Source organism: Rhizobium sp. PK7-22 (genome assembly GCF_056530405.1).
In genome coordinates this window covers 1,022,412-1,474,962 of sequence record NZ_CP096514.1, presented here as the reverse complement: position 1 = coordinate 1,474,962, position 452,551 = coordinate 1,022,412, and the positions used below count along the sequence as shown (strand labels likewise).

The window sequence follows — 452,551 nt, the reverse complement described above, 5'->3', positions numbered from 1 at the left end:
TCGTGGTCGAGGCTCGCATGATAGAGCGGCTCGCCGCCGAACTCGCCCATGGCCACACCGGAGAAATGCCCGGCGGTGAACATCAGCGGCGCACCGAGCGTCGTGAGATAGGCGAAGACGGGGAACATCGCTCGCTGGTCGGCCGGGTTCAGGTGGAAGAAGCTGTGCCAGGCGATGATGCCGTCGAAGGTGCGCCCCGGCGGCAGCTTGCGCATGTCGCGCACGATCCACTGCTCCTGCGGAAAACGCTGCCGGCAGAGGCCGATCAGGCTCTCGGAGCTATCGACGCCGGTGAGGCGAAACCCGCGCCGGATCAGGTCGGCCGCGATCGGCTCGCCGGAGCCGCACCCGAGATCGAGGACGGTGCCTTGGGCCGGAACGAGAGAGGCGAAGCGGTCGATCCAAGGTTTTTCGAACAGGTTCTTGCCGCGCAGTTCGTCGAAGGCCAGCGCGTGCCGCTCGTAGAGACCGATGATGTTGTCGTCCTCAGCCATCTGCGCGCTCCAAGGCTGCCTGAACTGAGGAGACGATCTGCGCCACCCGCGGATCGGCGTCATGCGCCGGCTTGCGGGCGCGCACGAGGCAGGCTTCGCTCTTCAGGATCACGCCGTCGCCCAGGACCTTCAGGTGGTTGGCCTTGAGGGTGGAGCCGGTGGAGGTGATGTCGACGATGATATCGGCCTGACCGGCGGCGGGCGCGCCCTCGGTCGCACCAAGGCTTTCCACGATGCGGTAGAGCTGGATGCCGTGCTGACGCGAGAAAAACTGCTGCGTCAGGCGCCAGTATTTGGTGGCAATCGCCAGGCGCCGCCCGTGGCGGGCGCGAAAATCCGTGGCGACATCGCCAAGATCCGCCATGGTCTCGACGTCGAGCCAGATCTCCGGGACGGCGACCACGACATCGGCCTGGCCGAAGCCGAGGCGGGCGCAGAACTCCACCTTGTCATCGACGCCGGGCATGCCTTCGCGCACCAGATCCTCGCCGGTGACGCCGAAATCGACGGCGCCGCTCGCCAGTTCCCGGGCAATCTCGGAGGCCGAGAGATAGGCAATCTCGATGCCCTCGATGCCCTCGACGCGGCCGCGGTAGGAGCGGTCATTGCCGATGCTGGCGATGCTGAGGCCGGCGCGCTCGAAGATCTCGACGGTGCCGTCCTTGATGCGGCCCTTGGAGGGCAGTGCGATGGTGATGGTCATTTGAGGGCCCTCGCGGTCTCGATGCGGTCGAGCCAGAGCGCGAAGCCGACCGCCGGGATGCGGTCCTTGGCGCCGAGCAAAGTCAGCAGCCGGTCGAAGCGGCCGCCACCGGCCAGCACGGCGGAGGCGCCCTTCTCCGTCACCTCGAAGACGAGGCCCGTGTAGTAATCGAGCGGACGGCCGAAGGCGGCGCGGTAGGTCATGGCCGAGAGATCGAGCCCGGCATTGGCGAGCGCTGCCAGACGGGCATCGAATTGGGCAAGCGCCGGTCCGAGCTTCAGGCCGGCGGCATCGGCGAAGCCCGCAAGTGCTGCGGAGGCTTCCGACAGCGGCAGGCTCAGCGTCAGGAATTCGCGCAGCAGCAGCAGGGCAGAGCCGTCGAGCCGCGTCTGCGCCAGCGTCAGCTTCTCCTGAAGGCGGCGGGCGATCTCGAGCGGCGAGCGGCTGGCATTGGTCGAATAGCCGGTCTCTTCCATGGTGCGATCGATCTGCGCCACGAGTTCGGCCTCGTTGCCGGAGGCGAGCAGTGCGGCGATCTCCGGATCGAGACCCGTGACCGGCTGCGGACGGGCGAGCCGTTCCAGCAAGGCTTCCAGGTGCCCCATGTCGCCGAAGGCGTGGATCAGCCGCTTCTGCCAGCCGAGCGGCAGGCCGAGCGCCTTCACCACGGCTTCAAAGACCGCCTGGTCGCCGAGCGTCAGGGTCAGCGGCCGGCCCGGCAGCAGGCGCGACAGGATGCCGACCGCGTCACCGATCAGGCGCGCATCGGCGCTGGCGATATCGGTTTCGCCCAGATCCTCGATGCCGGCCTGGTAGAATTCATGCGAGCCCTCACGGCGCTGGCGAAACACTTCGCCGAGATAGGAATAGCGCTTCGGCGTGCCCGTCGCCGTCTCGATGTGGCGCAGGCAGACGGGGATGGTGAACTCCGGGCGCAGGCAGAGGCTTTCTCCCGTCTCGCTCTCGGTCAGAAAGATCCGGCGCCGCAGATCCTCGCCGGCCATGTCTAGGAAGGGCTCGGCCGGCTGGATCACCGGCGTGTTGACCCGCACCGTGCGGCGGCGGGCGAATTCGTCGAGAAGGTCGGGGGCGAAGTCGGGCATGTCGGTCAGGGGCATGGGGTGGCTCCTGGATTGACGCCGGCGGCAGCGCCAGAACGCCCCCCTCTGCCCTGCCGGGCATCTCCCCCACGAGGGGGGAGATCGGCCAGAGGCGATGGCGTGGCGAAAGACGGAAAGGTGTTGCTGGTCGGAGGACGCAGTGATGCGGCCCCGCAAGCGCGGCGAGACATCGGGGTCGAGCGAGACACGACATCCGATCTCCCCCCTTGTGGGGGAGATGCCCGGCAGGGCAGAGGGGGGTGGGCCACATACATCAGATCAAATGCCCTTCGCCCGCCGCCGATCCTCCGCCTGCGCTGCGAGAATCTCTTGCACCTTGGCAACCAGATCGGCCTCCGCGACCGTCTCCTGGGCGACGCGGGCCTCGCGCCATTCGGCGTTGTCGGTGATCTCGCCGGAGAGGCGCTTGCCCTCGATCAGGTCCTTGATCTGGACGACGCCCTGCTCGCGCTCGTTGCCGCCCTGGATGATGGCGATCGAGCAGCCGCGACGGTCGGCATATTTCAGCTGGTCGCCGATCTTCTTCTTGGCGCTGCCCTGATACATTTCGGCGCGGATGCCGGCGTCGCGCAGCGCCTGGGTCAGCCGCTGGTAGCCTCCCAAGGAGTCGACGTCGGCATCCATGACTGTGACCAGAACCGGTGCCAGAACCGCGTCCTGGCCGAGCTTGCCGAGGTTCTTCAGCGCCGTCATCAGGCGCGAGACGCCGATGGAGAAGCCGGTGGCCGGCACCGGCTGGCCCATGAAGCGCGAGACAAGGCCGTCGTAACGGCCACCACCGCCGACGGAGCCGAAGACGACCTTTTCGCCCTTTTCGTTGGTGACGTCGAAGGTGAGCTCGGCTTCGTAGACGGGGCCGGTGTAGTATTCGAGGCCGCGAACGACTGTTCCATCAATACGTATTCTGTCGGCGCCGTAACCGGCCGCGCGAACCAACACTTCTAATGTTTCAATACTAGCCAGCCCCTCTGCGAAAGTTTCGTTGATTTCGAAGCGTGCCTTAATTGCACGCAAGTTGTTCATAAATGCGGAGTCGGTACTGTGCTGAAGTTTAAAATTGAAGGGAGGCACCCCTTCATCCCCATGAAATTGGACCTTCTGAACATACGCCATTTTATCCATTTCGCTGCCATGAAGCAGACTCATTACAGCCATGAGCTGCTCGTCTTTCAGGCCTGCCCCCTGGGTGAAATCGCCGCTGTTGTCTTTTCTTCCCGCTCCAAGAAGTTCCTCGACACCCTCCAAGCCCAACCGATCTAGCTTGTCGATGGCGCGTAGAACGGTCAGCCTTCGCGCCGCGTTCTTTTCCGAAGCTAGTCCAATTGTATCCAGGAGGCCGTCCCAAATCCTGCGATCACTGAAGCGGATCACATAGTCGCCGCGCTTGATGCCGAGCGCTTCCATCGTATCGGCCATCATCATGCACATTTCGGCATCCGCCTGGACGCCCGGGGCGCCGACCGTGTCGGCGTCGAACTGCATGAACTGGCGGAAGCGGCCGGGGCCGGGCTTTTCGTTGCGGAAGACATAGCCGGCGCGGTAGGTGCGAAACGGCAGCTGGATCTCGTTGAAATTCTCCGCCACATGGCGGGCGAGCGGCGCCGTCAGATCGTAGCGCAGCGACATCCACTGGTCGTCGTCGTCCTGCAGCGAGAAGACGCCCTCGTTCGGACGGTCGGCGTCGGGCAGGAACTTGCCGAGCGCATCGGTGTATTCGAAGAGCGGCGTCTCGACCGGGTCGAAACCGTAGCGCTCGTAGACCTCGCGGATCTTCTCCACCATCTCGTTGGTGGCATGGATATCGGCGGCCGAGCGATCGACGAAGCCGCGCGGCAGGCGGGCCTTCAGTTTCTGTTGTTTCTGCTTCTTGTCGCTCATGATCGGGATTCCGTTTTCCGACGGCCGCAGAGGCCGGATTTGTGAGCGGTTTCTTAGAGGATGCGGGCCGGAGCGGCAAGGGCGCAGCCGCTGGCGAACCGCCCGGGCCGATGGTATATATGCGGCCTTGGAAAGGATCCTGGCCATGAACAAGCGTGTCACGATCGAAATGCCGGATGAGATGCTGAAGCTCGTCGAGGAATATGCCGCCGGAGCGGGCGCCGCCCCGGACGCCTATCTGCTCGATGTCATCGAGCAGCATCTGGAAGACCTGCAGGACCTTGCGGTGGCCGAGGAAGCCATGGAACGCCTGCGCAACGGCGAGCGAACCTACACCTGGGACGAGATGGAGCGCGAACTTGGCCTGGGCGATTGAGTTTCAGGCGACGGCGATCAAACAGCTGAAGAAAATGGGGGATGCCGAGTCCGCTCGGGTCCGCGATTTCCTGCACTCGCGCGTGAAGCCTCTGGATGATCCCCGGCAACTTGGCAAGGCCCTTCAGGGAGAACGCTTCAAACACCTCTGGCGGTACCGCGTCGGCGACTATCGCATCATCTGCGACATCCAGAAAAACCGCCTCGTGGTGCTCGTCATAGACGTCGGCCACCGGCGTGAGGTCTACCGCTAGTCCATGATTGCCGAAGCCCTGCAGTATGCCGCGACCTATCCCGTCACGGCCAAAGAATTTCGCCCCTTCATCGGCTCCTCCGTCAGCCTGTGGTCACGCGCCGGGCGGTGTGCCGGCGCATGGTCGGCGCATGAGGAGAATTGCAAGACCTTCATCGGCGAAACGATCATCGGGATGCGGCAGCGGCGCACGGCGGTGGTGCTGGGGTCAGGCCTGCTGCGCGACGTGCCGATCCAGGCGCTCTCGCGCGCCTTCGATACGGTGGTACTGGTCGATCTCGTGCATCTGGCGAGCGTGCGGCTGTGGCTGACGGCGCACCGCCTGCGCAATGTGCGGCTGATCTGCCGAGATCTTTCCGGCTTCGACGAGGCGCGCGCAGGCAAGGTGCCGGAGCCGCTCTCCTTCCTGCGGCAGGTGCCCTATCTCGACCTGGTGATCTCCGCTAACCTTCTGTCGCAGATCGGCGTCGGTGCCGAGCGGCGGCTGGAAAAGCAACCGACGGGATCGTCCGATCTCGTGCCGCGGCTGATCGCGGCGCATCTGGACGGCCTCTCTGCCCTGCCCTGCAGCACGGTCCTGCTCAGCGATGTTTCGTTTACCGTGATCGGGCGCGACGGCGACCCCCGCGAGGCGGCGGACCTGCTGCATGGGGTGGCGGCGCCGCAGCCGCAGGCGCGGTGGACATGGCCCGTCGTGCCGCCGGGCGAAGAGAGCCGGCAGTACAGCGTGGTTCACGATGTCGTGGCGGTCCGGGCGCTGCGATAAGGGCGATTGAACGGCGGCACGAAAAGCCTAGAGTGAGGCCGAACAGCCCGATCGATGCTCATGACCCGCCTTGCCGCCCTCCTAATGTTCCTGTCGTGGCTGCCGCTCTGCGCGATGCCTGCCATGGCGTCTGTGCGGCTGCAGCCGATCGAGCTTGGTCATCACCAGCTCCGCGGCGTCGAACATCGGCCCGCTCATAGTGATCACGCCCTTCCGGACCGGCAGGGTGACGATGGCCATACGGGACAGGGCCATCACGCAGGCAAGGGTTGCCCGGCAGGCTCTTGCCCCGTCTGCCTGACCCTTTTGCCTTTGCCGCCGCAGAGCGGACCGGCAGCTGCCGGCTCGTCCCATCGCTGCGACCATTCCTACAGAAAGATCCTGGCCAACGCGCCGGCGCCGCCCGAGCCTCCGCCCCGAGGCTGACGGCACCACTCGTACACCCGTTGGAAAATCAAATTGGAGACACGACAATGTCTGTCAGGACACGAACCTTCATGCTTGCCCTCGGCCTCTCGATCGCCACGCCGGTGCTGGCCCAGGACGCACACAACCACGGTCATGCCGATACCACGGCTGCAGCCGCCAGCGATCCGGTGGCCCAGGCCTTCGAAGAGGCAAACATGAAGATGCACACGGACATGGCGATTGACTATTCGGGCGATGCCGATGTCGATTTCGTCCGCAGCATGATCCCGCACCACCAGGGCGCGATCGACATGGCCCGCATCCAGCTGATGCATGGCAAGGATCCCGGCATGCGGGCGCTGGCCGAAGAGGTGATCAAGGCGCAGGAAGCCGAGATCGCCGAAATGCGCAAGTGGCTGCAGGATCGCGGCATGTGAAAGAGCTGGCCGGGCATGCACCGCTTGCCCGGCCGCCTTGACGAACCATATCCTCCTCCAAGGAGGCCACCTGATGCGACCGATCACCGCCATCGGCTTCGACGCCGACGACACGCTCTGGCAGAACGAGCAGTTCTATCGCCTGACGGAAGAGCAGTTTGCCGCTCTGCTGGGAGATTATGCCGAGGGCAGCCATGTCTCGGAGCGGCTGCTGGAGGCGGAAAAGCGCAACCTTGCCCACTACGGCTTCGGCATCAAGGGCTTCACGCTGTCGATGATCGAGACGGCCATCGAGATTACCGAGGGCAAGGTGCCGGCCAAGACCATCGCAGACATCCTCGACATCGGCCGCGAGTTGCTGCGCCATCCGGTGGAGACGTTGCCGCATGTGGAAGAGACCCTGCGGGCGCTGAACGGCACCTATCTCCTGGTGCTGATCACCAAGGGCGATCTCTTCGACCAGGAGCGCAAGCTGGCGCAATCGGGCCTGGGGGACCTCTTCGATGCAGTCGAGATCGTCAGCGACAAAAGTGCCACCACCTATCGGCGGATCTTCTCCAAGGTGGCGGACGGACCGGACCGGGCGATGATGGTGGGCAATTCGCTGAAATCGGACATCGTGCCGGCGATCGCCGCCGGCAGCTACGGCGTCTTCATTCCGCATGCGCTGACCTGGGTGATCGAGCACGTCGAGGCACCCACCGAGGCGCCACGGTTCCGGCAGATCGAACACCTCGGCCAGCTGCAAGACGTGCTCGCGGCGATCACGGACGAATGAGCTCTGCCCGCAGACGGTCCACTTCGGGCTGGCAGATACAGCCGGCAAGATGGTCGTTGACGAGGCCCATGGCCTGCATGAAGGCATAGACGGTCGTCGGGCCGACGAAGGTCCAGCCGCGCTTCTTCAGGTCCTTGGACAGTCGGATCGAAGTGGGCGTCGTCGGATTGGCGGAGAGCGTCGGATAATCCATGACCGCCGGTCGCTCGTCTCTCCCAGGCTCGAAGCTCCAGAAGAACCTGGCAAGCGATCCGAACTCGTCGCGCAGGGTGATCGCGCGGCGGGCATTGTTGATGGTGGAGACGATCTTGCCGCGGTGGCGGATGATGCCGGCGTCCGCGACCAGGCGTTCGATATCCTCCTCCCCGAACTCCGCCACCCTCTCGAAATCGAACCGGGCGAAGGCTAAGCGAAAGTTCTCGCGCTTGCGCAGGATCGTCAGCCAGGAAAGGCCGGACTGGAAGCCTTCCAGGCAGATCTTCTCGAAAAGACGGATGTCGTCGGTGACCGGGCGGCCCCATTCCTCGTCGTGATAACGCCGGTAGTCTTCGAGCCCGCCATGCCAGAAGCAGCGTCCCTGGCCGTCGTCGCCGATGATGATGCCGGTCTTTTCCATCTCGTCCCCAATCGTTAACGCGCCGGCTGCGGCGTTCAGGCCTGGTCAACCATCTTCCCAAACCCGCCGGTAACCCTGCCGAAAGGTTTATAGCCGACGGCCAATTTGAATTGCCACCTGTTTACGCTTCTCTCGTTTTCCATAGGCAGCGTGGCTGCAAAGGGGCAATGCCCCTTCGGTGCATGTGTAGCGAGTGGATCCGACGATGAACAAGATGCTTCTGCTGGCCCTCGGGCTTATTCCCCTGTTGTCGACGACGGTGCAGGCAAACGACCGTTATCGGGAACGCCCCCCGGTGATCGTCAGCCCCGACCTGACGGCGCCATGGCTGATGCAGCTCGGCGGCAGCGGTGTGCGGCCCGTGGTCTATCCGAGCCGTCCGGCCGAACCGCGCCCCTTCTTCCGGGAGCGGTCGCGCAGCGATGTTCAGCCGGCGGCGGTGCGGCCCAACCAGGTGGTCCGCCACCAGATCGAACCGCAGTTCCTGCCGCAGACGGTGGCCTATGACAGCAAGCATGCGCCCGGAACGATCATCATCGATACCAACAACCGTTTCCTCTACCTGGTGACCGCCAAGGGACAGGCCCGCCGCTACGGCGTCGGCGTCGGCAAGCCGGGCTTCGAATGGGCCGGCATGCACAGGGTCACCCGCAAGGCGGAATGGCCGCGCTGGACGCCGCCGAGCGAGATGATCGCCCGCGAGGCCGCCAAGGGGCATTACCTGCCTGCCAGCATGGACGGCGGCCCGGCCAATCCGCTTGGCGCGCGTGCCCTCTATCTCGGCTCGACGCTCTACCGCATCCACGGGACGAACGCGCCGTGGAGCATCGGCAGCGCCGTGTCCTCCGGCTGCATCCGCATGCGCAACGAGGATGTCGTCGACCTCTACGAGAGGGTGAATGTCGGCACCAAGGTCATCGTCATGTAAGAAGATGTGGCCGGATCGCCACGATCCGGCCCATTTCTCACGTTGAAGCCTCAATTAGGCGCCTGTCGCCTTGTCGGCCCCGCTTGACCGGGACATCTTCTCCCACATCAACGGTCCATCCGACGGGGTAAAAGATGAAATCGAAAACTCTTCTCATCGCTGTCGCCGCCTTGGCGGTGACAATGACCACGGGGCAGGCACCCGCCCAGACGTCGGCTTCCGCACGACAGCAGACGACGGCAAGCGATGTTGCGCCCTCCGAGCGCAACCGCACGGTGCCGGAAAAATACAAGCGCCGCATGGTCCGTTTCTCCACGAATGAAGCACCCGGCACGATCATCGTCGATACGGACAACAAGTTCCTCTACTACGTTGAAGGACGCAACCGCGCCACGCGATACGGCATTGGCGTCGGCCGCGAGGGTTTTGGCTGGTCGGGCGTGGTAAAGATCGGGCGCAAGGCGGAGTGGCCGACATGGACGCCGCCAGCGGAAATGCGCCGCCGCGAGGCAGCCCGCGGCCACATCCTGCCTGCCGTGCAGAAAGGCGGTCCGGACAATCCCCTCGGCGCCCGCGCCATGTACCTCTACAAGGGCGGCCGCGACACGATCTTCCGGATCCACGGCACCAACCAGCCATGGTCGATCGGCCTTAACCTTTCCTCCGGCTGCATCCGGATGATGAACAAGGATGTGGAGCACCTCTACGCACGGGCGCCCGTCGACACCAAGGTGATCGTCATCGGCCCCGGCAACAAGCATGGCGATGTCGCCTTCCAGGATCGCGGCGTGGATATCTTCCGCACCCTCTTCGGCGGCTGAGAAAGCTGCGGGCCGGTGCGGGCCCGCGTCACATAATCGTGGTACAAGCTGGTTAGCGTGCATCACGGTGGCGTGTGCCTCGGCGAGTCGGAGCATTGATGATGGTTTCGCATGACGTAATCGATAGGGCGCCTGCCCGCAGACGGACGCTTCCCGTGCTGGTCTTGGCTCTGGCTGCAAGCGCCGGGGTCCCTGTGGCAGTCGCCCAGGCCGCAGACTCCACGCCTGTCGAAACAGCTTTCACCGCGCCGGCCAGTACGGCCTATTTCGAACTCTCCGCCTATGGCGGGTACCAGACGTCGCCGCACAGCGATATCGACGTTTCCGACCAGGCAAGCTTCTCCGCCGGTTGGGAGGGGAAGTCGTTCTCCACACCGCCGTACTGGGGTATTCGCGGCACCTACTGGTTCGGAGAGGGCCAACTGTCTGATCTCGGCATCTCGCTCGATTTCAGCCATGCCAAGGTCTATGCCGACGACGAGACGCTGGCGAAATCCGGTTGGTCGCACTTCGAGATGACCGACGGCATCAACCTGCTGACGCTGAACGCGCTCTACCGGTTTCCGATTGAGGGCACCCGGTTCACGCCCTATATCGGCGCCGGCGCCGGCATCAACGTGCCGCATATCGAGGTGACGCGCGCAAGCGGGCGGACATCGGAATACCAGTTCGGCGGCGCGACACTCCAGGCGCAGGCCGGCGTCAAATACGACATCAGCGACCGCTGGGCCGCCTTCGTCGAGTACAAGGGCAACTATTCCTGGGTCGATGTCGATATCGACAGTGGCGCTTCGCTGAACACCGAAGTCATCACCAATGCGGTGAACCTCGGCGTCTCGTTCAAGTTCTGAGATCTGAACAGGTCCCTGCACGCCGGCGTCCGCGCCGGCTTTTTCTATGCCAGCTTCGCCGGCTTCGGGCCGCCATAGGCCCAGTCCAGCAGCTCCACAGTGTGAACGATCGGGATCGCGGTTGCGGTGCCGATCTGGGTCATGCAGCCGATGTTGCCGGTGGCGATCACATCGGCGCGCGTCGCCTCGATGTTCTTCACCTTCCGGGTCTTCAGCTGCGCCGAGATTTCCGTCTGCATGATGTTGTAGGTGCCGGCCGATCCGCAGCAGAGGTGCCCTTCGGCTGGCTCGCGCACCGCAAAGCCCGCCTTCCGCAGCAACACCTTTGGCGCCATGGTGATCTTCTGGCCGTGCTGCATGGAGCAGGCGGAGTGATAGGCAACCGTCAGCGCCCGGGCCTCGAGCTGCGGAAGTTCGAGTGTCGACAGATATTCGGTCACATCCTTGGCCAGCGCCGAGACCTTTGCCGCCTTGTCAGCATAGGCCGGGTCCAGCCGCAGCATGTGGCCGTAGTCCTTGATCGTCGTGCCGCAGCCCGACGCCGTGATGATGATGGCATCGAGGCCGCTCGCCTCGATCTCGCGGATCCAGACATCGATGTTGCTGCGGGCGAAGGCGAGCGCCTGGTCCTCCTTGCCCATGTGGTGGACGAGCGCGCCGCAGCAGCCTTCCCCCTGCGGCACCACCACCTCGACACCCAGCCGGGTGAGAAGGCGGATCGTCGCCTCGTTAATGCCGGGGTCGAGCACCGGCTGGGCGCAGCCGGAGAGAATGGCCACCCTGCCCCGCCGCTCGCCTTCGGGCGCACGGCTGCCGGAGCGGGCAGATGTCGATGGTTTCGGCCTCGCCTGCGGCGCCAGATCCAGCATGGCCGCCAGCGGCTTCAGCGGTGTCACTCTTCTCAGGAGTGGCGCCAGCGGCCGGCCGAGGCGGGCAAGCGCGAGCGCCAGGCGAAAGCGTCCCGGATAAGGCAGGACTGTCGCAAGCACCTGCCGGATCAGGCGGTCCATCAGCGGGCGCCGGTAGGTTTTCTCGATGTGGACCCGGGCATGGTCGACTAGATGCATATAGTCGACGCCGGACGGACAGGTGGTGACGCAGGCAAGGCAGGAGAGGCAGCGGTCGATGTGCGTCACGACTTCGGCGTCTGCGGCCCGGCCGTTCTCCAGCATGTCCTTGATCAGATAGATGCGGCCACGCGGGCTGTCGAGTTCGTTGCCGAGCGTGACATAGGTGGGACAGGTGGCGGTGCAGAAGCCGCAGTGGACGCAGCGGCGCAGGATGGCTTCGGATTCAGCCACATGCGGATCTGCCAGTTGCTCGGCGGTGAAATTGGTCTGCACGTTATACTCCCGCCATCTTGCCGGGGCTGAAGATGCCGGCTGGGTCGAGCTTCTGCTTGATGCGCGCCGAGAGCGCGGCGACGGCATCGGCCTCCGGCTCAAAAGCCGGCGTTGGCGCCCTCGCCTGCGCCGGCGCCCGCAGCAGCGTCGCATGGCCGCCGCCGAGGGCCTTGATGTAGCGTCGCAGCAGATGCGCCTCCGGATCCGCTTCCATGCGCATCCAGACGAGCCCGCCCTGCCAGTCGAAATAGGCGTCTATGCCCGCTTCCAGCCGCAGCGCCGCCACCAGCTGGTGCCCGACGGACGGTGCGACCGAGACGCGCCAGAGCGGCTTCTGCGGGGTGTTGGCATAGGGATGGACGTCGCGGATCTCCTGCCAGAGATGCCGACTGTCTTCGGCGCCGAGCCGGTTGACCTTGCCGAACCCCGCCATGGCGGCGGCCAGCTTTTCGGCGCGCACCGAGACGGAGGCGTTCAATCCTTCGAGGCGCAGCACGGTCGCCTCACCCTCCGGCAGCCGGCCACCGAGGAAGCGGCTGCGGACGCTCTGCGGCAGGTGCGCGGCGCCGGAGACCTCCACAGGCATCGCCATGGCAATGGCCATGGCCTGCGTGGCGACCGCATCCTCAAGGCCGGAAACGACGATGGTTTCCACCGTCTGCGGCACAGGCAGGACCCGGAAGGTGACCTCCGTCAGAAAACCCAGCGTGCCCTGCGATCCGGCCAGCAGCTTGACGAGGTCGAGACCGGTGACGTTCTTCATGACGCGGCCGCCGGCGCGGACGATCTCTCCCTTGCCATTGACGAAGCGGATGCCGAGCAGGCTGTCGCGGGCGGCCCCTGACACGAAGCGACGCGGTCCCGATGCATTGGAAGCAAAGACGGCGCCGATGGTGGGTTCGCCAGTGGTGCCCATGATGCCGCGGTGGTCCATGGGCTCGAAGGGCATCATCTGCCGGTTTGCGGACAAGGCTGCCTCGATCTCCGCCACCGGCGTGCCCGCCTTGACCGTCATCACCATTTCCGCCGGCTCGTAGTCGACGATGCCGGTCAGTCCGGAAGAACTCAGCGTGTCGTGGCAGGCGATGCCATTGCCGAAGCCGCTGCGGGTGCTGCCGCCGACGATCGCTAGTGTCGTGCCTGCTGCTGCCGCGTTGCGGATGACGTATGCCGCGTCTGCCTCGTTATGCGGTGTCAGGGTCATGCGGCCGGTCGCCCCTCGAGCGGAAAGACCTTGGAGGGGTTGAGCAGCCAGTCGGAATCGAAGGCCGCGCGCACCGCCATCTGCTGGTTGAGGTCGGCCTCGGAATACTGGTGGCGCATCAGGTCGCGCTTTTCGATGCCCACCCCGTGCTCGCCGGTCAGACAGCCGCCGGCCTCGACGCAGAGCTTGAGGATCTCATTGCCGGCCTCTTCGGCGCGCGCGGCATCCTCCGGATCATTGGCATTGAAGAGGATCAGCGGGTGCATGTTGCCGTCGCCCGCATGGAAGACATTGGCCACCCGCAGGCCGTAGCGCGCGACGATCTCGGAGGTTTTCTCCAGCACGAAGGAGAGCTTGCCGAGCGGCACGGTGCCGTCCATGCAGATATAGTCGGAGATGCGACCCGTGGCCCCGAAGGCGGACTTGCGGCCTTTCCAGATGAGGGCCGCTTCCGTAGCGCTCTGGCTTTCGCGCACGGTCCTGACGCCATGACGACCAGCGATCGCGACGATCTCCTTCAGCATCGCCTCCATCTCCGCCTCGGAGCCTTCGACCTCGACGATGAGCAGGGCCGCCACGTCCAGCGGATAGCCGGCGTGCGCAAAGGCCTCGCAGATCTCGATCGCCGGCTTGTCCATGAACTCTATGGCGACAGGAATGATGCCGGAGCCGATGATGTCGGCGACGCAAGCGCCGGCAGCATCCGAGCTGTCGAAGCCGAAAAGCACCGGGCGCGCACCTTCAGGCTTGGCGATCAGCCGGACCGTCGCCTCCGTCACAAGACCGAGCTGGCCTTCCGAGCCACAGACGAGGCCGAGCAGATCATAGCCCGCCGCATCCAGATGCTTGCCGCCGAGATCGATGACGGTGCCGTCGACGAGCACCATCCTGACGCCCAGCAGGTTGTTGGTGGTGACGCCATATTTCAGGCAGTGGGCACCACCGGAGTTCATGCCGATATTGCCGCCGATGGTGCAGGCGAGCTGCGAGCTCGGATCGGGCGCGTAGAAGAAGCCTTCGGGGCTGACGGCATCGGATATGCTGAGATTGGTAACGCCGGCCTGCACGGTGGCGGTGCGGTTGGCCGGGTCCACCCCGAGGATGCGGGTCATCTTCGACAGGCCGACCACCACCGCGTCCTCCTGCGGGATCGCGCCGCCCGAGAGCGAGGTCCCCGCCCCGCGCGCCACCACCGGAATGCCGTAGCGGTTGCAGTATTTCATGACGGCCGCCACCTGCTCCGTCGTCTTCGGCAGGACGACAGCCAGCGGCAAGCGGCGGTAGGACACGAAGGCATCCGTCTCGAAGGGCACCAGTTCGCGCGCTTCATGCACCACGCATTCGTGCGGCAGCAGATCCACCAGATCCGCAATGATGGCGGATCGACGCGCGATCACATTCGAGCGAGGCTCCAGAAACTTTATGGCTTCGGACACGGTTCTTCCTCCCGGACCACTGTGCCGCCGCCGCCTACCGACGATGACAGACCGGATTACCATGGCTGGCGCTGCAAGGCCAATACTTCGAACCGAGCTTGCCACCGCGAAACTCTACGCGGCGCTTGGGAATCGGGATTTTTTCGAGCCCTCAATCCTGAAAAATGCAAGGATTGGAACTATATTTGAGGCAACAAATAAATGATTCGCCGGCCTGACCGGCTGAGACAGTGAACGCGTGTACATGTAGAAGGAAGACGTTGGAAAAGGACTCGACCATCTTGAACCTGGTGTCTCGCCTCAAGAGCGATATTGGCCTGATGCTGCGGAGACCGCCAAAGCAGCAGTATGCAGCACTCTGCTATCGGATGAAGAAGAAGCAGGGCGGACTTGAGGTTCTCTTGCTGACCAGCCGCGACACCGGTCGATGGGTGATTCCAAAGGGCTGGCCGATGCCGGCCAAGAAGGCACACGCCGTTGCCGAGCGCGAGGCCTTTGAAGAAGCCGGGGTCAAGGGCAAGGTCGATAAAGAACCCCTGGGCTACTACCACTACAACAAATCTCTGCGGAGCGGGTTGAAGATCCTCGTGCGCGTGCAGGTGCACCCGCTGGACGTTCAGGAGATGGTCAAGAACTTTCCGGAAAAAGGCAGCCGTAAGCTGGAATGGGTCTCGCCCGAAGAAGCGGCCAATCGCGTCAACGAACCGGAACTCAAGGCGCTCTTCTCGGTTTTCGCCTCGAGACCACCTGAAATGATGGCAAGACCAGGCACCGCGGGCTAATCGCGCCCTGTCACAAAACTGTCATATTGCTTTCTGTCGGCGATGTCAGTAGGCGGACATGACCGTCTTCCTCGCATCCGCGAAGATTGGCGTCGACACGCGGGTCGTTGGAACGGCCGTCACTTCGGCCTGGACAAAAGGATCCATAATGGCACAGCAGCCGCCACGCCTCGTCAAGCAAACGCTCGACAAGGACCTGGACAAGATAACCTCTGTCGAGGCCGCCACCCATAACGTCTCCCGTGGCCTTGCCGGGCCTGGGATCGCGCTGATCTTCCTTATCGCTGCCGCGACCTTTGCCGCTGTCTATGTCATCGGCAAGCCCGGCGCCGTCATCGTCGTCGCGGCTGCAGCCGTAGGCGCCTACATGGCGATGAACATCGGCGCCAACGATGTCACCAACAACGTTGGACCAGCCGTGGGCTCGAAGGCGATGTCCATGGGGCTTGCGCTGGCCGTAGCGGCCGTGTTCGAAACAGCCGGAGCATTGATTGCCGGCGGCGACGTTGTCGAGACGGTCTCCAAGGGCATCGTCAATCCTGCTCTGTTCGGCTCCACGGACATGTTCATCTGGGCGATGATGGCAGCCCTTCTCTCGTCCGCACTTTGGGTTAACCTCGCAACCTGGGTCGGCGCCCCGGTATCCACCACGCATGCGGTCGTCGGTGGCGTGCTCGGAGCCGGCATCACGGCGGCCGGAGCGGCGGCCGTCGACTGGCCGCAGATGCTCGGCATCGCGGCAAGCTGGGTAATCTCACCTATCATGGGCGGCGTCATCGCTGCCCTCTTCCTCGCCTTCATCAAGGAATTCATCATCTACCGCGATGACAAGATCGCATCGGCTCGAACGTGGGTACCGGTTCTGATCGGCATCATGACCGGTGCTTTCGCAGCCTATCTTGCACTGAAGGGCCTGCGCCAGGTCTTCCACGTCTCGCTTGGCACGGCCTCTGCGATCGGCCTCAGCGGGGGGCTCCTCGCCTGGGGCCTGAGCATCCCGCTCGTCCGGCGACAGTCCGAGGGACTGGAAAATCGCAACCAGTCCCTGCGCAAGCTATTCAAGATGCCACTGATCTTTTCAGCTGCGCTCCTCTCCTTCGCCCATGGCGCAAATGATGTGGCGAATGCCATCGGTCCCTTGGCCGCGATTGTATCGGTGGCACAGGGCGGCAGCGTCACAAATGCGGTGACGATTCCGATCTGGGTCATGGTCATCGGCGCCGTCGGGATTTCCGTGGGCCTTCTCCTGTTCGGCCCCCGGCTTATCAAGCTTGTCGGTGAACAGATTACCAAGCTCAACCCGATGCGCGCGTTCTGCGTCTCGCTGTCCGCTGCGCTGACGGTGATCGTCGCCTCTTGGATGGGCCTGCCGGTCAGTTCTACCCACATTGCGGTTGGCGCGGTCTTCGGCGTCGGCTTTTTCCGCGAATGGTACACCCGCAATTCGAAGCGCCGAATGGAGTACATGCAGATGAAGGCCGGTCGGTGGGAGATCGAGCCGCGCCCGGAACGTAACGCCGAGGAACTGCGCCGTCGCCGATTGGTGCGCCGCTCGCATTTCATGACCATCGTTGCGGCCTGGGTAATCACGGTGCCAGCCGCCGGCGCACTTGCGGCGCTGCTCTATTGGGTTATGTCTCTGCTCTTCCTTTGATGGCGTGGGACATCTGACATGCGTGCCAACTTCCGGATGCAGCGCCTTTTCGTGGATGCGCCCCTTGCGGCCGGGGCCCTCGTCGAGGCGGCGGCCGACCAGTTCAACTATCTCGTCAACGTACTGCGGCTGACGGAAGGATCGCAGATCCTCGTCTTCAACGGGCAGGACGGGGAGTGGAGCGCCAGACTGATCTTCCCGTCACGCAAGAAGCTCTTGATCCAAGCCGTCGAGCAGACGCGGGAGCAGCCGCAGGCCCCTGACCTGCAGTATCTCTTTGCTCCCCTCAAAGTAGGCCGTCTCGACTACATGGTGCAGAAGGCGGTGGAGATGGGGGCCGGCCTGCTGCAGCCGGTGATGACCCAGCACGTCCAGGGCAAGATCACCAACCTCGACCGGCTGCAGGCCAATGTCGTGGAGGCGGCGGAGCAGTGCGGCATCCTGTCGATCCCGCAGGTGGCGGCGCCGAAGAAGCTGCGCGACATCCTGGAGGACTGGCCGGCGGACCGGCGCATCCTCTTCTGTGACGAGGGCGAAGAGAGCCAGAACCCGCTTGCGGCGCTTGCCGCCATCCAGGAGAAGCGGCTGGCCCTGCTGATCGGTCCGGAGGGTGGCTTCTCGGAAGAGGAACGCGGGCTGCTGCGCGGCCTCGATTTCGTCACACCGATCCCGCTCGGGCCGCGCATCCTGCGCGCGGACACGGCAGCGGTTGCGGCGCTGGCGGTAATCCAGGCAACGATCGGCGACTGGCGCTAAACGAAGCCCGATGTTTTCTGAAAGCATCTTGAAAGAAATTCACTTGCACCGCACTTCAATCCAGTTAAAGCAGCCGGACGCGACAGATCTGTCGGTCCTACAAGGTAGTTCCCATGGCCCGTGACACCACAGACGAGACACCCCTGAATTCGGTGTCCGAGCTCTCTGATTACCTTGCCAGCGGCGCCCGCCCTGAAGATGAATTCCGGATCGGAACCGAGCACGAGAAGTTCGCCTTCTTCTTTGCCGACAACAGCCCGGTTCCCTACGAGGGCGAAGCCAGCATTTCGGCTCTCCTGAACGGCATGCAGCAGAAGCTCGGCTGGGATCCGATCATGGATCGGGACAACATCATCGGGCTTGGCGAGCGTTCCGGCATGGGCGCGATCTCCATCGAGCCGGGCGGCCAGTTCGAGCTCTCCGGCGCACCGCTCGAGACGATCCATCAGACCTGTTCGGAATCCAACAGGCATCTCGACGTGCTGCGCGAGGTGGCCGAGCCCATGGGCATCCATTTCCTCGGCATTGGCGGCAGCCCCAAGTGGACGCTCGCCGAGACGCCGCGCATGCCGAAGTCCCGCTACGAGATCATGAGCCGCTACATGCCGAAAGTCGGCAGCCAAGGTCTCGACATGATGTATCGCACCTGCACGATCCAGGTGAACCTCGACTTCTCCTCCGAGATGGACATGGCGCGCAAGATGCGCGTTTCGATGAAGCTGCAGCCGCTGGCGACCGCGCTGTTCTCCTCCTCGCCCTTCACCGAAGGCAAGCCGAACGGGCTCCTCTCCTGGCGGGGCGACATCTGGCGCGATACCGACAACCAGCGGTCCGGGCTGCTACCCTTCGTCTTCGGTGCAGACTTCGGTTTCCGCGACTACGTGGAGTGGGCGCTGGACGTGCCGATGTATTTCGTCGTCCGCGACGGTCTCTATCACGACTGTACCCACGTCACCTTCCGACAGTTCATGAACGGGGCGTTGCAAGGCGAGATCGCCGACTGGGAGCCGACACTCGGGGACTGGACCAACCACCTTTCGACGCTCTTCCCTGACGTGCGACTGAAGAAGTTCCTCGAGATGCGCGGTGCCGACGGCGGCCCCTGGCGGCGCATCTGCGCCCTGCCCGCGTTCTGGGTCGGGCTGCTTTATGACGAGGGCGCGCTTGCCGCCGCCGAAGAATTGACGGCCGGCTGGACATACGAGGACGTGCTTGCCCTGCGCAATGACGTTCCAGCAAAGGCGCTCAAGGCCGAGATTGCTGGACGTTCGCTGCTCGATGTCGCCCGGGAGGTGGTCAATATCTCGCGTGCGGGTCTCACCGCCCGCAATCGCCTCAACGGCGAAGGCCAGGACGAGACAGTCTTCCTGGCCACTCTCGACGAAGTGCTTGCCAAGAAGGCGACCATGGCTGATGACCTGCTGATGCTCTACCACGGGCGCTGGCAGGGATCCGTCGAGCCGATTTTCGACCAGTACAAATACTGATTGGGAGCCGGCTCAAAAACCGGTTCCCGTTGCTCACTTTCCGGATATATTGGCCCATCACGCCAATCGGGAAGGATGTTCCATGCTGCCATTGTTCGACATGATGCTGAAGGCACAGAACGGCGCGGCCATGGATGCGATGGCCAAGCAGTTCAATCTCGCGCAGGAGCAGGCGGCCCAGGCGATGGCCGCCCTGATGCCGGCATTTTCCTCCGGCCTGAAGCGGACGGCAACCAACCCCTATGACTTCGGGGCGTTGATGAACACGATGATGTCCGGCAGCTATGCCAAGTACTTCGAGGATCTCGGCAAGACGTTCACGCCGCAGGGCGTGGCGGATGGTAACGCGGTGCTGGAGAAACTGTTCGGCTCGCCGGAAGTGTCACGCGCCATCGCCGCACAGGCTGCGCAGTTGACGGGCGTCGGCCAGGAGGTCATCAAGAAGATGATGCCGGCCATGGCCGACACACTGATGGGCGGCATGTTCAAGCAGGCCACCGGCCAGATGCAGCAGGGCAGCGACATCTTTGCCTCGACGCCGATGGGCCAGATGACCAAGCAGTGGCTGGACAGCCTCGGGCTTCAGCCGAAGCAGGCCGCCAGCCAGAATCCCATGGAAGTCTTCGACAACCCGTTCATGCAGAGCATGCGATCTGCCTGGGGAATGGACAAGGCCGCTTCGCCGCAGCAACCCTCGCCTGCCGCCATGTTCGCCGACAACCCGTTCATGCAGGCGTTCCAGGAGATGATGTCCGCGAGTTTCGGTCACGCCGCTTCGGCCAACTCGCCCTCGCAGGTCGAGGCCGGTGCCACGGCAAATCCCTATGCGGAGACCTTGAACAGCATGTTCGACAGCGGCCTGGAGGTCCAGAAGACCTACCAGAAGAACATGGAAGCGATCTTCGACACCTACCTCAAGGGCCCGATGGCGCACCCGGCAGCATCCGAGCCATCCAAGGCCTGATAAAAAAAGGCCCGGCCGGAAGATCCGGGCCGGGCAAGCAGCAGGGCTATTGGCTATCACCCTGCGGGGAAAATCGTGTCAGCTTCGCCGAAGGCGCTCGAACCGGGTGTTGCCGCGGCGCCTCACCGTCTCGGCCAGCAAGGTCGCCGGATCGTCGAAGACACCGGAGCGATGGGTCGCCTGCATCACGTCATGGCGAGTGAGGCCGATGTCCTCGAGCTGGTAGTCGTCCAGATCGTGCAGGCGATTGGCAGCCCATCGGTTGCGCAGCACACGCCAGACGGATTTCGCCACAAATGCCAGTGCGCCGACCGGTCGGCGAACGCCCGTCTGCTCCTGGATGAGGTCGAGTTCAACTGTCTGGATCGTGCGCATGATCTGGTCCTTTCCGATTGGCACGAGAAAGCCGTCCCCTCCGTGGATGTCTCACGGAAGGGTGGCGAAGGCTCTGCGGGCGCAGGGAGTGCCCGTTGTTTTGATTGCAATCATGTTATGCCGGAAAGCGTATTGATCAGTCCAACGAATGTTTCTAATGATTGACATCAGACAAACTGATGGGTGATCTTCATGTCCGCTCCGCTTGATATCGACCAGCTTCAGACTTTCCTCGCCATCATCGACACCGGCAGCTTCACGAAGGCCGCCGATCGGGTCTTCAAGACGCAGTCCGCCGTCTCAATGCAGATGCGAAGGCTGGAGGAACGTGTCGGCAAGCAGCTGTTTGCCAAGGATGGGCGTGGCAACCGCCTTACCACCGAGGGCGAGAAGCTTCTGAACTATGCACGGCGCATCATCCGGCTGAACAACGAGGCAATCGCCGCCTTCGACGACAACCGGCTGGAAGGGACGCTGCGGATCGGCACGCCGGACGATTATGCCGACCGCTATATGCCCGAGATCATCGGACGGTTCGCCAAGACCCATCCGAACGTCGAGCTCTATATCGTCTGCGAAAATTCGTCGAGCTTGGCGGAACGCATGGCCAAAGGTGAGCTCGACATCGCGCTCGTGACCCACAATCCGCGCGCCCGAATGTCGGACGTCGTGCGAACCGAGCCGCTTTGCTGGGTGGCTTCGGCCAATCATCCGCTGCGCGAAGACGCGCCGGTGCCGCTGGCGGTCGGTCGCCGCGACTGCCTGTGGCGACAACTTGCCTGCTCGGCGCTCGATGCGGACGGCCGGGAGTACCAGGTGCTGTTCACGAGCTGGTCGTCGACCGTGGTCGCCGCCGCCGTGCTGGCCGGCATGGCCGTCTCGGTGCTGCCGGAATCGGCCCTGCGGCCGGGCATGAGGGTGCTGACGTCGGCGGACGGCTTCCCGCCGCTGCCGCCGGTGCAGATCGGCCTGATGAAGCGTCCGGGCCTGTCGCCATCGCTGATGAACGCCATCACCGACCATATCGCCGCCTGCCTCGACAACATTTCGCCGGCGGTGGTGCCGGACGATCTGGACGCCGGGCCACAGGGCATCGGGCGGACGCCCAAGGTAAGGGCCGGACAGATGGCCACCAGCTGGTAGACCAAGAAAAAACCGGGGCTTGAAGCCCCGGTTTTCGTTTCTGCAGACCTGAGACTTATTCGGCCGCGGTCGGCTGCGCCGAGATGGTGTCGGCCTCGTAGCCGTGCGCCTGCTGAAGCGCGGCACGGACGCCAGCTTCATAGTCCGGATGCACGAGCTTGAAGTGCGCCAGCTGCCGCTCGACGATCTCGCCGGGGACGCCGCCCATGGCTGCCGCGATGTTGGAGAAGAGACGTGCCTTCTGACCTGCGTCGAACAGGTTGAAGAGCGCACGTGGCTGCCCGTAGTCATCATTGCCGTCGCGATGGTTGAAGCGGCCCATGTCGCCTTCGATGGCGAGTGGCGGCTCCTTGGCGGAGGCATCCTCGAACGGACCATTGACCGAGTTCGGCTCGTAGTAGGCGTTCGGATTGCCGGTACGGATACCGCCGTATGTGTTCATCTGGCCATCACGATGATAGTGGTGAACCGGGCACTTCGGCTGGTTGACCGGGATGTTCTCGTAGTGCGTGCCGAGGCGATAGCGGTGCGCATCGGCGTAGGAGAACACACGGGCCTGCAGCATCTTGTCAGGCGAGTAGCTGATGCCGGGCACGATGTTGGACGGCGAGAAGGCGGCCTGTTCGATTTCGGCGAAGTAGTTCTCGGCGTTGCGGTTGAGTTCCATAGTGCCGATGTCGATCGGCGGAAACTCGGAGTGCGGCCAGACCTTGGTCAGGTCGAACGGGTTGTAGGAGGTCGTCTCGGCCTCGGCTTCGTTCATGATCTGAACCTGCACCTTCCAGCGGGGGAATTCGCCACGCTCGATGCCGCCGAAGAGGGCTTCCTGGTAGCCTTCGCGGGTCTTGCCGATCAGCGCTTCACCTTCTTCGTTGGTGAAGTGCTTGTGGCCCTGCTCGGTCTTGAAGTGGAACTTCACCCAGTAGCGCTCGCCGGCGTCGTTCCAGAACGAGTAGGTGTGCGAGCCGTAGCCGTTCATGTGCATCGGGTCGACCGGCAGGCCGCGGTCCGACATCAGGATCGTTACCTGGTGCAGGCTTTCCGGCGAGAGGGACCAGAAGTCCCACATGGCGGTCGCCGAGCGCAGGTTGGTCTTGGGGTGACGCTTCTGGGTGTGGATGAAGTCGGGGAACTTGTAGGGATCACGGACGAAGAAGACCGGCGTGTTGTTGCCGACCAGATCCCAGTTGCCTTCCTGCGTGTAGAACTTCAGGGCGAAACCGCGCACGTCGCGCTCGTGGTCGGCGGCACCCATTTCGCCGGCAACGGTGGAGAAGCGGGCGAGCATCGGCGTCTCGGCGCCCGGCTGCAGACACTTCGCCTTGGTGAACCTGGAAATGTCACCGGTGATCTTCAGGGTTCCGAATGCGCCCCAGCCCTTGGCGTGGACGACGCGCTCCGGGATACGCTCGCGGTTCTGATGCGCCAGCTTCTCGATGAGCTGGTAATCCTGCAGCATGACGCCGCCGCGCGGGCCTGCGGTCATCGTGTTCTGGTTGTCCGGCACTGGTGCGCCGGCAGTCGTCGTCATCGTGGGACGATCGGACATGGCTGTCTCCCCTGTTTGAACTCTGGCCTGTTTGAATCTGGAACTGTTCTAGGCTTTCGATTTGACCTTCGCATCACAGTTCCATAGTTTCCAATATTATTTACTGCGATCATCGATCGGAAAAACTGATGGCACTGACGCTGCGGCAAATGCGGTATTTCGAGGCGCTGGCGCGGGAAAAACACTTCGGGCGAGCGGCGGAAACCGTCCACATCAGTCAGCCGGCGCTGTCTGTTCAGGTCCTCGACATGGAGCAGGGCCTGGGGGTTCGGCTGGTGGAGCGCAACCGCAACGGCATTCTCCTGACCCGCCAGGGCGAGGAGGTGCTGGCGCAGGTCCGGACGATCCTGGAGCAGGTCGAGCGGCTGGAGAGCGGCACGCGCAGCAATGGCCGGATGCTCGACGGTCCAGTCAGGATCGGCATTATCCCGACGGTCGCGCCCTACCTCGTGCCGAAGCTCGTGCCCTGCCTGCGCGAGCGCTATGCCTCGATCGAGATCGAATTGAAGGAAGCGGTCACCGACCGGCTGATCCTTGACCTGCAGGACGGGACGCTCGATGCCGTGATTGCGGCGCTACCAATCGAGGGAGACGGGACCGAAGCCTTCCCGCTGTTCGTCGACCGATTCTTCATGGCGATGGCCAACAATGCCGAGGCGATCCTGCTGTCTCCACTGATCGAGACGCAGGTGGACGTCGACCGACTGCTGCTGCTGGAGGAGGGTCACTGCCTGCGCGAGCAGGCGCTTTCCGTCTGCGGCACGGCCGGCAAACGCAGCCTCGTCACCTTCGGTGCGACCTCGATGACGACCCTCCTGCAGATGGTGTCCCACGACATGGGGATGACGCTGATACCGGAGATGGCGATCCCGACGGAAACGGCGCGCAACGACATCCGCATCGTGCCCTTCGCGGAGCCCGCGCCCTCGCGGGAGATCGGGCTGATCTGGAGGAAGTCGAGCGGACGGCGCGACGAGATGAAGGCTCTTGCGGAAGCCGTCGCCAGTTGCGCCCCGGCCCCGCGATAGAGCCGGGGCGCATGGCGCAAATCAGGAGAGGTGCGTCTTGAAGAACTCGACCGTCCGCGCCCAGGCGAGATCGGCCGCCGCCTTGTCGTAGCGGGCCGCCGAGGTGTCATTGTTGAAGGCGTGGTTGACGCCCTCGTAGAGGTGGATCTCGAAGGTCTTGCCGTGCTCCTCGAGGGCTGCACGGTAAGCGTCGATGCCGGCGTTGATGCGCTCATCGAGGCCGGCGTAATGGAGCATCAGCGGCGCCTCGATGGCGGGAACGTCCTCTGCAGCGGCCTGGGAACCATAGTAGGCGACGCCGGCGCCAAGCTCCGGAGACCTCGTCGCCATCCGGTTGACGAGGCCGCCGCCCCAGCAGAAGCCGACGGCGCCCACTTTGCCATTCGTGCCGTCGAGGCCGGCCAGATAGACGCGGGTCGCCTCCGCATCGGCTGCCGTCGCCTCGGCGTCCAGCGAGCCGAACATCTGCCGTGCCTGGTCCTCGTCGGCGGGCGTGCCGCCGGCAGGCGACAGGAAGTCGGGCGCCAGCGCGACGAAGCCTTCGAGCGCCATACGGCGGGCGACATCGCGGATGTGCATGTTCAGGCCACGGTTTTCGTGGATGACGATAATGGCGGGAAGATCGGCAGACGCATCGGCGGGACGGACGAGGTAACCCTTCATCTCGCCCGAGGATCCGGGATAGGTCACCTCTTCGGCCACCAGACGATCGTCGCTCTCGGCCACCGTCTGCGCCTGGGCGCCGCTTGCCGCCAACATGGGCGCGATGGCGGCGGCGGCGGCTCCGGATCCCGCCAGCATCGTCAAGCGCTCCATGAAGGCGCGGCGATCGAGGGTCAAATGCGTATATTCATCATAGGCATTGATCATTGCCTGGGTGATCTTCGGCTTTTCCATGACGCGCTCCTCTGGCGGGTTAGATCGGCAGATCTACGCAAACGCGGAGCGGCCGGATGACCAAGGCTAGATCATCCGGCCGCCAGTGGGTGACACTTCTGCGTGAGGCGATCAGGCCGCCAGATCGAGCACCATGCGGCCGTCGATCTTGCCGTCCTTCATGCGGTCGAAGATGGCGTTGATGTTCTCCAGCTTGTCCCAGGAGAAGTGCGCGGCGACCTTGCCTTCGCCTGCAAACTGAAGCGATTCCTCCAGGTCCTGGCGCGTGCCGACGATGGAGCCGCGCACCGTGATGCGCTTCAGCACCGTTTCGAAGACCGGCAGCGAGATGAAGCCCGGTGGCAGGCCGACCAACGCCATGGTGCCCTTGGAGCGGAGGAAGCCGTAAGCCTGCTCCATCGCCTGGGGCGAGACCGCCGTGACCAGCGCCCCATGCACGCCGCCGGTTGCCTTCTGCACCTGTTCTATGGCGTCGGCGGCCTTGCCGTTGACGATGATATCGGCGCCGAGATCCTTGGCAAGCTTCAGCTTGTCGTCGAAGATGTCGGCAGCCACGACGTTCATGCCCATGGCCTTGGCGTATTGCACCGCCATGTGGCCGAGACCACCGATGCCGGAGATGACCACCCATTCGCCGGGCTTCACCTCCGTTTCCTTCAAGCCCTTGTAGACGGTGACGCCGGCGCAGAGGATCGGCGCTGCTGCGCCGAATTCCAGATTGTCCGGCAGGCGTCCGACGAAGTCCGGATCGGCAAGCCCGTACTGGGCGAAGGTGCCGTTGACGGAATAGCCGGTGTTCTGTTGGCTGCCGCAGAGCGTTTCCCAGCCGGTGCGGCACGGCGTGCAGCAACCGCAGGCGGTGTGCAGCCAGGCCACGCCAACGCGGTCGCCTTCCTTGACATGGGTAACGCCGGCGCCGAGCTTGGCGACATAGCCCGTCCCCTCATGGCCGGGAATGAAGGGTGGCTTGGGCTTGACCGGCCAGTCGCCGTTGGCGGCATGCACATCCGTGTGGCAGACGCCGGTCGCCTCATACTTGACGAGGATCTGCCCCGGGCCGGGTTCGGGGATCGGCAGTTCCTCGATCACCAGAGGCTTGCCGAATTCCCGCACCACGGCGGCTTTCATCATTGCTGACATCGCTGGACCCTTTTCGAACGAAGACCGCGTCCTTGCGGTCGTGTGGCTCGCAGGGTCCTACTACGGAGCGACAGGTGCGGCGTTGATCCACCGCAAAGAACATCAGTCCAGCGCCAGCCAGACGGCAAGCCAGATCCAGAGCGCGATCAGGATGAAGAAACCGGTGATCCAGATGGGACGCCGGTGGCGGAGGCGGTTGCTGGTGATGTGGACGTAGGAGTGGACGTAGCGCGACAGCACGAAGGCCCAGGCGAGAAGCGCCGTCACCACATTGTCCGCCGTCGTCAGATAGAGCAACAGGCAGACCACGTGAAAGAGCAGCGGCAGCTCGAACTGGTTCTTGAGGTTGTTGTGGATGAGGAGGCTTTCGACCGGCTCGTCCCGGTTCTCCTTGAACTGCTCCGCCTTGGCAGTTCCGGAGCGGACGGCACCGATCCGCCGGCTGGAGAGAAGGTAGTAGAGACCGAACACCAGGGCCGCGTGGGCGATCATCGGCCAGATCATGATATTGCTGAAGGTCATGTGTTTTCTCGCATAAACTCAGTCCTGCAACTCAACGTCCCGCCTCAGGCAACCGGCAAAGGGTTGGCCGCCTGAAGACTAGAGGAAACGGTGGTATCGGCAATTGCAATCCTCGACTGCCGATGCCGTCAATATCAGGCGCCGCCGGGATAGTTGGGACTTTCGCGGGTGATGGTGACGCCGTGCGGGTGGCTTTCGCGAAGGGCGGCTCCGGAGATCCGCACGAAGGTCGCCTTCTCCTGGAACGACGGAATGTCGCCGCCGCCGACATAGCCCATGGCAGCCTTCAGGCCGCCGGCCAGCTGGTGAAGCACGGCCGAGACCGGTCCCTTATACGGAACCTGGCCTTCGATGCCTTCCGGAACGAGCTTCAGCGTGTCGCGCACTTCCGCCTGGAAGTAGCGATCCGCAGAGCCGCGCGCCATGGCACCGACCGAGCCCATGCCACGGTAGGCCTTGAAGGAGCGACCCTGGTAGAGATAGACCTCACCCGGGCTTTCATCGGTGCCGGCCAGCAGCGATCCAACCATGACCGCGGACGCGCCGGCAGCGATTGCCTTGGCCAGATCCCCGGAGAACTTGATGCCGCCATCGGCAATGACCGGGATGTTCTGGTCGCGCGCCGCGTTGACGGCCGCCATGATGGCCGCAAGCTGCGGAACGCCGACGCCGGCAACGATGCGGGTCGTGCAGATCGATCCGGGGCCGATCCCCACCTTGACCGCATCCGCGCCCGCATCGATCAGCGCCCTTGTGCCATCGTAGGTGGCGACGTTGCCGGCCATGATGCGAACGGAGTTGGAGAGTTTCTTGACCCGCGCCACGGCATCCAGCACGCGCTGCGAGTGGCCATGGGCGGTATCGACCACCAGCAGGTCAACGCCCGCCTCGATCAACCGCTCGGCGCGCTCGAAGCCGTCATCGCCAACGCTGATGGCGGCAGCGGCCCGCAGGCGGCCCTGGGCATCCTTGGAGGCATTCGGGTTGAGCTGCGTCTTCTCGATGTCCTTGACGGTGATCAGGCCGACGCAGTGGCCCTGGCCGTCGACCACGAGCAGCTTCTCGATGCGATGCATGTGCAGAAGACGCTTGGCCTCGGTCTGGTCGACGCTGTCGTTGACCGTGATGAGGTTCTCGTGGGTCATCAGTTCGTGGATCTTCTGCGACGGGTCGGAGGCAAACCGGACGTCGCGGTTCGTCAGGATGCCGACGAGGCGACCGGTCTTGTGACCGCCGTTGCCGCCGTTGTCGACGACTGGAATGCCGGAAATGCGGTGCGCCTTCATCAGCGCCAGGGCCTCTGCCAGCGTCGCGTCCGGGCCGATGGTCACCGGATTGACCACCATGCCGCTTTCGAACTTCTTGACCTGGCGGACTTCTTCGGCCTGCTCGATGGGCGTCAGGTTGCGATGGATGACGCCGATGCCACCGGCCTGGGCCATGGCGATGGCGAGACGTCCCTCGGTGACGGTATCCATGGCGGAGGACAGGATCGGCAGGTTGAGGTCGATATCGCGGGCAATGGTGGTGGCAATGTTCGTCTGGCCCGGCATCACCTCGGAGTGTCCCGGCTGCAGGAGCACGTCGTCGAAGGTCAGCGCATCTGCGCCGGTTGCGGATTCTACAATGCGAGCCATGGCCAATTTCCTCGGTTAAAGGAAGTCCGTCCCGGCGGGAGGCACCGGAAGCGATCTTCGGGAAAGGGAAGTTGGCGAGGGCTGGTAACACGGTTATGACAGGAAGGGAATAGAAAAAGCCGAGGCTTGCACGGCGCTCGGGCGGCGGCTCAGGCTGCGGCCGCTTCCGCCTCTCGCACCAGGGCGCGGATGCGATCGGCATCTTCGCTGCTGATCGGCGTATAGACGACCATGCCGAGATCCGGACGGCCATCGACCGAGAAACCGGAATATTCGAGCTCGATGGAGCCGAGCACCCGGTGGTTGAGGCGCTTGGTCCCCTCGCCGTGGACGCCGACGTCATTGTCGTTCCACAGGGCTTCGAATTCCGGGCTTTGCCGGCAAAGGTCATCGACGAGGTCGGCGATCTCGGAGGTCGCGCCCGCACGGGCGGCATCTGCCCGGAAGGCGCCGACGACGAAGCGTGCGATGCCGTGCCAGTCGGCCTGCGCAGCACGCACCTGCGGATTGGCAAACAGCAGCCGCAGGATGTTGCGCTCCGCCGGAGCGAGCCTGGAGTAGTCGGTCAGCACCACGGCCGCCGCCCGGTTCCAGGCGACGACGTCCCAGGTTGCCGTACGCACGATGGCCGGGCTCGTTTCCAGCGTATCGAGCAGGCGCTGGAGGCGTGGCGAGATACCTCCGACCGGGCGATAGCGCGCTTCCGGCAGTCGACCGAGCCCCAGCATGAACAGGTGCTCGCGCTCCGGTTCTGTCAGCATCAGACCGGCAGCGATGCGATCGAGAACATCCGCGGACGGTGCACCGCCGCGCCCCTGCTCCAGCCAGGTGTACCAGGTCGGGCTGATGTTGGCGCGCTGTGCGACCTCTTCGCGACGCAGACCGGGCGTACGCCTGCGGCTGGCTGAAAAGCCGAAGCTTGCCGGATCCAGCCTGGCGCGGCGGTCTTTCAGATACGTCCCGAGCGGGTTCGACTGGATGGCGGACATCGGTATCCCATTAGCTGCTATACTAGGATAAAGCCACTACTTTAACAGGATGAATTTCTGCCGCATGAAAGAGAGACAAGCAAGAGGAGAGTTTTCATGCGTGTATTTCTGACGGGCGCCACAGGGTTCATTGGCTCCCAACTGCTGGTCGAGCTTTTGCACGGCGGTCACCAGGTCCTCGGCCTGACGCGTTCGCAGGCGGGTGCCGCCGCCATCACGCAGGCCGGCGGCGAGGCCTTCTTCGGCGACATCGCGGATCCCGACAGCCTGACCGAGGGCGTGCAGCAGTGCGATGCGGTCATTCACACCGCGTTCGATCACGACTTTTCAAACTATGTCGCCAATTGCGCCAAGGACGGCCGCGTGATCGAGACGCTTGGGTCGGTCCTGCAGGGGTCAGACCGGCCGCTGATCATCACCTCCGCCACCGCGATGGGCGCGAAGATGGCGGGGGAGCCGGCCGTCGAGGATCATTTCGATGCCGGCCATCAAAACCCGCGGGTCGCCTCGGAACTGGCCGGCGCAGCGCTTCTTGAACGCGGCGTCAATGTGTCGGTGGTCCGCCTGTCGCAGATCCACGACCGGCGCAAGCAGGGACTGGTGACGGAAATGATCCGGCTTGCGCGGGCGCGGGCCGTGTCCGCCTATGTCGCCGATGGATCGAACCGCTGGTCGGCGGCGCCACTGGCAGACACCGCCCGCCTCTACCGGCTGGCATTGGAACGACAGGTGCCGGGCGCCCGCTATCATGCCGTCGCCGAGGACGGTGTTGCCTTCCGCGACATCGCGGCTGCGATCGGGACCGGCCTCGGCGTCCCGCTTGCTTCGCTGCCGAAGGCCGCAGCGGCCGAGCACTTCGGCTGGCTGGCGACATTCGCCGACAAGGACATGTCGGCGTCGAGCCGCATGACGCGTCAGGTGCTGGACTGGCAGCCCACTGGTTCGGGGCTGCTCACTGACATGAAAGGGATGGACTACGCAGCGGCGGCTTGACGCGTCATCGGTCCATCTCGAGAAAAGCCCCTCGGCGATCCAACGCCGAGGGGTAGCTCAGGCCCAAACCGGTCAGATCTCGAACTGGTAGGACTTCGGCACGAAGCGGTAGCCGGTGTCGAGCTTTTCCGCATAGCCGACCGAGGGGAAGGGCATGTGGTAGCCGAGGAAGGCGACCCGATCCGTTGCGATCATGTCGAAGACCCTCTTGCGGGTGGCAGCCGCGGCCGCCTTGTCCATATCGAAACGCACTTCCCAGTCGGGGCGCTGCAGCGACAGGACGTAGTGGTTGGCCGTATCGGCGGCGAGGATCAGGCGACGTCCGTCGGATTCGACGTTGAAGATCATGTGTCCGGGGCTATGACCGAAGGCGGCCATGCCGGTGATGCCCGACACCACCTCGGCGCCATCGCCGATGAAGGTCATCTTGTCGGCGAGCGGCTTGACCTTCTCGAGAACCGACTTGTGCCCGTTCTCGGCCGGTGTCCCTTCCCGTGCGGTGTCCGTCCAGAAATCATATTCGACCTGGCCGGTCACGTAGCGGGCGTTCGGGAAGGCCGGGCCGCCGTCCTCCATGAGGCCGCCGATGTGGTCACCATGCAGGTGGGTGAGGACGACCACGGTGACGTCTTCCGGCGTATAGCCGCCGGCGGTCAACCCCTCGATCAGGCGTCCCATTCCCTGGGCGCGTCCGCCCGGTCCCATGCCGGTATCGAACAGGACCACGTCGCTTCCGGTGTTGACGACCGTCGGCGCAAAACTGTTGACGAACTGGTCCGTCGGCAGGAAGTTTGCCTCGAGAAGCTCGCCAACCGTCTCCGCGGACTGGTCGGTGCCGAAGGTTTCGTTCGGCGCACCCGAAGGGCGCGACCCATCCTTCACCACGAGAACTCCAAAGCTTCCCACGTCAAAACGGTCGGTTTCCGGCGGCATCGCTCGATTGATCTCCAGACGTTCGGTTCCCTGTGCACGCGCTTCGCCCTTCAAGAGCGCCGGCGCGGCCATCATGCCCATGCCGGCGGTTCCCAAAAGCGCACGTCGTCCCATCGATGGCATCGTCATGACTCTCTCCCCGAAGATGATAAGGTTCTGCCGATCCCGACAGTGCGTGCTTAGATAAAGGCCATGACGCGCGTGGGAACTGCCTGTCACGCAGACGTGATTCCCGTTTCAGCGGCAAGGGCAAAGGCGTTGGCGAATCGGGTGGATGGGACTACACAGGGCCTCCCTTCCGCCAGTCGTGCCTGATTGATGAACCGCATCGTTCCCCTCATCCTCGCCGTCGCCCTGTTCATGGAGCAGATGGATTCCACCGTGATCGCGACGGCGCTGCCGGCCATTGCCGCCGACCTCGAAGTCGGGCCGATCACGCTGAAGCTGGCGCTGACCTCCTACATGGTGGCCTTGGCGATCTTCATCCCGATCAGCGGCTGGATGGCGGACCGGTTCGGCGCCAAGAAAATCTTCCGGCTGGCGATCCTGGTCTTCATCATCGGATCGATCTCCTGCGCCATCTCCGGAACGCTGGTGCAATTCGTCCTGTCGCGGTTCCTGCAGGGCATGGGCGGCGCGATGATGACACCCGTCGGCCGGCTCCTGCTGTTGCGGACGACGAAACGCAGCGACCTCGTCTCGGCCATGGCGCTGCTGACCATCCCGGCCCTCATCGGGCCGCTCACCGGCCCGCCCATTGGCGGCTTCATCACCACCTATTTCACCTGGCACTGGATCTTCATCATCAACGTGCCGATCGGCTTTCTCGGCATCTGGCTGTCCGGAATCTATCTGCCCAAGGTCGATACCGTGCAGCCGCCGCCGATCGACTGGCTGGGCTTCTTCCTGATCGCCATGGCCGCCGCCGGAACGGTGTTCGGTCTCTCGGTGGTGAGCCTGCCTGCCCTGCCGCCGGCCTTCGGCATCAGCGCGACGGCCATCGGCATCCTCTGCGGCTTCCTCTACATCGGGCACCAGAGACGCCACCCCTCGCCCATCCTCGGCCTGTCGCTCTTCCGCAACGAGGCCTTTCGCGCAGCAACGCTCAGCGGGACGATCTTCCGCATCTCCACCGGCGCCATCCCCTTCCTGATGCCGCTGATGCTGCAGCTCGCCTTCGGTCTCAATCCGTTCCAGTCGGGCATGATCACCTTTGCCGGGGCACTCGGTGCGCTGATGGTGAAATTTGTCGCCCGCCGCGTGTTTGCCGCCACCGGCTTCAAGGTGACGCTGATCGCCGCCGGTCTGCTGGGTGCGGCGACCACCGTGGTCAACGGCTTCTTTACGCCGGAGACCTCACATGCGCTGATCATCGCCTTCCTGCTGATGTCGGGGCTTTGCCGGTCGTTCTTCTTCACCGGCAGCAATGCGCTGAGCTATTCGGAGATCGAGGACGCGCAGGCGAGCCAGGCGACGTCGATCTCCTCCGTGCTTCAGCAGGTCAGCCTGGCACTGGGCGTTGCCTTCGCCGCCTTCATCCTCGAAGCCTCGTCGGTGCTGTCCGGCTCGCACCTGCAGCTGGCGGACTTCCACCTGGCCTTCTTCATTGTCGGGGGCGTGTCGCTGTTTGCGGTCGTGCCGTTGCTCGGCCTTCGTCGGGACGCCGGATCGGCGGTCTCGGGCCATGGACGCGCCGCGGTGGAAACCGACGCGGCGCAGTAGCCATCGGATCAGTCGCGGATGCCCTCTTCGGCATCCGCTTCAGCAAATTCACGGGGATCAATGTCCTCGGCATCGACATCAGCTTCTGGCCCGGCACCGGCCCTGCGGCCCTTGAAGTGCTTGGCGAGCAGGAACATCTCGACCGACTCCGACCGCGAGGCGCCCGGCTTGATGTGGATCACCTGCCGGAAGTTCGCCTTCAGCATGTTGAGGAGATCTCGCTCGGTGCCGCCCTGGAAGGTCTTGGCAAGAAAATGGCCACCCTCCTTCAGCACTTCCACGGCGAAATAGGCCGCGACCTCGCAGAGATGCATGGTGCGAAGGTGGTCGGTCTTCTGGTGGCCGGTGGTGGGGGCCGCCATGTCGGAGAGGACGAGATCGGGCTCGCCGCCGATGCCTTCCAGAAGCAGGCGCGGCGCTTCGTCATCGAGGAAGTCGAGCTGCAGGATCTTCACGCCGGCGAGCGGCGCCATCTCCAGGAAGTCGATGGCGGCGACCCGCACGTCATCGTCCGTCGACCCCGTCACCTTGGCGGCGATCTGCGACCAGCTGCCGGGTGCTGCCCCCAGATCGATGATGCGCCGGGCCCCTTTCAGGATCTGGTGCTTCTCGTCAATCTCGAGAAGCTTGAAGGCGGCGCGGGCGCGGTAGCCCTCGAGCTTTGCCCGCTGGACATAGGGGTCGTTGATATGGCGCTCGATCCAGCGCCGCGACGACGCCTTCAGCTTGCCCTTCTTGACCTTCTGGCCGAGCTTGCGGCCCGTGCGATTGCTGCCGACCGGAGGTTTGGTCATCGGCGTGCTCCTTCGTCGCGCTCTTGTTCGGTGCGGCGGGGGCGCGATCGCCTCCAGGCGCCGTCATCCGCCATCATGTCCGTCAGGATGCCCTCGCGCAGTCCGCGATCGGCGACCCGCATCCGCTGGCTGGGCCAGCGCCGCCGGATCGCCTCCAGGATGGCGCAGCCGGCCAGCACCAGGTCGGCGCGGTCCGGACCGATACAAGGGTTGGCGGCGCGGTCGGCAAAGCCCCAGGACAGGAGCTTTGCCTGCATGGCCGTGACCTCGGCGTCCGACAGCCAAAGACCATCCACCTTGCGGCGATCATACCGCGGCAGGTCGAGATGGACACCCGCCAGCGTGGTGACCGTGCCGGAGGTGCCGATCAGGTGGAAATCGTCGAGCCCTCCCTGCGGCGCCAGCACCGGCGGGCAGTGGAAGCCTGACAGCATTCCCTCCACCTCGATGACCATGGCCTCGAAGACCTGCGGCGTCACATCGCGACCGCCATGGCGTTCCGACAGGGTGACGACGCCGACCGGCAGCGATGTCCAGTGAGTGATGTGGTTGGCAAGACGGTTGGAACGGTTGCTGTCGATGCGGATGACGGCAATCTCCGAAGAGCCGCCGCCGATATCGAAGAGCACCACGGATCGTGCCTCGCGCCCGACCAGCGAGGAGCAGCCGGAAACCGCAAGGCGCGCCTCCGTCTCGCGGTCGATGATTTCGAGATCAAGGCCGGTTTCGCGCACGACGCGGGAGAGGAATTCCTCGCCGTTGTCGGCTGCGCGGCAGGCCTCGGTGGCGATCAGGCGCATCTTGCGGATCGGCCGGGTGGAGAGCTTAGCGGCGCAGACCTTGAGCGCATCGACGGCGCGGTCCATCGCCTCGTTCGACAGCCGGCCGCTGGCCGCCAGCCCCTCGCCGAGGCGCACGATGCGCGAGAACGCATCGACGACCCGGAACTGGCCGGGACGCGTCGGCTGCGCGATCAGCAGGCGGCAGTTGTTGGTGCCGAGATCGAGTGCGGCATAGAAATCATCGCGGAAGATGCGCGGTGCTTCGGGGGCGATGCGGCCGACACCGTTTGCCATGGCGACGGATGCGGCCTGGCCTGCCGATGCCGGGCGAGGCGCATAGGCGGGTTCGGCGCGTACCTGCGCCAGCGGTCGACCCTGAAGCCCACGACCGCCGCGGTTCTTCTTGCGGCGCTTCTTGGGCTTGCCGGGTCCGGCCGCGTCTCCCGCGGCTGCCGGCGCAGTCGTCGGCACGGCCGTCGCGGTCACGCCGTGGGCGTCCGCCTTGGCGGACGAGGCGGATCGCGCACGGCGGCGCTTGCGCTTTCGCGTCGGATTGAGGGCGTCGTCTGTTGCGGGCCGTTCGGCCGGGCCAGCATCCTCTGCTGTCCCGCCATGCACGGAAGGCGCCGCGTTGAGGTTCTTGCCCCTGCGCTTCGCCTTGCGGCGGCGGGAAGACCTCCCCTCGCCGCGACCTGCAACAGATGCCCCGCCTTCTGGCGGCTTTCCGCCGCTATCGGGGTCCATCAGTTTATGTCCATCTCGCCGCGCAAAGCCCTGGAGCATGCAGCTGGCGTCTATCGTTACGTTGACAACAGAATAACAGCGGCGGCGGCTTTCGCCAACGGCTTTTTCGCTGGCCGCCCATGCAAGGCGGGCGCGACCCACCGGGCAAGGCGGGCGCGAACCACCAGGCGGCCACCGATTTTTTTTCAAAAAACCTATTTGCATCGGCCGGCGCTTTGGTTATAAGCCGCCCACACCGACCGGCGCCACGCGCCAAGACGGTCTTGGGGAATAGGTTAACGGTAGACCCACGGACTCTGACTCCGTTAGTCCTGGTTCGAATCCAGGTTCCCCAGCCAATCCCCTTTTATGAATAAAAATCAACTGGTTACTAGGTTCTTGAGTTCCTATGCCGGAACAGTCCTCCGGGGCAGATTTCCGGCCCTTGATCCGCCACTCGTGCTGAACTGTCCGGATCCCATCCGATCGGACTACGGTCCGGTTCGGCGGGCGAGCTTAGAACTGCTCCCCTCGCTTCGCCAAGACGCATAGATCCAGCTTCGACCCTAACGCCCGCAGCGTCAGCTGGATGCTGCATTCCACCATGGGAGTTGGACAACTCTCCGCCGGTGTAGTTGTTGATATCACGGGAGAGATGGTCGAAAACTGCAAGATCATGGACGAAAGGCGGCTGGAAGCGTGATAGTCCGGCACTTGTTCTAAGGAGGGGAGCAACTTAGAACAAACTTGTCGCCCCTTGGGCGGCTCATTCAAGAAGGCGATGATATCGATGGATGAACTCTTTCGTGACCGTGTGAGAGAGCGCGATCTCGACAACTTCTTGGTTGAAGAGATATACGCGGCGCCGGAGTTTCTAGGCTGGATCGTTGACCGTCTGCATCAACGGTTCGTTGCTCCGCCCTCGCTTAAAGTTCAGCTTCAAAAGTCACCTCCTCGGGAATCCGATAGGCGTCAAACAGATGTCCGCGTTGGTTGGTTCGACGAGGATGCAACGATGCATGCCTGCGTCCTGATAGAAAGCAAGGTAACTGCGGAATTTCAGCCTGGTCAGGCTGAAGCTTACGCTTCAGAACTGGCGTCTCTGCGGCGCCGTTTAGGTTCCGCAAGCGCGGCCTCGATTCTGATCGCACCGTCTGCAAGATTTAGTTCGCTGAAGCACGACGGCTGCTTTGACGCGGATATCGCAATTGAGGACATCATTGGCTTTCTGCGCAAGAGGACCCAGGAAGACAACGATCCGGAGGTCGGGCGGCGCCTGGAAATGCGTATGCAATTGCTTGAAGCCTTGTGCGGTAGGCGGTCCGCTTCAGGATGGGTGGGGGCCACAATTCCTGAGAAGCGAGACTTTGCCGGATCATACGCCCTCCTTGCGTCCGAAATCGTGCCGGATCTCCTCGTCAGGCCTTCGACAGATGGGCCGAAGGCAATAACGAGGATCTTTGAGGGCCTGGAGATTCATGGCCTTCCAAGTCTCTCCCTTCGACACGAATTCGGGGCGCCGCCCGGTCTGAAATACGCAAACGTCCTGTTCAAAGGAATGGGATCGAGCATCCCAGCGCTACGATCGAGCGGCCTTCTTTCGGGTACGCATTACACAGCCGAAGAAGCCGGGAAGTCCCTGGCGATCAGGGTCGCCACACCAGCTGTTGATCCGACCCGCCCTTTCTCGGAGGAGCGGGCGGCTGTGGAAGCTGGACTTTTGGCCATTCAAGACCTCGTCTCTTGGCTGCGGGAAGCAGCACCGGAACTTGCCAAACTACTGAGCGCGCCCTTCACCGAACTTCATCATACTGGCACAATACCGACTGAGGAGGCTTTCGCCGAACAGCTCATGGAGACCTACCGTCAGTGTGAACTGCTTGGTTACAAGCCATCTGGAATGCTTCAAATGATCCACGATCACGGGGCCATCGGAACGGCTAAAAGATTACTTGCCTCGCCACCATCAGACGGGTTCCATCGCCTCGCGCTAATGAACAGACTGGATCTTGCAATCGAATCGATAGTTCAACGCGAACCGTGGCGGAGACTGTTCACCGATGACGAACTCAAGCGCGCCGCACAGCGGCTACGGTAGGCGCCAAGGCTGGCCAACGAGCACCAGAGATTGACTACCCCTCAGAGTCCCGCTCAATAGAGCGGTGACAGACGGCTCCTACTACAGGACCAGGTGCAGAGTAGCCTTGCCGGAGTCACCCTCCTACCCCTGATACCGAGACGACTGCTCAGGGCGGCTACCTCATGAACTCGGCGGCGAATCCCTGCCTTCATCCTTAGTCTTCTGGAACACCCATGCTTTATAAATTCATCGGGGGCGATGAGCCCACACTACTCGAAATCCTCGACAAAGCAGTCGGAAGTGGCTCATTAAAGTTCAATTCGGCGCTGCAGTTTAATGATCCCTTCGAGTTTAAGTTCAATTCCATCGCTCCGACGCGCGAAGCTTTCTACGACTGGCATATGTTAAACGAACCAGATCGGACCGCTGACGAACTTGAGCGCGGCTGGGAGTCATTCTCCGGTGAGAGCGCTGAATGGAACACGTCGTTTGTACCTAGGCAAAGTCTGCTGCGTGAGCTGTACGTACTCTGCCTAGCGCGCCGCTGGGACAGCCACTTGATGTGGGCTCATTACGCTCGCAACCATCAGGGCTACGCGCTTGTCTACCACCCAGAGATCGTGCCAGCTGTCGAGGCGCTGGCTGGTAACACGATGGCCGGCGACGTGTCTTATCGTGCACAGCTTCCTGAGCTCCACTGGTTCCTGGGCACCCGCAACGCAATGATCGAGCCCGTGCTCTTCACCAAGTCTGTAGAGTGGGCCTATGAGGTAGAGTTCCGCCTCATCCGGTCGGGCACGCCGAACAGGCCCTTCCTCTACGAGAGGATCAATCCCAATCTAGTTTCCGGGATCATCTTGGGCACTCGGACGCCTCGGGCGGTGATTGACAGAGCGCTTGCTGTGCAACGGAGCCGCGCAGAATTCACCGTACGAAGAGTCACCTCGACGTCACGGTCGTTCGCGCTCGACGTTTATGACGTCGACGCAGATAATTGGCGGTATGGCGATATGCTATGAGCTGGGCGTGGGAGACCTAAAGGACGTCGATGGTGGGCCAGATAGAAGATGCGAGCGTGGCAAAATGCTCGCTCCGTTGCTTGATATCATCCTCATCCCAATTTTCCCGTGCGCTGAACCACTTGTTCAGAAACAGACCAGTGTGCTCGGCGAACTTCTGCCTCTTCTCCACAAATCCCTTGTTGCCGGCGGATATGTTCAAGCCTCCCGTGATCAATGTCAGGTTGCCTAGACTATCAAGAGCTTTCTTCCTCGCCACTGCCGGGAGAGAAAGGCTGTACGGCTCAACATACTCACCGTCAGCAAAAGGCCATGCTTGTGTCCAAGTCCGCGGAAGCACATGCTCGACCCACAGGCCGATCGGACGCTCATGCCTTTCCGCTAGCCTCGATCGCGAGGCCACCTCCAGCTCCCAAAGAATGTCAACGAGGCGAGGTTGAGGCGAGATTTCATACGCATTTTCCGAGATAACCCCCGCGCGGAGCTCCCGATCATCAGGAAAGCGGATGCTTGCTCCACTCTTTCCCTCGAAAAAAGCCCGGAAGGTGCTCACCGAGGCGCCATCCTGCCGAAACTTTGCTGCCAAGGCCTGAAAGACATTGTTCAGGTTCTTTGTGGTCAGGCCACAAAGCGCCCGCCGCACCACATATGAGTACAAAAGCCGCGTCACTGCCTGGCGAGATGATCTAGGTACGTCGTCTGCTCCTAGCTGCATCGCCACGGGGTAAACTGTAGTGATCTGCCAAGCTGCCATCTTGCGGCCAAACCATGCCAGGTCCGGATCGGCGCATTTGCGACCTTCCAGAGTCTCGTAGAGCGGCGAATAGTGCTCTAGTAGCTTAAGCTCGGCCTCGACTTCCTGAAACCGCGGTTTGCCTTTGGGCACAGCGAACGCCCGGTATTCAGCATAAAGCTCCCTCATTGAAATTTTGGCGCCGGTTTCCGCGGCTAAAGTATGAGCAAGGAAGTGGTCGATCCGAGGTCGCGTTGGGCGGGCGTTTGGTGCTGCCTCGCGCCACCACGCATCATCAAGCGGATCCCACAGTTTTCTATAAAGCTCCTCGACCTGAGCTCCTTGTTTCTCGGCCCGGTGGAAGATATTGTTTCGCACCAGATCCATCGCGAGCAGTGGCTCGCCCTTCGAGTTCAGCGTCTCAAAGATCACTTGCGCGTCGTCGTTCTCACCAAGACTGATAACGACCAGCTTCAGTCGCTCGAGCACAGCGTTCAGGAGTGCTTCAAGACGCTCTGCAGCCAGTGCTGTGTCCTGCATCTTATCGTCCTTGCTTGCCGAGTCCTCAGTCTCTTCCTCCGGCGGGGCATCCTCACTCGGCCCATTGACCAGGAACTCTTCGATCCACTTGTTGAACAAAAAATAGGCTCGGAATGCAGGGAACTGAGTGTTCTTAGGGACGCTAGCTCCCCAGAACAGAAAGCGATACTTCGTCACGGCAGCAGCGAACTCCATCTCCATCAGGTCGTGGAAGAGCTCTCGATCAGACGGTGTGGGTGTGAGTTTGAACCTCGTAAGCGGATCAAGATCCTTGCTCTTGGTATTATTAAAAAGGTACCCGTTCACGTGTTCGATAAAGTCGATCAGTTCGTGCCGCCTTGCCACCTCCCTCAGCGCCACGAGGAAGAGCTGAAAAGTCGTCAGGCGCTGCTGTCCGTCAACGACCTGCACTATTGGGGTCTTACTAATCTGCGATCCGATATCAACGGGAGCTATGATCAATGCTCCCATGTAGTGCTCGAACCTGCTCTCTCCGGAAAGCACCTCTGCTGCCTTCGCCTGGACATCCTCCCAGAACGGGAGAAGCCGGTGCTCTGCCCACTGGTATTTCCTCTGATACAGGGGAACGATGAACCGCCGTTCTTCTTTGAACACTGCCTCCACCCTGTAATCGTCCGCGTCCATCCAGGTTCCCCCTTGTTCAAGCTGTGCCACTTTACGAACGTTTTCATGGCTGACAGAATCACCCGCTTGATCGAACGGCCGGGCATCTGCTCTGCTAGCACGCCGAGGCCCACCTGTTCGTGATGCTGAAGCTGATTTTTGTCACTGCGTTAGATAGGCTGCTGATGCAAATAGAAGCCCGTGCATTAGCACATTTAGCTTCATTGTATCTTTCTCCAGGGTTTCCCAAGTAGTTTCATTCTCCAGCGTGTCGCCATGGGCTACACGATGGCGGCGGTCCATCACGTTCTGAATGTAGTCATGCCAGAGGGTCTTTACCGCCACCCCCTTCTTACGTTTGAAATCGAAGGTGTAATGTAGGGGAAGAGGAGCATAGGGGAAATGGAACAAGGTAGCGCGAAAGCGGACGAGATCCCTCAGGAGGACGTGGTTGGTGCGAGCATCATTATCGAAAACCACCTCAAATCTTCCATCGGATATTGCGTTCACCGCATTCGGAATACCCATCTTCCCCAGTGCTGTATCGATGAAGGCGGAGCTTGGATTCTTATTCAAGGTCTCTTTATAGCTGAACGCCCTCAGATCAATCGGAACAGAATTCTTCGAAAAGAAAGCAACTAGCTGTTTAAGTCGATCCTCTATTTCCCGCTGCGGAACCCCCTCATAGAAAGTGATTTTCTCGCAGAACGTCCGTTTCATCGCCTCGGGCATTTGATCGAATGAAGAAAGGTGATAATTCAGGTCGGCCGTTATACTACTTGTCAGCTCCTTGAGGAAACTCTCGAGGTGGGATGCCATAAGAACCGAGGCTGCTCTGCAAGTCGCGTTATATAACGCCTCATCTTTGACCTCACACGTTGACGCATGCTTGGTAAGTGTATGCAACTCGGCTACTCGCGCAGGCAGAGAAAGAGCGAGATCAAACAGGGCTGTACTCATGCACGCAGATGATCGATCATTGCCTTGATCCGGTAGTTGATCTTGGCGGCATCATTAACGCTCCCGGAGACCGAAGCAAAAAATTCCTTCTCGGCGAATAACGCATCATAGTTACGGATTTTTTTAGAAACCTTCCCCGCCGAGTTTTCTAATTCATCAAGTGTAAAGGTGTCCGCAATTCCTACAGCGACAGCGTCAAATACAGCTGCATTGAACGTCGACATACGTTTTCTTATTGTTCCTTCTATGCGATACTTTGCAAATGGAGCGGACCCGGCGTGCTCCTGAAGAAAAGACATATATGCAAGAAACTCGTGGCTCCATTGGTCTAATTGGGACTTCGGGAGATTATTAAATTGAGTCTGGCTGGCGGTGAGAAACTCTTTAAAACTTCTTTTGAAGCTCTTGTAGCGGGAACCACGGAGGGCAAAGAACCGAAGAACAAGTTCCGCATCCTCCATTTTTTGCACCTTGGCGTTCTCTTCAGGATTCGCTTCGTGCACCTGAATGATTGAGCGGAATGCCGAATCCTGAGCTAGAGACTTGATTAGGTCGTTGAAGGGGCCCCGGGCAGTAGCGTTCCGGAGTTCCTGTGCCTCAAGTTTAACAGAGCCCGTATTCAATCGCTCGAAAATATCAAACTTTACTTGATCATCAACCGTAGAATCTATCCGCATGCATCGGATCGTCCGTTCCTCAAGTCTACGTATGAGAAAGGGAGGAAGCCTGTTGTAAGTCAGCCCGTTCAACTCAGGCAGCGTCTCTAGGCCGTCAAGTGCGAACTTATTCCGCAGAAAATCATGGATTGCTGTTAGCCGTTGCTGACCGTCGATGACAGTGTAACGCGACGTTTCTGCGCCAACCTCCTCGTCGACGTCAACATCCTGAGAGATGAAGATCACCGGTATGGGTATATTAAGAATCAAGCTCTCGATCAAACGAGACGAGTTTTGGATGGGCCAACGATGTCTGCGCTGATAATCGGGATCTAGCTTGATTGAGTTTCTATCGATGCGTATTGCCAGCGTATCGAGGTCGTATTCCACCGTCTGCGTCTTGACGGTGCGCTCACGAGCTTTCTGCTGAATTGTATCCAGGTTATCTTTCAGTGATCGGCTTTCGGGCTTCATTTTCTTCTCCATGCCGACTGAGTAACTAGAATCTCTTAACGTTTGCCTACATCCGTTGATCAGACCGAAGGCATCCTCGTATTTGCTTAGTTGTGAAACAGCGGGGTTTTGAGTAGGCCAACGTCCTTTGACAGAAAGTTAGACATGCGCGTCACGCCGCCTTGTTATCTGCAGTAGCCCTTATGTGGGAGTAACGAGCCACTATATCCCATCAATTGTTCGCTCCAAGTACGTGCCGACTTGGCTCCTCTCCCATTCAATTCGGCGTTTGCCGTTCAGAGGCGATTTTGACCGGCGTCTCGATAGGTGGCCTCGATGGAAGGATACGCCCATGTTTGAGCAAGCGCGCGAAAGCGGCCATCGACTTAGCCTTTTTCATCGCCTTCTTGAGCTTAACCTTCTCTTCGCGTCGTCTCATAGACTTTGTGATTTTCGGGGTTTTGTGGCACGGACCCTTGGCTGGTGATGCTACGACTGACCGTCCGGGCTCGGTCGACAAGCGATCTGCACCGTAGATCGAAACGCGTGTGATTCTACCGTTTCCCAACTCATCCTCCAATCCGACTGGGGCAAAGGTGCCACGGTCGTCGCGGGAGTCAAGAAGCCTCGTGATGGCTACAATACGATATTAATCTCAACACAGTTGTGCAGACGCGGTTAAGTGGCGGCTGAACAACCTTTACCCGGATCAATGACCGCCTCGTCATGAGGTCTCGCAAACAGACTGGCCGTGGGGCCTCTTATAGAGCTTCTGTCGTTGGACAACCAGCGCTTCCAAACCGCCGAGAGCGACGACTAAGTCCGCAAGGATTTCCTTTACGCCGCCCAGAATGACCCTCGTCAGACTGATCGGACGCCGCTCCTGAATTCTCGCACGGGCTCTTAGATGAGACGTGGGTAGCACCCTCCGCCACCACCAGGCACTGAGATGCCGAGAACTAGCCAGAGATCCCCGCCAGGATTCGCAGACGGCTCCGCATCTTGACCGTCAATTCCGGAACATCCCCTCCGAAGATCTCGCGGAGGGCAAGGACCCAGCTGCGCTCAGCCTTGTTTTCCTGCATGGCGCCGAAGCACTCCTCCAACTGGTCGAACAACTCGGCGCTGAACCATGACTTTAAAGCCAGCACGAACAGTTGCGCGCTGTCGCATCCAAGCGCCTCAGCAAGGGGCGCTACCTTGTCGAGCGGCACCTTCCGCTCGCCCCGCATAAAGGCATAGATCATATCAGACGTCTTGAAGCCGCACAGGAGCGCTATCTCTTCATAGCTATAGCACGAGCGGTCAGCGTGCTCCTGGATGAAGCGGGCGATCGGGGTCTGCTGCTCAACAATCATTATCAAGTACCTCTTCTGTTGTTTGCTAACATCATTGTTGTAGCTCGCGCACGCATGGGATGCGGGAGGGTTGTCACTCACAATGTGAGATGCGCTCGGGCGCAGTGGGCGGCACTCTGGGTCATCTATTGCGAGACGGTTGGCGCCTGTTCGGGGCTTGCCCCTTGGCGCTCAGATGACGGGCTTGATGAGGGCTTCGGCGGTTGTCGCCAGACCGCGAGCATCGCGTCGATCCGGGGGTTCACGAGACGCCGCGCTTCGCGGCGATCAATCCCCTCAAGGAGCATGCCTTCGTAGCGGGTCATATTGTGGCGGAGGTAGTTGCGCATGGTAATGCCGACCGCCTTGCCCATGGTGGCCCTTTTCCAACTTTTGCGGGCTACCTCCTCAGCGAAGAACTGAACGGCAAATTCCGGGCAACCGGGATGGTGCTTTCGAATGTGTGCTGCGACAGCGTCTGGGGTGAACCTGGAAATTTCTCAGCTCCTCAACCAAGTGGAGCCTCAGTAATAATCACGCCGCGACCGATGTAAGCAAACGCTTACTGTGGTGCTTTCTGTGGATAGCTCCGTACGTTGTTTTCAGATACGGACTCCATGCCACAGGTGACTTATCTACAGCGTTCGTCTTTGACTAGAAAGCGCGACCTAGACTTGTATGACATAACTGATCCGGGAATCATGGAGAGCGTTCGGAAGCTCGAAGTCCTAGGAATGGGCGGAGGCGGCGAAGGGGATGCCTTTTGGGTCCACCTGAACGGGGGCTCCAAACCTCCCATGTCGTGCTACGCAACCTTAGGTTGGTTGCACTAAGTTTACATACAACTTCTTCAGCGTTCAAAAACGTAAACTTACCGGCCTCTGGGGCGACAATTTCGGACCCTCAACGACAACATTGAGCTGCAAATGTAACCCTCTTTGAGCCTAAAACGCCAAAAACGTAACACGTTGTTTACATCAAGTTGACGGAAACTGGCGGATTTCACGTTTTTCGGAAAAGGTAAACCTCAGACGTCCCTGATGCAGCCATCACACTCTATGGTTCGGGTTAGAGGTTGATGTGCAGTGGATATACCCTCCTAATGTAGTCGCCCTTCCGAGGGCGAGACTTTCTACAGAGCAGGGGTATCCTTGTGGGCCAAGTGCGAAAACATATTGTCGCCGATGCAAACCACGGCCCGACAAGCAGACGTGGGCATAGAGCTCCTAACGTACAATAGGCTAGCGAGAAGCCTGCCTTCATGTATGCACGATAGCTGGCACTTCTTTCGCTGGGTCGGGGAGGAGCACTTCCTTAGCTCGGGAGCTGTTCATCGGCCAAGTCGCACGTTTGTAAACCTCCTGCCCCGTTTACCCTGGGCAAGAGGTATCAGTCCTGGCTTAGCTCAAGAAGAGCCGAGCGAATTCGCGGTCGAAGGCAGTTGATGAAGGCGTTCGTCCGAACCTGAAGCCATTCGATGGCCCGTTCGCGCTCTTGGGCATCCTCTAGGTCGCGGACAACGAAGCGTTGAGAGATGTCCGGGCGTGGCTGGGAGAAGTCCACCGTGGCTCCCTCAAGCTCTGCCGCAATATCCCCAGCTTGATCAGCCAACATCAGCGACGCCCTTTCTCCGGGTGATCCCACGTTAGAAGACAGGGAGAGACCAACGGCATTGTAACGGACGTCGCGGTAGACGGTGAGCCAGCTGGAGCCTCCAGGCGCACCGAACTTGAAGACGACGTGTCCGCCGAGCGATGGCGCTGGCAGCATCTGCTCCGGATCATCGAGCCGCAGGCCCTCGAGGAACTCTGACCAGAACAGGTGCCGGGTGTCACGCCGACGTGCACGAGCGGCCAGCTTCTCCGGTGAATCCGGTAGCCCCAGCGAGTCCTCGTCACCGTCGTCCGGTTCCTGCACCACCATGCCTTCCGGCACAGAGATGACGGTCCTGGCGATAGTCAGCGTCTTTGCGAGAACTCTCGGCACTACAATTCGAGACCCATCCGGTGCGGCGTAGATTGGCAGCTCGACCAAGCCCAGGGTGAAGTGCAGGCCAGCATGCGCTTGAAGGTATTCAGCGATTGCTTCTACGCCCTCCCGGATCCCATCGCCGACGATGAGCAGCAGGAACCGTCCGCGGCGAAGGTTGAAGGTGAGAGCATCGTTGAAGGCCACTTCGTCGATTTCGTGCCCTGCTTCTCGAAGCAGATCAAGAAGGGCATTGCCTTTCCTTCCAAGCCTGCGGCTTGCTTCCCGCTGCAGGTCCGACGCCGACCACTTTGTCAGCTCCTTTGAATAGTCGAGGATTTGACCTACCACCTCACGTCGCCCCTCCGGATTGCGCCAGAGCTTGCATTCGACGAGAACCGGCAAACCTGTTGGTGTTACGAACAGATTGTCTATGGATCCTGCCGGCGTTACCAACTCTCTGCAAATAGCGACGGCGCCGACGAACAGGGGGTCGATCTCCGCAATGGGCAAGCAGGACGGATGCCGATGCACGAGCTCTTGGATCGAGGCTTCGTTCATGCCATGCCCGTCTGATCCGAGGCCTAATGGGACAGCGGCTGAAACGATGGCACCGTCGGGCGAAATGATCAGTGGCGTAGCATGCTGTCTCGTCATCGTTCCCCCGGCTTGTAGAAAATGCGGCCCCATGGGCCGCATCTCTGCTCTACCTTTACAGCCCTACCACCGATCTTCAATTACCGAAGCGATCGCCTGACGAATTTCGCTGATCTCAGCGTTGTTCTCGGGATCGTCGCTCATCATTTCCAGATCAAACCGCAGGCGGTCCAAAACGGCGATGGAGGCGTTGCGGTTGCCGCGGGTGAGCTTCTGATCGTCGGTGAGTTCGTCCCAATCATCGAAGTCAGGAACCGGATTTCCCCTCTTGTCGCGTTCGATCCCGTAGCCATGCTCGTCACAATGAGGATAGTAGGCGGCGACCAAGCGGTAAAATGCGGCGCGCCTGGGCTCCTTGCTCTCAAAGTCACGAGCCATCATCTCGAACACGTCGCGGATGGGGACCATTAAACCGGAGAACCCAGTGCGAGCAACGATCTCCTCAGGATAGGGGAAAGAATAGCAGCTGTCGTTGCCGTGAGGTTCGTAGGCGTTCGTCATTGTCTTCTTCCTTGTCCATCAAGGTCCGGCGGGATGCCGGACCAGTTGAACGACGCTGAATGACGCCTGAGGAAGATGAATAACGTTCTGATGAAGGGAGCGATCCTGCGGCATGTTGAGGCAGATCCTGTTGTGGTGTTTGTTGTTGGTTACCTTATAGCGGGTGCCCATGTGCGAATGCACATTTAGATCAAAAAATTGCGCGGGATCAGCTGCATGTGGATCTCAATAGAGCTCGTTATCTTACCTGCTGATAACGGGTAGGGTAGGCCGCTGCCTCCGACGCCAGGGTAACGCCGGAGGAGCCAGAGATGCGTCAGCAGTAGCGCTCCATCTGCTTCTTGAAGACCTGGAAGCATCCCAGTCCTCGTTCGCCACCAGATCTCCCATCAGGTAGTAGAAGTAGTCGCCGGTGATGACGGTGCTCTCGAACCCAAAGGCCTCCGCTTCTTCAGGCGACACCACCAACCGAACCTCACGCAAGACTGCTGACATCTCATCGTCGCTGAGGCTCATGATGTAGTCCTCATCCATCCACTTCGAGTACTTGGGATCTGCACACTTCGGATCGTTGTCGTTTGCTTCAAAGAGCGCTGCTTCGGACATGGTAGGCCTCCTTGGGCGGGTTTCCGTAGATCGCTTGATCAACTCCTTCCTTTGTAGCGAGGGCCCATGTGGCGATGCATATTTTCCTGAATCTTTTTGCCATCGCCAAGCAGGAGCACTCGGCACTGGATCACAATCGTTCGCACGGACGAACGAATCTGATACCCGGCCCATCCTTGATGACCGGAACCTAAAATGCTCCACCACCACACAATCACAATATTCCGGGACAGGAACCTGAATGATCCCGTAGAGCTGATCTACCGCGAGGATTCACTCAGGAAGGCGCAGGCGCGCTTGATTGGCCGGACAGTCCTGGTGCCCGAGATTGATCTCAACGCCTACCGGTGGGCCTCTGTGGTCGATTGGCTCGATGTCGAGTTTGTGCTCGGCCAACCATCGCAACACTGGCATTTGAACGCACGGATCGAGAGGCTGACCGGGCGCAAGGAATATCCGAAAGCGCTGGATGTCGGTCCCGGTGGAACGGCCAGTCGCTACCGGCTTCGTGTCCAGGAACCTGATTTCAGGGTTGTCCGGAGGGTTCTGGCTGACATCGAGGATGAATATGGTTTCGCCTCACCGGCGGTCGTGGTGGGCATTGAGGTCAGCATCGACGCCTATCCGCACGAACCGAACCAGGAGGCGCGGGCACGCCTTTATGGCGTTCTGGTGCGGCATTTCTTTCCGAAGACGGAGATCCTCACTACAGGTCGAAAATGGCCTAGGTTTACGCCGGGTCTTGTGGATCTGGATCTCGACTATGTCGTCGCCAGGAAAGAAGGAAACGGCTTCCGGGATGTCCAGAACCGGATGACGCCGAGTTCAGATCGGCCGGCGCTCTACGGTTCCACTTATTACGTCGGCGAAAAAGACGACCCTGTCGCACTGTGGCGGATTCAGAACAAGGTGCTCGACAAGCAGAATAAGGCAGCCGGCACGCGCAAGGAATTGACCGAAGCGGAAAAGCGGATCCGCATCGAGGTGACGTTGGGACTGGATGGGTGCCGGCAGGCAGGAATATTAGAATTCGACAAGATGGCGGCAGTTAGCTTCACCAAATTGCAGAAGGGCTTCTTCCAGTTCCAGTTGCCGACGTTTGCTGTTTATGCACTAGGCAGCACAGGGCTCTCAGCGAGGCCCGTTCGCGCGGTCAAGCAGCATGTCGAAGAGACAAGGAGACAGCGGTTCCTGAATGCCGGCGTCCTCGGGCTCCAGATCCGGGAAGATGCAAGGTGGGACCATATTCGGCTAAACAGAGACTACTTCCTAAGCTGGCACAAGGCGCGCGGAAGCAAGATGCCGAAGAGGAGCAGGGTCGGCGCCGGCCCTTACGGAACGCACATCGCCTACAAGGAAATGGCCCGCATGGTCGAGCGAGCGCTTGCCAGCCTGCAGAGAAAGGTCAGGAGGGAGATGAACGGTTAGGTACGTCTGAGTGCGAGGAGAGTAAGGGGTGAATGAAAAGGGTGTGTATAGAGACAAGTAATTAGGTCGCTGCGGCCGCATCTCGGGGATCCCCTTGGAATGCGGCACATTCCCAGGCAACGGAGCCGCCATGGCTTCGGGAAAAACCGGTTGGAAGCGGCCTCGGAAGTATCCGGCCGCGTCGCTATTCCTCCCCGAAGAAGTCCTCGTCTGGCCGCTTGAAATCAACAGTGCGATAGCTGCGGACGCCGACGCCGTGTTCGATCATCAGATCGGCCAGTTCCTGCCCATCGATGAGGATTACCCGCTGGGAGAGATGCTTGACATAGTCGCGCGCCGGCTGGCTGAAGGTGGAGGTGGTGACGAAGACGCCCTTGGTGGCGCCGAGGCCTACGAGGCTCCCGACGAAACCATTAACATCCGGACGACCGACGGGGTTGCCGGGCGCATAGCGCTTGGCTTGGACATAGATGCGGTCGAGGCCGAGACGATCCTCGTTAACGACGCCATCAACACCGCCATCACCGGAGCGACCGAGTTGGGCGGCGGCGTCCTTGTGACTGCCGCCATAGCCCATGGCAAGGAGAAGATCGACGATGAGTTGCTCGAAGAAGGCGGGACTGTTGGCGAGGATACGTTGAAGCAACTCGTCGCGCAGGGCTGCTTGCATTGATGCATGGGCGGCGTCGATCTGCTCTTCCGGTGTCGCGCGAGGCGAAATGGCATCGTGAGCCTTGGTTTGAACGTCATTCTCTTCGGCTGCAGCACCTTCGTTTCTGTAGAACTCGCGGAACTCTGGCTCCCGCATCAGGAGCGCCACGTCGACCCGTTCCGGGGACGTCGCCAGCAGCGCCCTGCCCTTGTCTGTTGCGACGAAGCGGCCGCGTGTGGGGGTGGCGATCAGCCCGGCCTTGCTCATATAGAATTTTGCCCAGTGTATGCGGTTGTGCAGCAACCGCTGGCGGCCGCTTGGCAGAAGTTCGTCACGCCCTACCTGCGACAGGCTCAGATCGTCCGCAACACGTTCGGCTACGTCAGCCACCCGTGTCTCACCCTCAGCGGCGAAGCGAAGGACAGGCAGCATGAGGGTCTGATAGTCGGGGATCATCTGTCTTGCTCCACGGCGTGATCGGGGTCGAACGTTCAGGCGCTCCTCACGACATCCATAAGACGCGAGTAATCCGTAACCACATCATACTTGACTTGGTCCGTTGTCACCGAACTTCCGATCTTCTCAAAGAACCGGCGGGCGCATTCGATCTTTGTGCTCTCGAATTCCCGCATCTTGAGCGAAGAGAGCGTGCCCTTGGTCTCAGCGACGAAATAAATGTGCCTGACCGAGCCTTCCTTGAATGAGATCGCCCAGTCGGGATTGTAGTCGCCCACTGGCGTCGGGATTGCGAAGCCCCTGGGGAGTTTGGCATAGACGACAATCTCGCTGCTCGTATCCAACTGCTCGACGAATTTGCGCTCGGTGTCAGAATCGAGGAGGGCATAGTCGTAGACGTGCTTCTTTAGTTTTTCGCTTGCCCTTGAGAAGTCCTGCACGGTCTGGCTGGCCGTGAAGATATTGGTTTCGTAACGCTCGGAAACCGCGTCGTAAGTCAGGCGTTCGATGACCATTGATGCCTTCTGCTCGATGATCAGGCACGTGGCTTCGCTGATGAAGTGTTCGGGATTTTGCTTGAACTGCGCAAACACGCCCGGCTGGATTTTCGACAAGACCTCCGCGATTGTATGCCGTGTAAGCTGCGTGGCCTCGCCAAGCTTGGCAAGCAGATCGTACTTCACCAGTGATGTGACGGTTTCGGCCTGATAGGTTGCCTGCTCCTTTTCGCGGAAGCTCTTGCCGTCTCCGATCGTATCGTAGGTGAGGCCCTCCTGCTGAATCCCACTCGTGACGGTATATTGCAGCGGGGTCACGCGAAGATGGCCGTCGAGCGCGCTCACGCTCTTGCGTACCAGTTCGGCTGGATCGAACTCTACCCGGTAGACAGCCTTCTGGTTGATCCTGTTCCAGAGCTCCTGGAACTCTTTGCGGCGAAAGTTGTCGTTCAGGGGATTGGTCTTGGAGCGGCGGTCATCTTGCAACTTCGGCAACTGCAGTTCGCTGAAGACACCATCGACGAGGACCAGGATGTCGTCCGTGTAGGGCTTCAAATCATCGGGCAGCTCTGCGATCGTGCCGTTGTGACGAGCGGTCTGATACTTTTCGGTGATGTTTTTCTGCCGATCCACATACCCGTTCTGCACCAGGTAGAACTCGATACCTGCGGCCATGTCCAGCGACACCTCGACACTTCCGTCCTCAGTCTGCAGCACCTTGCCCTTGAAATACTCTTCATTCGCCTGGCGCGGACGTGCCGTGAGCGCCTCGACCATTTCCTTCTGTAGCGCGTCGACGAAGTTCCTGTAGCTCTCGCTGGCGACGACCGTCAGCACGTTGATGTCATGCACCGTCGCGGGACTGTCCATACGGTCGCCATTCTGGTCGACGCTCAAGCGCAGTCCGCGACCGACTTCCTGCCGGCGTGAGATCGTGTTGTCACTGTGCTTCAACATACACATGACGAAGACGTTCGGGTTGTCCCACCCTTCACGCAGGGCGGAGTGGGAGAAAATGAACCGCGTTGGCTCGGCGAAGGACAGCAGCCGTTCTTTGTCTTTCAAGATGAGGTCATAGGCATCCGGATCTTCGGACTGTCCTTTGTTGTCGCCCGTTTTGGCAACGTCAGGATCCTTCAGGCGGTTGGTCTTCTTATCGATCGAGAAATAGCCGTTGTGGGTTTTTGAGGCTTCGATGCCGGCCAGGTATTTTCGATAGGCTTCGTTGTCGATGGCCAGTTCCGACAAATACTCGTCTTTGAGAAGCGCATATTGCTCCTCGAAGACGCGGGCATATTCGCCCTTCTCGTCGGCCTGGGCATAGTCGCGATACTTCGCCACCTCGTCGATGAAGAAGAGTGACAGCACCTTGATTCCACGGGAGAAGAGCTGTTTCTCCTTGTCGAAATGTGCCTTGATGGTCTCGCGGATCTGAATGCGACGGATATCACGCTCCGAGACGTCGCCATTGGCCTCGCCAGCCTTCAGGATGATGCCGTTCGTGAATTCGACCGTTTCACTGACAGCATCAATCTGGCTGATCGTGAAGCCGCGATATTGGTCGAGCTCTCCGGACTTAATGAACAACTCGTCGCGGAACTCCAGACGCCGAAGCTGTCGCTTGATTTCCCCGGAGGCCAATTTCACTTCCAGCTCGATCCGGGCGACGGGTGCCTTCTTGGAGATGTCGATGCCTTCGAGATAGAGGTAGGCGTTGGTGCCGGCCAGTCCGCGGGTATGGATGCCGCGCACGGCGATCTTCTTCACCAGCTTCTGGTTATAGGCGTCGAGTGCGTCGAGCCGGTGGATGCGGCTGTGCTGCGTCTTGTGGGTGGCCGAGTAGCGCAGGATCATCAGTGGCTTGAACTTTGGCAGCGCCTCCATCGTCGCCGCACCTTCCATTTTCTGCGGTTCATCGAGGATGATGATCGGCCTGTTGGAGGCGATGACGTCGATCGGCTTACGGGACTGGAAGTCGTCCAGCTCGTCGTAGATGCGACGATTATCGGCGCCGCGGGCATTAAAGGCCTGGATGTTGATGATCATCACGTTGATGCCGGCGTCGGACGAGAAGCTCTCCAGCTCATGCAGACGCTTGGAATTGTAGATGAAGAACCTGGCCTTCTTGCCATAGCTTTCCGTGAAATGGTCGGCCGTGATCTGCAGTGACTTGGATACACCCTCGCGGATGGCAATCGACGGCACCATGATGATGAACTTCGACCAGCCATAGCGCTTATTCATCTCGAAGATGGTCTTGATGTAGCAGTAGGTCTTGCCTGTCCCAGTCTCCATCTCGACGTCGAGGTGGATGCGGGTCGCGGCAAGGGCGTCCTTCTTGTACGCGGCAGCAACAGCCACACGTTCACTACGGTTATTAAAGGTGGTGAAATCGACGAGCGACTGCGACAGGGGCAGGTTTTGACGACGCTGAACCGCCTGGATGTTCGCTAGGAGCTGCTGCTCACTAAGGGCAAAGTCGGCGTTCTTGAAGCCCTCCTCAAACGCACTTGTCTGCGCCTTGCGGCCGGGATCGATCCGGTAGGATAGGCTATCGTTCTTGGGCTGGCCGGCGAAGCAATCAACGACGGCGTCCACAGCGTTGGTCTGGTACGGCTGGACCTTGAATTTCAGCTTCATGGATGTCGGCTTTCTTAATTTCTTTCTTAGCTCTCTTAGGGCTCTCGTAGAACGTTCGCTATTTATTCCACGAGGCGCCACTCAGGAGCAGCTTTGGAGCCAGTGTTGTGGATCCGACCCTTGATCCTCAAGTCACTCAAAAGATTGCCAATTTTGTTACGCTTCTGAGTTTCGTCGAGGGCCGCACTCAGCATGTCCCACAGAAGTTCGTCGATATCCTTACGTGAAGCCTGGCCAAACTTTCTTAGAAATTCGATGATCATCTCGCCGTAGTGGTGGTCGTCGAAGGGGCGCGTCTTGATGTAACGAGCCTTTTGAGCGGTGGCATCCGCCACCCTGGCGGATATGAAGAAATTCGGCTTTCGTCCCTCGATCAGATGCTTCTGCCGTAGATGGCGGATGGCGTCATCGGTGATCAGCAGATGCTTCTGCACCCGGTCCAAGGCCAGAACATCTGCCAGTGGCAGCCCGGTCTGTTGCATGAGAAGCTGGCTGTAAGCGGCATCGACAACCCGACCGTGGATGGTCAGCCGAACAACATTGGGCTCGCTGAGGTCATAATCCGGCAGCGGAAAAAAGCGCTGGCGCTGCCGGCGATAAATATCCTGAATGCCGTAACCCATATGATCGATCATGTTCAGCTCGGTCATCGCCTGAGTCAGGAACGGATTGCGATAGCGTCGTGGCACCCGGTCGTGCAGAACATAGTCCTCGGGCTGCCCTTCGAAGAAATCACCCTCATTCTCCATAATCAGCCGATCGGGCCGTTCCGTCACGATGACACGCGCCTGGCGGGCATAGTCCTGATGGGCGATGCAATTATGCAGCGCTTCCAGGACGACCTTTTGATCGTACTTTGCCACCTCGTGGGCCAGCAGTTCGTTTTCCGGAAGAAGTCGGAGCTGAATATTGCGGATACGGGCGAAGACCTGTGACGATGTCAGCAGGAAGGGCGGGCCGAAATGCTCGTAGGCGCGCTCTTCTCCTTCGAGCTTCCAGGTCATCTCCACAGGATGCGGATTGAGCCTCCAGGCGGATTCGCGCTTGCCCAGCAATAGAAGGGTGGAACGCGTCATTGCACCATCTTGCGTCAGCTTTGCCCTGTTGAGAAATGTCGCATCGCTCCAGCCGGCGATCTCATCCGCACTGAAGCGGTTCGCATGCTTGGCAGCAAAGCGCTCGCGCGCAACCTTCAGCGCCTGCGGATCAAGATCGGCGAGTGTGGCCCCTTCGACAAGCTGAGCCGTCCAGTCGGTGGCCAGCGTCTGTGCGCGTATCTCATCCAGCTTGTCCTGCCCCAGTGCGACGAGGCTCTCGTTGGCGCGGCCATAATAGTGGCCGTTCCAGTTGATCGGCATGCCGCGGGGTGCAGCCGGAATCTCGAAAAAAACGACCCGGCCGTTCTTGTGGTTCAGCACATGAATATCGCGAACCGTGAAGCTGCCCGTACCATCGAGGATCGATTTCTTGTCAGCCTGGAGATGGGCAGGATCTTCCTTGTAGGTGCTGCCGACGACCACCCGCGTCTTGTCCTCGACGCCAAAGACCAGCCAGGCGCGCTCACGGCCCCGGAGGTTGGCCTCGTTTGCCAGCGCTGAAACATATTTGCCGAGTTCACTGCTGGAAAAGCCATCTTTCCCGCGCTTGAACTCCACCACCTCGCTCTCCCAGTTCGAGATGAGTTGGTCGAGCAGTGTGGCGAGTTCGGTTTGATGCATCGTCGCGATCTCAGATCGCTTTGATGTCGGTGGTCGGGGAAAGCTGGCGGAAAATCTGCTCGACACTGATCTTCACTGCGTCCGAGATGAAACCGCTGTCGCGGAAGACGACGCGCAGCGGCTCGTGCTTTGCCAGCTCCTTGACCAGATCCTCCGACACGCCCTTATCGAAGCAGGCGACCAGGGCATTGTCATCGACGAAGAATACGGTCTTGCCCTGTAGCGTCTCGCGACGGATCGGCAGCGTCAGGTCCACGCCCCAATCGACCAGTACCTGGAACAGCAGGTCCTCTGCCGTACGGCCCTCCTTCACGTTGTCGACCATGTCGAGCAAGTCGCCTTGCCTAAGTTCGTCGGGGCGGTAGTAGACGTCCTTCATGTTCGAGGTGTCCACCTTGAGCACACGGAAGCCAACATCGCGGTTCCAACCGGGGTGGCACTCGCCTTCTAATATCTTCTTCCCTACGCGACGAATGCGCTCTTTGGATATTTCAGCAATGTCGGTGAAGCCATGCTTCCTCGCTTCAGACTTCTCTGAAACTGGTTCGGCCATCTGAATTGCTATAGCTTTTCGATTCCCACCGTCTCCTGCATTCTGAGCAAGAACCGCATGTGCGGTTGAGGCTGAGCCAGCAAAAAAGTCGAGTACGATGTGCTCCTTGTTTGGTGATGTACCAATTTCAAGCAGTCTTCGAATCAGACGAGTGGGCTTAGGAGTGTCGAATATCTTCGGGATTTCGAATAGCTGAAGGAGCTCGCCGGAGGCGTCTTCGTTAGTGCCCACTTCGTCGTGTCCCCAGTAGGTTGGCACGGTCTGACCTTCCACCTCTTTCATAAAGCGTTTTATCCTAGGAACATTGTCCCCATTCGCCCCAAACCAGATGCGATTATCGTCACGAAGCTCAATGAACGTGCGTTCCACAAGCCCCCAAGAGCGTCCTGTCGGTGGTCCGATTACACGACCGCTCGGCAGGTCCACTTTGAAGAACTGGTCCTTAGTTGCCCTGCCGATCATCCCAGTCATATCGACCGAGGCCCATGGACCGCGCTCGTCGTTGTCGGGATTACTGAACGACGCTTCGCGCTTTTGACTCAACGCCATCTTGCCTACAGCAGCCTTTGGACTTTCGCTGTCTTTCACATAGCAGAGCAGGTAATCGTGAACGCTGCCTATGGTAGATCGTGCATCTGGAGATGCCTTCTTCCGCCAAATAATTGCCGCAATAAAAGAAGACTCTCCAAACACTTCATCCGCTATTTTTCGTAGATTGTCCCTTTCGTGATCATCGATGGAAATAAATATAACGCCGTCTTTGGATAGAAGATTTTTCGCCAGTCGTAGCCGAGAGTAAATCATCGAGAGCCAATCAGAATGGAACCTGCCATTGGCTTCGCTGTTTGCTACTAACTTTGACCCCAATTCAGTGGTTTGATTGGAGCGGAGCAAGAAGGAAAGTGAATCTTCAGAAAAATCATCGTCATAGACGAAATCGCCACCTGTGTTGTAGGGCGGGTCAATGTAGATCATTTTTACCAGTCCAAGGTAGTTCTCTTGAAGAACCTTTAGCGCCTCAAGGTTGTCGCCTTCGATGAAAAGATTCTTTGTGGTGTCAAAGTCAACGCTTTCGTCCCTGATCGGTCGCAGTGCCTTAGCAACTGGAGCATTCGCAGCCATCAGCGCCTCCCGCTTCCCAGGCCAGTCCAACCGATACCGCTCCTGTGGTCCTTCGACGATGCTATCGCTCAATTCCTGACGAAGCTGATCGAAATCCACTGCCAGTCGCAATTGACCGCTGACCTCATCGCGTGCCTCGGTCACGCAGCCGGGAAACAGGTCGCGGATCTTGGCGATGTTCTCCTGGCTCAGATCAGGGCTGTGCATCTTCAGCTTTTCCATCAATCACTTCTTTCCCAATTCAACGACGTCATATTTCCAGCCGAAGTAGCTGTAGAGAAAATCACCGGACCCTTCTCGGTCGGTTAGCTTCGCTCGGATTTTGAATATAGTGCCGACGGGATAATTGCGGCTCAGGCTCTTTGAACATTCGACATGCATCGTGATCGGAAGACCCTGCCCATGGCGGGGACGAATGTGGACGCCCCCGTGCAGACCAGATGTGCTGTTTGGGCGATAGCTCTCAACCAAAACCCACTGATACGGTTCATTCGACTTCGCCATCCATTTCTCCGCTCAGCCTTTTCAACTCTTCCTTGGCAGCGCGCAACTCGGCATTGATCGCCACGCGCTTGTTGAACTGTCTCTCGCGGCCAAGCCGCGCCTTGATCCGGTCGACCTCGCGGGTCGTGGCCTTTATCGCCTCGGCCACGGCGATCCTTTCCTCCAGCGAAAGCGGCTGCATATCAGTTGCCGCCATGAAAGACGACTGCGGGGCCTCCGCAAAGCCAGCTGTTGCGCCCAGGACCAACCGAGCGGTCTGCGCCTCGACCAACGGTCTGAGGAGATGCTCGTAAAGTGCGCCCATGGTCAATGCTACGGGTAGTGGCGTCCGTGGTCCGTGCTCTGGCAGCCACGCGCTCTCAAAATAGTCGCCCAGCACCCATTTCGTGCCGTCGGCCTCACTTGGCCGCTTATAGGCAGCGGCAAATTTGACCCTGCCGCCATGCGACACTTCGAACAGCAATGGAAACGGGATGGCACGATCAATTGCACGCAGCACGTCAGTGCTGAGGGCTTTTTCCCGTTGCGTGATCCGAAACACCTGGATTTCAGCCACCGACTTCGTCGCGGGCAGATTGATCGTCTCCGGCGCCAGCTTGTGCGACCAGAGGATCTGATCGACCTCCCGCACGAACAGATCCTTGAGCGCGGTGTTTGCGCCCGCATGGTCATAGATCTTGTTCTTGGGGATGACCCGTCCGAAGGCGCTGGCGCGGGGCCAGTCGTAAAGCGTCACGACACGCTCCCGTCGATGCGCTCACCTCCTTCGACAAGCAGGAAGGCGATCAGCTCGAAATCATCCAGACCCTTGATCGTATGCGTCAGTGCGGTCGTGCGGCCACCGCTGAACAGGCTATCGATGTCCTTCTCTTCCTTCACCTCGATCATGGAACGGATCGCCTGGCTCAGCAGATCGGAATAGTGTCCCATCTGGCGGCCATCCTCCGTCCGCTCGTTGAATAGGCGGCAGACATCCGGGATCGGCTCCGCGCGCCCCTTGCAACTGCTGCGGATCAGGTCGAGCAGCCGCTTCACCTCGGTATGGTCTGCAACGATCTCGCCATCGTCATCGATATATACCAGGTAGAAGGGATGGAGCCTGTTCTGCTGGTTGATGTTGACGCTGTGATGCACGTTCTTCAACGCGAAGATGACGCCGGGCCGCAGCCCCACCTCTTCGGCCGCTGGCACGACGGCGTGCATGCCGAACGGCGCCGTCTCCAGATCACCATGTTCTTTCACGTAGTTGAGCAGGTCCATGCGAAAATCGTTCAGGCCAAGGTCGGTGATCGAGATGCCGGCCTTCACGTCCTCGAGCTCGATCACCTCTTCCTGCATCCGCTTGAGCTGTTCCTTGCGGTAGGCGATGTCGCTGGACTTGGCGGTCAGCACGTTGTCGTCACCGGTCGCGGTTACGTCGGCGATCACCATGCGGTTCTCGACGCGTTCCTTGAGATTGATATATTCGTCCAGGGTGATGTCCGGCCAATAGTTCACAAGCTGGATCTGATCATTGGGCGAGCCGATACGATCGATACGGCCAAAGCGCTGGATGATCCGGACGGGGTTCCAGTGGATGTCGTAATTGACCAGGAAATCGCAGTCCTGCAGGTTCTGGCCTTCCGAAATACAGTCTGTGCCGATCAAGATATCCAGTTCGGCTGTCTCATGAGGCAGCACGACCGACTTTTCTTTCGAGCGGGGTGAGAACAGCGTCAGCACGCTCTGGAAGTCGTAGGACTTTTTAAGTGTGGTTTTCGGGGAGCTCGAGCCTGTGACCTGGCCCACATGCAGGCCCAGGCCATGGGCAAATGGCGCCAGATTTTCATAGAGGTAGTTCGCGGTGTCGGCAAAGGCCGTGAAAACAATGACCTTCCGGTTGCCTGGGTTGAGCGGATTCTCGATTTTTTGTTGGAGCAATGAAAGCAGGTGCTGAAGCTTGGCATCGTCTGCCGGCGCCACATTGTCCATCGACGCGATCAAGGCGTCAATCAGGGCAAGATCCCCTCCGAGATCGTGCTTCCAAGACGGCAGGTCCATGTCACCGAGGCTGATCTGCATCTTCTTGCCGACGGTAAACTCGTCGAGCCCGGAAAGGTCATCGTCTTCCGGATCGAAATCGCCCATATCCTCCAGATGGTCGCTAATGCTTTGACCACGCCCGGTTCTCTCATACTCGGCAATGGCATCGAGCGCCCGCGTGATGTTGCCACTCAGAGCGCGCAAGGTCAGGCGGAAGGCCGCGACAGAGCTTTCGAGGCGCTTTAGGAGGTTCGTGGTCATCAGGGCCTGAAGGCTGCGCTCGCGGTCGGCCTGCCGAAGTTTTCCGCGGCCGCCTTCCACCTGGGTATCGTAGATTTCCTCGTACTTACTGAGCCGGCTCGGCAGGATGTAGCTGATCGGGGCGTAGACTGCGAGCTTCAGCACCGACAACTGGCCGAAGATCTCGTTCAGGCCCATTACATCCGGCCGCTGGGTGATCGGGCAGTGGAACGACAGCGGCTTGCGGCGCTGCGGGAATTTGCCGATGTCCTTCGTGTCATAGAAGGTTTCGATATGCTTGCGCGACCGTGCGATAGTCACTGCGTCCAGCAGCTCGAAGAAGTCGAAGTCCAGCGTCCTGAGGATGGTGGCCGCCGTCCGCTCGTCCGGCGGCAGCGCTGACCATTCGTTAAAGGCTTTCTGGGCACGCCGGAAAATCTCCTCGATGCTGGTCTGCGACTTCAAGCTCTTACTGAGTGCCTCTGATTGCCCTTCATAGGCGAGGGCAAGCTGATTGCGCAGATCGTTGAAACGGTTGTTCACCGGGGTTGCCGACAGCATCAGAACCTTGGTCTTCACGCCCGCGCGGATGACCTTGTTCATCAGCTTTTGATAACGGGTCTCACGATCCTTGAAGACATCATTATTGCGGAAATTGTGGGATTCATCGATCACCACGAGATCGTAATTGCCCCAGTTTACCCGGTTCAGCGGAATGCCGAACGACTCACCCGACGTGCGCGACAGATCGGTGTGGCAGAGCACATCGTAATTGAAGCGATCCTTGGCGAAAATATTGGTGGTGAGGTTGCTGTTATAGTTGCGCCAGTTGTCCGCCAGCTTTTTCGGGCAAAGCACCAGCACCGACTTGTTGCGAAGCTCGTAGTATTTAACGACGGCAAGGGCGGTGAAGGTTTTGCCCAGGCCGACGGAGTCCGCGAGGATGCAGCCGTTATAAGTCTCGAGCTTGTTGATGATCCCGGTCGCCGCGTCCCGCTGATAGTTGAACAGCTTGTTCCAGACGATGCTCTCCTGATAGCCGGTCAGATCGTTCGGCAGCACGTCCTCACTGATATCCTCCAGGAACTCGCGGAATATGTTGTAGAGCATCAGGAAGTAGACGCGTTCAGGAGCATTCTCCTGATAAACGGATTCGATGTGGTCGCAGACGGCATTGGTGACGTCCTTCAACTTGTCGGCGTCGTTCCAGATTTGATTAAAGAGCTGGAGATAGACCCCAGCATGGGCCGGCTCATCCATCCGCGTCACAAAATTCGAGACAGCGTTGCCCTTCTGATAGCCGAGATCGACGGCTGTGAACCCGCTTATCGGCATGTAGGCAACGGCAGCTTCGCCATTCGCCACATGAGCAAACGGCTGCATGGCAGCCTGAGTGGCATTGGACTTGAACCGCGCCTTCTTCCGTATCCATTCCGCGCACTCACGGGCGACGGCGCGCTGTGTGAGCTTGTTGCGAAGCTGAATCTCGAACTCGGTGCCGTAAAGGCTGCTTTCGCGGCCAGCCTTGGGGATGAAAAACTCTCGTTTCTCCTTTCTCAGCCGATCCGTCGCCTCTGCCGGTACGAAGGTTGGTGAGGTAAACACGAACTGGAGGCTATCGATTTTGGACAGCTCAGACTTCAGCGCCTCGAAAGCGTAGATAGAGAAGCAAGAGGCCGCCACCTTCAGCCGAGAGCCGCGGATCAGCGTTGTCTTTAAGTCATCGCCGAGCAGTTGAGAGGTGTTGTCAATGATTTTCATATGATGGAAGTCTCACAATCATCCGGTAGACCCAGGTAGCCTTTGCACAACATTCCGCCCACGGCGGATCAAGTGCCCCAACGAAAATACGGCAGCATCTCTGGGTCGTGGGATACACGTTTTATCAACTGAGCCTAATGATCAACCACAAATTGAACTCCCGGGAGACGATCTTAAGGTGCGCCTCTAGAGGAAGCGCAGCCAGCGGCGGCCGGTGACTGCACAGAAGGCGGTGCTATCGGCTTTGCTATGGACGGAGATGCTTCACTTCTAGACCAGGGTAGGAGATTGCGTTGATCAACTCCGTCCGCTGGTCGAGCATACCCTGGGTGAGCATACCGTATCCCCTTGTGACACGGTTGCCGCTAACGTGACCGAAGATAAAATTGAATTGCTCATCTAGGTAGCCCGCACGCCTCAGTGCATCAAAGGCGCCATGGCGAAAGGAATACAGGGAGAGGCCCCTGCCCCTCTTCAGACCAATCTTCTCGAGATACCGGCCAAAATCCCGACTGAAGTCCGAAATCATCTGACCCCGTGAGTTTCGGGTCGCGAAGGGGAAGGCACGGGTACGGCCGGCGCTCCTGATGCCGCTGAGGTAATCCAAGAAACCCAGCCCGATCAGTTCTTGGTGCAGCGGCACGACTCGGCGAGATCCGTCAGTCTTCAGGCTCTTGGTGTCGTCGTCACCGTCTTCTGTAGTTTCGGTGATATCCAATATCCAGACCTCGCTCTCCTGACGAATGTCTGCGAGGGACAGCTGTGCTATTTCCGCTGGGCGAGCGCCAGAGTAGAGCATGACCAAGGGGATCCAAAAGCGATGATCTCGGATCTCAATCGACCCTGGCCTGTTCCAGAAGCGTGGGGATTGGTCACTCTCGCAGCCAGTGAATAGCGGTGAGCGAAAGAGCGAGTTCATTTGCTCCGTCGTGAACGGGAATACCTTTTTTCGCTTGTCCTTCGCCAGAAACATTCCCTCAGTCGGATTGCTTTCGATGTAACCATGCGCAGCAAGCCAGTTGCAGAACGCCGCAAGACTTGAGAGGTAGCGGTTCACCGTGCGGGGGCTTATCACCGGCTTGCCGACCGCCTTGTTGTGCTCAACGATCTGAGTGATCTTCATGCCTTCGAAGGCCTTCGTCTCGGCCGCCTTGACCGGGTAGAGCATTAAGAGTGCCTTCCATTCCCGCACAGCTTTCTTGTCGATCCGCAACACCGGGCACGTTGCGCCTACATGCTGAACGAAGGTGCCAATGTCGCGCCTGGCTTGGGCAATTGTATCTCGCGCGATACTGTTCGGATTCTCGCGGGCATAAGTCTCGAAGAGCTCCATGATCGTTTCCCCTGGCGCAGCGACCTCCCGAGGTTTCGCGACAGCCGGCTTGATGATGGGGTCGGTCGGCACACCCGTGTAGTCGCCAGCGTCACGTTCCAGCGTGCGCTCTATTGCTTGGATCTCCGCTCGGATCATGATGGAGCCCAGCTCGCGAAAATCTGCCGAGGCATCATCGATCACCAGGCGATGGCGTTCAATGAACTTACGGACTGCGCCCTCGATCAACCTGTACTCGCCATTGGGAAGGTCACGCTTTAGAGCTGCTAGGCGGCGGGAGCGAAGGTTCGCGTCGTCGTCTCGTGCACGCTTCATCAACTCGAGATCGGCGTAGCCATTGATCATGCCAATCATGTCACCAGAGTGGATCTCCCCAAGGTCGATGCGGCGCCACACGCGATCTACCTCCTCTTCCATAGCCAAGGACGTGGGCATGGTCCGGCGTTTTTCAGCATCATCCAGAAGTTTTGCGTCATAGTGCTCCCAGACTGCGACTGCCTTGTCTTCCGCGGTTATGTGCCGCCTGGAGCGGATCTCCTCGAACAGCACCTCCCATTTCTGCAGTTCAGGATAGAGTCTTTGCTTGGCGACGGTCTCGTCCTTTGTTCGTAGCGATATCTTCTTGTCCTCGCTCTGAAAGTGGGATCTCAGATCGGCTGGGAAATAGATGCGCGCATAGTAGGTGCCGTCGCGACGGATGAGGTTGGAACGTCTGGCCATTATGTAGAGCTCTCGGAACAGGCTACCGGAACAGTAAACCGGAACACCCCTAGACGAGATACCTCATAGAATGCAATATGTTGAGGAAGAACAAAGCACTGGATAACGTTGGATTATGTTCCAGGTTCCCCAGCCAATTCTCCTGAAAAGCCCTTAATTCCTTGATTTTCCAGTCGTGCCGGATCCCGTTTTGGCGTCATTGGCGACCTGATGCCCAGAACTGTAGCCCACAGGTGATGCCCACGACGCTGACGCGCCGTAGCCGAACCTTCGGGCGAGAAAAGCGCATTCGGCACTATGAACGGGCATCTTTTTAGGCTGCGCGGCACCTCAGCCCGCCGCCCCCAGCATCATTGCCGCTGATAATTCGGCTGGGCCAAGCAAGCGGGCTCTCTCACAGACCAGCGGTTCTCGATCAGACGAGTAGACGATAGCTGTCGAACAGCATTTTTGCGGACGTCACGGTGAGGAAAACGCCAAACAGCAGACGGAGGGTGCGCGGCTCTATGGAATGGGCCTTGCGCGCGCCAAGCGGAGCAAACCACATGCTGGTCAGGGCAATCGCGGCGAAGCCGGCAACATTGACGTATCCGAGAGAGAACACCGGCAGCCCCGGCAGGCCCCAGCCGCTGATGATATAGCCGATCGTTCCGGGAACCGCGATGATGAGCCCGACCACAGACGCGGTGCCGACAGCCCGGCGGACCGGATAGCTGCAGAGGCTCAGCGTCGGCACCGTCAGGGTGCCGCCGCCAATGCCCATGAGCGTGGAGATGGTGCCGATGGTCGTGGCCATGGCCGCCTGCCCCGGCCGCCCGGGCAGCCCCTTGACCGGATGCCATCCCTCGCGCGTGAAAAGCATGTAAAGCGCGACGGTCGCAGCCACGATGCCGAAAACGGCGGTGAGCAGAGATGCCGGCGCGTAGGCTGCAACGACAACGCCAAGGATGACGCCCATCGCCACGAACGGCCCCCAGAGCTTCAACAGTTGATCGTCGACGGCACCTTTTGCCCGGTGGGCGCGGATCGACTGGATCGACGTTGGTATGATGGTCGCCAGCGACGTCCCGACTGCAATGTGAGCACGCAGGGCCATGTCGACGTCAAAGGCTGCCAGCACGTGGTACAACACCGGCACCACGACGATCCCGCCGCCGACCCCCAGCAGCCCGGCCAGAAACCCCGAGACACAGCCGACGAGACCGAGGACGAGAGCAAACGAAGTCAGCAGCATGAGCGATGCAGGCATGACGGTTCCCAGAGCATGAGGTAAAGGATAAGTGCCCGGAGCGGGCCGGAATTGGGGAGACAGGGTGAGCCGGAGCTACCCTGTCTCGTTATTGCTGCGGCGCTGCCCGGTCAGGCGACGCGGAAGGAGATATCGTCCACGCCGGCCACATGCCCGACCATCTCGTCGCCCCTGACGACGGCGCCAACGCCGGCCGGAGTTCCCGCGAAGATCAGATCGCCGGCCTTCAGTTCGAACAGGCGCGACAGGTAGGAAATCATCTCCGGCACCTTCCAGATCATCTGGTTGAGATCGCCGCTCTGCCGCATCTCGCCGTTGACCTTCAGCCAGACTTCGCCCTCCGTCGGATGGCCGATCTTCGAGACCGGATGCAGCGGGCCGCAGGGTGCGGAGGCTTCGAAGGCCTTGCCGGTTTCCCATGGGCGGCCTGCCTTCTTCGCCTCTCCCTGCAGGTCGCGGCGGGTCATGTCGAGGCCGACGGCATAGCCGTAGACGCAGTCGAGCGCCTCTTCGAGCGGGATATCGGTGCCTCCCTTCTGAAGGGCGACCACCAGTTCGATCTCGTGATGAACGTCTTTGGACTCACTCGGATAGGGGAAGTCCTGGCCCATCGGAACGATCGTGTCCGGGTTCTTCTGGAAGAAGAAGGGCGGCTCCTTGTTCGGGTCGTGCCCCATCTCGATCGCATGGTCGGCAAAGTTGCGGCCGACGCAATAGATGCGGTGGATCGGAAACAGCGCCTCGCTGCCCGCGACGGCAAGCGTCGGTACCGGCGCTGGCTTGAAGACGTAGTTCGTGAGTTGCGGCATTTCGTTCATTATCGCGCTCCTGCGTAGTATTCGATGCGTTTTTCGAAGTGTTCCACTCCCGCGGACAGCAGCATCGCCGCCACGAAGAGAAGCATGGTAAGGGCCCAGAAGCGTTCCATGTCGAAGCTGCGGGAGTAAAGCTCGAAGAGCTCGCCGTAGCCGATCACGGAAACCAGAATCTGCCCGATGACAACGCCCTTCACGCCGCGGATCAATCCGATCCGGATGCCTGCCAGGATCTCGGGCAAGGCGGAGAGAAGGATGATCTTGGTGAAGATCGTCCAGCGCGAAGCGCCGTAGCTGCGCCCCATCTCGACGAGTGATGCCGGGACCTGCATGACGCCTGCTCGTGCGTCGAGCACGATGATCCAGACCGCGAACAGGAAGACGGTGACGAAGACCGTCGTTTCCCCAAGACCGAAGAGGATCATGAGAACCGGGACCAGCGCCGAGAGAGGGGCGCTGACGAACATGTTCACCCAGAGGCCGAAGATGTTGTCGATGACCTTGACCCGCCCCATCAGGACGCCCAGCGGAACGCCCACGGAGATGGCGAACGCCATGCCATAGGCGAAGGACCGCAGCGTGATGATCGAGGCACTCTGCCACGATGCGGTCTGCACGAGTTCGACACCCGCCATGAAGATCGAACTAATCGGTGGAATCAGGAACATCAGTTCAAACTGCCCGACGATCTCCCAGACGAGCAGCCAGAAGATCAGCGACGTCATCATGGGTATGCGTATACCGAAAAGGGTCATGGCGTATCACTCCGCATACTGGCGCAGCCCCTGCCAGATTTCCTCGACGACATCGAGGTATCCGGCATCGCGACGAATGTCATCAGGGGTGGCGGAGCGGTCGATCATCGGGTCGATGATCTGCGAGATCCGGCCCGGCCGCGGCGACAGGAGGACAATGCGGTCAGAGACATAGACCGCCTCCTCGATGGAGTGGGTAACGAAGATGAAGGTCTTCTTCTCCTGCTCCACGAGTTGCAACAGGTCTTCCTGGAACTTGCGGCGGTTCTGCTCATCGACCGCAGAGAACGGCTCGTCCAGCAGAAGCACGTCGGCATTGACGGCGAAGGCGCGCGCAATCCCGACCCGCTGGCGCATTCCGCCGGACAGTTCGTGCGGATATTTCTCCTCGAAACCGGCCAAGCCGACCTGTTCGATATAGCGACGGGCGATGCGGGTCCGCTCGGCGGTCGCCATTCCCTTGAGCTCGAGGCCGAAGGCAACGTTGCGAAGGACCGTCGCCCAGGGCATCAAGGCGCGGTCCTGGAAGACAAAGGCCCGCTCGGGACCCGGCCCGGTGACGACGCGGCCATTGACAATGATCTCCCCGGAGGTGGCCGGCACCAGGCCGGCGATGATCTTGAGAAGCGTCGTCTTTCCGCAACCGGAGGGACCGAGGAGCGTGGTCAGCTTGCCGCGCTCGAACTCGAGGTTGATGCCACGAAGCGCTTCGATGTCGCCGTAGTCCTTGCAGATGTCGCGCACCTGAACCACGGCGTCGCTGGTGGTGAGCGGATTGATGCCGCTGCTGCGGACCAAGGCGGGATTTGCCATTTTACTTTCTCCTCTTTTCCGGACGCAGCAGATGCGTTTCGATGTACTGCAGGCCCGCGAGCGTCAGCGTCGAGACCGCGATGATCGAGGCGACGGCCGCGTACATGTGCGCATAATTGGCGACGGAGCGATGGTAGGTAATGAGATCGCCGATGCCGGTCGGCGTAATCAGCAGTTCGGCCAGCATCACCCCGATGAAGCCGGCGGCAATTCCCAGCCGGAGACCGGCAAACAACACCGGCGACGCGTCCGGAATGATGATCTTGAAGATCTGCTGCACGCGGTTGCCCTGGAAGGAGCGGCACATGTCGACCAGTGACGGATTGACGTGCCGGACGGCCTTGTAGGAGTTCAGCACGATGACCGGCAGCGCCAGCATGATGACCGCCAGCGTCTTAGCGGTCAGCCCGATGCCGTAGACGAAGGTCACGAGCGGCACGAGCGCGGCCATCGGCGCGGCCTGCAGAACGATGAAGACCGGCGCCAGCAGCCATTCCGCCTTTTCGGACAGGCCCATGGCGACACCAAGCGCAATGCCGACGGCGGCAGACACGATCACTCCCAGCATCAGCGGCTGCAGCGTCAGGAAATAAGCCTTGAGCATGCTGCCGTCGGCCACCATTTCGCCGAGCGCGAGGATGGTTTCGCTGAAGGTGGGAAATGCAAAGCTGATCGGGATGCGCCCGGCAACTTCCCAGGCGAGAAACAAGATGGCAAGCGACAGGACGATCCAGAATGACCGTCGCTCGTCGGCGAAGATACGGATAGCTTGGGCTCTGGTGACCGGAGCCTCTTTCGAGGCTCCGATTCCGTTGTCAAGCTTGGCAGGAGACACGGACATCTGCATCTTACTTCGTGCCGATCTTGGCCGTGACCTTGTCGAGAGCCGTCAGGTCCCAGAAGTCTTCGACCTTCAAGTCAGCCGGCTCTCCTTCGAGGGCGCCGGAGACCGTGTAGAAGTCGAAATCGTCACGGGCCGCGGCTTCGCCGCCGCCGTTTACGGGCATGACGGCAGCCGCCTCGGTAAAGTAGGGCTCGATGTCGGCCACCATGTCAGGCGTGGCGTCCGGCAAAAGCTTGTACTTGTCGCGAAGCGCGATCACAGCCTTCGGATCGGCGGCAACTTCCCGCCAGGTCGTGAGAATGGCCTCGACAAGGATCTCGACGTCCGCGGCGTTTGCTGACAGATAGTCGGTGTTGGCAAACAGCGCCTCGTCGGTGGCGGCAACTTCGCCCAGCGGCAGGAAGGCGAACTTGCCTGGCGCCTTGTCCTCCAGAACACGCTTGCCGGACGAGTCCACGATCGTTGCCTTGACGTTGCCCTGCAGGAGCGCGCCGGTGCGGACTTCGGCGCCCGGGACATAGGAAATGCCGGAGTACTCGATGTCGTTCTTGTCGGCCATCAGCTGCATGATGGCTTCCGTCCCGGAGCCGCGGGAGTGGACTGCAATCTCCTGGCCGTCCAGGTCCTTCCACTCCTTGTAGAACTCGGTGTTGACCACCGGATAGAACTGCAGCGTGCTCAGCTGCATGAAGATGCGGATCGGCGCCTTGACCTTCTGCAGCAGGGCGTAGGGTGCACCGACACCGATATCGGCCTGGCCGCTGACCACCGCCTGGGCGGCAATGTCCTCGCTCTTCAGGAAGGTCATCTGCACGTCGACGCCCTTCTCCTTGGCGCGCTCGAGGGCGGCCAGGAGATGCAGGGACTCGACGGTGGCGATATCTCCGAATGCGACCCGCATCGGATCCGCCGACGCCACTCCCGGCGCGGCGACGGCAAGGCAAAAGGCGACAGCGGACACCGAAGCCCGAATGTTTCTGGCTAACTGGTTCATGATTGCTCCTCCCAAAGATCGGTCCTCCCCAGAACCCAATCTGAAACCAATCAGATATTAATCAGAGATAGTGTCAACTAATTTTTAACCTCTGGCCGCAGCGATAGACATGGAAGGAGGCGTTTTCACTCAGGGCGAATTATATAAAAATTAATTTTATCAGCACAATAGCATCTTTCGTCCGATCCTGAATTTTTCAGCCGCTCACGTTGACATTGCCCCATCAGCCCCGTAAATATCTAAACCAATTCGAAATTGGTTTTACTCATGGATCAAGACATACACCTCGACGCGCTCGGCAAGCTCCGGCAATTCCTCGCCGACAACGAGTTCCCGGAGGATGGCCGACTGCCGCCGGAGAGAGAGCTGGCCCAATCGCTCGACGTTGGGCGTGCCGTTCTGCGCAAGGCGCTTGCCACCCTGCAGGCCGAAGGCGCGGTCTGGCGGCATGTCGGGAAAGGCACATTCGCCGGCGACCGGCCGATCGACACCGTGGCCGACATCAATGCCATGGTCCAGCGCACCAACCCCCTGGAGGTCATGGGTGCGCGTATCGCCTTCGAACCGGAGGTTGCACGATGCGCCGCGCTGAATGCCACCGGAAGCCAGATCGCCGATATCCGCAACTGCATGACCAAGGCGCAGCAGGCGCCGACATGGAGGCAGTACGAGCAGTGGGACAACCGGCTGCATCGCACGATCGCGGAAGCGTCGCAGAACTCCCTTCTCATCGGCCTGCTGGACACGTTGAATGCCGTGCGCCGTGCCGTCACCTGGGGCAGGTTGCGCCAGACGCCCGTACGCCCGCCGGTGGACCATCACAGCTTCGCCGAACATGAACGCATCGTGGAAGCGATTGCCGAGCGGGACGGCGCCGGCGCCGCCGACAGCATGCGCCGTCACCTACGCAGTGTCGAAAGCCATATGCGCGACCTGCGGTAGTCAAGCAGGCGGCGGGGCCCGCTGTCATTGGGAGAAAGACAAGACATGCGCAAAATCAAGGTCGCCAATCCGCCTGCGCTTCGCTGTCGGAGAACAGGCCCGGCCGCAAGTTCATTACCGAAGAGATTTGCGCTAGGCGGATTATAGGGTACCCTCCTATCCTATGAGTCACATGATCAGAGACAAGGCCCGGCTGCTGGCACGGGTAAGACGGCTGAAAGGCCAGATAGAGGCAATCGAACGTTCGCTGGAAGACGAAGCCCCGTGCGCGGAGACACTCAATCTTGTCGCCTCCGTCCGCGGCGCCGTCACCGGCCTCACCGCGGAGCTGATCGAGGAGCACATCCAGGAGCATGTCGCCGGCCCGGAACAGGATGCGGCGGCGCGTCAGCAGGGAGCCGTGGAACTGATCGAAGTCATCCGGAGATATCTGAAGTGAGCCCCGCCCCCTCCCGCTTTGCCAATCCGCACCAGCACGTCTTCCTGGGCAGTGCCCATGACCGCAACGAGCGCCGCACCTGGCTGGTGATCGTCATCACGGCGACCATGATGGTGGTCGAGATCGTCGCCGGCACCTGGTTTGGTTCCATGGCCCTGGTCGCTGACGGCTGGCACATGTCCACTCATGCGGCCGCCATGCTGATTGCCGCGCTCGCCTATCGCTATGCCCGCAAGAACGCGCACAATCCCCGTTTCACCTTCGGCACCGGCAAGCTCGGCGATCTCGCGGGCTTTGCCAGCGCCATCGTACTGGGCCTCATCGCGCTTCTGATTGGCTGGGAAAGCCTGCAGCGGTTCTACGCCCCCGTCGCGATCGATTTCAGCCAGGCGATCGTCGTCGCCGTCCTCGGCCTTGGCGTGAACCTCGTCTGTGCCTGGCTGCTGCGCGAGGATCATTCCCACGGCGATCATCACCACGGGCATCACCACGGGCATCACCATGGGCATCACCACGGGCACCACCATCACGACCATCATGATCATGAACACGCCCATGCGAGAGACAACAATCTGCGGGCCGCCTATCTTCATGTCCTGGCGGATGCGCTGACGTCGATCCTCGCCATCTTCGCCCTTGTGCTCGGCAGCCTCTACGGCTGGAACTGGATGGATCCGGCCATGGGCATCGTCGGCGGGATTGTGATTGCCCGCTGGTCATGGGGTCTGATCACCCATACCGGCGCCGTGCTGCTGGACTATGTTCCCGCAGGCGAGGACCTGCCCGACGAGATCCGCGACGCGCTTGAAACCGAGAGCGATCGCATCACCGACCTGCATGTCTGGCAGCTCGGACCAGGGCATCACGGGGCGATTGTCTCGCTATCGTCGGTTGCACCACAGCCGCCCGCCGCCTACCGCGAGAAGCTTGCCCACATTCACGACCTCTCGCACCTCACCATCGAGGTGGAGCAGGCTACTTCTTGAGCCGAGCCTACACGCCGGAGACGCTCCTCGTCCAAAAGCCCGTGCGGCGGGATGGCCTGGACCCTGCGCAGAGCCAAAACGTCGTCATGGGGATTTCAGGGCCGCAATGAGCGCCCGAAGTGCCGGCGGCGACTGCCGGCGGCTCGGATGATACAGGTGGAAGCCGGGAAAGGTCGGACACCAGTCCGCCAGGACCTGAACCAGCGCACCCGATGCGATCTCGTCGGCGACGTCGTGCTCCATGATGTATCCGAGACCCGCGCCGGCACGGACTGCGGCCGCCGGCAAATCGCCGTCATTGGCGACCAGCGGCCCGGTCGTGTGGATCTTGATTTCCTTGCCGGATTTCTCGAACTCCCAGGGCAGAAGCCCGCCCGAGGTCGTCAGGCGATAACCGATGCAGGCATGGCGGTCGAGATCATAGGGCGTGAGAGGCGGCGGATAGCGCATGAAGTAGCCCGGCGTTCCGACGACAACGGTGCGCAAGTCCGGCCCGAGCCTGACGGCGATCATATCCCTGGCCACGGCCTCTCCCAGCCGGATGCCGGCGTCGAAGCCGGCAGCCACGATGTCCGTCAGTCCGTCCTCGATGTTCACCTCCACGCGAATGTCGGGGTGGGCAAGGAGAAAGGCCGGCAGTTTCGGGAGCAGGACCATTCGGGCCGCATAGGCGAAGGTGGTGATCCGCACGGTGCCCGCAGGATTGTCGCGCCATTCCGACAAGGCTTCCAGTCCGTGTTCAATCTGCGAAAGCGCCGGGCTGAGAGACTGCAACAGCCGTTCCCCCGCATCGGTTGGTGCGACGCTGCGCGTCGTGCGTGCCAGCAGCCGCACACCAAGCCGCTCTTCCAGACCGCGCATGGCATGACTGAGGGCCGACGGAGACATGCCCAGCATGGCGGCCGCACGGGTGAAGCTCCTCTCACGGGCCACGGTCGCAAAAGCCAGAAGATCGTTGAGCCTGCTTCTCTCCATTGCTGCATCCTGCTCACAAGTTCATGCGGCCGGCAACGGCTAATCGGCGGGATGCGCAGCGCGTATCTTCAAGACCGCAACGAAGGAGAAGGCGAATGAACCTCACCAGCTATCGCACATTGGGCAAGTCCGGCCTGATCGTTAGCCCACTGGCGCTCGGCACCATGACGTTTGGCGCAGGCCGCTGGGGCGCCAGCGAACAGACGTCCCGAGCCCTCTACGACGCCTATATCGAGGCTGGCGGCAACTTCATCGACACGGCCGATATCTACTCCGGCGGCGAGAGCGAAATCATGCTGGGCCGCTTCCTCACGGAGAGCCATCGCCGTGATCATCTTGTCGTCGCAACGAAATCCGGCTTCTCGCGCGCCCAGGGCACGCCGCTGTGGGGCGGCAATGGCGCCAAGAACATCCGCCTGGCGATCGAGGCATCGTTGAAACGCCTGCAGACGGACTACCTCGACATGTATTGGGTCCACATCTGGGACCGCACAACGCCCGCAGAGGAAGTGCTGCAGAGCCTCGTCGACGCAGTTCGCTCCGGGAAGATCCTGCACTACGGCTTCTCCAACACCCCCGCCTGGTACGTCGCCAAGATCGCGACCCTGGCGCAAGCGCATGGGTTGCCCCAGCCGATCGGATTGCAATATGCCTACTCGCTGATCGATCGCGGCGTCGAGCTCGATCTCCTTCCCGCGGGCCAGGAGCTGGGTCTTGGCCTCGTGCCATGGAGTCCGCTTGCCGCCGGCATGCTCACAGGCAAGTACGGCCGCGACAAGCTCGCGGATGCCTCTCGTGCCAGTGCTATGCCTGACCGTGGGTCGGAGGTCAGCGAGAGCGGCAGCGAGGGTCGGTTGAACGGCGACAATCCGTTCGGCGGCATGCTGTTCACCGAGCGCAACTTCGATGTGGTCGATGTTCTCAAGGCAGTCGCATCGGATGTCGGCCGCACGCCCGCGGAAGTCGCCTTGAAATGGGTGGTCGAACGGCCAGTCGTCTCCTCCGTGCTGATCGGCGCCAGCCGGCTGGAGCAATTGAGCCAGAACATAGCGTCGCTGGATGTGGAACTCACGACCGAGCAGCTATCCCGCCTGGAGGAGGCAACCGCCCTGCCGCTGCTCAACCCCTACTTCATTTTCCAGTTGCCGACCGAACAGCTGTTTGGCGGGCAGACAGTGCGCCGCTGGTAACGCGCAAGGCGGAACCAGCAGAGCCGGTGGCAGCGTACGCGCGCAAGCGGTGGAGCGAGCGACATGGGAAGGCCGAGCGCGACAACCTGAGAAGCAGCCCGGTCCCCGCCTTGTGAGCGGGCGTGCATATTCTCTTCAATTTCCCATGCAATTTTCGAAAAATCCCGTATTTCCTTGTCTTCTGCCGGTCTTGGTGATCAGTGGGTGCTGAAGCCCGAAGCGAAGTAATCTGCGGTTCGGAGCATACCCAGCAGGAGACGAAGAATGATCAGGTTTGAAAAGAAGCCAGAGACCGAGTCCGTGCAGAAAGCGGATGTTCAATCCTCATCCAAGAAAACCAAGGACCGGACACCCGAGCTGGCTCTGGAAAAGCCAGCGACATCCGCCAAGGGCGGCAAGGGTTCTGCGCCTGCAAAGGCAGACTGAGGCCCAATTCGTTTCATCCGTCGGCTTTTCGTGGCAGCCATACGGCCCGCGGCAAGTGGCGTCTGCTTGATCGGCTGCCTCCCTTGGGCTTCCGCATCCGGCTATCAGCACTGAGGGCTTTCCCCGCCAGCATTGAAGGAAGCCCTCCGCGCCTCTACATCCAGCCCGATAGATATGGGCCAGTTATCCTGCGTATCAGTGGGGTTTCGCTGCGGATGCATGGAGAATGCCTGGATGACGGCCAAGATGGCGCTACTGCTGGTCAACCCGAACTCGAGACGCGGGAGGGCCAGTCTTCCGAAGGTGCGGAGCCTTCTGGAGCAGGCCAAGATCCGCTACATCGAGCGCCCTGCGGACACCACGGAAACCACGTCCGAGGCGATCGTCAACCGCGCGCAGGAGATCGATTGCGTGATCGTCGGCGGCGGGGACGGCAGTTTGAACGCCGCGGCTGCCGGACTGCTGCAGACGAAGCTGCCGCTGGGGGTTCTGCCCCTGGGCACTGCCAATGATTTTGCCCGCACGGTTGGACTGCCGCTGGACCTGGAGGCAGCCATCGGCGTGATCGCCAGGGGAAAGACAGCCCCGATCGACCTCGGCATGGCCAACGAGCACCCTTTCTTCAACGTCGCGAGCATCGGCTTCAGCGCCGATCTGGCGATGTCGCTCACCGAAGAGGCGAAAAAGCGCTGGGGGAAGCTGGGTTACGCCATCGTTGCGGCGCGGCTGCTCGCGGGCTCGCGCCTGTTTACCGCGGAACTGGAGCATGACGGACGAACGGAGGAACTGCGGACGTTTCAGGTGGCCGTCGGCAATGGTCGGTTCTACGGGGGCGGCATGGCGGTTCACGCGGATGCCACCGCGCAGGACGGCATGCTGGACTTCTACAGCCTGGAGGTGGACCACTGGTGGAAGCTGCTGACGCTGCTGCCGAGCCTGCGCAAGGGCACACAGGGCAGTTGGAACGACGTCCGGGCGTTCTCGACCAAGGACCTGATCATCCGCACCAGCAAGGCTCGCGCCGTAAACCTGGACGGCGAGCTGAAGACCGAGACACCCGTGCATTTCTCGATCATCGAGAAGGCCATCCCTGTTTTCGTACCCTGACCTCCCGTCAGATGCGAAGCGGATGTCGCCCACGCCGGCGAAATGGCGGACCATCCGATCACCCGGCTGAGGCCCGACACCTCGCGCGTGCGACATCGTCCCCCACCTCACGGCATCAGATCGATGCTTCATGCTTGAATTTGTGCAGCGCAGCATTATCTCCCGCTCTCAGGATGTCAGCAGGCTTTCCTGTTCAACCAAGGGCCCGCATCATGCGATCCATATCCGATACCATTGAGAGGCTCGCGCGCGCGCGCGCTGCCGCAGCAAGCATGACAACCACGTCAGGCCGGCTGGAGCCACTGGTCGTCACCGGCGACAATCCCGGACAGTTGACGGGGTGGCATCTGGTTCCCGCAACTTCAGGGACGCCGTCCGCGCTCGTCGTGGTGCTGCATGGCTGCACTCAGACGGCAGCCGCCTATGATGCGGGTTCCGGATGGTCCCAACTCGCCGAAGACTACGGTTTTGCCGTTCTCTATCCAGAGCAATCGCCCCAGAACAATGCAAACCGCTGCTTCAACTGGTTCAAGGACGAGGACATGACGCGTGATCGCGGCGAATTGCTGTCGATCCGCCAGATGATCGACGTGATGGTCTCGGAGCACAGCATCGATCCCAAACGGATCTATGTGACGGGCCTCTCGGCCGGCGGGGCCATGGCGAATGCCTTGCTTGCTACCTACCCCGAGGTCTTTGCCGGTGGGGCGGTGATTGCGGGCCTGCCCTTTGGCGCAGCCTCCACGGTACCGCAGGCCTTCGACCGCATGCGTGGCCATGGTCTACCCTCGCCTTCCGCCCTTCGGGAGCTGCTGGATGCCGCTTCGCCGCACGAGGGTCCGTGGCCGACCGTGTCTGTCTGGCATGGCACCGGAGACAGGACGGTCAGCGAGGACAATGCGCTGGCGATCATCGAGCAGTGGCGTGGTGTGCATGCGCTGACCGACAAGCCGAGCAAGACCGATGTGGTCGACGGACACACCCGCGACACCTGGACGGATGCGTCCGGACGGGACGCGATCGAGTTCTACAGGATCAATGGCATGGCGCATGGCACTCCGCTCGACGCGTCCAGCGGATACGGCAAGGCCGGTCCCCACATGCTGGATGCCGGTATTTCGTCCACGGTCCATATCGCTCGAAGCTGGGGCCTCGCGGCATCGTTCGAGCGCAAGCAGCCGATCGAGGATGCCGGCGCTTCAGCGACCAGACCGACTGCAGAACCGGCCACCGGCGACCTCGCCGGGCAGATCCAGAACACTATCGAAGCCGCCTTACGGGCAGCCGGCGTTCTGCGCTGACGCCGGTCGACGCTTTTATGGATGGCTAGTGAAGCCGCTTCTGATCAGGGCGCGCAAGCCCTGCTGCGACGAGGTTGATGCCTTGCTGGAGCAGAAGTTCGGCCGACTTCAGATCTCGCGTCGCCAGTTCGGTCGCATTGCCCCGGATGGCTGAAGCCAGATTCTGGGAATTGGCGGCAGACAGGGCATCCCCGTTCTCGTGCGCTTCATCGGCCGTGCCTTCCAGCGCGGTGACGACGAAGTCGATCAGCTCCCGCCGCTCGCTGACAGTCATCTCGGCCAGTGTCTTGGCTGCTTCCATGAGAAAATCTCCCTGGTTTGCGCCGGCAGCTGCAGGCGTCAGGTGTCGTTGTTGATTTTCGATTGATGCGGAGGCCATGGGCCTCGTCTTATGCTGGGAGATAGGGCTGCGAGGGCATTCTAGCAAGGTGATGTCACCGCCGTTGCACACAACTGTCATGAACAGTGGCTAGAACCGCTCTTGCCGCTGGCTGCTCTGCCGGCAGCTCGGACTTCCCTCGGCCGGGACAATTTCGCATGCAGATTGTGTTCTTTGGCATTGGTTACGTCGGCCTTGTTCAGGCGGCCGTTTTTGCAGAGGCCGGCTATACGGTCATGTGCGTCGATATCGATGCGCAGAAGGTTGCCGATCTGAAGGCTGGCAAGATCCCGATCTACGAGCCGGGGCTGGAAGCCCTGGTGCGCGACAACGTGAAGGCCGGCCACCTGCTGTTCACCTCCAATCCCATGGAAGGCGTCGCCTTTTCGCCGCTGCAGTTCATCGCGGTCGGCACGCCGCCCGACGAGGACGGATCCGCAGACCTTCGCCATGTGCTGACCGTCGCTCGCAGCATTGCACGTCATATGGACGAGGCGAAGACCGTGGTGATCAAGTCGACGGTGCCCGTCGGGACGGCCGACAAGGTGCGTGCGGCCATGGCGGCGGAGCTGCGGGACCGCGGCCGTCCGGATCCCGGCTTCGATGTTGCCTCCAATCCCGAGTTTTTGAAGGAGGGCTCGGCGGTTGCCGACTGCACCAAGCCCGACCGCATCATCATCGGGACCGACAACCTGCGTACCGAGCAGCAGTTGCGGGAGCTTTACGCCCCCTTCAACCGCAACCATGAGAAAATCATCGCCATGGACGTGCGCAGCGCCGAGCTGACCAAATACGCGGCAAACTGCATGCTTGCCACCAAGATCAGCTTCATGAACGAGTTGGCCAACCTCGCCGACCGCTTCGGGGCAGATATCGAGAAGGTCCGCATCGGCATCGGCGCCGATCCACGCATCGGCTACCACTTCATCTACCCCGGCATCGGCTATGGCGGCTCCTGCTTCCCCAAGGACGTGCGCGCCACCATCCGCACGGCCGAAGCGGATGGGTTCGATCCATTGCTGCTGAAGGCGGTGGAAGCCCGCAACGAGGAGCAGAAAAGCTTCCTGTTCGGCAAGATCCTCCACCATTTCGGTGGTGACCTTCGCGGCCGGACGTTTGCGATGTGGGGGCTCGCGTTCAAGCCCAAGACGGACGACATGCGCGATGCGCCGTCACGGGTCTTGATGGAGGCTATTTGGCAGGCCGGCGCCCGGGTGCAGGCTTTCGACCCGGCCGCCATGGACGAGTGTCGCCGGATCTACGGTGAGCGGCCGGACCTGTTGCTCTGCGAGGGCAAGGAGGCCACGCTTGCCGGCGCCGACGCGCTCATCGTCGTGACGGAATGGAAGCAGTTTCAGGCACCCGATTTCCTGGCCATCCGGTCTGCACTGCGCTCGCCGGTGATCTTCGATGGCCGCAACATCTATGATCCCGCCATCGGAGAGCGATACGGGCTGGAGATCCATTCGGTGGGGCGCCGCCGCCCCTCGCCGCTGATCCAGGAGATGGAACGCCCCGCCGCCGAGTGACGAAGCGCTCCGCCAGGGAACCTAGCGGTCCTCCTTCTCCTCGTCGGCCGCCAAAAGTGCCACCAGTTCTGCCACACGGCCACCCGGCAGCGGCCTTCCGTCATTGATCAGCGCCTCGTCGCTGTTGGTCCAGGCCCAGGCTTCCGCCAGTTCCTGCTCATTGGCGCCGATATTGACGATGTCGGCGGCAAGGGTGTCATCGACAGGTCCCAGCACGCGTCTGATCTCGTCTCTCGTGATCGTCATGGCTGCCTCCTCTCGTCTGCAAGACGTCAGAGGTATATGGGCGAGACTTACGCCGCTTCCAGCCCCGGCGACTTTGGGCTGCGTTCCCTCCCCTCTAGCCGCCGTCCACCGGCACCAGGGGAGCGGCTTCGCCTGCGCTCGACATTATCTCCCCAAGTCTGGAGACCGCATCGGCCAGCGCCTGACGCTCGTCCGCCGGGAGCTTGGCGAAGCGGTCGAGGAAGACGTCGCCCATTGGATCGGGCGCCTGCGCCATCAGGGCGGCGCCCGTCTCCGTCAGCCGGGTATGCACGATCCGCCGGTCGCTGCCGGAGCGGTAGCGCTGGATCAGGCCGCGTTCCTCGAGGTTGTCGAGAATGGTTACAACGGTGGCCGCGCTGATGTCGGCGTAGACGGAGAGTGCACCGGACGTCACCTCCCCCAGTTCCGCAATGCCCTTCATCAGCACCAGCTGAGCGGCGGTCAGGCCGCACCGCTTGGACAGTGCCCGCGACTGCAAATCATGCGCGCGGACGATGCGTCGGACAGCTTTCTCAATGGTTCTGGTGTGTGACGCCTGAAACTTTTTCCCGTCAATCCCGTTTCCGCCGATGCTCATAGACTTGACCTGTTTCATTTGAACTCTAATTATTAGAGATATAACTGTTACGCAAACAATCAATAGCATAAGGAGCGAGCGGAACCGTGTGTGGAATTTGTGGTGAGATACGCTTCGACGGCGGCCAGCCTTCGCCCCTCGTACAGGCGAGGATGATGGACGCCATTGCGCCCCGCGGTCCGGATGGCTCGGGGCTGGTGATCCACGGCAACGCGGCGCTCGGGCACAGGCGACTCTCGATCATCGACCTCTCGGAAAAAGCGCGACAGCCCATGGTGGACGCCGAGCTCGGACTGACCATCGCGTTCAACGGCTGCATCTACAATTATCCGGAGCTGCGCAAGGATCTCGAGGCGAAAGGCTACCGCTTCTTCTCGCATGGCGACACGGAGGTCATCCTCAAAGCGTGGCATGCGTGGGGAACAGAGTGCGTCAAGCGCTTCCACGGCATGTTCGCCTTCGTCATCCACGAGCGCGACAGCGGCCGGGTGGTGATGGCGCGCGACCGGTTCGGCATCAAGCCGCTCTACTTCGCCCGCAACGGCAAGTCGATGCGCTTTGCCTCCTTCCTGCCTGCGCTGTTGAAGAGCGGCGACATCGACACCTCGATCAACAAGACGGCGCTGCACCACTACATGACGTTCCACGCTGTCGTGCCGCCGCCGCACACGATGGTGAACGGCATCCAGAAGCTGCCGCCGGCGACCATCCGCGTCATCGAGCGCGACGGGCGCGAAGAGGACACTCTCTACTGGAGCCCGCCTTACGAGCGCGATCCGTCGATGGCCAAGCTTTCCTCGCAGGACTGGCGTGACCTGGTGCTGGACGCCCTGCGGACGGCCGTGAAGCGGCGCATGGTCGCCGACGTGCCGGTCGGCGTGCTTCTCTCCGGCGGGGTCGATTCCAGCCTGATCGTCGGCCTGCTCGCCGAGATGGGCCAGAAGGACCTGATGACCTTCTCCGTCGGCTTTGAGGCCGCCAATGGCGAGAAGGGCGACGAGTTCGTCTATTCCGACCTGGTCGCCAAACATTTCGGGACGGATCACCACCAGATCTTCGTGCCCTCCGAACGGCTGATGGGCGCCCTCCCCGGCGTCTTCGAAGCGATGTCGGAGCCAATGGTCTCCTACGACAATGCCGGCTTCTATCTGCTGTCGCAGGAGGTGTCGAAGCACATCCGCGTCGTTCAGTCCGGCCAAGGCGCCGACGAGGTCTTCGCCGGCTATCACTGGTATCCGCCGCTCGCCAGTTCCACCGACGTGGCAGCAGACTACGCCAAGGTCTTCTTCGACCGGTCGCACGAGAAGCTCGGACAGCACCTGAACCCGGACTGGATGACGGACGAGGACGTGAGCTTCAACTATGTCGCCAACCACCTGCGCGGCCCCCACGCCGATACGCCAGTAGACGCGGCACTGCGCCTCGACAGCCAGGTGATGCTGGTCGACGATCCGGTCAAGCGCGTCGACAACATGACGATGGCCTGGGGCCTGGAGGCGCGCGTGCCTTTCCTCGACCACGAACTGGTCGAGCTGGCCGCAAAGATCCCGCCGGAAGAGAAGCTGCGCGAAGGCGGCAAGGGCGTGCTGAAGGATGCCGCGCGTCTGGTCGTCCCCTCCGAAGTCATCGACCGGAAGAAGGGTTATTTCCCGGTTCCGCAGCTGAAGTACGTCGACGGCCCCTATCTGGATATGGTGCGCGATGCCCTAACTTCGAAGGCGGCAAAGGAGCGGGGTATCTTCCGGGATGACTACCTGCAGCAGCTTTTCGCCAACCCTGCCGACCACATCACGCCGCTCCGCGGCTCGGAGCTCTGGCAGGTCGGCCTTCTCGAAATGTGGCTGCAGACCCACGGGGTGTAAGCAGGATGGGGAAGACGATGACAGACGACAAGGCCGGGCGCTTCCGTTCCGCAAAATCGGTGGCCCATCGCCTCAAGCAGCGGGTCGACTACTCCAGTCACGGCCAGCACTCCCAGGCGCCTGACATGGAGGTGGCTGTGGAGGCATCGCAGGTGGATTGCGGCTGGGGCCGCCTTCTGTTCGCGCAGACTTTCAAGAACCCGACACAGCTGGTTTCGGCACTGCGGGAAGAGGCTCCGGAGCACCGCGATATCGCAGTCTACGTGGGCGATCCGCATGTCCTTCTTGCGGCGGCCCCGCAGGAACTGTTCCTCGATCCGTCCCACACGTTCCGCCTGGATCTGGCGACCTATCGCAGCAGCCGCAAGCAACCCCGCGGCTTCTTCGTTCGGCGCCTGTCGTCGGAAACCGATGCCGATGCGGTCAACCGCATCTATACCGCACGCGGGATGGTGCCGGTGCGCCCGGACTTCTTCTGGTCCAACCGCGACAATCGCTCGATTACCTACCTCGTGGCGGAAGACGAGAGCACCGGGGAGATCATCGGAACCGTGACCGGCATCGACCACCGGCGGGCTTTCAACGACCCCGAACGCGGCTCCTCGCTGTGGTGCCTGGCCGTCGACCCGCAGGCGCGCCACGCCGGGATCGGCGAGGCGCTGGTGCGGCGGCTTGCCGAGCATTTCAAGGCTCGTGGCGCCGCATGCATGGATCTCTCGGTCCTGCACGACAACGAGCAGGCAATCGCGCTTTATGAGAAGCTGCAGTTTCGGCGCATACCTGCCTTTGCCGTGAAGCGGAAGAATTCGATCAACGAAAGACTCTATGCCCGCCCGCTGGAGGCCTATGATGTTCTCAACCCTTATGCCCGGCTGATCGTCGACGAGGCGCGGCGGCGCGGCGTCCATGTGGAGATCACCGACGGCGAAGGCGGCTTCTTCCGATTGTCGCAAGGTGGCCGTTCGGTCCACTGCCGCGAGAGCCTGTCGGAGCTTACCTCGGGCGTTGCGATGTCCATCTGCGACGACAAGGCGGTCACCCGGCGCGTCGTCGAGCGCGCCGGCCTCTCCGTGCCGGAGCAGATCAATGCGACCGACGATGACGCGCAGCTCACGGAATTTCTGGAGCGGCACGGACGCGTGGTGGTCAAGCCCGCGCGCGGCGAACAGGGCCGCGCCGTGGCCGTCGGTCTCGACACCCTGGAGTCCGTCAAACGGGCAATCGCGGAGGCCAGGGAGGTCTGCGACCGCGTGCTCATCGAATCCTGTTTCGAAGGCGAAGACCTGCGGCTTGTGGTGATCGACTTCAAGCTCGTCGCAGCCGCTGTGCGCCGTCCGCCCAGCGTGATCGGTGACGGCCAGCAGACCGTTCAACGATTGATCGAAGCCCAGTCACGGCGCCGGGCTGCCGCCACCGGCGGCGAGAGCCGGATCCCGGTCGACGCCGAAACCGAGCGCTGCCTGAAGCTGAACGACCTTGCTCTGGACAGCGTGCTCGACAAGGGTCAGGAAGTGGTGGTGCGCAAGGCTGCCAACCTCCATACAGGCGGCTCTATCCATGACGTGACCGAGATTGTTCATCCGCGACTGGTGGAAGCTGCGGTCACCGCCGCACGCGCCATCAATATCCCGGTCGTCGGGATCGACTTCATGGTCCGGTCGCCGACAGATCCGGATTACGTCTTCATCGAAGCCAACGAGCGTCCTGGGCTTGCCAATCACGAGCCGCAGCCAACCGCCGAACGCTTTCTCGACCTGCTGTTCCCGCACTCCGGGCACCGGGCAGCCAGCGTCGCACTGGGAAAAATGTAGACCGCGATGACCATCGACATAGACGAGAACTACCTTCTGAAGCATTTGAAAGCGCTTCTCGCGATCCCGAGCCCAACAGGCTACACAGACGAGATCGTCCATTACTGCTCGCGAGAACTGCAGCGGCTGGGCCTGCATCCGGAGCTGACGCGGCGTGGCGCCATTCGCGCCATTCGCCAGGGTAGCCGCCGGCGCGGCGCTCGCGCGATGGTCACGCACCTCGATACGCTGGGCGCGCAGGTGAAATTCATCAAGGACAACGGTCGCCTAGAGCTCGTTCCGATCGGCCACTGGTCGGCACGCTTCGCCGAAGGGGCGCGGGTGACGATCTTCAGCAGCAGAGGGAGTTTCCGCGGCACCATCCTGCCGCTGAAGGCCTCCGGCCACACATTCAACGACGAGGTGGACACGCTGCCCGTCGGCTGGCGCTATGTGGAGCTTCGCATCGATGCCCTGACCCACTCGGCGGCAGAGACGCAGGCACTGGGGATCGACATCGGCGACACGGTGGCCATCGACCCGACGCCGGAGTTTCTCGACAACGGCTTTATCAACTCGCGCCATCTCGACGACAAGGCGGGCGTCGCCATTGCGCTGGCAGCCATCGAGGCGCTGGAGCGCGCCGGGGCGTCCACGCCGGTCGACACGCACTGGCTGTTCACCATTGCCGAAGAAGTGGGCGTCGGCGCGTCCTCCGTGATCACTGCAGACGTCGCCTCCATGCTGACGATCGACAACGGGACTACAGCACCGGGACAGAATTCCTCGGAGTTCGGCGTCACCATCGCGATGGCCGATCAGTCGGGCCCGTTCGACTACCACCTCACGAAGAAGCTCGTCGATCTGTGCAAGGTAGGAGAAATTCCCTACCAGAAGGACGTTTTCCGCTACTACCGCTCGGATTCGGCATCGGCCATCGAGGCCGGCCATGATGTGCGGACGTCCCTGGTGACCTTCGGTGTCGATGCCTCGCATGGCTATGAGCGCATCCATACCAATGCATTGCTATCGGTGGCAAAACTGGTCGGTGCTTTTGCAGTCAGCCCGGTGGAGATTCAGCGCGATCTTCAGCCGATTTCGGGGGTCGAAGGCTTTACCCATCAGCCGACCGAGCTCGCTGACCAACCGCTCCCCAAAACGGCAGAGACGAAGGCCGCTTCCCGCCACGACGAGGACTGAGCAACCGCAGCCGCTATGCCGTTGCGGTTGCTCCTCATCCTGTCCTCAAGTCCTTCTTGGTCTTTCGGCAGCGACGACCGTGACGATCTCCCTGAATAGCGAGCTCCCGGCCAGCTCTTCCACCGGCAGACGGAGCTTGCGCTGCCAGTTCGGATAGGCATCCGATGTGCCGGGGACATTGGTTGGCTGATCCTCGCCGACGAGATCGGCGAGCCGCAGCGCCACCATCAGGCTCGGCGCCCGGGCCAAAAGCCCGTGCATGGCGACAGACACTTCTTTCGTGATGCCGCTTTCACTGTCGGAGATCGTTGCCATCACGTTCTGAGGGTCAAGCAGTCCCGACAATTTCAGCCCGTCCAGAAAGCTCGTGCGTTGTAGGGCTCGATCCGATCTGGCCTGTTTTGCCGCCTCAGGCTCCGTCAGACCCAGCTCAAGCGCCAGCTTTATGTCGTCTCCACGCCACCAGCCGATCAGCGGCGGCATGTCGTGGGTCCCAAGGCAGGCAAGCGACAGGCGCGCCATGCCGCTGATGTCATAGCCCTTGGGATCGGCTTCCTCGAAATACAGAACACGGTAGCCCAGGATGTTTGCCTCTTCCATGACCTCCCGGAACCCGTTCGGGACATTGCCCAGATCTTCGCCGATGACGATGCTGCCTCGCTTATGGCTGACACGAGACAGAGCGGAGACCATGTCCTGAAAAGGATAGCGGAGGTAGCCGCCGACCGCGGGCGTTTCGCCCTCCGGCAGCAGGAACAACTGCCAGATGCCCATGGCATGGTCGATGCGGAGCGCGCCGGCGTATCGCATCGACGCGTCGATGAGCTCCTGGTAGGGCGCCATGCCCTGGTCCTGAAGCGCCTTCGGCGAAAGCGCGACCAGACCCCAGTCCTGACCGCCGGTGCTGAAGAAATCGGGCGGAGCGCCGACCCGCATGCCGGGCAGCTCGAGGTCGGGCGTGCTCCAGGTGGACGACCCGTCGGGCGCCTCGCCGACAGCAAGGTCGAAGTAGAGGCCGACGCGCATGCCAAGACGCTGGGTATCGGCCGTCACCTCGGCAAGCTGCCCTGCCGTCAGCCACTGCAGCCAGATGTGAAACTCGACCTCGTCCGACTGCGCCTCTGCAAACTGGCGAACCGCTTCCCCATCCCACTGCTGGAACTGCGAAGGCCATTTCCGCCAGCCACTGCCATGGCCTTGTGCTGCCATGTGAAGCGACAGCGCCTCGAACACGGCATGCCGGTGCAGAACCTGCCCGTGTTCGGTTTTAAACCTGTCGAGCTCTTCCTTCTTGAGGCCCTTCTGGCGCCAGGACGTCCAGATCCTCCGCAGCACCGCGAGCTTCAGGTCGGTGACGGCCTGATAATTCACGACGTCCCCGGACCGGACGGCGTCAAGATCGGCTGAATCCACCCAGGAGGGATCGAAGCCTTCGACCTCGTCCACTGCGATGTAGAGGGGGTTGAGAAAGATGCGGCTTGAGGGGGAATAGGGGCTGCATCGTCCAGGCTCGGAGAGAAACAGGGCGTGAAGCGGGCTGAGGCCGATAAAATCGGCTCCGGCGGATGCCGCCATGGCGCAGACTGCGCGAAGATCGGCAAAGTCGCCGATCCCCCAGTTGCGCTGCGACCTCAACTCGTAGAGCTGCAGAGAGATCCCCCAGACCGGAGACTCCTCCAGAAACTCCGGCAAAAAGCAACTGGTGCGACCGTCCAGCTCCAGCCGCGGCGGCTGAAGGCTCTTGTCTTCACGTTTCAGATCGGCGGGATCAGCGGAGATGCCGAGCGCTTCCAGCATCTTGCGGCGCGTCGCCTCCGGAACCGGACGGATCTTGCCCTGCTGGTCTTCATAATCGGGAGGAATGCCATGAAGTGTCGCGAAACGGTCGAAATCTGACGGCGCTTTTGCCGCTCTGTTTTTGGTCATGGGTCACTTCCGGTTGATGCTCGACTTCTCGAACAGCATTTCGCGCGGGAAGGTTCCTACGTCGGCGCCGTTGGATGCCAGTTTGTTTGCCGGACTATGGGAGACGGGCAAGCGATCAAGGCAACTCCAGCGGAGGACGGGAGAGGAGCAACAACGATCCCTGCTGCCGGAGCGTTAGCAGCAGGTCATTGATCGATGGCATGAGGCGACGGCTGACCCGGATCTTCCTCCACCACCGTCGACTGGAACGGGCGAGACATGATGATCACGAGCGCAATCACGGCAACAATGAGGCCAATAACGAGGTAGCGAGTATTCATGAGGCTCTCCTATATGGCAGGGCGAACCCGGTGCGGCCATGAAAGTTCCTCGTGGCCAACGACCTCAGGCGGAAGCTGAAACCCACCCCCGGATCCGCGCCAGACCCGCCTGCAGCAGCGCCTCGGCGGCGGCACCGTCCTCGGCCTCGACGTAGCACCGCATCTCCGGGGCATTCCCTGAAGGCCTGAAGTGAATGATGCGCCTGTCCGCCAGCGTAACCCGCAGTCCGTCTATGTCGCTCTTGTCGGCCACTGCCCCGATCGGCGCCAGGAACTCCTGCAGCTCCTGGTCGCCCTTTCGCAGATACGCCATCAGGGCTGCACTGTCCTCGAGGGAAAAGTTCTCCAGGCGATCGGCCGCGGCGAAGGGAAGGCCGAAGGAGGCGGCAACTTCCGAGAGCGGCTTTTTCTCCTGGGCGGCAAGGAAGAGCGTCGCCAGGATGGGCAGGAAGCAATCGCGGGTGGGCAGGGCCCGGACGATGCGGCCGTTGACGGTGAAATCGGTCGCGGTCAGCAGACCGCCATTGGCCTCGAAGCCCATGACGCGCTGCTTGCCGGCGGCGACGGCCTCGTCCATGGCGGCGATCACATAGGGAGACCCAACCCGGGTGCGAACGACCTCGTAGCCGCCCGCGGCCTCGATCCCGGAATTCGACGTTACCGGCGTCACCGCCACGGCAGCATCCAGGAAGCGTGCGGCGATGACGCCCAGGAGATCGCCCCGGATCGGCGTTCCCGTCTCGTCGGACACCAGCGGACGGTCGCCGTCACCATCGGCGGAGACGATCGCGTCCAGGTGATGCGTGCTCGCCCAGCCCGTGAGGCTCTCTACCGTCTCGCTGGAGACGGCTTCGGTGTCCACCGGAATGAAGGTTTCCGAGCGGCCGAGCGCGACTACGTCGGCGCCATATTGCTGAAGGATGTCCACAAGCAGATCGCGGGCGACGGTGCTGTGCTGATAGACGCCGACTTTCAGCCCGGCGAGAGCCTGCTCGGGCAGGAGGTGACGATTGCGCTCCATGAAGAGGGCTGCACATTCGTCCGATCGATCGATCGTGGCGATGGTTTTCCCCTCGTCCCGCCCGACTTCATCGATCGCCGACGCCAGGCTGCTGATTGCCTCCTCGTCCTGCTTGTCGATCTCGCCGTCCGGCCGGTAGAACTTGATGCCGTTGCGATCCGCGGGAATGTGCGAGCCCGTCACCATCAGGGCGGCTGCGCCCTTTTCCAAGCCGTAGAGCGCCAGTGCCGGTGTCGGTAAGGTGCCGCAGTCGATCACCTCGAAGCCATGCCTAGAGAGTGCGGCAGCGCAGTTTCCGGAAATTTCGGAACTTGAATCGCGAAAGTCGCGGCCCAGGAGAATTTCGGCTCCGGGCCTGGCTTTGCCGCTTTCCAGAAGATACCGGGCGAAAGCGGCCGCGTATCGCATGGACGCCGCGCCTTTCAGGTCTGACGACAGTCCTCTCAACCCGCTCGTTCCGAACTTCATCCTGGTCACCTGTCCTTTGATCCGTCTGTCTTTGCGAAGCTATACCGTGTGCAGCGCGGCGGACAAGCGTCGGGCCGGCTGGATCCGACCTAGAAACGTCGACCGCGACCATTTTTCATTTGCACCGCAGCATCGTCCTCGGCATGTTCGACCCATGCATAACAGGACTGGAAGCAAGCAGATATGACAGCGGATGCGATCGTTCTCGGTGCCGGCATTGTCGGCGTCTCCACGGCATTGCACCTGGCGCGGCGCGGCAAGTCGGTGGTGCTCGTTGATCGGCGCGGTGCGGGCGAGGAAACATCCTATGGCAATGCCGGCCTCATCCAGCGCGAGGGCGTCGTGCCCTACGGCTTCCCGCAGCAGTTCGGCCAGATCCTGCGCTATGCGCTCAACAATCGCATCGATGCGCATTACCACTGGCGGGCGATTCCGCTGGTGACATCCTTCCTTGCCAAATACTGGTGGAATTCCAACCTCAGCCGGCACCAATTGATCGCGCGCGCCTATGCGCCCCTGATCGAGCATTCGATCGAGACCCACAACGAGCTGATCGAGGAGGCCGGTGCCGAGGACCTGATCGTCAAGCAGGGCTGGACGGAGGTATTCCGCACCTCCGCCAAGCGCGACGGTGAACTGCGCGAAGCGGGGCGGTTGAACCGCGAATACGGCGTCGCCTTCGAGGAACTGACGCCTGCCGATATCGCTCTCCAGGAGCCGGCCCTCAGCAGCGATTTCGTCGGAGGCCTGAAGTGGGTGGATCCATGGTCGGTGCGCGATCCGCACGCGCTGACTATGGCCTATCTGCGCCTGTTCGAGAAGCTCGGTGGCCGGTTCCTGAACGGCGACGCCAAGAGCCTGTCGCAGACCGCCACCGGCTGGCGCATCGTGGCCGGTGACGGCGTCGTCGAAGCCAAGGACGTGGTGGTGGCGCTCGGCCCCTGGTCGGACACGGTGACGAAACCGCTCGGCTATCGCTTCCTCGTCGGCGTCAAACGCGGCTACCATATGCACTACGGCACGAAAGGGAACGCGAAGCTCAACGGCTGGACGATGGATGCCGAGCGCGGCTATTTCCTGGCACCGATGAACCAGGGCATCCGGCTGACGACCGGCGCGGAATTCGCCCTGCGCGACGCGCCGAAGACCCCCGTCCAGCTGGACCGGGCCGAGGCCGTGGCGCGCAGCATCTTCCCGCTCGGGGAGCGCCTCGACGAGGAGCCCTGGATGGGCGCCCGCCCCTGCACGCCGGACATGATGCCGGTGATCGGCAAGGCACCGCGTCACGGCGGGTTGTGGTTCGCCTTCGGGCATGCCCACCATGGATTGACGCTCGGGCCGGCCACCGGTCGCGCCATTGCCGAGGCCATCACCGGGGAAACGCCGTTCATCGACATCTCCGCCTACCGGCCGGAGCGGTTCGGCGCTTGACTGGTCCCGCATGGGAAATGCGGATAGAGTCCGCTACAGAGGACATACGGTCGGCCCGGCGGGGGCCGCCCATGCTTCCGGTTCGGTATCTCATCTACAACGCCACGACCGTTCACCGCTAGAATAGCCCAGAGGCTTGAGCGCCTGTGGCGCCAACGGCATAACGACTTACTGGTGTTTCATGGACGATATCAGCTCAGCTCAGACTTTCTTCGACAGCAATCCCGACATCGAGGTCCTGGAAGCCTTCGTCATCGATGTGAACGGCGTGCCGCGGGGCAAATGGATCCCGCGCGAACGGGCCCTCGATGTGCTGGCCAACGGCATGGCGATGCCGCGCTCGGTCTATGCGCTCGACGTATGGGGGCGCGACGTGAACGCGGCAGGGCTCGCAGAAGGCACCGGCGATCCGGACGGGCTCTGCTTTCCGGTGCCGGGCACGCTATCGCGCGTCACGTGGCTGAACCGCCCCACCGCGCAGGTGCTGCTTGCCATGCGTGATCCGGACGGCAGCGGTTTCTACGGCGATCCGCGCCAGGTGCTGGCCAATGTCCTCAAGGGCTTTGCCCGGCTGGGCCTCACGCCGGTGGTGGCCACCGAGCTCGAGTTCTATCTGATCGACCCGGTTCGATCTGCGCTCGATCCCGTCCGCCCGCCGAACTCGCGCGACGGACGATGGCACACGGGGCAGACGCAGGTTCTGTCAATTTCCGAGCTGCAGGACTTCGAGGACGTCTTCCACGGCATCGCCTCGGCGGCGCGCGCGCAAGGCATCCCCGCCGACACCACACTGCGAGAAAACGGCCCGGGCCAATACGAGATCAACCTGAACCATGTGCCGGACGCACTGAAGGCCGCCGATTTCGCGGTCCTGCTGAAACGGGTCGTCAAGGGTGTCGCCCGCGCCAACGATCTCGATGCGACCTTCATGGCCAAGCCCTACGGCATGCAGGCAGGCAGCGGCATGCATGTGCATTTCTCGGTGCTCAACGACAGCGGCGCCAACGTCTATGCCGGCGCGGATGGTCCCTCCGAAATGCTGTTCCACTCCGTCGGCGGCCTCCTGGAGAATATGGGGGAGAGCATGGCGGTATTTGCCCCGCACGCAAATTCCTATCGGCGGCTGCGGCCGAGCGAACATGCGCCGACCTATGCCTCCTGGGGCTTCGACAACCGCTCCGCCGCGGTCCGTGTGATCACGGCGAGCAAGCCGGCAACCCGCATCGAGCATCGTGTCGCGGGCGCGGACACCAACCCCTATCTGGTGCTCGCGATGATCCTCAGCGCGGCGCTGGCCGGCATACGCGAAAAGCGCAATCCCGGCGGCGCCATTACCGGCGATGCGCATGCGGTGAGCCACGAGCCGCTGCCGACGAACTGGGCGTCTGCCGTGCACGAGTTCGGGAAGTCGACCTTCGCCTATGCTACGCTCGGTCCAAAATATCGCGCGCTCTATACCACCTGCAAGCAGCAGGAGATCCAGGAATTCTCACTTCGCGTCACCGACGTGGAATACGACGCCTACATCCGGACGGTGTGACATGACCTACAGGACAAGCGACAATCCCGGGCACGCCAATTCCTGGTATGCGGCTTCCGCCAACGACAAGCGGGTCCGACCGCAACTGCAGGGGGAGATCGAGGCGGATGTCTGCGTCATCGGTGCCGGTTTCACCGGGATTTCCGCGGCACTGGAGCTCTGCGAGCGCGGATACTCGGTCGTTGTGCTGGAGGCCGAACGGATCGGCTTTGGCGCATCCGGCCGCAACGGCGGCCAGATCGTCAACGGCTACAGCCGCGACCTCCAGACGATCGCCGGACGCTACGGCCCGGAGAAGGCCGTGAAGCTTGGAGCGATGTCGCTCGAGGGCGGCGAAATCATCCGCAACCGGGTGGAGAAATACAAGATCGACTGCGGTCTCGTGCAGGGCGGGTTCTTCGCAGCCTTCACCGACAAGCAGGTCCGCGAGATGGCGGCCCACAAGGCGAATTGGGAGAAATACGGTCACTCGGGGCTCGAGATGGTCGGCAAGGACGAGGTTTCCCGATACGTGAAGACCGACCGCTACGCGGGCGGCATGATCGACCGCCTGGGCGGACATATCCATCCCCTCAACCTGCTGCTGGGGGAAGCCGCCGCCGTGGAGAGCCTGGCAGGGCGCATCTTCGAACAGTCCCGGGTGACGGCGATCGATACGGGGAACCGACCGCAGGTGCGGACGGCCGAAGGAAGCGTGCGGGCAAACTACGTGCTGGTCTGCGGCAATGCCTATCTCTCTCCCCTGCTGCCGGAGATCCATGGCCGGATGATGCCGGTCTCCAGCCAGGTGATGGCGACCGAACCGCTCGATGCGGCGCTTGCCGAAAGCCTGCTGCCCGCCAACTACTGCGTCGAGGACGCCAATTACATCCTCGACTACTACCGCCGCACCGCCGACAACCGGCTGCTCTATGGCGGTGGCATCGGCTACGGTGGGCATGACCCAAAGGATCTGACGAGCGTGATCCGGCCTAACATGCTGAAGACCTTCCCGCAGCTCAAGGATGTCCGCATCGACTATGCCTGGAGCGGCAACTTCGCGCTGACGCTGACCCGCATCCCGCACGTTGGCAAGATTTCCGACACGGTCTTCTTCTCCCACGGCGACAGCGGCCATGGCGTCACCACCACACATCTGCTCGGCAAGATCCTGGGTGAAGCGGTTGCCGGCCATGCGGAGCGTTTCGATGTCTGGGCGTCGCTGCCGAACCTGCCCTTCCCGGGCGGACGGGCGCTGCGCGTGCCGCTGACGGCGCTGGGCGCCTGGTGGTACGGGATGCGTGACAGGCTCGGCTTGTAGCGTGGTCCAGACGCCGCCTAACTCGGTACAGCGATGAAGCGCTGGAACTGAACTCTGGCTGCCGCCTTGAAATCCTGGATGACCCCCGGGCCGTCCTTGTCGTCGACGAGCAGGGCAAGCCGAATGGCGCCGGCGGCGAGATGAAACATCAATAGCACCATCCGGTCGAACTCCTGCCGCATGTCCTCGGACACGAAACGATGGGTCGCCGCGGAAAAGATCCTGCTGTGAACCTGCGATTGCGCGAGGTCGATTGCCGCCAGCTCCTTGCAGGCCTGCGTGGCATTCAGCAAATCCTGAATAGCCGGGGTATCCTTGACCTTCTCGTAGTAGCCGTCGACGAGCCCGCCGATCGCAGCGAAGGCATCCTCGCTGGACTGCAGGTTCACGACACCAACCTCGATCATCTCCTTCACTTCATCCGCATAGCGCTGGTAAAGCATCGCCACGATCGCAGTCTTGTTCGGGAAGTACTGATAAACGGATGCGATGGGGCCGCCAGAAAGAGCGGCGATCTCCTTCATGGTCACCGCATCTATGCCCTTCCTGCCGATCAGTTCCATCGAGACCTTCAAGATCTCATCTATACGGTCCCGGCTGCGTTCCTGCTTCGGGACCCGGCGCAACTGGCCCAAAGTGGCGTTTTCGGTCATTCCAGGCATATGGTACTTCCCTCACACACAGGCTCAAGCTGTCCGTTGCCACCTGCCTTCCCGCAATGCTTTCAAGCACTGACTTATATGCGGATACGGAAATAGGCTTGACCCAGATCATCGCCGAAAAAGTTTCATCAACATTTTCGTATGTAAGAAAGTACTATTTCACTCAGACAGTTAAACTAGGCTTTACAAGCCCAGCTTCTTGAGCCCGGCATGTGCCGCGTCGACGATCTCCTCAAGGGTCGCGTCAATGTCGACTGTCACCACACCTTCTTCGCCTTCAGGCGTTTCGAGCGTCGCAAGCTGCGTGTGAAGAAGCGACAGCGGCATGAAATGGCCAGTGCGTTCTCCCATCCGGAGCTCAAGCAACTCCGGCGTTCCCTTCAGGAAGACGAAGCGCAAATGACCGCCGGCTGCGTGCCTTAGGCGGTCGCGGTAGATCCTCTTCAACGACGAGCAGGACAGCACAAGGCTTTTGCCCTTTGCGACCGAAGTCGCCAGGTCCTGTCCGACCAGATCGAGCCAGGGCCAGCGGTCCTCGTCGGTCAACGGTATGCCCTTTGCCATTTTCTCCACGTTAGCCGCAGGATGGAGCCGGTCACCCTCGACGAACTGGCAACCCAACCGGGCGGCCAGGCGTTCGCCTATGGATGACTTTCCCGCGCCGCTGACGCCCATGACGATGATGGCAGATGGAATTTCCGTGGACATGAAACCGCTTCTCCTAGCGTGAGAGATGTGCCTGCTACCCGATCTACAGTCCCTTCGACAAGATGGGACGGCATCTTATTGGCACTCAGGGTTATTGGCACTCAGGGTTATTGGCACTCAGGGCTTGGCCCGCAGATCGCGACGCAGGACATAGGGCATGAGCCCCGACAGAATGAGGAGCCGCAAGATGTGATGGGCACCGACGTAGGTAGGCTGCGCGTTCAGCATCACCGCCATAGCGGCCATGGTCTCCAGCCCACCTGGTGCGAAGGCAATCAGCGCCGCATCCACCGGCACCGACGTCAGCCAGGAGACCAGAGCGGCAATGATGCCCGCCAATGCGACGACGACGACGGTCACCACGGCTCCGGCAACGAAAGCCGTGCGCATCGCCTTGAGCGAGGCGCCGGAAAACCGTGAGCCGATCAGCGCGCCGAGAAGGACATAGGTCGGGATCATGATCCAGGCGGGAAGATCGCCGACGACGACATCGGTGATATGGGTCGCGCCGGATGCGACCATGCCGCCAAGCAGCAGGGCTGCGGGGGTTTTCCAGCGCTGAAAGATCAGGCCGAGCACGACGGCGGCCGCGAAGGAGGCCAGCAGCGGGACAAGCCCCATCGTCGCCCTGGCCACGACTGGTTCCAGACCCACCAGCCCCAGCACATCGACGATCAGCGGCACCGTCAGGGTGAGCGCCAGCACGCGGACGCTCTGGATGACACCGACGGCCAGGAGATCGCTCTTGGTATCGGCGGCAAGACTGATGACGAAACTCAGGTGACCCGGCGACGCCGCAAGCAGTGCGGTCGCCCGATCATAGCCGAAGAAGCGTTCAAGTATCCAGGTTGCGGCATAGAGGAGGATGACGACGGCCACGGGCACCATCAGGAAGCTCAGCGGCCACGTTCTGGCGGCAACGAAGATCTCGGGGGTCAGCCCCGTGCCCATCGACAGGCCGACAATGATGAAGCTTGCATTGCGCGCCAGGACCGGGATGCGAAGATCCAGCCCTGCAAGCCCGCCCGCAGTCACGGCGACGGCCGGACCGACGAGATAGGGGGCCGGGAAATCCAGCAGATAGGCCAGAGCTGCGCCCGCTGCAGCAATCACGGCGGTCAGTGCGAAGCCGCGGATTTCCAGAAGGGACATGCTAACGCCAAGGCAGGGAAAGACAGGCCGCCGGACCCGGAGCCGATTTCTTTCTATTGCATGTCAGCGGAAGGTCAACCTCGGGGCCGACAGTTGCCGACGCCGATCAGGCGAGCAGTCAGGCGGCGGGCGCAGGCACCGCAGCAAGCTTCAGGGGGCGTCGAACTTCGTCGAGCCCCAGAAGGAAGTTGATCTGCGGACGTGCCTTGACGAGGTCGTCGATGGTGTAATCGGCCAGCACATCAAAGAAGGCGTTGAGTGCCTTGCGCAACGCAGAATTCAGGCCGCAGCTATCGACAAGAGGACATTCGGCGACGCCCTCCTCAAAGCATTCGGCCATTGCGAAATTGTCTTCCGTTACCTTGACCACGTCGAATAGCGTGATGCGATCGGCAGCTCGTCCCAGGCGCACACCGCCGTTGCGACCGCGCACCGTTTCGACGAGGCCCGCCTTGTTGAGCGGCTGCAGGATCTTGAACAGGAACAGCTCGGACACGCCATAGGCACGCGCAATTTCAGGAATGCGGCTGAGGTGGCCATCGTTGGCGGCGCAATACATCAGGATGCGCACCGCGTAGTTGGTTTGTTTCGTCAGTCGCATGCCGTCTCTCCGAGTCTTATCGATCCAACATATAGTGGTTCATGTAGTTTTGAACAATTCAAAAATAAGAAAATCGTGATCAAGTTATCTGGTCCGACGGGCAGAAAAGGTTGACGCCTTCGAAAAATCATGAATTTTCTGATCAAGTATGATTTACCGGATGGAGGACACCACATGACCAGTATCAAAGGCATTTTCGCGGCCGGCGCATTGGCCGGCGCATCGATCTTTTCGATCCAACCGGCAATGGCCGATGGTGAGGTAAACATCTACTCCTACCGTCAGCCGGACCTGATCAAGCCGCTGCTCGACGAATTCACGAAGAAGACAGGTGTAGAGACCAACGTCCTGTTTCTCGACAAGGGCCTTGTGGAGCGGATCCAGGCGGAAGGCGCCAATTCGCCGGCAGACGTCATTCTGACAGTCGATATCGCCCGTGTCATGGAAGCGACCGAGGGCGGCGTCACGCAGGCGGTGACCGACAACGAGACGATCAACAAGGACATCCCGTCGCAATTTCGCGATCCAGCCGGCGAATGGTTCGCGCTGACGACCCGCGGTCGCGTGGTCTATGCCTCCAAGGATCGGGTCGAGCAGGACCAGATCACCTACGAGGAACTGGCCGATCCCAAGTGGAAGGGCCGCATCTGCATCCGCGACGCGCAGCACTCCTACAACATCGGGCTGATTGCCTCGATGATCGCCGAGCATGGTGAGGACTATACCGAAACCTGGCTGACGGGCCTGAAGAACAACCTTGCGCGCAAGCCGAACGGCGGCGACCGCGACCAGGCCAAGGCAATCCTGGCCGGCGAATGCGACATCGCGCTCGGCAACACCTACTACGTCGGACTGATGCAGACGAACGAGAAGGAGCCGGAACAGAAGGATTGGGCGGCAGCCATCAAGGTGCTGTTCCCCAATACCGAAGACCGCGGCACCCACGTCAACATCTCGGCAATGGCCTTGGCCAAGAACGCGCCGAACAAGGACAACGCAGTGAAGCTGATGGAATTCCTGGCGTCCGGTGAGGCCCAGAAGATCTACGCGGAGCAGGTGTTCGAATACCCTGTCATGCCGGGTGCGGAGCCTTCAGAGATCGTCAAGGCCTTCGGCACCATCAAGCCCGATACGCTGCCGCTTGCAGAGATCGCCGCAAATCGCAAGGCCGCTTCGGAACTGGTCGACAAGGTCGGCGTCAACGAAGGCCCCGAAGGCTGAGGCAAAGTCGACAAGTACCACCCGGGGCCGGCATTAACCGGCCTCGGCACTCTCCAGGCTTACGCTCCGTCCGCGCGTCTATGTCCTGTCACAACCCCAGACCAAATGCCTTGGCGATCCAGACAGAGGCACCGATTGCTGCCGCGACCAAGGCACAGGTCACGCCTATCCTTGCCCAATAGCTGCGTCGTGCGCGCTTTTCGTCCCACTCGTACACCATGGTTCCCTCCTCAGCGGAGGCGAAAATAGTGTTCGGCTAATCAAGTTCAATAGCAGATACGGCAGCCTGACCGCCCGTCGGGACAGGCTGCCGCTCATCACTTCATGGTCGGAATGGAGAACTCGGCACCGTCCTTGATACCGGAGGGCCAGCGGCTCGTGATGGTCTTCGTGCGGGTCCAGAACCGGATGGAATCCGTGCCGTGCTGGTTGAGGTCGCCGAAGGACGAAGCCTTCCAGCCGCCGAAGGAATGGTAGGCGAGCGGCACCGGGATCGGCACGTTGATGCCGACCATGCCGATATTGATGCGGCTGGCAAAGTCGCGTGCGGCATCGCCGTCACGGGTGTAGATCGAGACGCCGTTGCCATACTCGTGCTTCATCGGAAGCGACAGTGCCTCCTCGTAGTTGGCGGCACGAACGACAGAGAGGACCGGTCCGAAAATCTCCGTCTTGTAGATATCCATCTCCGGCGTCACTTCGTCGAACAGGCAGCCGCCGACGAAATAGCCTTCCTCATATCCCTGCAGCCTGAAGTTCCGGCCATCGACGACGAGCTTGGCGCCTTCCTCGACGCCGCGGTCGATGAGCCCGGTGACGCGGGTATGCGCCTCCTTGGTGACCAACGGCCCGAAGTCAGCCTTGTCATCGGTATAGGGGCCGATGCGCAGGCTCTCCACCATCGGCGTGAGCTTCTCGATCAGCCGGTTGGCTGTTTCCTCGCCGACCGGCACCGCCACGGAGATCGCCATGCAGCGCTCGCCGGCGGAGCCGTAGCCGGCGCCGATCAGCGCATTGGCCGCTTGGTCGAGATCGGCATCCGGCATGATGATCATGTGGTTCTTGGCGCCGCCGAAGCACTGGGCGCGCTTTCCGCCGGCTGTTGCCGTTGCGTAGACATAGCGGGCGATCAGGGTGGAGCCGACGAAGGAGACGGCGCCGATGTCCGGGTGGTGGAGGATGGCGTCGACCGCCGTCTTGTCGCCATTGACGACGTTCAGGACGCCCGCCGGCAGGCCGGCCTCGATCATCAGTTCCGCCAGGCGGATGGGCAGCGACGGGTCGCGCTCGGACGGCTTCAGGATGAAGGCATTGCCGCAGGCGATGGCCGGCGCAAACATCCACATCGGGATCATGCCCGGGAAGTTGAAGGGCGTGATCCCTGCCCCGATGCCGACCGGCTGGCGGATCGAATACATGTCGATGCCGGGGCCGGCACCTTCGGTGAACTCGCTCTTCGACAGATGGGGAATGCCGATGACGAACTCGCAGACCTCGAGGCCGCGGATGATGTCGCCCTTGGAGTCCTCGATCGTCTTGCCGTGCTCGCGCGACAGGATCTCGGCAAGCTCATTCATGTTGTCGTTCAGCAGTTGCACGAACTTCATGAAGACTCGGGCGCGGCGCTGCGGGTTCGTCGCAGCCCAGGCTGGCTGTGCCAGACGGGCAGACTCGACGGCTGCAGCGAGTTCCGCCTCGCTTGCCAGTGAAACGGTGCCCTGAACTTCTCCGGTCGCCGGATTGAATATGCTGGCCGTGCGGCCGCTGGCGCCGGCGATGCGCTTGCCGTCGATGAAGTGACCGATCTCGTACATGGAATTCTCCTCCGCTTGTGTGCGGATGAGACTGACACCCAAAATTGCACAATGCAACGCGATAGTTTACGCATCCGCTGTGCATTAATCAGCACAAGGAGGCTTGAATGGATTGGGATGATGTGCGGATGTTCCTGGCGGTCGCCAGGGCCGGCCAGCTGCTGGCGGCGTCGCGCCGGCTCGGCATCAACCACGCGACCCTGGGGCGGCGCGTCACCCATCTGGAGGAGGCACTGGGGAGCAGGCTGCTGATCCGCCGGACCAATGGCTGCGAGCTGACACCCGAAGGCGCCGTGCTCTTCCAGGCAGCGGAGCGGATGGAGGCGGAGATGCTGGCCGCACAGGCTGCCACCGGCCGCATCGACACGGCCATTGCCGGTACGGTGCGCATCGGTACGCCGGACGGTTTCGGCGTGTCGTTTCTGGCCTCGCGGCTGAAGGGCCTGACGCAGAGACACCCACAGCTGAAGGTGCAGTTGGTGCCGGTCCCCCGCTCCTTCTCGCTCTCGCAGCGGGAGGCCGACATCGCCATCACGGTCGAGCAGCCGGTGCAGGGCCGGCTGATCTCATCCAAGCTCACCGACTACTCGCTCGGGCTCTACGCCTCGCGCGGCTATCTGGCGGAAAACGGCGAACCGAACAGCATCGAAAGCCTCAAGAGCCATCCGCGGATCGGCTATGTGGAAGACCTGATCTTCTCGCCATCCCTCAACTTCACCGGCGAGGTGATGCGGGATTGGGACGCCAATTTTGAAATTTCGAGCGCGATCGGACAGACCGAGGCCGTGCGATCGGGCGCTGGCATCGGCATCCTTCACGATTATGTCGCTCGGCAGTATCCGGAGCTTGTCCGCGTGCTTCCGGGTATTGCCATCCGCCGGGCCTATTGGACCACCTATCACGAAAGCAGCCGCGATCTGGTGCGGCTACGGGTGGTGCTGGATTATCTCAACGAACTTGTGGAAGCAGAGCGGAGCATCTTCAACTAGGGATCGGCGGGTCAGACGCCGATAAAGGTTGCAGCGGGCAATCCCAGAGCGGTTGCAATACGGTGCAGGAGAGATGCATCGGCACCTTCACCATTTTCGACGGCCGTCAGTTCGTCGATAGTCAGGCCGGTGGTGACAGCGAGCTGCTCCAGCGAATAGCCGACGGCAAGGCGTGCCTCGGCGACGGCGGCAGCAACCTGATCGCCCGAGATATTGTTCTCAGATGCAGTTTCAAAGTTGTTCATGGAAATCGACATGAGGGCAACTCCTTCAAGAGGGTTTCGCCAAAGCGATATCTTAGGGAATGACAGATGCAGCGGCACATACCGGGTGCACTGCACAAAAATAGGTACTTCTGCACCAATGACAAGTGGTTCAGAAGCCTTAACGGTAGGCATATCAGTTGTCTGGCATCAACCGGGACTCCCGGACGGCTCAGGTGGCGAGCTTCCCTGCCCTAACCTTCAGAGCCACTATCACGCCTTCGCTCGACCAGTTGTACGAGATGGAACCGCCGAGCTGGCCGGAGATGATCCGCACGAGCATCTTGCTACCGTAACCATCGGCAGATTTCGGTGTCTCCACGGAAGGGCCGCCGCGTTCGGTCCAGACGATGGTGACGTCATTGTCCTCCAGCACGCCGGAGATATCAAGTGTGCCCGTGTCCGCCGACAGAGCACCATACTTCAGGGAGTTCGTCGCCAGTTCGTGGAAGACCAGCGCCATGGTGGTCGCGGCGACCTCGCCGACGCCCATTCTGGGCACGGCGACCCGGATCCGACCGCTGAACGCACCCGTATCCTCATAGGGCGCGAGCAGGATGGAGATCAGATCCCCCAGGAGCGCTGCCTGACCCTGATGGCCCGGCAGCGGGCGCACCAGATCATGCGCTCGTCCGAGTGCCGTCAGTCGTTCGGTAAGCTCCTTGGCCATTTCTGCGGCCGTGGTCGTGGAGCGCGAGGTAACGTGAGTCAGACCCGTTGCAACGGCCAGCAGGTTCTTTACCCTGTGGCTCATCTCTCCGGCCAGGAGTTCATGGCCTTCTTCGGCCTGCTTGCGGCCCGTCACATCGAGAAAGACGCCGTACATATGGCGACCGTGCAGGCCTGCATCGTTGCCGATGCCGCGCGCTGAGATCCATTTGATCTCCTCACCCAGCATGATGCGGAAGTCTATCTCATAGGGGCCGACGATGGCACGGGTTGCGTTGAATGCTGCCCTCACCCGATCGCGGTCGGCAGGGTGAATATGGGCAGAGAGATCCTCAAAGGAGACCTCCTCGGTGTCCTGCTCCACACCCCAGAGCCGGGACGCCTGTTCGTCCATCGCGAAATGGTCGGTGTCGACATTCCAGATCCAGAGCGCCACGCCGGCAGCTTCTATGGCCCTGCGCAGGGTCTGGGTATTCCAGAGAGATTTAACTTCATTGGACGGCATCATCACTCGCTCAATCAGACTAGGTGGTTAGGCCGGCCCGGACAGGATTAAGACAGAGCCCTGCCCTGCCTTCGCTCACCCGCCGCACCTCTCCGGATGCGCCAAGGAACGATGCCGTCCTTTACGATCCGATCCTAACCGAAATATCATTCGTCACGTCTGTTTGTGCCAAATGCCAAGAGTTTGTCTTCAAATTCGCCAGCCGGAGCATCTGATCGGCGATCCGGATGGATTGGTACTTCCCTATCTGCCGGCGACACGGTGCCGGACGACGTTCGCAGCAGCATACGCGCTTCCCTGCGAGAAGGACACGCCAATTGATCCAGCCGCTCGTCGAACACGCTACCTCCTGAATGGAGCGCATCCGCAAACGACTGCGTCGTACCAAGACGTGAGGAACTAATAGAGGAAAATGGTACGGTTGGGTGGAATCGAACCACCGACCTCAGGATCCACAAACCTGCGCTCTAACCAACTGAGCTACAACCGCACAAACACCGCTTCAGGTGCCGTTTCGGGTCCAATACGAGCATCGGGCCTATTTTGCAAGCCCCTGATGGCAAAACAGGCCAGCGTTTTTCAACCGGCCTGTCTTCGTGTGTCGGACGCTGTTCAGGCAGTCCGGCTCAGGCAGTCTTGAAGGTTGCCATTGCCTTTTCAGCGGCATCCCGGCCCGGCTGGCTGATCGTTTCGGCCAGCTTGCGCGTTGCGTCCTGCATGCCCTTGGCCTGCTCGACCGTCAGCTCCGCCTGCTTGCGGATGAAGGTCGTCTGCAGCTCCAGGAATTCCGCGACGGACTTGACGCCGAGCAGCGATTCCATGTGCGCCAACGACAGATCAGCATTGGTACGAAGGGCCTCGATGGCCTTGAGGCCGATCTCGACGGAACCCGCCTGAGCCGACTGCATCGTGGTTTCGACGGTCTGGCTAGCCTCTTCCGTAGCGGCCTTCATGCGAGCGTAGGCTTCGCGGGACTGGGCGGCGCCCTTTTCGGCGAAGTCGCGAAAATTCTCGGTCAGCTTTGCCGGGTCAAAGGCGCTGAAGGCGAAGACATCATCAGTACGATAAGTCATGTATTCACTCCCCGTGGGTTGGTGATGCTCGGCAGTTGATCCAAGCTTCATGACAAGAGTATGATACAATTTATTGTGCATCGCAACATTTTTGTGCGGTGCAGCATTCAGGTTTGTTAACCCTGTGGGACCATAAAGCCGGCCGCTGGTGGACCTGAACCGCGCCTAACGCTATTAACTGTCTGTTAACAACTGACTGCCGCCAACAGCGACCTCGGGCCATGTCCATGCCAGTTAATCAATATCCATTCATCGACGTCGCCGTGCATGACAGGATCCGCGGCCCCTTTGCCGCGGGCAAAGCGGTGGTGCTGTTTTCCGTCGACATGACCGAAGTGCTCTGGGCCAATGGGCGCGGGGCGCAAGTCTTCGGATATAGCTCGGTCTACGACCTCCTCGACCGGGGTCCCGCCCGCCAGGACCTGTCCTTCCGGCAGATCGCCGCCACGGGGCGCCGGTTGCGCGCGGTCGGCGACGTGGCCGGCCTGACGATCCGCATTGCTGCTGGCTTCCAGCGCATCACCGTGCCCGCCTCCTGCACGCTCATCGAGATCTGCGGCGAGACGGCGGTGCTGTTCACGGCGGCGACCGACTCCATGGCCACCTCCCCGCACGCGGCTGCCGCCAGCATGATAGAGGGCCTGGACGACCCCGACACGCATATTGCCATCCTCGACGGCGATGGCGCGGTGATTGCCGGATCGAGCGGTTTTGCCGAACTCGGGCTGACGCAGCAAACCGCCCGCATGCTGGTCACCATGGCCAGCAGCGAGGCCAATCGTCTGGTCAAGCGCCCGGTTCCCACGGCGAAGGGATATCTGCCGGCCGCCATGGGCAGCGTCTCGAGTGATCCGGCGCTCCATCTTCTCCTTGTCGTCGAAGCCATCGCAGCCAGCGTCGATCAGCCGGTCGCCGATGAGACCGACGACGGGGGGGCTCAGCCTGCCGAAGCTGTCGCACAGGCATCTGCGCATCCTGATTTCAGGGAAGCCATCGAGGCAGTTGCCCATCTGGAAGAGGCTCAGGAGCCGGAAGACTTAATATTGCTCGACCTGCCCGCCGAGAAACCTGAAAAGGAGGAGCCGGAGAAGGACGAGCCCGAAGTCGCGGAAGCCCCAGACGTGAGCGAGGCGTCCCCGGCGCCCGTGTTTGCTCCAGCCCAGCCGCAAGCTGCCGGTGCGTCCCTTCCCAACGCGCCTGACGATCCGGTTGTCAACGACGCTCCGACCTCAACACTTGCGCCGCAAGAGCCGACCGCGGACGTCGCAGAAGATGGCTTTCTCTTTCGCCGCGACGCCCGCGCCACGCGATTCGTCTGGAAAATTGACGCGGAGGGCCGCTTTTGCGAGGTCTCCGGAGAATTCGCAAAGGCTGTCGGGCCGCATGCAGCTGACATCAGCGGTATGGCTTTCGGAGATGTCGCCGGGCTGTTCCACCTCGACCCGGAAGGCAAGATCGCCGAGCTTTTGCGCAAGCGCGATACCTGGTCGGGGAAGACGATCTGGTGGCCCATCGAGGGAACATCGCTCGTCGTGCCGATCGATCTTGCGGCGCTTCCAACCTACACGCGCACCCGCGCCTTCGACGGCTTCCGGGGTTTCGGCATCATCCGGATGAGCGACGCAGTCGAGGACCCTCATGCGGTGGGCCTCGTTCTTGGCGGCAGGCCCGCCGGCGATGCGGTCCAGGCGGATGAGGAACTGGCGGACGAGCCTTCGGCTGCGGATACCGCCGCGCCGGAGGTTGAGAGCGTACCGGAGGTCACCGAGCAGACGTTGGCAACAGCGGAACCCGAAGAAGCCCTCGTAACGGAGCCGGACGTCGCGCCCGATGCGCAGGACGAGGTCGATGACAGCGGCGACCAACCCGTTGGCGAGGATGTGCAGGCCGAAGCCGAAGCCGAGGAGCCGGAGCAGTCCGGACCTGAAGCGGCATCGCTTGCATGGCCGACGGGCGAGCGGCCCGCGCTGCGCCTGGTCGAAACGTCCGTCCCCGCCTCCGAGAAGGTGATCTCGCTGGAGCATCGCCGCGGCCGTCGGGAGAGCCTCTCTCCGGTCGAACAGGCTGCCTTCCGCGAGATCGCCCGACAGCTCGACAGCTTCATCGGCCGTGATGACGACACGAGGGCCGGTGAGCCGCAGCAGACCCTGGAGAATCCCGCTGCCGAAGACGAGGCGGAGATGTCAGGTGAAGAGCAGGAGGCACCCGCCCCGACCGACGACGGCGACAAGCTGACCGCCGATCCGTCCGTTGCCTTGCCGGACGCGGCGCCTGCCGAAACGGCGCCCGAAGACGACGACACCACGGCTCAGGACACTGCCGAGGACACGGATGTTTTCGTCGAGGACGAGCTGGAGGACCTTCCTCCGGAGCAGCCGGACGCCTCTGTTGCGGAGCCGGAGGAAGAGGGGGCAGCCCTTCCCGCTTCGCTGCACCGCGAGCGCAACGGCCTGTCCGCCGAGATCCTGGACCAGATGCCAGTTGCCCTGCTCGTCCACAGCGGCGACCGGTTGATTCATGGAAACCCTGAATTTCTTCGCCTGACCGGTTACAGCTCCATTGACGCGCTCGCCGAGGTCGGCGGCCTCGATGCGCTGTTGCAGCGCCAGGAACTGGAAGGCAAGAGAGCCGAGGCTGGCGGCATGGTGGTCGTGCGCGCCGACGATATCATCGTTCCGGTGACGGCGCGCCTGCAGTCGGTTCGTTTCGAGCAGGCTGGCGCCCTGATGCTGGCGCTGATGCCAGTCGCAGTCGAGCAACAGCACGATGATGGTGGGTCCGATTCCAGCAAACTCGTCTCCCTCTCCGCTTCGCGTCTTCAGGTGGAGGTGGAGGAACTTCGCGCCATCCTGGAGACCGCAACCGATGGCGTTGTCGTGATCGATGCAGGCGGCGACATTCGCTCCATGAACGGAGCGGCCAGCGCCCTCTTCAACTACGATACGACAGAGGCGGCCGGAAAGCCGTTCGTGATGCTGTTTGCCCACGAGAGTCAGCGGGCGATCGTCAACTACCTGGGCGGCCTTTCGGACCATGGCGTGGCCAGCGTCCTCAACGACGGCCGAGAGGTCATCGGGCGCGAGGCCTCCGGCGGCTTCATCCCGCTGTTCATGACCATTGGCCGGCTGACCTCCTCCAACGGCTACTGCGCCGTGATCCGCGACATCACGCAGTGGAAGAGAACCGAGGAGGAGTTGCGTACCGCAAAGGGCTCCGCCGAGACCGCCAACGCGCACAAGAGCGAATTTCTGGCCCATGTCAGCCACGAAATCCGCACGCCGCTTAACGCCATCATCGGATTTGCCGACCTGATGGCGTCCGAGCGCTTCGGGCCGATCGGGCATCCGCGCTACGTGGAATACGCCAACGACATTGTCCGCTCCGGGCGGCATGTTCTCGATATCGTCAACGATCTTCTCGACATCTCGAAGATCGAGGCAGGCGAGATGGAGCTCGACTTCGTTTCCGTGGAACTCAACGAGACCATCTCCGAAAGCGTGGCCCTGGTGCAGCCGCAAGCCAACAGCCAGCGGGTGATCATCCGCACGGCGCTGTCGCAGGCGGTGCCGCCGGTGGTGGCTGACCTGCGATCGGTCAAGCAGATCGTCCTGAACATCCTGTCGAACGCCATCCGTTTCACGCCATCCGGCGGGCAGATCGTGGTGTCGACCGCCTACGAGGCGAATGGCAGCGTCATCCTGCGGGTGCGTGACACGGGGATCGGCATGAACCGCCAGGAACTCGAAACCGCCATGAAGCCGTTTCGCCAGGTCGCCGGCAACACCCGCAAACGGGGTGACGGCACAGGGCTCGGGCTGCCGCTGACCAAGGCCATGGTTGACGCCAACCGCGCCAATTTCTTCATTCACTCTGCTCCGCGCGAAGGCACGCTCGTCGAAATCACCTTTCCGCCGCAGCGAGTGCTTGCGGACTGACGCCTGCCGGACTAGCAGTCCTCTGCTGAAAGAGGATTAGATGGTGCAGCTTTCACGGCCATTGACCAGGACTGCGGTCCGCCAGCCGTCGCGGGGACTGTCCCAGGGGGCGCTGCTGGCGGCGGCCATCGTCGCCATGCCGATCCTTGCGGTCGTCTGGATCGCATTCTCCGGCGGCGACGACAGCTGGCGCCATGTGATGACCAACGTCGTGCCGCGGGCGACAGGGCGCACGATCGAGCTTCTGCTTCTGACCGGGCTGGTGACGGCCATCGTCGGGATCCTGACGGCCTGGCTTGTCACGACCTTCGACTTCCCCTTGCGACGTCTGCTGTCGATCGTGCTGGTCCTGCCGCTGGCCATTCCCTCCTATCTGGCCGCCTATGCATTCGGCGAGTTCTTCGATTTCACCGGACCGCTGCAGAGCGGATATCGCGCCTTGTTCGGCTTCCAGACCTCGCGCGACTACTGGTTTCCGGACATCCGCTCGATGGGCGGCGCCGTGCTGGTGCTGAGTGCCGTGCTCTACCCCTACGTCTACCTTGCCTGCCGGTCGATGTTCCTGATGCAGGGGCGTGCTGCCGCCGACGTCGCACGGACGCTGGGTGCCGGCCCTTTCAAGGTCTTCTGGCGCATCCAGATACCAATGGCGCGTCCGGCGATCATGATCGGGCTGACGCTGGTGATGATGGAGACGATGAACGACATCGGCGCGGTGGAATTCCTGGGGGTCAATACCCTCACCTTCTCGGTCTATTCCACCTGGCTCAACCGCGGCAGCCTCGCCGGTGCCGCCCAGATCGCCACTGTGATGTTCCTCGTCATCGCACTGCTCGTCTTCCTCGAACGGGCAGCCCGGAGCAGCCAGCGGTTTTCCAGCAACAAGACCACTGCGGTCGTCAACGACATGGCTCGGCCACGGCTCAGGGGCATGCGGGCTGCTGCCGCCGCGGCTCTCTGCGCGCTGCCCGTCATTCCCGGCTTCGTGGTGCCAGTCTTCGTCCTTGGCGGCTTCTCGCTGCGGCGGGTTGAGAATTTTTTCGACCCGCGGCTGCTGGACGCGTTGTTCAACAGCGTCCTCGTCTCCTCTGCGGCAGCACTCGCCGCTGTCGTTCTCGGCTTCATCCTTGCTTATGCTGCGCGCGGAAACCGATCATCGGGACCGGCCCTGGCCGGCCGCGTGGCTTCGCTGGGATACGGAATACCCGGAACCGTGTTGGCTATCGGCGTGCTGATCCCTCTGGCCAGCCTGGACAATGCGGTCGACGGATTTTTCCGTGACCACCTCAATATTTCAACGGGGCTTCTCCTATCCGGCAGCGGATTTGCGATCGTTTATGCCTGCACAGTGCGGTTCATGACCATGGCAGAGGGCACACTCGAGGCCGGCTTCCAGAAGCTTTCGCCGCATCTCGACATGGCGGCCCGCACACTCGGGCGCAATCAGGCCCAGACGCTGCGGACGGTGCTACTACCCAACATGAGGCCTGCCATCCTGATCGCGGCGCTGCTGGTGTTCATCGAAACGATGAAGGAGCTCTCCGCCACCATCCTGCTGCGGCCCTTCAACTTCAATACGCTGGCCACGCTTGTCTACGAGGATGCATCCCGGGCGAAGATCGAGGATTCTTCGGTGGCGGCGATAATCATCATCGCGGCCGGCCTGATCCCGGTGCTGCTCGTCTCCCGATCCATCGACCAGCAGAGGTAAAAAAAAGGCGGCCGAGGCCGCCTTGAAGTCAATGCTGTTCCAACGGAGTGGATCGAAGACTTCATGTCTTGAAAGCGCCTGCTCGGATCCCGTATACACGAGATGGTTCCGTCTATCTTTACTCTTGACCAATCCTTATTAACATCGAGTTAAAATGGCACAGGTCGGACTAGTACGCGCCCTACCCCGCGCCGCGGCCATCCTCTAGATCCGCAGTTCGCCAAGGCCCACAAACAGGTCCAGCGCCTCGGGATTGGCGAGCGCTTCCTTGTTCTTGACCGGCCGGCCGTGCACGACATCCCGGACCGCCAGCTCAACGATCTTACCGGATTTCGTTCGCGGGATATCAGCCACCGCGATGACCTTAGCCGGAACGTGACGTGGGGTGGCTCCGGTGCGAATACGGCTCTTGATGGTCTTCACCAGGTCGTCGTCCAGAGACACACCGGGTGTCAGGCGCACGAAAAGGACGACCCGGACATCGTCCTCCCAGTCCTGGCCGATGCAGATTGCCTCGGCGACCTGCGGTAGCTGCTCGACCTGATTGTAGATCTCCGCCGTTCCGATACGCACCCCGCCCGGGTTGAGCGTTGCATCCGACCGGCCATGGATGACGATGCCGCCGTGCTTCGTCCATTCCGCAAAATCACCATGGCACCAGATGTTGTCGAAGCGTTCGAAATAAGCAGCGCGGTATTTCGTACCATCCGCATCGTTCCAGAACCCGACGGGCATGGAGGGGAACGGCCTTGTGCAGACGAGCTCGCCCTTTTCGCAGCGCACCGGCTTGCCGTCATCGTTCCAGACGTCGATCGCAAGGCCGAGGCCCGGCCCCTGGATCTCGCCGCGCCAGACCGGCTTCAGCGGGTTGCCCAGCACGAAACAGGAGACGATGTCGGTGCCGCCGGAAATCGAGGCCAGTTGCACATCGGGTTTGATCCCATCGTAGACGAAGGAGAAGCCCTCCGGCGACAAGGGCGAGCCGGTGGAGGTCATCAGCCGCAAGTGCGAAAGGTCGTGCGTCTGCCTTGGCACCAGTCCGCTCTTGCGCACAGCATCTATGTATTTGGCCGAGGTGCCAAATACGGCAAACTTCTCCTGCTCGGCATAATCGAAGAGCACCTCTCCGCTCGGCGCGAACGGCGAGCCGTCGAAGAGGCAGAGGGTGGCGCCGACCGCAAGGCCGGAGACCAGCCAGTTCCACATCATCCATCCGCAGGTGGTGAAATAGAACAGCCGTTCACCAGGGACGATGCCGCAGTGGAGGCGGTGCTCTTTCAGATGCTGGAGCAGCGTGCCGCCGGCGGAGTGAACGATGCACTTGGGGACACCGGTGGTGCCGGATGAGAACAGGATGTAGAGCGGGTGCGCAAACGGCAGCGGCTCGTATCGGACCGCCTTCGCCTCGAAAGGCGCTGTGAAGTTCTTGAGCGTCCGCCCATCCGTCAAGGACTGCTCAAGCGCCTCGGCATCGCCGGCATAGGGGACGACAAGAACCGGAACGGCCAGTTCAGCGGCTACTGCGCGCACCTTCTCCGCAACGTCCTGCAGCTTGCCGTTATACCAATAGCCGTCGCAGGCGATAAAGAGCTTCGGGCCGATCTGACCGAAACGATCGAGGACGCCCTGTTCGCCGAAATCCGGCGAGCAGGACGACCAGACGGCACCGATGGATGCAGCAGCCAGCATCAGCGCCACCGTTTCCGGCATGTTGGGCATCATCGCGGCGATGCGGTCGCCCTTCCCAATGCCAAGATCGCGAAATGCCTGCTGCAGGCGCGAGACGTCCGCTGTCAGCCGGTCCCAGGTCCAGCGATCGCTTGCCTTGTCTTCTCCGCGGAAGATGATGGCTTCGCCCTCGCCTTGCTGACGCAGCAGGTTCTCCGCGAAATTGAGCCGGGCATCGGGGAAGAAACGGGCGTCCAGCATGACGTCACCATGGATCAGCACGCGCTCGCCGGGTTCGCCCCTGACGTCACAGAAGCTCCAGACAGCCGACCAGAAGTCTTCCGGTTGCGCAATGGACCAGGCATGGAACGCATCAACGTCGTCACGCGGGCTGTTGTAGCGTTCGCCACACCAGCCCATGAACTCGTAAAGCGGCGTCTTCTGCTGTTCGGCCTTCGACAGGCTCCACAGCGGCTGTTCATTCGTCATAGGATCTCCTCCACCCATTGGCGTTTTATAGCATGCTGCAGCGCAAGATAAAGAGGCTGAGAGGCCCGCCTGTGGCGTGGATTTGCGCCGCAGGTTGATTTCCTATATCGCCAGTCCCAGGTTCACCGCGCACCGTCTATCAAGGCTGATCTTGAACTGATGAGCAAAGCCAGCAGAAGCATTCTGGAGCGCAGCGCCGGCTATCTGCCGGCAGGGAGGAAGCGTGTCCTGCGGGTGCTGCTGGCAGTTGTTGTCGTGGCCATCCTGCTCTTCGGCCTCTTCCGGGTCACGGCACCATTCCTCATCCAAGCACCCGTCATGCGCAGCGGCATCGAACGGGCGATCGCAGAGTGGACCGGCCATGACGTAACGATCGAAGGTTCGCCTTCGATCACCTTCTGGCCGCAGGCCCGCATCGAAGTCAGCCGGATCACAGTCAGCAAGGCAGGCCCCGAAGGCATACGGGTTATCTCGCGCACGGCCAGTCTGTCTGCCGCATTCAGCCTTTACCAGGCCGTCCTGGGCCGGGCGGTCTTTCGGGATTTCCAGCTGGTCGAGCCTGAGATCTTCGTTGTCCGGGATCAGGACGGCCGGCTGGACCTCACGAATGACGGGTTGCTCAGCGCCGCGACCCGAAGCATGGCCGCGTCCGGCGCCCAGGAGCCTCTCGAGCCGGCGCTCGACAGTCGCGTCGGGAACGTAACGCTCGTCAACGGACGCATCGAGATCAAGGATGCCGGCTCCGGGGACACCTTTAGGGCAGCAGCCATCAATGGCACCATCCACTGGCCCCGGCTCTCATCGGCCTTGGAAGCGCAGGTGACGGCGCAGATCAATGGTCGAATCCTGCAGTTAAGCCTGACGTCGCCGCAACCGCTTGCGCTACTTGCCGGGCGGAGTGCGCCGCTCGAAGGGAGCCTCGCCTCCGACGTGCTGTCGGGGCGCTTCGACGGCACCGCGAATATAGCCGAATACGGCTTCGTTTCCGGAGATCTCGGACTTTCCGTTCCCGACGTGGCTTTGCTGCTCGACTGGGTCGGCGCCGAGCCTGCCCCGCTTGCTCCCATCAGGCAGGTTTCGCTCAGTGCGCAAGTGCTGACCACCGGGGAAACGGTGCGGTTCGATCAGATGCAACTGTCGTTGAACGGATCGGCGGGGCGCGGTGTTGTCGATCTCCTGCTTTCCGAGGGCACGCCGCGCCTGACCGGGACGCTTGCCTTCGAGCGGCTGGACCTTGCCGGACTGCTTGGCATGGTGTCCGCAACGCCCCAGGACGGATCCGGCGCCTCTTTTCCAATGCCACTGAATCTGGATCTGCGCATCTCCGGAGAGGAAGCTGCAGCCGGACCCATGATGCTGAGCGACATGGCGATCAGCATCATGACCACGTCGACGGAGGCCCGAATCGATATCCTCGACGGCTCTTTGGGCGGCGGCCGGATCACCGGACAGTTGATCGGCGACAGCGGCAGTTTCGCATCCGGCAGCCGAGCCCGGCTCTTCATACGCAACGCCGACCTTGGTGAACTCTCCGCCCGGCTTGGCCTGGCGAGGCCCTTCCCTCTGGCCCGCGGTTCGATCGAGGCGAGCTTCTCCTCGCCTGGTCCTCTTGGTGCCATTGCCCTCGATCGTCTTGAAGGCAGCCTCAAGGTGACGACGGGACCGGGCACGCTTGCGGATGCCGACCCCACCGTGATCCTCCAGCGGGTCGGTGACCGAAGCTACTCGCCGCTGTTCAATCCAGGTGGCGAGGATTTCGGGTACGAACGCCTGGAACTCGAGGCCAGTCTCTCCGGTGGCGTGGCAGAACTGAAGCACGCTACCATCGAAAGCCCGGCGGCCCGTGTCACGATGATGGGGATCATCGACTATCGCGACGGCGGATTGGCCCTTTCCATGGGAATCGGCGCGCCTTCGGAAGGCCTGATCGCGGAAAGCCTCTTCGTTGGCGGCACATGGACCGATCCTGTGGCAGTCAAGGTCCCTCACAGCCTGGGCCAACCTGGCTAGGGCGACGGGCTTAGAACAAATCGGCCGCATCCGTCTTCAACAGCCGCCCGCGATTGAACCGAAGGCACCAGTCCCCGAAGGACCGGTGCCTTTCTCGTTTCAGCCCGAGCCGCGCAGTGCGACATGCTCATCGCGGATGCGGCGCAGTTCGGTACGCTTGGATGCGAGCGACGCGGCGACCACTCCGATCGTCACGAGCCCGATCAGGATGGTGCAGATCGCGTTGATTTCCGGCGTCACGCCGAGCCGAACCTGCGAGTAGATCTTGATCGGCAGGGTGGTGGCGCCCGGTCCGGTGGTGAAGCTCGCAATCACCAGGTCGTCGAGCGAGAGCGTGAACGCCAGCATCCAGCCGGCGACAACGGCCGGCAGGATCAGCGGCAGCGTGATCTTGAAGAAGGTTTTCACCGGCGGGCAGCCGAGATCCTGGGCTGCCTCCTCCAGGCTGCGGTCGAAGGTCAAGAGCCGCGACTGCACGACGATGGCGACATAGCACATGGTGAAGGTGGTATGGGCGATCGTCACCGTCCAGAAACCCCGATCCACGCCCACCGCCACGAACAGCAGGAGCAGCGACAGGCCGGTGATGACCTCGGGCATGACCAGCGGCGCATAGATCATGCCCGAGAAGAGGGTTTTGCCCGGAAAGCGGGCGTAGCGCACGAGCGCGAGCGCCGCCATGGTGCCGAGGATGGTGCCGATGCTGGCGCTCAGGACCGCGACCCGCGCCGTCACCCAGGCGGCATCCATCAGGCCCTGGTTCGACCACATCTCCCGATACCACTGAAGCGAGAAACCACCCCAGACGGTCACGAGCCGGGAGGCGTTGAAGGAATAGATCACCAGGATGATGATCGGGATGTAGAGAAAGGCAAACCCGAGCGTCAGGACCACCGGATCGAAGCGAGACGACCTCATGCGCTAACCCACCTTCTGCTGCTGGTTCTGGAAGATCATGATCGGCACCACGAGCACCAGGAGAAGAAGCACGGCGACTGCCGACGCAAGCGGCCAGTCGCGATTGCCGAAGAATTCCGTCCAGAGCGTCTTGCCGATCATCAGCGTCTCGGCGCCGCCGAGCAGGTCCGGGATGACGAATTCGCCGGTGATCGGGATGAAGCAGATCATCGCGCCGGCGATCACGCCCGGCATCGACAGCGGCAAGGTGATGCGCCAGAAGGCCTTCAGCGGCGGGCAGCCCAGATCGTTTGCCGCCTCCAGCAGCGTGCCGTCCATCTTCTCCAGCGCCGCATAGAGCGGCAGCACCATGAACGGCAGGTATGAATAGACGATGCCGATAAAGACGGCCGTGTCAGTCCTGTAGATCTGCACCTGCTCGTCGGCCCCCATGAGACCGATCGTCTGCAGCAGCACCGTCAGCAGTCCCTCAGGCTTGAGGATGCCGATCCAGGCATAGACGCGGATGAGAAAGGAGGTCCAGAAGGGCAGGATCACCATCATCAGCAACGTTGGCCGCCATCTTTGCGGCGCCCGAGCCATGGCGAGCGCCATCGGATAGCCGATCAGCAGCAACAGGAGCGTCGAGATGAAGGCCATCCGCAGCGACGACAGGTAGGACTGGAAGTAGAGCGGATCCTCCAGGAGAAAGGTGTAATTCTCGAAATCCAGTTGAGACAGAAAATCACCGATCGCGCCGAACCCTTCGAAAAGCGGCACATAGGGCGGCATGGCAATGGCCGTGTCGGACAGTGAAATCTTTAGAATGATCAGGAACGGCGCCACGAAGAACAGCAGCAGCCAGACGTAGGGGACGGCCACGACCAGCCAGCGGGCAGGACCTGAGTGGGGGCTGGTGGAAATCTCTGCCATCTCTGCTCTCCCCTAACTGGTCAGAACCAGCCCTGCATCTTTTGGCCAGGTCAGCCAGACCATGTCGCCGAAGGTGATCGGGCGGTCGACCAGCCGGGACACATTGGCCTGGGCTGCGCGAACGATGCGGCCATCGGCGAGGCTGACCAGGAAGACCGAGAAGTCGCCGAGATAGCCGATGTCCCAGACCTCGCCATAGGCGGCGTTGGAAGAGGTGTCCTGCGGCTGATCGATGGTGATCCGCACCTTTTCCGGCCGAATCGCGAAGGCCACCCGGTCGCCGGTGGTTGCGGCGCACTCCTGTTCCACTGTCACCGGCAGACCGTCGCAGTCGATGGTGACGAGCGGCGGATGTCCCGGCTCCGCCGATTTGGAGACAATGCCGCCTTCCATGATGTTGATGTCGCCAATGAAGTCGGCGACGTAGCGGCTGTTGGGTGCCTCGTAGATTTCAGCCGGCGTGTCGACCTGGACGATGACGCCCTTGTCCATGACCGCGATCCGGTCCGAGACGGTCATGGCCTCCTCCTGGTCGTGGGTGACGATCAGGAAGGTGAGGCCCAGCGTATGCTGGATGTCCATCAGTTCGAACTGAGTCTCTTCGCGCAGCTTGCGGTCAAGAGCACCCAGCGGCTCGTCGAGCAGCAGCACCTTGGGACGCTTGGCCAGCGAGCGGGCAAGCGCGACACGCTGGCGCTGACCGCCGGAGAGCTGCCCCGGTTTGCGCCTGGCGAAATCCTCCAGCTTGACGAGCTTCAGCATCTCCTGGACGCGCGCCTGGATATCGGCCTTGGACAGATTGTCTTGCTCCAGGCCGAACGCGATGTTCTTCTCCACGCTCATATGAGGAAAGAGTGCGTAGCTCTGGAACATCATGTTGGTCGGACGCCGGTGGGGAGGTACGCCGGAGATATCGTTCCCCTGCAGGAGAATGCGACCTTCCGTCGGCTCCTCGAAGCCTGCGAGCATGCGCATCAGTGTGGTCTTGCCGCAGCCGGAAGGGCCCAGCAGCGAGAAGAATTCCCGCTCGTAGATATCCAGGTTGAGATTGCTGACCGCGGTAAAGTCGCCGTAGCGCTTGGTGATGTTCTCGAAGCGGATGAATGGAATTGCGTTCGGATCCGTCCAGGGGGCGAATTTGCGTTTAACGGGTCCGAGAGTTTTCGCCATGCCAATCCCCAAATGAGCTGCGTTCCGTCAGCGACAAAAAAGAAGGGGCAGGTCGATGCCTGCCCCTTTGTTGTGCTCAGCGTCCGGTCTTGATCTGGGTCCAGAGCCGGTTCAATACGCGCTGTTCGCGCGGTCCGTAGGGAGAGATGGTGAAGAGCTTGGCAACCGTCTCGGCTGGCGGATAGACAGCCGGATTTTCCAGCACCTCCTTGTCGAGGAGTTCCTGGGATGCCAGGTTGCCATTGGCGTACTGGACGTAGTTCGAGGCCTTGGCGATGACATCGGGCTTCATCAGGAAGTTGATGAACTCATGCGCTTCCTCGACATTCTTGGCATCCGTCGGGATCGCCAGGTTGTCGAACCACATGTAGGTGCCTTCCTTGGGGATGACGTATGCGACGTTGACTCCATTGCCAGCCTCTTCCGCGCGCGCCTTGGCCTGCAGGATGTCACCCGACCACCCCATGGTGATGCAGGTGTCACCGTTGGCGAGCTCATCGATATAGGCCGAGGAATTGAACGTCTTCACATGCGGCCGGACGTTCATGTAGACCTCGGCGCCCGCTTCCAGATCGGCGGTTTCCTTACTGTCAGGGTCCCTGCCGATGTAGTTCATGGCGATGGCGAAGGTCTCGTCGGAGGCGTCGAGGATGTTGATGCCGCAGGAGGCGAGCTTCGCGGCATTCTCCGGCTTGAAGAGGATGTCGAAGCTGTCGACGGGCACGTCGCCGAGGGCGGCCTTCACCTTGTCGACATTGTAGCCGAGGCCGGTCGTGCCCCACATGTAATTGACGGCATACTCGTTGCCCGGATCGTATTTGCCCAGCCGTTCCGTAATTTCCGGCCACATGTTGGAGAGGTTCGGCAGCTTCGACTTGTCGAGCTTCTGGAAAACGCCGGCCTGGATCTGCCGTGCGAGGAATGGCCCGGTCGGGACGACGACGTCGTAGCCCGAACCACCGGCAAGAAGCTTGGTCTCGACGATCTCGTTGGAATCGAAGACGTCATAGACAACCTTGATGCCGGTCTCCTTCGTGAACTCCTCGAGCACGGATTCGTCGATGTAGTCGGACCAGTTATAGACGTGGACCACACGCTCCTGAGCGGTGGCGGCAGTGGCGGCCATCATGACGCCGGCGGCAAGTGCCGTAAGGTGGAGCAAATGGGTGTTCATGATCTCTCCTGTTCCAGCTTTTCATCGGCAGCCTGCGCCACCGTTGTTCCCCTGCACGGGAGACTAAAAAGGAAAGGCGGTCGCCACAAGCGGAAATGTGCAGCGCATCATCTGCTACTGAAAATCGAAGGCGCTCAATCCCGTCACCATCTCGTCGAGGCCGAGGGGGCGCGTCAGGGGAGGCTCGGCACGGGCAAGGCATCCGCGCCGCTCGCAGAGGCGACAGGCCGTCCCCCCCAGAACCTTCGATGACTGGTCGCCGGCAGCGGGAGCGTAAACCGTCTCCAGACCCTGCGGCAGCTCGCAGCCAAGCAGGATCGCAGTGCGCCTCAGCCGTTCCCCGAAAGCCGCCTGCGGCCCCTCGATAGTGCGGGAGACGGTCAGGAAGGAACTGGCGTCCAGCATTTCGATGGCCTCCGCCAGGATCTGTCCCGGCTGCGCGAATGCCGAATGGATGCCAAGCTTGGGACAAAAGCCGCCGAAAGCTGCCCTTGGGTAACCGTGAGCCCCGGCCCTGCGGATCGCGTTTCCTGCATGGTCCAGCTCCAGCAGAAACCACGGAATTCCAGCGGCGCCGGGCCGTGCAAGTGTCGTCAGCCGGTTGGCTGCCTGTTCGAACGAAACGTCGAAGCGCGACCTGAGAACATCCACATCGTAGCGCACCCGCTGCGCCGCCGCGAGGAAAGCGCCGTAGGGCATCATCAGCGCGTGGGCGGCATAGCGGGCAAGTTCGAACCGCGCGATGCGGCGTGCTTCAGGGCCCGAGAGGGAAAGGGCATCGAGCTCCGCTGCGATCTCCGGCCCCAGCGCCAGGAGGGCAACCTCCATTGCGATCTCCCGCGCCCGGTCGAAAGGCGACAACCGCTCCGACAGGAACAGCCGCATTGAATGGCGATCGTAGCGCCGGCGCAGCTTCGGCATCGCATGCACCGGCAGGGTGCGCACCGCAATTCCGTGCTGCGCCTTCAACCACGCCTTCAGCGCCCCCTGAATATCCTCGGTCCCAAGCGTGCGCTGCGCGAAATCTTCGGCTGCATCCTCTATGCGGGGAAAGAAATTAGCACGGCGCTCCAGATGCTCGCGCACCTCATCGATCGGCAGTCGGGCGCCGGCCACCGAGGTTTCATGCCCTTCCCGCGCCAGCATGTCGGCCAGATCCGTCAGGCGCGCGGTCTGCTCCCGGTAGGCGCGGTAAAGCTTCACCATGGCCATGGCGGCATTGGGAGCCGCCTCCGAGACCTCGATGATTTCCTGATCGCCGGGGATCTCTCCCGCAAGCAGGGGATCGGAGAAGACCTCCCGCAGCTGACCGGTGGTCCCGCCCCCCTCGCCCTGCAGCATGTCGAGGTCGATCTTGTAGACGGAGGCGAGCTTGAGCAGCAGCTGAACGGTCAGCGGACGCTGGTTGCGCTCGATGAGATTGAGGTAGGAGGGCGAAATGCCCAAGGCTTCCGCCATGGCGGTCTGGGTCAGGCCCATTGCCTGGCGGACGCGGCGGACACGCGGTCCTGCAAAGATCTTACGCTCGGCCATCTGTCACCATTTTTACAGCCGCTCACCGACGGTTGGGATTTACAATATTTACATCTTCACAGCCGTTGATGTCAAACCTAGAACATCATGACCCTTTTACCGCGCTTGTTTCCATATCTTTTCTGGCTGCCGCGCGTTCAGTTCTGTAAATCCAGTCACACCAGCCAGCGCATTGAAGCCGCTGACCAGGATGTCGAAGTTACCAGGGAGATACAGAGATGACCGATTTTTACAATCTTGTTCCGAATGCACCGAAGGGCCGTTATGACGGTATCGAGCGCCCCTATACGGCAGAGGATGTGAAGCGCCTGCGCGGATCGGTCGAGATCAAGTATTCTCTGGCCGAGATGGGTGCAAACCGGCTCTGGACGCTGATCGATGAGGAGCCCTTCATCAATGCGCTCGGCGCCCTCTCCGGCAACCAGGCCATGCAGATGGTCCGCGCCGGGTTGAAGGCGATCTATCTCTCCGGCTGGCAGGTTGCCGCCGACGCCAATACGGCGTCCGCCATGTATCCCGACCAGTCGCTGTATCCGGCCAATGCCGCACCGGAGCTGGCCAAGCGCATCAACAAGACGCTGCAGCGCGCCGACCAGATCGAGACTGCCGAAGGCAAGGGCCTTTCCGTCGACACCTGGTTTGCGCCGATCGTCGCCGATGCCGAGGCGGGATTTGGCGGCCCCCTGAATGCATTCGAGATCATGAAGGCCTTCATCGAGGCGGGTGCGGCCGGCGTTCACTTCGAGGACCAGCTGGCGTCGGAGAAGAAATGCGGACATCTCGGCGGCAAGGTCCTGATCCCGACGGCAGCCCATATCCGCAACCTGACGGCTGCCCGCCTCGCCGCCGACGTCATGGGCGTTCCGACACTGATCGTTGCCCGGACCGACGCGGAGGCGGCCAAACTTCTGACCTCCGACATCGACGAACGCGACCAGCCCTTCGTCGACTATGACGCCGGCCGGACGGCGGAAGGCTTCTACCAGGTCAAGAACGGTATCAAGCCCTGCATCGCGCGTGCCATCGCCTATGCTCCTTACTGCGACATGATCTGGATGGAGACCGGCAAGCCGGACCTGGATCAGGCCCGCAAGTTCGCGGAAGCCGTGCACAAGGTCCACCCGGGCAAGAAGCTCGCCTACAACTGCTCGCCGTCGTTCAACTGGAAGAAGCATCTCGACGACGCGACAATCGCCAAGTTCCAGAAGGAACTCGGTGCGATGGGCTACAGGTTCCAGTTCATCACGCTCGCCGGCTTCCACCAGCTGAACTACGGCATGTTCGAGCTCGCCCGCGGTTACAAGGACCGCCAGATGGCGGCCTATTCGGAGCTGCAGGAGGCGGAATTCGCAGCCGAGGTCAACGGCTACACCGCGACCAAGCACCAGCGCGAAGTCGGGACCGGCTATTTCGACGCGGTCTCCATGGCCATCACCGGCGGCCAGTCGTCGACGACGGCGATGAAGGAATCGACTGAAACCGAGCAGTTCCGCCCGGCGGCGGAGTAAGGAAGTCCCCTCCCCACCCCCTCCTTACAAGGGGAGGGCGGGACTTCGCGACGACCGCCCTGCCCTCACCCCACGCCGCGATGCGCAGCTTTTGAAGCGCAGGGGGCACTCAGGTTTAAGCCCTCCCCCTTGTGGGGAGGGTTTGGGAGGGGCCTTCGAACCAAACTTCAGACTTTCAACAACCCCAGACAACAAGAGGAGAAATGCCATGAATGCCCAGACCCGAGTCAAGGAACGCGCGGAAGAACAATCGTCCGCCATGTCAGCCGAACAGCAGGCTGCAATCCGCATGCTGGCCAATGACCTGCACCGTCTCAATCATGCGGTCATGAAGGCGGTTGAGGCCGGGGTGTCGGTGGAGCTGGTCCGCTCTGCCCGTCACCATGGCGGTAGCGGCAACTGGGGCGACCTGCTGATCCCGGTCGTCGTGACGCAGACACAGCAAGCATCCTGAGCGACGATTCCGGCTGGCGCGGCGCTATCCCTCTGAAACGGAGAAAGCGGCGGCGAGTGAACCCGCCGCCGCCTCTTCGATGGATGCACGTCGGTCGAGGTCTGCTCAGGCCGCCCGGGTAAAGGCCGCTCTCGACGTCTTGTCGCCTTCGATGCGGAACTGATCCACCAGTTCCATCAAGGCATGAGCTTCGATTGCGAGGCGCGTGCTGGACTCACTGGTTTCGGCAACCATTGCACCGTTCTGCTGGGTCATCTGGTCCATGCGGTTGACGGCTCCGTTGATCTCCTGAAGTGCCGCCGACTGATCCTGACTGGCGGTGGCGATCGTTTCCACATGCTGGCTGATGGCGGTGATCTGCAGGCTGATGGACGCAAGGACGCGCCCTGCCTCCTGTACCAGGCCGGAGCCGGTGCTGACCTCGTGCGTGGACTGGTGGATGAGGCTCTTGATCTGCTTGGCCGCATCGGCGGAGCGCTGCGCCAGTTCGCGCACTTCCTGAGCGACCACGGCAAACCCCTTGCCAGCATCACCCGCACGGGCGGCCTCGATGCCTGCGTTCAGCGCCAGCAGGTTGGTCTGGAAGGCGATTTCATCGATGACCTCGATGATCTGCTCGATCTTCTTCGAAGCATCCTCGATGCGCCCCATAGCGTCGACGGCATTGTTGACGACCGTGCCTGAATCGTCGGCGCTACGCTTGGTTTCGGCAACGGCCGCATTGGCCTCCTTGGCTCTTTCCGCAGAGGACTTGACCGTGGCCGTGATCTCTTCCACGGCGGCCGCGGTTTCTTCCAGGGAGGCTGCCTGGCTTTCGGTGCGCTTGGAAAGATCGGAGGACGATTCACTGAGATCCGAGCTGTTTTGCTGGATTGCCAGGGTGCTGTGGCGGATCTGCGAAAGCGTGTCGCGCAAGCGCAGGATGGAAGCGTTGAAGTCCACCCGCAGTTGCTCGAGGCGGCCGGAGAAACTGCGCTCGATCGTCACGGACAGATCACCCTGCGAAAGGCGGGCAAGGGCCGTTGCCAGCTCCGTCACCGCGTGGTCAATCTGCGCATCCGTCTGCTGCTTCTCCGCGTCGTTGCGCTGACGCTCGGCCTCGGCTGCGGCGCGCTCTTCGCTGCTGCGGCTCTCGATCGCATGCTTTTCGCGAGCGTTGTCCCGGAAACCTTCCAGTGCGCGGGCAATGTTGCCGAACTCGTTGGATGTGTTGCGATAAGGAATTTCGGCCGGATTTTCGCCGTTTGCGATTTTCTCTACAGTCCCGGTCAGCACCCGCAGCGGGCGAATTTGGGCGCGGATTGCCATGAAACCCATCACGCCGACAAGGAGCAGCGCCGCGAGTGAGCTGCCAACGATGACGTAACCCGAGGCCGCGATATGGTCAAAGTAGACTGTCATCGGGATACCGATGAAGAGAACGCCGTTGACGGCACCGCCTGCGTCCTTGGTCGGGAAGTATCCGGTCATGAAATCCTTCCCGAACAGCACAGCCGGGCCATAATAAGCCCCGCCACGTGCCAGCAGAGGCTGGGCAGGATGTTCGGGCACCAGCTTGGTGCCCGTTGCACGATCGCCGTTTTCCTTCTTCACATTGGTGGAGATGCGGACGAATTCATTTCCCTGTTTCGCAAACACGGTGGCCACGCCGCCGATGGAGGCCGCGGTTCGGTCCACCAGGGCATGATCCTGCAGATCCCCCCCGCCAGAGCGGATGCCCGTTACCACTTCGTCGACAAGCGTTACGTTGGCGCCGGGCGCGTCACGTTCGTAGAGAAGCCCCATGACCCTGAGCGCCTTCTTCGCATCGACGACAGCCGTCTCCATGACGTCATTGCGGATGTGCCTGTAGGCCAGTCCGCCGACGGCAGAGACTGCGAATAAAATCAGAAAAAGACAGAGGAGGACGATGCGACTAACCACCGACGATGGTAAGAACCTGAACATGGATCACTATCCCCCTGGGTTTATTCCAAGAGGCAAGTGTCCGTGCAGACATATAAATTTTACTAACCACTGACTCACGACTTCTTACCCGTGAATACCTAGGCCATCGGCTTCAGGTATCCGGCGTGCTCTTTCATCCGGTCGCTAGGAACGGCACTGGAAGGAGTGGAGTGACTAAACGACTTAGAAAAGAACCGGCAGCGCCAGAAGAGCAGCTGTTGCACCCACGGCGATCGCAAGGAAACGAAGGTTCATCGTCTTTTCCAGATCTCGCGTCTGGGCGATGGCAACGGCTCGGGCGCGGCGGGCTTTGTGCATGGCAGTTCCCTAACTCTCTTCGTTTCGCGTCCGGCCGATCGCGGCGGCGCCTGATTGCCAATCATCACATGATTTCGATGGCAATGAGGCAGGATTGCTCAGGCACGTTAAGAAGAGCTGAATCACCGAGTGCTAAATTGCCTCACCACAAACATGACCGGAGGCCCAGGCCCACTGGAAGTTATACCCGCCCAGCCAGCCTGTGACGTCAACGCATTCGCCGATGAAGTAGAGGCCGGGAACGTGCTTCGCTTCCATTGTCCGGGAATCCAGGTCGCGCGTATCAATCCCGCCTAGCGTCACCTCTGCCGTGCGGTATCCCTCAGAGCCGGCAGGCATGATCGGCCAAGCCTGGATTTCCTGACACAAGGCCTCCAGCGCACGATCCGGCATCTCGGCCAACGAGACTGTCGCATGCGCCCGTTCCGTCAGCAGCTGCGCCAGCCGCTTCGGCAAAACCTCGCCGAGGACCGTCTGCGGCGCCTGGCGACCGTTCTGCCGGCGCGCTGCCTTCAGCATCGCGAGAATATCCCGCTCGGGTTCTATCTTGAGGGTGATGCCCTCGCCTTCTCTCCAGTAGGAGGAGATCTGGAGGATCGCAGGACCGCTCAGGCCCCGGTGTGTGAAGAGGAGTGCTTCCCGAAAGCTCGTCTTTCCGGCCCGCACCTCGGCGTGGACGGCGATACCGGACAGGGGCGCCAGCTTCTCCAGAAGGGCCGGGTCGAGCGTCAGCGGAACAAGGCCGGGTCGAGTTTCCACAAGGCCGAGGTTGAACTGCTCGGCGATCCGGTAGGCAAGTCCGGTCGCACCCATTTTCGGAATGGATTTTCCGCCGGTGGCGATCACCAGAGCCGGCGCCTCCACCGTCTGCCCGCCGGAGAGGTTCAGCCGGTAACCCTCCGACGTCTTCTCGACCGACAGGATCTCCTGCTGCAGCTCCATCGTGACACCGGCCGCCTGCATCTCCGCAAGCAGCATCCGGATGATGTCCTTGGCGGTGTCGTTGCAGAAGAGTTGCCCCAGGGTCTTTTCGTGCCAGGTGATCCGGTGCCCCTCCACGAGGTCGAGAAAGTCGCGCGGGGTGTAGCGGGCGAGCGCCGACTTGGCGAAGTGCGGGTTGGCGGAGATATAGTTTGCCGGGGTCGTGTTAATATTGGTGAAGTTGCAGCGGCCTCCGCCGGAGATGCGGATCTTTTCGCCTGGCGCCTTCGCATGGTCGAGCAGCAGCACGCGCCGTCCACGACGTCCAGCCCGGATCGCGCACATCATGCCGGCGGCACCGGCCCCCAGGATCACCGCATCGAACTTGCGAGCCAATCGTCACTCCCTTGTCTGAAGCACTGCTCTTTTCGATCCTCCCGGCAAAGTCAATGCCGCACCCCCTCGCCAATTGCCAATGTCCGACTATGATGGTGTTCCAATCAACAGCCCAACGGTGAGTCATGCCACGTAAAGAAACCGCATCCACGCCGCCCACGGGCGGTGTTTTGAAGTCGACGGGCAACCCGGCGGCACAGCCGGCGATGACTTCTCTGCGGGGTGCAACGGACTGGCGGGAAGCGGCACTGTGGCTGCGGACCCGCGGTATCGAAGACGTGGAATGCATCACGCCCGACCTCGCCGGGGTACCGCGCGGCAAGATGATGCCATCCTCGAAGTTCACCTCAAATACGTCGCTCGCGCTTCCGTCTGCCCTTTACCGGCACACGATCTCCGGTGAGTATCCGGAAGAGACTGCAAGCTTCCGCTATGAACCGCGCGACAGCGACCTGAAACTGGTTCCCGACCTGTCGACGCTCTCGGTCGTTCCCTGGGAGACGGATCCCACCGCGCAAGTGATCTGCGATGTCGTCGGCACCAGCGGCGAGAATATCTCCTACACGCCGCGCGCCGTGCTGAAGCATGTCGTCGAGCTTTACCGGGAGCGCGGATGGAAGCCGGTGGTGGCGCCGGAGATCGAATTCTACCTCGTCGCCAAGAACGACGATCCGGATTACCCGCTGCATCCGCCAAAGGGCCGCTCGGGGCGGGCCATTCTCGGCGGCCAGGGCTATTCGATCGCCGCGATCAACGAGTTCGACGAGCTGATCGACGACATCTATCACTTCTCTGAAAAGCAGGGGCTGGAGATCGATACCCTGATCCACGAGGAGGGTCCGGCGCAGCTCGAGATCAACCTGCGCCATGGCGATCCGATCGAGCTCGCCGACCAGGTGTTCATGTTCAAGCGGACGATCCGCGAGGCGGCGATGAAGCACGGCATCTACGCCACGTTCATGGCCAAGCCGATGCAGCGTCAGGCGGGTTCGGCGATGCACATCCACCAGTCGGTGGTCGACATCGAGACGGGCCGCAACATCTTTTCCAACGAGGACGGCAGCCCGTCCAAGGAGTTCTTCCACTTCATCGGCGGCATGCAGAAGTATGTGCCGAAGGCACTGGTGATGATGGCGCCTTATGTGAATTCCTACCGTCGCCTGACGCCGGACATGGCCGCACCCGTCAACAACGCATGGGGTTACGACAATCGCACCACCGCATTTCGCGTGCCGGTTTCGGATGCCTCGGCGCGCCGCGTCGAGAACCGCTTGCCAAGCTCCGACGCCAATCCCTATCTGGCGCTGGCGGCCTCGCTCGGCTGCGGCCTGCTCGGCATCATGAAGTCCATCGAGCCGGAGCCGCCGACGGAATACACCGCCAACGAGGGCTCCATCGAACTGCCGCGTGGCCTGCTTGAGGCCGTGTCGGAGCTCGAAGCGGAGCCTGCGCTGACGGAAGTGTTCAGCCAGGAATTCATCGGGCTCTATGCCGGGGTGAAGCGGGGCGAGTTCGAGACGTTCATGCAGGTCATCAGCCCGTGGGAGCGGGAGTTCCTGCTTCTCAACGTGTGAGGATACGGGAATGACCGACTGGCAGAGCCCCATCGCACCGGGCGTTTCCTGGTATCAGTCAACCGTTGGAGAACGGCCGAGCTATCCAAGCCTGGATGGTTCGCGCTCGGTGGACGTGGCCATCGTTGGTGGCGGCTTTACCGGATTGCAGGCGGCATACACGCTTGCCAAGCGCGGCGTCTCGGTGGCCTTGCTGGAAGCCTACCGGTTGGGAGACGGTGCATCGGGGCGCAACGGCGGACAGTTTGGTACCGGGCAGCGCGCCTGGCCTGAGGAGATTGAAGCGAAGATCGGCTTCGAGCGGTCCAAGGCCCTGTTCGACATAGCCGAGGCGGCCAAGCACTATCTGCTCGACTTCGCCGCCGAGCACGGCATCGACATGGAATATATGCCGGGCCAGATGAACGTCGCGCACAAGCCGGGGCATGAGAAGGATTACCGCGCCAATGCGGAAATCGCAGCCGAGCGCTACGGCTACACGCATCTCACCTATATGGACCGGGCGGAGACGGCAGAGCGCCTCGGCTCAAGCCACTACCACTGCGGCGTCCGCGATATCGGCACCGGCCACATCCATCCGCTGAAACTTCTGATCGGCCTTGCCCGCGCCGCGCAGACCGCCGGCGCCGAACTCTACGAGATGACGAAGGTCACCGGCCTGCGCCAGGCCGGCGGCAAGACGATGCTGGAGACTGCGCGGGGCACGGTCGCCGCAGACCGCGTGCTCCTGGCCACCAATGCCCATGTCGACAAGCTCGAGCCGGTCACCGCGGCGCATGTGATGCCGATCGGCTCGTTCATCGCCGCCACCGAACCGCTGGACGACTATCCGCGCGTGCTTTCCGGCGGCGAGGCGGTGGCGGATTCCAGGTTCGTGGTGCGCTACTTCCGCAAGACGCAGGACAACCGGCTGCTGTTTGGCGGCCGCGAGGTCTATTCCTCCAAGAACCCGGAGGACACGGCAAACTTCATTCGAGAGCAGATCGTCGAGACATACCCGGAGCTGAAGGCCGTTCGCATCACCCACGCCTGGGGCGGCTATGTCGGCATCACCATGTCACGGCATCCGTTCGTGCGAGAGGTGATGCCGGGCGTGACCTCGATCGGCGGCTACTCCGGCCACGGCGTGATGCTGTCGAACTACTGCGGCAAGCTCTACGCCGATCGGGTTACGGGTACGCCTTCGGCGCTGGGCGACCTGGAAGCGCTGGACGTGCGAGGCTTTCCCGGCGGGCGCCGCTTCCGGGACCCGCTTCTGTTTCTCGCCCTCACCTGGTTTGCATTGCGCGACAGGCTTTGATGCCGCAGCAAAAGTGATGCGCCAGGGGTAGAATTTTTCAATCGATTAGATTATTGAGACCCGTACTCTCAGAAGAGGAAGAACACGTTCATGAGCAGCCAGATCATCCCGGTCGATCCCTTTGATTGCGTCGTGTTCGGTGGCTCTGGCGACCTGGCGGAGCGCAAGCTGCTTCCGGCCCTCTACCACCGGCAGATCGAGGGCCAGTTCACGGAGCCCACCCGCATCATCGGCGCTTCCCGCAGCGCGCTTTCACATGACGAGTACCGGAAATTCGCTCGAGAGGCGCTGAAGAAGCACCTGAAGCCCGGCGAATACGATGACGAACAGGTCAAGATCTTCTGCGCGCGGCTGTTCTACATCTCGATCGATGCCATGTCCGATCAGGGCTGGAGCGAGCTGAAGAAGCTGCTCGACGAGGGCAAGGACCGGGTGCGGGCATTCTACCTTGCCGTGGCACCCTCCATCTTCGGCCCGATTTCGGAGAAGATCCGCGACCACAAGCTGATCACCAAGCACACGAGGATCGTTGTCGAAAAGCCGATTGGACGCGATCTTGCTTCGGCTCTCCACCTCAACGACACGATCGGCAAGGTCTTCCCGGAAGAGCAGATCTTCCGCATCGATCACTACCTCGGCAAGGAGACCGTGCAGAACCTGATGGCGCTGCGGTTTGCCAATGCACTCTACGAGCCGCTGTGGAATGCCCAGCACATCGACCACGTGCAGATCACGGTTGCTGAATCCGTCGGCCTCGAGGGTCGGGCCGGATATTACGATACGGCGGGCGCCCTGCGCGACATGGTGCAGAACCATATCCTGCAACTGCTCTGCCTCGTTGCCATGGAAGTGCCCTCCTCGCTCAGCGCCGAAGCCGTGCGCGACGAGAAGCTCAAGGTGCTTCACGCGCTGAAGCCCATCACCGAGGCCAATGTGGAACAGGCGACGGTGCGCGGCCAGTACCGGGCCGGTGCCTCCTCGGGCGGCGCCGTCAGGGGCTATCTGGAGGAGCTGGAAGGCGGCGTCTCCAACACCGAGACCTTCGTCGCCATCAAGGCGGAGATTGGCAACTGGCGCTGGGCCGGCGTGCCCTTCTACATTCGCACCGGCAAGCGCTTGGCCACCCGCGTCTCCGAAATCGTCATCACCTTCAAGCCGATCCCGCACAACATCTTCGACAGTGCCGCTGGACGGATCACGGCAAACCAGCTGATCATCCGCCTGCAGCCGGATGAAGGCGTCAAGCAGTCGCTGATGATCAAGGACCCCGGCCCGGGCGGCATGCGCCTGCGCAGCGTTTCGCTGGACATGAGTTTCGCGGAATCCTTCTCCGTGCGTCACCCGGACGCCTACGAGCGGCTGCTGATGGACACGATCCGGTCAAACCAGACGCTGTTCATGCGCCGTGACGAAGTGGAGGCCGCCTGGCAGTGGATCGACCCGATCCTCAAGGGCTGGGAGGAAAGCAGCCAGGCCGTTCAGGGCTATACCGCAGGAACCTGGGGGCCGAGCCAGGCGATCGCGCTGATCGAACGTGACGGGCGGACATGGCATGAAGCTTGAAATCATGGAACTGTCGCTGCATGAATTCGCCGACGGCGCGACGCTCGCCGAGAAGCTGGCGGACCAGGTAGCTTACCGGCTTGCCGCCGCCATCGAAGCCAAGGGCAGCGCAAGCCTCGCCGTTTCCGGTGGCTCGACGCCGAAAAAATTCTTCCAGGCGCTTTCCGGCCGCAAGATCGACTGGCCGAAGGTTACGGTGACGCTCGTCGACGAGCGGTTCGTGCCGGCCGACAGCCCGCGGTCCAACCACCTCCTGGTGCAACAGAACCTGCTCCGCAACGAGGCTTCCGCGGCGCGGTTCATCCCGCTCTTCCACGATTGTCCGAGCGTCGACGAGGCGGCTGCGACGGCGACGCAGGAAACCGCCAGCATCGGCAATCCGTTCGACGTCGTGATCCTCGGCATGGGTGGCGATGGCCACACGGCATCGTTCTTTCCGCATGGCAACCACCTTGGCGAAGCTCTCGATGAAGCGGGCCCGCGTTGCGTGATGCCGATGGAAGCCGAAGGTGCCGACGAGCCGCGGCTGACATTCTCCTTCTCCAGCCTCACCGATGCGGGGCTGCTCGTGCTTCACATCGAAGGGGACGCGAAGAAGGACGTTCTCAAAACGGCGCAATCCGGCACGGACGAAACCGAGATGCCGATCCGCGCCGTGCTCAACCGGGCAGCGTCGCCGGTGGAGATCTACTGGGCTCCCTGAGGCCCGAGACGAAGCATTCATCCGGAGCAATCCGGGCGGCACCTGCCGCTCCCAGCCGGCTTGCTCCCGAACCGAAGGACATGGCCATGGCTGCGCACACCAGCATCGAAGCAATCACAGCCCGCATCGTCGAGCGCTCCCGGCCGCACCGCGAGGCCTATCTCGCCCGCGTTCGCGGTGCGATTTCGCGCGGACCGCACCGCTCCACGCTGTCATGCGGCAATCTCGCCCATGGCTTTGCCGTCTGTTCCCCCACAGACAAGTCGAAGCTTGCGGGCGACGTGGTCGGCAATATCGGCATCATCACCGCCTATAACGACATGCTGTCGGCCCACCAGCCGTTCGAGACATATCCGGCGCTGATCCGCCAGGCGGCGGCGGAGGCTGGCGGCGTGGCGCAGGTGGCCGGTGGCGTGCCGGCCATGTGCGACGGCGTTACCCAGGGGCAGCCGGGCATGGAGCTCTCGCTGTTTTCGCGCGACGCGATCGCCATGGCGGCCGGCATCGGCCTGTCGCACAACATGTTCGATGCCGCCGTCTACCTCGGTGTCTGCGACAAGATCGTGCCCGGCCTGATGATCGCGGCGATGACCTTCGGGCATCTGCCCGCCATCTTCATTCCGGCCGGTCCGATGACGACCGGGTTGCCCAACGACGAGAAGTCGCGCATCCGCCAGCTCTATGCGGAAGGCAAGGTCGGCAGGGACGAATTGCTGGAGGCAGAATCGAAGTCCTATCACGGGCCCGGCACCTGCACCTTCTACGGCACCGCCAATTCCAACCAGATGCTGATGGAGATCATGGGCTTCCACATGCCCGGCGCCTCCTTCATCAATCCGGGAACGCCGCTACGCGATGCGTTGACCCGGGAAGCGACCAAGCGGGCGCTGGCCATCACAGCACTCGGCAATGAATTCACACCGGCCGGCGAGATGATCGACGAGCGCTCGATCGTCAACGGCGTCGTCGGCCTGCATGCGACCGGCGGCTCCACCAACCACACGCTCCACCTCGTCGCCATGGCGCGGGCGGCCGGCATTCACCTGACCTGGCAGGACATTTCCGAGCTCTCCGACGTCGTGCCGTTACTGGCGCGCGTCTATCCGAACGGGCTGGCGGACGTGAACCACTTCCATGCCGCCGGCGGCATGGGTTTCCTGATCAAGCAGCTCCTGAAGGGCGGACTGCTGCATGACGACGTGCGCACCGTCTTCGGCCATGGGCTGGAGGCCTATACGCTCGAGGCGAAGCTTGGCGAGAATGGCACGGTGGCCCGCCAGCCGATCCCCGACGAGAGCGGCGATCCGAAGGTGCTGGCGCGGATGGAGGCTCCCTTCCAGTCGAACGGCGGCCTGAAGATGCTGACCGGCAATATCGGCAAGGCTGTCATCAAGATCTCGGCGGTGAAACCGGAACGGCACATCGTCGAGGCTCCCGCCATGGTCTTCCAGGATCAGCAGGCCCTGCAGGATGCGTTCAAGGATGGCCTGCTCAACCGCGACTTCGTGGCGGTGGTCCGCTTCCAGGGCCCCAAGGCGAACGGCATGCCGGAACTGCACCGGCTGACGCCGCCGCTCGGCGTGCTGCAGGACCGCGGCTATAAAGTTGCGCTGCTGACCGACGGACGCATGTCGGGCGCATCAGGCAAGGTGCCGGCCGCCATTCACGTGACGCCGGAAGCCTGCGACGGCGGTGGCATCGCCCGGATCAGGGACGGCGACATGATCCGCCTCGACGCCGTCAAGGGCACGATCGAAGTGCTGGTGGATGCGGTGGAATTTGCCGCTCGTCCGCTAGCCGAGGCCGATCTGGAAGCCAATGAATTCGGCATGGGACGCGAACTTTTCGCACCGTTCCGCCGGAACGCAGGACGCGCAGATCAGGGTGGGAGCGTGTTCTTCTCGTAGGTCGTCAGGCGACGACCGCCTGCGCCAAGCGGAGGCGGTCTGACATCCACTACCAGGAGCGGATGTCGAGCACGCGATCGCGGTGTGCCGGGTGCGTGCTGAACACGAAGATGCGGTCAAGCTCCTTCTGCGTCATGAGGCTCAGGAAGCGGACCTCGACGGTATTGTTGGCGTAGGTGCGCATCAGCAGGCATCCGACCTTGGAGATGCGCGCATCTGGAACATCCAGATAGAACTGCTCGGGCAGCTTGTACTGTGTCAGGAGACTGAGGACCGCGCCGCTCATGGAGATCCGCACGAGATCGCAGCGGCGGGCGGCCATGTTGAGCACGCCCTTCTCGGTGTATTCGATGCGCGCCGCATTCATCGTGTCTTCCATGCGGTACCGCGTCTCGCGGTCGTACATGAAGGACTCTTCCTTGTTCAGAAAATGATTTTTGTCGCGACCCTGGACACTCACGCCCTGTCCCCCTTTGAAAGTGTAGAAAGGGTACAGACCGAAGTTTAACAGAGGGTGATGCGTTCCCATTCCGGCACAAATCCGTCAATCTCTCAGATTTTATGCCTAATCATTCCTGAACGCTCAATTTCGGTAGGTATTCCCTTTCAAATCAAACAGATGGAGTTTCTCCAGAGGCGCCGACAGGCGTACGACATCGCCCTTTCTGGCCTTGAAAATGCCCGGCATCTTGGCGATGACCGGCTCCTGATCGCCGATCCCCTCCAGGTGGAGAAGCGTGACCTCCCCCAAGGCTTCGGCGATCGCAATCTTGCCTTCGAACAGGAAATCCTCTTGGGTCGAGACGGTCAGATCCTCGGGTCTCACGCCGAAACTTGCCTGCTTGCCGGCCTCCGAAGCCGCGGTGCGGATCGGGACCCGTACGGACTTGCCATCCGCCAGAGAGACCGTCGTCGTCTCGCCCGTCTCGGTGATCTTGACGGGGATGATGTTCATCGCCGGCGAGCCGATGAAGCGGGCAACGAAGAGGTTCTGCGGCCGCTCGTAGAGCTCCAGCGGTGGTCCCACCTGTTCGATCCTGCCGGCAGACAGAACGACGATGCGGTCGGCGAGCGTCATCGCCTCCACCTGGTCGTGGGTGACGTAGATCATCGTGGTGTCCGGCATCGACTCGCTGAGCTTGGCGATCTCGATGCGGGTGGCGACGCGGAGCGCGGCGTCGAGATTGGAAAGCGGCTCGTCGAAGAGAAAGACCTTCGGATCCCGGCAGATCGCCCGTCCGATCGCGACGCGCTGGCGCTGTCCGCCGGAGAGAGCTTTCGGCAGGCGGTCGAGATAAGGTGTGAGCTGCAGGATCTCGGCCGCCGCCCGCACGCGCCGGTCGATCTCCGTCTTGTTTTCCTTGGCGATCCGCATGCCGAAGGCCATGTTGTCGTAGACGGTCATATGCGGGTAGAGCGCATAGGACTGGAAGACCATGGCGATGCCACGCTTGGAGGGCGGCACCTCGTTGACGACCTGGCCGTCGATCGACATCTCGCCGCCGGTGATCGTCTCCAGGCCCGCAATCATGCGTAGAAGCGTCGACTTTCCGCAGCCGGACGGTCCGACGAAGACGACAAATTCGCCCTGTCTTATCTCCAGGTCGACCCCATGGATCACCTTCACCTGGCCATAGGCCTTGCGGATGTCCTTCAGTACGACGCTTGCCATGTGTCCCCCCTTGTTGCTTCAGGCGCGACGGGCGAAAAATGCCCCCCAGGCCGGCAAATTGATGCGGTTGTCTTCAACGCTGCTGTCGAAACCATGCCCACCGAGCGCTTCCCAGTCGCCCGGCGGCGGTTCGACGACCACCGGCTCCGGGCTCATGTTGAACATGCACAGGACAATCTCGTTGCCGTTGCGGCGCTCGTATTGGAGAAGCGGCGCGTCCGACGGCAGGAAGATCATATCACCCCTTGCCAGTGCCGGATGCAATTTGCGGAAGGCGAGGAAGCGTCGATACTGCTCCAGCACGGATTCCGGATCGCCATACTGGGCGCTGACGGCCTTCAGCTGGTGCTCCACCGGGATCGGCAGCCAGGTCTTCTCCGAGGTCGAGAAGCCGGCCTGCAGCGCCTGCGCATCCCAGACCATCGGGGTGCGGCAGCCATCGCGGCCCTTGAACTCCGGCCAGAACTGGATGCCGTAGGGATCCTGCAGATCGGCGTAGGCGATATCGGCTTCCGTCAGGCCCAGTTCCTCGCCCTGATAGATGCAGATCGAACCTCTTTGGGTCATCAGGATCGCCGCCAGCATCCGGACATAGGCGTCGCGATCAAGAACCTCGAAGCCCCAGCGGCTGGCGTGGCGGACGACGTCGTGGTTGGAAAACGCCCAGCAGGCCCAGCCTTCCGAGGCGGCTGCAGAGAAAGCCGTCTGAACCTCCGAGACTCGCGACGGCGTCAGCGCGTCGGGGGAAAGGAATTCGAAGGCGTAGCACATGTGCATCTTGTCGCCGCCGGAGGTGTATTCCCCGACGATCTCCAGTCCACGCTGGCTGTCGCCCACCTCACCCACCGCGGCGATCGCCGGAAACTCGTCCAGCAGGGCGCGGAAGCGTTTCAGGAAGTCGATGTTTTCCGGCCTGTTCTTGTCGTAGATGTGCTCCTGAAAATTGTAGGGATTGACCGCCGGCGCCGTCGAGGCGTTGCGGCGCGACGGTTCGAGCGCCGGGTTGTCGCGCAGCTCCCGGTCGTGGAAGTAGAAGTTGATGGTGTCGAGCCTGAAGCCGTCGACGCCCCGCTTCAGCCAGAAGCGCGTCATGTCCAGCAGCGCGTCCTGGACCTCGGGATTGTGCAGGTTGAGGTCCGGCTGCGACGTCAGGAAGTTGTGCATGTAGTACTGCATGCGCGTCGGGTCCCAGTGCCAGGCAGACCCGCCGAAGATCGACATCCAGTTGTTGGGCGGCGTGCCGTCCGGCTTCGCATCCGACCAGACGTACCAGTCGGCCTTCGGATTGACGCGGCTCGACCGGCTTTCGATGAACCAGGCGTGCTGGTCCGAGCTGTGCGACATCACGAGGTCGATCATCACCTTGAGACCAAGCCTGTGTGCCTCGTGGATCAGTCCGTCGAAATCCGAAAGCGTTCCGAACATCGGATCGACTTCCGTGTAGTTCGACACGTCGTAGCCGAAATCCTTCATCGGCGACGGGAAGAAGGGAGAGATCCAGATCGCATCGGCACCGAGTGCTGCCACATGCGGCAGACGCGCCGTGATGCCCTTCAGGTCGCCGATGCCGTCGCCGTTGGAGTCCTGAAAGGACCGCGGGTAGATCTGGTGAATGACAGCGCCGCGCCACCAGTCCTTGTCAGGTGTCGCGGGGGTTGCGGTGTGAATAGTCATCTAAAATCCTGTCGTCATCAAAATGTTCAGCCACCCTTGACGGAACCCGCCAGCAGGCCGCGGACCAGATATCGCTGAAGGCCGAAGAATACCAGAAGCGGAATGATGATGGTGATGAAGGCAGACGCCGTCAGGATTTCCCAGTTGCCGCCGCGCGATCCGAGGAGCGCATTCAGGCTGCCGGTCAGCACCAGCTGATCTCGCCCGGTGCCCAGGAAGACAATGGCGATCAGGAGGTCGTTCCAGACCCAGAGGAATTGGAAGATGGCGAAGGAGGCGAGCGCCGGGAACGACAGCGGCAGCACGATCTTCATGAAGATCTCGAAATCGCTGGCGCCATCGACCCGGGCGGATTCGATGATCTCCTTGGGCAGACCGGCGATGTAGTTGCGCAGCAAATAGATCGCCAGCGGCATGCCGAAGGCGGTGTGCGCCAGCCAGATGCCGGCATAGGTCTTGGAGGGTACGCCAAACAGGATGCTGATCTCGTTGTAGAGCCGCAGCAGCGGGATGAGCGACATCTGCAAGGGCACGACGATCAGGCCGATGATGGTCGCCAGGATCAGCGCCCGGCCGGGGAACTGCATCCACGAGAGCGCGTAGGCCGCGAAGGCCGCAATGAGGATCGGGATGATCGTCGCCGGGATCGTCACCGTCAGCGAATTGATGAAGGACTGGCCCAGCCCTTCGGCGGCGATCACCCTTTGATAGTTCTCCATGGTGAACTCTGGAGCGCTCGCGACGCTCAGATAGACGCGCTGGCCGCGGCTGCCCTCGAACGGAGCATTGCTGGTGTGAACATAGGAGCCATCCTCGTTCACCGTCAGCGTCTCGCCCTCGCCGATCTCGGCGGCCTCGCCCGCTTCGAAGGCCGCGGGCTCCTGCACGCGCGTGCCGAAGGCACGGACGGTTCCGCCAGCACCTTCCCCGAAGACATTGCCCGTGATGACGTAGGCGCCACCTTCCTGCCGCTGCTCCGAAGGATCGCCGAGCCGTGCGGCAGATGTCTGCACCGAACTGCTGAAGGCGGTCCACCAGCCCGATGTCGTGATCTGGTCGCGGTCGCGGATCGACGTCACCAGGATCCCGAGCGTCGGGATCAGCCAGATGGTGACGATCAGCAGCACCGAAAGGTGGACGGCGAGGCGGGGAAGGCCGATGCGGCGGATGCGCGTTGCCAGTGCGGTCATCTCAATGGCCCTCGGATTCGCGGTTCGCCTGACGGATGTTCCAGACCATGATCGGCGTCACCGCCGCCATGATGACCAAGGCGATCACGGCACTTCGTCCGCTGTCGCCGCCGCCGCGGAACATCCAGTCGAACATCAGGTTGGCGAGCACCATCGTGTTCCACTGGCCGTTGGTCATGGTCAGAACGATGTCGAAGACCTTGAGCACGAGAATGGTGATGGTCGTCCAGACCACGGCAATGGTGCTCCAGATCTGCGGCACCATGATCTTCCAGAAGATCTGCCAGCCGCTGGCGCCATCGATGACGGCCGCCTCGATCGTCTCCTCTGGGATGCCGCGCAGCGCGGCGGACAGGATGACCATGGCAAAGCCGGTCTGGATCCAGATCAGGATCGCCATCAGGAAGAAGTTGTTCCAGAAGGGCAAGGCGATCCAGACCTGGGGATCGCCGCCGAAGAATGTCACGACCGCATTGAGCAGACCGATCTGCGTTTCGCCCGAGCCGCGGTATTCGTAGATGAACTTCCAGATGACCGATGCGCCGACAAAGGAAATCGCCATCGGCATGAAGACGAGGCTCTTGGCGATATTACCCCACCAGATGCGGTCCGTCAGCACGGCGATGACGAGGCCGAGGAAGGTGCAGGCGGCCGGCACGACCAGGAGCCAGAGGAAATTGTTGAAGATCGACTGGCGGAAGCCGGAATCCGATATCGCCCAGCGGTAGTTGGCGAGGCCGACAAAGACGCCACCGGAGCGATCGTAGAAGGAGAGGATGATGGTCGCGATCACCGGATAGACGAGGTAGACGCCGAGCAGCAGCAGGGCGGGACCCAGAAAGAGCCAGGGGCGGATGACGGCGCGGCGGTTGAGGTTTCGCGATGCCAGCTGGACATTGCCGGAGGGCGTCGGCAGGACGACCTGGAGGATCTTGTCGGACAGCCAATAATAGAGCGCGCAGGCGAAGACGCCGACGACCATCACCCCGACGGCCGATATGATCTGCGATGCCATCCTTACCTCCCCACCCCGAGCAAGCCGTGTCCTATGGCGGTCCTGCCACCCTCAGCGACAGGACACCTGGAACCACGCCCGCATGGCAGGCGTGGTCCGCTTTTGGCGTCAGTTCAGGCCGTCCCAGGCTTGCTGGATCTCGGTCGCGACCGTCTCGGCGTCCTTGCCGCCGACATAGTCGACCATGCCGGTCCAGAAGGCGCCGGCGCCGATCTTGCCAGGCATCAGGTCGGAGGCATCGAAGCGGAACGTGGTCGCCGATGTCAGGATGTCGCCCTGCTTCCGCAGCGGATCATTGGCATAGGCCTCGACATTGACCCCCTTGTAGGGCGTCAGGAAAGCGGCCTGCGCCATCCAGACCTCGTGGGCGATCGGTGTCTTCAGAAACTCGATGAAGGCCTTGGCGGCCGGGGTATCCCTGGTGATGGATACCAGCGTGCCCGCACCGAGAACCGGCGTCCCAAGGTCGGCCTTGGAAGCATAGGTCGGCATGTAGAAGAAGTCCGCATCGGTGCCGAGCTCGGTGCCCTCGGGGAAGAACGAGGGGATGAAGGATGCCTGGTGGTGCAGGTAGCACTTCGGCGGGATGTCGAAGAGGCCCTTCGGGCTGTCCCGGAAGTCGGTGGAGGCGACGGCGGCGACGCCGCCGCTGACATATTCCTCGTTCTTGGCGAACTTGCCGAATTCCTCGATGGCGCCAACGACGGCAGGATCGTTGAACTTGACCTCGTTGCTCACCCACTTGTCGTAGGTTTCCGCCGGCTGCGTGCGCAGCATCATGTCCTCGACCCAGTCGGTCGCCGGCCAACCGGTTGCGCCGCCCGAGCCAAGGCCGATGCACCATGGCACGCCGCCGTCCTCTACGATCTGGTCGCTGAGCGCGATCAGGTCTTCCATCGTCTCAGGGATCTCATAGCCGGCTTCCTCGAAGTTTTCCGGCACGTACCAGACCAGCGACTTGACGTCGGCCTTGAAGGGGAAGGCATAGAAGTGCTCCGCGCCATCCTGCCCTTCGTAGGTGCCGTAGCCGACCCAACTTTCACCGGCGCCGTAGTTTTCCTTCACCCAGTTTGCCGTCTCATCGCCGAGCGGCGTCAGGAAACCCTTGTCGGCCAAGTCGGCCAGAAGGCCAGGCTGCGGCAGGATCGCGATATCGGGCGGCGAGCCGGCCTGTGTATCGATGACGATCTGCTGCTCGTAGTTTTCGGACGAAGAGTAGCGGGCATCGACGCCGGTAGCTTCGCGGAAATAGGCCAGCACGCTGTTGAAGAGTATCTCGTCGTCGCCGCGCCAGGGGCCGAACAAGGTCAGGCTCTGGCCCTGCAGATCGCCATGGGACGACTTGAAGTCCTCGAAGCTCTGCCAGTTGAAACGGGAATCCTCACCCGGGGCAAATTTGAGCTCCTGCGCGCCAGCGCCGCCGGCGACAAGAGCTGCCACTGCAACCCCCATCCAAAAGGTCTTTTTCATGCCAATACCCTCCCTGGTATCCACTATCGTTTTTGCGAAATGGCCGCAGCGGCCGCGGTCCTCTCCATCTTCTTGATGATAGTGATGTGTTCTTCTGCGCCTTGGAGTCAAGCCCCCCGCACGCGTGCCAGAGCGGCCAGCGGTCGGCCCGCAGGGTCACACGGGGCGCCTTCATTCCAAGGGTGCTCAGGCCGCCCCGCAGAGCGGCCCACCACGGAATGGCATCCGCTTAGCGCTAGAATTTGGGGAGCGGCCGGCCGGCCGCACGATGCGCCGCGACGACGGTATTGGCCATCAGCATCGCGATGGTCATCGGCCCCACCCCGCCCGGGACCGGCGTGATCGATCCGGCAACCTCGGCGCATTCGTCGTAGGCGACGTCGCCGGTGATCTTCGTCTTGCCCTCGCCCTTTTCGGGCGCCGGAACCCGGTTGATGCCCACATCGATCACGGTCGCACCCGGCTTCACCCAGTCCGCCTTGACCATGTGAGGACGCCCGACCGCGGCGACGAGAATATCGGCTCCACGGCAGATGGCGGGTAGATCCCTGCTGCGCGAATGGGCCATGGTGACGGTGGCATTGGCAGAGAGCAGCAGCAGCCCCATCGGCTTGCCGAACAGGTTCGACCGACCGATGACCACAGCGTTCAAGCCGGAGAGATCCGCACCGTGGATCTTGTTGATGAGGATCAGCGCGCCGGCCGGCGTGCAGGAGATGAGCCCGCTGGCAAGATCGCCGGTCGCGAGCTTGCCAGCATTGACGACGTTCAACCCGTCGACATCCTTTTCGGGCGCGATCAACTGGATGACGGGTTCGGAGTTCAGGTGGCGCGGCAAGGGCAGCTGCACCAGGATACCATGAATGGCAGGATCGGCATTGAGTTCCGCGACCAGTCGCTCCAGGTCTTCCTGCGCCGTCGTCTCGGGAAGATTGTGCTGAACGGAATGGAAGCCACACTGCTTGGCCATCTTGCTCTTCGAGTTGACGTAGGCGTGGCTTGCGGGATCATCACCGACCACGACGACGGCGAGGCCTGGCTTGATCCCGGCTTCCCGCGCCAGTGTCTGCGCTGCCTCGGTTACCGTTGCGATGACCGACGATGCGGCCTGCTTTCCGTCGATGATATGTGCCACGCCATGTCCCCTGTCCAACATGAAGCCCGCTCCAAGGCTCCTGGATACCTGTTCCGGCACAAGCCTTAGCTTTGCGCTGCGAACAATTGCAAGGTGATTGCGACAACATTCGCGCTAGATACCGACGACCCCGGCTGCGCCAGCAGGAAGATCCTCCCCGGCCATACTCGAGGCTGCAGATCCTACAGAGCCGAAAGGGCCTCTCAGGCCGCTTTGGAGCGATCCGCGCCGGCAAAGGTCAGAAGGCCGAATTTGCCGACTGAAGAGTTGTCGCTCTCGCCAAACCGGTCGAGTCCCTTCCCCGCAAATATCACCAGGCCGGCGGAAAGGGCGGAGAGCCGCACACGATCCGAAACGTCAAGATGCAGCTTCGTGACGATTACCAGATCAGCGGCGGGGATGGATTGGAGACGATCGATTGTCGTCGGCACGACCCGGTGCCAGGGTGCGTGGTCCCGAAGGCGTGCCTGCAGTTTTTGACCATCAAGCCGGCTCCCGCCGATCAGCAAGATCTTCAGCGGCCGCTCCACATAGGTGAGAAGTGCCGGCACCAAGGTCTCCGGAGAAAAGCCCACGTCGGGTCGGCGCCCGATCAAGGTGGCGACGAGACCGACTAGGCCGCGCCGCGAGGGAAGAAGAACCTGCCGAGACAGCCATTTGCGATTTTCCGGATCGACCAACAGCCCTGCAAGCGTCGCATCGTCGAGAAAGGAGATCTCGGTTCGCGTCCCGCGCCGCGAGAGCGCCGCTTCAGCCTTGGCAAGCATCTCCGTCCAGCCCGTGTCGAGAACCGGCAGCCCGAACACCGGGCGAACTGCACCGGAACGGCCCGGCACGGCGCGTCGCTTTGTGCGCGAGTGAATCAACGAGAAGATACGCATTGCACAGCCTCCACCGCTTCATGAGTCGGCCAGAGACCTAGCAGACGGCGGTGAACGGAGGCCCAAGGGGACCGCTAAAGATTTAGCGATCCCTGTATTTGCTGCTTCTGGGAGAATTAGTGAGCGGCCGGAGCAGGCTCTTCAACAGAAACGCCTTCGACGATCTTCGTCGCTTCGACGGGACGCTTGCCTTCGCGGGCGACGTTGGTGCGGATGTCTTCCTTCGACATGAAGTCAAGCTGTTCGACCAGCACCTCGGATACCATACCGTCACCCAGGTGGCGGTTCATGTCATCCTTGATCCGCGTCCGGAAGGTTTCAAGGTCGAAATCGCCCGGATTGCCAAGGTCGATCATCTTGTCGCCAACGAGGAGGGTGAACAGCTCGTCGGTCGCCAGTTCCGTCATCGGCAGATCGACGCCCTTGATCTTCTCCTTGTCCATCATGAAAGAGAAGCGGCCGAGGAAATAGCCGGTGACCATGCCGTCGGAAATCACCGGGATGGTCAGAGCCTCTCCGCGGACGAGTTCGAACGCTTCCTTCTTGGCAGCCTCTTCGTCGACAGGCGGCGGCGGCGCCGACATCTGGACGGAGAAATAAACCGCCGCCAGTGTGACGATGCAGACCCACAGGCCGGTGAGAAGGAGCTTCAGCATCAGTTCTCGCTGTAGAGAAATTGTTCCTGGGTGTAGGTGCCGTCGCCGTCGGCTTCACGCGCTGCGTTCTTCAGCAGATCCGCCACGGCACGAACAGCATGCAGATGCGCTTCGACCCGGCGGGCGTTCACGGCCAGCTTCTGCTTCAGTGCGTGCATCTGGTCGATATGGGCATCCGCCAGTTCCTTGGGGTCAGTGGTGCGGAACAGCATCGTCAGTTCGTAGAGGCAACGGCTCTTGTGTGCGTTCGAAACCTTGAGATCGAACTGCGGGTCGCTGCCGATCCTCTGATTTTCGTTGTCGACGATCAACTCAAGCCGACCGAGAACGGTCTTGATCCGATGATCGTTGGATACAACTTCCATGTTTCCTGCCCCAATTTCCCTCATGTCAGGCTTCACTCTCCTTGGTGGCCGATAGGCCGAGGACCTGACGTTCAAAATCCGTGATCATTCTCATTGCGCGGTCGCGATCACCTTCATCCGTGGTCGCGTTGACAACTCTGCCTTCGTTTCTGGCCAGAGCCTGCGAATACATCTGCTCGGCAATGCCGACGCCGCCGGTCTTCGACATGCTCTCGGCGATCTGCTCAGCCATCATGCTCTTCCAGAATTCGCCGGCGGAACCCTTGCCGTAGACTTCCTCCGTATCCTTGGGCAGCATCGAGCCGATGAAATTCTGCAGGATGCTTGCCTCGAACTGACGATACTCGTCCGGCATTTCTGCCATCTTCTGGCTAGGCTGTGCATTGGCGAGGCCTGCCTTGGTGGCAGGGGTCGACAGGATGTCCATCGCCGCACCAAAGCCGGCTCCGACTTCCGCAAGGCTGGAGGCAGCATAGGCGGCCCGTGTTGCCTTCAGCTTCGCCTGTGCGGCCTGCACTTCCGTCGGATCTGCAGCGCGCACGACGTCGAGGATCAGGTCGCTTGGAGGAGAGATCGCCACGTCAATTCCTTTCGCCATGACTATTGCGCGTCAGCCCGCGGACTGCAGGAGCGCAAGAACATTTCGATTTTGTCGTGTATTCCGGAACGCTTTCATTAAAGCCGGTCACACTGTGGAGGAGACTATGGCTTCTGAAGCTTGCTGGAGGCTGGCGCAGCCAGCGTTATCTCAAGAAGATCATATATTGCCTGATCGGACGCCTCGCGGTCTTCCAGATCCCGGGCATCTTTCATGTGGTCCTCCAGACGCTCTGCTTTCGTGCGCTCCTTCAGAACCTTGTTCTCCTGGAACTGCTGCACGGTCTCCAACTGCTGATCCTTGATCCTCAGTCGGCCATAGCGTTCGGAATAGTGCTGGGAAAACTGGCGATGAACCGGCTCCATGGAACCGATGGCCTCGATGACCACCTCCATCGACTGGGCAACCTCCTGGCGATGGCGCGTCGTGCCGGCGAGCTCACTTTCCGCCATTTTCTCCAGATGCCGCTGGACGGTGACCAGCCGCTTCAGTTTCTTTGACCTGTTCTGCTCAGCCATGGCGACCTCAGAAGGATAGGAAGACCGTTGCAAAACCATCCGCGAACTGGCGAATGAATGCAGCGATCGTCAGATACAGAAGGAAGAGCCCGCCCGCGAGGAGGAACGGCGTCGAAATGAAGAAGACGGGGATCTGCGGCGCCAGCTTGTTGATAAGGCCGATGGCGACGTTGAACATCAGTCCGTAAATCAAGAAAGGGCTGGCAAGGCGCAGCATCAGGTCGGTGGTCGCCCGCAGTGTATCCGTCAGGGTGATCAGCATCTTTTGCGGATCGATGACACCGCCGACGGGCGTCGCCGTATAGGATTCCACCAGCGCGCGGAAGATCACGTGGTGGAAATCGAGCATGAACAGCATCAACAGCGCGCTGAAACTCAGCATGTTCGTCAGCTGGTTTTCCGAAGTATCCTCCAGAACATCCATTCCGCCAGGCGCCGTGAAGCCGATCGACATCGTTAGGATGGCGCCTGCATATTGCATGCCGAGCGTGTAAAGCCGAGCGATCAGGCCGTAGACGACCCCCACCATCAGCTCGCTGGCAATCAGGCCGATATAGATCGGCGCCGGCGAGGAGACGCGAGGATAGATCACGTCCCACAGCAGAGGGAGCACGGCCATCGATACCGCGATCGCGACAATCAGCCGGACATTGGTCGGGATCCGGGCGCTGCCGAAGCCGGGAAGCACCATGATGCAGCCACCCATGCGACAGAACGCCAAGAACAAGGCAAGAATAGTCCCCTGCGGGTCGAGAAGCATCAGCACGATCCCTTACGGGTCGGTCATCAGGAGATGGCGCCCAAAATCTTGATCTCGAGTCCCTTTGCAAGCTCTACATGGGAAAGGACTGGAAGCGTGGCGAACAGCCGCTCGATGATCATCCGAACATAGGAGCGTGTTTCGGGTGAGGTTACAAGGACGAAGGGCAGTCCACGATCCATGAATTCACGGATAACTTTCGTCGCCTGCTCGCTGAACTCTTCCAGACTGCGCGGATCGATGTCGAACTCGACGACCTCGCCCTTGGCATCGCGCTTCAGCGCCTGGTGGAAGATCATGTCCCACTTGGTACCTAGGCGCAGCACGCGCAGCACGCCATTGTCGGCCAGGTCGCCGCAAAGCTGCTGCGACATGCGTATCCGGACGTGCTCAACGATCTGCTCCGTCTTGCGCACATGCGGGGCAAGCTCGGCCACGGCTTCCAGGATGAGATGGAGGTTGCGGATCGAGACACGTTCGGCCAGCAGAAGCTTGAGCACGGCCTGCAGACCGGAATAGGACATGTGCGAGGAGCAGATCTCGTCGGCCAGCTTCTTGTACTCCGGGTCGAGCCGGTCGATCAGGATCTTCACGTCCTTGTAGGACAGGAGCTGCGGCAGGTTGTTGCGGATCACCTCGGACAGATGGGTGAGCACCACGGAGACGTTGTCGATCGGGTGAAAGCCTTCGCGCTTCAGGTCTTCCGCGAAGGTTTCCAGAATCGAGACCGCCGGCATGCCGAAGGCCGGTTCGCGGATTTCGTCGCCCGGAATACTCGGCTTGCGGCCGGCCCCGGTTACCACCAGAACGTCGCCCACACGCAGCGTGTTGGAGGCGATCGTCGTCCCGTGCACGCGGATCTGGTAGGATTTCTCCTGGATCATGATGTCGTCGGTGACCTTGATCTCGGGAACCACGAAGCCGTACTGCGAGGCGAACTTCTTGCGCATCTTGCCGACGCGGAAGGCGAGCTCCTGGTGGGCGCCGAGCAGACGGGTGGAGACCTGCTTGCCGAGCGCTAGTTCGATCTCGGCGGTGCGCAGCGCGCTCTTGACCGAATCCTTCTCCGCTTCCTTGTTCTGGACGACCTTCTTCTCCTCGTCCTCGCGGCGCACCTTGTTTTCTGCTTCCAGCTGGCGCGGGATGATCCATGCACCAAAGCCCATGACGGCGCCCAGCGCCGCGAATGGAATCAGTGGAAGGCCCGGCACCAGGGCCAGCATGCCCATCAGGCCCGCCGACATGAAGAGCGCGCGGGGATAGCCGCTCAGCTGGTCGAGGACGGCCTTGTCGGTCGATCCCGCGGTGCCGCCGCGGGAAACCAGAAGGCCGGCCGCCAGCGAAACGATGAGGGCCGGAATCTGCGACACGATGCCGTCGCCGACGGAAAGCTTGACGAAAACGTCTGCGGCTTCGCCGATTTCCATGCCATAGCGGAAATAGCCGATAATGATGCCGCCAAAGATGTTGATCGCCGTGATGATCAGGCCGGCGATGGCATCGCCACGCACGAACTTGGAGGCACCGTCCATGGCGCCGAAGAAAGAGCTTTCCTGCTCCAGCTCCGAGCGGCGGCGCTGCGCCTCCTTGTCATCGATCATGCCGGCGGAAAGATCCGCGTCGATCGACATCTGCTTACCGGGGATGGCATCAAGGGTGAAGCGGGCGCCGACCTCCGCGATACGGGTGGCACCCTTGGTGATGACGATGAAGTTGACCGTCACCAGGATCATGAAGACGATCACACCGATGACGAAGTCGCCCGACATCACGAGACTGGCAAATCCGGCGATCACGCCGCCGGCCGCATCATGGCCTTCGTTGCCGTTGGAGAGGATAACGCGCGTGGTCGCGATGTTCAGCGACAGGCGCACCATCGTCGAGATCAGCAGAATGGTCGGGAACGAGGAGAAGTCCAGCGGTCGCTGGATCCACAGCGAAACCATCAGGATCAGAACCGAAAAGGCAATCGAGAAGGCAAGTCCCATATCGATCAGGAATGTCGGTATGGGCAGAAACAGGACGCACAGGATCGCGATGATGCCGGCGGCAAAGCCGAGATCCCGCCCACTAGGTGCGACTTTGGGTATTGCGAGTGCGGGTGGTTGCGCCATGGTGCATCCGTCTCTTCATGAGAAGGGGCAGACAAGTCTGCCAGTTCACCACCTGCTTAAATTGCGAAGCTTGTGCGAGGATGTGCGCAGCATGAACCGTGGCTAGAAGCCCGACTGCACCCTCGAAAAGACGAGCGTCGCGAAGAGATTGATCTGGGCCCCGATGAACGGTGCCGTCACGCCGAGCGCCACCATAATGGCGACGATCTTGGGAACGAAGGTAAGGGTCATCTCCTGCACCTGCGTCAGCGCCTGCAAAAGAGCAATAGCAACGCCCACGATCATGGCCGTGAGCACGGCGGGACCTGAGGCCACGAGAATGGTCCAGATCGCCGCCTGCATGATATCCAGGGCGTCGGCTTCGTTCATGTCGCCTGCTCCAGCCCGAATCATTCGGGCCATGGTTGATTAGCTCGTCTTACCGTCGGTGTTGGCATCCGTCGAGCCATCGGTCGTGCCTGTGGTCGGCGTCTTGGTCACGATTTCCGAGTCGGAGATGACCACGCCGGCCTGCAGCAGCACCTTCTCATTCTTATCGGTAATAGCAATGACGCCGTCCGAATAGACTTCGACTTCCTTGATCTTGCCCATGACCTTGTCGTCTGCACTCTGAACGTATTTGCCGACGAGATCGCCAGCCCGCGTGAGTGCTTCGGCCTGCAGCATGCTGCGCAGGTGCGAGTTGGTCTGGATCGTCTGCTCCACCTGAGAAAAGGACGCGAGCTGGGACATCTGCTGTCCCGCATCCATGGGATCCGTCGGATCCTGATTCTTCATCTGAGCAATGAGAAGCTGAAGGAAGCTGTCGTAGTTGAGCCCAGCCTTGTCGGCCGCCGCGGAGGTTGCGGCAGCGTTGGCCCAGGGATTGGACGCAGCTGTTGATACAGGATCTACCGCCATGGCGCGATCTCCTTGCGAATCTGTTCGATCGTTGCCGGCGTCATTTCCTGGTTGTTCAGGATCCGGTCCTCGATGGGATAAAGCCCCCGGATGGCCTTCAGAGCGTCGAAGGCCCGACCGGATGCCACCAGACCGTCGATCCGCTTCAGCTCGGCGAGAATTTCGTCGTTCTGGAAGCAGTTGAGCAGCATGCTTACCGACTTGCGGAAGAGTGCCAGGGACTGGTCCTTGCCTTCCGGATTGATCAACATCATCTGGGCGATGAAGTAGAGCTGGCGGAGTGGCGTATTGGCATCTTCAGGCTGAAGAACGTGGTTCTCCAACAGGAAGGTGACGTCGTTCAGAAATTCCAAAGCCACCTTGCGATCGACGCGCAACACAGCGCCGTTGATGAAGATTCGCTCGCCGGATTTCAATGAGATGCGCAGCGTACTTTTCATTTAAGTCCATCCTTGATGATGGTGGTCACGTCGATGATGCCCTGGTAGTTGGTGGACTGCCGCCTTCTGATCCGCTCGCACTCCTTCAATATCCAGATGGCGATGGAGATGAGATTGGCGCGCAGTTCGGTCGCAAGTTCGTTGTCCGGCTGCTTGAGATCTTCGATGAAGCTGATCCAGACGCGCCGTGTGTAGTAGATGGCGTCTATCGTCGCGCGGGAGTAATCGCCGGCGTTCATCGCGGATGTCAGAAGTTCTATGGATCGGTCCAGCGCCTGCCGTTCACGGTCCTTGGCGTCAGCGACGCCATCCTCCATGATCTCGGCATATGAAAACTGGTACATTCATGTATCCTTCATTTTCATGGGACTTCCTTATTCATCAAAGGAAGTTGACTAGGCTCAACTGTTGCAGGCGGGCAGTCAGTGTATAGGCTGTCTCGACCAGTGCCTCGAGACCCTTCACTCTTGTCGAGGCCTCGTAAGCGTCCACCGATTCAAGGTCGTTGAGGTGGATCTCGATGATGTTCATCTGCGCGTCGAGGGTTTCGTTCGCCTTCTTCACGCGTTCGGCAGACAGGCCCAGGGACGCACGCTCGCTCGTCAGTCCCGACATAGCCTGGCCGATGTAGCCGGTAGCACGGGTAACGGCTTCTTCCCGAGCCACTTCAGACATGTCCGCGCTCAGAAACTCCATCGAGACGAGGGATGTCAGGACGAACTTCCGCATTCCCTGGCTGTTCGCGTTCGTCGAGGTCTGCACGATCTCGCTTTGCGTGATGCGGCTCTTCATATTGTCGTCAGCGGCGTTCGAGACGAACGTGCTCCAGAAATCCTGGCCGGCGACGGCTGGGTCATGCGGCGGGTCGGTCAGCGGCGATGTTCCGTCCAGCTTCGCCTCCATCTCATCGAGAAAGGCCGTCATGTCCGCCTTCGTCATGTTCGATTTGGACGCGATGCCATTGTTCGTCATGAAGAAGTTCAACTCCGCATCGAACGCCGTCACTGCGGCCGATCCTTCCTTGGCAACATCCTCGAAAGGTTTTACGTCGGTATTAATACCGGAGAACAGGTATTCGCCGTTGACGGACGTGTTGGTGAAGTTCGAGAACGTGTCGAGCGCGTTCTGCACGGCCGTGCGTGCGACGGTGAGATTGGTCGCGTCGCCGCTGGAACCGATGCCAACCAGCGAGTCCAGGATCCCCTGGCCAAGCTCGGACATTTTCGAGAGCGCTTCTTCCGACGACTCGAGCCTTTGCGTCGCAAGCGAGTTCGTGGTGACCATCGACTTGAGCCGCAGCACGTCGCGCGTCAGGTCGAGGCTGCGGGAGGTCGTTGCGCCGAGTGCTACGCCGACATCGGAATGACGTCCGGTAGTGACCTCCTGCTGGGCAGCCACCATATCCTGCTGCGCCTTGGCGACCGCTGTGCGCATGGTCGTCTGAAGACTGAGGGATGAAACGAAGGAAGTCTTCATGGGTTAGCTCGCCGCCGCCAGGAGTGCCTGCATCATCTCGTCCACCGTCGCCATCAGCTTGGCCGCTGCCTTGTAGGACTGCTCGATGTCGAGCAGCAGTGAAAGCTCTTCGTCCAGGCTGACGCCGGTTTCGCTCGAGTAGGCATCCGTTGCGCGACTGAGCATGGCGAGTTTGTTTTCAGTCGCCGAAGTCGCCGTGCTGCGACGCATCTCCAGCCAGCCCATGGAATCCGCTGCGAAGGCCTGAAGCGAGAACGATCCACCGATTTCGGTCGCATCGTCGAACACGATCTTTGTGTCGAAGGCGCTGTCGAACTTGTTGAGAAGGTCTGAGTAGCCGGTTGATTGAGTCGTATTCGCCACGTAGCCCGGCCCGTTGATCCCGCCGTCGCGGACCAGGTTCGGGTTGCCGGATGGCGGGATGACCAACGGGTTGACCTTGATCCTGTTTGCCAGGCCCGGCTCGATGACACCGTCAACCGGCATTGCTGCCGCCGCGTCCCAGGTAAACAGTCCGGGCAAAGTTGGAAGGGTTGCAGGGATGGCTGGATCGGCTTCTGCGAAAGCCACGATCAGGCCTCGCGCCACCTCGTCGAGCTGACTCTGGAACAGCGGCGCGATTTCGTCGCGGATCTGGAGAAGGGCCTGGAGCGATCCTTCGGCGTTGGTATCGGAACCCACGCCCGCCTTCACGGCAACTCCGTCGATGTAGACCGGGTTGCCGACCGTGGACGCACCGTAGCCGACAGTCGGAGCAAAACTTACCGTCCGGGGGCCTGTCTCAAACAGCGTCGTTCCTTCCGACGTGTAGAGAACCATGTCCTGGTTTTCGCGGATGGACGAGTTGATCCCGACGATCTCGGAGATCTGCTTCAACAAGGTGTCGCGTTCATCGAGCGCATCGTTGGGGTTGCCCCCGACCGCGACTTCCTGCTTCACCTTGTTGTTGGCAACTTCGAACTGCGAGAGGAGCTGATTGAGATTCTCGACGCTCTGGGCAATTTCGCCATCTGCGCGAGTCCGGATAGCCTGCACTTCGTTTGAGGCCGTATTTAAGCCCTTTGCCAGATCCTGGGCGGTGGTCACGACGGTTGCGCCGAGGGTGTTCTCGCTCGGCTTGCTCGCCCAGGTCTGCAGGTTGTTGCGCAGGTTGGCAATGAGAGCATGGGGCGACGTTTCGTAGTCGTTGCCGCCCATGAGCGACTTCATTTCCTCCAGGCCCGCCAGAAGCACCGCCTGTCCGCTATAGGTGGACGAGCTTTCGATCGTCTGGCGCAGCAAGGCCACATTCTGGGATCGTTCGATGCCCACCACAAGCGACCCATTGCCGCTGGTCGTCAGTGCTGCAGAGCGCCGGACATAGTTGGCGTTCTGGGCATTCGCAATGTTCTTTGAAGCAACACCGGATTGAATTCCGGTGTTGTTGAAGACTGATTGCGCCGTATTGAGTGCTGACGAAAGGGTCATGGTGAATGCCTCTGGGAATTATTTCCCGTTACCTTTTCAGGTTGACGAGAACTTCCATAAGTTCGGAACCGGTCTGGAAGACCTTGGAGTTGGCAGTGTAGTTGCGCTGCGATTCGATCATCGAGGTGAGTTCCTCGGCGATATCGACGTTGGAATCTTCGAGCGCGTTGGAGATGATGGTGCCGTAGCTGCCGTTGCCGGCATAGCCCATGACGATGACGCCGGAGTCATTGCTTTGCGTATAGACGTTACCTGCCAGCGGCTTCAGCTGATCAGGGCTCTGCACATCCGCCATTGCGATGCGGTACTTCGGCTCCAGGTCGCCGTTGGAGTATTTCAGGAAGACGATGCCGTCGTCGCTGATTTCATGGCCAACGACGTTGCTGGCAGCGTTGCCGTCTATCTTGCCGTTACCGACCTTGAAATCGGACGAGAGCTGGGTCGAACCGCCGATGTCGATGGTCAGGCTGTTGAAGACCGCACCGCCCAAAACCATGGACTGCGTTGTTAGCGAGCGCGGAGTGACTACCTTGCCGAGTTCATCGAACTCCATCGCGGGGATCCTGCCGATACCGTTGGACGGCGCGCTGATACCCGTAGTTCCAGGGTCAGAAGTTACAGCGGAGAAGTCGAGGGTCATGGCTCCGAGAGTGCCGGTCGCTGGAATAACCAATGCACCGCCGGGAATAGCGAAGGGCGCCGCATTCAGCGGTGTGGTCGAAGTCATCCCGTCATAGACATTGACGCTCCAGCCCGTTGCACCCTTGGTATAATCGTAGCGCAGGGTCCTTGCATCGCCGTTCTGATCATAAGCGATCTCGGTCGTCCGGAAGGACGTACCGTTGGCTGCAAGAGAGTCCAGGTTGCCGGTTGCGGTTGCGTCCGTGGTCGCATCGGTCGCCGGGTCGAAGGCACGGCTGAGGAGCGACGTGCCCTCGTAGGCAACATCGACAGTCCACGAGTTGTCCGCTCGCTTCGTGTAAGTAATGTCGAGAAGGCGGGTATTGCCCTGTGTGTCGTAGGCCTTGAGCGAGGTCTTCTTCTCGTAGCCGACAGCTTCCTGTGAGGGAAGGTTGACATCAAGGATACCGCCGGTCGATGCGGTGGCGTTCAAGGAACCGGAAGACAGGTTGACTTCCGTCAGTCCGTCAAACCCGTTGACGACGATGGTAGGGTCTTCCGTCGACGAATATTCGTAGCCCATCAACGTGAAGCCGGCCGCGTTCTGCAACGATCCGTCGGACATACCCGTGAAGTTGCCGGCGCGCGTCAGGTACTCGACCCCGTCGGTGCCTTGAACGATGAAGAAACCGCGGCCATTGATGGCGAGATCGGTTGCCGACGTCGTGTAGGTGAATGTGCCCTGCGAGGAGATCGAGTAACGCACGTTGGTGGTGACGCCGCCCGAGTTGTAGGAACCCTCGCCCGACGGCAGGATCAACGAAGAGAACTGCGTGGAAGCCTTCTTGTAGCCAGCGGTCGAGGCGTTGGCGATGTTGTCGCCCACCGTGCTCAGGCGGTTGGCCTGGGCGTTCATTCCGGACACGCCGGTTCTCATGGTTCCGTAGAGGCTCATCTTAAATCCTCGTTATCGCTTTATACCGGGAGAGTAGGCGGTGGGCCTTGCGTGAAGCTGTCTGGTTTCCGCTTCCCTGAGACGAGGCGGAAACCTCAGATGCGTTAGCTCCAGTCGATGCAGTATCCAAGGAAACGCTTGGAATCGACAGGATCGTGGCCGAGGCGCTTGCGCAGCTTCTTGCGCAGCTTGCTGATGTGGCTTTCCACGACGTTCTCTTCGACTTCCTCGTCGAAGATGCCGTAGATGGCGTTGAAGATCTGGGTCTTCGACACGCGGCGGCCGCGGTTTGCGACCAGGTATTCGAGGATCCGGCGCTCACGGCGCGGCAAAGCAAAAACTTCGCCTGCGATTTCCGGGTCCCGACCGTCCGAGAACACCCGGATCTGTCCGACGTCCGTGTAGTTGGCGATGGCCTTCAGGCGGCGACGGATCGCAGCGGCACGCGCCAGGATCTCGCGAGGGTGGACGGGTTTGCGCACGACGTCGTCAACACCGCTGTCGAAGAGCGCCAGGGTCGCATCCAGCGAGGGATGATCGCTGACAGCAATCACGGGCGCCTGGGACCTGTCCCGGATCGTCCGCGGCAGCTCGAGCATGCGATCCCCCTGACCGATCAGGAAGGCTTCCACAGCGTGGATGTCGCCGTCTGCTGCCGTGCTGACCCATTCGGCAAACTCTGAAGGATCAAAGCCTGTGGAAGGGATGCCCTCGCGACCAAAAAGGGATGTATAGCCGTCTTTAACGAGCTCGCGCTCATCAACCACTACGATCATTCGCCGCCTCCGAATCAGTTGTGGTGTTTCAATGTCCCTATGGGTACGAATCGCGGGAATCGGGCACAAGCTGCAGGAAGTTAACTAAACAAATTAATAGTTGATTAACCACTGCGCAGCGATTTGCACTAGATCTAGTGGCATTGGACGCGAAGAGGCACAATTATCCGGTGGATAACGTTAAGACTTTCCTCATAAAGGGATTGCCTGACCAATTTTTGCCCCAAACACGCCACACGTCCGCATACGAGTCTTCGACGGCAGAGATTCAATCTAAAATTGTCAATTTGTGCAGAACTGGCTGGCGTTCGTGGTCCATTTTCCGTAACCGGTTGCGACCAGATTGCTGATCACCCGACAGACATATTTTTTCTGCGCCGGGTCGTTGTTCGGCCCCGCATGGTATCTGGCTACCGCCATTGTCCAGGTCTCGTGACGCTGGTGGAGATTGTGGAGAAACTTGGCTGCGTACTCGACGTTGCGGCGCGGCTCGAACATCTCAGCCGCCGACGCAAAATTCTCGCCATGGAAATGATGGTTGATCTGCATGCAGCCGATGTCAATGAGCTTGCGCCCTTCCCGTCTGGCTGTGTCAAACACGCCCAAGGCAGCGCCTTGTGAAGGCGGATAATAGGCCTTGCCCTCGACGTTCATCGCATAGGGATAGAGGCTCCCTTTGCGCCCGGTTTCAGTTAGTCCCACCGAGTACAGGATGCCCTCGGGTATACCGTATTTGGCGGCAGCGGCCTGGATTTCTCTTTCACAGGCGCCGTCTGACGCCGCCATCGCCTCAGAGATACAACTGCCCAGCATGAGCATCGCTAGCAGCGCCAGGACCGAAGGCTGCCGAAGTATCCAGCGAGGAGTCATTGTCGAAATTCCTGTTATCGCCCGTCTGTTCGAAGCGTTGACCGGATTGATCCCGGTTGGCTCCGCTCTGCCGCTCGCCATTGCCTGCCATCTGTTGGCCGTTCTGCGCCCCCTGCTGCCCCTTCTGGCTGTCCGTATCAGCCGTCGGTGCGACGCTGATCGTCACCTGGTCAACCGAAAAGCCCTGGGCTCGCAAGGCATCAAGCATGCCACTGCTGTCATCGCTTAATTGCTGAAGGGCGGCACGGGTCTCCACCGTCAGGTGAACGTGGAGCTGCTCGCCGCTCATCTTCAACGTGGCGGTGACCGCACCCAGGGCATGTGGGTTCATCTGAAGCTTCAGCATGTGAACCACGGAGCCGGAGCTGCTCTGCGCGGCAGTATTGGACAGCGTCGCATCCGGCTGCATCGCCGACGACCAGCTCTGGTCGCCGACCATGGCTGCCATGATCGAAGCGCTATTGGATCCGTTCGGCAGGCCGACGATGCGGCGGGAGTCCAGAACCAGGACATTCTCGACCGACGACGGGCCCGTCTTGGCTTCGGATCCGGCACGCTCGTTCGCCTGAGCCGCCTGCGTCAGCTCCGCATTGATGCTGCCGTTCTTGGCATTGATGAACTTGAAATCGCGCTCGGGCTTGACGTCCGGCTCATCCGCAGACGGCATGTCGAGGACAGCTTCCGCGGAGGCGCCCTTGCGCGTGGTATCGGCGTCTACACCTGCGGCTGTCTTCGCCGCGCTCTCGCCAACGGCGGCTCTTCGTCCATCGCCTGCGGCCGCTGAACGCGGCGAGCCGGCATTGGCTGCCGATGCGGCGGTGGCCGAATTCAGTCCGGACAGAATGCTCAGGAGGTCTGCAGCGCCTCCGGTTTCGCCTGTTGCCTCAGTCTTATCGCTTGTGGCGTCGTCATCCGCAACCACTTCTGCGTCGTCAGACTCAGAACCGGGACTGCTGTTGCTGCCGTCTTGCGGATTGCGCTGAACCTGCCCCTTGCCACTCGGAAAGACCGACGAAATGGACGCTCTGCTCGTTTGGTTGTGATCTTCCGCCGTCTGCTCGCCGGCTTCATTCAACGCCGTCTTGACCGAACGCCTGGTGCCTTCCGCTACCGGCGCGTCCTCGCTTTGGGCCTCCGTCTGGCGAGACATGCGTCCCTCACCGACCGCGGCTTTCTCATCCGACGATGCGCCACGTCCTGCCTTTGACAAAGCGCTGGAGAATCCGTCTGCGCCGCCTTCCATTTCACCGGTGCTGCGTCCCGTTTTCTTCTGCGCGCGGTCTGCTGGCGCAGGTGATGAAAGAACCTCAAGCGTCATGGTGTTGTACCTTCTTCCTTCAGAAGATCATCGATGGCACTGAGCTTGGAACGGCCGGTGTCGACAAAGGTCTGGAATTCGTCGTCGAACTTGACACCGCTCACCGCCGGCGCGGATTCCGCAACCTCGGCAGATCCCGGCGCTTCATCGCGGGGAGACGCATTCGCTACGCTTGCGTCCGGTGTCTCTGGCATTGTACGCGGCGCATCTTGCGCCAGGCTTTCGTTCACGGGTTGACGCAGCACCTCCTCTGCAACGGCCTGGGCAGCCTGGCGAAGGGCACGGTCACGAGGGGATAGCTGGTCGTCCTCAATCTGAGAGATATCCTGCATCGCCGCACCGACGTTCGCCGTCGACACGTTGGCGAGCCCACTGTAGAGGCGAGCAAGCGCCTCAGGCGCCTCCGCATCCAGACCCGACAGAGCCGCAGCGCGACCAGACGCCAAGCGAGCAAGATTATTCTTGCCCATCACTGCGGCACTTCTGGCGATCCGGAGAAAAACCTCACGCCGGCGGTCGATGTCCATGAACTCTACCGTGCCATCGATGTCGGCCTCGACGATCTTGGGGTAATGCTCGACGACCAGTTGCACGAAGAAATCGGCAAACTGGCTGGCATATGGTGAGTGAACGAAGCGGCGCGCATACTTGCGGGAATAGTCCAGCCCTCTGTCGACCAAGTCGGCATCAACGGCGATGGCGACGGATCTGCGCAACGCGGCTTCCTCGACGATCGTGCCGGGGGCAGCCAGTCGGGCCATGTCGTAGTAGGTCAGCGCCCCCGTCGGATCGGTCGGCACCATCACGTTGCCGCTGACGAGCGCAATGTAGGCGCCGATCTTCTGGTCTCGATATTCGACTGCCATGTCGCCAAGGGACTTGGCAACAAGCGTTCCCTTCCCCGCCAGGTACTTTCGCAGCGCATCGGCCACGCGGCTGTCGAAGTTGCCGGCCACGTCGCGGCCGACGAGGTATTCCAGGGTCGCCGGATTGCCACCGCTCATGGCATAGATCAGCGCGGCGTCGACGTTGCGGGTATCTTCGAAAATCGTCGGATCCGCAGTCCGAAGCCGCTGATCGATCTTGCCGAGCATGAACCGCTGCATCTCGCCGGCAGAGTGGTCACCGGAAACGACCGTGTCCTGCACGAACTGCAACGAGCGCAGCATGATGTAGGGAGCAAGGGCGGCGTCATCCTGTGCCGCCACCTGCGAAGGCCATATCGCCAAGGCGACTGCAGTGGCGATGACGAATGGCCGAAATGCCGCCAGGGCCATCCTCATCCCTCGCCTGCCTGAAGAAGAATTTCGATCCGCCGGTTGCCGGCCGCGAGAGGATCTTCGGGAAGTTGGAGACGGCGGTCGGCAAATCCCGAGACCTGCTTGACGCGCCCCTCATCCAGTCCCCCACGCACCAGCATGTAGTAGGCGCTATGGGCACGAGCCATGGACAGGCGCCAGTTGTCGTTCTCCGTCCCCTGGAACTGTCGACCGTCCGTATGCCCGCGCACGAGGATGTTGCCCTGGCGCCCGTCGAGGATCTGACCGATCTTCTCCATTGCCAAGACCATTTCCCGGCGCGGAACCGCAGAGCCCACGTTGAACATTGGATCCACATTCTGGTCGGAAATGGTCACCAGCAGGCCGCCTTCGGCCGGCGTGACCACCAGCCCCTCGGCAAGCTTGCCGGCAACACCCTGGATCTGCGCTGCGATCTGGTCGCGAAGCTCTTCCGCCGCCTCTTCGGGATCTGCCGGCTCTGCGTCGAGTTCCGGCGGAGGAGCGTTATCGCTCACTGCCGCCTCCTCCACGACCTTCTCTTGCTCTTGCGTCTCTGCGACGCTCTCGTTCGGCGGCACGTCAGGAAGCGCCGTATCGGAACGTGGCTGCGGCATCGCCAGTGCCACGTCCTGCTCTTCAGCCGGCGTCACCTCCTGCGCGCTCTCAGCCGCCTCCTTGCGATCCTCGGCGCTTGTCACCTGTACCTGTTGCGTCCAGAAATCCGGATCGAACGGATCGCGATAGGCCTCGCCGCCGTCTGCTCCCGTCGCCGGTCCCGATTCCGCCGCGCCACCTTCGCCCTTGGCGCTGACGTTGGCCTGCTGGCCCACTTCCTGGGCGATCTCCGCCAGCACAGAATACGGGTTCTCGAAATAATCGGCTTCGGAGTAATTGGTTTCGTCGCCGGAGGTGGACGTCATATCCTCACCGGTCGCAGCCGCCGCACCGATGGTTTCGCCGTCTGCCTTGACCTTGGAGCGTTCGCTCTGCTCATCCCCTTCCGCCTGATCGACGGGCTTCTCGAGCCCTTTTTCGGCGGGCGTTTCGTCGGAAAGCTTGATTGGGTTGAAGTAGCTGGCCATCGAGGCCTTGGTTTCCTCGTTGGCGGCGTTGACGAGCCACATCACGAGGAAGAACGCCATCATCGCCGTCATGAAGTCGGCGTAGGCGATCTTCCAGGCGCCGCCATGGGCACCTTCGTGGTCGCCTTTATGGCGCTTGACGATGATGATCTCGTTCTTGCCGTGGTGATGGTTTTCGCCGTCGCTCACGCCAGCACCTCCCTCAGCCGAGCCGCCCAGGCCGACAGACGCGTCACGAGCGCGGAATCACCAATCTCGGCGGAGATGTCCAGATCGTTCGCCTCGATGTGGCGCAGCAGCGTCGCGTGGTTCTCACCCAGCGCCGCGCTCAATTTCTCATACAGGTTGAGAGGCCCGCGAAGCGTTACCGCCGCAACCTCACCTTCCAGGATTGCGACACGAAGGAGCTCCGCCAGGTCTGCAACCGCCTTGGCAATCAGCACCTGCTCGACGACCGGCGCCAGCACCTTGGCCGTCTGATCGCTCACCGCTTCTGCAATGAGCAAGGCGGCTTCACTCATCTTCTTCTCCACCAGGGTGGAAATCTCGTGCTCATGCAATGCCTTGGTCGCCGCCAATTCATCGGCATGCGCCTTCAGGAGCTGATCGCGCTCCTCGTCCCACGCGCGCTGCGCCTCCACGGTGCCCGCTTCATAGCCTTGCGCATGCGCCGCGGTCCGCTCGGCATCGATGTCGACAGGCACCTCAAGGGGGACTTCCGGAAAATCGAGGTCTCCACCGAAGTCAAAGCCGCCCACGTCGTCGGCCAGGATCGGAGGCGGTGGAGGCGCCTCGCCGAAGTCCTTCAAGTAGCGGGCAATCGAGGCCGTCATAGCTTTTCCTGCTCTTTACTGTCCCGCCGCGAAATCCCGGCATCCTTCCCGAACTTCGGCGAACCTGCGCTTCCGCTGCTCCTTGCGCGCGAAGGCGCAGTCCAAGCGATTGCCGAAACGGTACCGGATCAAACTTGCGCGAAGATGAATGGGTTGGGACAAAAGCCTGGCGTTGTTCCAACACCTCAACCCTGTTCGATCTCTGACTACTGCCGGAACAGCGTCAGGATGCTCTCGGCGTTGGTATTGGCGATCGACAGAGACTGAATGCCAAGCTGCTGCTGCGTCTGAAGCGCCTTGAGACGAGTCGATTCCTCGTTCATGTCGGCATCCACCAATCGGCCAATGCCCTTGTCGATCACGTCGACCAGAGACGCTATGAAGTCTTCCTGAAGATCGACGCGGCTCTGGATGGAGCCAAGGCTCGAGGCGGCGCTGGTCATCGCAAGCAGTTGCCGGTCCACGAAACTCGTCATGATGTCGAGAACATCCTGATCTTCGGCGAGTGAGCCGGGCACAAGTCCGTTCAGGGACGCGCGCACGACGTCGAGTTTGGTGATGTCGATCGTCACGACCGACATGTCGATCCTGCGGTTGTTCAGGTTATTGACCGGCGAAACCACGAAGAAGAAGTCGTCGGTGCCGTCATTGTAGACTGCCGTGGTGACAACAGTACCTCCCGCTGGATCCGGGGTCGTTACCTCGACCCAGGTGTTGTCCGTGATCTTGTAGTAGGATGAGCCTCCGACCTCATAGATGGAGGCGTCGGCGTTTCCATCTGCGCCAAGCGTGGCCAGATCAGTGTCGGAGAAGGTCGGCACTGCGTATCGGCTGTTCGTCGTGATGCCTGTATCGGTTTCAGACACGGTCACGGCCGCTTCGTTGGCAGAGACGTAGGCAAGATCCTGATCGAGGATGCCCAGCTTGCCGCCGCTTGTATCAAAGAGAACGGTGCTGGAATCGAGGACGTAATCGACGGTGGTGACAGCCACCTCGCCGGACGGGCCGCGGGTGAAGGCCGCCACGACCTCCTTGATCTGAGGGCTGGCTATCGCAGGGCTGCCGCCGTCGCTGATACGACCCTGAATCCAGTTCTCGCCCGAGAAGCTCGCGGATTCGGAAATGCTGCTGAGCTGCTCCTGGAGCTGCGTGATTTCTTCCTGGATCTTGGAGCGATCGACGCCGACACCATAGGCCGCGACCAGCTTCGACTTGATTTCCTGGACTGTCGCGATCGCGCTGTCCATCGCTTCGTAGGCCGTATCCACCTTGGCGGCGCCGAGCCCCAACGCGTCCTGAACAGTCGAAAGCGTAGAGCTGTCGGACCGCATGGTGGTCGCGATGGACCAGTAGGCGGCATTGTCCTCGGCTGTTTCCACCCGAAGGCCCGAGGACACCCGCGCCTGGGTCGTCTCGAGGTTACGATCGATCGACCGAAGCGTCTGGAGCGCCGCCATGGCGGCGACATTGGTGAGGATACTGGTCATTGCCTTCTGCCTCTGTCGTGAATGCACGGTCCTCCCGAACGGGAGGGCGACGACGGGAGGGCTTCATGCAATGCGCCCTGCAGTCCCATCATGGGGGGCGATCCGTCGTTCGTTAACAAATCGTTAACAACGGCAGTTAACAGTCGAGGCTTGCGTCTGGCAATCTTTCAAATCTTTCCTTCCGGTCAATGACAGGTTTCGCGCAAGCTCCGGACGAGCGAAAACCGCGCCCCTGGTGGAGCGCGGTTTCCATCCGAATACCTGCCTGTCAGCGGCGGGACGAACCGCCCCAGCCTAGGGCGCCGCCTACTGACGGAAGAGCGACAGGATATTTTCGGAAGCGGTATTGGCGATGGAGAGCGACTGGATGGCCAGCTGCTGCTGTGTCTGCAGCGCCTTCAGTCGTGTCGATTCCTCGTTCATGTCGGCATCCACCAGACGGCCGATGCCGGAGTCGATCGAGTCCGTAAGAGCCGCGATGAACTCTTCCTGCATCCCGATGCGCATGGCGATGGAGCCAAGATCGGCGGTGGCGCTGATCATCGCTTCCAGAGCAACGTCCGTTGCCTGTACCATGACATCCAGTTCTTCGTTCGTCAGAGCCGTGATATCTACCAGATCCAACGAATTCGGCGCTTCGACATTCGTTCCTGCTGGAATGGGCGTGGTATCGACGGACCAACCGACCGGACCCGCGCTGGTCGCCGCCACTTCCTGACCGGGAACCGTGGTGGCATCCACGGCCTTGACCCACACTCCCTGAACCTTGACGTAGTCGGCTGCGGGCGTCGCGGTGTTGGCGTAGTTGCCCTCGAAGGTGGCACCATCAGCGATCAGGGCGTCGATGGTGTAGGCCAGGACGGTGTGCTTTGACGTGACGCCGTTGGTATTGATGTCCAACGTGATCGATGCAGGCGTAACGTTGAAGGTCCGATCGAGGATGCCCAGATCGCCGCCCTCGTCGAACAATACGGTGTTGCCGCTCAGGTCATAGATGATCTTCTTAACTGCGACCGCGCCATCTTCAGAGCGAATGAACGACCCAACGACGTTCTTCTGGACCGTGTTGCCGGTGGCGTTGGTGAGATCGGCCTGCATCCAGTTCTCACCGGAGAAGGAAGCTGCCGATGCGATGCTGCGGAGTTGTTCCTGCAGCTGCTCGATCTCCTCCTGAATCTTGGCGCGGTCCACACCTTCTTCGGTTGCCGCTACCATTTTCGCTTTGATTTCCTTGACGACTTCCACAGCGCTTTCCATTGCTGCATAGGCCGTATCGACCTTCGCCGCGCCCAGTCCCAGGGCATCCTGGACGGCCGAGAGCGCCATGTTGTCCGACCGCATGGTGGTCGCGATCGACCAGTAGGCGGCGTTGTCGGAAGCTGTTCCTACGCGCAGACCGGTGGAAACCCGTGCCTGTGTTTCTTCCATGCCGTCGTCGATGGAACGGAGGGTCTGAAGTGCAGCCATCGCTGCTACGTTGGTGAGAATGCTTGTCATGTTGATTGCCCCTTTATTGGCTAGATGAGGGACATCCCGGAAGCGCCGGGAACGATGGTCTGGCCTAATGCCGTTAACCGCTTCTTCGTCTAGGTTAACCCATCGTTACGATGATTGCAGTTAAGCCGGCCATGGTTAACAAACCTTAAACGAGATCTTATAAAGTTAACAAAACGCGAAAGGCCGCCCTCGCGGGCGGCCTTGATGGTCGAAGTTGCTGATCGGATCAACGGAAGAGCGTGAGGATGCTTTCCGATGCGCTGTTGGCGATGGACAGCGACTGGATGGCCAGCTGCTGCTGCGTCTGCAGGGCCTTCAGGCGGGTCGACTCTTCGTTCATGTCAGCGTCAACGAGGCGGCCTACGCCCTTGTCGATGGAGTCGGTCAGCTTCCCGACAAATTCCTGCTGCATGTCGATACGCATGCCGATCGAACCAAGGTCGGCAGCTGCGCTCGTCATGTCGGTCAGAGCGGCATCGACGCCGGAGATCAGCGTATCAAGCGCGGCATTCAGGATACCGACGATGTTGATATCCTTGATCGAGCTCGGGGCTGCCAAGTTGGTTGCAGGAGCACCGGTGGCCGTAGTATCCACGCCGTAGTAGACGCCACCTTCGTCGTGCACGGCTTCCTGGCCCGTGCCGCTCACATCAACAGCCCTGACCCAGTTGGTGTCGTCCACCTTGACGTAGAAGTCGGTACCACCGACATCTGCCAGCTGCGTGGTGACGCCGCCGACTGTATTGGTCGTGAAAGTCGCGTTCTGGGCAATCAGATCATCGACAGAATAGGCAGCCCTGGTGGTTGTGGAAGCTACACCGTCGGTGTTGACCGTAAGGGTGACGCTCTTCTGCGAGACGTTGTAGACCTTGTCGAGGATACCCTGGTTGCCAGCAGCCGAGGTGTCGAACAGGACGTTGCTGCCATCCAGCGCGTAGTTCACCTTCTTGACCGAAACGCTACCGTCGTCGCCGCGGACGAAGGAGGCGACAACGGTTTTCGTGGTGGCAACACCAAGGTCCGACTGCAACCAGTTTTCACCCGAGAAGGATGCTGCCTGGGCGATCGAGGTCAGCTGATCCTTCAGCTGGTCGATTTCCTCCTGGACCTTGGCCTTGTCGATGCCGTCTTCAGTCGCGGCAACGAGCTTGGCCTTGATTTCCTTGACGACTTCAATGGCCGAATCCATACCGGCGTAGGCGGTATCGACCTTGGCCGCGCCGAGGCCGAGAGCGTCTTCTACGGCGGCAAGAGCCATGTTGTCCGAACGCATGGTCGTTGCGATCGACCAGTAAGCGGCGTTGTCCGAAGCGGAACCAACGCGCATGCCCGAGGAAACGCGAGCCTGAGTTTCTTCCATGCCGGAAGAGATCGTGCGCAGGGTGGAGAGCGCAGCCATGGCTGCGACGTTTGTCAGGATGCTAGTCATATTATGGGTGCCCCTTGAATGGCTGATTTGGAAAGGGACATTCCGGGCAATACCGGGAGCCGGCGCACAGCATCATGCTTACTAACCTTTTAATAAATAAGGTTAACTCGCCGTCTCGATAGGGCTAGGTAACGCCAGTTTGGTTAATGAAGACCTAAGCGAAGGGGCCAAAGCAGCACAGCCACAGATTTTATTTTACAGCCTTTGCGTGCGCGCGCGCGTGCCAGAACATGCTTAAAAAAAGGTGAAGCCGCACCTGTTTCCAGGTGCGGCTTCTTTGCAACGATACGTTCGTGAGGCTCGATCCGATTAACGGAAGAGCGACAGGACGTTCTGCGAGTCGGAGTTTGCAATCGACAGAGCCTGGATCGCCAGCTGCTGCTGCGTCTGCAGGGCCTTCAGGCGGGTCGACTCTTCGTTCATGTCGGCGTCGACCAGGCGGCCTACACCCTTGTCGATCGAGTCGCTCAAGTTGTTGACGAACTCTTCCTGCATGTCGATGCGCATGCCGATCGAACCAAGATCAGCAGCAGCGCTTGTCATGTCGTTCAGAGCCGCGTCAACACCGGAGATCAGGGCATCGAGCTCGGCGCTATCCATCCCTACGATATCGATGTCCTTGATCGAAGACGGAGCGTCCAGGCTGCCAGGCAGGTTGTCTGTATCAACACCGTAGAAGACGCCGGTTTCATCATGTACGGCTTCCTGGCCGGTGCCAGTCACATCCTTTGCCAGCACCCAGTTGGTATCATCGACCTTGACGTAGAAGGTACCAGCGACTTCAGCGAGCTGCGTCGACTTGGTGCCGCCAGCAGGGGTATTGGTGGTGAAGACGGCGTCGTCAGCGATCAGGTCATCAACAGAGAACGCTTCTACGGTAACCTTCTCAGTCACACCGTCGATGTTGACGGAGAGCGCCACGCTCTTCGCGGTCACGTTGTAGACCTTGTCGAGGATACCCTGGTTGCCAGCAGCCGAGGTGTCGAACAGGACGTTGCTGCCATCCAGCGCGTAGTTCACCTTCTTGACCGAAACGCTACCGTCGTCGGCGCGGACGAAGGAGGCGACAACTGTCTTCGTGGTGGTAGTACCAAGGTCCGACTGCAACCAGTTTTCACCCGAGAAGGATGCCGCCTGAGCGATCGAGGTCAGCTGATCCTTAAGCTGCGTGATTTCTTCCTGGACCTTGGCCTTGTCGATGCCGTCTTCAGTCGCGGCAACGAGCTTGGCCTTGATTTCCTTGACGACTTCGATGGCCGAGTCCATACCGGCATATGCGGTGTCGACCTTGGCGGCGCCGAGGCCGAGAGCGTCGGAAACGGCCGAAAGAGCCATGTTGTCCGAACGCATGGTCGTTGCGATCGACCAGTAAGCGGCATTGTCCGAAGCGGAGCCGACCTTCAGGCCGGAGGAGATCCGTGCCTGGGTGTCTTCCATGCCGGAAGAGATCGAACGCAGGGTGGAGAGAGCCGCCATTGCGTTGGTGTTTGTAAGAATGCTCGACATAATGTTTGTCCCTTTGACAAAATACTGATGGGGGACATACCGGCTGGGTTTCCCGCCCGGTCACGTACAGCTCGGCTTCATGCCACTCGGTGCCGCATCTTGGCTACCAAACCCGTCGTGTGAGGACGAAACTGGCAGCGAATCCTTGCCAACTTCTTAAATTGGCAAGGTCACCGAGGCGCTTGGTAAAGACTTCGTTAAGGGGAGCGGTTAATTACGAGAAGGACCGCACAAGGCTGCCGACCAGCAGGTTCCAACCGTCTATCAGGACGAAGAACAGGATCTTGAACGGCAGCGAGATGGATGTCGGCGGCAGCATCATCATGCCCATAGCCATGGTGATGGCGGCCACGATCATGTCGATCACCAGGAACGGCAGGATGATCAGGAAGCCGATCTCGAAGCCGCGGCGGATCTCGGACAGCATGAACGCCGGGATCAGGACGCGGTAATCGATCGCTTCGGGCGTACCGACGCTCTGGCCTCGTTCTTCGGCCAGGTCGACGAACAGGGACAGGTCCTTGTCGCGGGTGTTGACGCTCATAAAGCCGCGGAACGGTTCGGCAATGCGCTGGACCGCTTCGGTCTCGTCGATCTGGTTCTCGAGCAGCGGCTGCACGCCTTCGTTCCAGGCGCGGTCGAACGTCGGCGCCATGACGTAGAAGGTCATGAACAAGGCCATCGAGATCAGGACGAGGTTGGAAGGCGCCGTGCCCAGCCCCATGCCGGACCGCAGGATCGAGAACGCGATGATGAAGCGCGGAAAGCTCGTCACCATGATCAGGATGCCGGGGGCAACCGAAAGAACGGTGAGGAGGCCAAAGGTGCGGATAATCCATGCGGCTGCGGAGCCGTCCACGGGTATGTTCAGGAGGTCGGCCGGCGACTGCTGTGCAAGAGCAAGGCCAGGAGCCGCCATCACGGCGAAAACGAGGAAGATCAGCCGAATCATGCGATCACAAGGGTTCTGAACATTACCCTTCGATCTCATCCTTGCACCCACGGGTCAACAAGTGCTGCCAATGATCCCCCGTTATCAGAAGATGGCGCCGTCCGGGATCTATTCGATGACCATGGTGCGGAACATGACCTTGGAGACCTTGCCTTGTGAACGCATGTCGACGCGCTCCTGGATATCGTCCCGCAGATACTGGAAACCGCGCGGTCCTTCGATCTGCTGGAGGGAGACGGTGCGCATGTAGGCCAGGATATCCTGGTGGATCTCCTCGGCCAGCGGCAGTTCGGCGGGGCCCTTGAAGGCCAGCGCCACCTCGAGCCGGATCCAGCTGTCTGAGGGATAGGCAAGGTTCGTGGTGATCGGATCGAGAAGCACCACACCGTTCGCTTCGGTGGCGATCTTCGGGATGCCGTCTTCCTCCCCTCCGCCATGCCCCCCGGCGGCGTCGGTTTTGGCGGTGGCATGCTCCTCGACCGGTGCCGCTGGCGCAATCATGCCACCGAGAACCCAGCCGCCGCCGCCGCCGATCAGCGTCAGGACCGCAACGCCGGCGATCAGCATCATCGGAGACTTCTTCTTGGCTGAACCTTCAGTGCCTTGCGTATCGTCCATTGCCTTGTCCTATTCCGGCGCCTCTGCCCTAGAATGGCGAGAAGAGGTCGACCACCTGCTGGCCCACCGGCGGCTGCTGAACTTCCGTCAGACGACCGCGGCCGCCGTAGGAAATGCGTGCTTCGGCGATGCGTTCGTAGGAGATGGTGTTGTCGGCATCCACATCCTGCGGACGCACGATACCGGCGACATTGAGAATGCGGATTTCGTGGTTCACCCGGACCTCCTGGGAGCCGCTGATCAACAGGTTGCCGTTCTCGAGAATGCCAGTCACCACTGCCGCGACCAGCAGCTGCAGCTTTTCCGAACGTTCCGTGGAGCCTTTTCCAGCCGAATCGGTGCTGGAATCGGTTCCCAGGTCGCCGCTCGTACCGGTGTCCGTGCTGAAGCCCAGGAAGTTTGAGACATTCGCGCCCCAGGTCAGGCTCGTACCATTGGTCCGGCTACGCTCTGTCTCGTTATCGAACGACGCGCGGTCGTTGATCTGAATGTTAACGGTCAGGATGTCCCCGACGTTCAACGCGCGCGCATCCTTGAAGAGCGCAGCCTGGGAGTCGGACCAGAGCGAATAGCCATTGGACATCTGGCGGGGCTGTTTCGGATAGGAGGACATCTGCGGCGCCGAGGCATACTGCAGGCCGCTGCCGATCGGGCTCATGGACGGCGCGTTGCCGATTTCCCTGATCGTCTGGCTTTGGCATCCAGTCAGCAGGAGGATGGCCATAAGGGCAGGTGAGCGCTTCATCATGAGGGTTCTTTCGAAGTATTGGGATCGGAAGCGCTGGAGATGATCGTCGCGATCATGCCGGCCTTCTGCGGGTCCATTTCACTGAGTACGAGACCGGATTGCCGCGCGGGTAGCTTCATGATGATAGCCGCCGCCACTTCCAGGTTCATTTCTTCAAGTTGCGGCGCCGCAGCGTCCGCCTTCATGGTCTTGAAGATATCCACGAGGCCGGCTTCCGCCCGCACCAGGAAGTCGTTGCGACGCTTCAGCCAGTCCTCGTATTCGGCCTTGCGGCTTTCCAGAACGGAGATGCGCTGGTCCACGTCTGTCTGCAGCGTTTCAAGCTCCTGCTTCTGCAGCAGGTAGCGCTGGTCACGCGCGGCGTCGGCGATATTGGTGCAGAACTGCTGGATCTCGCTCTCGGGAGACGTGGCGGATACCGCCGCCGGCTCTTGCGCGCTAACCTGCGGAACGAGCATGACGATGGCGCTCAATGCCAGCATCTTGCGGATCAGTCCCCTGGAGACGCTCACGGTGATGGACGAAGATGCTCTGGTCATTGCAGCACGAGCTCCGCTTGCAGGGCGCCGGCAGACTTGATGCCCTGGAGGATTGCGATGATGCCGTCGGGTTTGACGCCGATGTTGTTGAGACCGGCGACGAGGGTGCGAAGGTCTGGCCCCTCGACAATTGCAACCGGCCCGCCATCCTTCATCGCCATGATATCGGTTTCGGGCTGAACAGCGGTGACACCGCGGGAAAACGGTTCCGGCTGAACGATCTGGGGCGTTTCGGTCACTTGTACCGTCAGCGTTCCGTAGCTGACGGCGACGCGGGAGACCTTGACATCGGCGCCGATGACGATGGTTCCTGTGCGTTCGTTGATGACGACCTTGGCGGGCGTATCGGTCTCGACGACCAGGTTCTCGATCTCCGCCATCAGACGGGTGAGATCGGCGACCTTCGGCTTCTGGACAATCACTTCCTGGCTGTCACGAGCTTCCGCGATCGGGCCGCCGTAACGCTGGCCGGCAAACGTGTTGACGGCATCCGCCATGCGGACTGCCGTGGAAAAATCGGCATTGCGCAGCTGCAGGACGAGATTGACCGAGTCCTTGAAGTGGGACGGCAACTCGCGCTCGATGATAGCGCCATTGGGGACACGGCCGGACGTGGTGATGCCCTCCGTCAAGGTGGCTGCCTGTCCCTGGGCCGTAAAGCCGGACACGATGACCGCGCCCTGCGCGACCGCATAGATCTGTCCGTCGGCACCCGACAGGGATGTCATGACGAGCGTGCCGCCCCGAAGCGAAGTGGCATCGCCAAGCGAACTGACGTTGACGTCGATGCGGCTGCCGGGGCTCGCAAAGGGCGGCAGATTGGCAGTCACCATGACGGCGGCAAGGTTCTTGGCGTTCGACTGGCTGCCTTGCGTGGAGATGCCGAGGTTCTGAAGCATCGCGCGCATCGACTGCTCGGTGAAGGGAGAACTGCGCAGGCTGTCGCCCGACCCCTGAAGGCCGACGACGAGACCGTAGCCGATCAGCTGGTTGTCGCGACCGGCCTGGAGGGAGGCGATGTCCTTGATCCGTGCTGCATCCGCATAGGCCGGCAGAAAGCCGCCGGCGAAGACAGTGGCGGCGACGAGCAGAAGAGCGCCGATGGAGCGGAGGATTTTCATCGTGACATCACCTGTATTGTGCCGTCCGCCATAACTGTTCCGCTGACGATGATGCCGGAGTCGTTATTGCGAACGCGGACGACATCGCCGATGGAGGCGTCCTGCAGCGGTGTACCGGCCGCGGAAATCGTCATGCTGCCGATGTTGAAACCCAGTCGGACGGACGAGCCGCGGCGGATGGCATAGGGCGGTCGCAGGCCGGAGAGCAGGATCGTCCGCCCGGGCAGCAGGGTGCGCGTGCTGACCATGCCCGTGACTTCGTTGATGCTGCGGGCATATTCGCCCGCGAGCTTCGGGTTGGTGACCTCAACTTCTTCGACGACGCCAGCCAAGATTTCCTCGCCGGGATAGATGATCTGCTTGGGAATGACGGCCGTGCCCATTTCGGCTTCGGCAGGCGCGACCATGCCCAGTGTCAGCGCCATGGTCAGCGTGGCCACGGCCCCTCGAGCGATCCATTTCATCCGGCGAAACGTCATGTCTGCCTGCTCCCGTGTTTACTTCAGGTTCTTGCTGACGATGGACGCCATCTCGTCTGCCGTGGTGATGACCTTGGAGTTCATCTCGTAGGCGCGCTGCGCCGAGATGAGGTCCGTGATCTCCTTCACGGCATCGACGTTCGACGCCTCGAGGTAGCCCTGCTTGATGTATCCGAAGCCCGGATCCTCCGGGACAGCGACGATCGGCTCGCCGGATGCCGGCGTCTGGGCAAACAGGTTGTCGCCGAGCGGCTGCAGACCCGCCTCGTTGACGAAGTTCGCAATCGTCAGCTGGCCGACTTCCTGGAATTCGGCCGCGTTGCCGACACGGACGTTCACCTGGCCGGTGCGGCTGATGATCGTTTCGCTGACGTCCGGCGGAATGACGATGTTCGGAACGACTGCATAGCCGTCGATCGTGACCAATTCGCCTTCTGCGTTCGTGTTGAACGCCCCGGCGCGGGAATACATCGTGGTGCCATCCGGCGCCTCGACCTGGAACCAGCCGCGGCCGACGAGTGCAAGGTCGAGACCATTTTCCGTATGTGTCAGCTCGCCCTGGGTATGGATGTTGCGCACGGCAGCCGTCTGAACGCCGAGACCGATATTGGCGCCTTCGGGCACGATGGCCTGGTTGGCGCGGTTCGGCACGCCCTGCGCCCGCTCCGTCTGATAGAGCAAGTCGGAGAATTCGGCACGGGCGCGCTTGTAGCCCGTGGTGTTGATGTTGGCGATGTTGTTGGCGATCACCTCGAGATTGGTCTGCTGGGCATCCATGCCCGTCGCGGCAACTGAAAGCGCTCTCATGTCCTGGTCTCCCGGTCGATCAAATCGACATCTTGGTGATTTCGAGGTAGGCGTTCACGATCTTGTCGCGAAATGCGATGGCGGTGTTCAAGGACTGCTGGGCCTGCAGCACAGCATCCACCACTTCCCGTGTGTCGGCCTTGCCCTGGATGCCTTCAAAGGACTTGGCTTCCGCATGCTTCAGGCTGTTGACGGAATCGGTCGCCATGCTGCCGAGGACGCTCGCGAAGTTCATGCCGGGGTTTTCGACCGAAGCGGCCCCACCCTGCGTGGACGATCCGCTTTCAACCAGCGATTCCAGACCGCGCGTGGACGACAGGGAGCTTACTTTGGTAATGTTATCGATCATTGTCCGCTCTTCAGAAGGTCGATCGTCGAGGCAATCAGCTCGCGAGTCTGTTTGATGGTCTGCAGATTTGCTTCGTAGGTCCGATTGGCCTCGCGCATGTCGGCCATTTCGATCAGCATGTTGACGTTCGGCAGCTTGACCATGCCGCGATCGTCGGCAGCGGGATGGTTCGGATCGTATTCCTCGACGAAGTCGGAATCGTCAGTGCCGAGTTTCTGCACCCGGACAAGCTCGACTTCTGCGGCCCGGTCCATCTCTGCGCCGAAGGTGATGGTCTTGCGGCGATAGGGGTCGGCGCCGGCCGTGTCGCCGGTCGAGCGGGCGTTAGCAATGTTTTCGGAGACAATGCGAAGTCGGGTGGACTGGGCTTCGAGGCCCGACCCCGCGATCTTCAATGAGGCTGAAAGCGGATCCATTGGCTTTACCTTCTTACGGTCATGAGCATCATGCTATGAAAGGTCTTCACGAGGCTCGTGCTGAGCTCGTACTGGCGCTTGATCTCACCGGTCTTGGAGAGTTCTTCCGCAAGCGCCACCGTGTTGCCCGACTCCTGAACGCCGATCTGGTTCTCCAGATCGTTCTCGTGGACGCCGATGTTCTGGCTGTACTGGCTCTCGGCCAGATGACTGGGATGGGTGCGGGCCATGCTCACCTGCGTCCCGTCCAGTACGGCACTGAATGGCGAGACATCCTTGGCATGGAACTTCGGTGTGTTGGCGTTCGCGATGTTGGTGGCCACCACCTCCTGGCGGACCGAAAGCCATTCAGCCTGCCGAGATGCGAGCGAGAACAGTTGAATCGGTTGCATAGTCTTTCTCCATCGTTTGTCTGGAGACTATGCCGGTAATCTTGCGTGGGACTTACGGACGGGCCGCGGCCGCGTCCTCGTAGATCTCACCCGAAGAGGTGATGATCACCCATCTCCCATCCCGCTGCTCGATCGTGGCGAGCTTGCTGTTGTCGGGAAGGATGGAGCCGATGCGCACCATGTACATGCCGGACCTGTCCTCGATCAATGCGCGCCCGTTGGACACATGCAGCAGTCGAAAACCTGATTTTCCCGGGAACGGCTGATCCGGCCGCGCCTGTCCGTTCTGCTCCTCAGGACCGAGCGAAGAGACTGTGGCGGTGGTGACGGCGTCCGTCGGCTCGGGCGGAAGGACCCGCTCGTCTTCGGTATTATCGATCATTGCGAGCGGAGAAACGCTCATGACGTTGCGCGGCGGGATCGGCGGCAGGTCGCGCGTATGGTCGAAGCTCGTGGTGGGTATGCCGAATTTTTCCTGATGCAGGAAGACGTACCATGGAAACAGCGCCGAGACCGCGGCCAGTAGAATGCCGGAGGCGGTCAGCATGCGGTCGCTCCGGCGCAAGACACTGCGCTTCCTCTTCAGCAGCTCGGCCGGCTGCGGTGCGTCCGCGTGGCTCATCTTCAACCTCTTTGTTTGTTCATCGGGGCGCCGGAGACCTGGCCCACCGCATTGCGAAGCGCCGTGGCAAGATCGCCATAGGCATCCGTCGACGGCGGATCACCCGGCGATTGCTTCAGAACCTCATAGATTATCGGCACCTGCTTGATGGCCATGTCGAGTTCGGGATCGGTGCCGACGCGATAGCCGCCGATCAGTCGCAGGTCCCGGGTTTCCTCGTAGCGATGGATGAGCGACTTCAGCCTTGACACCAGCTTCTCCTGATCCGGCGACCAGGCCTTGCGTGCCAGACGCGAAATGGACGCCAGCGGGTTGATGGGCGGGTAACGTCCCTCCTCCGCCAGGCTGCGCTCCAGCACGAGGTGACCGTCCAGGATGCCGCGGGTGGAGTCGGCGATCGGGTCGTTATGATTGTCACCATCGACGAGGATGGAGATGATCGCCGTGATCGTCCCCGCTCCTTCCGCACCCGGACCGGCGCGCTCCAGAAGTCTCGGCAGCTCAGTGAATACCGAGGCCGGATAGCCGCGGGCGATCGGCGGCTCCCCGGATGCCACAGCGACTTCGCGGATGGCATGGGCAAAGCGCGTGATGCTGTCGGCGATGAAGAGAACGTTCTCGCCCTGATCGCGAAAGTGCTCTGCAATTGTAATGGCCACCAGAGGCGCCATCTTGCGCAGCATCGGGCTTTCGTCGCTGGTGGCGACCACCGCGATCGACTTCGACATGTTGTCGCCGAGAGTGTCTTCGATGAATTCACGGACTTCGCGGCCACGTTCGCCGACCAGAGCGATCACTACCTTGTCGAAGGCATCAGCGCGCGCGAGCATGGAAAGAAGTGTCGACTTACCGACGCCGGAGCCCGCGAAGACACCGAGACGCTGGCCAAGGCAAAGCGGCGAAAAGATATCGACGGCCCTCACCCCGGTGGTAAATCCCGTCTCCACCCGACTGCGGGTCATCGAGGGCGGTGCCGTATTGGCTATCGATCGCCGGACACGGCCGGTAGCAAGCGGGCCACGACCGTCGATTGGATCGCCCAGCGAATTGATGGTGCGGCCGCACCAGCTATCGTCCGGCGCGACGCGGAAGGCGCCCTTGCGGATGACGGTATCGCCGATACCGATGGGTTCGCCGGGTTCGATCGGGCAAACATAGACGACGTCCTGCTCGACGCGGACCACCTCACCGAGGTGGATGCCCGTCGGGCTGCGGTGCGCCACGAATTCGCCGAGGCGAACATGCTTCGAAAGACCTGCGACGGTATAGTGACCGGCTGCAATGGTGCGGACACGTCCACCGTGCGCCACGGAAAAAGCCGGGTCTGCATAGCGTTCCGTGAGATCGGCAAGCTGGGCCAGCTTGCCGCCCGTCACCGCCTGTAAGATGGCCGCCTGTTCGAACATGGAGCTCAGTCCTTACCGGCCGCTGCCAAGAGTCTTGATGGCCTCGCCAAAGGCACTTTCGGTGTCGCGCATCAGCGACGAGATGCCCTCGAACGCACGGTTGACCTGGATGAGCTGCGTCATCTCGCTGATGCCGTTGACATTGGAACCCTCGACATAGCCCTGAACGACGGCGACGTTGAAGTTGTCGACGATCGGCTGGGGATCGTCGACGGGAATCACGCCGCTGTTGTCGGCACGGATGAAGCCCTCGGAAATGTCGGCCGTGAAAAGGCCGATCGAGCCGACTGGCTGGCCATCCTGGACGATCTGGCCGTCGGCGCCGACCGTCGGCGGACCGCCGGCGCGGTTCAACTGGATCGGCGCACCGCCGGCGTCCAGCACCGCGTGGCCCATCAGCGAGACCAGCTGGCCGGTCTCCAGCATGGTGAAGCGGCCGTCGCGCGTCAGCACCTGACCGGCGGGCGTGTCGATGGCAAACCAGGCATCGCCCTTGATCGCGAAGTCGAGGGCACTGCCGGTATTCTGCATCTGACCGTTGCGGGTCGATAGATAGTCGTTGCCCTGGGTGACGAAGGCGACCTTGGCATTGTTCTCGTTTCGGGTGCTGCTCATCACCTCGTCGAACTTGACCTCGGTGGCGCGGAAGCCTGAGGTGTTCATGTTCGCCATATTGTCGGCGATCGTGTTCAGGCGCCGTTCGAGCGCAATCTGCGAGGAAATTCCGACGTAGATTCCGGATTGCATATCATGTGCCCCCGAGTTTCAGTGCATTGATGGAGATGAGAAGATCCGTGGAGATCCCGCTCGTGGAGGGAGTGAAAAGTGTCGCCACATTCGCGATGTCGGGCGCATTTTCCAACTCCCACAGGGCCGAGAACCGCTCCAGGAATTTCGACAGCTTGGTTCTGTCCTGAAAGTCCGTGATGTCGATCGACCCTTCGATGAAGGCTGCCTGCCGGTCCACGTCGAGTGCTGCGATCTCATCCGGCAGCTGGAGAACCGTACGAACCACTTCCGACAGCGCGTCGTCGGCCAGGATTTCCATGCCGGATTTGATGGAGGGCGCCATGCGATCGAAATAGAGGGCAAGGCGCACACCCGGATTGTCTGCGCCTGCCTCTTCTTCCAGCTTCTGGCGCTGGTATTTCTCGACGACGCCCTTTTGCGCTTTATCGAAGCTGGTCGCGGTCTCGCCGAAAGCTTCGAACTTGAACGTCTCGGCGAGTTGGGCATAACGGCTGTCGGACAGCTTGTTGGCGAAGGCCTCGGGGTCCGCAACGCCTTCTGTCAACACCTTGCGCATGAACGCCTTGGCATAGGCCATGTCCTCCAGACCATGCGCCTTGAGCGCATAGTTGTAGATGCGGCTGTCGGCCATGAAGTCGTCGACGGATTTGATGTTGCCGATGTTCTCCAGATAATACGCGCTCTCACGGGCAACGTCCGGCTGCTCGGCAACGCGTGCCAGGGAAGCCGGCAGATCCCTGCTGATGATCGCGTAGCTGGTGTAAGTCGTAATCACGGCGGAGACCCCGATCGATCCAGTAGTTCGGATTGAAATGCGGGCATTTACCCGATGGGAGGAGGTCTAGGCGTAAAGACTTGTGCGAAGCTGTACCCTCAGCCGCATTCGACACTCTCCGGAGAGAAGCCTGGCCAGCCAGCCTCACGCAAGCCAGACAGGCTACTTCCAAGTCTCAAGTTCAAGCTCGACGCAGGTACCAGATGAACATTGTTATCGGATTCGTGATCACCTTTGGCTGCATCATCGGCGGGTACATGGCCATGGGTGGCCACCTCGACGTGCTGTTTCAGCCGTTCGAGCTGGTGATCATCGGCGGCGCCGGCATCGGTGGCTTCATCATGGCCAATCCGATGAAGGTCGTGAAGGATTCCGGCAAGGCTCTCGGCGAGGCCTTCAAGGGGTCCGTCCCCAAGGAGCGCAACTATCTCGACGTACTCGGCGTGCTTTACGCTCTGATGCGCGACCTGCGGACCAAGTCGCGCAATGAGATCGAAGCACACATCGACAATCCCGACGAGTCCTCGATCTTCCAGACGGCGCCCAATCTGCTGAAGAACAAGGAACTGACGACCTTCATCTGCGACTACGTCCGGCTCATCATCATCGGCAACGCCAGGTCACATGAGATCGAGGCGCTGATGGACGAGGAGCTCGAGACGCTTTCCCATGACCGGATGAAGCCGTACCATGCCATTACCGCCATGGGCGACAGCTTCCCGGCCATCGGCATCGTCGCCGCCGTTCTCGGCGTCATCAAGGCCATGGGCAAGATCAACGAGTCGCCCGAGGTCCTCGGCGGCCTGATCGGCGCCGCGCTCGTCGGCACCATGCTCGGCATTATCCTGTCCTACTCGATCTGCAATCCACTTGCGGCACAGATCAAGATCGTCCGCGGCAAGCAGCATCGCCTCTTCATCATCGTGAAGCAGACGCTGCTTGCCTACATGAACGGCTCGGTCCCCCAGGTTGCCCTGGAATACGGTCGCAAGACGATCTCCAACTACGAACGCCCCTCGATCGATGCGGTCGAGCAGGAAATGATGAACCCGGGCGGCGATAACAAGGCGGCATGATGACCACAGTTGCGGTTCCGACTTCTCCTACTCCCATCGACCATGCGCTTCTGGCAAAGCTGACGGGCGGGCTGGGTGACCGGAAGACCATCGAAAAGATCAGCGGCGAATTCGGCCAACTCTATGCCGACTTCCTGCCGGACGTATTCCATGGGGAAACGGGTATCCCGATCAGCCTCAGCTTCACGGGCTGCACCTCCGGCCTGATGGCGGACCTGGTCCGCGATCTCGGCGAGACCTTCACCCTGGCCGACGGCTCGCTGCGGAACTGGTCCCCCAACTTCGTCCTCGCCTGCGGCAACAGCCTGGTTATCGCCCTGATGGAGCAGATGCTGGGTGCCCTGCCTGACACCATCGAGCAGCCGTTCGACCGTCCCCTGTCGACCATCGAACTCGACCTGGCACAAATGGTGCTGAGCCGGATGGGCCTGGTTCTGCAATCCGGGGTGAACGCCCCAGGGAGCCACGAGTTGGTCCTTGAAGCGGCCCACAATTTCGAGGACCGACAGGCTCCCGATGTTGCTGTCCCTCAGTTCGGGGTCACCATCCGGATGGCTGTCGAACTTGGCAAAGTCAGCACCGAAATCGCCCTCATTCTCCCGCAGAAGGCGTTCCTCAAGACCAAGGTCATTGTTCCGAAAGCGGCTGGTCAGCTGTCGAAGAACAAGCAGGAGTGGCACGAGCGGATCAGCGAGCAGGTCCGCCGTTCGCAGGTGACGCTGGAAGCCCGGGTTCGGCTTGAAAGCCTGACGCTTGGGACAATTTCGCGCCTTGCAGCCGGCGATGTCATTGCCTTCCATGACAGGAAGGATGTCGCAGTCCAGGTCAGCGCAAACGGCAAGGACATGTACTCCTGCGAATTGGGGCGCTCCGGGGAGCGCTACACGGTTCGCGTCAAAAACAACATGAGCACGGAAGACGAAATCCTCAACCACCTCATGGGCTGATCTATCGCATCGAGACAAGAAGCGTTCACGCGCCTTTCCCCAAGGCAGGCTGACGCAAGTTTCAACGGGAATAATAGAAGCATGGCTACGAAGAAGACACCTCTAAAGGAAGATGATGCCCTGATGCCTGCTGTCGGCAACGGCGAGCTGGATCAGGCCATCGATGATCTGCGCGGCGTGCTGCAAGCAGATGCCGACGGCGGTGTGCCTGGCTTCGACGCCGACTTCGGCGCACCGGCAGACGACCTTGCCATGCCGGAGACTTCCGGTTTTGGCGGCGACTTCGGCTCGGATGCCGGCGACTTCGGCACCTCCGACTTCGGGGGGCCGGATTTCGGCTCCGAAACCGTGGGCGGGTCGGGTTTCGGTGGGTCCGACATGTCCTTCGGCTCCGTCCAGGAGCCGGGGAGCGCGCTGACTGCCAACATGGATCTGATCATGGACATCCCGATCGATGTCGAGATCGTCCTGGGCTCCAGCCGCATGCAGGTCTCAGGCCTCATGAACCTAGAGGAAGGCGCAACTATTGCGCTGGACAAGAAGATCGGTGAGCCGGTCGAAATCATGGTGAACGGACGCCGGATCGGCAAAGGCGAGATCACGGTTCTGGAAAACGACGACACGCGATTCGGTGTGAAAGTGACGGAAGTACTGAGTACAAGACGAACCTGATCCCTGTTCGGGACAGAGAGGGAAGACCATGATGGACTTTGACGACTTCGGGAGCGCTCTTGCTGAAAGCCCGTTGTCCCAGGCTGAGAAGGCGGCTGCCGTTCTCCTGGCCATGGGCAAGGGCGTTGCCGGCAAGCTTCTGAAGTACTTCACGCAGAGCGAACTGCAGATGATCATCGCGTCGGCCCAGCGGCTGCGGACGATCCCGCCGGACGAACTGCTTGTTCTCGTCAATGAATTCGAGGACCTGTTCACCGAAGGAACAGGTCTCATGGACAATGCCGCCGCCATCGAGGCGATCCTCGAGGAAGGCCTTACTCCCGAAGAGGTGGATGGCCTGCTCGGCCGGCGAACAGCGTTCCAGGCCTATGAGTCTTCCATCTGGGACCGACTGCAGGATGCGGATCCGGCTTTCGTCGGCAAGTTCCTTGCCCGCGAGCACCCTCAGACCGTCGCCTACATCCTGTCCATGCTGCCCTCGGCCTTCGGCGCAAAGGTGCTGCTGCAGCTTCCCGACAGCCGCCGCGCCGACATCATGAACCGTACGGTCAACATGAAGGAAGTCAGCCCGAAGGCTGCCCAGATCATCGAGAACCGTGTGCTCGAGTTGATTACAGCGATCGAAGCGGAACGGAATTCGGCAGGCTCGGCAAAGGTCGCCGATCTGATGAACGAACTCGACAAGCCTCAGGTCGACACGCTGCTCACCTCGCTGGAGACGATCAGCAAGGAATCCGTCAACAAGGTACGCCCGAAGATCTTCCTCTTCGAAGACCTTCTGGTCATGCCGCAACGCAGCCGCGTGCTGCTGCTCAACGACATTGCAGCAGACATTCTGACCATGGCTCTGCGTGGCGCCAGCGCCGAGATCAAGGAAGGCGTCCTGTCCGCCATCAGTCCGCGCCAGCGCCGGATGATCGAGTCCGATCTGTCGGTGCCGACCGCCTCCCTCAACCCGCGCGAGGTCGCCATCGCCCGCCGCGCCGTTGCCCAGGAAGCCATCCGTCTCGCCGGTGCCGGTCAGATCCTTCTCAAGGAACCCGAAGAAGCCAAAGACGAACAGGCAGCGGCCTAGCAGTCCAGCGACAGAGAAAAAAGGTGGGGCTTCGGCCCTGCCTTTTTTGCTTTAATCCGGCGTCCTGTGCACTACCCACAGTCTTTTTGTTGACTCGATCCCTGCCTAAGGGCGCACTGCTATAGCGTCATGCTGCGGTCGCGGCTGATTCGCGCGGGGGAAGAAACCTTGTCGAGCGACGACAAAGACAGCAAAACAGAAAACCCAACCGCCAAGAAACTGAGCGACGCGGCCGAGAAGGGCAATGTTCCCGTTTCCCGCGAAGTGCCGATCTTTGCGTCGACGCTCGCCTTCTACATCTTTATCGTCTTCTTTCTTCCTTCCGGAGCCGGGGATCTTGCGGAAACTCTGAAGGACCTGTTTTCCAAGCCTGATCAGTGGGACCTGGAGAACACTCCGGACGTCGTGTCCCTTTCGGTGCACCTGGGCTGGTCGATCGCCGCGTTTCTCGCACCGATCATGCTGCTCTTCATCGTCTTCGGGCTTGGCTCTTCGTTTGCGCAGAACATGCCGTCGATGGTGCTGGAGCGTATCCGTCCACAGGTGTCACGGATCTCGCCGATGAAGGGGATCGAGCGCATCTACAGCATGCCGGGCATGGTCGAATTCGGCAAATCCTTCTTCAAGATCCTGATCGTGTCCGTGATCATGTATTTTGCCTTGCGTGGTGAGTTTTTCGCCGCCATCGACGCGATGTTTTCCGATCCGCAGGTCGTCCTGGTCAAGCTAGACACCATCGTCCGGAAGATGGTGGTGGTGCTGCTCATCGCAACAGCCCTGCTGGCAGCCGTCGACGTGGCCTGGTCGCGCCACCACTGGTACACGCAGCTGATGATGACCAAGCAGGACGTGAAGGACGAGTACAAGCAATCGCAGGGTGATCCGGTCGTTAAAGCCCGGCAGAGGTCGCTTGCGCGTGATCGTGCTCGCCGCCGGATGATCGACAGTGTTCCGCGGGCGACGCTGGTCATCGCAAACCCCACCCACTACGCGGTGGCGCTTCGGTATGTCCGTGAGGAAAACGAGGCGCCCATCGTCGTCGCCAAGGGTCAGGACCTGATCGCGCTCAAGATTCGCGAAATCGCGGAGGCGCATGGGATTCCGGTTTTCGAGGATCCGCCGCTCGCACGCTCCATGTTTGCGCAAGTCTCGGTTGATAGCATCATTCCGCCAGCCTTCTACAAGGCAGTGGCGGAACTGGTGCACCGGGTCTACGCAACTCGGTCGCTCAAGAAACGGACACACTGAGCGTCATGAAAAAATGCAGCCATTCTACGGAACGCGAGAAGATTCTGGCCGAAGCCATCAGTCCGGTGGCAACGGAATTGCGGTTACTCGACGCCGGCGATCTGATCTCGCTGGTGCGTCTGGAATGTTACGGTAATCTTGCGGATCTTGTGTCGTCCGCCGCCGAGCTTTACTTCCACCCCGGGACAGTCAACTTCGGCTCTGGCGGCGAATACACCCTGGAGTGGAGCGGCCAGCCACAGGTCGTTCTTGACCTGGAGATCAAGCCCAAAGGCGTTTCGGTCTATGCGCGGCTGATGCTCGCAGACCAGCAGGCAGGCATCGAGATCGATCACATTGCGTTCCAGGAGCCCTGCGACGATCCCGACGAGAACACCGCCTTCCTGCAGCGCAGCCTGCAGGAAGCCCGGTTTGTTACCTGCGGGCCACCCATGGCCATGGCGAACTAGGCGCTCACCTGAACCTGCGTCAGTGGATGTAGCCGAGGCGGATCGCCTTGGCGATGGCCTGGATGCGGTTCACCGCATCCAGTTTCATCGTCGCCGATCCCAGGTAGGCGTTGACCGTATGGACCGACAGGCCAAGGTTATCGGCGATTTCCTCGCTGATCCGCCCGTCTCCGGCTAGCTGAAGGCAGGCCACCTCCCTCTCGCTTAACGTCTCCGCAGGGACAGTCCGGCGCTCGTCGAGGGCCAGCAGGTCGATCATGACGTGACAGCTGCGCACATGCTGCTCGATCATCAGATCGCTCGACAAGCTCAGAGATGCAGCGGTGAAGATAACGTAGCCATTTCCCATCGCCCCCATGCGGACAGGAAATGCAAGACCGGAGAAAGGCGTGACGTCGGAAGGCAACCGCCGGGTCAGAGGCGTGAAGTCGAATGCCTCGACAAAGCTCATGTGCTCCGTACCGCTCCAGATGACAGGAAGCGTGGAAATATCGATGTGGTCGAGCAACGCGTCGGCATAGCCCGCGACAATCAGATCGCTGTAGCGTTCGCTGTCTTCCCCCCAATTCTCCATCTCGCAGGAAAGCTTTCGCTTGCCCGGGAGGCCTGCGCCCAAAATCCGGAAGACCGCAAAATTGCGTGCACGCAGTTGCTTTTGCATGGCGATGAGCTTGGGGAAGACATCCGCTCGGCTTGCTGCCCGTTGCAGGCGGCCATGACTACTGGCTGAGTTATCTGGGGAATTTCGACGCGGGGAACTCATGCTGCTTGCAGATCTCCTAGACCAGATTATTCCGGACAGCGTAGGCGATCGCTTCAGAACGGGTCTTGGTCCCGGTCTTGCGCATGACGCTGGTGATGTAGTTGTTGATCGTGTTTCGCGAAATGCCGAGGATCATCGCGATCTCATCGCTCGTCTTGCCTTCGGCAATCCAGAAGAGACATTCCAGCTCCCGCTCGGTGAGTTCGAAATCGCGCTCGGCCCTTCCTTCGGGTGGGGCCGTGGAACCGACTGCGTAGGTCGCCAGAAGTGCGACCTCACGCAACCGGTCCTGCGAGAGAATGATCCCTTCACGGAACAACAGCAACAGAGAATACCGGATACGACCGATGCAGACAGCAAGAGAACAATATTGCCGGCTGACATCATCCGGGAGAAGGACGTCGTCGGGAAGTACAGCGAAGATCGGCGTCAGCAGCGACAGGCACTTCTCGAGCTCGGTCGACTTGGCATAGCTGCTCGCGAGCTCGACACCGATGCGCCTGACGACATCGAAGGGGAAGTCAGAGGAGACGATGAAGTCCAGCCCCTGCTCCTGGATCAGATCGCATCGCGCGAAAAGGAAGTGAGAGGCGCCGACATATTCTGCGAGCAGCCGCAAGGCGCCAGGCGTGTTGTCGGCTGAGGCCGATACGCCAAGCCGGCGAACTACTTGTTCGCGAGTGATTGCTGCCGGCGCAATATCTGCGTTTGGATGGAATGTCTCCGATGCCACTTCCACGCCTGTCAATTCCATATGGCTCCTACCCTTTGCTCATGACGAGCAAGAGCCCTGGTAGTGGCAGTGTTTCGGACGTCCGGTCGCTCATCGCCCGCTCCTCCGCATGTGTGTAGCTACGAATCACAGCCATTCTAGGAGACCGGCGGTGAAATGCTATCTGCTATGAGCACTTGCTGATGGAAACGGACAAAATCTCGCCAAAGCTGTGGCGCAATTACGGCGTAAGCTGCCGTTCCCTCAACACAAAGAAGCCGGCACTTCTGCCGACCTCTTGGTGTAACATTTTCGTGATGATCAGGCTGCCTGGTCAATAGCCCATTTGCGTAGGATTTTGGCTGCTCGCTCCTCGCTGATTTCGACCATGCGCGCCAGCCGCTTCTCAGGCCCTTCCTTGACCCGGCGGTTGAAGCCGCCCTCGTCACCCATGCCGAGCATGTCGTCGGTGGCGTCGAATCCGAAGTCCGAGCCAAAGCCTTCCATGAGCGAGCCACTGCCGCCGCCGATGCCCGGAGAGAAGTCGGGCAGCTCCAGGCCGGCGCTGTCGGTAGCGATTTCCTGAGGCGCCGTTGCGCCGCCGACTGTCCGGACCAGCGGACGGATGCCCAGCCAGATCACCAGGAAGGCCACTACGACGAAGGCGAGCGAGTTGATGATGCCACCAAGATTGCAGCTCAGCACTTCCGTGACACCCGGACCCGTCGCAGCCTCTTCAAGCAGCTGCGCCTCGAGGAAGTCCATTGCCGTCAGTGTGACGACGTCGCCCCGCTCGGCATTGAGGCCGGCCGCCGAGGTAACGATCGTCTGCATCTCGGCGAGGTAAGCGTCGATTTTGGCCTGGTCTGCCGGCTCGCCGACCATCTGCGCGATGCGCCCCTTGTTGACGACAACGGCAATGGAAAGCTTTTCGATGGCATAGCTGTTGCGCGTGGTGGCGACCGTCTTGCTGTTGATCTCGTAGTTGGTCTGCTCTTCCTTCTTGTCCGATTCGTCGGAGGACTTGGGGCCGCCCGCCGCACCGGCTTCAGGTGCTGCCTGAGGAACGTTCTGCTCTACAGTTGCGGCACTGTCGTCCTGCGTCTCCTGCGAACGCTGCTCTTCCTTGGTGATGCGGACCGACCGCTCTACCCGTGATTCCGGATCATAGATCGTTTCCTGGATCTGCTGGCTGTCGGTATTGAGATCGGCCGTTACCGTCGAGCGGAAATTGTCCATTCCGAGGAAAGGGGCCAAGGCCTTGTCGATGTTGGTTTCCAGCTCCTGCTGGACGGACTGGACGATGCTCATCGAGCGGTTCATCTCGCTGTTGCCGCCCTCGTCGCCGGAGGCCAGCAGCTGGCCGGTGGAATCAAGAATGGTCACATCGTCCACCTCAAGACCTGGAACGGCCGCGGCGACGAGATGGCGAATGGATGAGGCGGCCTTGCGGCCGGTGGTGGTGCTGGCGCGGATCATCACCGAAGCCGTCGGCTTCTGGTCACCGCGGCGGAAATTTCCGACGTCCGGCATCACGATGTGCACCCTGGCTGCGGCGACCCCGCTGATCTGCTGGATGGAGCGTCCGATTTCGCCTTCCAGTGCCCGCACCCGGGTTACTTCCTGCATGAAGGAGGTAAGGCCAAGGGAGCCGACGTTGTCAAAGAGCTCATACCCGGCATTGGTGCTGTTGGGGAGGCCACGCTCGGCGAGCAGGAGACGGGCCTTGCCGGAACTGCCGACCGGCACCTCAATGCTGTTGCCTTCGGGTCCGACGGCAAAGTCTATCCCGGCTTCGGCAAGGGCAATGCTGACCTGATTGAGGTCCGTGGTTTCCAGCCCTACGTAGAGGGTCTCGTAGGCGGGTTTGTTGACGTAGAGTGCTGCGGCGAGAACGATCGCCATGGACACAAGCCCGGCGCCGGCAAGCGCAATAAGCCTCGTCTGACCCAAACCGGCCAGATTGTTATACACTTGAGAAAGTTGAGCCAACAGATTCATTCTGTTTCCACATCGCAAACCGAGATCAGGCCTTAGCCCGAGCCCACACTAGCCAACGAAGCTTGTGCGAGCGTTTCGGATATCCGTTGCAGCCTGAGGGAAATCCGGGCCGCAGATGTGGTGGAGAAACGGGTTTCGCCGCCTTTCAGAAGAAGTCGAAGTCTCCCGCGGCCTTGTTCAGAGGCTGCGAATGCCCGTGGCGGACGCCGGTGGAAAGGGCTCTGTGCATATCGGCAAGCTTGACGAGGCTGAGGGCCGTCGACATGTCGACCGTCCAGTTCTCGGGAATGCTGCCGGTAATCGTATCGATGAACTCTGCGAGGCCGCGGGTCTTCTGTACCGCGAGGTCGATTCCTTGCAGGATCTTGATGCTGTCGGGCTGCTCCATGACCTGGGGACCACCGAGCTCCAGAAGCTGCGGCTCAACCCGTTCGATGAGGTATGCCACGTCATGCAACTCGGAGACGAGCCGCATAAGAATTTCCGGCAAGGGCTGCTCGGGGAAAGCGTCGGTCTGCTTGGCGGTGTCGGTCATGGCTTTCCTCGCGCCGGCGGCGCTATTCGCTAGAAGAACTCGATGGATGTTTCGACGGGCTTCGGGATGCTGACCGGACGTTGCTCCAGCGCAACCGTCTTCTGCGTCTCTGCACCTGTCAGCGGATACTGCCGGGCGCGTCCGCTGATCGGCCAGAACTCGAGCTTGCGCCCATGATCCCCACCGGTCGAAGATCCCACGATCGGGATACCCTCGTCTTTCAGGAACTGTACCGCAAAGGCAGCGTTCTGTTCACCAACGTTGGAGAAGCTGGCGATCGTCTTGGCGCCGCCAAAGATCTTGGCTTCCAGCCGGTCGCGCCGTGCGCCCTTCTTCAAGAGGCCGTTGATCAGCAACTCCATCAGATGCACACCGTAGCGGGTGGCATCGCCTCCTGACGTCATTGCAGCCGCCGATCCGGGCAGCAGGAAGTGGTTCATTCCCCCTACGCCGGCCACGGGGTCGCGAAGACATGCAGCTACGCAGGAACCCAAAATCGTCGACAGATATACGTCGGGGTCCGTGACCACCTTGTATTCGCCTTGGATAATGTGAACCCGCTTCGCTGCGGAGACCTCTGTCATTTTAGGGCTCCAAACACGGCCTCGATCGCGGCCTTCATTTTTTCGATTGTGAAGGGTTTGGCGAGAACGTTGTTGGCACCAAGCTGGGCAGCCTTCTGAACCAGGGCACGGTCACCCTGTGCCGTCAGAATGATGAAGGCCGCCTTCTTGGTCGCAGGATTGGTGCGAACCGCCTGCAGCAGGCCGAGACCGTCCATCTTGGGCATGTTGAAGTCGGAAATGACCAGATGATGAGGCTGTTCATTCATGATCTTCATACCCTGCTCGCCGTCACCGGCGGAGGTGATTTGCTTGAAGCCCAACTGTGTCAGCGCATCGCTGAGCAGCAGCCGGCTGGTGACCTGATCATCGACGATCAGAACTTTGATTTTTTCAGCGAGAGACATTTATTCAGTACCTTCTTTCCGGGCAGCAGCTAATTTCAGAATTTCCTCACCAATGGAGTTCAACGGCAGTTGCGCCTCCACAGCCCCGATTTCGTATGCGACGCGCGGCATGCCATAGACCACGCAAGTCTTTTCGTTCTGCCCCAACGTACGCCCCCCGGCGTTGCGCATCCTCAGCAGGCCGGATGCCCCGTCCCGACCCATTCCAGTCAGGATGACCCCAACGGCATTGCGGCCGGCCAGTTCCGCCACCGAGTCGAACAGCACATCGACCGAGGGCCGGTGACCGTTGACGGGGTCACGCTCGACCAAGCGGCAGCACGGCGCTGATGGATTGACGACCTGCAGATGCCGTTCCCCGCCCGGAGCCAGGTAGATCTTGCCGATCTCGAGCCGGGCGCCGTCGACTGCCTCCTCCACGACCGGAGCGCAGAGGCGGTTGAGCCGCTCGGCGAAGCTTCTGGTGAACGTCGGCGGCATGTGCTGCGTGATCACGGTCGGCGGGCAGTTCTTGGGGAAATTCTGCAGCACCGTGATCAATGCTTCGACGCCGCCCGTGGACGAGCCGATCGCGACCACCTTGCGCCCGACACGATACCCTGCAGCCGGAGAAATGGCGGGAGCGGGTGCCGGGGCGCTGCGACGCATACCGGAACGGGCGGCGGCCTTTACCTTCTCGGCCAGATCGATGAATGGGCGGATATCGCCAGGAGCCGGCTTGCCGACGCAATCGAAGGCCCCGATTTCCAGCGCCGCAAGCGTCGCATTCGCACCATGATGCGTCATGGTCGAGACCATGATCACCGGCATCGGCCGAAGCCGCATGATCTTCTCCAGGAATTCAAGGCCGTTCATGTTCGGCATCTCGATGTCGAGCGTCACAACATCGGGATTGAGCTCCTTGATGGCGGCACGCGCCTCGAGTGCGTCACCGGCCTGGCCAACGACGCTTACTTCCGGATCGGAATTCAGAACTGCAGTGATAAGGCCCCGCATGGTGGGAGAATCGTCAACGACGAGGACGCGCGCCGGCCCGCTCATGCTTTCCTCCCGGCGTTCTTGCCCGTCAGCCGATAGGTCGTGATGCCGATGTTGTCGAACAGGTTCTTGGGATCGCCGGACACGCGCTCGGAATGGCCGATATAGAGATGTCCCCCTTCCGGCAGCAGAGACGCGAAGCGCGACCAGATCTTCACCTGCGTCGGTTCGTCGAAATAGATCACCACGTTGCGGCAGAAGATCACATCGAAATGGCCCTTGAACGGCCACTGCGCCATCAGGTTCAGTTCGTTGAACGTAATGAGCTTCTTGACCCGGTCATCCACCTGATACTTGCGGCGACCGCCCACATCCACTTCGCGGAAGGACTGCTTGCGCATGACCGGAGTCACCGTCTCCAGTGCGGCTTCGTCGTAAATGCCCGCCCGTGCCAGCGCCAGGATCTTCGGATCGATGTCGGTGGCCAAAATCTTGAAGTCGTAGTCGCTGATATTCGGCATCATCGAAAGGACCGTCAGCGCGATCGAATAGGGCTCCTGGCCGTCGGAACAGGCTGCCGACCAGATGCGGACCCTGCCACCGCTTTTGGCACGGGCGATCAGCCCCGGCAGCACTTCGTCGCGCAAATGCTCGAAGTGATGGTTCTCGCGGAAGAACCGCGTGAAATTGGTCGTCAGATGCGAGAGCATGTCGCGCCGGGCAGCGGCGCCCTCCGGCGAGGCCACCAGGGCGCAGTATTCGCGAAAACCCTTAATGCCCAGATTGCGGATGTGCTTGGAAAGACGAGAATAGACGAGCGATGCCTTGGAATCGTTCAGAAAGATTCCGGCGTCCGAGTAGATCATCGCGGCAATTTCGGACAGGTCACGGCGCGTCAGCGGATATTCCCCGCTGGCCATAACCTCATCCGGCGACTGCCGGCTCTCCATTGCTCCCAAGGCCTTCATGCAGCTTCGCTTTCCTGTTGCGGGAAGAGAGCATCCAGATCGATCATGCAGATCATCCGCTTGTCGATCGCGAGAATTCCCCGAGCGTATTGTCTTTCAAGTGCGGAAGAGACTTCCGGTACCGGCTGTACACTGTCGTCTATAATCGTAAGGATATCGGAAACGGCCTCCACCAGAAGTCCCACCACCCGGCTCTTGACCTGAGCCACGATGATCACGTGACGCACGCTTGGTTCGGCCGCCTTCATTCCCAGCATTGCAGAGAGATCGACGATCGGCAGGACTGCTCCGCGCAGGTTGATCACGCCCAGGACATAGGGAGGTGCGTGGGGCAAAGGCGTCGCCGTTGTCCATCCGCGGATCTCGCGGACGGACATGATATTGACGCAGAACTCCTGGTCGCCGATGCGAAAGGCAATCAGCTCCCGATCATCCTCCAACATGTTCTTCACGCCGTACGACATTACTCAACCCGTTGCAGCTAGCGACATTTCCGGCTTCAGGGACTGGCCGCGCGATGCCGAGACAACGGCATCGACGTCCAGAATGAGAGCAACGCGGCCATCACCGAGAATGGTGGCTGCAGCGATGCCCGGGACATGCGTGTAGTTTGCTTCCAGCGACTTGATCACGACCTGACGCTGGCCCTGGATGGCATCGACCATCAAGGCTCGCTGGCCGCCGCCTTCCGATTCCACGAGCAGGGCGACGCCCTCGACGGGGTTTGCCTGCACCGACCTGAAGTTCAGGATGCGGCCGACATCCACCAGCGGGCAGAAGGAGTCGCGGATGGAGATCAGCCTTTGGTTGGCACCAAAGGAATGGATCGCCGTGGCTTCAGGCTGAAGCGTTTCGACGATGGCCGTCAGCGGCACGACGAGCGTCTGGCCGGCTACGGTGACGACCATGCCGTCGAGGACGGCCAGCGTCAGCGGCAGGCTCATGGTGAAGGTCGAGCCGTGGCCCGGGCGCGACGAGATCGAAATCCGACCGCCGAGCGCCTGGATCGAGCGCTTGACGACATCCATGCCGACGCCTCGGCCGGAGATGTCGGAAATCGTGTCGGCCGTGGAAAAGCCCGGCGCGAAGATCAGGTTGTCGATTTCTTCGTCCGACAGATTGGCGTCGGGTGCGATGAGCTCGTTGTCGATCGCCTTCTGCTTGACACGTTCGCGGTTGATGCCGGCGCCATCATCGACGAGTTCGATCAGGATGCGGCCAGAGCGATGCTTGGCGGTCAGCTTGATCGTGCCTTCCGGATCCTTGCCGGCAGCCTCGCGCTTTTCGGGCGATTCGATGCCATGGTCTACGGCATTGCGGATCATGTGGGTCAGGGGCTCGGCGATCTTGTCGATGACCGTCTTGTCGACTTCGGTATTTTCACCTTCCGTCACCAGGCGGATCGACTTGCCGACCATGTCGGCCACTTCGCGAACGATACGCGACATGCGCTGGAAGACCGGCTTCACCGGCTGCGCGCGGATGGCCATGACCGAGTCCTGGATCTCGCGCGTCAGCTGCTGCAGTTCCTCGAGACCCATGTTGATGGAGGAGGTGCCGTTGTTGTCGTTCTCGATGACGCTCTGGGAAAGCATCGCCTGATTGATGACGAGCTCGCCGACAAGGTTGATGAGGCGATCGACGCGATCCAGATCGACGCGAATGGTCTGACCGGCGGCAGCTGCCGCGGTCGTGGCGGTCTGGGCAGCGGCTGCAGCTGCGGCAGCCGTCTCCTTCTTTTCGACGCGGGCTGCTGCTGCAGCCATCTTGGAGGCGTCGCTTTCGGTCTGCGTGCCTGCGGCCTGGGCGTTATCTGCCGGGGCGGCCGTATCCAGGATATCGTCAAGTGCGGAGAGGTCGAAGGGCACCGGCACCATCGGAAGCTCCGCAGCAGGAGCAGCCGCCGCGGCGGCCTTCACGTCCAGATCGCAATCCCATTCGGCAAATTCAAAGACCGAACGGATATCCTCTTCCGCCTTCTTGGTCTTCAGGGAGATCGTCCAGCCGAAGTAGGAGTCTTCCGGGTCCATGGCCTCGAGGGCGGGCAGACCGTCGATGTCGCAGTTGATGCTCATTTCACCGATGCGCGAGAGATCGCGCAGCAACAGGGCTGCCTCGTTGCCCTTGCTGAAGAGCTCGCGGCGGGGGCGGAAAGTGATGTCGAAGACCTGATCGCCATCACTCCCGACTTCTTCGTCGCCGAAGGAGTCGAAGGAAAACGGGATCGGTTGGAAACCGCTGTCATCCGAAGGCGCCGCCTGTGCAGGCTCTGGTGACTTGGCAACCGTCCTTGCGGGCTCTGCGGACGCCACGGGCGTCTCGCCGTTTGCGAGCGCCTCGAGCTCCTTCACGAGGGTCCGGCTGCGGGACTCGTCGACGACACCACCGTCGCGGGCGGCATTGGTCAGATCCGCCAGAACGTCGGCGGACTTCAGCATTACCTTGAGGACGTCCTGGTTCGGCTCAAGACGGTTGGAGCGTACGCAATCCAGCGTCGTTTCAAAGACGTGCGCAAAAGCGACCAGGTCTTCGAGACCGAAGGCACCTGCTCCACCCTTGATGGAATGAACGGCGCGGAAGACGGCGTTTACCGTCTCAGGGTCGCGATCTCCGTCATTGAGCTTGAGAAGCCCCGATTCCAGTTCGGCAAGCTGCTCTTCGCATTCCTGGAAGAAGATCTCTTTGATTTCGTTCATATCCATCGGAAGGATTCCTGATCAGGCTGTTAATTCAGGCGGTCACGCGTTCAATGGCGTCGATCAGCTTGACCGGATCGAACGGCTTGACGATCCAGCCGGTGGCACCAGCCTGGCGAGCACGGTTCTTCTTTTCAGCGTCGCTTTCCGTCGTCAGCACGAGGATCGGGATGGCGCGATACTTTTCGTTGCGGCGAACGCCCTCGATGAAGCCGAAGCCGTCGAGGCGAGGCATGTTGATATCGGTGACGATGACGTCGGGATTGGCACCCTCGAGGATCTCGAGGCCCTCGATCCCGTCTTCGGCCTGAATGGTCTCGAAGCCGGCATTGTTGAGGGTCACCAGAAGCATGTTCCGGATGGTCCGCGAATCGTCCACGGTCAGCACTTTTTTCTTCATTTGGAAATCTCCTTGGCAACCAGAAGGTCCGGATCGATGCCGATCAGTTGCATTGTCTTTGCGAATGCGTCGGAGGTCTTGTCCACGACGTATGACTTTTTGTCGGCCTGCCAAGCACGGGCGCCGGCGAGCAGCACCTGCACGCACTGGACGCCGATACGCTCCACCTCGGACGCGTCGATCGCCACATTGCGACCGCGCATGGACATCAGGGTCCCATGCAGGGCGCTCGCCTCGTTGAGATCGAGGACCGGGGATAATTTCAAGCTGCCGCTCGCAGCCTTCTTCGTGGCCATCAGATCATTCCTTGCCTTTTGTGAAACAGAAGGTCGCCATCATCCCTTGCATCGGAGACAGCACCGGTTGCGATGAGCTCGATCTTCGGCTTCTGTGCCGGCCGCGGCTGATCGGAGTGGTAGCGCGTCTGCCGTTCGACCCTGAACTCGCGGACCGTTCGTCCGAGTTCGAGAATGACCGTCTGCAGATCGTCGGCACGGGTGCCGGCCTGCGCAGCGCGCCCGGCATTGGATGCGATGTCGGCGCCGAGCGACGAAACCTCTGCCGTGAGATGCCCAAGCGCACCCGCCTGCTCCTCGGCGCTCCTGGCGATACCGGCAATCGAGTGATCGATCGCGGTGACCTGGCGGACAATTCCGCTGATGGCATCCTGGGTGCGGTGAACCATCTGGACGCCGGCACCGACCTGCGTCTTGGTGCCGTTGACCAGCGATTTGATCTCATGCGCCGCGTCCGCGGAGCGCTGCGCCAATGCGCGCACCTCCTGGGCGACAACGGCAAAGCCGCGGCCGGAATCGCCGGCACGTGCGGCCTCGATGCCGGCATTCAGTGCCAGCAGATTGGTCTGGAAGGCGATCTCGTCAATCACACCAATGATTTCGCCAATCTTTTCGGCCGACGCCTCAATGTCCGACATGGCGTTGATGGCGCGGCCGACAATTTCGCCGCTTTCCTCAACCGTCTTGCGGGTGGCGGCGGCAGCCTCCTGGGCCGCACCCGTATCTGCGGCGCAGCTGCGCATCTGGCTGGTGATGGCGGCAAGCTGCGCGGAGGCTTCATGCAGCCGCTGTGAATGGGCGACAGATGCCTCCGCGACGGCCTTGGCATCGGCGCAAAGGGCGAAAGCGACCGCATCGGCCTCTTCGCCATGTTTCTGGGCAGCACCCATTGATATCCGGCTGCTCTCGATCGCCTGGTTCAGCAAATCCGCCAGTTCCCGGTATGGCTCTGGAACATCGTCTGGGAGGCAGATGGTGAAGTCCCGCTCGGCGAGCGAGCGCACCACGTCGGAGAACAGCTGAACGACTTCCGCACGGTCTTCGGCGCGTTGGTCCTCGAGCCCGCGGTGATGCTTCTGGCGAAGTTCGTTGAAACGAAGCGAAACCGCAATCTCGACATCGACCATGACCAGACGGACGAGCGCGCCGACGAGATCGGTCAATTCCTGCGCACGGCGACGACCTGCCGGCAGCAGTGGACGGCCGTTTTCCTGAGCCAGCACGCCGGCGAGCAGATGCTCCAGCACGACGGCGTGGCCAGCGATGTGCCAGCGCGGGTCGAGCCCCATGCGGCTCTCGCTGTCGGAAAGCACCTTGACCCGTTCGGCATAGAGAGCATCGAAGCGGGCGTCGGTCAGCACGGTCCAATGCGAGGTCTGCAGGTCGTGCAGGCGCTCGATCTGGTGCTCGCTGTCAAAATGCCTGGCTGACTCGGGAAAGGATTGGAGGCGGTGGAAGAGGTCACGCAGGCCGCCCTTGCAATGCCGCTCGAGTTGCGGCCGGTGGCGTCGCAGCAGTTCGCAGGTGTCCGCGTCCAGGCCGGCAAATGCCAGTCTCTCCCCCAGGCTTCCTGCCTGAGTTCTCCGCGCCTGTTCTGATGGCGAACTATGCCCCACAATGCGTCCCCAAAAACCAAATTCGACCCTTGCAAGGGTCGCAGCATGCTGCTCCTCTCACTCGTCCGCGGGGCGTCGGAAGGATGCCGGCCAACCTGAATCAGGTCGTCGGGCATGGACATCACGGGAGCCGCGGTCTTTTTAAATGTGATCGGGAGCGGATACCGGGTCGAGACCGGTACGGCAAATCGGCTTCATGCCTCTGGGGAACATTGGTTCCACAATTTGCCGTCGTTCCTCATATCTATGGTTAATTCCTTGCCCGAAGGTTAAGAATACTGGCCTTTGCGCAATTTACTTTTTAGGAGGCGCTCATCTGCGACGGATGGTTAGAGCCGACGCTCGCGAGTGCGACTTCGGGTGAGGCCGGTTCATGTCCCTCGCTTGGGGCTGGCGAACCTGCGGCTGACGAAGGGTGAGCCCTCCAGGCCGAACCGCCAAGGCAACTCCGACGCCTTCGTGATGCCGATCCGCGGACCTGCGACAACCTCTGCCGGTCTCTCCGGAAACGACAGGTGGAAGGGCGGCTCGGCAAGCGGCAATCCATCCTGCGCCTTCGAGACGGCCAGCGCCTGGCAGACACGTCCCGGTCCTGCACAGAGCAGCCGCAGGCCGAGGCCAGCGCGCCTTTTTTTCATCTCCTCGACGCCCGAGCGGGGCTCCAGGGCCCGGATGAGAACCGCGCTGCCGGGACGGCAGACAATGTTGAGGCACCAGTGGATGCCATAGGAGCGGTAGACATAGACATGCCCGGCCGGGCCGAACATCGACCGGTTGCGGTCCGTGGGTCCGCGAAAGCTGTGAGACGCCGGATCCTCCCGCTCATAGGCCTCCGTCTCGACGATTATCCCGCCGACGCCGTTAAACGTCAGACCGGCTCCGATCAGATGCCGAGCCACCTCCACGGCGCTCTTGTCGAAGAGACTGTCTTCCTGTGCAATCAAGTCCGGGCTCCGGTTGCCATGGGATGGGTAGCTGCAGGGCTGCCACTGGCGGAGTCGTCTACGTCAGCTGCAAGATGCCAGCGGTGACGTCTGCGTCAAGGATACAGCAACTGAAATGAGAGGAGTTTACCTGAGGCTTAATGGTGCCCGGAGGCGGATTTGAACCACCGACACGCGGATTTTCAATCCGCTGCTCTACCAACTGAGCTATCCGGGCATCGAGGCTTTTTGGAGCCTTCCGGTCCAGGACCGGCGGGGGGTGTCTCCCCCGGAAGCGAGCGGGGTTATAACATCTTGCGGAGCCATGTCCAGCACCGGAGACGACTTTTTTGGCCTCCCTGAGCGATTTCCGGAGTGGTCCGAAAATGCCGCCCGCAAGCGTCAATACTCGTCGTCATCCGGCTTGGACTCGTCGTCGGAAACGGGGATGGCGTAGGACCCCGTCAGCCATCGGGAGAGATCGAGCGTGCGGCAACGATCGGAGCAGAAGGGATAATGGTCGCGGGCCGACGGCTTGCCGCATTCGGGACAAGGCAGTGCCTTGCGAAGCGGCTCCACCTTGCCGCCGGGCTTGATCGGAGACGCCATGTCAGCCCTCCGGCCATGCCGCCTGCACGTCGTAGCCTTCGCCCGACAGCAGTGACAGGGTCTCGTAGAGGGGCAAGCCGACCACATTGGTGTAGGAGCCGACGAGCTTCTGGACGAAGCTGCCGGCAATGCCCTGAATGGCGTAGGCGCCGGCCTTGCCGCGCCACTGGCCCGAGGCGATGTAGTTTTCGATCTCGGTCGCCGACAGGCGCTTGAAACGGACCTTGGTCTGAACGACCTTCTGGCGGAACTGGCCGCCCGGGGTGACCAGACAAATGCCGGTATAGACCGAGTGACCGCGGCCGGACAGGAGATGGAGCGCGGCCGAGGCCTCCTCCGTGTACTCCGTCTTTTCCAGGATGCGGCGGCCGACGGCAACAACCGTGTCGGCGGAGAGAATGTAGCTTTGGCGCCAGGCGAGATCGCCTTTAATCGCCGCGAAGGCCGCCTCGGCCTTTTCGGTCGAGAGGCGGCGCGCGAGCGAGCGGGGATGTTCCGACTTCTTCGGCGCCTCGTCGATATCCATCGGCATCATGCGCGCAGGTTCGAGGCCCGCCTGGTTGAGCAGGTCCAGGCGCCGCGGCGAGCCGGAGGCGAGGATGAGTTTTTGATCAGACGCCATTGTGCTTCAGTCGTTCTGCCGCTTCAGGCGCGTCACTTGAACCGGTAGGTGATGCGGCCCTTGGTGAGATCGTAAGGCGTCATTTCCACTGTCACCTTGTCGCCGGCAAGTACCCGGATGCGGTTCTTGCGCATGCGGCCGGCCGTATGCGCAATGATCTCGTGTTCGTTTTCCAGCTTCACGCGAAACGTTGCGTTCGGCAGGAGTTCTGTCACAATGCCCGGGAATTCTAGGACTTCTTCTTTAGCCATCTATGGATGTTCTTCCTGTCAGTTGGGTGTTCGGCAAGGCGAAACCGCCTGCCTGCAAATTTGCGCGGAAACTACACAATCGTGTCCCGTTTGTGAACTCGCATAATTCCAATTCGATTCGTGCCTTAAAGCGCGGCTGCCGGTGGAGTCTTCAGCCCCGAAAACTGCGCCTCGATGCGCTTCCAGAGATGATCCCTGACTTCGCGATAGGCTGCGAGTCGCTGCTCGCGGGTCCCGGTTGCCACAGTGGCGTCCATGGTCGGCCAATAGATCACGTTCACCGGACTGGACCGCGTCAACTCAAGCGCCGCATGGTGGGCTTCCGGCGTCAGCGTGACGATCAGGTCGAAGAAGTCATCTTCCAGATCGTCCAGCGTACGCGGCCTGTGCCTGCCGATCGACAGACCGACCTCGTCGAGGACGGCGTCCACGAAGGGATCGCGCTCACCGGACCGGACGCCCGCGGATTGGACATAGATATCGTGTGGCAGCAGCCGTTTGGCAATAGCTTCGGCCATCGGAGAGCGGATTGCGTTCCATCCGCACATGAAGAGGACAGCACCCGGCTTCTCCGTCATCGTCGAGGCGGCCGGCGCGTCGCCCATCTCCCTCACCCCCGCCAATAGAGGACGCAGACGAGGGTGAAGAGGCGCCGGGCCGTGTCGAAGTCCATGCGCACCTTGCCATCCAGCCGGTCCATCAGCGTCTGCGAACCCTCGTTGTGGATGCCGCGCCGGCCCATGTCGATGGACTCGATGCGGCTCGGCGTCGCCGAGCGGATCGCTTCGTAGTAGCTCTCGCAGATCATGAAGTAGTCCTTGATGATCCGCCGGAAGGGGGTAAGCGAGAGGATGTGCGCAGCGACGTTCTCGCCGGCTTCCGTCGTGATGCTGAAGACCAGCTTGGAATCGACCAGCGACAGCTTCAGATGATAGGGCCCACCCGGATGGCCGACCGGCTCGAAGGCGTTTTCCTCCACCAGATCAAAGATGGCGACCGCCCGCTCGTGTTCGACGTCCGGCGTCGAACGGCCGATGGATTCGTCAAGGACGATGTCGGAGAGACGGAAATCGCCCTTCGTCATCCTCAGCCCCCGCGGTTCAACCGTATGGCGACGGAACGGGCATGGGCGTCCAGCCCCTCGGAATGGGCAAGCGTGATGGCCGCCGGCGCAAGCGCTGCCAGCTGGTCCGGTCCCAGCCGCAGGATCGAGGTGCGCTTGACATAGTCGAGGACGGAGAGGCCTGACGAGAAGCGGGCCGAGCGGGCCGTGGGCAGCACGTGATTGGAGCCGCCGACATAATCGCCGATCACTTCCGGCGTATAGCGGCCGACGAAGATCGCGCCGGCATTGCGGATGCCGGGGATGAAGGCATCCGGGTCGGCGACCGCCAGCTCCAGATGCTCGGCCGCAATGCGGTTTGCCAGCGGCAGGGCCGCCATCAGATCGGCAACAAGAACGATGCCGCCGAAATCGGCCCAGCTGCGGGCGGCCGTCTCGGCGCGCGACAGCGTCTTCAGCTGGCGCTCGACCGCCTGCTCCACGGCTTCGCCAAAGGCCCGGTCGTCGGTGATCAGGATCGACTGTGCGCTGACGTCGTGCTCGGCCTGGGCCAGGAGATCGGCGGCGATCCAGTCGGGATCATTGTCGCGGTCGGCGATGACGAGGACTTCGGAGGGACCGGCGATCATGTCGATGCCCACCTGGCCGAAGACCTGGCGCTTAGCGGCGGCCACATAGGCATTGCCGGGGCCGACGATCTTGGCGACCGGCGCAATCGTCTGCGTCCCATAGGCGAGTGCTGCCACCGCCTGCGCGCCACCGACGCGGTAGATCTCCGAGACGCCGGCAATGCGGGCAGCGGCCAGAACCGTCTGGTTGATCGCCCCGCCGGTGGCCGGCACGACCATGACGATCCGCGGCACGCCGGCGACCTTGGCCGGCAGCGCGTTCATCAGAACCGAGCTCGGATAGCTTGCCGTGCCGCCCGGCACATAGAGGCCGACCGCATCGATCGCAGTCCAGCGCGAGCCGAGGCCGACGCCGAGGGCATCCTCGTAGACATCGTCCTTCGGCATCTGTCGGGCATGATGTTTTTCAATGCGTTCGGCTGCGAACCGCAGGGCATCGAGAACCGCGGGTTCCGTCGCGGCCAACGCCGCATCGATCTCTGCTTCGGCGACCCTGAGGCCCACCGCGGCAAGATCGACACGGTCGAAACGGGCGGAATAATCGACAAGCGCGGCATCGCCGCGGGTACGGACATCGTCGATGATCGCCTTGACGACCGCATTCACATCGTCGGAGACCTCCCGCTTCGTCGACAGGAAGGCGGAAAACCGCTCCTCGAAATCACCCGATGCCTGCTCCAGCCAGATCGCCACTCGACAGTCCCCTCATGCATTGCGCCCGAGGCGCCCAAAATCAGTCCCCTTTGGGATGCCGCGGCATCCGTTCGGTCTCCCAGGCGCCGCCCGTGTCCATCATCTGCGCCTCGATGCATTCGACGTCGAGACTGATGGCGGCACCTCCGGCCAGGATCAGTTCGACGGTGCCGTCGGGCCCGTCGCCCTTCTGGTCGAAGCGCATGGCCAGCAACGAGCACACCGTGTCGGCATTCGTGCGGTCGATACCGAGCGTGCGAACCGCCTCCACCCGCTTGAACGAGATGACGGAGCGGCGGCGCTCGAAATCCTTGCTCTTGCGGTCGGCCTTCTCCCAGACGAAGCGGTTGAACACCACCGTGAACTGGCGGCTGCGCGCATCATAGCTCAGGTCCGCGACGCGAAAGACGCTGTCCTGCGTGTAAGCGGAGACGATCGCGAGATCATCCTGGTCGAGGGCAAGAAGCTTGAGATCCGCCATGATTTCCATTTCCAGTCGAGACGCCGGTCGGCGTGTGTTCATCCTGCCACGGAGATAGGATGACCCGGCACGATGCGCAACGCCACCGGAACCTTAGTCGCTGACACGCTCCACGTCGGCACCGCATCGTGTCAGCTTCTGCTCGAGGTGTTCGAAGCCGCGGTCGAGGTGATAGACGCGGTTGACGACGGTTTCACCTTCGGCGACGAGACCGGCGATCACCAGCGACACGGAGGCGCGCAGATCGGTCGCCATGACCGGTGCGCCCTTCAGGCGATCGACACCCTCGATGCGGGCCATCTGGCCAGACAGGGTGATGCGGGCGCCGAGCCGCGCCAGTTCCTGCACGTGCATGAAGCGGTTCTCGAAGATCGTCTCGGTGATGTGCGAGACGCCGGACGAGCGGGTCATCAGCGCCATGAACTGGGCCTGGAGGTCGGTCGGGAAACCCGGGAAGGGTTCGGTGACGATATCGACCGGCTGGATGCCGTTGCCGTTCCTGACGACACGCAGGCCGCTCTCCGTTTCGGTCACCTCGGCGCCCGCCATGCGCAGTGCGTCGAGCGCGTTGTCGAGAAGCGAGGCGTCCGTGCCCTCGAGCGTCACGTCACCGCCGGCCATGGCGACCGCCATGGCATAGGTGCCCGTCTCGATGCGATCGGGCAGCACGCGGTGGCGCGCGCCGGAAAGTGAGGTCACGCCCTCGATGGTGATGGTGCTCGTGCCGGCGCCGGAGATCTTGGCGCCCATGGCGTTCAGGCATTTGGCCAGATCGGCCACTTCCGGCTCACGGGCGGCGTTGTCGATCACCGTCGTGCCGTTGGCGAGCGAGGCTGCCATCATCATCACATGGGTGGCGCCGACCGAGACCTTCGGGAAGGTGTAATGGCCGCCGACGAGGCCGCCCTTCGGCGCCGTGGCATTCACATAGCCGGCGTCGATCTCCATGATCGCGCCGAGCGCCTGCAGACCTTCGAGAAACAGATCGACCGGGCGTGTGCCGATGGCGCAGCCGCCGGGTAGCGAGACGCGCGCCCTGCCCTCGCGGGCGAGAAGCGGGCCGATGACCCAGAAGCTGGCGCGCATCTTCGACACGAGGTCATAGGGTGCCGTGGTATCGACGATCGTCCGGCAGGTGAAATGGATCGTGCGGGAATAGCTTTCGCCCTGGCTTTCGCGCCGGCCGTTGACGGAGACGTCGACGCCGTGATTGCCGAGAATGCGCAAGAGCTGCTCCACGTCGGCCAGATGCGGCACGTTTTCGAGCGTCAGCGTATCGCTGGTCAAAAGCGAGGCGATCATCAGCGGCAGGGCAGCATTCTTGGCCCCGGAGATCGGGATGATGCCGTTCAGCTTGTTGCCACCGCGAATTCTGATGCGATCCATGAGGTCCAGCGGGGTTGAACCCGTCCTTTTATTGCGAGTGCAGGCACGAAGCGGCGTGCTTAGCCGAAAAGCCAAGGCGCTTCAAATGATTTGGAACCGAGTGGTCCCTTGAACATCCTGTCAGTCCGATTCGTCTTTTTTTGCGGCAGGCAGGCCGGAGGCCTCGTCGGCGGCGCCTGAACGACGCGCCCGCGCCTGTCCCTTGCGGCGCATGAGGTTCTCGCGAAGCTTGGCCGCGGCGCGCGCCTTGCGCTCTTCGGCACGGGCATCCACCTGCCGTTTGCCGGCCGCCTTGCGCTCTTGCCCCGGTATTTCCGCATCGTCCTTGGTCATGGCTCCCGCTTAGCCGAAAAGCGACCTGGAAAAAAGAGCGCGACTTTGTCTGGAGGAGACGACGGAACTTGAAATTGCGCCTTGCGCTCATGGTGAACCTATGGCAATAGGCCCCTCGCCCACGGACGACCAAACCGACACGGGCCTAAGCTGCTATAGCTCAGGGGTAGAGCACTCCCTTGGTAAGGGAGAGGCCGAGAGTTCAAATCTCTCTAGCAGCACCATTTTCTCGATTGATTTCATGGAATGGCTCGGCCTTCAGAAGGCACCAAGCAGGAACTGCGCGAAATTATTGTGATGGCGGTGGAGCGCGCGATCCGGACGAGTGACAGATCAAGAAAATCAGAGGGCGAAATCTCTTGAAACTAGCGGCGCCATATCACACTCTAATAGCTGACTGTTAACCGCAGTTCCTATGGAACTAAATGTTAACCCAATCAGTTTCTAATGTGCTATCAGTTGCGCTGAAATGCTTGACATGGAAGCTGCGATATGGCTGATGAAGCTCACGAGATTGGAACAACTCGTATCTAAGAAAGCTCTTTTCATGCCCTCAAGTGGAACTTACAGCCGTAAGCATTTGGGAGCCAACTGCAGGGATGACGGGTGGCGGAAAGATCGACTTTGTCGTGATCTGACATAACCGAACCGGTGTAAGGTAGTTAGGCTTAGATATTTGAGTTAAAATGGGCGCGAAAGCGCCCATTTTCTTTTCAATTAATGAAGTTATTTGGAAATATGTTCAGATGGTTACAGCTTTCAGCGACGTGATCCGATCCGTGGCAATTAGTAAAACCTCGGCCTTTCAAATTTCCATTATCCTCAAGCGATAAATTGTAATGGCGATCAGAAGTATACGGAAGACCTAAGCGGATTCGGGAATTCACCGCGCATTCGACCGTATGGTCACTACCGTCAATTACTGGACGCGAGTGCTTTTCGTGCCCATACTGGAAGTGGTATCCTCTCTCATCGATAAAATACTTATCGCGGTTATCACCACCTTTTCTCTTAGGAAACTCTTTCGTTTTCAGATGTGAAACCAGCTTTTCAATTTCGACTGCAAGTCCAAATGTTCTTTCACTCAAATTCTCATTGACTGAAGTCCAAAGGACTTGGACGACTTTGTCATTGAAATTCGAGAACGGGAGAAGAAGAGCTTTTCGGTTGCCCATCGGCTTAAAAATTTGGTCAATGGCATTGAGCCTCTTGATCCAAAAGGTCACAACCCGAGATAATTCCAGCGCAATTCCGCGGCCTGCGATATCAAGCACACTCGAAGGCAAACCTAAACGGGCAAGGTCCGATTGAGCACCTTGCTCCGCTAGAAGGACGACTGCAAATTCGGGATTTTCTGCATTGATTTTGACGCAATAGTCAGCAGCGCCTAGGTGCGGGGGTTTCGTGAAAAACTTATAATCTGATCCGTACTTCTCTCGAATTTCCTTGGGGACCATTGCCACGCCGTTGACGGCGAAATGCTTCCTCAACGACTGCTGATCACCGAATAGAATGAACGCTATCTTCATCTGTCAGCAAGCTTCATCACGATATCGAAAGGGATCTCGATCCGACGCAGGTCGCTGTCGCTTAACCCTCGAAAAACTTCGAAAAAGGGATTTTTACCAAGGACGGTTTGCGATTCTCGATTGTAAAGTCGATCGTCTGGCAAACCATTTTCCCCCGCCCACTTCTTTATTCTATTTGCTACTTCTCGAGCATCGTAGCTTGGTCCCTGACCGTCAATAATGATCTCGCGTGGCACTTGCCTGGAGGTAAGGGATGGCGGCGGAGACGATTCAGGGACATCTTGGAAACGTAGGCCCCGGTCGGCAACATCAAGATACCTCACTAAACCTGTTGCGAGTGGTTTGACAAAAGCTGCCCAAATGGAAGCTTTTATTTTATCACCTTCCTCAACAGGTCCTGATGGATTTTCAGCTGTTTGAACGAATGAAAACTCCTCACCCGCAGGAATAAGCGCGATCTTTTGCTGCTGCTTTGGGTGCGTAATTACAACGACTTTACTAGAAAGCCGCGTTGCAATGAACTGGCGAAGCTTTAGTGGTGCAATAGCAGGCCGATAGTCGCCTTTCCTTTTAGTAAGCTCCATACCAAGCTCACTAAGCAAAAGGGGATATTTTGTTTTCGCCCATGCTTCATTGGTTTCCGTCTCGATTGCAGCAACCAATTCGTCTGCAGTCCAACTATTTTCCATCGCAAATTCACCTTTGACAATAGCTACGTTATCAAACTTACCATGTCGGCAGTCAACGTTTGGCATAGCCACACCCAATCAAACAAATCCATGCATAGTGCCGATACAAAAATCCATAGAAAATATTGTATTATCTATCTAATCCGAACTTCAAATCTCTTAGTACCACCATCACTTACCCGACTGATTGCTCCCTCTATTCGCCTTACTTATCCCGACAAGCCTCTGTCTGAAGCCTCCCCCTCACCCCACATACTCACTCTCCCGCCGCGACAACACCTGCCCGTGGCCCTTCGCCCCGACGATCTCGCCATTCTCCATGACCACCGTGCCGCGGGCAATCGTCATCACCGGCCAGCCGGTGACCTCGAAGCCTTCCCAGGGGGTGTAGTCGGAGCCGTGGTGGAGGATTTCCTGGCGGATGGTCTCCTGGCGGTTCGGATCCCAGAGCGCGATGTCCGCGTCGAAGCCGATGCCGATCGAGCCCTTGCGCGGGTAGAGCCCGTACATCTTGGCGTGGTTGGTGGACGATAGCTCGACGAATTTCTGCGGCGTGATGCGGCCCTTCGAGACGCCTCCGGAAAAGAGGATAGGCAGTCGTGTCTCGACGCCCGGGATGCCGTTCGGCACCCAGCGGAAGGAGGTCCTGCCCTTTTCGTTCAGCTTGCCGTCGGTCGCGTCGTAGCGGAAGGGGCAGTGGTCGGAGGAGAAGGTCTGGAACACGCCCTGGGTGATGCCTTCCCAGATCGCTTCCTGGCTTGCCGTATCGCGCGGCGGCGGCGAGCAGACGTATTTGGCGCCTTCCATGTTGAGGCCCTTCAGGTCCTCGGCCGTCAGCGTGATGTATTGCGGGCAGGTCTCGCCGTAGACCTTTAACCCCCGTTGCTGCGCCCAGCGGATCTGCTCCATGGCCTCGCGGCCGGACACGTGCACGACCATCATCGGCACGTCGATCAGTTCGGCGTGGCTGATCGCCCTATGGGTGGCTTCCCGCTCGATGACCTCGGGACGCGACACGGCGTGGTAATAGGGCTCCGTCTTGCCGGCGCTCTCCAGCCGTTCGGTCATGAACTTGATGGTGTCGTAGCCCTCGCAATGGACCATCACCAGGGCGCGCTCGTTGCGCGCCACCTCGAAGACTTCGAGCAACTGCCGGTCGTTCAGCACCAGATCGTCATAGGTCATGAAGACCTTGAAGGAGGTGTAGCCGTCCTTCACCAGCGCCGGCAGTTCCTGGCCGAGAACGGCAGGCGTCGGGTCGGAAATGATCAGGTGGAAGGAGGTATCGATATGGCATTCGCCTTCGGCCGTGCGCCGGTAGTCCTCGACCGACTGGCGCAGCGAGGTGCCCCGCTGCTGGAGCGCAAAGGGCATGATGCAGGTGTTGCCGCCGGCCGCAGCCGATGCGGTCGCGGAGGCAAAATCATCCGCCAGCGTGATGCCCGGTCCCTGCGGCTGGGCGACATGGACATGGCTGTCGATGCCGCCCGGCATGACATAGAGGCCGGTCGCATTGATCTCGCGGGTGGCGGGCCCGACCCGGTCGGCGATCACCGCGATCTTGTCCCCGGAGATGCCGATGTCCGCCTTGTAGATGTCGGTAGCGGTCACGATCGTGCCGCCGCGAATGGCGAGATCCAATGTCATGGGCGGGGGTCCTTTGTGCTGGCGATTGCAGACGGAGCCTTGAGCCGGATCAGGGCGTCAGCCCGGCGCAGCGCGCCGTGTTGCGGATGTGGGTTTCCATCTCGTGGCGGGCGGCGGGGCCGTCGTTGGCCCTGAGCGCAGTGATGATGCGGCGGTGTTCGGCAATCGACTGACCCATGCGCTCCGGGTCGGTGATCGGGATCGGCTGGCGCTGCGTCTCCGTCACCTGGTCCCGCACCGTCTGGTAGAGCGCCTTCAGCATCGAATTGGAGCAGGCGGAGACGATGGTTCCGTGGAAGAGCAGGTCGGCCTCGACATTGGTGACGAGATCCTGGCTGGCCCAGGCCTCTTCCATCGTCCTGGTCGCCGTCTCCATGCCGTCCAGCTGCACCTGGGTCAGGCGGCCGGCCGAGAGCCGCGCGATCTCGCCTTCCAGCAGGATCCGGGTCTGGAATACGTCGAAGGCGGGGTAGCTGTCGGAGTAGCGCCAGGGCGCCATGTGGCCATTCTCGCTCCGGCTCCCCGCGTCCACGACGTAGGTCCCCCGACCCGCCTCCGTCTTCAGGAGCCCGAGCGTCTCCAGCGTCAGCAGCGCTTCCCGCAGGGAGGCCCGGCTGATCCCGAACTTCTGGGAGAACTCCCGCTGCGACGGGATCTTCTCGCCGGCCTTCAGGGTGCCGGTCTGGATCATCGTCTGGATCTCCCGCGCCACCGACTGTGGGACGAGCGTCTTGTTCAACATAGCATTCCCGCCTCAGATGCCGACGTCCGGCGCCCTATCCTATTTTTTCGGTTCCCATCTTGCCAAGCAGAAACCGCCGTGGTTGTCTGGCCTACTGGTCTGACCAGTCGGACCAAATGTAGATTGAGTTATGTTCAAAAAACAAGGGGAACCTCATGACACGCGCATCCACACTCAAGACAGCATTGATCGCGGGCCTCGTCGGCCTGCTCGGAACCACCGCCCTCCAGGCCGCGGATCTCAACGTCGGCGCCAACATCGGCAATGTGCCCTGGGAGTTCCAGGACGCCAGCGGCAAGGTCACCGGCTTCGAGGTCGATCTCGTCAACGAGATCGCCGGGCGTCTCGGCAAGACCGTCGAATTCGTCAACACGCCGTTCAACGGCCTGTTCTCGGCCGTTCAATCGGGCCGCATCAACATGGCGATCTCCTCGATCACCATCACCGAGAAACGGCTGGAATCGGTGTCCTTCGCGCAGCCCTACTACGACAGCGACCAGTCTCTGACGGTCACCGCGAGCTCCGGGATCACCGGCCTTTCCGGCATGAACGGCAAGGTCGTCAGCGTCGACACCGGCTCCACCGGCGACATGTGGGCGGAAGCGCACACCGCCGAGCACAGCTTCGGCGAGATCCGCCGCTACGAGGGCCTACAGCCGGCCATGCTCGATCTCGTCGCAGGTCGCGTCGACGGCTATATCTCGGACATTCCGGCGCTCCTCTACTACGTCAAGGACAAGCCGGAGCTGAAGGTGGTCGAGCGCATCCCGACCGGCGAGAAGTATTCGATCATGTTCAACAAGGGCGATCCGCTGGCCGAAGAGGTCAATGCGGTGATCACGACGCTGAAGGAAGAAGGCTTCATCGCAGAGCTGCATGAAACCTGGTTCGGCGCCAAGGCCGAGGATACGACCTCGACCGTCACCGTTCTCGACATGCCGAAGGGCAAGTAAGGCTTGAACTGCATCCGGCGGGGCAAGCCTGCGCCGCCGGACTGCCAAGGGAGCCTCAACGGCATGAACCTGATCAATACCTTCTTCAACGTGCAGGTGCTGACCGACAGCCTGCCGCAACTCCTGCGGGGGCTGCTGGTGACGCTGCAGATCGGCGTGACCAGCATACTCATCGGCCTCGCCGGCGGCCTGTTCCTGGCTGTCGCCCGGCTTTATGCGCCGACCTTTGCAAAACTCCTGATCCGCGGCTACGTCGACATCTTCCGCTCGATCCCGCTGCTGGTGCTGCTGATCGTCGTCTATTATGCCCTGCCCTTCGTCGGCATCCGCCTGTCGCCCTTCTTCTCGGCGGTGACGGCGCTGTCGCTCGTCTCGGCCGCCTACACCGCGGAAATCTTTCGCGCCGGCATCGAGGCCATTCCGCACGGTCAGTTCGAGGCCTCCGAGGCGCTCGGCCTCTCCAACAGGCACACGATGATCGACGTAATCCTGCCGCAGGCGATCCGCATCGTCATTCCGCCGCTCACCAACAACTGCATCAACGTGATGAAGGATACGGCACTTGCCTCCGTGGTCGCCATGCCGGACCTCTTGAAGCAGGCGACCCAGGCGCAGGCGCTGTCGGCCAATCCGACGCCGCTGATCGGGGCGGCGCTGATCTACATCGCACTGCTCTGGCCGATGGTGGCTGTCGTTGCCCGCCTCGAAAAGCACTTCAGTCGGGGGAAACGCTGATGGATACGCAAGCCAATTCCCTCATTTCCGTCCGCGGGCTGACGAAGGCCTATGGCAATTTCACCGTCCTGCACGGCATCGACCTCGATATTGCCGAAGGCGAGGTCGTCTGCGTCATCGGCCCGTCCGGATCGGGCAAATCGACCCTGATCCGCTGCATCAACCATCTCGAGGCCTTTGCCGAGGAGAGCCGGATAAACGTCGACGGCACCCGCGTGCAGCCGGGACCGGCGCTGGCGAAAGTGCGCGCCGAGGTCGGCATGGTCTTTCAGTCCTTCAACCTCTTCCCGCACATGAGCGTGCTGAAGAACGTCATGCTGGCGCCGATGCGGGTGCGCAAGACCACGGTTGCGGAGGCCGAACGCAAGGCACGCGAGCTTCTCGCCCGCGTCGGCATCTCCGAACAGGCGGAGAAATATCCCGGCCAGCTCTCCGGAGGCCAGCAGCAGCGCGTGGCGATTGCCCGGGCGCTGGCCATGGAGCCGCGGGTGCTGCTCTTCGACGAGCCGACCTCGGCGCTCGATCCGGAGATGGTGGGCGAGGTGCTCGACGTCATGCGCAAGCTTGCCGGCACCGGCGTCACCATGGTGATCGTCACCCATGAAATGGGTTTTGCCCGCCAGGTCGCCGACCGGGTGATCTTCATGGACGGCGGCCGCCTGGTGGAAATCGGGACGCCGGCGGAGATCTTCGACACACCCAGGCAAGAACGGACGCGCGGCTTCCTGCGCGCGGTCCTCAATCACTGAACAAGAAAAACACATCGGAGGACAAACAGTATGGCCACCAATTCGCCGCTCGACCTCGACTTCGTCCGCAGCCAGTTTCCAGGCCTCAACCGCGGCTGGACACTCTTCGACAATGCCGGCGGATCGCAGATCCTGAAGCCCGCGCTCGACCGCATCAACAGTTTCCTGATCGAGAAGAACGTCCAGATCGGCGGCTCCTACGAAGTGTCGCAGGCCGCTGCCAGCGCGCTGTACGAAGCCCGCACTGCCGCCATGCATCTCGTCAATGCCAGCCGCCCCGAAGAGATCGTCTTCGGCAATTCGACAACGGCGCTGCTGCAGAATCTCGCGCGCGCCATGCACAGTCAGCTTTCGGAAGGCGACGAGATCATCGTCACCGTGGCCGACCATGAATCCAATATCGGTCCCTGGGACCGGTTGCAGGAGCGCGGCGTCGTTCTCAAGGTCTGGCCGCTCAACAAGGAGACGATGGCGCTCGATCTTTCCGACCTGGCGCCGCTGATGAGCGAGCGCACGAAGCTCGTCTGCGTCACCCATTGCTCCAACCTGCTCGGCTCGATCAATCCGATCCGCGAGATCGCCGACTTCGTTCATGAGCGTGGCGCCAGGATCTGCGTCGATGCGGTCGCCTATGCGCCCCACCGGGCCGTTGACGTCCAGGCCTTCGACGTCGATTACTACGTCTTCAGCCTCTACAAGACCTATGGTCCGCACTACGCGCTGATGTACGGAAAATACGACCTGCTGCTCGAACTCGACCCGCTCTACCACTACTTCTACGGCAAGGACAAGGTGCCGGGCAAGCTGGAGCCGGGCAACCCCAACTACGAGCTGGCCTATTCGACATGCGGTATCGTCGACTATCTGGTGGCGCTCGGCGAACAGGCCGGCGAAACGGGCACGGTCCGCCAGAAGATCGAGGCCGCCTACAGCGCGATCACGGCACAGGAGAATGCTCTCGCCGACCGCCTCCTCGGCTACCTGCGGTCGCGCAACGACTGCCAGATCGTCGGACAGTCGCTGAACCGCGACAGCAGCCGCGTTCCGACCATCGCCTTCCGCTTCGACGGCCGCGAAGCCGGAGACATCTGCCGGGCGATGGACGAGGAGAAGATCGCCATCCGCTTCGGCGACTTCCACTCGCGGCGACTGGCGGAATATCTCGATCTCACGGACCGCGGCGGCATGCTGCGCGTCTCGATGGTGCACTACAATACGATCGACGAGGTGGACCGCATGACGGCAGCACTCGACAGGATCCTGGCGACCGAAACCGGGGTCGCCAGGGCGAGCTGAGGGCAACCCTGTCCCGATGACCAACGCACCGTAAAGCGAGCGAAAACGGCGCCTAGAGGCGCCGTTTTCCGTTTTGGAGACCGGGAAGGATCCGCCGTCGCGTGCTAGTCGAGAAGTTCGCGCAGACGGATCGCCAGTTCCTTCGCCGTATAGGGCTTCTTCAGCCAGCTGCCGGAAAAGGCCAGTTCGCGGCCGGCGATCTCCGGTTCGGCATAGCCCGAGGTGAACAGAACCTTGATATGCGGATGTTCGGCACGGACGATTTCGGCCAATTCGTCACCGGTCATGCCGCCGGGCATCACGACGTCGGTGAACAACAGCGCGATGTCATTGTTCTCCCGCAGCTTCGCCAGCGCCTGTGCGCCATTGTCGGCCTCGATGACCTCGTAGCCGAGATCGGTCAGTCGGGCGACGGCGACGCGGCGTACGCGCGCGTCGTCCTCCACCGTCAGGATCTTTTCCGAACCGCCGGGAAGCAGTCTGGCGCCGGAGGCGGTGCTCTCGGAGGTCACGGCGGTATCGACGGCGTGCTGGATGGCGGGCAGGAAGATCCGCACGCTCGTCCCCTGGCCCGCCTCGCTGTAGAGCTGGACATGGCCGCCGGACTGCTTGGCGAAGCCATAGACCATGCTCAGGCCAAGGCCGGTGCCCGCTCCTACACCCTTCGTCGTGAAAAACGGCTCGAATGCCCGCTGCTGCACCTCGGCGGGCATTCCCTCGCCATTGTCGCTGACGCTGACGAGTACGAATTCGCCGGTTCTCACATGCGGATACATCTGGGCGTAATCCACATCCAGGGTCACCCGCGAGATCTCGATCGACAGACGACCGCCTCGTGGCATGGCGTCGCGAGCGTTGAGCGTCAGGTTCAGGATCGCGTTCTGCAGCTGCGATCCATCGACCAGCGCCTCGTTGGTGGCGCCGGTGATCACGGTACGCAGCTCGATCATCTCGCCCACCGTCCGCCGCAGGAGATCCGAGAAGCCGGAGACGAGTTGGCCGACATCGACGATCTTCGGGTTCAGCGCCTGCCGGCGGCCAAAGGCGAGCAACTGGCTGGTCAGCTTGGCGCCGTCGTCGGCAGCGCCCTGGGCTTCGCGCAGCATGGTCAGCAGTCGCTCGTCGGAGATCTTGCTCTCGATCATCTCGAGATTGCCGCTGATGACCGTCAGCAGATTGTTGAAGTCATGGGCAAGCCCCCCGGTCAGTTGGCCGATGGCTTCCATCTTCTGCGACTGGCGCAGTTCTTCCTCGATCTTGTGGCGGCTCGTCAGGTCGCGGACGAAGCCGGTGAAGATCCGCTTGCCGTTCACCCTGGTCTCGCCGACGGAAAGTTCCATGGGGAAAAGCGTGCCGTCCTTGCGCTGCCCGGTCACCACCCGGCCGTAGCCGATGATGCGCCGCTCTCCCGTCGCGACATAGCGCTCCAGATAGCCATCATGCTTTTCACGATCCGGCGACGGCATCAGGAGCCTGACGTTGCCGCCTTGAACCTCGTCTTCCGTATAGCCGAACAGCCGCTCGGCAGCCGCGCTGAAGGAACTGATCTGACCGGCCTCATCGATGACGATCATCGAATCAGGGACGGTATCGAGAATGGAGCGCAGATGCGCCTCCCGTTCCGCCAGATTGTTTTCAGCCGCCTTCATGTTCGTCACATCGTTGTTCATCTGAATGATCATCGGCCGCTCTTCGCCGCTTGTCTGCACAGCGACCCAGCGGGTCGCGACGAAGATCGAGTGGCCTTGCTTGTGGCGATGAACGACTTCGCCTTCCCAGATCCCCGTGGTCTGCACCTGAGCGCGAACCTCTTCGCGGGGCTGGGGAAAGCGTGTCTGAAGCAGGTCGTGCAGAACCTTGCCGACGGCCTCTTCCCGACGCCAGCCGTAGAGAGCCTCACAACCCTCCGTCCAGTGGGTCACGACACCATTCCAGGCGTGAACGATCAGGTTTGCGTGGTCCAGGAGCCGAAGTGCTGCGTCCAGGTCGCTAGCCTCTGCCTTCTGGAGCGCGGGCTCTTCATTCATCGTCATGTCCATAAACGCAGATACCAGGCTAGTGCCGGCGGAGCTCCTCGCGAGAGGCATTCGTCATCCGCCAGTCGATTTCGCATTCATCGCCGTCTCCGGCCAATTGTGCAAGCAGGCCGCGGCGCAGAATTTCAACAGCATGCCGTCCCGAAGGTCGCAGGACGCCCTTGTTCACAAGCTTGGTCATCGTCCGAGAGACCGTCTCGATCGTGAGACCCAGATAATCGGCAATGTCGAGCCTTGTCATCGGCAGCTGCACGATGGCTTTCAGTCCGCCGGCGCGCATTTCCCTCTGCAACTCCTTCAGGAGGAAGCTGCAGAGACGCTCTTCAGCGTTCTTCGTCGACAGGAGAACCATCTGGTCCTGGGCCGCGGCCATCTCGTCCGACATCTGGTGGAAGACGGCCGGGCGGATGTCGTCGGAGCTGGCGAGTTCGATTTCGAATGCTCTGCGCGACAGGCGACGGATTGTGACGGTGTTGATGGCTTCGGCGGTGTAGATGTAATGGCTCTTGAAGGAGATGCCGAGTAAGTCTCCGGCATTCAGGAACCCGGTGATGACGCGCCGTCCGTCCGGCAGTATCCGAACGATGCGCAGCGTGCCCTCGACAACCTCGAAGATGGATTTCGCCTCGTCACCCTCGAAGAACAGGATCTGGCCCGAAACGAAATTCTCGGCCGGCTGCCTGGCAAACAGGGAGTGCAGGCTTACCGGCGTCACCTGCGAAGGCGCGATGGCCGGGCGGGATCTCGTCGTGCTTTCCATCAACATGTCAGCCTCCATTTCTTGATGGTGGCAATTGACCCTGCGGCCGTAACACGCGAATGGTTTGACTGTGATAATGGGTGCAATCGTGTAACAGTCCGTAACACCCCAGATCCCACAGGCTCATGACCCCGGATACCAGCAACAGCGTCCATCTCCTCGTCGTCGATGACGATCTGCGTATTCGCAACCTACTGGCGCGATACTTTGAGAACGAAGGCTATCGCGTGAGCTGCGCCGGCGACGGACGCGAGATGCGGCTGAGCATGAAGCAGACGGACTTCGACGCGATCCTTCTCGACCTGTCGCTGCCCGGCGGGCAGGACGGTCTGGATCTGGCCCGAGAGATCCGGGCGCAGTCCGACGTGCCGATCATGATGCTGACCGGCCGCGACGATGTCGTCGACAGGATCGTCGGCCTCGAGATCGGCGCCGACGACTACATTGCCAAGCCGTTTCACCTGCGGGAAGTGCATGCACGGCTCAAATCGATCCTCCGGCGGCGGGGCCGAGGTTCGTCCGCACCGAGCGAGTCCCAAAAGGAAGACGGCATCCGCTTCGACGGCTGGACCCTCAACCTCACCAGGCGGGTCCTGCAGGACCCCTCGGGGCAGGAGGTGGAACTCACCACCGGCGAATTCGACATGCTGGCCGTTTTCGTCGCACATGCCGGTCGGGTCCTGACCCGCGAACAACTGATGGACCTGACGCGCGGACGCCAGCTGGAGGCGTTCGACCGGGCCGTCGATGCGCAAATCGTACGGTTGCGGCGCAAGATCGAGACAGACGCCAAGCGACCGCAGTTGGTCAAATCCGTCAGGGGTGTCGGCTATGTGTTTACCGGTACCATCTCGCGGATCTAAGTGTCTGGCTTCGCCTATTCGACGCTGTATATCCGGCCAAAACCCACATCCGGTAAGGTCTCCGGGTGTTCGAGAACGTGAATGCCTGCAGGTGCCGAGTTCCAGATATGGATCATCCGGCATCCTTCTTTCTCTGCAGCACGCCGTGCGAAGGTAATGATCTCCCGACTGACGCCGCTCTCGTCGATCAGGCTGATGGTCGCAAAGACCGGCACGTCGAGCAGATCGCCGAGAAGCGGGTGCCTGACGCGCGTCATCCTGAAGATGCCGCGGATGTAGCCGCGCGCGTCCTTGGCGGCCGCCCATTGTCTTCGCTGCAGCTCCGTAGCGGTCAGTCGCCTCCACGTCTCCAGATCAAGCGTCGGAACCATGATCTGCATGACCGCAAAGGCCCGGATCACATCCCTGTGGCTCAGATTCTCGATCTCGTAGTGGAAAACCATGGACAGTTCCGAATTGTGCAGACTTCCCGTCTTTGGTGGTCTGAGGCCCTGAATCTGGAGAGACTAGCTCTCGCTGTCCGGTCCGCATTGACGCCGGTCAAAACGCCGTTGCGGGACATGAGCGCGATCATGCGATCGCGGGGTCAGCCTGCAACCGGCTTCCCATCGCGGAATGCTGCATCCCCGTGCTCGTAGAGCGTGAAGACGTCCTCGCGTCGGCAGAGTTCGGTGCCGGGGCTCATCACGGTTGCCGCGCCGGCCGCCACTCCCAGCCGGAAGGCGTCCTCCAGCGGATAGCCGTTGGTCAGCGCCCAGACCATGCCGCCGACGAAGCTGTCGCCGGCACCGACCGTCGAACCGACCGGCACGGCAAAGGACGGCACCTTGATGGCGCCTTCTTCGGTGACCAGCAAGGCGCCCTCCCGCGCCATGGAAATGCAGACGTATTTGACGGCGCCCTGGCCAATCAGTTCCTGGGCGGCGGCCACCGCGCCCTTCTCGTCCAGGCTGCGTCCGACGATGTCCTCGAGTTCGTCGAGGCTCGGCTTGATCATGAAGAGGCCGCCGACCTTCAGCGCCTCCGCCAGCGCCTCGCCGGATGCATCCAGAATGAAGCGGGTGTCCTTGGCGGCGCAGATGCGCGCCATCTCGCCATAGGCGTTCTTCGGCAGACCACGGGGAAGGCTGCCACTGACGATGATGTAGTCCGCAGTCGCCTGCGCCAGGAAACGCAGGGCCTCGTCATACTCCTCATGGCTGACCACCGGCCCCTCCGGTACGAAACGATACTCCTGCCCGGTCTCCGTTTCCTTGACCATGAAGGCGACGCGGATCGCGCCCTCGATAGGGATCGTGTGCAGGTTGACCGGCAGCTGGCGGACGGCATCCAGGAAGACCTCCCCCGTTGCGCCACCGGACATGACCAGGAGATCCGGGCGGTCGCCCAGCACCGCCACGACCCGGGCGACGTTGACGCCGCCACCGCCGATGTTCTGGCGCTGGTTGCGGATGCGCACCTTCTTCGTCGGAACGACGCGATCCGTTTCGTTGGCGAGATCTATCGAGGGATTGAGGGCGACGCAGAGGATGGAAGCCATGTCTTCTCGAACCTTTTGTTTCTACACGTTCGGTCGCAGGTGGAGATCCGTGAGGCACGGACAATCAGCATGATATGGATCGGGAAACAAGAAAGGCAGCCCCATCAACTGTCAGATCAGGCGCTCCATCTCATCTGCGAGCCGACGAGCGTGACCATATCGTTGCGGCGCAGCAGCAAGTTGACATAGCGCAAATCGTCTCGACGGCGTAGGATGTCCTTCGCGGCCGCCGACGAGGGACAGGGCGGCGAGATGGATCGACGGCGCGCATGCTTCTTCTCAGCGCCACAGCCTGGAAATATTGTTGTCGCAATGTCTGAGTACCCTGCGTGAAAATGGAGGTCACGACATGAAGTACGATCTTTCAATCTCTGAGGCCGTATCCGACCCTCTCATCGCCCTGATGCTGCGGGCTGACGGGATGGAGCCCAACGCCTTTGCAGAGATGCTGAGCCAGGCGGCGCGCGAGCAGCTTGACCAGAAGCTGTCGCGGCTTCGCGAGGAACGCGCCACGCGTTTCTACCAGGTGCTGTCCGCTGCCGAGACGGCCGGAACCAGCTGCAGCCACTGCTGACCGACAGCACCCTCCCGGGTCGGCGGGATCATGCCGTTGCCTTGAGCGTCACGAACTGCCGGCCACCTGCCAGCGCCACGAACTCGTCTGTCGTCTGCGGCTTGCCGAAATAGTATCCCTGCCCCTGCTGGCAGCCCAAACTGTGCAGCAGCTGCCATTCGGCCTCTTCCTCGACCCCCTCGCAAACCACCGCCATGCCAAGGCCGTCGGCCAATGACTTGACCGAGCGTACAATGGCCTGACTCGACGGGCTCGAGACGATGCCCCGCACGAAGCACTGGTCGATCTTGATCTTGTCGAACGGGAAGCGGGCGATGTAGCTGAGCGACGAATAGCCGGTGCCGAAGTCATCCAGCGCGGCAGCTATACCCAGCGACTTGAGTTCCTGTATCTCTTCGAGAAGCCGTTCAGGATCCAGGAGGAAGGTCGATTCCGTTACCTCGATATGGAGCCTGTGGGGCTCCAGTCCGGAGATGGCCAGCGCCTCGCGGACATCCGCGCAGAGATCGCCCTTGGCGAACTGGACGGCAGATACGTTGACCGCAACGGTGAGGTGAGACGGCCATCTGGATGCTGCCGAACAAGCTTCCAGCAGAACCCACCTGCCCAGATCGCAGATGAAGCCGTTGGACTCGGCGACCTCGATGAACTGGAGGGGCGACACCAGTCCAAGCTCCGGATGTTTCCAGCGCACCAGAGCCTCGCTGCCGGTTATCTCCCCTGTGCCGAGGTCCACCTGCGGCTGGTAGAGAAGATAGAACTGGTTGTCCCGCAGCGCCGAGCGCATTTCCTGCTCCAGACGCATGCTGCGCGCCTGCGCGATCGCCGCCAGGGGTTCGTAGACATGCCAACCGGAGCCGCCGATCTTCTTTGCCTTGTCGAGGGCGAGCTCGGCAGCGTCGATCCAGCTTGCCGCATTGTCCAGTCCCTCGTTGGCAAGAGAGGCACCGATCCGGACGTCGACGTGAATTTTCGCGCTGCGGGCGTCGAAGTTCTTTTCGAACAGCGACAGGAGCGCCTGCGGCAGATCCGTGATGTCCGCGTCCGATGCGAGGGCCAGAGCCACACAGAAGACATCGCCGCTCAACCGCCCGACGAAGGCGTGGTCCGGGTCATGCGCGATGTCGCGGACGCCGGCCATCAGACGCCGCGCCACGGCATGCAGAAGCTGGTCGCCGGTTCCACGGCCAAAGGTCGAGTTGATCGTGGCAAAGCGGTGCAGGTCGACCGCGGCCACGGCCATGGTCATGCCTTCGTTGACGCTCTGATTGACACGGTTGATGAGTTCGCGCCGGTTGAAAACGCCTGTGAGATCGTCCAGCTGGGCCAGCCTGCGAAGCTTGTCCTCGTAGATCCTGCGGGCCGTGACATCGCGGACGGTGATGCAGGCGACGAAGGATCTGGACGTCCTCCCCCGGGCCGTCAGGTCTTCGATCCTGGAGAGCGTCATGGACGCCTCGAGATGACGGGACTGTCCGTCGCTGTCCACCGTTAACTCTTCATGGACAGCAGGAAGGAGCTTCTCCTCTTTACCACTGGCCTCGATCAGGCGGTCAAGCGCCTGATTGATCTCTGGCGGCCCTATCAGACGGAAATCCCCGCCTCGCTTCAACTCGTGACGCGGCCCGAAAAACGTCGCCGCCGCCCGGCTCTGGTCCAGGATCTTGCCGTCGCCATCGACGATGATCACTGCATCGATACTATCGCTGATGACGCGCTTCAGGATCCTTCGGCTGTTGCGCTTCTCGGCTGTCGCGATCTCGGCAAGCCAGGCGCTCAGGCCGATCTTTTCCATCAGGAAGACTACGAGCGCCGCGATCAGCATGAGGTGGAGCGTGGCCGAGGGCAGCAGCAGCGAGTACTCCTTCTGCAGGAGGTAGCCGGCGGCTTCGACGCAGACAACGAATGCAGCGGCACTGGCGATGACAGGCACCATGCGCTGTTCGCGCAGCTTCGGCGAGCTGGCCAGGATCACAAAGGCCAGTGCCAGACCGAGCGGCCAGGCGGGAAAGCGCTCCGGCACCCTTCCCTGCACCAGGGTTTCTGCCGCCAGGATGTGGAGCATGGGGCCGCTCAGGATGCCATAGATCGGCACCGGAAACAGATCCTTCAGTTCCGTTGCATAGGCGCCCACTACGACCGACCGGCCGGCCAGGAAGCCCGGCTCCACGCGGCCCTGCAGCAGATCGGCGACGGAGACGGCAGCGATGGTTTCGGGTCGAATGGAAAAATCGACTGCCAGTTCCGGCACTCCCGGATCCGCTACTCCGGACAGGACCACCGCTGCAGAGGCAAGCGGATCGCCATCGAGCGTGACGCTGGTGTCGAGGCTCCGGAACAGGCCATTCGGATCCAGGGCGACATTGGCGGCAACCAGCCAGGCCTTTTTCGCCAGATCATCGATCGGCCGGGTTACCGAAACCGCCGCAGCATCACTCACGTGCTGATGCTGTTCGAAAACAGGAAGCATGACGCCTCCGGCGCGTTCGAGCGCATCTGCGAGTTTCTGGTCCTCCTGCGGAGAAGAGGGCGTGCTGAAATCGATGTCCAGGAAGATGTCGCCGGCACCACCTTCAGCCAGGGCATCGATGATCGCCGCATGGACCGACCGGGGCCAGGGCCAGGTCCCCACCTGATCCAGGCTTTCCTTGTCGATGGCCACGAAAACAAACTTGTCTGAGGCGCTGCGGGGGGCAAGTTCTGCCCGCAGGTCGAACAGCTGCTCGTCAAGCTGCTGAACCAATCTGGAGGCAGGCAGCGCAAACGGCATCAACAGCAGTGCGGCGGCCGCCACCAGCCGCGCTATTGCTCGGCGCGGCTGTTCGATCATGATCAACGGGCGAAGCAGAGACCTCAGGACACCATCCTCCCGGCACTGCTTGGGCGACGTGGATGCTTAGTCATCATCATCATCGTCGCCATCGTCATCACCATCGTCGTCGTCGCCGTCATTGCCGTCGTCGTCACCGTTGCCGCCGCCGCCGCCATTATTGCCGCCGCTTCCAACGTTGCCGTTGCCTTGGCCACTGCCGGCATTGCCATTCCCGCCGCCTTGAGCATTTCCATTGTTGTTGCCCTGGCCGTTTCCGGCGTTGGCATGGCCCGCGCCATTGCCGTTGCCATTGCCATTGCCGTGGTTGCTATTGGCCTGGCCTCCATCACTAGGTCCGGCGCCTGCGCCATTTCCACGGTTGTCGTGTGCACGCTCGCTGCTTTCGCCATCAACGCCATTGCTGCTGGCGCCGTCGGAGCTGTCACCACGGCTATTGGCCTGACCCGTGAACCCGCTCAGCCCCATTCCGGCTCCGATCGGCGCTTGCTGGCCAACGGCGCGAACCGCCGCCCGCGTCGGTTCCACGGAAGAGACTGAGGGTGCAGAAACGTTGCCCGCGACGGTCATGGTCTGCGACTGGTCCACCATGGCCTGCTGACCCGGGCCGACATCGGTGCTCTGTCCTCCAGTGAAGGACGAGACCTGGACCAGCCCGCGATCAACCGACACTGAGGCGTTCCGCTCTGTCACGGTGACGGTGAAACTCGTGCCCTTGACGACAGCGGCCAGGAAGGGCGTGTGTACATACGTATGGGGGCTGCTTCGCTTTTCGACATCGAGCGCGATTTGCCCCTTCTGCTGCACGACCTCGGTTTTGCGCGACAAGAGGCCGTCGCGGGTGATCAGGGCAGCAAGGGTCCTGGGCTCAAATGATATCCGTTCCACACCCCTGGCCAAAGTCAGGCGGCCGCGAGGGCCGGTGGATATCCAGGCGCTGTTGGGAACGATCAGGCCGGCCTGGACCGGGAACCACGTCCTCTTGTCGACGGTGAAGTTTACTCCTGCCGTGACTTTCTCGACCTGCCAATCCGCGGCGATCGCGGCAAGGGAGGAGAAACACACGACAAGGGCAGCGGCGACGATCTGGCGCAACAGGCTGAGCATGAGACTTTCTCCCTTTCATGCCCACCAAATCACTCGCTAATTAAGATATTCTTCAATTAGCGAGCGCCTTTGCAAAGAATCCGTCTCCTCTGCCTCTCCTCGATCAGAAATTCGCCGAGACGAGCCTCTGGCGGATTGCCTGCAGCTCGCCACCCTTCCGTTCGACGAGGGACTGCTCCCAGGCGAGGGCAGTCTTCAGGATAACTTGCAGGTCGTCATGGCGGGGCACCCAACCCAGGCGGTCGCGCACCAGGGTAGAGTTTGCCACGACGCTTGCCGCATCGCCTGGCCGGCGCGGACGATAATTGATCTCGAACGCATTGCCGCCGAGCTGCGTCACGGTTTCCAGCACTTCCAGCACCGAATAGCCCCTGCCGTAGCCACAGTTGGCGATCAGAGCTTCACCACCCTGCCTCAGGTAGCTGAGCGCCATGAGATGGGCGTTCACGAGGTCGCTGACGTGGATGTAGTCGCGCACGCCCGTACCGTCGGACGTCGGGTAGTCCGTGCCGTAGACGTCGACACCGGCGCGCTGTCCGAGGGCGGCTTCGCAGGCGATCTTGATCAGGTGCGTGGCGCCGTCGGTCGACAGGCCGGTCCGTCCTTTCGGATCGGCTCCGGCGACATTGAAATAGCGAAGGGCGACGAAGCGGAAATCATGCGCCGCGGCGGCATCCTTCAGCATCAGTTCCGACATCAGCTTCGACTGGCCGTAGGGGTTCTTCGGCAAGGTCGGCGCCGTCTCGATCACCGGCGTGTCATCCGCGACATCGCCGTAGACGGCAGCCGTGGAGGAGAAGACGAGATTGCGGATACCGGCTTCCACAGCGGCCGCTGCCAGAAGACGGGTGTTGCTGGTGTTGTTCTCGTAATATTCGAGCGGATGAGCGAGCGACTGCGGCACGACGATCGAGCCCGCAAAGTGCAGGATGGCGTCGATGTCGTTTTCTGCGAAGATCTGCGCCAGAAGGTCGCGATTCCCGACGTTGCCCAGGTAGAAACGGGCCGCCGGCGGCACCGCCCAGCGAAACCCGGTGGAGAGCCTGTCGAGGACCACAACGTCTTCGCCGGCATCCAGCAGAGCCCAAGCCATGTGGCTTCCGATATATCCGGCACCACCGGTGACAAGAACGGCCATTTCGATACTCCCTGCTTTCGTTTGTTAGCAGGAAGCGAAACACTGTTCCCCTTCATCAATGCTTACCTGGAGGGGCAGGCGACGGGGTATATTGCGAGCCAAGGCTAAGGCCCGAAAAACGGTTTTGCTAAAGTTTTAGCTATGCTTCACTCTGGCTCACAGCTTGAGGACATAGTCGGCCAGCCGGGTGGCGGCTTCCTGGACCTGCTGCGGGTTGCGCAGGAAGCAGGCCCGCAGGAAAACTTCACCGCCGGGACCGAAGGCGGAGCCCGGCGCCAGCGCCACCTGGACCTTGTCGACGATGTCGAGTGCGGCCGCCCGGCTGTCGGTGATGCCGTCGACCTTCAGGAAGGCGTAGAGCGCGCCCTCCGGCTTCAGGGTCTCGACGCGGTTGGTGGCGATCAGCGTGTCGCACAGGATGTCGCGTGAGACCTTCGCGCGCTCGATGTTCTCGCGGACGAAGTCGTCGCCTTGGTCGAGCGCCACCACCCCGCCGCGCTGCATGAATTGTGCGACTCCGGAATTGGAATACTGGATGAGGTTCTCGATCACCTGACCAATCTCGGGCGGCGCCACAAGCCACCCGAGCCGCCAGCCGGTCATCGACCAGTTCTTCGAGAAGGAGTTGGCAAAGATCACCCGGTCTCCCTCTTCCATGACATCCAGGAACGAAGGGGCCCGCATTTCCTTGCCGTAGTAGTAGAGCGCATAGATCTCGTCGGCGATGATCCACAGCCCGTGCCGGCGCGACAGTTGAAGAATGGCGGCCAGTTCCTCGCGCGAGGCAGTCCAGCCGGTTGGGTTCGACGGCGTGTTGATGAAGAGCGCCCGCGTCCGGGGCGTGATCAGGGACTCCAGCTTCTGCAGGTCGAGCGACCAGCCCCCGTCGACGAAATCGAGCGGCAGGACCACGGGCTTGGCGCCGCCGATTTCCACCGAGGCAACGATATTGGGCCAGGACGGAGAGAGATAGATGAGCTCGTCGCCCGGGTTGGTCAGCGCCTGAACGGCCAGCATGATGGCATGCATGCCGGAGCCTGTGACATAGAAGTGATCGCTCGACAGCGTCTTTTCGAAGTGCCGGGCATAGTAGCGCGACAGCGCCTCGCGCAGTTCCGGAATGCCGCGCTGCCAGGTGTAGAACGTCTCGCCCGCCAGGAGCGCCTGGCTGGCCGCCTGGTTGACGAAGTCGGGAGACGGCAGGTCGCCTTCGCCAGCCCAGAGCGGAATGAGACCCTCCTGGCCGCGCGCATAGGTGATCACTTCAACGATGCCGCTTTCGGGTGCGGAAAGGGCGCGGGGGCTAAGGCTGCTCAGGATGGACATTCGATTCACTCTCCGGCTGATGTCCACTCATAGCCCACCATCCCCACGCAATCCCATGAGATTCCGTGAGGATGATATTGATTTGCGTGATGGGACGCCTTTAGCGGGCTTTCAGGAGATCGCGGATCTCCGTCAGGAGCTGGACGTCGGCCGGCGGCGGCGCGGCGGGCACGGCGGCGTCCGGCTTCTTCTCTTCAGCGATACGAATGCGGTTTACCGCCTTCACCATCAGGAAGATGATCCAGGCGAGGATGACGAAGTTCAAAATGACGGTGATGAAGCTGCCGTAGGCAAAGACGGCGCCCTGCTCTCGCGCCGCGGCAAGGGTCGGCGCCGTGACGGTCGACGATAGGCCAAGGAAATAATCGGAAAAATCGAGACCGCCTATGATGGAGCCGATGACTGGCATGATGATGTCGTTCACCAGCGAATTGACGATACCGGTAAAGGCACCGCCGATAATGATGCCGACGGCGAGGTCGATGACATTGCCCTTCGCAATGAACGAGCGAAATTCCGTAACTACCGACATGTTTGACCCCTTTGATCCTTCACGGCCGCGCGTTGCGCACGGAAATTTTTCGGGTGCGGGCTGCAGCACCACAACATCTTGGACTTTATGCCAAGTCCGTCGCGATTTCCAAGCAGATGCTTTTGCTCTATCGTCATCAAGCACTTGCCCCGGAGCGGAGGAGACATGGTTCCCGGCTGGCTGATCTTCCTGGCGGCATTCGGCTATATTCTGCTTCTGTTTGCGGTCGCCAGTTATGGCGACCGCCGGAGCCGTCGCTTTGGCGTGCCCGAAGGCGGCAGGCCTGTCGTCTATGCCCTCAGCCTTGCCATCTACTGCACCTCCTGGACCTATTTCGGCGGCGTCGGGCTGGCGTCGCAGCGGGGCCTGGAATTCACCGGCATCTACATCGGTCCGATCCTCGCCTTCACCCTCGGCATGCCGATCATCCGGCGGATCGTCGAACTGGCGAAGGCGGAGAAGCTGACCTCTGTGGCCGATTTCCTCGCCGCCCGCTACGGCAAGAACTCCACGGTGGCGATGATCGTCGCGGTGATTTCGCTGATCGGCGCCATCCCCTATATCGCGCTCCAGTTGAAAGCCGTCTCGAGTTCGGTCGCGGCCATGGTCGATGCCTCGGCCTACGGGATCGGCAGCGGAAATCTCTACTTCATCGACCTTGCCCTGATCGTCACCCTGCTGATGGCCTGCTTTGCCGTCATCTTCGGGACGCGCCATACGGATGCCACCGAGCATCAGGATGGCCTGATCCTGGCGGTCGCTATGGAATCGGTCGTCAAGCTCGTCGCCTTCGCGACGGTCGGGATCGCCGTCATGTTCGTCCTCTACGACGGGCCGTCGGACCTATTGTCGCGTGCCTCGGACAATCTGTTCGTCACGTCGGCGATGTCCTACGAGACGCCAATCAGCCGGTGGCTGATGCTGATCGGCCTCTCGGCCTTCGCGATCATCATGCTGCCGCGGCAGTTCCACGTCACGGTGGTGGAGAACCGGACGCCGCGTGAACTGCGAATGGCAGCCTACCTGCTGCCGCTCTACCTCGTCGCCATCAATCTCTTCGTTATGCCGATCGCTATGGCCGGCCTCATCTCGTTCGGCGGCACAGGCAACGCCGATCTTTACGTGCTGATGCTGCCGCTTGACAACGAGATGCCGCTGGTGACGCTGATTGCCTTCATCGGAGGCTTTTCCGCCGCGACTGCCATGGTGATCGTCGCTTCGGTAGCGCTGTCGATCATGGTCTCCAACGACATCGTCATGCCGGTGCTGCTGCGGCGCAAGCTGATGCGACGCTCCGTCCACCGAGCGGACTTCACCAAGACACTCCTGCGGGTGCGCCGCATGTCGATCATCATCGTGCTGATGCTCGGCTATGCCTACTATCGGGCGGCTGATAGCGAGACCGGCCTCGCCTCGATCGGGCTCCTTTCGTTTGCCGCCATTGCACAGATCGCACCGAGTATGATCGGAGGGCTGGTGTGGCGGCGGGCCAATGCCAGGGGCGCCATTCTCGGCATGGCGCTCGGCTTCCTCGCCTGGGCCTACCTGCTTTTTGTCCCGAGCCTGGGCGGTCCGAACAACGTTCATCTGGCGGGTGCCATTCTCCACTTCCTCTTCCCCGGCACGGCACTGTTCAATGGCGAGTCGGATCCTCTCGTCACCGCCACCCTCTTCAGCCTCGTGCTCAATAGTCTCGCCTTCGTGCTGGGGTCGCTGTCGCGCAATCCGAAGCCCGTTGAGCGTATCCAGGCCGGCATCTTCGTGAAGCGCCATCGAAGAGCGCAATTTGCTACGCGCGGCTGGAAGAGCCGGGTCAGCGTCGGCGACCTGAAAACGACAATCGCCCGCTATCTCGGCGAGGAACGGATGGAGCGCTCCTTCGACAACTATGCGCGCGGCAGTGGCCGGCCGCTGGAAGAGGACCAGCCGGCGGACATGGCCCTGATCCATTATTCCGAGCAGTTGCTGGGCAGCGCCATCGGTTCATCATCCGCGCGGCTCGTGCTGTCGCTCATCCTGCAGAAGGCGGAGGATGCCAATTCCGATACCGTCTGGCTGCTGGACCAGGCGAGCGAGGCGCTGCAGTACAATCAGGACATGCTCCAGACGGCACTTTCCCAGATGGACCAGGGGATCGCTGTCTTCGACAGCTCCTATTGCCTGACCATCTGGAACCGGCGGTTCCGCAATCTTCTCGACCTTCCCGAACAGGTAGGCCAGGTCGGCTATCCGCTTTCGGACATCATCTCCATCCTGGTGGAGCGGGGTGATATCGGTGCCGAAGATCGTGCCGATGTGGTCCAGCAGTTCCAGACCCTCGACGAACCCTTCCCGCTGGTCCTGAGCGGCGGCAAGCGGATCATCGAGGTGCGCTCCAACGCCATGCCGGACAAGGGGATCGTCGCGACCCTGACCGACATCACCGAACGGGTGGCCGCCGATCGGGCGCTGAAGCAGGCGAATGAGACGCTGGAACAGCGGGTGGAAGAACGCACGGCGGAACTGACGCGGGTCAACCGCGAACTCGCCGAAGCCCGGGCCTCCGCAGAAGAGGCCAATCTCGGCAAGACCCGCTTCTTTGCCGCCGCGGGACACGACATCCTGCAGCCGTTGAATGCCGCGCGCCTCTACTCGTCTGCCCTGGTCGAACGGCTCGGCGCCTCCGAAAACAGCGCGCTGGTGCGCAACATCGATTCCGCCCTGGAGTCGGTCGAGGCGATCCTCGGCGCCGTGCTCGATATCTCCCGCCTCGATACCGGCGCCATGAAACCGCGCATGACCTCAATTGCGCTCGACGACCTCCTGCGGCGGATCGAGACCGACTTTGCCCCCATGGCGCGCGAGAAGAACCTCAAGTTCACGGTGGTCCCCAGCTCGCTGCGCATCCGCTCCGACGTCAACCTGCTGCGCCGGCTGGTGCAGAACCTGGTATCCAACGCGATCAAGTACACGATCAACGGCAAGATCGTCATCGGCGCCCGGCGCCGTGGTGACCAAGTGATCATCGAGGTGCTGGATTCGGGCATCGGCATTCCCGCCGCGAAATTTCGAACGGTGTTCAAGGAGTTCGCGCGTCTCGACGAAGGCGCGCGAACAGCAGCGGGGCTCGGCCTCGGGCTGTCGATCGTCGACCGCATATCACGGGTGCTGAACCATCCCGTCGAGCTCTCTTCGGTCCCGGGCAAAGGCACCATCTTCAGGGTCCGCGTGCCGCGCGACCTCGCTTCTTCTCAAACCGCGAAACTGTCGGAACAGCCGGAGCGGCGGCGCCGGTCACAGCCGCTTAACGGGCTGAGGGTGCTCTGCATCGACAACGAGCCGAAGATCCTGGAGGGCATGAGCCTGCTCGTCTCAGGCTGGGGCTGCACCGTCGGTCAGGTGACATCGCTTGCCGGAATCGAAACCATCGCTGCTGCAAAGGAGCCGCCACCGGAGGTCATCGTTGCCGATTTTCATCTCGGCGACGGCAACGGCGTGGAGGCGATCGTCCGGCTTCGGCAGCTCTATCAGGCCGAGATCCCGGCGCTTCTGCTGACAGCCGATCGGACGCCGGAAGTGCGAGCGGAAGCAGAGCGTTATGACATCGCAGTGCAGCATAAACCGGTACGCCCAGCGGCTCTTCGGGCCTATCTGACGCAGGTCGCCGGCATCAAGAAAATAGCTGCGGAATAGCTTTCGTCATTCATCCACCAGTCATCCAGCCTCGCCTAGGAAGCAAGGCGCGCGACGCATTTGCGGAACCCACCCGCTCATCCTGCGTTATGGCGCGTAAGATTTTTGGCCCCCAAGAGGCCTGCTGGACCGGGCGACCCAAGCGCATCGGAGCGGCAGAACGGAGACCGCGACGATGAAACGCTTCGATCTCATTGACGGCATGCGCGGATATTTCCTCGTTTTCATGCTGATCAACCACCTGATCTTTGCCGGCGGCTACTGGCTGGTGAAGGTCAACCACAACCAACTCGCCTTCGTTGAAGACGCGCAGGGCTTCGTCTTCCTGTCCGGCCTCCTGATCGGCATGGTCTATGCCCGCAAGATGATGAAGAACGGCTATGCCGCCGGCCGTCAGGCGATCTATTCGCGGGCGTTCGAACTCTATCGCTATGCAATGGGGATCGTCCTGGCCATCCTCGTTGCACAGATGTTCCTGCCGGACGCCTATACCGTCTGGTACAACTGGCTGGGCTACACGACCTTCGACGACCCGCTGCGCCTTGCCGCGATCGCGACCTTCCTGTTCCAGCCGACCTTCATGGACATCCTGCCGCAGTACATCGTCTACATGCTGTTTGCGCCTCTGCTCGTGAAGCTGGTCCTTGAGGATAAGTGGACTTACGTTTTCACCGGCTCACTGGTCCTGTGGATGGCGGCCCAGCTCGGCCTCCAGCGTATCGTCACGGACCCATTGCACCATGTCGTCATGGGTCCTGACGATCAGGGCATCCGCGCGAGCTTCAACCTGCTCGGCTGGCAGATCGTGTTCTATTCGGGTCTCGTGCTCGGTGCCATGACATCTGCCGGCAAGATCGACTGGGGTCGCATCCTGACGCCGGAAAACACCTTCATTCCGAAGATGGCGCTGATCGTCGTCCTGTTCTTCCTGCCGCTGCGGATCATGACCGCCAACGGCCTGATGCCGGACTTTATGCTCGGCAAATTTGCCGCCATGGAAGTGCGCGCCGACTTCGGCCCCGTCTATCTGCTGAACTTCATCGCGGTGGCCGCCTTGGTCACTTGGCTGCTGGCGGCCGGCCCCAAGCACTCTTCGGCCTTCGTGCGCAATGCTGCTGGCGTCCTCACCTGGATCTTCTCGCTGAAGTTCCTCCAGCTGATCGGCCGCCACTCGCTCTACGTCTACGTCTGGCACGTCGGCATCGTCTATGCCGTCTACTACTTCGACGGTCGCTCGCCGGAACTTAGCGAGCTGACGAAGACGGCCATTGCCCTCGTTGGCGTCGCGCTTCTGGCGGTACCGGCGATCTGGCGCGAACGTGAGAAGTTCTTCGGAACGCCAGCCGCTCCGCCTGCCCGCATGAAGCCGCAGGCGAAGGTTGCCAACTGATAGAGACCCGTGGGCGGTGGCTCAGGTCACCGCCCCGATCTGCCACGGGACGAATTCATTGTCGCCGTAGTCATAGATCTCGCTCACGGTCTTCTTTCCGGATGCCACGGCGATGATGTCCTCGAAAATCCTCTGCCCGGACTGCTCGATCGTCTCGTCGCCCGTGACGATGCCGCCGCAGTTGATGTCCATGTCCTCCTTCATGTGCTCGTACATTTCGGAGTTGGTGGCGATCTTGATGCAGGGCGACGGCTTGAAGCCGGAAACCGAACCGCGGCCGGTGGTGAAACAGATGACGTTGCAGCCGCCCGCCACCTGGCCGGTCACCGCCACCGGATCGTAGCCGGGCGTATCCATGAAGACGAAGCCCTGCTCCGTCACGGTTTCTCCGAATTCATAGACAGCCTTCAACGGCATGGAGCCGCCCTTGGCGACCGCACCGAGAGACTTTTCCAGGATGGTGGTCAGGCCGCCCAGCTTGTTGCCGTGCGAGGGGTTGTTGTTGAGCTCGTCGCCGTTGCGGGCCGTATAGTCCCGCCACCAGTCGATCCGCTCCAGAAGCTTGTGGGCGACGTCCGGGGTTATGGCGCGGCGCGTCAGCAGATGCTCGGCGCCGTAGATCTCCGGTGTCTCGGAGAGCACCGTGGTGCCGCCGTTGCGCACGATCAGATCCGAGGCATAGCCGAGAGCGGGATTGGCCGAGATGCCGGAATAACCGTCCGACCCACCGCACTCCAGCGCGACCTTCAGCTTGGACAGCGGCTGCGGCGTGCGCACGGCTGCGTTGACGCCCGGCAGCATCTCCTTGATGATCTCGATGGCCGCATCGATCGTCTTGCGGGTGCCGCCGTGCTGCTGGATCGTCATCGTCCGCAGCCGGTCGCCCTCCTCCATCTTGTAGTGCTCGAGGATCGGGCCGATCTGGTTGGTCTCGCAACCGAGCCCGATCATCAGGATGCCGCCGAAATTGGGATGCTTGGCATAGCCCTGGATGGTCCGGATCAGAACGCGGTAACCTTCCGACTTGTTGTTGAGGGCGCAACCCGTGCCATGGGTCAGGGCGACGACGCCGTCGATGTTGTCGAAGCCGTCGAGCCCGCCCATGCGATTGAAATAATCGGCAATGTAGCGGGAGACAGTGGCGGAACAGTTCACCGACGAGATGATGCCGATGTAATTGCGGGTGCCGCCGCCCCCGAAGCCGCGATCATAGCCCATGAAGGTCCGCCGCTCGGCCTCCGGCAGCATGCCCTTTTCCTCGATGTCGACGCTGAACTGGTGCACGTGCTCGGACGGCAGCATGGCGAGGTTGTGCAGATGCACGTGGTCGCCGGGCTCGATGTCCTGCGTGGCAACGCCGATGACCTGGCCGTATTTCTTGACTTCCGCGCCGGATGGGATGCGCCGGATCGCAACCTTGTGGCCACGGCCGACAAGGCCGCGGGCAACGAGGTCACCATGCCCGACGAGATTGCCAGGCTGCACCGTGCGGCGCACGACGCCGACGTCGTCGGCTGCGTTCAGAATGATGATGGGGGATACGATGACATCCATTGACTGCTTCCTCCTCCCAGGAGGGGACTCCTGTGTGTTCTTCAAGTTCGGGTGAGACTAGCGCGGTTCGTTTTCCATCCAGCGCCGCTTGGACTCCTCCAGATGCGCATGCATCGTGGCCTGCGCCTGCAGCGGATCCTTCGCCTCGAGGGCCGCAAAGATCGCCTCGTGTTCGGAAAGGGCAAAGCTCCAGGTCTCCGGTGTTTCGAAGCGGGTCCGGATCTGCGCCGACAAGGGGCTGTGCCGCTCGTCGAACAATTCGCCGACGATGCGCGACAACACGCTGTTGCCGCTCTGGCTGGCGATCGTCAGGTGGAACTGCCGGTCCTGGTCGAGCGGCTTGCGCCCCTCCTCGATCTCGACGCGCATGTCGTCGAGCGTCTGTCGGATGGACTGCAGCGCCTCCGGCGTCATGCGGGCTGTCGCCAGCGTGATGACGGTTCCCTCGACTGCGGCGCGGGCCTGCATCAGCTCCAGAGGACTTTCGCCCATGGAACGCGTCTGCCAGGGACGCCGATCGGGCTCGGCGGTGATGTAGATCCCCGACCCCATGCGGATCTCGACGCTGCCCTCGATCTCGAGCGCGATCAGCGCCTCACGTAGCGACGGTCGCGATACGCCGAGCTGCTGCGCCAGGTCCCGTTCGGCCGGCAGCCGGGCGCCGGGCGCAAAATGGCCACCCTGAACCAGGGCGCGGATCTGGTCGGCGATCTGCTGGTAGAGCCTGCGCGGCTCAGCCGCCTTGATGGGTCCGTTCATGTCCACGCCATTCATCGATCTGGCCTTACCATACCTATTCGCGCTTCCCTGAGCAAGGTCGTTCAAGGAACAGAACTGCCTGTTCTGCGGCCTCTTCGTCCAATTCCCTCGGATTCAAACCGAGCGTCCGTAAAAATTGGCTTGACCAGTTTTAGTCTGCGGGTTTACCCATGAGCTGCTGGCGGTTGGAGCTTGGCCGGCAAAAGAGGGAGGAGGCCGTCGTGCAGACATCGGCTGACATTCAGCATCTGGAGCCGCGACCGAGTGATCGCACGGCCCTGCTGCGTCTTGACGGCATCACCAAGGAATTTCCCGGCGTCATGGCGCTCGCCGGCGTCAGCTTCGATCTTTTGGCCGGCGAAGTCCACGCAGTCTGCGGCGAGAACGGCGCCGGCAAATCGACCCTGATGAAGATCATCAGCGGCGTCTACCAGCCGACAGCTGGCACGATCGTCTACAAGGGCAAGGAAAGCCGCTTCGCCTCGCCGCTCGAATCCGAAGCCGCGGGCATCGCCATCATCCACCAGGAACTCAATCTCGTTCCGCATCTCACCGTTGCCGAGAACATCTACCTGGCGCGCGAGCCTCGCCGCGGCTTCCTCGTCGACCGCAGGAAGCTGCGTACCGATGCCAAGCGCTGCCTCGACCGCCTCGGGGTGGATATCAGTCCCGACGTGCAAGTGCGGACGCTGTCGGTGGCGCAACGCCAGATGGTCGAGATCGCCAAGGCCCTGTCGCTCGATGCCGAAGTGCTGATCATGGACGAGCCCACCTCTTCGCTCACCGAGCAGGAGACGCGGCTGCTCTTCCAGGTCATCCGCGACCTCAAGGCGTCCGGCGTCGGCATCGCCTACATCTCCCACCGGCTGGACGAAATGGCCGAGATCGTCGATCGCGTCACCGTGTTGCGCGACGGACGCTACATCGCCACCGACCGTTTCGCAGAGACGACCGTCAACGACATCGTCGCCAAGATGGTCGGTCGGTCGCTCGAGGAGAAGTTTCCCGAGCGTACCTCCATCCCTTCCGAAGAGGTCATCTTCAGCGCGGACGGCCTGCAGCGCGCCGGCGTGTTCACCGATATCGGCTTCTCCCTGAAGCGCGGCGAGATCCTGGGCTTTTCCGGCCTCATGGGAGCCGGACGCACGGAAGTCGCCCGCGCCATCTTCGGCGCCGATCCGCTCGACGCTGGCACGATCACGCTGCATGGCGAGACGCTGACGATCCGCTCGCCGCGCGACGCGATCGCCGCCGGAATCGCCTATCTCTCGGAAGACCGAAAGGCGCATGGGCTGGCGATCAAGATGCCTGTCGATGCCAATATGACGCTTGCCAACATGGAAGCGGTGTCGAGCCGCTTCGGCCTCATCGACTTTGCCAGGCACGACGAGGTCGCCGACGACTATGTCGAGCTCCTCGATATCCGGACACCATCGATCAAGCAGCCGGTGCGGCTTCTGTCGGGGGGCAACCAGCAGAAGATCATCATCGGCAAGTGGCTGTTTCGCAAGCCGAAGGTGATGTTCTTCGACGAACCGACCCGCGGCATCGACGTCGGGGCGAAATTCGCGATCTACAAGATCATGGACGAACTGGCGGCCGCGGGCATCGGCGTCGTCCTCATCAGCTCGGAACTGCCCGAGATCATGGGAATGACCGACCGCGTTGCGGTTTTCCATGGCGGACGCATCACCGGCATTCTGGAGACCCGGAAGACCGATCAGGAAGAAATCATGCGACATGCCTCCGGCTACGGCCCGACGGCGCACTGAGGTGACAATGGCGGACATAAGCGAACAGAGAAGCGGCCGGCTCAGCGACCGTCAGAAGGACATCATCCAGAAGTTTGCCGCGCTCGGCAGCCTCTTCGCCCTGGTGGCGGTCTTTTCCACCACCAGCAGTGCCTTCTTCACGGTCAACAACGGCATGACCATCGCGCTGCAGGTGACCTCCATCGCCCTGCTTGGGATCGGCGCCACCTGCGTCATCATCACCGGTGGCATCGACCTGTCGGTGGGATCCGTGCTGGCGCTCGCCGGCGTCGTGGCGGCCCTTGCCGTTCGCGACTGGGGCATCCCCGTTCCCTTCGCCATGCTGATCGGCATCCTGACCGGATCGGTCTGCGGCTGGATCAACGGCATCCTGGTGACGAAGATGAAGCTGCCGCCGTTCATCGCCACGCTCGGCATGATGCTGATCGCCCGCGGCCTGGCGCTGCAGATCACCGGTGCCCGCGCCGTATCCGGCCTTGGGGAATCCTTCGGCGTGCTCGGCAACGGCTCGCTGTTTCGCGTCGTCACCACCGGCGCCGACGGCTTCCCCAATGTGGCTTTCCCCGGCATCCCCTATCCGGTCATCCTGATGGTGGTGATCGCCATCGCCATCGCGCTGATGCTGAACCGCTCGGTGCTCGGCCGCCATATCTATGCCGTCGGCTCCAATGCAGACGCGGCGCGCCTCTCCGGCGTCAACGTCAGCCGGGTCGTCAGCTTCACCTATGTGCTCTCCGGTACGCTCGCCGGCTTGACGGGCTGCGTGCTGATGTCGCGCCTCGTCACCGCGCAGCCGAACGAGGGCGTGATGTACGAGCTCGACGCGATTGCCAGCGCGGTCATCGGCGGCACCTCGCTGATCGGCGGCGTCGGCACGATTTCCGGAACGCTGATCGGCGCCTTCGTGATCGGCATCCTGCGCAACGGCCTCAACATGAATGGCGTCTCCGCCTTCACTCAGCAGATCATCATCGGCCTCGTCATCCTGGGCACCGTCTGGATCGACCAGCTGCGCAACCGTCGATGAAGGGGGTGCGGACCCGTTCCGCACGAATTTGGGAGTGAGGAGCTCCCGCAACCACGGCCGGTCAGGCCAATCCAACTGGAGGACAACATGAAGAAGCTTGCAACTGCCCTACTGACATCCGCCATTGCCCTCGGAACCTTTTCGGCCGCTCAGGCCGGCGAGATCGCCGTCATCGTCAAGACCGTCAATTCCACCTTCTGGCAGAACGTCCAGAAGGGCGCCGATGCGGCCATGGCAGACGTCTCGGAACACACGATGACCTTCCAGGGCCCGGCATCGGAATCGGCCATCGCCGATCAGGTCAACATGGTGGAGAATGCCGTCAACCGCGGCGTGGCCGGCATCGTGCTGGCCCCCTCCGATCCCGACGCGCTGGTGCCGGCCGTGAAGAAGGCCTGGGAGGCCCGCATTCCCGTCGTGATCATCGACTCGATGCTCGCCGAGGGTGCCGAGCAGTATTACCAGTCCTTCCTCTCCACCGACAACAAGAAGGCCGGCGAGCTGGCCGCCCAGGCGCTGATCGAGAAAGTCGGCACCGAAGGCAAGATCGCCGTCATGTCGTATGTTGCAGGTGCCGGCTCCGAAATCGGCCGCGTCGGCGGATTTACCGATTACATCAAGGCCAACTCCAAGCTGGAGATCGTTGGGCCCTATTACTCGCAGTCCCAGATGGCCACCGCTCTCAACCAGACAACGGACGTTCTGGCCGCGAACTCCGACCTCAAGGGCATGTTCGGCGCCAATGAGCCGACCGCCATCGGCATGGGACGCGCGCTCAAGCAGTCCGGCAAGGCAGGCCAAGTCGTCGCCTTCGGCTTCGACGGCAATCAGGACCTTCAGGAGTTCGTCAAGGACGGTACGCTGGCCGGCATCGCCGTGCAGGGCTCCTTCCAGATGGGCGAACTCGGCATCCAGACTGTCTCGAAGATCATCGCCAAGGAAACCGTCGAGAAGTTCGTCGACACCGGCGTCGTGATCGTGACGAAGGACAATATCGACCAGCCGGAAGCGAAAAACGTTCTCTACTAAATTTCCTCCCGCCTGGGTGCGCAACCGCCGTGGGTGCGCACCCGTTCCAAAGGACATGCCTCATGAACGTTGCCGAAACCCGCAAGCTCCCCCGCGCCGACGTCGAAGTGACCCTGATGGGTCTCGGTTGCGCGCAGATGGGCAACCTCTACCGGGAAACCAGCTATGCCGAGTCCGCCGGCGCCTTCCAGGCTGCCTGGGACGCCGGGATCCGCTATTTCGACACCGCCCCCTTCTATGGCTATACCCGCTCGGAGCGCCGCGTCGGGACGATGCTGACGGACCTCCCCCGCGACAGCTACACGCTCAGCACCAAGGTCGGGCGGATCATGACGCCGGACGAGACGGTGGGCGAGGAAGAAGACGGCTACATCCGGCCGCTGCCCTTCCGCCCCGTCTACGACTACACCTATGACGGCATCATGCGCTCCTTCGAGGCCAGCCAGCAGCGGCTCGGCATCCTGAAGCCGGATATTCTCTACGTTCACGACATCGGCCGCATGACCCATGGCGACCGGCACGATCACTACTGGAGCCAGTTGACCGATGGCGGCGGTTTTCGCGCGCTGGGCCGCTTGCGCGATGAGGGTTCCGCCAGGGCCATCGGCCTCGGCGTCAACGAATGGCAGGCCGTGCGCGATGCCATGGACGTCTTCGACATCGACGTCTCGATGCTCGCCGGGCGCTATACCCTGCTGGAGCAGGAGAGCCTTTCCCTGATGGACGAATGCGCCCGCCGCGGCATTGGCATCGTCGTCGCCGGGCCGTTCAATTCGGGGATCCTCGCCGGCAACAAGAAATTCAACTACGCCGATGCGCCCGCTGACATCCTCGCCCGCGTCGACGGCTTGCGGGCCGCCTGCGAGGAACAGGGCGTCTCGCTGCAATCGGCTGCGCTGCATTTCCCGCTGACGCATCCCGCCGTCGTCACGGTTGTCTCCGGTGCGCGGACCGCCGAGCAGATCAGCGCCAATGTCGCCTGGTTTGCCGAAACCATTCCGGCCTCCTTCTGGGCCGAGCTGCGTCACCGCGGCCTGATCGCCGAAGGCGTGCCGCTTCCCCGTGGCGGAGCCTGAGGCGATGCGAATCGATGCCCACCAGCACTTCTGGCGGATCGCCGACCGGCAGGGCCAATGGCCGCCGGCGGAGCTTGCCGCGATCCACCGCGACTTCATGCCGGAGGATCTGCAGCCGCTGCTCGCCGACGCAAAGGTTGACGGCACGGTGCTGGTGCAGACGATGGAGAGCGAGGCCGACACCGCGTTCATGCTCGAGCTCGCGGACCGGACTCCCTCGATCCTCGGCGTCGTCGGCTGGGTCGACATGAAGGCAGACGATGCACCCGATGCCATCGCCGAACTGGCGGAACATCCGAAGCTCAAGGGTCTGCGGCCGATGCTCCAGGACATCGACGACGACGACTGGATCGACGATCCGGGATTGAAGCCAGCCGTCTCGGCGATGATCGATCACGGCCTCGTCCTCGACGCGCTAGTCCTGCCGCGGCACCTCGCTGCGCTCCTCAATTTCGCGCGCCGCTCCACCCGCCTGCCGATCGTCATCGACCATGCCGCCAAGCCGCAGATTTCAGAAGGCCGCTATGGTGCATGGCGCCAGGGACTGGCGGCTCTGGCCGAGCTTCCCAACGTCTCCTGCAAGCTCTCCGGTCTTCTGACGGAAGCCGGCGAACAGAAGCCGCAGGCGGTGCGCCCCTATGCGGAAACCGTGCTTGAGCTGTTCGGTCCGGAACGGGTGATCTGGGGCAGCGACTGGCCGGTGCTGCGGCTTGCCGGCGACTATCAGACCTGGCTGGCACAATGCCTGGACATCGTGCCGGCCGATCACCATGACGCCGTTTTCGGCAGTAATGCCTTCCGTTTCTACAATCTCGGCGGCCAGCGCCGCAAAACCTTATGACGGACCTCCTCCCATGCTGACCATCATCTGCGATTCCCCCGGAACACTCTCCGCCATCGATCGGCCGAAGCCCGCCCGCGGCGAAGGCGAAGTGCTGGTCAAGATCAGGCGGGTGGGCGTCTGCGGCACGGACCTCCACATCTTCACCGGCAACCAGCCCTATCTTTCCTATCCGCGCGTCATGGGCCACGAGCTCGCTGGCGTGGTCGAGGAGGCCTCCGCCTCCAGTCATCTGGTGGCCGGCGATAAGGTCTCCATCGTCCCGTATATCTCCTGCGGCCACTGCAGCGCCTGCCGCAAGGGCATGACGAACTGCTGCCGCAACATCGGCGTGCTGGGCGTCCACCGCGACGGCGGCATGACGGAATACCTCAGCCTGCCGGAGCAATTCGTGCTGAAGGCCGACGGCCTCAGCCTCGATCAGGCCGCCATGGTGGAATTCCTGGCGATCGGCGCCCACGCCGTTTCCCGGGCAAGGGTCGAGCACGGCCAGAAGGTGCTCGTCGTCGGCGCCGGCCCGATCGGCATGGCGGTGGCGATCTTCGCGCGCCTCAACGGCGGCGAGGTCACCTTCCTCGACGGGCGTGCCGACCGGCTGGATTTCGCGACGAAATATCTCGACGTGCCGCACACCGTGAAGCTCGGGGACGACGACACGGAGACGCTGTCGGACATCACCGGCGGCGATTTCTTCGACGTGGTCTTCGATGCCACCGGCAACGCGAAGGCCATGGAACGCGGCTTCGGCTTCGTCGGCCATGGCGGCACCTATGTGCTCGTCTCGATCGTTTCCAGCGAGATCCGCTTTTCCGATCCCGAATTCCACAAGCGTGAAACCTCCCTGCTCGGCAGCCGCAATGCGACAATCGAGGACTTCGAGCGGGTGATGGAGGCGATGCGCGCCGGGTCGATCCCCGAGGCGCTGATCACGCACCGGATGACGCTTTCGGAGGTCCCCGAGAGGTTTGCCGGGCTCACCGATCCGGCCGCCGGGGTGGTCAAGGCGATCGTCGAAATCTGAGGGAACGGCAATGCAACGCATGGGCATGGTGATCGGCGTCGCGCCGGGCATGGTGGAAGACTACAAGCGGCTGCATGCCGCCGTCTGGCCGGAGATCCTCGAGCTGATCTCCCGCTGCAACATCCTCAACTACACGATCTTCCTGAGGGAGCCGGAAAACCTCCTGTTCGGCACCTGGGAATACCACGGAACGGATTTCGAAGCGGACATGGCAAAGATGGCCGCCGATCCGAAGAACCAGGAGTGGTGGTCGTTCACGATCCCCTGCCAAAAACCGCTCGAAAGCCGTAAGGAAGGGGAGTGGTGGGCGATGATGGAAGAGGTCTTCCATCACGACTGATCTTCCACCCGAGCCCCATTCAAGGCCAGAGCCAGATTCAAGGCCCGGCTACACTCAAGGAACGACATGACCATGATGCTTGAAGGAAAGACCGTTCTCATCACCGCCGCCGGCCAGGGCATCGGCCGCGCCTCGGCGCTTGCCTTCGCCGCCGCCGGCGCGACGGTTCATGCCACCGACATCAACGAGCAGGCGCTCGGCGAACTGCCGCAGCTTCCCAACCTTACGACCATGAAGCTCGACGTCCTCGACGAGGCGGCCGTCAACGCCGGCGTGGAGAAGATCGGTCCGGTCGACATCCTCTTCAACTGCGCCGGGGTCGTGCATGGCGGCTCGATCCTGGAGATGAAGGACAGTGACCTCGACTTCGCCTTCGACCTCAACGTCAAGGCGATGATCCGCACCATCCGCGCGGTGCTGCCCGGCATGCTGGAGCGCAAGGACGGCGCGATCATCAACATGTCTTCGGTCGCCTCGAGCATCAAGGGCGTCCCCAACCGCTTCGCCTACGGAACGACCAAGGCTGCCGTGATCGGCCTGACCAAGCATGTGGCCGCCGATTACGTGACGCAGGGCATCCGCTGCAACTGCATCTGCCCGGGCACCGTCGAAAGCCCCTCGCTGCAGGACCGCATGCGCGCCCAGGGCGATTACGAGACCGCGCGCGCCGCCTTCATCTCCCGCCAGCCCATGGGCCGGCTCGGTTCGCCGGAAGAAATCGCCGATCTCGCCGTCTACATCGCCGGCGCCACCTATACCTCCGGCCAGGCCTTCTGCATCGATGGCGGCTGGACCATCTGACCCCCTCTTACCGACCACAGAGATTGCCCATGACCCGCATCACCGATCTTCGCGTCTTCGACCTGCGCTTTCCGACCTCGCAAAGCCTCGATGGCTCGGATGCGATGAACCCGGATCCCGACTATTCGGCGGCCTATGTGGTCCTCGATACCGACACCGAGGGTCTGAACGGGCACGGCCTTACCTTCACCATCGGTCGCGGCAACGACATCTGCTGCATGGCGATCGAGGCGATGCGGCATCTCGTGGTCGGCCAGGAGCTTGAGACCTTCCGCCGGAACCCCGGAACATTCTGGCGGCATCTGACCGGCGACAGCCAGTTGCGCTGGATCGGCCCCGACAAGGGCGCCATGCACCTGGCCACCGGCGCCGTGGTCAACGCCTTCTGGGATCTCCTGGCCAAAGAGCAGGGCAAACCGGTGTGGCAGCTCGTCGCCGAGCTTTCGCCCGACGAGATCGCCGACATCGTCGACTTCCGCTATCTCACCGACGTGCTGACCCGCGACGAGGCCGTCGCGATCCTCAAGAAGGCCGAGACCGGCAAAGCCGAGCGCATCGAGACGCTGCAGCGAGAAGGTTATGCCTGCTACACGACGTCGGCCGGCTGGCTCGGCTATCCGGAAGAGAAGCTTCGCCGCCTCTGCCAGGAGGCGGTGGATGCGGGCTTCAACCACGTCAAGATGAAGGTCGGCCGGGATCTGGAGGACGACATTCGACGCCTCACCATCGCCCGCGAGGTCATCGGTCCCGATCGCTACCTGATGATCGACGCCAACCAGGTCTGGGAGGTCGACCAGGCGATCGACTGGGTGAAGAAGCTCTCGTTTGCCAATCCCTTCTTCATCGAGGAGCCGACGAGCCCCGACGATGTCGCCGGCCATCGCAAGATCCGCCAGGCGATCGGTCCGGTGAAGGTCGCGACCGGCGAGATGTGCCAGAACCGCATCATGTTCAAGCAGTTCATTGCCGAAGGCGCGATCGACATCGTGCAGATCGACAGCTGCCGCATGGGCGGGCTGAACGAGGTGCTGGCGGTGCTCTTGATCGCCGCGAAATACGACCTGCCCGTCTGGCCGCATGCCGGTGGTGTGGGCCTGTGCGAATACGTGCAGCATCTGTCGATGATCGACTACGTCGCCGTGTCCGGCACCAAGGAAGGCCGCGTGATCGAATACGTCGATCACCTGCACGAGCATTTCATCGACCCCTGCGTCATCAAGGACGCTGCCTACATGCCCCCGTCGCGTCCGGGCTTCTCGATCGAGATGAAGCCGGAGTCGATTGCGGAATATACGTTCCGGGGGTGAGTGGCGCGCACGCCTAGGGTAGTCGCCATCCCTCCCGTGTCGTGGATCCTCGGGTCAAGCCCGAGGATGACGAAAGAGAGGGTTGTGCCGCGGGTGTCCCAAGCGAGGATGGGCGCAAGATCACCCTTCATGCCATATCCAACCAGGTCGGATAGCAGCGTCGTCGAGCGCTACAGCGTCTACTTAAGGTCCTCTCACCAACGCCGATTTTCGTCATCCTCGGGCTTGACCCGAGGATCCACTGCCAAGCGCAACAACCTCAGCGACAGGGGCAAGCCCCCACCATCACAGCCGCCCGGCGTCGATATCCGCAAGCTTCGCATTGACCCGGTCGCGCCAGGCACGGTTGTCGATCAGCGCCTGGGGGAAGAGGCCCGGCAGGGCGAAGAAGGCAGCCGAGGCGTCATCGCCTACGGGCGCTGCCGCAGCCTTGCGCAATTCCTCGCGGCGGGGATCGTCGATATCGGGCGTCCGCTTTGCGTAGGCGATCCAGAGCGCCGTCGCCAGCGCTGCCGTATCGGCCTCGTCGCCCGCCTTCAGGGCCTCCACCGTGCCGGCGAAGATGCGCTGCGGCAGCTTCTGGCTGCCGTCCATGGCGATCTGCTTCGTACGGTGCGCAATGGTCGGGTTCTCGAAGCGCTCGATCAGCTGGTCGATATAGCGGTTGAGGTCGATGCCGGGGACCGGGTCGAGCGTCTTGACGGCCGACTTCATGTGGCGACGGGCGAGATCCCGATACTCCGCCACCGCCATGACGTCGCGCACGTATTCCAGGCCCTTCAGCTGGCCGAGGTAGGCGATCATCGAATGGGCGCCGTTGAGGAGCCGAAGCTTCATCTTCTCGTAGGGTTCGACTTCCTTGACGAAGAGCGCGCCGGCGGCTTCCCATGCGGGCCGGTCGGAGAGGAAGTGGTCCTCGATGACCCACTGCATGAAGGGCTCGGTCTCCAGGGACAGGGCGTCCTCGGCGCCGAGCAGTTCCGTTGCCCGCGCGCGTCCCTCATCGGTCGCGGCCGGAACGATGCGGTCGACCATGCTCGACGGGAAGGCGCCGTGCTCGGTGATCCAGCCGGCCAGCGCCGGATCCCGCGCTTCCGCCATGTCCAGCACCAGCCGGCGCACGACGCGGCCGTTGCTCGGCAGGTTGTCGCAGCAGAGAACGGTGAAGGGCGCCATGCCGGCCTGCCGGCGGCGCGCCAGGCCCTCGACGATATAGCCGATGACGCCCGTGGGCGCGCTCGGATTGGCGAGGTCTGCGGCCACCGCCGGATGGTTGCGGTCGAGGCCGCCGGTGACGGGATCGAGGCCGTAGGCCTTTTCGGTGACTGTGATGGTGACGATCTTGATGGCCGGATCGACGAGCAGCGCCAGCAGTTCGTCGCGGTCCTCGACGGCCGAAATGCCCCCGACGATCGATCCGACGACCTGTGCGCTGTCGCCGGCGCCGCTGCGGGTGATGACCGAATAGAGCTGGTCCTGGGCGCGCAGGTCGCGGACGATGTCGAGCGAGCGCAGGCTGACGCCGACGATGCCCCAGTCGCCGAAGCTCTGCGACAGCGCCGCATCGTTGTAGACGGCCTGGTGGGCGCGGTGGAAGGCGCCGAGGCCGAAATGGAGGATGCCCGGCTTCAAGGCCTTGCGGTCATAATCCGGTGTCGCGACCGGATTGGCAAAACGGGTTGCAGCAGAGAGTCTTTCCATCGTCAGTCCATTCCGTAGTTCGAGTGTGTCAGGGCGCGTTCGATGCCGCGCAGTTCGGCCAGGCCCTTGAGGCGGCCGATGGCTGGATAGCCCGGCTGGGCTCCACGGGTCAGGTCGTCGAGGATCTCCTGGCCGTGGTCGGGGCGCATGGGGATCTCGTGGTCGGCACGGCCTTCAAACCGGCGCCGCTTCTCTTCCTGAAGCAGTTCGGCGATGACCGCAACCATGTCCGTGTGACCTTCCAGGTGCTCGTCCTCGTAGAAGGAGCACGGTGCGCCGTCATGCTCGCGGTGAACGTTGCGCAGATGCACGAAATGGATGCGCGAGGCAAAGCGCCGGGCGATGGCCGGCAGATCGTTTTCGGCGCGGGCACCGAGCGACCCGGTGCAGAGCGTCATGCCATTGGCCCGGCTATCGACGTAGTCGAGCATGTGGGCGTAATCCGCCTCGGTCGAGAGGATGCGCGGCAGGCCGAGCAGCGCCCATGGCGGATCGTCCGGATGGGCGCAGATGTTGATGCCCACCTCTTCGGCGACCGGCACCACCTCGGCGAGGAAATCGATCAGATGCTGCTGCAGCTTTTCGCGGCTGATGCCGTCATAGGTCGCCAGATGCTCGCGCAGCTGCGGCAGCGTGTAGCCATCGGCCGAGCCCGGAAGACCGGCCCCGACGTTCTTCGACAGCGACTGGCGGCGCTCCTCCGGCATCTCGGCAAAACGCCTGGCCGCCTGGTCGCGGATCTCTGCATTGTAATCCTCCGCCGCCGCCGGGCGCTGGAGGAGATGGACGTCGAAGGCGACGAAATCGACGAGGTCGAACCGCATGGCACGGGCGCCGTGGCGCGTCTCCCAGCGCAGATCGGTGCGGGTCCAGTCGAGCACCGGCATGAAATTGTAGCAGACGGTGCGGATGCCGGTCGCAGACAGGCGGCGCAGGGTTTCCTGCCAGTTGGCGACATGCTGGCGCCAGTCGCACGTCTGGGTCTTGATGCTTTCGGAAACCGGAACGCTTTCGACCACATCCCAGACCAGGCCACCGGCCCGGATCGCCTCATGCCGCTTCATGATCTCGTCAAGCGGCCAGACGTCACCGGTCGGGATATGATGGAGGGCACTGACGATGCCCTTCGCGCCGGCCTGCGCCGCATCCTGTACGCTGACCTTGTCCACCGGGCCGAACCATCGCCACGTATGCCGCATGAAAACTCCTCAGGAGAGAAACGTAAGTTGAACCTTACAGGCTGCGGAACGGTCGCCGGCCTGTTCGAAAGCCGCCACCGCATCGGTGATGGGGAAACTGTGCGAGATGATTGGCCGGACGTCGATCTCCCGCCGACCGATGAGATCGGCGGCCTGGGCAAACTCGGTGTCGAAACGCTGCGACCCGAGCCACTGCAGCTCCTTGCCGACCAGGGCGTTGAGCGGCACGGAGACATCGCCGGTGACCCCGACCTGGACGATCAGCCCGCGCGGCCTCACCGCCGCAATCGCGCTGCGGATCGCCGGCGCGGCGGCCGAGCATTCGAAGGCGACGTCGAAATGGCCCTTGTCCTCCTCGAAGGCGGCCATCGCTGCGGCATCCGTTGCGACATTGATGGCGCGTGTCGCCCCCATGGCCAGGGCCCGCTGCAGGGCCGCATCGGCGAGATCGGTGACGACGATCTCTTCTGCGCCCGCGTGACGAACAGCGGCCACGACCAGAGTGCCGATCGGTCCGGCACCGGTGACGAGAACCCGCTTGCCGTGGAGGTTGCCGACCCGCGAGACGGCATGGAGACAGACCGCCAGGGGCTCGGCACAGGCCGCCTCCCCTGCCGTCGCCTCGGGTCCCACGGCGATGCACTGCAGGGCAGGCACCACCAGCCAGTCCCGGAACATGCCCTGGGCATGCGGCAGGCGCATGGCGCTGCCCATGAACTGCATGTCCAGGCAGTGGATCGGCAATCCCTCTCGGCAAAAGCGGCAGCTGCCGCAGGGCCGGCTCGGATTGACCGCCACCAGGTCGCCGATGGCAAGGCCCGACACGCCGTCTCCCAGCGCTTCCACATGACCCGAGGCCTCGTGCCCCGGGATGATCGGCTCGCGCACCCGCACGGGGCCGAAACCGCCATCCTGATAGTAGTGCAGGTCGGAGCCGCAGATGCCGCCCGCCGCCATTTTCAGCAGCACCTCTCCCGGCTGGGGCAAGGGCACCGGCGCTTCTTCGACCTTCAGGTCGCGCTGGCCGTAGAGACGGGCATACCGCGTCTGCATGTTCAACTCTCCCTTACCGCAGCAGGCCAAGATAGGTCGGCAGCCACAGCGTGATGGCGGGAATGAAGGTGATCAGCAGCAGCGCCGCAAAGAGCGGGATCATCCAGGGCAGGATTGCCAGCGTCGTTCGTTCCACCGAGAGCTTCGAGATGCGCGACAGCACGAAGAGCACCATGCCCACCGGTGGCGTCAGCAGGCCGATCATCAGGTTCAGCGTGAAGATGACGCCCATGTGGACCGGATCGATGCCGTAACGGGCCGCGATCGGCATCAGGATCGGCACCAGGATGCTGATCGCCGCGATCGTGTCGAGGAAGGCGCCGACGATCAGGAGCAGGATGTTGACGAGGATCAGGAAGGTCCACCAGTTGTCCGTCAGCGAGAACATGAAGTCGGAGAACAGCTGGGCGGCCTGGCTGACCGTCAGCAGCCAGGCGAAGATCGAGGCCGTGGTGACGATGAAGAGCACCGAGGCGGTCGTCTCGATCGTATCGAAGCTCGCCTTGGCGAGCGTGCGCAGGGTCATGGTGCGGTAGCGCACCAGCCCGAGGAAGAGCGACCAGATGACGGCGGCAACGGCTGCTTCCGTCGGCGTGAACCAGCCCATGGTCATGCCGCCGATCAAGAGCACCGGCGTCATCAGCGCCATGACGGCGGAGAAATCGAAGTACCAGTCGATGGCGATTAGCACGACCAGAGCGATCAGGACGGCGATATTGATCGAGAGGCCGGCGAGGATCAGCAGATAGACCGCGGCCGGGAAACAGAGAACGATGCCGACCTCCAGCGAGGCGGCGGCCAGCTTCTTCAGTTCGAACGGGGTGTCCGATCCCCAGCCATTGCGGCGGGCAAAGACGTAGACGGTCAGCATCATCAGCACCGTCATGACGATGCCGGGCAGGATGCCGGCCATGAACAGGGCGCCGATCGAGACATTGGCCATCATGCCGTAGATGACGAAGGGCAGCGAAGGCGGGAAGATCGGCCCCAGCGTTGCGGAGGCGGCGGTGACGCCGACTGCCGCTTCGACCGGATAGCCGTGATCCTTCATCGCCTTGATCTCGATGGTGCCGATGCCGGCGGCATCCGCCAGCGCCGTCCCGGACATGCCGGAAAACACGACGGAGCCGATGATGTTGACCTGCGCCAGCCCGCCTCGCATCCAGCCGACGAGCGACAGGGCGAAGGTGTAGATGCGGCCGGTGACGCCGGCAATGTTCATCAGGTTGCCGACGAGGATGAAGAAGGGAACTGCGATGAGCGGGAAGCTTTCGACGCCGGCGATCATCCGCTGGGCGGCGATGATGTCGGGCGCGACACCGTAGAGGACCAGGTACAGCAGGGACGAGACACCGAGCGAGACCGCAATGGGCGCGCCGATGATCATGAGAAGCAGGAAGGATCCGATGAGAAGCAGCACTGGTCAGACCCCCTGAATGCCGGTTTCGTTCGCCGTTTCGCGAACCGTCTTTTCGTTGATCATGTCTTTGATGAAGTTCTGCACCGAGCGCGCCAGCATCAGCGCGAAGGCGGCCAGAACCGCATAGAAGACATAGCCGCGCGGCAGGTTGACCGTCACCATGCGCTCGTTGCCGACGATGGCCACATAGCGCCACATCAGCCAGGTGGTATAGGCGAAGAAGCCGATGACGATCACATCCACAAGGAGCTCGAGGGCACGGCTTGCCCTGTGCGGCACGAGCCTGTGGAGAAGGTCCACCGAGATATGGCGCGCCATGCGCACGCACATCACGGAACCGAGGAAGACGAGGACGACGAGGCAGTTGGCGGCAATTTCCTCGGTCCAGGCCAGGCTGTTGTTCAGGGCGTAGCGCGTGAAAAACTGCAGGAAGACGCAAATGGCCATGACCCAGAAGACGGCCATGTTGAACCAGTCCTCGACAGCATAGGGGGAAAGATCCACCGGACCCGTATCACCCTCGAAGGCGTGGGCCATTTCCTCGACGCTGATGGGAGCGTGCTTGTGTTCGTTCATCGGAAGACTCCGCCAATCTCAGACAGGGAGTGAGCGCCCGGCAACCGATGCCGAGCGCTCCGGGGCGTTTTACTGGACGGCGCGGATGGCTTCCCAGTCGGCCTTGTCGTAGCCGAACTCCTCGAAGGTGACCTTTTCCATGACGGTCTTTTCGAAGTCGGACTTGTCCACCTCGGTGACGGTGATGCCGTCGGCCTTGAACTTGTCGACCAGCGCAGCTTCGCGCTCTTCGATGATCTTGGTGCTGCGCTCGGCGGCTTCCTGCATGACTTCGGTGAAGATCTGCTTGTCTTCATCCGACAGTTTCGACCAGAGGTTCGGCGAGACGACCGTGTTCAGGTGGTCGACGATGTGACCCGTCAGCACAATATGCTTCTGCACCTCGTAGAACTTCTTGGCCTCGATGGTGGTCAGCGGGTTTTCCTGCGCCTCGACGGTGCCGTTCTGCAGCGCGAGATAGACTTCCGCGAAAGCGATCGGCGTCGTGTTGGCACCGCAGGCACGCGGCATGGCGAGATAGGCCGGCACATCCGGAACGCGGATCTTCAGGCCCTGCATGTCGGCGCATTTCTCGATCGGCCGGTTGGCCGTGGTGTGGCGCGTGCCGTAGTAGGTGACGGCCGCGATGTGGTTGCCGCCGGACGCTTCCTCGTAGCCCTGGGAGAGCTTCTTGAACACGTCGCTCTTCGTATAGGCGATCAGGTGGCTCGGATCGCGGAAGATGTAGGGAAAGTAGGTGACGCCGATCGGCGGATATTCGCGCGACGCAAAGCTGGAACCGGAGATGATGATGTCGACGGTGCCGAGCTTCAGGCCCTGGTTGATATCGGCTTCCTTGCCGAGCTGCGAGGCCGGGAAGACGTCGACCGTGTAGCGACCTTCGGTGCGCTTGGCGATCTCTTCCGCCGCCCAGACCGATTCCGTGTGGAACGGCTCGGATGTTTCGTAGACATGGGCCCACTTGAGAGCGGTTTGCGCCTGGGCCGCCAGGGCCGAGGCCAGGACCGCCGCGGTGGCGCCTAGAATGGTGGTGAGCTTGAACTTCATCGTTTTTCCTCCCGGTTGAAGTCTTTAGGGTCTGCTATTGTCCGCCGACACGTCTCCATGCGGCAGGGATGACGCCGTCGGTCGGTTCCTCCTCGAAACTTTCCGACAGGCGAAGCTGAGATTGATCAAGATGGGCCCGCATGGCGGCACGAGCGCCCGCAGGGCTGCCAGCGGCAATCGCATCGCGGATTTCCCGATGCTCTTCCATGGCCGCACGCCATGTCTCGGGATTTTCAAAATAGCTGGCGAGCTTTTCGAAGTAAGGCGTCATCCGCAGATCGTGGATGCTGCCGACGAAGCGGTTCAATGTGCCGTTGTCGATGATGGCAGCCACGGCGATGTGGAAGTCGCGATCGAGCGACATCGCCATGGCGCGATCCTCCAGGCTCACCGCCATGCGGGAGAGGATATCGTCTAGAACAGCAATTTGGTCAGGCCGAACCACTCGGGCGGCCTCTTCAGCGATCGCACATTCGACAATGGCGCGCGCCCGCAGAAGCTCGAAGGGACCCTCAAGCTCACCCATCGCGAGGGGTTCGGCAGCAGCCGGCTTTGGCGAGGAGATGTAGACGCCGGAGCCCATCCGGATCTGGACGCGCCCTTCGACTTCCAGAACGATCAGGGCTTCGCGGACGGTGGGACGGGAAACGGCCAGAAGTTCCGCAAGCTCGCGCTCGGCCGGAAGCCGGGAGCCATCCGGGAAGGCTCCCCTGTCGATGAGACTGCGCATCTGATCCGCGACCTGACGATACAGGCGACGCGATTCCACGACTGAAAACATGACCCCTCCCGAACGCGCCCTCCACGACGCGTATTGGTAAGCTGGCCTTACCAATGTTGGAAGTCATACCGTGATGTCCGACAACCTGTCAATGGTATGCTTCGTACATCCTGGTGACAAGCGCTTTGCTGGAGCGCGTGAGGCCCTTCCCCTCGACCGGAAAAGGCCTCCTCTTTGTCAGGAGCGCGGCGACGCGGTCACGGCTTCACTGTCAGCCTCGGTGCGGCTCGAGAACCAGTTCGCCAGCAGCGCGCCGGAGATGTTGTGCCAGACGCTGAAGATGGCACTCGGCACGGCGGCAACCGGCGAGAAGTAGGCGTTGGCAAGAGCGGCGCCCAGGCCGCTGTTCTGCATGCCGACCTCGATGGCGATCGCCTTGCGCCTGGCGAGCGAGAGGCCGAAGGCCTTGGCGGCGAAGAAGCCGATGAGGTAGCCCAGGCCGTTGTGAAGGACGACGACGGCAAAGATCAGCAGGCCCGACTGGGCGATGGCGCCCTTGCTGGCGCCGACGACGGCCGCGACGATCAGGACGATGCCGACAACGCTGACAAGCGGAAGGGCCGGCAAGGCCGCTCGGACGACGCCCGGCGCCAGCTTCTGCAGCGCAAAGCCCAAGGCCAGCGGCACAAGCACCACCTTGACGATGCTGATGAACATCGCCATCGCGTCGACCGGCAGGTACTGGCTGGCAAACATCCAGACCAGGAAGGGCGTGACGATCGGCGCGGCCAGCGTCGTGACCGAGGTGCAGGCGACCGAGAGCGCGACGTCGCCCTTGCTGAGATAGGTCATGACGTTGGAGGAGGTGCCGCCCGGGCAGCAGCCGACCAGGATGACGCCGGCCGCGACTTCCGGCGACATCGGGATGACGCGAGTCAGCAGCACGGCAAGCAGCGGCATGATGATGAACTGCGACGCGACGCCGACCCCGACCTCCATGGGACGCTTCACCACTTCGCGGAAGTCGTCGAGGGAGATGGTCAGGCCCATTCCGAACATGATGATTGCCAGCAGAGTGACGATCCAGGGCGCCAGCTGCCGAAAGGTTTCGGGAAAGAAGAACCCGGCCAGCGCGAACAGGATGACCCACAGGGCAAAGGTCTTGCCGACAAAGGCGGAGAAGGATGCAAGAGATTTCACAGGCGAGTCCTCGACTTGATGATTTGCTATCGTCCCCTGTATGCCGCAGACCAAAGCTGTCAAGGCCACCTCCGCACCTGTCCGTTCTCCATCGGGCGCCGCGCGGCTTTCCAACCGGAAGCCGCAGACCTTCTGGGACGGCTGGAGGCGCCTCCGCGACGACTACGACCGGCGCCTTCCGGCCTGACGTTGCGGTCACTCTTATCCGATGACGTCACGCCCGCGCAGGTCTCCTGCCCGGGCGTGACCTCCCTCGCATGATCCGCTAGTCTCCGCCTCCCGCACCTTCGGAGGTCTTCATGCTACGCGGCATAGCAGCACTGCTGTTCTTCCAGCTTCTCGGCGAAAGCCTCGTCTTCATCACCAAGCTTCCGGTGCCGGGCCCTGTCGTGGGACTGGTTCTCCTGTTTGCCGCCCTGCAGTTCGCCAGGGGGCGCGGGCGGGACTCAGCACCGGCCATCGAAGCGGCGGCAGGTGCCCTGCTCGGCAACCTCGGGCTGTTCTTCGTGCCGGCCGGCGTCGGTGTCGTGGCACTCTGGGGCGTCGTGCAGTCCGAGGGGGTGGCGATCGCGATCGTGCTGGTGACTTCCGCCGTCCTCACGCTTGCCGTCACGGTCTGGACCTTCCTTGCCGTGCGGCGGATGCTGGGCCAGAAGGCGGGCGAGGCATGAGGAGCCCCGTCGACCTCTGGGTCTATCTCTCCACCTCGCCGCTGATCTGGCTGACGCTGACGCTCTGCACCTGGATCGGCGCCTCGGAACTCTCGCGGCGGCTCGACCGCAATCCGCTCGCCAATCCGGTGCTGACTTCGATCCTGTTCCTGTCGCTGGTGATGACGATCTTCGACATTCCCTACGAACGGTTCTTCGAAGGCGCGCAGTTCGTGCACTTCCTGCTGGGCCCTGCGACGGTTGCCATCGCCGTTCCTCTGTTCCGGCAGTGGGCGCGGGTGAAACGATTGCTGCTGCCGATCGCTGCAGCGCTGATGGTCGGCTCGCTGGTGGCTGTCCTTTCCGTCGTCGCCTTGGGCACTCTGCTCGGGCTATCGGACGCGGTGATGATCTCCTTCCTGCCGAAGTCGGCAACGGCGGGCGTCGCCATGGCGATTTCCGCTTCCCTCGGCGGCAATCCCTCCCTGACCGCGGTCCTCGTGATCCTCACCGGCATCATCGGCGCCCTGATCGTCACGCCCTTCATGAACCTCATGAAGATCCGCGACTATGCCGCCCGGGGCTTTGCCGTCGGCCTCACCTCGCACGGCATCGGCACGGCCCGCGCCTACGAGGTGGACGAGACGGCGGGCCTGTTTGCCGGCATCGCCATGGCGCTGAATGCGGTGGCGACCGCCGCCGTGGTGCCGATCGCTGCCGCCTGGCTGATCCGCTGAGCGCGCCCTCGGCCTAGTCCGCGCCCTCCACGGGGCGGTTGCGTGCCAGCTCGACCGGCGTCTTCATGATGATCTCGCGGTGCGGGAACGGGATCGAGATGCCCGCCGACTTGAAGGCATCCCAAAGCGCCAGCAGCACCTGGCCGCGGATGTTGGTGAGGCCGTTGGCGGGATCGGAAATCCAGAAGCGCAGCTTGAAATCGAGGGAGGATTCGCCGAAGCCGGTCAGCCAGCAGACCGGCGCCTTGTAGGTGTTGGCGACACGCGGCACCGCGGCGGCCGTTTCCAGGGCAATCCGGATCACCTCGTGCGGATCGTCCTTATAGGACGTTCCGAAGTCGACATCGATGCGGACGAAATCGCTGGAGAACGACCAATTGACCACCTGCTGCGAGATGAAGTCCTCGTTCGGGATGAGATACTCCTTGCCCTCCCGGGTGATGACAGAGACGAAGCGCGACCGCAGGTCCCGGATCGACCCGAAGGTATCGCCCAGCGTGATGGTGTCGCCGGGCTTGATGGACTTGTCGAGGAGGATGATGATGCCGGAGATGAAGTTCGACACCACCTTCTGCAGGCCGAAGCCGATGCCGACGCCGACGGCACCCGAAAACACCGTCAGCGCGGTGAGGTCGATGCCGGTCGCCGACAACGCGATCGCACCGGCCACCGTCATCAGCCCGATCTTGATGAGCTTGCTGATCAGGACCTTGAACGACGGGGAGAGATCGGCGGACCGCTGGATCCAGTGCGCCAGGACATTGCCGATCAGAGCCGCAAGCCAGATCAGCGCGACGGCAAAGAAGATGGCCTTCAAGATGATGAGAAGCGAGAGCCGCAGCGACCCCACCGTCAGCGCCGCCTGGTCGAGCGCGGTGAAAAGCGGTCCGTCGAGCCCGAGGACGTGAATGGCGACATAGCCCCAGCTGGCGAAGGCCACGGTGCGCGACAGCGTCGGATTGCGGATGATCTTGGTCAGCACCGAGATCCCAAACCAGGCGGCGACGAGCGTCAGGGCGCTTGCGAGCAGCCAGCGCTGCGACGGCCAGGCATAGGGCGTCATCAGCACGTCGGCGAGCCACAGCCAGACGATCAGGTAGAGCCATTTCAGCCGGCGCATGAAGGCGATGATGACGCGCAGCAGGTCGGGGTTGCCCTTGATCTGCCTCGCCCTGGCTTCCATCAGCGGTTCGGTGCGCGACGCCAGCAAGGCGCAGAGCAACACACCCACAAGGATGATCAGCGCCTGATAGAGCGTCCATTCGTTCAGCACGACCGTCTGGATCCAGACTTCGAGCTCCCGCACCACTCTCATGACATCCACGGCAAGGCCTTTCGGTACAGCATGGGCCCTTAACCCATATGCATCCCGATTGGTTCATCGGCAGCGGATTCGGATCTTGAAGCTTAGTGTCCGCCGCCACCGCCGCCCGGCTGGCCGGAGGGCTTGGCGATCAGAGTCACCATCACGATCAGGCTGGCAAACAGCACCGTCAGGATGGCGAAGACGTCGATGAAGGACAGGAGCCAGGACTGCTGGGTGACCATGCCCGACAGCTTCTGGACCGCGATTGCACTGCCATCGAGCCCGTAGCTGTCGTAATTGGCGCCGACGCTGTTCAACCAGTCGAGAGCCGCCCAGTTGCCGAAGTTGAGCTGTTCGGAGAGCCTGGCGTAGTGCTGATCCGTCCTCTGGGTCAGAACCGTGTTGATGACCGCCAGGCCGACGGCGCCGCCGAGGTTGCGGGTCAGGTTGAAGAGACCGGAGGCATTGCGGACGCGGTCCGGCGACAGCGTGCCGAGCGCGATGTTGTTGATCGGCACCATGCAGAGCATCAGCGAGCAGCCGCGCAGGACCTGCGGGATCAGCAGCTCGTAGAAATCCCAGTCGGCCGTCAGCCCGGTCATCATCCAGGTGCCGAGCGCAAAGCCGGAAAAGCCGATCGCCATCATCACCCGCGGATCGAGCCGCGACGACAGGATGCCGGCGACCGGGGCGGTGAGGAACATGGCCAGGCCCGAGACGAACATGGTCTCGCCGATCATCAGCGAGTCATAGCCGCGGATGCGCCCGAGATAGAGCGGGTAGAGATAGGTCAGGCCATAGAGGCCGATGCCCATGACGAAGGAGAAGAGCGAGCCGAAGGCGAAGTTGCGGTTGGCGAAGGCCTTCAGGTCGACCACCGGGAAATCCACCTTGAAGGCGCGCCAGAAGAAGACCACCGCCCCGCCGACCATGGCGATCGTGCCGATGACGATGTGGCTGTCGCTGAACCAGTCCTTGTTGTTGCCCTCTTCCAGCACGTATTCCAGCGAACCGAGGAAGAGACCCATGGAGAGCAGGCCCCACCAGTCGAACTTCTTCCAGAGGCTCATTTCCGGCTTGTCGAAATCGATCATGCTCCAGGCGACGGCGGTGACGACGATGCCGGGCACGATGTTGACGAGGAAGAGCCAGTGCCAGGAGAAGGCGTGGCTGAGATAGCCGCCGATGGTCGGGCCGATGGTGGGCGCGAGCGTCGCGACGAGACCGATCATCGGCGAGACGATCGACCGCTTCGACGGCGGGAAGATGGTGAAGGCCGCGGCAAAGACGGAGGGGATCATGCCGCCGCCGATGAAGCCCTGTATGGCGCGGTAGACGATCATCTGGTCGATGTTGGTGGCGGTGGCGCAGAGCATGCTGGCGAGCGTGAAGCCGCCGGCGCAGATGGTGAACAGCACCCGGGTCGACAGGATGCGCGCCAGCGTGCCCGACAGCGGGATCATGATGACTTCGGCGATCAGATAGGAGGTCTGCACCCAGGCGACCTCTTCGGAGCCGGCGCCGAGGCCGGCCTGAATTTCGGCAAGCGAGGCCGAGACGATCTGGATGTCGAGGATCGACATGAACATGCCGAAGACCATTGCGAAGAAGGCAATGAGCTTGCGCCTGTCCATGGGAGGATCGGCGGGAATGGGTCCCGCCAGTGTGGCCGTTGCTGCCATGACTGGTCTCCTTGCGCTTAAGCGCCGGCCGCTACTTGGCCGCAGCCACGGCTTGCCCGGAGGGGGCGGTGCGGGTGTCGACGTCGACGACGACGCTCAAGCCCGCGCGCAGGTGCTTATCGGCCAGAACCTCGGCCGGGAGAGCGATGCGCACGGGAACCCGCTGGATCACCTTGGTGAAGTTGCCGGTGGCGTTTTCGGCGGGCAGCATGGAGAAGACGGAGCCGGAGGCCGGCGCAATCGACTGCACCGTGCCTTCGATGTCATGCGCTTCGAAGGCATCCACGTGGACGCGGACCTTCGAGCCGGGCTGCAGTTCGCCGATCTGGGTCTCCTTGAAATTCGCCTCGATGTAGAGCTGCGTCAGCGGCACCAGGGCTGCCAGCCGCTTGCCGGCGGAGACGAGGTCGCCGGTCTGGACGGCGAGATTGCCGACGATGCCATCATAGGGCGCCTTCAGCACCGTGAAGCCGAGGTCTCGGGTGGCCTGGTCGCGCGCCAGTTCCTGCGCATGGACGGTGTTGACCGCCTCGCGGCGCTGCGCCTGCAGGAGGCCGATATTGGCCTCTGCCGACGACACCGCCGCCTGGCCGGCGACGAGATTGGCGCGGGCCTGTTCCAAGGCGATCTGCGCATTGTCCAGATCCGCAGCGGTGCCGACGGATTTTTGCACCAGTTCGCTGGCCCGCTTCTGGTTGATCTCGGCGCCACGGACGGCGGCCTCCAGCGCGCCCTGCTGGGCCTCCGCCTGTTTCAGCGCCGCCTCGCCGCCGATGATCTGGGCATCGATGCGGGTGACGGCAAGCCGGGAGGATTCGATGGCGGTTTCGGCGCGGTCGAGCGCCAGCTGGTAATCGCCGGTGTCGAGCGTCACCAGCGGATCGCCAGCGCGGACCTGCTGGTTTTCGACGACATTGACCTTTTCGACGTATCCGGACACCTTGGGGGAAATGATGGCGATGTCGCCCTGGATGTAGGCATCGTCGGTGGAAACGAGGAAACGGCCATCGGTCCACCAGTTGTAGCCATACCAGCCGCCGGCGCCGAGCAGCGCGAGCACGATCACCGGCAGCACGAGGTTCGGGCGCTTGCGCTTTGCAGGCGGCGCCTTCGTCTCGACCGGTGCCTGGGGCGGCGGTGCAGCGGCTTCCGCGGTCGGGGCGGGAACGCCCACCGTGGGATCGGAGCGGGAAACGTCGCGCAGGGCGCTGGCGGAATTGGAAGCGGTCATGGGAGGCACCATCTGGAAGATGAAAACGGCATGCAATGTCATCGAACTCATCGGTTCGGTGAGCTTGACATAGAGCCTCTTCACCGACATATCAAGGCCAATCGAACCGATCAGTTCGAAAAGGTAAAGAAGGCATGACGAGACAGACCGAGATGCTTGAGACCTCCCCTCCCGCCGCCGCGACCGGCGGCCGCTTTGCCGCGGGCGAAGATCCGGCCAAGCGCGAGCAAATCATCGCCGGCGCCAAGCGAGTGTTCATGACCGTCGGCTTCGACGCCGCCAGCATGAACGACATCACCCGCGAGGCCGGCGTCTCGAAGGGGACGATCTACGTCTATTTCGCCAGCAAGGAAGACCTCTTCGTTGCCATGGTCGACCGCGAGCGCGACCGCATCGCCAGCGACATGCGCGACATCCTGGCAGACAGCGGCCCGGTGGACGCGGTGCTTGCCGCCTTCGGCGTGAGCTTTGCCCGCCACATCACCTCGCCGCAGGTGATCGACGCCATGCGCACGGTGATCGGCGTGGTGCAGCGGATGCCGAACCTGTCGCGGCGCTTCTTCCACACGACGCCCGGCAATGTCCGCCACGTCCTGGAGGCGTTCTTGCGCCGCCACATCGACCTCGGCACGCTCGCGATCGACGACACCGACCTTGCGGCCCGGCAGTTCATCGAGATGTCGACCGGCAGCTTCTTCAAGTTCCGCCTGTTCGGCGACCTGGACGACGTGCCCTGCGACGCGGAGCTGGAGCGCGCCATCTCCGGTGCCGTGCGGGTATTCATGGCCGCCTATGGGGCGAAGGCGAAGGATTGAGCGGGCGGCGGCGCCACGCCCCGTCACGTCACCTCCTCACCCCGATCCGACGGGCGCCCGTCGTATTTCGGACCATCGTCCTCCTCCGGCGGCAGGCCGAAGGCGGGGCGCCAGTTGTTCAAGGCCTCCTGATGGCGCTCACCGCGCGGACCGATGCAGGGCGGGAAGGCGTCATGATAGCCTGCCTTGTATTGCGCTTCCGTCAGGAAGCCCCGGCAGGCCCGGGCTCTGCGGCAGGCGGAGAGATCGCAGGTTTTCCAGCAGCCCATGAAACTGGTGATGTGCTGGGTGAGCTTTTGAAATTCGCGCGACTTCTGGCGCGGCGTGAGTCTTTTGAATTCTCCCCAGGTGTAGCCGGGCATATAAGGTTGCCTTGCTTCCTCCTCGACGATGCGGCGCCATTCCTCTGCGCTTCTTGCCATGGCGTGACCTCCTTCAGGGCACGGGTTTTCGATCACGCAGGCAGTTACTGCCCCCGTGTTGCTGTCTGATCCATCGGAGAGCCCACACGAATGCGGAGCCTCACTTTGAGTTTAGTCTGTGGCTCCGCATTCGCGTGGCCTTCGGCGTTCTTTCGGGGTGTCCAGCCCCTACAGGTGACTGCCTCGTCTCGCTGCACGCGTGGTGCGACCCTCGCGCTTGCACGGCTAAACCGAACCGGACATGGCTGCCCGGGGGAGACTTGATAGGAGCGCTGCGCCTTGACGGCACCCGCCCCATGGCCTTCACCTCCTGCCCCTTCCCGCACGTTACGGTTCAAGACCAGGCGCCGGCCCCCGCCTGCCCGCGAACGTCTCGCGAAACACTCCGGCGACGGAAGCGGGATGATTATGGGCACGGGTTTGGGGGTGGGGATGCGGGTGGGGGTAAGTGGTTGATATTTGGTGGGTGGGGGTGCGGTTTTGGGGGAGTGGGGGGGCGGAGGCCGAAGGGGGGGACTCATGCTGGGGTGGACGAGTCAAGGCCGAGCCTTCAAGAATTCGCGGCCACACCCTCAGTTGTCGCGGATGTACTGTTCTTATAAGTGCACATTGGGGAGAGGTCAGGGCGGGGGATGTTAATGCCTACCCATACAACTAAAAGTACCTAGAGTTGTTCATATTGCTTTTTGCTGTAAGCACAGACAAAACTGCGCTTGGTGGAGGTCCAAATGCAGAACCCGATTAAAGCTTATCCCAGACCACGAAGTGAACTGCCGCTGGACCATTCTGCGGGACAATCGATACTCACCAGTTTCCAAGGCAATGAACTGTTCGTTGCGATTGTTGGGCCTGCCGGCGCTGGGGCTGGGACCGCAGCGAAGCTTCTCACAGAGTTTTTTGAACAGGCAGGCTACTCTTCCGTCATAATCAAGGCGAGCAACGAGATTAGAATCGCGGCTGAAAGAGCTGGACTCGCCGTTCCGAATGATGAGCGCAAAAGCCTCTCAAGCATACGGATTATGCAAGATCGGGGGGATGACCTTAGAGAAGGAAAACCTTTCGATCGCGTAGAAGACCACTCAGCGGTAGCGCGCTTGGTATTAAATAGAATAGCCGCGGAACGAGCTCGTATGCAAGGTGCAGAGCGCATGCCCGGCGTCGAGGTCGAGCCCGATGGCTCTCCCCGGGCATTTATCATCGACTCTCTACGACATCCTGCAGAAGTGAACCTGCTGCGACGTGTCTACCAAGATGCTTTTGCTTTGATCGGTATAGTCTGCGACCCTCAGGTCAGGGAGAGGCGTGTCAGGGAAAACTTATTTGATCGATCCAAGTGGGGGCATGCCGACACCAAAGCACAAGTCCAGAAATTCATCCAACGAGATGAGGATGCTCCTGAGACCTACGGACAACACGTTTCGGCAACATTTCACGAAGCGGATTTCTTCGTCGATAACAGTGAAGCTGGCAACGAAGAACTAAGCATCACCGGTATGAATGACCCGCTGCAACGATTTGTGTCGCTCGTGACGCATCAACGCATCATCCGACCTTCACTAGCGGAAACCGCGATGCACCAGGCTCGTTCTGCCCAGATGCGCAGCGCCTGTCTGTCACGTCAGGTTGGCGCTGCTCTCGTAGACAGTGGCGGCAATATTGTCGCCACAGGTACGAATGAGGTCCCGAAGGCTGGTGGCGGCGTCTACGGGAAGGATTTCGACATTAACAGTATTTTCGATCATCGCTGCGCTTTTCGCGACGGACCTCACTGCAGTAGCAACCGCGAACAGAATGACATCATCAACGAGCTCATAGACAACTTTCCAGAACTAGTCCTGAGCAGAACAAGGCAAGATGCTATAAAAGAGATCCGCAAGACACGCATTGGAGGATTGATTGAATTTAGCCGAGCTGTTCACGCTGAGATGGATGCGATACTCTCAGCCTCGACAGCGGGAGTTTCCCCTAAGGGCTGCCGCCTGTATGTCACAACTTATCCTTGCCACTACTGCGCTCGTCATATCGTCGCTGCAGGGATTGATGAGGTCCAGTTTATCGAGCCTTATCCGAAAAGCAGAGCCACGGACCTTCATGCTGATGCGATCACCACTATAGTTGATGGGTGGCAGCCGCCTTCAGCCACGGCCGGCCAGCAAGAGGGGGCACATGTTCTTTTTCGGCCATTTGTCGGTGTAGCCCCACGTATGTACCGCCGCGTGTTCTTGAAAGACCGAGGATATAAAGATAAGGTGAGTGGAGAGTTCGCACTAGCCCCTGCACCATGGGGAGGTCCTCTCGAAAGCTATAGAGTTTCCTACGTTAGCCTTGAGAGTAAGATCGGAATAGATGCGGCAGATGGGACGCCACATGCTAAAATTGGTGCATAATGCAGATAGCAATTGCGAGACGCTTGTTGATCTACAAGATTCAAACTTGAGCCACGCAGTTCAGCTCTCGCTTTTCGAACCCGATAATCGCAATAACTTGCATATCATCGCAGCCGACCGCTGCAGCAGCACACAGTTCTCCGAAGCTTTGAAGAAAACTCGACCTTCGCTGCTGGTAGACACTAGGCAGTTTCCTGATTTCTTTACCCTTTTCCATTCTACTAAGCACGCATTCAAGCTTCTTGAGAGCCTGCAGGTGAAGTATCTCCATGCCCCGCTGGAGTGGAAAACTGCCTCAGGCGACCATCATGCTTGGGATTTCCGTCGTCGCGTCATTGACATGCTAGAGCATGCTTACGTTTCTTCTGGCCACAGCCATGCTTTCTTTATTTTGGTGACACCCAATCAAAGCTCTAGAGCTCTCTTATTGAGCTCATTGTCATCCACTCCGAGCATTCAGGACAAATGGCATATTCATCTAGCCGGGCTATAATGCGGACGGGAATGGGGAGCAGGCGATATCAAGCTATTTCGACCAGTTGAACGTCCGCGGCTGACTTCGGGTAGCGCATTGTGAACCGCAATCATCCCAGAACTAGGAACGTCGTATGCTACATCAAATATGTAGCCTTCCGGGACATCTATTGCCACGTCGGTCGTGGCTGTTGCGGATGGTCACGTGACGTAAACCTCTGAGCAAGGGCACCTTGTGGAAGGAAAAGGCGGCCTAAGCCGCCCTCTCCACGTCCCCATACGGATCGAACCGCCCGTAAAACGTCTCCCCGTTCGCCGCCATCTCGACCAGCAGCGGCGTCGGCTTGAAATGCTCCCCGTAAGCCTCCGCTAACCGCTCGCACAGCGCCACGAACGTCTTCACGCCCATGCCGTCGATGTAGGAGAGGGTGCCGCCGGTGTAGGGGGCGAAGCCGAAGCCGAGGATGGAGCCGACGTCGGCTTCGCGCGGGTCGGTGACGATGCCTTCTTCCATGGTGCGGGCGGCTTCCAGCGCGATTGTGACGAGGAGGCGTTGCTTGAGGGTGTTGACGTCCACTTCGGAGGCCGGCTTCTGCGGGTAGAGCTCCTTCAGGCCGGGCCAGAGCGACTTCTTGGCGGGCTTGGCGGGATAATCGTAGAAGCCCTGGCCGTTCTTGCGGCCGCGGCGGTCGAGCACGTCGACCATCTTGTCGATGAGATCCATGTGCTCGGGCTTGACGGCATTGGGGCCGAGATCGGCGATCGAGGCCTTCATGATCTTCTGGGAAAGATCGACGGCGACCTCGTCGTTGAGCGACAACGGGCCGACAGGCATGCCGGCCATCTTGGCGGCGTTTTCGATCATGGCCGGCGGCACGCCCTCGATCAGCATGTCGTAGGCCTCGTTGATGTAGCGGAAGACGCAGCGGTTGACGAAGAAGCCGCGCGTGTCGTTGACGACGATCGGCGTCTTCTTGATCTTCGCCACGAAATCGAGCGCCATGGCGAGCGCCTCGTCACCGGTCCGTTCGCCGAGGATGACTTCGGTCAGCATCATCTTCTCGACGGGCGAGAAGAAGTGGACGCCGATGAACTGCTCGGGTCGCTTGGAATTTTCCGCCAGGCCGGTGATGGGCAGGGTCGAGGTGTTGGAGGCGAAGATGGTATCTTTGGAGATCACCGCTTCGACCTGCTCGATGACGGCCTTCTTGACGGCGCGGTCCTCGAAGACGGCTTCGACGACGAGATCGACATCGGCGAGCGAGGAATAGTCCGGCGTCGGGGTGACGAGCGCGAGCAGCTGTTCGCCCTCCTCCTTCGTCATGCGGCCCTTGCCGACCTGGTCGGCCACCAGTTTTTCCGAATGCGCCTTGCCTTTGTCGGCGGCTTCCTGGTTGCGGTCGATGAGGACGACGGGGATGCCGGCGGCGGCAGTGACATAGGCGATCGAGGCGCCCATGAAGCCGGCGCCGACCACGCCGACCTTTTTGATCTCGGTCTTCGGCACGCCGGCCGGGCGGCGGGCGCCCTTGCCGAGCTCCTGCATGGAGACAAACAGCGAGCGGATCATCGAGAACGCCTCGGTGGTCTGCAGGATCTGCGTGAAGTAACGCTGCTCGACCTTGAGCGCGGTGTCGAAGGGCAGCTGCAGGCCTTCATAGACGCATTTGAGGATGGCGAGCGCGCCCGGGTAATTGCCGGCGGTCTCGCGGCGGAGGATCGCGGGGGCTGCCGGGAAGAGCTGGGCGGCCGCCGGCGTCCAGACGCCGCCGCCGGGGACCTTGAAGCCCTTTTCGTCCCAGGGGGCGACGGGCTTCAGGCCGTCCTTGATCATCTGCTTGGCGGCGTTGATCAGTTCGCCCGGCTCGACCACCTGGTGGACGAGGCCCATGGCCTTGGCGCGGCTCGCCGTCAGCGAAGAGCCCGTCGTCATCATCTGCAGGGCGTCCTGGGCGTTGGCCAGGCGCGGAACGCGCTGGGTGCCGCCGGCGCCGGGGAAGATGCCGACCTTGACCTCGGGCAGCGCGATCTTGACGCTCTTGGCATTGGCGGCGACGCGGCCGTGGCAGGCGAGCGACAGTTCGAAGGCGCCGCCCATGCAGGTGCCGTTGATGGCCGAGACCCAGGGCTTGCCGTTTAACTCGATGCGGCGGAAGAGCTGCGACATCTGGCCGGCGGCATCAAAGAGCTTCTGGACGGCGGCCTGCGGGTCCTTGGCCTTCTCATCGGCGAGCATGGCGAACATGCCCTTGATCATGGTGAGATCGGCGCCGCCGGAGAAGGACGACTTGCCGGAGGTGAAGACGACGCCCTTGACGGCCTCGTCGGCGACGGTTGCCGCCAGGATCGCCTCGATCTCGGCCATCACCTCGAGGGTGAAGACGTTCATGGATTTGCCCGGCATGTCCCAGGTGACGAGAGCGATGCCGTCTGCGTCGGTTTCGACGGTGAAGTTCGTGTAGGTCATTGGGTTTCCTCCCCGATCAGGCCGGCAGGTGACTGCGCTGTGCGTCCAGCGATTTGGTCTTCTCGACCACGACATCGCCGGTGTGCTTGGTTTCCGATGGCTCAAACAACATGATCCAGCATTCCTCTGCCGCGACCGGATTGTGTTCGACGCCCTTCGGCACGACATGAAAATCGCCGGCCTTCAGATGCACTGACGGGCGGTCGCGATATTCGATGGTGAGTTCGCCCTTCCAGATGAGGAACAGTTCGTCCTCGTCACGGTGCGAATGCCAGGTCAGCTGATCCTTGACCTTGGCCACCTTGAGGCTCTGGCCATTCAGGTCGGCAATGACGCGCGGCGACCAGTGGTCGGTGACATGGGCGTATTCGTCTTCGATCGTGCCGGTGTTGAAGCTCATCTTCAAACCCTCTCGATGATCGTTGCCGTGCCCATGCCGGCGCCGATGCAGAGCGTCACCAGCGCGGTGTTCAAGTCGCGGCGTTCCAGCTCGTCGAGCACGGTGCCGAGGATCATGGCGCCGGTGGCGCCGAGCGGGTGGCCCATGGCGATGGCGCCGCCGTTGACGTTGATCTTGTCGTGGCTGATGTCGAAGGCCTGCATGTAGCGCAGCACGACGGCGGCGAAGGCCTCGTTCAGCTCGAAGAGATCGATGTCGGCAATCGACATGCCGGAGCGCTTCAGGAGCTTTTCGGTAACGTCGACCGGGCCGGTCAGCATCAGCGCCGGATCCGAGCCGATGTTGGTGAAGTGGCGGATCTTTGCACGTGGCTTGACGCCCATGGATTGACCGCCGGCCTTCGAGCCGATCAGGACGGCTGCGGCGCCATCGACGATGCCGGACGAATTGCCGGCGTGGTGGACATAGGTGATCTTCTCGACTTCCGGATGCGCCTGGATGCCGACGGCCTCGAAGCCGCCCATCTCGCCGGGCATCTGGAAGGAGGGGTTGAGGGAGGCCAGCGACTGCATGTCGGTCGTCGGGCGCATGTGCTCGTCGCGGTCGAGGATCACGAGGCCGTTCTGGTCCTTCACCGGGATGACCGAGTGCTTGAAGTAGCCCTTGTCCCAGGCGTTGGCGGCGCGCTTCTGGCTTTCCACGGCGTAGGCGTCGACGTCATCGCGGGAGAAGCCGTATTTCGTGGCGATCAGGTCGGCGGAGACGCCCTGCGGCATGAAATAGGCGGGGAAGTTGACGGAGGGGTCCATGTACCAGGCGCCGCCGGACATGCCCATGCCGACGCGCGACATCGATTCCACACCACCGGCGATGACGAGGTCGTCGGAACCGGCGGCGATCTTGCCGGCGCCGAAGTTGACGGCATCTAGCCCCGAGGCGCAGAAGCGGGAGATCTGCATGCCCGGTGCTGCGAAGGAATAGCCGGCCTCGAAGGCGGCAGCCTTGGGGATGACGGCGCCGGCGTCCATGACCGGATCGACGCAGCCCATGATGATGTCGTCGACGGTGGAGGTGTCGAGGCCGTTGCGGTCGCGGATCGCTTCCAGCGTCTTGGCCGCGAGGCGGACGGAGGGCACCTCGTGCAGCGATCCATCCTTCTTGCCGCGGCCGCGCGGCGTGCGCACGTGATCGTAAATGAAGACTTCGGTCATGGTGTCATCTCCCGTTTTACCCCGTTGGGGGTGGCGCGTGGGCGCCGGAATTTCATCTTTCCTCTTCTCCCCCGCGGGGAGAAGTGCCGAGCGGATGCGAGGCGATGAGGGGGCTGCTTGCGCTGTGGGCTCCGGCCCCCCTCATCCGGCCTTCGGCCACCTTCTCCCCGCCGGGGAGAAGGGAAAACTCAGAACGCTTCGGCCGCCAGTTCCATCATGGTGTCGGCGCCGCTCTCGATGCGGGCCTTGCGCAGCGCCGTTTCGGGCATGATGCGCTCCATGTAGAACTTCGCGGTGACGAGCTTCGTCTTCAGATACTCCTCGCGGGCGTCGCCGGCGGCAAGTCCCACCTGGGCGGCTTTGGCCATCTTCGCCCACATGTAGCCGAGTGTCACGATGCCGAAGAGGTGCATGTAGTCGGTGGAGCCGGCGCCGGCATTGTCGGGCTTGGCCATGGCGTTCTGCATGAACCACATGGTGGAGGCCTGCAGGTCGTTCAGACCCTTCTTCAGCGCCTTGGTGTAGAGGCTCATCGCTTCGTCGGCGCGGTTTTCCTCGCAGAAGTCGCCGATCTCCTTGAACATGGCCATGACGGCGCGGCCGCCGTTGAGCGCCAGCTTGCGGCCGACGAGGTCGAGAGCCTGGATGCCGTTGGCGCCCTCGTAGATCATGGCAATGCGGGCATCGCGGACATACTGGCTCATGCCCCATTCCTCGATGTAGCCGTGGCCGCCGTAGACCTGCTGGGCCATGACTGCATGGTCGAAGCCCTTGTCGGTGAGGACGCCCTTGAGGATCGGGGTGGCGAGGCCGAGCAGGTCGTCGGCTTCCTGGCGCTCCGTCTCGTCGGGCGAGCGGTGGGCGATGTCGGACTTCAGCGCCGTCCACAGCATGAAGGCGCGGCCGGCCTCGTTGAAGGCGCGGATCGTCATCAGCGTGCGGCGGATGTCGGGGTGGACGATGATCGGATCGGCCTTCTTCTCCGGCGCCTTCGGGCCGGACAGCGAGCGGCCCTGGATGCGCTCGCGGGCATAGGCGACGGCGTTCTGGTAGGCTGTCTCGGCGATCGACAGACCCTGCAGGCCGACGCCGAGGCGGGCCTCGTTCATCATCACGAACATGGCCGAGAGGCCCTTGTTCTCGGCGCCGATCAGATAGCCGGTCGCCTCGTCGTAGTTCATGACGCAGGTGGAATTGCCGTGGATGCCCATCTTGTGCTCGATGGCGCCGCAGGTGACGGTGTTGCGCGCGCCGACGGAGCCATCGTCATTGACCATGAACTTCGGCACGATGAAGAGCGAGATGCCCTTGGTGCCTTCCGGCGCGCCCTCGATGCGGGCGATCACCAGGTGGATGATGTTGTCGGTCATGCCGTGTTCGCCGGCGGAGATGAAGATCTTCTGGCCCGAGAGCTTGTAGCTGCCGTCGGCCTGGGGAACCGCCTTCGTGCGCAGGAGGCCGAGATCGGTGCCGCAATGGGGTTCCGTCAGGTTCATGGTGCCGGACCAGGTGCCCTCGACCATCTTCGGCAGATAGGTCTGCTTCTGTTCGTCCGAACCATGAACGAGGATTGCGGCGATCGCCCCTTGCGTCAGGCCGGGATACATCATCAGCGACATGTTGGCCGACGACATGTATTCGCCGACGGCGGCATGCAGCGTGTAGGGCAGGCCCTGGCCGCCGAATTCTTCCGGAACGGCGAGGCCGATCCAGCCACCTTGGCAATACTGGTCATAGGCTTCCTTGAAGCCCTTCGGTACGGTGACAGAGCCATCGTCGTGGCGGGTGCAGCCTTCCTGGTCGCCGGAGAGGTTGAGCGGGAAGAGCGCTTCCTCGGCAACCTTCGCGGCCTCGCCGAGAATGGCCTCGACCATGTCGGGCGTGGCATCGGCAAAGCCCGGCAGGTTGCCGTAGCGCTCCAGGCCGAGCACGTCGTTCAGCACGAAAAGGGTATCGGTTACCGGAGCCTTGTAAACAGGCATTGTCGAGCGTCCTCCATATCCTCGCGCGAACCTCCAAGTCCGCCCATCGTGGTCCCATAAATAATTGACGTTCGCGTAAACGTCAAATATCCGCCGGATGATTTTTTGCCGCATCTGCGCCTGCAGTCGCGGTGCGCTTTCCGCCCCCAGCGCCCGCAAAGCTACTTGAATGGTTAAAAAAGTCTCCCCTGGTTAACGGCTTATTTACCACGTCGGAGGAAATACTCGACATTGAAGCGAGGTGTCCCCGTGCGGTCGAGGTTCGACCTCTGGAAGAGCCTGTTTCCACCGCATGTCCCGGTGGCTGGCCAGGGCACACGGATTCCGCCACGGCCGGCAACCACGGTCTACCGCCACGCGTAACGTTGGAACGAGCAGCAATTATGAACGGTTCACGATCCACATCTCCCCAATCCGGCGACAGATCGTCCCTTGATGCGCTCAACCGGACAATCAAGGGGCTGGAATCGCGCATCGAGGGCCTGATGCAGGCCTCCCGTGAACCCCGGCATGCGGAGGCGGCGCCACTGCCAAGGCAGGGCGCGGAGGATCACCATGCGGCCGCGCCGCAGCCTTTGCGGGTCTCGCCTGCACAGGGTTCGATCGATCCGCTGCAGGAGATCCGCAACCGTCAGCGCATGCTGGCCGCCGCCCGGGAAGACGCGGTCCGGGCAGAGCCCGTCGCGCCGCCCGCCATGCCACGTCCCCGACTGGAGCGTCAGCCCGAGGCTCGTGTCGCCAAGCCGCAGCGGCCCGTCCTCGCGCGCTCCGTCGCCGCGCCACCTACCGATGAAATTTCCCTGCGGGAGATCGCCGAGGCGCTGGTCAGCCTGCGCCAGGAGCTGAAGCAGGATATCGCCGACGGCGTTGCGCAGGAGATGAACGCGCTGCGTGCCGAAGTGACCAGCATCCGCTCGGTCGCGCAGGAACAGCAGATCGGCGACGAGCTGCGCCATGACCTGGCACGCCTTGCCGACGGCATCGAGACGCTCGGCCACCGTGGCGGCCCCGAGGCCGATGCCCTGCGCAGCGAATACAACGAATTGCGCTCTGTCCTCGAAGGTCTGGCGCGGGAGGACAGCCTCCGGCACCTCGACGCCCGCTGGCAGGGGATCGAGGAGCGGATCGGCGATTTCGACACGCAGGAACTGCGCGAGGATCTGGTGGGGCTTGCCTATCGGATCGACGACATCAAGAACCAGCTCGGCACCATGAACAGCGGCCCTGAGGTGCGCGGCATGGAGCAGAAGCTCATGGCGATCGCGACCGTCATGGAGCAGCTCGGTTCGCGCATGCAGCCGAACGACGAAGCACTGAACGAGCAGTTCCTGCTGCTCGCCGACCGCCTGGACGAAATCAGCCGGGCGATTGCCGCCGGCAGCCGCGCCGCATCGGCCTCTGCCGCCGACCATAGCGCCTTCCAGAGGCTGGAAAGCCGGATTGCCGGCCTGTCCGATCAGATCGACACCATGGCGACGAGCCCGCGCACGGCCCCGATCGACGGGCTTTCGGAGCGGATCGAAGCGCTGTCGGGCCGTATCGAGCAGCTGTCGACCGAAGAAGTCGCGCTGCGGCTGGAGGAACGGCTCGAGCAGCTTTCGCAGATGCTTGCCCAGCCGAGCCGGCCGGACGAGCAGTCCGGCCTCACCGAATATCTCGCCGACATCTCCGACAAGATCGACCGCCTGGGACAGGGACAGGTCAACGAGGCGCTGGCCGAACGGCTCGACTATCTCGCCCGCCGCATCGACGAGATGGATTATAACCAGAGCCTGCAACAGCCGGCCGCCGAACAGGCCGCGATCGGCCGTATCGAGCACCGGTTGAGCGCCATCGCCGCCCGCCTCGACGAGACCGTGCAGGGACCGATCGGCGACACCGCCGCCCTCAAGAGCCTCGAAGCGCAGATCTCCCATCTTTCGAGCCTGATGAGCGAGCCGTCGCGGGCAGCGGCGCCCGAAATCGAAAACCGGGTCATCGCGCTCGAAAGCTATGTGACCACCAACGACGAATACATCATCGAGGCGGCGCGGCAGGCCGCAGAGGCGGTGGTGGACAGTTTTGCCCGCCGCGGACAGTCTGCAGCACCGGCCATGGACATGTCGGCGCTGACGGCGCTTGCGGAAGATCTTCGTCAACTCGAGGCATTGACGCGCAGCACCGAGGAGCGCTCGCAGCACACGCTGAACGCGCTGCACAGCACGCTTGTGCAGATTGCCGACCGTCTGGACACGATGGAGGATCGCTACGCTCCGACCAACGCGCAGCACCTGGTCATGCCACAGAACGGGGCCGAATGGGACAGCGCATCCGATGCCTCCGTGACCGGGCGGACCGGCACGTTCAGACCGGACGGTCCACTGCCGGACGGCGGCGTTCATGGGGACCGGGTTCATTCGCTGGCAGCCAGCACGTCGCACACATCGGTGCATGCGGCGGATGCGTGGGCGGCGGGGGGATCCGACGATGGCGAAGCCCCGACAGTCGAAGCGGACCAGCCGACCGTGGACCCCGACATGTCATCCGCCACGATGGCGGCGGAAGAGCCCTCTCGCCAGGGAATTTTCAACAGGATCTCCCAGCGCCTGAGGCCGGGCCAGAAGCCGACTGCCTCGACGCCCGGACGGACCGTCGTTGATCCCGTGCCTCCCCTCGACCCGGTGGACATGCTGCCGCCGGAGCGGGAGCATGAACCGCTGGAACCCGGCTCCGGCACGCCGGACGTGCGCCAGATCCTCGAGCGCGTCCGCGCCAGCCAGGCGGCGGCAGGCGGCCAAGGCACACAGGCCAGCGTTTCCGAACGCGCCGACTATATCGCCGCAGCCCGCCGCGCGGCCAAGGCGGCGGCCCTCGAGACCGACCCCGCCAGCGCCACCGGTGGATCCAAGAACCCCGGCAACAGCGTGATCGGCAGCGCGCTCTCGCGGCAGCGCCGTCCCATCATGATGGCGGTCGGCGCCGTGCTGCTGGCGTTGATGGCGATACCGCTCGTCCAGACGCTGACGAACGGCGAAGAGGCTCCGCTGCCGCCAATGGCCGCGCAAGCGCCCGTGCCGGATGAAACCCCGGCAGGCGAGACGACCCTGGCTGCGGCAGCCGATGTTCCCGCAGAGGACACCGACGTCGTCTCCGGTTCGGCGTCCACTGTGCCCGTGACCACTGCGCCGATCTCGCCAGCGGCAAGCCCGTCGGCCATTGCCCCGGTCGTTGGCGACACTCAGCAGGCCTCGGTGATAGACCCGCGCCCGGCTGCCGGTGTCGCATCCACGCTCGACGCCCCCGCCCCTGCCGAAGTTGCGCCAACTGCGGCTGACACCGCAGCGGCCGGTCCGACTTCGCCGGCGATCGTCGTCCCCGCCTCGATCGGGCCGAAGTCGCTGACCGATGCCGCCGAAGCCGGCGATCCGGTTGCCCTGTTCGAGATCGGCGCCCGCTACACCGAAGGCCGCGGCGTCGCCACCGATCTTTCCGAAGCGGCGAACTGGTACAAATTGTCGGCCGATCGCGGCTTCCCGCCTGCCCAGTACCGTCTCGGCAACCTGTTCGAGAAGGGCACCGGGATCGAGCGCGATCTCGACAAGGCCCTTTCCTACTACGAGCAGGCCGCGGCTGCCGGCAATGCGAGCGCCATGCACAACCTGGCGGTCCTCAACGCATCCGGTGCCAAGGGCGAACTGGACTTCGCCGCCGCCGCCGACTGGTTCAAGAAGGCCGCCGAGCTTGGCGTCTCCGACAGCCAGTTCAACCTCGCCATTCTCTACGCCCGCGGCAACGGCACGACGCAGAACCTCGTCGAGTCCTACAAGTGGTTTGCGATTGCCGCCAAGGGTGGCGACCAAGACGCGGCGCAGAAGCGCGACGAAGTCGCGAAAGCAATGCGCCAGCAGGATCTGGAGGCTGCCCGCGCTGCCGTGGAGGCCTGGAAGCCCCAGCCGCTGGACACCCGCGCCAACGGCGTCCAGCTTCCCGACGAATGGGCCGGAGAACCCGCGGTAAAGACATCCTCGGTGGACATGGAGAAGGCGATCCGCAACATCCAGGCCATCCTCAACAAGAACGGCTTCGACGCCGGAGAGCCCGACGGCAAGATGGGGCAGAAGACGATCGGCGCCATCAAGGAGTTTCAGACCTCGCTTGGCCAGGAACCGACCGGCAAGATCAACGACGCCATGGTCAAGGAACTTCTGGCGCGCAACAGCTGACGGATCGCAACGCCGTGACGCGGCGTTGAGCACGGCGTCACAAAAACGGGAAGTTGCCGGTGTAATCGGGGTTTTCACGTTGACTTAACCCCAAGGTCGGGCGCATGACAAAAACATGGTTGCACAGGCCTTTTCGGGTCGCCTGCAGCAGATTTCCCGACGCTGGCGCGGAGTGGTCCATCCGCATGGCGACACCGCCTCGTGCTGGGCGGTCCATCGTGTTTGAGGTTCGGCCGTGACAGTTTACCTGCCGATCGCAGAGCTTTCGGTCAACATCTTCATCATTCTCGGCATGGGTGCGGCCGTCGGTTTCCTGTCCGGCATGTTCGGCGTCGGCGGCGGGTTCCTGATCACGCCGCTTTTGATCTTCTACAACATCCCGCCGGTGGTGGCGGTTGCGACCGGCGCCAACCAGGTGGTCGCATCGTCGATCTCCGGCGCCATCACCCATTTCCGGCGCGGCACGCTCGACATCAAGCTCGGCACGGTGCTGCTGATCGGCGGCCTGGCCGGGGCCACGGTCGGCATCTGGATCTTTTCCTGGCTGCGGCGGCTCGGCCAGCTCGACCTGTTCATCTCGCTGCTCTACGTGCTGCTGCTCAGCACCGTCGGCGCGCTGATGCTGAACGAGAGCGTGCGGGCGTTGCGGCGCACGGCGCGCAACGAGGCGCCACAGGCAAAGCGGCCGGGGCAGCACATCTGGGTCCACCGCCTGCCCTTCAAGATGCGATTCAAGAAATCGAAGATCTACCTCAGCGCGATCCCCGTGCTGGCGCTGGGCTTTGCCATCGGCGTGCTGACCTCGATCATGGGTGTCGGCGGCGGCTTCATCATGGTGCCGGCGATGATCTACCTGCTGCGCATCCCCACCAGCGTGGTGGTCGGCACCTCGCTGTTCCAGATCATCTTCGTGACCGCCTATACGACCATGGTACAGGCGGCCACGAACTATTCCGTCGATATCGTGCTGGCGACGATCCTGATGGTGGCCGGTGTCATCGGGGCGCAATACGGCGTGCGGGTGGGCCAGAAGCTGCGCGGCGAACAACTGCGGGCGCTGCTCGGGCTGCTGGTGCTGGCGGTGGGCATCCGGCTGGCGATCGCCCTGGTGGTCCGCCCAGACGATCTTTTTTCGGTATCGGTGGGGGGCTTTGCAAACTGATGCTGTACCGCCTGCGCCTCCTGCTTGCCGCCACTCTGCTTGCCGCCGCTCCCGCCGCGGCGCAAGTTCCCTTCGGCACGGCCTCGACCGTTCAGGAGGGGCTGGAAATCGGCACATCCACGAGCGAGATCGCCATTACCTCGGACTTTCGCGGCGCCGATCTGACGGTTTTCGGGGCGCTCACCAATGCCGACGAGCTGTTCCTGGCGATCGGCCAGTACGACGTGATCGTAACGCTGGAGGGACCGCGCGACTATGCGACGGTGCGCAAGAAGGAGCGCGTGCTCGGGATCTGGATGAACACGGCGTCGATGACCTTCGAACAGGTGCCGGAATCCTATTCGCTGGCCAGCACCCGGGAGATCGACGCCATCGACGAGGCGCCGTCGCTCAACAGCATCGGGGTCGGCATCAATCACCTGGCGCTGACCCCGACCGGCTATCTCGGCAATGCCGTCAACCTGAGTGAATTCCGGGAGGCATACCGGCGGCTGAAGCTCGCCAACGGTCTCTACCAGCGTGACACGAGCGGCGTACGCTTCGTCTCGTCCAGCCTGTTTCGCGCCTCGCTGCGGCTGCCGGCCAATATTCCGGACGGGGTGCACACCGTGCATGCCTACCTCTTCAAGGGCGGGGAACTGATCTTCGAGCGGGAGCTGCCGCTGAGGGTGGTCAAGACGGGCCTGGAACAGGCGATCACCGATGCCGCCCATAACCAGCCGGTGCTCTACGGTCTCTTCTGCGTGCTCATCGCGGTCATCACCGGCTGGGGCGCCAGCGTGATCTTCCGCAAGGACTGAGGCGAAGGGCGGCCTGCCCATCCAACGTGGGACAGGCAGGCGTCGGGAAAGGCCGGCTGCGACCGACCGGCCCTTCCCGTTTCACGCGTTACATCGCCGGGAGAACCGCAATGTCGCGGATGTCGCCGTCGGTACCGGTGATGTCGGCGGTCTTGGTCGCCTTGCCGGTTTCGAGATCGACGGTATGAAGCGCCGTGCCTGTCACCAGCCAGGCGGTGTTCTCGCTACCGGACGTGGTCTGGATGTCGAAGGCATAGGTCGCCGGCGTGCCTTCTGCACCGAGCTTGCCGATCGCCTTCAACGTACCGTCGTTCGGCTTGGTCTGCTGGATCAGGCCACCGATCGTGGCGTCGATGTTGTACATCGCCGTGGAGATGGGCGTCCCATAGGAGTTGATGTAGGCGGCGGCCACGATGTTGGGCTCTTCGCCCTTGTGCATGTCGCCGTCTTCGAAGGCGAGGCTGCCGTCGACCGTGACTTCACCGGTATCCGGGTGGACGCGGTGGTTGGTGGTGCCGGTCATGAAGCGCAGGCGATCGGCCATCGGGTTGAAGTCGACGATGACGGGGGCGTCGCCCATGGTCAGCGGCTTGTCCATCTTGGCAAGTTCCGTCGCAGCGCCGGTTTCCATGTCGATGGTGACGATGGTGCTGTCTGCCGTGACGCCGACGAGCGTGTTGTTGGACGGACGCAGGTCGATGCCGACGAGGCTGTCGACGCCGGTGACGTCCATGGTCTTGGAGACGGCAGGGGCGTCGGTGTCGAACATCACCAGCGTCTTGTCGCCGACGAGGCCGACGACGGGTGCTGCGGAGGCGGCAACCGAGGTGGCGGCGAGGACGGTGGAGGCGATGAGAACTGTACGAAGCTTGATCATGTGATTTCTCCCGTTGAATTGGTCCATTTCGAAGGTCGACACGGTCTGTTTCCTGTCGCCTCACAAGGAAGACCCGCGGCACCCCGGGTTTGGATGCAGAGAGGAAAAAAATATTCGCGGCTGCATCCCATCGGACCGGCGGCGTGTATAGCTGACATGGACACGACAGCCTTTGCCTTTGGGAGAGCAGACTTGAGCCTGGCACAGATGCCATCGGAGGAGCTTGCGGCCTCGCTTGCGGCCTGTGCCCGCGGCGACCGCGCGGGATTGAAGCAGATTTTCGACGCGGAGGCCTCGCGACTGATTGCGGTCGCCGAGCGGATCCTGCGGCGCCGGGAGCTGGCCGAGGAGGTGGTGCAGGAGGCCTTCATCCGCATCTGGACCAGCGCCCACCAGTACAGCCCGGAGCGCGGATCGGCGCGCGGCTGGATCTATGCGATCGTGCGCAACAGGGCGCTCAACATGCTGCGCGACGGCCGGCGCGAGGACACGGTCGAGGACGACAGGCTGGACACGCTGCGCGAGAGCGACCAGCTGGACCACATCCTGTCGACCTGGCACGCGCTTGACCAGAACAGCCGGCTGCGCGAGTGCCTGGGCACGCTCGACGACATGAAGCGGCGGGGCATCCTGCTCGCCTATGTCGGTGGCTATACGCACGGCGAGATTGCCGGGCGCCTGCGGCTGCCGCTCGGCACGACGAAATCCTGGATCCGCCGCGGGCTTTCGGCACTTCGGGAGTGCATGGCATGATCTTCAACGAAACCACCCTCCCCCATATCGCCGACGAGTATGTGCTCGGCCTGCTCGATGCCGCCGACCAGGCGGCCGTGGAGGCCGAGATGGAACGCAACGCGCGCCTGCGGCGGGCGGTTGCCGACAGCCGCGACCGCTACCTGCCGCTCGACCTTGCCGCAGAACCGACAGCCGTTCCTGCCGATCTCTGGGAGCTGATCGACGCGAGACTGACAGATGCCGCAGCGGCGCTGGCGCTCGGCGGCGCGACGCTGGCGCCCGAATCGGTGTTTGCGCCCGCGGCCAACGACAATCGCCGCTTCGGCTGGAAAGCGGCTGCCCTGTCCTCGATGGCAGCGACGCTTGCGCTGGCGGTGGCGCTGACCTGGAGCCTCGGTCGTCAGGTCGAGCCGGTGGTCATCGCCGTGCTGCTTAACGAGGCGGGCGAGGTGCAGGCGGTCGTAGAGGATTTCGGCAATGATACGGCCAACATCCGCCTGCTGGCGGACATTGCGGTGCCGGACAACAAGGCGGTCGAGGTCTGGACGCTGCCCTCCGCGGACATGGGGCCGGTCTCGCTTGGCCTCCTCGACGAGGGCCAGTCCGGGCGACTGAGGGCGCCGCCGCTTCCCACGCCGCAGGATGCGCAGCTTTACGAGATTACGCTGGAGCAGGCGGGCGGCTCACCGACCGGGCGTCCCACCGGACCTGTTCTGGCCAAGGGTTTCGCGAAAATGCCCCGCTGAACCCGGATCCATGTCGAACAGACGGGCCTAGCCCAGCAGACTGTCGTAGCGGACGGAGTAGATGCGGTCCCGGCCGAGGAGATGTGCCACCAGTGCTGCTCGGTCGAAGATCCCGTGCATGGCCTTGTGGTTGAGGTCCAGGCCTCCAGCCAGGACGCCGAAGGCGGGCATCAGGAGACGCAGCCCGTCCGTCGCGAAACACGGGCGACGGACGTATTTTTCGTGACGGCGGACGGTGGCGGACGGATGCAGGTGCCCGGCGATCTCCCCCTTGCCGGAGATCAGGCTCGGCTCGTGGCGGAAGGCCAGACCGCCATGCACAAACTCGTCGGCGCATTCGCCCGGCAGGTCGACGGTGCCGTCCGGATCGTGGTTGCCGTTGATCCAGATCCAGTCGCGGCCGCGGGCCATTTCGGAAAGCAGCGCGCGCAGGTCTGCCGGCAGGTACTCCGACCCCCGTCGATCATGGAAATTGTCTCCGAGCGAGATGACCGTCTTCGGATCGTAGCGGGCAATGACGGCCGCCAGGATGTTGAGGGTGGCAAGCGTGTCATAGGGCGGCAGCATCATGCCGCGCCGGGCGAAGGCCGCCCCTTTCTCCAGGTGCAGATCGGAGACCACCAGCAGTCCGCTGTCCGGCAGATACAGGCTGCCCAGCGGATCGCAGACCGCCAGGACGTCGTTGACGACGATTTCTTCCGCACCGGCGGCCTTGCCGGTCATGTTGGCTGTTCGCGCGGCGAGGCCGAGGCGGTGCATCAATGTCGTGTCGTCTTTCCGTTCGGCAGCGGACTGCAGTTTCATCTTTCTGTGTCGGGATCCTCGGCGGATATGCCAGGAGAGCCCAAGGGTGCCATCGCTTCCGCAATCAGCTCTTCGGCGGCTTCCGCCAGCACCGCATCCTGGGCTTCGCCCGGAACGGTTTCCCTGCCGATCTCGAGCATGATGGGGACGGCGAGCGGCGAGACCCGGTCGAGGTCGCGGTGGGTGATGTGCCCCTTGATTCGTGCCAGCATATCGCCAAGCCGGCCGATGTCCAAAAGTCCGGATGCGGCATCGCGCCGCGTCGCTTCCAGCAGGATGTGATCCGGCTCGTGGCTGCGCAGCACGTCGTAGATCAGGTCCGTCGAGACGGTTACCTGGCGACCGGTCTTCTCCTTTCCTGGGTGGCGTCGCTCGATCAAGCCTGAAATTACGGCGCAATTGCGGAAGGTGCGCTTCAGCATGTAGCTTTCGTCGAGCCAGGCCTCGAGATCATCGCCCAGCATGTCCTCGTCGAACAGATCCGACAGGCTGAGCCGGCCACGGCCGATCATGGCGCCGAGGTCGTTCAGCGCCCAGACCGCCAGCGAATAATCCGTGGCGACGAAGCCGAGAGGGCGCGCGCCGGCCCGCTCCATCCGCCGAGTGAGCAGCATCCCGAGCGTCTGGTGCGCGAGCCGGCCCTCGAAGCAATAGGCGATCATGAAGAAGCGTTTTCCGCGCGGGAAGGTCTCGATCAGGAGTTCGTCCTGCTTCGGCAGCATGGAGCGATCCTTCTGGAGCGCCAGCCAGTCGCGCACCTGATCCGGCAGCGCCTGCCAGCGGTCGGGATCTGCCAGCATGCCGCGCACCTGGTCTGCGAGATAGGTGGAGAGCGGAAACTTGCCGCCGGCATAGGCGGGAATGCGCGGATCCATGGAGGCGGCGTTGGAGACGAGACACTCGTTCTCGCGGATACCTTCGAAGCGCAGCACCTTGCCGGCAAACAGGAAGGTGTCCCCCTGCACCAGCTGTTCGAGAAAATACTCCTCGACCTTGCCGAGCGACAGGCCGCCGCGGCCGATGGTGCCCTTGGCATTGCGCTTGACCAGCCGGACATTCAGCTCGGTCGCTTCGACGATGGTGCCGAGGTTCATGCGGTACTGCTGGGCGATCTGGGGATTGGAGACGCGCCAGCGGCCATCGTCCATCTTGCGGATCTTGGCATAGCGCTCATAGGCGCGCAGGGCGTAGCCGCCGGTCGCCACGAAATCCACGGCACGCTCGAACATTTCCCAGGGCAGGTCGGCATAGGGCGAGGCGCTGGTGATCTCCGCGTAGAGCTCCAGCGGATCGAAGGGCTCGGCGCAGGCCATGCCGAGGATATGCTGGGCGAGCACGTCGAGCGCGCCCTCCCCCACCGGCGGCGTGTCCTGTGCACCGAGGTAGTTGGCGTCCAGCGCCGCCTGGCACTCCATCACCTCGAAACGGTTGGAGGGCACGAGGATCGCCTTCGACGGCTCGTCCATGCGGTGGTTGGAGCGGCCGATGCGCTGGGCAAGCCGCGAGGCGCCCTTCGGCGCGCCGACGTGGACGACGAGATCGACGTCGCCCCAGTCGAGGCCGAGATCGAGCGTCGAGGTGGCCACGACCGCCCGCAGCTTGTTGGCGGCCATCGCAGCCTCCACCTTGCGCCGCTGGCCAGCGTCCAGCGAGCCGTGATGGAGCGCGATCGGCAGGTTGTCGTCGTTGATGGTCCAGAGTGCCTGGAAGAGGAGCTCCGCCTGGAAGCGGGTGTTGACGAAGATCAGCGTCGTCTTGTGCCGCTTGATCTCCTCGTAGACCTCCGGAATGGCGTAGGTCGAGACATGGCCCGACCAGGGAATGCGCTTGTCCGTGTCGAGGATGGTGATGTGGGGCGCGGCACCGCCCTGGACATGCACGAGGCCCGCGGGTGCCGCAGGATGCTCGCCTTGCGGCACGAGCCAGCGTTGCAGGTCCATCGGATGGGCGACCGTCGCCGAGAGGCCGATCGTCTGCATCTGCGGCGCATGGCGGCGCAGGCGGCCGAGCCCCAGCGACAGGAGATGGCCGCGCTTGGAGGTGACCAGCGAATGCAGCTCGTCGAGGACGACGTACTTCAGGTCCTTGAAGAACCGCTCGGCCTCCTTGTTGGCGAGCAGCAGCGCCACCTGTTCCGGCGTCGTCAGCAGGATATCCGGCGGAGACAGCTTCTGGCGCTGGCGCTTGGCCTGCGGCGTGTCGCCGGTGCGGTTCTCGATCGTGACCTTAAGCCCCATCTCCGAGACGGGCTTCATCAGGTTGCGCTCGATATCCACGGCAAGCGCCTTCAGCGGCGAGATGTAGAGCGTGTGGATGCCGGTGAAGGCGGAACCGGGCGGGATCTTGCCGCGCCGGGTCAGGTCCGTCAGCGACGGCAGGAAGCCGGCAAGCGTCTTGCCGGCGCCGGTCGGCGCGATCAGCAGCATGCTTTCGCCTGCCGTGGCGCGAGCGAGAAGCTCCAGCTGATGAGGACGCGGCTGCCAGCCCTTCTCGGCGAACCATTTCAGGAACGGCCGGGGCAGGAGCGCGGCATCACGGCCGGACGATGGGGGTATGACGAGATCCACACCGGTAAAATAAGCAGAAGCCGGCGAAAAAGAAGTGCCGGTTCAACGCTTAATGGCCGACAGCGTCAGCAGCCGCGCCTGCGGATCAATTCAGGGCCGGGGTTTTCATCTGCGGGGCGGCGGGTGGCAGGCTTGCGGGGGCAACGGCCGTCGACGTCGGCTTCTGCTTGTCGGCCTCGTTGTGCCACTTGATGGCTTCCTTGGCCTCGACACGAGCCTGCTTGCGATGCTTGCCCTGCGTCCACCAGGTACCAAACGAGCCGATGGCCATGCCGAGGATCAATGCCAGCATGAGAAACAGGAAGAAGGGCGCCGTCAGCGACAGGAGGCTGTCCTGCGGGCGGAAGGGATTGAGGGCCAAGGTGACGCTCTGGCGGTTGGCGACCGAAAGCACGACCAGCAGCAGGCCGAGCGGCAACAGTATCACCAGATAAACGATCTTCTTGAGCCTCGTCATGTCTCTCCGCCTTGTCTGCGCCTGTGGCGCCCTGCACTCCGAAAGCAGAATAGGCGCCTGCCGGCGCCTTTCAAGAGCATCTGCCGATCAGACCGTTCGTGGCGTCAGTCCGCCTCGTCCTCGAGACCGGGATTGAGACGCTCGCGCAGCTCCTTGCCCGTCTTGAAGAAGGGCACCCATTTTTCCTCGACGAAGACCGACTCGCCGGTGCGCGGATTGCGGCCCGAACGGGATGGACGGTTCTTGACGGAGAAGGCGCCGAAGCCCCGCAGCTCGACCCGGTTACCTCCCGCCAGAGCATCGGTGATCTCGTCGAGAACCGCGTTGACGATATTCTCGACATCGCGGTGGTAGAGGTGCGGATTTCGTGCCGCCACGATCTGGACCAGTTCCGACTTGATCACGTTTGCCCCCTGAAAAAGCTAGATTTTCACTGCTGGCCAACCTGCCAAACCGAGACCAGACCGTCAAGGAACAACTTCTCGCCACCGAAAGGCCGCAAGGCCGTCGGGCCGAGGACGTCAGCAAGGCCGGTCAGCCGGAAAAACTCGACCATGGCGCTGGCGAACCACAGCGATGAGGAGTCCTCGCTGTCCTTCCACTCCACCATCGGCAGATCCTGGCTGACACCCTTGTCCGCCAGATAGGCGCGGATTTCGGTTTCGCCGCCGAGCGTATCCACCAGCCGGGCTTCGAGAGCCTGGCGGCCGGTGAAGATCGAGCCATCGGCCAGCCGCAACGCCTCGCCGCGGGGCAGGTTGCGCCGTTCCGCCACGAGATCGACGAACCAGTCGTAGCTGTCCATGATCATCGAGCGGATCATCTGCTGGGCCGCTTCACTGGGCGGATGGAAGGGTGACGGTTCCGCCTTCAAGGGCGACGACTTGATCTCTTCCAGCGAGATGCCGACCTTGTCCATCAGTTCGGAGATCTGCGGATATTGAAAGATGACGCCGATCGAGCCGGTGATCGAGCTTTCGCCCGCCACGATGGTATCTCCGGCGGTCGCGATCATGTAGCCGGCGGAGGCCGCCAGCGTGCGGATGTCGGACACGACCGGCTTCTTTTCGGCGACTGCCCGGATCGCCTTGAAGATCCGCTCGCCGCCGTAGGTGGTACCTCCCGGCGAGGAGATGGAGACGACGAGTGCTTTCGCACTGGGGCTTTCGGCAATCTCGTTCAGCCGCTCCAGCAGTTCCGTATCGTCCTGGATCATCCCGGAGATCTTCACATGGGCCACGTGCTGAACGGCCGAGCCGCCGTCGCCGGCGCCGAGCCGATAGAGGGCAAAGCCAAGTCCGATGATGACCAGCAGGGCGAGAATGCGCCAGAAGCTGAGCTTCCGGCGCAGGCGCCTGCGATCGAGAATTGCCAGTTGATCCATGGTTTTTCCTTGCTTGCCGCGGGCTTTGCGGGGCAATGCCCCTCCGTGCGCGACTGCTATCACGATTTTATATGGCCCGTTATTGTTTGTTGATGCATAAAAAACCATATTGCGCTGAAATACGGAAGGCATTCCGCATTCCGCCAGAGAGCGGCGCGGACAACAGCCCGGAAATTCAAGGAAACACGCCCAGCCGATGCTGCAAAGACTGCTGAAATCACCGGTGCAGGCCTTTGCGGGCCCAGCGGATGGCGACGCCTACCAGGCGGCGCTGCGACACTCGGCGCGCGTGCGCCGGCTTCGCATCTGGCTGCCAGTGGTTGCCGGCGTGATCTCGATGATCTTCATCGGCGTGTCGGTGATCCGTGCCTATCTCCCGGAAGATCTTTCGATCGAAAGCGCCCGGATCGAGAACGGCAAGATCGTCATGGAGCGGCCCGCGATCGCCGGGCGCAACGACGACGGCATCAGCTATTCGATGACGGCGGTGCGGGCGCTGCAGGACATCGCCAACCCCAACATGATCACCCTCGAGGACGTCAAGGCGGCGGTCCCCGTCAACGAGGACACCATTGCGCGCGTGGTGGCGACGGCCGGCATCTTCGACCGCGGCACCGACAGCATGCAGCTGACGGCGCCCTTCGACGTCAACCTCAGCAACGGCACGACCGCCAAATTCCAGTCTGCAAATCTCGATGTCGTCAACGGCACGCTCGACACGGCCGATCCGGTTGCAATCACGACCGAGCAAGCCTCTATTGTTGCGCAGTCCCTCAAGATAGCAGATAAGGGCAAAACGATCACCTTTGCCGGACAAGTCAGGGTGAACATCGACGCGACCGCCATCCGAAACAAGGGCAACTAGAGCTGACCACCATGATCATTTGTCGAATTGAAAAGATCTCAGCTTCCGTGCTCTCAGCAGGCCTTGTTTGCCTTGCCCTGACCGCGCCGGCTATCGCGCAGAACACCACCAGCCAGATGAGCGGGATGGCACTCTCCAATGACGAGCCAATCCAGATCGAGAGTGACCAGCTCGAGATCAAGGAGCAGGAGAAGAAGGCGTATTTCACCGGCAACGTCAAAGTTGTGCAGGGTACGACCACCATGCGCGCCGGCAAGATGACGGTGCTCTATACGGGCGAAGGCGCGTCGATGACTTCGGGCAGCACCGACATCGACAAGATCTTCCTCGACGACCAGGTCTTCCTGAACTCGGGAGAACAGCAGGCGACCGCCCAGAAGGGCGAGTTCGACATGGCCAGCCAGACCTTTGTGCTGTCGGGCGACCAGGTGGTTCTCTCCGAGGGCAACAATGTCTTCAAGGGCTGCAAGCTGACCGTCCGGATGAACACCGGCGAGGCCAAGCTCGACGCCTGCGGCGGCCGGGTGGAAATCCTGCTCGATCCCAAATCGCGTCCGCAGCAATAACAACGGCAGCATCGTGAAGTTTTCCCTGTCGAACATGCTGGGCAAGAAGTCCGGCCAGCGCGAACCTTTCTCCGTCAGCGACAAGGCGCGCTACGAGGGCACCCTCGTGGCGCACGGCCTGTCGAAGACCTATGACACGCGGCGCGTCGTCAACGGTGTGTCGCTCGTCGTGCGGCGCGGCGAGGCCGTCGGCCTGCTGGGCCCCAACGGTGCGGGCAAGACCACCTGTTTCTACATGATCACCGGACTGGTGCCCGTCGACGAGGGCATGATTGCCATCAACGGCAACGAGGTCACCAACATGCCGATGTACCGACGTGCCCGCCTCGGCGTCGGCTACCTGCCGCAGGAGGCGTCGATCTTCCGCGGCCTGACGGTGGAGCAGAACATCCGCGCGGTGCTCGAGGTGCATGACCGCAACCGGGACCGGCGCGAGAGCAAGCTCGACGAGCTGCTTGCCGAATTTCACATCGGTCATCTGCGCAAATCGGCGGCAGTCGCCCTTTCCGGCGGCGAGCGGCGACGCCTCGAGATCGCCCGCGCGCTGGCGACGGATCCAGCCTTCATGCTGCTCGACGAACCTTTCGCGGGCGTCGATCCGATCTCCGTCTCCGACATCCAGAATCTCGTGCGGCACCTGACGGCGCGCGGCATCGGCGTGCTGATCACCGACCACAACGTCCGCGAGACGCTGGGCCTGATCGACCGTGCCTACATCATCCACGCAGGCGAAGTGCTGACCCATGGCCGCGCCAACGACATCGTCAACAATCCGGATGTCCGGCGGCTCTATCTCGGCGACAAGTTCACGCTCTGAGCAATAAAATGCGCGTCACCGCTCCAGGCGCTTGACCAAATCTCTCAAAAAAGCAATTTTTGGGCCAAGTTGAAGTCTCGTCCCACGGGAAGTCGACCGTGTAGGGAGTGTGCGTCCGCTATGTCCTTGTCCGCCGGCCTTTTTTTACGACAAAGCCAATCGCTGGTCATGACACCGCAACTGATGCAGTCCATCCAGCTGCTGCAGATGACGCATCTTGAGCTGAACAGATTCATTTCGCAAGAGATCGAGAAGAACCCGCTGCTCGAGCTGGCGGCCAGCGATGCGGCAGAGACGATCGACCCTTCCGCGCCCGAAGACTTCAGTGCGCGGGTGGACGCCGCCGCCGAAAACGTGTCCGCAGCCACGGGCGATGCGGATGGCGAATGGTACGGCACGCAGGCGGACGTCGGCGGCGCGCATCTGAACGAGAGCGATTCCGGCTTCGACAATCTCTTTCCCGACGACAAGCAGTCGACCAAGGCGGATGCGCCGGAGCTGCTCGGCCAGTGGAAATCCATGCCGGGCGCCGAGGGCGGAGACGACTACGATCTGGACGACTTCGTTGCCGGTCATGTGAGCCTGCGCGACCACCTGTCCCAGCAGATCCCCTTCCTGTTGCAGAGCGCCTCCGACAGGCTGGTCGCCCAGCATCTCATAGACTGCGTCGACGAGGCCGGATATTTCTGCGGCGAGCTTGCGGAGATCGCGGCCCGGCTGGGGCGTGAGCCGCAGCAGGTCGAGGATATCCTCCGGAGCCTGCAGTCGCTCGATCCGCCGGGCGTCATGGCGCGCTCGCTGCGCGAATGCCTCGCCATCCAGCTCAGGCAGCGCAACCGCTACGATCCGGCGATGGAAGCGCTCGTCAACCACCTCGATCTCCTCGCCCGGCGCGATTTCGCGATGCTGCGCCGCCATTGCGGGGTGGGCGACGAGGACCTTCTCGACATGCTGGCGGAGATCCGGGCGCTCAACCCGAAGCCGGGGGCGAACTTCCAGCGCAGCGCGTCCGAGACGATCTCGCCGGATGTGCTGATCTTTCCCGCAGCCGGCGGCGGCTGGAGGATCGAGCTCAACCCTGACACGCTTCCCCGCGTGCTGATCGACCGCGAGTATTTCCGGACGGTCTCGGCTTCCTGCGGTCGGCAGAAGGACGATCAGGCCTTTCTGTCGGACTGCATGCAGAGCGCCAACTGGCTCACCCGCAGCCTCGACCAGCGGGCAAAGACAATCCTGAAGGTGGCGACCGAAATCGCCCGCCAGCAGGATGCCTTCCTGACCCACGGCGTCGACCACCTGCGGCCGCTCAACCTGAAGACGGTGGCCGATGCCATCAAGATGCACGAGTCGACCGTCAGCCGCGTCACGTCCAACAAATACATGCTGACGCCACGCGGGCTCTTTGAGTTGAAGTACTTCTTTTCGGTGTCGATCGGATCTGCCGACGAGGGTGGCGACAGCCATTCGGCGGAAGCCGTGCGCCACCGGATCCGGGCGCTGATCGCGCAGGAAACGCCGGAGGCGGTGCTGTCCGACGACGACATCGTCGTCAGTCTCAAGAAGGGCGGCGTGGATCTTGCCCGCCGCACCGTCGCAAAATACCGGGAAGCGATGGACATCCCCTCCTCCGTCCAGCGGCGGCGGGAGAAGCGGGCGATGGCGAAGTTCGCGACGGCTTGAGCCTATTACTCAGCGGACCACGTAGCGGTCGGTGCGGTGGTTGATGGCAAGCGTCAGGTTCAATGTCGCTGCGGCGAGAACCGACAAGGCGATGACGACGGGGCTTGCGACCAGGAACGAGAGCGCCAGCACTACGAGATCCAGCCCGAGCTGAACGAAGCCGGCGCGCCAGCCGAAACGATCCTGCAGATAGAGCGCCAGAATGCCGAAGCCGCCGAGCGAGGCGCGGTGGCGGAAGAGCGCCAGCATGCCCGTGCCGATCAGCAGCCCGCCGAAAAGAGCGGCGGCGACCGGATGCACGTGCTCGAACGTGATCAGCGCCGGCAGGATCTCCGTCAGCAGCGAGGTGACGGCGACCGCCGCGAAGGTCTTGACGGTGAAGGCAAGCCCGAGGCGCCGGTAGGCGATCCAGTAGAAGGGCAGATTGAGAAGGAAGAAGACGAGGCCGAAGCTGAGGCCCATGGAATAGCGCAGCAGAAAGCCGAGGCCGGCGGTTCCACCGATCAGGAGGTGGGCGGCCGACAGCATGGTCACCCCGAGCGCTGCCAGCATGCTGCCGGCGACAATGCCCTGCACGTCCTCGATGACGGAATGGCGGTCGGGCGTGGAGGCCCAGAAGCCGATCGGTGACTTTTCTGCGCCTTCCTTCGTCATCAGCGCACCACGATATAGCGATCGGACCGGTGGTTGATCGCCAGGAAGACATTGAGAACCACGGCCCCGAGGAACGACCAGCCGACGATCTCCGGCGAAACGACGAAGAAGGCGCACGCCATGACGCAGAGATCGAAGGCGAGCTGGATGAGGCCCGCCTGAACGCCGAAGCGATCCTGAATGTAGATGGCGAGGATGCCGACGCCCCCGAGGCTTGCGCGATGCCTGTAGAGCGCCAGGAGCCCGTACCCGAGCAGCAGGCCACCCATGAGGGCCGCCCAGGCCGGGTGCAGATACTGGATCAGCAGGAACCGCTGCTCCAGCTCGGTGATCAGCGAGACGAGGCCGATGGCGACGAAGGTCTTGAAGGAGAAGGCCCAGCCGAGGCGCCGGAACGACAGATAGTAGAACGGCAGGTTGACGAGGAAAAACAAGAGACCGAAGGACATGCCGAAGGCATAGTGCAGCAGGAAGGCGACGCCGGCGGTGCCGCCGGTGAGCAGGCCGACCTGATTGAGGAAGTAGAAGCCAAGCGCCGCGACCAGCGCTCCGGTTGCCAGACCTTGTGTGTCCTCCAGCAAAGTGTGCTGCGAGGGATCCGCACTGTAGAACCCGAGGCTGCGCCTCTGGCCATGCTTCTGCTGCGCCACGTGATGCCCCGATCTGTTAGATGGTCAAACTGCCATAGAGCCTTGTCGTGCAGCGTTCAACGACCCACAGTGGCGGGTCCGTCAAAACGCAATATTGTACGCTCCGGCAGAGACTTCCGCGACAGAATCAATATGCCGTAGACGGGTTCGCCGCGGTCGAGCCGAATGTGCGTCCGCATCACCCCGGTGGTTTCGAGGCCGTGAAGCGCCAGGAGTTCGCGGACGTAGGCTTCCGAATGGGCGTAGCGCAGGGATTCGCGCAACTCAAAGCCCTGGTCTCCTGTCGCCTCCTCGAAGGAGAAGGCGAAGTGGCCACCGGGAACCAGGAGGTCCCTCACCAGTGGGAACAGAGTCTCGAGCGAACCCAGATACATCGCCACATCCGTCGCGGTGACGAGATCGGCGCGGTGTTGCGGGAGGTCTTCGCCGAAGAGACCCGATTGGGCCTCGGGCAGGCTGAGATCCGCCTGCGCCAGATGATCGTAGATGTTCTTCTGTTGCGCCTTGGCCAGCATGTTGGTGGAGAGATCGAAGCCCTCCAGGCGTTTCGTCACCGCCCGAATTTCGACTCCGAACAAACCGGTGCCGCAGCCCAGATCCACGGTGCGCTCGAATGGCCCCAGCCCGACGACCATGTCGGCCAGCTTGCCAGGGACGCTGTATGCCAGCTTCTCGACGAGGGCCTCGTCGAAGCGTTCGGCATAGGCATCGAACAGGCTCTCGACGTAGCGGCTCGGCGGCTGGTCCGGCACGTCGGCTGCCCCCAGAAGAGCAAGCTTCAGACGTGCGCCGAAGGCATCCTCGGCATCGAGGCTCAACACCTGCCGATAGGCGGCGATGGCACCGCCCAGCATGGCATTTTCTTCCCGATATTCGCCGAGCTGGAACCAGCCGGCCGCCCAGGACGGCGCAAGCTCCAGCGCCTGCTCGACAAGCTCTGCCGCCGCCGGCAGATCACCGGCTTCGGCGAGCATGCGTGCGTAATCGACGCGACGGTCGGCAATGGCATCGCCGGAGGATAACTGGCTGGGAAGCATGAATTGTCTCGAGAGGGTGCGGGTTCTTCGCCGAAGCCACCGACAAACACAAGTTCTATTTGAGGAGCATCGCCTTCAGCGCGGAGGAACGGGGTTGCGGGGGCGCGTCCTGCCGCTTATCTCTGCCTGCACAACGGAGATTCTGAGCATGGCGGAACGGGTTAATCGGGTTCTGGGCGATACGCCCGGACGGACGATCGTGAAACTGATCGTGGTCTCGCTGGTGGTCGGTTTCGTGATGGCCTTCTTCGGTCTCGACCCGTGGGACATCGTCTACAGCATCCGCAATTTCTTTCTCGACCTCTGGTACCAGGGCTTCAACGCGCTGGGCCGGGTTGGCGACTACCTGATCCTCGGGGCGACGATCGTCATTCCGATCTTCATCATCCTCAGGCTGATCAGCTACAGGCGCTAGGCATGTCAGACGCGATCCTCATGCCCTCCCGCCGGGGCATCCTCATCCTGTCGGGTCTTGGTCTCGTTCTCGCCGGCTGTTCGACCATGGGCGCCCTGACGTCGATCGACGGTGCCGAGGACGAAACCGCTGCCGCGCTGCCGCTCGTCAACCGGGTGCGCGCCGAGCGCGGACTGTCGCCACTTGCCGCCAAGGGTGCCGCACGCAGTGCGGCCGCCGAACAGGCGGTGCGGATGGCCAAGGCCGAGCAGATGTCGCATCTGATCGGACGCGGCGACGATTTCAAATCCCGTATGCAGCGTCGCGACGTGCCGCTGCCGGCGGCGGAAAACATCGCCAGCGGCCAGACCTCCGTGGAAGATGCCGTCGAGGCCTGGATCCGCTCGCGGAGCCATCTGACCAATATGCTCGGCACCTTCCAAGGGCTGGGCGTGGCCGTGGCCCGCTCCACCGCATCCCGCCCCTATTGGGCCATGGTCCTCTCCGCCTGATGAGCGCGACGGCCGAGGCGGCTCACGACACGCGGGGCTTTGCGGTCACCCACAGGCTGGTGCTGTCGATTGCCGTGCCGATGACGCTCGGCTTCCTGACGACACCTTTGCTCGGCCTCACCGACACGGCGGTGGTGGGACGGCTGGGCCAGCCGGAGGCGCTGGCGGGACTGGCCATCGGCGCGATCATCTTCGACCTCCTCTACGGCAGCCTCAGCTTCTTTCGCACCTCCACCACCGGGCTTGCGGCGCAGGCCTTCGGCCGCAACGATCCGCGCGAACTGCAGGCGGTGTTCTGGCGGGCGCTGCTCAGCGCCATCGGACTGGGCTTGCTCATGCTGCTTCTGGCGCCGGTCATCCTCGCGGTTGGACCGGAGCTGATGACGAGCGATGCCGACGTTGCGGAGGTGGTGCGCGGCTACTTCGGCATACGCGTGCTTTCCAGCCCCGCCACCTTCGTCAACTTCGCCGTGCTCGGTCTCATCTTCGGCCGTGGCAGGGCGATGCTCGGCCTTGCCCTGCAGATCCTGCTCAACGGCACGAACATCCTTGTCTCGGTCTATCTCGGCCTGGGCCTGGGCTGGGGGATTGCCGGCGTGGCCTGGGGCACGGTCGGCGCGGAATACCTCGCCGCAATCGTCGGGCTCGTCGTCGTGATGCGCGGCTTTCCCGCCGGCAGCCGGCCTGCACGCAGCGAGATCCTCGACCCGGCCAAGCTGAAGCAGCTTTTCCAGATGAACGCCGACATCCTGATCCGGTCGCTCGTCCTCAACGGCGCCTTCGTGATCATGACGCGGATCGGATCCAGCTTCGGGGCGGTGACGCTGGCGGCCAATGCGGTGCTGATCAACGTCTTCATGCTCTCGGCCTTCTTCCTCGACGGACTGGCGGGCGCCGCCGAGCAGCTTTCGGGACGCGCGGTCGGGGCCAACTTCCGTCCGTCCTTCGACCGGGCGCTGAAGCTGACGGCCGGCTGGTCGTTTGCCATGGCCGGCGTGCTCGGCGTCTTCTTCCTGGTGGCGGGCGTGCCGATCATCGCGGTGCTGACGACATCGGAGGAGGTAAGGCAGGCCGCCGCGCGCTATCTGCCCTGGGCCGCAATCACCGGCCTGACGGGAGCGCTGGCCTTCCAGATGGACGGCGTTTTCATCGGCGCCACCTGGTCGCGGGAGATGCGCAACATGATGCTGCTCTCGTTTGCCGCCTATTGCGCGGCGCTTGCGGTGCTGGTGCCGACGCTCGGCAACCACGGACTGTGGATGGCGATGAACCTGTTCCTGCTGACGCGCGGCCTTTTTCTGCTGGCGCTGGTGCCGCGCAAGACCGCTCAGAGCTTTCCGTCGGCCCAGTGACCGACGCGGCTGTCGCGCAGCTCGCGAACCGAGGCCACGCCTTCGTTATCGAGCAGGCGTGACATCCCGGACAGGATGCGGGCAGGCAGGCCGGGACCTTCGTAGACCATGCAGGAATAGAGCTGCACCAGATCGGCGCCGGCGCGGATCTTTTCCAGCGCGTCCTCGGCGCGGCCGACGCCGCCGACGCCGATGATCGGCATGGCCGGGCCAACGCGGCGGCGCATCTTCGCAAGCACTGTCGTCGAGAGCTTGAAGAGCGGCGCGCCGGACAGGCCGCCTGCCTCCTTCGCCTGCGTGGCATCGGTGAGGCCGTTCCGCGACAGGGTCGTGTTGGAGACGATCAGGCCATCCAGATCATGGGCGAGCGCTTCGGCCGCGATGTCGTCGAGACCCTCTTCCGGCAGGTCCGGGGCGATCTTGAGGAAGACCGGCAGCGGCCGTCCAAGACGGGTGGCTTCCTGCGCACGCGCGCCAAGGACCGCATCGAGCAGCGCCTTCAGGCTGTCGCGGGCCTGCAGGTCGCGCAGCCCGGGCGTATTGGGCGAGGATATATTGACGGTGAAATAGCTGGCGAAGGCGGCAAAGCGGCGGATGCCGGCAACATAATCGGCCACGCGGTCGTCGCTGTCCTTGTTGGCGCCGATGTTGACGCCGACGATGCCGCCGACACCCTGACGCGCCAGGAGCCTGGCATGGGCCGCGTCGTGGCCTTCGTTGTTGAAGCCGAGGCGGTTGATGACGGCGCGGTCGGCGGTCAGCCGGAAGATGCGCGGCTTCGGATTGCCGGCCTGCGGCTTCGGCGTCAGCGTGCCGACCTCGGTATGGCCGAAACCGAGACGCAGCAGCGCATCCGGGACTTCGGCGTTCTTGTCGTAGCCGGCGGCCATGCCGAGCGGATTGGGGAAGGACAGGCCGGCCACCGTCTGGGCAAGCCGCGGATCGGGCTTGAGCTGGCATGCCGGCATGAGGCCGCTCTTCAGGGCGGCGATCGACATGCCGTGGGCCGTTTCCGGGTCGAGAAGGAAGAGCCCCTGGCGGGCGAGATCCGAAAGGCGACCGATCATGCCATGTCCTCCGGGAAGCGATGCGCGCCGTCGGGTCCAAGCGGCAGCGGCCGCTCCCAGATCACCGCGTCGAGAGGAAGAGCGCCGTAGAGATGCGGAAAGAGATCACCGCCGCGGGAGGGTTCGAATTTCAGCGCCTCGCCGAGAGCCTCGGCGTCGACGGCGACCAGCATCAGGTCCTCGACGCCGGCAAAATGCAGCCGTGCGGTTTCGCGGGACTGGGTGGCGGTGGAGAGATGGATGTAGCCATCCTGCAGATCTATCGGCGCGCCGTCGAAGACGCCCTTTTCCCTTGCGGCCTGCCACAGAGTTGTCGGAACGATCTTGTAGACGATATGGGGCATGGGCAGCTTTCAATCAGGTGCTATGCTGTCAAACGACCTGCGGTTTGCCGCAAAGGCTGGCGCTTGTCCAGCCACAGACGAAGGACGACATGACGATGAGACCGCTGCTGCTATCACTGGTACTGCTGCCCGGCCTGGCGCTGGCGCAGGATGGCGAGACCTCGCGCTTCCAACTGGAAAGAACGGAGAGCGGCCTGGTGCGCCTGGACCGGCAGACCGGCGCGATGTCGCTCTGCCGCGAGGACAGCGGCACCCTCTCCTGCCGCATGGCCGCGGACGAACGCGTCGCCTATGAACAGGAGCTCGATCTCCTGGGCAAGCGGGTGACGGCACTGGAGGAAAGGCTGGCTGCAGAAGGCTCGTCGCGTGCTCTGCCGGGAGAAGCGGAGATCGAGCAGACGCTCGGGATCATGGAGCGCTTCATGCGGCGTTTCATGGCGATCATCGAAGATTTCACCGAGGACCGCCAGCCGCAGGATCCGGCGCCCAGCCGGACGTGATGAAGGGGTTTCCCGCCATCCCGGGCCACCGAACCCAGAGAGCTATTGTTTCCAGCGCCGTGGAAGCGTAGAAGAGGGAAGGCGACGTTGCGTCTATGCTCTTGGGAGGGAGCGTTAGAATGCAGACACTCACGATCATCATTGCAGACGACCATCCGCTGTTTCGCGGCGCCTTGAAACAGGCCGTTCAAGGTCTTTCCACCGATCTCACCATCATCGAAGCCGGAGATTTCAACGCCGCACGCGCCGCGGCGCAGAGCCATCGCGACGCGGACCTGTTGCTGCTCGACCTCGCCATGCCGGGCGTCAGCGGCTTTTCCGGGCTGATGTCGCTGAGGGCCGAATTCTCCGGACTGCCGATCGTGGTGGTCTCGGCCAGCGATGACGGCGCCACCATCCGCCGCTCATTGGAACTCGGCGCGTCGGGGTTCATCTCCAAATCCTCCGGACTCGACGACATCCGCACCGGCATCCATGCCGTTCTCGACGGCGACATCTGGGCGCCGGAAGGGCATGCGCCGATGGCCGACGAGGAGCCGGGCATCAGCGAACTGCTGGAGCGGCTGCGCACGCTGACGCCGCAGCAGAGCCGGGTGCTGAACATGCTGGGCGAAGGCCTGCTGAACAAGCAGATCGCCTATGAGCTCGGCGTGTCGGAAGCAACCATCAAGGCGCATGTGTCGGCTATCCTGCTGAAGCTCAACGTGGACAGCCGGACGCAGGCGGTGATCAAGCTCGGCAAGATCAACATGCCGCTCGTGGCGTAGAACCCTGCCGATCAAAAGAGGATTTTATTCCTCTCCGCTCTTTACCAGCCGCCCTGCATTGGCTAGATTTGCAACAACTGGCCCGCATTGCGGGCAGGTCGACTGCATTTGCGCGCAAGCCGGCAGTGTTGTCGGATCAGGACCAAGTCAGGGCGCGGGAAGCCGGCGGGACGCTACCGGACCTCGAGCCGGAGAACCTACGGCCATGCTGTCACACGAGACGATCTGGCACGCCCTCGACGCCCTCGCGGAGCGCCACAAACTGACCGCCTCGGGCCTTGCCCGCCGCGCCGGCCTCGATCCCACCTCGTTCAACAAATCGAAGCGGCACGGCCCGGACGGGCGATTGCGCTGGCCTTCCACCGAGTCGATCGCCAAGGTGCTGGAGGCGACCGGCGCCAGCGTCGAACAGTTTCTGAGCTACATCCCCTCCTCCCGTTCGGATCTGCCGGAAGGCGCATTCCCGCCGCAGATCGGGACCATCCCTCTCCTCGGGTTTGCCCAGGCGGGCGCCGGCGGCTTCTTCGACGACGGCGGCTTTCCCGCCGGCCAGGGCTGGGACGTGGTGGAATTTCCAGCCTCTCCGGCGCGCAAGTCGGGTGTCTATGCGCTGGAGGTGCAGGGGGATTCCATGATGCCGCTCTACCGCGACGGCGATGTGCTGATCGTGGAGCCGGGCGCACAGGTCCGGCGCGGCGACCGGGTGGTGGTCAAGACCCGCGACGGCGAGGTCATGGCCAAGATCCTGATGCGCCAGACGGCCAAGACCATCGAGCTGCACTCGCTCAACCCCGAGCACTCGAACCGCAGCCTGGACCTTGTCGAGGTGGAGTGGGTGGCACGGATCATCTGGGCAAGCCAGTAGAATGTAAGCTTTTCGGCTTCAGTAGAGGCCGTTGGGGAAGTAGCGCAGGTAGATATCCTGCAGGCGACCGTTGCGGGACAGAACAGCCAAGGCGTGATCGAAGGCTGCTGCCAGCGCGGCGTCGTCGGCCTGCAGCATGACGGCCAGCCCCTCGCCCAGGAACTGCTCAGAGAGATATGGTCCGCCGAAGAGTGCGCAGCATCCATCAGCGGCCTCGCCGGCGACCCAGAACGGCAGCCGGAGCCCGTCGGAGAACACGGCGTCCACCTTGCCTGCCTTCAGCGCCTCCAGCATGGCCTCGTAACTTTCGAAGGGCACAGGAACGATCTTCGGGAAGAAAGCCCTCAGCATCGCCGCATGCGCGGTATCCTTCACGACACCGACGGGTCTCCCGCTCAAGGCGTCCGGCCCCTCCCCGCTGATCGGCCTTGAGACAAGACGCGCAAAACGTGCCGGTACGGTCAGGTAGGGCCGTGAAAAAGCGAAGGTCTCCCGTCGTTCTGCGGTGATCGAGACTCCTGCCATCACCGCTTCCCCGGAGCCGTTTGCCAGCGCGTTTTCAAGGTCTTCGAATGGCATCGCCTGGATCTGGCATTTTGACTGGACATCCAGTTCGGCACAGATCTCTCGGGCCAGATCGACATTGAAACCGGACAGTCGACCAGTCTGGTCGGCAAAGTTAAAGGGCGGAAAATCAATCGTGGTGAGGATGCGCAGCCGCACGAGATTGGAGAGGTCCGGTCGTGGCAACCGCTCCCTGGCATCAAACAGCACCGGAAATTCGTGCTGATCGGCGCGTGCCGCGCCGGGGGTCAAAGAGGGTGTAAGCCCACAAGCAACAACAACCCAAAAGAGTGGTCTCCCCCATGTTTTCAGGGATGAAAGCAGAGGGTGCATTACTATGATCCAATTTGGGACAAGCCTGGTAACGATGGTGTATCAGAGACATGCGTCTGGGGGAATATCCGCATTCAGCAGGTTCCCCTGATGGCGCCTGCGAGCTTCAGCCGCGCGGCTCGACCGCAGGCGATCCGGTCGACCCGTCGCAGCCATCACTCGTTGACGATGAAGTCGCGGCCCTGCAGTCGCTCGGTTTTTCCAAGCCGCTGATCGAAAGCCTGTCGAAAAATGCGCGCCGGAACGGCACGACGCTCGAAAGCGAGCTGCTGCATCAACGGGGAGTCGAGGAAGGCGCCTACTACGGCGCCATGGCGCGGTTTCTGCGGCTTCCTTTTCTCGAGGCGATAGACGCCAGCACAGTGGTAGATACCGCAAACCTAGACACGCAGTTGCGGCGCCCGGCCATGGTGCGGCTCCACCATGCGCGGAAGGCACCGCAGGTGGCGATCGTTCCCGAGGCCAAGAGGCTGGGAGAGCTTGCGGCGGCGCTGATCAACCTGCCGATGCTGGGACAGGACCTGACAGTCACTACTCCCAAGGCGATCCGCAAGGCTGTCTGGGCGGCCGGCGCGATGCGCCGGGTCCGCGAGACCGTCGGCATGCTATCGCAGGACCAACCGCAGTTTTCCGCCCGTACGGTCGTCACCGGTTCCCAAGGCTTTGCTGCCGGGCTGATCGCGGCGCTCCTGGCTATCGCGCTTCTGGCCGCGCCGACGCTGATCCTGCCGGTGCTGCATCCGGTATTATCCTATCTCTACCTGGCAGCACTTGCTCTGCGTATCCTGGCGCTGATCCACCGCAAGCACGAGCAGCATGACGAACTGACGCCGGCGGCTGGTCCGCTTCCCACCTATACCGTGCTCATTGCGCTTTATCGGGAAGCCGCCGTCGCCGGCCAGCTGATCTCCTGCCTGAAGCGCCTGGACTGGCCGCCGTCGCTTCTCGACATCAAGCTGGTGTGCGAGGCGGATGATGGCGAAACACTGGATACGCTCCGGGACATGGCATTGCCACGCTACATGGAAATCGTCGAAGTGCCGGCCGCTCAGCCGCGCACCAAGCCGAAGGCGCTGAGCTACGCACTGGCCGGCGTGCGCGGCGAATATCTGGTGATTTATGACGCGGAGGACCGGCCCCACCCTGGCCAGTTGCGGGAAGCCCATGCGCGCTTCTGCAGCCTGCCGGCGGATGTCGCCTGCCTGCAGGCGCCGCTGGTCATCGCCAATGGCAGCTCGTCCTGGATCAGCGCCCTGTTCGCACTCGAGTATTCGGCGCTGTTTCGCGGACTGCTGCCAATGCTCGCCCATTACCGACTGCCTATGCCCTTGGGGGGAACGTCCAACCACTTCCGCACCGACCTTCTGAAACAGGCCGGCGGCTGGGATCCGTTCAACGTGACGGAGGATGCCGATCTCGGCCTCAGGCTCTTTCGCCTCGGCTACCGATCCGCCGTGCTGCGGCGGCAGACGCTGGAGGATGCGCCGGTCGGGCTGTCGATCTGGATGGGGCAGCGGACGCGCTGGTTCAAGGGCTGGGTGCAGACCTGGCTGGTGATGATGCGGCGGCCCCAGCAACTGCTGGGAGAAATGGGACTGCGCGGCTGCCTGATCTTCCACCTGATGATCGGTGGAATGCTGCTCTCGTCTCTGCTGCATCCGCTGATCCTCGTCTTCCTGACCCAAGGTGCCCTGGCGATGATGGCGGCACCGGCGAGCGGCATCCCTATCGGGGTGCTGGTGCTCTTCTGCGTCGACGCCTTCAACATCTTCGGCAGCTATCTCACCTTCGTCGCGCTCGGCATCGGTTCGATGACCGATCATGAAAAACGGCTGGTGGGCGGACGCTGGATGGCAGTGCCGCTCTACTGGATGATGACCTCGCTGGCCGCCTGGCGGGCCATCTTCGAACTACGGGCAAGGCCGTTTTTCTGGCAGAAGACGCCGCATGAACCGGCAAAATAGCAACCGGAGTCCGCCACAGAGCTGCCACAAATAAAGATTGGCGGGCCACTTCTCATCGCCTCGCGCGGCTCTATCTCACTGAGACTACACCACTTTTATTAGGATCTTCTCATGTCAGTACTTGTCAGCCTGCTCATTACCTTTCTCGTCGTCGTCCTCGTCCTCTACCTGATCGCACGCCTGCCCATCGACGGCCGCGCCAAGCAGATCGCCCAGGTCATCGTCATCATCATCGGCATCATTTCGCTGCTGCGCTACCTGGCGGTTTTCTAAGATACGCAGCCGAAATCGCGCCGAAAGGCGTCAGGGCAGCAGCAACTTTGAAAAAGGGCTGGAGCGGGTGAAGGGAATCGAACCCTCGTCGTCAGCTTGGGAAGCTGCTGCTCTACCATTGAGCTACACCCGCAACGGCGGGCAGAGTTCACCCAGTTCGCCGCGTCTGTCAAGCTTAGATCGATGACGATGCGGCGAGCTAGCCTGCCTCAGGCGAGGCGGAAATGCTTGGATAGCTTCAAGCCCTGAGCCTGGTAGTTCGAGCCGAGCCCGATACCGTACAGTGCTTCCGGCGGCTCCTGCATATACTCGTAGACGAGGCGGCCGACGATCTGGCCGTCTTCGAGGATGAAGGGGACCTCGTGGCTGCGCACCTCAAGGACCGCGCGGCTGCCGCGGCCGCCGGATGCGGCATGGCCGAAGCCTGGATCGAAGAAGCCGGCGTAGTGGACGCGGAACTCTCCCACCAGTGGATCGAAGGGCGTCATCTCGGCCGCGTAGAGCGGCGGCACGTGCACGGCCTCGCGCGAGACAAGGATGTAGAATTCGTCGGGATCCAGCACCAGCTCATTGCGGCCGCGGCTGAACAGAGGCTCCCAGAAATCGAAGACGTCGTGCTGGGCCTTCTTGTCGACATCGACGACGGCGGTGTGGTGCTTGCCGCGGTAGCCGATCAGGCCTTCCTTGTCGCCCGTCAGGTCGATCGATAGCGCGATGCCGCCGCCGCTGATGTTGGGTTCGCGCGACGCCACCAGCGTCTCTGCCTCGTGGAGCTGCAGCAGCTCCGGCTCGCTCAGCACGGCATTACCGGTGCGGAAGCGGATCTGCGACAGCCGCGAGCCGCGGCGCACGACGATCGGGAAGGTGCGCGGGCTGATTTCCAGGTAGAGCGGTCCGGAATAGCCGGCCGGGATCTTGTCGAACTCCTGGGCGTAATCGGTGATGACGCGGGTGAAGATGTCGAGCCGGCCGGTGGAGCTCTTCGGATTGGCGGACGCCGACATGGTCGCCGGCAGGTCGAGGCTTTCCATCAGCGGAACGATGTAGACGCAGCCGGTTTCCAGCACAGCGCCTTCTGACAGATCGATGACATGCAGCTTCAGCCTGTCCAGCTTGTCGGACACCAGGCTGTTGGGGCCCGGCATGAAGCTGGCCCGCACCCGGAACGCCTTGGCGCCAAGACGCAGGTCAAGGCTTGCCGGCTGAACCTGGTCGGTGTCCAGCGCCCGCTCGGACAGGAGCCGTCCGCTTTCGAACAGCGCCGCAATGGCCCGGTCCGCCAGAATGCCCGTGGTCCTCGTCATGATCTTTGTCCCTTCGCGTGCCGGGACAAAACCAAATGGCAGCCATTGACGCAAGCAAAGACCGAGAGTAAGGCAGATTTATCCCGTGGTGATTTGGCCGGTCGGCTTGCAGCCACGTTAAACAAATGGCTAAAAAGACCGGGGTGAGACCGGTCTGCTTATGCACGGCCGGTTTTTTTGTGTCTGAAAGGTGCAAAGCGCATGACCCAGAATTGGCGCCCCGCAACGCAGCTCGTCCACGGCGGCACGCTGCGGTCGCAATACGGCGAGACGTCGGAAGCGATCTACCTCACGCAGGGCTTCGTCTACGAGACGGCCGAAGCCGCCGAAGCCCGCTTCAAGGGCGAGACCGAGGGCTTCATCTATGCGCGCTACGGCAGCCCGACCAACGATATGTTCGAGAAGCGGATGTGCATGCTGGAAGGTGCCGAGGAGGCCCGCGCCACCGCGTCGGGCATGGCCGCCGTTGCCGCCGCGATCCTCTGCCAGTTGAAGGCGGGAGACCATATCGTCGCCGCCCGCGCGCTGTTCGGATCCTGCCGCTGGGTGGTGGAGACGTTGGCGCCGAAATACGGCATCGAATGCACGCTGGTCGACGGGCGCTCCCTAGAGAACTGGGAAAAGGCGATCCGCAAGAACACCAAGGTGTTCTTCCTGGAGAGCCCGACCAATCCGACGCTGGAGGTGATCGATATCGCGGGTGTCGCCATGCTCGCCAACCAGATCGGCGCCAAGGTCGTCGTCGACAACGTGTTTGCGACGCCGCTCTTCCAGAAGCCGCTCGAGCTCGGCGCCCATATCGTCGTCTATTCGGCGACCAAGCACATCGACGGCCAGGGCCGCTGCCTCGGCGGCGTCGTGCTCTCCGACAGCGAATGGGTGACGGAGCACCTGCAGGACTATTTCCGCCATACGGGCCCCGCCATGTCGCCGTTCAACGCCTGGACCCTCCTGAAGGGCATCGAGACGCTGCCGCTGCGGGTGCGCCAGCAGACGGAAAGTGCGGCCAAGATCGCAGACTTCCTGGCCGACCAGAGCAAGGTCGCGCGGGTCATCTATCCAGGCCGGGCAGACCATCCGCAGGCTGAGATCATCGCCAAGCAGATGACCGGCGGCTCGACGCTGGTCTGCCTGGAATTGAAGGGCGGCAAGGAAGCGGCCTTCGCGCTGCAGAACGCGCTGGAGGTGGTGAAGATCTCCAACAACCTCGGCGACGCCAAGAGCCTGATCACCCATCCGGCAACGACGACGCACAAGAACCTGACGGACGAGGCCCGCGCCGAACTCGGCATTTCGGCGGGCACGCTGCGGCTCTCGGCAGGCATCGAGGACAGCCAGGATCTGCTCGAGGACTTTGCCCGCGCCCTGGAGAAGGTGCCGGCCTGAGATGGCGGATAACCGGGGCAAGTTAACGCTTCCGGTTATCCTTAACTCCGGAAATGTCTCGAAAACGGACGGACGGGCGCCCGTGGTGGTTTCAGTTTCCTTGACGCGCCGGGGAAGCTGTACGATACCGACTACAGTTCACTGAGAGCGCCGCGTCATGTATCGGGCCCGTACACGAGATATCGAAGTCGCCGTGGAAACCTATTACCTGGAGGAGCAATCCTGCCCGGAGGACAGCCGCTATGTCTGGGCTTACCACATCGTCATCGAGAACCATTCGACGCTGACGGTTCGGCTGACGCATCGCTACTGGCACATCACCGACCAGAGCGGCCTCGTCGACGAGGTCGAGGGGCCGGGCGTCGTCGGAGAGCAGCCGAAGCTGGGTCCCGGGGACACCTATGAGTATTCCTCCGGCTGCCCGCTCGACACGCCATCCGGCGTGATGTTCGGCCACTACCGCATGGAGACGGATGACGGAGAAAGCTTCGACGTCGCCATCCCCGCCTTTTCCCTCGACTCTCCCGGCCTGCTGCGCGTGCTGAACTAGCAGGCGATTGCCTCACGGCAGGAATGTCTTCCAGTCAGGCAGCCTCGAATTCGTCCGCCCGATACTTGTAGGTGGTCGAGCAGAATTCGCAGGTGACGGCAACCTCGCCATCCTCCAGGCTGTCGGTGATCTCCTGGGCGCTGAAGCCATCCAGAACGCCCTTGATCTTGTCGCGCGAGCAACTGCACTGGTCGGCGACCGCCTGCGGCTGGTAGACCCGCACGCCACGCTCGTGGAAGAGCCTGAACAGCAGGCGCTCGATCGGCACCTGCGGATCGGTCAGTTCGTCCGTATCGATCGTTTCCAGCATCATGCGGGCTTCCGCCCAGGAATCGTCATCGGGCTGATCGTCTTCGCGCATGTCGCCATCGCCGCCGTGGAGATCGGGCTGGCGCAGGCGATCCGACGACGGCGGCAGGAACTGGGCAACGACGCCGCCGGCCCGCCAGTTGTGGCGCGGCTTGCCATCGACATCGCGATCGAAAAGCTCCGCAACGCCGAGGCGCACCTTGGTCGGAATCTGCTCGGACTGCCGGAAGTAGACACCGGCGATCTCCTCCAGCGACGATCCGTCGAGCGGCACGATGCCCTGATAGGGATGCATGCCGCGGCCGTGGTCGATGGTGAAGGCCAGCACCCCTTCGCCCAGCAGGTCCTCCGGAGAGGTTTCCCCGGCGGCCACCGCGGCTTCCAGGGCTTCCTCGTCATAGCGGGCGTAGGCACGCAGGCTGCCCGGGGTGGAGAAGTCTGCGACCAGCAGATCGACCGGTCCGTCGCCCCTGGTCTGGACGGTAAATTTGCCCTCGAACTTGAGCGAGGTGCCCAGCAGTGCTGTCAGAGCGATGGCTTCTGCCAGCAGGCGCGCGACCGGGGCCGGATAGTCGTGGCGTGCCAGAATGCTATTCAGCAACGGGCCAAGCTGCACGGCCCGACCGCGCACATCCAACCCGTCAACCTGGAACGGGACGACCTTGTCGTCGCCGGCAAGATCCAGATCGGTGATTTCAACGGTGGCTTCCGTCATGGTTTGCTCCTTCGCGCCGACCAGTTCAGCTTCTACACAGGCGCAGGCTCGTGCGGAACCGCTGCGGTGGAAAAAGATGTCGGCAATGGATGTGGGGCCGCCCGTCGGGGCAGCATTTGCGAAAGGCGATAAATGGGATCGATTTTCGCGAAAATCAAGCCAACGGCTCAGACGGCGCCGAAGCACCAGGCCAGGATGGACTTCTGCGCGTGCAACCGGTTTTCCGCCTCGTCGAACACCACCGACTGCGGTCCGTCGATCACCTCGTCCGTCACCTCTTCGCCGCGATGCGCCGGGAGGCAATGCATGAAGAGCGCATCCTTGCCCGCCTGCTTCATCAGCTGGGCGTTGACCTGGAACGGCTGAAAGATATTGTGACCGCGCGCCTTGTGCTCCTGGTTCATGGAGATCCAGGTGTCGGTCACGACACAGTCAGCACCGGCAACGGCGCGCTCGGCATCATGGTAGAGCATGATCTCGCCGCCATTGTTGCGCGCCCAGTTGAGGATCCGGTCGGAGGGCTCGGAGCCCATCGGCACGGCCATGTTCATGCGATATCCGAACCGGGCCGCACCTTCGACGAGGGAATGCAGAACATTGTTGCCGTCGCCGGTCCAGGCAATGGTCTTGCCGGCGACCGGGCCGCGGTGTTCCTCGAAGGTCATGATGTCGGCCATGATCTGGCAGGGATGGGTGTCATCCGTCAGCGCATTGATGACCGGGACCGTGGCATGCTCGGCCATTTCCAGCATGCGCGCGTGGTCGGTGGTACGGATCATGATCGCATCGACGTAACGCGAAAGTACCTTTGCGGTGTCGCCGATCGTCTCGGCGCGGCCGAGCTGCATCTCGGTGCCGGAGAGGAAGAGCGTTTCGCCGCCCAGCTGGCGCATGCCGACATCGAAGGAGACGCGGGTGCGGGTCGACGGCTTCTCGAAGATCATCGCCAGCATCTTGCCAGCCAGCGGCTTGTCGGCCGTGCCGGCCTTGGTTGCCTGCTTGCGCACGCGCGCATCATCGATGATGGCGCGCAGATCGGCGGAAGAAACGGCGGAAAGATCGAGAAAGTGCTTTGGTGACGCCATGTCCAGTCAGTGAGGGCAGAGCCCTCGACTCCTTACGCTGATTTCTTCAGGGCCGATTTGCCGAGCGCTTCGGCCGCGCGCTCAATGCGGGCGAGGCCTTCACGCGCCTCTTCCGCGGTGATCACCAGCGGCGGCAGAAGCCGGATGACGTTGTCGCCGGCCGGCACGCCGAGGAGATGCTCGTCGCGCATGGCCATCAGCAGCTCGGCGTTGGGCACTTTCGTCCGGATGCCGAGCATCAGGCCCTCGCCGCGGATCTCGTCTATGATGTCCGGGAAGCGGTCCTTGAGGCTTTCGAGGCCCTGGCGGAACACCAGCGCCACGTCGCGCACATGCTCGAGGAAATCATCGGCCAGGATAACGTCCAGCACCGCGTTGCCGACGGCCATGGCCAGCGGGTTACCACCGTATGTGGTGCCATGGGTGCCGGGCTTCATGCCGCTTGCGGCCTCTTCGGTGGCAAGGCATGCGCCCAGCGGGAAGCCGCCGCCAATGCCCTTGGCGACAGCCATAATGTCCGGCGTGATGCCGGCCCACTCATGGGCGAAGAGCTTGCCGGTCCGGCCGACGCCCGACTGCACCTCGTCGAGGATCAGCAGCAGTCCGTGGTCGTCGCACAGCTGCCGCAGCGTGCGCAGGAATTCCTTGGATACCAGGCGGACGCCGCCTTCGCCCTGGATCGGCTCGATCAGGATTGCCGCCGTTGCATCGGTGATCGCGGCCTTCAGGGCGTCGAGATCATCGAAGGGGACCTGGTCGAAGCCCTCGACCTTCGGGCCGAAGCCTTCGAGATACTTCGGCTGGCCGCCGGCGGCGATGGTGGCCAGCGTGCGTCCGTGAAAGGCGCCTTCAAAGGTGATGATATGGAAGCGCTCGGGGTGACCGTTGACGTACTGATAGCGCCGCGCCGTCTTGATGGCGCATTCGAGCGCCTCGGCGCCAGAGTTGGTGAAGAACACCTTGTCGGCAAAGGTAGCTTCCGCCAGCCGCCGCGCCAGCTGTTCCTGCCCCGGAACGTCGTAGAGGTTTGACAGGTGCCAGAGCTTTCCCGCCTGCTCCTTCAGCGCGCCCACGAGATGCGGGTGCGCGTGGCCAAGCGAGTTCACGGCGATGCCCGCCGCGAAATCCATGTAGCGCTCGCCGCCTTCCGTCGTCAGCCATACCCCTTCGCCGCGCTCGAAACGCAGCGGTGCGCGGTTGTAGGTCTCGTACAGTGCGGGTTCAGCCATGGCAGCACCATTCCTTCATCGATCGCGGCCTCTGGGAAACGGCGGCCAAATCAAAAATGCCGCCCCTGAGGGCGGCGCGGGCACTATCCCCATTTCGCCGATAGATGTCAACAAATCCACATTCTCGTACGACCGGACACATTGTGACAAATATGACTCGCCTAACCAGCAAGTTGGGGAAAACCCTGAAAACGATTCGCAGGGATTCCCGCGACTCTTGCCACGGAGTCTGCCGACCAGTAGTTTGCAATCAACAACTAGACTGCATGCGGCGGAACTAGTCACCTAAAGCCTATATATAGTGGCTGGCGCGAAATGATACTCGCGCCAACGGTGAGGGATTCTGCATGCCATACGTTCAAAAGGCGGAGAACGGGCATGAATTGGACAGACGAGCGCGTTGAAAGGCTGAAGAGGCTCTGGGCCGAAGGCCTCAGCGCCAGCCAGATCGCTGCACAACTGGGCGGCGTCAGCCGCAATGCCGTCATCGGCAAGGTTCACCGGCTAAACCTGCCAGGACGCGCGAAGGCCGGCGGATCATCCGCCGCAACGCGTACCGCCAAGCGCGTCACCGCTGCCCCTGCCCGCCCGGCCAACTATCCGGCCCGCGTCGCCACCCGCCCGGTCGCCCGCACCGTTGGTGCCAACGCCCTCAAGGAAGAGGTCGATGGCGTACCGCAGGTGCAGTACGTCCCGTCCACCAACGTGGTGGTGCCGATTTCCCGCAAGCTGACATTGACGGACCTGACCGAGCGCACCTGCAAGTGGCCGGTCGGCGACCCGCTGAAGGACGACTTCCACTTCTGCGGCGTCGATGCAGCCGATGCCTCACCCTACTGCGGCTACCACGCCAAGCTGGCCTACCAGCCGGTCGCCGAACGCCGCAGAGCCGCGGCTGCCCGCGGCTGAGACCGACAGGCAGAAGTACAGGAAGCGGGCCCCGGCCCGCTTTTTTTTGTTTCGTCTGCGGAGGGTGAGGAAGATGAAGAGGGCCGACGCTTTTGCGTGGCCCGGTTCCATCCGCATCAGAAGCGGACGGTGAACTGGCTGCCCTTGCCGACTTCGGAGGTGACGATCAGGCGGGCGCGGTGGCGGGTGAGAATGTGCTTCACGATCGCAAGGCCGAGGCCCGTTCCCTTCTTGGAGCGGCTGTCGGCAACGCTGACGCGGTAGAAGCGCTCCGTCAGGCGCGGAACATGCTCGGAGGGTATGCCCGGCCCGTGATCGATCACGGTGACTTCCACAGGGCGCGCCTCGACCGCCTTCAGATAGACATCGACGCGCTTGCCCTCCTGGCCATATTTGCAGGCGTTTTCCATCAGGTTTTCGAACACCTGGACGAGCTCGTCCCGATCGCCGGTCACCTCCACCGGACCGGCGGGCAGGTGCAGGTGGATTTCCACGCCCAGCTCCTCGGCCAGAGGCACAAGCGAGTCGCGGACATGAGAGAGCACGGGGACCAGGTCCACCTTGCATTCGGGCGCCACATTCGCCTTCAGCTCCAGTCTCGAGAGCGACAGGAGATCATCGACCAGACGGCTCATGCGGGTCGACTGGTCCAGCATGATAGCCAGGAAGCGTTCATGCGCCTTGGGATCGGATTTGGCCGGACCCTGTAGGGTCTCGATGAAGCCGCGCAGCGACGCCAGCGGCGTGCGCAACTCGTGACTGGCATTGGCCACGAAATCACTGCGCATCTGATCCAGCCTTCGCAACTCCGAGATGTCGCGAAAGCAAAGGAGATAGAGCTGGCCAGCATCGGGGCGCTTCAGATCGATCGGCGCTATGCGGACCATGTAGACCTGCTGCGATGGCAACCGCTCTGCATGTTCGATCTGGTTCGGTCGCCCGGTCGTCAGCGTTTCGCGCACCATGTCGAGAACAGCGGGCGAGCGCAGCCTTGCCGAAACATGCACGCCCATGGGCAGGGCGCCGAGCAGGCGATCGGAGGCACGGTTCTGGAACAGGACATTTGCCTCCTGATCGAGAAGCAGGGCTGGCGTCTCCAGCGCATCGATGGTGGCTGCAATTTCTGCGAGGGGCTTCAGGTGATCCGGCTCTGCCTCTGTCTGCGGCGATGCCCTCTCCGGCTCCGGCGTGCGCTGGTCGCCGACCAGCGTCAGCCCGACCAGGCAGAACCAGCCGAGCGCCGCCTGCCATGCCGGCACCCCGGCGAAGGCAGCGAGGACGGCAGAGATCGACAGCGCAAGGACCAGTGGCCAGCTGCCGCCGAACCGCTTGTTCAACCAAGTCCCCCATTCGGATGCCATGAACGATCCCTCCCCCGATCCAAATCTCGGCTCTTAGACCGCTTGGATGACAGATATACATCGACGACCGGTGGATGAAGGATAAATTGGGTGACTTGTCACAGCTTCGCGCGTTGTGACCGATCAAAGGAGTACTATCGATGAGCAGCAGCAAGCAGGACCGCACGGTCGAACTCGACATCGGCGGGCGCAAGCGCGCCTTCGACATCGACGATCCGAAACTGCCTGACTGGGTCCATGACGCTGCACTCGGTTCCGAGGGATATCCCTATGACGAGAAGATGGACAAGGATGACTACAAGAAGACGCTGGAGGACCTGCAGATCGAGCTGATCAAGCTGCAGTTCTGGCTGAACGCCACCGGCAAGCGGATGATGTCGCTGTTCGAGGGGCGTGATGCAGCCGGCAAGGGCGGCACCATATTTTCCATCCGCGCCTATCTGAACCCGCGTTCCGCCCGTATCGTGGCCCTGCCCAAGCCCACGGAAACGGAAGCCGGCCAATGGTATTTCCAGCGTTATGTGGCGCATTTCCCGTCTTCGGGTGAAGCCGTGCTGTTCGACCGCTCCTGGTACAACCGAGGAGTCGTCGAGCCGGTCATGGGCTTCTGCACGCCGGACGAATGCAAGAAGTTCCTGAAGGAGACGCCCCACTTCGAAGAGATGATCGTCGACGACGGCATCCACTTCTTCAAGTTCTGGCTCAACATCGGGCGCGAGATGCAGCTGAAGCGGTTTCATGACCGACGCCACGATCCGCTGAAGATCTGGAAGCTCTCACCGATGGACGTCGCGGCGTTGACGAAGTGGGACGACTACACCAAGGCGCGCGACCGGATGCTGGAGAAGACACACAGTGCCCAGGCGCCGTGGATGGTGGTGAAGGCGAACGACAAGCGTCGCGCGCGCATCAATGTCATCCGCCATCTCCTGCTGTCGATCGACTACGAGGGGCGCGACAAGAAGGTGATCGGCGAGATCGACGACCGCATCATCGGCGAGGGACCCGCCTTCCTCGACTGAGGCGGGCTACTGGCCCGGCAGGATCCGCACCGCATACAGGAGAACCGGGCTGCTTTCGGCCGCGACGCTGGTGTTGATCAACAGCCGGCCGGAAGCTGCGGGCGCAGCCGACGCATCGAACGTCACACGGAAGAGGGCATCGGCCTTTTCCTGATGGGCGGAGAACCGGTGGCGGGAGCAGGCCCCCAGGCTTGCGAACTCGCAACGCACCGAGAATTGCACCCCGGAGTCCGCACCCGACTGCACCGTCAGTGCGATGGTCGACGTCTTCCCGGCCAACTGCCCGAGAACGTCGGCCGGAATTTCGACCGCGATGTCTCCCGTGGCGTCGACGGCGCCGGATGCCAGCCGCACCGCCGCGCCGCTGGCGGTCGTGACAGGCTCCATCGTGGCGGGAGCGGAGGCCTGGAGGCCCGCGGTGTTGGTGCCGTCAAAAACGGCAAGCCAATCCACCGAGAAGCCGACCTGGGGGCCGAGCCCCTGCTGACCCGACGACTGGTTGCGCGACGCCTGGTTGGCCGCCTCGATTGCCTGATCCAGCGACTGCTGAACCAGACCGGAGGAATAGGCCCACCAACCGGCTGCGCCGATCAATCCGAAGAACACGAGCCAGGCGGCCAGCACGGAGAGGAAACCGCGGCGGCGGCGGCGCGGCTTGGCAGCGTGCTTCGGCGGGGCATCAAGGGTCGTGCCGCCGCGTCCGAAGCGGTATCGGCGGCTCGGTTTCGCGCCGGCAGCCGTGTCTGAAAGGGGTGCTGCGGCCGGCGCGCTGTCCCGCTCCGCGCGAAGCGTGTCGAGGTCGGCGGCGTCCGATACACGTGAGGCCGGAGGATCGCGCCTTGCGTCATCGCGAACGGCGCCCCCCAGGAAGGACGCTTCCTCAGCTTCGGGTGGCGGCGATGCCGGCCGCTGTGCCGGCGGGGCAACCCGGTCACGCGCGGCAGGTGAGACCGGCACAGGAGATGCCGGCGCTGGCGTGGCCACGCCTGGTGCCTGCAGCCGGCTGCGCTCTTCTCCCTCGATTTCGCGGATCTTCAATTCCAGACGCTGCCGCTGGGCGGCGACCATCTGCGCGTCTGTGACGCCCTGTTTCGCGAGGCCCGAGTCCAAGGCCTGCCGCGCCGACTGATAAATGCGCGCGCGAATTTCGGGACTGGCACGGTCGGACTTCGCCAACGCGTTCCTGATCGCTGTTTCCAAACCGCTCACTATCAGTCCCTGCTCTGTTCTGCTCCGGACGAAGCCGATCGTTTCACGTTTCGGTAATCTTTCCGCTCGTGAACTGCAAGCACTCCTATTCCGGCTAAACTGCGGCTAGCGTCTGCACTGTCGTCACGGACCCCTCGTGCCACTCTTTTCCAGTGCGAATGCTTCTGCTAAGCTTCTTACGTGCGCGTAAACGTCAATCGAGGAGGATCACCCCAATGCTGCCAGCCATTCTGAGGGACAAACTGCGCCTGCCGGTCGTTGCGTCGCCGCTGTTCATCATTTCCCACCCGGCCCTGACGTTGGCGCAGTGCAAGGCCGGCGTCATCGGCGCCTTTCCGGCGCTCAACGCGCGGCCGGAGAGCCAGCTCGACGAGTGGCTGGCGATGATCACCGAGGAGCTGGCCGCCCATGACGCCGCAAACCCAGACCGACCGGCGGCACCGTTTGCCGTCAACCAGATCGTGCATCCGTCCAACAAGCGGCTCGAGCACGACCTGATGATGTGCGTCAAATACAAGGTGCCGGTGGTGATCTCCTCGCTTGGCGCCGTGCCGGAGGTGAACGCTGCCGTGCATTCCTATGGCGGCATCGTGCTGCACGACGTGATCAACAACCGGCACGCTAATTCGGCGATCCGCAAGGGTGCCGACGGCCTGATCGCGGTCGCCGCCGGCGCCGGCGGCCATGCGGGCACGCTCTCCCCCTTCGCGCTGATCCAGGAAATCCGCGAATGGTTCGACGGGCCGCTTCTGCTCGCCGGCGCCATCGGCACCGGAGACGGCATTCTCGCCGCCCAGGCCATGGGCGCCGACATGGCCTATGTCGGGACCCCGTTCATCGCGACGCAAGAGGCCCGCGCATCGGAGGACTACAAGCAGATGATCGCGGGCTCGCAGGCGGCCGACATAGTCTATTCGAATTATTTCACCGGCATCCACGGCAACTACCTGAAGGGGTCGATCATCGCCGCCGGCATGGATCCCGACAATCTGCCCGTCGCCGACCCCTCGAAGATGGACTTCGACAAGGCGACGACGGGGACAAAGGCCTGGAAGGACATCTGGGGCGCCGGCCAGGGCGTCGGTGCCGTCAAGGCGGTGGTGCCGGTCTCGGAGCTGGTCGATCGCCTGGAGCGCGAATACAGAGAGGCTCGGATCCGCATCTGCGCCTGATGCCTTGAGGTTTGCGGCGCCGGGAAAATGCGCCGCGCCGCAAATCTCGGCTTGAAATGGACTTTCTTTGCCTGTATCAGCCCCTCACCTTCGCAGCCCGACGCTGGCGCTGCACGGGCCGCTTTAGCTCAGGTGGTAGAGCACATCATTCGTAATGATGGGGTCGCAGGTTCGAGTCCTGCAAGCGGCACCATTTCTTTCTTGTACAGCCCGGAGACATTGGTAACAGCTTGTACCTAAGACATGGGTGACAACCTCGTGCCGAACGGGTTGTCGATGGTCTGCAAGGTTCTCTGTTCCAGGTCGATGTAACCCAAATCATAGTGCATGAAGCTGACGAGCCAAATGCCGTCGTCGACCTCCTTGATGCCTAGCCTCTGACCGGCGAGTACGGTGGAGAGGTTGATCTTCTTTCGTGCCATACAGATGCGTCCGCAGGCGGTGACGAGGACGTCCCTGTCGTGGAAGGGGTATTCGACGTCTGGCAGGCCTTCATAGGCTCTCGACGAGGGCGTATAGAGCTCGGCGGGTGTTTTCATGCCGATAGCCTCATGGGGGCGTTCCTCGTTGAACTCGCTGACGAATTGGTCGAAGCGGTCCTGCTGTTGCAGGGCGTTCATGCCCGGCGGACGCGCCGTCTCCTGCTTCAGGGTGCGGTGCATGCGCTCGTGGCGGCCGTTCTGTTGTGGGTGACCGGGTTTGATGCGCTCGATCGCAATGCCGAGCCGCAGCCACCACACCGACAGCTTCGACAGGTTGTAGAGCCCGTTGGGGCTGGCGAAGGGCAGGCCGTTGTCGCTCCTGATGGCGGCTGGCAGGCCGCGCTCCCGGAACAGGCTGACAAAGGTCTCGATGACTGCAGCCTCCTTCGTGCTCTCAAGGGCTTCGCAGCAGAGGATCATGCGCGAGGCCTGGTCCGTTACCGTCAAGGGTACAGTATCGGCCGTCGCCAAGCTTGAACTCTCCCTTGAAGTCGGCGCACCACAGATCGTTGGACAGGGCGGCCTGCGACAGCGCCGTGCCTGCCGCCTTGTTCGCCGTTCGCCTCTTGCGGGCGCGGCTCACGAGGCCGTGCCGGTCGAGCACCGCATGCACCGTAGACTTCGCCGGAATGCGCATGTCGCCGGCCAGCTTCCTGACCAGGAGCTCTCTAATCTTGCGGGCGCCCCAATGCGGCTTGTTGCGTTTGGTCTCGACGATCAACTGCTCGATCTGGGCGGGCAACTGGTTGGCGTAGCGCACCGGGCGGCGCGAGCGGTCGGTGAGCGCCTCCAGCCCTTCCTGCCGATAGCGATCCCAGATCTTGTAGCCAGTCTTGCGCGATATGCCAAACTGGCGGCACACATCGCTCATGCCTTCTCCATCGAGAAGACGAGCCACGAAGCGTAGACGTTCTTCCATCACCGAACACTCTCTCCACGGCATCAACACCTCCCGCAAAGCGAAAAGTGTTACCCATGTGTCCGGTACAAAACGTCACCTATGTCTCGGGTCACTCATCTCCCGAAGCTTTTGCGAACATTTCCGGCTGCCAGTCGTTTTCCCGTTCACTCGCAACGAGAGAACGAAGACCATGACCAACCAGCCCAGCAACAAACTGCACAGCGACAGCAAGACGTCCACCACAGAAGACAAGGCTGCGGTTGCCGGCAACCCGCCTATTCAGCCGGTCGAGAACTTCGACCTCGGCGAGGCGGACGCGGACCGGCGGATGTTCCAGAACGGCGACACGGACCGGACGGCGGACGACACCAGCAAGGAATGACGGTGAGACCGTGGATTTCGGCCCCTCGCAAGGGGACGGAAAAGGCGTTTGCGTTCCTTGACGGCTGAAAGGACGCGGCCGAATATCCTGCCCGTGAAGGAGACTGCTCCTTCCGCAGTGCGAGGAGATTTCATGCCGCTGGATCCGAAGACCATCGAGACGCTGAAGGGCGTCTCCACCGCCACGCTGACCACCGTCCTTCTCAAGAAGGGGCTCCGCAATGTCTGGATGCGCGGTACCAAGCCGCTGAAGCCCGGGCAGCCCCGCGTTGTCGGCGCGGCCTTCACGCTGCGCTTCGTGCCGGCGCGCGAGGATCTGGCGACGCCGGAAAGCTGGGCCTCGCCGATCTCCACCCGCGCCGCCATCGAGGCTATGCCGGAAGGCTGCGTGGCGGTGGCCGATGCCATGGGCGTTCTCGACGCAGGCATCTTCGGCGACATCCTCTGCGCGCGCATGGTCAAGCGCGGTGTTGCGGCGCTGGTGACGGACGGAGTGGTGCGCGACGCGGAAGGCGTGCTCGGCACCGGCATGGACGTCTGGTGCAATGGCGTTGCGGCGCCGCCATCGGTTGCCGGTCTCACCTTCGTCGGCTGGCAGGAGCCGATCGCCTGCGGCGGCGTCGCCGTCTTCCCCGATGACATTGTCGTGGTCGACCAGGACGGCGCCGTGCTGATCCCGGCCAAGCTGCTCGATGCGGTGCTGGAGGAGGCGCCGGAGCAGGAGCGGATGGAAGCCTGGATCATGACGGAGGTCGATCGTGGCGTGGCGCTTCCGGGGCTCTACCCGATGAACGCGGAGACCAAGGCGCGCTACCAGGCCTGGAAAGACGGGCAATAGGCGCAAGCGCTGTTACGGCACGGCGTCATCGCCTCCGACGAGAATCGCAGGCTCACGCACAGGTCGCAGTCGGCAGTCTGACACATCATGAAAGCGGGCGGTCGTGAGGCTGCCCGCTCCCGCCGTCAGCCGTCGGAAAGTTCGATCCAGACCGGCGCATGGTCGCTGGCGTGTTCCCAGCCCCTCACCTCCCGGTCCACCTCTGCGCGCCTGAGCCGGTCGGCGATCGGCGGGCTGAGAAGCAAGTGGTCGAGCCGCAGCCCGGCGTTGCGGCCCCAGGCGTTCCGGATGTAATCCCAGAAGGTGTAGATCGTCTCGTCCGGGTGGAGCTGCCGGATCGCGTCCGTCCAGCCCTGAGCAATCAGATCGGCATAGGCCGCCCGCACTTCGGGGCGAAACAGCGCGTCATCCTGCCAGCGTTTCGGCGCGTAGACATCGAGATCCTTCGGCATGATGTTGTAGTCACCGGCGAGAACGACGGGCGCGCCTGTCGCCAGCAGATCGGCCGCATGCGCCAGGAAGCGGTCGTACCAGGACAGCTTGTAGTCGAACTTCGGGCCAGGTGCCGGATTGCCGTTCGGCGCATAGAGGCAGCCGATCAGCACGCCCTGCACCGCCGCCTCGATGTAGCGGCTGTGGCTGTCGTCCGGATCGCCGGCCAGGCCGCGACGCGTCTCGATCGGATCGGTGTCGCGCGCGAGGATGGCGACGCCGTTCCAGCTCTTCTGGCCGTGCCAGACGGCGCCGTATCCGGCCTCTTCGATCTCGCGGTGGGGAAACCTTCCGTCCGGCGCCTTCAACTCCTGCAGGCAGACCACGTCCGGGCGCGCTTCCTTAAGCCAGCGCAGCAGGATCTCGAGCCGGCCGTTGACGCCATTGACGTTGAAGGTCGCAATCTTCATGCCGTCAGGATCCCGCCTCGCGCGAAAAACTGACCTCTGTGGACGCCTTCGGTCATCCGGTTTCTCCTGCCTTGCCAAGCGACTTCATCTTGTGACGCGACACTAGAACGTGCGGAGGGTGCAATCGATGCTTGCTTTTGGAAAGTCTTTACGATCGCCTTTAGCAAAAGATTCAGCCAGGCGTGCCATGGTTTCCGTTCATTGACGGGCATTGCCTTGCCGAAGACAGAATGCACGCCCGACTATCCGAATGGGGAGCAGCCATCATGGCCCAAAGATTCCGTGCGAATGTCCGCGAATTCATCGCCGAAAATTTCCTTTTCCGCGCCGACGCCGAGGTTGCCGACAGCCAGTCGCTGCTCGACAGCGGCGTGATCGACTCAACCGGGGTTCTGGAGCTGATCGCGTTTCTGGAAGCCACCTACGGCATCAGCATCGCCGACGAAGACATCGTCCCGGAGAACCTGGACAGCATCGACAACATGACCGGGTACCTGGCGCGGAAGCTGCCGGTTGCGGCCTGACGACCAGCGATGCGCATCGAGGCCCGGTTTCGCGACAGCGTCAGGCATTTTCCCGCAAAGACGGCGCTTGTCGCCGGCGGACGGCGGCTGAGCTACGCAGACCTCGATGCCCGATCGGACCGGCTGGCTAAGGCGCTGATCCGGTCCGGGGTCGAGCCTGGGTCACGGGTGGTCCTGCTCCTGGACAACGACGCCGAGGCAGTCGTGAGCTTCCTTGCGACCTGGAAGGCGGGCGCCGTCGCCTGCCCGCTTCATCCGACCATGAAGGCGGAAAAGCTTGCCGCGATCCTGACGAGCATTGAGCCGGCGGCGGTGATCCTGCATGCGCGGGGGCTGTCGACGCTCGACACGGCCGTGGCTCTTGCCGACAGCAATCCCGTCATGATCGCTACTCAACTGCCATCAGACGCAGCCACTACGGTCTTGGGCTTCGAGGCGCTTGTGGACGGCGAAGCGGTGGAAGATCTGCCCATCGTGATCGATGCCGAAGCGCTGGCTCTGCTGATCCACACCTCCGGTTCGACCGGCCGCCCCAAGGGCGTGATGCTCAGCCATGCCAATGTGGATGCCGCCTGCCAGTCGATCATCGGCTATCTGGAGAACACCTCCGACGACGTGGTGCTGAGCGTCCTGCCGCTTTCCTTCGGATACGGCATCACGCAGATGGTGACGATGGCTTCCCTCGGCGGGACGCTGGTGCTGGAGAAGAGTTTTGCATTCCCGCGCAAGATCCTCGACCGGCTTGTCGAGGAAAAGACGACGGGCTTTCCGCTGGTGCCGGCCATGGCGGCGCTGATCGGGGGGATGAAGGACGTGGAGCCTGGGTTCCTGCCGAGCGTGCGCTATGTCACCAGCGCTGCTGCGGCCCTGCCGCCCGCACTTTCCGGCCGCTTGCAACAGCTTCTACCCGAAGCGAAGATCGTCGTGATGTATGGACAGACGGAATGCCTGCGGGTGAGTTTTCTGCCGGCGGGCGAACTTGCCAGGCGCCCGACCTCCGTGGGCGTGGCCATTCCCGGCACCCGCGCCTTCGTCGTGGACGACGACGGCCAGCCTGCTGCCCCAGGCATCATCGGAGAGCTGGTGGTCGAAGGGCCGCATGTGATGAGCGGCTACTGGCGCGATGACGGGAACACCCGGACGACGCTCGAGGTCACGGAGCACGGGCGGCGCCTGCGCACCGGCGATCTCTTCCATGCGGATGCCGAGGGTTTTCTCCATTTCGTCAGCCGCAAGGACGACATCATCAAGACGCGCGGCGAAAAGGTCAGCCCGCAGGAGGTCGAAAGGGTGCTCTATGCCCTTCCCGGCATCCGCGAGGCGGCCGTTGCCGGCATAGACGATGCGATCTTCGGTCAGGTGGTTCGCGCCTATGTGGCGCTTGAACCGGATGCGCGGCTGTCGGAGAAGGATATCATCCGCCACTGCGCCAGCCAGCTGGAAGACTACATGGTCCCCAAGAGCGTCGAGTTTCGCGATGCCCTGCCGAAGACCACGACCGGAAAGATCAGACTGAACGCCAGCGCCGAGACCGAACCACAAATGGAGAATGCCCTATGACCCCGAGCATGATGACCGCCGCGAAGGCTGAGACATTCTCCGCTGCCAGCCTGCACCTCGACGCCGAGACCGAGATCGAGCGCATCTGCGGCTGGATCCGCGACACCGTGATCAAGGACCTGCGCAAGCGGGGCGTGGTGCTCGGCCTTTCCGGCGGCATCGATTCCAGCGTCACGGCAGCGCTCTGCGCACGGGCGCTGGGGCCCGGCAAGGTAACGGGCATCTTCATGCCGGAGCATGATTCCGATCCGGACAGCCTGCGGCTCGGTCGCGCGCTGGCGGAAGCCACCGGTGTCGAGACGGTGCTGGAGGACATCGGGCCGGCGCTTGCGGCAGCCGGCTGCTATACGCGGCGGAACGGCTTCATCCGGCAGATCGTGCCGGAATTCGGCGATGACTGGGGCTGCAAGGTGGTCCTGGAGAATGCGCTTTCGAACCGAGGCTACAACATCTCATGGCTGGTGGTGGCGCCCCCTTCGGGCGAGCAGAGCCGGCACCGCATGCCGCTCGAGGTCTATCTCGGGATGATCGCCGCCGCCAACATGAAGCAGCGCACCCGCAAGCAGATCGAATACTATCACGCCGACCGGCTGAACTTTGCGGTGGCCGGAACCCCGAACCGGCTGGAATACGACCAGGGCTTCTTCGTCAAAAACGGTGACGGCGCCGCCGACTTCAAGCCGATCGCGCATCTCTACAAGACGCAGGTCTACCAGCTGGCGGCGGCGCTCGGGGTGCCGGAGGAGATCTGCAAGCGGCCGCCGACGACGGACACGTGGTCGCTGCCGCAGGGGCAGGACGAATACTATTTCTCGCTGCCCTACGACCGCATGGACATCTGCCTCTACGGCCTCGACACCGGCATCGACCGAGACGCCGTCGGCGAAGCTGCCGGCCTGACGGTGGACCAGGTGGATGCGGTGTGGCGCAACATCGCGTCGAAGCGGAAGGTGGCGGAATACCTGCACGCCATGCCCGCGACGATGCTGGATTGAAGCCTTGAGAGGCTGATCAGTCGAAACTGTCGCCGATCAGCCTCATCCAGTTCTCGCCGGCAAGCCCGCTGATCAGGGCCTGGCCGGACAGGATGGGTTGCAGCAGCGCCTTGTCCCTGGCATGGGCGAGATAGTATGTCCGCCCAAAAAACGTCGTCTTCCGCTTCAGCAGTTCCGGGGTCAGCCAGGGGTGGCCCGCCCCGCGAAGCCCGGCGCAACCGCTCTGGTCGGCATGGGCGAAGAGATCGTCGACGAGGTCGCCTGCCGCCGCCGGCGCGCAAAGCGCCTGCAGAAGCCGGCCGACACCCCGAGGACGGCCGAAGTAGGCATAGCACCCGGCGAGCGTGCCGCTGCGCGAGACGCCGATGCGCCATGTCGGCTCGCCGAAGTTTCGCTTCTGGGCGGCATGATCGAGCAACCAGTCCAGCGATTGGCGATCCCATTGCGGCCGCAGCGGATACGCGTCCTTCAGCGTCAGAAGGGCGTCACGAAACTCCTCCCTTGTCGCGTCCTGGAACTGCAGCCGGCGATTGGGCGCGACCGGTGCGCGAAGGGTCGGCAGACGTGATCTCTGTATGATCGTATCGGCAAACGAACCGACGGGGCGCAGAACCCGCGCCATGCCGGCAACCGTCTCCAGGACGTTCACCGCCGCCTCCGCCGGGCGGAAGATGCGCAGCCAGTTGAGGCTGTAGCCGAGATCCGGGGGCAGTGAGAGTTTCTGCCACATGCCAAGCGTCACCTCATTGGCCGTTTCCGTCAGCGAGATGTCCTGCGGGCCGGCCAGAAAGGCGCGCAGCAGCCGGGCGCCTGCCAGAGGATTTTTCTCGTAGCCTTCCACCATCATGGAGCCTGCGAAGGCAGCACGCAGCGGACGACCCTCCCATTCAAGCCGTGCGGGAAAGACGCCGATGAAGCCCTCGACCTTGCCCGCGTCACCGATCAGTACCTTGGAGCAAATGTCCGGATCGGCCCAGGGATGATCGAGGAAGACTTGGCCGAGATAGGGCACGAGGGAGGCCGGTACCGTGTCCACCTTGCGGAAGGTGTTCTGGAACAGGCGTCCGACGGCGGGCAGGTCCTGTCGCTCGAGATCGCGTACACCTGCCTTGTCCACGTGTTCCAGCATCAGTCCCTCACCGGCACCACCTCGATGATGGCGGAGGCCATGATTGGCACCAAGGCATTAAACAAACGAAAAGAGGCCCCGCGCCGCGGAGCCTCTTGCACATTCCCAATGTCGACGCGTCACATCCAGTAGGGGGAGACGCCGTAGTAGTCGTAGATCGTCCGACCCTTGTCCTGGTAGAGAGCATCGTCTTCCAGATCATTGTAGCGCGGAGCGCCGGTGATCTGGTCCTTCGTCAGATCGATGCGGTAGCCGTCGAGCTCATCGTCGTATTTCAGCTTTTCCCAAGGAAGGGGATAATAGTCATCACCGATCCCCATAAAGCCGCCGAAGCTGAGCACGGCATAGGCCACACGACCGCCGCGCTTCTCCAGAAGCAGACGAGCGATGGACCCAACATGCTGGCCATCGGCGCCGTAGACGCGTGTGCCTTCGACCTTGTCGCTGGCAATCAGCGATGGCGTGTCCTTGACGTAAGGGTCCTGTCCGGCGCGCGGTTCCTGATGTAACATCTCTACCTCCTCAGGTTCGGTTGAAGTTACATGCAAACAACCCACCACGCTTTGCTTCGTTCCCGTTGACGTTTACGTCAAGGTTATATACGAAAATCGATTGAGATTGGCCTGAACCCGGGCCCGTGGCATAGTCACGCTCTGGCGTAAAGTGGAGGACTTTGCGCCAGGTCGATCCCGGGACAAGAAAAGGGAAGAGGAGGCCCCGATGACCGAACCGCACGCACGCGAAGCCAACCGACAAGACAAAGTGTGGCTGGCTTCCTACCCGCCATCGGTGGCGGCCGATATCCCGCCGCTCGCCTACACGTCGCTCGTCCACCTGTTTGAAAGCTGCTGCGTGGAGTACCTGCCGCGCATCGCCTTCTCCAGCATGGGCCGCGCCATGACCTACCGCGACCTGGAGGCGGAGTCCCGCAAGGTCGGCGCCTGGCTGCAGGCGCAGGGGCTGGCAAAGGGCGACCGCGTTGCGGTAATGATGCCGAACGTGCTGCAGAATCCGGTCGTGACCTATGGAATCCTGCGCGCAGGGCTGGTGGTGGTCAACGTCAATCCGCTCTACACACCGCGCGAGCTCGAACATCAGCTGAAGGATTCCGGCGCGAAAGCGATCTTCGTGCTGGAGAATTTCGCCCACACGGTGCAGCAGGTGGCGGCACAGGCGGGGCTCAAGCACATCGTCGTGACGGCAATGGGCGACATGCTTGGCGTCAAGGGCCATGTGGTCAACCTCGTGGTGCGCAAGGTCAAGAAGCTCGTTCCTGCCTGGTCCATCCCGTCAGCCGTAGCCTTCAAGGCCGTTCTGGCGGACGGCAAGCACCGGACTCTGAAGCCTGTGGAGATCGCCAGCGATGACATCGCGTTCCTCCAGTACACAGGTGGAACGACCGGCGTCTCCAAGGGCGCGGCGCTGACGCATGCGAACCTCATCTCCAACAAGATGCAGATCTCGATGTGGCTCGACGCCGCCTTCGAAAACCGGCAGCGGCCGGAGGTTCTGACCTTTGTCTGCGCGCTGCCGCTCTATCATATCTTCGCGCTGACCGTGAACTCGCTGATGGGCATCGCCATGGGGGGACACAATATCCTCATCGCCAATCCCCGCGATATCCCGGCCTTCGTGAAGGAGCTGCAGAAGCACAAGGTGCATGTCTTCCCAGGGCTCAACACGCTCTTCAACGCGCTGATGAACAATCCCGACTTCGGCAAGGTGGACTTTTCGTCCATGATCCTGGCGCTCGGCGGCGGCATGGCGGTGCAGCGGCCCGTCGCGGAACGCTGGCAGGCGATGACGGGAACAGCGATCACGGAAGGATACGGCCTGTCGGAGACATCCCCGGTGGCCACCGCTAACCGCTTCGACATGCAGGAATTCACCGGCATGATCGGCCTGCCGCTGCCCTCGACCGATATCTCCATCCGCGACGAGGAGGGCAATGCCCTGCCGCTCGGCGAAGTCGGGGAGATCTGCATCCGCGGGCCACAGGTGATGGCCGGCTACTGGCAGCGTCCGGACGAGACCGCCAAGGTGATGACCGAGGATGGCTTCTTCCGCTCCGGCGACATGGGCTACATGGACGAACGCGGCTATACGAAGATCGTCGACCGCAAGAAGGACATGATCCTCGTCTCCGGCTTCAACGTCTATCCGAACGAAGTGGAAGAAGTGGCAGCCATGCATCCCGGCGTGCTCGAATCCGCCGCCATCGGCGTTCCGGACCCGCATTCCGGCGAAGTGGTGAAGCTCTTCGTCGTCAAGAAGGATCCGGACCTGACGGAAGAGGATCTGCGGGAGCACTGCGCGGCCAATCTGACCGGATACAAGCGGCCACGGCTGATCGAGTTTCGCACCGAGCTGCCGAAGTCCAATGTCGGCAAGATCCTGCGGCGGGAGTTGCGTGGCTGATCGACCGGCAAAGATACGCCGCTTGATTTGACACCGAAAGCTTATAGGTTCCCGTGCATCCCTCCCCCGGACCACGAGGACCCTCAATGCAGGCCATCGTCAAAGATCTGAAGAACACAGCCACCGCCACCAATGCGACCGATCTTCGCGCCGCATTCGCGGCCGACCCGGAGCGGTTTGCGCATTACAGCGTGGCGCTCGACGACCTGCTGATGGATTTCTCCAAGACCGGCGTCAACGAGCGGGTCATGGACCTCCTGGAGCGACTGGCCGGGGAAGCCGGCGTCGCTGCCAAGCGCGATGCGATGTTTGCCGGTGAAGCGATCAACTTTACCGAAGGGCGGGCGGTACTGCATACGGCGCTGCGCAACCGCGGCAACACGCCGGTCCTGGTCGACGGCCAGGACGTCATGCCCGACGTCAATGCCGTGCTGGCTGCCATGGGACGCTTTGCCGAGGGTGTGCGGTCCGGCCAACTCCAGGGCGCGACCGGCAAGGCAATCACCGACATCGTCAACATCGGCATCGGCGGCTCCGACCTTGGCCCGGTGATGGCGACGCTGGCGCTGGCGCCCTTCCACGACGGCCCGCGTGCCCACTTCGTCTCCAATGTCGATGGCGCCCATATCGCCGATACGCTGAAGACGCTCGATGCTGAAACGACGCTCTTCATCATCGCCTCCAAGACCTTCACCACCATCGAGACCATGACCAATGCCGCGACGGCGCGCGGCTTCATCGCCGACGCGCTGGGCGAGGATGCCGTCAAGCACCACTTCGTCGCCGTCTCGACGGCGCTCGACAAGGTTGCCGCCTTCGGCATCGAGAGCGACCGGATCTTCGGCTTCTGGGACTGGGTGGGCGGCCGCTATTCGATCTGGTCGGCAATCGGCCTGCCGCTGATGATCGCGATCGGGGCTGAGAACTTCGGGCGTTTCCTCGATGGCGCCCATGCCATGGACCGGCATTTCCGCGAGGCGCCGGTGCGGGAAAACCTGCCGATGCTGCTCGGCCTGATCGGCTTCTACCACCGCAATGTTCTGGGCTACCCGTCACGGGCCATCCTGCCCTACGACCAGCGGCTGACGCGCTTTCCCGCCTATCTGCAGCAGCTCGACATGGAATCGAACGGCAAGGGCGTCACCGTCGACGGCACGCAGGTCGATGGCCAGTCCGGGCCGGTGGTCTGGGGCGAACCCGGCACCAACGGCCAGCACGCCTTCTACCAGCTCATCCACCAGGGTACGACCGTCATTCCGGCGGAGTTCATGATCGCCGCCAAAGGCTTCGAGCCGAAGCTGCACCACCAGCACGAACTGCTGATCGCCAACTGCCTGGCGCAGTCGGAAGCGCTGATGAAAGGCCGCAGCCTGGAGGAGGCCAAGGAACAGCTCGTCTCCAAGGGGACCGACGATGGCAAGGCGGCATTCCTGGCGCCGCACCGCGTCTTTTCCGGCAACCGTCCGTCGATCACCTTCGTCTATGACCAGCTGACACCGTTTGCGCTCGGACGCCTGATCGCGCTCTACGAGCACCGCGTCTTCGTGGAAGGCGTGCTCTTCCGCATCAACTCGTTCGACCAGTGGGGCGTGGAGCTGGGCAAGGAACTGGCGACGGGGTTGCTGCCGGTCGTGCAGGGGACGGAAAGCGCCGAAGGACACGACAGCTCGACGCAGGGGCTCGTCGCCCGGCTTTCGCGCAAAAGCGCTTAATCGGAACAGGGGGAGACAGCTTCCCCTGCCCTTCTCGCCGGCTCAGGGTCTAGCTCAGCGTCTGGCAAACCTTGACCACTCGATCCGCGGCTGCCGGCGGGTCGAGCGACCGGCTGCCATCAGCAGCGAACGGCCCCGGGCAAGCTCGATCCCCATCTGCAGGAGGAAGTTGCGGAGCCCGGTCTTCGGCTTGAAGGCCCGCGGCTCGTGCCCCCGCACGAATGCCGGCTCCTGCGGCGCATTCGGGAAAAACCGCATCTGGACCACCTGCGCCGGTTCAATCATCTGGCCGTGCAGCCAGTGGCGCTGCCACAGATAGGAATCGATCAGGCGGTAGTGTTTCGTTTCGGCGAGAAGACGCGAAGCCGCTTCGGGGCCGATGACATAACCCGCCAGCCCGACGCGGTTGCGATAGATGCGGCTTGCGGAGACGGACCCTTGCTCGTCGCTCCAGGTCGGCGTGTTCGCGATGATGTGGGGTTCCGGCGTGAACTCCAGATCATAGACGTGGCGCCAGTCGTGATGCTTCTCCTCGATCGCCGCCAGTGCGACGGAGATGGTGTCGGCAAGCACGGCATCGTCCTCGAGGATCAGGCACAGGGCGCCGTCGGCGACCACCTGTTCCCAGGATTTCCGGTGGGAATGGAAGCAGGCGATGTCCTGCGGCAGGGTCGGACCCGGCCATGTCTGGGCCGCCTGCAGGCAGTGGGCGTCGCTCAACTCCGCTGCCTCGACGGCATCGACGAATTCGTACTGCAGGCCCAGGCGCTGCATCTGTTCCACCTGAAAGCTGCGCCGGCCTTCGGCATTGATCCTGCTGATGATGCGTATCTTCAAGATCGATAGCCTCCGGCCTAGAGCCCGATCTCATGTGCGAAGGGCGGGTTTGCACCGGCGCGGGAGACGGTGACGGCGGCGGCCCTGGCACCCAGTTCGAGTGCCTGACGGACCGCACTCTCGTCGAGCGCGGCGATCTTCTCCTTGGTCAGCAGATCCTGCATCCTGAAGGAGGCCAGGATGCCGGCATCGAAGGTGTCGCCAGCGCCGACCGTATCCACCACCGTCACCCGTTCGCTCGGCACCGACACCTTGAAGCGGGAGGTATAGGCGGTCGCGCCCTCGGCACCGCGGGTGAGAACCACCAGACGAGCGCCCTGCGACAGCCAATAGGCCGCCCGTTGATCGTCATCGCCCTCCAGCCCGAACCAGTCCAGGTCCTCGTCGGAGAACTTGATGATATCGGACATCGCCGCCATGCGAGCGATGCGGTCGAGATGCTTCTGCTTGTCCTTGATGAAACCGGGGCGGATGTTGGGATCGAAGGAGATGACGCGCGTCTGGAATTCGCGTCGCATCAGGGCCTCGTAGGTGCCGCCGCAGGGTTCCGGGATGAGGCTGATGGCCCCGAAGTGCAGGGCCTCGCAGCTCTCGCCCAGCACCGGCAGATCGGCCTCGGTGATCATCCGGCCGGCCGTTCCCTCGTCGTAGAAGGCGTAGCTCGCCTGGCCGTCCACCAGCTTGACGAAGGCGATCGTCGTGGGCCGGGACGAGACTGCGGCAAAGCTGGCATCGACATGGCTGGCGGCCAGCGTGTCGCGCAGGATATCACCCATCATGTCGTCGGAAAGGCCGGTGAAGAAGCCGGTCGGCTGGCCCAGGCGGCCCAGCGCGATGGCGGTGTTGAAGACGGCGCCGCCGGCATAGGGGGCAAACCCCTTCTCCCCCAGCGTCGTCTCGCGGGGCAGCATGTCGATCAAAGCCTCACCGCAACACACAATCATGACGATCCTCCCAGTGACACGATGTTCACCCGATTAGCTGAGCTTTTGCCTATTTGCTAGAGCGAAAGCTCAGAGACGCCGCCGTTGCGGCCGGACCAGGCGAGCGGCGCGTCGAGGAAGGCCTCGACTTCGCCGAGCGTCTTTTCGTCAAACAGTTTTTCCGCACGGGCGACCGCCAGCACGTGCCGCCAGGTGGCGATGTGATGCAGTTGCACCTCGCCCTTGGCAAAGCGCGCCTGAGCTTCCGGGAAGATGTCGTAGAAGAAGAGTGCGATGCCGTGGTCGACAGTGCCGCCCGCCTCGCGGATGGCGTCGATGAACTTGAACATGCTGCCGCCGGCGGTGGTCAGGTCCTCGATGACGAGCACCCGCGCGCCTTCCGGCATGTGACCCTCGATCTGGGCATTGCGGCCATGGCCCTTCGGCGCCTTGCGCACGTAGATCATCGGCAGGCCCAGCCGTTCGGCCAGGAATGCGGCGAACGGAATGCCGGCGGTCTCGCCGCCTGCAATGCAGTCGAACTTCTCGAAGCCTGCGTCGCGCATCACCGTTGCCGCGGCGAAATCCATGATCGTCGAGCGGATGCGCGGATAAGAGATCAGCTTGCGGCAATCGATATAGACGGGGCTCATCATGCCCGACGAGAGCTTATAGGGCTTGTCGGCTGCGAAGTGGACGGCCTTGATCTCCCAGAGCATCTTCGCCATCAGCTCGGCCATCACGCTGCGCTCGGGGAAACTGGTCTGGATCATGCTGCCGCTCCTAATATGACGCCCGTTATTCAGAGCGCCATAGCAGCATGTGCGGCGGTTTGCCAGATGCGCGGCACCCGGGGCATCACGCGCGGCTGCGGTCCTCGTCGGCGTTCACCTGCCGCAAATGCCGTGCGATCTCGATCCGATTGCGTCCGGCACGCTTGGCCGCAAACATGGCATCGTCCGCCGAACCGAGAACGGCTTCGAAAGATCTGCCATCTTCCGTACCGACGGCGATCCCGGCGCTGAAGGTGCAGCGAAAGACATCGGATCCTGCCTCGAAATCCTGCAGGGAAAATCGGACCGCAATGTCCTTTGCCATTCTTTCAGCGCGGCCCGGCAGCGCATTTTCGAGGATCATCACGAACTCCTCGCCGCCAAGGCGCGCCACGATGGCCTGGCCGTCGAGCTCGCGTGACAGTTCGCTAGCGAAGATCCTGAGGACTTGATCGCCAGTTGCATGACCGTACTGGTCGTTGATCGACTTGAAGCGGTCGATGTCGAAGACGACGACGGCAGTCGATGGATGCAGGCGGCGGTTCTGATACTGATCAAAGAGCGCGCGACGGTTCAGCAGCCCCGTCAGGGAATCGGTCATGGATTCGCGCTGGTGGTGTGCTGCCATGCGCCACTGATGAAGCGCCAGCGATAAGGCACCGATCCCGGTCATGCCGGCAATGCACACGCCGATGCTGAGGTTCTCCGCCCAGTTCTGCGGCGCATGTCCGATGCTCCACTGGCGCTCCGCGATGAGAACGGTCCCGCAGAGAAGGAAAGAGACGCCCGTCGCGACATACAGCACGGCCATGCCCATCAGTGCGCCGGGCGCCTCGAACCGCGCCAGCCAGTACTGCCTGGCCGTTTCCAGAAGCAGCATTGCCGTTGCCGTGTTCATGACAATGAAGCCAAGCCCATCCAGTCCTGCCAGCATCAGCGGCACACCCGAGGCCGTGAAGACAAGCGTCAGGAGTGCTGCCCTTCGCCACTGCCTCAGGCCGGTGCGGAACTGGAGCGCCGCACTGTAGATCGTGCTGAAGCCGGCCATCAGCAGCGTATAGGACAACGACGCGCCGAGCGGCCCCGCCTCCTGCGTGTAGGAGCCGTAGGCGACAATGCCGCCGATCGTCAGGCAGAGGGCAATGACGAGCGTGAAGAGAAACGAATCCGTGCGACGGGAGAACCAGGTTCCGAACAGCGTCACCATCAAGCATGTCGCCGACACGCCAAGAGCGAGCAGAAGAGACTGGTAGTCGAGCATGAAGCGGGGCTTTCTCTTCCGGATCATCCGTCAGAAGATGTCAGACTGCAGATTAGTAACGCTTGGTATAGGAAAGGTTACTCCAGCCGGAATGCCCGACACCTCACCGCGCCGGCAAGCTACGCCTCAATCGCGCACGCCCCAATAGAGCGGGAACATCGGATCGAAGATGGTGATCGGCCCGGATCCGGTATCGCACTTGGGCGGATAGCTCAGCGGCACATCCCCCCGCACCAGGGTGATGCGGTCCTCGTTGGGGGCAAGGCCATACCAGGCGGGACCGTTCAGGGAGGTGAAGGCTTCCAGCGCGTCGAGAGCGCCCTCGTCCTCGAAGACATGCGCAAGGCAGCTCATCGTGTTTGGTGACGTGTAGATCCCGGCGCAGCCGCAGCCGCATTCCTTCAGCGGGTCCACATGCGGCGCGGAATCGGTGCCGAGAAAGAAGCGGTGATCGCCGGAGGTCGCCGCTGCCCGGAGCGCCAGGCGGTGGTGTTCGCGCTTGGCGACAGGCAGGCAGTAATAGTGGGGCCGGATGCCGCCCACCAGAATGGCATTGCGGTTGATGATGAGGTGATGGGTAGTAATGGTGCCTGCTAGATTGCCGGACGAGCCCATGATGTAGTCCACGCCATCCTTGGTGGTGACGTGCTCCATGGTGATCTTCAGCTCGGGCAGCCGCTTGCGCAGCGGATCGAGGACCGTCTCAATGAAGACCGCCTCCCGATCGAAGATGTCGACGTCGGCGGAGGTTACCTCCCCGTGCACGCAGAGCGGCAGACCAACCTCGGCCATCCGCTCCAGCACGGGCATGGCATTATCGAAGTTGCGCACGCCGCTGCTGGAGTTGGTGGTCGCGCCGGCGGGATAGAGTTTTACGGCTGTGATGAGACCGCTCGCCTTGCCGGCCGCGACATCGTCAGGGTCCGTACCCTCCGTCAGATAGAGCGTCATCAACGGCTCGAAGCGATCCCCCTCCGGAACGGCCGAGACGATCCGCTCCCGGTAGGCGGTTGCATCCGCGGTGGTGACCACCGGTGGCACCAGATTCGGCATGATGATGGCCCGGGCGAAATGCCGGGTGGTGTCGCCGATCACGCCCTTCAGGACGTCACCGTCGCGCAGGTGCAGATGCCAGTCATCGGGGCGGCGGATGGTCAACGTCTTCATGGGAGCAGCCTTCGCAGTCATCAATGCCCCCGCATAGCATCAATGGCCGGGCGGGAACAATCGCTGCCGGGCTCTTCAGGCGCCTGTGCAGACACAGGGCCTCGCGAAAAGGTGAAGCTGTTTACAACCTGAACAAACAGGATGACCGCGCACCCAAGGAACCGGTTACCGATTCGAGCGTTCGTTAATCCAAATGAAGAATGTATGAATCGGAGCCAACCATGAAATCCCGGATTTCGAAAGTCAACAGGGGTTTTGCATTTGCCACAGGTACAGCCATGTTCCTCCTGAGCATGACGGTCGCCCCCAATGCCGAGAGCCGCATGGATTCCGGCATCGCGCTGGCCGCTCAGGCTGACTGCGACCGCCTGGCTGGCAGCCCCAACGACAACCAGCGCAACCGCGCCTATGGTGCGGTCGACATCGACAACATCGATGCAACGGCGGTCGATTCCTGCCGCATGGCCTTCGATGCGACCGGCAACCCGCGCTATGCCTACCAGCTCGGTCGCGCGCTCAATCACGCGCAGGACGTCGATCAGGCCATCGTCGCCTATGAGGCGGCTGTCGCAGCCGACTATCCCGCCGCCAAAGTGAACTTCGGCATGTTGATGGGTCGGCTCGGCGACGCGGATGCCGAGTTCCAGATGTACAGCGAGGCTGCCAACAGCGGCAATGTGCTGGCCTCCTACAACCTCGGCGTCGCCTATCGCGATGGTCTCGGCACCACTCCGGATGCGGAAAAGGCTCTCTACTGGCTTGAAAAGGCAGCCGCTGCCGGTGACGATACGGCTGCTTTCAATATCGCCGTCATCTACGACGAGGGTAAGCTGGTTCCAGCCGACGACGAAACAGCCATCGTCTGGTACGACGTGGCAGTTTCGCGTGGCAACGTCGACGCCATGGTCAACCTCGGCATTATGCTTGAAACCGGCGAAGGCATTGCGCCCAATGTGCAGCAGGCTGCGGAGATGTATGCTCTGGCAGGTCAGCACGGCGATATCTTCGGCGCCACCCGCTATCTCGAGCTGCAGGAAGCTGGCGTTCTCGCACCGCCCTCCGCGGTTGCCGAAATGGACGAGGGCATGAAGACACTGGTGCTGAAGGAAGGCGACGTCGAAACACCCGCCTCTTTCGCCAAGGATATCTGAGCGGATCTCGATCAGCGGCTTGACCGCAGGCTCGCCGGCTACCGACGCACATTGCGCCATGCCCGAAATCAACTAGATGGGTAGGGAGAAATGGCGCACCCGGAACGATTCGAACGTCCGACCCCCAGATTCGTAGTCTGGTGCTCTATCCAGCTGAGCTACGGGTGCGTGCTGCAAGGCGACGGTGCCGCTTGCGTGGCGATCCTCTAAAACGTCCGCTTTCCGATTGCAAGCGATTTTCCGGCAACGATGCAAAATTTGCTTGGGCACTCATCAGAACAGCCTGAAAACACGTGTGTTTCCGGCCTATGCACGGGCGCGATAGTCCTCCAGTTCCACCGGACGATCCGGAATTTCGATCCTGAACTGGGTTCCGGGTCCGGGTTTTTCCACCAGCGCAATCGTCCCGCCATGGGCGAGCACGAGTTCGCGGGCGATGGCGAGACCAAGTCCCGTGCCGCCGGAGCGGGCAGATCCGCGGAAGGCGGCAAACAGATTTTCCCGCGCCTTGCGCGGCATGCCAGGGCCGGTGTCGTCGATGGTGATGCTGACGACGCTGCCGATGCGATGCGCCATGACCGTGATCCGCCGAACCGTGGCCGGATCGTCAGGATGAAAGGCGGCGAGCGCCTGGGCGGAGTTGCGGCAGATATTGTGGATGACCCGAAACAGCTGCTCGCCATCGGCGTCGATCTCGAGATCCGTCGCGATCTGTTCCACGAACTCGATGTCGCCGTCCGGATCAAGCGCGAGGATCTCGCGAACGTCCTGACAGAGCTCAGCAAAGCGGACACGGCGACGCCTTGGCGCCGCCTCCGTGGCCTGGCCATAGGAGAGAACCTCGCTGGTATAGCCCACAGCCCGATCGATCGTGCGCAGGAGCTTTGGCGCAAAACTGCGCACCATCGGGTCATCGACATCCACGAGCCGGTCCGACATCAATTGGGCGGAAGCGAGGATGTTGCGCATGTCGTGGTTGATCTTGGAGACGGCGAGACCGAGATCGGCGAGGTTCTTTTGCTGTTTCAACGTCCGCTGAAGCTCCACCTGCATGGCGGAAAGGTGACGCCCGGCCACGGCAAGCTCGCCCTTCGCGCCACCACCCTGAAAGACCCTCTGCGGATCCTCCGGCCGTTCGGAGAAGAACTGCATGTTGCGTGTCAGGTTGCGGATCGGGCGGATCATCATCCGGTTGATGGCAAGGAAGATGAGGAAAGCGGTGATGAGCGAGATGACGATCGAGAGGGTGAACATCATCCGCGAGTAGTGCAGCATGTCCCGGCGCAGGGCATCATCGGTCATCACCAGCTCGATGATCATGTCGCTCTCGCCGACCGGGCCGAAGACGCGCATGATGCGCCCCCCGCCCAGGAAGAGCGTATCCATGGCATCGCGGATGGAAACGAGAAGCGGCACATCGGCGAGATCGTACTGGTCGTCCACCTGTGGCGGAATGTCCACGGCCGCAAGCAGACGGGAAGTGCCGTCCTTGCGCAGTGCGATGACCTTGGCGCCGGTTGCCAGGAGCGTATCGTCCTGGACGCTGCGCGGCAGCTCCGAGGGCTGCAGGCCATCGATGACGATCCCGGCAGCGGCGGCGGTATCCAGCCGATCGCGCAGCCAGTTCATCCGCATGCCGGCAACCGAGGGCGCGAAGATCAGAACCTCCGCAAGCATCACGAAGACAACCGTCATCCAGAGAAGACGCCCGGAGAGCCCGCGAAACAGGCCGGGCATCGGTTCGTGGCCGGCCCGGTTCGACAAGGCATCCGTTTCTCTGTGCGCTTCACCGCTCATGCGGATCTCCGGTCTTCGATGCAGCGGAACACCCGCGGCAGCAACGTAGTTAGAAGCCCCACACTCTTTTACCAGTTTTTGCAGCGCGCACAAACAAGGGCCGGATGTGTGTCCGGCCCTTTGCGTCGATCCTGAATGCCGGAACCTGTGCGGCTCAGAATTCTTCCCAATCCGATTCCACCGCAGCCGAAGATGCCGCTGCTCCGCCGGCACCGAACGCCTTGGCGATCGCACCCGTCATGGCACGTGCCGGAGAGACGCGGGGGCGCTGATCGGAGGCGGCGACCGGACGTGACGGCCTAGCTGCCGCAGGGGTCCGCCCGGCTACGGACGCAGCGGCGCCGTAGCGCGGTGCGGCAGGCTGAGCGACATGACCTTCGCCATTGCCGATATCGAACCGCGACATCATCGAGAAGAGACTCTTTGCTTCAGACGAGAGCTTCTCCGTGGCAGCCGAGGTTTCCTCGACCATGGCGGCATTCTGCTGGGTCACCTGATCCATCTGGTTGATGGCGATGTTGACCTCCTGAAGACCTGTTGCCTGCTCCTTCGCCGCCAGGGCGATAGAATGAATATGGTCGTTGATACGCAGGACTCTGCTTTCGATTTCCGAGAGGGACTCGCCGGTCTTCTGGACGAAGCGCACGCCCCCCGCGACTTCCTCGCCGGATTTGGTGATCAGGCCCTTGATGTCCTTGGCAGCCGCCGCCGACCGTTGCGCCAGTTCACGCACCTCCTGGGCAACAACGGCAAAGCCCTTGCCGGCCTCGCCAGCGCGTGCCGCCTCGACCCCGGCGTTCAGCGCCAGAAGATTGGTCTGGAAGGCGATTTCATCGATGACGTTGGTGATCTGCGCGATCTCGCGGGAGGCCTGTTCGATACGGCCCATGGCTTCAACGGCACTGCGGACGACGGCACCGGACTGAACCGCACTTTCCTTCGCCTCGCCGACCATCACGGTCGCTTCCTGGGCACGTTCGGTCGACGTGCGCACGACCGCGGTGATCTGATCGAGTGCAGCCGAAGTCTCCTCCAGTGCTGCGGCCTGCTGCTCCGTGCGCTTGGAGAGGTCGTTGGTGGCGCTGCTCAGCTCGTTCGAGCCGCCGTTGATCGTGCTCGTGCTCTGGCGGACACTCTGCATCGCTTCGCGAAGACTTTCTACCGCAGCGTTGACGTTGGATTGCAGATCCGCAAACGAGCCTCGGAAATTGCCGGACATGGATTGCGTCAGGTCTCCCTGCGCCAGCGATTTCGCGACGCGACCAGTCTCGCTGACGCCGGCTTCCACCGTGGCGATGAGCTGATCCACGTTCCGGGCGAAGTTATCAAGGCTCTCGTCACCGAACTGCTTGTCGATGCGCTTGCTGAAATCGCCTGCCACGGTGGCGCCGACAACTGCTTCCATGCGCATGCGCAGGTCGTCACTGCGGGCACGACTGCCGCTCTCCTCTTCGTTCATGCGGGCGACTTCAATGCCGTTGCGCTTGAAGATTTCCACTGCGGTCGCCATTTCGCCGATCTCGTCGGAGCGGCCCATCGAGGGAATTGCCGTGGTAAAGTCGCCAGCGGCAATCCTCTGCATGCTGTTGGTGATCTCCAGGAGCGGCCCGCTCAACTGCCGGCGTCCAAGATAGAGGCCGAAGGCAGCGCCAGCGCCTACGCCCAGCAGTGTCACTATCTCCAAGGCAAGCACGATCGTGCTGCTGAACGCGTCCATCTCCGCATCAACGGCATCCAGCTTTGCCAGATCCGCAGCGACGATTTTGTCGATCTCGGCCTGGAATGCCTTGCGATTGTTCCGATTTCCCTCGTTGTTGCCCTGCTCGTTGGCCGCCTCGGGGCCAACTTCGGTTCCGAGACGAACGGTTTCGCTCCGGAAGGTGCGGAACTCGGAAGCCCGCTGCAGGAGGTTCTGGAAGTTCGCCTGCTCGCTTTCGGGCACGCCCGCTTTCCATTCCGTCAACAGCTTGTCCATACCGTCGAGGCTGGCTTGCAGTCCTGCGCCGAACTTGCTTGCCTGCTCCGTCGTCTTCGACGCGTAGATGCCACGCGCATCCATCACCACGGCCGTGACGAGGCGGTTGAGGCTTTCGCCCATATGAGCCTGTTGCGCTGCAGCTTCGTAAGCATCCATCTTCGTGCGGTATTCCGACAGGGCGAACAGGGACAAGCCTCCCACCACCAGCGCAACCGCGCTCATAAGACCAACAAGCAGATTAATCTTGCCGCGGATTTTCATCACATTCCCTCTTCAAGTCGCATCTCTACTCTCAGGGAAATTTCGTGATGACGATTGTCCCGAGCTCTAGTGCGAGATTTGACATGCAGGCGTTAAGAAATGTTTGCCCGGAATGAGGGCGCAAGTCGGCGAGACGATGCCCCTTTTTAAGCCAAGCTATTGGCGAAAAGACGAAAATTGGCGCCAAATTCGCCTTTTGACGAGAAACTATCAATTTTCACCACTCACTTCCAAGGATCAAGACCTGACCAGAGGGCGGAGACATCGTTAACTGAAGCATCGTCCGGATCAGCGAACGCGCATTTGACTTTTTGGGCCAAGTGCTTTTATAAGCCGCGGACGTTCCGCCTCTGCAGGCTCGCGCGTATGCGACCTATGGCAGAACGTCTCCTAAACGCTGTTGCCGCAAGGCAAATTAAGAAGGGCCGCACACCGCGGTATTAAATAAATGTCTAAGCGTACCTTTCAACCGTCCAAGCTTGTTCGCAAGCGTCGTCACGGTTTCCGTGCCCGTATGGCCACCGCTGGTGGCCGCAAGGTTCTTGCAGCTCGTCGCTCGCGCGGCCGCAACCGTCTCTCGGCCTAAGGGCCGGGCGTGCCCGTCAGTCGGGCGATGACGGACGAAGACACATTCAAAAAAACTGCCGGGCGGCTGAAAAGCCGGCCGCAGTTTCTTGCTGTGCGCGCTGGTGAAACGCGCCGAGGCCGCAACTTTGTTCTGGAAGTCCTGGACCGTCAAGAACCCGAGGCGGAGCCCCGGGTCGGATTCACGGTGACCAAGAGGCATGGCAATGCCGTCGAGCGCAACCGGATGCGGCGGCGCCTGAAGGAAGCCGTCAGACATTCTGCCGCGTTTGCAATGAAGCCCGGACACGACTATGTCATTGTCGCGCGACGGGAGGTCCTTACGGTGCCCTTCGCGGAATTGACCGTTCAGCTTGTCGAGCGCATCGAGGCACGGCCGAAACACAAGCGGTCCGAGGAGACCCGTTCCAGGAAAGCATGATGGAAAAGAACCGCAATTATTTTATTGCGATCGCCCTTTCGGTGGTGATCGTCATTGCCTGGCAATTCCTCTACATGAGCCCGAGGATGGAAGCGCAGCAGCGGGCCCTTGAGGCCCAGCAGGCACTCCAGGGTGAAGCTTCGCAGCCTGTGACGCCCGAAAGCCCCGGCGTTGCCGTCAATGGGACACTTCCCGGCACGGGCCAGGCGCAGGCAACCGCTACCCGTGAGCAGGCGCTGGCGACAGCCCCGCGGGTCGCCATCGACACGCCTGCCCTCGCCGGCTCCATCAACCTGATCGGCGCGCGCTTCGACGACCTGAAGCTGCGCGAGTATCACGAGACCGTCGACGACGAGAGCCCGCTCATCACGCTCTTCTCGCCCGCAGATACAGCCGGTGGCTATTTCACCGAACTCGGGTTCGTCCAAAGCGAGACCTCCGGAGCGGTTCCGGGTCCCGGCACGGAGTGGAGCCTTTCGAGCGGCGAGAAACTGACCGTCGATACACCGGTCGTCCTGAGCTTCACCAATGACAGAGGCGTCGTGTTCAACCGGACCATCTCGGTTGACGACCACTACATGATCACCGTCGCCGACAGCATCCAGAATGGTGCAGGCGAAGCCGTGACATTTGCGCCCTACGGACGGGTCACCCGCTACAACAAGCCGGCGACGCCTTCCGTCTTCGTGATCCACGAAGGCTTCATCGGCGTGATCGGCGAAACCGGCCTCGTCGAGGAGAGCTACGGCAACATCGAAGACGAAGCGGTCGCCAACGCCAAGGCCACCGGCGGCTGGCTCGGCATCACCGACAAATACTGGGCAGCAACGCTCGTGCCGCCGCAGGCGCTGCCCTACGAATCCCGTTTCTCGCATTTCACGGATGGTCAGCCGCGCTACCAGGCGGACTTCAAGAGCGATGCCCTGACCGTCGAGCCTGGCCAATCGGTCGAGCTGACAAACCGGGTCTTTGCCGGCGCCAAGGAAGTGCCGCTGGTCGACCAGTACGAGGAATCCTATTCGATTCCGCGCTTCGAGCTTCTGATCGACTGGGGATGGTTCTACTTCATCACCAAGCCGATGTTCCACCTGATGGACTTCTTCTTCCGCTACTTCGGCAACTTCGGCGTGGCGATCCTGCTGACGACGATCGTCGTGAAGGCACTGTTCTTCCCGCTGGCCAGCAAGCAATACGCTTCGATGGCCAACATGAAGCGCATGCAGCCGAAGATGGCCGAGCTGAAGGAGAAGCACGGCGACGACCGTATGGCGATGCAGCAGGCGATGATGCAGCTCTACAAGGAGGAAAAGATCAACCCGATTGCGGGCTGCTGGCCGATCCTCCTGCAGATCCCGGTGTTCTTTGCCCTCTACAAGGTGATCTACGTCACCATCGAGATGCGCCACGCACCCTTCTTTGGCTGGATCCAGGATCTCTCGGCTCCGGACCCGACGTCCCTCTTCAACCTCTTCGGTCTTCTTCCCTACGACGTGCCGCACTTCCTGATGATCGGCGTCTGGCCGCTGATCATGGGCATCACCATGTTCGTGCAGATGCGCATGAACCCGACGCCGCCCGATCCGACCCAGGCGATGATCTTCAACTGGATGCCGCTTGTCTTCACCTTCATGCTGGCGACCTTCCCGGCCGGTCTGGTGATCTACTGGGCGTGGAACAACACGCTGTCGATCACGCAGCAGGCGCTGATCATGAAGCGTCACGGCGCCAAGATCGAGCTCTTCGACAATATGAAGGGCCTGTTCCGGCGAAAGCCGACGGCCAGCAAATAGTTTTGAAAAGCCCCGGTTCGCCGGGGCTTTTTTCTTTCTCTGGCGCCATGGTCAGTGCTGTCAACTTGACAAGCCGGAGCAAAAGCTGGAAGCCCTCCCTTCTATAGCGACAGGACAGACACCATGCCCGCAGACACGACCCCGGACGAAAAGCCGTTGTTCGGCCGCCCCTGGATCTTCATCCGCGGCGTCCCCTCGCTTGAGTTCCTGCCACCGGAAGGCCCACTGGAAGTGGCCTTCGCCGGTCGCTCGAACGTCGGCAAGTCGTCGCTGATCAACGCGCTGGTCGGCTCCAAAGGGCTTGCCCGGACGTCCAACACGCCCGGCCGCACCCAGGAACTCAACTACTTCGTGCCCGAGGGCTATTCCGGCGCAGGCGGGGACCTGCCGCCGATGGCGCTCGTCGACATGCCGGGCTACGGCTATGCCAAGGCGCCCAAGGAAACCGTCGATGCCTGGACGAAGCTGGTCTTCGACTACCTGCGCGGCCGCGCCACGCTGAAGCGCGTCTACGTGCTGATCGACAGCCGCCACGGCATCAAGAAGAATGACGAGGACGTGCTGGACCTCCTGGACAAGGCTGCCGTTTCCTACCAGATCGTCCTCACCAAGACGGACAAGATCAAGGAGGCCGGCGTACCGCGGCTTCTTGATGAGACGGCCGAATTGATCCGCAAGCGGCCGGCCGCCTTTCCCCAGCTGATCGCCACTTCCTCGGAAAAGGGAAAAGGCCTCGACGAACTGCGCCAGGCGATCCTGGAAACCATCGGGTAGCCACCCGGGAAATTCATTCGCTGCCAATCGAGAAAGGGCGGGCCTTGCGACCCGCCCTTTCCATCAGGTGCAGCGATCCGCGCGCGAACGCAGAGCACTGACTGGTGAATTACATCTTCGGCAGGAGAACCTTGTCGATCACATGGATGACACCATTCGACTGTTGGACGTCGGCGATTGTGACCGTCGCCACGCCGCCGGCTTCGTCGGTCAGCGTGATCTTGCCCATGCCTTCCTTGGCCTTCAGAACACAGCCACCGACTGTGGTGACGTCATGCTCGCCGCTGTCGTCGGCGATCATCTTGGATATCGCGGAGGACATCGCTTCTGCCGCTACGACATGGCAGGTCAGGATCTTGACCAGCTGGTCCTTGTTCTCGGGCTTCAGCAGAGTGTCTACCGTGCCGGCCGGCAGCGCTTCGAAGGCGGCATTGGTGGGGGCGAAGACGGTGAACGGACCGTCGCCCTGCAGCGTTTCGACCAGACCGGCTGCCTTGACGGCGGCGACCAGCGTCGTGTGATCCTTGGAGTTCATGGCGTTTTCGACAATGTTCTTGTCTTCGAACATGGCAGCGCCGCCGACTTCGGGGTTGGCTGCCTGTGCCGAAAATGCGCCGGCGGAGATGACGGTTGCAACGGCAAGCGTGCGAAGTGCAGATTTCAGCATCGTGATTTCCTCTTCCTCTTGGATCCGATTGCCCGGGCGCAGGGCGCCGGCGGGACAAGTGGCTCCCGATCATCGGGAACATCACAAGCGACGAGAGACAAAGGAAAAGAGTTTCAACGTGGCGCAGGAAATTCGCGCATAATCCGCAAGTTGTTGAATATCATTGCGATTACTGAACAGGTCTGCGTGTCTGACCGATGGCGATCACGGGGCCTGTCGCCTGTCCGGTCGGTGAACCGCCGAAGGGTTCGAGACTGACGGCAAGGGTTGCGCCCTCGGTCACCCTTTGACGCAGATCCGCCGGGATCACCAGCGATCCCTCGCCGGTCTGCGGCAGGACACCAAGCGAGATGGTGGGCTCATCGCCGCCGGGCACGAGCCACAATTCCAGTGACCGTTCCTCTGCGGGACCGGCAGCGGCCACCGGCGTCATCTGCAGGCGCCCACTCTCCCGGTCGTATCGGGCAAGCAGTGTCACCGGGGCATCTTCTCCGGCAAGTTCCGCCACCAGCGGCGCATCAGGGTCGCCCGGACCGAATGCCGCGCTTTCATAAAGCGCGAAAGCGAGCAACAGCGCGAGCGACGCCACGGTTGCTCCACGCCACAGGACGAGCGAGTTCCAAAGACCGCCAAGGCCTCTGCTGTGCTTGTTGCCCCGCGGCGCAAAGAGCCGCTGCTCGATAGTGGAGAATACCGCTGCCGGCGGCGCGACCGGTACATAGTCGTGATCGAATTCGGAGAGATTGCCCTGCCAGCGTGCGACGATGGCCGCAAAGGCGCGGTCGCGCTCCATGCGGTTTTCGACGGCGATCCGGTCGCGCAGAGACAGAACGCCGAGCACGTACTCGCCGGCCAGCACCTCGTCACGGGCGCGATCTCCCTCGCTGTTGTCCGGCGTCGTCATCGATCCAGGCACTCTCTCAACGTCAACAGGCTCCTTCGCAGCCAGGTTCTCATCGTATTCAGTGGTACTGCGAACTGATCCGCAAGTTCCTGATAGCTCAGGCCTTCGACATAGGCGCTGCGGATTGCCGAGGCCCTGTCAGGATCCAGTTCCTGCATGCACCTGTCAATTCTACGTCCCTCGCCTTTCAGCACCGTCAACTGCTCCGGGTCGGGACTATCGTCGCGCAGTTCGAGGCCCGCGTCCTCGATCGTATCCGCCACCGGCCGGCGCGCCCGCAACCGATCAATCGCGTGATTGCGGGCGATGGCGCAGAGCCAGCCCTGAGGGTCGGCACCATTACCCGCAAAACGGTCCGCCCGGTGCCAGATCTTGACGAAAATCTCCTGTAGCGCGTCCTCGGCGTCCGCCCGGTCTTTCAGGATACGGAGACAGACGGCAAAAAGTTTCGGAGCGCTGGCGGAATAAAGCGCGGCAAACGCGGCACGATCGCGCAGCGCCACCCGGCCGATCAGACTTGCAACATCATGCGTGGCCAAGAGGCGCCTTTCTCCTCAAAGACGTTTCAGCAGTTCTGATATGGCATATCCCTAATTTGTTAAAGCTGGACAGGCGATTATTTCATCTGCCGGCAACTTAGGCTAAAAGGCCGGGCACGCATTCTACGGGGAACCCAATGACGCCTTCGGACAGCCAACTTCAGGCGCAACTTCTGGCCCAGGCCCTGCCCTATATGCAGCGCTACGAGAACAAGACCATCGTTGTGAAATACGGCGGCCATGCCATGGGCGACATTGAGCTCGGCAAGGCTTTCGCCGCCGACATCGCGCTCCTGAAGCAGTCCGGCGTCAATCCGATCGTCGTCCACGGCGGCGGGCCGCAGATCGGCGCCATGCTGACCAAGATGGGCATCGAATCGAAGTTCGAAGGCGGCCTGCGGGTCACCGACCAGAAGACGGTCGAGATCGTCGAGATGGTTCTGGCCGGCTCCATCAACAAGGAGATCGTCGCACTCATCAACCAGACGGGCGAATGGGCGATCGGCCTCTGCGGCAAGGACGGCAACATGGTCTTTGCCGAAAAGGCGAAGAAGACCATCATCGACCCGGATTCACGCATCGAACGCGTCCTCGACCTCGGCTTCGTCGGCGAGGTCGTGGAAGTCGACCGGACGCTGCTCGACCTGCTGGCGAAATCCGAGATGATCCCGGTGATCGCGCCCGTCGCACCGGGCCGCGATGGCGCCACCTACAACATCAATGCCGATACGTTTGCCGGCGCCATCGCCGGCGCGCTGCGGGCCACCCGCCTGCTGTTTCTGACCGACGTGCCCGGCGTCCTCGACAAGGACAAGCAGCTCATCAAGGAGCTTTCAGTGGCGCAGGCGCAGGCGCTCATTGCGGATGGCACCATCTCCGGCGGCATGATCCCGAAGGTCGAGACCTGCATCGAAGCGATCAAGGCCGGCGTGCAAGGGGTCGTCATCCTCAACGGCAAGACGGCGCATTCCGTGCTGCTCGAGATCTTCACCGAGCATGGCGCCGGTACGCTGATCGTTCCGTGAGGACATTTGGTCTGCACGGACACGCCGTCAGATCAGCACCAGCGCCAGGATCCCCAGCACGATCAGCAGGCAGCCGGCGATCTCCAGCCGGTTGACGTGTTCCTTGAAGATCAGGACGGACGAGGCGAAGGTGAACAGCATCTCGATCTGCGCCAACGCCTTGATCACGGCCGCCGGCTGCAGTGTCATGGCCGTGAACCAGCCGAAGGATGCCGTGGCGCCGACAAAGCCGACGACCACGGCCGGCCGCCATGCCCGGGCAATGCGCGGCAGCTCCTGCCGATCCTTGAGAACCAGCCAGGCCAGCATCGCCACCGCCTGCATGACGATGACGACGAGCAGCGTGTAGCCGGCCTGCATGACAGGGTCAGGTTCGGGCAGGCTTGGGGCCAGCGACAGCGAGGCATAGCGGTAGGAAACGCCGGAGATGCCGAAGAGGAAACCCGACGCCAACCCCAAGACCGCCGTACGGCTGCCAATGGATGTGATCAGCGATCGCAGCGTCAGCTCGGTCCTTGCCACCGAGATGAGCATGACACCGACGATGGAGATCGCAATGGCGATCACGGTGTCGATCGTAATGGTTTCCCCCACCAGCACAAGCGCGACCAGTGCGGCCTGCGCCGGCTCCGTTCTCGAATAGGCCGTGCCGACAGCGAAGTTGCGGAAGGCGAAGATGTAGACGAGCAGGAAGGTGGCGCCGATCTGCGCGAAGCCGCCCGCGACCGCCCAGATCGCGAAAGAGAGATTGGGCACCGGCATCGGCCGGCCGAGGCCATAGTGAAGGATCGCCATGTAGAGGACGGCAAAGGGAACGCCGTAGCCAAAGCGCACGAAGGTGGCGCCGGTGGTGTTCAGCCGGCCGCGCAAGTGCTTCTGCAGCACCGAGCGCATGTTCTGCAGAAAGGCCGCGGCAATGGTGATGGGGATCCAGAGTTCCATGCGACCGGCGGTAGCACCGTCGCCGCGTTCAGCCAAGATCACTTTCGGGGCAGATCGAAGTCTGGCGTTTTCTTTCGCCGCCACAGCGTGCATAAGGCGGCATGACCAAGCCCAGCACCTCCCCTTCGCCCGCCGATTTCGCGCACGTCAACGAGTGGGTCTTCGACCTCGACAACACGCTCTACCCGCATCACGTCAACCTGTTTTCGCAGATCGACAAGAACATGAGCGCTTTCGTCGCCGAGCTGCTGCAGCTGGAGCCGGACGAGGCGCGGGCTCTGCAAAAGCGTTACTATCACGAGCACGGAACGACACTGCAGGGGCTGATGCTCAACCACGGCATCTCGCCGGATGCATTCCTGGAGCGGGCCCATGCGATCGACTATTCTTCGCTCCTGCCCCATCCGGAGCTCGGCGAGGCGATCAAGGCGCTGCCGGGCCGCAAGTTCATCTTTACCAACGGCAGCGTGCCCCATGCAGAAGCCGCGGCCCGGGCGCTCGGCATCCTCGACCACTTCGACGACATCTTCGATATCGTCGCCGCCGACTATGTGCCGAAGCCGGCGGGCGCGACCTACGACAAGTTTGCCAGCCTGCACCGCGTCGATACCCGCCATGCGGCGATGTTCGAGGACCTGCCGCGCAACCTGAAGGCACCCAAGATGCTCGGCATGCGCACGGTGCTGCTGGTGCCGCGCAATCTCGACGACGTGCTGATGGAGCGCTGGGAAACACTCTCGGACGAGGACGATCACATCGATTACGTGACGGACGATCTGGCAGGATTCCTCACCGGCGTCATGGGCTGAACCTTACCGAAAGTTCACCCAGGTTACGGATGTTTAAGTGGTTCCTCATGTCGGTTGCGCCTACCTTCGGGTCATAGACAACCGAAAAGGAAGCCTTCCATGAAGACCAACAAGATCATTCTGGCATCGCTCGCAGCCGTCCTCGTCGCCGGCACCGCGTTGCCAAGCTTTGCGGCTCCCGGTCGTGATGGTCCCGGCCGCCACGGCGCCAGAGGCGGCATGATGCAGGAGATGATGTTCGTCCGCCTGCTCAAGACCGCGGACGCCGACAAGAATGGGCAGATCAGCAAGGAAGAGCTCTCCGCACGCCAGGAAGCGCTGTTCTCCGAGATGGACGCCGACAAGGACGGCACACTGATCCCCGGCGAACTGCGTGCCTATCGCGAAGCCAAGATGGAAGAGTTCCGCAAGGACAATCCGCGCCCCGATCGTGCGGAACGTCGCGAAGAGCGCCGCCAGGAGATGGCCCAGAACAACGACGACGGCGATGACGCGGATGAGAGCAACGACCGTCCCGGCCCACGCGGTGACCGCGCTGAACGTCGTCACGAAGGTGGGCGCCACGGCATGCACCACGGCGGACGCATGGGCCCGCAGATGGGCGGCATGCAGCTGATCCGCCAGGCGGACACGGACGAGAACGGCCAGTTCAGCAAGGCTGAGGTGACCGCTGCCGTGGACAAGCTGTTTGCCCGCATGGACCGCAACGAAGACGGTGTCATCAGCATCGACGACATGCCGGACCGCCCCTTCTAGTCACCGCCACCCCAGGGACTAGCACGGTCTGTCATCAACCCGCCCCACCGCCCGGGGCGGGTTTTCCTTTACGTCAGTGCTCGTAGAAGTCGGCGACGATCTTCCAGGCCTCGTCGGCCGTTTCGACGAAGCGTATCAATTCGAGGTCTTCCGGCGCGATCGTGCCGAAATCGGCGAGCGCCTGCCAGTTGACCATGGTGGTCCAGAACTCCTTGCCGAACAGGACGAAGGGGATGCGCTCCATCCGGCGCGTCTGGATCAGCGTCAGCGCCTCGAACATCTCGTCCATCGTGCCGAAGCCGCCCGGAAAGATGATGATGGCCTTTGCCCGCATCATCAGATGCATCTTGCGGACGGCAAAATAGTGGAAATTGAAGCTGAGCTCGGGCGTCACATAGGGATTGGGCGCCTGCTCGTGCGGCAGGACCACGTTGAAACCGACGGTGGGTGCGCCGGCTTCCGAGGCACCGCGATTGCCGGCCTCCATGACGCCCGGCCCGCCGCCGGTCACCACCACATATTCCTGATGGTCGAACTGCTCCCCGTAACGGGCACAGAGATTGGCGAACTTGCGGGCCTCTTCGTAGTAGATCGAGGCAGCCTCGAGGTTCATGCGCTGCGTCTCGTTGCGGGCGGCCCAGGCCTCCTGGCCGGGCGCCGGGATGCGGGCACCGCCGAACAGGACGACCGTCGACTTGATTCGCCGTTCGGCAAGGATCATCTCGGCCTTGAGAAGCTCGAGTTGGAGGCGCACGGGCCGCAGTTCCTCGCGGCAGAGAAAGTCTTCATCCGCGTAGGCAAGACGGTAGGAAGGCGACATCGATTGCGGTGTCTTGGGGACGCCGGCGGCGCTCTGCCGGTCGGTGGAACTGTCCTTCAGGGGATCCCAGACGCCATCCTTGCGCCGCGGGCCATCCTTCTTCGCCTTCGCCATGTTCTGCCTTCCAAGTCGGGCGCGCTGCGCCAATTCACGTTGACGGTGGAGTGGCGGTCGCTTAGAGCAATTAGCATCGATTGGCCAGCCGCCAGACCACCCCAATCCATCCTGCCGATCTGAACTGAAGGACTTCCCATGAGCACCGCGGATTTCGCCTCCCTGGAAACGACCATCGAGACTGCCTTTGAACAACGGGACAGTGTTTCGGTTTCGACCAAGGGCGAAATTCGCGACGCCGTCGATGCCGCGCTCGACCTCCTCGACGGCGGCAAGGCCCGGGTTGCCGAGCGCCAGTCGGACGGATCCTGGAAAGTGAACCAGTGGCTGAAGAAGGCCGTCCTCCTGTCGTTCCGGCTGAACGACATGGGCGTGGTCACGGGCGGCCCCGGCCAGTCCACCTGGTGGGACAAGGTGCCCTCCAAGTTCGAAAACTGGGGTGAAAACCATTTCCGCGCCGCGGGCTTCCGCGCGGTGCCGAACGCGGTCGTGCGCCGTTCCGCCTATATCGCGCCCAACGTCGTGCTGATGCCATCCTTCGTCAACCTCGGCGCCCATGTCGGCGAGGGTACGATGGTCGATACCTGGGCGACCGTCGGCTCCTGCGCGCAGATCGGCAAGAACGTGCATCTTTCGGGCGGCGTCGGAATCGGCGGCGTGCTGGAGCCGATGCAGGCCGGCCCGACGATCATTGAGGACAACTGCTTTATCGGCGCCCGCTCGGAGGTCGTCGAAGGCTGCATCATCCGCGAGGGCTCCGTGCTCGGCATGGGCGTCTTCATCGGCCAGTCGACGAAAATCGTCGACCGGGCGACCGGCTCGATCACCTACGGCGAAGTTCCACCCTATTCCGTCGTCGTCGCCGGCACGATGCCCGGCAAGCCGTTCCCGAACGGCGAACAGGGCCCGAGCCTCTACTGCGCCGTCATCGTCAAGCGCGTCGACGAGAGGACCCGTTCGAAGACGGGCATCAACGAACTGCTGCGGGACTGATCGCCGACCATGGCCGCAACCGATCCCGTAGACAACCTGCAGGCGCTCATTCGCTGCCGTTCGGTCACACCGATCGAGGGCGGAGCGCTCTCGGCGCTTGAAGCCGCACTGACCTCACTCGGCTTCAGGGTCGAGCGGATGGTGGCGACAGCAGACGGCACGCCGGACGTCGAGAACCTCTATGCCCGGCTCGGCAGCGAGGGACCGCACCTGATGTTTGCCGGCCATACGGATGTCGTTCCGCCCGGCGACGAGGGCGCCTGGTCGCATCCGCCGTTTGCGGCCGAAATTGCCAATGGGATGCTTTACGGTCGCGGCGCCGTCGACATGAAGGGCGGCATCGCCTGCTTCGTGGCGGCGGTTGCACGACATGTGGAGAAGCACGGACCGCCTGCGGGCTCTATCTCGCTGCTGATCACCGGCGACGAGGAAGGCCCGGCCGTCAACGGCACGGAGAAGCTGCTGACCTGGGCTTCCGAAAAGGGCGAGACATGGGACGCCTGCCTCGTCGGCGAGCCGACCAATCCGGATGTCCTCGGCGACATGATCAAGATCGGCCGGCGCGGGTCTCTGTCGGGCAAGATCACCGTCCACGGCGTGCAGGGCCATGCCGCCTATCCGCATCTGGCCGACAACCCGCTGCGCGGGCTGCTGCAGCTGACGCATGCGCTGATGGACCCACCCTTCGACCATGGCACGGACGACTTCCAGCCCTCCAATCTGGAGGTGACCACGATCGATGCGGGCAATCCGGCCGTCAACGTCATCCCGTCGAAGGCAACGGCGGCATTCAACATCCGCTTCAACGACAGCTGGACCGCCGACAGCCTGAAGGCGGAGATCATCCGCCGCCTGGACGCGGCTGCCGCCGACGGCGCCTTGCGGCCCGGGCGCTCGCCGGTCCGCTACGAGATCGCCTGGAGCGAGCGACCGAGCCATGTCTTCCTGACCCGCAACACTGCTCTGACCGCTTCGCTTTCCGAAGCCATAGAAACGGTCACCAGACAGACACCGATCCTCTCCACCACCGGCGGCACGTCGGATGCGCGGTTCATCAAGGACTACTGCCCGGTTGTTGAATTCGGCCTCGTCGGCCAGACCATGCACATGGTGGACGAGCGGGTTGCCGTTGCGGACCTCGAGACACTGACGCAGATCTATGGCGGCTTCATTGCGAAATGGTTCGACAATGCCCGGACTGAATGAAGTCAGGATCTATCTCTCCGGTCTCTGGCTCCTCATCCGCGGCGATGCGGGAGGATTGAAGCGCCTCGACGTCAGCGACCGCGGGCTGATGCGGTCCTTCTGGGCCATTCTCTTGTGCCTGCCTGCCATGGCGGCCTCATGGGTCTGGTGGCGCGCGCTCTATCTGCGAGGAATGCCGCAGGACACGGAGCTCGGCGGCATCTTCTTTTTCCGACTGGCCATGCTGGAGCTTGCCAACTGGCTTGTTCCGCTGGTGCTGATCGGCTTCATGGCCTGGGCGCTGGCGCTGGGGCGCAAGTATTACGCCATGGTGGTCGCGGTAAACTGGCTCTCGGTTCCCTTCGCCTATGCCTACGGGGCCCTCAGCCTGCTCCTGATGCTGGTGCCAGGCCTGACTGGATTGCTGTCGCTGATCTGGCTCTTCCTAATGATGGCGCTGGTGTTCTCGATATCGCGGATCTTCCGGATCATCTGCGGGCCGCATCCGCTGATGGTGGCGACGCTGACCATGGTGCTGATCATCCCGACAATGCTGCTCTCCGATACGATGGAGCGCTTCCTCGGCATCTATCCCGGCTGAGGATCAGAGGTCGCCCGGGTAATCCACCTTCATGAAATAAAGCCCTTCGGGCGGGGCCACCGGGCCGCAGGCCTTGCGGTCCTTGGCCTCCAATGCCGCGCGCACATCCTCAGGCGTCATCTTGTGCTCGCCCGCGAGCTTCAGCGTGCCTGCGAACGAGCGTATCTGATTGTGCAGGAAGCTCTGGGCGGAGGCGCGGATCTCGATAAGTTCGCCCTCCCGCGTCACGTCCAGCCGGTCGAGGGTGCGCATCGGGCTTTTCGCCTGGCAATGGGTCGAGCGGAAGGTGGTAAAGTCGTGGTGGCCGACGAGCATCTGCGCCGCCGCATGCATCGCCTCGTGGTCGAGCCCCTTTGGCAGCCACCAGGCCCGCTTCGCTTCCAGCGCCAGCGGCGCCGCGCGGCAGATGATCCGGTAGAGATAGTGGCGCCGCAGGGCGGAGAAACGGGCGTCGAAGCCGTCGTCCACTGCCTGGACGTCGAGGATCGCCAGCTTCTCTCTCTTCATTCCGAGGTGGGCATTGAGCGCGTTGCGCAGCTTGTGGGGCTCCCAGCTCCTCGAAATATCCGCATGAATGACCTGACCCATGGCGTGGACGCCGGAATCGGTGCGCCCTGCCCCGCGGATGGCGACCGTCTCGCCTGTCAGCGACAGGATTGCCTTTTCGATCGCCGCCTGCGCCGAATGCCCGTTCTCCTGCCGCTGCCAGCCGACATAGGGAGAACCGTCATATTCAACCGTCATGCGGTAGCGGGGCATCAGCCGAGCCTCATGCCGGGGAGGATCGGCGTGCCGCGCAGAAAGTCCGACGTATCAAGCGGCTTGCCGCCTGCCTTCTGGAGGCGAACGAGCCGGACGGCGCCACTGCCGCAGGCGACGGTAAGACGATCATCCAGAACGGTGCCCGGCTCGCCGTCCCAGGTTCCCAGTTCGGACGCCAGCACCTTGATGCGTTCGCTCTTGCCGTTGACGACAGCCTCCATCCAGGCGCCCGGAAAGGGCGCAAGGCCGCGGATGTGATTGTGGACGTCACGGGCGGGCCGCGAAAAATCGATGCGTGTCTCGTTCTTGTCGATCTTGGCGGCGTAGAGGACGCCGTCGTCTGACTGCGGCACCAGCGGCAGCTCGCCCGCTTCCAGCTTGTTCATCGCCTCGACCATGGCGCGGGCGCCGACGAGCATCAGCTGGTCATGGAGTTCGCCCGCGGTTGTGTTCTCGCCGATCTCGACCTCGCGGGCGAGTGCGACCGGACCGGTGTCCAGCCCCTTTTCCATCTGCATGACCATCATGCCGGTCTTGGCATCGCCCGCCATGATCGCCCTCTGGATCGGGGCCGCACCGCGCCAGCGCGGCAGCAGCGAGGCGTGGCCGTTGTAGCAGCCCAGCCGGGTGCCCTGGAGGATCGCTTCGGGAAGCAGCAGGCCGTAGGCGACGACGACCGCCACATCGGCCTTCAGGTCGCGGAACCGCTCCCGTTCTGCCTCTTCCTTGAAGTTCAGTGGCGTGAAGACCGGAATGCCCAGAAGCTCGGCCGCCTGGTGGACCGGCGATTTCTGCAGATCGAGCCCACGACGGCCGCCGGGCCGCGGCGGCTGGCTGTAGACCGCCGCGATTTCGTGGCCCGCGTCCTTCAAGGCGCGCAGCGTCGGTACGGAGAACTCTGGCGTTCCCATGAAGATGATGCGAAGCGTCATCGTGATCCCGTCTGCGTTCGAGTGCACTCAGGTGGCAGGCCGTCGATGCCGGAGCATCCACAGGCCGTCGTCAGACAACGCGTGAGCGGGCGGCCTTGGTGAACTTCTTGATCACCATCTCCCGCTTCAGCCGCGAAATGTGGTCGATGAACAGGATGCCGTTGAGATGGTCGATCTCGTGCTGCAGGCAGGTTGCCAGCAGGCCGTCTGCCTCGATTGTCTGCTTCTTGCCGTCGCGCCCGATGTACTGGACCGTGACGGTGGCCGGGCGTTCGACCTCGGCGTAGTAATCCGGGATCGAGAGACAGCCTTCCTCGTAGACGGAGCGGTCGTCGGATGTGGCAACGATTTCCGGGTTGATGAAGACCTGCGGCTTGTTCTCCTCGTCGTCGCGGGAGATATCGATCACCAGCAGCCGGCGCGGGACGCCGATCTGGACTGCGGCAAGGCCAATGCCCGGCGCATCGTACATCGTCTCCAACATGTCGTCGGCCAGGCGAAGCACTTCGGTGTCGACCTGCTCGAACGGCCTGGACGGCTGGCGGAGGATCGGATCGGGGAGAATGATAAGAGGCTTGATCGTCATCGCCTCCCATAGCGCATCTTTTTCGCGGATGGAACAGGTGAGAATGGTCTCTGAAGCGCTGCAGAGCCCCGATGTTCCTGTTTTGATCTTTCCACCCCTGCGATATCTGCTAGGGTGCGGGAATGGACAGCATCATCGCCCTTCTGCACACCTCGCTCCAGACCGCGCCGCCGACATTCTGGGTGATCCTCCTGATCGCGGCACTCGTCTGCGTAGCGGCGGTCTATGCCATTGCCTCTGCGCACCGCCGGGGCACGGAGGCGGCGCGCCAGGCGGCACAGGCGGAAGCAAGGCTGATCGAGCTCATGCGCCACCAGGCCGAGATGCAGGGACGCCTGGCGCATATGACGGAGACGCTGTCGCAACGGCAGTCGGAGCTCGGCCAGGCGGTCAACCAGCGGCTCGACGGAATGAGCCAGCGGCTGGGGAGCACGATCACGGAGCAGACGAAGTCGACGCACGAAAACCTGCGCCTGCTGCAGGAGCGGCTGGCCGTGATCGACGCGGCGCAGAACAACATCCAGAGCCTCGCCAAGGATGTCGTCGGTCTGCAGGCCATCCTCTCCAACAAGCAGACCCGCGGTGCCTTCGGCCAGGGGCGCATGGAGGCGATCGTCGCCGACGGGCTGCCGATGGGCGCCTATGAGTTCCAGACTCAGCTCTCCAACGGCAAGCGGCCGGACTGCACGATCAGAATGCCGAACGGGGCGCCGCCGCTGGTGATCGACGCTAAGTTTCCGCTGGAGGCCTGGAATATGTTTCACGATGTCGCGGCACCGGAGGCCCGCAAGGCGGCCGCGGCGCAGTTCCGCCGCGATCTCGAGGTGCACATCCGCGACATTGCCGAGAAATACCTGATCCCGCGCGAGACCCAGGAGATGGCCTTCCTGTTCGTGCCGTCGGAATCGATCTTCGCGGAGATCCACGAGCATTTCGACGGCGCCGTGCAGAAGGCGCAGCGCTTGCGCGTGGTGATCGTCTCGCCCTCGCTGCTGATGCTCTCGATCCAGGTGATCCAGGCGGTGCTCAAGGACCAGCGCATGCGCGAGCAGGCGCATCTGATCCAGGGCGAGGTGGCGCATCTGATGGAGGACCTTTCGCGTCTCGACGACAGGACCCGCAAGCTCCAGGGTCATTTTCAAGCGGCGCAGCGGGATGTGGAGCAGATCCTCACCTCCTCCGACAAACTCGTGAAGCGCGGCGCCAAGATCGGCGGGCTGGAACTGGCAAGCGCCACGGAGCCGGCCCCCGAGAGCGAACCGAGCCCGCCGCGGGCCGTGGAAAGCCGGAGCGGCCTGTTGAAGTTCCGGGTGGTTGACGAGGACTAAGCGCCTCGGGCAGTGTCGCCCCAATCTCACATCCTCAAGGCATCTCACATGATCACTGTCCTCGGCTCCATCAACATGGATCTCATCGCCACCACGGCGCGGCTGCCGGAGCCTGGCGAGACTGTTGCCGGCACCGGCTTTGCCACGGCTGCGGGCGGCAAGGGCGCCAACCAGGCGCTGGCAGCCCGGCGGGCGGGATCTGGCGTGCGCATGGTCGGCGCTGTTGGGGAAGACGAATTCGCTGGGCCGGCACTCGCGCTGCTGGACGAGGCCGGCGTCGATCTCACGGGCGTCAGTCCTGTCGAAGGCCCTACCGGAACCGCCCTCATCCTCGTCGGCGGAACCGGCGAGAACATGATCGTGGTCGTCCCCGGCGCCAACGGCACCGTGACGGACGTTCAGGCGACAACGGCGGTCGAGGCCATGTCGGACGGTGATATCCTGATGCTGCAGCTGGAAATTCCCGCCACGGCGGTCGAGGCGGCGCTGACGGCTGCCCGGGCCCGCGGCATCACCACGATCCTCAACACCGCGCCGCTGACCGACGAGGCGGCGCGACTGGCGGGGCTTGCGGATGTCGTCGTCGCCAACGAAACCGAATTCGAGCTGCTGTCCGGCCGTTCAGACCTCGACCCTGCGGCACGAGAGGAAGCCCTGCTGCAATTGCACCGTGAGACGGGGCAGACCTACGTCGTCACGCTCGGCGCGGATGGTGTCATCGCCGCGCGCGATGGGGCGCTGCACAGGGCGCAAGGCCTGAAGATCGAGCCCGTCGATACCGTCGGTGCCGGAGACACCTTCTGCGGCACTCTCGCAGCCGCCCTCGACAGCGGCATCGCCTTCGACCAGGCGCTGCGGCGAGCCGCCGTCGCCGGCTCGCTGGCCTGCCTGAAGCCCGGCGCCCAGCCTTCCATTCCGACAAAAGCCGAGGTTGAAGACCGGCTGCAGGGTTGACCGGCTAGAGCCGGCCGACCCGTTCCGTCAGCAGGTCGAAGAAGCCGTCGGCATCGACATTGCGCATGACCATGGCGTTCGGCTCCCGGCCCGAGACCCGCCACCAGTCGACGACCGTCATGCCGACCGTCAGCTCCGACTGCGTCTCGACCTCGACATTGCAATGGCGGCCGGAGAAGAGCTCGGGCTTCAACAGGTAAGCGATCACCGACGGATCATGCAGGGGTCCGCCGTCTGAGCCGTATTTCTCCTCGTCGAAGCGCTCGAAGAAGGCGAGCCAGTCGACCAGCACCTGGGCCGGGCGGGTCCCGAGCGCCGCGATTTTCGACACCCGGTCCTTGCGGGTGAGAAGCTGGTGGGTGATGTCGAGCGGCATCATCACGATCGGCATGCCTGACGCGAAGACGAGCGCGGCGGCTTCTGGATCGACATAGACATTGAACTCGGCGGCCGGAGTGATGTTGCCGCCTTCGAAGAAGCCGCCGCCCATCATCACCAGCTCCCTGACCCGACCGGCAATCGCAGGCTCCTTCCGGAGCGCGAGCGCAACGTTGGTAAGCGGGCCCAGCGTGCAGAGCGTGATCGAGCCCTCAGGCTCGCGCATGATCGTTTCGACGATGAAATCGACCGCAGGCTGTGAGCGAACGGCCATCGCTGGTTCCGGCAGATCGGCGCCGTCAAGACCTGTGCGGCCATGCACATGCTCGGCGGTGACCGGCTTGCGGACGAGCGGACGTTCCGCTCCCTCGTAGACGGCGGCATCGCTGTGGCCGCAAAGCTCGCAGATGATGCGGACGTTGCGGCTGGTGAACGACAGGGGGACGTTGCCGGCCACCGCCGTCAGGCCAAGCACTTCGATCTCGTCCGGACTTGCGAACGCCATCATGATGGCTGCTGCGTCGTCCTGTCCGGGATCGGTGTCTATGATGATCTTTATGCTCTCTGCCATGTCGAACCTTCATCCTGTTTGCGCACATTAGCTACACGCGCTCCCGGCGGCAGGCAATGGCGCCGCCGGCGGTGACCAGCGGCTTGCGCCTGATACCTTCTGTTCCCATATTGCGGGCGGATACGGTGCCGCCTGGCGGGCCGGAATCATGGTCGCTTTTGCAAGGACTGAACAATGAGCCGCATCACGCCGTTCGCGAGCCCGCTGCTTCTGGGCTTTGACGCCATGGAAAAGACGCTGGAGCGCCTGGCCAAGGCCAATGACGGATACCCGCCCTACAACATCGAACGGCTTCAGGCCGATCGCGCCGCAGATGAACCCGAGCGGTTGCGAATCACGCTGGCGGTTGCCGGCTTCAGCGAGGCCGAGCTGGAGGTGACGGTCGAGGAAAGCCAGCTGGTGATCCGCGGCCGGCAGGTCGATCAACCGGATCGCGACTATCTCTATCGCGGCATTGCAGCGCGCCAGTTCCAGCGCATGTTCGTACTGGCCGACGGCATGGAAGTGGCTGGGGCGGCGCTCAGAAACGGGCTTCTGTCCGTTGATCTCATCCGGCCAGAGGCAGCCCGCATGGTGCGAAAAATTAACATTTCCGCCTCAGAGTAGGACCAACGACATTAACGTCGTTACGCCCCTCAATGTCGGAGGCTGGAATGCTCCTGAAAGAAGCGAACACGCAGTTGACCCTTTCCGAACTTGCCCATCTGGGCGCCGGAGAAGTCGGCTACATTCGCAAAATACGGTCGGAAGATGTGTCGCGTTGCTTTCCCGAGGCACCGGACATGGATCCCAACCTTGATCTATGGGCGCTGTTTGGCGCCGATGGTACGCCGATCCTGCTGACCGACAACCGGTCCAGCACGTTCTTCAAGGCGGCCGAAGACGACCTGAAAACGGTCAGCCTGCACTAACCCATTTATCAGATCTTGCGGAATGAGAGGTAGGCGGACGAACGCCCCTCCCGGCGAGCCTTGGCTTCGTATCGCGTGCCAGGCCACCCCGCAAACGGCGTCAGCCAATCCGACGACTGCCCCGCCAGCCATTCGAACCCGCCATGATCCCTGCAATGGATCAGCGTCCAGTTGACGTAGGTATCAATGTCCGAGGCGAACTGAAACAATCCGCCCGGCTTCAGCACCCGATGGAACCGCTCCAGATTGACCTGGGAGACGAAGCGTCGCTTCCAGTGCTTCCGCTTCGGCCAGGGGTCGGGATAGAGCAGGTCGATGCGGTCGACCGAGCCTGCGGGCAGCCAATCCAGGACCTGCGTGGCATCATCGTCGTAGAGGCGAATGTTCTTCAGCCCCAGCTCCGTCACCCTCCCCACGAGCTTTGCCATGGAATTGACGAAGGGCTCGACGCCGATGAAGCCGGTCTGCGGGCATTCCTCGGCGCGATGGATCAGATGCTCGCCGCCGCCAAAGCCGATTTCCAGGCGTATCTCCGCGACCGGCACCGGGAAGAGCTGCTCCAGCCGGGCAGGAGCAGCCGCATCGAGATCAAGCTTCAAGGCCGGCAGAACCACCGCCAGGCCTTCCGCCTGGCGGTCCCGGAGCGGTTTTCCCTTGCGACGCCCGAAAAAGGCTTCGGTCGCGCGGCCTGGGCGCTGCTGGTCGGTCATAGGCGGGTCTTTCAAAATTGAAAAAGCGGGCGGCTCTGCGAGCCACCCGCTTTACAGTTTTCATGCAGGTTCCGTAAAGACCAATCAGGCGGCCTTCACCGCATCCTTCAGCGGCTTTGCCAGATCCACCTTCTCCCAGGAGAAGGAGCCATCGCGACCCGGCTTGCGGCCAAAGTGACCATAGGCTGCCGTCTTGGCGTAGATCGGCTTGTTGAGGTCGAGATGGCGGCGGATGCCGGAGGGTGACAGATCCATGACCTTGCGGATGGCGGCCTCGACCTGATCCTCGACGACATTCTTGCCGGTGCCGTGCAGATCCACGTAGACGGATACTGGCTGGGCAATGCCGATGGCATAGGCGATCTGGATCGTGCAACGGTCGGCGAGACCCGCGGCCACGACGTTCTTGGCGAGGTAGCGCGCGGCATAGGCGGCGGAACGGTCGACCTTGGTCGTGTCCTTGCCGGAGAAGGCGCCGCCGCCGTGGGGTGCTGCGCCGCCGTAGGTGTCGACGATGATCTTGCGGCCGGTGAGACCGGCATCGCCGTCCGGGCCACCGATCACGAACTTGCCGGTGGGGTTGATGTACCACTTGCAGTCGTCGGCGATCGGAAGCTCGCCGAAAGCTTCGCGGATGTAAGGCTCGACAACCGAGCGGACCTTCTTGGAATCCCAGGTCTCGTCGAGATGCTGGGTCGAGAGGACGATGGAGTCGACGCAGGCAGGCATGCCGTTTTCGTAGCGCACCGTCACCTGGCTCTTGGCGTCCGGACCGAGCTTGCCGACGTCGCCCTCGCCCGTCTTGCGAGCGGTCGCAAGAAGCTGAAGGATCTTGTGAGAGTAGTAGATCGGCGCCGGCATCAGGTCCGGGGTTTCCTTGCAGGCATAGCCGAACATGATGCCCTGGTCGCCAGCACCCTCGTCACCCTGCTTGTCGGCGGCGCTGTCCACGCCCATGGCAATGTCAGCGGACTGGGAATGCAGGAGAACGTCGATCTTGGCGGTCTTCCAGTGGAAGCCGTCCTGCTCGTAACCGATATCCCGGATGGCCTTGCGTGCGGCTGATTTGAACTTGGACGGGTTGATGACATCCTTGCCATCCTTGTCCTTCTTCATCAGGCTTGCCGGCAGACGCACTTCACCGGCGATCACCACGCGGTTGGTGGTGGCAAGGGTCTCGCAAGCAATGCGGACCGACCATGGATCCGTCCCCGATTTCCCCGCCTCGCGGTATACCAGATCGACGATCTCGTCGGAGATGCGGTCGCAAACCTTGTCGGGATGGCCTTCTGCCACCGACTCGCTGGTGAAGAGATAATTATCGCGCATTCCGGGATTCCCCTCAAAGAAATAACAGCCAATGTGTTAGTGGCTCACTCAGTCAAAGACAAGCGCATAAATATATCTTTATATCTCAAATCGTACCTGTGATTATTTCAGGCACAAAAAAAGCGGCTCGAGAGCCGCCTTTCAGAGAGTGTGGACCGTTACTCAGCATCGGCCTCGGCAGCCAGGGCCTTGACCAGGTCGACAAGACGCCGACGAACCTTGGGATCGGAAATCTTCACGAAGGCGCGGTTCAGCTGAAGCCCTTCGGAGGACGATAGGAAATCCACCACATAATTGGAGCTCGACGCCTCCTCCATGCCGCCCTGCTTGGCGGAATGGTCACCGGGCACGTCCTCGAAGAAGAAGGACACCGGCACGTTGAGAATGCTCGAGATATTCTGCAGCCGGCTCGCACCGACGCGGTTCGTACCCTTCTCGTATTTCTGGATCTGCTGGAAAGTGATGCCGAGGCTTTCCCCCAGCTTCTCCTGGCTCATTCCCAACATCGTCCGACGAAGCCGGATCCGACTTCCGACATGGATGTCGATCGGGTTCGGCTTCTTCTTATTCTCAATCATCATTGCGTCCTGACAAGTTGATATCAATGAACCGGTTTTGCTGATGATGCTCAAGCGTCTGTGGCTAATCCGTGACTAAATACAAACAACACCTTCATGAAATTTATGAAGTCCACTATGCAATTTTAGGGGTTTTGGGTCAATTCGCCGCGGATTTTAAACCCCTGCGAGCAAGCCATGCAATCAAGAACATGGATAACAGTATTAACCAATGATGAATTTCGCGGGCGGCACTGTCCCAGAGCCGTGCCGTTCTTTCCGGGACACGCGAATCAACGACGCCTTTCCGGTTAAACGCCAAGCCGGTGACGACCCGACCGAGAGGATCCACGACCGCAGAGATGCCACTGTTGGCATCGCGGATCAGCGGAACTCCTGTTTCCACTGCCCGGAGACGCGCCTGCTGAAAATGCTGATAGGGACCCGGTGTGTCTCCGAACCAGGCGTCGTTGGTGATGTTGAGGATGGCCGTGGCTTTGTTAATCTCTTCACTGATCTCGCCCGGGAAGATCGCTTCGTAACAGATCAGCGGATAAAGGGCCGTGCCGTTCGGCAGCGTCAGCAGGGAACGGGTTGCGGCTGCCGTGAAGCCGCCCGGAAGCGCAACCAGACTGTCCACGCCCCAATCCATCAACCAGTCCTCGAAGGGCACGTATTCGCCGAAAGGCGTCAGGTGGACCTTATCTGATGCACCCAGGATCTGGCCGTCGGAGTCGATCGCGTAAACCGAGTTGTAATACCTCGGCGCAGTTCCCGCAGCGGCATATTCGACCCGCACGGCACCAGCGATCAGTATCTGTCCATCCTGCAGCACCTCGGCTATCCGGGCGAGCGCATCCTGGTTTTCCATCAGGATGAAGGGCACCGATGTTTCCGGCCAGACGATGACGTCAGGCCTGCGGTCGCCCACCTGCGGCGGCAGTGCGGAGAGCGCCAGGTGCTCTTCGAAGATTTCGGCGCGGTCTGTGTTTTCCAGCTTTCGCGACTGATCGAGAACCGGCTGCACGAGGCGAACAACAGTTCCGGTCTCATCCGGCGTCGTGTCGACGGTCGTCAACCGGTAGGCACCGTAGCCGAGATGGGCTGCAAAGAGCAGGCTCGCGATGACAAGGCCGGTGCGCAATCCGCGGCGGGTTCCGAACAGGGCAGGCGCGGAGAACACGAAAACGGCAAGCGTCGTCACACCAAAGACGCCGATGACGGCGGCCGACTGCATCATCAACGGGATCGGCATGGCGCCATAGCCGATGGCGTTCCAGGGGAAACCCGTGGCCAGAAAGCTGCGCAGCCATTCGGTCAGCCCGAAACCGGCTGCAAGGGCCGCCAGGCGACCCAAACTGTCCGACCACAGCAGGTTTGCAAGGCTCGTTGCCAGGCCGTAAAACAATGCAAGGAACGCCGGCAGGCCGAATACTGCCAGGGGCAGCGCCCAGGCAAACTGGTCAGCTTCCACCAGAAGAGCATTGCCGAGCCACCAGAGACCGGCGACGAAATAGCCGAACCCGAACAGCCATCCGAGGAAAAAGGCCGATCGTAGCCGTGCCAGCAGGCCACTGTCGGGATGGGATGCCAGCCCGTCCATCAACCAGACGAGAAGCGTGAAGGAGATGAAGAGAGAGCCGAATAGTCCGAAGGGCGGCAAGGCCAGCGCGCCAAAGCCACCGGCCGCAAGCGCCAGCACGAGCCGCGGGACACCCCACAGAAGCATGACCTTCCCCGCAAGCCGCTCCATCAGGTCCCCTTCCCCTCGCGCACCCGAATCAGGACCGGAGTCTTGCAAAAATTGCGTCGTCTGTCGTCCGGCTGGCAAAGAAGAGGCTGATGACGCTCAATGCCGCTGCTCGCCGGCACCGGCGGCGGCCGGCACTGGAGCGGTCGGTGTGACAGTGGCTTCAGGAGCAATATACTCCGGCTCCCCCTTCACGTGACGCCGTCTCGCAAGCGTGCGTTTGCGGACAACCCGCACGCGCTTGATGCGACGCGGGTCTGCTTCCAGAATATGGAATTCGAAGCCCGGCACCGCCTGAACCACCTCGCCGCGCACCGGAATGCGCCCGAGCGCAGAGAAGATCAGGCCTCCGAGCGTATCGACATCGTCCAATTGGTCGCGGATGTCGAAATCGGACCCGATAGCTGCAGAAATTTCTTCGAGTTCAACACGGGCGTCGGCGACGAAGATGTCTTCGCCGACCTGGGAGAACATGACCTCGTCATCATCGTGTTCGTCCTCGACGTCGCCAATGACCATTTCGACGATGTCCTCGTGCGAGGCCAGTCCGTCGGTTCCGCCGTATTCGTCGATCACCAGGGCCATCTGGGTGCGCGCAGCCTGCATGCTCTGCATCAAATCAGAGGCAAGCATCGAGGGTGGCACAAACAGGATCTTGCGGATGAGCCCGGCTTCGGCAACCGTCTTGGTCAGGTCTACACGACCCAGATCGAAAGCGGCCTTGGGCACACGGCTCGGCTTTTCCGCTTTGTCATTGGCCATCGGCATGGGCTGTGCCGTCGCGGCGGTGGGCGCGGCACGAGGGACCGACCGCCGTTTGTTGCGCGCCTGCTTGGCAAGGTAGGACAGGAGGTCCCGGATGTGGACGAAGCCGCGCGGATCATCGAGCGTGTCGCAGTAGACGGGCATGCGCGAGCGACCGGTTTCCTCGAAGTAAATCATCAGCTCGCCGAGGGTCATCGTCATGTCGACGGCCTCGATATCGGCGCGCGGCACCATGATGTCCTCGACCCTGACCTCTCGAAAGCGCAGGATATTGTGCAGCATCGCCCGCTCTTCGGGCGAAAACGCACTGCTGACATTGGCGTCCGTCATCAGCGCGTCGGCCAGATCCTCACGGAGGCGCTCGCCCTGCGAAGGCCTCAGAAGCCGCAGCGCGCGGCCCCAGAAGGAAGACTGGCTGCGGGAGTTTTCATACCGTTGCGGACTACTGCCTTCTTCCGAAGCGTTGTCCGAACCGTCCTTGCCCTCTTGGGCAGTTGTCGTCGAAAAGTCGTTCATTGTTCCAAGCTAGGTGATCGGGTCTTGTCCCGCGTAGGGATCAGATAGGCCAAGCGTGGCCAAAATGCGAGTCTCCAACGCTTCCATCTTTTCGGCTTCGTCATTCTCTGTGTGGTCATAGCCGAACAGATGCAGGAAACCATGCACCAGAAGGTGGGTCAAATGGATTTCAGGAGACTTATCCAAGTCGGCGGCTTCCCGCTCCACGGTCTCACGCGCCACGACGATGTCTCCCAGCATCGGTCCCGGCATACCACCCGGCTGCAGAGGGTAAGCCGGAAAGGACAGAACATTGGTCGCCATGTCCTTGCCGCGCCACTCCGCATTGATCTCGCGGATCGCTTCGTCGTTTGCGAAGACGAGCGAAACCTCCACAGGATGCGCCGGATACGGCTGTCTTTCCGTCTCCGCCAGATAGTGCGCGGCGGCTAATAGAACTTTCTCGACGCGGCCCTGCAGCTCATCCTCTGCGGGCCATCCTTGGTCATCGACGCTGATCTGTATGTCCAGTTGGGGCATGCAAATGGCGACCGCAGCTAGCGGTCGGCCTCCTCGCTTTCCTGATGCACGGCATACTGGGAATCATAGGCGCGGACGATCCGTCCCACCAGCGGATGGCGGACCACGTCGGCATCGGTAAACCGCACAACGGAGATGCCTTCGACACCCTTCAGGATATGCAGCGCCTCGACAAGCCCGGATTTGACACCGCGCGGCAGATCCACCTGGCTCGGGTCGCCGGTGATCATCATGCGGGCGTTCTCGCCAAGCCTGGTCAGGAACATCTTCATCTGCATCGAGGTGGTGTTCTGCGCCTCATCGAGGATGACCGCGGCATTGGCGAGGGTGCGTCCACGCATGAAGGCGAGCGGCGCAATCTCGATCACGCCGGCGGTGATCGCGCGCTCGACCTTGTCGCCCGGGATCATGTCATAGAGCGCGTCGTAGAGCGGACGCAGATAGGGATCCACCTTGTCCTTCATGTCTCCCGGCAGGAAGCCGAGACGCTCGCCGGCTTCCACGGCTGGACGAGAAAGGATGATGCGATCGACGGCGCCGCGCTCCAGAAGCTGAGCGGCGTGGGCAACGGCCAGATAGGTCTTGCCGGTACCGGCAGGACCGACGCCGAAGACAAGCTCCGAGCGCTCCAGGGCGCGCATGTAGGCGTCCTGCGTCGGCGTACGGGCGGCGATCGTCTTCTTGCGCGTCGAGATCTGGGTCATCGACAGCTTGGCCTTGCGCTCCAGCGTCGGCAGCTGCAGCTGATCGTCGGCTGCAACGGCCATACGGATCGCACCTTCAACGTCGGAAGCTTCCACGCTCGCACCCTTCTGCACACGGTCGTAAAGATAATCCAGCGCCCGGCGCGCCTGGCTGGTCGCGGTCACGTCACCGGAAATCGTGACGGAATTGCCACGAGCGCGGGCATCCACGTGAAGCCGTTGCTCGAGCAGCTTCAGGTTCTGATCAAATTGTCCGAAAAGCTCGCTGGCGAACCTGTTGTTCTCGAACGTGAGTACGAAGTGGTTGGAGTCGGTCGCAGCCGTTTGGGGTTGGCGTGCGGGTGAGGAAACCAGTTCGTGTCCGTTCAACTAGGCAAGCTCCCGCCAGATGCTTCAAACTGCTACTAGACCCTGCGTCGGCTCTGCAAACAAGCTGTTCGGGCCAGTGCCAATGATTCGTACCGGAATAATGTCACCGATCTGCGATGTTTTTGCATCAACATTCACAGACTGAAGCCAAGGCGATCTTCCGATCAGCTGTCCGGGCATCCGGCCCGGCTTCTCGAGCAGCAGATCGACGACCTTTCCAACGCATGATTTGGCGAACGCGGCCTGCTGTTTCAAGAGCAGCGACTGAAGTCTTTCGAGGCGTTCGACCTTCACATCCTCGGGCACCTGGTCCGGCAGATCGGCACCGGGCGTTCCGGGACGGGTCGAATACTTGAACGAATACGCCTGGGCATAGTTCACGGCCTCGACCAGCCGCAGCGTCTCGTCGAAATCCGCATCTGTCTCGCCGGGAAAGCCGACGATGAAATCGCCAGACATGGCGATGTCGGACTTTGCCGCCCGGATCCGCTCGATCAGCTGCAGATACTCGGCTGCCGTGTGACGACGGTTCATCGCTCTCAGGATGCGGTCGGAGCCGGACTGCACCGGAAGATGCAGGTAGGGCATCAGAGCCCGCAGGTCGCGATGCGCTTCGATCAGCCGGTCATCCATGTCGCGCGGGTGGCTGGTGGTATAGCGCAGCCGCGCCAGACCCGGGATCTCGGCCAGCCTGTACAGGAGGTCGCCCAGACCCCATTCGCGCCCGTCGGGGCCTTCGGCACGCCAGGCGTTGACGTTCTGGCCAAGCAGGGTGATCTCGCGCACGCCGCTGTCGGCCAGGCGCGCTGCTTCCTCGAGGATCTGGCGCAGTGGCCGGGACACCTCGGCACCGCGGGTATAGGGGACGACGCAGAAGGTGCAAAACTTGTCGCACCCCTCCTGGACGGTGAGAAAGGCGGTCACGCCCCGGGCGCGGATGCTGGCCTTGCCGGCGGCCGGCAGGTGCTCGAACTTGTCCTCGACCGCGTAGTCCGTGTCGACGACTCGCGCACCCAGACGGGCGCGCCTCAATGCGTCCGGGAGCCGATGATAGGTCTGCGGCCCGATCACCACGTCCACCGACGGCTCACGCCGCAGGATCTCTTCGCCTTCGGCCTGTGCCACGCAGCCGGCAACGCCGATCATCAGTTCTTGCCCTGCGGCGTTGCGCGCCTTCTTCATGTCGCGCAGGCGGCCAAGCGCGGAATAGACCTTGTCGGCCGCCTTCTCACGAATATGGCAGGTGTTGAGGAGGATCAGGTGCGCCTCGCCCATCTCCTCCGTCGGCACATAGCCTTCGCTGGCCAGCGCATCGCCCATGCGGGCGGAATCATAGACGTTCATCTGGCAGCCATAGGTCTTGATGAAGACCTTGCGCGTGGGGGCGCCAGCCGGGTTTTCAGCAGGAGAAGTGGGGATCACGGTATCGGTGCTCATAGGCGGCTCTTTACCGCAAGATGGGCTGCATTAGAAGTGTCCAGTTAGCCGTAGTCGCGGCCGCGCAGGCAGGCGAGCAGCATGCGGCGGATCTGCGCTGCCACGTTCGCACTCAGAAGCTTGCGATTGTCTCCCGCCCTGAACTCCACCGTTTCGCCGAAGGAAACCTCCACATCGATGGCTTCCGCCTTCAGCACGCCCATCAGATGCGGGACGAGCTCGATATCGCCAGGCCAGGCGGCGATGGGGCGATGGTAGCGGCCCATGGCCATGCCATAAACGCGGGTATAGGCGATGGCGACCGGCTGGACGTGAACAATATTGCCCGGCACATGCGGGACGGCCGCAGCCGCCGCGCCGAAGAGCGAAGACTTGATGTCCAGGAGCCGGTTGCCGTCGGAGGTGGTTCCCTCCGGGAACAGAACGACGATCTCGCCGTCCGCCAACCGCTCGGCGATCTCCGTCACCTGGGCGCCGGCCTTGCGCTTGTCTTCGCGGGCCACGAAGATTGTCTTCTGCAGCTTGGCCAGAGGCCCGAACACCGGCCATTTCGCCACCTCCGACTTGGCGATGAAGGTGACGTCCGCAATCGCACCGAGGACGAGAATGTCCTTCCAGGAGGCATGGTTTGCCGCAAGCATGACCGGGCGACGTTTCTCCAACCGGCCATGTACGTGAATGCGGATGCCGAGGAGCCCACAGGCGGCCCGGTGCCAGAGGCGCGGGATGTAGCGCCGGATCTTCAGGTCGAGGGCGAGCGCCACCAGCTGAAACGGCAACAGCGCCAGCGTGACGATGGCCAGCGCAACAACGACGAACCCGATCCGCAGCCAGGTGATCAAGCGTCGTCCTTGTCCAGCGGGATACCGTAGAGTTCGAGGCGATGACCGACGAGACGGAAGCCGTGTTCGCGCGCGATACGCTCCTGCAGCGCCTCGATCTCCGGGGAGTGGAATTCGATGACGGTGCCGGATTTCACGTCGATCATGTGATCATGGTGCTCTTCCGGAACCGTCTCATAGCGCGAGCGACCATCGCGGAAATCATGCCGCTCGATGATTCCCTCGTCCTCGAACAGCTTCACCGTGCGATAGACGGTGGAGATGGAGATGCGGGGATCGACCTTGGACGAGCGCCGGTACAGTTCCTCGACGTCCGGATGGTCGTCGGACTCCTGCAGGATGCGGGCAATCACGCGGCGCTGATCCGTCATGCGCATGCCCTTTACGGCGCACAGTTCCTCCAGCGTGTGGGAAAGATCTGTCATGACGTTGCCGCCTTCACTCAGTTCACAGTTCGTTGGAACTAGCGAAGATCGCGCTTCATGACAAGCGCTGCGGACTTCGTCCCATCGGAGTTGGAATAATAGGCCGGACGCTCCGCAACCGTCTGGAAACTCAGTTTGCGGTAGAGCCCGACCGCAGCCTCATTGGCTGCCTCCACCTCCAGGAAGATCACCTCGGCTCCACGCTGGCTCGCCTCGCGCAGGGCCGCCTGCATCAGACGCCAGCCCAGCCCGGACCTGCCGAATTTTGCCGACACCGCGATGGACAGGATTTCGGCCTCACCCGCAGTCTCGCGGGCCAGAACGAAGCCGCCGATCGGCCGCGAGAAAAACGCGTTCGTCTGGCGGGCCACGAAGCCGAAGACGTTCGGCTGCAGGAGGAGGCTCAGGAATTCGCCGTCGTTCCATTGCCGTGGGAAGCGCTGGCCATGGAGGAGGGACGCCTCAAAGCAGTCGTCGGGCAGCCAGGGGACGATTTCGAAAAAGGGCTTCCATTGCAGATAGGCGTCGATCATCGAACTTAAGCCCGGGCAAGTGCATAGCCAGTTTGTGGCTTGGCATCCGGCCCCCGCAGATACAGCGGCTTGGGCTTCGATGCACCCGCGACTTTCGCCGCACCCAAGCGGGCGACCGTCGCGATGTCGAAGCGGTCGCCGCCCGAGGCCTCTGTAGACGCGCCGAGCACCAAGGGTCTCCCTGATCCGCTCAAATCGGCAGACAGGGTGGCCACCAGTGCGGCAGTTTCCCCAGGCGACATGGCCACCGGATCACCCAAAGGGCTGCCATCGGCGGCAAAGGCCTGAACGTAGAGTTCGCCGCGCTTGGCATCCATCGCGACGACGACAGGCCTTCGCGGATTTCCTTCGAGATATCCAAGTGCAAGTGCTTCGAGCGTGGTAACGCCGACGCATTCGGCGCCGAGGGCCAGGGCAAGGCCCCTTGCCGTCGCGACGCCCACGCGGATGCCCGTGAACGAGCCGGGGCCAATCACGACAGCGATCCGTCCGACTTCGCTCAGGTCTCGACCCGCCTGCGACAGCGCCTCGTCGATCACGGCCATAAGCCTTTCGGCATGGCCCTTGCCGATCATATCGGTGACGGCAGCGAGAACCTGACCGGTGTCGCTGTCAAAGACCGCAGCGGAGCAATCCACCCCGGCCGTATCGATTGCCAAGATTATCATCCGCCGAGGGCAGCCTTAAAGCGCTTCGACCGCCTGCACTTCCGGCACGAAGTGGCGAAGCAGATTCTGGACGCCGTGCTTCAGCGTCGCAGTCGAGGACGGGCAACCGGAACAGGCGCCCTTCATGTTGAGATAGACCGTGCCGTCCTTGAAGCCCTTGAAGGTGATGTCGCCACCGTCCTGCGCAACGGCCGGACGAACGCGGGTCTCCAGGAGTTCCTTGATGGTGGCAACGAGCGTCTCGTCGCCTGCGTCGTAGAACTCGCCCTCTTCGTCGGAAATCTCGGCCGTGCTGGTGCCGCCGCCCATGACCGGCTGGCCGGACATGAAGTGCTCCATGATCGAGCCGAGAATTGCCGGCTTCATGTGCTGCCACTCGCCAACGTCCTTGGTAACGGTGATGAAGTCATAGCCCAGGTAAACGCCGGTCACGCCGGGCACCGCGAACAGGCGCGACGCCAAGGGCGATGCGTCAGCTTCGCCGGTGTTGCGGAAATCGGCGGTGCCTTTCTCCATGACGACCTTGCCGGGCAGGAATTTCAGGGTCGCCGGGTTCGGCGTTGCCTCGGTCTGGATGAACATCTTGCATCTCCTGAGGGCCGAATGGCACCTTCACTTTAGAATTCTTCCAAAGAAGATAATCCCAATCATCTTTGCGTTCAAGTGCGCCTTCGGAAAACCTCCGTCAAGGCCGGTCAGCAGAGCGCATCGATTTCCTCATCCGTGAGGCTGTCTGGAAGAACGGTGACGGGGATCGGGAAGATTGCGCCACGGCCGGCAATGGCCGAAACCAGAGGGCCCGGCCCTTCCTTTGCAGAGGCTGCCGCGAGAACGAGGATCGCGATATCCCGATCTTCCTCCACCAAGGCATTGATCTCTTCCGTCGCGTTGCCCTCGCGAATGACAATTTCCGGATCGGTTCCGATGCTCTCGCGCACCTTCTGGGCCGCCTTTGCCATGATGGCCTCGGCTTCCTCACGGGCTTCCGCGCGCATGATCGCCTCTACGCCGAGCCACTGCTGGAAATCCCCTTCCGGAATGACAAACAGCAGAACAAGCCCGCCGTTGGAGTTCTTGGCGCGCCGCCCTGCATAGTGAACGGCGCGCTCACATTCGGGCGTGCCGTCGATGATGGCCATGAACTTGCGGCGATGCCCTTCGAGGCGCGAAAGTCGTTTCGATACCATGGCAGATCTCTTCCTCCCCGATCTCGACCCAACGGGCCGAGTTGCGGAATTTATACCAAAGCCGGGAAATGAAAACCGGCCCCACTGCAGCCATCAGACACGATCAGCGCAGGAACCCGATGATGTCGAAGACTTCCGCCATCACCTTCTCGGCCCTTGCCCTCGCCCTTTCCCCGCCGTCGCGCAGAATGGCGTCGATATGGGTCGTATCGCCCATCAGGCGGCGCATTTCCTCCGTGATGGGGGACAGCACGTGAACGGCAAGATCGGCAAGCGCCGGCTTGAAGGCGGAAAACTGCTGTCCGCCAAACTCCTGGAGGACGTCGTCCTTCGTGCGGTCGGCGAGCGCGGCATAGATGCCGACGAGATTTTCGGCTTCCGGACGCCCCTTCAGGCCCTCGACCTCGCTTGGCAGCGAATCGGGATCGGTCTTGGCCTTGCGGATCTTCTTCAGAATGGTCTCGGCATCGTCCATCAGGTTGATGCGCGACAGGTCCGACGGGTCGGACTTAGACATCTTCTTCGTACCGTCCTTCAGCGACATGACGCGTGGCGCCGGACCCTCGATCAGCGGCTCGACCAAAGGGAAATAGCCGTGGATCGGTTCTTCGCCGACAACCATGTCCACACCCGCGCCGGTTTCCCGGATCTTCTGCTGGAAGTCGATGTTGAACTTCTGGGCGATGTCGCGAGCCAGCTCGAGGTGCTGCTTCTGGTCGTCGCCGACGGGAACATGGGTGGCCCGGTAGACAAGAATATCCGCAGCCATCAGGCTCGGATAGGCGAGCAGGCCCAACGAGGCGTTCTCACGGTCCTTGCCGGCCTTGTCCTTGAACTGCGTCATGCGGTTCATCCAGCCGATGCGCGCCACGCAGTTGAAGATCCAGGCGAGTTCCGCGTGTTGCGGAACGGCCGATTGATTGAAGACGATGTGCTTGACCGGATCGACGCCCGACGCAATGAACGCGGCCGCGATGGAGCGGATCTGGTTGCGCAGGTCGTCGTGCACGAGCTGGGCGGTGATGGCATGCAGGTCGACGACGCAATAAATGCAGTCGTTGTTCTCCTGCAGCGCCACGAATTTGCGGATGGCGCCGAGATAGTTTCCGAGGTGCAGGTTCCCGGTCGGCTGGACGCCCGAGAAGACGAGCGGCTGGAAGGTGGTCATGATGTCCTCAATAGGCTTGTGGAAGGCCCCAGGCCGAAAGGCCATGTTGCTAACGACGGCGCTTATGCACGCCGGCGTGGGCCCGATCAAGTAGAGGCGAGGGTCGTGCCACGGCCTCAATCACGCGATCTCGTCTTATTTTCGTCACATTTCGAGCTGGTCGGCGGTGCGCCTGCTTCGCCAGACGCTTTTGAAGCGGCTTTCCTGCATATTTTCAGAGCAAGGAGCGGGCTTTTCCTCGCACTTCTGCATAGCTTCCTATCAATTCGGATCAGCCTGATTCGTAAGGAACTTTGGAATGTTCTACCCGGTGGGATCGACTTTCCCGCCCACAGGATGCATTGCAGCAAAGACTTAACCATTGGAGCCAGCAACAAACCTCCATATTTGCGCCATCTTCTGAAACGATTTTCCGCCACACCAAAACCGGCCTGGATGAACCCGGGCCCACCGTGGGGGATACCATGCGCATTGTTTATCGTGTCGCGCTTGCCTCTCTTCTCTCGCTCAGCCTGGGCGGGATTGCAGAAGCCGACAGCAGCCAGAAGCGTCGTGGCAACATCTTCAAGCATGATTACACCGCTGCCTATACGGTTCAGCGAGTAAGCGTCAGGACGAGTTGCTTTCCGAGCAAGCTAAAGGCGATCCTGGCCCATATTGCGGTCCAGACCGGCAAGAAGCCCATGGTCACCTCCGGGCACAGACCCCGTTCGGGCCGCTCGCAGCATAGCCACTGCTACGCGGCCGATATCCGGGTGCCAGGGGTTTCGGAGAAGACCATTCTTGCCGCAGCAGCGTCCGCGCCGGGGATTGGCGGGATTGGACGATACTGCAATGGTCTCGTTCATGTCGATATTGGCCCCAAGCGTCGCTGGAACCACTGCGGTCGCCGCAAATAGGCCTCAGACCTTTGGTGACTTGCGCTTGAGGTTCCTGCGGATCATTCCGGTATCAGCGCCGCCGATGATAAAGGCGACCGGGAAATAAACCAGCATTGCGAAGACCAGGAGGCAGGCCAGTGCGGCCACCTGCTGGAGGAGCGGCACCTCCGGCGCGAGCCATGGCGCCGCGTATGGCAGGGCGTAGACCAGTGCCGTCGCCATCAGGCCCGTCGAGACCAGGAGAAGCAGTGTCCGCCTCAGCAGGGCCCATTCCCACGGCAGGTCACCTCGCCAGAGCAACGTGGAAAAGAGAAGCGTGGCGTTGATCCAGCCAGCAGTGGCTTCAGCTGTGGCAATCCCCTGTTCGGCAAGGATCGGGAAAAGCGCGATCGCCAGGACAGAGTTGACGACCACCGATACAATCGTGAAGCGCATCGGCGTGCGGGTGTCTTCGCGCGCGTAAAACCCGGGCTGCAGCGCCTTGATCAGCACGAAGCCCGGCAGGCCGATCCCGTATACCGCCAGGATCGAGGCCACGACTGCGGAATTTTCCGCCGAGAATGCACCGCGTTCGTAGAGCACGCGGATGATGGGTTCGGACAGGATCCAGAGGCCCGCCGCCGCCGGCAGCGTCAGGAACAGCACGAATTCGAGCGAGCGGTTCTGGATGCCCGCGGCCTCCCTCATGTGCCCGCCCTTCAGCGCGCGCGACAGTTCCGGAAGCAGCACGACCCCTACCGCGACGCCGACCACGCCCAGGGGCAGCTGGTAGATCCGGTCGGCATACTGAAGCGCGGCAATGGCTCCCTCCTTGGTTGAGGCAATGGCCTGGCCGATCACCTGGTTGATCTGCGTGACGCCGCCGGTAATGGCCGCCGGCACGGCAAGAACGAGAAGCCGCTTGACGTTCGGCGTCATTCTCGGCCGCCGGAAGCCGATCCTGATGCCCGCATGGCGGACGCCGAAGTAGACTACGGCGAGCTGCAACACACCGGCTATCAGAACGCTCCAAGATAGATACCAGGCCGTCAGCAATGCATCCGCGCCGCTCCACCAGGCGTAGCCAAGGGCGGCAATCATCACGATGTTCAGGAAGACGGGCGCTATGGCTGCCGCGAAGAAATGGTGCAGCGAGTTGAGCATGCCGCTCATCATGGCCGTTAGCGACATGCACATCAGATAAGGGAACATCACCGCGGCAAGCCGGACGGTCAGCGCCGACTTCTCCGGATCATCGGCGAACCCTGGCGCAATGATCCAGTCGACCAGCCAGGGCATGGCCAGTTCCATGCCGATGGTGATCAGCATCAGCACGGAGAAGAGGACGCCGAAAACCTCCTCGGAAAACCGCCTGGCGCCATCCACGCCATTGGTCTCGATCTCCTTGGAGAAGAGCGGCACGAAGGCGGCGTTGAAGGCGCCTTCCGCGAACAGGCGCCGGAACAGGTTGGGAAAGCGGAAGGCGGCATAGAAGACGTCCGCCATTGGGCCGGTCCCGAGAGCCGCAGCCATCATTGTCTCACGGGCAAAGCCGAAGAGACGGCTGCCCAGCGTGGCGCCGCCGACGGTCGCGAATTTTCTGACGAGGCTCATGCTTCTGCCGCCTTTGGCCGGCGCTGTGCCGGTTGTGCACGTCGATTGGGTGCCGGTGCTGGAGCGATGATGCCCGACGGCATGCCGCGCCTCAGCTCGTCCTCCTGCTCGCTCATCACCGCCTTCAACCGAGCCGTGATACTGCCCTGGCGGTTTTCATTGGTGATCTTCGATCCCAGAAGATCGGTGACATAGAAGGTGTCGATGACCTTTTCGCCGAATGTCGTAATGCGGGCGGAGTGGATGTCGAGGGACAGGTCGGCCAGCACGGCGGTGATCTCCGCCAGAAGGCCGGTCCGGTCGAGGCACTCGACCTCGATGACCGTGAACTTGTTCGACAGCCCGTTCGAAAGGATGACCGATGGCGGGATCTGGAAGGTCTTGTTACGCTTCTTGCCCTTGGCACGGGTGGCAATGACCTCGGGCAGCCGCTTCTTGCCCGACAGCACGTCCTCGATCATCTTGCCGATCGTTGCCGCCCGGCGCGTCTCGTCCTCGTCGATCGCAAACTCGCGGTTGATCAGGATCGTATCCAGCGCCCGGCCGTCGGTCGTCGTGAAGATCTGGGCATCCGCGATATTGGCGCCCGCCGCCGCACAGGCGCCGGCAATGATCGACAGCAGCCGGGGATGGTCCGGCGCGAGCACGGTGATTTCGGTGATCGCGTGGAAGGAGTGCGTGCGCACCATGGTCGCCAGCACATGCCCGGCGCGGTCGGTCTCGCGGATGAAGTGTGCGTGACGAACCTGATCGTGGAGGGCGACCGAAAGCAGATAAGGCTGGTAATGCAGCGTCGAGTAGACGCGGCGATCCTTCTGGCTCCAGTCCGACAGGGCCTGGAAAAGCTCCTCCTCTGCGTGCTTCGCCCGCTCCTTGCGCGAGACCTCCGAGAAGCCGCCGGAGAGCAGGAGCTCCGTCTCGTAATAGAGGGTGCGCAGCAACTGGCCCTTCCAGCCGTTCCAGACGCCGGGGCCGACGGCGCGGATGTCGCAGATCGTCAGGATCAGCAGCAACCGCAGCCGATCCATCGACTGCACCTTCTCGGCAAAGTCGGTGATGGTCTTGCGGTCATGCAGATCGCGGGTCTGGGCGGTCATCGACATGATCAGATGCTCTTCTATGAGCCAGACCACCAGTTCCGTCTGCTTGGCGTTCAGACCGAGGCGCGGGCAAAGCTTGCGGGCAATGCGGGCGCCGGCAATGGAATGGTCCTCCTGACGCCCCTTGGCAATGTCGTGGAGCAGCACCGCGACGTAGAGCGCGTCGCGTTCCTCGACCGAGGGCATCAGCTTGTTGGCCAGCGGGTGAATGTCGGCAGCCTTGCCCTGATCGACCTCCGACAGCGCCTCCACCGAACGGAGCAGGTGCTCGTCCACCGTATAGTGGTGATACATGTTGAACTGCATCATCGAGACGATCCGCCCGAAATCCGGAATGAACCGTCCCAGCACGCCCGCCTCGTTCATCCGCCTCAGCATCAGCTCCGGAGCGCGCCGCGAGGTCAGCATGGACAGGAACAGGCGGTTGGCCTCCTCGTCCTCGCGCACCTCGTCGTTGATCAGCGACAGGGAGCGCGTCACGCGTTTCAGGGCGTCCGGGTGAAATTCCAGATCGTTGATGTCGGCAACGTGAAAGAGCCGGATGATATTGACCGGATCGCGCTTGAAGACATCGGGATCGGCGAGCGTGATGCGACCGCGATCCTGTACGAAGTCCACCGTGCCGGGGATCTTGTGGACGCGTTTGGTGAACCGGGAAATGACGTTCTTGAGCCCGGGCGCCTCCTTGGCCTGCTCGTCTTCCAGAGCTGCACAGAAGATGCGGGTCAGGTCGCCGACATCCTTGGCGACCAGGAAGTAGTGCTTCATGAAGCGTTCGACGGCCGCCAGGCCCGGACGCGTGTGATAGCCGAGGCTTTCAGCAATCTCCCGCTGGATGTCGAAGGACAGCCGCTCCTCTGCCTTGCCGGTCAGGAAGTGCATGTGGCAGCGCACGGCCCAGAGAAAATCGTCCGACTTCTGGAAGACCTTCCACTCGTGGCGCGACAGGACGCCGAGCTTGACTAGCTCCTGGGCGTCACGAATCCGGTAGTAGTATTTCGAGATCCAGAAGAGGGTGTGGAGGTCGCGCAGGCCGCCCTTGCCTTCCTTGACGTTCGGCTCGACCAGATACCGGGTGTCACCCGCCTTCTGGTGGCGCTGGTCGCGCTCGGCAAGCTTTGCCGCCACGAACTCAGGACCGGTACCGGCGACGATCTCCGTATCGAAGCGTCTCTCCAGGTCCGCGACCAGGGCCTCGTCGCCGCAGATGTAGCGGCTTTCCAGGATCGCCGTGCGGATCGTCATGTCGGTCTTGGCAAGCTGGATGCATTCCTCGACCGTGCGGGTGGCATGGCCGACCTTGAAGCCCATATCCCAGAGCACGTAGAGCAGGAACTCGACGGCCTTGCGCATCGCCTCGGAGTTCTTCGCCGGCAGCAGGAAGAGAAGATCGATATCGGAGCCCGGCGCCAGCGTATCGCGTCCGTAACCGCCGACAGCGGCGATGGCGACTCGCGCCGCTTCCGGTTGGACTTTCTCGGCGATCGTCTCGTGCAGAACCTGGATCAGCTGGTCCTGCAGCCATGACAACCGCCGTGCGCAGGCAAGCCCGCCGCCGTCCTTGTCGAGCAGGCTGCGGATTGTGCTGCGGCTTTCGGTGCTTGCCTTGCGCAGGATCGCGAGCAGCGCCGCACGCATCTCCAGTATCGTCTGGCTGTCGTCCTTGACCACCGCTTGGCACTGTGCCCGCAACTGGTCCACATCGAGAATGTCGGTGAAGTCGTTCACGTCTGTCGCCATGTCGTCCTGCTAATGCCAACCCCGGGCAGCCTATATCCGCTCCGAGGGATGCTGGACAATGTTTATCGCTGAAGGGTGTTCACACTTCGTGTGCGGCCAGGAACTCGGGTCCCCAAAAGGCCTGTTCATGCCGATTTGCCGCCATCTTATCCGGACTTGTCCCCTGCGCCTCGCCGCCATTGGGAGGGGCTGGTCCCGGTTACCCTGCGAAACTCGCGATTGAAGTTTGATTTTGTGCCAAAACCGGAGTCGAACATCACCGTGGTCAACGGCTTGTCGGTTTCCTGGAGCAGGCGGCAAGCCTCGCTGATGCGCCGATTGTTGACAAATTGCGAGACGTTCAGGCTCGTCACCCGATTGATTGCGGCAGAGACATCACGCGGCGGATGGCCGGCGCTGCGGGCGAGACGTGCCAAGCTCAGATCTTCACGGCCGTAAAGCTTGTCGCGCTCCAACGCGGCTTCCACCTTCGCCACCAGCAAACGGTCATCCGATGAAGGCTCGTCATCCACCGCCGCGACAACCGGCGCCAATGGCGACTGCGGTTCCGGCAGGAAATAATAGACGAGGACGACCGCGATGGCAGCCAGGTTCAGCAGACCGACGGCAACGGGCACCGCTGCCTGCCCATAGACCGAGGCGGCCAGCGAGACGAGTGTATCCGTGACAGCGAAGAAAATCATCAGCCCGGCCGTCAGCCGTGCAGCACGCAGAGCCGGGACTGCGCGATTGAGAGGTGCCTCCGCTACCGCGTCCGGATCGCTGACCGTCAGTCGGAAGAGCGAAATCCCATAGACAACGAAAGTCACCGCCAGCAAGGGGTCGACCAGCAGCGGAAGCGAGACCACCGCCAGGACCACCGACAGGGGCGCACCCAGATGCCACCAGACCGGCTTCATGGGTGAGGCGGCAAGGGCGCGGAAGGCAAGATAGGCGAGCGGCGGCATGACGGCCGCCGTTACCGGCTGAACGAACGCAAGGGCGTCAAGCCCATAGCCGAAGCGCAGGCCGACAATCATTCCCTGCAAAGCATAGGCGAACAGAAACACACGGAAGTAACGTCGCGAGCCAGGCACCTCCGCGCCCTGAAGCGCCCGATGGAGCACCAGTACGAAAAGCAGTCCCGCGACGAATGGCAGGGGAATGGAGAGCAAATGTGCCGCCTCGAAGACCTCATACGTGATCAAGGACGCCTTTAACATGTTTCGGGTCGACGTGCAGGAGCCGGTTGGCGCTTTTGAGCCTGTCACCAACCCGAGAGGTCAGATCATGCTTTCCAATCTTTCATCCTCCGCACTCTTTCTCCTGACGCTGTTGTCTTCCGTCATTGCGACCTTCGCATTCGAGGCCGGGACGGAGTGGATGACGATCCAGCCCTCACATCGCGACACACCGGAGACGGTGCTCATCACCTACCCGGCGAAGGCCTACGGCAACGCCTATACGCTTGGTGCCGACGATCTGTGGCAAGGCGTTCCCGCTCGCCGCCACGCGACGCCGGTTTTCGAGAAGTCTCCTCTGATCATTCTCTCGCACGGTTCCGGGGGCAATGCTGCGTCGCTCGGATGGCTTTCAACCGAACTCGCCCGCAATGGCTTCGTCGTGGCAGCACCAAACCACCTGCATTCGACATCCGGCGATTCTATTCCGATCGACAGCTTCAAGATCTGGGAGCGAGCTCAGGACATCTCCGCGCTTGCTACCCCAGCTGCTTCTTCAGCGCATAAAGCGCGTCCAGGGCATCTCGAGGAGTCATGTCGTCCGGGTTGATCGCCTTCAGCGCCTCCTCCAGCCTGGACGGGCCGGCTCTCTTCTGCTCCTCGCGGCGAACGGCGACCTGGAAGAGGGGCAGGTCGTCGATCAGCTGGCTGGCGGGGTTCTTCCGGTCGGAATCCTCCAGCTGCGTCAGCACATCACGGGCGCGGGCAACGACGGAGGCCGGCAGGCCGGCGAGCCTTGCCACCTGGATGCCATAGGAGCGATCGGCGGCACCGGGCCCGACCTCGTGCAGGAAGATGACGTCGCCGTCCCATTCCTTCACTCGCATCGTCGCATTGGAGAGGCGGTTCAGCTTCTCCGACAGCACGGTGAGCTCGTGAAAGTGGGTGGCGAACAGCCCACGACAGCGGTTGGCCTCGTGCAGGTGCTCGACGGCGGCCCAGGCAATCGACAGGCCATCGAAGGTCGCAGTGCCGCGGCCGATCTCGTCGAGGATGACGAGCGAGCGGTCGCTCGCCTGGTTGAGGATCGCTGCCGTCTCGACCATTTCCACCATGAAGGTCGAGCGGCCGCGGGCCAGATCGTCGGAGGCGCCGACGCGGGAAAACAGGCGGTCGACGATGCCGACATGGGCGGAGGCCGCCGGCACGAAAGAGCCCATCTGGGCGAGGATGGCGATCAGCGCGTTCTGGCGTAGGAAGGTCGACTTACCGCCCATGTTGGGACCGGTGAGCAGCCAGAGCGCTCCGAATTCACCATCGCCGGAGGGCGAGAGGTCACAGTCGTTGGCGATGAAGGGTCCGTCCGATTTCCGCCGCAGCGCCTGCTCCACAACCGGATGGCGACCGCCTTCAATGGCAAACATCCGCGACGCGTCGACCGTCGGACGGTGATAGCCCCATTCTTCGGCCAGCAGCGCAAGCCCTGCGGCGACATCGATTTCCGCGATGGCGCGGGCGCCCTTCTTGATCGCTTCGGCTTGCGCCGTCACTGCCTGAACCATGCGGCCGAAGGCCGAGAGTTCGATCGTCAGGGCACGGTCCGCGGCATTGGCGATCCGGCTTTCCAGATCGGCGAGCTCGGTGGTGGTGAAACGCATGGCATTCGCCATGGTCTGGCGATGGATGAAGCGGGCCTTGCCTTCCGCACTGTCGGTCATCGGCCCTGCATTGCCGGCGGTAACCTCGATGAAATAGCCGAGCACATTGTTGTGTTTGATCTTGAGCGAGCGGATGCCGGTCTCTTCGGCATACTGCAGCTGCAGGCCGGCAATGACGCGGCGAGACTGGTCGCGCAGGGCCCGCACTTCGTCAAGCTCGGCATCGGCACCATCGCGCAGGAAGCCGCCGTCGCGTTTCAGAAGCGGCAGTTCGTCGGCCAGCATTGCGCTCAGCTCTTGCTCGAGCGCCTCCGGCAGCGCCCTCAGATCGGCAAGCGCCCGGTCGAGTTCCTCCGGCAGCATGGCCTTTTCGAGATATTCCACGACCGCCCGCGCGGCTTCAAGTCCGTGGAGGATGGCGCCGAGATCGCGCGGGCCGCCGCGGTCGAGCGCCAGGCGCGACAGAGCCCGCGGCATGTCCGGCACCCGCTTCAGGGCCGTGCGCAGGTCGGAGCAGAGCGACGGCTCGCCGAGAAGAAAAGAGATGGAATCGAGCCTGCAATTGATCGGTTCCGGATCGGTCAGCGGCGACATCAGCCGCTCTGCCAGCAGGCGGGCGCCGCCGCCGGTCACCGTGCGGTCGATCGCCTTCAGAAGCGTCCCTTCCCGATCGCCCGATAGCGTCCGGGTGAGCTCCAGATTGCCGCGGGTGGCGGGATCGATGAAGAGTGTCGAGGCAGCACTTTCGCGCTCGGGAATGGCCAGCGGCGGCCGTTCGGCGATCTGCGTCTTCTCGACATATGCAATCGCCGCCGACGCAGCGGCAAGTTCGGCGCGGGAGAAGCTGCCGAAGCCATCCAGCGTGCCGACGCCGAAATAGCGGGTGATGCGGCCTTCGGCACTGGCGCTGTCGAAGAGGACCCCCGGCTGCGGCACCGCCACCTTGCCGAGCACGTCAAACACCGGCCTCAGCTCCGGATCGTGGAACATGGTGTCCGGCACGATCAGTTCGCGGGGCTCGATGCGCAGGATATCGGCCAGAAGCCGCGACTGGTCCGTCTCCGCCAGCCGGAAGACGCCCGTCGAGATATCGATCCAGGCGAGCGCCAGCAGCGGCTCCGAGGTGCCGCGGATACGGGCCAGCGCCATCAGGTAGTTGGATTCCGACGGCGAGAGGAGCTTGTCCTCGGTCAGCGTGCCCGGCGTCACCAGCCGCACGACGTCCCGCTTCACCACCGATTTCGAGCCGCGCTTGCGAGCTTCGGCCGGGTCTTCCACCTGCTCGCAGACGGCGACGCGAAAGCCGAGTGAGATCAGTTTCTGCAGGTAATCGTCGGCGGCGTGGATCGGCACGCCGCACATCGGAATGTCCTGCCCCATGTGCTGGCCCCGCTTCGTGAGTGTGATGCCGAGCGCGCGGGCCGCCTCCACCGCATCCTCGAAAAACAGCTCGTAGAAGTCGCCCATCCGGTAGAAGAGCAGCGAACCGGGGTTGTTCGCCTTGATCTCGATGTACTGCTCCATCATCGGCGTTGCCGTCGCACGGCTCTCGTCCGAGGCGAGTTCGGCGGCCGTCAGGGCGTCAATGGCGAAGCGTTGGTGCTGGGTCACGGGCCGATTTTCTGTTGCGGAAGCAGGTGGCCGACTCTATCGATGATGGCCCATGAAAGACAACCGATACCGCAGCCAGGAGGGTGGCTGCCCACAAAAAGCTGGAGGAGCTTTGCCATGAACGACAAGATCACCCGATCGCGCGCTTCCGTCACCGAACAGGAAGCCCTTGCGTTTCATGCCGAAGGGCGTCCCGGCAAGCTGGAAATCAACCCGACGAAGCCGATGGCGACGCAGCGCGACCTGTCGCTCGCCTACTCGCCGGGCGTGGCGGTGCCGGTGAAAGCCATCGCCGCCGATCCGGACTGCGCCTACGACTACACGACGCGCGGCAACATGGTCGCCGTCATCTCCAACGGCACGGCGATCCTCGGCCTCGGCAATCTCGGGGCGCTGGCATCGAAACCGGTGATGGAGGGCAAGGCGGTGCTCTTCAAGCGCTTCGCCGACGTCGATTCCATCGATCTCGAGGTCGACACGGAAAATGTCGACGAATTCATCAACTGCGTGCGTTTCCTCGGCCCCTCCTTCGGCGGCATCAACCTGGAGGACATTAAGGCGCCGGAGTGCTTCATCATCGAGAGCCGCCTGCGCGAACTCATGGACATCCCGGTGTTCCACGACGACCAGCACGGCACGGCGATCATCGCCGCAGCTGGCCTGATCAATGCGCTGGAACTGACGGGCCGGGATCTGACGACGACGAAACTCGTTTGCAACGGCGCGGGTGCGGCCGCCATCGCCTGCATGGAACTCATCAAGGCGATGGGCTTCAGTGCCGAGAACATCATCCTCTGCGACACCAAGGGCGTCATCTACCAGGGACGCACCGAGGGCATGAACCAGTGGAAATCCGCCCATGCCGCCAAGACGGACAAGCGGACGCTGGAAGAGGCAATGAAGGGTGCCGACGTCGTGTTCGGCCTCTCGCAGAAGGGTGCCTTTTCCGAGGAGATGATACGCTCCATGGCGGACAGGCCGATCATCTTCGCGATGGCCAACCCGGATCCGGAGATCACGCCCGAAGAGGTGGCCCGCATCCGCGACGACGCGATCATGGCGACAGGCCGTTCGGACTACCCGAACCAGGTGAACAACGTCCTGGGCTTTCCCTACATCTTCCGCGGCGCGCTCGACGTGCGGGCTTCGCAGATCAACGACGCGATGAAGATCGCGGCGGTGCGGGCGCTGGCCAATCTCGCCCGCGAAGACGTGCCGGACGATGTCGCCGCCGCCTACCAGGGCAACCGGCCGCGGTTCGGCTCGCAGTACATCATTCCCGTACCCTTCGACCCGCGACTGATCTCCGCCATCCCGGTCGCGGTGGCGGAAGCGGCCATGGAAAGCGGCGTCGCCCGGCGCAACATCACCGACCTCGCCGCCTATGGGCGCGAGCTTTCGGCACGCCGCGATCCGATGGCGGCGACCACGCAGGGGATCTACGAGCGGGTACGGCGCTTTCCCAAGCGGGTGGTCTTTGCGGAGGCCGAGGAGGAGCAGGTCATGCGCGCGGCGGTCTCCTTCGCCCACCACGGGCTTGGCACCGCGATTCTGCTTGGTCGCGACGACGTCATCCTGGCGACCGCCGAGAAGGCCGGCATCGACCTCGACCGGCCGGGCATCGAGATCGTCAACGCTCGGATCTCGGACCGGGTGGAGGTCTATATCGACCACCTTTTCGAAAGGCTGCAGCGGAAGGGCTTCCTGCTGCGCGACGTGCAGCGGCTCATTCACAACGACCGCAACCACTTTGCGGCCACCATGGTCGCTGTGGGCGATGCCGACGCCATGGTGACCGGCACCACCCGCAACTATGCGACCGCCCTTCAGGATGTGCGCCGCTGCATCGATACCAAGCCCGGACACCGGGTGATCGGGGTCTCGCTGGCGCTGTCGCGCGGCCGGACCGTGTTCGTCGCCGATACCGCCGTCCACGACATGCCGACGGCCGAGGAACTGGCCGACATCGCTGTCGAGGCCGCACGGGTGGCGCGACGCATGGGTTACGAGCCGCGGGTCGCCATGCTTGCCTATTCCACCTTCGGCCAGCCGACGGGAGAACGCTCCGAGCGGGTTCGCGAGGCGGTCAAGATCCTCGACAGGCGGCAAGTGGATTTCGAATACGATGGGGAAATGGCCGCCGACGTGGCGCTCAATCCGCAGCGCATGGAGCAGTATCCGTTCTGCCGGCTTTCGGGTACGGCGAACGTGCTCGTCATGCCGGCAATCCACTCGGCGTCGATCTCGACGCGGATGCTGCAGGAACTGGGCACGGCGACCGTCATCGGGCCGCTGCTGGTTGGTCTCGACAAATCGGTGCAGATCACCTCGATGGGCGCCAAGGATTCCGACATCGTCAACATGGCCGCGATCGCCGCCTACAACGCGGGCAGCTGAGGCCGCCGGCGCCGGCTTTCGCTTCAGCTGGCGAAGCGGCCGGCGTCGGCGCCGTAGTAGTTGATGTAGCGGCCGGAGATGGCGGAGATCGGCAGCACCACCAGGACATCGGTGGTGTTGAAGGCCTGGTCGACGACGGCGCCTTCGCCGATCATGGCACCGAGGCGGAGATAGCCCTTGATCAGCGGGGGCATGGCGTTCAGCGCCTTGCGGGCATTGGCCGCCTCGAGCGGCATCAGGTCCATCTCGCGGTAAAGCTCGGGTAAGGCGGAGACATGCCATTCGCCCTTCACGCGGGCGTTATGATGCAGGAAGGACAGCGCCAGTGCATGCTCTTCCGGGCGGGTGCCGAAGAAGGAGGCGCAGCCAAACATGGCCGACACGCCGTGCTTCAGGGCGTAGGCCCAGTTTCCCTGCCACAGCAGTTCCACCGTTCGCTTGGTGCGGTAGGCCGGCAGCACGCAGGACCGGCCAAGCTCCATGAACTTCTTTTCGGGGTGGCGGGCGAGCAGCGGCGCGATGTCAAATTCAGATTCCGAGTAGAAGCCGCCGTGGGCTCTGGCAACCGGCTGCTGCAACAGACGGTAGGTGCCGACGATCTGATCCTCTATGTCGCCTTCGATCGCCCGATCTACAACCAGGAGGTGATCGCAGACGGAATCGTAAGCGTCGAAATCGCGGCGCTGGCGCATGGCGTCCGCCGGCAGATGAGCCTTCATTTCTTCCACGAACACCCGGTAACGGACAGCCTGTGCCGCGTAGACTTCCCGCTCGGTGCGAGCGAGGCGCGTCTCGAGGCTGCCGATTCGCCCCAGCAGATCTCCCGCCTGGTCCGCCGGCAGCGACTGGCTGGGGTTAACGTTCACGTCATGCTTCAGGAGTTCGAGCGCCATGGCGATTTGCCCTACCGATTCAAGTCACCGCCAATAATCATGATCCCGCGACAGGAAAATGACAAGAATTGTAACAGCGGAGACCCCCTGCATAGACGGGATTTCCTTTGTTATTTGACGGCTGGGCAAGTGGTTCAAACACCGATCATCAACTGCGAGACGCCGAATCAGGCTTCTTCCTGGACCCCAGGATTTCGTCCAGAATGACCAGTCCGGCGCCGATGGAGATGAAGCTGTCGGCGAGGTTGAAGACGGCGAAGGACCATGTCCCGGTGTGGAAGAGGATGTAATCGACCACATGGCCGTAAAGAAAGCCGTCGATCAGATTGCCGATCGCTCCCGAGACAATGAGGGCGAAGCCCAGATGGGTCAGCGTTCGGTCTGCCGGCGTGCGTCGCCATAGCCAGATCACGAAGCCGACGATGACAATCCGCATGCCGATGATGAACTCGCGCTCCATGCCGGACAGCAGAGAAAATGCGACGCCGAGGTTGTAGGTTCGATAGAGGGCCAGCACCGGAAGAAGCGCGACGGCCTCCTGAAGCGGAAGATAGGCTTCGACGGCGAACTTGATCGCCTGATCGAGAATGACGGCGAGCAGGATGATGGCAACAGCCACCAGCGGCCGTGAGAAAATCGAGACGGCTCCGCTCATGGATCGGCATCCAGAGACAGGAGATGGCGACGCGCCTCAAACAGCATCACCGCTGTCGCCACCGCGAGGTTGAGGCTGTCGGCCCTGCCCTGCTGGGGGATCCGCACGAGCCGGTCTGCGGCCCTGGCAAGGCTGTCCGGAAGGCCGGACTGCTCGTTACCCATCAGTAAGGCGACCGGCTTCTTGACATAGTCCACCGTCCGGTAATCGACCGCACCGGCGAGATGGGTGGCAACAACCTCGACGCCGGCCCGTTTCTGCCAGGCCAGAAACTGATCCGGCGAGGCCTTGACCAGCGGCAGGGCGAAGACGGAGCCCATCGTTGCCCTGACCGTCTCCAGCGAAAAGGGATCGGTACACTCTCCGACCAGGATGACGCCCGAGGCCCCGGCTGCATCGGCCGTCCGGATGATCGTTCCGAGGTTGCCCGGATCGCGGACGCGGTCGAGCGCGACGAAGGTCTTGCCCTTGGCCGGATCCAGGGCCTCCAGCGTGCCCCAGCGCTGGTCGAAGATACCGACCACCATCTGCGGATTGTCACGGCGGGTGATCGAGGACAGGACCTTCTCGCTCACCTTGAGCACCAGGCCGCCCGTGGCGACCGTCTTTGCCGCGACCTGCTCGACGAGCGGCTTGCTCTTGGCTGCCTTCGCATAGACCAGCGTGCGGATCGTCCAGCCGAGTTCCAGCGCATCGATGACGAGCTTCAGGCCCTCCGCCATGAAGGTGCCGGTCTGCTCCCGGTCCTTCTTGCTGGTCAGCGCCTTGATGTCCTTGATGATGGGGTTTGAGAGGCTGGTAACCTCCTTCACCTGCCCGACCCGGCGCAGCCTAGCATCTCGTGTGTCGTCTTTCATTGCGGAATCCAGCGGCTGAAAAGGGAGGTGGAAAGTGCGCGGCCCGGGTCGTTGCCGTCCACACCGCCTTCGCGGATCACCAGCTCGCCCGATTCCACCACGCCGCCGGCGCCGCGCATGATGTCGCGCAGCAGCTCATGGGTGGAATAGAAACTGGCGCGGATCGAATAGGCGGTCAGCACCAGGCCGAGCGCCTGGGGCGACAGCAGCTCCCGGCAGATGTCGAGCATCAGCGGCAGGTGCTCGAAGAGGTGCCAGACCTCGCCGTTCGGGCCGCGCCCGAACTTCGGCGGATCGGTCAGGATGATGTCATAGCGGCTGCCGCGTCGTTCCTCGCGCTGGATGAACTTCATGGCGTCTTCGCAGATCCAGCGGATCGGGGCGCGCTCCAATCGGGACAGGGCCTGGTTCTCGCGGGCCCACCCGATCGCCTTCTTGGAGGCATCCACATGGGTGACCTCGGCGCCGGCGGCCGCGGCAACCAGGGAGGCGACACCCGTATAGCCGAAAAGATTGAGAACCTTGACGGGCCGACCGGCATTCTCGACCTGCTTCTTCATCCACTCCCAGTGGACGATCTGCTCAGGGAAAACGCCCACGTGGCGAAACGAGGTGAAGCGCCCGAGGAAATCGACGCCCAGCAGAGACAGAGGCCAGGTCTCGCCATGCGCTTCCTTGGGGAAGCGCCAGCGTCCCATGCCATCCTCATCGGTATCACCGGTGAAGACGGCATCCACATTGCTCCAGACACTTTCGCTCAGTGCCGGCTGCCACAGAGCCTGCGCTTCCGGCCGGATGATCCGGTAGGGACCGTATTGCTCGAGCTTCAGGGCATTGCCGCTGTCGACCAGATGAAAATCGCCGGCACCGGAGGACTGCAGGATCACCGGCACGCGTTCAGCTGGGCGATCACCCTGACGCGCCATCAGGCGGCGCTGCGGCAGCGCCTCTTCCGGCTTCGGCTTTGGGGCGGACGAGACGGTCGCCATCGGCCTGGCTGCGCCCGAAGGCGTGGCCGGGGCCCGGGGTTTTGCCGGCCTTCTGTCGGTGCGCTTGTCCTTGATCCTGACCATCGTCTTCCAGCTGTCTTATAGTTTGGGTGCAAATAGCATCCACCCGCCACTTGGCAAAGCGCTTTCCCCTGCCGTAACGTCCTCCTCCACGATCTGGGAGGAGATCCACATGGATGTTGACGGAGAAGAACGCATCGCTGCGCCACGCGACGTGGTGTGGCGCGCCTTGAACGACCCGGAAATCCTCAGGCAGTGCATTCCGGGGTGCCAGAGCCTGGAGAAGACGTCGCCGACCGAACTCGTGACGACCGTCCGCATCAAGATCGGCCCCGTCGGCGCGTCCTTCAGCGGCGAGATCACGCTCTCCAACATCCATGCTCCGGAAAGCTATACCATCTCTGGGGAAGGCAAAGGCGGCATTGCAGGCTTCGGCAAGGGCGCTGCCGACGTCGTCCTGATCGAAGATGGCGACGAGACCATCCTGCGTTACGCTGCCAAGGCCCAGGTCGGGGGCAAGCTTGCCCAGCTTGGTTCACGTCTCATCGATTCCGCATCACGAAAGCTCGCGCAGCAGTTCTTCGCGGATTTCAATGCCGCCGTCGCGGCGGACGACCAGACTTGAGGGCGTTGCGGACAAAGGCGCCTTCCCTTCCTGAAACTCGGCATGATTTCCACGAATCAACGGCAAGCAGCAGCACCGCTGCCCTCAGATTTCCTCGGCCATTCGGCGCGTATATTAACGATGCGTTGACTTTCGAGACCTGCGACGCTAGAAGCGCGCCGCAATTGCAACGTACGCAAAAAGAACGACCCCCAATTTTCAGTCTCCAGGCCTCAAATTCATTCTCGTGCTCTGCGATGCGCTTGGATGAGGGGGCAGCATGGCGTAGACTGGACACGCAAGTCACGACAAGAAGGAATAAATCCATGAGTGTGCGTGTAAGTGGTAAGCAGATGGAAATCGGTGAATCGTTCCGCGAGCGGATCGAGACTCAGATTTCGGACGCTGTGACCAAGTACTTCGATGGGGGATACTCAGGCCAGGTGATCGTCGAGAAGGCCGGCTCGCGCTTTTCGAGCGATTGCAAGGTTCACCTCGACACAGGCGTCGTCCTGCATGCCGCCGGTGAGGCCAATGATCCGCAGCTGAGCTTTGACGCAGCCGCAGAGCGTATCGAGAAGCGCCTGCGCCGCTACAAGCGGAAGCTGAAGGACCACCATTCCGGCCCGCAGGGAAATGGCCATGCCGAAGTTGCCTACACCGTCATGGATGCTGTTCCGGACGATCATGACGAGGTCCCCGAGGATTTCGCGCCGACCATCGTGGCGGAAAGTTCCAAACAGCTGAGGACAATGTCGGTTGCCACTGCCGTGATGGCACTGGACATGACCGATGAACCTGTTCTCCTGTTCCGGTCTCCGGGAACGGAAGACCTTAACGTCGTCTATCGCCGCCAGGACGGCAATATTGGTTGGATCGACGCCGCCAATATCAAAGGCTAACGGATCTCTAGGCGAGCGTTGGCAACAGCGCTCGCTCCGCCCTCGCGGTGGCACAAAGGATGAAGAGAATGGCTTTGGCAGATTTGCTGCAGCAAGATGCAATTATTCCCGCCCTCAAGGTGAATTCCAAGAAACAGCTGCTGCAGGAGTTGGCTGCCAAGGCGGCAAAGCTGACGGGCGTGCCGGAGCGGGAGATCTTCGACGTCATCCTGCAGCGCGAGCGCCTCGGCTCGACCGGTGTCGGCCATGGAGTCGCCATTCCGCATGGCAAGCTCAGCAGCATCTCCTCGATCAAGGGCGTGTTCGCACGCCTCGACAGTGCCGTGGATTTCGAAGCGCTGGATGACGAACCGGTCGATCTCGTCTTTCTTCTGCTGGCCCCTGAAGGTGCCGGAGCCGATCACTTGAAGGCGCTGTCCCGAATTGCTCGCGTCCTTCGCGATCAGGAGATGGTCAACAAGCTGCGGCAGACCGATTCCGCTTCGGCGATCTACGCCTTCCTCAACGAGGAACAGGCGTCCAACGCGGCCTAATCCTTCGCTCATCCCGTTGCCCAAACGAAACCGCCTGCCACCGACGTGGCAGGCGGTTTGTTGTGACTGCGCCGCAGTTTTAGCCTTGAGCGTTTTCGGTCTTGGCCGTACCCGCTGCCGAAGGTTCAGCCTTGGGGCCGCCCTTGGAGACGCCGACCATGGCCGGTCGCAACACGCGATCACCGATGGTGAAGCCTGCCTGGACTACCTGCAGGACCGTGTTGTTGGGCACTTCAGGGTTGGGGATCTCGAACATCGCCTGGTGGAAGTTCGGGTCGAACTTCTGACCTTCCGCGTCGATCTTGCGGACGCCATGGCGCTCGAGGGCAGACAGCATCGAGCGTTCGGTCAATTCCACGCCTTCCAGAAGCGTCGCCAATGCCTGGTCGGCATTCTGACGAACATCTTCCGGAACGGCATCGAGTGCGCGACGCAGATTGTCGGACACCGCCAGCATGTCGCGCGCGAAACCGGCGACCGAATAGGACTTGGCGTCCTTGACGTCACGATCCGTCCGTCTGCGAAGGTTTTCCATTTCGGCCACCATGCGCAGGAAACGGTCGCGTATGTCGGCGTTCTCGGCTCTCAACACTTCCATCGGATCCGGCTCAGCCGCCGTCGCCTCGCCCGCCTCGTCGGATGCTGCGTCCTGCAGGGCTGACGCCACCGCTTCAGCGGTGTTGTCAGGGGCGTATTCGTTATGGCCCGCGTCAGGTCCGTTCTTCTTCGTCTCGTCGGTCATGACCTTCTCCGGTATTGTGGTTCAGAAACTCGTGCCCGATATCGAGGTTTGAACCTCAAAAATCAAGGCTTGGCAGGGGATGGTGTGGCTATAGCGGCTGGCGGGTCAGCCGTGCAAGAAGCTGGGCGGTGTAATCCACCATGGGCACCACGCGCGAATAGTTCAGCCGCGTTGGCCCGATGACGCCCACCGCCCCGACGATCCGCTCCTCCTGATCTCTGTAGGGCGCGACGATCAGCGACGAGCCCGACAGGGAGAACAGCTTGTTTTCGGAGCCAATGAAGATGCGCACGCCAGGCCCGGTTTCGGCAAGATCGAGGATCTCGATCAGGCTGTCCTTCTTCTCCAGATCGTCAAACAGCATGCGCAGCCGGTCGAGGTCGTCGACGTCGGTCATCCCCTCGAGGAGGTTGGCGCGGCCACGGACGATCAGCTGGTTGGGTTTGCCCTCTTCGCGGCTGCCGGACCAGACGGCCAGACCACGCTCCACCAGATCCTGGGACAGGATCGTCAACTCGTCCTGAACTTCCGCCTTCAGCGTCTGCAACTGGCCGCGGAGCTCGACCAGCGTCTGGCCGCTCAGGTGCGCGTTCAGGAAATTGGCGGCTTCGGTCAGCTGCGAGGAGGTGACGCCGGCCGGCAGATCGATGATGCGGTTTTCCACCTGATTGTGCTCGCCCACCAGCACCGCCAGGGCCTTGGTCGGCTCCAGCCGGATGAACTCCACGTGTTTCAGCACCGGGTCGCTCTTGGCGGTGATGACGATGCCGGCGCCGCGCGAAACGCCCGACAGCATACGGCTTGCCTCGTTCATCAGGCTTTCCATCGGCCGGTCGCGATCTTCCGGCCGGATCTGGCGCTCGATCGTCGTCCGTTCTTCCTCGGTGAGATCGCCCACCTGCATGAAGGCATCGACGAAGAAGCGCAGGCCAGACTGCGTCGGCAGGCGCCCCGCACTGATGTGCGGTGCATAGATGAGGCCCAGTTCCTCCAGATCGCTCATCACGTTGCGGACGGACGCGGGCGACAGCGACATCGGCAGGATGCGCGCCAGGTTTCTGGAGCCGAGTGGTTCTCCAGTCTCAAGATAGGTTTCCACAATACGGCGGAATATTTCGCGCGAACGGTCGTCCAGCCGGGTGGCGTTGTCCCCTCGTGCCATAAAGTCCATGGTTCGCTTCGAACCCTCTGATTGTCATCTGAACGTAAAATATAGTCTTTCCCCCATCACTCCGCCAACGGAAAATCCTTGGGAAGCGCGGCAGGACACCGTGAAGGCCCCTTTTCCTTTGCAAATGACCCGACGGCCCCTTAGAAGGCGCCTACACATTCTCGGGAGCACGATATGCGGCCTTCAGGCAGAAAAACCGACCAGATGCGCAAGGTTTCCTTCGAGCGCAACTTCTCCAAGCATGCGGAAGGCTCCTGCCTCGTCCGGTTCGGCGATACGCATGTGCTCTGCACGGCAAGTCTCGAAGAAAAGCCGCCGGCCTGGCTGCGCAACAGCGGCAAGGGCTGGGTGACAGCCGAATACGGCATGCTGCCGCGCGCAACCGGCGACCGCATGCGCCGTGAAGCTGCCGCCGGCAAGCAGGGCGGCCGCACACAGGAAATCCAGCGGCTGATCGGCCGCTCGCTGCGCGCCGTCGTCGATCTGACCGCACTCGGCGAAAAGCAGGTGACCATCGACTGTGACGTCATCCAGGCGGATGGCGGCACCCGGACGGCCGCCATCACCGGCGGCTGGATTGCCCTTCACGACTGCCTGAAGTGGATGGAAGCCCGGTCCATGGTGAAGCTCGACAAGGTCCTCAAGGATCATGTCGCCGCCATTTCCTGCGGCATCTTCGCCAACCAGCCGGTGATCGACCTCGACTACCTGGAGGATTCTGCCGCTGAGACCGACGCCAACTTCGTGCTGACCGGCACCGGCGGCATCGTCGAAATTCAGGGCACCGCGGAAGGTGCACCCTTCAGCGAGGAGGAATTCCTGTCGCTGCTGAAGCTTGCCAAGGCGGGCACCGAAGAGCTGGTCGCGATGCAGAAGCAGGCGATCGCTCAGTAACCAGGAGGCGCGGGTGACGGTGCTGATCGAGGGCATCCTGGAAACCGCACTCTATGCGGAAGATCTTGATGCCGCCGAACGCTTCTATGGCGAAGTGCTTGGCCTCAAGCGCGTGTTGCGCGCTGGCAACCGGCATGTCTTCTTCCGGTGCGGCGCCGGCATCCTGCTGATCTTCAATCCGGCGGAGACGGTAAAGCCGCCGCCGGAGAGTGCCCCGCAGGTACCACCGCATGGCGCCAGAGGCGCTGGGCATGCCTGTTTTCGGGTGGCCCGCCAGCATCTCGACGCTATGGCAGAGAGGCTCACGGGGGCCGGGATCGGCATCGAAAGCAACGTGACCTGGCCGAACGGCGCCCGATCCATTTACTTCCGCGACCCAGCGGGCAACAGTCTCGAATGTGCCGAGCCAGGCCTCTGGTCGATCGGCTGAGGTGATCCTGATGCGAAAGCTTGAAACCAAAACCATCGTCGTTGCCAGCCACAATGCCGGCAAGATCCGTGAAATCGCCGAGCTGATCGGTCCGTTCGGATTTTCCGCCAAGTCGGCTGCCGACCTGAACTTCGCGGAGCCGGACGAGACCGGCACCACGTTTGAGGAAAATGCGGCAATCAAGGCCCTGGCCTCGGCCAAGGCATCCGGACTGCCGGCGCTTTCGGACGATTCCGGGCTGGTGATCGACGCCCTGGACGGTGCGCCCGGCGTCTATACGGCCAATTGGGCCGAACGCGAGGACGGCACGCGCGATTTCGTCATGGCAATGGAAAAAGTCCAAAAGGCCCTGGCCGAACGCGGCGCCGTCAGCCGCGACCAGCGAACCGCGCGCTTCGTCAGCGTGCTCTGCCTTGCCTGGCCGGACGGCCATACCGAATATTTCCGCGGCGAGGTCGAAGGCATCGTCGCCTGGCCACCGCGGGGAGACAAGGGCTTCGGCTACGATCCGGTCTTTCAACCCGAAGGCCATGAGCTGACCTTCGGCGAAATGAGTTCGGATGAAAAACACGGCTGGCAGCGCGGCGAGCCGGAAGCCTTGTCGCACCGCGCCCGCGCCTTCAAGCGCTTCGTCGAAACCTGTCTGGAGGCCTGAGCCCCGTTGAATATCGACGCGCCCCTTCTTCCCGACACCGGCGAGCCCGGCTTCGGGATCTACCTGCATTGGCCGTTCTGCGCGGCCAAATGCCCCTACTGCGACTTCAACAGCCATGTGCGGCATCAGCCCGTGGACCAGCCGCGGTTCGCCGCTGCGCTGCTGCGCGAGATGGAGACCATGCGCCGGATGAGCGGTCCCAAGACCGTCACCAGCGTCTTTCTCGGCGGCGGCACGCCATCGCTGATGGACCCGGTGACCGTTCAGACGGTGATCGACGGCATTTCCCGCCACTGGCATATGCCCGACGGCATCGAAATCACCATGGAGGCCAACCCCTCGAGCGTCGAGGCCGAACGGTTTCGCGGCTACCGGGCGGCCGGCGTCAACCGCGTGTCGCTCGGCGTGCAGGCGCTGAACGATGCGGACCTGCGCTTTCTCGGCCGGCTGCACGATGTTTCAGACGCGCTGAAGGCGATCAAGCTTGCCCGTGACATCTTCCCGCGCATGAGCTTCGACCTGATCTACGCCCGCCCGCGCCAAACGATCGCGGCCTGGGAGGCTGAGTTGAACGAGGCCATTTCCTATGCGGTCGACCACCTCTCTCTCTACCAGCTGACCATCGAGGAGGGCACGCCCTTCTATGGGCTGCACAAGGCCGGCAAGCTCATCGTGCCGGACGGCGACGCCTCCGCGGATCTCTACGAGGCAACGCAGGAGATCACCGCCCGTCACGGAATGCCGGCCTACGAGGTCTCCAACCATGCGCAGCCGGGGGCGGAAAGCCGCCACAACCTGACCTACTGGCGCTACGGCGACTATGCGGGCATCGGCCCGGGTGCGCATGGGCGGCTGACGCGTGGCCCCTACAAGATTGCCACCGCCACGGAACGGCGCCCGGAAGCCTGGCTCGACCTGGTCGAAAGACAGGGCCACGGCATGGTGGACGAGGAAGAACTGGGGCGCGACGAACAGGCCGACGAGCTGCTGCTGATGGGACTGCGGCTGACCGAAGGCGTGGATCTTGCGCGCTGGCAGCAGCTATCGGGTCGCGATCCCGATCCGGCCCGAGAGCAGACCCTGCTGGAACACGGCTTCATCGAACGGCTCGGCAATTCGCGGCTGCGCTGTACGCCGTCGGGCATGCTGATCCTCGATTCCGTCGTCGCCGACCTCGCCTGCTGATCACGGCGCTCACGGCTTTCGGAGCCTTGAGAACCGTCAACGACCGAGCCTTCGTCGATGCGGCGATCCTTTTACAGCGAGCAAAAAAGCCCCGGCGTGATCCACGCCAGGGCTCAAGTCTTCACGCCTGGAGAAAATGCCTCCTCAGGCGTTGTTCTCGTTGATCAGCCGCTTCAACAGCTCGACTTCGTGGCAGAGCTTGGTGTCACCGGTGATCAGATCCTCGATCTTGCGCACGGCGTGCAGGACAGTGGTGTGGTCACGGCCACCGAACCGACGTCCGATTTCCGGGAAGGAGCGCGGCGTCAGGGTCTTTGCCAGATACATGGCGATCTGGCGTGGCTTGACCACGACGCGCGTGCGGCGATTGGAGACCAGCTCCTGGCGTGACACGTTGTAGTGGCGTGCGACGATGCGCTGGATGTCCTCGATGCGGACCCGCTTGGCTTCTCCCGTGCCGACCAGATGCACCAGGAGTTCGTCGACCCGCTCGAGCGAGAGCGACGGCTCGAAGGACTTGCGGAAGACCAGCTGATTGAAGGCACCCTCAAGGTCGCGGCCGCTGCTGGCGACACTGCGCGCCACATGCGAGAGAATTTCCACGGAGAAATCGAGCGACGGGTCGTCCTGCTGGGCAATCTCCAGGCGGCGCTTCAGCATTTCGAAGCGCATCTCGTAGTCGGGGCTTTCCATCTCGATGGCGACGCCGCCCTGGAGGCGCGAACGCACCCGCGGATCAAGCGATTCCAGCTCCCAAGGCGCACGATCGCCGGCGACGACCACCTGCTTGGCGCTGTCCAACAGCGTGTTGAGCAGATGGCAGAACTCGTTCTGGATCATCTTGCCCTGCAGGAACTGCATGTCGTCGATGATCAGCAGGTCGATATTGCGCAGCGAGTCCTTCAGCGTCAGGGCGTCGTTGTCGCGGATGGCGGTGGCAAAGCGCCACATGAAGTATTCTGCCGTCAGATAGACAACCCGCGGCGCACGCGCGCTGTTGACGGCAGCATTGGCGATGGCCTGCAAGAGGTGGGTCTTGCCCAGACCGACGCCGGAATGGATGAAGAGCGGGTTGAAGCGGACGGCGCCCGCGCCGGCCTCGGCGATCGTCTTGGCAGCGGCGAGGGCAACGCGGTTGGACGGACCTTCGATGTAGCTGTCAAAGGTGAAGCGCGAATCCAGTGGCGAACCGAACAAGGGACCGGCTGCCGCAGGCCGTGGGCCAAGCGACATGGGGAAGGACGCGATCTTGCCAGTATCACGCGCCGCGGAGCCTCGTGGAAACGTGGTCGGGGCGGATGCGGACGGAGCAGTCTCGGCCATCAGCGGGCGGTCTTCGCTGGCCACTGGACGGACGCTGCGGCTTGCGCTGCGCACCAGAATTTCAACCTTGAGAATGTCGGGATCTTCGGCCTGCAGAATGGTCGTGATCTGATCAAGATAGCGATTGTTGATCCAGGACTTCAGAAAGGTCGTGGGAACAGTGAGGCGGACGACGCTCTTGGAGATGGAGTGAAGCTTCAGGCGACCGAACCAGCTTGCGTATACGTCCTGACCGACTTGCGCCTTCAGACGCTTGCTGAATCGCTCAAACAGAGCCTCATGCTTCATGTCCGAAATGCCCCCTGCCGCCTGGGTCGTCGTCTTTGAATCGAGCGCCTGCCGCGCATGCTCCACATCGCCTGATGCGCGTGCCGATACGATGTTCGTCTGCATTTAACTTGCCGCCTTCCACATTTTTTCCATCCGCCAGCGCCTCGCGTCGCTGCCAGAAAAGGTCTTGTCCAAGAACGGAGCGTTCCCTTCATGAGACGCCCCGTCTCTCCCCTTCACGGCACCGCCTCCACATCGACCACAAGGGCACGAGTGGATCCGGTGTCGACGACCTTCCAGGAAGGTCATTCTTCTCCCGGTAAAGAACCATCCTCGTCATGGCCCCTCACAGGTAAATCTTCACCAGCCGAATGCAGGTATGCATCAAGCCACAGCGATCCGGCGCGTAAGACCCAGATGGACTCTCGCTGCACAACCGCTGGTTACATGAAGAGCGAGATGTCAATCCCGCTGCAAGGGTCCAAAGAGACCATGCTCCACAGCAGATGCTGCGACTGGCACTGGCCTCTTTCGTCGTTGTCCCCGTGCCCTTGCTGAGATCATTTAGGCAGGATCACGGACCAAGATCAATGGCGAAATTTACCCGCCATTAATCGCCGAGCGTTGACTCTTGCGCTCGCTTTGGCATCGCCTAAATCCTGCTCAGGAGAATCCCTGTCGAATCAATGACATTCAAAAATGGCGACCAAAAACGGCAGCAGTTCGCCGGAAAAATAAAATTTAACTTGACTCATTTTTGGGGTCGGACGGGAGGAGCATGAACCGTCATCACCTCAAGTACCTATTACAAGTCACTGAAATTTAACAATTATCTCTGTCGTCAGTCTGACATCAACGAAAGGATAGACAGTCACAATTTGAAGCAGCAGGCACGAATCAAGAAAGCCCGGCGGACCGCCAGGCTTATTCACTAATTCTTGATTATGATGATTAGGCGGAGAGCGCCTTGACGCGAGACGCCAGGCGGGAAACCTTCCGCGACGCCGTATTGCCGTGAACAACACCCTTGGTGGCGGCGCGCTGGATTTCCGGCTGTGCTGCCTTCAGAGCTTCAGCAGCGACAGTTGCGTCACCGGCTGCAATCGCCTCTTCGACCTTGCGGATGAAGCCGCGCATGCGGGAACGACGAGCCTTGTTGACTGCAGTACGGCTAGCGATCTTGCGGGTCGCCTTTTTCGCCGAAGTTGTATTGGCCATGTATGCCTCTCTACGAATTCGAACCAAACTCCACCGTTGCCGCGCCGGTCGTGTGCGACCTTAGTTTCAGCAATGTAGGAGCATTAGAGGAAGCCGTGATCGGGCTTTCCCAACTGTGGCGCGGCATATAGCTTGAAAGGAGGGTTCAGTCAACGCGCAATTTTCGGCTGCTCCGCCTCACAGGCATATCAGCGATTGCGAAAGTTCGGCTTCCGTTTTTCCACGAAGGCCGCCATGCCCTCCTTCTGGTCCTCTGTGGCAAAGAGAGACTGGAAGAGACGCCGCTCCTGACGCAGACCCTCGGCAAGCGTGAGTTCGTCGGACCGTTTGACGGCTTCCTTGGCCATCAGGACGGCCGCGCGCGAGAAGCCGGCGATCTTTGCCGCCGCCTCCAGCGCCTCGTCCAGGAGACGCTCCGGCGCCACGATGCGCGCCACCAGGCCAGCCTTCTCGGCCTCTTCAGCGCCCATCATGCGGCCCGTCAGGACGAGATCCATGGCCTTTGCCTTGCCGACGGCACGGGTCAGTCGCTGCGACCCGCCCATGCCGGGGATGATGCCGAGGGTGATCTCCGGCTGCCCGAATTTGGCAGTGTCCGAGGCGATAATGAAATCGCACATCATGGCAAGCTCGCAGCCGCCCCCCAGGGCGTAGCCGGAGACCGCGGCGATCAGGGGCTTGCGGGTTGCAGCCACGGCTTCCCAGCCGCCCAGGAAGTCGCCGACATAGGCTTCCACGAAGCTTACCGGCTGCATCTCCTTGATATCGGCGCCGGCGGCGAAGGCCTTTTCGGATCCGGTCAGGACGATAGCACCGACCACGTCATCGGCGTCATAGGCCGCGAGCGCCTCTGCGAGCTCGCGCATGACTACGGAATTCAGCGCGTTCAGCGCCTGCGGGCGGTTCAACGTGATGAGCCCGACGTTGCCCCGCTTTTCCGCCAGCAGTGTCTCGAAGTGTTCCATGGCACCCTCCCCGGTTCCGGCTTTCATTTCTGGCAGGCGGGACAATAGAAGGATGATCGGCCGGCCTGCACGATGCGCGCGACCGTACCGCCGCAGCCGGGCGTCCTGCAAGCCTTGCCTTCTTGATCATAGACGGAGAAGGAGTGCTGGAAGTAGCCCAGCGAACCGTCCGTCTGGATGTGGTCGCGCAGCGAGGAGCCGCCGGCCAGGATGGCGTCCGCGATCACCGCCCGGATCGCCTCGGTCAGTAGCAGCAACTCCCTCTTCGGCCGTCCGGTCGGCGTCACCAGAGTGCCTGCCTTTCGCCGCGGCGAGAGATGCGCCCGCCACAGGGCCTCGCAGACGTAGATATTGCCGAGGCCGGCAATCACGGCCTGGTCGAGCAGCGCACCCTTGAGCGGCTGGCTCTTTCCGTCGAGACGCTGGGCGAGGTAACCGGCGTCGAGCGTGTTGCCGGTGGGCTCGGGCCCAAGTCCAACGAAGGCAGGATAGGTGTCGAGCTGGCTGCGCTTCCAGAGATGCATGAAGCCGAACCGGCGCGGATCGTTGTAGATGACGCGGCTGGGGCCGCTCCCGGAGGCGAGGTGGAAGATGACGTGATCGTGCTTCTCGTCCTTGGAGCGCGGATGATGGAAGTCACCGGGCGTTGCCTGAGGCTCCCCGTCCTCCACACGGAAAGATCCCGACATCCCCAGATGCGCGATGATCGTCAGGTCGTCCTCCAGGTCGATCAGCAGATATTTGGCCCGTCGCCCCAGGGACAGGATGCGCTTGCCGGCCACCGCTTCCGCAAGGTTTTCGGGCAGCGGGAAGCGGAGATCCGGACGGCGCAGCTCCAGCCTGGCGATCGACGCCCCTTCCATGGCCGGCGCAAGACCACGCTTGACCGTCTCCACCTCTGGTAATTCCGGCATGGCTATCTAACTTCCTGTTTCAACGCCTGCATACCTGGTCTATAGACCGGGACGGAACGTCGCACTGCTCCTTTGCACCTGCGGCACAGATAGCGAGGCGCAACCGATTTCGCTATGGTCGCCGGCCAGATGACGAGCAAGGAGTTCCCGATGAGTGAAGCGCGTACCTCTGCCGAAGGCGGCATGGAAACCTCCTACGGCTTTCGTCAGGTGGCCGAGGGTGAAAAGCAGCCGCTCGTCAACGACGTCTTCCACAAGGTTGCCAAGCGCTACGACATCATGAACGACGTGATGTCGGGCGGCCTGCACCGCATCTGGAAGGATGCGCTGGTCTCGGCGCTGCATCCCCGCAAGGACGACAGCTACAAGGTGCTGGATGTTGCCGGCGGCACGGGTGACATAGCCTTCCGCATTATCGAGGCGTCTGACCGCAAGGCGCATGCGACCGTTCTCGACATCAACGGCTCGATGCTTTCCGTCGGCGCCGAGCGCGCCGCCAAGAGAGGTCTCTCCGACCACCTGACTTTCGTGGAGGCCAATGCTGAAGAGCTGCCCTTCGAGGCGAGTTCCTTCGACGCCTATACGATCGCCTTCGGCATCCGCAACGTGCCGCACATCGACGTGGCTCTGAAAGAGGCTTACCGCGTGCTGAAGCGTGGCGGGCGCCTGATGGTGCTGGAGTTTTCAGAAGTGAGCCAGCCCATGCTCAACCGGATCTATGACGAGTGGTCGTTCAGGGCGATCCCGCGCTTCGGAAAGATGATCACCGGCGACAGCGAGCCTTACCAGTATCTGGTGGAATCCATCCGCAAGTTCCCCAACCAGGACGACTTCGCAGGGATGATCCGCAATGCCGGCTTCTCGCGGGTGACCTACACGAATTATACCGGCGGCGTTGCCGCCCTTCATTCCGGCTGGAAGCTTTGAGCCGATGACGATGATGGCATGCGGCGCACACGACGGAGGCCGTTCATGAGCACGGTCGGCGCCTATTTTCGCCTCGCCCGGGTCGGCTGGGTCCTCGTTCGCGAGGGTGTGGTATCGGCCTTGCCGACCCAGGACATGCCGCCCGCCGTCGGGCTGCTGAAATCGCTGACGGAGCCCTTTGCGCGCTTTCGCGCCAAGAAGGAGGCGCGCAGCACCCGCCTTTCGCGCGCCGTTGATCGACTTGGCCCTTCCTACGTCAAGATCGGACAGTTCCTGGCCACGCGCCCGGACGTCGTCGGGGTCGACTGGGCGCTGGACCTCTCCATGCTGCAGGACCGCATGGCCTTCTTCCCGACTGCGATCGCAAAGTCGGCGATCGAGGGGTCGCTCGGGCGAACTATCCCCGATCTCTACACCGAGTTCAGCGATCCCATTGCAGCCGCCTCCATTGCTCAGGTTCATCCGGCCCAGGTCGATGGCCGCAAGGTTGCCGTCAAGGTCGTCCGCCCGGGCGTACGCCAGCGCTTCGCGCACGACATCGAGAGCATGTATCTGCTGGCGCGGATGCAGGAGCGCTTCGTTCCCTCCAGCCGTCGGCTGAGGCCGGTGGAGGTGACGCGAACGCTGGAACAAACCACCAAGGTCGAGATGGACCTGCGGCTCGAAGCCGCCGCCCTTTCGGAGATCGCCGAGAACACCAAGAACGATCCAGGCTTCCGGGTGCCGACGGTCGACTGGGAACGCACCGGCCGCGACGTCATCACCATGGAGTGGATCGACGGCGTCAAGATGGCCGACCTCGAGGGCCTTCGTGCTGCCGGCCACGATCTCGACCGCCTGGCGGAGACGCTGATCCAGTCCTTCCTGCGACACACGCTCCGGGACGGCTTCTTCCATGGCGACATGCATCCCGGCAATCTCTTCGTCGACGCCTCGGGCACCATCGTTGCCGTCGACATGGGCATCGTCGGACGCCTGGGGAAAAAGGAACGGCGGTTCCTGGCCGAAATCCTCTACGGCTTCATCACCCGCGACTACCTGCGGGTGGCGGAGGTGCATTTCGAAGCGGGCTACGTCCCTGCACATCACGATGTCGCGAGCTTTGCCCAGGCGATCCGGGCCATTGGTGAGCCGATCCATGGCCAGCCGGCGGAGACTATCTCCATGGCGCGGCTGCTGGCGCTGCTGTTCGAAGTGACCGATCTCTTCGAGATGGAAACGCGGCCCGAGCTGATCCTGCTGCAGAAGACGATGGTCGTCGTCGAGGGTGTCTCGCGCATTCTCAACCCGCGTTTCAACATGTGGAAGGCCGCCGAACCGGTCGTCGGTGACTGGATCCGCGATAATCTCGGCCCGAAGCGGGTCGTCGCCGACCTGCGCGACGGCGTGAAGGCGGCCGTCAAGCTTGCCGAGGCGCTTCCGGAGATTGCCGCAAAGACCGAGAAACTGCATCGCGAGGTGGTGCGGATGAGCGAAGACGGCCTTCGTTTCGATCCGGAGACCACGGAGGCGATCGGCAAGTCCGAGGCCCGCCACAGCCGCTCGGGACGCGTGGCGCTCTGGGTCATCGCGCTCTGCCTCGTCTATCTCGTCTTCACCATCGGGTGAGGCAGGCGACGAGACGGCACGGTTCCCGCTGCAGCCTTCATTTCGCCCCCTTCTTCACAGCTTGTTAAGAATTCATTCCTGTCGGAGGTCTTCATGGCGCTTGGCGCATCGCATCGCTTGCAGGACGGCGTCATCGCCGTCGAAACCATGACGCGCTTTGCGCTTGCTGTCCTGGCCCTGGCTTCCGGCGTCTATACCTATCTCGGGGTCCGCAGCCTCCTCGACGGTTCGCCGACTGCCGTCTTCTTTGCCGCCATCATCTATTCGGCCTCGGTCTCGGTGGCGATCTACGCCTTCTGGTCCTACATGGCGCGCTTCTATCCGCATGTCACCGGAGCGGCGTCGCGCGGCGCCATGATCGGCGTGATGGCGCTCGGCTGCGCCATGATCATCGCCATGTCGAGCTGGCTGAACGCGGCGGCCCTTGCCGGGTCTGCAGCGCTCGAACAGCATCTTGCCGAGACCGTGCAGGACTATACGGCCGACCTGGACCAGGCACATCAGAACGCGCTGGCCGCACAAAGTCTGCTGCCGGACATCCAGCGGACATCCGAGCGCTTTTCACGCCTTGCGGAGGACGAGCGGCAGAACGGCGCGCTGACCGGGACGACCGGTTCCGGCAGCGTCGTCCAGCTTCTGTCGCAGATGTCCTCGCAGCTCAACGAGCTCGAGACCGGCATCACCGCGTCCCGCGAGCGGGTCACCACGCTCTTCGACCAGGGACGCAACCATCTGGAAACCATGCGCACGCTGGTTTCGGCACCAGGCGCCGTCACCCCGCGCAGCGACGACTTCTCCGCCGAAGTGGTGGCGCTTTCAGGGGTCATCACCTCGCTGGAGCAGACCTCGATCGCACCCTCCGTCAAGCGGGCAGCCGAAGACCTGTCGCTCGGCTTCATCGCGCCGGTTGCCGACGGACAGGCGGCCGATCTCGCCGATCGCCAGGATCAGGTGATGCAGACGATCCGTGCTTCGGTGTCGGCCCAGTCGCTGGTGCTGTCGCAGGCTGCCGACGATATCCTGGCGCGCGAGCCGGTGGCGGAGCGACGCTTTGTGCCGCTGTCGTCAGCAGAAGCGGTCTTGCGATATGCCGCCGATTTCATTCCGGCCTGGGCGGGAGCCATTTCCATCGATCTCCTTCCCGCGGTTCTCGTCTTCATTCTGACGATCGTTCACGGCGCGATCCGGCGGCAGGAGGAGCGGATGCCGTTTGCGCAGCGGATCACCGCAGCCGAACTCCTGGAAGCGCTGGAGGTGCAGCGGGCGCTGGGGCGACACGGGATCGACGTGGAGCAGGCCGTGCAACGGGCCGAGACCGAGGATGAGCGCGAACGCGCGGATTCCAACATCACCAGCCTCGACATGTCGGCCAAGACGCCGCGAAAGGGCCCGCCCGCGTGAGACCCTCGTCGCTTGGCCCACGCCTGAAGGATGCCTTCCTCCGCGCCGACGACGGCCTGCTGATGCGCGGCGCCTTCTTCGGGCTCCTGGCGGCAGCCGGCGTCTTCCTCTTCGTCGACCTGCGGGAAATGAGCCTGGCGAGCGCCGAGCTTCCCGGCCATGATCCGATGACGACGGACGCACCGGTGCTGCCCCCTGCGCTGACGGAGGGCGTTCCGCACGCGCCGCCTGTCGAGCCGGAGAGCTCGCCGGAAGTCCTGCGCCAGCCGATGCGCTTCGAACTCCTGCCCGGCGGCACGCTGAAGGCGGAAGGATCAATTGATCTGGGTGCAGCAGACCGTTTCGCCGAGGAAATCGCCGCGCGCGGCGAGTATGTGAAATCGGTATCACTGAATTCGCCGGGCGGTTCGGTCAATGATGCGCTGGCGATATCGACGCTGATCCGGGAAAAGACCCTGAACACCAGAGTGGCGACGAAAGCCCTCTGCGCATCCTCCTGCCCGCTGGTCTTTGCCGGCGGGGTCGCCCGCGAGGCGGAAGAGGACGCCATTCTCGGCGTCCACCAGGTCTTCAACGCCGGGCAGGAACAGCCCTCTCCCGAGCAGGCCATGTCCGGCGCCCAGAGCACGACGGCGCGCATTGCCCGCCATCTGGACGAGATGGGCATCGGCAGCGGGCTCTGGATCAATGCCCTGGAAACGCCCCCGGACCGGCTTTACTACCTGACGCCGGAGGAGATGGTGGAGTTCAAGCTGACCACCACCCCGGTGGCGACGGCAAAGCAGGCGGACTAGGGCTTTACCGCATCCCGTTCGCAGAAGACGATCCTGTTGTTGAACGGATCGGTGACCGTCAGCTGCAATCCCCAGGGAACCTCCTCGACCCCCGGCTTCATGTATCGGTATTCCTTTGCGGTCAGCTCGCGATGAAGATCGCGCAAGCCCTGCATCGGCACGAATGACCGTGCGCCGGGCGAGGCATCGCCTGCATGTTCGCTCAGGTGCAGGATCATGCCACTCCTGGAGATTTCGCAATAGAGCGGAAAGTTCTCACCGAACCTGTGCTCCCATGCGACCGTGAATCCGAGGAAGTCCCTGTAAAACTCCATGGCCTTTTCGACGGAGAATATCCGGAAGACCGGGATGGCGGGCTGAATGGACACCGTTGTGTCCGAAACGTTCTTCGGCACCTCACCGTTCAGCCTGGCCGCCAGAACATTCCAGCTGTCAAAGCCGAATTGCCTTGAAACGATCTCGAGTGCTGCACTGTGGGATAGTTCAAGGCCCGACTCCGACATCGCCTGGCGGAGCGTTTTGGCCATCAGTTTTGCGTCACGGAAACTGCGCATCATCTTCATCCTCTCAACGGACGAACGGCAAGATCAGGGCCCGCGTTACTGACTTCGTTCGTCATCTTCGCTGAAAGGCAAGGACGATCATCGTGATGCATTCACCAAGCGTATCGACGCTGCGGGCGGCTGGCTGCATCAGCCAGTGACACAGTAGAGCGCATTTTTTTCCGACACAAGTCGAAGGGTGATCTGCGCGCGCGACGCCGGGACGTACTGGATTGCAACTGCGGCTGCAAAGGCTTAGCTTCCGCCCGATCCTAAACGGCGAGCTTCCATGGACCTCAGCGGCAAACGTATCCTCCTCATCATCTCGGGCGGCATTGCAGCCTACAAGAGCCTCGACCTGATCCGTCGCCTGCGCGAGCGAGGCGCTTCGGTGCGGCCGGTGATGACGGCGGCCGCGCAGGAGTTCATCACGCCGCTCGCCGTCGGGGCGCTTTCCGCCTCGCATGTCTATACGGATCTCTTCTCGCGTGAAGACGAACAGGACGTGGGACACATCCGACTTGCCCGCGAATGCGATCTTGTCCTGGTCGCGCCGGCAAGCGCTGATCTTCTGGCGAAGATGGTCCATGGGCTGGCGAACGATCTGGCCAGCACCATCCTGCTGGCCAGCGACCGGCCTGTACTCGTCGCCCCCGCCATGAACCCGAAGATGTGGGAGGCGGGCGCGACCAAACGGAATATCGATACGCTGCGGACCGATGGCATCCATATGATCGGACCGATGCGCGGCGAGATGGCCGAAAGCGGCGAAGCCGGCGTCGGCCGCATGGCGGAACCTCTCGACATTGCAGCCGAAGTGGTCCGCCTGCTTGGCATTGGCACGGGCCCGCTGGCTGGGAAGACCGCAATCGTGACCTCCGGGCCGACCCACGAGCCGATCGACCCGGTCCGCTACATCGCCAACCGATCCTCCGGCCGCCAGGGCCACGCCATTGCGGCCGCACTGGCAAAGCTCGGCGCCGACGTGACGCTGATTTCCGGACCCGTCGCCATTCCCGATCCCTCCGGCGTGCGGACGATCCATGTGGAGCGGGCCGAGGAGATGCGCGATGCCGTCGTCTCCCGCCTGCCGGTCGACATCGCCGTGATGGTGGCCGCCGTCGCCGACTGGCGCGTCGCCACCTCCGCCGACCAGAAGATCAAGAAGCGCGCAAATGAGGCTCCCCCCTCGCTGGAACTGGCGGAAAATCCGGACATCCTGAAGACCGTCGGGCATCACCCGCAGCGTCCGGCACTGGTGGTCGGGTTCGCAGCCGAGACGCAGGAGGTGGAGGCCAACGGGCGACAGAAGCTCGACCGCAAGGGAGCTGACATGATCGTCGCCAACGACGTCTCGCCCGGGAGCGGCGTGATGGGCGGCACCATCAACCGCGTCAAGATCATCTCCCGCGAGGGCGTGGAGGATTGGCCGGAGATGAGCAAGGACGCGGTGGCGGAGCGGCTGGCCCTGCTCGTCGCTCAGAGACTGTCCAAACGCTAGGCGGCGCGTGCCGACGCCTGCGCCAGGAAAGGCTTTACCGACATGCCGTCGTCGCCGATGGCCACGATGCTGCCATCGGGAACCTCCATCCAGCAGTCGACATCATCGTTCAGCGGTTCCGACACCAGGCAATAGCTCGTCGCGTTGCCGAGCGGGGCCGCATAGAGGGTGGGCGGTCGGCTGTCGGTGGCATAGCGGACGGCATAAAGCGTCTCGCCGTTGGAGAATGCCGCGGTAAAGCGCACCAGAACCTCACCGCAGATCTCCATCGCAAGGGCTTCCACGGTCGCAATGGCACGCGCGATCGCCCCGTGCGGGTCGCCATCCAGGCCAAACTCGAGTGCCAGAAGGAAGAGCAGTTCGGAATCGGTGCTTCCGGTCCGGGCGTCGAAGATCTCGTCCGAGAGCAGCGCCTCCATGCGGCGGCGGATACGGTCGAAGCCGGAGATCTGGCCGTTGTGCATGAAGGACCAGCGCCCGTGCACGAAGGGATGGCAGTTGTCGCGGCGGGTTGCCCCGTGGGTCGCGGCGCGGACATGGGCCAGGAACAGCGGCGAGCGGATCTGCCGGGCCAGGCTTCGCAGGTTGCAGTCCGACCAGGCCGGCAGGATATCGCGATAGCGGCCGGGTTCGGGATGGTCACCGTACCAGGCGATACCGAAGCCATCGCCGTTGGTGGCAGTCTTGGCGCGGGTGGCGCAATGCGACTGTTCGATCAACGAATGGGCGGGGGACGAGACCAGCTCTTCCAGATAAATCGGATCTCCACGATAGGCTGCCCAGCGGCACATGTTCTCAAGCTCCGACTCGTCTTGCCCAGGATGCGTTCGATCAGAGTTGCCGCAGAGGGTTAACGGGTCGTAAACCTCAGGGCCATCTCAGCGAATTTCTCAACAGGATCGGTACCTTGTGCGCCAGCACGCCGGTCACGGCCTTGCCACATCCATCCACTGGTCTACATAATGCCGCATGTTGAACTCTGAATCGCCACAGACGAATGACGGCCCGAACGCCTCTCAACCACTGGACTGGCTCGTCAGAACACTGACGCTGGAGCCGCAGACCTGGGCCCTCTTCCTCGACATCGACGGCACGCTGATCGATCTTGCGCCCTCTCCCGACGACATCGTCGTGCCGTCCGACCTTTCTGACCATCTCACTTCCGTCTCCGGTCATCTCGACGGGGCTCTGGCTCTGGTCACCGGGCGGGCGCTGCCCTATGCCGACCGGCTGTTCCAGCCGCATATCTTCCCAATCGCGGGGCTTCATGGTTCGGAACGCAGAACGGTCGATGGCACGATCAGCCGGGTCACGGCCACCGACGCGTTCGAGGAGGTCAAGAGTGCACTTCAGGCGGCAGCCAATCAATGGCCGGGCGTCCTGATCGAGGACAAGGGAGCCGCCGTGGCCGCCCATTATCGCCAGGCGCCGTCGCACAAGGCCGCTGTGGAAGAGGCCATGGAATATTATCTCCTGCAGGCCGGACCGGATTTCACGCTTCAGCGCGGCAAGATGGTCTTCGAGATCCGTCCCGCTCGCGCCGACAAGGGCGCAGCCTTGCGGTCCTACCTCAGCGAAGAGCCCTTCAAGGGTCGGCGCCCGATCGCCATCGGAGATGATGTGACGGACGAAGCGATGTTCAAGGTCGTCAACGAGCTGAATGGGCACTCGATACGCGTTGCCGAGACCGAGGGAGATACGGCAGCCCGAAGCATTGTCGCTTCCGCCGCAGAAGTACGACAAGCGCTCGCCGAAATCGCCGACAAGGCACGCCGTCTCCAGAATCCGGAAGATGCGGCTAGGAAAGGAAAAAGCTCTTGAGCCGTCTCGTGGTCGTTTCGAACCGGGTCACCCTGCCGGCAAAGGGCGGCGTCGCACCCGCCGGTGGCCTTGCCGTCGCCTTGCAGGCCGCACTGGAGGAGCGCGGCGGCATCTGGATGGGCTGGTCCGGAAAGTCGAGCGGGTCCCGGGAGCCGGAGGCGCTGTCGATGCAGGAGCATGGCAATATCACCTATGCCCTGACCGATCTCACCAAGACCGATGTCGAGGAATACTACGAGGGTTTTGCCAACCGCGTTCTCTGGCCGATCTGCCACTATCGGCTCGACCTTGCCGAATACGGGCGCAAGGAAATGGCCGGCTACTTCCGCGTCAACCGCTTCTTCGCGCATCGGCTGGCACCGATGTTGAAAGAGGACGATGTCATATGGGTGCATGACTACCACCTGATCCCGCTGGCGGCCGAACTGCGGCAGATGGGCGTGAAGAACAAGATCGGCTTTTTCCTGCACATTCCCTGGCCACCTGCCGACGTGCTGTTTGCAATGCCCGTGCACGAAGAAATCATGCGCGGCCTGTCGCACTATGATCTCGTCGGCTTCCAGACGGACCACGATCTGACCAATTTTGCCGGTTGCCTCGTGCGTGAAGGCATCGGCGAGGCCTCGGGCGACAGCAAGTTCACCTCCTACGACCGGACCTTCAAGGGCGGCTACTATCCGATCGGCATCGAGACCGCGGCCTTCGCCGATTTTGCCAAAAAGGCCGCGAGCAACGTCATGGTACGCAAGGCGCGCCAGAGCGTCGAGGGCCGTGACCTGATCATTGGCGTCGACCGTCTCGACTACTCCAAGGGCATCACCCAGCGCATCGACGCCTTCGAGCAATTCATCAAGGCCAACCCGGGCTATCAGAACAAGGTCACCTATCTGCAGATCACGCCAAAATCGCGCTCGGAGGTCCCCGAATACGAGGCCATGCAGCGAACGGTTGCGGAACAGGCCGGACGCGTCAACGGCGCGCTCGGTACGGTCGACTGGGTGCCGATCCGCTACATCAACCGATCGATCGGGCGGCCGGTGCTGGCCGGCCTCTACAGGCTGGCCAAGATCGGACTGGTGACGCCGCTGCGGGACGGGATGAACCTGGTAGCGAAGGAATATGTCGCAGCCCAGGATCCTCAGGATCCGGGCGTGCTCGTGCTGTCGCGGTTTGCAGGCGCGGCACGCGAACTGCGGGGCGCGCTGCTCGTCAATCCCTACGACATCGAGGGCACGGCGAATGCCATCGCTCGCGGTCTCAGCATGTCGCTGGAGGAGCGCCAGGAACGCTGGGGACGGATGATGGAGCATCTGCTCGAGCGTGACGTGATGCGCTGGTGCGACGACTTCCTGGTCGACCTCGCCTGATCAGGCCCGCCTGCGGACGTGGCGAAGCTACCGCCGCCGAGATGCAGAATGGCGAGATCACGCCGCCTTGGCGACGTGATACTCCTTGATGGCGACCATCTTGATGGCCGGATAGCGCTCCGCCTCGTAGCGTAGCGAGAAGGCGTCCTGCGCCAGGAAGACGGGATCTCCATCCAGATCGCGGGCGATGTCGCCGCGCTTGACCGTCAGGAATTTCTCCATCTCGGCCGGCTGGTCCGACGAGATCCAGCGGCAGACGGAGAAGCGCGCCATCTCGAAGGAGACCGGCAGGGTATACTCCGATGAAAGCCGCTCCTTCAGGACGTCGAGCTGCAAGGCGCCGACGACGCCGACGATGGCCGGCGAGCCGTCTTCGGGCGAAAAGAGCTGGACGACTCCCTCTTCCGCCATCTGCTGCAGGGCCTCCTTCAGCTTCTTCGCCTTCATGGCATCCTCCAGCCGGACCCGGCGCAGGATTTCCGGCGAGAAGTTCGGCACGCCCTGGAAGACGAGTTGCTCGCCCTCGGTCAGCGTGTCGCCGATGCGCAGCGTGCCGTGGTTGGGTATGCCCACCACGTCGCCCGCAAAGGCGGTATCGGCGAGCTGGCGCTGCGAGGCGAAGAAGAACTGCGGCGCCGTCAGGCCCATCAGCTTTCCGGTCCGGGCGAGCCGCGCCTTCATGCCCCGTTCCAGCTTGCCGGAACAGATGCGGGCAAAGGCGATACGGTCCCGATGATTGGGATCCATGTTGGCCTGGATCTTGAAGACGAAGGCCGTCATCTTGTCCTCGTCGGCCTTCACCGTGCGGATGTCGGCTACCTGGTCGCGTGGCGGAGGCGCAAAATCGCCGAGTGCGTTGATGAGATCGCGGACGCCGAAATTGCGCAGCGCGGAGCCGAAGAAGACCGGCGTCATGTGGCCTTCCAGAAACGCCTGGCGGTCGAAAGGCCGGCAGGCCTCGCGCGCCAGTTCCACTTCACCAATGAAGGCCTCCCGCTCGTTCTCCGGAAGGTTGTCAGCGACGCTCTGGGGCCCATTGACCGGCGTCGGCACGACCTGAGTGTCGGAACCGCGGTAGGTATTGTCGGCGAGATTGTAGGAGCCGCTGAAATGTTTGGAGCGTCCGACCGGCCAGGTGATCGGCGCCGTGTCCAGCGCCAGCTTTTCTTCCACCTCGTCGAGAATTTCAAAGGTATCGCGCGCTTCGCGGTCCATCTTGTTGACGAAGGTGATGATCGGAATGTCGCGCATGCGGCAGACTTCGAAGAGCTTCAGCGTGCGCGGCTCGATGCCCTTCGCGGCGTCGATGACCATGACGGCCGCATCGACCGCCGTCAGCGTGCGATAGGTGTCATCCGCGAAGTCTTCGTGACCGGGGGTGTCGAGGATATTGAAGACATTGCCGCCGAACTCGAAGGTCATCACCGAGGTGACGACGGAAATGCCGCGTTCGCGCTCGATCTTCATCCAGTCGGAGCGGGTCTGGATGCGATCCTTCTTCGCCTTCACTTCGCCGGCAAGCTGGATGGCGCCGCCGAACAGCAGGAGCTTTTCCGTGAGCGTGGTTTTGCCTGCATCCGGGTGGGCGATGATCGCGAAGGTGCGGCGGCGGGACACCGCCTCAGCGAGACTTTCTGCCATATCTGCTAAAATCCTATGAGTTGCCGCGTATCTAGCGATTTGGCGGGCGTTATGCAATTGACCGGAGAAACAAAGGAGCCAGCCATGCGCGACGTCATCGGACCTCTCATCCACCTCATCCGGCTGCCGCACGGCGGCGACCTGCCGCTGCCGGCTTACGAGACGCCCGGTGCCGCCGGCATGGACCTGCGCGCCGCCGTGGCCGAGGGCGAGCCGCTGACGCTCCATCCGGGCGAGCGGGCGCTGGTGCCCACCGGCTTCGTGTTCGAGATCCCCGACGGATTCGAGGCGCAGGTGCGGCCGCGCTCGGGGCTGGCCTTCAAGCACGGGATCACCTGCCTCAACACGCCCGGTACCATCGACAGCGACTACCGGGGCGAGGTGAAGGTGCTGCTCGTCAATCTGGGACAGGAGGCATTTGCCATCACGCGTGGAATGCGAATTGCCCAGATGGTGGTGGCGCCGGTGACGCAGGTGCGGGTCGTCGAGCGCTCCGAGACCAGCGCGACACAGCGCGGCGCCGGCGGCTTCGGGTCCACCGGCGTCTAGACCGCAACGATGTGCCACCAGGACCTGCGGCGGGGGAACAAAATTCTGCAAAGCCCGCCTCAATGACGGGCTGATCGCTGGCCTTGTGCGGCCGGTCGCCTTACCTTGTAGCCAACCTAGGGAGAGTACCATGGCAGACATGAAGAAGCCCGGCCGCGGCCGGATCTATTCCTCGATCACCGAGACCATCGGAGACACGCCGATCGTTCGCCTCGACAAGCTGGCGAAGGAAAAGGGCGTGAAGGCGAACCTGCTGGCGAAGCTCGAATTCTTCAACCCGATCGCCTCCGTCAAGGATCGCATCGGTGTGGCGATGATCGAGAGCCTCGAAGCACAGGGCAAGATCACGCCCGGCAAGACGACGCTGATCGAGCCGACGTCCGGCAATACCGGCATTGCGCTGGCCTTCGCCGCCGCTGCCAAGGGCTACAAGCTGATCCTGACGATGCCGGAGACGATGTCGATCGAGCGCCGCAAGATGCTGGCGCTGATGGGTGCCGAACTGGTGCTGACGGAAGGCCCCAAGGGCATGAAGGGCGCGATCGCCAAGGCCGAGGAACTGGCCGCAAACACACCGGATGCCATTATTCCGCAGCAGTTCGAAAACGCCGCCAACCCGGAAATCCACCGCAAGACGACGGCCGAGGAAATCTGGAACGACACCAACGGCGAAGTCGACATCTTCGTCGCCGGCATCGGCACGGGCGGCACGATCACCGGCGTCGGCCAGGTACTGAAGGGCCGCAAGCCAGAGGTCCGGGTCGTCGCCGTCGAGCCGACCGACAGCCCTGTCCTTTCCGGCGGCAATCCCGGGCCGCACAAGATCCAGGGCATCGGTGCAGGCTTCGCACCGAAGATCCTCGATACCGGCATCTACGACGAGGTGGTCACCGTCTCCAACGATGAGGCCTTCGCCATGGCCCGCCTCGTTGCGCGGCTGGAGGGCGTGCCGGTCGGCATCTCCTCGGGCGCGGCGCTGGTTGCCGCCATCCAGGTCGGCAGCCGCGAGGAGAACGCCGGCAAGAACATCGTCGTGATCATCCCCTCGTTTGCCGAGCGCTACCTGTCGACGGCGCTGTTCGACGGACTTGGCGAGTAGCGAGTAGCGAGTAGCGAGTAGCGAGTAGCGAGTAGCGAGTAGCGAGTAGCGAGTAGCGAGTAGCGAGTAGCGAGTAGCGAGTAGCGAGACAGAGCGGGACCGTCGGCGCAAGCGTCAATCTTCCCTATTCGCTATTCGCCACTCACTATTCGCCAATCTCCGTCACGCAGCCGCCGATAGCCGCTCCCCCGCCATCCGGTAGGAGATCGCCTCGGCGAGATGAATGCGACCGACGGTGTCGCTGCCGTCGAGGTCGGCGAGCGTGCGGGCAACCTTCAGGACCCGATGATAGCCGCGGGCGGAGAACTTCAGCTTTTCGGCAGCGTCGCGCAGGAGCTGCAGGCCGGCGGCATCGGGTTCGGCAATTTTCTCGATCAGGGCGGTGGAGCACCGGGCGTTGGTCAGGATCTGCGGCATGCCGGCCTCCTGGAAGCGCTCCCTCTGCCGCTCGCGGGCGGCGGCCACCCGCTGCGCGACCTGCGCGCTCGCCTCTGCCGGCCGGGGGCGGATGAGATCAGCCGCCGAGACCGCCGGGACATCGATGCGGATGTCGATGCGGTCCATCAGCGGGCCAGAGATGCGGCCCTGGTAGTCGGAAACGCATCTGGGTCCGCGGGCGCAGGTATGCCCCGGCTGGCCGGCCATGCCGCAACGGCAGGGGTTCATGGCCGCGACCAGCTGGATGCTTGCCGGATAGGTAACCCTGTGGTTCGCCCTTGCGATGACGCATTCGCCCGTTTCCAGCGGCTGGCGCAGTGCGTCGAGCACCTGCGGTGAGAACTCCGGAAATTCGTCCAGGAAGAGGATGCCGTGATGGGCAAGCGAGGCCTCGCCCGGCTTTGCCCTCAGCCCGCCGCCGACGAGCGCGGCCATGGTGGCTGAATGATGCGGCGTGCGAAACGGCCGCCGGTCGGAGAGCTTGCCGCCCGAGAGCTGGCCTGCGATCGAGTGGATCATCGACACCTCGAGCAGCTCGGGCGCTGACAGCGGCGGCAGGATCGAGGGCAGACGGGCAGCCAGCATGGATTTGCCGGAGCCAGGAGGCCCAACCATCAGCAGATTATGGCCTCCAGCGGCCGCAACCTCCAGCGCGCGCTTGGCGCTTTCCTGTCCCTTGATGTCGATCAGGTCCGGAAGATTGGCGGGCAGCGCCCGGATGGCCGGCTGCGGCCGAGACATCACCTGCGTGCCACGGAAATGGTTGGCAAGTGCGATCAGGCTGCGCGGCGCGAGGATATCCATGTCGGGGCCCGCCCAGGCTGCTTCGGGACCACTGTCGAAGGGGCAGATCAGTCCCTTTCCAAGCGAGTTTGCGCTGATGGCGGCCGGCAGAGCGCCCGCGACAGCCGCCAGCGTTCCGTCAAGGTTGAGCTCCCCGATGACCACATAGTCAGCCAGCGCATCGGCCGGAATGGCGCCGAGCGCCGCCATCAGGCCCAAAGCGATGGCGAGATCGAAGTGCGAGCCTTCTTTTGGAATATCCGCCGGTGCGAGATTGACGGTCACCTTCTTGGGCGGAAGCGACAGGCCTGAAGCGTGAAGCGCCGCCTGCACCCGTTCGCGGCTTTCCGCCACCGCCTTGTCCGGGAGCCCGACGATCGGCATCTGCAGCTTGCCCGGTGAGATCATCACCTGAACTTCGACCGGAACGCCTTCTATGCCCTGAAATGCAACCGTAGAGACCCGCGCCACCATGCCATTGCCCCCAACTTCATGTCCGAGGCGCAAGCGGTACACGCTTTCCACGCCAGCGATGGCAATCTGGCATGGAACAAAGAATAAAACAAGAACATCCGCCGAACAACCTCCCGCACACGCTGTAACTCGGTTGCAAGAAGTTGTATCGGCAGAACAAACCGACGCTGGAGACGGAACGGCCTAGCGGCGTTTGGCTTCAATCGCATCCCAGAGAAGGCTCGCCACATCGGCGCCGCCGAACTTCTTGACCTCGCGGATGCCGGTTGGCGACGTCACGTTGATCTCCGTCATGTAGTCGCCGATCACGTCGATTCCCACGAAGATGAAGCCGCGCTCGCGCAGTGCCGGCCCGATGCGGTCGCAGATCTCGCGGTCGCGGGTGGTCAGATCCACCGCCTCTGCACGGCCGCCGACATGCATGTTGGAGCGGCTGTCGGTTTCGGCCGGCACGCGGTTGATGGCGCCGACCGGCTCGCCATCGACGAGCAGGATGCGCTTGTCGCCCTTGCGGACGGCGGGAAGATAGGCCTGGGCGATATAGGGCTCGCCACGATAGAGCTGCCCGAACATTTCCAGGAGCGAGGTAAAGTTACGATCGTCGCGGGCGGAATGGAAGACGCCGGCGCCGCCGTTGCCGTAGAGCGGCTTCAGGATGATGTCGCCCATTTCCTGGCGGAAGCTCGCGATCTCCGTGGGGTCGCGGCTGATCAGGGTCGCCGGCATCAGGTCGGCAAACTCGGTGACGAAGATCTTCTCCGGCGAATTGCGCACCCAGGCCGGATCATTGACGACCAGCGTCTTCGGATGGATGCGCTCCAGCAGATGCGTCGAGGTGGTGTAGCCCATGTCGAAGGGCGGATCCTGGCGCAGCTGGATCACATCCATGGTGGAGAGATCGACGCGTTCCATCTCGCCCAGCGTGAAGTGCTCGCCCTTGACGTCGCGCACCTGCATCGGCTCGACGGTGGCAAAGATCCGGCCGTCGCGCATCGTCAGCCGGTCTGGCGTGTAGTGGAACAGCTCGTAACCACGCGCCTGCGCCTCCAGGGCCATGGCGAAGGTCGAATCTCCGGCGATGTTGATGCCGGAGACGTGGTCCATCTGGAACGCCACTTTGCGGATATTAGCCATAGCCCTGCCCCTTCAGAAATGCCCGCCTGATGTAGGACGGCGCTGCGTCAAAGGCAACGGCCTCCAAACCTTCGCTTCAGGCCGCCGGCTCCAAGCTGGGCTGCCGCACAAGCGGCACATCGCCAGGGGCCAAGATGCGGGTGCCGGTTTCGCGGGTGAAGAAATGCAGGCGCCGTGGATCGACCGCGAGCTTCATCTCGTCCTCAATGAGCACCTCCAGCGGCATGGCCGCCGTCAGGTTCTGGTCTCCGACGTGGCCGTGGACGAGGCGCTGCGCGCCCGTTTCCTCGACGTAATCGCGGCGGAACTGCAGGAACTCCTCATCAGGTCCGGCCACGCGCAGGTCTTCCGCGCGCACGCCCACCGTAACGGCACCGGAGGTCGGCGCATATCCGCCGAGACCCAGAACCGACGGACCGATCGCCAGCCGATCCCCGTGCAGCTCTCCCGCCATCAGGTTCATCGCTGGCGAGCCGATGAAGCTCGCCACAAAGGTGGAAGCCGGCTGGTGATAGACCTCGAGTGGCGCGCCGATCTGCTCGATGCGGCCGCCATTGAGGACCACCAGCCGGTCGGCCAGCGTCATGGCTTCCAGCTGGTCGTGAGTGACGTAGATCGAGGTGGTGCCGAGGCGGCGCTGCAGCCGCTTGATCTCGCCGCGCATCGAGACGCGCAGCTTGGCGTCGAGGTTGGAGAGCGGCTCGTCGAAGAGGAAGGCAGCCGGCTTGCGCACGATCGCACGGCCCATGGCCACACGCTGGCGCTGGCCGCCCGAAAGCGCCCGCGGCTTGCGGTCGAGATAGGGCTCGATCTCCAGCATCCGCGCCGCTTCGGCAACGCGCGCCTCGATCTCCGCGCGCGGGGTGTTGCGGTTCTTCAATCCATATTCGAGGTTCTGGCGTACCGACATGTGCGGGTAGAGCGCATAGTTCTGGAAGACCATGGCGATATCTCGCTCGGCAGGCTCGACCTGGTTGACGGTCCGGCCACCGATCTTCACCTCGCCTTCGGAGATCTCCTCCAGGCCCGCCACCATGCGCAACAGCGTGGACTTGCCGCAGCCGGAGGGGCCGACCAGCACGATGAACTCGCCGTCCTGAATGGTGATGTCGACCGAGTGCACCGCCTTGGTACCGCCGGCGTAGATCTTGGAAACCTGGTTTATGTCGATGGATGCCATGGCATCGTCCTCACTTGTCGCTTTCGGTCAGGCCCTTGATGAACCAGCTCTGGAACAGCACCACGATGAGCACCGGCGGGAGCATGGCCAGCACTGCAAGTGCGAAGGCCTCGTTGTAGTCGGGAATTTGCGAGCCGATCCAGACCTGCAGGATCTGCTTGATGCCGCGCATCAGGGTGAAGAACCGCTCATCGGTCGTCATCAGCATCGGCCACAGATACTGGTTCCAGCCGTAGACGAACATGATGATGAAGATCGCCGCGATCATCGTGCGCGACAACGGGATAAGGATGTCGACGAAGAACTTGATCGGTCCGGCGCCGTCGATGCGGGCAGCTTCCAGGAGTTCGTCCGGCACGGACTTGAAGAACTGGCGAAAGTAGAAGGTCCCGGTCGCCGAGGCCAGCAGCGGCACGATCAGGCCCGTGTAGGTGTTCAGGAGGCCAAGGTTCGACATGACCTGGTAGGAGGGCATGATGCGCACTTCGAGCGGCAAAAGAAGGGTGGTGAAGATCACCCAGAAGGCAAGGGTCGCAAACCGCATCCGGAAATAGACGATGGCATAGGCGGCCAGCATCGACAGCACGATCTTGCCGACGGCAAAACCGACGCCCAGGATCAGGGAGTTCATCACCATCCGCGCGCCCGTCACCTGGCCGGTGAAGCCCCCTTCGCGGGTGAGGACCTTCTCGTAGGTTTCCACGAAGTTGCCGCCCCAGGTGAGCGACAGGCCGTTGCTGTGGATGTCGGCGGCCGTATGCGTCGACGTCATGAAGGCGACGATCACCGGCACCATCAGGAAGAGCGAGCCGAGGATCAGCACCAGGTGATCGGTGATCTTGTTTTTCTGCATGGCTCGACCTCAGGTGTAGTGGATGCGCCGCTCGATGAAGCGGAACTGGACGATCGTCAGAGCGAAGACGACCAGCATCAGGATGACCGACTGGGCCGATGAGCTGCCGATGTCATTGCCGCGGAAGCCGTCCTCGTAGACCTTGTAGACGAGGGTGATCGGGTTGTTGGCGGCCTTGTCCTTCACCATCACGTCGATGATGCCGAAGGTGTCGAACAGCGCGTAGGTGATGTTGATGATCAGCAGGAAGAAGGCCGTGGGTGCCAGCAGGGGCAATGTCACGGTCCAGAAGCGGCGGAAGCCGGACTTGCAGTCGATCGCCGCCGCCTCGCGCACCGCGACGGGCACGCCCTGCAAGCCGGAGAGGAAGAAGATGAAGTTGTAGGGGATCTGCTTCCAGACGGCGACCACCGTCATCGCAAAGGCGGTGTCGAAATAGCTGAGGCCGACGCGCATCTCCCAGCCGAACCAGCTCGCCATCTTCACGAAGGGGCCGATGTGCTGATCGAAGAACATCATGCCGATCAAAGCCGCGACGGGGGCTGCGATGGCATAGACGGAGATCAGCATCGTCTTGTAGGCCGAGGAGCCGCGAATAATGGCATCCGCCTTGACCGCCAGAAGCAGGCCGATGGACAGCGAGAAGATCGTCACCAGGGCCGTGAAGACCACGGTGAAGCCTGCAATGCTGCGGTATTGCGCACTGGTCAGCACGTCCCAGTAGTTGCTCATCCCGACGAAGGTCGCTCCGAAGCCGAAGGGATCCTCGATGTAGAAGGAGGAGCTGACGGCCTGGACCGAGGGCCAGTAGAAGAAGATGAAGATCACCCCAAGCTGCGGTGCCAGGAACAGATAGGGGAGAAGCGGCGACGAGAACTGAACCCGCTTGGCGCCGTCCACGGCAACCTTCGGGCTTGCGCGCCTGCCAAGCCAGGGCAGGAAGCGGGGGGATGGGGCGACGTAGGCCAAGACGGAAGCTCCTCGCGAGACACCCGGCCGCCCCTTGAGAGCGGCCGGGCTATTAAAGACCTGGGGCGTGCAATCAGCCGGCGGTCTTGGCGAAGCGGGCAAGCATCTCGTCGCCTTCCTTCTTGATCGTCTCCATGGCGTCCTTGACGGAGGTTTCACCGGCAAAGATGCGGTTGTATTCGCGTTCCATCACGGTGCGGATCTGCGGGTAGAAACCGAGGCGGTAGCCCTTGTTCCACTCGCCGCTTGGAAGCTGCAGCTGCTGGATGCCGACTTCGGCGGCCGGCTTGTCCTTGTAGTGGCCTTCCGACTTGGCAAGCTCGTAGGCAGCCTTGGTGATGGCGACGTAGCCGGTTGCCTGGTGGTAGAACTTCTGGATTTCCGGCGAGGTCAGGAAGTGGAAGAAGGATGCCGTGCAGGTGTTTTCAGCTTCCGACTTGCCGGACATGGCAAACAGGGCTGCACCACCGATGAAGGTGTGGACGCCTTCCGGATGAACCGACTTCCAGTAGGGAAGGAAGGTTGCCGAGAAGGGCATCTGGGCCGTCTTCTGCAGGCCACCGAAGGAGCCGGACGAACCGATCCAGAGCGCAACCTTGTTTTCTTCGAAGGGCTTCTGGTTGTCCGACCAGCCGGCGCCGTAGTAGCCGAAGTAGCCGTTGTCGTGCCAGTCCTTCAGCTTCTCGTACATCATGACGTGGTTCGGATCGGTGACGTTGATCGTCGTGTCGACGATGCTGTCGTAACCGTTGTTGTTCGATGCGAACTGCAGGTTATGGCGCGAGAAGAAGTTCTCGGTGAATTCCCAGGTCAGCTGCGACTGGACGAGCGGCGTGTAGCCGGCTTCCTTCAGCTTCGGAGCGATGGTTTCGAACTCTTCCCAGGTCTTCGGGGCTTCGACGCCAGCCTTCTTCAGGGCTTCGTCGTTGATGTACATGATCGGTGCCGAGGAGTTGAACGGCATGCCGACGAACTTGCCTTCGGAGTCGGCGTAGAAGTAGCGCACGCCTTCGATGAAGTCTTCGCGGTTGAAGTCGAAGCCTGCATCCTTGATGAGGTCTTCGGCAGCAACGGTCGCGCCCTTGGCGTTGATGATGGTGGCAGCGCCCGCATCAAAGACCTGGAGGATATTCGGCTGTTCGCCCGAACGGAAGGCTGCGATGCCGGAGGCAAGCGCTTCTTCGTAGGTGCCCTTGGAGACCGGCGTCAACGCGCATGCGCTCTGCGATTCATTGAACTTCTGGGAGATCTCGTTGATGACCTCGCCATTGCGACCGCCCATGCCGTGCCACCAGGTGATGTTGGTCGCAGCCAGCGAAGACGTGGCAGAAAACGTGACCGCCAGAGCGGCCATGGAAAATTTCTTGATCATGATGTGTCCCTTCCCACCGATTGTCCGGTAAGAAGCAAATAGGGGCGACATGTGACATGCCAGCAACGCTTTCATGTCACGACTGTTACATTTTGAACCCGTGTGCAAAAGGCTGCGAAAGTACCTTCGCAGCCTCGTCAAGATACTCAGGCTGCGGGTTCGACAGCCGTCTGCCGGGGCGCCGGCAGCACCCCTGCATCGATGATCCGCTTGCCGGTGTCGCGGGAGAAGAAGTGCAGGCGGCGCGGCTCGACGGTGAGCTTCATCTCGTCGCTGATTGCCACCTCCAGCGGCAGCGCCACCGTCAACGGCTGATCGCCGACATGGCCGTGCACCAGCCGCTGCGCGCCGAGCTCCTCCACGTAGTCGAGCCTGAACAGCAGACCGTCGTCCTCGCCCGCGCCCGCCACCCGCAGGTCTTCCGCGCGCACGCCCACCGTAACGGCACCGGAGGTTGGCGCATATCCGCCGAGACCCAGAACTGACGGACCGACCGCCAGCCGGTCGCCATGCAGCTCCCCTTCCATCAGGTTCATCGCCGGCGATCCGATGAAGCTTGCGACGAAGGTGGAGGCCGGCTCGTGGTAGACCTCGAGCGGCGCGCCGATCTGCTCGATGCGACCGCCGTTCAGTACCACCAGCCGATCGGCCAGCGTCATCGCCTCGAGCTGGTCGTGGGTGACGTAGATCGAGGTGGTGCCGAGGCGGCGCTGCAGCCGCTTGATCTCGCCGCGCATTGAGACGCGCAGCTTGGCATCGAGGTTGGACAGCGGCTCGTCGAAGAGGAAGGCAGCCGGCTTGCGCACGATCGCACGGCCCATGGCCACACGCTGGCGCTGGCCGCCCGAAAGCGCCCGCGGCTTGCGGTCGAGGTATGGTTCGATCTCCAGCATCCGCGCCGCCTCGGCAACGCGCGCGTCGATCTCGGCGCGCGGGGTGTTGCGGTTCTTCAATCCATACTCGAGGTTTCGGCGTACCGACATGTGCGGGTAGAGCGCATAGTTCTGGAAAACCATGGCGATGTCGCGCTCGGCAGGCTCGACCTGGTTGACGGTCCGGCCGCCGATCTTGACCTCGCCCTCGGAGATTTCCTCCAGGCCCGCCACCATGCGCAAGAGCGTGGACTTGCCGCAGCCGGAGGGGCCGACGAGCACGATGAACTCGCCGTCCTGAATGGTGATGTCGACCGAGTGCACCGCCTTCGTGCCGCCGGCGTAGATCTTGGAAACCTGGTTGATGTCGATGGATGCCATCGGTTTATTTCTCCGTTTCGACCAGGCCTTTGACGAACAGGCGCTGCATGAAGATGACGACCAGGACAGGCGGCAGCATAGCCATCATCACGGCGGCCATGGCGAAGTGCCAAAGCGGCTCCGCATCGGCGCTGGCAGACAGGCGCTTGATGCCCATCACGATGGTATAGAAATCGCTGTCGGTGGTGACCAGCAGAGGCCAGAGATACTGGACCCAGCCGTAGATGAACAGAATCACGAAGAGTGCGGCGATATTGGTCCGGCTGAGCGGCAGCAGGATGTCCCAGAAAAACTTCAGCGGACCGGCACCGTCGACCCGGGCCGCCTCCATCATCTCATCCGGGACCGTCAGAAAGAACTGCCGGAACAGGAAGGTCGCCGTTGCCGATGCGATGAGCGGAAGCGTCAGCCCCGCGTACGAGTTCAGCAGCCCGAGATCGGCGACGACCTTGAAGGTCGGCAGGATGCGGACCTCGACCGGCAGCATCAGCGTGATGAAGATGACCCAGAACGCGACGATGCGGAACGGGAACCGGAAATAGACCACGGCATAGGCCGAGGTGATCGAGATCGCGATCTTGCCGACGGCGATGATCAGGGCCATCCAGAGCGAATTCATCATCATCACCCAGAGCGGTGGCGCTCCGGCCGAGGTCAGTCCCTCGTTCCACATCTGGGCATAGTTCTCGACCATGTGGCCGCCGGGGAGCAGCGGCATGACGCCGCTGACGAAGGTGCCGCCCTCATGGGTCGAGGCGATGAAAGCCACGTAGACCGGAAAGGCCACGATCAGCACGCCGGTGATCAGCACCAGATGGGTCAGGAAGTCTAGAAAAGGCCGGTTTTCAACCATATCGATGCACCCTTCAGTACTGCACGCGGCGTTCGACGTAGCGGAACTGCACGACCGTCAGAACGATGACGATCAGCATCAGAATGACCGACTGCGCCGAGGAGGATCCGATGTTCAGGCCGATGAAGCCATCAGTATAGACCTTGTAGACCAGCGTGTTCGTCGACTGCGCCGGGCCACCCGACGTGGTGGCGTCGATGATGCCGAACGTGTCGAACATGGCGTAGTTGACGTTGATGATCAGCAGGAAGAAGGTCGTCGGCGACAACAGCGGAAAGACGATGGTCCAGAAGCGCTTGAAGGGACCTGCGCCATCGATGGCGGCCGCTTCCGTCAAGGAATGCGGCACGGACTGCAGGCCGGCCACGAAGAACAGGAAATTATAGGAAATCTGCTTCCAGGATGCGGCAATGACGATCAGCAGCATGGCTTGATCCCCGTTGACGCGATGGTTCCAGGCGACGCCCAGGCCGCGCAGGATGTAGGGGATGATGCCGATCGTGGGGTTGAACATGAACCACCACAGCACCCCGACGACGACCGGCGCGATGGCATAGGGCCAGACGAGGAGCGTCGTGTAGAAGCGGCCCGAGCGCAGGAGCCGGTTGACGCAGACCGCCAGAAGCAGCGACAGCCCCATCGACAGGATCGTCACCGAGATCGCGAAGACTGCCGTGTTCGTCAGCGAGTTGAGATAGCTCGCGTCCTGAAAGATGCGGCGGTAATTCTCAAACCAGACAAAGTCGGTCCTGAAGCCGAACGGGTCCTCGCGCTCGAACGACGATTTGACCGCCTGGAGGGCCGGCCAGATAAAGAAGACCAGGGTAATGACAAGTTGCGGCGCCAGCAGGAGATAGGGCAGCAATTTGTTTGGAAAGATGGTGCGCTTGGTCTGCATAGGATCCCACGCCGAACGAGGCGACCGCACGGTTCGGCGCGCGCCTGCAGGAGAAGAGAGGCCGGTGGAAATCTCCTCCGGCCTCCGCTTCGATTGAGCTTACTGGTTGGCGGCTTCGAAATCGCGCAGGATCTGGTTGCCCTGTGCGACAGCGTCGTCCAGCGCCTGCTTGGCGTCCTTCTGGCCGGCCAGAAGCGCTTCGAACTGCTCGTCGACGACGTTGCGAACCTGAGTCAGATTGCCGAAGCGGATGCCCTTGGAGTTTGCCGTGGGCGTGCCGCGGGTGATCTGCTGGATGGCGATGTCCGAGCCCGGGTTCTTCTCGTAATAGCCCTGTTCCTGGCCAAGCTCGTAAGCCGCGTTGGTGATCGGCAGGTAGCCGGTCGCCTGGTGCCAGTCAGCCTGGACCTGCGGCTGCGACAGGTAGGTGAAGAACTTGGCGACGCCCTGGTAGACCTCGTCGTCTTTACCCGAGAGGACCCAGAGGGTGGCGCCACCGATGATTGAATTCTTCGGCTCGGCGATCTCGTCTTCATAGTAGGGGAGCGGCGCGAAGCCGACCTGGAAGTCCTTGGAATTGGCGATGACGCCGGCGCGCGAGGCCGAGGAGTTCATGTAGATCGCGCATTCGCCGGAATAGAACTTGGCAGGCGCATCCGCTCCGCCAACCGGGCCGCCGTACTGGAAGATTCCGGCATCGGCCCAGGTCTTCAGATTGCTCCAATGCTTCGTCTGCACTTCGCCATTGAAGGTGAATTCGGTGCCAAGGCCGCCGAAACCGTTCTCCATGGTGCCGTAGGGCTGATCATGGATGGCCGAGAGGTTCTCGAGCTGCACCCAGGACACCCAACCGGTGGTGAAGCCGCACTTGGCTGCGCCGGAATCCATGATCTTCTTGGAGAATTCGGCAACTTCCGCCCAGGTCTTCGGAGCAGTTTCCGGATCGAGGCCAGCCTTCTGGAACACGTCCTTGTTGTAATACATGATCGGCGTGGACGAGTTGAACGGCAGCGACAGGATGTTACCTTCGGTGTCGGAGTAGTAGCCGGTCACCGGAGCAAGAAAGGCCGACGGATCCCAGGGTTCGTTGTTTTCGGTCATGAGTTCGTAGACCGGCTTGACGGCTCCCTTGGCCGCCATCATCGTGCCGGTGCCGACCTCGAAGACCTGTACAATTGCCGGCTGTTCGTTGGCGCGGAAGGCCGCGATTGCGCTCGTCAGCGTCTCGGCGTAGGTGCCCTTGTAGGTCGGGACGATCTTGTACTCGCTCTGGCTGTTGTTGAAGCCTTCCGCGATCGCTTCGAGCTTCTCGCCGAGCTGAGCGTCCATGGCATGCCACCAGCTGATCTCGGTTGCCGCCAGCGACGACGTGGCCGATAGAGTGACCGCCAAAGCGGCCATGGAGAACTTCTTGATCATGACTTGTCCCTTCCCTTGGGTTGATATGGTGAGCAAGCCAATAGGGCCGGTTTATGACAGCGCCTCAACGGTTTGATGACAGAACTGTCACAATCGAGCGCGGCTTAACGAACGTGCTCAAAACCGTTCAGAAGGCATCCGGGAAGTGCCGCGGCAGCCGTCCGGGCAGGACGGCGATCACGTCGTAGCGCTGGGAAAGGCGGGCGGCATCGGGACGCCGCGACAGCCAGATGTCGCTTGCGGCGCGAATGCGTTTCTGGGCGGTGGCGCTGACGGCATCGACTGCCTCCCGCTCCCCGACACGCGCCTTGACCTCAACGAAGACGGCGAGGTCACCCTTGCGGGCGATCAGGTCGATTTCGCCGGCCTTCGTCTTGTAGCGAAGTGCGAGGATCCGGTAGCCCTTTAGCAAAAGGAAGACTGCCGCCAGATACTCGGCGACGTGGCCGCGCCGTTCGGCGCTGCGTCGGCTGCGGTCAGTGACCACCCGCCTCCCCTTTCAGCGCCAGGAGCCGCTGGTAGAGGTCCTTCTTCGACAGGCCCGTCAGCCGCGCCCCTTCGGCCGCGGCCTGGGAGGTCGGCATGGAGCTTGCCAGCTCCTTCAACAGGATATCCACCTCGACCGCACCCGGCACATCGTCGAGGTCGGGTGGCGCAATCAGGAGCACGATCTCGCCCTTCACCGGCCGGTCATCGTAGTACTCGGCCAGTTCGCCGAGCGTCCCGCGCCGGAACTCCTCGAAGGTCTTGGTCAGTTCGCGGCAGACGACGGCCCTACGGGTGGGCCCTAGAACATCTGCGGCCGTCGCCAGGCTCGCGCCGATGCGGTGGGGCGATTCGAAGATGATCAGGGTCGCCGGGATCTTGGAGAGATCCGCCAGCCGGTCGCGCTTGCCCTTGTCCTTGACGGGAAGGAAGCCGGCAAAGAGGAAGGCATCCGACGGCATGCCCGATCCGACAAGCGCGGCGAGCGGTGCCGAGGCGCCGGGAATGGGGATAACACGATGCCCCGCCTCGATCGCCATCTGCCCCAGGCGATAGCCCGGATCGGAGACGAGCGGCGTTCCGGCATCCGAGACCAGCGCCACCGACCGGCCGCCCTCCAGCGCCGCCAGGAGCTTCGGGCCGGCTTCGTCGGCATTGTGTTCGTGATAGGCATAGGGGCGGTTGACGATGCCGTAGCGGTCCAGCAGCACGCGGGTCACGCGGGTATCCTCGCAGGCCAGCACATCGGCACCCGCCAACGTCTCAAGCGCCCGCAGGGTGATGTCGCCGAGGTTGCCGATCGGCGTCGCGACGAGATAAAGACCGGGCTCCAGCGGACGCGCCGGAATGGCCATATTGGCGACGCGGTAGCTGCGCGTCGTGGTTTTCTGGTCTTCGCTCAAGGGCATGCTCGGCAGAATGGAAGTGTCATGACCCTTTATGGGCAAGCCACGGCCCATGAGCAAGGGAAGCCGCCCGGTGTTTTCCCTGTGGATCGCTGTGGACCCTTGGAATTTGCGGGACAAGCCGTCCTCGTGGCTCTTGCTTTATGGGCAAATCTTCTGCCATTTTGCGCGTCCACATCTTCCGGCCCTCGGCCGGCAACTATACGGGCGCCAGCATCCCATGCGCGCCCCGGTCGAAAGCGGTTAGCGTCATGCGTATTACTCTTGAGCGGTCCAACCTCCTGAAGTCGCTGAACCACGTCCACCGCGTGGTGGAGCGGCGAAACACCATTCCGATCCTGTCGAACGTCCTGATGCGCGCCTCCGGCGCCGACCTGGAACTCAAGGCGACGGATCTGGATCTCGAGATCACCGAGGCGGTCGCCGCCATGGTGGAGCAGCCCGGCGCCACGACGGTGCCGGCCCATCTGCTCTACGAAATCGTGCGCAAGCTTCCCGATGGGTCGGAGGTCCTGCTCGCCACCAATCCCGACGGCGGCTCGATGACCGTGCAGTCGGGACGCTCGAAGTTCACGCTGCAGTGCCTGCCGGAAACGGATTTCCCGGACCTCACCGCCGGCAGCTTCACGCATACCTTCAAGCTGAAGGCGTCCGATCTGAAGATGCTGATCGACCGCACGCAGTTTGCGATTTCGACCGAGGAAACGCGCTACTACCTGAACGGCATCTTCTTCCACACGATCGAAGTGGGCAGCGACCTCAAACTGCGGGCCGTCGCCACCGATGGGCACCGTCTGGCGCGCGCCGACATCGATGCCCCGTCCGGCTCGGAAGGCATGCCCGGCATCATCATTCCGCGCAAGACGGTCGGCGAGCTGCAGAAGCTGGTCGACAGCCCCGAAACGATCGTGACCATCGAGGTCTCGGACGCCAAGATCCGCCTGACGATCGGCTCCGTCGTGATGACCTCAAAGCTGATCGACGGCACTTTTCCCGACTATCAGCGCGTCATTCCGACCAGCAACGACAAGGAAATGCGCGTCGATTGCCAGAGCTTCACCCGCGCCGTCGATCGCGTCTCGACGATTTCCTCGGAACGGGGCCGCGCCGTCAAGCTAGCGCTCTCCGATGGCCAGTTGACGCTGACGGTGAACAACCCGGATTCGGGCAGCGCCACGGAAGAGGTCGCGGTCGGCTACGACAATGACCCGCTGGAGATCGGCTTCAACGCCAAATATCTCCTGGACATCACCGCCCAGCTTTCTGGTGACGACGCCATCTTCATGCTGGCGGATGCCGGCTCACCGACGCTGGTGCGTGAACTGGCCGGTGACGACGCCTTGTACGTACTGATGCCGATGCGGGTCTAACTCAAGAAAAGCGGCCGGTTCTCCTGCCGCTTTTTTATTGCGGTTTTCTCGATGCGACATTTCGCCTTGTTTTTGCGCCATGGACTGCCCATAACTTTACAGACCGTGGGAGAGGAAGATGGAATTGCGCCTGAAAGAGCGGCTTGGCCGGAAGTTCGACGAGGAGATCCGCTTCTTCAAAGGCTGGATCGACGGCCCCAAGAGCGTCGGGGCGATCCTTCCCACCTCCTCCGTCACGGCGCGGCGGATGGCGAGCGTCATCAATCCTTCGTCGGGCCTTCCTGTCCTGGAGCTAGGACCGGGCACAGGCATCATCACGAAAGCCATCCTGGCGCGCGGCATCGCGCCGCAAAACCTCGCCTCCATCGAATTTTCCACCGACTTCTATCAGCACCTCAAGCGCACGCTGCCGGGCGTGAACTTCATCAATGGCGATGCCTTCGATCTCGACTCGACGCTCGGCGACTGGAGGGAACGCAAGTTCGATGCGGTGATCTCCGCCATCCCCTTGCTGAGTTTCCCGATGGAAAAGCGCATCGCCCTGCTGGAAGACCTGCTCGACCGCATGCCGCCTGGCCGTCCGGTGGTGCAGATCACCTATGGCGCCGTGTCGCCGATCGATGCGCGTCCGGACCGGTTCCAGATCAAGCACCTCGATTTCGTGGTCCGCAACATTCCCCCGGCACAACTCTGGACCTATAGCCGGGGCTGAGTGTCACCGTGTTCGGACTTTACATCACCCACCCCCAGGTCGTCATCGATCCAGACAGTCCAGTGCCTGACTGGGGTTTGTCGGATCTTGGCCGCCGGCGGACGCTGCAAGCGTCGCAGCAGCCCTGGGCGGCAATGGTGCAACGGCTCGTCTCCAGCACCGAGCGCAAGGCGATCGAGACCGCCGAGATCCTGACAACACTCTCCGGTCACGCCGTCGAAACCGCGATCGACATGCATGAGAACGATCGATCCGAGACTGGTTTCCTGCCGCCGCCGGAGTTCGAGAAGGCTGCCGACTGGTTCTTCGCGCATCCGGACGAAAGCTTCCGCGGCTGGGAACGGGCAGTCGACGCGCAGGCCCGGATCGTGCGTGCGGTCGAACTCATCCTTCACGATCACGACCCGACGATGCCGATCGCCTTCGTCGGCCACGGCGGGGTCGGAACGCTTCTGAAGTGCCACCTCGCGGGCCTGCCGATCGGGCGCAATCAGGACCAGCCGGCCGGCGGCGGCAACCTCTACGCCTTCTCTCTTGCAGACCGTGTCCTGGCATGCGACTGGACAAAAATGGAAGAGTGGAAGGGATTTGGACATGGACGCACGTGATCGCCTGATCGTTGGCCTCGACATTCCAACGGTGAGCGAGGCGCGGATAATCGTCTCCACGCTCGGCGACGATGTCTCCTTCTACAAGATCGGCTACCAGCTTGTCTTTGCCGGGGGGCTGGACTTCGCCCGCGAGCTGATCGACGAGGGCAAGAAGGTCTTCCTCGACATGAAGCTCCTCGACATCGACAATACGGTCGGCAAGGGTGTCGAGAACATCGCCAGGATGGGCGTCTCGATGCTGACGCTGCATGCGTATCCGAAGGCGATGCGCGCGGCCGTCGAGGCGGCAACGGGATCCGACCTTACCCTGCTCGGTGTGACCGTGCTGACATCCATGGACGACGCGGATCTGCGCGAGGCCGGCTACGACTGCGATCCGCGCAGCCTCGTACTGCGGCGCGCCGAACAGGCGCGACAAGCCGGCATGGGCGGCATCGTCTGCTCGGCCGAGGAGGCGGCGGCGGTCCGCCCGATCGTCGGACCGGACATGAACATCGTTACGCCCGGCATCCGCCCCACCGGATCGGACGCCGGTGACCAGAAGCGCGTGATGACCCCGGCTGACGCCCTGCGGGCCGGGTCCAGCCATCTCGTCGTCGGCCGGCCGGTCGTCAAGGCGCCGGACCCGAAGGCCGCTGCCCAGGCGATCCTCGCCGAGATGGCGGGCACGCTCTAACTACGAATTCGTTTCAGGAGGAGAACCACCATGCCGAAGGGTTACTGGATTGCGCGTGTCGATGTTCGCGATGCGGAACGCTACAAGGACTATGTCGCCACCGCAAAGCCCGCCTTCGAGCGGTTTGGGGCGAACTTCCTCGCCCGCGGCGGCCATTTCACAGAGCTGGAGGGACCAACGCGGGCACGCAATGTGGTGATCGAGTTTCCGTCGCTGCAGGCCGCCGTCGATTGCTACAATTCGCCCGAATACCAGGCGGCCGCGAAGATCCGCCAGGAAGTCGCCGACGCCGAGATGGTGGTCGTCGAGGGCGTCTGAACCAGCGGTCGGATGCGGCATCAGCACGGCTTCCAGTTCGCCTGTATTTCGTCTAAGAGACCGGTAACAATATCCATCCGAGCTCTTGGAGCAGCGCCATGACCGTATCCAACCTGCCACCCCTCGTCACCGTTTTCGGAGGCTCGGGCTTCGTCGGGAGACATGTGGTACGGACGCTGGTGAAGCGCGGCTACCGGGTACGCGTCGCCGTGCGCCGCCCGGACCTCGCGGGCTTTCTCCTGCCTTACGGCTCTGTCGGCCAGATCGCGCTGGTTCAGGCGAACCTGCGCTACCGCCAGTCGGTCGACCGCGCGGTAGAGGGCGCCTCGCATGTGGTCAACTGCGTCGGCATCCTGTTTGAAAGCGGCCGCAATTCCTTCGATTCCGTGCAGGATTTCGGTGGACGCGCCGTTGCGGAAGCAGCCCGTGCGGCAGGTGCGAAACTCGTGCACATCTCTGCCATCGGTGCCGACCTTGAATCCGCATCCAGCTATGCCCGCAGCAAGGGCCGCGCCGAAGCCGCCATTCTGTCGACTGCTCCCGGCTCCGTGATCCTGCGCCCCTCCATCGTGTTCGGCCCTGAGGACAGCTTCTTCAACAAGTTCGCTGCCATGGCGAAGATGTTTCCTGCCCTGCCGCTGATTGGCGGCGGCAAGACGAAATTCCAACCGGTCTACGTCGAGGACGTTGCGCAGGCGGTGGCACTGGGCGTCGACGGCACAATCCCCGGCGGCAAGATCTACGAACTGGGCGGCCCCGAAGTGCTGACGTTCCGCGAGTGCCTGGAACTCGTGCTTCGCACCATCCGCCGCCAGCGCCCGCTCGTCTCGCTGCCGTTCGGCGTTGCGTCCATGCTCGGCAGCGTCGCGTCGCTCATTCCGCTCATCACACCGCCGATCACCAGCGATCAGGTGGCTCTTCTCAGACACGACAACGTCGTTTCCGAGGACGCCATCCGTGAGGGACGCACCCTGGAAGGCATGGGCATTCGTCCGACACTTATGTCATCGGTGATCTCGTCCTACCTTGTGCAATATCGCCCTCAGGGCCAGTTCACGGACACTGGCAAGGCCGCCTGAGGATCAGGTCGCCGTCGGGTCCGTCATTCTGAACGAAGTCTGAAGCTGCTTCCTATGTGGCACAAAGGCCGCATCCGGAAACTGTCGTTCGTTAACTGGCAATTTAGCAAGTTCCGCTATTGAATCCATTGCCGTTGGCCCATAAACGCCTGCAGCGAACACCGCATTCTGACGTCATTGTCTCTCTCTGAAAGGCATACCTCCATGGGCAAGCCCATCGCACTGTTTTTTGCGTGTGCGGCACTTATGATCCTGGCCGGATCCTTCATCGCCCCGCCGACCGGCGCCGCCGGCAACAGCGGGTGCGCCCCGGCCTATGGCATCGATCCCTGCAGCACGGCGTCCATCACCACCGGTCCTGCGCACTAGTATCCCGCAACGTTAACAGCACCTTCGCCCGGGCCACGCTTAATTGAGGCGCAAGTGTGGCTTGCGTATTGATGTTAACCTTCTTTTCCGGAATACTCCTCCCTGGGAGAAGGGCAAAAGCCCGCCCACTTGGGAGGAGAAATCTATGGAAACGCCTAACAAGGCGCATACGCGCCGTTCATTCCTAAAAATCAGTGCAACCGCAGGCGGAGCAGCCGCTGCCGCAGGCACGCTTGCTGCGCCAGCCGTGCTGGCGCAGTCACCTGTGGTGATGAAGATGCAGACGTCGTGGCCTGCATCCGACATCTGGATGGACTTTGCCCGACAGTTCACGGAGCGCGTCGAAGCCATGTCGGGCGGGCGTCTGACGGTGGACCTTCTGCCGGCCGGCGCCGTGGTGGGCGCGTTCCAGGTCCTCGACGCCGTCAGCGACGGCGTCATCGACGCCGCACATTCTGTTCCTGTCTACTGGTACGGCAAGCACAAGGGCGCCTCGCTGTTCGGTACCGGTCCCGTCTTCGGCGGCTCGGCGACAACCATGCTCTCATGGTTCAATGCCGGCGGCGGCGCGGAATTCTATCGCGAGTTGCAGCAGGACATTCTGGGCCTCGAGGTGGTCGGCTTCCTCGGCTTCCCAATGTTCGCCCAGCCGTTCGGATGGTTCAAGAATGAGATCAACAGCGTCGAAGACATCAACGGATTGAAGTATCGCACCGTCGGGCTCGCCGCTGATCTTATGCAGGCCATGGGAATGTCCGTTGCCCAGTTGCCCGGTGGGGAAATCGTGCCGGCGATGGAAAGAGGCGTGATCGACGCCTTCGAGTTCAACAATCCGTCGTCCGACTTGCGCTTCGGCGCTCAGGATGTCGCCAAGAACTACTATCTTTCGTCCTATCACCAGGCCTCGGAATCCTTCGAGTTCCTGTTCAACCGCGGTTTCTACGAAGATCTCGCGCCGGACCTGCAGGCCATCGTCCGCTACGCCGTCGAGGCGGCATCCACGGCGAACACGGCATCGGCCATGGACAACTACTCGGCCGATCTTCGCAAGCTCGAGACCGATTCAGGCGTCACCGTCCACCGCACGCCGCAAGCCATCCTCGACGCCCAGATCCAGGCCTGGGACGGTCTGATCGTTGAGCTGGAGAAGGACGAGTTCATGAAGCGTGTCCTCGACAGCCAGCGCGCCTGGGTGGAACGGGTCACCTACTTCGAACTGATGGCGTCGCCCGACTATACGCTCGCCTACCAGCACTACTTCCCGGACAAGCTGAAGCTCTGAGTCGCACTTTCGATTGCATGTCTTGATCTCGGCAGGGGCCCCGCCCCTGCCGCATTTCCCTCAACCGAAAGACGCACGCATCGATGGTTGTATTCATTCGCTTTGCAGACGCGCTATCTGCTTGGTTCGGCAAGGCATTCGCCTGGCTGATCGTGCTGATGACCTTCGGCACCAGCTACGAGGTCTTCGTCCGTTACATCCTCGGACGCCCCACCCCTTGGGCGCTCGATGTGTCCTTCATCATGTACGGCACGCTCTTCATGATGGGCGGCGCCTATACGCTCTCGCGCGGCGGGCATGTGCGCGGTGACTTCCTCTACCGCCTCTGGAAGCCCCGGACCCAGGCCTCCGTGGACCTGGTCCTCTACCTCATCTTCTTCTTCCCGGGTGTCACTGCGCTCATCTTCGCCGGCTGGAAATATGCGTCCCGCTCCTGGGGCTACGGCGAAGTCAGCGTCAACAGTCCCGCCGGCATCCCGATCTATCAGTTCAAGATGGTGATCGTGGCCGCCGGCATCCTTTTGTTCATCCAGGGCATCGCCCAGGTATTCCGCTGCATCCGCTGCATCCGCGACAACGAGTGGATAGAAGCGGAGGCAGACGTCGAAGAAACGGAAACAATGTTGATCAAGGACAAGCGTATCGAGACCACAGGAGAGACGGCATGACCGACCCGCAAGTCGCCCTGTTCATGCTGGGTCTCTTCATCTTCATCGTCTTCCTCGGCTTTCCCATTGCCTTCACGCTGATGGCGATGGGCATCGGATTTGGCTATTATGCCTATTACGAGCCGAGCCGTATGTGGCGTTCCTTCAACCGGCTCGATGAAACGGCCGGCTGGTGGGACAGCACGACCCTCTGGCTCGAGGGCCTGTTCAACAACCGAGTCTTCGACCTTTTCATCAACCAGACCTATACGGTGATGGCCAACGACGTGCTGACGGCGGTGCCGCTGTTCCTGTTCATGGGCTATATCGTCGAACGCGCCAATATCGTCGATCGCTTGTTCGGCACGTTGAACATCGCGTCGAAGAACATTCCCGGCTCCATGGGCGTCGCTGCCCTGGTAACCTGCGCCCTGTTTGCCACGGCCACCGGCATCGTTGGTGCCGTCGTGACACTGATGGGGCTGCTCGCCCTGCCGGCCATGCTGAAGGCTCGCTACGACCACTCCTTCGCCACCGGCATCATCTGCGCCGGCGGCACGCTCGGCATTCTGATCCCGCCATCGATCATGCTGATCGTCTATGCCGCAGCATCCGGCACGTCGATCGTGCGGCTCTATTCCGCGGCCCTGCTGCCGGGACTGACGCTGGTCGGGCTGTATCTGGTCTATATCGTCGGGCGCTCCATCCTGCAGCCGAGCATTGCGCCGAAGCCGACGGCCGAAGAAGTCCCGGACGTACCGTTCCTGAAGCTGATGGGGATGATCGTTACATCCTTCCTGCCGCTCGCCATCCTGATCCTGGCGGTGCTGGGTTCGATCCTCTTCGGGCTGGCCACCCCGACGGAAGCAGCGGCGATCGGCGCGCTTGGCGGCATCATCCTGGCCGTGGCCTACCGCGCGATGACCTGGGAGCGCATGCGGCAGAGCGTCTATCTGACCGTCAGGACGACCGCCATGGTCTGCTGGCTCTTCGTCGGTTCCTACACCTTCTCCTCGGTCTTCTCCTATCTCGGTGGCGAGCACATCATATCGGAGTTCGTGCGCAGCCTCGACCTGACGCCTTTCCAGTTCCTGCTGCTGGCGCAGTTCATCATCTTCCTCCTGGGCTGGCCGCTGGAGTGGTCCGAGATCATCATCATCTTCGTGCCGATCTTCCTGCCGCTGCTGGATATGTTCGGGATTGACCCGCTGTTCTTCGGCATCCTGGTGGCGCTTAACCTGCAGACCTCCTTCCTGACGCCGCCGATGGCGATGTCGGCCTATTATCTGAAGGGGATAGCGCCGCCGGAGGTGCGGCTGACGCAGATCTTCTGGGGCGTGCTGCCCTTCGTGGGGATGGTCTTCATCTGCATGACGCTGATGTACATCTTCCCGCAGATCGTCTTCTATCTGCCGGAGTTGTTCTATGGCCGCTGACGCAACCACGAGAGGGGGCGAAGGGCTGCCGCCTCTTCCATCCATAGCTCGGTGCCCTGCCCGTGCCGGCATGACCGAAAGGACCGCCTGATGTCAGACCGCCTGCTTGCCCTTTTCGGATTTCTCGTGCTCTGCGGCTTCCTCGGGATTCTGGTGTGGGAAGTGCCGCGACTGGACTTGATGATCCTTACCGCCGCGACAGTCGCCTTGGCTGGCTACGATCTCTTCTTTTACCATGGTCGAAATGACCGAGGTTAAGCTGGATCACCCAAACAGCAGCAATCCGATGAGGCCGACCGTGCCGACGAAGATCCGCCACCAGGCGAAGAGCGCGTAGCCGCGACTGGAGATGAAGTCGAGAAGCGAGCGCACGACGAACAGCGCCGTCACGAAGGCAGCGATGAAGCCGACGACAATCACTGCGCCATCGTCGAAGCTGATCAACGCGCGGTTCTTGTAGAGATCGAGCGTGAAGGCGCCGAGCATGGTGGGCATGGCCAGGAAGAAGGAGAACTCCGCGGCCGACCGCTTGTCAGTGCCCATCAGCAGCGAACCGACGATGGTCGCCCCCGAGCGGGACGTGCCGGGCACCATGGCAAGACACTGGAAGAGGCCGATCTTGAAGGCGAGCGACAGCGGATAATCCATCACATCCGTGTATCGCGGCTGGAACGCCATCCGGTCGACGACCAGGAGAACGATGCCGCCGAGGATCAGCACGATGCAGATCAGCACCGGCGTCTCGAACAGGATCGCCTTGATGAAACCATGCGCCAGTGCACCGATGAGGGCCGCCGGCAGGAAGGCGATCAGCACCGTCAGCACGAAATGCCTGGCCCTGGCGCTGTTGGGAAGATTGACCGCGATGTCCAGCAGCCGGCGGAAATAGACCAGCAGGATCGCCATGATGGCCCCGAGCTGGATCAGGACCGCAAAGGTATTGCCGGGGGATTTGAAGCCGAGGAAATGCCCGGCGAGGAGAACATGTGCCGTCGAGGACACGGGTATGAACTCCGTCAGCCCCTCGATCAGTCCGAGAACGAGAGCACTGACGATGGAATCTTCCGGCATTCTTTACCCTTTTCTGAACGGTCTGCTGGCCGAAGAGCCGCAACCGGAATCGACGACTCGCTTCTCTTGCCTTGCCACGTACCAAAGCCATATAGCTGCGTTATTGCGTTCGCGCTTCAACACAGCCCTCATTCTTCCTACATCGGATTTGTAAAGCTCTCGTATCAATGCCCACGCTCTACCATCACCCCATGTCATCCAGTTCGCGATTCGTCCGCCTTATCCTCTCGGAATATGGCTTTCAGGCGGATATCGTGGAGGAACAGCCTTGGGAGAAACGGCGCGAATTCCTGTCGTTGAACCCCGCGGGCACGCTGCCGGTCTATGTGGACGACAACATGCGCGCCCTCTGTGGCCCGAATGTCCTGATGGAATTTCTCGACGAGACGCATGGCGTCCTGAAGCGCGACCGCCGGCTGCTGGCGGAAGACCCCTTCCAGCGCGCCGAGATCCGCCGGCTGACGGAGTGGTTCCTGTCGAAGATGGAAAGTGATGTCACGCGGCCCCTGGTGCGCGAGCGCGTCTACAAGCTGCAGATGACGGCTGCCCAGGGCGGCGGGGCTCCCGATTCCAAAGCGTTGCGCACGGCGCGCGCCAATGTCCGCCAGCACATGAAGTATCTGGCCTGGCTGGCGGGATCGCGCCCCTGGCTTGCCGGCGACCGCTTGAGTTACGCGGACCTCGCGGCGGCGGCCTCCGTCTCGGTGCTTGACTATCTCGGCGAAATCGACTGGGCTGAAACACCAATGGCCAAGGACTGGTATCAGCGGCTGAAGTCGCGCCCCTCGTTCCGGCCGCTCCTGACCGAGCGGGTCCGGGGGATAACCCCGGTGTCTCACTATGCGGACCTTGATTTCTAACGAGACGAGCAGCCCCCCGCAGCCGGACCGGCGGCGGCAGGAGAAGCTGACGGCCTTCATCAAGGCGGAAGCGGCAGCGCAGGGCTTCGACCTCTGCCGCATCACCCATGCCGGCAGCATTCCCGAAGCCTCTTCGCGGCTCGACACCTATCTCGCCGACGGTCATCACGGTACCATGGGCTGGATGGAGGAGACCCGCGACCGTCGCGGCAGTCCGACGGCGCTCTGGCCCGAGGTGCGCTGCGTCGTGATGTTCGGCCTGAACTACGGCCCGGATGAAGACCCTCGCTCCCTGCAGGCCAAGCCAAGCCATGGCGCCATCTCCGTCTATGCGCGCAACCGCGACTATCACGACGTCATCAAGGGCCGCCTCAAGGAGATCGCCACCCGCTTTGCGGCGCGGGCCGGAGAGGACGTCAAGGTTTTCGTCGATACGGCACCGGTGATGGAAAAGCCGCTGGCCGAGGCTGCAGGTCTCGGCTGGCAGGGCAAGCACACGAACCTCCTCAGCCGCAGCCATGGCTCCTGGCTCCTCCTCGGCAGCCTGTTTACCACCGCCGATCTCATCCTCGACGCGCCGGAGGTCGATCACTGCGGCTCCTGCCGGGCCTGTCTCGACGCCTGCCCGACCAATGCCTTCCCCGCCCCCTACCGGCTGGATGCGCGTCGCTGCATCTCCTACCTCACGATCGAGCACAAGGGGCCGATTGCTCCCGATCTGAGACCGCTGATCGGCAATCGTATCTACGGCTGCGACGACTGTCTGGCCGCCTGTCCGTGGAACAAGTTCGCCGTCAGCGCGTCGGAGATGAAGCTAAAGGCCCGTGACGACCTGAAGGAGCCGTCGCTCGCCTTCCTGCTCAGCCTTGACGATGCGGCATTCCGGACATTCTTCAGCGGCTCGCCGGTCAAGCGCATCGGTCGCGACCGGTTCATCCGCAATGTCCTGACGGCTGCGGGCAATTCGGGGGACGCCACGCTGATCGCCCCTTGCCTGGCGCTTGCTCGCGATCCATCGCCTGTCGTGCGCGGCATGACGGTCTGGGCCTTGAAACAGCTGATGCTGGGCGAGGAGTTCGAACGCTTTGCGGCAACCTGCCAAGACGAGGATGATCCGGAGGTATTGGACGAATGGCGACTGGCAGGAGTGCTTTGATGCAGATGATGATCTTCGGATGCGGCTACTCCGGCAAGACAATTGCCAAGCTTGCCCTCACGCGCGGCGCCATCGTCACTGGAACCACGCGTCAGAATACTGACGTTCTTGCCGCAGAAGGCATTCACGGTCTCGTGTTCGACGGCACCCGGGCATCGCCAGAGCTTTTGCTGGCACTTTCTCAAGCGACGCATCTGGTGCAATCCATTCCGCCGGGGCCGGACGGCGATCCGCTGCTCAGGCTTGCCACACGAGATATTCGTAACCTCTGTCCGAGACTGGAATGGATCGGCTATCTCTCCACCGTCGGCGTCTACGGCGACTACGGCGGCGCCTGGGTGGACGAGAGCAATGAATGCCGGCCTTCCCCCGGCCGATCCCAGGAACGGGTGGCGGCCGAGGCAACATGGCTTGCAGAGGGAGAGGCGGCGGGCGTGCCCGTTGCCATCCTGCGCCTCGCCGGCATCTATGGGCCCGGTCGCAATGGCTTCGTCAACCTGCACAAGGGCACGGCACGGCGCATCGTCAAGAAGGACCAGGTCTTCAACCGCATCCGGGTCGAAGACATCGCAGATGCCACGCTGTTTCTGGCGGAGGGACGGCACGGCGGCATCTTCAACATCACCGACGACGAGCCGGCGCCACCGCAGGACGTCATTGCCGAGGCCGCACGCCTGATGGGCGTGGAGCCGCCGCCGGAGCTGCCCTTCGAGACCGCCGACATGACACCCATGGCGCGATCCTTCTACGGCGCCAACAAGAAGATCTCCAACCAGAAGATCCGCGCGATGGGGTTCCAGTTTCGCTATCCGGAATACAGGATGTCGCTTCAGCAACTCTGGCAGACCGGGCAGTGGGATGAATTCGGCTGACCTCGAGCGGGATGGAAAATCCATCCAACAGGCCAATTGAAGACAAAACCTTCTGTCGCAACGGGTCTGTCAGCGCAAATTTCGCGCCTCGGCAGCCATTTTTTCGATCTGCAACAAAATTATTTTCTTAGGAATCGTGATCCGGTGCGGTTTCCGTGTGGTGCGAAATTTCATTTGGATTAACGACTGATTTTAGAGGATTTTTTGCACCTCGTTAACCGCAACTCCTGCGTCGCATAGCCGGTTATGGAATCCGGAATATTTCAGCCTGAAACATTCCGTGATCGTTCTGCGCACTTTTTCGCCAATTTTCGACCCGCTTAACCCGTCCCGCACCGCAAGTGCAGACGACAATTGAACGGGGACGACAGAATTGAACATGTTTCGACGCTCGGCATTTGCCGCCGCCACCATCGCAGCGTTCGCCATGATCGGCACTGCGCCGGCCAATGCCGCACCGGGTTGTGGCCATGCCTCCTGGTATGCGCTGACATCCAAGACCGCGTCCGGCGAGCGCATGAACCCGGCCAAGCTGACCGCCGCGCACCGTTCGCTGCCCTTCGGCACCAAGGTCATGGTCACCAACAAGCGCAACGGCAAGAGCGTCGTCGTGCGCATCAACGACCGCGGCCCGTTCATCAAGGGTCGCATCATCGACGTCTCAAAGGCTGCGGCAGCGAACATCGGCATGGTACGGTCCGGCACGGCCCAGGTCTGCTACCAGATCGTTGATTCCGGAAACCAGAAGGTCGCCGGCAGGGGCCTCAAGGACGGCTGATCCTCTTCCCGAACTTGCTCTTGAGCAGCATCCCGGTTACGACCCGGACGAGACGGGTTCAACCGGAACGGAGAGCGACATGCGATTGGGCGGACGGCTTGGTGGAGCCATTGATGTTCTCAAGGACATCGACGAACGGAAGCGTCCGGTCGCGGATGCCCTGAAAGACTGGGGCCTCGGCCACCGCTTTGCCGGCTCCGGCGATCGCGCCGCCATCGGCAATATCGTCTACGACGCGCTTCGCATGCGTCTTTCGCATGCGTGGCTGATGGACGACGAGGGCCCCGTGGCTCTAGCCTACGCGGTCCTGCTTCGGCAGTGGGGATATTCTTCCGAAGCCCTCTCCGCCGAGTTTGCCGACGACCGCTTCGCGCCGCCGCCGCTTTCCGACGCCAATCTTTCCGCCTTTGCCTCCCGCAATATTGCCGATGCGCCCGCGCATGTGCAGGGCGACATTCCCGACTGGATCCAGCCGTCCTTCGAAGCCGCATTCGGCGAGGACTGGCTGGCGGAAGCCAAGGCGCTTTCGCAGCGCCCGACCCTCGATCTGCGCGCCAACACGCTGAAGGCGTCGCGAGAAAAGGTCATCAAGGCGCTCGACCGATCCGGTGCCCAGCCTGCGCCGATCGCGCGCAACGGCATCAGGATTGCCGCCGGAGAAGGAGCGTCCCGGCTTCCAAACGTCACCGCCGAAATTTCGTTCCAGAAAGGCTGGTTCGAGGTTCAGGACGAGGGCTCGCAGGTCGTTTCCGATCTCGTCCATCCCGGCGACCAGGACCAGGTCCTCGATTTCTGCGCGGGCGGCGGCGGCAAGACGCTCGCCATGGCGGCCGCCATGCACAACAAGGGTCAGGTGCATGCCTATGACACCGACCGCAAGCGGCTTGCACCGATCATCGAGCGTCTGCGCCGGGCCGGTACGCGCAATGTTCAGGTCCACGACGATGTCCGACAGCTTCAGGCGCTGAAGGAAAAGCTGGACGTGGTGCTGGTCGATGCGCCCTGCACCGGAACCGGCACGTGGCGCCGGCGACCCGACACGAAATGGCGCCTGACGCCGAAGAACCTCGAAGAACGGGTCGCCCAGCAGCAGGAGGCGCTCACCGAGGCAGCCACCTTCGTGAAGCCCGGCGGCAGCCTGGTCTACATCACCTGCTCCGTACTGCCGGACGAGAACGATCGCCAGATCGAGGCCTTCTGCCGCGACAATCCGGAGTTTTTCGCCGAGCCGGTGCTGGAAACCTGGAGCGGACTGTTCGGCGAAACCGCGCCGCGTCCCCACAGCCGCGACGGCAGCACCGTGACACTGACACCGGCCACCACCGGAACGGACGGCTTCTTCTTCAGCCGGATGCGGCGGCGGGCCTGATCCGCTTGACGTCCGTCAAGACCACGGACCTTTGCAAACCGTTCTAAACTAGAATGTTTGACACAAGTTTTGTCATGGGTCATTCAAGGGTCCGTGCAGCCGAGGGATGTGGCTGCCGAAGGAGGGACTATGATCCGCAAGACACTCATGGGCGCAACCTTCGCCCTGCTGGCCGCTTCCACGGCTTATTCCATCACGCCGGCCGCTGCAGCCGAGCCGGCCGCCGTCGTCGCGCATTATGCCGATCTGGCACATGCCAAATACGACGACGCGCTGACGACCGCCAAGACACTCGACGCCGCCATCGATGCGCTGATCGCCACGCCGGGCGAAGCCACGCTGAAGGCTGCCCGCGAGGCCTGGATCGCGGCCCGCGTTCCCTATCAGCAGACCGAGGTCTACCGCTTCGGCAATCCGATTGTCGACGAGTGGGAAGGCAAGGTGAATGCCTGGCCGCTCGACGAGGGCCTGATCGACTATGTCGACCCCGCCTATGGCACCGAAAGCGACAGCAACGCTCTCTATGTCGCCAATGTGATCGCTAACCCGAAGCTCAGCGTCAACGGTCAGGACATCGACGCCACGAACATCACGCCCGACCTCCTGCGCAGCCTGCACGAGGCCGGCGAGATCGAGGCCAATGTCGCCACCGGCTATCACGCCATCGAGTTCCTGCTCTGGGGCCAGGACCTCAACGGCACGGACGCTGGCGCCGGCAACCGGGCCTACACGGATTACGACACCGCCAACTGCACGAACGGCCATTGCGAGCGCCGCGCCGCCTACCTGAAGGCCGCTTCCAATCTGCTGGTCTCCGACCTTGAAGAGATGGTGGCCGCCTGGGCTGCGGATGGCGAAGCGACAAAGACCGTGACGGCCGATCCGCAAGCCGGCATCCGTGCCATGCTGACCGGCATGGGCTCGCTCTCCTACGGCGAACTGGCCGGCGAGCGCATGAAGCTCGGCCTTTTGCTGCACGACCCGGAAGAGGAGCACGACTGCTTCTCCGACAACACGCATGCCTCGCATCTCAATGACGCGATCGGCATCGAGTCGGCCTATACGGGCGAATACACCCGCGTCGACGGCACGACGATGACCGGTCCTTCGCTCTCGGAGCTGGTGGCCGAAAAGGATGCAGCACTCGACAGCGAGATCAAGGGCAAGCTCGAGACCACGGTCGCGGCGATGAACGCTATGGCGGATCGCGCCAAGGGCGGTGAGGCCTACGACCAGATGATCGGCGAAGGCAATGCAGAGGGCAATGCTGCCGTGCAGGCCGCCATCGACGGGCTGATCGACCAGACCCGGTCGATCGAGCGCGTCATTGCGTCGCTGGATCTCGGCACAATCGAACTTGAAGGTTCAGACAGCCTCGATAATCCTGACGCCATATTCCAATAGGACCTGAAGGGGGCCGCGGGAGACCGCGGCCCGATCATCCCATGAGAGCGCTCACCGCCAAGACACTGCTGCTGCCGATCCTGTCGGGGGCTCTCTTCATGTCTCCGCTGATCGCCCTCGGCGAAAATCCGGAGTTCCCTACGGAGCGGACCGACCTTTCGCCCAAGGACAGGAAGCGGGTCGCCGGCGTCACCCGCCCGACGCAGGATTTCTCCAAGGCCGAAAACTTCGAGACCATGCAGGGCGGTGCCGCCACCACCAAGGCAATCGTCAACGGCGATGCCTTCTCGCATTTCTCCACCAACCTTACCTTCGCCGAGGAAGAGACCTTCAAGCTCGGCAACGCATTGTTCCGCAAGCTTTGGGTGTCTTCGCCGTCGTCGACCCAGGCGTCCGACGGACTGGGTCCCCTGTTCAACGCCCGCGCCTGCCAGAGCTGCCACCTGAAGGACGGTCGCGGCCATCCGCCGGAGGGTACCGCCGACAATACGTCGATGTTCCTGCGGCTCGGCCGTCCCGCTCGGACCGCCGAGGAGCAGGAGATTCTGGCCCGCCACGAGGCGCTCAATTTTCCCGACCTCACCTACGGCAAGCAACTGCAGGAACTGGCTGTTCCCGGCCTGCAATCGGAAGGCCGAATGGCAATCTCCTACGAAGAGATCCCGGTGACGCTGGGCGATGGCGATGTCGTTTCCCTGCGCAAGCCCACCTATTCGGTGGACAACCTGGGCTACGGCCCTCTGGAGCCGGACGTCACGCTGTCGCCGCGTGTCGCACCGCCGATGATCGGCATGGGCATGATCGAGGCGATCCACGAGGCGGATATTCTAGCCCAGGCCGATCCGGACGACCGGGACGGCGACGGTATTTCCGGCAAGCCCGCAGTCGTGCGCGATCACCGGACCCGGCAGATCAAGCTTGGCCGTTTCGGATACAAGGCCGAAAACGCATCCGTTCGCGATCAGTCGGCCTCCGCCTTTGTCGGCGACATCGGCATCTCCAATCCGGACGCGCCCTTCGACCATGGCGACTGCACCAGTGCGCAGGTGGATTGCTTTGCCCGCCCGACGGGCGTGCAGGAGCGTCTCGGCGAAACCGAAGCACCCGATCCGGTGCTCGAACTGGTGACCTTCTATTCGAAAAACCTCGCCGTGCCCGCCCGTCGGGATCCGGGCAATGCAAAAGTGCTGAAGGGCAAGGAAATCTTCTACCAGTCCGGCTGCACCTCCTGCCACACGCCGAAATTCGTCACACGCCGCGATGCGGAGAACAAGGCGCATGCCTTCCAGCTGATCTGGCCCCATTCCGACTTCCTGCTCCACGACATGGGCGAAGGTCTGGCGGACGGGCAGCAGGTGGGCGTCGCCTCCGGCCGGGAATGGCGCACCCAGCCGCTCTGGGGGATCGGGCTCACCGAGACGGTCAACGAACACACCTTCTTCCTGCATGACGGCCGCGCCCGCAATCTCAGCGAAGCGATCCTCTGGCACGGCGGCGAGGCGCAGGCGGCGCGCGATGCCTTCGCCTCGCTCGGCAGGGATGACCGCACCGCCCTCATCGCATTTCTGGAGTCGCTCTGATGCTGAACAGTCTTTGCGCAGCGGGCCTCGCAGTCCTTTTTGCCACGGCTCCGGCATTGGCGCAGGAAGACACCCTGCGCCCTGAAATCCCTGCGGATGTTCAGATCCGGGCGGTGATTGCGAAGGCCGTCGATGACTTCATCCGACCTGGCTACCGCGACTTCCACGCGGCGGCCGATATGCTCGCGTCGGATATGGACGCCCTCTGCACCGCCCCCTCGCCCATCGCCCTTGCGCAGGCGAAAGCAGCCTTTGCGGAGGCCGCCGGAAGCTGGGCGCGCATCGAAATCGTCCGCACGGGGCCCGCGATAGAGGACAACCGCTTCGAGCGCATCCTCTTCTACCCCGACCGCAAGAGCACCGGTCTGAAGCAGGTGCAGGCGCTGCTGGCCAAGCCCGATGACAGCATCACCGCGCCGGGTGGCCTCTCCGGCAAGAGTGTTGCCATGCAGGGGTTCGGTGCGCTGGAATTCGTGCTGGCCGGGACCGGCTCGGAGCAGCTCGCCACGGAGACGGACAGCTTCCGCTGCCGCTACGGGCAGGCCGTGGCGCGCAATATTGCACAGATTGCTGGAGAAATCGTGAGCCTCTGGGAGGCGCCGGATGGCGTGCAACAGGCCTGGAAAGAGCCGGGCCGCGACAATCCGCTGTTCCGCAACGAGCAGGAGGCGATGACGGCGCTTCTGGGCATTCTCGTCCATGGGGCTGAGATGGTCCGCGACCAGCGGATCGAGACCTTCTACAAGGGCGAAGACAACCAGACCTTTCCCAAGCAGGCCATCTTCTGGCGCTCGGGAAATACCTGGCGGATGGTCGAGGCAAACCTCAAGGGCCTTCGAGACCTGATCGAGGCTTCCGGCATGGTCGCGCTCCTGCCCGACGACCAGACCTCGATCGTCGGTTCAACGGACTTCGTTCTGAAGTCAATGCTGCGGGTGACCGGCGAGATGAACAGCGACATAGAGATGGCCGTGTCGGATGACGCCCAGCGCCAGAAGCTCGACTTCCTGCTCGTCAACGGGCGCGACCTGATCGGCCGGCTGAACGACCAATATGGCGGCGCGATCGGGCTGACCTCCGGCTTCTCCTTCTCCGACGGGGACTGACCATGACCTGGCGAAGCGGCCTCATCGACCGGCGCGGCTTCATGCGGGCGGCCGGCATCACCTTCGCCGCGGCGCTCTCGCCGCAGGCGCTGATGGCGCTCGAACGGTCCGACGCCGTCTATGCCTCCGGCTTTCGTTCGGCCGACGGCTCCTTCGGGATCGCCACCGTCTCGGAGCGGGGCGAAATCGTCGACCGGATGGCCCTGCCCGCGCGGGCCCACGGCCTGGCCTACAGTCCCATCTCCGGCCGCGCGGTCGCCTTTGCCCGCCGGCCCGGAACCTTTGCCCTGGCGTTTCATCCCAACCGCTCCGGCGACCCGGTGATGATCACCGCGCCGGACGGCCGGCACTTCTACGGCCACGGCGCGTTTTCGCCCGATGGGGCTGTTCTCTACACCAGCGAGAATGACTTCGACGGCAATCGCGGCATGATCGGCGTCTATGACGCCTGCGACAACTTTGCACGCATCGGCGAGTTTGCGGCGCAGGGCATCGGCACCCACGACATGACCGTCTCCGACGACGGCGCAACACTGATCGTCGCCAACGGCGGCATCGAGACGCATCCGGATTTCGGGCGCACTAAGCTGAACCTCGACCGGATGGAGCCGTCCCTCGTATTGCTCGATGCCCGGGACGGGCAGCTGATCCAGAAGCACGCGCTGCCGCCCTCGCTGCGGCATCTCTCGACGCGCCATCTGGCCGTCGGTGACGCGGGAAAAATCTGGTTCGCGGGCCAGTGGGAGGGTGTTCGCAACGCGCTGCCGCCGCTCGTCGGCCATGTCAGCCGAGGCGAGGAGATCACCTTCACGTCCCTGCCCGAGCGGGTGACGGAGGGGCTCGCCAATTATGTCGGCGCCATTGCCGTCAACCGACGCGACGGGATCGTCGGGCTGACGTCGCCGAAGGGCGGGCTGGCGGTCAGCCTCGATGCCCGCACCGGCGCCGTCCTGCGCGAAGAGCCTGTCCGCGATGCGGCCGGGGTCGCACCGGCGGACCACGGGATCGCCGTCTCATCCTACGACGGCCGCTTCAACGAGAAAGGCAGCGATGTCGCCTGGGACCAGCACATCATTCGCCTCGAATGATCATCGGTGATCCATTGGCAGGAGTGGTTGCCTGCTCTATCTCAAGCTCATGAAAAAAGCGCTCATCTACATCCTGTTTATTGCCATCGTCGTCGGCCTCGGTGCGCTGAGCGGCGTGAGCAACGTGCCGGGCGAATGGTACCAGACGCTTGAAAAACCGTTCTTCCAGCCGCCGCCGTGGCTCTTCGCGCCGGTCTGGACGACACTCTATGTGCTGATTGGCATCGCCGGCGCACGCACCTGGCTCGACGCCCCGGCCTCGGCCCGCATGCAGGTCTGGTTTGCGCAGATGGTCCTGAACCTGCTCTGGTCGCCGGCCTTCTTCGGTTCCGAGAGCCCGATCCTCGGCCTCCTGGTGATCATCCCGCTGCTGATCTCGATCCTCGTTTTCGTCCGGATGAGCTGGAACCGGGACCGTATCAGCGGCTGGCTCTTCGTGCCCTATATCGCCTGGGTCGGCTTTGCGACGCTGCTCAACCTCTCGATTGTCGTCCTCAACTGATATCGGCCGCTGCGGCGCTTGCCGAACCGGCCTCGCCATGCCAGTTTCGCGGCCGCGAAGGGGCCGAGCATGAGCAGTATCGACAACAGCGATTTCCGGGCACGGATCCGGCAGAGCTTTGACCGCCAGGGCGCGATGGCAACCATCTGTGCGGAATTGACCCGCGTCGAGCCGGCCATGGTGGAGATCGAACTGCCCTTCGACCGTAAACTGACGCAGCAGCACGGGCTCCTGCATGCCGGCGTGATTTCCACTGCACTCGAGACCGCCGGCACCTACGCCGCCTATACGACGGTCGCCGGTGATGTCTCGCTGCTGACGATCGAGTTCAAGGTGAACCTGATGTCGCCCGGGCGCGGCGAACGCTTCCTGTTTCGCGGTGAAATCACCAAGCCGGGCACAACCATCATCGTCGCCGATGGCCGCGCTTATGCTGTCAGCGACGGCCCGGCGAAGCTGATCGCCTCGATGACGGCCACCATGATGGTGATCCGTGGGCGGGAGGATATCGTCGGATGAATGTCGAACTGACACAGGCCGGTGGGAAATCGGTGCTCTTCGTCATGGCTGTCGATGCCGAATATGGCGAACATCTCAAGGGCCGGATCACGCCGCTGATGACGGGCGTCGGCCCCGTGGAGGCGGCGGTGGTGCTGACCCATGCGCTGACAGGGCTTGAGGCTTCCGGTAAACTTCCGGATCTCGTGGTCTCGCTCGGCTCCGCCGGCTCCCGCACGCTCGAACAAACCGGCATCTATCAGGTCTCCTCCATCGCTTACCGTGACATGGACGCCTCGCCGCTCGGGTTTGAGAAGGGCCGCACGCCGTTCCTGGACCATCCTGCGGTGATCGCGCTGCCGCATCGCATTCCCAAGATTCCGGCAGCCTCGCTGTCGACAGGCGGCAACATCGTATCCGGTGCCGCCTATGACCTCGTCGATGCCGACATGGTCGACATGGAGACCTATGCCGTCTTGCGAAGCTGCCACCTCTTCGACCTTCCCCTGATCGGCCTGCGCGGGATTTCCGACGGCAAGGACGAGCTGAAGCATGTCGACAACTGGACGGAATATCTGCACGTCATCGACGCAAAGCTTGCCGATGCGGTCGACGCGCTTCTGGCGGCGCTGGAAAGCGGAGGATTGGCGGTCTGACGCAGTTGCACAAAGGCCAAGTTTTCACTAAAGGCTCGACATGACCCAGATAGCCCATCCCGACAGCATCCTCATCATCGATTTCGGCAGCCAGGTGACGCAGCTGATTGCGCGTCGCGTGCGCGAGGCCGGCGTCTACTGCGAGATCCATCCGTTCCAGAATGCGGCGGACGCCTTCGAAAAGATGCAGCCGAAGGGCGTGATCTTCTCCGGCGGACCGGCCTCGGTGACGACGGAAGGCAGTCCGAGGGCGCCGCAATCGGTCTTCGATTCCGGCGTGCCGGTGCTCGGCATCTGCTACGGTCAGCAGACTCTGGCAACCCAGCTCGGCGGCGTCGTCGAGGGCGGCCATGCGGCGGAATTCGGCCGCGCCGACGTCGAGATCAAGAAGGCAAGCCCGCTGTTTGAGGGTTTCTGGGCAGTCGGCGAGCGCTATCCAGTGTGGATGAGCCACGGCGATCGCGTCACCCAGCTTCCCGAAGGTTTCGAGGTGGTCGCCACGTCGGAAAACGCCCCATTCGCCATCGCCGTCAACGAAGGCCGTCGCTATTACACGACGATGTTCCACCCGGAGGTGATGCACACGCCCGATGGCGCCAAGCTGCTGTCCAACTTCGTGCACAAGATCGTCGGCCTGAAGTCCGACTGGACGATGGCTGCCTATCGCGCCGAGATGATCCGCAAGATCAAGGACCAGGTCGGCTCCGAGCGGGTCATCTGCGGCCTGTCCGGCGGCGTCGATTCCTCGGTCGCGGCCGTCCTCATCCATGAAGCGATCGGCGACCAACTGACCTGCATCTATGTCGACCACGGCCTGATGCGCCAGGGCGAGACCGAACAGGTCGTCGGCATGTTCCGCGATGCCTACAATATCCCGCTCGTTCACGTGGACGCGTCCGACCTTTTCCTGACCCAGCTTGCCGGCGTCAGCGACCCGGAGCTCAAGCGCAAGACGATCGGCCGGCTGTTCATCGAGGTCTTCGAGGCGGAAGCCGCCAAGATCGCGTCCGACGGCAAGGGCAGCCCGAAGTTCCTCGCACAGGGCACACTCTACCCCGACGTCATCGAAAGCGTGTCCTTTTCCGGCGGCCCGTCGGTCACCATCAAGAGCCACCACAATGTCGGCGGCCTGCCCGAGCGCATGAACATGCAGCTCGTGGAGCCGCTGCGCGAGCTCTTCAAGGACGAGGTGCGTGCTCTCGGCCGCGAACTCGGCCTGCCGGAGAGCTTCATCGGCCGCCACCCCTTCCCGGGTCCTGGCCTTGCCATCCGCTGCCCCGGCGCCGTCACCCGCGAGAAGCTCGACATCCTGCGCAAGGCGGATGCAATCTATCTCGACGAAATCCGCAAGGCCGGCCTCTACGACACGATCTGGCAGGCCTTTGCCGTGCTGCTGCCGGTGCAGACCGTCGGCGTCATGGGCGACTACCGCACCTACGACTTCGTCTGCGCGCTGCGCGCCGTGACCTCCGTCGACGGCATGACCGCCGACTTCTATCCCTATGACATGAACTTCCTCGGCCGCGCCGCCACCCGCATCATCAACGAGGTCCGCGGCATCAACCGGGTCGTCTACGACGTGACGAGCAAGCCGCCTGGCACGATCGAGTGGGAATGATTTTTGCCCATCCGAACACCGCCGATTCTACGCTGCGGTACGATCTAGGAAGATCGCCGAATGACGTGTGCCTGCGGCCGCCATCCCGTGAGGGTTATTCTGAAGCGGATGTACGGCTTCGCCATTCTCCACGGTGAGACGATCGCCAACCGGCCGATGACATCGGTCCTGCCTTGGTTTTACGCGCCGACAAGCCAAGACGACCCCAATTGCGCTTGTAAAGACGATCATCGCAAACGCAGACCCACCACGCTCTCGCCAGGTGCCGCTTCCGTGGCTTCCTCTCGTTGCGGATAGAGTGGCGCTAGGGCTGCGAGGGCCACTGGATCCGGGATCCTCACCCTTAAGCTGGAGGACAGATCCAGCGCGGGCGTCATTGTTGAGAGGTCTGGTCTAGACACCTGCCGACCTCGCCTTGTTGGCCCTATAGCGAGCCCTGACAATATCTCTCCAGAAGGAGTGCTATCTCATCGTCGTCCTCCACTACCCGAACGACAGATGAAATCATGATTAGACTCACCGACTTTGACGTGCTGTTCACTGGCTCTTGGTCAAAGCTTGACAATCGGGCGCAAGAAAGTGGTCCTCACCGAGGAACCACGGATGAACGTAAGTCACCTCAACCAACCCAGAGAAGCGCTTTCAAATCCCGCGACTGACAGTGCAAAGGATTTCCTCGTACAGGCCACCATATTGCTGGGCCTTGTTTCCATCATCTTCGCTGCGGTTCCGGAAGTGGATCTAACCGTCAGCAGATTTTTTTGGAATCCCGACTCGGGCTTCGATTTGAATAGCAACAGCGCCCTCATCGCGTTTCGTGACGTCAACAGGTTCCTACCTTGGGCTGTGATCGGGATTGCCGCGGTGTTGCTCGTTCCAAGTCCGTTGTTGAGAGGTTTGAGGCAACGACCTGCGCCACACAAGCTGGTGTTCCTGATAACATTTTTTGCAGCGGGACCGGGACTGTCCGTTCACCTGATCAAGATGCTGGTGGGCAGAGCTCGCCCGAGAGCACTCCAAGAATTTGGCGGCGACGCATTTTTCACACCGGCCTGGGAGTTCACCAACCAATGCGCCAGGCATTGTTCATTCATCTCGGGAGAATCGGCAACTGCCTTTGCTCTGCTCACACTGATCGTGTTCGTTAATCCGAAATATTCGATGGTCTATCTCGTAGCGGTTACCATTCTGGCTGCGGCCTTTTCGTTCACCAGGGTCTTACATGGTGCACACTTCCTTTCGGACGTAACGATCGCATGGAATGTGATGCTGGTTTTGGCGATCCTCCTATGGCGAATATTCTCGCGTAACGCACCGCAGATCGACGCCATGTTCAATGGCAGGTAACCGTGCGTCGCGAAGCGGAAGCCTTGGCGCAGCTGAAGTCCGCGCCAACGCGTTCGCATTGAGGTGGCGAATGCGGATGTGCACCGGTTAAAAAGGACAAGGACATGCCGGAAGATTCCATCGTCAGTGCTCTCGTTCTCGGACTGATCGAGGGGCTGACGGAGTTCATACCCGTGTCCTCGACGGCACATGTTCTCCTCGCCGGGCATTTCCTCGGCTTCAAATCCCCCGGCAATACCTTTGCGGTCCTGATCCAGCTTGGGGCCATCATGGCGATCCTGCTGGTCTATTTCCGCCGGCTGCTGGACATCGCGGTCAGTCTTCCCAGCAGCGCCAGGGCAAGGCATTTCGTGCTGACGGTGCTGATCGCCTTCCTGCCGGCGGCCCTCATCGGTGCACTGGCGCACGGTTTCATCAAGACGATCCTGTTCGAGACGCCGGTGCTGATCTGCATCGTGCTGATCCTCGGCGGCATCGTTCTCCTGGTCGTCGACCGGATGGCGTTCCAGCCGCGATACACGGATGTGATGGATTATCCGCTGTCGCTCGCCTTCAAGATCGGCCTCTTCCAGTGTCTTGCCATGGTGCCCGGCACGTCCCGCTCGGGGGCGACCATCGTCGGTTCGCTGCTGATGGGCACCGACAAGCGGTCGGCCGCGGAGTTCTCCTTCTTCCTGGCCATGCCCACCATGCTCGGCGCCTTCACGCTCGATCTCTACAAGAACCGCGCGTTGATCAGCTTCGACGATGGCGCAGTGATTGTCGTCGGCTTCATCGCTGCCTTCGTGACGGCGCTGTTCGTCGTGCGCTCGCTTCTCGACTTCATCTCCAGTCGCGGCTACGCGCTCTTCGCCTGGTGGCGGATCTTCGTCGGCACGGTCGGCCTGATCGGGTTGCTGCTGTTTCGATGATCCAGCGATAACGCTGGGCAGCGATCCAGGCATCCGGGAATCATCCTGTTGGTCCCGGGGCGTCGTCTGTCGTTCGGAAACAGGAAGACGGGACGCCGGCACAGGTGTCATCGGGCGCGCCGGGTCTCCTCACCAAGGGGTGTAACGAGGCTGACTTGGCAATGATGCCGCGGCTCATGGTCGAGTGTCAGCGGCGAGGATATGGCAGCGAAAAGGGTGTTAACAGGTTCCGGCCGAATGCAACCTCCACCTCGAACAAGGTCTCGTCGCCGATCATGATCGGGATGGGTGCTTGGCGATCGATGCGAGTGAAATGGGGTTGAGCCAATTCCAGGCCGCGCGCGAAGGCACCGGGGCGGCCGATGAACAACACATCGCGGCCGAGCCAGGCGGCGGAATCGGCGAGGAAAGCGAACCCGCGGGGATCATTGCCGACCACGATAACAGTGGCGCGTGGCCCTAGCACTTCGGCGAGGCGAGAGGCATCAATCCATCGGAATGCAACGACCAGTTGACGGTCTTGTGGCGGGGTGGTGTGCGATGTCATCGGGAGCAAACCTTGCTCTGCAAGGCTGTCTGCGAGACCGCGCCACGTGATCGATTCCTGAAGGAAGCCGCCGACTCCCAGGCGGGCGATGAGGGTTGACGACGGCGGGGCGACGCGGATTAACAAAGCGACGATGATTACGAGCGCCAGCCCCGCTGCCGCCGTGGCAGCGAAGGCCCTGGCCAGACGAGTGAGTTTTTGACCGCGGGTCTCAAGCGCTGCGATGGCATGGCCGAGCACCGGCAACAGAAACAGCCAGCCCGGCATTTGCCAGTGAGGCAGGGCACTGCCACCCCAAAGCGGCACAGCGGTGAAGAGCACGATCGGAGGCAGGCCGACGGCTGCCAGGAATGCCGTTGGGCCGGTACGGCTATCCCTTGCCCGAAGACACCAGCCCAGAGCCGTGATAGACGCAATCAATGTCCATGGGCCCAGATAGGCCAATTGCCCGAGCACCGCGCGGGCGAAAGCGGCCCAATCTGGATCGCCGGATCCAACCCCGCGCGACGACTGGAAAAACAACGAGACCCAGTGATGTTGGGCGTTCCAAAGGAGGATCGGCGACACCGTGGCCCCGGCAATCGCGACTGCCAGCCAAGGCGCCGACGTCTTCAACTGGCTTCGATGGTGTGTCGTAAGAATGAAGGCGGCCGCGCCGAGGGCAAAAAACACGGCATGGTATTTCGAAAGCCCGGCGAGGCCGAGAGTCAGGCCGGCGGCATACCATAGTCGGCGTCGGCGCGCCGGCTCGCAATCAGAAAACAGGATCCTGTCGAGCAGCCGGGCCGTCAGGGCCAGAAACAGGAGCAGAGGACCGTCGGGCACCATCCAGGATCCGGCGGAAACGAGGAAGAACGGCGCCAGGCTCATTGCCAACAGCATCCACAGCCCGACCCTTGGTCCCCACCGGTGATGGGTTAGATTGAACATCACGATGCTGGTCGCAGTGAAGGCCAGTACGAAGGGCAGGCGCAGTATCAGAACCGGCACGTCGTCGCCGTAGAACGGCTTGGCCAGTTCCCGCATCGCCTTGACCCACCAGAAGGCCATTGGAGGGTGATCGAACCATGAAAGCTGCCATTGGGTGGCGACCGCCATGGCGTAAGCCTCGTCTACGCCAGGATCGAGCAGCGCCGCGAGACCCAGGCGGACAAGCGCACCAGCCACGATGATGCCTATGGCGGCTTTCAGTATGGCGGCGCGACCATCTAGCTGCTGCAGCATCGGAGGAGGCTTTTCTCGGCGGGGCGGCCGGATGGACGGCGCCGATCGCCGAAACCGTGACGTGCTCGGCATTCTGCGGTCATCGCACACGCCACGTGAATGCGGACGTAATCACGTAATTGAAGACAGCGCCCATACAGGCACCCGCAAGGCCTGCAAGCCACCAATTGGAGCCCTGGTCATGAAGCAGCCGCCCGATACCCACATTTGCAATGACGCCGATGCTGCAGACGACATAGAACGATGCGAGGCCGAAAATCAGCTGCCAGCCCTTGAGCCTGCGGTCCCGGTAGGTCAGGGCATTGTTGAGGAAGAAGTTGCCCGTCATGGCGACGTAGGCCGCCGTCATCTGCGCTAGCCAGAAGGTGAAGTCGAACGCCAGCGCCGCCTTCAGCGTCATCAGATGCACGATAACGCCGGCTCCGCCGATGAGTGAAAACAGCAGAAAGCGGAGCGACAGGATGTCACCCGTTGATTTGGCGAGCAGCAGGCCGAAATATTCAAGCGTCACAAGATTGTCGAGCTTGGACACACCGTGTTGCCGACGGCGGAAGTGAAATGGTATCTCGCTCGTGCGCAGCGGATCCGGCGTTGAAGCGAGGATATCCATCAGAATCTTGAAGCCTTGGGTCGAAAGACGCGGGGCGAGCGCCTCGAAGGCAGGGCGGCGAATGGCAAAGAACCCGCTCATGGGATCGCTGACGTCGATGTTCAGCAGTGTACGTGCAAATCGTGTTGCCAACCGACTGCCCGCAAGACGTGTGCTCGTGAGCCCGTCCGAAGCGCTGCCTGCGGCGCCCGGAACATCACAGAAACGGCTCGCTATGACGAGGTCTTCGCCAGACCGGATGCGATGAAGCATCTCTGGCAACAGCGACTCGTCATGCTGCAAATCACCGTCCATGATGACTATGATGGGCGCCGACGACGACAGCATCCCCTCGATCGAGGCACCCGCAAGGCCGCGCCTCCCGAGGCGACGAACACAGCGCACGCGCGCGTCGCGTGTTGCAATGCCTCTTACACGATCGGCCGTACCATCGGGGCTATCGTCATCGACGAATATAACCTCCCAGGAAAAACCGTGTAACGACCTGTTGAGGGCGTCGATCACAAGCGGCACGTTGTCGGCTTCGTTGAAGGTCGGGATTATGACCGAGAGCTCCGGCGGCTGGCAGACAGGCTGGGGTATTGCCTGGACCGGGAGCCCACAGGCACAAGATACCGCCATCATTCAGGCGCTTCTTTTCAAAAACACCGCGCGCGGCCGTGACCGCGTCGAAGCATGGTCACAGGACACGACCGGAGAAACAACGAACTTGCCGGCCATCAATCTCGAATTGCGCGATGGTCCGTCTTGCTGCGCGAGAAGACGGCATTCCTGCCAGCCTGTCAGTGTTCGGTTTGCCATAGTCATGCCTGCTCCAAGAGTACAGGCGAAGTTATAGGACCGCTCCTTCCGCTGGTGTGCTTGGTCTTGTTACGAAATATTACGAAACATGAAGACCCCGCGTCGCCTGGTCTCCCCGGTCGGGACCAAGATCGGCTGCACGGCGGATATGGCAACGAAATGGTTGGAGCAGGCGCAAATCGTCAGCGAGGGACAGGCCGTCGGTGAGACGATGCCGTTGCACATGAGGCCCATTGCCGGTGCCAACCTGAAGTAACGGTCCGCATATGAACCTATACAACTCGTGCAGGGCGATCGCTTCCGTTCGGGAAGGCGCTCGACGCTCCCACCGGAAGATCACGCGCCCGGGCTTGGCCGCACGTCTCTGCTCGTCATTTTTGGCCGCGATCCGATCACCGCGTCGATCCGTCACCCAGCACGGGCGAGATCATCGGTCGGCGTCTTCGATACGGTATCGCTTGCCGCGTCACCTTCGGCAGGAAAATCCATCTGTGCCGCAAGGCCATGCGGTGCTCTGTTCAACAGCTTGATTGTGCCGCCGTGTGCCCGAACGATGTCGTCGACGATTGAGAGCCCGAGACCGAACCCACTGCGATCGGACAATGTTCTCGCCGTATCGACCTTGAAAAACGGCTCCAGCACACGGGTCCGCAAATTGCCGGGAAGACCTGGACCGTCGTCAAAGACACTAATTTGCACAGTGCCATTTTCAAGCACAGAGAGTTCCACTGTGATTTCATGCGCAAATTTGGTGCCGTTCTCCACAAGGTTGGTGATCGCGCGCGCCAGCGAGCGTGGCTTGCAGCCATAGGCAAAGCGCTCCGGTCCCACATATCTCACATTGAAACCCACATCGGAAAAGTCCGAACATATGGTCGACAACAGGCTGGGAAGATCGGCGTTAACCGGCTTTTCAGCTGCCATTTCATTGCTGAGATATGTGAGCGTATCGTTGATCATGTCGCTGAGAGCGGAGATATCCTTCAACAGCGCTGCCTTCAGCTCCGGTTGCGTGGAACGCTCCGCGCGCAGACGCAGACGCGTCAGCGGTGTCCGAAGGTCGTGGCTAATCGCACGCAGCATACGCGTTCGTTCATCAATCATACTGCGCAGGCGACTGCGCATGTCATTGAGTGATCTCGCCAAGGTCCGAATTTCGGCTGCGCCACGTTCTTTGAAAGGCCTGTCCGGCCCGTCATCAGGCTTCAACGTCTCTGCGGCTTTGGCAAACTCGAGGAGCGGAGCAGAAATCACCCGTGCCGCATACAGCGACAATAGAGCCACCGGCAGGACGAGAACCATCATCTGCAACACGACACTAACTTGCTGGTCGCTAATCCAAGCATCGGGAGGAGGTGGCGCGGGAAGAAACGCCAGCGCTCGGTCGGAATCCATCGCAACGACTAGCACATCGTGAAGTTCGCCAGTGGGGGTTTGCGTGCGGAAAGCCGTCGTGAACCTGGATGGAAGATTCTCCTGCACAAGGTGGCGGACATCCTCGACGAGCATACCTGTCTCGCCCTTTGAAAGCTCGGCCGCCGGGACTTCTTCGACACGAAGCCCCGTGCTGGATGTGGCCTCAAGAATGGCTGCCTTCTGTTGCGCAGAGGTGGACGCGCGAACCTGGTCAACGACGGTCTCGATCTTCAATGCTGTCGCTCTGGCATAGGAAACGCTTTCCAGATCGTCGCGCAGCAGTAAATCGGAGATCACTGCCAGGATGAGGAGGCCACCAATGGGGCCAATGGCCAGCGCCGCAATCTGTCGGCGGAGAGATCCTACCCGGAAGCGAGAAGACATCAACACACCTCGACTTTCGGGGTGAACATGTAGCCACCCAGCCGGACCGTCTTGATGACGGTCGGCTCGCGAACATTGGGTTCAATCTTCTGTCGGACGCGACTGATGTGAACGTCGATACTGCGTTCGACCGGCCCCGCAAGCCCGGCATGGGTCATGCGTAGAAGCTGATCGCGCGTCATCACACGACCCGGATTCTGGCAGAATGCGAGAAGAATATCGAACTCGGCTGTCGTCATGGACACGTGGACGCCGTCTGGATTGACAAGTTGGCGCACTATTGGATCTATCTGCCAGCCGGCGAACCGCATCGCCGCAGGCTGCTGAGGCTGGTCCGCACCATAAGATGCGCGCCGGAGAAGCCCTTTTATGCGCGCCATGAATTCCCGCGGATGAAAGGGCTTGGTCACATAGTCGTCAGCTCCAAGCTCGATGCCGACGATGCGGTTGATTTCATCCCCGAGTGCCGTGAGCATGATAATTGGAACGGTGGAAGATGCCCGCAGTCGACGGCAGATACTGAACCCATCCTCTCCCGGCAACATGGCATCGAGCACGATCAGATCGAATGCTTGCTTCCTCAGCGTCGCGTCCATACTGGCGGCTGAGCCAACTGCAACAGCCTCAAGACCGTTTTCGGTGAGCATTTCGATCACCATCGCTGCAATTTCCTCGTCATCCTCGACAAGGAGAACGCGAGGTACGGTCTCTGGCGCGACGAGATGTTGAGCGATCATGAGTTGGCTCTGCATATAAGCTCGATGGGATTCAGAATGTATCTTCATTGTCGCAAAAGCACGCGGAAAGTCACTGGGTGAGATATTTCGATATGTTAAGCGGGAACTGAACCGCAGCGACAGGGCATCACCGCAGCAGGCTGCTTGCACTGAATGCAGAGGGCGTCAGGCCAGCACGACGCAAAGGGCGACTGCACCGACGTTGCCCAATCCATCAGATACCTCTTCGGCATTCCGGGCTCTCAGCGTCGTCTTCCCACCCGGGCCAGAAGCTGCGCGACCTGTTGCCGGCGAGCGCATTTCCGCAGTCACAGTCGCCGAAAGGTCGACGTGAGCTGAAGCCGACGACTAAGACAACGTATTTTAACATCACAAAACCCAAGTTAATGACGCTGTCTCCGATAGTGTGCCCGCGAGAAGCACGGCCCGTCCGGTTTTCATGATGTACGCCCAAAAGCTCGCTATGGACCCCAGGAGCGAATTTGAATGTCAATAACCAAGTCTATTTCAGGCCATCGGCGGCATGTTGCCATAGCTACCGGGTTCGCAGTGGTGGTTTGCCCTCTGCTTGAGGCACGCGCCGCCGACCTTTATGAGAATGGAGAGGCCGCCATTCAAACGCCGGCGGCCTTCGATCAAGGCCGCTTCGGCGGCATCAGCCAAAAACTCTCCGACTGGGGCGTCATGGTCGGTGCCGGCGCCATGTACGCCCCGAAATTCGAGGGATCGGACGAGTTCGAGGTCATTCCTGTTCCCATGGTCTCCGCAACGTTCGGTCGGGTCACAGTGGATCCTGATGGTCTGACGATCAATGTTCTGGAGTCCAATGGTTTCGAATTTACGCTGAACGGCGGCTACGAGTTCGGCGGAGGTCGTAAAGAGAGCGATTCCCGCCACCTGAGAGGTCTTGGCAACATCGACGCCGGAGGCATCGTGGGAGGACAGGTCTCGTATGAGATGGGACCGATGGAATTCTATGCCAAGGTTGACAAGACGCTTGGCGGCAGCGATGGCCTGCTCGGCCAGGTCGGCGCAAACGTCTCGCATCACCTCGATCGCTTTATCCTCTCCGCTGGCGCTTCAGCAACATTTGCGGACGGCAAGCATATGGAAAGCTACTTTGGCGTGAACGCCGCCCAGTCTGCGCGGTCCGGCTTGCAGCGATATGATGCAGGTGCAGGTCTCAAGCGCTTCGATGTTGAAGCGTCGGTAACCTACATGGCAACGGAGAACTGGTTTGTTCTGGGTCAAGCCGGCGTCGGCTTCCTTACGGGAGATGCAAAGGACAGTCCGATCGTTCAAGACCACGTTCAGCCTTCCGCGATGATGCTTGTCGGTTACAAGTTCTAGCTTGCGAACAAGAGCGGGGAACGGGCGCTCCACAGTTGAGTTTCCGGCGGATGCCGGAATTCATGCCGTGGTGCGACCGGGTTCCCCCTCTCCGACAGCAGAGTGACCGGCCGTCCAAGAAGCGATCAACCGCAACACGCCTGATCGCAAAGGCTGGGAAATGGAATGCCGGAATATTCCGCTCAAAAGGCAAGCTGCTTTTTGCGCAGCGACGACGTCACTTGCCTTCATATGCGTGAGGCGCACAACTCCCTCTGGATCCCAGAAATTGAACATTTTCAATCGGGAACCAGTCGTCCGTCCTCGATCGTGACGATCCTGTCGGCGAGATCGATGATGCGGGTGTCATGCGTGACCATCACCGTCGACATGCCACGAGCATCCCCAAGCGCCTTGAGCATCTGTACCACCCGAAGTCCCGCATCCCTGTCCAGGGCGGCGGTTGGTTCGTCGGCGAAAACGACCTCCGGGTTCGATACAAGCGCACGGGCGATAGCCACGCGCTGCTTCTGTCCACCGGACAGTTTCTCCGGCAGGTAGTCGATACGCTGGCCCAGACCCAATAATTCGAGAATATGGAGTGTGGCCGCATCCTGCCTTGCAATGTCGCCGCGCAAGCCATGGACCTGCAGCCCCATCAGCGTGTTCTGTCGCGCGGTCAGGCTCTCGTGCAGGTTATGCGCCTGGAAGATGAAACCGAGCCGGCGGCGCAGCATCTGCTGGCTTGTCTGGCTTGCTCCCCGCAATTCCTGCCCCAGCAGACGAACCGACCCCTCCTGCACCTTTCGCAAGGAACCCATAAGCGTGAGCAAAGTCGTCTTCCCGGAGCCGGAGGGCCCACGCAGAACCGTGAGCGTGCCGCGTTCAAATGATAGCGACACGTTGAAGATTGCCTGGAACTTGGTCCCGCCGGAACCAAACCAATGATTGACGTTCTGAAGCTCTATTGCTGGTCCACCGCTGTTCGTCATCAGAATAGATCCGCTGGTTCTGCCCGCCTGAGGCGAAGGGTTGCAAGAGCGCCGGACAGCCCGCAGGCGACGAACGTACCCAAAAAAACTGTCAGGGCACGATCAACCGTCATGCCTATCGGCAAGCCGGTTGCCGCGGACATCATCCCATAGATTGCACTTCCGAGAACAACGCCCGGAACGAAGCCAAGGAAAGCGATGATAAAGGCCTCCTCGAAAACGATGCCGAGGAGAAAGCGGTGTGGATATCCCATCGCCTTGAACGTGGCGTATTCCTTCAGATGGGCGGCGACATCGGTTGATAGGACCTGGTAGACAATGACCAGACCGACAACAATGCCGATGAAGACGCCCATTCCGAATATGATGCCTATCGACATTTCGTCGTTCATGTAGTTCACGTCATCTGCCATGGCTTGCGCGGTCGTACGAACCTGTACGCGTTCCGAAACCAGGCGTTCGGTCAGTCGACCGGCGACGGTGGCCGGGTCCTGGTTTGGTTTCACCCGGATGAGGACGTGGCTGGGGGTGCCGGCAGTTCGCTCGGGAAATAGCTGCTGGAATGTCTGGTCCGAGACAACCATCGCGCCGGCGGTGTCGAACCCGCTTCCGAGCCTGAATCCACCTACTGCAGAAACAGCATGACCACTGATCTCGAACATCAGAGGCAGGTCAGGCGATAGCTGCTCGACAGCGGCTGCGCCCAGATCCTGATCGATGTCAGGGATCGCTGTATCGAGGAGCACGCGGTTGGGTAAAGCCAGTATTGCCAGTTGATCGCCGAGTGTCCCGCCGGCAAAGGTCACCGCTTCGGGAAGCAGTCCATAAACGATCAGGGTCGTGGACGATCCGAGCCGCTTCCACTCTATGGTTTCAATGTAAAGCGGCGCCACTTCCGCCACGGCGGGATCGGCAAGAGCACTATACATGAGGCGGCGCGAGATCATTTCGCCGTTGAGGAACTCGGGTCGCTGCGGCGAAATGATGATGTCCGCGTTGAGCGGCGTAAAGGTAAGCTGGGCGACGCCAGTCAATGACGCAAGCACCCCGAGCTGCACGAAGACCAGCAGATTGGCGAAAGCTATGCCCGCCACAGCCGCGATCAGCCGCATGCGGTTGTGGATCAGTTGCAGCCAGCCGACCGGTAGGCGCCGAAGCAGCAGATGCAACAATCGCGTCATTGCACCTGTGTCCTTATCCGACCGATCACTTCGAGGTTGGTGTAGGCCCGGGCGGCGGCCGAGGATTTGGCATCGAGGGTGACGACCACCTTGACGACGCGTGCATCCACGTTGGCGGCAGGCTCGGTAGACACGACAGACTGGCGGCCCACGATCTGCCCGATCCTGGTGACCCTGCCTGTCAGGGGCGCTGACAGCGCTTGGCCCGTCACGCTCACGATCTGCCCCAGGTCAACCTTTTTCACCTCGGTCTGATAGACCTCCAGTTCAGCCGTCATTCGTTCTACATCGCCAATGGTCATCACGCCGCTGGCCGATGGTTTTTCACCGACACGGGCGTGAATTTCGAGCACAGCTCCCGCTCGCGGCGCGACGACCCGTCCGGAGGCAAGGTCTTCGTTGGCACGAGCCAAATTGTCGCGCGCCAAATCAAGGTTGCGTGCCGCCAGCAAGATGTCTGACTGATCGCCCGTCTCGGCTCCGCTGTACCGGTCGACAAGTGCCGCCGTCCGGTCGAGCTCTGCCCGCGCCTTGGCAGCGTTGGCATGCGCCTGTTCGATCAGAACCTGGGTGGTCAAGTTGCCTGCAGCAAGCCTGGTCTGGCGCGTGACCTCCTGGTTCGCAAGCGTCAGCGCTGCTTGGGTCGCGGCGTGATTGGCCCGCGCCTCGGCGAGGTTGGCGAGCATCGATGATCGTACCTGCTCCAGGGAGGCGAGCTGGGCTTTCACGTTGGCTTCAGCCGAGGCCTTAGCGGCGAGAAGCGCCGGAATGTTGTCCAGTTCAGCAACGATTTGGCCGGCGGCCACCTGGTCACCTTCGGTAACCAGCAGCCGAGCGATGCGCGCGTCACCCGCGCCATTGGGAAGAGCCACAGCCAGAATGCCGCCATCCGGGACGAGCCGGCCGAGTGCAACGACATCGAGCGCCCTCTCGTCGACTGCCGGTTGCTCCTCTCCCTGCTCCAAGGACCCAGCATCGGGAGAACCGCCAGAATTAACTTCTGCAGTCTGAAGGACACGAACGGCCAGTGGCTGAAAATAGATGCCGGCAATCATGCCAAGGCCGAGCAATGATCCGGCAAGCAACAGCCTTCTCCACCATGATCCGTTTCCACGCGGGTTGCCGGACGGTGCCGAGGTCTGGGCCTTTCCCGGATCTTCGAGCGGCAATGCGACGCGATCCTTGGCTAATTCGAGCATGAGATCATCGTGTCCTTCCCTCCGGGTTCAGTCGATCTGGGCTGTGATTGATGCGGTCTGTCGGTTCACGACGGCGGCATCCCGACCTGGGAGGCTGCGGATTTCGCCAGGGCGGGTCACCTGCAGATCGCTCGGCAGGTCTGTATCTGCTGCTGTGCCGTCTGGGCGCCCAGTGGGTGTGGCGACAAAGGTCGGTCGGTCTTTCCATAGGCTACCGTTTGCCATCTGTGCGTACCCGAGATGGTAGATCGCTCGCATGTAGTTGGTGTTGAAAGGGTCGGTTATGTCATAGGCGACAGGCACCTCGATGGAGGCCATATGGAAACGAATGCCGTTTTTTCGGGCATAGGCGTAGGTGGCCAGGAGCGCGCTGCGTGTCTGCGATTTGATGAGCAGTGAGCTTGCCTTTGCCATGACAACGAAGGTGTTGTTGGTGGTCAGGGCAAATTCCGGCATCAGGGTGTTGTTGACGAGAATGTACATGTTGAACATAGGGGCTTTGGGCCATTCATCCTCTTGCGCGTTAGCGATCCAACCCTCCGGGATCGTCAGGATTTGGGTAGCGGATCCGCCGTCGGAGTGCATTTCCTCAAAAACCCGCCCACCGGCTTTGGCCTTGATGAGCACGGCTGGATACAGCCCGGGGATGCTGGCCGATGCGATGATGATATCCTGGAAGAGCTTCAGCGCATCGGGCCGGCCGCTGTCGGCGATGGCGCCCATGTTCCAGATTACCGCCCTTTGGGAATCCAGGTTGGAGGTCAGAACGAGCAAGCGTCGTCCCTTGCGATGCTCTGCAGCGATCCTCTCCAGTGTGTCGCGCGTCAGATACCGTTCGACCATCGTTCGAAGGGGCTCCTGGCTCAGGAGACTCGGGCCCAGCAGTGCCTTTGGCAAAAACTTCATGTCGACCAGATCCTGAGCAACGCCGCTTGTGTAAAGATCAATTAGCGTCTCATCATATGCCGAACCCAGGAAGGCATAGGGCGCAATCAGCGCACCGGTGCTGACGCCGCTCACGATGTCGAATTCCGGCCGCTGCCCCTTGTCCGACCAGGCCTTCAGAGCACCGACACTGAACGCTCCTCGTGCCCCCCCACCGGATAGGACGAGGTAGTTGATTTCCTTGTGTCTGAGGGTCGGAAGCCAGGTCCGCGACTTGGGTAACCGCCCACTCAAGTCCGCATAAATGCGAATATCGTCAAACCCATCGACACCGGCCGCCGATGCCGCTTTGGTGTCGTAGGGAATACGGGCCGGCGCGGTGCAGCCGGACAGAAAACAGAGCAACAGGACAGCTACAAGCCGGGGCACATCCCGCCTCGCCCGAGGCGTCTGGTGATGCATCAAAGTGCCCGCCAATTAGCAACAGCCTCTCTGCGAGCACCGCATGTATTTCGGATGCAGATACCCCCAATGTCGCAGGCGCATTATCAGTGTCGTGCCGTTCAAAGCCGAATTCCCTGGAGATTTGGATCTGGCGACACTAAGGCCGATTTTGGCGTTGATTTGGGTTTTCTCTCGTTAAGAATTGTTGCGCCGGATGGATGCGAGCGGAGGGAAGACGTTCTCGGCGCCAACGATAATCGATGCGCAGCAAGCTCTTGCACCCAATGCACTTGCGAGAAGGGCGCCGCTGCAATCGACGGCACGCGGGTGATCGAAGGCATCTCCTCGATGCCGTCCCCTCGGTTTCGTAGAAGCCGCACAGGGCTGCCAAAGCTTCAATCAGCGTGGGTTTCCCGGTACCGTTCTCATCAACTATGATCGTGACGGATGCGAGGGCGAGCGCCTTGGTTCAATATTATTAAGTGGAGCCTGAGACGATGGAAAACGAAGCTAATGACAAGTTCGGCGTTGCGTCCGGAGCTCAAAAGAAGGCGATCTACGCCACGCTTCAAGCCCTGGTTGCCCACGCCATGACCAGTGATCCGACCTTCAGTGATCGTTTGGTTGCGTCTGTCGAAGATTATCTGGCGCCACTGTCAGATGCAGAACAGGATCAGGATTTCGCTGCCCGGGTGAGAGCCAACATAAATCATCTCGTCGGCTCCCCCGGCTCCTAGAGGGTTCGAGTTGCGTTGAGGGAGACCGCTTCGACAAGCAGATCCCGCCAGAGCAGGCGTTTCGCTCCTGGCTCTGGCCCATGCGCGTGCAGTAGAGCGAAGAAGGCCCGACGTGCGGCACGAGGTGGAGCTTTCTGCTTTTCCACCAGCGACACGCTGACCGTTTCTTTGGGCTACCGCCGTGCTGCACGCCCGACTGCGGTCAGCGCTTTCTGTGCTTTGGCAAACAGGCTCTGGACTAGGGTCGGAAACCCTTCGGCAAGCGCTCAGGGCGCGCTCATTCGGTCCGAGATTGGACTTGCATAAAAGGCTGAAAGATCGTGGAGAGCACGTTGTGGCAGGCTGCCCCACCTTCGCTGAACCTGCAGATCAGTCGCCTTCCAGCACCTATGGGCAGCTTTAACGCCTGAAGCATTTGCGGCGCGACGGAAGCAATCGTGTTCACCGCGGCCCGTTGACAATGCTCTGCTTGGTAGGCTTAGCAACATGGCATTTTCCGGTGAAGGTAACTCTCCGATGCGACTTTCCGTTTTCACTGTATCACTTTTGTTTCTCGCCATTCACCTTGCCATTGCCGCGTTGGTACCCCTCTTCGATGATGAAGCCTACTATGCACTGTGGGCCCGCGATCTGGCGTTTGGTTATTACGATCATCCGCCCATGATCGCCTACATGATCCGCATGGGGACCAACCTCTTCGGTGAAACCGCGCTCGGCATCCGCCTGTTTTCAGTCATTGGTTTTGTCGTCTCGGGATACCTTGTGGGCGATATCGCGCGGCGCATGTCCGGTGGCGTTGTGGGGCTGCCAGTGCTGGCCACAACGCTCTATAATTCTAACGTCCTCGTCTTCGCTCTTGGCAGCTTTGCCACTCCCGACGCGCCCTCCACCTTGTTCTGGGTGGCAGCACTTTGGGCGGCGATCCGTGCGGTCAACACGCCCCCGGACAATCGCTTGGCGATGCTGTGGTGGCTCTGCACAGGTCTGTTCATCGGGCTCGGCGGCTTGTCGAAGTTTACCAATGCCTTTCTGGCCGTCGGATTGCTGGCTTACCTGATTGCCACACCAAAAGGCCGCGCGTACCTGCTCACGAGTCTGCCCTACATGACCGTGATCGCGGCGGTCCTGCCGCTTCTTCCCTATATTTTCTGGAATTTGCAAAACGATTGGCTCGGCCTGGAGCGCCAGGGTGCGCGCCTCGATGCATCCGGCTTCTCGCTGCGATATCTCGGGGAATATGCCGCGCTCCTGCTCCTCGCGCCGACACCACTGGTGACCTGGTTCGCCTTCCGAGCGCTCAAGGCCCCGCCCAAAGATTGCACGCTGTTGATCTGGAGCTCCGTTCCGCTCCTGCTCTATTTCGCCTATCACGCAACACATTCGCAAGTTCAAGCCAACTGGATCGTGCCGCTGCAGGCGCTCTTCGCCATTCCTGCGGCCTTTGGCCTCGCTCAAGCACAGTCGCGGCGGCTTTTGAGCAAGGCTACACCTGCCATCGCCTTGTTGATCAGTGTCGGTTCGGTCGCAATCATGCTCAACCCGGTCACGCCCATCGGCACGACTAACAATCCACCCAACCAAACGCGGGGATGGTCAGCGACTGAAGATGCCATCGCTGAAGTGCTGGAGGAGACGGGCGCAAGTTGGATCGCCACGACCGACTATGCTCGAACCGGATCCCTCGCGCTTCGTTTTCCGCATGTGCCCGTATGGTCCGTCACTGAACTGCAGCGCTACGGCTTCCGCGGCGCCTTCCCCAACGAATTGTGCAAGGCCCCCGGACTCTTGATCGAGCGGACAAGACGGTCGGAAACGACCTCTGAGACAGCCCCTGGGTTCTTTGAAACGGTCCAGGCAACACGTACGGCCATGCGAACGCAAGATGGGGTTGCGCTGATGCTGTTTCAGCTAACCCCCGTATCCGGGGTTGCGGTGGCCGAATTGTGCCCGAACTGATGCACAGTCATAAAGGGAACCGAGAGCGGTGGCGATGAAGCGCTCGGCAACTTCCCCAGTCAACTTCAACATCATCTGCGGTCTGACTTTGTCCCGCGACGCGGAGCGCCCGGTCTGGAAAGCTGCGTCGACGGGCAAGAGCAATAGCGGAGGGCGTATCCGAAGCTAGACCCGGATCGCCAGTCGTAGCCCGCCCCAGTGGCGGCCGTTGACCGTGATCGGAGCGGAGATATCCTTCATCAGCACGAACTGGCCGCCGCCCATGTCGCGGCGGTAGGTCTGCAGCAGGAAGGGCTGCGTGTTGCGGCCTGCGGCAAGGCCAACGCGGTCGTTGAAGATGCGGCGGTTGCGGCAGTTGGCGGTGTTCCAGTCGATATCGCCCGGCCGCTGCGGCTGCGAGAACTTGCGGTTATGGGTGGGAAGATAGCCGTTTTCATCGATGGCGGCACAGAAGGCGATGCGCTCGTCACTGGCGGCAGCCTGTTCCTGGATCTGCGGCAGGACTGCATCGGTGAATTCGGTGAACTGCGTCATGTACTGCACCGGTTCGGTGCCGTTGATCGGCCGGTACTGACGGTCGAACAGGGCCGCCGGCTGAATGCGACCGGAACTGACGGCTGCTTCGAAGATTGCCGAAACTTCTGCGGCAATGCCCATGGCGGAGCGAATGTAGGGTGTATCGGGCGTTTCCGTGCCGGCACTGGCGGTTGCCTGGATGATGCGTTCGGAGATGGCGACGACTTCACCCACGCGGATCGAAGTGTCCTGGAGCTTGTCGTTGGACTTGAGGATGGCGCCGGCAGCGGTGGCGATCGCGCTGGCAAACTCGCTGCACTGTCGATCGACGACTTCCGTGGTGGAGGCGAGCGACGAGGCGCCATCGAGAATCTGCGCCATGACCTCCTCGACACCTTTGAATGAGCCCTGGACGCAGCTCGCTGTGGTCTTCACCCCCTCGGCCGACACGCGAGCGCCCTCGCCGGCTGCGATCAGGCTGTCGATGCGGCTGCCGAGCTGGATGAGGGTCGATTGAATGGAGCTGGTGGTCTGGGAGGTCTGCAGCGACAGGGCGCGAACCTCGGCGGCCACGACGGCGAACCCTTTGCCGGCCTCGCCAGCGCGAGCGGCCTCGATGGCGGCATTGAGAGCGAGAAGGTTGGTCTGGCGGGCGATGGTTCCGATCGCCTCCGCGAGCCGGCTGACATCTGCGAGTGCGGAGGAAAACGACTTGATCTCCTCGCCGATTTCCTGCGAGGCGGTGACCATGTGGTCTATGGCGGCAACGGAGCCGTTCAGCTGCTGCGCCTGCTCGCCCAGCACCTGCCTGGCACTGGCCGCAAGCTTGTCCGTCTCGCCGAGCGAACGGGCAATCTCGCCGTTGGCCTCCGCAATGGCTTCCGCGGACTGGGTGAGGCGGGACAGAAGCGCTGCGTGTTCGGAAGACTGGCTTGCCGTGTCCTGGATGGTGCCAGCGATATCGACGAGATGCAGCCCCAGATCGGACGCCTCGAGGGCGAGCTTTCCGACGGCCGCTTGAAGCACCTGCGGATCCGCCGCCGAAACCTCCGGCAGCATGTCATCTTGCAGAATGTGAGCAGCAGCGACCACGGAATACCTCCCAGTATCGGGAGATGATGTGGCAACAGCGTTAATAGTCCGTATAGATGCTCAAATCGTGAGCGCCATCGACGGCAGCTTACATCGCGATCTTGTCGAAGGCCTTCGGGTCGATGCCAAGCACGTCGAGGTCACGTTTGGCCGGCTGGCGATGGTTTTCCACGGCGTTCGATGCATTGACGGCGGCACCGAAGGCAGCGAAGGCGCGGCCGATGAAGCTGCCGGACATGCGATTGTGGCGGGTAGACATGATGTGCTCCTTTGTTGTGCACAATGTGGGGCCGTGAGGTTCGTGGCACAATGTCCATGTGAGCACGGGAGCCATGCCCCATGAGCATGCCCTGATATGATCCAGATCAACACTTGCAGAAGCGGCAGGGTGGTTGATATCCGTTCCTCCGAACGGGAGGACAGTGACGATGCAAGCGACGATCTACGGCATCAAGGCCTGCGACACGATGAAGAAGGCGCGGGCCTGGCTCGACGAACACGAAGTCGCCTATCACTTCCACGACTACAAGACCGAGGGCATCGACCGAGCGCGCCTGGAGCAATGGGTGGACGCCGCCGGCTGGGAGACCGTCCTCAATCGCGCCGGCACCACCTTCCGCAAGCTCGACGAGACTGCCAGGGCCGATCTCGACCGCGACCGGGCCATCGCGCTGATGCTGGAACAGCCCTCGATGATCAAGCGCCCGGTGCTGGAGAACAGCGGCCGGATCATCGTCGGGTTCAAGCCGGAGATCTACGCCTCCCACTTTTCCTGACGGTGCCACGGCGATCACCGCCTTCTTGCCCAACTTCAAACATGAGCTGAAGCGTATTATGTCTCCTCCACCTTCAGCAGACAGGACAGCCAACCGATGAACATCCAGACCCAGAGCAGAAGCGCCATCGACCCGATCAAGCTCGAGAAGCTGGCGGAGGTGGCCGTGAAGGTCGGCCTGCAGCTGCAGCACGGTCAGGATCTGGTCATCACCGCGCCGATCGCGGCCCTGCCGCTGGTCCGGCTGGTCACCAAACATGCCTATATGGCCGGTGCCGGCCTGGTGACGACCTTCTATGCGGACGAGGTCACGACGCTTGCCCGTTACGCCCATGCGCCGGACGACAGTTTCGACAAGGCATCAGGCTGGCTCTTCGAAGGCATGGCGCAGGCCTTTGCCGGCGGCGCGGCGCGACTGGCGATTGCCGGCGACAACCCCTTGCTGCTGGCCGATCAGGATCCGGCCAAGGTGGCGCGGGCCAACAAGGCAAATTCCATGGCCTACAAGCCGGCGCTGGAAAAGATCTCCAACTTCGACATCAACTGGAACATCATCTCCTATCCGAACCCCTCCTGGGCCAAGGTGGTCTTCCCGGATCTGCCGGAAGAGGAAGCGGTGTTCAAGCTGGCGGAGGCGATCTTCGCCGCCTCGCGCGTCGATCTTGCCGATCCGGTCGCCGCCTGGGCGGCTCACAACACGACGCTGCGCAGCCGCTCCGACTGGCTGAACGGCGAGCGCTTCGAGGCACTCCATTTCACCGGCCCCGGCACGGACCTGAGGGTTGGGCTCGCTGACGGGCACGAATGGCACGGCGGCGCCTCGACCGCCAAGAACGGGATCACCTGCAACCCGAACATTCCGACCGAGGAAGTGTTCACGACGCCGCATGCGCTGAAGGTGGAAGGCCATGTCTCCTCCACCAAGCCGCTGTCGCACCAGGGCACGCTGATCGACGAGATCCAGGTCCGGTTCGAAGGCGGCCGCATCGTCGAGGCGAAGGCTTCGAAGGGCGAAGCCGTGCTCAACAAGGTGCTCGACACCGACGAAGGCGCGCGGCGCCTCGGCGAAGTGGCGCTGGTGCCGCATTCCTCGCCGATCTCGAAGAGCGGCGTGCTCTTCTACAACACGCTCTTCGATGAAAACGCCTCGTGCCACATCGCGCTCGGCCAGTGCTATTCGAAGTGCTTCCTCGACGGCGCCTCGCTCAGCCAGGAGCAGATCACCGCCCAGGGCGGCAACTCCAGCCTGATCCACATCGACTGGATGATCGGTTCCGACCAAGTCGATATCGACGGCATCAAGCCGGACGGTTCGAAAGTGCCGGTGATGCGCAAGGGGGAGTGGGCGTAGGGTTGACTGAGCGTAGTTTTTAAACTACGCTCAGATGTGCTCGTCCTCAAGCAGACTGAAACATTCCGCAAGTGGCGCATGCGTCTCAAAGACGAGCGTGCAAGGGCGCTTATTGCTTCACGCCTGGACCGTCTTGCCTTTGGGCATCCCGGCGATGTCGCGCCGGTAGGCAATGGCATCAGTGAACTGCGCCTCCACTATGGGCCGGGCTACCGGATCTACTTCCAACAGCGCGGTGAGATTCTCATCGTCTTGCTGTGCGGCGGAGATAAAGGCAGCCAAGGAAAAGATATCAAGCTTGCGAAAAAGCTTTCGCAAGAATGGAGCGAATGATGACCGAGAAAATCGCAACCTATGATCCGGCTGAAGACCTGAACTCCGATGAAGCGATTGCCGTTTTCATGGCCGAAGCCTTCGAAACGGATGATCCGGGCTACATCGCCCATGCGCTGGGCGTCGTTGCACGTGCCAAGGGCATGACGCAAATTGCCAAGGACACCGGGCTCTCCCGCGAGCAGCTGTATCGCTCCTTCAGCGAGAACGGCAATCCGACCCTGAAGACGACCATGGCCGTGATGAAGTCCCTGGGTGTCGGACTGACCGCGAAGGTTCACTCCTGACCCGGATGATCATTCAAGACTAGAACAGGCTGCCCTGCTTGGGTGGAGCGGCGGGCGGTACCGGCTTTGGTGCCGCCCGTTTGCGTGATGGCGCCTCGTCCGGGGCATGGGCCATGGGTGGCGGCTCGTCGCCCGACACGGCGGCAATGCGACCATCGGCAAACTGGATTGACAGCGCCTGCCCCGTGGCGATGCCGGCGGCGCGCGTCAGCGGCCGGTCGTCTGCATCGCGAATGACCGCATAGCCGCGCTTCAGAACGTTCATGTAAGACAGCGATTGCAGCACGCGGTCCTGTGCCAGGATCGCTGCACGGCTGCGCCCCATGGCATGGGTGACGGCCGTGTCCGCATGGCGCATCAGCGACGACACCTTCTGGCGCTCGCGCTGCAACTGGCCGTTCAGTCGTGCGGGGAGCGCCGAGAGCGATGTTGCCGCCCGGGCGACGCGGTTGTGCTCCTTCAGCATGTGCCGTTCCAGGCAGCGTTCCTTGCGCAGCACCTGCTCGCCGACGAAGCGGCGGCGCTCAGTGACGCGGTTGGTCAGGAGATCGAGGCGAAGGCCGGCGGTTGCCTGTTCCAGACTGCGGCGCTTGACGACGGTCGTGCGTTCCAGACCACGGCCAAGGCCGGTTGCCGCCTCGTCGAAGCGGCGACGCGGCAGGGCGAGCAATTGGTCGAGCGAGGGCAGCGCCCGCACCAGGGCGCGCACCGACTGGCGATGGTATTCCATCTGTCGGCTGGCGCAGCCCTTAAGCCGTGCGCCAAGGCTTGCCAGCTGCGCCTCGAGATCGGCCTTGACCGGCACCGCCATCTCGGCAGCACCGGTCGGGGTCGGCGCACGTATGTCGGCGGCATGGTCGATC

General features: G+C 62.3%; 425 protein-coding genes, 7 tRNA genes, 3 pseudogenes and 1 riboswitch (2 of these 436 only partly in view). Of the genes and pseudogenes, 173 read left to right on the top strand and 262 right to left on the bottom strand.

Features of this window, described 5'->3' with window-relative positions:
• The 4 genes from M1E10_RS11810 to hisS form a co-directional block, all read right to left on the bottom strand.
• Window positions 1–494, bottom strand: partial view of a class I SAM-dependent DNA methyltransferase gene (locus M1E10_RS11810; protein ID WP_499176573.1) — the 5' portion only. It extends 109 nt beyond the left edge of the window; only the first 494 of its 603 coding nucleotides appear in the window; it begins with the start codon at window positions 492–494; its stop codon lies off the left edge, out of view.
• Complete coding sequence (gene hisG / locus M1E10_RS11805; protein ID WP_499176571.1) at window positions 487–1,197, bottom strand: ATP phosphoribosyltransferase; 711 nt, start codon at window positions 1,195–1,197, stop codon at window positions 487–489. Before hisG ends, M1E10_RS11810 begins: the two co-directional genes overlap by 8 nt.
• The gene (locus M1E10_RS11800; protein ID WP_499176569.1) at window positions 1,194–2,315 is read right to left on the bottom strand and encodes an ATP phosphoribosyltransferase regulatory subunit; all 1,122 of its coding nucleotides are present in this window, start codon (window positions 2,313–2,315) and stop codon (window positions 1,194–1,196) included. Before M1E10_RS11800 ends, hisG begins: the two co-directional genes overlap by 4 nt.
• Window positions 2,316–2,576: 261 nt before the next feature.
• Entirely contained in the window at window positions 2,577–4,196 is a 1,620-nt protein-coding gene (hisS, locus tag M1E10_RS11795; RefSeq protein WP_499176567.1) for a histidine--tRNA ligase, read from the bottom strand.
• 145 nt (window positions 4,197–4,341) lie between these two features.
• Between hisS and relB the strand changes: the two genes are divergently transcribed.
• From relB to M1E10_RS11770, 5 genes are all read left to right on the top strand, one after another.
• Entirely contained in the window at window positions 4,342–4,572 is a 231-nt protein-coding gene (relB, locus tag M1E10_RS11790) for a type II toxin-antitoxin system RelB family antitoxin (protein ID WP_499176565.1), read from the top strand.
• Complete coding sequence (locus M1E10_RS11785; RefSeq protein WP_499176563.1) at window positions 4,556–4,825, top strand: type II toxin-antitoxin system RelE family toxin; 270 nt, start codon at window positions 4,556–4,558, stop codon at window positions 4,823–4,825. Before relB ends, M1E10_RS11785 begins: the two co-directional genes overlap by 17 nt.
• Window positions 4,826–4,828: 3 nt before the next feature.
• Window positions 4,829–5,590: a hypothetical protein gene (locus tag M1E10_RS11780; protein WP_499176561.1), complete on the top strand. Its 762-nt coding sequence runs from the start codon at window positions 4,829–4,831 to the stop codon at window positions 5,588–5,590.
• A 473-nt stretch (window positions 5,591–6,063) separates the two neighbouring features.
• On the top strand, window positions 6,064–6,435 hold the full coding sequence (copM, locus tag M1E10_RS11775; RefSeq protein WP_499176559.1) for a DUF305 domain-containing protein: 372 nt from the start codon (window positions 6,064–6,066) through the stop codon (window positions 6,433–6,435).
• 73 nt (window positions 6,436–6,508) lie between these two features.
• A complete protein-coding gene (locus M1E10_RS11770; RefSeq protein WP_499176558.1) occupies window positions 6,509–7,213 on the top strand; it encodes an HAD family hydrolase in 705 nt (234 codons plus the stop codon).
• On the opposite strand, the gene M1E10_RS11765 is transcribed toward M1E10_RS11770, so the two are convergent.
• The gene (locus tag M1E10_RS11765; RefSeq protein ID WP_499176556.1) at window positions 7,200–7,829 is read right to left on the bottom strand and encodes a DNA-3-methyladenine glycosylase I; all 630 of its coding nucleotides are present in this window, start codon (window positions 7,827–7,829) and stop codon (window positions 7,200–7,202) included. The two genes, M1E10_RS11770 and M1E10_RS11765, sit on opposite strands and share 14 nt — an antisense overlap.
• A gap of 205 nt (window positions 7,830–8,034) precedes the next feature.
• Between M1E10_RS11765 and M1E10_RS11760 the strand changes: the two genes are divergently transcribed.
• The 3 genes from M1E10_RS11760 to M1E10_RS11750 all read left to right on the top strand — a co-directional run bounded on the left by M1E10_RS11760 (window position 8,035) and on the right by M1E10_RS11750 (window position 10,429).
• On the top strand, window positions 8,035–8,757 hold the full coding sequence (locus M1E10_RS11760; RefSeq protein WP_499176554.1) for a L,D-transpeptidase: 723 nt from the start codon (window positions 8,035–8,037) through the stop codon (window positions 8,755–8,757).
• Window positions 8,758–8,891: 134 nt separating this feature from the next.
• A complete protein-coding gene (locus tag M1E10_RS11755) occupies window positions 8,892–9,578 on the top strand; it encodes a L,D-transpeptidase (protein WP_499176552.1) in 687 nt (228 codons plus the stop codon).
• Window positions 9,579–9,736: 158 nt separating this feature from the next.
• Complete coding sequence (locus tag M1E10_RS11750) at window positions 9,737–10,429, top strand: outer membrane protein (RefSeq protein WP_499177159.1); 693 nt, start codon at window positions 9,737–9,739, stop codon at window positions 10,427–10,429.
• Window positions 10,430–10,473: 44 nt separating this feature from the next.
• Here the strand turns inward: M1E10_RS11750 and glcF are convergent, their stop codons facing one another.
• Genes glcF through M1E10_RS11735 form a run of 3 tightly spaced genes read right to left on the bottom strand, consistent with a single transcriptional unit; the run spans window position 10,474 to window position 14,412 of the window.
• Window positions 10,474–11,772, bottom strand: coding sequence for a (Fe-S)-binding protein (gene glcF, locus M1E10_RS11745; protein WP_499176550.1), 1,299 nt, complete (start codon window positions 11,770–11,772; stop codon window positions 10,474–10,476).
• Between the two features lies 1 nt (window position 11,773).
• The gene (locus M1E10_RS11740) at window positions 11,774–12,976 is read right to left on the bottom strand and encodes a glycolate oxidase subunit GlcE family protein (RefSeq protein WP_499176548.1); all 1,203 of its coding nucleotides are present in this window, start codon (window positions 12,974–12,976) and stop codon (window positions 11,774–11,776) included.
• Window positions 12,973–14,412, bottom strand: coding sequence for an FAD-binding oxidoreductase (locus M1E10_RS11735; RefSeq protein WP_499176546.1), 1,440 nt, complete (start codon window positions 14,410–14,412; stop codon window positions 12,973–12,975). Before M1E10_RS11735 ends, M1E10_RS11740 begins: the two co-directional genes overlap by 4 nt.
• A gap of 320 nt (window positions 14,413–14,732) precedes the next feature.
• Here M1E10_RS11735 and M1E10_RS11730 point away from each other — a divergent pair, with 320 nt between their 5' ends.
• The 5 genes from M1E10_RS11730 (at window position 14,733) to M1E10_RS11710 (ending at window position 20,055) form a co-directional block, all read left to right on the top strand.
• Window positions 14,733–15,194, top strand: a complete 462-nt coding sequence (locus M1E10_RS11730) for an NUDIX hydrolase (RefSeq protein WP_499177158.1) — start codon at window positions 14,733–14,735, stop codon at window positions 15,192–15,194.
• A gap of 148 nt (window positions 15,195–15,342) precedes the next feature.
• A complete protein-coding gene (locus tag M1E10_RS11725; RefSeq protein ID WP_499176544.1) occupies window positions 15,343–16,848 on the top strand; it encodes an inorganic phosphate transporter in 1,506 nt (501 codons plus the stop codon).
• Window positions 16,849–16,866: 18 nt separating this feature from the next.
• Window positions 16,867–17,604 carry an RsmE family RNA methyltransferase gene (locus M1E10_RS11720; protein ID WP_499176542.1) on the top strand — a complete coding sequence of 246 codons (738 nt, stop codon included), beginning with the start codon at window positions 16,867–16,869 and terminating at the stop codon, window positions 17,602–17,604.
• A gap of 113 nt (window positions 17,605–17,717) precedes the next feature.
• Window positions 17,718–19,091 carry a glutamate--cysteine ligase gene (locus M1E10_RS11715; protein ID WP_499176540.1) on the top strand — a complete coding sequence of 458 codons (1,374 nt, stop codon included), beginning with the start codon at window positions 17,718–17,720 and terminating at the stop codon, window positions 19,089–19,091.
• A gap of 82 nt (window positions 19,092–19,173) precedes the next feature.
• Window positions 19,174–20,055: a DUF937 domain-containing protein gene (locus tag M1E10_RS11710; protein ID WP_499176538.1), complete on the top strand. Its 882-nt coding sequence runs from the start codon at window positions 19,174–19,176 to the stop codon at window positions 20,053–20,055.
• Window positions 20,056–20,133: 78 nt separating this feature from the next.
• Here the strand turns inward: M1E10_RS11710 and M1E10_RS11705 are convergent, their stop codons facing one another.
• The gene (locus tag M1E10_RS11705; protein ID WP_499176536.1) at window positions 20,134–20,430 is read right to left on the bottom strand and encodes a DUF1127 domain-containing protein; all 297 of its coding nucleotides are present in this window, start codon (window positions 20,428–20,430) and stop codon (window positions 20,134–20,136) included.
• Between the two features lie 192 nt (window positions 20,431–20,622).
• On the opposite strand from M1E10_RS11705, the gene M1E10_RS11700 reads away from it, so the two are divergent.
• Window positions 20,623–21,573, top strand: coding sequence for a LysR family transcription regulator (locus M1E10_RS11700; RefSeq protein ID WP_499176534.1), 951 nt, complete (start codon window positions 20,623–20,625; stop codon window positions 21,571–21,573).
• Window positions 21,574–21,628: 55 nt separating this feature from the next.
• Here the strand turns inward: M1E10_RS11700 and katA are convergent, their stop codons facing one another.
• Entirely contained in the window at window positions 21,629–23,122 is a 1,494-nt protein-coding gene (gene katA / locus M1E10_RS11695) for a catalase (protein WP_499176532.1), read from the bottom strand.
• 128 nt (window positions 23,123–23,250) lie between these two features.
• On the opposite strand from katA, the gene M1E10_RS11690 reads away from it, so the two are divergent.
• Entirely contained in the window at window positions 23,251–24,150 is a 900-nt protein-coding gene (locus tag M1E10_RS11690) for a hydrogen peroxide-inducible genes activator (RefSeq protein WP_499176530.1), read from the top strand.
• Between the two features lie 21 nt (window positions 24,151–24,171).
• Here M1E10_RS11690 and M1E10_RS11685 read toward each other — a convergent pair whose 3' ends face one another.
• From M1E10_RS11685 to M1E10_RS11665, 5 genes are all read right to left on the bottom strand, one after another.
• Entirely contained in the window at window positions 24,172–25,047 is an 876-nt protein-coding gene (locus tag M1E10_RS11685; protein ID WP_499176529.1) for a dienelactone hydrolase family protein, read from the bottom strand.
• 111 nt (window positions 25,048–25,158) lie between these two features.
• On the bottom strand, window positions 25,159–26,187 hold the full coding sequence (gene adhP / locus M1E10_RS11680) for a zinc-dependent alcohol dehydrogenase (RefSeq protein ID WP_499176527.1): 1,029 nt from the start codon (window positions 26,185–26,187) through the stop codon (window positions 25,159–25,161).
• A gap of 102 nt (window positions 26,188–26,289) precedes the next feature.
• Window positions 26,290–26,709, bottom strand: a complete 420-nt coding sequence (locus M1E10_RS11675) for an MAPEG family protein (protein WP_499176526.1) — start codon at window positions 26,707–26,709, stop codon at window positions 26,290–26,292.
• Window positions 26,710–26,843: 134 nt separating this feature from the next.
• Window positions 26,844–28,346 (bottom strand): IMP dehydrogenase, encoded by a 1,503-nt coding sequence (guaB, locus tag M1E10_RS11670; protein WP_499176524.1) that lies wholly within the window; start codon window positions 28,344–28,346, stop codon window positions 26,844–26,846.
• A 149-nt stretch (window positions 28,347–28,495) separates the two neighbouring features.
• On the bottom strand, window positions 28,496–29,335 hold the full coding sequence (locus M1E10_RS11665) for a helix-turn-helix transcriptional regulator (RefSeq protein WP_499176522.1): 840 nt from the start codon (window positions 29,333–29,335) through the stop codon (window positions 28,496–28,498).
• A 96-nt stretch (window positions 29,336–29,431) separates the two neighbouring features.
• On the opposite strand from M1E10_RS11665, the gene M1E10_RS11660 reads away from it, so the two are divergent.
• On the top strand, window positions 29,432–30,328 hold the full coding sequence (locus M1E10_RS11660; RefSeq protein WP_499176520.1) for an SDR family oxidoreductase: 897 nt from the start codon (window positions 29,432–29,434) through the stop codon (window positions 30,326–30,328).
• A 72-nt stretch (window positions 30,329–30,400) separates the two neighbouring features.
• Here the strand turns inward: M1E10_RS11660 and M1E10_RS11655 are convergent, their stop codons facing one another.
• The gene (locus tag M1E10_RS11655) at window positions 30,401–31,333 is read right to left on the bottom strand and encodes an MBL fold metallo-hydrolase (protein WP_499177157.1); all 933 of its coding nucleotides are present in this window, start codon (window positions 31,331–31,333) and stop codon (window positions 30,401–30,403) included.
• Between the two features lie 246 nt (window positions 31,334–31,579).
• Between M1E10_RS11655 and M1E10_RS11650 the strand changes: the two genes are divergently transcribed.
• A complete protein-coding gene (locus M1E10_RS11650; RefSeq protein WP_499176518.1) occupies window positions 31,580–32,983 on the top strand; it encodes an MFS transporter in 1,404 nt (467 codons plus the stop codon).
• Window positions 32,984–32,991: 8 nt separating this feature from the next.
• Here the strand turns inward: M1E10_RS11650 and M1E10_RS11645 are convergent, their stop codons facing one another.
• Complete coding sequence (locus tag M1E10_RS11645; protein WP_499176516.1) at window positions 32,992–33,777, bottom strand: RlmE family RNA methyltransferase; 786 nt, start codon at window positions 33,775–33,777, stop codon at window positions 32,992–32,994.
• Entirely contained in the window at window positions 33,774–35,303 is a 1,530-nt protein-coding gene (locus M1E10_RS11640) for a Ppx/GppA phosphatase family protein (protein WP_499176515.1), read from the bottom strand. Before M1E10_RS11640 ends, M1E10_RS11645 begins: the two co-directional genes overlap by 4 nt.
• Window positions 35,304–35,567: 264 nt before the next feature.
• On the opposite strand from M1E10_RS11640, the gene M1E10_RS11635 reads away from it, so the two are divergent.
• The 3 genes from M1E10_RS11635 to M1E10_RS11625 all read left to right on the top strand — a co-directional run bounded on the left by M1E10_RS11635 (window position 35,568) and on the right by M1E10_RS11625 (window position 38,381).
• Window positions 35,568–35,641 (top strand) — tRNA-Gln (locus M1E10_RS11635).
• Window positions 35,642–36,072: 431 nt separating this feature from the next.
• Complete coding sequence (locus tag M1E10_RS11630; protein ID WP_499176514.1) at window positions 36,073–37,380, top strand: hypothetical protein; 1,308 nt, start codon at window positions 36,073–36,075, stop codon at window positions 37,378–37,380.
• Between the two features lie 215 nt (window positions 37,381–37,595).
• The gene (locus M1E10_RS11625) at window positions 37,596–38,381 is read left to right on the top strand and encodes a DUF2971 domain-containing protein (protein WP_499176511.1); all 786 of its coding nucleotides are present in this window, start codon (window positions 37,596–37,598) and stop codon (window positions 38,379–38,381) included.
• Window positions 38,382–38,397: 16 nt separating this feature from the next.
• Here the strand turns inward: M1E10_RS11625 and M1E10_RS11620 are convergent, their stop codons facing one another.
• The 8 genes from M1E10_RS11620 to M1E10_RS11585 form a co-directional block, all read right to left on the bottom strand.
• Window positions 38,398–40,299 (bottom strand): DUF262 domain-containing protein, encoded by a 1,902-nt coding sequence (locus M1E10_RS11620; RefSeq protein ID WP_499176510.1) that lies wholly within the window; start codon window positions 40,297–40,299, stop codon window positions 38,398–38,400.
• 141 nt (window positions 40,300–40,440) lie between these two features.
• Entirely contained in the window at window positions 40,441–41,238 is a 798-nt protein-coding gene (locus M1E10_RS11615; protein WP_499176509.1) for a HEPN domain-containing protein, read from the bottom strand.
• Window positions 41,235–42,368, bottom strand: a complete 1,134-nt coding sequence (locus M1E10_RS11610; protein ID WP_499176507.1) for a GmrSD restriction endonuclease domain-containing protein — start codon at window positions 42,366–42,368, stop codon at window positions 41,235–41,237. Before M1E10_RS11610 ends, M1E10_RS11615 begins: the two co-directional genes overlap by 4 nt.
• Window positions 42,369–43,306: 938 nt before the next feature.
• Window positions 43,307–43,705, bottom strand: a complete 399-nt coding sequence (locus tag M1E10_RS11605; protein WP_499176505.1) for a cupin domain-containing protein — start codon at window positions 43,703–43,705, stop codon at window positions 43,307–43,309.
• Window positions 43,706–43,830: 125 nt separating this feature from the next.
• Complete coding sequence (locus tag M1E10_RS11600) at window positions 43,831–44,145, bottom strand: DUF2293 domain-containing protein (RefSeq protein ID WP_499177156.1); 315 nt, start codon at window positions 44,143–44,145, stop codon at window positions 43,831–43,833.
• 928 nt (window positions 44,146–45,073) lie between these two features.
• On the bottom strand, window positions 45,074–46,213 hold the full coding sequence (locus M1E10_RS11595) for a hypothetical protein (protein WP_499176503.1): 1,140 nt from the start codon (window positions 46,211–46,213) through the stop codon (window positions 45,074–45,076).
• 159 nt (window positions 46,214–46,372) lie between these two features.
• Complete coding sequence (locus tag M1E10_RS11590; RefSeq protein ID WP_499176501.1) at window positions 46,373–46,810, bottom strand: hypothetical protein; 438 nt, start codon at window positions 46,808–46,810, stop codon at window positions 46,373–46,375.
• Between the two features lie 243 nt (window positions 46,811–47,053).
• On the bottom strand, window positions 47,054–47,416 hold the full coding sequence (locus M1E10_RS11585) for a hypothetical protein (RefSeq protein WP_499176500.1): 363 nt from the start codon (window positions 47,414–47,416) through the stop codon (window positions 47,054–47,056).
• 195 nt (window positions 47,417–47,611) lie between these two features.
• Between M1E10_RS11585 and M1E10_RS11580 the strand changes: the two genes are divergently transcribed.
• Window positions 47,612–48,844 (top strand): hypothetical protein, encoded by a 1,233-nt coding sequence (locus M1E10_RS11580; RefSeq protein ID WP_499176499.1) that lies wholly within the window; start codon window positions 47,612–47,614, stop codon window positions 48,842–48,844.
• Window positions 48,845–49,028: 184 nt separating this feature from the next.
• Here the strand turns inward: M1E10_RS11580 and M1E10_RS11575 are convergent, their stop codons facing one another.
• The 14 genes from M1E10_RS11575 to M1E10_RS11510 all read right to left on the bottom strand — a co-directional run bounded on the left by M1E10_RS11575 (window position 49,029) and on the right by M1E10_RS11510 (window position 68,532).
• Window positions 49,029–49,952, bottom strand: coding sequence for a restriction endonuclease (locus M1E10_RS11575; RefSeq protein ID WP_499176498.1), 924 nt, complete (start codon window positions 49,950–49,952; stop codon window positions 49,029–49,031).
• Between the two features lie 35 nt (window positions 49,953–49,987).
• On the bottom strand, window positions 49,988–53,089 hold the full coding sequence (locus M1E10_RS11570; RefSeq protein WP_499176497.1) for a type III restriction-modification system endonuclease: 3,102 nt from the start codon (window positions 53,087–53,089) through the stop codon (window positions 49,988–49,990).
• Between the two features lie 62 nt (window positions 53,090–53,151).
• On the bottom strand, window positions 53,152–54,807 hold the full coding sequence (locus M1E10_RS11565) for an RNA-binding domain-containing protein (RefSeq protein WP_499176496.1): 1,656 nt from the start codon (window positions 54,805–54,807) through the stop codon (window positions 53,152–53,154).
• Between the two features lie 10 nt (window positions 54,808–54,817).
• Window positions 54,818–56,704 carry a site-specific DNA-methyltransferase gene (locus tag M1E10_RS11560; protein WP_499176495.1) on the bottom strand — a complete coding sequence of 629 codons (1,887 nt, stop codon included), beginning with the start codon at window positions 56,702–56,704 and terminating at the stop codon, window positions 54,818–54,820.
• Window positions 56,705–56,707: 3 nt separating this feature from the next.
• Window positions 56,708–56,986: a hypothetical protein gene (locus M1E10_RS11555; protein WP_499176494.1), complete on the bottom strand. Its 279-nt coding sequence runs from the start codon at window positions 56,984–56,986 to the stop codon at window positions 56,708–56,710.
• Window positions 56,970–57,722, bottom strand: a complete 753-nt coding sequence (locus tag M1E10_RS11550; RefSeq protein WP_499176493.1) for a DUF4391 domain-containing protein — start codon at window positions 57,720–57,722, stop codon at window positions 56,970–56,972. The genes M1E10_RS11555 and M1E10_RS11550 overlap by 17 nt, the downstream gene beginning before the upstream one ends.
• Window positions 57,719–61,009: a helicase-related protein gene (locus M1E10_RS11545; RefSeq protein ID WP_499176492.1), complete on the bottom strand. Its 3,291-nt coding sequence runs from the start codon at window positions 61,007–61,009 to the stop codon at window positions 57,719–57,721. Before M1E10_RS11545 ends, M1E10_RS11550 begins: the two co-directional genes overlap by 4 nt.
• Before the next feature lie 247 nt (window positions 61,010–61,256).
• A complete protein-coding gene (locus M1E10_RS11540) occupies window positions 61,257–63,062 on the bottom strand; it encodes a DUF6538 domain-containing protein (protein WP_499176491.1) in 1,806 nt (601 codons plus the stop codon).
• Window positions 63,063–63,477: 415 nt separating this feature from the next.
• A complete protein-coding gene (locus tag M1E10_RS11535; RefSeq protein ID WP_499176490.1) occupies window positions 63,478–64,311 on the bottom strand; it encodes a sulfite exporter TauE/SafE family protein in 834 nt (277 codons plus the stop codon).
• A 110-nt stretch (window positions 64,312–64,421) separates the two neighbouring features.
• Window positions 64,422–65,129, bottom strand: a complete 708-nt coding sequence (locus M1E10_RS11530; RefSeq protein ID WP_499176489.1) for a fumarylacetoacetate hydrolase family protein — start codon at window positions 65,127–65,129, stop codon at window positions 64,422–64,424.
• A complete protein-coding gene (locus tag M1E10_RS11525; protein WP_499176487.1) occupies window positions 65,129–65,881 on the bottom strand; it encodes an ABC transporter permease in 753 nt (250 codons plus the stop codon). The genes M1E10_RS11530 and M1E10_RS11525 overlap by 1 nt, the downstream gene beginning before the upstream one ends.
• Before the next feature lie 6 nt (window positions 65,882–65,887).
• Window positions 65,888–66,694, bottom strand: coding sequence for an ABC transporter ATP-binding protein (locus M1E10_RS11520; protein WP_499176486.1), 807 nt, complete (start codon window positions 66,692–66,694; stop codon window positions 65,888–65,890).
• Between the two features lies 1 nt (window position 66,695).
• Entirely contained in the window at window positions 66,696–67,535 is an 840-nt protein-coding gene (locus M1E10_RS11515; RefSeq protein ID WP_499176485.1) for an ABC transporter permease, read from the bottom strand.
• A 7-nt stretch (window positions 67,536–67,542) separates the two neighbouring features.
• A complete protein-coding gene (locus tag M1E10_RS11510; RefSeq protein WP_499176484.1) occupies window positions 67,543–68,532 on the bottom strand; it encodes an ABC transporter substrate-binding protein in 990 nt (329 codons plus the stop codon).
• 267 nt (window positions 68,533–68,799) lie between these two features.
• Between M1E10_RS11510 and M1E10_RS11505 the strand changes: the two genes are divergently transcribed.
• From M1E10_RS11505 to dmeF, 3 genes are all read left to right on the top strand, one after another.
• Window positions 68,800–69,474, top strand: coding sequence for a FadR/GntR family transcriptional regulator (locus M1E10_RS11505; protein WP_499176483.1), 675 nt, complete (start codon window positions 68,800–68,802; stop codon window positions 69,472–69,474).
• 163 nt (window positions 69,475–69,637) lie between these two features.
• Complete coding sequence (locus M1E10_RS11500) at window positions 69,638–69,913, top strand: metal/formaldehyde-sensitive transcriptional repressor (RefSeq protein ID WP_499176482.1); 276 nt, start codon at window positions 69,638–69,640, stop codon at window positions 69,911–69,913.
• Window positions 69,901–70,899: a cation diffusion facilitator family transporter gene (dmeF, locus tag M1E10_RS11495; RefSeq protein ID WP_499177155.1), complete on the top strand. Its 999-nt coding sequence runs from the start codon at window positions 69,901–69,903 to the stop codon at window positions 70,897–70,899. The genes M1E10_RS11500 and dmeF overlap by 13 nt, the downstream gene beginning before the upstream one ends.
• A gap of 84 nt (window positions 70,900–70,983) precedes the next feature.
• On the opposite strand, the gene M1E10_RS11490 is transcribed toward dmeF, so the two are convergent.
• The gene (locus tag M1E10_RS11490) at window positions 70,984–71,874 is read right to left on the bottom strand and encodes a LysR family transcriptional regulator (RefSeq protein ID WP_499176481.1); all 891 of its coding nucleotides are present in this window, start codon (window positions 71,872–71,874) and stop codon (window positions 70,984–70,986) included.
• A gap of 95 nt (window positions 71,875–71,969) precedes the next feature.
• On the opposite strand from M1E10_RS11490, the gene M1E10_RS11485 reads away from it, so the two are divergent.
• The 4 genes from M1E10_RS11485 (at window position 71,970) to M1E10_RS11470 (ending at window position 75,898) form a co-directional block, all read left to right on the top strand.
• Entirely contained in the window at window positions 71,970–73,064 is a 1,095-nt protein-coding gene (locus M1E10_RS11485; protein ID WP_499176480.1) for an aldo/keto reductase, read from the top strand.
• 264 nt (window positions 73,065–73,328) lie between these two features.
• Window positions 73,329–73,490 carry a hypothetical protein gene (locus tag M1E10_RS11480; RefSeq protein WP_499176479.1) on the top strand — a complete coding sequence of 54 codons (162 nt, stop codon included), beginning with the start codon at window positions 73,329–73,331 and terminating at the stop codon, window positions 73,488–73,490.
• 234 nt (window positions 73,491–73,724) lie between these two features.
• Entirely contained in the window at window positions 73,725–74,597 is an 873-nt protein-coding gene (locus tag M1E10_RS11475; protein WP_499176478.1) for a lipid kinase, read from the top strand.
• 212 nt (window positions 74,598–74,809) lie between these two features.
• Window positions 74,810–75,898 carry a CE1 family esterase gene (locus tag M1E10_RS11470; protein WP_499176477.1) on the top strand — a complete coding sequence of 363 codons (1,089 nt, stop codon included), beginning with the start codon at window positions 74,810–74,812 and terminating at the stop codon, window positions 75,896–75,898.
• Between the two features lie 25 nt (window positions 75,899–75,923).
• Here M1E10_RS11470 and M1E10_RS11465 read toward each other — a convergent pair whose 3' ends face one another.
• On the bottom strand, window positions 75,924–76,199 hold the full coding sequence (locus M1E10_RS11465; protein WP_499176476.1) for a hypothetical protein: 276 nt from the start codon (window positions 76,197–76,199) through the stop codon (window positions 75,924–75,926).
• Between the two features lie 236 nt (window positions 76,200–76,435).
• On the opposite strand from M1E10_RS11465, the gene M1E10_RS11460 reads away from it, so the two are divergent.
• A complete protein-coding gene (locus tag M1E10_RS11460; RefSeq protein WP_499176475.1) occupies window positions 76,436–77,806 on the top strand; it encodes a UDP-glucose dehydrogenase family protein in 1,371 nt (456 codons plus the stop codon).
• Window positions 77,807–77,827: 21 nt separating this feature from the next.
• On the opposite strand, the gene M1E10_RS11455 is transcribed toward M1E10_RS11460, so the two are convergent.
• Together M1E10_RS11455 and M1E10_RS11450 are read right to left on the bottom strand one after the other, a co-directional pair.
• The gene (locus M1E10_RS11455; RefSeq protein ID WP_499176474.1) at window positions 77,828–78,052 is read right to left on the bottom strand and encodes a hypothetical protein; all 225 of its coding nucleotides are present in this window, start codon (window positions 78,050–78,052) and stop codon (window positions 77,828–77,830) included.
• A gap of 94 nt (window positions 78,053–78,146) precedes the next feature.
• Window positions 78,147–78,650, bottom strand: coding sequence for a MarR family winged helix-turn-helix transcriptional regulator (locus M1E10_RS11450; protein WP_499176473.1), 504 nt, complete (start codon window positions 78,648–78,650; stop codon window positions 78,147–78,149).
• 86 nt (window positions 78,651–78,736) lie between these two features.
• Here M1E10_RS11450 and M1E10_RS11445 point away from each other — a divergent pair, with 86 nt between their 5' ends.
• Genes M1E10_RS11445 through M1E10_RS11435 form a run of 3 tightly spaced genes read left to right on the top strand, consistent with a single transcriptional unit; the run spans window position 78,737 to window position 83,502 of the window.
• Complete coding sequence (locus M1E10_RS11445) at window positions 78,737–80,512, top strand: asparagine synthase family amidotransferase (protein ID WP_499176472.1); 1,776 nt, start codon at window positions 78,737–78,739, stop codon at window positions 80,510–80,512.
• Window positions 80,513–80,529: 17 nt separating this feature from the next.
• Window positions 80,530–82,323: an N-acetylglutaminylglutamine synthetase gene (ngg, locus tag M1E10_RS11440; protein ID WP_499176471.1), complete on the top strand. Its 1,794-nt coding sequence runs from the start codon at window positions 80,530–80,532 to the stop codon at window positions 82,321–82,323.
• A gap of 6 nt (window positions 82,324–82,329) precedes the next feature.
• Entirely contained in the window at window positions 82,330–83,502 is a 1,173-nt protein-coding gene (locus M1E10_RS11435; RefSeq protein ID WP_499176470.1) for a zinc-binding metallopeptidase family protein, read from the top strand.
• A gap of 45 nt (window positions 83,503–83,547) precedes the next feature.
• Here the strand turns inward: M1E10_RS11435 and malQ are convergent, their stop codons facing one another.
• The 3 genes from malQ to M1E10_RS11420 all read right to left on the bottom strand — a co-directional run bounded on the left by malQ (window position 83,548) and on the right by M1E10_RS11420 (window position 87,237).
• Entirely contained in the window at window positions 83,548–85,428 is a 1,881-nt protein-coding gene (gene malQ, locus M1E10_RS11430) for a 4-alpha-glucanotransferase (RefSeq protein WP_499176469.1), read from the bottom strand.
• A 185-nt stretch (window positions 85,429–85,613) separates the two neighbouring features.
• On the bottom strand, window positions 85,614–85,748 hold the full coding sequence (locus M1E10_RS11425; protein ID WP_499176468.1) for a hypothetical protein: 135 nt from the start codon (window positions 85,746–85,748) through the stop codon (window positions 85,614–85,616).
• A 64-nt stretch (window positions 85,749–85,812) separates the two neighbouring features.
• Window positions 85,813–87,237: a phosphomannomutase gene (locus tag M1E10_RS11420; RefSeq protein WP_499176467.1), complete on the bottom strand. Its 1,425-nt coding sequence runs from the start codon at window positions 87,235–87,237 to the stop codon at window positions 85,813–85,815.
• A gap of 183 nt (window positions 87,238–87,420) precedes the next feature.
• Here M1E10_RS11420 and M1E10_RS11415 point away from each other — a divergent pair, with 183 nt between their 5' ends.
• The 3 genes from M1E10_RS11415 (at window position 87,421) to M1E10_RS11405 (ending at window position 91,508) form a co-directional block, all read left to right on the top strand.
• Window positions 87,421–88,668, top strand: coding sequence for an NAD(P)/FAD-dependent oxidoreductase (locus M1E10_RS11415; protein WP_499176466.1), 1,248 nt, complete (start codon window positions 87,421–87,423; stop codon window positions 88,666–88,668).
• A gap of 181 nt (window positions 88,669–88,849) precedes the next feature.
• Window positions 88,850–90,208, top strand: a complete 1,359-nt coding sequence (locus M1E10_RS11410; RefSeq protein ID WP_499176465.1) for a glutamine synthetase family protein — start codon at window positions 88,850–88,852, stop codon at window positions 90,206–90,208.
• A 1-nt stretch (window position 90,209) separates the two neighbouring features.
• Window positions 90,210–91,508, top strand: a complete 1,299-nt coding sequence (locus M1E10_RS11405; protein WP_499176464.1) for an NAD(P)/FAD-dependent oxidoreductase — start codon at window positions 90,210–90,212, stop codon at window positions 91,506–91,508.
• Between the two features lie 17 nt (window positions 91,509–91,525).
• Here M1E10_RS11405 and M1E10_RS11400 read toward each other — a convergent pair whose 3' ends face one another.
• The 4 genes from M1E10_RS11400 to rirA all read right to left on the bottom strand — a co-directional run bounded on the left by M1E10_RS11400 (window position 91,526) and on the right by rirA (window position 94,631).
• On the bottom strand, window positions 91,526–92,071 hold the full coding sequence (locus M1E10_RS11400) for a TetR/AcrR family transcriptional regulator (protein WP_499176463.1): 546 nt from the start codon (window positions 92,069–92,071) through the stop codon (window positions 91,526–91,528).
• A 282-nt stretch (window positions 92,072–92,353) separates the two neighbouring features.
• Entirely contained in the window at window positions 92,354–92,878 is a 525-nt protein-coding gene (locus M1E10_RS11395; RefSeq protein WP_499176462.1) for a gluconokinase, read from the bottom strand.
• A gap of 117 nt (window positions 92,879–92,995) precedes the next feature.
• The gene (locus M1E10_RS11390; protein ID WP_499176461.1) at window positions 92,996–94,030 is read right to left on the bottom strand and encodes an AbrB family transcriptional regulator; all 1,035 of its coding nucleotides are present in this window, start codon (window positions 94,028–94,030) and stop codon (window positions 92,996–92,998) included.
• Between the two features lie 118 nt (window positions 94,031–94,148).
• Entirely contained in the window at window positions 94,149–94,631 is a 483-nt protein-coding gene (gene rirA, locus M1E10_RS11385) for an iron-responsive transcriptional regulator RirA (RefSeq protein WP_499176460.1), read from the bottom strand.
• Between the two features lie 174 nt (window positions 94,632–94,805).
• Between rirA and M1E10_RS11380 the strand changes: the two genes are divergently transcribed.
• Window positions 94,806–95,852: a Fe(3+) ABC transporter substrate-binding protein gene (locus M1E10_RS11380; protein WP_499176459.1), complete on the top strand. Its 1,047-nt coding sequence runs from the start codon at window positions 94,806–94,808 to the stop codon at window positions 95,850–95,852.
• Between the two features lie 317 nt (window positions 95,853–96,169).
• On the opposite strand, the gene M1E10_RS11375 is transcribed toward M1E10_RS11380, so the two are convergent.
• Entirely contained in the window at window positions 96,170–97,666 is a 1,497-nt protein-coding gene (locus tag M1E10_RS11375; protein WP_499176458.1) for a CoA-acylating methylmalonate-semialdehyde dehydrogenase, read from the bottom strand.
• Window positions 97,667–97,773: 107 nt separating this feature from the next.
• Here M1E10_RS11375 and M1E10_RS11370 point away from each other — a divergent pair, with 107 nt between their 5' ends.
• The gene (locus M1E10_RS11370; protein ID WP_499176457.1) at window positions 97,774–98,655 is read left to right on the top strand and encodes a LysR family transcriptional regulator; all 882 of its coding nucleotides are present in this window, start codon (window positions 97,774–97,776) and stop codon (window positions 98,653–98,655) included.
• An 11-nt stretch (window positions 98,656–98,666) separates the two neighbouring features.
• Here M1E10_RS11370 and M1E10_RS11365 read toward each other — a convergent pair whose 3' ends face one another.
• From M1E10_RS11365 to M1E10_RS11350, 4 genes are all read right to left on the bottom strand, one after another.
• Entirely contained in the window at window positions 98,667–98,912 is a 246-nt protein-coding gene (locus M1E10_RS11365; protein WP_499176456.1) for a helix-turn-helix domain-containing protein, read from the bottom strand.
• Between the two features lie 178 nt (window positions 98,913–99,090).
• Window positions 99,091–100,095 carry a sensor histidine kinase gene (locus M1E10_RS11360; protein WP_499176455.1) on the bottom strand — a complete coding sequence of 335 codons (1,005 nt, stop codon included), beginning with the start codon at window positions 100,093–100,095 and terminating at the stop codon, window positions 99,091–99,093.
• A gap of 410 nt (window positions 100,096–100,505) precedes the next feature.
• Window positions 100,506–100,582 (bottom strand) — tRNA-His (locus tag M1E10_RS11355).
• A gap of 136 nt (window positions 100,583–100,718) precedes the next feature.
• Window positions 100,719–101,165, bottom strand: coding sequence for a phasin family protein (locus M1E10_RS11350; RefSeq protein ID WP_499176454.1), 447 nt, complete (start codon window positions 101,163–101,165; stop codon window positions 100,719–100,721).
• 227 nt (window positions 101,166–101,392) lie between these two features.
• Between M1E10_RS11350 and M1E10_RS11345 the strand changes: the two genes are divergently transcribed.
• Both M1E10_RS11345 and M1E10_RS11340 read left to right on the top strand, forming a co-directional pair.
• Window positions 101,393–105,100: a PAS domain-containing sensor histidine kinase gene (locus M1E10_RS11345; RefSeq protein WP_499176452.1), complete on the top strand. Its 3,708-nt coding sequence runs from the start codon at window positions 101,393–101,395 to the stop codon at window positions 105,098–105,100.
• A 40-nt stretch (window positions 105,101–105,140) separates the two neighbouring features.
• Window positions 105,141–106,811: an ABC transporter permease gene (locus tag M1E10_RS11340; protein WP_499176450.1), complete on the top strand. Its 1,671-nt coding sequence runs from the start codon at window positions 105,141–105,143 to the stop codon at window positions 106,809–106,811.
• Window positions 106,812–107,015: 204 nt separating this feature from the next.
• On the opposite strand, the gene M1E10_RS11335 is transcribed toward M1E10_RS11340, so the two are convergent.
• Window positions 107,016–108,968 carry an acetoacetate--CoA ligase gene (locus tag M1E10_RS11335; protein ID WP_499176449.1) on the bottom strand — a complete coding sequence of 651 codons (1,953 nt, stop codon included), beginning with the start codon at window positions 108,966–108,968 and terminating at the stop codon, window positions 107,016–107,018.
• 159 nt (window positions 108,969–109,127) lie between these two features.
• On the opposite strand from M1E10_RS11335, the gene M1E10_RS11330 reads away from it, so the two are divergent.
• On the top strand, window positions 109,128–110,978 hold the full coding sequence (locus tag M1E10_RS11330) for an AsmA family protein (protein WP_499176448.1): 1,851 nt from the start codon (window positions 109,128–109,130) through the stop codon (window positions 110,976–110,978).
• Window positions 110,979–111,077: 99 nt separating this feature from the next.
• Here the strand turns inward: M1E10_RS11330 and M1E10_RS11325 are convergent, their stop codons facing one another.
• From M1E10_RS11325 to M1E10_RS11305, 5 genes are all read right to left on the bottom strand, one after another.
• Window positions 111,078–111,896, bottom strand: a complete 819-nt coding sequence (locus M1E10_RS11325) for an ABC transporter permease (RefSeq protein WP_499176447.1) — start codon at window positions 111,894–111,896, stop codon at window positions 111,078–111,080.
• A 3-nt stretch (window positions 111,897–111,899) separates the two neighbouring features.
• Window positions 111,900–112,808: an ABC transporter permease gene (locus tag M1E10_RS11320; protein WP_499176446.1), complete on the bottom strand. Its 909-nt coding sequence runs from the start codon at window positions 112,806–112,808 to the stop codon at window positions 111,900–111,902.
• 12 nt (window positions 112,809–112,820) lie between these two features.
• Window positions 112,821–113,978: an ABC transporter ATP-binding protein gene (locus M1E10_RS11315; RefSeq protein ID WP_499176445.1), complete on the bottom strand. Its 1,158-nt coding sequence runs from the start codon at window positions 113,976–113,978 to the stop codon at window positions 112,821–112,823.
• Between the two features lie 76 nt (window positions 113,979–114,054).
• Complete coding sequence (locus tag M1E10_RS11310; RefSeq protein WP_499176444.1) at window positions 114,055–115,152, bottom strand: polyamine ABC transporter substrate-binding protein; 1,098 nt, start codon at window positions 115,150–115,152, stop codon at window positions 114,055–114,057.
• 114 nt (window positions 115,153–115,266) lie between these two features.
• Entirely contained in the window at window positions 115,267–116,685 is a 1,419-nt protein-coding gene (locus M1E10_RS11305) for a helix-turn-helix domain-containing protein (protein ID WP_499176443.1), read from the bottom strand.
• A 218-nt stretch (window positions 116,686–116,903) separates the two neighbouring features.
• Between M1E10_RS11305 and aceA the strand changes: the two genes are divergently transcribed.
• A complete protein-coding gene (gene aceA, locus M1E10_RS11300; RefSeq protein WP_499176442.1) occupies window positions 116,904–118,193 on the top strand; it encodes an isocitrate lyase in 1,290 nt (429 codons plus the stop codon).
• A 208-nt stretch (window positions 118,194–118,401) separates the two neighbouring features.
• Window positions 118,402–118,647 (top strand): SMc00767 family acetate metabolism repressor, encoded by a 246-nt coding sequence (locus tag M1E10_RS11295; RefSeq protein WP_499176441.1) that lies wholly within the window; start codon window positions 118,402–118,404, stop codon window positions 118,645–118,647.
• A 105-nt stretch (window positions 118,648–118,752) separates the two neighbouring features.
• On the opposite strand, the gene M1E10_RS11290 is transcribed toward M1E10_RS11295, so the two are convergent.
• The 3 genes from M1E10_RS11290 to M1E10_RS11280 all read right to left on the bottom strand — a co-directional run bounded on the left by M1E10_RS11290 (window position 118,753) and on the right by M1E10_RS11280 (window position 122,229).
• A complete protein-coding gene (locus M1E10_RS11290; RefSeq protein WP_499176440.1) occupies window positions 118,753–120,594 on the bottom strand; it encodes a methyl-accepting chemotaxis protein in 1,842 nt (613 codons plus the stop codon).
• Window positions 120,595–120,777: 183 nt separating this feature from the next.
• Window positions 120,778–120,912 carry a hypothetical protein gene (locus M1E10_RS11285; protein WP_499176439.1) on the bottom strand — a complete coding sequence of 45 codons (135 nt, stop codon included), beginning with the start codon at window positions 120,910–120,912 and terminating at the stop codon, window positions 120,778–120,780.
• Window positions 120,913–121,044: 132 nt separating this feature from the next.
• Entirely contained in the window at window positions 121,045–122,229 is a 1,185-nt protein-coding gene (locus tag M1E10_RS11280) for a BaiN/RdsA family NAD(P)/FAD-dependent oxidoreductase (protein WP_499176438.1), read from the bottom strand.
• A gap of 125 nt (window positions 122,230–122,354) precedes the next feature.
• On the opposite strand from M1E10_RS11280, the gene M1E10_RS11275 reads away from it, so the two are divergent.
• The 5 genes from M1E10_RS11275 to edd all read left to right on the top strand — a co-directional run bounded on the left by M1E10_RS11275 (window position 122,355) and on the right by edd (window position 129,276).
• Complete coding sequence (locus M1E10_RS11275; protein ID WP_499176437.1) at window positions 122,355–123,803, top strand: glutamine synthetase family protein; 1,449 nt, start codon at window positions 122,355–122,357, stop codon at window positions 123,801–123,803.
• A gap of 10 nt (window positions 123,804–123,813) precedes the next feature.
• Entirely contained in the window at window positions 123,814–125,103 is a 1,290-nt protein-coding gene (locus M1E10_RS11270) for an NAD(P)/FAD-dependent oxidoreductase (RefSeq protein WP_499176436.1), read from the top strand.
• Window positions 125,104–125,193: 90 nt separating this feature from the next.
• A complete protein-coding gene (zwf, locus tag M1E10_RS11265; protein ID WP_499176435.1) occupies window positions 125,194–126,666 on the top strand; it encodes a glucose-6-phosphate dehydrogenase in 1,473 nt (490 codons plus the stop codon).
• 4 nt (window positions 126,667–126,670) lie between these two features.
• Window positions 126,671–127,369, top strand: coding sequence for a 6-phosphogluconolactonase (pgl, locus tag M1E10_RS11260; protein WP_499177154.1), 699 nt, complete (start codon window positions 126,671–126,673; stop codon window positions 127,367–127,369).
• A gap of 86 nt (window positions 127,370–127,455) precedes the next feature.
• Window positions 127,456–129,276, top strand: a complete 1,821-nt coding sequence (edd, locus tag M1E10_RS11255; protein WP_499176434.1) for an IlvD/Edd family dehydratase — start codon at window positions 127,456–127,458, stop codon at window positions 129,274–129,276.
• 49 nt (window positions 129,277–129,325) lie between these two features.
• Here the strand turns inward: edd and M1E10_RS11250 are convergent, their stop codons facing one another.
• From M1E10_RS11250 to M1E10_RS11030, 45 genes are all read right to left on the bottom strand, one after another.
• Complete coding sequence (locus M1E10_RS11250) at window positions 129,326–129,682, bottom strand: hypothetical protein (protein ID WP_499177153.1); 357 nt, start codon at window positions 129,680–129,682, stop codon at window positions 129,326–129,328.
• Between the two features lie 177 nt (window positions 129,683–129,859).
• A complete protein-coding gene (locus tag M1E10_RS11245; protein ID WP_499176433.1) occupies window positions 129,860–130,948 on the bottom strand; it encodes an ABC transporter ATP-binding protein in 1,089 nt (362 codons plus the stop codon).
• Window positions 130,949–130,966: 18 nt separating this feature from the next.
• Window positions 130,967–132,622 (bottom strand): alpha-glucosidase, encoded by a 1,656-nt coding sequence (bglA, locus tag M1E10_RS11240; protein WP_499176432.1) that lies wholly within the window; start codon window positions 132,620–132,622, stop codon window positions 130,967–130,969.
• 26 nt (window positions 132,623–132,648) lie between these two features.
• Complete coding sequence (locus tag M1E10_RS11235) at window positions 132,649–133,812, bottom strand: carbohydrate ABC transporter permease (protein ID WP_499176431.1); 1,164 nt, start codon at window positions 133,810–133,812, stop codon at window positions 132,649–132,651.
• A 1-nt stretch (window position 133,813) separates the two neighbouring features.
• A complete protein-coding gene (locus tag M1E10_RS11230) occupies window positions 133,814–134,827 on the bottom strand; it encodes a carbohydrate ABC transporter permease (protein ID WP_499176430.1) in 1,014 nt (337 codons plus the stop codon).
• Window positions 134,828–134,935: 108 nt separating this feature from the next.
• Complete coding sequence (locus M1E10_RS11225) at window positions 134,936–136,297, bottom strand: ABC transporter substrate-binding protein (RefSeq protein WP_499176429.1); 1,362 nt, start codon at window positions 136,295–136,297, stop codon at window positions 134,936–134,938.
• A gap of 235 nt (window positions 136,298–136,532) precedes the next feature.
• Window positions 136,533–137,432, bottom strand: a complete 900-nt coding sequence (gene folD / locus M1E10_RS11220; protein ID WP_499176428.1) for a bifunctional methylenetetrahydrofolate dehydrogenase/methenyltetrahydrofolate cyclohydrolase — start codon at window positions 137,430–137,432, stop codon at window positions 136,533–136,535.
• 203 nt (window positions 137,433–137,635) lie between these two features.
• Window positions 137,636–138,313, bottom strand: a complete 678-nt coding sequence (locus M1E10_RS11215; RefSeq protein WP_499176427.1) for a hypothetical protein — start codon at window positions 138,311–138,313, stop codon at window positions 137,636–137,638.
• Between the two features lie 116 nt (window positions 138,314–138,429).
• Window positions 138,430–138,969 (bottom strand): hypothetical protein, encoded by a 540-nt coding sequence (locus M1E10_RS11210; RefSeq protein WP_499176426.1) that lies wholly within the window; start codon window positions 138,967–138,969, stop codon window positions 138,430–138,432.
• Complete coding sequence (locus M1E10_RS11205) at window positions 138,969–139,334, bottom strand: hypothetical protein (protein ID WP_499176425.1); 366 nt, start codon at window positions 139,332–139,334, stop codon at window positions 138,969–138,971. Before M1E10_RS11205 ends, M1E10_RS11210 begins: the two co-directional genes overlap by 1 nt.
• Before the next feature lie 25 nt (window positions 139,335–139,359).
• On the bottom strand, window positions 139,360–139,914 hold the full coding sequence (locus M1E10_RS11200; protein WP_499177152.1) for a rod-binding protein: 555 nt from the start codon (window positions 139,912–139,914) through the stop codon (window positions 139,360–139,362).
• Window positions 139,915–140,036: 122 nt separating this feature from the next.
• Window positions 140,037–140,450 (bottom strand): hypothetical protein, encoded by a 414-nt coding sequence (locus tag M1E10_RS11195; RefSeq protein WP_499176424.1) that lies wholly within the window; start codon window positions 140,448–140,450, stop codon window positions 140,037–140,039.
• A gap of 7 nt (window positions 140,451–140,457) precedes the next feature.
• A complete protein-coding gene (fliR, locus tag M1E10_RS11190) occupies window positions 140,458–141,210 on the bottom strand; it encodes a flagellar biosynthetic protein FliR (protein WP_499176423.1) in 753 nt (250 codons plus the stop codon).
• 26 nt (window positions 141,211–141,236) lie between these two features.
• Window positions 141,237–143,324 carry an EscV/YscV/HrcV family type III secretion system export apparatus protein gene (gene flhA / locus M1E10_RS11185; protein WP_499176422.1) on the bottom strand — a complete coding sequence of 696 codons (2,088 nt, stop codon included), beginning with the start codon at window positions 143,322–143,324 and terminating at the stop codon, window positions 141,237–141,239.
• A 102-nt stretch (window positions 143,325–143,426) separates the two neighbouring features.
• Entirely contained in the window at window positions 143,427–143,693 is a 267-nt protein-coding gene (gene fliQ / locus M1E10_RS11180) for a flagellar biosynthetic protein FliQ (protein WP_499176420.1), read from the bottom strand.
• A gap of 39 nt (window positions 143,694–143,732) precedes the next feature.
• A complete protein-coding gene (flgD, locus tag M1E10_RS11175) occupies window positions 143,733–144,224 on the bottom strand; it encodes a flagellar hook assembly protein FlgD (RefSeq protein WP_499176418.1) in 492 nt (163 codons plus the stop codon).
• The gene (gene flbT / locus M1E10_RS11170; protein WP_029617334.1) at window positions 144,215–144,664 is read right to left on the bottom strand and encodes a flagellar biosynthesis repressor FlbT; all 450 of its coding nucleotides are present in this window, start codon (window positions 144,662–144,664) and stop codon (window positions 144,215–144,217) included. Before flbT ends, flgD begins: the two co-directional genes overlap by 10 nt.
• Window positions 144,661–145,008: a flagellar biosynthesis regulator FlaF gene (gene flaF / locus M1E10_RS11165; RefSeq protein WP_499176417.1), complete on the bottom strand. Its 348-nt coding sequence runs from the start codon at window positions 145,006–145,008 to the stop codon at window positions 144,661–144,663. Before flaF ends, flbT begins: the two co-directional genes overlap by 4 nt.
• Window positions 145,009–145,045: 37 nt before the next feature.
• Window positions 145,046–146,140: a flagellar hook-associated family protein gene (locus M1E10_RS11160; RefSeq protein WP_499176416.1), complete on the bottom strand. Its 1,095-nt coding sequence runs from the start codon at window positions 146,138–146,140 to the stop codon at window positions 145,046–145,048.
• Window positions 146,141–146,143: 3 nt separating this feature from the next.
• Window positions 146,144–147,607 carry a flagellar hook-associated protein FlgK gene (gene flgK, locus M1E10_RS11155; RefSeq protein ID WP_499176415.1) on the bottom strand — a complete coding sequence of 488 codons (1,464 nt, stop codon included), beginning with the start codon at window positions 147,605–147,607 and terminating at the stop codon, window positions 146,144–146,146.
• Between the two features lie 28 nt (window positions 147,608–147,635).
• A complete protein-coding gene (locus M1E10_RS11150; protein WP_499176414.1) occupies window positions 147,636–149,183 on the bottom strand; it encodes a flagellar hook protein FlgE in 1,548 nt (515 codons plus the stop codon).
• Between the two features lie 104 nt (window positions 149,184–149,287).
• Window positions 149,288–149,959 (bottom strand): response regulator transcription factor, encoded by a 672-nt coding sequence (gene rem / locus M1E10_RS11145; RefSeq protein ID WP_499176413.1) that lies wholly within the window; start codon window positions 149,957–149,959, stop codon window positions 149,288–149,290.
• A 282-nt stretch (window positions 149,960–150,241) separates the two neighbouring features.
• On the bottom strand, window positions 150,242–150,778 hold the full coding sequence (locus M1E10_RS11140; protein ID WP_499176412.1) for a lysozyme family protein: 537 nt from the start codon (window positions 150,776–150,778) through the stop codon (window positions 150,242–150,244).
• On the bottom strand, window positions 150,750–151,979 hold the full coding sequence (gene fliK / locus M1E10_RS11135; protein WP_499176411.1) for a flagellar hook-length control protein FliK: 1,230 nt from the start codon (window positions 151,977–151,979) through the stop codon (window positions 150,750–150,752). The genes M1E10_RS11140 and fliK overlap by 29 nt, the downstream gene beginning before the upstream one ends.
• Window positions 151,980–152,143: 164 nt before the next feature.
• Complete coding sequence (motC, locus tag M1E10_RS11130; RefSeq protein ID WP_499176410.1) at window positions 152,144–153,424, bottom strand: chemotaxis protein; 1,281 nt, start codon at window positions 153,422–153,424, stop codon at window positions 152,144–152,146.
• Between the two features lie 2 nt (window positions 153,425–153,426).
• Complete coding sequence (locus M1E10_RS11125; protein ID WP_499176409.1) at window positions 153,427–154,698, bottom strand: flagellar motor protein MotB; 1,272 nt, start codon at window positions 154,696–154,698, stop codon at window positions 153,427–153,429.
• Window positions 154,695–155,318: a hypothetical protein gene (locus M1E10_RS11120; protein ID WP_499176408.1), complete on the bottom strand. Its 624-nt coding sequence runs from the start codon at window positions 155,316–155,318 to the stop codon at window positions 154,695–154,697. The genes M1E10_RS11125 and M1E10_RS11120 overlap by 4 nt, the downstream gene beginning before the upstream one ends.
• 230 nt (window positions 155,319–155,548) lie before the next feature.
• Window positions 155,549–156,829, bottom strand: a complete 1,281-nt coding sequence (locus M1E10_RS11115; protein ID WP_499176407.1) for a flagellin family protein — start codon at window positions 156,827–156,829, stop codon at window positions 155,549–155,551.
• Between the two features lie 306 nt (window positions 156,830–157,135).
• Window positions 157,136–158,326 carry a flagellin family protein gene (locus M1E10_RS11110; protein ID WP_499176406.1) on the bottom strand — a complete coding sequence of 397 codons (1,191 nt, stop codon included), beginning with the start codon at window positions 158,324–158,326 and terminating at the stop codon, window positions 157,136–157,138.
• Window positions 158,327–158,552: 226 nt separating this feature from the next.
• On the bottom strand, window positions 158,553–159,755 hold the full coding sequence (locus M1E10_RS11105; RefSeq protein ID WP_499176405.1) for a flagellin family protein: 1,203 nt from the start codon (window positions 159,753–159,755) through the stop codon (window positions 158,553–158,555).
• Window positions 159,756–160,064: 309 nt separating this feature from the next.
• On the bottom strand, window positions 160,065–161,261 hold the full coding sequence (locus M1E10_RS11100) for a flagellin family protein (RefSeq protein ID WP_499176404.1): 1,197 nt from the start codon (window positions 161,259–161,261) through the stop codon (window positions 160,065–160,067).
• 214 nt (window positions 161,262–161,475) lie between these two features.
• Window positions 161,476–162,213 (bottom strand): flagellar type III secretion system pore protein FliP, encoded by a 738-nt coding sequence (fliP, locus tag M1E10_RS11095; RefSeq protein ID WP_499176403.1) that lies wholly within the window; start codon window positions 162,211–162,213, stop codon window positions 161,476–161,478.
• Between the two features lie 108 nt (window positions 162,214–162,321).
• Window positions 162,322–162,831 carry a flagellar basal body-associated FliL family protein gene (locus tag M1E10_RS11090; RefSeq protein ID WP_499176402.1) on the bottom strand — a complete coding sequence of 170 codons (510 nt, stop codon included), beginning with the start codon at window positions 162,829–162,831 and terminating at the stop codon, window positions 162,322–162,324.
• Window positions 162,832–162,859: 28 nt separating this feature from the next.
• Window positions 162,860–163,579, bottom strand: a complete 720-nt coding sequence (flgH, locus tag M1E10_RS11085) for a flagellar basal body L-ring protein FlgH (RefSeq protein WP_499176401.1) — start codon at window positions 163,577–163,579, stop codon at window positions 162,860–162,862.
• Window positions 163,576–164,118: a MotE family protein gene (locus M1E10_RS11080; protein WP_499176400.1), complete on the bottom strand. Its 543-nt coding sequence runs from the start codon at window positions 164,116–164,118 to the stop codon at window positions 163,576–163,578. Before M1E10_RS11080 ends, flgH begins: the two co-directional genes overlap by 4 nt.
• A complete protein-coding gene (locus M1E10_RS11075; protein ID WP_499176399.1) occupies window positions 164,115–165,239 on the bottom strand; it encodes a flagellar basal body P-ring protein FlgI in 1,125 nt (374 codons plus the stop codon). Before M1E10_RS11075 ends, M1E10_RS11080 begins: the two co-directional genes overlap by 4 nt.
• A complete protein-coding gene (flgA, locus tag M1E10_RS11070; protein WP_499176398.1) occupies window positions 165,236–165,718 on the bottom strand; it encodes a flagellar basal body P-ring formation chaperone FlgA in 483 nt (160 codons plus the stop codon). The genes M1E10_RS11075 and flgA overlap by 4 nt, the downstream gene beginning before the upstream one ends.
• A gap of 18 nt (window positions 165,719–165,736) precedes the next feature.
• Window positions 165,737–166,525: a flagellar basal-body rod protein FlgG gene (gene flgG / locus M1E10_RS11065; protein ID WP_499176397.1), complete on the bottom strand. Its 789-nt coding sequence runs from the start codon at window positions 166,523–166,525 to the stop codon at window positions 165,737–165,739.
• 19 nt (window positions 166,526–166,544) lie between these two features.
• The gene (fliE, locus tag M1E10_RS11060) at window positions 166,545–166,874 is read right to left on the bottom strand and encodes a flagellar hook-basal body complex protein FliE (RefSeq protein WP_499176396.1); all 330 of its coding nucleotides are present in this window, start codon (window positions 166,872–166,874) and stop codon (window positions 166,545–166,547) included.
• The gene (gene flgC, locus M1E10_RS11055) at window positions 166,871–167,290 is read right to left on the bottom strand and encodes a flagellar basal body rod protein FlgC (RefSeq protein WP_499176395.1); all 420 of its coding nucleotides are present in this window, start codon (window positions 167,288–167,290) and stop codon (window positions 166,871–166,873) included. Before flgC ends, fliE begins: the two co-directional genes overlap by 4 nt.
• A gap of 5 nt (window positions 167,291–167,295) precedes the next feature.
• Entirely contained in the window at window positions 167,296–167,682 is a 387-nt protein-coding gene (gene flgB / locus M1E10_RS11050; RefSeq protein WP_499176394.1) for a flagellar basal body rod protein FlgB, read from the bottom strand.
• 52 nt (window positions 167,683–167,734) lie between these two features.
• Entirely contained in the window at window positions 167,735–168,304 is a 570-nt protein-coding gene (locus M1E10_RS11045) for a flagellar protein (RefSeq protein ID WP_499176393.1), read from the bottom strand.
• A 2-nt stretch (window positions 168,305–168,306) separates the two neighbouring features.
• Entirely contained in the window at window positions 168,307–169,710 is a 1,404-nt protein-coding gene (gene fliI / locus M1E10_RS11040) for a flagellar protein export ATPase FliI (protein ID WP_499176392.1), read from the bottom strand.
• Between the two features lie 12 nt (window positions 169,711–169,722).
• Complete coding sequence (gene flgF / locus M1E10_RS11035) at window positions 169,723–170,457, bottom strand: flagellar basal body rod protein FlgF (RefSeq protein WP_499176391.1); 735 nt, start codon at window positions 170,455–170,457, stop codon at window positions 169,723–169,725.
• Window position 170,458: 1 nt separating this feature from the next.
• Window positions 170,459–171,235, bottom strand: coding sequence for a DUF1217 domain-containing protein (locus M1E10_RS11030; protein ID WP_499176389.1), 777 nt, complete (start codon window positions 171,233–171,235; stop codon window positions 170,459–170,461).
• Window positions 171,236–171,438: 203 nt separating this feature from the next.
• Between M1E10_RS11030 and motA the strand changes: the two genes are divergently transcribed.
• The 6 genes from motA to M1E10_RS11000 all read left to right on the top strand — a co-directional run bounded on the left by motA (window position 171,439) and on the right by M1E10_RS11000 (window position 176,702).
• The gene (gene motA, locus M1E10_RS11025) at window positions 171,439–172,311 is read left to right on the top strand and encodes a flagellar motor stator protein MotA (protein WP_499176387.1); all 873 of its coding nucleotides are present in this window, start codon (window positions 171,439–171,441) and stop codon (window positions 172,309–172,311) included.
• On the top strand, window positions 172,308–173,258 hold the full coding sequence (locus M1E10_RS11020; protein ID WP_499176385.1) for a flagellar motor switch protein FliM: 951 nt from the start codon (window positions 172,308–172,310) through the stop codon (window positions 173,256–173,258). Before motA ends, M1E10_RS11020 begins: the two co-directional genes overlap by 4 nt.
• Window positions 173,259–173,339: 81 nt before the next feature.
• A complete protein-coding gene (gene fliN, locus M1E10_RS11015; RefSeq protein ID WP_499176383.1) occupies window positions 173,340–173,930 on the top strand; it encodes a flagellar motor switch protein FliN in 591 nt (196 codons plus the stop codon).
• Window positions 173,931–173,958: 28 nt separating this feature from the next.
• A complete protein-coding gene (gene fliG / locus M1E10_RS11010; RefSeq protein ID WP_499176382.1) occupies window positions 173,959–175,005 on the top strand; it encodes a flagellar motor switch protein FliG in 1,047 nt (348 codons plus the stop codon).
• A gap of 129 nt (window positions 175,006–175,134) precedes the next feature.
• Window positions 175,135–176,253, top strand: coding sequence for a flagellar type III secretion system protein FlhB (flhB, locus tag M1E10_RS11005; RefSeq protein WP_499176381.1), 1,119 nt, complete (start codon window positions 175,135–175,137; stop codon window positions 176,251–176,253).
• A 5-nt stretch (window positions 176,254–176,258) separates the two neighbouring features.
• A complete protein-coding gene (locus tag M1E10_RS11000; RefSeq protein WP_499176380.1) occupies window positions 176,259–176,702 on the top strand; it encodes a BspJ family T4SS effector nucleomodulin in 444 nt (147 codons plus the stop codon).
• Window positions 176,703–176,721: 19 nt separating this feature from the next.
• On the opposite strand, the gene visR is transcribed toward M1E10_RS11000, so the two are convergent.
• The 24 genes from visR to M1E10_RS10880 form a co-directional block, all read right to left on the bottom strand.
• Window positions 176,722–177,465 (bottom strand): helix-turn-helix transcriptional regulator, encoded by a 744-nt coding sequence (gene visR / locus M1E10_RS10995; protein ID WP_499176379.1) that lies wholly within the window; start codon window positions 177,463–177,465, stop codon window positions 176,722–176,724.
• Window positions 177,466–177,481: 16 nt separating this feature from the next.
• Window positions 177,482–178,219 (bottom strand): helix-turn-helix transcriptional regulator, encoded by a 738-nt coding sequence (visN, locus tag M1E10_RS10990; RefSeq protein WP_499176378.1) that lies wholly within the window; start codon window positions 178,217–178,219, stop codon window positions 177,482–177,484.
• Window positions 178,220–178,498: 279 nt separating this feature from the next.
• Window positions 178,499–180,178 (bottom strand): flagellar M-ring protein FliF, encoded by a 1,680-nt coding sequence (fliF, locus tag M1E10_RS10985; protein ID WP_499176377.1) that lies wholly within the window; start codon window positions 180,176–180,178, stop codon window positions 178,499–178,501.
• Between the two features lie 145 nt (window positions 180,179–180,323).
• The gene (gene cheT / locus M1E10_RS10980; RefSeq protein ID WP_499176376.1) at window positions 180,324–180,713 is read right to left on the bottom strand and encodes a chemotaxis protein CheT; all 390 of its coding nucleotides are present in this window, start codon (window positions 180,711–180,713) and stop codon (window positions 180,324–180,326) included.
• 29 nt (window positions 180,714–180,742) lie between these two features.
• The gene (cheD, locus tag M1E10_RS10975) at window positions 180,743–181,297 is read right to left on the bottom strand and encodes a chemoreceptor glutamine deamidase CheD (protein ID WP_499176375.1); all 555 of its coding nucleotides are present in this window, start codon (window positions 181,295–181,297) and stop codon (window positions 180,743–180,745) included.
• Window positions 181,294–181,683, bottom strand: coding sequence for a response regulator (locus M1E10_RS10970; RefSeq protein ID WP_029619566.1), 390 nt, complete (start codon window positions 181,681–181,683; stop codon window positions 181,294–181,296). Before M1E10_RS10970 ends, cheD begins: the two co-directional genes overlap by 4 nt.
• Entirely contained in the window at window positions 181,684–182,724 is a 1,041-nt protein-coding gene (cheB, locus tag M1E10_RS10965; RefSeq protein ID WP_499176374.1) for a protein-glutamate methylesterase/protein-glutamine glutaminase, read from the bottom strand.
• Window positions 182,721–183,629, bottom strand: a complete 909-nt coding sequence (gene cheR, locus M1E10_RS10960; protein WP_499176373.1) for a protein-glutamate O-methyltransferase — start codon at window positions 183,627–183,629, stop codon at window positions 182,721–182,723. Before cheR ends, cheB begins: the two co-directional genes overlap by 4 nt.
• Window positions 183,626–184,093, bottom strand: coding sequence for a chemotaxis protein CheW (locus M1E10_RS10955; RefSeq protein WP_499176372.1), 468 nt, complete (start codon window positions 184,091–184,093; stop codon window positions 183,626–183,628). Before M1E10_RS10955 ends, cheR begins: the two co-directional genes overlap by 4 nt.
• A gap of 3 nt (window positions 184,094–184,096) precedes the next feature.
• Complete coding sequence (locus M1E10_RS10950) at window positions 184,097–186,331, bottom strand: chemotaxis protein CheA (protein ID WP_499176371.1); 2,235 nt, start codon at window positions 186,329–186,331, stop codon at window positions 184,097–184,099.
• 28 nt (window positions 186,332–186,359) lie between these two features.
• On the bottom strand, window positions 186,360–186,725 hold the full coding sequence (gene cheY1 / locus M1E10_RS10945; protein WP_029619561.1) for a chemotaxis response regulator CheY1: 366 nt from the start codon (window positions 186,723–186,725) through the stop codon (window positions 186,360–186,362).
• Window positions 186,722–187,021 carry an STAS domain-containing protein gene (locus tag M1E10_RS10940; RefSeq protein WP_499176370.1) on the bottom strand — a complete coding sequence of 100 codons (300 nt, stop codon included), beginning with the start codon at window positions 187,019–187,021 and terminating at the stop codon, window positions 186,722–186,724. Before M1E10_RS10940 ends, cheY1 begins: the two co-directional genes overlap by 4 nt.
• Window positions 187,021–188,637: a globin-coupled sensor protein gene (locus tag M1E10_RS10935; protein WP_499176369.1), complete on the bottom strand. Its 1,617-nt coding sequence runs from the start codon at window positions 188,635–188,637 to the stop codon at window positions 187,021–187,023. The genes M1E10_RS10940 and M1E10_RS10935 overlap by 1 nt, the downstream gene beginning before the upstream one ends.
• 371 nt (window positions 188,638–189,008) lie before the next feature.
• Window positions 189,009–189,581, bottom strand: a complete 573-nt coding sequence (locus M1E10_RS10930; RefSeq protein ID WP_499176368.1) for a DNA-3-methyladenine glycosylase — start codon at window positions 189,579–189,581, stop codon at window positions 189,009–189,011.
• Window positions 189,582–189,722: 141 nt separating this feature from the next.
• A tRNA-Phe gene (locus M1E10_RS10925) sits at window positions 189,723–189,798 on the bottom strand.
• Window positions 189,799–189,962: 164 nt separating this feature from the next.
• Window positions 189,963–190,169, bottom strand: a complete 207-nt coding sequence (gene yacG, locus M1E10_RS10920; RefSeq protein ID WP_499176367.1) for a DNA gyrase inhibitor YacG — start codon at window positions 190,167–190,169, stop codon at window positions 189,963–189,965.
• Between the two features lies 1 nt (window position 190,170).
• Window positions 190,171–190,791: a Maf-like protein gene (locus tag M1E10_RS10915; RefSeq protein WP_499176366.1), complete on the bottom strand. Its 621-nt coding sequence runs from the start codon at window positions 190,789–190,791 to the stop codon at window positions 190,171–190,173.
• A 32-nt stretch (window positions 190,792–190,823) separates the two neighbouring features.
• Window positions 190,824–191,042 (bottom strand): translation initiation factor IF-1, encoded by a 219-nt coding sequence (infA, locus tag M1E10_RS10910; protein ID WP_029619555.1) that lies wholly within the window; start codon window positions 191,040–191,042, stop codon window positions 190,824–190,826.
• Window positions 191,043–191,167: 125 nt separating this feature from the next.
• Entirely contained in the window at window positions 191,168–191,647 is a 480-nt protein-coding gene (locus tag M1E10_RS10905; protein ID WP_499176365.1) for an arsenate-mycothiol transferase ArsC, read from the bottom strand.
• 5 nt (window positions 191,648–191,652) lie between these two features.
• Entirely contained in the window at window positions 191,653–192,126 is a 474-nt protein-coding gene (locus M1E10_RS10900; RefSeq protein ID WP_499176364.1) for a UPF0262 family protein, read from the bottom strand.
• Between the two features lie 2 nt (window positions 192,127–192,128).
• Entirely contained in the window at window positions 192,129–193,427 is a 1,299-nt protein-coding gene (gene hisD, locus M1E10_RS10895; RefSeq protein WP_499176363.1) for a histidinol dehydrogenase, read from the bottom strand.
• Window positions 193,428–193,467: 40 nt separating this feature from the next.
• Complete coding sequence (locus tag M1E10_RS10890; RefSeq protein WP_499176362.1) at window positions 193,468–193,908, bottom strand: DUF2948 family protein; 441 nt, start codon at window positions 193,906–193,908, stop codon at window positions 193,468–193,470.
• A gap of 93 nt (window positions 193,909–194,001) precedes the next feature.
• The gene (gene murA / locus M1E10_RS10885) at window positions 194,002–195,294 is read right to left on the bottom strand and encodes a UDP-N-acetylglucosamine 1-carboxyvinyltransferase (protein ID WP_499176361.1); all 1,293 of its coding nucleotides are present in this window, start codon (window positions 195,292–195,294) and stop codon (window positions 194,002–194,004) included.
• Between the two features lie 120 nt (window positions 195,295–195,414).
• Window positions 195,415–195,627 carry a hypothetical protein gene (locus M1E10_RS10880; RefSeq protein ID WP_499176360.1) on the bottom strand — a complete coding sequence of 71 codons (213 nt, stop codon included), beginning with the start codon at window positions 195,625–195,627 and terminating at the stop codon, window positions 195,415–195,417.
• A gap of 149 nt (window positions 195,628–195,776) precedes the next feature.
• Here M1E10_RS10880 and M1E10_RS10875 point away from each other — a divergent pair.
• Window positions 195,777–195,851 (top strand) — tRNA-Thr (locus M1E10_RS10875).
• Between the two features lie 489 nt (window positions 195,852–196,340).
• Here M1E10_RS10875 and M1E10_RS10870 read toward each other — a convergent pair.
• The 4 genes from M1E10_RS10870 to M1E10_RS10855 all read right to left on the bottom strand — a co-directional run bounded on the left by M1E10_RS10870 (window position 196,341) and on the right by M1E10_RS10855 (window position 200,234).
• Entirely contained in the window at window positions 196,341–197,156 is an 816-nt protein-coding gene (locus tag M1E10_RS10870) for a hypothetical protein (protein WP_499176359.1), read from the bottom strand.
• The gene (locus M1E10_RS10865; protein WP_499176358.1) at window positions 197,153–197,911 is read right to left on the bottom strand and encodes a hypothetical protein; all 759 of its coding nucleotides are present in this window, start codon (window positions 197,909–197,911) and stop codon (window positions 197,153–197,155) included. The genes M1E10_RS10870 and M1E10_RS10865 overlap by 4 nt, the downstream gene beginning before the upstream one ends.
• Window positions 197,912–198,088: 177 nt before the next feature.
• Complete coding sequence (gene hydA, locus M1E10_RS10860) at window positions 198,089–199,492, bottom strand: amidohydrolase family protein (RefSeq protein WP_499176357.1); 1,404 nt, start codon at window positions 199,490–199,492, stop codon at window positions 198,089–198,091.
• A gap of 49 nt (window positions 199,493–199,541) precedes the next feature.
• Window positions 199,542–200,234 (bottom strand): FadR/GntR family transcriptional regulator, encoded by a 693-nt coding sequence (locus M1E10_RS10855; protein WP_499176356.1) that lies wholly within the window; start codon window positions 200,232–200,234, stop codon window positions 199,542–199,544.
• A gap of 155 nt (window positions 200,235–200,389) precedes the next feature.
• On the opposite strand from M1E10_RS10855, the gene M1E10_RS10850 reads away from it, so the two are divergent.
• The 4 genes from M1E10_RS10850 (at window position 200,390) to M1E10_RS10835 (ending at window position 203,967) form a co-directional block, all read left to right on the top strand.
• On the top strand, window positions 200,390–201,187 hold the full coding sequence (locus M1E10_RS10850) for an ABC transporter substrate-binding protein (protein ID WP_499176355.1): 798 nt from the start codon (window positions 200,390–200,392) through the stop codon (window positions 201,185–201,187).
• Window positions 201,188–201,250: 63 nt separating this feature from the next.
• Complete coding sequence (locus M1E10_RS10845; protein ID WP_499176354.1) at window positions 201,251–201,922, top strand: amino acid ABC transporter permease; 672 nt, start codon at window positions 201,251–201,253, stop codon at window positions 201,920–201,922.
• A complete protein-coding gene (locus M1E10_RS10840; RefSeq protein ID WP_499176353.1) occupies window positions 201,922–202,671 on the top strand; it encodes an amino acid ABC transporter ATP-binding protein in 750 nt (249 codons plus the stop codon). Before M1E10_RS10845 ends, M1E10_RS10840 begins: the two co-directional genes overlap by 1 nt.
• 30 nt (window positions 202,672–202,701) lie before the next feature.
• Entirely contained in the window at window positions 202,702–203,967 is a 1,266-nt protein-coding gene (locus tag M1E10_RS10835; protein WP_499176352.1) for a PLP-dependent aminotransferase family protein, read from the top strand.
• 104 nt (window positions 203,968–204,071) lie between these two features.
• Here the strand turns inward: M1E10_RS10835 and M1E10_RS10830 are convergent, their stop codons facing one another.
• Both M1E10_RS10830 and M1E10_RS10825 read right to left on the bottom strand, forming a co-directional pair.
• On the bottom strand, window positions 204,072–205,994 hold the full coding sequence (locus M1E10_RS10830) for a PAS domain-containing hybrid sensor histidine kinase/response regulator family protein (protein ID WP_499176351.1): 1,923 nt from the start codon (window positions 205,992–205,994) through the stop codon (window positions 204,072–204,074).
• 28 nt (window positions 205,995–206,022) lie between these two features.
• Complete coding sequence (locus M1E10_RS10825; protein ID WP_499176350.1) at window positions 206,023–206,769, bottom strand: helix-turn-helix domain-containing protein; 747 nt, start codon at window positions 206,767–206,769, stop codon at window positions 206,023–206,025.
• Window positions 206,770–206,888: 119 nt separating this feature from the next.
• On the opposite strand from M1E10_RS10825, the gene M1E10_RS10820 reads away from it, so the two are divergent.
• A complete protein-coding gene (locus M1E10_RS10820; protein ID WP_499176349.1) occupies window positions 206,889–207,626 on the top strand; it encodes a response regulator transcription factor family protein in 738 nt (245 codons plus the stop codon).
• Window positions 207,627–207,640: 14 nt separating this feature from the next.
• On the opposite strand, the gene M1E10_RS10815 is transcribed toward M1E10_RS10820, so the two are convergent.
• On the bottom strand, window positions 207,641–208,069 hold the full coding sequence (locus M1E10_RS10815) for a hypothetical protein (RefSeq protein WP_499176348.1): 429 nt from the start codon (window positions 208,067–208,069) through the stop codon (window positions 207,641–207,643).
• Window positions 208,070–208,212: 143 nt separating this feature from the next.
• Complete coding sequence (locus M1E10_RS10810; RefSeq protein WP_499176347.1) at window positions 208,213–209,166, bottom strand: 1-phosphofructokinase family hexose kinase; 954 nt, start codon at window positions 209,164–209,166, stop codon at window positions 208,213–208,215.
• Window positions 209,167–209,515: 349 nt separating this feature from the next.
• Here M1E10_RS10810 and M1E10_RS10805 point away from each other — a divergent pair, with 349 nt between their 5' ends.
• Window positions 209,516–209,740 (top strand): hypothetical protein, encoded by a 225-nt coding sequence (locus M1E10_RS10805; RefSeq protein ID WP_499176346.1) that lies wholly within the window; start codon window positions 209,516–209,518, stop codon window positions 209,738–209,740.
• A 28-nt stretch (window positions 209,741–209,768) separates the two neighbouring features.
• Here the strand turns inward: M1E10_RS10805 and M1E10_RS10800 are convergent, their stop codons facing one another.
• The 5 genes from M1E10_RS10800 to mscL all read right to left on the bottom strand — a co-directional run bounded on the left by M1E10_RS10800 (window position 209,769) and on the right by mscL (window position 216,673).
• Window positions 209,769–212,570: an EAL domain-containing protein gene (locus tag M1E10_RS10800; RefSeq protein WP_499176345.1), complete on the bottom strand. Its 2,802-nt coding sequence runs from the start codon at window positions 212,568–212,570 to the stop codon at window positions 209,769–209,771.
• A gap of 66 nt (window positions 212,571–212,636) precedes the next feature.
• Complete coding sequence (locus M1E10_RS10795; protein ID WP_499176344.1) at window positions 212,637–213,677, bottom strand: FecR family protein; 1,041 nt, start codon at window positions 213,675–213,677, stop codon at window positions 212,637–212,639.
• 103 nt (window positions 213,678–213,780) lie between these two features.
• Window positions 213,781–214,815: an NAD-dependent epimerase/dehydratase family protein gene (gene galE, locus M1E10_RS10790; RefSeq protein ID WP_499176343.1), complete on the bottom strand. Its 1,035-nt coding sequence runs from the start codon at window positions 214,813–214,815 to the stop codon at window positions 213,781–213,783.
• Window positions 214,816–214,971: 156 nt separating this feature from the next.
• A complete protein-coding gene (locus M1E10_RS10785) occupies window positions 214,972–216,141 on the bottom strand; it encodes a pyridoxal phosphate-dependent aminotransferase (protein ID WP_499176342.1) in 1,170 nt (389 codons plus the stop codon).
• Window positions 216,142–216,241: 100 nt separating this feature from the next.
• Window positions 216,242–216,673, bottom strand: coding sequence for a large-conductance mechanosensitive channel protein MscL (gene mscL / locus M1E10_RS10780; protein ID WP_499176341.1), 432 nt, complete (start codon window positions 216,671–216,673; stop codon window positions 216,242–216,244).
• Between the two features lie 165 nt (window positions 216,674–216,838).
• On the opposite strand from mscL, the gene M1E10_RS10775 reads away from it, so the two are divergent.
• Together M1E10_RS10775 and M1E10_RS10770 are read left to right on the top strand one after the other, a co-directional pair.
• The gene (locus M1E10_RS10775; RefSeq protein WP_499176340.1) at window positions 216,839–220,345 is read left to right on the top strand and encodes a PAS domain-containing hybrid sensor histidine kinase/response regulator; all 3,507 of its coding nucleotides are present in this window, start codon (window positions 216,839–216,841) and stop codon (window positions 220,343–220,345) included.
• Window positions 220,346–220,520: 175 nt separating this feature from the next.
• Window positions 220,521–221,735 (top strand): OpgC family protein, encoded by a 1,215-nt coding sequence (locus M1E10_RS10770; protein WP_499176339.1) that lies wholly within the window; start codon window positions 220,521–220,523, stop codon window positions 221,733–221,735.
• 21 nt (window positions 221,736–221,756) lie between these two features.
• Here the strand turns inward: M1E10_RS10770 and M1E10_RS10765 are convergent, their stop codons facing one another.
• On the bottom strand, window positions 221,757–223,289 hold the full coding sequence (locus M1E10_RS10765; RefSeq protein ID WP_499176338.1) for a UxaA family hydrolase: 1,533 nt from the start codon (window positions 223,287–223,289) through the stop codon (window positions 221,757–221,759).
• A 57-nt stretch (window positions 223,290–223,346) separates the two neighbouring features.
• The gene (locus M1E10_RS10760) at window positions 223,347–224,048 is read right to left on the bottom strand and encodes a FadR/GntR family transcriptional regulator (protein WP_499176337.1); all 702 of its coding nucleotides are present in this window, start codon (window positions 224,046–224,048) and stop codon (window positions 223,347–223,349) included.
• Between the two features lie 320 nt (window positions 224,049–224,368).
• Here M1E10_RS10760 and M1E10_RS10755 point away from each other — a divergent pair, with 320 nt between their 5' ends.
• The 9 genes from M1E10_RS10755 to M1E10_RS10715 all read left to right on the top strand — a co-directional run bounded on the left by M1E10_RS10755 (window position 224,369) and on the right by M1E10_RS10715 (window position 233,262).
• The gene (locus M1E10_RS10755; protein WP_499177151.1) at window positions 224,369–225,820 is read left to right on the top strand and encodes a sugar ABC transporter ATP-binding protein; all 1,452 of its coding nucleotides are present in this window, start codon (window positions 224,369–224,371) and stop codon (window positions 225,818–225,820) included.
• Between the two features lie 7 nt (window positions 225,821–225,827).
• Window positions 225,828–226,847, top strand: coding sequence for an ABC transporter permease (locus M1E10_RS10750; RefSeq protein WP_499176336.1), 1,020 nt, complete (start codon window positions 225,828–225,830; stop codon window positions 226,845–226,847).
• An 87-nt stretch (window positions 226,848–226,934) separates the two neighbouring features.
• Window positions 226,935–227,876: an ABC transporter substrate-binding protein gene (locus M1E10_RS10745; RefSeq protein WP_499176335.1), complete on the top strand. Its 942-nt coding sequence runs from the start codon at window positions 226,935–226,937 to the stop codon at window positions 227,874–227,876.
• A 62-nt stretch (window positions 227,877–227,938) separates the two neighbouring features.
• Window positions 227,939–228,952 (top strand): aldo-keto reductase family protein, encoded by a 1,014-nt coding sequence (locus M1E10_RS10740; protein WP_499176334.1) that lies wholly within the window; start codon window positions 227,939–227,941, stop codon window positions 228,950–228,952.
• Between the two features lie 4 nt (window positions 228,953–228,956).
• Window positions 228,957–229,793: an amidohydrolase family protein gene (locus M1E10_RS10735; protein ID WP_499176333.1), complete on the top strand. Its 837-nt coding sequence runs from the start codon at window positions 228,957–228,959 to the stop codon at window positions 229,791–229,793.
• Window positions 229,794–229,806: 13 nt separating this feature from the next.
• Entirely contained in the window at window positions 229,807–230,814 is a 1,008-nt protein-coding gene (locus M1E10_RS10730) for a zinc-binding alcohol dehydrogenase family protein (RefSeq protein ID WP_499176332.1), read from the top strand.
• A 10-nt stretch (window positions 230,815–230,824) separates the two neighbouring features.
• Window positions 230,825–231,154 carry an L-rhamnose mutarotase gene (locus M1E10_RS10725; RefSeq protein WP_499176331.1) on the top strand — a complete coding sequence of 110 codons (330 nt, stop codon included), beginning with the start codon at window positions 230,825–230,827 and terminating at the stop codon, window positions 231,152–231,154.
• A 66-nt stretch (window positions 231,155–231,220) separates the two neighbouring features.
• Window positions 231,221–231,955: an SDR family oxidoreductase gene (locus M1E10_RS10720; RefSeq protein WP_499176330.1), complete on the top strand. Its 735-nt coding sequence runs from the start codon at window positions 231,221–231,223 to the stop codon at window positions 231,953–231,955.
• Between the two features lie 29 nt (window positions 231,956–231,984).
• The gene (locus M1E10_RS10715) at window positions 231,985–233,262 is read left to right on the top strand and encodes an L-fuconate dehydratase (RefSeq protein WP_499176329.1); all 1,278 of its coding nucleotides are present in this window, start codon (window positions 231,985–231,987) and stop codon (window positions 233,260–233,262) included.
• Window positions 233,263–233,547: 285 nt separating this feature from the next.
• Here M1E10_RS10715 and M1E10_RS10710 read toward each other — a convergent pair whose 3' ends face one another.
• The 8 genes from M1E10_RS10710 to M1E10_RS10675 all read right to left on the bottom strand — a co-directional run bounded on the left by M1E10_RS10710 (window position 233,548) and on the right by M1E10_RS10675 (window position 242,179).
• Entirely contained in the window at window positions 233,548–234,963 is a 1,416-nt protein-coding gene (locus M1E10_RS10710) for a mannitol dehydrogenase family protein (protein WP_499176328.1), read from the bottom strand.
• Window positions 234,964–234,965: 2 nt separating this feature from the next.
• Window positions 234,966–236,162 (bottom strand): mannonate dehydratase, encoded by a 1,197-nt coding sequence (gene uxuA / locus M1E10_RS10705; protein ID WP_499176327.1) that lies wholly within the window; start codon window positions 236,160–236,162, stop codon window positions 234,966–234,968.
• 9 nt (window positions 236,163–236,171) lie between these two features.
• Window positions 236,172–237,215, bottom strand: a complete 1,044-nt coding sequence (locus tag M1E10_RS10700) for an L-idonate 5-dehydrogenase (protein WP_499176326.1) — start codon at window positions 237,213–237,215, stop codon at window positions 236,172–236,174.
• Between the two features lie 13 nt (window positions 237,216–237,228).
• Window positions 237,229–238,635, bottom strand: a complete 1,407-nt coding sequence (locus M1E10_RS10695; RefSeq protein ID WP_499176325.1) for a TRAP transporter large permease — start codon at window positions 238,633–238,635, stop codon at window positions 237,229–237,231.
• A gap of 3 nt (window positions 238,636–238,638) precedes the next feature.
• Window positions 238,639–239,211, bottom strand: a complete 573-nt coding sequence (locus tag M1E10_RS10690) for a TRAP transporter small permease (RefSeq protein WP_499176324.1) — start codon at window positions 239,209–239,211, stop codon at window positions 238,639–238,641.
• A gap of 69 nt (window positions 239,212–239,280) precedes the next feature.
• On the bottom strand, window positions 239,281–240,258 hold the full coding sequence (locus tag M1E10_RS10685) for a sialic acid TRAP transporter substrate-binding protein SiaP (protein ID WP_499176323.1): 978 nt from the start codon (window positions 240,256–240,258) through the stop codon (window positions 239,281–239,283).
• Window positions 240,259–240,292: 34 nt separating this feature from the next.
• The gene (locus M1E10_RS10680) at window positions 240,293–241,039 is read right to left on the bottom strand and encodes a FadR/GntR family transcriptional regulator (RefSeq protein ID WP_499176322.1); all 747 of its coding nucleotides are present in this window, start codon (window positions 241,037–241,039) and stop codon (window positions 240,293–240,295) included.
• Window positions 241,040–241,216: 177 nt separating this feature from the next.
• Window positions 241,217–242,179, bottom strand: a complete 963-nt coding sequence (locus M1E10_RS10675) for a bile acid:sodium symporter family protein (RefSeq protein WP_499176321.1) — start codon at window positions 242,177–242,179, stop codon at window positions 241,217–241,219.
• A 299-nt stretch (window positions 242,180–242,478) separates the two neighbouring features.
• On the opposite strand from M1E10_RS10675, the gene M1E10_RS10670 reads away from it, so the two are divergent.
• Both M1E10_RS10670 and M1E10_RS10665 read left to right on the top strand, forming a co-directional pair.
• Window positions 242,479–242,850 (top strand): CidA/LrgA family protein, encoded by a 372-nt coding sequence (locus M1E10_RS10670; protein WP_499176320.1) that lies wholly within the window; start codon window positions 242,479–242,481, stop codon window positions 242,848–242,850.
• The gene (locus M1E10_RS10665; protein ID WP_499176319.1) at window positions 242,847–243,566 is read left to right on the top strand and encodes an LrgB family protein; all 720 of its coding nucleotides are present in this window, start codon (window positions 242,847–242,849) and stop codon (window positions 243,564–243,566) included. Before M1E10_RS10670 ends, M1E10_RS10665 begins: the two co-directional genes overlap by 4 nt.
• A gap of 13 nt (window positions 243,567–243,579) precedes the next feature.
• Here M1E10_RS10665 and M1E10_RS10660 read toward each other — a convergent pair whose 3' ends face one another.
• From M1E10_RS10660 to M1E10_RS10650, 3 genes are all read right to left on the bottom strand, one after another.
• Complete coding sequence (locus M1E10_RS10660) at window positions 243,580–244,881, bottom strand: mechanosensitive ion channel family protein (protein ID WP_499177150.1); 1,302 nt, start codon at window positions 244,879–244,881, stop codon at window positions 243,580–243,582.
• Window positions 244,882–244,973: 92 nt separating this feature from the next.
• Entirely contained in the window at window positions 244,974–246,554 is a 1,581-nt protein-coding gene (locus M1E10_RS10655; protein WP_499176317.1) for an efflux MFS transporter permease, read from the bottom strand.
• A 31-nt stretch (window positions 246,555–246,585) separates the two neighbouring features.
• Entirely contained in the window at window positions 246,586–247,785 is a 1,200-nt protein-coding gene (locus M1E10_RS10650) for an HlyD family secretion protein (RefSeq protein ID WP_499176316.1), read from the bottom strand.
• A gap of 134 nt (window positions 247,786–247,919) precedes the next feature.
• Between M1E10_RS10650 and M1E10_RS10645 the strand changes: the two genes are divergently transcribed.
• Window positions 247,920–248,600, top strand: a complete 681-nt coding sequence (locus M1E10_RS10645; RefSeq protein ID WP_499176315.1) for a TetR/AcrR family transcriptional regulator — start codon at window positions 247,920–247,922, stop codon at window positions 248,598–248,600.
• 23 nt (window positions 248,601–248,623) lie between these two features.
• Here M1E10_RS10645 and M1E10_RS10640 read toward each other — a convergent pair whose 3' ends face one another.
• On the bottom strand, window positions 248,624–249,022 hold the full coding sequence (locus tag M1E10_RS10640; RefSeq protein ID WP_499176314.1) for a hypothetical protein: 399 nt from the start codon (window positions 249,020–249,022) through the stop codon (window positions 248,624–248,626).
• Between the two features lie 728 nt (window positions 249,023–249,750).
• Between M1E10_RS10640 and M1E10_RS10635 the strand changes: the two genes are divergently transcribed.
• Window positions 249,751–251,409, top strand: coding sequence for an anti-phage dCTP deaminase (locus M1E10_RS10635; protein ID WP_499176313.1), 1,659 nt, complete (start codon window positions 249,751–249,753; stop codon window positions 251,407–251,409).
• Window positions 251,390–251,902, top strand: a complete 513-nt coding sequence (locus tag M1E10_RS10630; RefSeq protein WP_499176311.1) for a hypothetical protein — start codon at window positions 251,390–251,392, stop codon at window positions 251,900–251,902. The genes M1E10_RS10635 and M1E10_RS10630 overlap by 20 nt, the downstream gene beginning before the upstream one ends.
• Before the next feature lie 234 nt (window positions 251,903–252,136).
• On the opposite strand, the gene M1E10_RS10625 is transcribed toward M1E10_RS10630, so the two are convergent.
• From M1E10_RS10625 to M1E10_RS10610, 4 genes are all read right to left on the bottom strand, one after another.
• Complete coding sequence (locus M1E10_RS10625; RefSeq protein ID WP_499176310.1) at window positions 252,137–254,350, bottom strand: fatty acid beta-oxidation multifunctional protein; 2,214 nt, start codon at window positions 254,348–254,350, stop codon at window positions 252,137–252,139.
• A 16-nt stretch (window positions 254,351–254,366) separates the two neighbouring features.
• Window positions 254,367–254,750: a cupin domain-containing protein gene (locus M1E10_RS10620; RefSeq protein ID WP_499176309.1), complete on the bottom strand. Its 384-nt coding sequence runs from the start codon at window positions 254,748–254,750 to the stop codon at window positions 254,367–254,369.
• A 2-nt stretch (window positions 254,751–254,752) separates the two neighbouring features.
• Complete coding sequence (locus M1E10_RS10615) at window positions 254,753–255,961, bottom strand: acetyl-CoA acetyltransferase (protein ID WP_499176308.1); 1,209 nt, start codon at window positions 255,959–255,961, stop codon at window positions 254,753–254,755.
• 188 nt (window positions 255,962–256,149) lie between these two features.
• Window positions 256,150–257,943, bottom strand: coding sequence for an acyl-CoA dehydrogenase family protein (locus tag M1E10_RS10610; RefSeq protein ID WP_499176307.1), 1,794 nt, complete (start codon window positions 257,941–257,943; stop codon window positions 256,150–256,152).
• A gap of 383 nt (window positions 257,944–258,326) precedes the next feature.
• On the opposite strand from M1E10_RS10610, the gene M1E10_RS10605 reads away from it, so the two are divergent.
• From M1E10_RS10605 to M1E10_RS10595, 3 genes are all read left to right on the top strand, one after another.
• Window positions 258,327–262,145, top strand: a complete 3,819-nt coding sequence (locus M1E10_RS10605; RefSeq protein ID WP_499176306.1) for a peptidoglycan-binding protein — start codon at window positions 258,327–258,329, stop codon at window positions 262,143–262,145.
• Between the two features lie 235 nt (window positions 262,146–262,380).
• Entirely contained in the window at window positions 262,381–263,307 is a 927-nt protein-coding gene (locus M1E10_RS10600; protein WP_499176305.1) for a sulfite exporter TauE/SafE family protein, read from the top strand.
• On the top strand, window positions 263,307–264,107 hold the full coding sequence (locus tag M1E10_RS10595) for a TIGR02186 family protein (protein WP_499176304.1): 801 nt from the start codon (window positions 263,307–263,309) through the stop codon (window positions 264,105–264,107). Before M1E10_RS10600 ends, M1E10_RS10595 begins: the two co-directional genes overlap by 1 nt.
• An 88-nt stretch (window positions 264,108–264,195) precedes the next feature.
• Here the strand turns inward: M1E10_RS10595 and M1E10_RS10590 are convergent, their stop codons facing one another.
• Complete coding sequence (locus tag M1E10_RS10590) at window positions 264,196–264,984, bottom strand: DUF4394 domain-containing protein (protein WP_499176303.1); 789 nt, start codon at window positions 264,982–264,984, stop codon at window positions 264,196–264,198.
• 207 nt (window positions 264,985–265,191) lie between these two features.
• Here M1E10_RS10590 and M1E10_RS10585 point away from each other — a divergent pair, with 207 nt between their 5' ends.
• On the top strand, window positions 265,192–265,737 hold the full coding sequence (locus tag M1E10_RS10585; protein ID WP_499177149.1) for a sigma-70 family RNA polymerase sigma factor: 546 nt from the start codon (window positions 265,192–265,194) through the stop codon (window positions 265,735–265,737).
• The gene (locus M1E10_RS10580; protein WP_499176302.1) at window positions 265,734–266,465 is read left to right on the top strand and encodes an anti-sigma factor; all 732 of its coding nucleotides are present in this window, start codon (window positions 265,734–265,736) and stop codon (window positions 266,463–266,465) included. Before M1E10_RS10585 ends, M1E10_RS10580 begins: the two co-directional genes overlap by 4 nt.
• 27 nt (window positions 266,466–266,492) lie before the next feature.
• On the opposite strand, the gene pdeM is transcribed toward M1E10_RS10580, so the two are convergent.
• The 5 genes from pdeM to sppA form a co-directional block, all read right to left on the bottom strand.
• Entirely contained in the window at window positions 266,493–267,227 is a 735-nt protein-coding gene (pdeM, locus tag M1E10_RS10575) for a ligase-associated DNA damage response endonuclease PdeM (protein WP_499177148.1), read from the bottom strand.
• A 38-nt stretch (window positions 267,228–267,265) separates the two neighbouring features.
• The gene (locus M1E10_RS10570) at window positions 267,266–269,836 is read right to left on the bottom strand and encodes a ligase-associated DNA damage response DEXH box helicase (protein ID WP_499176301.1); all 2,571 of its coding nucleotides are present in this window, start codon (window positions 269,834–269,836) and stop codon (window positions 267,266–267,268) included.
• 85 nt (window positions 269,837–269,921) lie between these two features.
• A complete protein-coding gene (locus M1E10_RS10565) occupies window positions 269,922–270,293 on the bottom strand; it encodes a LapA family protein (protein WP_499176300.1) in 372 nt (123 codons plus the stop codon).
• A 104-nt stretch (window positions 270,294–270,397) separates the two neighbouring features.
• The gene (locus M1E10_RS10560) at window positions 270,398–270,697 is read right to left on the bottom strand and encodes an integration host factor subunit beta (protein ID WP_499176299.1); all 300 of its coding nucleotides are present in this window, start codon (window positions 270,695–270,697) and stop codon (window positions 270,398–270,400) included.
• 26 nt (window positions 270,698–270,723) lie between these two features.
• On the bottom strand, window positions 270,724–271,677 hold the full coding sequence (sppA, locus tag M1E10_RS10555; protein WP_499176298.1) for a S49 family peptidase: 954 nt from the start codon (window positions 271,675–271,677) through the stop codon (window positions 270,724–270,726).
• Between the two features lie 196 nt (window positions 271,678–271,873).
• Between sppA and lptC the strand changes: the two genes are divergently transcribed.
• The 4 genes from lptC to rpoN all read left to right on the top strand — a co-directional run bounded on the left by lptC (window position 271,874) and on the right by rpoN (window position 275,605).
• The gene (lptC, locus tag M1E10_RS10550) at window positions 271,874–272,542 is read left to right on the top strand and encodes an LPS export ABC transporter periplasmic protein LptC (protein ID WP_499176297.1); all 669 of its coding nucleotides are present in this window, start codon (window positions 271,874–271,876) and stop codon (window positions 272,540–272,542) included.
• 11 nt (window positions 272,543–272,553) lie between these two features.
• The gene (locus tag M1E10_RS10545; protein ID WP_499176296.1) at window positions 272,554–273,108 is read left to right on the top strand and encodes an LptA/OstA family protein; all 555 of its coding nucleotides are present in this window, start codon (window positions 272,554–272,556) and stop codon (window positions 273,106–273,108) included.
• A gap of 34 nt (window positions 273,109–273,142) precedes the next feature.
• On the top strand, window positions 273,143–273,925 hold the full coding sequence (gene lptB, locus M1E10_RS10540; RefSeq protein ID WP_029619477.1) for an LPS export ABC transporter ATP-binding protein: 783 nt from the start codon (window positions 273,143–273,145) through the stop codon (window positions 273,923–273,925).
• Window positions 273,926–274,045: 120 nt separating this feature from the next.
• Complete coding sequence (gene rpoN / locus M1E10_RS10535; protein WP_499176295.1) at window positions 274,046–275,605, top strand: RNA polymerase factor sigma-54; 1,560 nt, start codon at window positions 274,046–274,048, stop codon at window positions 275,603–275,605.
• A gap of 9 nt (window positions 275,606–275,614) precedes the next feature.
• Here rpoN and M1E10_RS10530 read toward each other — a convergent pair whose 3' ends face one another.
• From M1E10_RS10530 to M1E10_RS10520, 3 genes are read right to left on the bottom strand one after another with little or no spacing between them, the layout of a single operon-like run.
• On the bottom strand, window positions 275,615–276,259 hold the full coding sequence (locus M1E10_RS10530; RefSeq protein ID WP_499176294.1) for a YitT family protein: 645 nt from the start codon (window positions 276,257–276,259) through the stop codon (window positions 275,615–275,617).
• Window positions 276,259–276,909 carry a YitT family protein gene (locus M1E10_RS10525; RefSeq protein WP_499176293.1) on the bottom strand — a complete coding sequence of 217 codons (651 nt, stop codon included), beginning with the start codon at window positions 276,907–276,909 and terminating at the stop codon, window positions 276,259–276,261. Before M1E10_RS10525 ends, M1E10_RS10530 begins: the two co-directional genes overlap by 1 nt.
• Window positions 276,910–276,965: 56 nt before the next feature.
• A complete protein-coding gene (locus tag M1E10_RS10520; protein ID WP_499176292.1) occupies window positions 276,966–277,946 on the bottom strand; it encodes a class I SAM-dependent methyltransferase in 981 nt (326 codons plus the stop codon).
• 148 nt (window positions 277,947–278,094) lie between these two features.
• Here M1E10_RS10520 and M1E10_RS10515 point away from each other — a divergent pair, with 148 nt between their 5' ends.
• From M1E10_RS10515 to M1E10_RS10505, 3 genes are read left to right on the top strand one after another with little or no spacing between them, the layout of a single operon-like run.
• Complete coding sequence (locus M1E10_RS10515; protein ID WP_499176291.1) at window positions 278,095–278,361, top strand: DUF6460 domain-containing protein; 267 nt, start codon at window positions 278,095–278,097, stop codon at window positions 278,359–278,361.
• 2 nt (window positions 278,362–278,363) lie between these two features.
• Entirely contained in the window at window positions 278,364–278,852 is a 489-nt protein-coding gene (locus M1E10_RS10510) for a CAP domain-containing protein (RefSeq protein ID WP_499176290.1), read from the top strand.
• Window positions 278,852–280,204, top strand: a complete 1,353-nt coding sequence (locus M1E10_RS10505) for an MATE family efflux transporter (RefSeq protein WP_499176289.1) — start codon at window positions 278,852–278,854, stop codon at window positions 280,202–280,204. The genes M1E10_RS10510 and M1E10_RS10505 overlap by 1 nt, the downstream gene beginning before the upstream one ends.
• On the opposite strand, the gene M1E10_RS10500 is transcribed toward M1E10_RS10505, so the two are convergent.
• Together M1E10_RS10500 and M1E10_RS10495 are read right to left on the bottom strand one after the other, a co-directional pair.
• Window positions 280,180–281,271, bottom strand: a complete 1,092-nt coding sequence (locus M1E10_RS10500; protein ID WP_499176288.1) for a dihydroorotate dehydrogenase — start codon at window positions 281,269–281,271, stop codon at window positions 280,180–280,182. The two genes, M1E10_RS10505 and M1E10_RS10500, sit on opposite strands and share 25 nt — an antisense overlap.
• Entirely contained in the window at window positions 281,268–281,615 is a 348-nt protein-coding gene (locus M1E10_RS10495) for a DUF952 domain-containing protein (protein WP_499176287.1), read from the bottom strand. Before M1E10_RS10495 ends, M1E10_RS10500 begins: the two co-directional genes overlap by 4 nt.
• 89 nt (window positions 281,616–281,704) lie before the next feature.
• On the opposite strand from M1E10_RS10495, the gene M1E10_RS10490 reads away from it, so the two are divergent.
• From M1E10_RS10490 to M1E10_RS10480, 3 genes are all read left to right on the top strand, one after another.
• Window positions 281,705–282,115 carry a hypothetical protein gene (locus M1E10_RS10490; protein WP_499176286.1) on the top strand — a complete coding sequence of 137 codons (411 nt, stop codon included), beginning with the start codon at window positions 281,705–281,707 and terminating at the stop codon, window positions 282,113–282,115.
• 119 nt (window positions 282,116–282,234) lie between these two features.
• Entirely contained in the window at window positions 282,235–282,882 is a 648-nt protein-coding gene (locus M1E10_RS10485) for a transcriptional regulator (protein ID WP_499176285.1), read from the top strand.
• Window positions 282,883–283,087: 205 nt separating this feature from the next.
• Window positions 283,088–283,747 carry a S24 family peptidase gene (locus M1E10_RS10480; protein WP_499176284.1) on the top strand — a complete coding sequence of 220 codons (660 nt, stop codon included), beginning with the start codon at window positions 283,088–283,090 and terminating at the stop codon, window positions 283,745–283,747.
• A gap of 18 nt (window positions 283,748–283,765) precedes the next feature.
• On the opposite strand, the gene M1E10_RS10475 is transcribed toward M1E10_RS10480, so the two are convergent.
• Window positions 283,766–284,644: a type 2 periplasmic-binding domain-containing protein gene (locus M1E10_RS10475; protein WP_499176283.1), complete on the bottom strand. Its 879-nt coding sequence runs from the start codon at window positions 284,642–284,644 to the stop codon at window positions 283,766–283,768.
• A gap of 50 nt (window positions 284,645–284,694) precedes the next feature.
• Between M1E10_RS10475 and M1E10_RS10470 the strand changes: the two genes are divergently transcribed.
• Together M1E10_RS10470 and M1E10_RS10465 are read left to right on the top strand one after the other, a co-directional pair.
• Window positions 284,695–286,608, top strand: a complete 1,914-nt coding sequence (locus M1E10_RS10470) for a glycosyltransferase family protein (protein ID WP_499176282.1) — start codon at window positions 284,695–284,697, stop codon at window positions 286,606–286,608.
• Window positions 286,609–286,719: 111 nt separating this feature from the next.
• A complete protein-coding gene (locus M1E10_RS10465) occupies window positions 286,720–286,881 on the top strand; it encodes a Thivi_2564 family membrane protein (RefSeq protein WP_102248574.1) in 162 nt (53 codons plus the stop codon).
• Window positions 286,882–286,940: 59 nt separating this feature from the next.
• On the opposite strand, the gene M1E10_RS10460 is transcribed toward M1E10_RS10465, so the two are convergent.
• Both M1E10_RS10460 and M1E10_RS10455 read right to left on the bottom strand, forming a co-directional pair.
• Window positions 286,941–287,014, bottom strand: a tRNA-Gly gene (locus M1E10_RS10460).
• Between the two features lie 76 nt (window positions 287,015–287,090).
• A complete protein-coding gene (locus tag M1E10_RS10455; RefSeq protein ID WP_499176281.1) occupies window positions 287,091–288,185 on the bottom strand; it encodes a 2'-deoxycytidine 5'-triphosphate deaminase in 1,095 nt (364 codons plus the stop codon).
• Between the two features lie 75 nt (window positions 288,186–288,260).
• Window positions 288,261–288,339, top strand: a riboswitch (SAM riboswitch).
• A 47-nt stretch (window positions 288,340–288,386) separates the two neighbouring features.
• Between M1E10_RS10455 and M1E10_RS10450 the strand changes: the two genes are divergently transcribed.
• The gene (locus M1E10_RS10450) at window positions 288,387–289,571 is read left to right on the top strand and encodes an O-succinylhomoserine sulfhydrylase (protein WP_499176280.1); all 1,185 of its coding nucleotides are present in this window, start codon (window positions 288,387–288,389) and stop codon (window positions 289,569–289,571) included.
• Window positions 289,572–289,728: 157 nt separating this feature from the next.
• Complete coding sequence (gene apaG, locus M1E10_RS10445; RefSeq protein ID WP_499176279.1) at window positions 289,729–290,121, top strand: Co(2+)/Mg(2+) efflux protein ApaG; 393 nt, start codon at window positions 289,729–289,731, stop codon at window positions 290,119–290,121.
• A 34-nt stretch (window positions 290,122–290,155) separates the two neighbouring features.
• Here the strand turns inward: apaG and M1E10_RS10440 are convergent, their stop codons facing one another.
• From M1E10_RS10440 to M1E10_RS10430, 3 genes are all read right to left on the bottom strand, one after another.
• Window positions 290,156–291,145: an Hsp33 family molecular chaperone HslO gene (locus tag M1E10_RS10440; protein WP_499176278.1), complete on the bottom strand. Its 990-nt coding sequence runs from the start codon at window positions 291,143–291,145 to the stop codon at window positions 290,156–290,158.
• A 167-nt stretch (window positions 291,146–291,312) separates the two neighbouring features.
• On the bottom strand, window positions 291,313–292,230 hold the full coding sequence (gene argF / locus M1E10_RS10435; protein WP_499176277.1) for an ornithine carbamoyltransferase: 918 nt from the start codon (window positions 292,228–292,230) through the stop codon (window positions 291,313–291,315).
• A 32-nt stretch (window positions 292,231–292,262) separates the two neighbouring features.
• Window positions 292,263–293,459 (bottom strand): aspartate aminotransferase family protein, encoded by a 1,197-nt coding sequence (locus M1E10_RS10430; protein ID WP_499176276.1) that lies wholly within the window; start codon window positions 293,457–293,459, stop codon window positions 292,263–292,265.
• Window positions 293,460–293,837: 378 nt separating this feature from the next.
• On the opposite strand from M1E10_RS10430, the gene M1E10_RS10425 reads away from it, so the two are divergent.
• A complete protein-coding gene (locus M1E10_RS10425) occupies window positions 293,838–294,368 on the top strand; it encodes a GcrA family cell cycle regulator (protein ID WP_499176275.1) in 531 nt (176 codons plus the stop codon).
• Between the two features lie 116 nt (window positions 294,369–294,484).
• Here the strand turns inward: M1E10_RS10425 and phoR are convergent, their stop codons facing one another.
• Complete coding sequence (phoR, locus tag M1E10_RS10420; RefSeq protein WP_499176274.1) at window positions 294,485–295,729, bottom strand: sensor histidine kinase; 1,245 nt, start codon at window positions 295,727–295,729, stop codon at window positions 294,485–294,487.
• A gap of 140 nt (window positions 295,730–295,869) precedes the next feature.
• Here phoR and ppk2 point away from each other — a divergent pair, with 140 nt between their 5' ends.
• Entirely contained in the window at window positions 295,870–296,751 is an 882-nt protein-coding gene (gene ppk2, locus M1E10_RS10415) for a polyphosphate kinase 2 family protein (RefSeq protein ID WP_499176272.1), read from the top strand.
• Between the two features lie 6 nt (window positions 296,752–296,757).
• On the opposite strand, the gene M1E10_RS10410 is transcribed toward ppk2, so the two are convergent.
• Complete coding sequence (locus M1E10_RS10410; RefSeq protein ID WP_499176271.1) at window positions 296,758–297,927, bottom strand: hypothetical protein; 1,170 nt, start codon at window positions 297,925–297,927, stop codon at window positions 296,758–296,760.
• A gap of 248 nt (window positions 297,928–298,175) precedes the next feature.
• On the opposite strand from M1E10_RS10410, the gene M1E10_RS10405 reads away from it, so the two are divergent.
• The gene (locus M1E10_RS10405; protein ID WP_499176270.1) at window positions 298,176–299,132 is read left to right on the top strand and encodes an NAD(P)H-dependent flavin oxidoreductase; all 957 of its coding nucleotides are present in this window, start codon (window positions 298,176–298,178) and stop codon (window positions 299,130–299,132) included.
• Window positions 299,133–299,249: 117 nt separating this feature from the next.
• Window positions 299,250–299,325, top strand: a tRNA-Thr gene (locus M1E10_RS10400).
• 43 nt (window positions 299,326–299,368) lie between these two features.
• On the opposite strand, the pseudogene M1E10_RS10395 reads toward M1E10_RS10400, so the two are convergent.
• Window positions 299,369–300,557: pseudogene (locus tag M1E10_RS10395) on the bottom strand (IS481 family transposase).
• A gap of 148 nt (window positions 300,558–300,705) precedes the next feature.
• Here M1E10_RS10395 and M1E10_RS10390 point away from each other — a divergent pair.
• Window positions 300,706–300,897 (top strand): hypothetical protein, encoded by a 192-nt coding sequence (locus M1E10_RS10390; RefSeq protein WP_499176269.1) that lies wholly within the window; start codon window positions 300,706–300,708, stop codon window positions 300,895–300,897.
• A gap of 132 nt (window positions 300,898–301,029) precedes the next feature.
• A complete protein-coding gene (locus M1E10_RS10385) occupies window positions 301,030–301,734 on the top strand; it encodes a ribonuclease activity regulator RraA (protein ID WP_499176268.1) in 705 nt (234 codons plus the stop codon).
• Window positions 301,735–301,859: 125 nt separating this feature from the next.
• Here M1E10_RS10385 and xth read toward each other — a convergent pair whose 3' ends face one another.
• The gene (gene xth / locus M1E10_RS10380; protein WP_499176267.1) at window positions 301,860–302,636 is read right to left on the bottom strand and encodes an exodeoxyribonuclease III; all 777 of its coding nucleotides are present in this window, start codon (window positions 302,634–302,636) and stop codon (window positions 301,860–301,862) included.
• Between the two features lie 266 nt (window positions 302,637–302,902).
• Here xth and M1E10_RS10375 point away from each other — a divergent pair, with 266 nt between their 5' ends.
• The 3 genes from M1E10_RS10375 to nadE are packed head-to-tail and all read left to right on the top strand — an operon-like array spanning window position 302,903 to window position 305,715.
• Window positions 302,903–303,160 (top strand): acyl carrier protein, encoded by a 258-nt coding sequence (locus M1E10_RS10375; protein WP_499176266.1) that lies wholly within the window; start codon window positions 302,903–302,905, stop codon window positions 303,158–303,160.
• Window positions 303,161–303,169: 9 nt separating this feature from the next.
• The gene (locus tag M1E10_RS10370; protein WP_499176265.1) at window positions 303,170–304,720 is read left to right on the top strand and encodes a class I adenylate-forming enzyme family protein; all 1,551 of its coding nucleotides are present in this window, start codon (window positions 303,170–303,172) and stop codon (window positions 304,718–304,720) included.
• Window positions 304,717–305,715 carry an NAD(+) synthetase gene (nadE, locus tag M1E10_RS10365; RefSeq protein WP_499176264.1) on the top strand — a complete coding sequence of 333 codons (999 nt, stop codon included), beginning with the start codon at window positions 304,717–304,719 and terminating at the stop codon, window positions 305,713–305,715. The genes M1E10_RS10370 and nadE overlap by 4 nt, the downstream gene beginning before the upstream one ends.
• 16 nt (window positions 305,716–305,731) lie before the next feature.
• Here nadE and M1E10_RS10360 read toward each other — a convergent pair whose 3' ends face one another.
• Window positions 305,732–306,844, bottom strand: coding sequence for a hypothetical protein (locus tag M1E10_RS10360; protein ID WP_499176263.1), 1,113 nt, complete (start codon window positions 306,842–306,844; stop codon window positions 305,732–305,734).
• Window positions 306,845–306,963: 119 nt separating this feature from the next.
• On the bottom strand, window positions 306,964–307,356 hold the full coding sequence (locus tag M1E10_RS10355) for a PRC-barrel domain-containing protein (protein WP_499176262.1): 393 nt from the start codon (window positions 307,354–307,356) through the stop codon (window positions 306,964–306,966).
• Between the two features lie 208 nt (window positions 307,357–307,564).
• Here M1E10_RS10355 and M1E10_RS10350 point away from each other — a divergent pair, with 208 nt between their 5' ends.
• Together M1E10_RS10350 and pgi are read left to right on the top strand one after the other, a co-directional pair.
• Complete coding sequence (locus M1E10_RS10350; protein ID WP_499176261.1) at window positions 307,565–309,262, top strand: long-chain fatty acid--CoA ligase; 1,698 nt, start codon at window positions 307,565–307,567, stop codon at window positions 309,260–309,262.
• Window positions 309,263–309,348: 86 nt separating this feature from the next.
• Window positions 309,349–310,974: a glucose-6-phosphate isomerase gene (gene pgi, locus M1E10_RS10345; protein WP_499176260.1), complete on the top strand. Its 1,626-nt coding sequence runs from the start codon at window positions 309,349–309,351 to the stop codon at window positions 310,972–310,974.
• 54 nt (window positions 310,975–311,028) lie between these two features.
• Here pgi and M1E10_RS10340 read toward each other — a convergent pair whose 3' ends face one another.
• The 5 genes from M1E10_RS10340 to pyrC form a co-directional block, all read right to left on the bottom strand.
• Window positions 311,029–311,811 carry a glycosyltransferase family 25 protein gene (locus M1E10_RS10340; RefSeq protein ID WP_499176259.1) on the bottom strand — a complete coding sequence of 261 codons (783 nt, stop codon included), beginning with the start codon at window positions 311,809–311,811 and terminating at the stop codon, window positions 311,029–311,031.
• A gap of 17 nt (window positions 311,812–311,828) precedes the next feature.
• On the bottom strand, window positions 311,829–312,755 hold the full coding sequence (locus M1E10_RS10335; protein WP_499176258.1) for a carbohydrate kinase family protein: 927 nt from the start codon (window positions 312,753–312,755) through the stop codon (window positions 311,829–311,831).
• A gap of 56 nt (window positions 312,756–312,811) precedes the next feature.
• Window positions 312,812–313,507, bottom strand: a complete 696-nt coding sequence (locus tag M1E10_RS10330) for an orotate phosphoribosyltransferase (RefSeq protein ID WP_499176256.1) — start codon at window positions 313,505–313,507, stop codon at window positions 312,812–312,814.
• An 85-nt stretch (window positions 313,508–313,592) separates the two neighbouring features.
• Window positions 313,593–314,795, bottom strand: a complete 1,203-nt coding sequence (locus M1E10_RS10325; protein WP_499176255.1) for a GGDEF domain-containing protein — start codon at window positions 314,793–314,795, stop codon at window positions 313,593–313,595.
• Window positions 314,796–314,894: 99 nt separating this feature from the next.
• Window positions 314,895–315,935 carry a dihydroorotase gene (pyrC, locus tag M1E10_RS10320; RefSeq protein ID WP_499176254.1) on the bottom strand — a complete coding sequence of 347 codons (1,041 nt, stop codon included), beginning with the start codon at window positions 315,933–315,935 and terminating at the stop codon, window positions 314,895–314,897.
• Between the two features lie 278 nt (window positions 315,936–316,213).
• On the opposite strand from pyrC, the gene M1E10_RS10315 reads away from it, so the two are divergent.
• On the top strand, window positions 316,214–317,086 hold the full coding sequence (locus tag M1E10_RS10315) for a tetratricopeptide repeat protein (protein ID WP_499176253.1): 873 nt from the start codon (window positions 316,214–316,216) through the stop codon (window positions 317,084–317,086).
• 91 nt (window positions 317,087–317,177) lie between these two features.
• Here M1E10_RS10315 and M1E10_RS10310 read toward each other — a convergent pair.
• The 3 genes from M1E10_RS10310 to M1E10_RS10300 all read right to left on the bottom strand — a co-directional run bounded on the left by M1E10_RS10310 (window position 317,178) and on the right by M1E10_RS10300 (window position 321,122).
• Window positions 317,178–317,254 (bottom strand) — tRNA-Arg (locus M1E10_RS10310).
• Window positions 317,255–317,392: 138 nt separating this feature from the next.
• Window positions 317,393–318,883, bottom strand: coding sequence for an ATP-binding protein (locus M1E10_RS10305; protein WP_499176252.1), 1,491 nt, complete (start codon window positions 318,881–318,883; stop codon window positions 317,393–317,395).
• Window positions 318,884–319,037: 154 nt separating this feature from the next.
• Window positions 319,038–321,122, bottom strand: coding sequence for a HAMP domain-containing methyl-accepting chemotaxis protein (locus M1E10_RS10300; RefSeq protein ID WP_499176251.1), 2,085 nt, complete (start codon window positions 321,120–321,122; stop codon window positions 319,038–319,040).
• A 448-nt stretch (window positions 321,123–321,570) separates the two neighbouring features.
• Between M1E10_RS10300 and rpmH the strand changes: the two genes are divergently transcribed.
• The 4 genes from rpmH (at window position 321,571) to yihA (ending at window position 324,692) form a co-directional block, all read left to right on the top strand.
• Entirely contained in the window at window positions 321,571–321,708 is a 138-nt protein-coding gene (gene rpmH, locus M1E10_RS10295; RefSeq protein WP_077067111.1) for a 50S ribosomal protein L34, read from the top strand.
• 27 nt (window positions 321,709–321,735) lie between these two features.
• Window positions 321,736–322,128, top strand: coding sequence for a ribonuclease P protein component (rnpA, locus tag M1E10_RS10290; protein ID WP_499176250.1), 393 nt, complete (start codon window positions 321,736–321,738; stop codon window positions 322,126–322,128).
• Complete coding sequence (gene yidC / locus M1E10_RS10285) at window positions 322,125–323,918, top strand: membrane protein insertase YidC (RefSeq protein ID WP_499176249.1); 1,794 nt, start codon at window positions 322,125–322,127, stop codon at window positions 323,916–323,918. Before rnpA ends, yidC begins: the two co-directional genes overlap by 4 nt.
• Window positions 323,919–324,041: 123 nt before the next feature.
• Complete coding sequence (gene yihA / locus M1E10_RS10280) at window positions 324,042–324,692, top strand: GTP-binding protein (protein ID WP_499176248.1); 651 nt, start codon at window positions 324,042–324,044, stop codon at window positions 324,690–324,692.
• A gap of 109 nt (window positions 324,693–324,801) precedes the next feature.
• Here yihA and M1E10_RS10275 read toward each other — a convergent pair whose 3' ends face one another.
• The 3 genes from M1E10_RS10275 to M1E10_RS10265 form a co-directional block, all read right to left on the bottom strand.
• Window positions 324,802–325,359 (bottom strand): fasciclin domain-containing protein, encoded by a 558-nt coding sequence (locus tag M1E10_RS10275; protein ID WP_499176247.1) that lies wholly within the window; start codon window positions 325,357–325,359, stop codon window positions 324,802–324,804.
• 169 nt (window positions 325,360–325,528) lie between these two features.
• Window positions 325,529–326,263, bottom strand: a complete 735-nt coding sequence (locus M1E10_RS10270; RefSeq protein ID WP_499176246.1) for an anti-sigma factor — start codon at window positions 326,261–326,263, stop codon at window positions 325,529–325,531.
• The gene (locus M1E10_RS10265) at window positions 326,260–326,802 is read right to left on the bottom strand and encodes a sigma-70 family RNA polymerase sigma factor (protein WP_499176245.1); all 543 of its coding nucleotides are present in this window, start codon (window positions 326,800–326,802) and stop codon (window positions 326,260–326,262) included. Before M1E10_RS10265 ends, M1E10_RS10270 begins: the two co-directional genes overlap by 4 nt.
• Window positions 326,803–326,939: 137 nt before the next feature.
• On the opposite strand from M1E10_RS10265, the pseudogene argB reads away from it, so the two are divergent.
• A pseudogene (argB, locus tag M1E10_RS10260) lies at window positions 326,940–327,695 on the top strand (acetylglutamate kinase); the annotation flags it as partial.
• Here argB and M1E10_RS10255 read toward each other — a convergent pair.
• Window positions 327,680–327,793 (bottom strand): annotated as a pseudogene (locus tag M1E10_RS10255) (hypothetical protein); the annotation flags it as partial. The pseudogenes argB and M1E10_RS10255 sit on opposite strands and share 16 nt — an antisense overlap.
• A 61-nt stretch (window positions 327,794–327,854) precedes the next feature.
• A complete protein-coding gene (locus M1E10_RS10250) occupies window positions 327,855–328,769 on the bottom strand; it encodes a DMT family transporter (protein ID WP_499177147.1) in 915 nt (304 codons plus the stop codon).
• A gap of 101 nt (window positions 328,770–328,870) precedes the next feature.
• On the opposite strand from M1E10_RS10250, the gene M1E10_RS10245 reads away from it, so the two are divergent.
• Window positions 328,871–329,578 carry an HAD family hydrolase gene (locus M1E10_RS10245; RefSeq protein ID WP_499176244.1) on the top strand — a complete coding sequence of 236 codons (708 nt, stop codon included), beginning with the start codon at window positions 328,871–328,873 and terminating at the stop codon, window positions 329,576–329,578.
• Window positions 329,579–329,677: 99 nt separating this feature from the next.
• Complete coding sequence (locus tag M1E10_RS10240) at window positions 329,678–330,334, top strand: EF-hand domain-containing protein (protein WP_499176243.1); 657 nt, start codon at window positions 329,678–329,680, stop codon at window positions 330,332–330,334.
• A gap of 73 nt (window positions 330,335–330,407) precedes the next feature.
• On the opposite strand, the gene M1E10_RS10235 is transcribed toward M1E10_RS10240, so the two are convergent.
• Window positions 330,408–331,268, bottom strand: a complete 861-nt coding sequence (locus M1E10_RS10235) for an LOG family protein (protein WP_499176242.1) — start codon at window positions 331,266–331,268, stop codon at window positions 330,408–330,410.
• A 138-nt stretch (window positions 331,269–331,406) separates the two neighbouring features.
• Between M1E10_RS10235 and dapD the strand changes: the two genes are divergently transcribed.
• The 3 genes from dapD to M1E10_RS10220 are packed head-to-tail and all read left to right on the top strand — an operon-like array spanning window position 331,407 to window position 334,047.
• Window positions 331,407–332,261: a 2,3,4,5-tetrahydropyridine-2,6-dicarboxylate N-succinyltransferase gene (gene dapD, locus M1E10_RS10230; RefSeq protein ID WP_499176241.1), complete on the top strand. Its 855-nt coding sequence runs from the start codon at window positions 331,407–331,409 to the stop codon at window positions 332,259–332,261.
• A gap of 9 nt (window positions 332,262–332,270) precedes the next feature.
• Window positions 332,271–333,467, top strand: a complete 1,197-nt coding sequence (gene dapE / locus M1E10_RS10225; RefSeq protein WP_499176240.1) for a succinyl-diaminopimelate desuccinylase — start codon at window positions 332,271–332,273, stop codon at window positions 333,465–333,467.
• Complete coding sequence (locus M1E10_RS10220; protein WP_499176239.1) at window positions 333,451–334,047, top strand: hypothetical protein; 597 nt, start codon at window positions 333,451–333,453, stop codon at window positions 334,045–334,047. The genes dapE and M1E10_RS10220 overlap by 17 nt, the downstream gene beginning before the upstream one ends.
• 3 nt (window positions 334,048–334,050) lie before the next feature.
• Here M1E10_RS10220 and truA read toward each other — a convergent pair whose 3' ends face one another.
• The 3 genes from truA to def all read right to left on the bottom strand — a co-directional run bounded on the left by truA (window position 334,051) and on the right by def (window position 336,327).
• Window positions 334,051–334,806, bottom strand: a complete 756-nt coding sequence (gene truA, locus M1E10_RS10215) for a tRNA pseudouridine synthase A (protein ID WP_499176238.1) — start codon at window positions 334,804–334,806, stop codon at window positions 334,051–334,053.
• Window positions 334,806–335,741: a methionyl-tRNA formyltransferase gene (gene fmt, locus M1E10_RS10210; RefSeq protein ID WP_499176237.1), complete on the bottom strand. Its 936-nt coding sequence runs from the start codon at window positions 335,739–335,741 to the stop codon at window positions 334,806–334,808. Before fmt ends, truA begins: the two co-directional genes overlap by 1 nt.
• A gap of 70 nt (window positions 335,742–335,811) precedes the next feature.
• Entirely contained in the window at window positions 335,812–336,327 is a 516-nt protein-coding gene (def, locus tag M1E10_RS10205; RefSeq protein WP_499176236.1) for a peptide deformylase, read from the bottom strand.
• A gap of 122 nt (window positions 336,328–336,449) precedes the next feature.
• Here def and M1E10_RS10200 point away from each other — a divergent pair, with 122 nt between their 5' ends.
• Together M1E10_RS10200 and M1E10_RS10195 are read left to right on the top strand one after the other, a co-directional pair.
• Window positions 336,450–337,655 carry a DNA recombination protein RmuC gene (locus M1E10_RS10200; protein ID WP_499176235.1) on the top strand — a complete coding sequence of 402 codons (1,206 nt, stop codon included), beginning with the start codon at window positions 336,450–336,452 and terminating at the stop codon, window positions 337,653–337,655.
• 48 nt (window positions 337,656–337,703) lie between these two features.
• Window positions 337,704–338,609: a ribokinase gene (locus tag M1E10_RS10195; protein ID WP_499176234.1), complete on the top strand. Its 906-nt coding sequence runs from the start codon at window positions 337,704–337,706 to the stop codon at window positions 338,607–338,609.
• Window positions 338,610–338,613: 4 nt separating this feature from the next.
• Here M1E10_RS10195 and M1E10_RS10190 read toward each other — a convergent pair whose 3' ends face one another.
• Complete coding sequence (locus M1E10_RS10190; protein WP_499176233.1) at window positions 338,614–339,558, bottom strand: nucleoside hydrolase; 945 nt, start codon at window positions 339,556–339,558, stop codon at window positions 338,614–338,616.
• A gap of 174 nt (window positions 339,559–339,732) precedes the next feature.
• On the opposite strand from M1E10_RS10190, the gene M1E10_RS10185 reads away from it, so the two are divergent.
• Window positions 339,733–340,164 carry an Hsp20 family protein gene (locus M1E10_RS10185; RefSeq protein WP_499176232.1) on the top strand — a complete coding sequence of 144 codons (432 nt, stop codon included), beginning with the start codon at window positions 339,733–339,735 and terminating at the stop codon, window positions 340,162–340,164.
• A gap of 47 nt (window positions 340,165–340,211) precedes the next feature.
• The gene (locus tag M1E10_RS10180; RefSeq protein ID WP_029619976.1) at window positions 340,212–340,469 is read left to right on the top strand and encodes a BQ00720 family protein; all 258 of its coding nucleotides are present in this window, start codon (window positions 340,212–340,214) and stop codon (window positions 340,467–340,469) included.
• Between the two features lie 8 nt (window positions 340,470–340,477).
• Here M1E10_RS10180 and trmB read toward each other — a convergent pair whose 3' ends face one another.
• The 15 genes from trmB to trpS all read right to left on the bottom strand — a co-directional run bounded on the left by trmB (window position 340,478) and on the right by trpS (window position 353,948).
• Complete coding sequence (trmB, locus tag M1E10_RS10175; protein ID WP_499176231.1) at window positions 340,478–341,179, bottom strand: tRNA (guanine(46)-N(7))-methyltransferase TrmB; 702 nt, start codon at window positions 341,177–341,179, stop codon at window positions 340,478–340,480.
• Window positions 341,180–341,263: 84 nt separating this feature from the next.
• Window positions 341,264–342,508, bottom strand: a complete 1,245-nt coding sequence (metK, locus tag M1E10_RS10170) for a methionine adenosyltransferase (RefSeq protein ID WP_499176230.1) — start codon at window positions 342,506–342,508, stop codon at window positions 341,264–341,266.
• Window positions 342,509–342,666: 158 nt separating this feature from the next.
• A complete protein-coding gene (locus M1E10_RS10165; RefSeq protein WP_499176229.1) occupies window positions 342,667–343,086 on the bottom strand; it encodes a helix-turn-helix domain-containing protein in 420 nt (139 codons plus the stop codon).
• 139 nt (window positions 343,087–343,225) lie between these two features.
• Window positions 343,226–344,818: an apolipoprotein N-acyltransferase gene (lnt, locus tag M1E10_RS10160; RefSeq protein WP_499176228.1), complete on the bottom strand. Its 1,593-nt coding sequence runs from the start codon at window positions 344,816–344,818 to the stop codon at window positions 343,226–343,228.
• 96 nt (window positions 344,819–344,914) lie between these two features.
• Window positions 344,915–346,096: a CNNM metal transporter family protein gene (locus M1E10_RS10155; protein WP_499176227.1), complete on the bottom strand. Its 1,182-nt coding sequence runs from the start codon at window positions 346,094–346,096 to the stop codon at window positions 344,915–344,917.
• A 9-nt stretch (window positions 346,097–346,105) separates the two neighbouring features.
• Complete coding sequence (gene ybeY, locus M1E10_RS10150) at window positions 346,106–346,615, bottom strand: rRNA maturation RNAse YbeY (RefSeq protein ID WP_499176226.1); 510 nt, start codon at window positions 346,613–346,615, stop codon at window positions 346,106–346,108.
• A gap of 17 nt (window positions 346,616–346,632) precedes the next feature.
• Window positions 346,633–347,688 carry a PhoH family protein gene (locus tag M1E10_RS10145; RefSeq protein WP_499176225.1) on the bottom strand — a complete coding sequence of 352 codons (1,056 nt, stop codon included), beginning with the start codon at window positions 347,686–347,688 and terminating at the stop codon, window positions 346,633–346,635.
• Between the two features lie 24 nt (window positions 347,689–347,712).
• Window positions 347,713–349,125, bottom strand: a complete 1,413-nt coding sequence (gene miaB / locus M1E10_RS10140) for a MiaB/RimO family radical SAM methylthiotransferase (RefSeq protein WP_499176224.1) — start codon at window positions 349,123–349,125, stop codon at window positions 347,713–347,715.
• A 44-nt stretch (window positions 349,126–349,169) separates the two neighbouring features.
• Window positions 349,170–349,964, bottom strand: a complete 795-nt coding sequence (gene olsA, locus M1E10_RS10135; RefSeq protein ID WP_499177146.1) for a lysophospholipid acyltransferase family protein — start codon at window positions 349,962–349,964, stop codon at window positions 349,170–349,172.
• A complete protein-coding gene (locus M1E10_RS10130) occupies window positions 349,964–350,392 on the bottom strand; it encodes a Fur family transcriptional regulator (RefSeq protein WP_499176223.1) in 429 nt (142 codons plus the stop codon). Before M1E10_RS10130 ends, olsA begins: the two co-directional genes overlap by 1 nt.
• Before the next feature lie 38 nt (window positions 350,393–350,430).
• Window positions 350,431–350,925, bottom strand: coding sequence for a GNAT family N-acetyltransferase (locus tag M1E10_RS10125; protein WP_499176222.1), 495 nt, complete (start codon window positions 350,923–350,925; stop codon window positions 350,431–350,433).
• Window positions 350,926–350,930: 5 nt separating this feature from the next.
• Window positions 350,931–351,593: a tRNA threonylcarbamoyladenosine biosynthesis protein TsaB gene (gene tsaB, locus M1E10_RS10120; protein ID WP_499176221.1), complete on the bottom strand. Its 663-nt coding sequence runs from the start codon at window positions 351,591–351,593 to the stop codon at window positions 350,931–350,933.
• A gap of 15 nt (window positions 351,594–351,608) precedes the next feature.
• Window positions 351,609–352,175 (bottom strand): NifU family protein, encoded by a 567-nt coding sequence (locus M1E10_RS10115; protein WP_499176220.1) that lies wholly within the window; start codon window positions 352,173–352,175, stop codon window positions 351,609–351,611.
• A gap of 113 nt (window positions 352,176–352,288) precedes the next feature.
• Window positions 352,289–352,780 (bottom strand): universal stress protein, encoded by a 492-nt coding sequence (locus M1E10_RS10110; protein WP_499176219.1) that lies wholly within the window; start codon window positions 352,778–352,780, stop codon window positions 352,289–352,291.
• Window positions 352,781–352,883: 103 nt separating this feature from the next.
• Entirely contained in the window at window positions 352,884–353,948 is a 1,065-nt protein-coding gene (trpS, locus tag M1E10_RS10105; protein WP_499176218.1) for a tryptophan--tRNA ligase, read from the bottom strand.
• A 464-nt stretch (window positions 353,949–354,412) separates the two neighbouring features.
• On the opposite strand from trpS, the gene M1E10_RS10100 reads away from it, so the two are divergent.
• Window positions 354,413–354,847: a YcbK family protein gene (locus M1E10_RS10100; RefSeq protein ID WP_499177145.1), complete on the top strand. Its 435-nt coding sequence runs from the start codon at window positions 354,413–354,415 to the stop codon at window positions 354,845–354,847.
• 3 nt (window positions 354,848–354,850) lie between these two features.
• On the opposite strand, the gene murJ is transcribed toward M1E10_RS10100, so the two are convergent.
• The 3 genes from murJ to M1E10_RS10085 all read right to left on the bottom strand — a co-directional run bounded on the left by murJ (window position 354,851) and on the right by M1E10_RS10085 (window position 360,449).
• Window positions 354,851–356,422, bottom strand: coding sequence for a murein biosynthesis integral membrane protein MurJ (gene murJ, locus M1E10_RS10095; RefSeq protein ID WP_499176217.1), 1,572 nt, complete (start codon window positions 356,420–356,422; stop codon window positions 354,851–354,853).
• Window positions 356,419–359,262 carry a [protein-PII] uridylyltransferase gene (locus M1E10_RS10090; protein WP_499176216.1) on the bottom strand — a complete coding sequence of 948 codons (2,844 nt, stop codon included), beginning with the start codon at window positions 359,260–359,262 and terminating at the stop codon, window positions 356,419–356,421. The genes murJ and M1E10_RS10090 overlap by 4 nt, the downstream gene beginning before the upstream one ends.
• 146 nt (window positions 359,263–359,408) lie before the next feature.
• A complete protein-coding gene (locus tag M1E10_RS10085; RefSeq protein WP_499176215.1) occupies window positions 359,409–360,449 on the bottom strand; it encodes a helix-turn-helix domain-containing protein in 1,041 nt (346 codons plus the stop codon).
• Here M1E10_RS10085 and M1E10_RS10080 point away from each other — a divergent pair.
• Window positions 360,442–361,032, top strand: a complete 591-nt coding sequence (locus M1E10_RS10080; protein WP_499176214.1) for an alpha/beta hydrolase family protein — start codon at window positions 360,442–360,444, stop codon at window positions 361,030–361,032. The two genes, M1E10_RS10085 and M1E10_RS10080, sit on opposite strands and share 8 nt — an antisense overlap.
• On the opposite strand, the gene mutS is transcribed toward M1E10_RS10080, so the two are convergent.
• Window positions 360,962–363,607 carry a DNA mismatch repair protein MutS gene (gene mutS, locus M1E10_RS10075; protein ID WP_499177144.1) on the bottom strand — a complete coding sequence of 882 codons (2,646 nt, stop codon included), beginning with the start codon at window positions 363,605–363,607 and terminating at the stop codon, window positions 360,962–360,964. The genes M1E10_RS10080 and mutS overlap by 71 nt on opposite strands.
• A gap of 201 nt (window positions 363,608–363,808) precedes the next feature.
• Here mutS and M1E10_RS10070 point away from each other — a divergent pair, with 201 nt between their 5' ends.
• The gene (locus tag M1E10_RS10070; protein WP_499176213.1) at window positions 363,809–366,088 is read left to right on the top strand and encodes an NADP-dependent malic enzyme; all 2,280 of its coding nucleotides are present in this window, start codon (window positions 363,809–363,811) and stop codon (window positions 366,086–366,088) included.
• A gap of 23 nt (window positions 366,089–366,111) precedes the next feature.
• On the opposite strand, the gene olsB is transcribed toward M1E10_RS10070, so the two are convergent.
• From olsB to M1E10_RS10050, 4 genes are all read right to left on the bottom strand, one after another.
• The gene (gene olsB, locus M1E10_RS10065; protein WP_499176212.1) at window positions 366,112–366,981 is read right to left on the bottom strand and encodes a GNAT family N-acetyltransferase; all 870 of its coding nucleotides are present in this window, start codon (window positions 366,979–366,981) and stop codon (window positions 366,112–366,114) included.
• A gap of 148 nt (window positions 366,982–367,129) precedes the next feature.
• Complete coding sequence (gene lspA / locus M1E10_RS10060) at window positions 367,130–367,636, bottom strand: signal peptidase II (protein ID WP_499176211.1); 507 nt, start codon at window positions 367,634–367,636, stop codon at window positions 367,130–367,132.
• A complete protein-coding gene (locus M1E10_RS10055; RefSeq protein ID WP_499176210.1) occupies window positions 367,633–368,493 on the bottom strand; it encodes a TrmH family RNA methyltransferase in 861 nt (286 codons plus the stop codon). The genes lspA and M1E10_RS10055 overlap by 4 nt, the downstream gene beginning before the upstream one ends.
• Window positions 368,490–369,566: a class I SAM-dependent methyltransferase gene (locus M1E10_RS10050; protein ID WP_499176209.1), complete on the bottom strand. Its 1,077-nt coding sequence runs from the start codon at window positions 369,564–369,566 to the stop codon at window positions 368,490–368,492. The genes M1E10_RS10055 and M1E10_RS10050 overlap by 4 nt, the downstream gene beginning before the upstream one ends.
• A 109-nt stretch (window positions 369,567–369,675) precedes the next feature.
• Here M1E10_RS10050 and M1E10_RS10045 point away from each other — a divergent pair, with 109 nt between their 5' ends.
• The 3 genes from M1E10_RS10045 (at window position 369,676) to ptsN (ending at window position 371,542) form a co-directional block, all read left to right on the top strand.
• Window positions 369,676–370,128, top strand: coding sequence for an SRPBCC family protein (locus tag M1E10_RS10045; protein ID WP_499176208.1), 453 nt, complete (start codon window positions 369,676–369,678; stop codon window positions 370,126–370,128).
• Window positions 370,129–370,433: 305 nt separating this feature from the next.
• Entirely contained in the window at window positions 370,434–371,009 is a 576-nt protein-coding gene (gene hpf / locus M1E10_RS10040) for a ribosome hibernation promotion factor (protein ID WP_499176207.1), read from the top strand.
• Between the two features lie 68 nt (window positions 371,010–371,077).
• Window positions 371,078–371,542 (top strand): PTS IIA-like nitrogen regulatory protein PtsN, encoded by a 465-nt coding sequence (ptsN, locus tag M1E10_RS10035; RefSeq protein WP_499176206.1) that lies wholly within the window; start codon window positions 371,078–371,080, stop codon window positions 371,540–371,542.
• Between the two features lie 79 nt (window positions 371,543–371,621).
• On the opposite strand, the gene grpE is transcribed toward ptsN, so the two are convergent.
• Both grpE and hrcA read right to left on the bottom strand, forming a co-directional pair.
• A complete protein-coding gene (grpE, locus tag M1E10_RS10030) occupies window positions 371,622–372,284 on the bottom strand; it encodes a nucleotide exchange factor GrpE (RefSeq protein WP_499176205.1) in 663 nt (220 codons plus the stop codon).
• A gap of 88 nt (window positions 372,285–372,372) precedes the next feature.
• Window positions 372,373–373,455 (bottom strand): HrcA family transcriptional regulator, encoded by a 1,083-nt coding sequence (gene hrcA / locus M1E10_RS10025; protein WP_499176203.1) that lies wholly within the window; start codon window positions 373,453–373,455, stop codon window positions 372,373–372,375.
• Between the two features lie 174 nt (window positions 373,456–373,629).
• On the opposite strand from hrcA, the gene rph reads away from it, so the two are divergent.
• From rph to hemW, 4 genes are read left to right on the top strand one after another with little or no spacing between them, the layout of a single operon-like run.
• Window positions 373,630–374,349, top strand: a complete 720-nt coding sequence (gene rph, locus M1E10_RS10020; protein ID WP_499176202.1) for a ribonuclease PH — start codon at window positions 373,630–373,632, stop codon at window positions 374,347–374,349.
• Window positions 374,350–374,371: 22 nt separating this feature from the next.
• Entirely contained in the window at window positions 374,372–374,779 is a 408-nt protein-coding gene (locus tag M1E10_RS10015) for a VOC family protein (protein WP_499177143.1), read from the top strand.
• Between the two features lie 10 nt (window positions 374,780–374,789).
• Complete coding sequence (gene rdgB / locus M1E10_RS10010) at window positions 374,790–375,434, top strand: non-canonical purine NTP pyrophosphatase (protein WP_499176201.1); 645 nt, start codon at window positions 374,790–374,792, stop codon at window positions 375,432–375,434.
• Between the two features lie 6 nt (window positions 375,435–375,440).
• Window positions 375,441–376,619, top strand: coding sequence for a coproporphyrinogen-III oxidase family protein (gene hemW / locus M1E10_RS10005; protein WP_499176200.1), 1,179 nt, complete (start codon window positions 375,441–375,443; stop codon window positions 376,617–376,619).
• A gap of 144 nt (window positions 376,620–376,763) precedes the next feature.
• Here the strand turns inward: hemW and dnaA are convergent, their stop codons facing one another.
• From dnaA to mutM, 4 genes are all read right to left on the bottom strand, one after another.
• Window positions 376,764–378,230: a chromosomal replication initiator protein DnaA gene (gene dnaA, locus M1E10_RS10000; RefSeq protein WP_499177142.1), complete on the bottom strand. Its 1,467-nt coding sequence runs from the start codon at window positions 378,228–378,230 to the stop codon at window positions 376,764–376,766.
• 933 nt (window positions 378,231–379,163) lie between these two features.
• Window positions 379,164–379,430, bottom strand: a complete 267-nt coding sequence (gene rpsT / locus M1E10_RS09995; RefSeq protein ID WP_029620012.1) for a 30S ribosomal protein S20 — start codon at window positions 379,428–379,430, stop codon at window positions 379,164–379,166.
• A 188-nt stretch (window positions 379,431–379,618) separates the two neighbouring features.
• Window positions 379,619–380,395 carry an enoyl-CoA hydratase gene (locus M1E10_RS09990; RefSeq protein WP_499176199.1) on the bottom strand — a complete coding sequence of 259 codons (777 nt, stop codon included), beginning with the start codon at window positions 380,393–380,395 and terminating at the stop codon, window positions 379,619–379,621.
• A 23-nt stretch (window positions 380,396–380,418) separates the two neighbouring features.
• Window positions 380,419–381,309: an Fpg/Nei family DNA glycosylase gene (gene mutM, locus M1E10_RS09985; protein WP_499176198.1), complete on the bottom strand. Its 891-nt coding sequence runs from the start codon at window positions 381,307–381,309 to the stop codon at window positions 380,419–380,421.
• Window positions 381,310–381,459: 150 nt separating this feature from the next.
• On the opposite strand from mutM, the gene ubiE reads away from it, so the two are divergent.
• The 4 genes from ubiE to M1E10_RS09965 all read left to right on the top strand — a co-directional run bounded on the left by ubiE (window position 381,460) and on the right by M1E10_RS09965 (window position 386,039).
• The gene (gene ubiE / locus M1E10_RS09980) at window positions 381,460–382,236 is read left to right on the top strand and encodes a class I SAM-dependent methyltransferase (protein WP_499176197.1); all 777 of its coding nucleotides are present in this window, start codon (window positions 381,460–381,462) and stop codon (window positions 382,234–382,236) included.
• 45 nt (window positions 382,237–382,281) lie between these two features.
• Entirely contained in the window at window positions 382,282–383,844 is a 1,563-nt protein-coding gene (gene ubiB, locus M1E10_RS09975; protein ID WP_499176196.1) for a 2-polyprenylphenol 6-hydroxylase, read from the top strand.
• A gap of 93 nt (window positions 383,845–383,937) precedes the next feature.
• Window positions 383,938–385,245, top strand: coding sequence for a hypothetical protein (locus tag M1E10_RS09970; RefSeq protein ID WP_499176195.1), 1,308 nt, complete (start codon window positions 383,938–383,940; stop codon window positions 385,243–385,245).
• Window positions 385,246–385,307: 62 nt separating this feature from the next.
• Window positions 385,308–386,039, top strand: a complete 732-nt coding sequence (locus M1E10_RS09965; protein ID WP_499177141.1) for a COG3904 family protein — start codon at window positions 385,308–385,310, stop codon at window positions 386,037–386,039.
• Here M1E10_RS09965 and M1E10_RS09960 read toward each other — a convergent pair.
• Window positions 386,036–386,593: a glyoxalase superfamily protein gene (locus M1E10_RS09960; protein ID WP_499176194.1), complete on the bottom strand. Its 558-nt coding sequence runs from the start codon at window positions 386,591–386,593 to the stop codon at window positions 386,036–386,038. The two genes, M1E10_RS09965 and M1E10_RS09960, sit on opposite strands and share 4 nt — an antisense overlap.
• A gap of 277 nt (window positions 386,594–386,870) precedes the next feature.
• Here M1E10_RS09960 and coaBC point away from each other — a divergent pair, with 277 nt between their 5' ends.
• Window positions 386,871–388,082 (top strand): bifunctional phosphopantothenoylcysteine decarboxylase/phosphopantothenate synthase, encoded by a 1,212-nt coding sequence (gene coaBC, locus M1E10_RS09955; RefSeq protein WP_499176193.1) that lies wholly within the window; start codon window positions 386,871–386,873, stop codon window positions 388,080–388,082.
• On the opposite strand, the gene M1E10_RS09950 is transcribed toward coaBC, so the two are convergent.
• On the bottom strand, window positions 388,079–388,873 hold the full coding sequence (locus M1E10_RS09950; RefSeq protein WP_499176192.1) for a class II glutamine amidotransferase: 795 nt from the start codon (window positions 388,871–388,873) through the stop codon (window positions 388,079–388,081). The two genes, coaBC and M1E10_RS09950, sit on opposite strands and share 4 nt — an antisense overlap.
• A gap of 178 nt (window positions 388,874–389,051) precedes the next feature.
• Here M1E10_RS09950 and otsB point away from each other — a divergent pair, with 178 nt between their 5' ends.
• Together otsB and otsA are read left to right on the top strand one after the other, a co-directional pair.
• Entirely contained in the window at window positions 389,052–389,903 is an 852-nt protein-coding gene (gene otsB, locus M1E10_RS09945; RefSeq protein WP_499176191.1) for a trehalose-phosphatase, read from the top strand.
• Complete coding sequence (gene otsA, locus M1E10_RS09940) at window positions 389,900–391,270, top strand: alpha,alpha-trehalose-phosphate synthase (UDP-forming) (protein WP_499176190.1); 1,371 nt, start codon at window positions 389,900–389,902, stop codon at window positions 391,268–391,270. The genes otsB and otsA overlap by 4 nt, the downstream gene beginning before the upstream one ends.
• Window positions 391,271–391,327: 57 nt before the next feature.
• On the opposite strand, the gene M1E10_RS09935 is transcribed toward otsA, so the two are convergent.
• A complete protein-coding gene (locus tag M1E10_RS09935) occupies window positions 391,328–392,911 on the bottom strand; it encodes a peptide chain release factor 3 (protein WP_499176189.1) in 1,584 nt (527 codons plus the stop codon).
• Between the two features lie 84 nt (window positions 392,912–392,995).
• Between M1E10_RS09935 and dut the strand changes: the two genes are divergently transcribed.
• On the top strand, window positions 392,996–393,460 hold the full coding sequence (gene dut / locus M1E10_RS09930; protein ID WP_499177140.1) for a dUTP diphosphatase: 465 nt from the start codon (window positions 392,996–392,998) through the stop codon (window positions 393,458–393,460).
• A 130-nt stretch (window positions 393,461–393,590) separates the two neighbouring features.
• Complete coding sequence (gene cysK, locus M1E10_RS09925) at window positions 393,591–394,559, top strand: PLP-dependent cysteine synthase family protein (protein WP_499176188.1); 969 nt, start codon at window positions 393,591–393,593, stop codon at window positions 394,557–394,559.
• 162 nt (window positions 394,560–394,721) lie between these two features.
• Here the strand turns inward: cysK and M1E10_RS09920 are convergent, their stop codons facing one another.
• The 12 genes from M1E10_RS09920 to rsmI all read right to left on the bottom strand — a co-directional run bounded on the left by M1E10_RS09920 (window position 394,722) and on the right by rsmI (window position 407,525).
• The gene (locus M1E10_RS09920) at window positions 394,722–396,254 is read right to left on the bottom strand and encodes a YifB family Mg chelatase-like AAA ATPase (RefSeq protein WP_499177139.1); all 1,533 of its coding nucleotides are present in this window, start codon (window positions 396,252–396,254) and stop codon (window positions 394,722–394,724) included.
• A gap of 183 nt (window positions 396,255–396,437) precedes the next feature.
• Complete coding sequence (gene gshB, locus M1E10_RS09915) at window positions 396,438–397,388, bottom strand: glutathione synthase (protein WP_499176187.1); 951 nt, start codon at window positions 397,386–397,388, stop codon at window positions 396,438–396,440.
• Between the two features lie 76 nt (window positions 397,389–397,464).
• A complete protein-coding gene (locus M1E10_RS09910; protein ID WP_499176186.1) occupies window positions 397,465–398,568 on the bottom strand; it encodes a sn-glycerol-3-phosphate import ATP-binding protein UgpC in 1,104 nt (367 codons plus the stop codon).
• A gap of 10 nt (window positions 398,569–398,578) precedes the next feature.
• Complete coding sequence (ugpE, locus tag M1E10_RS09905) at window positions 398,579–399,421, bottom strand: ABC transporter permease (protein WP_499176185.1); 843 nt, start codon at window positions 399,419–399,421, stop codon at window positions 398,579–398,581.
• 9 nt (window positions 399,422–399,430) lie between these two features.
• A complete protein-coding gene (locus M1E10_RS09900) occupies window positions 399,431–400,360 on the bottom strand; it encodes a carbohydrate ABC transporter permease (RefSeq protein ID WP_499177138.1) in 930 nt (309 codons plus the stop codon).
• Between the two features lie 103 nt (window positions 400,361–400,463).
• Window positions 400,464–401,762, bottom strand: a complete 1,299-nt coding sequence (locus tag M1E10_RS09895; protein WP_499176184.1) for a type 2 periplasmic-binding domain-containing protein — start codon at window positions 401,760–401,762, stop codon at window positions 400,464–400,466.
• A 146-nt stretch (window positions 401,763–401,908) separates the two neighbouring features.
• Window positions 401,909–403,015, bottom strand: a complete 1,107-nt coding sequence (locus M1E10_RS09890) for a sn-glycerol-3-phosphate import ATP-binding protein UgpC (RefSeq protein WP_499176183.1) — start codon at window positions 403,013–403,015, stop codon at window positions 401,909–401,911.
• A gap of 4 nt (window positions 403,016–403,019) precedes the next feature.
• On the bottom strand, window positions 403,020–403,868 hold the full coding sequence (gene ugpE / locus M1E10_RS09885; protein WP_499176182.1) for an ABC transporter permease: 849 nt from the start codon (window positions 403,866–403,868) through the stop codon (window positions 403,020–403,022).
• A 13-nt stretch (window positions 403,869–403,881) separates the two neighbouring features.
• A complete protein-coding gene (ugpA, locus tag M1E10_RS09880) occupies window positions 403,882–404,766 on the bottom strand; it encodes an ABC transporter permease (protein WP_499176181.1) in 885 nt (294 codons plus the stop codon).
• Between the two features lie 99 nt (window positions 404,767–404,865).
• A complete protein-coding gene (gene ugpB, locus M1E10_RS09875) occupies window positions 404,866–406,185 on the bottom strand; it encodes a type 2 periplasmic-binding domain-containing protein (protein WP_499176180.1) in 1,320 nt (439 codons plus the stop codon).
• Window positions 406,186–406,312: 127 nt separating this feature from the next.
• Complete coding sequence (locus M1E10_RS09870; RefSeq protein ID WP_499176179.1) at window positions 406,313–406,672, bottom strand: YraN family protein; 360 nt, start codon at window positions 406,670–406,672, stop codon at window positions 406,313–406,315.
• Window positions 406,662–407,525, bottom strand: a complete 864-nt coding sequence (gene rsmI / locus M1E10_RS09865) for a 16S rRNA (cytidine(1402)-2'-O)-methyltransferase (RefSeq protein ID WP_499177137.1) — start codon at window positions 407,523–407,525, stop codon at window positions 406,662–406,664. Before rsmI ends, M1E10_RS09870 begins: the two co-directional genes overlap by 11 nt.
• Window positions 407,526–407,827: 302 nt before the next feature.
• Between rsmI and dnaN the strand changes: the two genes are divergently transcribed.
• The 10 genes from dnaN to M1E10_RS09815 all read left to right on the top strand — a co-directional run bounded on the left by dnaN (window position 407,828) and on the right by M1E10_RS09815 (window position 416,334).
• Entirely contained in the window at window positions 407,828–408,946 is a 1,119-nt protein-coding gene (gene dnaN, locus M1E10_RS09860) for a DNA polymerase III subunit beta (protein WP_499176178.1), read from the top strand.
• Window positions 408,947–409,064: 118 nt separating this feature from the next.
• Entirely contained in the window at window positions 409,065–409,658 is a 594-nt protein-coding gene (gene pmtA / locus M1E10_RS09855) for a class I SAM-dependent methyltransferase (protein WP_499176177.1), read from the top strand.
• An 8-nt stretch (window positions 409,659–409,666) separates the two neighbouring features.
• Window positions 409,667–410,266, top strand: a complete 600-nt coding sequence (locus tag M1E10_RS09850; RefSeq protein WP_499176176.1) for a histidine phosphatase family protein — start codon at window positions 409,667–409,669, stop codon at window positions 410,264–410,266.
• Window positions 410,253–410,945 (top strand): orotidine 5'-phosphate decarboxylase, encoded by a 693-nt coding sequence (pyrF, locus tag M1E10_RS09845; protein ID WP_499176175.1) that lies wholly within the window; start codon window positions 410,253–410,255, stop codon window positions 410,943–410,945. Before M1E10_RS09850 ends, pyrF begins: the two co-directional genes overlap by 14 nt.
• Window positions 410,946–410,975: 30 nt before the next feature.
• Window positions 410,976–411,263, top strand: a complete 288-nt coding sequence (locus M1E10_RS09840; protein ID WP_029621247.1) for a DUF1330 domain-containing protein — start codon at window positions 410,976–410,978, stop codon at window positions 411,261–411,263.
• A gap of 98 nt (window positions 411,264–411,361) precedes the next feature.
• The gene (locus M1E10_RS09835) at window positions 411,362–412,342 is read left to right on the top strand and encodes a complex I NDUFA9 subunit family protein (protein WP_499176174.1); all 981 of its coding nucleotides are present in this window, start codon (window positions 411,362–411,364) and stop codon (window positions 412,340–412,342) included.
• A gap of 514 nt (window positions 412,343–412,856) precedes the next feature.
• The gene (locus M1E10_RS09830) at window positions 412,857–413,993 is read left to right on the top strand and encodes a TRAP transporter substrate-binding protein (RefSeq protein ID WP_499176173.1); all 1,137 of its coding nucleotides are present in this window, start codon (window positions 412,857–412,859) and stop codon (window positions 413,991–413,993) included.
• Between the two features lie 83 nt (window positions 413,994–414,076).
• A complete protein-coding gene (locus tag M1E10_RS09825) occupies window positions 414,077–414,661 on the top strand; it encodes a TRAP transporter small permease subunit (protein WP_499176172.1) in 585 nt (194 codons plus the stop codon).
• Window positions 414,658–416,076 (top strand): TRAP transporter large permease, encoded by a 1,419-nt coding sequence (locus tag M1E10_RS09820; protein ID WP_499176171.1) that lies wholly within the window; start codon window positions 414,658–414,660, stop codon window positions 416,074–416,076. The genes M1E10_RS09825 and M1E10_RS09820 overlap by 4 nt, the downstream gene beginning before the upstream one ends.
• Before the next feature lie 90 nt (window positions 416,077–416,166).
• Window positions 416,167–416,334 carry a hypothetical protein gene (locus tag M1E10_RS09815; RefSeq protein ID WP_499176170.1) on the top strand — a complete coding sequence of 56 codons (168 nt, stop codon included), beginning with the start codon at window positions 416,167–416,169 and terminating at the stop codon, window positions 416,332–416,334.
• A 6-nt stretch (window positions 416,335–416,340) separates the two neighbouring features.
• Here the strand turns inward: M1E10_RS09815 and M1E10_RS09810 are convergent, their stop codons facing one another.
• Window positions 416,341–417,147 (bottom strand): undecaprenyl-diphosphate phosphatase, encoded by an 807-nt coding sequence (locus M1E10_RS09810; protein ID WP_499176169.1) that lies wholly within the window; start codon window positions 417,145–417,147, stop codon window positions 416,341–416,343.
• 167 nt (window positions 417,148–417,314) lie between these two features.
• Between M1E10_RS09810 and M1E10_RS09805 the strand changes: the two genes are divergently transcribed.
• The 15 genes from M1E10_RS09805 to M1E10_RS09735 all read left to right on the top strand — a co-directional run bounded on the left by M1E10_RS09805 (window position 417,315) and on the right by M1E10_RS09735 (window position 432,892).
• Entirely contained in the window at window positions 417,315–418,007 is a 693-nt protein-coding gene (locus tag M1E10_RS09805; RefSeq protein WP_499176168.1) for a glutathione S-transferase family protein, read from the top strand.
• On the top strand, window positions 417,988–419,163 hold the full coding sequence (gene queG, locus M1E10_RS09800) for an epoxyqueuosine reductase (protein WP_499176167.1): 1,176 nt from the start codon (window positions 417,988–417,990) through the stop codon (window positions 419,161–419,163). The genes M1E10_RS09805 and queG overlap by 20 nt, the downstream gene beginning before the upstream one ends.
• A complete protein-coding gene (locus M1E10_RS09795; protein ID WP_499176166.1) occupies window positions 419,163–420,035 on the top strand; it encodes an SDR family oxidoreductase in 873 nt (290 codons plus the stop codon). Before queG ends, M1E10_RS09795 begins: the two co-directional genes overlap by 1 nt.
• A gap of 373 nt (window positions 420,036–420,408) precedes the next feature.
• Complete coding sequence (locus tag M1E10_RS09790) at window positions 420,409–420,813, top strand: septal ring lytic transglycosylase RlpA family protein (protein WP_499176165.1); 405 nt, start codon at window positions 420,409–420,411, stop codon at window positions 420,811–420,813.
• A 79-nt stretch (window positions 420,814–420,892) separates the two neighbouring features.
• A complete protein-coding gene (locus M1E10_RS09785; RefSeq protein WP_499176164.1) occupies window positions 420,893–422,182 on the top strand; it encodes an RsmB/NOP family class I SAM-dependent RNA methyltransferase in 1,290 nt (429 codons plus the stop codon).
• Between the two features lie 129 nt (window positions 422,183–422,311).
• On the top strand, window positions 422,312–423,586 hold the full coding sequence (locus M1E10_RS09780) for an imelysin family protein (protein WP_499176163.1): 1,275 nt from the start codon (window positions 422,312–422,314) through the stop codon (window positions 423,584–423,586).
• A 41-nt stretch (window positions 423,587–423,627) separates the two neighbouring features.
• Complete coding sequence (locus tag M1E10_RS09775; protein WP_499176162.1) at window positions 423,628–425,166, top strand: di-heme oxidoreductase family protein; 1,539 nt, start codon at window positions 423,628–423,630, stop codon at window positions 425,164–425,166.
• The gene (locus tag M1E10_RS09770) at window positions 425,166–426,272 is read left to right on the top strand and encodes an imelysin family protein (protein WP_499176161.1); all 1,107 of its coding nucleotides are present in this window, start codon (window positions 425,166–425,168) and stop codon (window positions 426,270–426,272) included. Before M1E10_RS09775 ends, M1E10_RS09770 begins: the two co-directional genes overlap by 1 nt.
• A gap of 2 nt (window positions 426,273–426,274) precedes the next feature.
• Entirely contained in the window at window positions 426,275–427,360 is a 1,086-nt protein-coding gene (locus M1E10_RS09765; RefSeq protein WP_499176160.1) for a DUF1513 domain-containing protein, read from the top strand.
• Window positions 427,361–427,409: 49 nt separating this feature from the next.
• Window positions 427,410–427,862 carry a TspO/MBR family protein gene (locus tag M1E10_RS09760; RefSeq protein ID WP_499176159.1) on the top strand — a complete coding sequence of 151 codons (453 nt, stop codon included), beginning with the start codon at window positions 427,410–427,412 and terminating at the stop codon, window positions 427,860–427,862.
• A 69-nt stretch (window positions 427,863–427,931) separates the two neighbouring features.
• Window positions 427,932–428,381: a PaaI family thioesterase gene (locus M1E10_RS09755; RefSeq protein ID WP_499176158.1), complete on the top strand. Its 450-nt coding sequence runs from the start codon at window positions 427,932–427,934 to the stop codon at window positions 428,379–428,381.
• Window positions 428,378–429,016, top strand: a complete 639-nt coding sequence (locus tag M1E10_RS09750; RefSeq protein ID WP_499176157.1) for a 5'-methylthioadenosine/S-adenosylhomocysteine nucleosidase — start codon at window positions 428,378–428,380, stop codon at window positions 429,014–429,016. Before M1E10_RS09755 ends, M1E10_RS09750 begins: the two co-directional genes overlap by 4 nt.
• Window positions 429,017–429,056: 40 nt before the next feature.
• Window positions 429,057–430,634, top strand: coding sequence for a glutamine-hydrolyzing GMP synthase (gene guaA / locus M1E10_RS09745; protein WP_499176156.1), 1,578 nt, complete (start codon window positions 429,057–429,059; stop codon window positions 430,632–430,634).
• 603 nt (window positions 430,635–431,237) lie between these two features.
• Window positions 431,238–431,981, top strand: coding sequence for a phosphatase PAP2 family protein (locus M1E10_RS09740; RefSeq protein WP_499176155.1), 744 nt, complete (start codon window positions 431,238–431,240; stop codon window positions 431,979–431,981).
• A 104-nt stretch (window positions 431,982–432,085) separates the two neighbouring features.
• Complete coding sequence (locus M1E10_RS09735) at window positions 432,086–432,892, top strand: undecaprenyl-diphosphate phosphatase (RefSeq protein ID WP_499176154.1); 807 nt, start codon at window positions 432,086–432,088, stop codon at window positions 432,890–432,892.
• A gap of 187 nt (window positions 432,893–433,079) precedes the next feature.
• Here the strand turns inward: M1E10_RS09735 and M1E10_RS09730 are convergent, their stop codons facing one another.
• Window positions 433,080–434,663, bottom strand: coding sequence for a glycosyltransferase family protein (locus M1E10_RS09730; RefSeq protein ID WP_499176153.1), 1,584 nt, complete (start codon window positions 434,661–434,663; stop codon window positions 433,080–433,082).
• A gap of 79 nt (window positions 434,664–434,742) precedes the next feature.
• Window positions 434,743–435,897, bottom strand: coding sequence for a glycosyltransferase family 2 protein (locus M1E10_RS09725; RefSeq protein ID WP_499176152.1), 1,155 nt, complete (start codon window positions 435,895–435,897; stop codon window positions 434,743–434,745).
• Between the two features lie 265 nt (window positions 435,898–436,162).
• On the opposite strand from M1E10_RS09725, the gene M1E10_RS09720 reads away from it, so the two are divergent.
• Window positions 436,163–436,330 carry a hypothetical protein gene (locus M1E10_RS09720; RefSeq protein WP_499176151.1) on the top strand — a complete coding sequence of 56 codons (168 nt, stop codon included), beginning with the start codon at window positions 436,163–436,165 and terminating at the stop codon, window positions 436,328–436,330.
• 152 nt (window positions 436,331–436,482) lie between these two features.
• Here M1E10_RS09720 and M1E10_RS09715 read toward each other — a convergent pair whose 3' ends face one another.
• Both M1E10_RS09715 and M1E10_RS09710 read right to left on the bottom strand, forming a co-directional pair.
• On the bottom strand, window positions 436,483–437,874 hold the full coding sequence (locus M1E10_RS09715) for a sensor histidine kinase family protein (RefSeq protein WP_499176150.1): 1,392 nt from the start codon (window positions 437,872–437,874) through the stop codon (window positions 436,483–436,485).
• Window positions 437,874–438,611, bottom strand: coding sequence for a response regulator transcription factor family protein (locus M1E10_RS09710; RefSeq protein WP_499176149.1), 738 nt, complete (start codon window positions 438,609–438,611; stop codon window positions 437,874–437,876). The genes M1E10_RS09715 and M1E10_RS09710 overlap by 1 nt, the downstream gene beginning before the upstream one ends.
• Window positions 438,612–439,097: 486 nt before the next feature.
• Here M1E10_RS09710 and M1E10_RS09705 point away from each other — a divergent pair, with 486 nt between their 5' ends.
• Window positions 439,098–439,961 (top strand): MipA/OmpV family protein, encoded by an 864-nt coding sequence (locus M1E10_RS09705; RefSeq protein WP_499176148.1) that lies wholly within the window; start codon window positions 439,098–439,100, stop codon window positions 439,959–439,961.
• 278 nt (window positions 439,962–440,239) lie between these two features.
• On the opposite strand, the gene M1E10_RS09700 is transcribed toward M1E10_RS09705, so the two are convergent.
• From M1E10_RS09700 to M1E10_RS09685, 4 genes are all read right to left on the bottom strand, one after another.
• Complete coding sequence (locus tag M1E10_RS09700) at window positions 440,240–440,932, bottom strand: ATP-binding cassette domain-containing protein (protein ID WP_499176147.1); 693 nt, start codon at window positions 440,930–440,932, stop codon at window positions 440,240–440,242.
• Window positions 440,932–442,113 (bottom strand): ABC transporter permease family protein, encoded by a 1,182-nt coding sequence (devC, locus tag M1E10_RS09695; protein WP_499176146.1) that lies wholly within the window; start codon window positions 442,111–442,113, stop codon window positions 440,932–440,934. The genes M1E10_RS09700 and devC overlap by 1 nt, the downstream gene beginning before the upstream one ends.
• Window positions 442,110–443,168 (bottom strand): HlyD family efflux transporter periplasmic adaptor subunit, encoded by a 1,059-nt coding sequence (locus M1E10_RS09690; protein WP_499176145.1) that lies wholly within the window; start codon window positions 443,166–443,168, stop codon window positions 442,110–442,112. Before M1E10_RS09690 ends, devC begins: the two co-directional genes overlap by 4 nt.
• Window positions 443,169–443,339: 171 nt before the next feature.
• Window positions 443,340–444,659, bottom strand: a complete 1,320-nt coding sequence (locus tag M1E10_RS09685) for a patatin-like phospholipase family protein (RefSeq protein ID WP_499176144.1) — start codon at window positions 444,657–444,659, stop codon at window positions 443,340–443,342.
• Window positions 444,660–445,138: 479 nt separating this feature from the next.
• Here M1E10_RS09685 and M1E10_RS09680 point away from each other — a divergent pair, with 479 nt between their 5' ends.
• Together M1E10_RS09680 and M1E10_RS09675 are read left to right on the top strand one after the other, a co-directional pair.
• On the top strand, window positions 445,139–445,378 hold the full coding sequence (locus M1E10_RS09680) for a hypothetical protein (protein WP_499176143.1): 240 nt from the start codon (window positions 445,139–445,141) through the stop codon (window positions 445,376–445,378).
• Window positions 445,379–445,864: 486 nt separating this feature from the next.
• Window positions 445,865–447,334: an ArnT family glycosyltransferase gene (locus tag M1E10_RS09675; RefSeq protein WP_499176142.1), complete on the top strand. Its 1,470-nt coding sequence runs from the start codon at window positions 445,865–445,867 to the stop codon at window positions 447,332–447,334.
• Between the two features lie 165 nt (window positions 447,335–447,499).
• Here M1E10_RS09675 and M1E10_RS09670 read toward each other — a convergent pair whose 3' ends face one another.
• Together M1E10_RS09670 and M1E10_RS09665 are read right to left on the bottom strand one after the other, a co-directional pair.
• The gene (locus M1E10_RS09670) at window positions 447,500–448,909 is read right to left on the bottom strand and encodes a methyl-accepting chemotaxis protein (protein ID WP_499177136.1); all 1,410 of its coding nucleotides are present in this window, start codon (window positions 448,907–448,909) and stop codon (window positions 447,500–447,502) included.
• A gap of 121 nt (window positions 448,910–449,030) precedes the next feature.
• Window positions 449,031–449,201: a hypothetical protein gene (locus M1E10_RS09665; protein WP_499176141.1), complete on the bottom strand. Its 171-nt coding sequence runs from the start codon at window positions 449,199–449,201 to the stop codon at window positions 449,031–449,033.
• A 169-nt stretch (window positions 449,202–449,370) separates the two neighbouring features.
• Here M1E10_RS09665 and M1E10_RS09660 point away from each other — a divergent pair, with 169 nt between their 5' ends.
• The 4 genes from M1E10_RS09660 (at window position 449,371) to M1E10_RS09645 (ending at window position 451,688) form a co-directional block, all read left to right on the top strand.
• Window positions 449,371–449,718, top strand: a complete 348-nt coding sequence (locus M1E10_RS09660) for an arsenate reductase (RefSeq protein ID WP_499176140.1) — start codon at window positions 449,371–449,373, stop codon at window positions 449,716–449,718.
• Window positions 449,719–449,814: 96 nt separating this feature from the next.
• Window positions 449,815–451,068 (top strand): aminopeptidase, encoded by a 1,254-nt coding sequence (locus tag M1E10_RS09655; protein WP_499176139.1) that lies wholly within the window; start codon window positions 449,815–449,817, stop codon window positions 451,066–451,068.
• A 36-nt stretch (window positions 451,069–451,104) separates the two neighbouring features.
• On the top strand, window positions 451,105–451,401 hold the full coding sequence (locus M1E10_RS09650) for a type II toxin-antitoxin system RelE/ParE family toxin (protein WP_499176138.1): 297 nt from the start codon (window positions 451,105–451,107) through the stop codon (window positions 451,399–451,401).
• Window positions 451,401–451,688: a DNA-binding protein gene (locus tag M1E10_RS09645; RefSeq protein ID WP_499176137.1), complete on the top strand. Its 288-nt coding sequence runs from the start codon at window positions 451,401–451,403 to the stop codon at window positions 451,686–451,688. The genes M1E10_RS09650 and M1E10_RS09645 overlap by 1 nt, the downstream gene beginning before the upstream one ends.
• A gap of 19 nt (window positions 451,689–451,707) precedes the next feature.
• Here M1E10_RS09645 and xseA read toward each other — a convergent pair whose 3' ends face one another.
• Window positions 451,708–452,551: the 3' portion of an exodeoxyribonuclease VII large subunit gene (gene xseA / locus M1E10_RS09640; RefSeq protein WP_499176136.1), read on the bottom strand. The gene runs 767 nt beyond the window's last position; only the last 844 of its 1,611 coding nucleotides appear in the window; its start codon lies off the right edge, out of view; its stop codon occupies window positions 451,708–451,710.

What these genes read in the sequence shown, in the direction of transcription:
- M1E10_RS11100 (WP_499176404.1), bottom strand. Translation starts at nt 161,261, where the DNA reads ATGTCGAGCATTCTTACAAACACCAACGCAATGGCGGCTCTCTCCACC.
- M1E10_RS11115 (WP_499176407.1), bottom strand. Translation starts at nt 156,829, where the DNA reads ATGACCAGTATCCTCACCAATGTCGCCGCCATGGCGGCGCTCCAGACG.
- queG (WP_499176167.1), top strand. Translation starts at nt 417,988, where the DNA reads ATGCGGACCTTGATTTCTAACGAGACGAGCAGCCCCCCGCAGCCGGAC.
- flgF (WP_499176391.1), bottom strand. Translation starts at nt 170,457, where the DNA reads ATGCAATCCGGAATCTACGTCGGAATTTCCTCGCAGATTGCGCTCGAA.
- nadE (WP_499176264.1), top strand. Translation starts at nt 304,717, where the DNA reads ATGACCCCGAGCATGATGACCGCCGCGAAGGCTGAGACATTCTCCGCT.
- M1E10_RS10655 (WP_499176317.1), bottom strand. Translation starts at nt 246,554, where the DNA reads ATGGCAGCAACGGCCACACTGGCGGGACCCATTCCCGCCGATCCTCCC.
- M1E10_RS10390 (WP_499176269.1), top strand. Translation starts at nt 300,706, where the DNA reads ATGACCAACCAGCCCAGCAACAAACTGCACAGCGACAGCAAGACGTCC.
- M1E10_RS11000 (WP_499176380.1), top strand. Translation starts at nt 176,259, where the DNA reads ATGAAAAAATGCAGCCATTCTACGGAACGCGAGAAGATTCTGGCCGAA.
- M1E10_RS11215 (WP_499176427.1), bottom strand. Translation starts at nt 138,313, where the DNA reads ATGCGTATCTTCTCGTTGATTCACTCGCGCACAAAGCGACGCGCCGTG.
- M1E10_RS09775 (WP_499176162.1), top strand. Translation starts at nt 423,628, where the DNA reads ATGAGAGCGCTCACCGCCAAGACACTGCTGCTGCCGATCCTGTCGGGG.
- M1E10_RS11655 (WP_499177157.1), bottom strand. Translation starts at nt 31,333, where the DNA reads ATGGCCGCGCCGGCGCTCTTGAAGGGCGAAGCGCGTGCACAGGGAACC.
- M1E10_RS11555 (WP_499176494.1), bottom strand. Translation starts at nt 56,986, where the DNA reads ATGGCGAAGTCGAATGAACCGTATCAGTGGGTTTTGGTTGAGAGCTAT.
- M1E10_RS09780 (WP_499176163.1), top strand. Translation starts at nt 422,312, where the DNA reads ATGATCCGCAAGACACTCATGGGCGCAACCTTCGCCCTGCTGGCCGCT.
- M1E10_RS11705 (WP_499176536.1), bottom strand. Translation starts at nt 20,430, where the DNA reads ATGCGCACGATCCAGACAGTTGAACTCGACCTCATCCAGGAGCAGACG.
- rnpA (WP_499176250.1), top strand. Translation starts at nt 321,736, where the DNA reads ATGACGGACGAAGACACATTCAAAAAAACTGCCGGGCGGCTGAAAAGC.
- M1E10_RS11540 (WP_499176491.1), bottom strand. Translation starts at nt 63,062, where the DNA reads ATGGCCAGACGTTCCAACCTCATCCGTCGCGACGGCACCTACTATGCG.
- M1E10_RS11505 (WP_499176483.1), top strand. Translation starts at nt 68,800, where the DNA reads ATGGATCAAGACATACACCTCGACGCGCTCGGCAAGCTCCGGCAATTC.
- M1E10_RS11700 (WP_499176534.1), top strand. Translation starts at nt 20,623, where the DNA reads ATGTCCGCTCCGCTTGATATCGACCAGCTTCAGACTTTCCTCGCCATC.
- M1E10_RS10270 (WP_499176246.1), bottom strand. Translation starts at nt 326,263, where the DNA reads ATGACGACGCCGGACAACAGCGAGGGAGATCGCGCCCGTGACGAGGTG.
- M1E10_RS10915 (WP_499176366.1), bottom strand. Translation starts at nt 190,791, where the DNA reads ATGGCGTCTGATCAAAAACTCATCCTCGCCTCCGGCTCGCCGCGGCGC.
- dapD (WP_499176241.1), top strand. Translation starts at nt 331,407, where the DNA reads ATGAGCACCGCGGATTTCGCCTCCCTGGAAACGACCATCGAGACTGCC.
- flbT (WP_029617334.1), bottom strand. Translation starts at nt 144,664, where the DNA reads ATGAAAAGTACGCTGCGCATCTCATTGAAATCCGGCGAGCGAATCTTC.
- M1E10_RS11500 (WP_499176482.1), top strand. Translation starts at nt 69,638, where the DNA reads ATGAGTCACATGATCAGAGACAAGGCCCGGCTGCTGGCACGGGTAAGA.
- argF (WP_499176277.1), bottom strand. Translation starts at nt 292,230, where the DNA reads ATGGCGTCACCAAAGCACTTTCTCGATCTTTCCGCCGTTTCTTCCGCC.
- rpoN (WP_499176295.1), top strand. Translation starts at nt 274,046, where the DNA reads ATGTCCTTGTCCGCCGGCCTTTTTTTACGACAAAGCCAATCGCTGGTC.
- M1E10_RS10715 (WP_499176329.1), top strand. Translation starts at nt 231,985, where the DNA reads ATGACCCGCATCACCGATCTTCGCGTCTTCGACCTGCGCTTTCCGACC.
- trpS (WP_499176218.1), bottom strand. Translation starts at nt 353,948, where the DNA reads ATGACCACCTTCCAGCCGCTCGTCTTCTCGGGCGTCCAGCCGACCGGG.
- pgl (WP_499177154.1), top strand. Translation starts at nt 126,671, where the DNA reads ATGGAACTGTCGCTGCATGAATTCGCCGACGGCGCGACGCTCGCCGAG.
- ugpB (WP_499176180.1), bottom strand. Translation starts at nt 406,185, where the DNA reads ATGATCAAGAAGTTCTCCATGGCCGCTTTGGCGGTCACTCTATCGGCC.
- M1E10_RS10165 (WP_499176229.1), bottom strand. Translation starts at nt 343,086, where the DNA reads ATGATTGAGAATAAGAAGAAGCCGAACCCGATCGACATCCATGTCGGA.
- M1E10_RS10475 (WP_499176283.1), bottom strand. Translation starts at nt 284,644, where the DNA reads ATGCACCCTCTGCTTTCATCCCTGAAAACATGGGGGAGACCACTCTTT.
- flgG (WP_499176397.1), bottom strand. Translation starts at nt 166,525, where the DNA reads ATGAGAGCGCTTTCAGTTGCCGCGACGGGCATGGATGCCCAGCAGACC.
- M1E10_RS11475 (WP_499176478.1), top strand. Translation starts at nt 73,725, where the DNA reads ATGACGGCCAAGATGGCGCTACTGCTGGTCAACCCGAACTCGAGACGC.
- katA (WP_499176532.1), bottom strand. Translation starts at nt 23,122, where the DNA reads ATGTCCGATCGTCCCACGATGACGACGACTGCCGGCGCACCAGTGCCG.
- fliP (WP_499176403.1), bottom strand. Translation starts at nt 162,213, where the DNA reads ATGATTCGGCTGATCTTCCTCGTTTTCGCCGTGATGGCGGCTCCTGGC.
- M1E10_RS11350 (WP_499176454.1), bottom strand. Translation starts at nt 101,165, where the DNA reads ATGACTTATCGTACTGATGATGTCTTCGCCTTCAGCGCCTTTGACCCG.
- M1E10_RS11615 (WP_499176509.1), bottom strand. Translation starts at nt 41,238, where the DNA reads ATGAGTACAGCCCTGTTTGATCTCGCTCTTTCTCTGCCTGCGCGAGTA.
- M1E10_RS11590 (WP_499176501.1), bottom strand. Translation starts at nt 46,810, where the DNA reads ATGACGAACGCCTACGAACCTCACGGCAACGACAGCTGCTATTCTTTC.
- M1E10_RS11340 (WP_499176450.1), top strand. Translation starts at nt 105,141, where the DNA reads ATGGTGCAGCTTTCACGGCCATTGACCAGGACTGCGGTCCGCCAGCCG.
- M1E10_RS10700 (WP_499176326.1), bottom strand. Translation starts at nt 237,215, where the DNA reads ATGCAGACGCGGTATGCCCGTCTCTACGGCCAGCGCGACCTGAAGGTC.
- M1E10_RS09735 (WP_499176154.1), top strand. Translation starts at nt 432,086, where the DNA reads ATGCCGGAAGATTCCATCGTCAGTGCTCTCGTTCTCGGACTGATCGAG.
- M1E10_RS11305 (WP_499176443.1), bottom strand. Translation starts at nt 116,685, where the DNA reads ATGGCCGAGCGTAAGATCTTTGCAGGACCGCGTGTCCGCCGCGTCCGC.
- M1E10_RS10545 (WP_499176296.1), top strand. Translation starts at nt 272,554, where the DNA reads ATGATCATTTGTCGAATTGAAAAGATCTCAGCTTCCGTGCTCTCAGCA.
- fmt (WP_499176237.1), bottom strand. Translation starts at nt 335,741, where the DNA reads ATGACGCTTCGCATCATCTTCATGGGAACGCCAGAGTTCTCCGTACCG.
- M1E10_RS11510 (WP_499176484.1), bottom strand. Translation starts at nt 68,532, where the DNA reads ATGAACCAGTTAGCCAGAAACATTCGGGCTTCGGTGTCCGCTGTCGCC.
- M1E10_RS09725 (WP_499176152.1), bottom strand. Translation starts at nt 435,897, where the DNA reads ATGATGGCGGTATCTTGTGCCTGTGGGCTCCCGGTCCAGGCAATACCC.
- M1E10_RS10315 (WP_499176253.1), top strand. Translation starts at nt 316,214, where the DNA reads ATGTTCCTCCTGAGCATGACGGTCGCCCCCAATGCCGAGAGCCGCATG.
- M1E10_RS11685 (WP_499176529.1), bottom strand. Translation starts at nt 25,047, where the DNA reads ATGGAAAAGCCGAAGATCACCCAGGCAATGATCAATGCCTATGATGAA.
- cheD (WP_499176375.1), bottom strand. Translation starts at nt 181,297, where the DNA reads ATGACAGAGGTCTCCGCAGCGAAGCGGGTTCACATTATCCAAGGCGAA.
- M1E10_RS09920 (WP_499177139.1), bottom strand. Translation starts at nt 396,254, where the DNA reads ATGGTGGCGCGGGTCTCTACGGTTGCATTTCAGGGCATAGAAGGCGTT.
- flgH (WP_499176401.1), bottom strand. Translation starts at nt 163,579, where the DNA reads ATGATGAAGCGCTCACCTGCCCTTATGGCCATCCTCCTGCTGACTGGA.
- M1E10_RS11320 (WP_499176446.1), bottom strand. Translation starts at nt 112,808, where the DNA reads ATGGCAGAGATTTCCACCAGCCCCCACTCAGGTCCTGCCCGCTGGCTG.
- M1E10_RS09960 (WP_499176194.1), bottom strand. Translation starts at nt 386,593, where the DNA reads ATGCGCAGTTTCCGTGACGCAAAACTGATGGCCAAAACGCTCCGCCAG.
- hisS (WP_499176567.1), bottom strand. Translation starts at nt 4,196, where the DNA reads ATGAGCGACAAGAAGCAGAAACAACAGAAACTGAAGGCCCGCCTGCCG.
- M1E10_RS10465 (WP_102248574.1), top strand. Translation starts at nt 286,720, where the DNA reads ATGTCAGTACTTGTCAGCCTGCTCATTACCTTTCTCGTCGTCGTCCTC.
- M1E10_RS10690 (WP_499176324.1), bottom strand. Translation starts at nt 239,211, where the DNA reads ATGAACGAACACAAGCACGCTCCCATCAGCGTCGAGGAAATGGCCCAC.
- M1E10_RS11075 (WP_499176399.1), bottom strand. Translation starts at nt 165,239, where the DNA reads ATGAAAATCCTCCGCTCCATCGGCGCTCTTCTGCTCGTCGCCGCCACT.
- M1E10_RS10845 (WP_499176354.1), top strand. Translation starts at nt 201,251, where the DNA reads ATGAACCTGATCAATACCTTCTTCAACGTGCAGGTGCTGACCGACAGC.
- miaB (WP_499176224.1), bottom strand. Translation starts at nt 349,125, where the DNA reads ATGAGCACCGATACCGTGATCCCCACTTCTCCTGCTGAAAACCCGGCT.
- M1E10_RS10870 (WP_499176359.1), bottom strand. Translation starts at nt 197,156, where the DNA reads ATGAAGATAGCGTTCATTCTATTCGGTGATCAGCAGTCGTTGAGGAAG.
- M1E10_RS09890 (WP_499176183.1), bottom strand. Translation starts at nt 403,015, where the DNA reads ATGGCATCCATCGACATCAACCAGGTTTCCAAGATCTACGCCGGCGGC.
- rirA (WP_499176460.1), bottom strand. Translation starts at nt 94,631, where the DNA reads ATGCGACTGACGAAACAAACCAACTACGCGGTGCGCATCCTGATGTAT.
- dnaA (WP_499177142.1), bottom strand. Translation starts at nt 378,230, where the DNA reads ATGAAGCATGAGGCTCTGTTTGAGCGATTCAGCAAGCGTCTGAAGGCG.
- M1E10_RS11690 (WP_499176530.1), top strand. Translation starts at nt 23,251, where the DNA reads ATGGCACTGACGCTGCGGCAAATGCGGTATTTCGAGGCGCTGGCGCGG.
- M1E10_RS11150 (WP_499176414.1), bottom strand. Translation starts at nt 149,183, where the DNA reads ATGAGCCTCTACGGAACCATGAGAACCGGCGTGTCCGGAATGAACGCC.
- flgC (WP_499176395.1), bottom strand. Translation starts at nt 167,290, where the DNA reads ATGGATCCGCTTTCAGCCTCATTGAAGATCGCGGGGTCGGGCCTCGAA.
- ubiE (WP_499176197.1), top strand. Translation starts at nt 381,460, where the DNA reads ATGAGTGAAGCGCGTACCTCTGCCGAAGGCGGCATGGAAACCTCCTAC.
- devC (WP_499176146.1), bottom strand. Translation starts at nt 442,113, where the DNA reads ATGACGCGATTGTTGCATCTGCTGCTTCGGCGCCTACCGGTCGGCTGG.
- M1E10_RS10605 (WP_499176306.1), top strand. Translation starts at nt 258,327, where the DNA reads ATGAACGGTTCACGATCCACATCTCCCCAATCCGGCGACAGATCGTCC.
- M1E10_RS10485 (WP_499176285.1), top strand. Translation starts at nt 282,235, where the DNA reads ATGCAGACACTCACGATCATCATTGCAGACGACCATCCGCTGTTTCGC.
- M1E10_RS10800 (WP_499176345.1), bottom strand. Translation starts at nt 212,570, where the DNA reads ATGATCGAACAGCCGCGCCGAGCAATAGCGCGGCTGGTGGCGGCCGCC.
- sppA (WP_499176298.1), bottom strand. Translation starts at nt 271,677, where the DNA reads ATGGATCAACTGGCAATTCTCGATCGCAGGCGCCTGCGCCGGAAGCTC.
- murJ (WP_499176217.1), bottom strand. Translation starts at nt 356,422, where the DNA reads ATGAGCCTCGTCAGAAAATTCGCGACCGTCGGCGGCGCCACGCTGGGC.
- M1E10_RS11345 (WP_499176452.1), top strand. Translation starts at nt 101,393, where the DNA reads ATGCCAGTTAATCAATATCCATTCATCGACGTCGCCGTGCATGACAGG.
- relB (WP_499176565.1), top strand. Translation starts at nt 4,342, where the DNA reads ATGAACAAGCGTGTCACGATCGAAATGCCGGATGAGATGCTGAAGCTC.
- M1E10_RS09805 (WP_499176168.1), top strand. Translation starts at nt 417,315, where the DNA reads ATGCCCACGCTCTACCATCACCCCATGTCATCCAGTTCGCGATTCGTC.
- M1E10_RS11400 (WP_499176463.1), bottom strand. Translation starts at nt 92,071, where the DNA reads ATGGAACTGATCGGCAGGAAGGGCATAGATGCGGTGACCATGAAGGAG.
- rem (WP_499176413.1), bottom strand. Translation starts at nt 149,959, where the DNA reads ATGATCGTAGTGGTTGATGAGCGCGAGCTCGTTAAAGACGGCTATACA.
- M1E10_RS11110 (WP_499176406.1), bottom strand. Translation starts at nt 158,326, where the DNA reads ATGACAAGCATTCTCACCAACGTAGCAGCGATGGCTGCACTTCAGACC.
- M1E10_RS09680 (WP_499176143.1), top strand. Translation starts at nt 445,139, where the DNA reads ATGGAAAACGAAGCTAATGACAAGTTCGGCGTTGCGTCCGGAGCTCAA.
- M1E10_RS11545 (WP_499176492.1), bottom strand. Translation starts at nt 61,009, where the DNA reads ATGAAAATCATTGACAACACCTCTCAACTGCTCGGCGATGACTTAAAG.
- M1E10_RS10630 (WP_499176311.1), top strand. Translation starts at nt 251,390, where the DNA reads ATGCTAAAATTGGTGCATAATGCAGATAGCAATTGCGAGACGCTTGTT.
- M1E10_RS10130 (WP_499176223.1), bottom strand. Translation starts at nt 350,392, where the DNA reads ATGACAGATCTTTCCCACACGCTGGAGGAACTGTGCGCCGTAAAGGGC.
- M1E10_RS09720 (WP_499176151.1), top strand. Translation starts at nt 436,163, where the DNA reads ATGAAGACCCCGCGTCGCCTGGTCTCCCCGGTCGGGACCAAGATCGGC.
- M1E10_RS11140 (WP_499176412.1), bottom strand. Translation starts at nt 150,778, where the DNA reads ATGCTCATGCTGGGCAGTTGTATCTCTGAGGCGATGGCGGCGTCAGAC.
- M1E10_RS11605 (WP_499176505.1), bottom strand. Translation starts at nt 43,705, where the DNA reads ATGATTGTTGAGCAGCAGACCCCGATCGCCCGCTTCATCCAGGAGCAC.
- M1E10_RS10185 (WP_499176232.1), top strand. Translation starts at nt 339,733, where the DNA reads ATGAGCCGCATCACGCCGTTCGCGAGCCCGCTGCTTCTGGGCTTTGAC.
- M1E10_RS10620 (WP_499176309.1), bottom strand. Translation starts at nt 254,750, where the DNA reads ATGAGCTTCAACACCGGCACGATCGAAGACGAATACGCCCATGTCACC.
- M1E10_RS10615 (WP_499176308.1), bottom strand. Translation starts at nt 255,961, where the DNA reads ATGACCGAAGTCTTCATTTACGATCACGTGCGCACGCCGCGCGGCCGC.
- M1E10_RS11720 (WP_499176542.1), top strand. Translation starts at nt 16,867, where the DNA reads ATGCGTGCCAACTTCCGGATGCAGCGCCTTTTCGTGGATGCGCCCCTT.
- M1E10_RS11360 (WP_499176455.1), bottom strand. Translation starts at nt 100,095, where the DNA reads ATGATGCCGTCCAATGAAGTTAAATCTCTCTGGAATACCCAGACCCTG.
- M1E10_RS11315 (WP_499176445.1), bottom strand. Translation starts at nt 113,978, where the DNA reads ATGGCGAAAACTCTCGGACCCGTTAAACGCAAATTCGCCCCCTGGACG.
- murA (WP_499176361.1), bottom strand. Translation starts at nt 195,294, where the DNA reads ATGGATCGCATCAGAATTCGCGGTGGCAACAAGCTGAACGGCATCATC.
- fliI (WP_499176392.1), bottom strand. Translation starts at nt 169,710, where the DNA reads ATGTTCGAACAGGCGGCCATCTTACAGGCGGTGACGGGCGGCAAGCTG.
- adhP (WP_499176527.1), bottom strand. Translation starts at nt 26,187, where the DNA reads ATGTCAGCAATGATGAAAGCCGCCGTGGTGCGGGAATTCGGCAAGCCT.
- M1E10_RS11575 (WP_499176498.1), bottom strand. Translation starts at nt 49,952, where the DNA reads ATGATCCCCGACTATCAGACCCTCATGCTGCCTGTCCTTCGCTTCGCC.
- M1E10_RS11370 (WP_499176457.1), top strand. Translation starts at nt 97,774, where the DNA reads ATGGATTGGGATGATGTGCGGATGTTCCTGGCGGTCGCCAGGGCCGGC.
- guaB (WP_499176524.1), bottom strand. Translation starts at nt 28,346, where the DNA reads ATGGCTCGCATTGTAGAATCCGCAACCGGCGCAGATGCGCTGACCTTC.
- M1E10_RS10730 (WP_499176332.1), top strand. Translation starts at nt 229,807, where the DNA reads ATGCTGACCATCATCTGCGATTCCCCCGGAACACTCTCCGCCATCGAT.
- motA (WP_499176387.1), top strand. Translation starts at nt 171,439, where the DNA reads ATGAACATTGTTATCGGATTCGTGATCACCTTTGGCTGCATCATCGGC.
- fliQ (WP_499176420.1), bottom strand. Translation starts at nt 143,693, where the DNA reads ATGAACGAAGCCGACGCCCTGGATATCATGCAGGCGGCGATCTGGACC.
- M1E10_RS11470 (WP_499176477.1), top strand. Translation starts at nt 74,810, where the DNA reads ATGCGATCCATATCCGATACCATTGAGAGGCTCGCGCGCGCGCGCGCT.
- guaA (WP_499176156.1), top strand. Translation starts at nt 429,057, where the DNA reads ATGACCCAGATAGCCCATCCCGACAGCATCCTCATCATCGATTTCGGC.
- M1E10_RS09950 (WP_499176192.1), bottom strand. Translation starts at nt 388,873, where the DNA reads ATGTGCCGCTGGGCAGCCTATCGTGGAGATCCGATTTATCTGGAAGAG.
- M1E10_RS11610 (WP_499176507.1), bottom strand. Translation starts at nt 42,368, where the DNA reads ATGAAGCCCGAAAGCCGATCACTGAAAGATAACCTGGATACAATTCAG.
- M1E10_RS10520 (WP_499176292.1), bottom strand. Translation starts at nt 277,946, where the DNA reads ATGCTTCCCAGCCAGTTATCCTCCGGCGATGCCATTGCCGACCGTCGC.
- flhB (WP_499176381.1), top strand. Translation starts at nt 175,135, where the DNA reads ATGCTGCGGTCGCGGCTGATTCGCGCGGGGGAAGAAACCTTGTCGAGC.
- infA (WP_029619555.1), bottom strand. Translation starts at nt 191,042, where the DNA reads ATGGCTAAAGAAGAAGTCCTAGAATTCCCGGGCATTGTGACAGAACTC.
- M1E10_RS11535 (WP_499176490.1), bottom strand. Translation starts at nt 64,311, where the DNA reads ATGCCTGCATCGCTCATGCTGCTGACTTCGTTTGCTCTCGTCCTCGGT.
- M1E10_RS11390 (WP_499176461.1), bottom strand. Translation starts at nt 94,030, where the DNA reads ATGTCCCTTCTGGAAATCCGCGGCTTCGCACTGACCGCCGTGATTGCT.
- grpE (WP_499176205.1), bottom strand. Translation starts at nt 372,284, where the DNA reads ATGACCGACGAGACGAAGAAGAACGGACCTGACGCGGGCCATAACGAA.
- M1E10_RS11625 (WP_499176511.1), top strand. Translation starts at nt 37,596, where the DNA reads ATGCTTTATAAATTCATCGGGGGCGATGAGCCCACACTACTCGAAATC.
- M1E10_RS10950 (WP_499176371.1), bottom strand. Translation starts at nt 186,331, where the DNA reads ATGGATATGAACGAAATCAAAGAGATCTTCTTCCAGGAATGCGAAGAG.
- M1E10_RS10660 (WP_499177150.1), bottom strand. Translation starts at nt 244,881, where the DNA reads ATGAGAGTGGTGCGGGAGCTCGAAGTCTGGATCCAGACGGTCGTGCTG.
- M1E10_RS09705 (WP_499176148.1), top strand. Translation starts at nt 439,098, where the DNA reads ATGTCAATAACCAAGTCTATTTCAGGCCATCGGCGGCATGTTGCCATA.
- fliE (WP_499176396.1), bottom strand. Translation starts at nt 166,874, where the DNA reads ATGATCGATAACATTACCAAAGTAAGCTCCCTGTCGTCCACGCGCGGT.
- M1E10_RS10685 (WP_499176323.1), bottom strand. Translation starts at nt 240,258, where the DNA reads ATGAAGTTCAAGCTCACCACCATTCTAGGCGCCACCGCGGCGGTCCTG.
- M1E10_RS11665 (WP_499176522.1), bottom strand. Translation starts at nt 29,335, where the DNA reads ATGTCCGCCATCCAGTCGAACCCGCTCGGGACGTATCTGAAAGACCGC.
- M1E10_RS11080 (WP_499176400.1), bottom strand. Translation starts at nt 164,118, where the DNA reads ATGACCAGAGCATCTTCGTCCATCACCGTGAGCGTCTCCAGGGGACTG.
- M1E10_RS10250 (WP_499177147.1), bottom strand. Translation starts at nt 328,769, where the DNA reads ATGGAACTCTGGATCCCCATCACCATTGCCGCGGCCTTTCTGCAGAAC.
- M1E10_RS10810 (WP_499176347.1), bottom strand. Translation starts at nt 209,166, where the DNA reads ATGGCTTCCATCCTCTGCGTCGCCCTCAATCCCTCGATAGATCTCGCC.
- M1E10_RS10360 (WP_499176263.1), bottom strand. Translation starts at nt 306,844, where the DNA reads ATGCTGGAACACGTGGACAAGGCAGGTGTACGCGATCTCGAGCGACAG.
- aceA (WP_499176442.1), top strand. Translation starts at nt 116,904, where the DNA reads ATGACCGATTTTTACAATCTTGTTCCGAATGCACCGAAGGGCCGTTAT.
- M1E10_RS10425 (WP_499176275.1), top strand. Translation starts at nt 293,838, where the DNA reads ATGAATTGGACAGACGAGCGCGTTGAAAGGCTGAAGAGGCTCTGGGCC.
- M1E10_RS11490 (WP_499176481.1), bottom strand. Translation starts at nt 71,874, where the DNA reads ATGGAGAGAAGCAGGCTCAACGATCTTCTGGCTTTTGCGACCGTGGCC.
- M1E10_RS11230 (WP_499176430.1), bottom strand. Translation starts at nt 134,827, where the DNA reads ATGGCATCGCAGATCATATCGGCCGTCGGGGTGATGGTCGTCGGCGTC.
- M1E10_RS09655 (WP_499176139.1), top strand. Translation starts at nt 449,815, where the DNA reads ATGAACATCCAGACCCAGAGCAGAAGCGCCATCGACCCGATCAAGCTC.
- M1E10_RS10725 (WP_499176331.1), top strand. Translation starts at nt 230,825, where the DNA reads ATGCAACGCATGGGCATGGTGATCGGCGTCGCGCCGGGCATGGTGGAA.
- M1E10_RS10765 (WP_499176338.1), bottom strand. Translation starts at nt 223,289, where the DNA reads ATGGATGTCATCGTATCCCCCATCATCATTCTGAACGCAGCCGACGAC.
- M1E10_RS10970 (WP_029619566.1), bottom strand. Translation starts at nt 181,683, where the DNA reads ATGTCTCTCGCTGAAAAAATCAAAGTTCTGATCGTCGATGATCAGGTC.
- M1E10_RS11020 (WP_499176385.1), top strand. Translation starts at nt 172,308, where the DNA reads ATGATGACCACAGTTGCGGTTCCGACTTCTCCTACTCCCATCGACCAT.
- M1E10_RS11380 (WP_499176459.1), top strand. Translation starts at nt 94,806, where the DNA reads ATGACCAGTATCAAAGGCATTTTCGCGGCCGGCGCATTGGCCGGCGCA.
- M1E10_RS09755 (WP_499176158.1), top strand. Translation starts at nt 427,932, where the DNA reads ATGAGCAGTATCGACAACAGCGATTTCCGGGCACGGATCCGGCAGAGC.
- M1E10_RS09910 (WP_499176186.1), bottom strand. Translation starts at nt 398,568, where the DNA reads ATGGCATCCATCGACATAAACCAGGTTTCCAAGATCTACGCCGGCGGT.
- M1E10_RS10890 (WP_499176362.1), bottom strand. Translation starts at nt 193,908, where the DNA reads ATGGCGGATCTCAAGCTTCTTGCCCTCGACCAGGATGATCTCGCGATC.
- metK (WP_499176230.1), bottom strand. Translation starts at nt 342,508, where the DNA reads ATGCGCGATAATTATCTCTTCACCAGCGAGTCGGTGGCAGAAGGCCAT.
- M1E10_RS10640 (WP_499176314.1), bottom strand. Translation starts at nt 249,022, where the DNA reads ATGGCAAGAAGCGCAGAGGAATGGCGCCGCATCGTCGAGGAGGAAGCA.
- M1E10_RS10805 (WP_499176346.1), top strand. Translation starts at nt 209,516, where the DNA reads ATGAAGTACGATCTTTCAATCTCTGAGGCCGTATCCGACCCTCTCATC.
- M1E10_RS09760 (WP_499176159.1), top strand. Translation starts at nt 427,410, where the DNA reads ATGAAAAAAGCGCTCATCTACATCCTGTTTATTGCCATCGTCGTCGGC.
- M1E10_RS10480 (WP_499176284.1), top strand. Translation starts at nt 283,088, where the DNA reads ATGCTGTCACACGAGACGATCTGGCACGCCCTCGACGCCCTCGCGGAG.
- ngg (WP_499176471.1), top strand. Translation starts at nt 80,530, where the DNA reads ATGACAGACGACAAGGCCGGGCGCTTCCGTTCCGCAAAATCGGTGGCC.
- M1E10_RS10940 (WP_499176370.1), bottom strand. Translation starts at nt 187,021, where the DNA reads ATGGCCACGAAGAAGGCTGCGAGCGGCAGCTTGAAATTATCCCCGGTC.
- flgD (WP_499176418.1), bottom strand. Translation starts at nt 144,224, where the DNA reads ATGGCGGTAGATCCTGTATCAACAGCTGCGTCCAATCCCTGGGCCAAC.
- M1E10_RS10245 (WP_499176244.1), top strand. Translation starts at nt 328,871, where the DNA reads ATGACCAAGCCCAGCACCTCCCCTTCGCCCGCCGATTTCGCGCACGTC.
- M1E10_RS10405 (WP_499176270.1), top strand. Translation starts at nt 298,176, where the DNA reads ATGCTGCCAGCCATTCTGAGGGACAAACTGCGCCTGCCGGTCGTTGCG.
- M1E10_RS11245 (WP_499176433.1), bottom strand. Translation starts at nt 130,948, where the DNA reads ATGGCAAGCGTCGTACTGAAGGACATCCGCAAGGCCTATGGCCAGGTG.
- M1E10_RS09710 (WP_499176149.1), bottom strand. Translation starts at nt 438,611, where the DNA reads ATGATCGCTCAACATCTCGTCGCGCCAGAGACCGTACCTCGCGTTCTC.
- M1E10_RS09715 (WP_499176150.1), bottom strand. Translation starts at nt 437,874, where the DNA reads ATGTCTTCTCGCTTCCGGGTAGGATCTCTCCGCCGACAGATTGCGGCG.
- M1E10_RS11420 (WP_499176467.1), bottom strand. Translation starts at nt 87,237, where the DNA reads ATGAAGTTCGGAACGAGCGGGTTGAGAGGACTGTCGTCAGACCTGAAA.
- M1E10_RS09830 (WP_499176173.1), top strand. Translation starts at nt 412,857, where the DNA reads ATGGAAACGCCTAACAAGGCGCATACGCGCCGTTCATTCCTAAAAATC.
- M1E10_RS11450 (WP_499176473.1), bottom strand. Translation starts at nt 78,650, where the DNA reads ATGAGCATCGGCGGAAACGGGATTGACGGGAAAAAGTTTCAGGCGTCA.
- M1E10_RS11715 (WP_499176540.1), top strand. Translation starts at nt 17,718, where the DNA reads ATGGCCCGTGACACCACAGACGAGACACCCCTGAATTCGGTGTCCGAG.
- apaG (WP_499176279.1), top strand. Translation starts at nt 289,729, where the DNA reads ATGTATCGGGCCCGTACACGAGATATCGAAGTCGCCGTGGAAACCTAT.
- M1E10_RS10770 (WP_499176339.1), top strand. Translation starts at nt 220,521, where the DNA reads ATGAAACGCTTCGATCTCATTGACGGCATGCGCGGATATTTCCTCGTT.
- M1E10_RS10450 (WP_499176280.1), top strand. Translation starts at nt 288,387, where the DNA reads ATGACCCAGAATTGGCGCCCCGCAACGCAGCTCGTCCACGGCGGCACG.
- fliK (WP_499176411.1), bottom strand. Translation starts at nt 151,979, where the DNA reads ATGTCTCGCCAGACGGAGGCCCAAAGCGAGGACGCGCCGGTAGCGGAA.
- pmtA (WP_499176177.1), top strand. Translation starts at nt 409,065, where the DNA reads ATGGAATTGCGCCTGAAAGAGCGGCTTGGCCGGAAGTTCGACGAGGAG.
- M1E10_RS11755 (WP_499176552.1), top strand. Translation starts at nt 8,892, where the DNA reads ATGAAATCGAAAACTCTTCTCATCGCTGTCGCCGCCTTGGCGGTGACA.
- hpf (WP_499176207.1), top strand. Translation starts at nt 370,434, where the DNA reads ATGAGTGTGCGTGTAAGTGGTAAGCAGATGGAAATCGGTGAATCGTTC.
- M1E10_RS09895 (WP_499176184.1), bottom strand. Translation starts at nt 401,762, where the DNA reads ATGATCAAGAAATTTTCCATGGCCGCTCTGGCGGTCACGTTTTCTGCC.
- M1E10_RS10880 (WP_499176360.1), bottom strand. Translation starts at nt 195,627, where the DNA reads ATGACCAAGGACGATGCGGAAATACCGGGGCAAGAGCGCAAGGCGGCC.
- M1E10_RS11210 (WP_499176426.1), bottom strand. Translation starts at nt 138,969, where the DNA reads ATGCTGAAGCTCCTTCTCACCGGCCTGTGGGTCTGCATCGTCACACTG.
- visR (WP_499176379.1), bottom strand. Translation starts at nt 177,465, where the DNA reads ATGAGTTCCCCGCGTCGAAATTCCCCAGATAACTCAGCCAGTAGTCAT.
- M1E10_RS10815 (WP_499176348.1), bottom strand. Translation starts at nt 208,069, where the DNA reads ATGGTTTTCCACTACGAGATCGAGAATCTGAGCCACAGGGATGTGATC.
- fliF (WP_499176377.1), bottom strand. Translation starts at nt 180,178, where the DNA reads ATGAATCTGTTGGCTCAACTTTCTCAAGTGTATAACAATCTGGCCGGT.
- M1E10_RS10835 (WP_499176352.1), top strand. Translation starts at nt 202,702, where the DNA reads ATGGCCACCAATTCGCCGCTCGACCTCGACTTCGTCCGCAGCCAGTTT.
- edd (WP_499176434.1), top strand. Translation starts at nt 127,456, where the DNA reads ATGGCTGCGCACACCAGCATCGAAGCAATCACAGCCCGCATCGTCGAG.
- M1E10_RS10050 (WP_499176209.1), bottom strand. Translation starts at nt 369,566, where the DNA reads ATGGTCAGGATCAAGGACAAGCGCACCGACAGAAGGCCGGCAAAACCC.
- M1E10_RS10055 (WP_499176210.1), bottom strand. Translation starts at nt 368,493, where the DNA reads ATGAAAGACGACACACGAGATGCTAGGCTGCGCCGGGTCGGGCAGGTG.
- M1E10_RS11160 (WP_499176416.1), bottom strand. Translation starts at nt 146,140, where the DNA reads ATGAAGACTTCCTTCGTTTCATCCCTCAGTCTTCAGACGACCATGCGC.
- M1E10_RS09820 (WP_499176171.1), top strand. Translation starts at nt 414,658, where the DNA reads ATGACCGACCCGCAAGTCGCCCTGTTCATGCTGGGTCTCTTCATCTTC.
- M1E10_RS10820 (WP_499176349.1), top strand. Translation starts at nt 206,889, where the DNA reads ATGACCCCGGATACCAGCAACAGCGTCCATCTCCTCGTCGTCGATGAC.
- M1E10_RS10470 (WP_499176282.1), top strand. Translation starts at nt 284,695, where the DNA reads ATGCGTCTGGGGGAATATCCGCATTCAGCAGGTTCCCCTGATGGCGCC.
- flaF (WP_499176417.1), bottom strand. Translation starts at nt 145,008, where the DNA reads ATGTACCAGTTTTCATATGCCGAGATCATGGAGGATGGCGTCGCTGAC.
- M1E10_RS11730 (WP_499177158.1), top strand. Translation starts at nt 14,733, where the DNA reads ATGCTGCGGAGACCGCCAAAGCAGCAGTATGCAGCACTCTGCTATCGG.
- rsmI (WP_499177137.1), bottom strand. Translation starts at nt 407,525, where the DNA reads ATGGCCATTCCGGCGCGTCCGCTGGAGCCCGGTCTTTATCTCGTCGCG.
- M1E10_RS09825 (WP_499176172.1), top strand. Translation starts at nt 414,077, where the DNA reads ATGGTTGTATTCATTCGCTTTGCAGACGCGCTATCTGCTTGGTTCGGC.
- yacG (WP_499176367.1), bottom strand. Translation starts at nt 190,169, where the DNA reads ATGGCGTCTCCGATCAAGCCCGGCGGCAAGGTGGAGCCGCTTCGCAAG.
- M1E10_RS10510 (WP_499176290.1), top strand. Translation starts at nt 278,364, where the DNA reads ATGTCAGACGCGATCCTCATGCCCTCCCGCCGGGGCATCCTCATCCTG.
- M1E10_RS10220 (WP_499176239.1), top strand. Translation starts at nt 333,451, where the DNA reads ATGCCCGGACTGAATGAAGTCAGGATCTATCTCTCCGGTCTCTGGCTC.
- M1E10_RS10680 (WP_499176322.1), bottom strand. Translation starts at nt 241,039, where the DNA reads ATGTTTTCAGTCGTGGAATCGCGTCGCCTGTATCGTCAGGTCGCGGAT.
- fliR (WP_499176423.1), bottom strand. Translation starts at nt 141,210, where the DNA reads ATGCTTCTCGACCCGCAGGGGACTATTCTTGCCTTGTTCTTGGCGTTC.
- copM (WP_499176559.1), top strand. Translation starts at nt 6,064, where the DNA reads ATGTCTGTCAGGACACGAACCTTCATGCTTGCCCTCGGCCTCTCGATC.
- M1E10_RS10455 (WP_499176281.1), bottom strand. Translation starts at nt 288,185, where the DNA reads ATGACGAGGACCACGGGCATTCTGGCGGACCGGGCCATTGCGGCGCTG.
- M1E10_RS09660 (WP_499176140.1), top strand. Translation starts at nt 449,371, where the DNA reads ATGCAAGCGACGATCTACGGCATCAAGGCCTGCGACACGATGAAGAAG.
- trmB (WP_499176231.1), bottom strand. Translation starts at nt 341,179, where the DNA reads ATGACCGACCAGCAGCGCCCAGGCCGCGCGACCGAAGCCTTTTTCGGG.
- M1E10_RS10305 (WP_499176252.1), bottom strand. Translation starts at nt 318,883, where the DNA reads ATGAGCGGTGAAGCGCACAGAGAAACGGATGCCTTGTCGAACCGGGCC.
- M1E10_RS10355 (WP_499176262.1), bottom strand. Translation starts at nt 307,356, where the DNA reads ATGTTACATCAGGAACCGCGCGCCGGACAGGACCCTTACGTCAAGGAC.
- malQ (WP_499176469.1), bottom strand. Translation starts at nt 85,428, where the DNA reads ATGACCAAAAACAGAGCGGCAAAAGCGCCGTCAGATTTCGACCGTTTC.
- M1E10_RS10775 (WP_499176340.1), top strand. Translation starts at nt 216,839, where the DNA reads ATGGTTCCCGGCTGGCTGATCTTCCTGGCGGCATTCGGCTATATTCTG.
- ugpE (WP_499176182.1), bottom strand. Translation starts at nt 403,868, where the DNA reads ATGGTTGAAAACCGGCCTTTTCTAGACTTCCTGACCCATCTGGTGCTG.
- M1E10_RS10650 (WP_499176316.1), bottom strand. Translation starts at nt 247,785, where the DNA reads ATGACCGCTTCCAATTCCGCCAGCGCCCTGCGCGACGTTTCCCGCTCC.
- M1E10_RS09970 (WP_499176195.1), top strand. Translation starts at nt 383,938, where the DNA reads ATGGCGCTTGGCGCATCGCATCGCTTGCAGGACGGCGTCATCGCCGTC.
- M1E10_RS10190 (WP_499176233.1), bottom strand. Translation starts at nt 339,558, where the DNA reads ATGGCAGAGAGCATAAAGATCATCATAGACACCGATCCCGGACAGGAC.
- M1E10_RS11045 (WP_499176393.1), bottom strand. Translation starts at nt 168,304, where the DNA reads ATGAGCCACGCGGACGCACCGCAGCCGGCCGAGCTGCTGAAGAGGAAG.
- M1E10_RS11285 (WP_499176439.1), bottom strand. Translation starts at nt 120,912, where the DNA reads ATGCACAAAGCCCGCCGCGCCCGAGCCGTTGCCATCGCCCAGACGCGA.
- coaBC (WP_499176193.1), top strand. Translation starts at nt 386,871, where the DNA reads ATGGACCTCAGCGGCAAACGTATCCTCCTCATCATCTCGGGCGGCATT.
- M1E10_RS10955 (WP_499176372.1), bottom strand. Translation starts at nt 184,093, where the DNA reads ATGTCGTACGGCGTGAAGAACATGTTGGAGGATGATCGGGAGCTGATT.
- M1E10_RS11770 (WP_499176558.1), top strand. Translation starts at nt 6,509, where the DNA reads ATGCGACCGATCACCGCCATCGGCTTCGACGCCGACGACACGCTCTGG.
- M1E10_RS11640 (WP_499176515.1), bottom strand. Translation starts at nt 35,303, where the DNA reads ATGGACCCCGATAGCGGCGGAAAGCCGCCAGAAGGCGGGGCATCTGTT.
- M1E10_RS10635 (WP_499176313.1), top strand. Translation starts at nt 249,751, where the DNA reads ATGCAGAACCCGATTAAAGCTTATCCCAGACCACGAAGTGAACTGCCG.
- M1E10_RS11225 (WP_499176429.1), bottom strand. Translation starts at nt 136,297, where the DNA reads ATGAAAAAGACCTTTTGGATGGGGGTTGCAGTGGCAGCTCTTGTCGCC.
- truA (WP_499176238.1), bottom strand. Translation starts at nt 334,806, where the DNA reads ATGCCCCGCTACCGCATGACGGTTGAATATGACGGTTCTCCCTATGTC.
- M1E10_RS11645 (WP_499176516.1), bottom strand. Translation starts at nt 33,777, where the DNA reads ATGACCAAACCTCCGGTCGGCAGCAATCGCACGGGCCGCAAGCTCGGC.
- M1E10_RS10385 (WP_499176268.1), top strand. Translation starts at nt 301,030, where the DNA reads ATGCCGCTGGATCCGAAGACCATCGAGACGCTGAAGGGCGTCTCCACC.
- M1E10_RS10720 (WP_499176330.1), top strand. Translation starts at nt 231,221, where the DNA reads ATGACCATGATGCTTGAAGGAAAGACCGTTCTCATCACCGCCGCCGGC.
- M1E10_RS11105 (WP_499176405.1), bottom strand. Translation starts at nt 159,755, where the DNA reads ATGACTAGCATCCTGACAAACGTCGCAGCCATGGCTGCGCTCTCCACC.
- M1E10_RS10665 (WP_499176319.1), top strand. Translation starts at nt 242,847, where the DNA reads ATGAGGAGCCCCGTCGACCTCTGGGTCTATCTCTCCACCTCGCCGCTG.
- M1E10_RS11375 (WP_499176458.1), bottom strand. Translation starts at nt 97,666, where the DNA reads ATGTACGAGATCGGTCACTTCATCGACGGCAAGCGCATCGCCGGCGCC.
- M1E10_RS10905 (WP_499176365.1), bottom strand. Translation starts at nt 191,647, where the DNA reads ATGGGCGACGCGCCGGCCGCCTCGACGATGACGGAGAAGCCGGGTGCT.
- M1E10_RS09815 (WP_499176170.1), top strand. Translation starts at nt 416,167, where the DNA reads ATGTCAGACCGCCTGCTTGCCCTTTTCGGATTTCTCGTGCTCTGCGGC.
- M1E10_RS11630 (WP_499176514.1), top strand. Translation starts at nt 36,073, where the DNA reads ATGGATGAACTCTTTCGTGACCGTGTGAGAGAGCGCGATCTCGACAAC.
- ugpE (WP_499176185.1), bottom strand. Translation starts at nt 399,421, where the DNA reads ATGCAGAAAAACAAGATCACCGATCACCTGGTGCTGATCCTCGGCTCG.
- mscL (WP_499176341.1), bottom strand. Translation starts at nt 216,673, where the DNA reads ATGTCGGTAGTTACGGAATTTCGCTCGTTCATTGCGAAGGGCAATGTC.
- M1E10_RS10325 (WP_499176255.1), bottom strand. Translation starts at nt 314,795, where the DNA reads ATGATCCGGAAGAGAAAGCCCCGCTTCATGCTCGACTACCAGTCTCTT.
- M1E10_RS11620 (WP_499176510.1), bottom strand. Translation starts at nt 40,299, where the DNA reads ATGGACGCGGACGATTACAGGGTGGAGGCAGTGTTCAAAGAAGAACGG.
- lspA (WP_499176211.1), bottom strand. Translation starts at nt 367,636, where the DNA reads ATGAGCGGAGCCGTCTCGATTTTCTCACGGCCGCTGGTGGCTGTTGCC.
- olsB (WP_499176212.1), bottom strand. Translation starts at nt 366,981, where the DNA reads ATGGCGCTCGAACTCCTGAAGCATGACGTGAACGTTAACCCCAGCCAG.
- M1E10_RS10760 (WP_499176337.1), bottom strand. Translation starts at nt 224,048, where the DNA reads ATGAACGGACCCATCAAGGCGGCTGAGCCGCGCAGGCTCTACCAGCAG.
- M1E10_RS10565 (WP_499176300.1), bottom strand. Translation starts at nt 270,293, where the DNA reads ATGACGAGGCTCAAGAAGATCGTTTATCTGGTGATACTGTTGCCGCTC.
- M1E10_RS10195 (WP_499176234.1), top strand. Translation starts at nt 337,704, where the DNA reads ATGATCACTGTCCTCGGCTCCATCAACATGGATCTCATCGCCACCACG.
- galE (WP_499176343.1), bottom strand. Translation starts at nt 214,815, where the DNA reads ATGGCCGTTCTTGTCACCGGTGGTGCCGGATATATCGGAAGCCACATG.
- M1E10_RS11485 (WP_499176480.1), top strand. Translation starts at nt 71,970, where the DNA reads ATGAACCTCACCAGCTATCGCACATTGGGCAAGTCCGGCCTGATCGTT.
- bglA (WP_499176432.1), bottom strand. Translation starts at nt 132,622, where the DNA reads ATGACTATTCACACCGCAACCCCCGCGACACCTGACAAGGACTGGTGG.
- ptsN (WP_499176206.1), top strand. Translation starts at nt 371,078, where the DNA reads ATGGCTTTGGCAGATTTGCTGCAGCAAGATGCAATTATTCCCGCCCTC.
- def (WP_499176236.1), bottom strand. Translation starts at nt 336,327, where the DNA reads ATGACGATCAAGCCTCTTATCATTCTCCCCGATCCGATCCTCCGCCAG.
- M1E10_RS11530 (WP_499176489.1), bottom strand. Translation starts at nt 65,129, where the DNA reads ATGAACGAAATGCCGCAACTCACGAACTACGTCTTCAAGCCAGCGCCG.
- M1E10_RS09770 (WP_499176161.1), top strand. Translation starts at nt 425,166, where the DNA reads ATGCTGAACAGTCTTTGCGCAGCGGGCCTCGCAGTCCTTTTTGCCACG.
- M1E10_RS11465 (WP_499176476.1), bottom strand. Translation starts at nt 76,199, where the DNA reads ATGGAAGCAGCCAAGACACTGGCCGAGATGACTGTCAGCGAGCGGCGG.
- M1E10_RS11760 (WP_499176554.1), top strand. Translation starts at nt 8,035, where the DNA reads ATGAACAAGATGCTTCTGCTGGCCCTCGGGCTTATTCCCCTGTTGTCG.
- M1E10_RS11405 (WP_499176464.1), top strand. Translation starts at nt 90,210, where the DNA reads ATGACCTACAGGACAAGCGACAATCCCGGGCACGCCAATTCCTGGTAT.
- cheB (WP_499176374.1), bottom strand. Translation starts at nt 182,724, where the DNA reads ATGAGCGGGCCGGCGCGCGTCCTCGTCGTTGACGATTCTCCCACCATG.
- M1E10_RS10900 (WP_499176364.1), bottom strand. Translation starts at nt 192,126, where the DNA reads ATGACGAAGGGCGATTTCCGTCTCTCCGACATCGTCCTTGACGAATCC.
- M1E10_RS11780 (WP_499176561.1), top strand. Translation starts at nt 4,829, where the DNA reads ATGATTGCCGAAGCCCTGCAGTATGCCGCGACCTATCCCGTCACGGCC.
- M1E10_RS10515 (WP_499176291.1), top strand. Translation starts at nt 278,095, where the DNA reads ATGGCGGAACGGGTTAATCGGGTTCTGGGCGATACGCCCGGACGGACG.
- M1E10_RS11710 (WP_499176538.1), top strand. Translation starts at nt 19,174, where the DNA reads ATGCTGCCATTGTTCGACATGATGCTGAAGGCACAGAACGGCGCGGCC.
- flgA (WP_499176398.1), bottom strand. Translation starts at nt 165,718, where the DNA reads ATGACGTTTCGCCGGATGAAATGGATCGCTCGAGGGGCCGTGGCCACG.
- cheT (WP_499176376.1), bottom strand. Translation starts at nt 180,713, where the DNA reads ATGACCGACACCGCCAAGCAGACCGACGCTTTCCCCGAGCAGCCCTTG.
- M1E10_RS10710 (WP_499176328.1), bottom strand. Translation starts at nt 234,963, where the DNA reads ATGGAAAGACTCTCTGCTGCAACCCGTTTTGCCAATCCGGTCGCGACA.
- ybeY (WP_499176226.1), bottom strand. Translation starts at nt 346,615, where the DNA reads ATGCCCCAACTGGACATACAGATCAGCGTCGATGACCAAGGATGGCCC.
- M1E10_RS10610 (WP_499176307.1), bottom strand. Translation starts at nt 257,943, where the DNA reads ATGCCTGTTTACAAGGCTCCGGTAACCGATACCCTTTTCGTGCTGAAC.
- hisG (WP_499176571.1), bottom strand. Translation starts at nt 1,197, where the DNA reads ATGACCATCACCATCGCACTGCCCTCCAAGGGCCGCATCAAGGACGGC.
- M1E10_RS11335 (WP_499176449.1), bottom strand. Translation starts at nt 108,968, where the DNA reads ATGACGAATGAACAGCCGCTGTGGAGCCTGTCGAAGGCCGAACAGCAG.
- M1E10_RS10505 (WP_499176289.1), top strand. Translation starts at nt 278,852, where the DNA reads ATGAGCGCGACGGCCGAGGCGGCTCACGACACGCGGGGCTTTGCGGTC.
- M1E10_RS09990 (WP_499176199.1), bottom strand. Translation starts at nt 380,395, where the DNA reads ATGGAACACTTCGAGACACTGCTGGCGGAAAAGCGGGGCAACGTCGGG.
- M1E10_RS09835 (WP_499176174.1), top strand. Translation starts at nt 411,362, where the DNA reads ATGACCGTATCCAACCTGCCACCCCTCGTCACCGTTTTCGGAGGCTCG.
- M1E10_RS10795 (WP_499176344.1), bottom strand. Translation starts at nt 213,677, where the DNA reads ATGCTCAGCCTGTTGCGCCAGATCGTCGCCGCTGCCCTTGTCGTGTGT.
- M1E10_RS09685 (WP_499176144.1), bottom strand. Translation starts at nt 444,659, where the DNA reads ATGCATCACCAGACGCCTCGGGCGAGGCGGGATGTGCCCCGGCTTGTA.
- ubiB (WP_499176196.1), top strand. Translation starts at nt 382,282, where the DNA reads ATGAGCACGGTCGGCGCCTATTTTCGCCTCGCCCGGGTCGGCTGGGTC.
- M1E10_RS10115 (WP_499176220.1), bottom strand. Translation starts at nt 352,175, where the DNA reads ATGTTCATCCAGACCGAGGCAACGCCGAACCCGGCGACCCTGAAATTC.
- flhA (WP_499176422.1), bottom strand. Translation starts at nt 143,324, where the DNA reads ATGGCGCAACCACCCGCACTCGCAATACCCAAAGTCGCACCTAGTGGG.
- M1E10_RS10735 (WP_499176333.1), top strand. Translation starts at nt 228,957, where the DNA reads ATGCGAATCGATGCCCACCAGCACTTCTGGCGGATCGCCGACCGGCAG.
- M1E10_RS11235 (WP_499176431.1), bottom strand. Translation starts at nt 133,812, where the DNA reads ATGACCGCACTGGCAACGCGCATCCGCCGCATCGGCCTTCCCCGCCTC.
- M1E10_RS10580 (WP_499176302.1), top strand. Translation starts at nt 265,734, where the DNA reads ATGATCTTCAACGAAACCACCCTCCCCCATATCGCCGACGAGTATGTG.
- M1E10_RS11330 (WP_499176448.1), top strand. Translation starts at nt 109,128, where the DNA reads ATGAGCAAAGCCAGCAGAAGCATTCTGGAGCGCAGCGCCGGCTATCTG.
- phoR (WP_499176274.1), bottom strand. Translation starts at nt 295,729, where the DNA reads ATGGCATCCGAATGGGGGACTTGGTTGAACAAGCGGTTCGGCGGCAGC.
- M1E10_RS11520 (WP_499176486.1), bottom strand. Translation starts at nt 66,694, where the DNA reads ATGGCAAATCCCGCCTTGGTCCGCAGCAGCGGCATCAATCCGCTCACC.
- cheY1 (WP_029619561.1), bottom strand. Translation starts at nt 186,725, where the DNA reads ATGAAGAAAAAAGTGCTGACCGTGGACGATTCGCGGACCATCCGGAAC.
- M1E10_RS11740 (WP_499176548.1), bottom strand. Translation starts at nt 12,976, where the DNA reads ATGACCCTGACACCGCATAACGAGGCAGACGCGGCATACGTCATCCGC.
- yihA (WP_499176248.1), top strand. Translation starts at nt 324,042, where the DNA reads ATGCCCGCAGACACGACCCCGGACGAAAAGCCGTTGTTCGGCCGCCCC.
- M1E10_RS11525 (WP_499176487.1), bottom strand. Translation starts at nt 65,881, where the DNA reads ATGACCCTTTTCGGTATACGCATACCCATGATGACGTCGCTGATCTTC.
- M1E10_RS11565 (WP_499176496.1), bottom strand. Translation starts at nt 54,807, where the DNA reads ATGCATCAAACCGAACTCGCCACACTGCTCGACCAACTCATCTCGAAC.
- otsB (WP_499176191.1), top strand. Translation starts at nt 389,052, where the DNA reads ATGTTGAACTCTGAATCGCCACAGACGAATGACGGCCCGAACGCCTCT.
- tsaB (WP_499176221.1), bottom strand. Translation starts at nt 351,593, where the DNA reads ATGATAATCTTGGCAATCGATACGGCCGGGGTGGATTGCTCCGCTGCG.
- lptB (WP_029619477.1), top strand. Translation starts at nt 273,143, where the DNA reads ATGCTGGGCAAGAAGTCCGGCCAGCGCGAACCTTTCTCCGTCAGCGAC.
- M1E10_RS10670 (WP_499176320.1), top strand. Translation starts at nt 242,479, where the DNA reads ATGCTACGCGGCATAGCAGCACTGCTGTTCTTCCAGCTTCTCGGCGAA.
- M1E10_RS11205 (WP_499176425.1), bottom strand. Translation starts at nt 139,334, where the DNA reads ATGGAAGTTGTATCCAACGATCATCGGATCAAGACCGTTCTCGGTCGG.
- M1E10_RS11675 (WP_499176526.1), bottom strand. Translation starts at nt 26,709, where the DNA reads ATGACCTTCAGCAATATCATGATCTGGCCGATGATCGCCCACGCGGCC.
- rph (WP_499176202.1), top strand. Translation starts at nt 373,630, where the DNA reads ATGCGGCCTTCAGGCAGAAAAACCGACCAGATGCGCAAGGTTTCCTTC.
- M1E10_RS10865 (WP_499176358.1), bottom strand. Translation starts at nt 197,911, where the DNA reads ATGCCAAACGTTGACTGCCGACATGGTAAGTTTGATAACGTAGCTATT.
- M1E10_RS10590 (WP_499176303.1), bottom strand. Translation starts at nt 264,984, where the DNA reads ATGATCAAGCTTCGTACAGTTCTCATCGCCTCCACCGTCCTCGCCGCC.
- M1E10_RS10825 (WP_499176350.1), bottom strand. Translation starts at nt 206,769, where the DNA reads ATGTTGATGGAAAGCACGACGAGATCCCGCCCGGCCATCGCGCCTTCG.
- M1E10_RS11415 (WP_499176466.1), top strand. Translation starts at nt 87,421, where the DNA reads ATGACAGCGGATGCGATCGTTCTCGGTGCCGGCATTGTCGGCGTCTCC.
- xth (WP_499176267.1), bottom strand. Translation starts at nt 302,636, where the DNA reads ATGAAGATTGCGACCTTCAACGTCAATGGCGTCAACGGCCGGCTCGAG.
- M1E10_RS10330 (WP_499176256.1), bottom strand. Translation starts at nt 313,507, where the DNA reads ATGATCCAGACCAGTTTCCCCGAGCGCAGCGTGATGGCCGAGCTGATG.
- zwf (WP_499176435.1), top strand. Translation starts at nt 125,194, where the DNA reads ATGAGCAGCCAGATCATCCCGGTCGATCCCTTTGATTGCGTCGTGTTC.
- M1E10_RS10625 (WP_499176310.1), bottom strand. Translation starts at nt 254,350, where the DNA reads ATGACCTACACGAACTTCACCGTCGAAACCGACGCAGACGGCATCGCT.
- yidC (WP_499176249.1), top strand. Translation starts at nt 322,125, where the DNA reads ATGATGGAAAAGAACCGCAATTATTTTATTGCGATCGCCCTTTCGGTG.
- M1E10_RS10180 (WP_029619976.1), top strand. Translation starts at nt 340,212, where the DNA reads ATGCTCCTGAAAGAAGCGAACACGCAGTTGACCCTTTCCGAACTTGCC.
- M1E10_RS11585 (WP_499176500.1), bottom strand. Translation starts at nt 47,416, where the DNA reads ATGTCCGAAGCAGCGCTCTTTGAAGCAAACGACAACGATCCGAAGTGT.
- M1E10_RS10370 (WP_499176265.1), top strand. Translation starts at nt 303,170, where the DNA reads ATGCGCATCGAGGCCCGGTTTCGCGACAGCGTCAGGCATTTTCCCGCA.
- M1E10_RS11460 (WP_499176475.1), top strand. Translation starts at nt 76,436, where the DNA reads ATGCAGATTGTGTTCTTTGGCATTGGTTACGTCGGCCTTGTTCAGGCG.
- pyrC (WP_499176254.1), bottom strand. Translation starts at nt 315,935, where the DNA reads ATGAAGACGTTGACCATCCGCCGCCCCGATGACTGGCATCTGCACCTG.
- M1E10_RS11725 (WP_499176544.1), top strand. Translation starts at nt 15,343, where the DNA reads ATGGCACAGCAGCCGCCACGCCTCGTCAAGCAAACGCTCGACAAGGAC.
- pgi (WP_499176260.1), top strand. Translation starts at nt 309,349, where the DNA reads ATGCAGGCCATCGTCAAAGATCTGAAGAACACAGCCACCGCCACCAAT.
- M1E10_RS09670 (WP_499177136.1), bottom strand. Translation starts at nt 448,909, where the DNA reads ATGCTGCCGGAGGTTTCGGCGGCGGATCCGCAGGTGCTTCAAGCGGCC.
- M1E10_RS10200 (WP_499176235.1), top strand. Translation starts at nt 336,450, where the DNA reads ATGGACAGCATCATCGCCCTTCTGCACACCTCGCTCCAGACCGCGCCG.
- M1E10_RS10495 (WP_499176287.1), bottom strand. Translation starts at nt 281,615, where the DNA reads ATGCCCCATATCGTCTACAAGATCGTTCCGACAACTCTGTGGCAGGCC.
- lptC (WP_499176297.1), top strand. Translation starts at nt 271,874, where the DNA reads ATGCTGCAAAGACTGCTGAAATCACCGGTGCAGGCCTTTGCGGGCCCA.
- M1E10_RS11275 (WP_499176437.1), top strand. Translation starts at nt 122,355, where the DNA reads ATGCCACGTAAAGAAACCGCATCCACGCCGCCCACGGGCGGTGTTTTG.
- uxuA (WP_499176327.1), bottom strand. Translation starts at nt 236,162, where the DNA reads ATGCGGCATACGTGGCGATGGTTCGGCCCGGTGGACAAGGTCAGCGTA.
- M1E10_RS11270 (WP_499176436.1), top strand. Translation starts at nt 123,814, where the DNA reads ATGACCGACTGGCAGAGCCCCATCGCACCGGGCGTTTCCTGGTATCAG.
- M1E10_RS09810 (WP_499176169.1), bottom strand. Translation starts at nt 417,147, where the DNA reads ATGCCGGAAGATTCCATCGTCAGTGCTCTCGTTCTCGGACTGATCGAG.
- M1E10_RS10490 (WP_499176286.1), top strand. Translation starts at nt 281,705, where the DNA reads ATGACGATGAGACCGCTGCTGCTATCACTGGTACTGCTGCCCGGCCTG.
- M1E10_RS09675 (WP_499176142.1), top strand. Translation starts at nt 445,865, where the DNA reads ATGGCATTTTCCGGTGAAGGTAACTCTCCGATGCGACTTTCCGTTTTC.
- M1E10_RS11560 (WP_499176495.1), bottom strand. Translation starts at nt 56,704, where the DNA reads ATGGAAAAGCTGAAGATGCACAGCCCTGATCTGAGCCAGGAGAACATC.
- M1E10_RS11310 (WP_499176444.1), bottom strand. Translation starts at nt 115,152, where the DNA reads ATGAACACCCATTTGCTCCACCTTACGGCACTTGCCGCCGGCGTCATG.
- M1E10_RS10090 (WP_499176216.1), bottom strand. Translation starts at nt 359,262, where the DNA reads ATGGCGACAGACGTGAACGACTTCACCGACATTCTCGATGTGGACCAG.
- M1E10_RS11410 (WP_499176465.1), top strand. Translation starts at nt 88,850, where the DNA reads ATGGACGATATCAGCTCAGCTCAGACTTTCTTCGACAGCAATCCCGAC.
- M1E10_RS11660 (WP_499176520.1), top strand. Translation starts at nt 29,432, where the DNA reads ATGCGTGTATTTCTGACGGGCGCCACAGGGTTCATTGGCTCCCAACTG.
- M1E10_RS10045 (WP_499176208.1), top strand. Translation starts at nt 369,676, where the DNA reads ATGGATGTTGACGGAGAAGAACGCATCGCTGCGCCACGCGACGTGGTG.
- M1E10_RS09665 (WP_499176141.1), bottom strand. Translation starts at nt 449,201, where the DNA reads ATGTCTACCCGCCACAATCGCATGTCCGGCAGCTTCATCGGCCGCGCC.
- M1E10_RS09935 (WP_499176189.1), bottom strand. Translation starts at nt 392,911, where the DNA reads ATGGCAGAAAGTCTCGCTGAGGCGGTGTCCCGCCGCCGCACCTTCGCG.
- M1E10_RS09730 (WP_499176153.1), bottom strand. Translation starts at nt 434,663, where the DNA reads ATGCTGCAGCAGCTAGATGGTCGCGCCGCCATACTGAAAGCCGCCATA.
- M1E10_RS10840 (WP_499176353.1), top strand. Translation starts at nt 201,922, where the DNA reads ATGGATACGCAAGCCAATTCCCTCATTTCCGTCCGCGGGCTGACGAAG.
- ugpA (WP_499176181.1), bottom strand. Translation starts at nt 404,766, where the DNA reads ATGCAGACCAAGCGCACCATCTTTCCAAACAAATTGCTGCCCTATCTC.
- M1E10_RS09765 (WP_499176160.1), top strand. Translation starts at nt 426,275, where the DNA reads ATGACCTGGCGAAGCGGCCTCATCGACCGGCGCGGCTTCATGCGGGCG.
- M1E10_RS11435 (WP_499176470.1), top strand. Translation starts at nt 82,330, where the DNA reads ATGACCATCGACATAGACGAGAACTACCTTCTGAAGCATTTGAAAGCG.
- M1E10_RS10500 (WP_499176288.1), bottom strand. Translation starts at nt 281,271, where the DNA reads ATGATCGGTCGCCTTTCGGATCTCGCCCGCCAGGGGCTCTTCCTTCTC.
- M1E10_RS11425 (WP_499176468.1), bottom strand. Translation starts at nt 85,748, where the DNA reads ATGAATACTCGCTACCTCGTTATTGGCCTCATTGTTGCCGTGATTGCG.
- M1E10_RS11580 (WP_499176499.1), top strand. Translation starts at nt 47,612, where the DNA reads ATGCTCCACCACCACACAATCACAATATTCCGGGACAGGAACCTGAAT.
- rpsT (WP_029620012.1), bottom strand. Translation starts at nt 379,430, where the DNA reads ATGGCCAATACAACTTCGGCGAAAAAGGCGACCCGCAAGATCGCTAGC.
- M1E10_RS10300 (WP_499176251.1), bottom strand. Translation starts at nt 321,122, where the DNA reads ATGAAAATCCGCGGCAAGATTAATCTGCTTGTTGGTCTTATGAGCGCG.
- pyrF (WP_499176175.1), top strand. Translation starts at nt 410,253, where the DNA reads ATGGACGCACGTGATCGCCTGATCGTTGGCCTCGACATTCCAACGGTG.
- M1E10_RS11325 (WP_499176447.1), bottom strand. Translation starts at nt 111,896, where the DNA reads ATGAGGTCGTCTCGCTTCGATCCGGTGGTCCTGACGCTCGGGTTTGCC.
- M1E10_RS10755 (WP_499177151.1), top strand. Translation starts at nt 224,369, where the DNA reads ATGGCGCTCGCCGGCGTCAGCTTCGATCTTTTGGCCGGCGAAGTCCAC.
- motC (WP_499176410.1), bottom strand. Translation starts at nt 153,424, where the DNA reads ATGGCCCTGGCGGCATTTCGGCCATTCGTCATCGCCACTGCAGTCGCC.
- M1E10_RS10740 (WP_499176334.1), top strand. Translation starts at nt 227,939, where the DNA reads ATGAACGTTGCCGAAACCCGCAAGCTCCCCCGCGCCGACGTCGAAGTG.
- M1E10_RS11090 (WP_499176402.1), bottom strand. Translation starts at nt 162,831, where the DNA reads ATGGACGATACGCAAGGCACTGAAGGTTCAGCCAAGAAGAAGTCTCCG.
- M1E10_RS09645 (WP_499176137.1), top strand. Translation starts at nt 451,401, where the DNA reads ATGACCGAGAAAATCGCAACCTATGATCCGGCTGAAGACCTGAACTCC.
- M1E10_RS11765 (WP_499176556.1), bottom strand. Translation starts at nt 7,829, where the DNA reads ATGGAAAAGACCGGCATCATCATCGGCGACGACGGCCAGGGACGCTGC.
- M1E10_RS11515 (WP_499176485.1), bottom strand. Translation starts at nt 67,535, where the DNA reads ATGTCCGTGTCTCCTGCCAAGCTTGACAACGGAATCGGAGCCTCGAAA.
- M1E10_RS10830 (WP_499176351.1), bottom strand. Translation starts at nt 205,994, where the DNA reads ATGAATGAAGAGCCCGCGCTCCAGAAGGCAGAGGCTAGCGACCTGGAC.
- M1E10_RS10070 (WP_499176213.1), top strand. Translation starts at nt 363,809, where the DNA reads ATGAACGACAAGATCACCCGATCGCGCGCTTCCGTCACCGAACAGGAA.
- visN (WP_499176378.1), bottom strand. Translation starts at nt 178,219, where the DNA reads ATGGAATTGACAGGCGTGGAAGTGGCATCGGAGACATTCCATCCAAAC.
- M1E10_RS11395 (WP_499176462.1), bottom strand. Translation starts at nt 92,878, where the DNA reads ATGTCCACGGAAATTCCATCTGCCATCATCGTCATGGGCGTCAGCGGC.
- rdgB (WP_499176201.1), top strand. Translation starts at nt 374,790, where the DNA reads ATGCGAAAGCTTGAAACCAAAACCATCGTCGTTGCCAGCCACAATGCC.
- M1E10_RS10375 (WP_499176266.1), top strand. Translation starts at nt 302,903, where the DNA reads ATGGCCCAAAGATTCCGTGCGAATGTCCGCGAATTCATCGCCGAAAAT.
- M1E10_RS10100 (WP_499177145.1), top strand. Translation starts at nt 354,413, where the DNA reads ATGCGCATTGTTTATCGTGTCGCGCTTGCCTCTCTTCTCTCGCTCAGC.
- dut (WP_499177140.1), top strand. Translation starts at nt 392,996, where the DNA reads ATGCGCGACGTCATCGGACCTCTCATCCACCTCATCCGGCTGCCGCAC.
- dnaN (WP_499176178.1), top strand. Translation starts at nt 407,828, where the DNA reads ATGCGTATTACTCTTGAGCGGTCCAACCTCCTGAAGTCGCTGAACCAC.
- M1E10_RS10585 (WP_499177149.1), top strand. Translation starts at nt 265,192, where the DNA reads ATGCCATCGGAGGAGCTTGCGGCCTCGCTTGCGGCCTGTGCCCGCGGC.
- M1E10_RS10350 (WP_499176261.1), top strand. Translation starts at nt 307,565, where the DNA reads ATGACCGAACCGCACGCACGCGAAGCCAACCGACAAGACAAAGTGTGG.
- dapE (WP_499176240.1), top strand. Translation starts at nt 332,271, where the DNA reads ATGGCCGCAACCGATCCCGTAGACAACCTGCAGGCGCTCATTCGCTGC.
- M1E10_RS10530 (WP_499176294.1), bottom strand. Translation starts at nt 276,259, where the DNA reads ATGACGAAGGAAGGCGCAGAAAAGTCACCGATCGGCTTCTGGGCCTCC.
- M1E10_RS10430 (WP_499176276.1), bottom strand. Translation starts at nt 293,459, where the DNA reads ATGGCTGAACCCGCACTGTACGAGACCTACAACCGCGCACCGCTGCGT.
- fliG (WP_499176382.1), top strand. Translation starts at nt 173,959, where the DNA reads ATGATGGACTTTGACGACTTCGGGAGCGCTCTTGCTGAAAGCCCGTTG.
- M1E10_RS09785 (WP_499176164.1), top strand. Translation starts at nt 420,893, where the DNA reads ATGCGATTGGGCGGACGGCTTGGTGGAGCCATTGATGTTCTCAAGGAC.
- ppk2 (WP_499176272.1), top strand. Translation starts at nt 295,870, where the DNA reads ATGAGCAGCAGCAAGCAGGACCGCACGGTCGAACTCGACATCGGCGGG.
- M1E10_RS11570 (WP_499176497.1), bottom strand. Translation starts at nt 53,089, where the DNA reads ATGAAGCTGAAATTCAAGGTCCAGCCGTACCAGACCAACGCTGTGGAC.
- gshB (WP_499176187.1), bottom strand. Translation starts at nt 397,388, where the DNA reads ATGGCTAATATCCGCAAAGTGGCGTTCCAGATGGACCACGTCTCCGGC.
- hydA (WP_499176357.1), bottom strand. Translation starts at nt 199,492, where the DNA reads ATGACATTGGATCTCGCCATTCGCGGCGGCACGATCGTGACCGCTACC.
- M1E10_RS10335 (WP_499176258.1), bottom strand. Translation starts at nt 312,755, where the DNA reads ATGATTGTGTGTTGCGGTGAGGCTTTGATCGACATGCTGCCCCGCGAG.
- mutM (WP_499176198.1), bottom strand. Translation starts at nt 381,309, where the DNA reads ATGCCGGAATTACCAGAGGTGGAGACGGTCAAGCGTGGTCTTGCGCCG.
- M1E10_RS10275 (WP_499176247.1), bottom strand. Translation starts at nt 325,359, where the DNA reads ATGCTGAAATCTGCACTTCGCACGCTTGCCGTTGCAACCGTCATCTCC.
- M1E10_RS11250 (WP_499177153.1), bottom strand. Translation starts at nt 129,682, where the DNA reads ATGTACGACCGCGAGACGCGGTACCGCATGGAAGACACGATGAATGCG.
- M1E10_RS11480 (WP_499176479.1), top strand. Translation starts at nt 73,329, where the DNA reads ATGATCAGGTTTGAAAAGAAGCCAGAGACCGAGTCCGTGCAGAAAGCG.
- M1E10_RS09740 (WP_499176155.1), top strand. Translation starts at nt 431,238, where the DNA reads ATGAACGTAAGTCACCTCAACCAACCCAGAGAAGCGCTTTCAAATCCC.
- M1E10_RS10235 (WP_499176242.1), bottom strand. Translation starts at nt 331,268, where the DNA reads ATGGCGAAGGCGAAGAAGGATGGCCCGCGGCGCAAGGATGGCGTCTGG.
- flgB (WP_499176394.1), bottom strand. Translation starts at nt 167,682, where the DNA reads ATGCAACCGATTCAACTGTTCTCGCTCGCATCTCGGCAGGCTGAATGG.
- M1E10_RS09965 (WP_499177141.1), top strand. Translation starts at nt 385,308, where the DNA reads ATGCGCGGCGCCTTCTTCGGGCTCCTGGCGGCAGCCGGCGTCTTCCTC.
- cysK (WP_499176188.1), top strand. Translation starts at nt 393,591, where the DNA reads ATGGCAGACATGAAGAAGCCCGGCCGCGGCCGGATCTATTCCTCGATC.
- M1E10_RS09795 (WP_499176166.1), top strand. Translation starts at nt 419,163, where the DNA reads ATGCAGATGATGATCTTCGGATGCGGCTACTCCGGCAAGACAATTGCC.
- M1E10_RS11800 (WP_499176569.1), bottom strand. Translation starts at nt 2,315, where the DNA reads ATGCCCCTGACCGACATGCCCGACTTCGCCCCCGACCTTCTCGACGAA.
- M1E10_RS11455 (WP_499176474.1), bottom strand. Translation starts at nt 78,052, where the DNA reads ATGACGATCACGAGAGACGAGATCAGACGCGTGCTGGGACCTGTCGAT.
- M1E10_RS11365 (WP_499176456.1), bottom strand. Translation starts at nt 98,912, where the DNA reads ATGTCGATTTCCATGAACAACTTTGAAACTGCATCTGAGAACAATATC.
- M1E10_RS09840 (WP_029621247.1), top strand. Translation starts at nt 410,976, where the DNA reads ATGCCGAAGGGTTACTGGATTGCGCGTGTCGATGTTCGCGATGCGGAA.
- rpmH (WP_077067111.1), top strand. Translation starts at nt 321,571, where the DNA reads ATGTCTAAGCGTACCTTTCAACCGTCCAAGCTTGTTCGCAAGCGTCGT.
- M1E10_RS11195 (WP_499176424.1), bottom strand. Translation starts at nt 140,450, where the DNA reads ATGGCTGAGCAGAACAGGTCAAAGAAACTGAAGCGGCTGGTCACCGTC.
- M1E10_RS11595 (WP_499176503.1), bottom strand. Translation starts at nt 46,213, where the DNA reads ATGAACGAAGCCTCGATCCAAGAGCTCGTGCATCGGCATCCGTCCTGC.
- lnt (WP_499176228.1), bottom strand. Translation starts at nt 344,818, where the DNA reads ATGGAGCGGCTTGCGGGGAAGGTCATGCTTCTGTGGGGTGTCCCGCGG.
- M1E10_RS10155 (WP_499176227.1), bottom strand. Translation starts at nt 346,096, where the DNA reads ATGAACGACTTTTCGACGACAACTGCCCAAGAGGGCAAGGACGGTTCG.
- M1E10_RS10850 (WP_499176355.1), top strand. Translation starts at nt 200,390, where the DNA reads ATGACACGCGCATCCACACTCAAGACAGCATTGATCGCGGGCCTCGTC.
- M1E10_RS10125 (WP_499176222.1), bottom strand. Translation starts at nt 350,925, where the DNA reads ATGATCGACGCCTATCTGCAATGGAAGCCCTTTTTCGAAATCGTCCCC.
- M1E10_RS10855 (WP_499176356.1), bottom strand. Translation starts at nt 200,234, where the DNA reads ATGTTGAACAAGACGCTCGTCCCACAGTCGGTGGCGCGGGAGATCCAG.
- M1E10_RS11295 (WP_499176441.1), top strand. Translation starts at nt 118,402, where the DNA reads ATGAATGCCCAGACCCGAGTCAAGGAACGCGCGGAAGAACAATCGTCC.
- M1E10_RS10645 (WP_499176315.1), top strand. Translation starts at nt 247,920, where the DNA reads ATGACGAGACAGACCGAGATGCTTGAGACCTCCCCTCCCGCCGCCGCG.
- mutS (WP_499177144.1), bottom strand. Translation starts at nt 363,607, where the DNA reads ATGATGGAGCAGTACATCGAGATCAAGGCGAACAACCCCGGTTCGCTG.
- M1E10_RS10110 (WP_499176219.1), bottom strand. Translation starts at nt 352,780, where the DNA reads ATGGTATCGAAACGACTTTCGCGCCTCGAAGGGCATCGCCGCAAGTTC.
- M1E10_RS11650 (WP_499176518.1), top strand. Translation starts at nt 31,580, where the DNA reads ATGAACCGCATCGTTCCCCTCATCCTCGCCGTCGCCCTGTTCATGGAG.
- M1E10_RS10745 (WP_499176335.1), top strand. Translation starts at nt 226,935, where the DNA reads ATGAAGAAGCTTGCAACTGCCCTACTGACATCCGCCATTGCCCTCGGA.
- M1E10_RS10240 (WP_499176243.1), top strand. Translation starts at nt 329,678, where the DNA reads ATGAAGACCAACAAGATCATTCTGGCATCGCTCGCAGCCGTCCTCGTC.
- M1E10_RS09690 (WP_499176145.1), bottom strand. Translation starts at nt 443,168, where the DNA reads ATGATTGCCGGCATCTATTTTCAGCCACTGGCCGTTCGTGTCCTTCAG.
- flgK (WP_499176415.1), bottom strand. Translation starts at nt 147,607, where the DNA reads ATGACCCTTTCGTCAGCACTCAATACGGCGCAATCAGTCTTCAACAAC.
- fliN (WP_499176383.1), top strand. Translation starts at nt 173,340, where the DNA reads ATGGCTACGAAGAAGACACCTCTAAAGGAAGATGATGCCCTGATGCCT.
- M1E10_RS10595 (WP_499176304.1), top strand. Translation starts at nt 263,307, where the DNA reads ATGCTGTACCGCCTGCGCCTCCTGCTTGCCGCCACTCTGCTTGCCGCC.
- M1E10_RS10785 (WP_499176342.1), bottom strand. Translation starts at nt 216,141, where the DNA reads ATGTCCATCCTGAGCAGCCTTAGCCCCCGCGCCCTTTCCGCACCCGAA.
- hrcA (WP_499176203.1), bottom strand. Translation starts at nt 373,455, where the DNA reads ATGGACTTTATGGCACGAGGGGACAACGCCACCCGGCTGGACGACCGT.
- M1E10_RS09700 (WP_499176147.1), bottom strand. Translation starts at nt 440,932, where the DNA reads ATGACGAACAGCGGTGGACCAGCAATAGAGCTTCAGAACGTCAATCAT.
- M1E10_RS10750 (WP_499176336.1), top strand. Translation starts at nt 225,828, where the DNA reads ATGGCGGACATAAGCGAACAGAGAAGCGGCCGGCTCAGCGACCGTCAG.
- M1E10_RS11290 (WP_499176440.1), bottom strand. Translation starts at nt 120,594, where the DNA reads ATGTTCAGGTTCTTACCATCGTCGGTGGTTAGTCGCATCGTCCTCCTC.
- M1E10_RS10440 (WP_499176278.1), bottom strand. Translation starts at nt 291,145, where the DNA reads ATGACGGAAGCCACCGTTGAAATCACCGATCTGGATCTTGCCGGCGAC.
- M1E10_RS09750 (WP_499176157.1), top strand. Translation starts at nt 428,378, where the DNA reads ATGAATGTCGAACTGACACAGGCCGGTGGGAAATCGGTGCTCTTCGTC.
- cheR (WP_499176373.1), bottom strand. Translation starts at nt 183,629, where the DNA reads ATGAAGGCCTTGGGAGCAATGGAGAGCCGGCAGTCGCCGGATGAGGTT.